Origin of the sequence: Streptomyces sp. NBC_00286 (assembly GCF_036173125.1) — a bacterium.
In the GTDB taxonomy this organism is placed as follows: Bacteria; Actinomycetota; Actinomycetes; order Streptomycetales; family Streptomycetaceae; genus Streptomyces.
Genome location: NZ_CP108054.1, coordinates 1,310,629 through 1,772,001, shown reverse-complemented (window position 1 = coordinate 1,772,001; position 461,373 = coordinate 1,310,629). Strand labels below are relative to the sequence as shown.

The 461,373-nt window shown below is 69.7% G+C and carries 378 protein-coding genes, 2 tRNA genes, 15 pseudogenes and 1 riboswitch (1 of these 396 only partly in view); of the genes and pseudogenes, 211 read left to right on the top strand and 184 right to left on the bottom strand.

The window, feature by feature from the left end:
* Nucleotides 1-20 precede the first annotated feature (20 nt).
* Nucleotides 21-884, bottom strand: a complete 864-nt coding sequence (locus tag OHT21_RS08010) for a helix-turn-helix domain-containing protein (protein ID WP_328767556.1) — start codon at nt 882-884, stop codon at nt 21-23.
* Between the two features lie 224 nt (nt 885-1,108).
* Here OHT21_RS08010 and OHT21_RS08005 point away from each other — a divergent pair, with 224 nt between their 5' ends.
* The gene (locus tag OHT21_RS08005) at nt 1,109-1,528 is read left to right on the top strand and encodes a hypothetical protein (RefSeq protein ID WP_328767555.1); all 420 of its coding nucleotides are present in this window, start codon (nt 1,109-1,111) and stop codon (nt 1,526-1,528) included.
* A gap of 17 nt (nt 1,529-1,545) precedes the next feature.
* On the opposite strand, the gene OHT21_RS08000 is transcribed toward OHT21_RS08005, so the two are convergent.
* Entirely contained in the window at nt 1,546-2,403 is an 858-nt protein-coding gene (locus OHT21_RS08000) for a helix-turn-helix domain-containing protein (RefSeq protein ID WP_328767554.1), read from the bottom strand.
* 217 nt (nt 2,404-2,620) lie between these two features.
* Between OHT21_RS08000 and OHT21_RS07995 the strand changes: the two genes are divergently transcribed.
* The 4 genes from OHT21_RS07995 to OHT21_RS07980 all read left to right on the top strand — a co-directional run bounded on the left by OHT21_RS07995 (nt 2,621) and on the right by OHT21_RS07980 (nt 6,493).
* Nucleotides 2,621-2,926, top strand: a complete 306-nt coding sequence (locus OHT21_RS07995; protein WP_328767553.1) for a 4a-hydroxytetrahydrobiopterin dehydratase — start codon at nt 2,621-2,623, stop codon at nt 2,924-2,926.
* Complete coding sequence (locus OHT21_RS07990) at nt 2,923-3,747, top strand: class I SAM-dependent methyltransferase (protein WP_328767552.1); 825 nt, start codon at nt 2,923-2,925, stop codon at nt 3,745-3,747. The genes OHT21_RS07995 and OHT21_RS07990 overlap by 4 nt, the downstream gene beginning before the upstream one ends.
* Before the next feature lie 103 nt (nt 3,748-3,850).
* A complete protein-coding gene (locus OHT21_RS07985; protein ID WP_328767551.1) occupies nt 3,851-5,707 on the top strand; it encodes a rhamnogalacturonan lyase in 1,857 nt (618 codons plus the stop codon).
* Between the two features lie 171 nt (nt 5,708-5,878).
* On the top strand, nt 5,879-6,493 hold the full coding sequence (locus OHT21_RS07980) for a dihydrofolate reductase family protein (protein ID WP_328767550.1): 615 nt from the start codon (nt 5,879-5,881) through the stop codon (nt 6,491-6,493).
* 84 nt (nt 6,494-6,577) lie between these two features.
* On the opposite strand, the gene OHT21_RS07975 is transcribed toward OHT21_RS07980, so the two are convergent.
* The gene (locus tag OHT21_RS07975; protein ID WP_328767549.1) at nt 6,578-8,806 is read right to left on the bottom strand and encodes a xyloglucanase; all 2,229 of its coding nucleotides are present in this window, start codon (nt 8,804-8,806) and stop codon (nt 6,578-6,580) included.
* Between the two features lie 241 nt (nt 8,807-9,047).
* Complete coding sequence (locus tag OHT21_RS07970; RefSeq protein ID WP_328767548.1) at nt 9,048-11,960, bottom strand: glycoside hydrolase family 48 protein; 2,913 nt, start codon at nt 11,958-11,960, stop codon at nt 9,048-9,050.
* A gap of 277 nt (nt 11,961-12,237) precedes the next feature.
* Here OHT21_RS07970 and OHT21_RS07965 point away from each other — a divergent pair, with 277 nt between their 5' ends.
* The 3 genes from OHT21_RS07965 to OHT21_RS07955 all read left to right on the top strand — a co-directional run bounded on the left by OHT21_RS07965 (nt 12,238) and on the right by OHT21_RS07955 (nt 16,695).
* Nucleotides 12,238-13,416, top strand: a complete 1,179-nt coding sequence (locus tag OHT21_RS07965) for a glycoside hydrolase family 5 protein (RefSeq protein WP_328767547.1) — start codon at nt 12,238-12,240, stop codon at nt 13,414-13,416.
* A 13-nt stretch (nt 13,417-13,429) separates the two neighbouring features.
* A complete protein-coding gene (locus OHT21_RS07960; RefSeq protein WP_328767546.1) occupies nt 13,430-15,136 on the top strand; it encodes a glycoside hydrolase family 6 protein in 1,707 nt (568 codons plus the stop codon).
* Nucleotides 15,137-15,837: 701 nt separating this feature from the next.
* Nucleotides 15,838-16,695, top strand: coding sequence for a class I SAM-dependent methyltransferase (locus tag OHT21_RS07955; RefSeq protein WP_328767545.1), 858 nt, complete (start codon nt 15,838-15,840; stop codon nt 16,693-16,695).
* 7 nt (nt 16,696-16,702) lie between these two features.
* Here the strand turns inward: OHT21_RS07955 and OHT21_RS07950 are convergent, their stop codons facing one another.
* Complete coding sequence (locus OHT21_RS07950) at nt 16,703-17,047, bottom strand: hypothetical protein (RefSeq protein WP_328767544.1); 345 nt, start codon at nt 17,045-17,047, stop codon at nt 16,703-16,705.
* A 194-nt stretch (nt 17,048-17,241) separates the two neighbouring features.
* Here OHT21_RS07950 and OHT21_RS07945 point away from each other — a divergent pair, with 194 nt between their 5' ends.
* Both OHT21_RS07945 and OHT21_RS07940 read left to right on the top strand, forming a co-directional pair.
* Nucleotides 17,242-17,439: a hypothetical protein gene (locus tag OHT21_RS07945; RefSeq protein WP_328767543.1), complete on the top strand. Its 198-nt coding sequence runs from the start codon at nt 17,242-17,244 to the stop codon at nt 17,437-17,439.
* Between the two features lie 2 nt (nt 17,440-17,441).
* On the top strand, nt 17,442-17,588 hold the full coding sequence (locus OHT21_RS07940) for a hypothetical protein (RefSeq protein ID WP_328767542.1): 147 nt from the start codon (nt 17,442-17,444) through the stop codon (nt 17,586-17,588).
* Between the two features lie 33 nt (nt 17,589-17,621).
* Here OHT21_RS07940 and OHT21_RS07935 read toward each other — a convergent pair whose 3' ends face one another.
* Nucleotides 17,622-18,311 carry a glycoside hydrolase family 75 protein gene (locus OHT21_RS07935; protein WP_328767541.1) on the bottom strand — a complete coding sequence of 230 codons (690 nt, stop codon included), beginning with the start codon at nt 18,309-18,311 and terminating at the stop codon, nt 17,622-17,624.
* Between the two features lie 203 nt (nt 18,312-18,514).
* Nucleotides 18,515-19,306, bottom strand: coding sequence for an aldo/keto reductase (locus OHT21_RS07930; RefSeq protein WP_328773993.1), 792 nt, complete (start codon nt 19,304-19,306; stop codon nt 18,515-18,517).
* Between the two features lie 276 nt (nt 19,307-19,582).
* On the opposite strand from OHT21_RS07930, the gene OHT21_RS07925 reads away from it, so the two are divergent.
* A complete protein-coding gene (locus OHT21_RS07925; RefSeq protein ID WP_328767540.1) occupies nt 19,583-20,389 on the top strand; it encodes a Tat pathway signal sequence domain protein in 807 nt (268 codons plus the stop codon).
* A 40-nt stretch (nt 20,390-20,429) separates the two neighbouring features.
* On the opposite strand, the gene OHT21_RS07920 is transcribed toward OHT21_RS07925, so the two are convergent.
* Nucleotides 20,430-22,256: an AMP-dependent synthetase/ligase gene (locus OHT21_RS07920; RefSeq protein ID WP_328767539.1), complete on the bottom strand. Its 1,827-nt coding sequence runs from the start codon at nt 22,254-22,256 to the stop codon at nt 20,430-20,432.
* Between the two features lie 377 nt (nt 22,257-22,633).
* A pseudogene (locus tag OHT21_RS07915) lies at nt 22,634-23,499 on the bottom strand (LysR substrate-binding domain-containing protein).
* Nucleotides 23,500-23,655: 156 nt separating this feature from the next.
* Here OHT21_RS07915 and OHT21_RS07910 point away from each other — a divergent pair.
* Nucleotides 23,656-24,693, top strand: a complete 1,038-nt coding sequence (locus OHT21_RS07910; RefSeq protein WP_328767538.1) for a bile acid:sodium symporter family protein — start codon at nt 23,656-23,658, stop codon at nt 24,691-24,693.
* On the opposite strand, the gene OHT21_RS07905 is transcribed toward OHT21_RS07910, so the two are convergent.
* The 7 genes and pseudogenes from OHT21_RS07905 to OHT21_RS07875 all read right to left on the bottom strand — a co-directional run bounded on the left by OHT21_RS07905 (nt 24,632) and on the right by OHT21_RS07875 (nt 35,131).
* On the bottom strand, nt 24,632-25,870 hold the full coding sequence (locus OHT21_RS07905; protein WP_328767537.1) for a DUF4185 domain-containing protein: 1,239 nt from the start codon (nt 25,868-25,870) through the stop codon (nt 24,632-24,634). The genes OHT21_RS07910 and OHT21_RS07905 overlap by 62 nt on opposite strands.
* Before the next feature lie 11 nt (nt 25,871-25,881).
* Complete coding sequence (locus OHT21_RS07900; RefSeq protein WP_328767536.1) at nt 25,882-27,810, bottom strand: sialidase family protein; 1,929 nt, start codon at nt 27,808-27,810, stop codon at nt 25,882-25,884.
* A 494-nt stretch (nt 27,811-28,304) separates the two neighbouring features.
* Nucleotides 28,305-29,159 (bottom strand): formate dehydrogenase accessory sulfurtransferase FdhD, encoded by an 855-nt coding sequence (fdhD, locus tag OHT21_RS07895; protein ID WP_328767535.1) that lies wholly within the window; start codon nt 29,157-29,159, stop codon nt 28,305-28,307.
* A gap of 7 nt (nt 29,160-29,166) precedes the next feature.
* Complete coding sequence (locus OHT21_RS07890; RefSeq protein ID WP_328767534.1) at nt 29,167-30,027, bottom strand: 2Fe-2S iron-sulfur cluster-binding protein; 861 nt, start codon at nt 30,025-30,027, stop codon at nt 29,167-29,169.
* A 55-nt stretch (nt 30,028-30,082) separates the two neighbouring features.
* Nucleotides 30,083-32,197 (bottom strand): annotated as a pseudogene (locus tag OHT21_RS07885) (NAD(P)H-dependent oxidoreductase subunit E).
* A 4-nt stretch (nt 32,198-32,201) separates the two neighbouring features.
* Nucleotides 32,202-34,154: a molybdopterin oxidoreductase family protein gene (locus tag OHT21_RS07880; RefSeq protein WP_328773992.1), complete on the bottom strand. Its 1,953-nt coding sequence runs from the start codon at nt 34,152-34,154 to the stop codon at nt 32,202-32,204.
* A 5-nt stretch (nt 34,155-34,159) separates the two neighbouring features.
* A complete protein-coding gene (locus tag OHT21_RS07875) occupies nt 34,160-35,131 on the bottom strand; it encodes a 2-dehydropantoate 2-reductase (RefSeq protein WP_328767532.1) in 972 nt (323 codons plus the stop codon).
* A 211-nt stretch (nt 35,132-35,342) separates the two neighbouring features.
* Here OHT21_RS07875 and OHT21_RS07870 point away from each other — a divergent pair, with 211 nt between their 5' ends.
* From OHT21_RS07870 to OHT21_RS07855, 4 genes are all read left to right on the top strand, one after another.
* Entirely contained in the window at nt 35,343-36,671 is a 1,329-nt protein-coding gene (locus OHT21_RS07870) for an OFA family MFS transporter (RefSeq protein ID WP_328767531.1), read from the top strand.
* On the top strand, nt 36,643-36,798 hold the full coding sequence (locus OHT21_RS07865; RefSeq protein WP_328767530.1) for an MFS transporter small subunit: 156 nt from the start codon (nt 36,643-36,645) through the stop codon (nt 36,796-36,798). The genes OHT21_RS07870 and OHT21_RS07865 overlap by 29 nt, the downstream gene beginning before the upstream one ends.
* A 135-nt stretch (nt 36,799-36,933) precedes the next feature.
* Nucleotides 36,934-37,872, top strand: coding sequence for a beta-ketoacyl-ACP synthase III (locus tag OHT21_RS07860; protein ID WP_328767529.1), 939 nt, complete (start codon nt 36,934-36,936; stop codon nt 37,870-37,872).
* Between the two features lie 157 nt (nt 37,873-38,029).
* Nucleotides 38,030-38,707: a GntR family transcriptional regulator gene (locus OHT21_RS07855; RefSeq protein ID WP_328773991.1), complete on the top strand. Its 678-nt coding sequence runs from the start codon at nt 38,030-38,032 to the stop codon at nt 38,705-38,707.
* 38 nt (nt 38,708-38,745) lie between these two features.
* Here the strand turns inward: OHT21_RS07855 and OHT21_RS07850 are convergent, their stop codons facing one another.
* Complete coding sequence (locus OHT21_RS07850; protein WP_328767528.1) at nt 38,746-39,159, bottom strand: PaaI family thioesterase; 414 nt, start codon at nt 39,157-39,159, stop codon at nt 38,746-38,748.
* A gap of 197 nt (nt 39,160-39,356) precedes the next feature.
* Between OHT21_RS07850 and OHT21_RS07845 the strand changes: the two genes are divergently transcribed.
* From OHT21_RS07845 to OHT21_RS07770, 16 genes and pseudogenes are all read left to right on the top strand, one after another.
* Entirely contained in the window at nt 39,357-40,079 is a 723-nt protein-coding gene (locus OHT21_RS07845) for a VOC family protein (RefSeq protein ID WP_328767527.1), read from the top strand.
* A 199-nt stretch (nt 40,080-40,278) separates the two neighbouring features.
* Complete coding sequence (locus OHT21_RS07840; protein WP_328773990.1) at nt 40,279-41,460, top strand: ROK family transcriptional regulator; 1,182 nt, start codon at nt 40,279-40,281, stop codon at nt 41,458-41,460.
* 233 nt (nt 41,461-41,693) lie between these two features.
* Nucleotides 41,694-43,211, top strand: a complete 1,518-nt coding sequence (locus OHT21_RS07835) for a sugar ABC transporter ATP-binding protein (RefSeq protein ID WP_328767526.1) — start codon at nt 41,694-41,696, stop codon at nt 43,209-43,211.
* The gene (locus tag OHT21_RS07830; RefSeq protein ID WP_328767525.1) at nt 43,208-44,227 is read left to right on the top strand and encodes an ABC transporter permease; all 1,020 of its coding nucleotides are present in this window, start codon (nt 43,208-43,210) and stop codon (nt 44,225-44,227) included. Before OHT21_RS07835 ends, OHT21_RS07830 begins: the two co-directional genes overlap by 4 nt.
* A 136-nt stretch (nt 44,228-44,363) precedes the next feature.
* On the top strand, nt 44,364-45,401 hold the full coding sequence (locus OHT21_RS07825; RefSeq protein WP_328767524.1) for a substrate-binding domain-containing protein: 1,038 nt from the start codon (nt 44,364-44,366) through the stop codon (nt 45,399-45,401).
* 217 nt (nt 45,402-45,618) lie between these two features.
* The gene (locus tag OHT21_RS07820) at nt 45,619-46,869 is read left to right on the top strand and encodes a Gfo/Idh/MocA family protein (RefSeq protein WP_328767523.1); all 1,251 of its coding nucleotides are present in this window, start codon (nt 45,619-45,621) and stop codon (nt 46,867-46,869) included.
* Nucleotides 46,870-46,882: 13 nt separating this feature from the next.
* Complete coding sequence (locus OHT21_RS07815; RefSeq protein WP_328767522.1) at nt 46,883-47,887, top strand: sugar phosphate isomerase/epimerase family protein; 1,005 nt, start codon at nt 46,883-46,885, stop codon at nt 47,885-47,887.
* A gap of 84 nt (nt 47,888-47,971) precedes the next feature.
* Nucleotides 47,972-50,491 carry a PQQ-dependent sugar dehydrogenase gene (locus tag OHT21_RS07810; RefSeq protein ID WP_328767521.1) on the top strand — a complete coding sequence of 840 codons (2,520 nt, stop codon included), beginning with the start codon at nt 47,972-47,974 and terminating at the stop codon, nt 50,489-50,491.
* Nucleotides 50,492-50,505: 14 nt separating this feature from the next.
* A complete protein-coding gene (locus OHT21_RS07805) occupies nt 50,506-51,915 on the top strand; it encodes a ThuA domain-containing protein (RefSeq protein ID WP_328767520.1) in 1,410 nt (469 codons plus the stop codon).
* A 126-nt stretch (nt 51,916-52,041) separates the two neighbouring features.
* Nucleotides 52,042-53,391 carry an inositol-3-phosphate synthase gene (locus tag OHT21_RS07800; RefSeq protein WP_443050328.1) on the top strand — a complete coding sequence of 450 codons (1,350 nt, stop codon included), beginning with the start codon at nt 52,042-52,044 and terminating at the stop codon, nt 53,389-53,391.
* Nucleotides 53,388-54,611 (top strand): sugar phosphate isomerase/epimerase family protein, encoded by a 1,224-nt coding sequence (locus tag OHT21_RS07795; protein WP_328767519.1) that lies wholly within the window; start codon nt 53,388-53,390, stop codon nt 54,609-54,611. Before OHT21_RS07800 ends, OHT21_RS07795 begins: the two co-directional genes overlap by 4 nt.
* Nucleotides 54,608-55,354, top strand: coding sequence for an EboA domain-containing protein (locus OHT21_RS07790; RefSeq protein ID WP_443050327.1), 747 nt, complete (start codon nt 54,608-54,610; stop codon nt 55,352-55,354). Before OHT21_RS07795 ends, OHT21_RS07790 begins: the two co-directional genes overlap by 4 nt.
* Nucleotides 55,354-56,229, top strand: a complete 876-nt coding sequence (locus OHT21_RS07785; RefSeq protein WP_328767518.1) for a TatD family hydrolase — start codon at nt 55,354-55,356, stop codon at nt 56,227-56,229. The genes OHT21_RS07790 and OHT21_RS07785 overlap by 1 nt, the downstream gene beginning before the upstream one ends.
* A gap of 3 nt (nt 56,230-56,232) precedes the next feature.
* Nucleotides 56,233-57,405, top strand: a complete 1,173-nt coding sequence (gene eboE / locus OHT21_RS07780; protein WP_328767517.1) for a metabolite traffic protein EboE — start codon at nt 56,233-56,235, stop codon at nt 57,403-57,405.
* Between the two features lie 35 nt (nt 57,406-57,440).
* Nucleotides 57,441-57,620 (top strand): annotated as a pseudogene (locus OHT21_RS07775) (alkaline phosphatase family protein); the annotation flags it as partial.
* Nucleotides 57,621-57,735: 115 nt separating this feature from the next.
* A complete protein-coding gene (locus tag OHT21_RS07770; protein ID WP_328767516.1) occupies nt 57,736-58,788 on the top strand; it encodes a sugar phosphate isomerase/epimerase family protein in 1,053 nt (350 codons plus the stop codon).
* Between the two features lie 81 nt (nt 58,789-58,869).
* Here OHT21_RS07770 and OHT21_RS07765 read toward each other — a convergent pair whose 3' ends face one another.
* From OHT21_RS07765 to OHT21_RS07750, 4 genes are all read right to left on the bottom strand, one after another.
* Entirely contained in the window at nt 58,870-60,258 is a 1,389-nt protein-coding gene (locus OHT21_RS07765) for an OFA family MFS transporter (RefSeq protein ID WP_328767515.1), read from the bottom strand.
* A 117-nt stretch (nt 60,259-60,375) separates the two neighbouring features.
* Entirely contained in the window at nt 60,376-62,520 is a 2,145-nt protein-coding gene (locus OHT21_RS07760) for an acetate--CoA ligase family protein (protein ID WP_328767514.1), read from the bottom strand.
* 3 nt (nt 62,521-62,523) lie between these two features.
* Nucleotides 62,524-63,801, bottom strand: a complete 1,278-nt coding sequence (gene frc / locus OHT21_RS07755; protein WP_328767513.1) for a formyl-CoA transferase — start codon at nt 63,799-63,801, stop codon at nt 62,524-62,526.
* Nucleotides 63,802-63,811: 10 nt separating this feature from the next.
* Nucleotides 63,812-65,497 (bottom strand): thiamine pyrophosphate-binding protein, encoded by a 1,686-nt coding sequence (locus OHT21_RS07750; RefSeq protein ID WP_189326958.1) that lies wholly within the window; start codon nt 65,495-65,497, stop codon nt 63,812-63,814.
* A 188-nt stretch (nt 65,498-65,685) separates the two neighbouring features.
* Here OHT21_RS07750 and sucC point away from each other — a divergent pair, with 188 nt between their 5' ends.
* The 4 genes from sucC to OHT21_RS07730 all read left to right on the top strand — a co-directional run bounded on the left by sucC (nt 65,686) and on the right by OHT21_RS07730 (nt 69,649).
* Complete coding sequence (gene sucC, locus OHT21_RS07745) at nt 65,686-66,816, top strand: ADP-forming succinate--CoA ligase subunit beta (protein WP_328767512.1); 1,131 nt, start codon at nt 65,686-65,688, stop codon at nt 66,814-66,816.
* Nucleotides 66,817-66,827: 11 nt separating this feature from the next.
* On the top strand, nt 66,828-67,712 hold the full coding sequence (gene sucD / locus OHT21_RS07740) for a succinate--CoA ligase subunit alpha (RefSeq protein ID WP_328767511.1): 885 nt from the start codon (nt 66,828-66,830) through the stop codon (nt 67,710-67,712).
* Nucleotides 67,713-67,812: 100 nt separating this feature from the next.
* The gene (locus OHT21_RS07735) at nt 67,813-69,354 is read left to right on the top strand and encodes an aldehyde dehydrogenase family protein (protein ID WP_328767510.1); all 1,542 of its coding nucleotides are present in this window, start codon (nt 67,813-67,815) and stop codon (nt 69,352-69,354) included.
* Nucleotides 69,355-69,564: 210 nt separating this feature from the next.
* Nucleotides 69,565-69,649: transfer RNA gene (locus OHT21_RS07730), tRNA-Leu, on the top strand.
* Nucleotides 69,650-70,217: 568 nt separating this feature from the next.
* On the opposite strand, the pseudogene OHT21_RS44610 reads toward OHT21_RS07730, so the two are convergent.
* Nucleotides 70,218-71,291 (bottom strand): annotated as a pseudogene (locus tag OHT21_RS44610) (recombinase family protein); the annotation flags it as partial.
* A gap of 512 nt (nt 71,292-71,803) precedes the next feature.
* Between OHT21_RS44610 and OHT21_RS07720 the strand changes: the two are divergent.
* Entirely contained in the window at nt 71,804-72,082 is a 279-nt protein-coding gene (locus OHT21_RS07720; RefSeq protein WP_328767508.1) for a helix-turn-helix domain-containing protein, read from the top strand.
* A 320-nt stretch (nt 72,083-72,402) separates the two neighbouring features.
* Here OHT21_RS07720 and OHT21_RS07715 read toward each other — a convergent pair whose 3' ends face one another.
* The 12 genes from OHT21_RS07715 to OHT21_RS07660 form a co-directional block, all read right to left on the bottom strand.
* Nucleotides 72,403-73,383, bottom strand: a complete 981-nt coding sequence (locus OHT21_RS07715; RefSeq protein WP_328767507.1) for a 3-oxoacyl-ACP synthase III family protein — start codon at nt 73,381-73,383, stop codon at nt 72,403-72,405.
* A gap of 121 nt (nt 73,384-73,504) precedes the next feature.
* Nucleotides 73,505-74,680 carry a hydroxymethylglutaryl-CoA synthase gene (locus OHT21_RS07710; RefSeq protein WP_328767506.1) on the bottom strand — a complete coding sequence of 392 codons (1,176 nt, stop codon included), beginning with the start codon at nt 74,678-74,680 and terminating at the stop codon, nt 73,505-73,507.
* Nucleotides 74,681-74,682: 2 nt separating this feature from the next.
* Entirely contained in the window at nt 74,683-75,744 is a 1,062-nt protein-coding gene (locus OHT21_RS07705) for a hydroxymethylglutaryl-CoA reductase (RefSeq protein WP_328767505.1), read from the bottom strand.
* Nucleotides 75,741-76,832, bottom strand: a complete 1,092-nt coding sequence (fni, locus tag OHT21_RS07700) for a type 2 isopentenyl-diphosphate Delta-isomerase (RefSeq protein WP_328767504.1) — start codon at nt 76,830-76,832, stop codon at nt 75,741-75,743. Before fni ends, OHT21_RS07705 begins: the two co-directional genes overlap by 4 nt.
* Complete coding sequence (locus tag OHT21_RS07695; protein WP_328767503.1) at nt 76,829-77,956, bottom strand: phosphomevalonate kinase; 1,128 nt, start codon at nt 77,954-77,956, stop codon at nt 76,829-76,831. The genes fni and OHT21_RS07695 overlap by 4 nt, the downstream gene beginning before the upstream one ends.
* Complete coding sequence (gene mvaD, locus OHT21_RS07690; protein ID WP_328767502.1) at nt 77,953-79,005, bottom strand: diphosphomevalonate decarboxylase; 1,053 nt, start codon at nt 79,003-79,005, stop codon at nt 77,953-77,955. The genes OHT21_RS07695 and mvaD overlap by 4 nt, the downstream gene beginning before the upstream one ends.
* On the bottom strand, nt 78,998-80,029 hold the full coding sequence (mvk, locus tag OHT21_RS07685) for a mevalonate kinase (protein WP_443050326.1): 1,032 nt from the start codon (nt 80,027-80,029) through the stop codon (nt 78,998-79,000). Before mvk ends, mvaD begins: the two co-directional genes overlap by 8 nt.
* Before the next feature lie 236 nt (nt 80,030-80,265).
* A complete protein-coding gene (locus OHT21_RS07680; RefSeq protein WP_328767500.1) occupies nt 80,266-81,348 on the bottom strand; it encodes a polyprenyl synthetase family protein in 1,083 nt (360 codons plus the stop codon).
* A 298-nt stretch (nt 81,349-81,646) separates the two neighbouring features.
* Nucleotides 81,647-83,041, bottom strand: coding sequence for a cytochrome P450 (locus tag OHT21_RS07675; RefSeq protein WP_328767499.1), 1,395 nt, complete (start codon nt 83,039-83,041; stop codon nt 81,647-81,649).
* A 63-nt stretch (nt 83,042-83,104) separates the two neighbouring features.
* Complete coding sequence (locus OHT21_RS07670) at nt 83,105-84,181, bottom strand: terpene synthase family protein (protein WP_328767498.1); 1,077 nt, start codon at nt 84,179-84,181, stop codon at nt 83,105-83,107.
* A gap of 837 nt (nt 84,182-85,018) precedes the next feature.
* Nucleotides 85,019-86,521, bottom strand: coding sequence for an MFS transporter (locus tag OHT21_RS07665; protein ID WP_328767497.1), 1,503 nt, complete (start codon nt 86,519-86,521; stop codon nt 85,019-85,021).
* A gap of 138 nt (nt 86,522-86,659) precedes the next feature.
* Entirely contained in the window at nt 86,660-87,076 is a 417-nt protein-coding gene (locus OHT21_RS07660) for a PPOX class F420-dependent oxidoreductase (RefSeq protein ID WP_328767496.1), read from the bottom strand.
* 80 nt (nt 87,077-87,156) lie between these two features.
* Here OHT21_RS07660 and OHT21_RS07655 point away from each other — a divergent pair, with 80 nt between their 5' ends.
* Complete coding sequence (locus OHT21_RS07655; protein WP_328767495.1) at nt 87,157-87,630, top strand: hypothetical protein; 474 nt, start codon at nt 87,157-87,159, stop codon at nt 87,628-87,630.
* A 277-nt stretch (nt 87,631-87,907) separates the two neighbouring features.
* Here OHT21_RS07655 and OHT21_RS07650 read toward each other — a convergent pair whose 3' ends face one another.
* Nucleotides 87,908-88,156, bottom strand: a complete 249-nt coding sequence (locus OHT21_RS07650) for a hypothetical protein (protein WP_328767494.1) — start codon at nt 88,154-88,156, stop codon at nt 87,908-87,910.
* Between the two features lie 255 nt (nt 88,157-88,411).
* On the opposite strand from OHT21_RS07650, the gene OHT21_RS07645 reads away from it, so the two are divergent.
* Nucleotides 88,412-88,978, top strand: a complete 567-nt coding sequence (locus tag OHT21_RS07645; protein WP_328767493.1) for a TetR family transcriptional regulator — start codon at nt 88,412-88,414, stop codon at nt 88,976-88,978.
* A gap of 173 nt (nt 88,979-89,151) precedes the next feature.
* Here the strand turns inward: OHT21_RS07645 and OHT21_RS07640 are convergent, their stop codons facing one another.
* Together OHT21_RS07640 and OHT21_RS07635 are read right to left on the bottom strand one after the other, a co-directional pair.
* Nucleotides 89,152-100,023, bottom strand: a complete 10,872-nt coding sequence (locus OHT21_RS07640; RefSeq protein WP_328767492.1) for a non-ribosomal peptide synthetase/type I polyketide synthase — start codon at nt 100,021-100,023, stop codon at nt 89,152-89,154.
* Nucleotides 99,983-101,320, bottom strand: coding sequence for an MFS transporter (locus OHT21_RS07635; protein ID WP_328767491.1), 1,338 nt, complete (start codon nt 101,318-101,320; stop codon nt 99,983-99,985). The genes OHT21_RS07640 and OHT21_RS07635 overlap by 41 nt, the downstream gene beginning before the upstream one ends.
* 698 nt (nt 101,321-102,018) lie before the next feature.
* Here OHT21_RS07635 and OHT21_RS07630 point away from each other — a divergent pair.
* Both OHT21_RS07630 and OHT21_RS07625 read left to right on the top strand, forming a co-directional pair.
* Nucleotides 102,019-102,846, top strand: a pseudogene (locus tag OHT21_RS07630) (condensation domain-containing protein); the annotation flags it as partial.
* Nucleotides 102,847-102,878: 32 nt separating this feature from the next.
* Nucleotides 102,879-103,220 carry a hypothetical protein gene (locus tag OHT21_RS07625; RefSeq protein ID WP_328767490.1) on the top strand — a complete coding sequence of 114 codons (342 nt, stop codon included), beginning with the start codon at nt 102,879-102,881 and terminating at the stop codon, nt 103,218-103,220.
* A 159-nt stretch (nt 103,221-103,379) separates the two neighbouring features.
* On the opposite strand, the pseudogene OHT21_RS07620 reads toward OHT21_RS07625, so the two are convergent.
* Nucleotides 103,380-104,196, bottom strand: a pseudogene (locus OHT21_RS07620) (IS5 family transposase).
* Between the two features lie 79 nt (nt 104,197-104,275).
* Between OHT21_RS07620 and OHT21_RS07615 the strand changes: the two are divergent.
* Nucleotides 104,276-104,728: pseudogene (locus OHT21_RS07615) on the top strand (GNAT family N-acetyltransferase); the annotation flags it as partial.
* 374 nt (nt 104,729-105,102) lie between these two features.
* Here the strand turns inward: OHT21_RS07615 and OHT21_RS07610 are convergent.
* The 5 genes and pseudogenes from OHT21_RS07610 to OHT21_RS07595 all read right to left on the bottom strand — a co-directional run.
* A pseudogene (locus OHT21_RS07610) lies at nt 105,103-105,223 on the bottom strand (IS5/IS1182 family transposase); the annotation flags it as partial.
* A gap of 128 nt (nt 105,224-105,351) precedes the next feature.
* A pseudogene (locus OHT21_RS44605) lies at nt 105,352-105,552 on the bottom strand (hypothetical protein); the annotation flags it as partial.
* Nucleotides 105,461-105,859, bottom strand: a complete 399-nt coding sequence (locus OHT21_RS07605) for an MFS transporter (protein ID WP_328767489.1) — start codon at nt 105,857-105,859, stop codon at nt 105,461-105,463. The gene OHT21_RS07605 and the pseudogene OHT21_RS44605, both read right to left, overlap by 92 nt.
* A 478-nt stretch (nt 105,860-106,337) precedes the next feature.
* Complete coding sequence (locus tag OHT21_RS07600; RefSeq protein ID WP_328767488.1) at nt 106,338-107,615, bottom strand: MFS transporter; 1,278 nt, start codon at nt 107,613-107,615, stop codon at nt 106,338-106,340.
* Nucleotides 107,616-107,662: 47 nt separating this feature from the next.
* Nucleotides 107,663-109,510, bottom strand: coding sequence for a RiPP maturation radical SAM C-methyltransferase (locus OHT21_RS07595; RefSeq protein ID WP_328767487.1), 1,848 nt, complete (start codon nt 109,508-109,510; stop codon nt 107,663-107,665).
* A 331-nt stretch (nt 109,511-109,841) separates the two neighbouring features.
* On the opposite strand from OHT21_RS07595, the gene OHT21_RS07590 reads away from it, so the two are divergent.
* The 5 genes from OHT21_RS07590 (at nt 109,842) to OHT21_RS07570 (ending at nt 119,101) form a co-directional block, all read left to right on the top strand.
* Nucleotides 109,842-110,138, top strand: coding sequence for a phosphopantetheine-binding protein (locus OHT21_RS07590; RefSeq protein ID WP_328767486.1), 297 nt, complete (start codon nt 109,842-109,844; stop codon nt 110,136-110,138).
* Between the two features lie 78 nt (nt 110,139-110,216).
* A complete protein-coding gene (locus tag OHT21_RS07585) occupies nt 110,217-117,308 on the top strand; it encodes a non-ribosomal peptide synthetase (protein WP_328767485.1) in 7,092 nt (2,363 codons plus the stop codon).
* A gap of 34 nt (nt 117,309-117,342) precedes the next feature.
* A complete protein-coding gene (locus OHT21_RS07580; RefSeq protein ID WP_328767484.1) occupies nt 117,343-118,158 on the top strand; it encodes a thioesterase II family protein in 816 nt (271 codons plus the stop codon).
* Nucleotides 118,155-118,349 (top strand): MbtH family protein, encoded by a 195-nt coding sequence (locus OHT21_RS07575; protein WP_328767483.1) that lies wholly within the window; start codon nt 118,155-118,157, stop codon nt 118,347-118,349. The genes OHT21_RS07580 and OHT21_RS07575 overlap by 4 nt, the downstream gene beginning before the upstream one ends.
* Complete coding sequence (locus OHT21_RS07570; protein WP_328767482.1) at nt 118,346-119,101, top strand: SDR family NAD(P)-dependent oxidoreductase; 756 nt, start codon at nt 118,346-118,348, stop codon at nt 119,099-119,101. Before OHT21_RS07575 ends, OHT21_RS07570 begins: the two co-directional genes overlap by 4 nt.
* On the opposite strand, the gene OHT21_RS07565 is transcribed toward OHT21_RS07570, so the two are convergent.
* Nucleotides 119,079-122,171, bottom strand: coding sequence for a non-ribosomal peptide synthetase (locus tag OHT21_RS07565; protein ID WP_328767481.1), 3,093 nt, complete (start codon nt 122,169-122,171; stop codon nt 119,079-119,081). The genes OHT21_RS07570 and OHT21_RS07565 overlap by 23 nt on opposite strands.
* Nucleotides 122,172-122,297: 126 nt before the next feature.
* Between OHT21_RS07565 and OHT21_RS07560 the strand changes: the two genes are divergently transcribed.
* Together OHT21_RS07560 and OHT21_RS07555 are read left to right on the top strand one after the other, a co-directional pair.
* Nucleotides 122,298-123,470 (top strand): acyl-CoA dehydrogenase family protein, encoded by a 1,173-nt coding sequence (locus OHT21_RS07560; protein WP_328767480.1) that lies wholly within the window; start codon nt 122,298-122,300, stop codon nt 123,468-123,470.
* Nucleotide 123,471: 1 nt separating this feature from the next.
* A complete protein-coding gene (locus OHT21_RS07555; RefSeq protein WP_328767479.1) occupies nt 123,472-124,530 on the top strand; it encodes an acyl-CoA dehydrogenase family protein in 1,059 nt (352 codons plus the stop codon).
* Here OHT21_RS07555 and OHT21_RS07550 read toward each other — a convergent pair.
* The 8 genes from OHT21_RS07550 to OHT21_RS07515 are packed head-to-tail and all read right to left on the bottom strand — an operon-like array spanning nt 124,522 to nt 131,736.
* Nucleotides 124,522-125,385, bottom strand: a complete 864-nt coding sequence (locus tag OHT21_RS07550; protein ID WP_328767478.1) for a [LysW]-aminoadipate kinase — start codon at nt 125,383-125,385, stop codon at nt 124,522-124,524. The two genes, OHT21_RS07555 and OHT21_RS07550, sit on opposite strands and share 9 nt — an antisense overlap.
* On the bottom strand, nt 125,382-126,407 hold the full coding sequence (argC, locus tag OHT21_RS07545; RefSeq protein WP_328773987.1) for an N-acetyl-gamma-glutamyl-phosphate reductase: 1,026 nt from the start codon (nt 126,405-126,407) through the stop codon (nt 125,382-125,384). The genes OHT21_RS07550 and argC overlap by 4 nt, the downstream gene beginning before the upstream one ends.
* 13 nt (nt 126,408-126,420) lie before the next feature.
* Complete coding sequence (locus OHT21_RS07540; RefSeq protein ID WP_328767477.1) at nt 126,421-126,597, bottom strand: lysine biosynthesis protein LysW; 177 nt, start codon at nt 126,595-126,597, stop codon at nt 126,421-126,423.
* A gap of 1 nt (nt 126,598) precedes the next feature.
* Complete coding sequence (locus OHT21_RS07535; RefSeq protein ID WP_328767476.1) at nt 126,599-127,615, bottom strand: transketolase family protein; 1,017 nt, start codon at nt 127,613-127,615, stop codon at nt 126,599-126,601.
* Complete coding sequence (locus tag OHT21_RS07530) at nt 127,612-128,454, bottom strand: transketolase (protein ID WP_328767475.1); 843 nt, start codon at nt 128,452-128,454, stop codon at nt 127,612-127,614. The genes OHT21_RS07535 and OHT21_RS07530 overlap by 4 nt, the downstream gene beginning before the upstream one ends.
* Nucleotides 128,451-129,758 carry a DegT/DnrJ/EryC1/StrS family aminotransferase gene (locus tag OHT21_RS07525; RefSeq protein ID WP_328767474.1) on the bottom strand — a complete coding sequence of 436 codons (1,308 nt, stop codon included), beginning with the start codon at nt 129,756-129,758 and terminating at the stop codon, nt 128,451-128,453. The genes OHT21_RS07530 and OHT21_RS07525 overlap by 4 nt, the downstream gene beginning before the upstream one ends.
* A gap of 5 nt (nt 129,759-129,763) precedes the next feature.
* The gene (gene lysX, locus OHT21_RS07520) at nt 129,764-130,642 is read right to left on the bottom strand and encodes a lysine biosynthesis protein LysX (protein WP_328767473.1); all 879 of its coding nucleotides are present in this window, start codon (nt 130,640-130,642) and stop codon (nt 129,764-129,766) included.
* The gene (locus OHT21_RS07515; RefSeq protein ID WP_328767472.1) at nt 130,639-131,736 is read right to left on the bottom strand and encodes a M20/M25/M40 family metallo-hydrolase; all 1,098 of its coding nucleotides are present in this window, start codon (nt 131,734-131,736) and stop codon (nt 130,639-130,641) included. Before OHT21_RS07515 ends, lysX begins: the two co-directional genes overlap by 4 nt.
* A gap of 1,254 nt (nt 131,737-132,990) precedes the next feature.
* Here OHT21_RS07515 and OHT21_RS07510 point away from each other — a divergent pair.
* The 3 genes and pseudogenes from OHT21_RS07510 to OHT21_RS07500 form a co-directional block, all read left to right on the top strand.
* Nucleotides 132,991-133,149, top strand: a pseudogene (locus tag OHT21_RS07510) (TadE/TadG family type IV pilus assembly protein); the annotation flags it as partial.
* 284 nt (nt 133,150-133,433) lie between these two features.
* The gene (locus OHT21_RS07505; RefSeq protein WP_328767471.1) at nt 133,434-133,871 is read left to right on the top strand and encodes a pilus assembly protein TadG-related protein; all 438 of its coding nucleotides are present in this window, start codon (nt 133,434-133,436) and stop codon (nt 133,869-133,871) included.
* A 43-nt stretch (nt 133,872-133,914) separates the two neighbouring features.
* Nucleotides 133,915-134,436, top strand: a complete 522-nt coding sequence (locus OHT21_RS07500) for a hypothetical protein (RefSeq protein ID WP_328767470.1) — start codon at nt 133,915-133,917, stop codon at nt 134,434-134,436.
* A 650-nt stretch (nt 134,437-135,086) separates the two neighbouring features.
* On the opposite strand, the gene OHT21_RS07495 is transcribed toward OHT21_RS07500, so the two are convergent.
* The 3 genes from OHT21_RS07495 to OHT21_RS07485 are packed head-to-tail and all read right to left on the bottom strand — an operon-like array spanning nt 135,087 to nt 136,493.
* Nucleotides 135,087-135,257 (bottom strand): hypothetical protein, encoded by a 171-nt coding sequence (locus OHT21_RS07495; protein ID WP_328767469.1) that lies wholly within the window; start codon nt 135,255-135,257, stop codon nt 135,087-135,089.
* The gene (locus OHT21_RS07490; protein ID WP_328767468.1) at nt 135,230-135,742 is read right to left on the bottom strand and encodes an ATP-binding cassette domain-containing protein; all 513 of its coding nucleotides are present in this window, start codon (nt 135,740-135,742) and stop codon (nt 135,230-135,232) included. The genes OHT21_RS07495 and OHT21_RS07490 overlap by 28 nt, the downstream gene beginning before the upstream one ends.
* Complete coding sequence (locus tag OHT21_RS07485; protein WP_328767467.1) at nt 135,735-136,493, bottom strand: ABC transporter ATP-binding protein; 759 nt, start codon at nt 136,491-136,493, stop codon at nt 135,735-135,737. Before OHT21_RS07485 ends, OHT21_RS07490 begins: the two co-directional genes overlap by 8 nt.
* Before the next feature lie 244 nt (nt 136,494-136,737).
* Between OHT21_RS07485 and OHT21_RS07480 the strand changes: the two genes are divergently transcribed.
* Entirely contained in the window at nt 136,738-138,345 is a 1,608-nt protein-coding gene (locus tag OHT21_RS07480; protein ID WP_328767466.1) for a long-chain fatty acid--CoA ligase, read from the top strand.
* Nucleotides 138,346-138,764: 419 nt separating this feature from the next.
* Nucleotides 138,765-139,856, top strand: coding sequence for an extracellular catalytic domain type 1 short-chain-length polyhydroxyalkanoate depolymerase (locus OHT21_RS07475; RefSeq protein WP_328767465.1), 1,092 nt, complete (start codon nt 138,765-138,767; stop codon nt 139,854-139,856).
* Nucleotides 139,857-140,219: 363 nt separating this feature from the next.
* Here OHT21_RS07475 and OHT21_RS07470 read toward each other — a convergent pair whose 3' ends face one another.
* On the bottom strand, nt 140,220-140,948 hold the full coding sequence (locus OHT21_RS07470) for an SDR family oxidoreductase (protein WP_328767464.1): 729 nt from the start codon (nt 140,946-140,948) through the stop codon (nt 140,220-140,222).
* Between the two features lie 76 nt (nt 140,949-141,024).
* On the opposite strand from OHT21_RS07470, the gene OHT21_RS07465 reads away from it, so the two are divergent.
* Together OHT21_RS07465 and OHT21_RS07460 are read left to right on the top strand one after the other, a co-directional pair.
* Entirely contained in the window at nt 141,025-141,402 is a 378-nt protein-coding gene (locus OHT21_RS07465; protein ID WP_328767463.1) for a MerR family transcriptional regulator, read from the top strand.
* An 85-nt stretch (nt 141,403-141,487) separates the two neighbouring features.
* A complete protein-coding gene (locus tag OHT21_RS07460) occupies nt 141,488-142,156 on the top strand; it encodes an HAD family hydrolase (protein ID WP_328767462.1) in 669 nt (222 codons plus the stop codon).
* On the opposite strand, the gene OHT21_RS07455 is transcribed toward OHT21_RS07460, so the two are convergent.
* Nucleotides 142,122-142,406, bottom strand: a complete 285-nt coding sequence (locus OHT21_RS07455) for a hypothetical protein (protein WP_328767461.1) — start codon at nt 142,404-142,406, stop codon at nt 142,122-142,124. The genes OHT21_RS07460 and OHT21_RS07455 overlap by 35 nt on opposite strands.
* A 263-nt stretch (nt 142,407-142,669) precedes the next feature.
* On the opposite strand from OHT21_RS07455, the gene OHT21_RS07450 reads away from it, so the two are divergent.
* On the top strand, nt 142,670-143,362 hold the full coding sequence (locus OHT21_RS07450; RefSeq protein WP_328767460.1) for a protein-arginine deiminase family protein: 693 nt from the start codon (nt 142,670-142,672) through the stop codon (nt 143,360-143,362).
* A 222-nt stretch (nt 143,363-143,584) separates the two neighbouring features.
* Here OHT21_RS07450 and OHT21_RS07445 read toward each other — a convergent pair whose 3' ends face one another.
* Together OHT21_RS07445 and OHT21_RS07440 are read right to left on the bottom strand one after the other, a co-directional pair.
* The gene (locus OHT21_RS07445) at nt 143,585-144,556 is read right to left on the bottom strand and encodes an ABC transporter substrate-binding protein (RefSeq protein WP_328767459.1); all 972 of its coding nucleotides are present in this window, start codon (nt 144,554-144,556) and stop codon (nt 143,585-143,587) included.
* Between the two features lie 108 nt (nt 144,557-144,664).
* Nucleotides 144,665-147,025, bottom strand: a complete 2,361-nt coding sequence (locus OHT21_RS07440; protein WP_328767458.1) for an arylsulfatase — start codon at nt 147,023-147,025, stop codon at nt 144,665-144,667.
* Between the two features lie 368 nt (nt 147,026-147,393).
* On the opposite strand from OHT21_RS07440, the gene OHT21_RS07435 reads away from it, so the two are divergent.
* Nucleotides 147,394-148,311 (top strand): LysR family transcriptional regulator, encoded by a 918-nt coding sequence (locus OHT21_RS07435; RefSeq protein WP_328767457.1) that lies wholly within the window; start codon nt 147,394-147,396, stop codon nt 148,309-148,311.
* A gap of 110 nt (nt 148,312-148,421) precedes the next feature.
* Here OHT21_RS07435 and OHT21_RS07430 read toward each other — a convergent pair whose 3' ends face one another.
* Nucleotides 148,422-149,393, bottom strand: coding sequence for an ADP-ribosylation family protein (locus OHT21_RS07430; protein ID WP_328767456.1), 972 nt, complete (start codon nt 149,391-149,393; stop codon nt 148,422-148,424).
* Nucleotides 149,394-149,560: 167 nt separating this feature from the next.
* Between OHT21_RS07430 and OHT21_RS07425 the strand changes: the two genes are divergently transcribed.
* Nucleotides 149,561-150,334 (top strand): SDR family NAD(P)-dependent oxidoreductase, encoded by a 774-nt coding sequence (locus OHT21_RS07425; protein WP_328767455.1) that lies wholly within the window; start codon nt 149,561-149,563, stop codon nt 150,332-150,334.
* Between the two features lie 296 nt (nt 150,335-150,630).
* Here OHT21_RS07425 and OHT21_RS07420 read toward each other — a convergent pair whose 3' ends face one another.
* Both OHT21_RS07420 and OHT21_RS07415 read right to left on the bottom strand, forming a co-directional pair.
* Nucleotides 150,631-151,488 (bottom strand): NAD(P)H-binding protein, encoded by an 858-nt coding sequence (locus OHT21_RS07420; RefSeq protein ID WP_328767454.1) that lies wholly within the window; start codon nt 151,486-151,488, stop codon nt 150,631-150,633.
* Complete coding sequence (locus OHT21_RS07415; RefSeq protein ID WP_328767453.1) at nt 151,485-151,655, bottom strand: hypothetical protein; 171 nt, start codon at nt 151,653-151,655, stop codon at nt 151,485-151,487. The genes OHT21_RS07420 and OHT21_RS07415 overlap by 4 nt, the downstream gene beginning before the upstream one ends.
* On the opposite strand from OHT21_RS07415, the gene OHT21_RS07410 reads away from it, so the two are divergent.
* From OHT21_RS07410 to OHT21_RS07400, 3 genes are read left to right on the top strand one after another with little or no spacing between them, the layout of a single operon-like run.
* Nucleotides 151,654-152,151 (top strand): hypothetical protein, encoded by a 498-nt coding sequence (locus OHT21_RS07410; RefSeq protein ID WP_328767452.1) that lies wholly within the window; start codon nt 151,654-151,656, stop codon nt 152,149-152,151. The two genes, OHT21_RS07415 and OHT21_RS07410, sit on opposite strands and share 2 nt — an antisense overlap.
* Nucleotides 152,152-152,169: 18 nt before the next feature.
* On the top strand, nt 152,170-153,012 hold the full coding sequence (locus OHT21_RS07405) for an N-formylglutamate amidohydrolase (protein WP_328767451.1): 843 nt from the start codon (nt 152,170-152,172) through the stop codon (nt 153,010-153,012).
* Entirely contained in the window at nt 153,002-153,829 is an 828-nt protein-coding gene (locus tag OHT21_RS07400) for a DUF429 domain-containing protein (RefSeq protein WP_328767450.1), read from the top strand. Before OHT21_RS07405 ends, OHT21_RS07400 begins: the two co-directional genes overlap by 11 nt.
* Nucleotides 153,830-153,883: 54 nt before the next feature.
* Here OHT21_RS07400 and OHT21_RS07395 read toward each other — a convergent pair whose 3' ends face one another.
* The 8 genes from OHT21_RS07395 to OHT21_RS07360 all read right to left on the bottom strand — a co-directional run bounded on the left by OHT21_RS07395 (nt 153,884) and on the right by OHT21_RS07360 (nt 162,824).
* Nucleotides 153,884-155,566 (bottom strand): bifunctional 3-(3-hydroxy-phenyl)propionate/3-hydroxycinnamic acid hydroxylase, encoded by a 1,683-nt coding sequence (locus tag OHT21_RS07395; RefSeq protein WP_328767449.1) that lies wholly within the window; start codon nt 155,564-155,566, stop codon nt 153,884-153,886.
* A complete protein-coding gene (locus tag OHT21_RS07390; protein ID WP_328767448.1) occupies nt 155,563-156,435 on the bottom strand; it encodes an alpha/beta fold hydrolase in 873 nt (290 codons plus the stop codon). Before OHT21_RS07390 ends, OHT21_RS07395 begins: the two co-directional genes overlap by 4 nt.
* Before the next feature lies 1 nt (nt 156,436).
* On the bottom strand, nt 156,437-157,039 hold the full coding sequence (locus OHT21_RS07385) for an amino acid synthesis family protein (RefSeq protein WP_328767447.1): 603 nt from the start codon (nt 157,037-157,039) through the stop codon (nt 156,437-156,439).
* A gap of 167 nt (nt 157,040-157,206) precedes the next feature.
* Nucleotides 157,207-157,734, bottom strand: coding sequence for a VOC family protein (locus OHT21_RS07380; RefSeq protein ID WP_328767446.1), 528 nt, complete (start codon nt 157,732-157,734; stop codon nt 157,207-157,209).
* A gap of 2 nt (nt 157,735-157,736) precedes the next feature.
* Nucleotides 157,737-158,759, bottom strand: a complete 1,023-nt coding sequence (locus OHT21_RS07375; protein ID WP_328767445.1) for a WD40/YVTN/BNR-like repeat-containing protein — start codon at nt 158,757-158,759, stop codon at nt 157,737-157,739.
* A gap of 54 nt (nt 158,760-158,813) precedes the next feature.
* Nucleotides 158,814-159,608: an SDR family NAD(P)-dependent oxidoreductase gene (locus OHT21_RS07370; protein ID WP_328767444.1), complete on the bottom strand. Its 795-nt coding sequence runs from the start codon at nt 159,606-159,608 to the stop codon at nt 158,814-158,816.
* Nucleotides 159,609-159,699: 91 nt separating this feature from the next.
* Entirely contained in the window at nt 159,700-161,220 is a 1,521-nt protein-coding gene (locus OHT21_RS07365; RefSeq protein ID WP_328767443.1) for an aldehyde dehydrogenase family protein, read from the bottom strand.
* Between the two features lie 11 nt (nt 161,221-161,231).
* Entirely contained in the window at nt 161,232-162,824 is a 1,593-nt protein-coding gene (locus OHT21_RS07360) for an acetolactate synthase large subunit (protein ID WP_328767442.1), read from the bottom strand.
* A gap of 156 nt (nt 162,825-162,980) precedes the next feature.
* Here OHT21_RS07360 and OHT21_RS07355 point away from each other — a divergent pair, with 156 nt between their 5' ends.
* The 3 genes from OHT21_RS07355 to OHT21_RS07345 all read left to right on the top strand — a co-directional run bounded on the left by OHT21_RS07355 (nt 162,981) and on the right by OHT21_RS07345 (nt 167,611).
* Nucleotides 162,981-163,730, top strand: coding sequence for an IclR family transcriptional regulator (locus tag OHT21_RS07355; RefSeq protein WP_328767441.1), 750 nt, complete (start codon nt 162,981-162,983; stop codon nt 163,728-163,730).
* Between the two features lie 391 nt (nt 163,731-164,121).
* Nucleotides 164,122-165,591: an APC family permease gene (locus OHT21_RS07350; protein ID WP_328767440.1), complete on the top strand. Its 1,470-nt coding sequence runs from the start codon at nt 164,122-164,124 to the stop codon at nt 165,589-165,591.
* A gap of 61 nt (nt 165,592-165,652) precedes the next feature.
* Nucleotides 165,653-167,611: a primary-amine oxidase gene (locus OHT21_RS07345; protein WP_328767439.1), complete on the top strand. Its 1,959-nt coding sequence runs from the start codon at nt 165,653-165,655 to the stop codon at nt 167,609-167,611.
* Nucleotides 167,612-167,729: 118 nt separating this feature from the next.
* Here OHT21_RS07345 and OHT21_RS07340 read toward each other — a convergent pair whose 3' ends face one another.
* A complete protein-coding gene (locus tag OHT21_RS07340; protein ID WP_328767438.1) occupies nt 167,730-168,437 on the bottom strand; it encodes an IclR family transcriptional regulator in 708 nt (235 codons plus the stop codon).
* A 143-nt stretch (nt 168,438-168,580) separates the two neighbouring features.
* On the opposite strand from OHT21_RS07340, the gene OHT21_RS07335 reads away from it, so the two are divergent.
* The gene (locus tag OHT21_RS07335; protein WP_328767437.1) at nt 168,581-170,080 is read left to right on the top strand and encodes an aldehyde dehydrogenase family protein; all 1,500 of its coding nucleotides are present in this window, start codon (nt 168,581-168,583) and stop codon (nt 170,078-170,080) included.
* Between the two features lie 56 nt (nt 170,081-170,136).
* Nucleotides 170,137-170,772, top strand: coding sequence for an NAD(P)H:quinone oxidoreductase (gene wrbA / locus OHT21_RS07330; protein WP_328767436.1), 636 nt, complete (start codon nt 170,137-170,139; stop codon nt 170,770-170,772).
* Between the two features lie 137 nt (nt 170,773-170,909).
* Here the strand turns inward: wrbA and OHT21_RS07325 are convergent, their stop codons facing one another.
* Nucleotides 170,910-171,755: an NmrA family NAD(P)-binding protein gene (locus OHT21_RS07325; RefSeq protein WP_328767435.1), complete on the bottom strand. Its 846-nt coding sequence runs from the start codon at nt 171,753-171,755 to the stop codon at nt 170,910-170,912.
* Between the two features lie 65 nt (nt 171,756-171,820).
* On the opposite strand from OHT21_RS07325, the gene OHT21_RS07320 reads away from it, so the two are divergent.
* Nucleotides 171,821-172,156: a winged helix-turn-helix transcriptional regulator gene (locus tag OHT21_RS07320; protein WP_328767434.1), complete on the top strand. Its 336-nt coding sequence runs from the start codon at nt 171,821-171,823 to the stop codon at nt 172,154-172,156.
* A 29-nt stretch (nt 172,157-172,185) separates the two neighbouring features.
* Here OHT21_RS07320 and OHT21_RS07315 read toward each other — a convergent pair whose 3' ends face one another.
* Nucleotides 172,186-172,884 (bottom strand): class I SAM-dependent methyltransferase, encoded by a 699-nt coding sequence (locus tag OHT21_RS07315; RefSeq protein WP_328767433.1) that lies wholly within the window; start codon nt 172,882-172,884, stop codon nt 172,186-172,188.
* A 70-nt stretch (nt 172,885-172,954) separates the two neighbouring features.
* On the opposite strand from OHT21_RS07315, the gene OHT21_RS07310 reads away from it, so the two are divergent.
* From OHT21_RS07310 to OHT21_RS07300, 3 genes are all read left to right on the top strand, one after another.
* Complete coding sequence (locus OHT21_RS07310; protein ID WP_328767432.1) at nt 172,955-173,905, top strand: AraC family transcriptional regulator; 951 nt, start codon at nt 172,955-172,957, stop codon at nt 173,903-173,905.
* Nucleotides 173,906-174,143: 238 nt separating this feature from the next.
* Nucleotides 174,144-174,710, top strand: coding sequence for a redoxin domain-containing protein (locus OHT21_RS07305; RefSeq protein WP_328767431.1), 567 nt, complete (start codon nt 174,144-174,146; stop codon nt 174,708-174,710).
* A 6-nt stretch (nt 174,711-174,716) separates the two neighbouring features.
* Nucleotides 174,717-175,619: a cytochrome c biogenesis CcdA family protein gene (locus OHT21_RS07300; protein WP_328767430.1), complete on the top strand. Its 903-nt coding sequence runs from the start codon at nt 174,717-174,719 to the stop codon at nt 175,617-175,619.
* 14 nt (nt 175,620-175,633) lie between these two features.
* Here OHT21_RS07300 and OHT21_RS07295 read toward each other — a convergent pair whose 3' ends face one another.
* The gene (locus tag OHT21_RS07295; protein WP_328767429.1) at nt 175,634-177,130 is read right to left on the bottom strand and encodes a vanadium-dependent haloperoxidase; all 1,497 of its coding nucleotides are present in this window, start codon (nt 177,128-177,130) and stop codon (nt 175,634-175,636) included.
* A gap of 655 nt (nt 177,131-177,785) precedes the next feature.
* On the opposite strand from OHT21_RS07295, the gene OHT21_RS07290 reads away from it, so the two are divergent.
* Nucleotides 177,786-179,327: a sigma-70 family RNA polymerase sigma factor gene (locus OHT21_RS07290; protein WP_328767428.1), complete on the top strand. Its 1,542-nt coding sequence runs from the start codon at nt 177,786-177,788 to the stop codon at nt 179,325-179,327.
* Nucleotides 179,328-179,655: 328 nt separating this feature from the next.
* On the opposite strand, the gene OHT21_RS07285 is transcribed toward OHT21_RS07290, so the two are convergent.
* Both OHT21_RS07285 and OHT21_RS07280 read right to left on the bottom strand, forming a co-directional pair.
* Nucleotides 179,656-181,158, bottom strand: a complete 1,503-nt coding sequence (locus OHT21_RS07285) for an alginate lyase family protein (protein ID WP_328773986.1) — start codon at nt 181,156-181,158, stop codon at nt 179,656-179,658.
* 290 nt (nt 181,159-181,448) lie between these two features.
* A complete protein-coding gene (locus OHT21_RS07280) occupies nt 181,449-181,697 on the bottom strand; it encodes a hypothetical protein (protein ID WP_328774458.1) in 249 nt (82 codons plus the stop codon).
* On the opposite strand from OHT21_RS07280, the gene OHT21_RS07275 reads away from it, so the two are divergent.
* The gene (locus OHT21_RS07275) at nt 181,629-182,438 is read left to right on the top strand and encodes a YhjD/YihY/BrkB family envelope integrity protein (RefSeq protein ID WP_328773985.1); all 810 of its coding nucleotides are present in this window, start codon (nt 181,629-181,631) and stop codon (nt 182,436-182,438) included. The two genes, OHT21_RS07280 and OHT21_RS07275, sit on opposite strands and share 69 nt — an antisense overlap.
* A 555-nt stretch (nt 182,439-182,993) precedes the next feature.
* Here the strand turns inward: OHT21_RS07275 and OHT21_RS07270 are convergent.
* Complete coding sequence (locus tag OHT21_RS07270) at nt 182,994-183,599, bottom strand: hypothetical protein (RefSeq protein WP_328767427.1); 606 nt, start codon at nt 183,597-183,599, stop codon at nt 182,994-182,996.
* Between the two features lie 299 nt (nt 183,600-183,898).
* The gene (locus OHT21_RS07265; protein WP_328767426.1) at nt 183,899-184,336 is read right to left on the bottom strand and encodes an ATP-binding protein; all 438 of its coding nucleotides are present in this window, start codon (nt 184,334-184,336) and stop codon (nt 183,899-183,901) included.
* Between the two features lie 160 nt (nt 184,337-184,496).
* Between OHT21_RS07265 and OHT21_RS07260 the strand changes: the two genes are divergently transcribed.
* The 8 genes from OHT21_RS07260 to fusA all read left to right on the top strand — a co-directional run bounded on the left by OHT21_RS07260 (nt 184,497) and on the right by fusA (nt 197,563).
* Entirely contained in the window at nt 184,497-185,354 is an 858-nt protein-coding gene (locus OHT21_RS07260) for a helix-turn-helix domain-containing protein (RefSeq protein ID WP_328767425.1), read from the top strand.
* Complete coding sequence (locus OHT21_RS07255) at nt 185,351-185,536, top strand: DUF397 domain-containing protein (RefSeq protein WP_328767424.1); 186 nt, start codon at nt 185,351-185,353, stop codon at nt 185,534-185,536. Before OHT21_RS07260 ends, OHT21_RS07255 begins: the two co-directional genes overlap by 4 nt.
* A 71-nt stretch (nt 185,537-185,607) precedes the next feature.
* Nucleotides 185,608-186,696, top strand: coding sequence for a DNA polymerase III subunit beta family protein (locus OHT21_RS07250; RefSeq protein ID WP_328767423.1), 1,089 nt, complete (start codon nt 185,608-185,610; stop codon nt 186,694-186,696).
* Nucleotides 186,697-186,898: 202 nt separating this feature from the next.
* A complete protein-coding gene (locus OHT21_RS07245) occupies nt 186,899-187,312 on the top strand; it encodes a VOC family protein (protein WP_328767422.1) in 414 nt (137 codons plus the stop codon).
* A 177-nt stretch (nt 187,313-187,489) separates the two neighbouring features.
* The gene (locus OHT21_RS07240) at nt 187,490-190,732 is read left to right on the top strand and encodes an ABC transporter permease (RefSeq protein ID WP_328767421.1); all 3,243 of its coding nucleotides are present in this window, start codon (nt 187,490-187,492) and stop codon (nt 190,730-190,732) included.
* A 572-nt stretch (nt 190,733-191,304) separates the two neighbouring features.
* A complete protein-coding gene (locus OHT21_RS07235; protein WP_328767420.1) occupies nt 191,305-194,082 on the top strand; it encodes a hypothetical protein in 2,778 nt (925 codons plus the stop codon).
* On the top strand, nt 194,079-195,059 hold the full coding sequence (locus OHT21_RS07230; protein WP_443050325.1) for an ABC transporter ATP-binding protein: 981 nt from the start codon (nt 194,079-194,081) through the stop codon (nt 195,057-195,059). Before OHT21_RS07235 ends, OHT21_RS07230 begins: the two co-directional genes overlap by 4 nt.
* 392 nt (nt 195,060-195,451) lie before the next feature.
* Nucleotides 195,452-197,563 (top strand): elongation factor G, encoded by a 2,112-nt coding sequence (fusA, locus tag OHT21_RS07225; protein WP_328767419.1) that lies wholly within the window; start codon nt 195,452-195,454, stop codon nt 197,561-197,563.
* Between the two features lie 134 nt (nt 197,564-197,697).
* Here fusA and OHT21_RS07220 read toward each other — a convergent pair whose 3' ends face one another.
* Nucleotides 197,698-197,916, bottom strand: coding sequence for a heavy-metal-associated domain-containing protein (locus OHT21_RS07220; protein ID WP_328767418.1), 219 nt, complete (start codon nt 197,914-197,916; stop codon nt 197,698-197,700).
* A 187-nt stretch (nt 197,917-198,103) separates the two neighbouring features.
* Here OHT21_RS07220 and OHT21_RS07215 point away from each other — a divergent pair, with 187 nt between their 5' ends.
* The gene (locus OHT21_RS07215; RefSeq protein WP_328767417.1) at nt 198,104-199,012 is read left to right on the top strand and encodes a DUF5134 domain-containing protein; all 909 of its coding nucleotides are present in this window, start codon (nt 198,104-198,106) and stop codon (nt 199,010-199,012) included.
* 15 nt (nt 199,013-199,027) lie between these two features.
* On the opposite strand, the gene OHT21_RS07210 is transcribed toward OHT21_RS07215, so the two are convergent.
* On the bottom strand, nt 199,028-201,295 hold the full coding sequence (locus OHT21_RS07210) for a heavy metal translocating P-type ATPase (RefSeq protein WP_328767416.1): 2,268 nt from the start codon (nt 201,293-201,295) through the stop codon (nt 199,028-199,030).
* A 197-nt stretch (nt 201,296-201,492) separates the two neighbouring features.
* Between OHT21_RS07210 and OHT21_RS07205 the strand changes: the two genes are divergently transcribed.
* Together OHT21_RS07205 and OHT21_RS07200 are read left to right on the top strand one after the other, a co-directional pair.
* Nucleotides 201,493-202,488, top strand: a complete 996-nt coding sequence (locus tag OHT21_RS07205; protein ID WP_328767415.1) for a hypothetical protein — start codon at nt 201,493-201,495, stop codon at nt 202,486-202,488.
* Between the two features lie 35 nt (nt 202,489-202,523).
* Entirely contained in the window at nt 202,524-202,754 is a 231-nt protein-coding gene (locus tag OHT21_RS07200; RefSeq protein WP_328767414.1) for a FitA-like ribbon-helix-helix domain-containing protein, read from the top strand.
* Between the two features lie 73 nt (nt 202,755-202,827).
* On the opposite strand, the gene OHT21_RS07195 is transcribed toward OHT21_RS07200, so the two are convergent.
* The gene (locus OHT21_RS07195; RefSeq protein ID WP_328767413.1) at nt 202,828-203,613 is read right to left on the bottom strand and encodes a tyrosine-type recombinase/integrase; all 786 of its coding nucleotides are present in this window, start codon (nt 203,611-203,613) and stop codon (nt 202,828-202,830) included.
* Nucleotides 203,614-203,799: 186 nt separating this feature from the next.
* Here OHT21_RS07195 and OHT21_RS07190 point away from each other — a divergent pair, with 186 nt between their 5' ends.
* Nucleotides 203,800-204,405 carry a hypothetical protein gene (locus tag OHT21_RS07190; protein WP_328767412.1) on the top strand — a complete coding sequence of 202 codons (606 nt, stop codon included), beginning with the start codon at nt 203,800-203,802 and terminating at the stop codon, nt 204,403-204,405.
* Here OHT21_RS07190 and OHT21_RS07185 read toward each other — a convergent pair.
* Entirely contained in the window at nt 204,291-205,175 is an 885-nt protein-coding gene (locus OHT21_RS07185; RefSeq protein ID WP_328767411.1) for a CDP-alcohol phosphatidyltransferase family protein, read from the bottom strand. The two genes, OHT21_RS07190 and OHT21_RS07185, sit on opposite strands and share 115 nt — an antisense overlap.
* A gap of 177 nt (nt 205,176-205,352) precedes the next feature.
* Here OHT21_RS07185 and OHT21_RS07180 point away from each other — a divergent pair, with 177 nt between their 5' ends.
* The 5 genes and pseudogenes from OHT21_RS07180 to OHT21_RS07160 form a co-directional block, all read left to right on the top strand.
* Complete coding sequence (locus OHT21_RS07180; RefSeq protein ID WP_328767410.1) at nt 205,353-206,339, top strand: zinc-dependent alcohol dehydrogenase; 987 nt, start codon at nt 205,353-205,355, stop codon at nt 206,337-206,339.
* A 221-nt stretch (nt 206,340-206,560) separates the two neighbouring features.
* Nucleotides 206,561-206,959, top strand: coding sequence for a 6-pyruvoyl trahydropterin synthase family protein (locus tag OHT21_RS07175; protein WP_165339306.1), 399 nt, complete (start codon nt 206,561-206,563; stop codon nt 206,957-206,959).
* 23 nt (nt 206,960-206,982) lie between these two features.
* Nucleotides 206,983-208,083 (top strand): glycosyltransferase family 4 protein, encoded by a 1,101-nt coding sequence (locus OHT21_RS07170; RefSeq protein ID WP_328773983.1) that lies wholly within the window; start codon nt 206,983-206,985, stop codon nt 208,081-208,083.
* A gap of 8 nt (nt 208,084-208,091) precedes the next feature.
* Nucleotides 208,092-209,030 (top strand): class I SAM-dependent methyltransferase, encoded by a 939-nt coding sequence (locus tag OHT21_RS07165; protein ID WP_235989606.1) that lies wholly within the window; start codon nt 208,092-208,094, stop codon nt 209,028-209,030.
* Nucleotides 209,027-210,031: pseudogene (locus OHT21_RS07160) on the top strand (lysylphosphatidylglycerol synthase transmembrane domain-containing protein); the annotation flags it as partial. The gene OHT21_RS07165 and the pseudogene OHT21_RS07160, both read left to right, overlap by 4 nt.
* Before the next feature lie 203 nt (nt 210,032-210,234).
* Here the strand turns inward: OHT21_RS07160 and OHT21_RS07155 are convergent.
* Nucleotides 210,235-211,053, bottom strand: a complete 819-nt coding sequence (locus OHT21_RS07155; protein ID WP_328767408.1) for a creatininase family protein — start codon at nt 211,051-211,053, stop codon at nt 210,235-210,237.
* 77 nt (nt 211,054-211,130) lie between these two features.
* On the opposite strand from OHT21_RS07155, the gene ribA reads away from it, so the two are divergent.
* The 4 genes from ribA to OHT21_RS07135 all read left to right on the top strand — a co-directional run bounded on the left by ribA (nt 211,131) and on the right by OHT21_RS07135 (nt 215,398).
* A complete protein-coding gene (gene ribA, locus OHT21_RS07150) occupies nt 211,131-211,808 on the top strand; it encodes a GTP cyclohydrolase II (RefSeq protein ID WP_328767407.1) in 678 nt (225 codons plus the stop codon).
* 356 nt (nt 211,809-212,164) lie between these two features.
* On the top strand, nt 212,165-213,226 hold the full coding sequence (locus tag OHT21_RS07145) for a saccharopine dehydrogenase (RefSeq protein ID WP_328767406.1): 1,062 nt from the start codon (nt 212,165-212,167) through the stop codon (nt 213,224-213,226).
* A complete protein-coding gene (locus tag OHT21_RS07140) occupies nt 213,219-214,415 on the top strand; it encodes a saccharopine dehydrogenase family protein (protein WP_328767405.1) in 1,197 nt (398 codons plus the stop codon). The genes OHT21_RS07145 and OHT21_RS07140 overlap by 8 nt, the downstream gene beginning before the upstream one ends.
* A 101-nt stretch (nt 214,416-214,516) precedes the next feature.
* Entirely contained in the window at nt 214,517-215,398 is an 882-nt protein-coding gene (locus tag OHT21_RS07135; RefSeq protein WP_328767404.1) for an ATP-binding protein, read from the top strand.
* Nucleotides 215,399-215,846: 448 nt separating this feature from the next.
* Here the strand turns inward: OHT21_RS07135 and OHT21_RS07130 are convergent, their stop codons facing one another.
* Entirely contained in the window at nt 215,847-217,100 is a 1,254-nt protein-coding gene (locus tag OHT21_RS07130; RefSeq protein ID WP_328767403.1) for a serine hydrolase domain-containing protein, read from the bottom strand.
* A 406-nt stretch (nt 217,101-217,506) separates the two neighbouring features.
* Between OHT21_RS07130 and tgmA the strand changes: the two genes are divergently transcribed.
* Together tgmA and tgmB are read left to right on the top strand one after the other, a co-directional pair.
* Nucleotides 217,507-217,698, top strand: coding sequence for a putative ATP-grasp-modified RiPP (tgmA, locus tag OHT21_RS07125; protein ID WP_165339315.1), 192 nt, complete (start codon nt 217,507-217,509; stop codon nt 217,696-217,698).
* 16 nt (nt 217,699-217,714) lie between these two features.
* Nucleotides 217,715-218,707: an ATP-grasp ribosomal peptide maturase gene (gene tgmB, locus OHT21_RS07120; protein ID WP_328767402.1), complete on the top strand. Its 993-nt coding sequence runs from the start codon at nt 217,715-217,717 to the stop codon at nt 218,705-218,707.
* Here tgmB and OHT21_RS07115 read toward each other — a convergent pair.
* On the bottom strand, nt 218,694-220,616 hold the full coding sequence (locus tag OHT21_RS07115) for a phosphatase PAP2 family protein (RefSeq protein WP_328767401.1): 1,923 nt from the start codon (nt 220,614-220,616) through the stop codon (nt 218,694-218,696). The two genes, tgmB and OHT21_RS07115, sit on opposite strands and share 14 nt — an antisense overlap.
* A gap of 626 nt (nt 220,617-221,242) precedes the next feature.
* On the opposite strand from OHT21_RS07115, the gene OHT21_RS07110 reads away from it, so the two are divergent.
* The 5 genes from OHT21_RS07110 to OHT21_RS07090 all read left to right on the top strand — a co-directional run bounded on the left by OHT21_RS07110 (nt 221,243) and on the right by OHT21_RS07090 (nt 227,851).
* Complete coding sequence (locus OHT21_RS07110) at nt 221,243-222,364, top strand: ROK family protein (protein ID WP_328767400.1); 1,122 nt, start codon at nt 221,243-221,245, stop codon at nt 222,362-222,364.
* Between the two features lie 274 nt (nt 222,365-222,638).
* Nucleotides 222,639-223,964: an ABC transporter substrate-binding protein gene (locus OHT21_RS07105; protein WP_328767399.1), complete on the top strand. Its 1,326-nt coding sequence runs from the start codon at nt 222,639-222,641 to the stop codon at nt 223,962-223,964.
* Nucleotides 223,965-224,098: 134 nt separating this feature from the next.
* Nucleotides 224,099-225,010 (top strand): carbohydrate ABC transporter permease, encoded by a 912-nt coding sequence (locus OHT21_RS07100; RefSeq protein WP_328767398.1) that lies wholly within the window; start codon nt 224,099-224,101, stop codon nt 225,008-225,010.
* Entirely contained in the window at nt 225,007-225,903 is an 897-nt protein-coding gene (locus OHT21_RS07095; protein WP_328767397.1) for a carbohydrate ABC transporter permease, read from the top strand. Before OHT21_RS07100 ends, OHT21_RS07095 begins: the two co-directional genes overlap by 4 nt.
* A gap of 103 nt (nt 225,904-226,006) precedes the next feature.
* Entirely contained in the window at nt 226,007-227,851 is a 1,845-nt protein-coding gene (locus tag OHT21_RS07090) for a hypothetical protein (RefSeq protein WP_328767396.1), read from the top strand.
* Nucleotides 227,852-228,272: 421 nt separating this feature from the next.
* On the opposite strand, the gene OHT21_RS07085 is transcribed toward OHT21_RS07090, so the two are convergent.
* Together OHT21_RS07085 and OHT21_RS07080 are read right to left on the bottom strand one after the other, a co-directional pair.
* Entirely contained in the window at nt 228,273-229,613 is a 1,341-nt protein-coding gene (locus OHT21_RS07085) for an MFS transporter (RefSeq protein ID WP_328767395.1), read from the bottom strand.
* Nucleotides 229,614-229,780: 167 nt separating this feature from the next.
* Nucleotides 229,781-230,446 (bottom strand): TetR/AcrR family transcriptional regulator, encoded by a 666-nt coding sequence (locus OHT21_RS07080; protein WP_328767394.1) that lies wholly within the window; start codon nt 230,444-230,446, stop codon nt 229,781-229,783.
* A gap of 182 nt (nt 230,447-230,628) precedes the next feature.
* On the opposite strand from OHT21_RS07080, the gene OHT21_RS07075 reads away from it, so the two are divergent.
* Nucleotides 230,629-231,504 carry a shikimate dehydrogenase gene (locus OHT21_RS07075; protein ID WP_328773982.1) on the top strand — a complete coding sequence of 292 codons (876 nt, stop codon included), beginning with the start codon at nt 230,629-230,631 and terminating at the stop codon, nt 231,502-231,504.
* Between the two features lie 182 nt (nt 231,505-231,686).
* Nucleotides 231,687-233,477, top strand: a complete 1,791-nt coding sequence (locus OHT21_RS07070) for a bifunctional sugar phosphate isomerase/epimerase/4-hydroxyphenylpyruvate dioxygenase family protein (protein ID WP_328767393.1) — start codon at nt 231,687-231,689, stop codon at nt 233,475-233,477.
* Nucleotides 233,478-233,550: 73 nt separating this feature from the next.
* Here the strand turns inward: OHT21_RS07070 and OHT21_RS07065 are convergent, their stop codons facing one another.
* Entirely contained in the window at nt 233,551-235,236 is a 1,686-nt protein-coding gene (locus OHT21_RS07065; protein ID WP_328767392.1) for an MFS transporter, read from the bottom strand.
* A gap of 119 nt (nt 235,237-235,355) precedes the next feature.
* On the opposite strand from OHT21_RS07065, the gene OHT21_RS07060 reads away from it, so the two are divergent.
* The 3 genes from OHT21_RS07060 to OHT21_RS07050 all read left to right on the top strand — a co-directional run bounded on the left by OHT21_RS07060 (nt 235,356) and on the right by OHT21_RS07050 (nt 237,015).
* Nucleotides 235,356-236,102 (top strand): TetR/AcrR family transcriptional regulator, encoded by a 747-nt coding sequence (locus OHT21_RS07060; RefSeq protein WP_328767391.1) that lies wholly within the window; start codon nt 235,356-235,358, stop codon nt 236,100-236,102.
* 66 nt (nt 236,103-236,168) lie between these two features.
* Entirely contained in the window at nt 236,169-236,429 is a 261-nt protein-coding gene (locus tag OHT21_RS07055; protein WP_328767390.1) for a hypothetical protein, read from the top strand.
* 463 nt (nt 236,430-236,892) lie between these two features.
* Nucleotides 236,893-237,015, top strand: coding sequence for a hypothetical protein (locus OHT21_RS07050; protein WP_328767389.1), 123 nt, complete (start codon nt 236,893-236,895; stop codon nt 237,013-237,015).
* Nucleotides 237,016-237,021: 6 nt separating this feature from the next.
* Here OHT21_RS07050 and OHT21_RS07045 read toward each other — a convergent pair whose 3' ends face one another.
* The 5 genes and pseudogenes from OHT21_RS07045 to OHT21_RS07025 all read right to left on the bottom strand — a co-directional run.
* Nucleotides 237,022-238,485: a membrane-associated oxidoreductase gene (locus OHT21_RS07045; RefSeq protein ID WP_328767388.1), complete on the bottom strand. Its 1,464-nt coding sequence runs from the start codon at nt 238,483-238,485 to the stop codon at nt 237,022-237,024.
* A gap of 45 nt (nt 238,486-238,530) precedes the next feature.
* The gene (locus OHT21_RS07040) at nt 238,531-239,118 is read right to left on the bottom strand and encodes a histidine phosphatase family protein (RefSeq protein ID WP_328767387.1); all 588 of its coding nucleotides are present in this window, start codon (nt 239,116-239,118) and stop codon (nt 238,531-238,533) included.
* 14 nt (nt 239,119-239,132) lie between these two features.
* The gene (gnd, locus tag OHT21_RS07035) at nt 239,133-240,011 is read right to left on the bottom strand and encodes a phosphogluconate dehydrogenase (NAD(+)-dependent, decarboxylating) (RefSeq protein WP_328773981.1); all 879 of its coding nucleotides are present in this window, start codon (nt 240,009-240,011) and stop codon (nt 239,133-239,135) included.
* A gap of 60 nt (nt 240,012-240,071) precedes the next feature.
* The gene (gene opcA / locus OHT21_RS07030; protein ID WP_328767386.1) at nt 240,072-241,004 is read right to left on the bottom strand and encodes a glucose-6-phosphate dehydrogenase assembly protein OpcA; all 933 of its coding nucleotides are present in this window, start codon (nt 241,002-241,004) and stop codon (nt 240,072-240,074) included.
* Nucleotides 241,005-241,193: 189 nt separating this feature from the next.
* A pseudogene (locus OHT21_RS07025) lies at nt 241,194-242,138 on the bottom strand (glycoside hydrolase family 16 protein); the annotation flags it as partial.
* A gap of 570 nt (nt 242,139-242,708) precedes the next feature.
* On the opposite strand from OHT21_RS07025, the gene OHT21_RS07020 reads away from it, so the two are divergent.
* Nucleotides 242,709-244,484, top strand: a complete 1,776-nt coding sequence (locus OHT21_RS07020; protein WP_328767385.1) for a sulfatase-like hydrolase/transferase — start codon at nt 242,709-242,711, stop codon at nt 244,482-244,484.
* A gap of 1,065 nt (nt 244,485-245,549) precedes the next feature.
* On the opposite strand, the gene OHT21_RS07015 is transcribed toward OHT21_RS07020, so the two are convergent.
* Nucleotides 245,550-246,308: an IclR family transcriptional regulator gene (locus tag OHT21_RS07015; protein ID WP_328767384.1), complete on the bottom strand. Its 759-nt coding sequence runs from the start codon at nt 246,306-246,308 to the stop codon at nt 245,550-245,552.
* 53 nt (nt 246,309-246,361) lie between these two features.
* A complete protein-coding gene (locus OHT21_RS07010; RefSeq protein ID WP_328767383.1) occupies nt 246,362-246,787 on the bottom strand; it encodes a MarR family winged helix-turn-helix transcriptional regulator in 426 nt (141 codons plus the stop codon).
* A 255-nt stretch (nt 246,788-247,042) separates the two neighbouring features.
* Here OHT21_RS07010 and OHT21_RS07005 point away from each other — a divergent pair, with 255 nt between their 5' ends.
* Genes OHT21_RS07005 through OHT21_RS06990 form a run of 4 tightly spaced genes read left to right on the top strand, consistent with a single transcriptional unit; the run spans nt 247,043 to nt 250,856 of the window.
* Nucleotides 247,043-247,960, top strand: coding sequence for an SDR family oxidoreductase (locus tag OHT21_RS07005; RefSeq protein WP_328767382.1), 918 nt, complete (start codon nt 247,043-247,045; stop codon nt 247,958-247,960).
* A gap of 3 nt (nt 247,961-247,963) precedes the next feature.
* Nucleotides 247,964-248,848, top strand: a complete 885-nt coding sequence (locus OHT21_RS07000) for an amidohydrolase family protein (RefSeq protein ID WP_328767381.1) — start codon at nt 247,964-247,966, stop codon at nt 248,846-248,848.
* 11 nt (nt 248,849-248,859) lie between these two features.
* Complete coding sequence (menE, locus tag OHT21_RS06995) at nt 248,860-250,386, top strand: o-succinylbenzoate--CoA ligase (protein WP_328767380.1); 1,527 nt, start codon at nt 248,860-248,862, stop codon at nt 250,384-250,386.
* 14 nt (nt 250,387-250,400) lie between these two features.
* Nucleotides 250,401-250,856 (top strand): MaoC family dehydratase, encoded by a 456-nt coding sequence (locus OHT21_RS06990; protein WP_328767379.1) that lies wholly within the window; start codon nt 250,401-250,403, stop codon nt 250,854-250,856.
* A 207-nt stretch (nt 250,857-251,063) separates the two neighbouring features.
* Here OHT21_RS06990 and OHT21_RS06985 read toward each other — a convergent pair whose 3' ends face one another.
* Entirely contained in the window at nt 251,064-251,495 is a 432-nt protein-coding gene (locus OHT21_RS06985) for a peptidase inhibitor family I36 protein (protein ID WP_328767378.1), read from the bottom strand.
* Between the two features lie 344 nt (nt 251,496-251,839).
* Between OHT21_RS06985 and OHT21_RS06980 the strand changes: the two genes are divergently transcribed.
* On the top strand, nt 251,840-253,093 hold the full coding sequence (locus OHT21_RS06980) for a helix-turn-helix domain-containing protein (RefSeq protein WP_328767377.1): 1,254 nt from the start codon (nt 251,840-251,842) through the stop codon (nt 253,091-253,093).
* 69 nt (nt 253,094-253,162) lie between these two features.
* Here the strand turns inward: OHT21_RS06980 and OHT21_RS06975 are convergent, their stop codons facing one another.
* The 7 genes from OHT21_RS06975 to OHT21_RS06945 form a co-directional block, all read right to left on the bottom strand.
* Nucleotides 253,163-254,824, bottom strand: coding sequence for a histidinol-phosphatase (locus tag OHT21_RS06975; RefSeq protein ID WP_328767376.1), 1,662 nt, complete (start codon nt 254,822-254,824; stop codon nt 253,163-253,165).
* A gap of 21 nt (nt 254,825-254,845) precedes the next feature.
* Nucleotides 254,846-256,717 carry a LamG-like jellyroll fold domain-containing protein gene (locus OHT21_RS06970; RefSeq protein WP_328767375.1) on the bottom strand — a complete coding sequence of 624 codons (1,872 nt, stop codon included), beginning with the start codon at nt 256,715-256,717 and terminating at the stop codon, nt 254,846-254,848.
* A gap of 49 nt (nt 256,718-256,766) precedes the next feature.
* Nucleotides 256,767-259,691, bottom strand: a complete 2,925-nt coding sequence (locus tag OHT21_RS06965) for a glycoside hydrolase family 2 TIM barrel-domain containing protein (RefSeq protein WP_328767374.1) — start codon at nt 259,689-259,691, stop codon at nt 256,767-256,769.
* Nucleotides 259,691-260,581 (bottom strand): carbohydrate ABC transporter permease, encoded by an 891-nt coding sequence (locus tag OHT21_RS06960; RefSeq protein WP_328767373.1) that lies wholly within the window; start codon nt 260,579-260,581, stop codon nt 259,691-259,693. Before OHT21_RS06960 ends, OHT21_RS06965 begins: the two co-directional genes overlap by 1 nt.
* A gap of 14 nt (nt 260,582-260,595) precedes the next feature.
* Nucleotides 260,596-261,558: a carbohydrate ABC transporter permease gene (locus OHT21_RS06955; protein WP_328767372.1), complete on the bottom strand. Its 963-nt coding sequence runs from the start codon at nt 261,556-261,558 to the stop codon at nt 260,596-260,598.
* Entirely contained in the window at nt 261,558-262,844 is a 1,287-nt protein-coding gene (locus OHT21_RS06950) for an extracellular solute-binding protein (RefSeq protein ID WP_328773980.1), read from the bottom strand. The genes OHT21_RS06955 and OHT21_RS06950 overlap by 1 nt, the downstream gene beginning before the upstream one ends.
* A gap of 74 nt (nt 262,845-262,918) precedes the next feature.
* Entirely contained in the window at nt 262,919-263,944 is a 1,026-nt protein-coding gene (locus OHT21_RS06945) for a carbohydrate kinase family protein (protein ID WP_328767371.1), read from the bottom strand.
* Nucleotides 263,945-264,070: 126 nt separating this feature from the next.
* Here OHT21_RS06945 and OHT21_RS06940 point away from each other — a divergent pair, with 126 nt between their 5' ends.
* The 4 genes from OHT21_RS06940 to OHT21_RS06925 all read left to right on the top strand — a co-directional run bounded on the left by OHT21_RS06940 (nt 264,071) and on the right by OHT21_RS06925 (nt 270,461).
* Entirely contained in the window at nt 264,071-264,820 is a 750-nt protein-coding gene (locus tag OHT21_RS06940; RefSeq protein WP_328767370.1) for a DeoR/GlpR family DNA-binding transcription regulator, read from the top strand.
* A 40-nt stretch (nt 264,821-264,860) separates the two neighbouring features.
* Nucleotides 264,861-266,201 (top strand): 6-phospho-beta-glucosidase, encoded by a 1,341-nt coding sequence (locus OHT21_RS06935; protein WP_328767369.1) that lies wholly within the window; start codon nt 264,861-264,863, stop codon nt 266,199-266,201.
* Between the two features lie 61 nt (nt 266,202-266,262).
* Complete coding sequence (locus OHT21_RS06930) at nt 266,263-269,421, top strand: alpha-mannosidase (RefSeq protein WP_328767368.1); 3,159 nt, start codon at nt 266,263-266,265, stop codon at nt 269,419-269,421.
* Between the two features lie 164 nt (nt 269,422-269,585).
* Entirely contained in the window at nt 269,586-270,461 is an 876-nt protein-coding gene (locus OHT21_RS06925; protein WP_328767367.1) for a sulfotransferase family protein, read from the top strand.
* 30 nt (nt 270,462-270,491) lie between these two features.
* Here the strand turns inward: OHT21_RS06925 and OHT21_RS06920 are convergent, their stop codons facing one another.
* Entirely contained in the window at nt 270,492-271,661 is a 1,170-nt protein-coding gene (locus OHT21_RS06920) for an ATP-grasp domain-containing protein (protein WP_328767366.1), read from the bottom strand.
* A 288-nt stretch (nt 271,662-271,949) separates the two neighbouring features.
* Between OHT21_RS06920 and OHT21_RS06915 the strand changes: the two genes are divergently transcribed.
* Entirely contained in the window at nt 271,950-272,636 is a 687-nt protein-coding gene (locus OHT21_RS06915; protein ID WP_328767365.1) for a 4'-phosphopantetheinyl transferase family protein, read from the top strand.
* A 245-nt stretch (nt 272,637-272,881) separates the two neighbouring features.
* Here the strand turns inward: OHT21_RS06915 and OHT21_RS06910 are convergent, their stop codons facing one another.
* Complete coding sequence (locus tag OHT21_RS06910) at nt 272,882-273,097, bottom strand: hypothetical protein (RefSeq protein ID WP_328767364.1); 216 nt, start codon at nt 273,095-273,097, stop codon at nt 272,882-272,884.
* 399 nt (nt 273,098-273,496) lie between these two features.
* On the opposite strand from OHT21_RS06910, the gene OHT21_RS06905 reads away from it, so the two are divergent.
* The 5 genes from OHT21_RS06905 (at nt 273,497) to OHT21_RS06885 (ending at nt 278,911) form a co-directional block, all read left to right on the top strand.
* A complete protein-coding gene (locus tag OHT21_RS06905) occupies nt 273,497-274,144 on the top strand; it encodes a hypothetical protein (RefSeq protein WP_328767363.1) in 648 nt (215 codons plus the stop codon).
* Between the two features lie 273 nt (nt 274,145-274,417).
* Nucleotides 274,418-275,017, top strand: coding sequence for a toxin-antitoxin system, toxin component (locus tag OHT21_RS06900; RefSeq protein ID WP_328767362.1), 600 nt, complete (start codon nt 274,418-274,420; stop codon nt 275,015-275,017).
* Nucleotides 275,018-275,019: 2 nt separating this feature from the next.
* The gene (locus OHT21_RS06895) at nt 275,020-276,267 is read left to right on the top strand and encodes an MAB_1171c family putative transporter (protein WP_328767361.1); all 1,248 of its coding nucleotides are present in this window, start codon (nt 275,020-275,022) and stop codon (nt 276,265-276,267) included.
* Nucleotides 276,264-277,442, top strand: a complete 1,179-nt coding sequence (locus tag OHT21_RS06890; RefSeq protein ID WP_328767360.1) for a DUF6545 domain-containing protein — start codon at nt 276,264-276,266, stop codon at nt 277,440-277,442. Before OHT21_RS06895 ends, OHT21_RS06890 begins: the two co-directional genes overlap by 4 nt.
* A gap of 71 nt (nt 277,443-277,513) precedes the next feature.
* On the top strand, nt 277,514-278,911 hold the full coding sequence (locus tag OHT21_RS06885; protein WP_328767359.1) for an FAD-dependent oxidoreductase: 1,398 nt from the start codon (nt 277,514-277,516) through the stop codon (nt 278,909-278,911).
* Here the strand turns inward: OHT21_RS06885 and OHT21_RS06880 are convergent.
* The 3 genes from OHT21_RS06880 to OHT21_RS06870 are packed head-to-tail and all read right to left on the bottom strand — an operon-like array spanning nt 278,830 to nt 281,290.
* On the bottom strand, nt 278,830-280,041 hold the full coding sequence (locus OHT21_RS06880) for an MAB_1171c family putative transporter (protein WP_328767358.1): 1,212 nt from the start codon (nt 280,039-280,041) through the stop codon (nt 278,830-278,832). The two genes, OHT21_RS06885 and OHT21_RS06880, sit on opposite strands and share 82 nt — an antisense overlap.
* Nucleotides 280,042-280,052: 11 nt before the next feature.
* Nucleotides 280,053-280,583, bottom strand: coding sequence for a toxin-antitoxin system, toxin component (locus OHT21_RS06875; RefSeq protein ID WP_328773979.1), 531 nt, complete (start codon nt 280,581-280,583; stop codon nt 280,053-280,055).
* 32 nt (nt 280,584-280,615) lie between these two features.
* Entirely contained in the window at nt 280,616-281,290 is a 675-nt protein-coding gene (locus tag OHT21_RS06870; protein ID WP_328767357.1) for a helix-turn-helix domain-containing protein, read from the bottom strand.
* Nucleotides 281,291-281,542: 252 nt separating this feature from the next.
* Here OHT21_RS06870 and OHT21_RS06865 point away from each other — a divergent pair, with 252 nt between their 5' ends.
* Nucleotides 281,543-282,214 carry an MmyB family transcriptional regulator gene (locus OHT21_RS06865; RefSeq protein ID WP_328767356.1) on the top strand — a complete coding sequence of 224 codons (672 nt, stop codon included), beginning with the start codon at nt 281,543-281,545 and terminating at the stop codon, nt 282,212-282,214.
* Between the two features lie 174 nt (nt 282,215-282,388).
* On the opposite strand, the gene OHT21_RS06860 is transcribed toward OHT21_RS06865, so the two are convergent.
* From OHT21_RS06860 to OHT21_RS06845, 4 genes are read right to left on the bottom strand one after another with little or no spacing between them, the layout of a single operon-like run.
* Nucleotides 282,389-283,222 carry an ABC transporter ATP-binding protein gene (locus OHT21_RS06860; protein WP_328767355.1) on the bottom strand — a complete coding sequence of 278 codons (834 nt, stop codon included), beginning with the start codon at nt 283,220-283,222 and terminating at the stop codon, nt 282,389-282,391.
* A 20-nt stretch (nt 283,223-283,242) separates the two neighbouring features.
* Nucleotides 283,243-284,022: an ABC transporter permease gene (locus OHT21_RS06855; protein ID WP_328767354.1), complete on the bottom strand. Its 780-nt coding sequence runs from the start codon at nt 284,020-284,022 to the stop codon at nt 283,243-283,245.
* Nucleotides 284,019-284,792 (bottom strand): ABC transporter permease, encoded by a 774-nt coding sequence (locus OHT21_RS06850; RefSeq protein WP_328767353.1) that lies wholly within the window; start codon nt 284,790-284,792, stop codon nt 284,019-284,021. The genes OHT21_RS06855 and OHT21_RS06850 overlap by 4 nt, the downstream gene beginning before the upstream one ends.
* Nucleotides 284,789-285,757, bottom strand: coding sequence for an ABC transporter substrate-binding protein (locus tag OHT21_RS06845; RefSeq protein WP_328767352.1), 969 nt, complete (start codon nt 285,755-285,757; stop codon nt 284,789-284,791). Before OHT21_RS06845 ends, OHT21_RS06850 begins: the two co-directional genes overlap by 4 nt.
* A 209-nt stretch (nt 285,758-285,966) precedes the next feature.
* Here OHT21_RS06845 and OHT21_RS06840 point away from each other — a divergent pair, with 209 nt between their 5' ends.
* Entirely contained in the window at nt 285,967-286,791 is an 825-nt protein-coding gene (locus OHT21_RS06840) for an IclR family transcriptional regulator domain-containing protein (protein ID WP_328767351.1), read from the top strand.
* Here OHT21_RS06840 and OHT21_RS06835 read toward each other — a convergent pair.
* From OHT21_RS06835 to OHT21_RS06815, 5 genes are all read right to left on the bottom strand, one after another.
* A complete protein-coding gene (locus OHT21_RS06835) occupies nt 286,742-287,686 on the bottom strand; it encodes a PDR/VanB family oxidoreductase (protein ID WP_328767350.1) in 945 nt (314 codons plus the stop codon). The two genes, OHT21_RS06840 and OHT21_RS06835, sit on opposite strands and share 50 nt — an antisense overlap.
* A complete protein-coding gene (locus OHT21_RS06830) occupies nt 287,683-287,883 on the bottom strand; it encodes a hypothetical protein (protein WP_328767349.1) in 201 nt (66 codons plus the stop codon). Before OHT21_RS06830 ends, OHT21_RS06835 begins: the two co-directional genes overlap by 4 nt.
* Nucleotides 287,880-288,950 (bottom strand): aromatic ring-hydroxylating dioxygenase subunit alpha, encoded by a 1,071-nt coding sequence (locus OHT21_RS06825; protein ID WP_328767348.1) that lies wholly within the window; start codon nt 288,948-288,950, stop codon nt 287,880-287,882. Before OHT21_RS06825 ends, OHT21_RS06830 begins: the two co-directional genes overlap by 4 nt.
* A 201-nt stretch (nt 288,951-289,151) precedes the next feature.
* Nucleotides 289,152-289,919 (bottom strand): SDR family NAD(P)-dependent oxidoreductase, encoded by a 768-nt coding sequence (locus OHT21_RS06820; protein ID WP_328767347.1) that lies wholly within the window; start codon nt 289,917-289,919, stop codon nt 289,152-289,154.
* Between the two features lie 65 nt (nt 289,920-289,984).
* Complete coding sequence (locus OHT21_RS06815; protein ID WP_328767346.1) at nt 289,985-290,536, bottom strand: cyclophilin-like fold protein; 552 nt, start codon at nt 290,534-290,536, stop codon at nt 289,985-289,987.
* A gap of 170 nt (nt 290,537-290,706) precedes the next feature.
* Between OHT21_RS06815 and OHT21_RS06810 the strand changes: the two genes are divergently transcribed.
* Complete coding sequence (locus OHT21_RS06810) at nt 290,707-291,588, top strand: helix-turn-helix domain-containing protein (protein ID WP_328767345.1); 882 nt, start codon at nt 290,707-290,709, stop codon at nt 291,586-291,588.
* Between the two features lie 33 nt (nt 291,589-291,621).
* Here the strand turns inward: OHT21_RS06810 and OHT21_RS06805 are convergent, their stop codons facing one another.
* From OHT21_RS06805 to OHT21_RS06780, 6 genes are all read right to left on the bottom strand, one after another.
* On the bottom strand, nt 291,622-292,365 hold the full coding sequence (locus tag OHT21_RS06805) for an HAD family hydrolase (protein WP_328767344.1): 744 nt from the start codon (nt 292,363-292,365) through the stop codon (nt 291,622-291,624).
* Nucleotides 292,362-293,171 (bottom strand): DeoR/GlpR family DNA-binding transcription regulator, encoded by an 810-nt coding sequence (locus OHT21_RS06800; RefSeq protein ID WP_328767343.1) that lies wholly within the window; start codon nt 293,169-293,171, stop codon nt 292,362-292,364. The genes OHT21_RS06805 and OHT21_RS06800 overlap by 4 nt, the downstream gene beginning before the upstream one ends.
* A 131-nt stretch (nt 293,172-293,302) precedes the next feature.
* Nucleotides 293,303-294,337, bottom strand: a complete 1,035-nt coding sequence (locus tag OHT21_RS06795) for a zinc-dependent alcohol dehydrogenase (protein ID WP_328767342.1) — start codon at nt 294,335-294,337, stop codon at nt 293,303-293,305.
* Nucleotides 294,338-294,443: 106 nt separating this feature from the next.
* The gene (locus OHT21_RS06790) at nt 294,444-295,325 is read right to left on the bottom strand and encodes a carbohydrate ABC transporter permease (protein WP_328767341.1); all 882 of its coding nucleotides are present in this window, start codon (nt 295,323-295,325) and stop codon (nt 294,444-294,446) included.
* On the bottom strand, nt 295,322-296,284 hold the full coding sequence (locus OHT21_RS06785; protein ID WP_328767340.1) for a carbohydrate ABC transporter permease: 963 nt from the start codon (nt 296,282-296,284) through the stop codon (nt 295,322-295,324). Before OHT21_RS06785 ends, OHT21_RS06790 begins: the two co-directional genes overlap by 4 nt.
* Nucleotides 296,285-296,370: 86 nt before the next feature.
* Nucleotides 296,371-297,720, bottom strand: a complete 1,350-nt coding sequence (locus tag OHT21_RS06780; protein ID WP_328767339.1) for an ABC transporter substrate-binding protein — start codon at nt 297,718-297,720, stop codon at nt 296,371-296,373.
* A 392-nt stretch (nt 297,721-298,112) separates the two neighbouring features.
* On the opposite strand from OHT21_RS06780, the gene OHT21_RS06775 reads away from it, so the two are divergent.
* From OHT21_RS06775 to OHT21_RS06765, 3 genes are all read left to right on the top strand, one after another.
* Nucleotides 298,113-299,279, top strand: coding sequence for an alpha-hydroxy-acid oxidizing protein (locus OHT21_RS06775; protein WP_328767338.1), 1,167 nt, complete (start codon nt 298,113-298,115; stop codon nt 299,277-299,279).
* A gap of 248 nt (nt 299,280-299,527) precedes the next feature.
* A complete protein-coding gene (locus OHT21_RS06770; RefSeq protein WP_328767337.1) occupies nt 299,528-302,197 on the top strand; it encodes a discoidin domain-containing protein in 2,670 nt (889 codons plus the stop codon).
* A gap of 188 nt (nt 302,198-302,385) precedes the next feature.
* Nucleotides 302,386-304,440, top strand: coding sequence for a phosphocholine-specific phospholipase C (locus OHT21_RS06765; RefSeq protein WP_328767336.1), 2,055 nt, complete (start codon nt 302,386-302,388; stop codon nt 304,438-304,440).
* Between the two features lie 238 nt (nt 304,441-304,678).
* Here the strand turns inward: OHT21_RS06765 and OHT21_RS06760 are convergent, their stop codons facing one another.
* Both OHT21_RS06760 and OHT21_RS06755 read right to left on the bottom strand, forming a co-directional pair.
* Nucleotides 304,679-305,641, bottom strand: a complete 963-nt coding sequence (locus tag OHT21_RS06760; RefSeq protein WP_328767335.1) for a hypothetical protein — start codon at nt 305,639-305,641, stop codon at nt 304,679-304,681.
* Entirely contained in the window at nt 305,638-306,438 is an 801-nt protein-coding gene (locus OHT21_RS06755; RefSeq protein WP_328767334.1) for a phosphatase PAP2 family protein, read from the bottom strand. The genes OHT21_RS06760 and OHT21_RS06755 overlap by 4 nt, the downstream gene beginning before the upstream one ends.
* A 197-nt stretch (nt 306,439-306,635) precedes the next feature.
* On the opposite strand from OHT21_RS06755, the gene OHT21_RS06750 reads away from it, so the two are divergent.
* A complete protein-coding gene (locus OHT21_RS06750) occupies nt 306,636-307,259 on the top strand; it encodes a TetR/AcrR family transcriptional regulator (protein ID WP_328767333.1) in 624 nt (207 codons plus the stop codon).
* A gap of 145 nt (nt 307,260-307,404) precedes the next feature.
* On the opposite strand, the gene OHT21_RS06745 is transcribed toward OHT21_RS06750, so the two are convergent.
* Nucleotides 307,405-308,403, bottom strand: coding sequence for a DUF2510 domain-containing protein (locus OHT21_RS06745; protein WP_328767332.1), 999 nt, complete (start codon nt 308,401-308,403; stop codon nt 307,405-307,407).
* 272 nt (nt 308,404-308,675) lie between these two features.
* On the opposite strand from OHT21_RS06745, the gene OHT21_RS06740 reads away from it, so the two are divergent.
* On the top strand, nt 308,676-311,321 hold the full coding sequence (locus OHT21_RS06740; protein WP_328767331.1) for an ATP-binding protein: 2,646 nt from the start codon (nt 308,676-308,678) through the stop codon (nt 311,319-311,321).
* A 107-nt stretch (nt 311,322-311,428) separates the two neighbouring features.
* Here OHT21_RS06740 and OHT21_RS06735 read toward each other — a convergent pair whose 3' ends face one another.
* On the bottom strand, nt 311,429-311,794 hold the full coding sequence (locus tag OHT21_RS06735) for a nuclear transport factor 2 family protein (RefSeq protein ID WP_328767330.1): 366 nt from the start codon (nt 311,792-311,794) through the stop codon (nt 311,429-311,431).
* Between the two features lie 314 nt (nt 311,795-312,108).
* On the opposite strand from OHT21_RS06735, the gene OHT21_RS06730 reads away from it, so the two are divergent.
* Nucleotides 312,109-312,921, top strand: a complete 813-nt coding sequence (locus OHT21_RS06730) for a MerR family transcriptional regulator (RefSeq protein WP_328773978.1) — start codon at nt 312,109-312,111, stop codon at nt 312,919-312,921.
* A 422-nt stretch (nt 312,922-313,343) separates the two neighbouring features.
* Here the strand turns inward: OHT21_RS06730 and pcaDC are convergent, their stop codons facing one another.
* The 7 genes from pcaDC to OHT21_RS06695 are packed head-to-tail and all read right to left on the bottom strand — an operon-like array spanning nt 313,344 to nt 319,788.
* Complete coding sequence (gene pcaDC, locus OHT21_RS06725) at nt 313,344-314,468, bottom strand: bifunctional 3-oxoadipate enol-lactonase/4-carboxymuconolactone decarboxylase PcaDC (protein ID WP_328767329.1); 1,125 nt, start codon at nt 314,466-314,468, stop codon at nt 313,344-313,346.
* Nucleotides 314,465-315,805: a 3-carboxy-cis,cis-muconate cycloisomerase gene (gene pcaB, locus OHT21_RS06720; protein WP_328767328.1), complete on the bottom strand. Its 1,341-nt coding sequence runs from the start codon at nt 315,803-315,805 to the stop codon at nt 314,465-314,467. Before pcaB ends, pcaDC begins: the two co-directional genes overlap by 4 nt.
* Complete coding sequence (pcaG, locus tag OHT21_RS06715) at nt 315,802-316,377, bottom strand: protocatechuate 3,4-dioxygenase subunit alpha (protein ID WP_328767327.1); 576 nt, start codon at nt 316,375-316,377, stop codon at nt 315,802-315,804. Before pcaG ends, pcaB begins: the two co-directional genes overlap by 4 nt.
* 2 nt (nt 316,378-316,379) lie before the next feature.
* On the bottom strand, nt 316,380-317,150 hold the full coding sequence (pcaH, locus tag OHT21_RS06710) for a protocatechuate 3,4-dioxygenase subunit beta (protein WP_328767326.1): 771 nt from the start codon (nt 317,148-317,150) through the stop codon (nt 316,380-316,382).
* Between the two features lie 33 nt (nt 317,151-317,183).
* Nucleotides 317,184-318,386: a thiolase family protein gene (locus tag OHT21_RS06705; protein WP_328767325.1), complete on the bottom strand. Its 1,203-nt coding sequence runs from the start codon at nt 318,384-318,386 to the stop codon at nt 317,184-317,186.
* Nucleotides 318,383-319,033, bottom strand: coding sequence for a CoA transferase subunit B (locus OHT21_RS06700; RefSeq protein ID WP_328767324.1), 651 nt, complete (start codon nt 319,031-319,033; stop codon nt 318,383-318,385). The genes OHT21_RS06705 and OHT21_RS06700 overlap by 4 nt, the downstream gene beginning before the upstream one ends.
* Nucleotides 319,033-319,788, bottom strand: coding sequence for a CoA transferase subunit A (locus OHT21_RS06695; protein ID WP_328767323.1), 756 nt, complete (start codon nt 319,786-319,788; stop codon nt 319,033-319,035). The genes OHT21_RS06700 and OHT21_RS06695 overlap by 1 nt, the downstream gene beginning before the upstream one ends.
* A 230-nt stretch (nt 319,789-320,018) precedes the next feature.
* Here OHT21_RS06695 and OHT21_RS06690 point away from each other — a divergent pair, with 230 nt between their 5' ends.
* A complete protein-coding gene (locus tag OHT21_RS06690; protein WP_328767322.1) occupies nt 320,019-320,483 on the top strand; it encodes a MarR family winged helix-turn-helix transcriptional regulator in 465 nt (154 codons plus the stop codon).
* Nucleotides 320,484-320,579: 96 nt separating this feature from the next.
* Here OHT21_RS06690 and OHT21_RS06685 read toward each other — a convergent pair whose 3' ends face one another.
* From OHT21_RS06685 to OHT21_RS06670, 4 genes are all read right to left on the bottom strand, one after another.
* Complete coding sequence (locus OHT21_RS06685) at nt 320,580-321,539, bottom strand: DUF3048 domain-containing protein (protein ID WP_328767321.1); 960 nt, start codon at nt 321,537-321,539, stop codon at nt 320,580-320,582.
* Nucleotides 321,540-321,699: 160 nt separating this feature from the next.
* Entirely contained in the window at nt 321,700-322,764 is a 1,065-nt protein-coding gene (locus OHT21_RS06680) for an ATP-dependent DNA ligase (RefSeq protein ID WP_328767320.1), read from the bottom strand.
* A gap of 191 nt (nt 322,765-322,955) precedes the next feature.
* Nucleotides 322,956-323,342 (bottom strand): hypothetical protein, encoded by a 387-nt coding sequence (locus OHT21_RS06675; RefSeq protein ID WP_328767319.1) that lies wholly within the window; start codon nt 323,340-323,342, stop codon nt 322,956-322,958.
* A gap of 29 nt (nt 323,343-323,371) precedes the next feature.
* A complete protein-coding gene (locus tag OHT21_RS06670) occupies nt 323,372-323,866 on the bottom strand; it encodes a J domain-containing protein (RefSeq protein WP_328767318.1) in 495 nt (164 codons plus the stop codon).
* 181 nt (nt 323,867-324,047) lie between these two features.
* On the opposite strand from OHT21_RS06670, the gene OHT21_RS06665 reads away from it, so the two are divergent.
* The 4 genes from OHT21_RS06665 to ligD all read left to right on the top strand — a co-directional run bounded on the left by OHT21_RS06665 (nt 324,048) and on the right by ligD (nt 327,070).
* The gene (locus tag OHT21_RS06665; RefSeq protein WP_328767317.1) at nt 324,048-324,470 is read left to right on the top strand and encodes an Hsp20/alpha crystallin family protein; all 423 of its coding nucleotides are present in this window, start codon (nt 324,048-324,050) and stop codon (nt 324,468-324,470) included.
* Between the two features lie 170 nt (nt 324,471-324,640).
* Nucleotides 324,641-324,778, top strand: coding sequence for a hypothetical protein (locus OHT21_RS06660; protein ID WP_328767316.1), 138 nt, complete (start codon nt 324,641-324,643; stop codon nt 324,776-324,778).
* A 121-nt stretch (nt 324,779-324,899) separates the two neighbouring features.
* Nucleotides 324,900-325,991 carry an amidinotransferase gene (locus OHT21_RS06655; RefSeq protein ID WP_328767315.1) on the top strand — a complete coding sequence of 364 codons (1,092 nt, stop codon included), beginning with the start codon at nt 324,900-324,902 and terminating at the stop codon, nt 325,989-325,991.
* A gap of 62 nt (nt 325,992-326,053) precedes the next feature.
* Entirely contained in the window at nt 326,054-327,070 is a 1,017-nt protein-coding gene (gene ligD, locus OHT21_RS06650; RefSeq protein WP_328767314.1) for a non-homologous end-joining DNA ligase, read from the top strand.
* Nucleotides 327,071-327,110: 40 nt separating this feature from the next.
* Here ligD and OHT21_RS06645 read toward each other — a convergent pair whose 3' ends face one another.
* Nucleotides 327,111-327,539, bottom strand: a complete 429-nt coding sequence (locus tag OHT21_RS06645; RefSeq protein WP_328767313.1) for a hypothetical protein — start codon at nt 327,537-327,539, stop codon at nt 327,111-327,113.
* Between the two features lie 176 nt (nt 327,540-327,715).
* Between OHT21_RS06645 and OHT21_RS06640 the strand changes: the two genes are divergently transcribed.
* From OHT21_RS06640 to OHT21_RS06625, 4 genes are all read left to right on the top strand, one after another.
* Nucleotides 327,716-328,870 (top strand): sensor histidine kinase, encoded by a 1,155-nt coding sequence (locus OHT21_RS06640; protein WP_328767312.1) that lies wholly within the window; start codon nt 327,716-327,718, stop codon nt 328,868-328,870.
* A gap of 45 nt (nt 328,871-328,915) precedes the next feature.
* On the top strand, nt 328,916-329,584 hold the full coding sequence (locus OHT21_RS06635) for a response regulator transcription factor (RefSeq protein WP_328767311.1): 669 nt from the start codon (nt 328,916-328,918) through the stop codon (nt 329,582-329,584).
* A 160-nt stretch (nt 329,585-329,744) separates the two neighbouring features.
* A complete protein-coding gene (locus tag OHT21_RS06630; protein ID WP_328767310.1) occupies nt 329,745-329,996 on the top strand; it encodes a hypothetical protein in 252 nt (83 codons plus the stop codon).
* A 5-nt stretch (nt 329,997-330,001) separates the two neighbouring features.
* Nucleotides 330,002-332,179, top strand: coding sequence for an MMPL family transporter (locus tag OHT21_RS06625; RefSeq protein WP_328767309.1), 2,178 nt, complete (start codon nt 330,002-330,004; stop codon nt 332,177-332,179).
* Nucleotides 332,180-332,319: 140 nt separating this feature from the next.
* Here OHT21_RS06625 and OHT21_RS06620 read toward each other — a convergent pair whose 3' ends face one another.
* Nucleotides 332,320-334,515 carry an OmpL47-type beta-barrel domain-containing protein gene (locus OHT21_RS06620; RefSeq protein ID WP_328773977.1) on the bottom strand — a complete coding sequence of 732 codons (2,196 nt, stop codon included), beginning with the start codon at nt 334,513-334,515 and terminating at the stop codon, nt 332,320-332,322.
* A gap of 35 nt (nt 334,516-334,550) precedes the next feature.
* A complete protein-coding gene (locus OHT21_RS06615) occupies nt 334,551-337,076 on the bottom strand; it encodes a ThuA domain-containing protein (RefSeq protein WP_443050324.1) in 2,526 nt (841 codons plus the stop codon).
* Between the two features lie 186 nt (nt 337,077-337,262).
* Here OHT21_RS06615 and OHT21_RS06610 point away from each other — a divergent pair, with 186 nt between their 5' ends.
* Nucleotides 337,263-338,234, top strand: a complete 972-nt coding sequence (locus tag OHT21_RS06610; RefSeq protein WP_328767308.1) for a multicopper oxidase domain-containing protein — start codon at nt 337,263-337,265, stop codon at nt 338,232-338,234.
* Between the two features lie 54 nt (nt 338,235-338,288).
* Here the strand turns inward: OHT21_RS06610 and OHT21_RS06605 are convergent, their stop codons facing one another.
* Nucleotides 338,289-338,504, bottom strand: coding sequence for a DUF397 domain-containing protein (locus tag OHT21_RS06605; RefSeq protein WP_328767307.1), 216 nt, complete (start codon nt 338,502-338,504; stop codon nt 338,289-338,291).
* Nucleotides 338,501-339,427: a helix-turn-helix domain-containing protein gene (locus OHT21_RS06600; protein WP_328767306.1), complete on the bottom strand. Its 927-nt coding sequence runs from the start codon at nt 339,425-339,427 to the stop codon at nt 338,501-338,503. Before OHT21_RS06600 ends, OHT21_RS06605 begins: the two co-directional genes overlap by 4 nt.
* A 147-nt stretch (nt 339,428-339,574) precedes the next feature.
* Here OHT21_RS06600 and OHT21_RS06595 point away from each other — a divergent pair, with 147 nt between their 5' ends.
* On the top strand, nt 339,575-340,084 hold the full coding sequence (locus OHT21_RS06595; RefSeq protein WP_328767305.1) for an ATP-binding protein: 510 nt from the start codon (nt 339,575-339,577) through the stop codon (nt 340,082-340,084).
* Between the two features lie 136 nt (nt 340,085-340,220).
* Here the strand turns inward: OHT21_RS06595 and OHT21_RS06590 are convergent, their stop codons facing one another.
* Nucleotides 340,221-340,529 carry a DUF6355 family natural product biosynthesis protein gene (locus tag OHT21_RS06590; RefSeq protein WP_328767304.1) on the bottom strand — a complete coding sequence of 103 codons (309 nt, stop codon included), beginning with the start codon at nt 340,527-340,529 and terminating at the stop codon, nt 340,221-340,223.
* Nucleotides 340,530-340,880: 351 nt separating this feature from the next.
* Nucleotides 340,881-341,255, bottom strand: coding sequence for a VOC family protein (locus OHT21_RS06585; protein ID WP_328773975.1), 375 nt, complete (start codon nt 341,253-341,255; stop codon nt 340,881-340,883).
* A gap of 310 nt (nt 341,256-341,565) precedes the next feature.
* On the opposite strand from OHT21_RS06585, the gene OHT21_RS06580 reads away from it, so the two are divergent.
* The gene (locus tag OHT21_RS06580; protein WP_328767303.1) at nt 341,566-342,618 is read left to right on the top strand and encodes a PP2C family protein-serine/threonine phosphatase; all 1,053 of its coding nucleotides are present in this window, start codon (nt 341,566-341,568) and stop codon (nt 342,616-342,618) included.
* A 28-nt stretch (nt 342,619-342,646) separates the two neighbouring features.
* On the opposite strand, the gene OHT21_RS06575 is transcribed toward OHT21_RS06580, so the two are convergent.
* Nucleotides 342,647-343,120 carry a diadenosine tetraphosphate hydrolase gene (locus OHT21_RS06575; protein WP_328767302.1) on the bottom strand — a complete coding sequence of 158 codons (474 nt, stop codon included), beginning with the start codon at nt 343,118-343,120 and terminating at the stop codon, nt 342,647-342,649.
* A gap of 122 nt (nt 343,121-343,242) precedes the next feature.
* Between OHT21_RS06575 and OHT21_RS06570 the strand changes: the two genes are divergently transcribed.
* A complete protein-coding gene (locus OHT21_RS06570; protein WP_328767301.1) occupies nt 343,243-344,337 on the top strand; it encodes a LacI family DNA-binding transcriptional regulator in 1,095 nt (364 codons plus the stop codon).
* Between the two features lie 185 nt (nt 344,338-344,522).
* Here OHT21_RS06570 and OHT21_RS06565 read toward each other — a convergent pair.
* The 4 genes and pseudogenes from OHT21_RS06565 to OHT21_RS06550 all read right to left on the bottom strand — a co-directional run.
* Nucleotides 344,523-345,063 (bottom strand): annotated as a pseudogene (locus OHT21_RS06565) (aldo/keto reductase); the annotation flags it as partial.
* 127 nt (nt 345,064-345,190) lie between these two features.
* Nucleotides 345,191-345,493: a sulfurtransferase TusA family protein gene (locus OHT21_RS06560; RefSeq protein ID WP_328767300.1), complete on the bottom strand. Its 303-nt coding sequence runs from the start codon at nt 345,491-345,493 to the stop codon at nt 345,191-345,193.
* Nucleotides 345,494-345,572: 79 nt separating this feature from the next.
* Complete coding sequence (locus OHT21_RS06555; RefSeq protein ID WP_328767299.1) at nt 345,573-346,721, bottom strand: cysteine desulfurase family protein; 1,149 nt, start codon at nt 346,719-346,721, stop codon at nt 345,573-345,575.
* The gene (locus OHT21_RS06550) at nt 346,718-347,386 is read right to left on the bottom strand and encodes an ArsR/SmtB family transcription factor (RefSeq protein WP_328767298.1); all 669 of its coding nucleotides are present in this window, start codon (nt 347,384-347,386) and stop codon (nt 346,718-346,720) included. Before OHT21_RS06550 ends, OHT21_RS06555 begins: the two co-directional genes overlap by 4 nt.
* Before the next feature lie 84 nt (nt 347,387-347,470).
* Between OHT21_RS06550 and OHT21_RS06545 the strand changes: the two genes are divergently transcribed.
* Nucleotides 347,471-348,835 carry an MBL fold metallo-hydrolase gene (locus OHT21_RS06545; protein ID WP_328767297.1) on the top strand — a complete coding sequence of 455 codons (1,365 nt, stop codon included), beginning with the start codon at nt 347,471-347,473 and terminating at the stop codon, nt 348,833-348,835.
* Nucleotides 348,832-350,100 (top strand): MFS transporter, encoded by a 1,269-nt coding sequence (locus OHT21_RS06540; RefSeq protein WP_328767296.1) that lies wholly within the window; start codon nt 348,832-348,834, stop codon nt 350,098-350,100. Before OHT21_RS06545 ends, OHT21_RS06540 begins: the two co-directional genes overlap by 4 nt.
* A gap of 115 nt (nt 350,101-350,215) precedes the next feature.
* Here OHT21_RS06540 and OHT21_RS06535 read toward each other — a convergent pair.
* The 5 genes and pseudogenes from OHT21_RS06535 to OHT21_RS06515 all read right to left on the bottom strand — a co-directional run.
* Nucleotides 350,216-350,940, bottom strand: a pseudogene (locus tag OHT21_RS06535) (helix-turn-helix domain-containing protein); the annotation flags it as partial.
* 36 nt (nt 350,941-350,976) lie between these two features.
* The gene (locus OHT21_RS06530) at nt 350,977-351,309 is read right to left on the bottom strand and encodes a glyoxalase superfamily protein (RefSeq protein ID WP_328767294.1); all 333 of its coding nucleotides are present in this window, start codon (nt 351,307-351,309) and stop codon (nt 350,977-350,979) included.
* 106 nt (nt 351,310-351,415) lie between these two features.
* The gene (locus tag OHT21_RS06525) at nt 351,416-351,844 is read right to left on the bottom strand and encodes a hypothetical protein (RefSeq protein WP_328767292.1); all 429 of its coding nucleotides are present in this window, start codon (nt 351,842-351,844) and stop codon (nt 351,416-351,418) included.
* A 309-nt stretch (nt 351,845-352,153) separates the two neighbouring features.
* Nucleotides 352,154-353,380: a glycoside hydrolase family 64 protein gene (locus OHT21_RS06520; protein ID WP_328767291.1), complete on the bottom strand. Its 1,227-nt coding sequence runs from the start codon at nt 353,378-353,380 to the stop codon at nt 352,154-352,156.
* Nucleotides 353,381-353,805: 425 nt separating this feature from the next.
* On the bottom strand, nt 353,806-354,600 hold the full coding sequence (locus OHT21_RS06515; RefSeq protein ID WP_328767289.1) for a VOC family protein: 795 nt from the start codon (nt 354,598-354,600) through the stop codon (nt 353,806-353,808).
* A gap of 195 nt (nt 354,601-354,795) precedes the next feature.
* On the opposite strand from OHT21_RS06515, the gene OHT21_RS06510 reads away from it, so the two are divergent.
* The 3 genes from OHT21_RS06510 to OHT21_RS06500 all read left to right on the top strand — a co-directional run bounded on the left by OHT21_RS06510 (nt 354,796) and on the right by OHT21_RS06500 (nt 359,534).
* Entirely contained in the window at nt 354,796-355,050 is a 255-nt protein-coding gene (locus OHT21_RS06510; protein WP_328767288.1) for a WhiB family transcriptional regulator, read from the top strand.
* Nucleotides 355,051-355,112: 62 nt separating this feature from the next.
* Complete coding sequence (locus OHT21_RS06505; protein WP_328767287.1) at nt 355,113-359,225, top strand: hypothetical protein; 4,113 nt, start codon at nt 355,113-355,115, stop codon at nt 359,223-359,225.
* Between the two features lie 30 nt (nt 359,226-359,255).
* Complete coding sequence (locus tag OHT21_RS06500; protein ID WP_328767286.1) at nt 359,256-359,534, top strand: hypothetical protein; 279 nt, start codon at nt 359,256-359,258, stop codon at nt 359,532-359,534.
* 151 nt (nt 359,535-359,685) lie between these two features.
* On the opposite strand, the gene OHT21_RS06495 is transcribed toward OHT21_RS06500, so the two are convergent.
* From OHT21_RS06495 to OHT21_RS06475, 5 genes are all read right to left on the bottom strand, one after another.
* The gene (locus tag OHT21_RS06495; RefSeq protein WP_328767285.1) at nt 359,686-360,663 is read right to left on the bottom strand and encodes an acyl-ACP desaturase; all 978 of its coding nucleotides are present in this window, start codon (nt 360,661-360,663) and stop codon (nt 359,686-359,688) included.
* 208 nt (nt 360,664-360,871) lie between these two features.
* Nucleotides 360,872-361,648: a dimethylargininase gene (gene ddaH / locus OHT21_RS06490; protein ID WP_328767284.1), complete on the bottom strand. Its 777-nt coding sequence runs from the start codon at nt 361,646-361,648 to the stop codon at nt 360,872-360,874.
* A gap of 122 nt (nt 361,649-361,770) precedes the next feature.
* Nucleotides 361,771-364,059 carry an excinuclease ABC subunit UvrA gene (locus tag OHT21_RS06485; RefSeq protein WP_328767283.1) on the bottom strand — a complete coding sequence of 763 codons (2,289 nt, stop codon included), beginning with the start codon at nt 364,057-364,059 and terminating at the stop codon, nt 361,771-361,773.
* 10 nt (nt 364,060-364,069) lie between these two features.
* Complete coding sequence (locus OHT21_RS06480; RefSeq protein ID WP_328767282.1) at nt 364,070-365,701, bottom strand: ABC-F family ATP-binding cassette domain-containing protein; 1,632 nt, start codon at nt 365,699-365,701, stop codon at nt 364,070-364,072.
* Between the two features lie 344 nt (nt 365,702-366,045).
* Nucleotides 366,046-366,462, bottom strand: coding sequence for an SsgA family sporulation/cell division regulator (locus tag OHT21_RS06475; protein ID WP_328767281.1), 417 nt, complete (start codon nt 366,460-366,462; stop codon nt 366,046-366,048).
* A gap of 203 nt (nt 366,463-366,665) precedes the next feature.
* Here OHT21_RS06475 and OHT21_RS06470 point away from each other — a divergent pair, with 203 nt between their 5' ends.
* From OHT21_RS06470 to mmpA, 4 genes are all read left to right on the top strand, one after another.
* Nucleotides 366,666-367,802: a WD40/YVTN/BNR-like repeat-containing protein gene (locus tag OHT21_RS06470; protein ID WP_443050323.1), complete on the top strand. Its 1,137-nt coding sequence runs from the start codon at nt 366,666-366,668 to the stop codon at nt 367,800-367,802.
* Between the two features lie 76 nt (nt 367,803-367,878).
* Nucleotides 367,879-368,199: a plasmid stabilization protein gene (locus OHT21_RS06465; RefSeq protein ID WP_328767280.1), complete on the top strand. Its 321-nt coding sequence runs from the start codon at nt 367,879-367,881 to the stop codon at nt 368,197-368,199.
* A gap of 41 nt (nt 368,200-368,240) precedes the next feature.
* A complete protein-coding gene (locus OHT21_RS06460; protein WP_328767279.1) occupies nt 368,241-368,936 on the top strand; it encodes an endonuclease V in 696 nt (231 codons plus the stop codon).
* A gap of 49 nt (nt 368,937-368,985) precedes the next feature.
* Nucleotides 368,986-369,126 (top strand): morphogenic membrane protein MmpA, encoded by a 141-nt coding sequence (mmpA, locus tag OHT21_RS06455; RefSeq protein WP_328767278.1) that lies wholly within the window; start codon nt 368,986-368,988, stop codon nt 369,124-369,126.
* Nucleotides 369,127-369,327: 201 nt separating this feature from the next.
* On the opposite strand, the gene OHT21_RS06450 is transcribed toward mmpA, so the two are convergent.
* Nucleotides 369,328-370,518 (bottom strand): saccharopine dehydrogenase family protein, encoded by a 1,191-nt coding sequence (locus OHT21_RS06450; RefSeq protein ID WP_328767277.1) that lies wholly within the window; start codon nt 370,516-370,518, stop codon nt 369,328-369,330.
* Nucleotides 370,519-370,590: 72 nt separating this feature from the next.
* Between OHT21_RS06450 and OHT21_RS06445 the strand changes: the two genes are divergently transcribed.
* From OHT21_RS06445 to OHT21_RS06430, 4 genes are all read left to right on the top strand, one after another.
* Nucleotides 370,591-371,013, top strand: a complete 423-nt coding sequence (locus OHT21_RS06445; RefSeq protein ID WP_328767276.1) for an MmcQ/YjbR family DNA-binding protein — start codon at nt 370,591-370,593, stop codon at nt 371,011-371,013.
* 173 nt (nt 371,014-371,186) lie between these two features.
* Nucleotides 371,187-372,317, top strand: coding sequence for a CaiB/BaiF CoA transferase family protein (locus OHT21_RS06440; protein WP_328767275.1), 1,131 nt, complete (start codon nt 371,187-371,189; stop codon nt 372,315-372,317).
* A 249-nt stretch (nt 372,318-372,566) separates the two neighbouring features.
* On the top strand, nt 372,567-373,781 hold the full coding sequence (locus tag OHT21_RS06435; protein WP_328767274.1) for an acetyl-CoA C-acetyltransferase: 1,215 nt from the start codon (nt 372,567-372,569) through the stop codon (nt 373,779-373,781).
* Between the two features lie 74 nt (nt 373,782-373,855).
* Entirely contained in the window at nt 373,856-376,042 is a 2,187-nt protein-coding gene (locus OHT21_RS06430) for a 3-hydroxyacyl-CoA dehydrogenase NAD-binding domain-containing protein (protein WP_328767273.1), read from the top strand.
* A gap of 51 nt (nt 376,043-376,093) precedes the next feature.
* On the opposite strand, the gene OHT21_RS06425 is transcribed toward OHT21_RS06430, so the two are convergent.
* On the bottom strand, nt 376,094-376,792 hold the full coding sequence (locus OHT21_RS06425; protein ID WP_328767272.1) for a MerR family transcriptional regulator: 699 nt from the start codon (nt 376,790-376,792) through the stop codon (nt 376,094-376,096).
* A 143-nt stretch (nt 376,793-376,935) separates the two neighbouring features.
* Nucleotides 376,936-378,492 (bottom strand): M1 family metallopeptidase, encoded by a 1,557-nt coding sequence (locus OHT21_RS06420; protein WP_328767271.1) that lies wholly within the window; start codon nt 378,490-378,492, stop codon nt 376,936-376,938.
* A gap of 226 nt (nt 378,493-378,718) precedes the next feature.
* Here OHT21_RS06420 and OHT21_RS06415 point away from each other — a divergent pair, with 226 nt between their 5' ends.
* Together OHT21_RS06415 and OHT21_RS06410 are read left to right on the top strand one after the other, a co-directional pair.
* Nucleotides 378,719-380,680, top strand: a complete 1,962-nt coding sequence (locus OHT21_RS06415; protein WP_328767270.1) for a Xaa-Pro dipeptidyl-peptidase — start codon at nt 378,719-378,721, stop codon at nt 380,678-380,680.
* A 111-nt stretch (nt 380,681-380,791) separates the two neighbouring features.
* Nucleotides 380,792-382,501: a BCCT family transporter gene (locus tag OHT21_RS06410; protein WP_328767269.1), complete on the top strand. Its 1,710-nt coding sequence runs from the start codon at nt 380,792-380,794 to the stop codon at nt 382,499-382,501.
* Nucleotides 382,502-382,633: 132 nt separating this feature from the next.
* Here OHT21_RS06410 and OHT21_RS06405 read toward each other — a convergent pair whose 3' ends face one another.
* Nucleotides 382,634-383,581: an FAD-dependent oxidoreductase gene (locus OHT21_RS06405; protein WP_328767268.1), complete on the bottom strand. Its 948-nt coding sequence runs from the start codon at nt 383,579-383,581 to the stop codon at nt 382,634-382,636.
* A gap of 66 nt (nt 383,582-383,647) precedes the next feature.
* On the opposite strand from OHT21_RS06405, the gene OHT21_RS06400 reads away from it, so the two are divergent.
* Nucleotides 383,648-384,682 carry an oxidoreductase gene (locus OHT21_RS06400; RefSeq protein WP_328767267.1) on the top strand — a complete coding sequence of 345 codons (1,035 nt, stop codon included), beginning with the start codon at nt 383,648-383,650 and terminating at the stop codon, nt 384,680-384,682.
* A gap of 863 nt (nt 384,683-385,545) precedes the next feature.
* A complete protein-coding gene (locus OHT21_RS06395) occupies nt 385,546-387,186 on the top strand; it encodes an ABC-F family ATP-binding cassette domain-containing protein (protein WP_328767266.1) in 1,641 nt (546 codons plus the stop codon).
* Between the two features lie 3 nt (nt 387,187-387,189).
* On the opposite strand, the gene OHT21_RS06390 is transcribed toward OHT21_RS06395, so the two are convergent.
* The 5 genes from OHT21_RS06390 to OHT21_RS06370 all read right to left on the bottom strand — a co-directional run bounded on the left by OHT21_RS06390 (nt 387,190) and on the right by OHT21_RS06370 (nt 392,898).
* Nucleotides 387,190-388,386 (bottom strand): serine hydrolase domain-containing protein, encoded by a 1,197-nt coding sequence (locus OHT21_RS06390; protein WP_328767265.1) that lies wholly within the window; start codon nt 388,384-388,386, stop codon nt 387,190-387,192.
* 106 nt (nt 388,387-388,492) lie between these two features.
* The gene (locus OHT21_RS06385) at nt 388,493-389,056 is read right to left on the bottom strand and encodes a putative glycolipid-binding domain-containing protein (RefSeq protein WP_328767264.1); all 564 of its coding nucleotides are present in this window, start codon (nt 389,054-389,056) and stop codon (nt 388,493-388,495) included.
* 185 nt (nt 389,057-389,241) lie between these two features.
* Nucleotides 389,242-391,623 (bottom strand): Tex family protein, encoded by a 2,382-nt coding sequence (locus tag OHT21_RS06380; RefSeq protein WP_328767263.1) that lies wholly within the window; start codon nt 391,621-391,623, stop codon nt 389,242-389,244.
* 138 nt (nt 391,624-391,761) lie between these two features.
* Entirely contained in the window at nt 391,762-391,905 is a 144-nt protein-coding gene (locus tag OHT21_RS06375; RefSeq protein ID WP_328767262.1) for an LPFR motif small protein, read from the bottom strand.
* A 126-nt stretch (nt 391,906-392,031) separates the two neighbouring features.
* Nucleotides 392,032-392,898, bottom strand: a complete 867-nt coding sequence (locus OHT21_RS06370; RefSeq protein ID WP_328767261.1) for an SCO6745 family protein — start codon at nt 392,896-392,898, stop codon at nt 392,032-392,034.
* 150 nt (nt 392,899-393,048) lie between these two features.
* On the opposite strand from OHT21_RS06370, the gene OHT21_RS06365 reads away from it, so the two are divergent.
* Together OHT21_RS06365 and OHT21_RS06360 are read left to right on the top strand one after the other, a co-directional pair.
* Nucleotides 393,049-394,008, top strand: a complete 960-nt coding sequence (locus tag OHT21_RS06365) for a GlxA family transcriptional regulator (RefSeq protein WP_328767260.1) — start codon at nt 393,049-393,051, stop codon at nt 394,006-394,008.
* Between the two features lie 445 nt (nt 394,009-394,453).
* Nucleotides 394,454-395,089: a DJ-1/PfpI family protein gene (locus OHT21_RS06360; protein ID WP_328767259.1), complete on the top strand. Its 636-nt coding sequence runs from the start codon at nt 394,454-394,456 to the stop codon at nt 395,087-395,089.
* Here OHT21_RS06360 and OHT21_RS06355 read toward each other — a convergent pair.
* Entirely contained in the window at nt 395,076-395,840 is a 765-nt protein-coding gene (locus OHT21_RS06355; RefSeq protein WP_328767258.1) for an enoyl-CoA hydratase/isomerase family protein, read from the bottom strand. The genes OHT21_RS06360 and OHT21_RS06355 overlap by 14 nt on opposite strands.
* 212 nt (nt 395,841-396,052) lie before the next feature.
* Here OHT21_RS06355 and OHT21_RS06350 point away from each other — a divergent pair, with 212 nt between their 5' ends.
* On the top strand, nt 396,053-396,562 hold the full coding sequence (locus OHT21_RS06350) for an ATP-binding protein (RefSeq protein ID WP_328773973.1): 510 nt from the start codon (nt 396,053-396,055) through the stop codon (nt 396,560-396,562).
* A gap of 137 nt (nt 396,563-396,699) precedes the next feature.
* On the opposite strand, the gene idi is transcribed toward OHT21_RS06350, so the two are convergent.
* The 3 genes from idi to galE all read right to left on the bottom strand — a co-directional run bounded on the left by idi (nt 396,700) and on the right by galE (nt 399,895).
* Nucleotides 396,700-397,293, bottom strand: a complete 594-nt coding sequence (gene idi / locus OHT21_RS06345; RefSeq protein WP_328767257.1) for an isopentenyl-diphosphate Delta-isomerase — start codon at nt 397,291-397,293, stop codon at nt 396,700-396,702.
* Nucleotides 397,294-397,422: 129 nt separating this feature from the next.
* On the bottom strand, nt 397,423-398,673 hold the full coding sequence (locus tag OHT21_RS06340) for a bifunctional class I SAM-dependent methyltransferase/N-acetyltransferase (RefSeq protein ID WP_328767256.1): 1,251 nt from the start codon (nt 398,671-398,673) through the stop codon (nt 397,423-397,425).
* Nucleotides 398,674-398,923: 250 nt separating this feature from the next.
* On the bottom strand, nt 398,924-399,895 hold the full coding sequence (galE, locus tag OHT21_RS06335) for a UDP-glucose 4-epimerase GalE (protein WP_328767255.1): 972 nt from the start codon (nt 399,893-399,895) through the stop codon (nt 398,924-398,926).
* A gap of 291 nt (nt 399,896-400,186) precedes the next feature.
* Here galE and OHT21_RS06330 point away from each other — a divergent pair, with 291 nt between their 5' ends.
* The 20 genes from OHT21_RS06330 to OHT21_RS06240 all read left to right on the top strand — a co-directional run bounded on the left by OHT21_RS06330 (nt 400,187) and on the right by OHT21_RS06240 (nt 421,496).
* Nucleotides 400,187-401,995, top strand: a complete 1,809-nt coding sequence (locus OHT21_RS06330; RefSeq protein WP_328773972.1) for a DUF5941 domain-containing protein — start codon at nt 400,187-400,189, stop codon at nt 401,993-401,995.
* Nucleotides 401,992-402,753, top strand: coding sequence for a phosphocholine cytidylyltransferase family protein (locus OHT21_RS06325; protein ID WP_328767254.1), 762 nt, complete (start codon nt 401,992-401,994; stop codon nt 402,751-402,753). The genes OHT21_RS06330 and OHT21_RS06325 overlap by 4 nt, the downstream gene beginning before the upstream one ends.
* Complete coding sequence (locus tag OHT21_RS06320) at nt 402,741-403,814, top strand: iron-containing alcohol dehydrogenase family protein (RefSeq protein ID WP_328767253.1); 1,074 nt, start codon at nt 402,741-402,743, stop codon at nt 403,812-403,814. The genes OHT21_RS06325 and OHT21_RS06320 overlap by 13 nt, the downstream gene beginning before the upstream one ends.
* Nucleotides 403,792-404,571, top strand: coding sequence for a CDP-alcohol phosphatidyltransferase family protein (locus tag OHT21_RS06315; protein WP_328767252.1), 780 nt, complete (start codon nt 403,792-403,794; stop codon nt 404,569-404,571). The genes OHT21_RS06320 and OHT21_RS06315 overlap by 23 nt, the downstream gene beginning before the upstream one ends.
* A complete protein-coding gene (locus OHT21_RS06310; protein WP_328767251.1) occupies nt 404,568-405,452 on the top strand; it encodes a glycosyltransferase family 2 protein in 885 nt (294 codons plus the stop codon). The genes OHT21_RS06315 and OHT21_RS06310 overlap by 4 nt, the downstream gene beginning before the upstream one ends.
* Before the next feature lie 96 nt (nt 405,453-405,548).
* Nucleotides 405,549-406,478 carry an ABC transporter permease gene (locus OHT21_RS06305; RefSeq protein WP_328767250.1) on the top strand — a complete coding sequence of 310 codons (930 nt, stop codon included), beginning with the start codon at nt 405,549-405,551 and terminating at the stop codon, nt 406,476-406,478.
* Nucleotides 406,471-407,256, top strand: a complete 786-nt coding sequence (locus OHT21_RS06300; protein ID WP_328767249.1) for an ABC transporter ATP-binding protein — start codon at nt 406,471-406,473, stop codon at nt 407,254-407,256. Before OHT21_RS06305 ends, OHT21_RS06300 begins: the two co-directional genes overlap by 8 nt.
* A 393-nt stretch (nt 407,257-407,649) precedes the next feature.
* A complete protein-coding gene (hpnC, locus tag OHT21_RS06295; protein WP_328767248.1) occupies nt 407,650-408,552 on the top strand; it encodes a squalene synthase HpnC in 903 nt (300 codons plus the stop codon).
* A complete protein-coding gene (gene hpnD, locus OHT21_RS06290) occupies nt 408,549-409,499 on the top strand; it encodes a presqualene diphosphate synthase HpnD (RefSeq protein ID WP_328767247.1) in 951 nt (316 codons plus the stop codon). The genes hpnC and hpnD overlap by 4 nt, the downstream gene beginning before the upstream one ends.
* Nucleotides 409,499-409,639, top strand: coding sequence for a DUF6380 family protein (locus OHT21_RS44600; protein WP_443050322.1), 141 nt, complete (start codon nt 409,499-409,501; stop codon nt 409,637-409,639). Before hpnD ends, OHT21_RS44600 begins: the two co-directional genes overlap by 1 nt.
* Nucleotides 409,640-409,725: 86 nt before the next feature.
* Nucleotides 409,726-411,216, top strand: a complete 1,491-nt coding sequence (hpnE, locus tag OHT21_RS06285) for a hydroxysqualene dehydroxylase HpnE (protein WP_443050619.1) — start codon at nt 409,726-409,728, stop codon at nt 411,214-411,216.
* Nucleotides 411,217-411,275: 59 nt separating this feature from the next.
* The gene (locus tag OHT21_RS06280) at nt 411,276-412,349 is read left to right on the top strand and encodes a polyprenyl synthetase family protein (RefSeq protein WP_328767246.1); all 1,074 of its coding nucleotides are present in this window, start codon (nt 411,276-411,278) and stop codon (nt 412,347-412,349) included.
* A gap of 118 nt (nt 412,350-412,467) precedes the next feature.
* The gene (shc, locus tag OHT21_RS06275; protein ID WP_328767245.1) at nt 412,468-414,474 is read left to right on the top strand and encodes a squalene--hopene cyclase; all 2,007 of its coding nucleotides are present in this window, start codon (nt 412,468-412,470) and stop codon (nt 414,472-414,474) included.
* Nucleotides 414,474-415,115: a phosphorylase family protein gene (locus OHT21_RS06270; protein ID WP_328767244.1), complete on the top strand. Its 642-nt coding sequence runs from the start codon at nt 414,474-414,476 to the stop codon at nt 415,113-415,115. Before shc ends, OHT21_RS06270 begins: the two co-directional genes overlap by 1 nt.
* A 5-nt stretch (nt 415,116-415,120) precedes the next feature.
* Nucleotides 415,121-416,143 carry an adenosyl-hopene transferase HpnH gene (gene hpnH / locus OHT21_RS06265; RefSeq protein WP_328767243.1) on the top strand — a complete coding sequence of 341 codons (1,023 nt, stop codon included), beginning with the start codon at nt 415,121-415,123 and terminating at the stop codon, nt 416,141-416,143.
* A 4-nt stretch (nt 416,144-416,147) separates the two neighbouring features.
* Nucleotides 416,148-417,305, top strand: a complete 1,158-nt coding sequence (gene ispG / locus OHT21_RS06260; protein ID WP_328767242.1) for a flavodoxin-dependent (E)-4-hydroxy-3-methylbut-2-enyl-diphosphate synthase — start codon at nt 416,148-416,150, stop codon at nt 417,303-417,305.
* A 28-nt stretch (nt 417,306-417,333) separates the two neighbouring features.
* A complete protein-coding gene (gene dxs / locus OHT21_RS06255) occupies nt 417,334-419,274 on the top strand; it encodes a 1-deoxy-D-xylulose-5-phosphate synthase (RefSeq protein ID WP_328767241.1) in 1,941 nt (646 codons plus the stop codon).
* Nucleotides 419,271-420,677 carry an aspartate aminotransferase family protein gene (locus tag OHT21_RS06250; protein ID WP_328767240.1) on the top strand — a complete coding sequence of 469 codons (1,407 nt, stop codon included), beginning with the start codon at nt 419,271-419,273 and terminating at the stop codon, nt 420,675-420,677. The genes dxs and OHT21_RS06250 overlap by 4 nt, the downstream gene beginning before the upstream one ends.
* A 70-nt stretch (nt 420,678-420,747) precedes the next feature.
* Nucleotides 420,748-421,374 carry a helix-turn-helix domain-containing protein gene (locus OHT21_RS06245; RefSeq protein WP_328767239.1) on the top strand — a complete coding sequence of 209 codons (627 nt, stop codon included), beginning with the start codon at nt 420,748-420,750 and terminating at the stop codon, nt 421,372-421,374.
* The gene (locus tag OHT21_RS06240; protein ID WP_033329364.1) at nt 421,371-421,496 is read left to right on the top strand and encodes a DUF6126 family protein; all 126 of its coding nucleotides are present in this window, start codon (nt 421,371-421,373) and stop codon (nt 421,494-421,496) included. The genes OHT21_RS06245 and OHT21_RS06240 overlap by 4 nt, the downstream gene beginning before the upstream one ends.
* 54 nt (nt 421,497-421,550) lie before the next feature.
* On the opposite strand, the gene OHT21_RS06235 is transcribed toward OHT21_RS06240, so the two are convergent.
* Entirely contained in the window at nt 421,551-422,348 is a 798-nt protein-coding gene (locus OHT21_RS06235; protein ID WP_328767238.1) for a tyrosine-protein phosphatase, read from the bottom strand.
* Between the two features lie 192 nt (nt 422,349-422,540).
* On the opposite strand from OHT21_RS06235, the gene OHT21_RS06230 reads away from it, so the two are divergent.
* The 4 genes from OHT21_RS06230 (at nt 422,541) to OHT21_RS06215 (ending at nt 427,853) form a co-directional block, all read left to right on the top strand.
* Nucleotides 422,541-424,640 (top strand): alpha-galactosidase, encoded by a 2,100-nt coding sequence (locus OHT21_RS06230; RefSeq protein WP_328773971.1) that lies wholly within the window; start codon nt 422,541-422,543, stop codon nt 424,638-424,640.
* 301 nt (nt 424,641-424,941) lie between these two features.
* A riboswitch (cyclic di-AMP (ydaO/yuaA leader) is annotated at nt 424,942-425,103 on the top strand.
* 4 nt (nt 425,104-425,107) lie between these two features.
* Nucleotides 425,108-426,034, top strand: a complete 927-nt coding sequence (locus OHT21_RS06225; protein WP_328767237.1) for a M23 family metallopeptidase — start codon at nt 425,108-425,110, stop codon at nt 426,032-426,034.
* A 179-nt stretch (nt 426,035-426,213) separates the two neighbouring features.
* Nucleotides 426,214-426,945 (top strand): DUF6250 domain-containing protein, encoded by a 732-nt coding sequence (locus OHT21_RS06220; protein ID WP_328767236.1) that lies wholly within the window; start codon nt 426,214-426,216, stop codon nt 426,943-426,945.
* A 122-nt stretch (nt 426,946-427,067) separates the two neighbouring features.
* The gene (locus tag OHT21_RS06215; RefSeq protein WP_328767235.1) at nt 427,068-427,853 is read left to right on the top strand and encodes an SGNH/GDSL hydrolase family protein; all 786 of its coding nucleotides are present in this window, start codon (nt 427,068-427,070) and stop codon (nt 427,851-427,853) included.
* 618 nt (nt 427,854-428,471) lie between these two features.
* Here OHT21_RS06215 and OHT21_RS06210 read toward each other — a convergent pair.
* Together OHT21_RS06210 and OHT21_RS06205 are read right to left on the bottom strand one after the other, a co-directional pair.
* Nucleotides 428,472-429,068 carry a TetR/AcrR family transcriptional regulator gene (locus tag OHT21_RS06210; RefSeq protein ID WP_328767234.1) on the bottom strand — a complete coding sequence of 199 codons (597 nt, stop codon included), beginning with the start codon at nt 429,066-429,068 and terminating at the stop codon, nt 428,472-428,474.
* Between the two features lie 142 nt (nt 429,069-429,210).
* The gene (locus OHT21_RS06205) at nt 429,211-430,404 is read right to left on the bottom strand and encodes a glutamate dehydrogenase (protein ID WP_328767233.1); all 1,194 of its coding nucleotides are present in this window, start codon (nt 430,402-430,404) and stop codon (nt 429,211-429,213) included.
* Between the two features lie 328 nt (nt 430,405-430,732).
* Here OHT21_RS06205 and OHT21_RS06200 point away from each other — a divergent pair, with 328 nt between their 5' ends.
* From OHT21_RS06200 to OHT21_RS06175, 6 genes are all read left to right on the top strand, one after another.
* On the top strand, nt 430,733-431,935 hold the full coding sequence (locus OHT21_RS06200) for an MBL fold metallo-hydrolase (RefSeq protein ID WP_328767232.1): 1,203 nt from the start codon (nt 430,733-430,735) through the stop codon (nt 431,933-431,935).
* Between the two features lie 355 nt (nt 431,936-432,290).
* Nucleotides 432,291-434,399, top strand: coding sequence for an ATP-binding protein (locus tag OHT21_RS06195; RefSeq protein WP_328767231.1), 2,109 nt, complete (start codon nt 432,291-432,293; stop codon nt 434,397-434,399).
* A gap of 83 nt (nt 434,400-434,482) precedes the next feature.
* On the top strand, nt 434,483-434,917 hold the full coding sequence (locus OHT21_RS06190; protein ID WP_165337549.1) for a roadblock/LC7 domain-containing protein: 435 nt from the start codon (nt 434,483-434,485) through the stop codon (nt 434,915-434,917).
* 2 nt (nt 434,918-434,919) lie between these two features.
* On the top strand, nt 434,920-435,291 hold the full coding sequence (locus OHT21_RS06185; RefSeq protein ID WP_328767230.1) for a DUF742 domain-containing protein: 372 nt from the start codon (nt 434,920-434,922) through the stop codon (nt 435,289-435,291).
* Complete coding sequence (locus OHT21_RS06180; RefSeq protein WP_328767229.1) at nt 435,269-435,868, top strand: GTP-binding protein; 600 nt, start codon at nt 435,269-435,271, stop codon at nt 435,866-435,868. Before OHT21_RS06185 ends, OHT21_RS06180 begins: the two co-directional genes overlap by 23 nt.
* Nucleotides 435,865-436,467, top strand: a complete 603-nt coding sequence (locus OHT21_RS06175) for a GAF domain-containing protein (RefSeq protein WP_328767228.1) — start codon at nt 435,865-435,867, stop codon at nt 436,465-436,467. Before OHT21_RS06180 ends, OHT21_RS06175 begins: the two co-directional genes overlap by 4 nt.
* A gap of 153 nt (nt 436,468-436,620) precedes the next feature.
* Here OHT21_RS06175 and OHT21_RS06170 read toward each other — a convergent pair whose 3' ends face one another.
* Nucleotides 436,621-438,504, bottom strand: coding sequence for a DUF2264 domain-containing protein (locus OHT21_RS06170; RefSeq protein ID WP_328767227.1), 1,884 nt, complete (start codon nt 438,502-438,504; stop codon nt 436,621-436,623).
* A 161-nt stretch (nt 438,505-438,665) separates the two neighbouring features.
* On the opposite strand from OHT21_RS06170, the gene OHT21_RS06165 reads away from it, so the two are divergent.
* The gene (locus OHT21_RS06165; RefSeq protein WP_328767226.1) at nt 438,666-439,025 is read left to right on the top strand and encodes an MmcQ/YjbR family DNA-binding protein; all 360 of its coding nucleotides are present in this window, start codon (nt 438,666-438,668) and stop codon (nt 439,023-439,025) included.
* An 18-nt stretch (nt 439,026-439,043) separates the two neighbouring features.
* Here OHT21_RS06165 and OHT21_RS06160 read toward each other — a convergent pair whose 3' ends face one another.
* Nucleotides 439,044-439,961, bottom strand: coding sequence for a transketolase family protein (locus tag OHT21_RS06160; protein ID WP_328767225.1), 918 nt, complete (start codon nt 439,959-439,961; stop codon nt 439,044-439,046).
* A 77-nt stretch (nt 439,962-440,038) separates the two neighbouring features.
* Nucleotides 440,039-440,740 (bottom strand): transketolase, encoded by a 702-nt coding sequence (locus OHT21_RS06155; protein WP_328767224.1) that lies wholly within the window; start codon nt 440,738-440,740, stop codon nt 440,039-440,041.
* A gap of 139 nt (nt 440,741-440,879) precedes the next feature.
* On the opposite strand from OHT21_RS06155, the gene OHT21_RS06150 reads away from it, so the two are divergent.
* Nucleotides 440,880-440,953 (top strand) — tRNA-Pro (locus OHT21_RS06150).
* Nucleotides 440,954-441,059: 106 nt separating this feature from the next.
* Here OHT21_RS06150 and OHT21_RS06145 read toward each other — a convergent pair.
* The 3 genes and pseudogenes from OHT21_RS06145 to OHT21_RS06135 all read right to left on the bottom strand — a co-directional run.
* Nucleotides 441,060-442,310 (bottom strand): tyrosine-type recombinase/integrase, encoded by a 1,251-nt coding sequence (locus tag OHT21_RS06145; protein WP_328767223.1) that lies wholly within the window; start codon nt 442,308-442,310, stop codon nt 441,060-441,062.
* Nucleotides 442,311-443,014: 704 nt separating this feature from the next.
* Nucleotides 443,015-444,217: a hypothetical protein gene (locus tag OHT21_RS06140; RefSeq protein ID WP_328767222.1), complete on the bottom strand. Its 1,203-nt coding sequence runs from the start codon at nt 444,215-444,217 to the stop codon at nt 443,015-443,017.
* Nucleotides 444,218-444,345: 128 nt separating this feature from the next.
* Nucleotides 444,346-444,735, bottom strand: a pseudogene (locus OHT21_RS06135) (cellulosome protein); the annotation flags it as partial.
* A gap of 13 nt (nt 444,736-444,748) precedes the next feature.
* Between OHT21_RS06135 and OHT21_RS06130 the strand changes: the two are divergent.
* The gene (locus OHT21_RS06130; protein ID WP_328767221.1) at nt 444,749-445,246 is read left to right on the top strand and encodes a hypothetical protein; all 498 of its coding nucleotides are present in this window, start codon (nt 444,749-444,751) and stop codon (nt 445,244-445,246) included.
* 285 nt (nt 445,247-445,531) lie between these two features.
* Here the strand turns inward: OHT21_RS06130 and OHT21_RS06125 are convergent, their stop codons facing one another.
* On the bottom strand, nt 445,532-445,894 hold the full coding sequence (locus OHT21_RS06125) for a hypothetical protein (RefSeq protein ID WP_328767220.1): 363 nt from the start codon (nt 445,892-445,894) through the stop codon (nt 445,532-445,534).
* Nucleotides 445,895-446,008: 114 nt separating this feature from the next.
* Between OHT21_RS06125 and OHT21_RS06120 the strand changes: the two genes are divergently transcribed.
* From OHT21_RS06120 to OHT21_RS06055, 13 genes are all read left to right on the top strand, one after another.
* A complete protein-coding gene (locus OHT21_RS06120; protein ID WP_328767219.1) occupies nt 446,009-447,169 on the top strand; it encodes a sensor histidine kinase in 1,161 nt (386 codons plus the stop codon).
* Nucleotides 447,166-447,834 (top strand): response regulator transcription factor, encoded by a 669-nt coding sequence (locus OHT21_RS06115; protein ID WP_328767218.1) that lies wholly within the window; start codon nt 447,166-447,168, stop codon nt 447,832-447,834. Before OHT21_RS06120 ends, OHT21_RS06115 begins: the two co-directional genes overlap by 4 nt.
* 464 nt (nt 447,835-448,298) lie before the next feature.
* Nucleotides 448,299-449,495 carry a PP2C family protein-serine/threonine phosphatase gene (locus tag OHT21_RS06110; protein ID WP_328767217.1) on the top strand — a complete coding sequence of 399 codons (1,197 nt, stop codon included), beginning with the start codon at nt 448,299-448,301 and terminating at the stop codon, nt 449,493-449,495.
* Nucleotides 449,496-449,853: 358 nt separating this feature from the next.
* Nucleotides 449,854-450,069, top strand: coding sequence for a hypothetical protein (locus OHT21_RS06105; RefSeq protein WP_328767216.1), 216 nt, complete (start codon nt 449,854-449,856; stop codon nt 450,067-450,069).
* 5 nt (nt 450,070-450,074) lie between these two features.
* Nucleotides 450,075-452,300: an MMPL family transporter gene (locus OHT21_RS06100; RefSeq protein ID WP_443050321.1), complete on the top strand. Its 2,226-nt coding sequence runs from the start codon at nt 450,075-450,077 to the stop codon at nt 452,298-452,300.
* 270 nt (nt 452,301-452,570) lie between these two features.
* Complete coding sequence (locus OHT21_RS06095) at nt 452,571-453,269, top strand: DUF998 domain-containing protein (RefSeq protein ID WP_328767214.1); 699 nt, start codon at nt 452,571-452,573, stop codon at nt 453,267-453,269.
* Nucleotides 453,270-453,279: 10 nt separating this feature from the next.
* Complete coding sequence (locus tag OHT21_RS06090) at nt 453,280-453,657, top strand: glycosyltransferase (RefSeq protein ID WP_328767213.1); 378 nt, start codon at nt 453,280-453,282, stop codon at nt 453,655-453,657.
* Nucleotides 453,658-453,898: 241 nt separating this feature from the next.
* Entirely contained in the window at nt 453,899-454,837 is a 939-nt protein-coding gene (locus tag OHT21_RS06085; protein ID WP_328767212.1) for an ATP-binding cassette domain-containing protein, read from the top strand.
* Complete coding sequence (locus OHT21_RS06080; RefSeq protein ID WP_443050320.1) at nt 454,834-455,670, top strand: ABC transporter permease; 837 nt, start codon at nt 454,834-454,836, stop codon at nt 455,668-455,670. The genes OHT21_RS06085 and OHT21_RS06080 overlap by 4 nt, the downstream gene beginning before the upstream one ends.
* A 23-nt stretch (nt 455,671-455,693) precedes the next feature.
* Nucleotides 455,694-457,055, top strand: a complete 1,362-nt coding sequence (locus OHT21_RS06075; protein WP_328767210.1) for a sensor histidine kinase — start codon at nt 455,694-455,696, stop codon at nt 457,053-457,055.
* A complete protein-coding gene (locus OHT21_RS06070; protein WP_328767209.1) occupies nt 457,052-457,720 on the top strand; it encodes a response regulator transcription factor in 669 nt (222 codons plus the stop codon). Before OHT21_RS06075 ends, OHT21_RS06070 begins: the two co-directional genes overlap by 4 nt.
* 317 nt (nt 457,721-458,037) lie before the next feature.
* Nucleotides 458,038-458,508, top strand: coding sequence for a MarR family winged helix-turn-helix transcriptional regulator (locus OHT21_RS06060; RefSeq protein WP_328767208.1), 471 nt, complete (start codon nt 458,038-458,040; stop codon nt 458,506-458,508).
* A gap of 185 nt (nt 458,509-458,693) precedes the next feature.
* Nucleotides 458,694-458,861, top strand: coding sequence for a hypothetical protein (locus tag OHT21_RS06055; RefSeq protein WP_328767207.1), 168 nt, complete (start codon nt 458,694-458,696; stop codon nt 458,859-458,861).
* 31 nt (nt 458,862-458,892) lie between these two features.
* On the opposite strand, the gene OHT21_RS06050 is transcribed toward OHT21_RS06055, so the two are convergent.
* Entirely contained in the window at nt 458,893-460,083 is a 1,191-nt protein-coding gene (locus tag OHT21_RS06050) for a M24 family metallopeptidase (protein WP_328767206.1), read from the bottom strand.
* Nucleotides 460,084-460,741: 658 nt separating this feature from the next.
* Here OHT21_RS06050 and OHT21_RS06045 point away from each other — a divergent pair.
* Nucleotides 460,742-461,373, top strand: the 5' portion of a protein-coding gene (locus OHT21_RS06045) for a mycothiol-dependent nitroreductase Rv2466c family protein (RefSeq protein WP_328767205.1). It continues 10 nt past the right edge of the window; only the first 632 of its 642 coding nucleotides appear in the window; its start codon is at nt 460,742-460,744; the stop codon falls past the right edge of the window.

Below are 461,373 nucleotides of genomic sequence, written 5' to 3'. Positions count from 1 at the left end.
GAGCGTCCAGCCCTGCCGCCTCAGAAGTCGTCCCGCCGCTTCTCGATCAGCTGTCGCGTCCGCTGGGCCGTGGCCGCGCGCGTCGTCATGTGGTCGAGTACCTCGAGGTGTGCGGCGACCTCCCGGCGCGAGTCGAGGTAGAGCGCGCCGGTCAGATACTCGCTGTAGACCATGTCGGGCAGCTCCGGTTCCGCGAAGCGGAACAGTGTGAAGGGCGCGTACGTCCCTGGATGCGGCCCGCGTGCGAACTCGGCGATCTGCAAGGTGATGTGGTCGTTCTCGGTGAGGGCCAGAAGCCGTTCCAGTTGCTCGCGCATCACCTCGCCCCGCATGCACACCGGCCGCAGCAGGACGGTTTCGTCCATGATCACCCACAGTCGGGGCGGATGCTCGCGGGTCAGCAGTTTCTGCCGCTCCAGCCGCAACGACACATGCCGTTCGACATCACTGGGCCGGGTCTGCCCCACCGTTCCCGCCTCCAGGACGGCACGCGCGTACTCCTCGGTCTGTAGCAGCCCCGGCACGAAGTGCGGCTCGTACGACCGGATCAGTGAGGCCGCGCCCTCCAGGCTCACATGCAGGCTGAACCAGTCCGGCAGTACGTCGTGGAAGCGTTGCCACCAGCCGGGCTGATTCGCCTCCTCGGCCAGCGCGACGAAGGCCGCGATCTCGTCGTCGGGCACGCCGTACGTGGACAGCAGCACCTGTGCGTACGGGATCTTCAGCGCGACCTCGGCCATCTCCATCCGCCGGATGGTCGCTGCCGTGACCCGCAGAATCTGGGCCGCTTCGTCCCGCCGCAGCCCGCACGACTCGCGCAGTTCCTGAAGTCTTCTTCCCAACACCACCTGACCGACGGTCGGCGCCGGACGCCGTTCACTCACGCCACGCCTCCCCACGCGCCGAGCAACGCAAGAAGTCTGCCACGTCGGCGGGAAACCAACACGGGATCGGGGGCACCTGATTACCGCGCGCATTACCTCGCACGTAATCGACCACGGCCCACACCGCCACGCATGGTGGGCGTACTGGTTCCCGGGCCGGCGCACTCCGGCCCGGGAGCCGGGTCCCACCACCCCTTCCCGACCTCGACGGAGGCTGATCCGCCATGTCCGCAACCCAGCTCGCCGCCCTGGCCCGCACGCCCGAACCGCACACCATGCTGCGCCGCTTCCTGGCCTTGGACGCGGCGGGAACCGGCGCGAACGGCATCGCCTACGTCGTAGCGTCCGGCCCCATGGGCCGACTGCTCGGCATCGACTCCGGCCTGCTGCTCACCCTCGGCCTGTTCCTCACGGCGTACGCGGCGGGCGTCGGCCTCCTGGCCTCGCGCCCACAGCCGCCGACCCTCCCAGTCCGAGCGGTGATCGAGCTCAACCTCGCCTGGACGACCCTGAGTTTCCTCGCACTCGCCGTGTGGCTGTCGCCGACCACCACGGGGGCGGTGTACATCCCGGTACAGGCGCTGGTCGTGGCGGGGTTCGCGGGATTGCAGTACGCGGCACTGCGAGCCGTGCAGAGGCGCTGACTGGGGATGACTGGGCGTCAGGACATCAGTGACTGAAGGTACTTGCCCGTCGCCGGGTCGGCCGGGAGCAGTGTCTCTATGGCCAACTCGGCGACCGTCACGTCCATGGGGGTGTTGAAGGTTGAGATGGACGAGATGAAGGACAGTACGCGGCCGTCGTGCTCGATCTGCATCGGCAGGGCGAAGGCGAACGGTTCCCCGGGCCCCTCGCCGTGCTCCGGGGAGGGGTCTGCCTCCGGGGAGGGGTGTGGATACGCCGCCACCTCCTCGTACAGCGTGCGCAGTGCGTCCGAGCGGCGTAGGGCGATGTCCCGTTCCATCTGGGCCAGGAGGTGGCCGCGCCATGCGCGCAGGTTGCGGATTCTCGGTGCCAGGCCCTCCGGGTGCAGGGTCAGCCGTAGGGCGTTCAGCGGAGGGGTGAGCAGGTGCTCGGGGAGGTCGTTGAACAGCAGCGTGATGCCCTGGTTGGCGGCGACCACGTTGTATGTGGCGTCCACGACGAAGGCCGGGTAGGGCTCGTAGCCCTGGATCAGCCGTTCCAGGCCCTCTCGCAGTGCGTCCATGGCCGGGTTGTCGAGCGGGGTTTCCGGGTAGTGGGGTGCGTAACCGGCGGCCAGGAGAAGGGAGTTGCGCTCTCGTACGGGGATGTCCAGGTGCTCGGCCAGGCGCAGCACCATTTCCTCGCTCGGGCGGGAGCGGCCCGTTTCGATGAAGCTGATGTGCCGTGCTGAGGAACCGGCACGCAGCGCCAGCTCCAGCTGGCTCACGCGGCGCTGTTCGCGCCAGCCGCGCAACAGGGGCCCGATTCCACGGTCGGCCGAAGCGGAGGCGGAGGCGGATGCGGATGCCGAGGCAGTGGTCGGGGCAGTGGCCATGCGACGACCGTAGCCGAGGACCGGTCCCGGGCGGCCACCGGAGTGACGTGAGAGGAGGGGGAGGTGAGTCGGGCAGGACGCCGCCCGTACCCGCTCCCGCGCGGCCGGATCCACCCGCCGACCGCCCCGCGTGCACCCCCTGACCAGGCCCGGAACAGGCTGCCTGTGGCACGCTGAGAGAACCGGACGTTACGGGACGACGGAACGGAGCACAGCCATGCCCCTCGAACCGCTCTCGCAGAAGGACATCGAGGAACGGCTCGCCGAGTTGCCGGGCTGGTCGCTCGACGGGGACCGGATCGCCCGCTCCTACCGGCTCGGCTCGCACTTCGCGGCGGCCGCGCTGGTCGTGCACATCGCGCAGGTGCAGGACGAGCTGGACCACCACTCCGACCTCACCCTCGGCTACCACTCCGTCTCGCTCACCGTGAACACGCACAGCGTGGGCGGCGCGGTCACCGAGAAGGACATCGAGCTGGCGCGCCGGGTCGAGGAGCTCGCCTCCGGGCACGGTGCACGTTGAGCACGCTGGTATTCGACTACAACGAGGAGGCCGAGCGATACGACGCGCTCCGTGGCGGCGAGCCCCGTGCCGCCGAGGCCGCGAGCGCCGTACTCGGACTGCTCCCCGAGGGCACCCGCACCCTGCTCGACCTCGCCTGCGGCACCGGCACGGTGACCCGGCGCCTGGCGGCGGCAGGCCTCGACGTGACGGGAGTGGACGCCGCGTACGGAATGCTGAGCCGGGCCGCCGCCCAGGTGCCCGGCCGCCTCGTACGCGCCGACTGCCGCCAACTCCCTTTCCCCGACGCCTCGTTCGACGCCGTCTCGGCGATCTGGCTGCTGCATCTGCTGGACGACGCGGCCCTCGTGGTAGCCGAGGCGGCCCGTGTGCTGCGGCCGGGTGGCGTCTTCGTCACCACCGTCGACAAGGCCGCCGCCCACGACGTGCGCAGCGATATCGACGCCGTCATGGCCCCCCGCCCCCGCCGCGCCGCCCGCGACGAGGTCGCCCTGGTGGCGCGCTTCGCCACCGACAGCGGCCTGATCCCGGCGGCCCGCTCGAGCTTCCGAGGCCGCGGCCAGGGCCGCACCCCTGCCCAGGCAGCCGCCGACGTACGCCGCGGCTGGTACACCCTCCTCCGCCCCGGCGCCCCCCTCACCGAACAACTCGCCTCCCGCTTGGAGGAACTCCCGGACCAGCATGTCCCGCGCCCGGAACCGGAGTTCAAGCTCCGCTCGTTCCGGAAGCCGAAGCCGAAGCCGAAGCCGAAGCCGAAGCCGAAGCCGAAGCCGAAGCCGAAGCCGAAGCCGAAGCCGAAGCCGAAGCCGCGCGAGGCCTGAAGCACCGGCTGCCGTACCCGGCTGACATAGGCGGCAACTCCCGTACCCCTGGCGGCGACTGAGGAGTGGAACCCCTCTGCCCCCACCCAGGAGGTACGTCACCGTGCGGCACCCGCATCGCAGACGCAAGAAGCTCCGACTGCTGCTCGCCACCCTCGTCACCGGGACCCTGGCCGCCACCGGGATCACCGCGTTCAACGTGACGTCGGCCGAGGCCGCGGTCGCCCGGCAGGTCGAAGGACTCGACCGGGGCGTCGTCAGCGTCCACACCGGCAGCGGCAACCTGGTCAGCTGGCGCTGGCTGGCCACCGACCCGGGCAACGTGTCGTTCAACGTCTACCGGGGCGACACGAAGGTCAACTCGTCCCCGATCACCGGCTCCACGAACTACTTCCACTCCGGCGCCCCCAACTCCGCCGACTACCGGGTCCGCGCAATCGTGGACGGTGTCGAGCAGGGCTTCTCGGAGCACGCCATCCAGTTCCGCAGCGGATACAAGGACGTGCCGATCACGCCCCCGGCGGGCGGCTCCGGCTACACCTACGAGGCCAACGACGCCTCCGTCGGCGACCTCGACGGCGACGGCGCCCTCGACTTCGTACTGAAGTGGCAGCCGACCAACGCCAAGGACAACTCGCAGTCCGGCGTCACCGGCAACACCATCGTCGACGGCATCAAGATGGACGGCACCCGCCTGTGGCGCATCGACCTGGGCCGTAACATCCGCTCGGGCGCGCACTACACGCAGTTCCAGGTGTACGACTACGACGGTGACGGCAAGGCCGAAGTCGCCATGAAGACCGCGGACGGCACACGGGACGGCACCGGCGCGGTGATCGGCAGCGCGTCCACCGACCACCGCAACTCCGGCGGGTACGTGCTGTCCGGGCCCGAGTTCCTGACCATGTTCAACGGGCAGACCGGCAAGGCGATGCAGACGGTCGACTACGTTCCGGCGCGCGGCAACGTCGCCTCGTGGGGCGACTCGTACGGCAACCGCGTCGACCGCTTCCTCGCCGGCACGGCCTACCTGGACGGCGAGCGGCCCTCGCTGATCATGGCCCGCGGCTACTACACGCGCTCGGTGATCGCGGCCTGGGACTGGCGCAACGGCCAGTTCACGCGCCGCTGGACCTTCGACACCAACTCCTCGACCAACACCGGCAAGGGTTACGACGGTCAGGGGAACCACAGCCTGTCCATCGCGGACGTGGACGGCGACGGCAAGGACGAGATCGTGTACGGCGCGATGACCGTGGACGACAACGGGCACGGCCTGTGGACGACCAAGCTCGGCCACGGGGACGCCGGTCATGTCGGCGACCTCAACCCGTCCCGCTCGGGACTCGAGTACTTCAAGGTGTCCGAGGACAGCTCCAAGCCCGGTTCCTGGATGGCCGACGCGCGCACCGGACAGATCCTGTGGCAGACCGCCTCCGGCTCCGACAACGGCCGCGGTGTCTCCGCCGACATCCACGCGGGTTCGGCCGGTGCCGAGTCCTGGTCCGCCGCCGACACCACGCTCCGCTCGGCCGGCGGCTCCTCGCTCGGCCGCGAGCCGTCCAGCATCAACTTCGTGAACTGGTGGGACGGCGACACCACCCGCGAACTCCTCGACGGCACCCGCATCGACAAATACGGCACCAGCGGTGACACCCGGCTGCTGACCGGAGCCTCCGTCGCCTCCAACAACGGCACCAAGGCGACTCCGGCGCTCTCCGGCGACATCCTCGGCGACTGGCGCGAGGAGGTCGTCTGGCGCACCGCGGACAACCGGGCGTTGCGTATCTACTCGACCCCGCACCAGACCAGCACGAAGATCACCACCTTGCTGCACGACCCGATGTACCGCGTCGCGCTTGCATGGCAGAACACCGCCTACAACCAGCCGCCGCACCCCAGCTTCCACATCGGCAGCGGCATGGCGACGGCTCCTCGCCCGACCGTCTACGCACCCTGAGCGCCCGGCACACCTGAGGCATCGGAGGGGTCCCGCGTCCGTCGCGGGGCCCCTTCCGTATTGCCGGGATTTCCACCACGTCGTACTGGCACGCTGAGCACCGATGAGTTCACCCGGCTCCCACGGTCTACAGAGACAACTTCACTAAGCAGCTCTTCGGAAGGAATCACCATGAGGAAGATCACCGCAGGCCTGTTCATCTCGCTCGACGGCGTCGTAGAAGCCCCCGACCAGTGGCACTTCCCGTACTTCGACGACGACATGGGGGCCGCCGTCGGCTCGCTGTTCGACGGGGTCGACACCATCCTGTTCGGTCGCAAGACGTACGACAGCTTCGCGGGGGCGTGGCCCGAGCGTGAGGCGGAGGGCGGGGAGGACGCCGGTTTCGCGAAGATCCTCGGTGACGTACGCAAGATCGTGGCCTCGCATCAGAAGCTCGAGTTCACCTGGCGGAACTCCGAGCAGCTCCAGGGCGACCTCATCGAAACCGTCACCGCGCTGAAGAACGAGCCAGGCGGGGGCATCTCCCTGAGCGGCTCGATCTCCGTCGTACGCCAACTGCTGGCCGCCGGCCTCCTGGACGAGCTGCACCTACTGGTCCACCCCATCGCCGTACGCCACGGAATGCGCCTCTTCGACGAGTCCGACACCACGATCCCGCTGCGCCTGCTCTCCTCGAAGACCTTCGGGTCGGGCGTACTGCACCTGGTTTACACCCGGGCCGAGGCCACCGGCGACGCCGGATACGAGGAGGCCAAGGCCCACCTGTCCCAGTCCGCGGAGTAGCGAGGGCTGCCGGTTCACCGCCCGGCCCGGCCCGCGCACACCGCGCGGGCCGGGCCGGGCCGGGCCGGGGCATCTACGCGGCCACTATCCCGCCGTGTCCCCGTATATGACCCCGCGCCCGTTCGTCGACACGTACACCCGCCCATACACCCGCGGATCCCCGGTGATGGCCGCACCCGTCCAACCCCACTGATGCGCGTCGTCGTTGATGCGCGTCCAGGTCGCACCCTGGTCCGTGGAGCGGAAGATGCCGCGTATGCCGCCGATCTTGGCGCTGGTGTAGAGGGTCTGGTACGAGGCGCCGGGCGCGGCTTTGCCGAAGCCGATGGTGTCGGCCTGCTCGACCCCGGACAGCTTGGTGAAGCTCGCGCCGCCGTCCGTCGAGTGCCACAGCCCGTACGCGCCGTCGCTCGCACCGCCCGCCAGCCAGATGTCGCCCTTCGTGCCGGGCAGCGCCTTGAAGCGCACACTGTCCCCGCTCGGCAGACCGGTCGCGGCCGATGCCGTGAAGGTGGCGCCGCCGTCCGAACTGACGTAGAACTTCCCGGACTTGAAGCCGTAGAAGGTCCGCGGATCGACCCGGTCGGACTCCACGATCGCGCCCGCCGGCATCCCGCTCGACGCGGACCATGATGAGCCGAACCCGGTCGCGTAGTGCATGCCCGCGCCCTCCGGGCTCCATACGAAGCGGCTGCCGTCGGAGGCCGCGGCGACCGTTCCGCCGCCCGAGACGCCCGAAGGGTCCGTCCCCGCGAACCAGTTGGCGCCGTTGTCGGTGGAGAAGGCGATATGCGGCCCCGAGTCGAGATTCCCGGATCGCACCACGATCCCGGGGTTCGACTCGGCGAAGTCGAGACTCGTGGTCGTGGTGAAGTTCGGTGAAGTGAACATCATCGACGGGACTTTGGTGAGATCCGTATGCCGGAAGCCGCCGATGTCACCGAGTGCGCTGAGGAGTTGGGCTCCGCCGGACGGGGGAGCGGCGAGGTCGTTGACGGCCGTCTCCTCCAGGCCCCGCACCATCGGCTTGATGGTGAACTGACCCCCGCTGTCCCACTTGCCGAGGTCCTCGGTGCCGTAGATCGTGGCGCCCGTCCCGTACATCATCCGGTCCGGGTTGAACGGGTCGATCTCCAACGCCTCGGTCATCCAGCCGAGTTTGGGGGTCTGCTCGGGCGGCGAGGGGTTCGCGCCCCAGGTCAGCCAGGGCGAGGACGAGACGTCCATGGTGTAGCGGTTCGAGCGGTTGGGATACGACGTGTAGTCCCAGGCCTTCGTCCAGGTGCCGCCGCTGTCCGTGGAGCGGAAGATCTGGGTGTCCGGCCACCAGGAGCTGTACGCGGTCGCCATCACCGTGCCCGGGTTCTGCCGGTCCACGGTCAGCCCGCTGAAGCCGTAGTACGTGTCGGCCTCGGCCACCGGGCTGATGTTCGTCCAGGTCCCGGACCCGGTCGCGTACCGCCACAGCTGTCCCTTGCCGCCGTCGTACGGGCCGCCCTTGTCGCTGTACGCGAGATAGAGGTGGCCGTTCTCGGCGTCCAGCACGCCCTTGTGGGCCAGGTATCCGGTGGGCTGGCCGGGCAGCCGGGACCAGGTGGCGCCCGCGTCGGTCGAGCGATAGACCGCGTTCTCCTTGTCGGCGACCCCGACATAGATCGTCTGCGTGGCGTTCGTACCGTTGCCCGTCGACTCGTCGAAGGTGACCCAGACGATGCCCTGGTTGTCGGAGGCGTAGCCGCTGGTGTCGCTCGGGTCCTGCACGTAGTTGCCGACGTTGGGGAAGTTCGTCACCTGCGACCAGGAGGCGCCCGAGTCCGTGGACCGCCACAGGCCCTTGCCGCTCGGGGCGCCCAGATACAGCACGCTGTTCTTGTGCGGGTCCACCGCGAGCCGCTCGCCCATGCCACGGCCGGGCATGTTGCCGCCGAGCTTGAACGGCAGGTCGGTCTTCTGCCAGCTCGCGCCCCGGTCGGCGGACCTGAGCACGGCACCGTTCTTCGGGTCCCAGCTGTTCGTGTACGTACCGACCGCCGCGTACACCTTGTCCGGGTCGACCGAGTCCGAGGCGAGGCTGACGACGCCGGTGTGGCCCCAGTCGTCCCAGCCGATGGAGTCGAGCAGTGGGATCCAGGTCTTCGAGGACTCCTGCCAGCGGTAGGCGCCGCCGATGTCGGTGCGGGCGTACGCGAGGTTCTTCTCGCTCCGGTTGAAGACGATGCCGGGCACGAAGCCGCCGCCGTCGATCCGGGCGTTCTTCCAGGTGTACGGGTCGGCGGCGACGTTCACCGGCCTTTCGACCGGCTCGGCCGCCATCGCGGACGGACTGCCCGCGAGGAGACCGGCCGCGAGCGCGAGTACGGCCGTGAGAACGCGGCCCCTTCTGGCGGTTCTTCCGATTCTTTCGGTTTTTCCGGTTCTTCGCACGGTGGGGGTCCTCTCCTGGAGCGGGGGGTGGAGGAAAGGCGCGGCGGAGCCGGGCGGACCCCTAGGAGGAGAAGGGGTCCGCCCGGCCGTGGGCCCCATCGGTAGGGCCCTGTACACGGAGCGACGGGGGCTATTCGAGGAGCTCCGCGTACGAGCCCATGGCGAGCGCTATGTCCGCCTGGGCCCAGAACCGGTGGTACGTGAACGTGGGCGCGGCGCCGCCCGCGAGATAGCTCTCGATCTTCGACCACGCCGGGTCGTCTTCGTAGAAGGAGCGGATGGAGTCGAAGGTGGAGGAGGAGTTGATCGGGTCGCCGTTCGGCATCGTGCCGGTCCAGCCGCTGGGGATGTACACGGCGTCGTCGAAGCGGTTGTAGTCGGCGCGGGTCTCCGGGACCGCGACGCCCAGCGCGTCCTGGTTGTTCGCCCACATGCCGTCGAGCAGCGCCTTCGCGGTCGACGCGGCCTCGGTGTCCCCGGACTTGTCGGCGTAGTACGTCAGGGTCTTGGCGTACGCGGCGGCCACCCCGACATCGTTCGTGTAGTCGGCGACGGTGACATGAAGTCCGCTGTTGGAACCGGGACTTGACGCGTTCCAGGTGTCGGGCGCACCCGACCACTGGAGCGTGTTGGGGATCCGGAAGCTGCCGTCCGGGTTGATCGTCGTCTTGGACAGCGCCCAGTCGACCCACTTGTCGAGCACGACCTTGGCGTCCGCGTCACCCGTCTGCTGGTAGTACTCGGCGACCCGCTCCATGGACCACGCCTGGAAGCCGAACCACTGGTTGGACGGCGGGTCGTGGTACACCGGCTTCTCGTCGTAGTACATGCCGTAGAAGGTCGGGGTTCCGGCCGGCGGGGTCGCGTAGTGGCCCTTCCAGCTGTTGGTGGCACCGCCCGCGATGGCGCCCTCGTTCGACTGGAGCCAGCGGTAGAACTCCAGCTGCCGGTCGAGCGACTTGGCCCAATCCGCTTGCCCGGTGGCTGACTTGGGCTTCAGATCGGCGTACGAGCTGAGTGCGTACGCGGCCAGGGGGTTCTGGTAGCCGCCGTGGGCGTGGCTGGAGCCGATGCGCCAGGACCAACCGGCCGAGGTGTCGGTGGCGCCGCCCCACGAGTAGTACCAGTTGAGCAGGTAGTGCGAGGAGTCCTTGCCGGTGCCGGGTGAACAGGTCGACGGGCCCACGCAGTTGCCGATTTTCTTGAAGTACTTGTCGTACATGGCGTAGCGCAGATAGTCGCCCATCTTCGCGGCCTTGCCGAGCGTCGCCGAGACCTCGGAGCCCTTGCCCTGCTCCTCGGCCCAGATGTCGGCCCAGTACGCGGCCTGCACGGCACGAGCGTCGGCGTCCGGCGCGTTGGTGAACTTCCACTGCTTCGCATAGGAGGCGTCACCGGTGAACAGGTCCAAGTACCCGTTCTTTCCGCCGTACTTGAAGGCGTCACAGGTCGGCTGCGGCACCGTCTCCCACACCGACTCCTGCGAACCGCGCTGGAAGGTGTTGATGTACGAAGGTCCGGTGTCGCTCGGGCCCGCCTGGCACTTGCCCGGCGAGTTGCCGTAGCCGTAGACGTTGTCGACGTCCTGCAGCCAGTGCATGCCGTAGATGTCGTCCGTGCCGTACGCGCTCTTCAGCTCAGAGGCGATCGGGTCCTGGCCGACCGAGACCCCGGGGTCGAGCTTCGCCGGGTACTCGCTGGGGGAGTCCAGCTCGGGCGCGTATGTGGCGGGCTTGGAGGCGTTGTAGAAGGAGTTCGTCGGCTGGTCCGCCTTTGTGGGGATCATGAACTTCTCCATGGTCTCCCACGCGGCGTTGAACCTGGTCCAGTCGCCGGTGACCTTGCCGTACATGGCCTGCAGCCAGATCAGATAGCTGTACGCCTCCGACGTCGTCTCATGGCCGTGGTCCGGCGCCTCGACGATCAGCGTCTCGACCGAGTGGTACGGGATGCCCTCGGGGGAGAAGTAGCCGTTCGCCGGGTCGGTGATCTTGCCGTAGAGCTCCAGGAAGCGCTCGTCGTACGCCTTGGTCGCGGCGAGCTGGGTGGCGGTGACCGTGGCCTTGGCATGCCCGGTGGCCGTCGACTCGAACGTCGCCGAGCCGGTACCCGAGTTGGCGGCGGTGATGGTCACCTTCTGGGCCGTGTTCCAGTTCGACGGCGTGAAGGTGAGCGATGATCCGCCGGTGACCGACAGGCCCGTATTGCCGTCCGTACGGGCGGTGGAGACCGTCACGTTCGCGCTCGGCTGCGTCGACAGCTTCACGTCGAACGTGCCCGCCTTGCCCTGCCGGACGCCTAGTTGGGCCGGGGACGCCACCACGGCGGGACCCGAGGCGACAGTGATGCCGACCGGGGTGGAGTCCGCCGAGGCGCCCAGGCTGTCGTACGCCTTCGCCACCAGCGAATGACTGCCGACAGCAAGGGAGTTGACGGAGAGCGTGTACGGCGACGTGGTGTCCGTACCGAGCAGCTTCGTGTCGTCGTAGAACTCGACCTTGCTGATCGTCGCGTCATCGGCCGCCGCGGCGGTGGCGGCCAGCGGGACCTCGTCGCCCTGCGTGTAGACGGCGCCCGCGGCCGGGCTGGTCAGCACGGTGATCGGCGGCTGGTGCGCGCCGGCGCAACGGGTGCCGTTCACAGTGAAATTGGTCGGCGCGGCGTTGGTGCCGCTGTATGTGAACTGCGCGCCGGTGGTGACGGCGGCTCCGGAGGCGATCTTCGCGTTGAAGGAGGCGCTCTTCACCGTGATGGTCTTTCCGGCCTGGGACCAGGTGCCGCTCCACCCGTTGCCGAGCTTCTGGTTGCCCGTGTAGTCGTACGTCAGCGTCCAGTCGTCGATGGCCTCCGAGCCGCGGTTGGTGAGGGTCAGCTCCGCGGTGAAACCGGAGCCCCAGTCATTGGTCTTGTAGTCCACGCTGCACTGAACTGCCGCTGCTTGAGCGGGAGTTGATCCTGTAGCCAGCGTGGTGAGGGGGAGTGCGAAGGCCGCCACGACAGCGGTCCACAATCGCCGCGCACGGCGTCTCTGTCTGCCTGCCATGTCCTGGTTCCTCTCCTTGCGGCTCGGAGATGTGGGGGCGGAGCAACAAGCCTTGAACCAGTGGGAGCGCTCCCAGCTTGGGGATGGGGGTGTCAAGGGTCAAGCCGCTTGAAGAGTCGAAAAGATTCGACCCGTACATCTGTAGGAAACATGTCAACTCCTTGGTTACTCCTCTGTTCTTTACCATCACTTGGCGCTACCTTCTTCCGCACCAGTGGGAGCGATTCCATCAGTCGACGCGGTCGTGACGACGCGTCAGAGCTGTGAGGAGTCGCTCATGCGACACCCCCCGCGTTTAGGTCTTTTACTGGCCGGTGCGGCACTCGCCCTCGTGGCGGGCGCCATCGCGCCGGTCGGCACGGCTTCCGGAGCGGCGCCTGCGCATGTGGCCGCCGCCGCACCTTCGCCCGAACCCGCGGATCCGCCGGCTCCTGCTGCCGACGGCCCGCCCGTGCTGAAGGTCTCCGGCAACAAGCTCGTCGACGAGAGCGGAGCCACCCGGCGACTGCTCGGCGTCAACCGCTCCGGCGGCGAGTTCGCCTGCGTCCAGGGCTACGGCATCTGGGACGGGCCGGTGGACGACGCCTCGGTCAAGGCGATCGCCGACTGGAAGGTCAACACGGTCCGCATTCCGCTCAACGAGGAGTGCTGGCTGGGCCTGTCCAACATCAAGCCCGAGTACGCCGGCGCCAACTACATCGCCGCCGTCAAGGACCTGGTGACGAAGGTCAAGGCGCACGGCATGACGCCGATGCTCGAACTGCACTGGTCGTACGGCCAGTACACGGGCAATTCGGCAGGCTGCGCCGATGTGCACGCCAGCTGCCAGAAGCCGATGCCCAACGCGCAGTACACGCCGTCGTTCTGGGCCTCGGTGGCGAGCACCTTCAAGGACGACCCGACCGTCGTCTTCGACCTGTTCAACGAGCCGTATCCGGACCGCGCGACCTCCAACTCCGCGCAGGCGTGGACCTGTTGGCGGGACGGCGGCACGTGCCCCGGCATCGGCTACGAGGTAGCCGGGATGCAGGACCTGATCGACACGATCCGCGAAACCGGCGCCACGAACGTGATCCTGGCGGGCGGGCTCGCGTACTCGAACGACCTGAGCCAGTGGCTGACGTACCAGCCGACCGACCCGGCGGGCAATCTCGCCGCGGCCTGGCACGTCTACAACTTCAACACCTGCTCCAACGAGAGCTGCTGGGACTCCACGCTCGCCCCGGTCGCCGCCCAAGTCCCGCTTGTGGCGGGCGAGATCGGCGAGAACACCTGCGCGCACTCCTTCATCGACCGCGTCATGGCGTGGTTCGACCAGCACGACCAGTCGTACCTCGGCTGGACCTGGAACACCTGGAACTGCAACTCGGGTCCGGCACTGATCTCCCACTACGACGGCACACCGACGTCGTTCGGCATCGGGCTGCGCGATCATCTGCGCTCCCTCGACGGATAGGAACCCGCACATCATGAGTCGTACGAGAACAGCGTTACTGGCAGCGTTCGCGCTGCTCGCCTCGGGAACGGGCACCGCTGTCGCGGCGATGCCCCCGGATGCCGGCCCGGCCGCCGTCCCCTGCACCGTCGACTACAAGGTGCAGAACCAGTGGGACTCCGGCTTCACCGCCGCGGTCACGGTCACCAACCACACCGCGGCCAAGACGAGTTGGGCCGTGAAGTGGTCGTACGCCGGAAACCAGAAGATCACCAACGGCTGGAACGCCAACCTCAGCCAGAGCGGCAACGCGGTCACAGCCGCCAACGAGAGCTACAACGGGACGCTGTCCACGGGCAGTTCGATCAGCTTCGGCTTCAACGCCTCGTACAGCGGCACCAACGCGATGCCCACCACCTTCACGCTCGACGGCGTGACCTGCAACGTCGACGGTGGCGGCGGCCCTACCGATCCGCCCGACCCGACGGGTCCCAAGGTCGACAACCCGTACGCGGGTGCCAAGGTGTACGTGAACCCGCAGTGGTCCGCGAATGCGCGCGCCGAGACAGGCGGCAGCCGCATCGCCAACCAGCCCACCGGCGTGTGGCTGGACCGGATCGCCGCCATCAACGGTGCGGGCGGCAAGATGGGTCTGCGTGCCCACCTCGACGAGGCGCTGAAGCAGAAGGGCTCGGACGAGATGGTCGTCCAGCTCGTCATCTACAACCTGCCGGGGCGTGACTGCGCGGCGCTGGCGTCGAACGGTGAGCTCGGGCCGACGGAGATCGACAAGTACAAGACGCAGTACATCGACCCGATCGCGGCGATTCTCGCCGACCCGAAGTACGCCGACCTGCGCATCGTCACCACGATCGAGATCGACTCGCTGCCCAACCTCGTCACCAACGCGGGCGGCCGTCCCACGGCCACGCCCGAGTGCGACGTGATGAAGGCCAACGGCAACTACGTCAAGGGCGTCGGCTACGCCCTCAACAAGCTCGGCGACACGGAGAACGTCTACAACTACGTGGACGCCGGGCACCACGGCTGGATCGGCTGGGACGACAACTTCGGCCCGTCGGCCGATGTGTTCAAGCAGGCGGCTACCGCCGAGGGCGCCACGGTGAACGACGTCCACGGCTTCATCACCAACACCGCCAACTACAGCGCCCTGAAGGAGGACCACTTCACGATCAACGACACCGTGGCCGGGAAGTCGGTCCGTGAGTCGAAGTGGGTCGACTGGAACCGGTACGTCGACGAGCTGTCGTTCGCGCAGGCGTTCCGGGAGAAGCTGGTGTCGGTGGGCTTCGACTCGGGTGTCGGCATGCTGATCGATACGTCGCGTAATGGCTGGGGTGGGGCTTCCCGGCCCAGCGGGCCGGGCGCTATGACCAGTGTCGACACCTACGTGGACGGTGGCCGGTACGACCGTCGCCTCAACCCCGGCAACTGGTGCAACCAGTCCGGCGCCGGGCTCGGCGAGCGCCCGCAGGCCGCGCCTGCCTCCGGCATCGACGCGTATGTGTGGATGAAGCCGCCGGGGGAGTCGGACGGGGCCAGCAAGGAGATCCCGAACGACGAGGGCAAGGGGTTCGACCGGATGTGTGACCCGACGTACGAGGGCAATCCTCGGAACAACTTCAACATGTCGGGTGCGTTGCCGGACGCTCCGCTGTCGGGGCACTGGTTCTCGGCGCAGTTCCAGGAGTTGATGCGGAACGCGCATCCGGCGTTGTAGCTCCGCGTAGGCGCTCCGCTGGGGGCGCGGCTTTAAGCTGCGGGTGCGTTGTGGCTGGTCGCGCGGCCCCGCGGGGTGCCTCCGGCGGTTGGGCGGGTGCGGGTGCGTTGTGGTTGCTCGCGCAGTTCCCCGCGGGGTGCCTCCGGCGGTTGGGCGGCTGCGGCGCCGTCGTGGCTGGTCGCGCAGTTCCCCGCGCCCCTTGGGTGCGTGGTGGGTGCGGGGCCGCGGTCCGGTGCGTCAGCCCGTCGCCAACAGGGCATACGGCCCCGTGCTGACACAGGGCGCAGGTCTGCCCAGACCGAAGCTAAGCGACGGGCATACGACGCACCGGCCCACGTCCCCTCCCACCGGCGGGAGGGTGCCGGTTTCGTCGGGGTGCGGGCTTTCCCGGTTCGCTTCCTCTCCGGGGTGCGGGCAGCCGCAGGCTGTTTAGGGGCGCGGGGAACTGCGCGACCAGCCACAACGCACCCGCAGCCGCGACACAACGTGTCACCCCCACCCCGGTAGGCACCCACCCCCCCACCCCACGAACCCACCCCCCGGCCGGAGGCGCCCCACCCCCCGGCGGGGGCCTGGGGGCGCAGCCCCCCTTTCGGGAAGGGGCGGGGCTGGGGAACTCTTTGCTGGTTCGGCAAGGAAGGTGGCCGTTTCAGGGATTCGCGCCGCACCCTGGAGGCAAGCCGAACGAGAGGTCAGGAATCATGGCGCACGATCACACAGAGATCGACTTCGCGGAGTGGCTGCCCATGCTGGAGCAGGAGGCAGCACTGTTCACTCCGGTGTACCGGGACGCGGCGACCTGGTTGCGAGAGTGGCAACCCGAGCCGGAGCTGATCGCGGACGTGGGCAGCGGCCCCGGTGTCATCTCCTGCCTCCTGGCAGACACGTACCCGCAGGCACGCGTCGTCGCCGTGGACGGGGCGCCGCCCCTCCTGGAAGCCGCCCGATCGCGTGCTGAGGAGCACGGAATCGCCGACCGCTTCAGCACTCTGGAGGCCGAACTGGCCGACGGAATCGGCGAGTTGGAGTACCCCGCCGACCTCCTCTGGTCCAGCAGAGCCCTGCACCACGTCGGCGACCAACGCGCCGCCCTCACCGAGTTTGCCCGCCGCCTGGCACCCGGCGGCGCCCTCGCCCTCCTGGAGGGCGGCCTGCCCTCGCGCTACCTCCCGCGCGACATCGGCATCGGCCGCCCCGGCCTGCAGTCCCGTATCGACGCGGTGCAAGAGGACTGGTTCAGCAAGATGCGGGCCGAACTGCCCGGATCCGTGGCGGAGACCGAGGACTGGCCCGCCCTGCTGACCGCCGCCGGCCTCCGCCACGCCGCGACCCGTACCTTCCTGCTCGACCTGCCCGCCCCCGTCTCCGACGAGGCCCGCGCCTGGATCGTCACCACCCTCACCCACCGTCGGCATGGCCTGGCCGACGGCCTCGACGCCGACGACCTGGCCACCCTCGACCGGCTCCTGGACCCGGACGACAAGGCGAGCGTCCACCACCGCCCGGACGTGTTCATCCTGTCGGCCCTGACGATGTACGTCGGCGTGAAGCCCGCGTAACCCGGCCTCAGCAGGCGCCCGGCCGCGCGAACACCGTGACCCGGGCGCCCTTCACCTCGCGCGTACGGCACTCCTCGAAGTACGCGGCCAGGACGTCCCGCTTCACCGCTTCCTGCGCGATCGCGTCCACCGGCTGTCCCGCAGGGTCGCGTACGGCGACGATCCGCGACGCCTCCAGCATGCTGGAACGGATGACGGGGCCGGGAACCTCCGTGCCGTACAAGGTTCTTGAGGCGACCGGGCTCCGGTCCAGTGCGAGGTCCCGCAGCCCGGCGACGGCGTCCGGATAGGGCAGCGACCAGACGCGGCGGCGTAGCGGCATGTAGAGGATGGCGTCGCCCGGCTCGCCCATGCGCTCGATGGTGCGGGCGATGGAGGTGACGTCGTCGACGCGGCTGGCGGTGTCGCGAAGGTCCAGCGTGGTGGGGATCAGCGCGAGGACGGTCGCCGCCGCCGCGATCCGTATCCCGACGGGCGTTATCTGGCCGTCTCGACCTTCGACGGGCGGATCTCCTGTGGGACGCCCGCGGCCGGCACCGGATCGCCGTGCTCGTCGACGCCGACGACGCTCCGGAGCCGCCCGTGCTCGCGTTCTCGGCCGACAGCTCGCTGCTCGCGGCAGGGGGCGAGGGCGGCTCCGTACGCGTATGGGAGACCGCCTCACCTCGGCTGTCGCCCGCGTCCGTCCCGGCGGGGGACGGGCCGGTGCTCGCCGTCGGATTCGCCCCGGGGACCGGGAGTTGAGGGTGGCGACACCGTATCTGCCTCTGCGGCGATATCCGTTGGACCCGAAGCGGGCCGCCGCCCTGGCCTGCGCTCGGGCGCGGGGCGGGGCGACCAAGGCGGAGTGGCGTACGTATCTGCCCGGTGTGGAGTACCGACGGACGTGCTGAAACCCCGCGGGACCCCTCGGAACCCCTCGGAACTCAGTTGTCCCTCAGGAACCGCTTCGCCAGTGACTCGCCGAGGGATGCCGCCGCGCTGCGGCTCTCGATGGGGGAGACGCGGGAGTTCGTGAACAGGATGTAGGTGACGCCCGAGGCGGTGCCGCCGGTCGCCGGTGCCGGGTCGATGCCCAGGGACTTGGCGGTGGCGTACGAAGCCTCGCCGATGATGTCCGTGGGGCCGGTGTCGCCGACTACGGCGTACTGGATCTGGTTGTCGTGGATGACGGCGACCACGCTGCCGCCCTTGATGCCGGCGTTCGCGTAGTTCCAGATGCCGCTGGGGGCGGGTACGACGACGTACGGCAGGGTCTGGGAGTTCAGCGGTCTGCCGTCGGACTGGGGGAAGGCGGTGCCGGCGTGGAACCAGGGGTCGGTGTCCCTGTTGCAGCGTGCGGTGACCTGGCCGTCGCAGGCGATGTCCATGTCGGCCTTCCAGAACACCGCGCCCTTCTTGCCGCAGACGGGGACGGACGGCGACTTCCCCGCGTCGGTGCTGTACAGGCCGTCCGAGACGCGCGAGCAGGACGTCACCTCGGCCAGCAGGTCGGCCGCACCGACCGCGCCCTCGCGCGCTCTGGTGGGAGTGACGGACGTGTCGGCGGGGAGCGCTCCGGCGGCGAGGAGCGTGGCTGGGGCGGCAACGGCGAGGGTCATAGTTCGCATACGCACTGTGGGGCCCTTCTGTCCGGAAAGTCTGCCTTTCGACGACCCTGACCGACCCTGATCCCGACGGCGTGGAGGCAGCGCCCGTCTTACGCCGCTCGGCGGAGCGTTCCTTGTCGCCATACCTGGGGGGTACGGCCGGACGCACGCGCGAAGCCGCCGCCCGAGCGAGGCGGGCGGCGGCTTCGAGTGGGTCGAGCGGTGTGCGGTCAGGTCACGTGGAGCTTTGCCGGGTCCGGGCCGATGCGGCGGTCCTCGTTCAGCGCGCTGATCGCGGCGATGTCCTCGTCGTCCAGGGAGAAGTCGAAGACCTCGATGTTCTCCTTGATCCGCGACGGGGTCACGGACTTGGGGATCACCACGTTGCCGAGCTGGATGTGCCAGCGCAGGACGATCTGCGCGGGCGTACGGCCGTGCTTCTGGGCGATGGCCACGATCGCCGGGACCTCCAGGAGGCCCTTGCCCTGGCCGAGCGGTGACCAGGCCTCGGTGGCGATGCCCTGCTGAGCGTGGTACTCGCGCGAGGCGAGCTGCTGCAGGTGGGGGTGCAGCTCGATCTGGTTGACGGCCGGGATGACGGATGTCGCCTCGATCAGCCGGTCCAGGTGCTCCGGAAGGAAGTTGGAGACGCCGATGGACTTGACGCGCCCGTCGGCCAGCAGCTTCTCGAACGCCTTGTACGTGTCCACGTATGTGCCGTTGTCCGGCATCGGCCAGTGGATCAGATACAGATCCACGTAGTCGAGGCCGAGCTTGGCCAGGGACGTGTCGAAGGCGCGCAGTGTCGAGTCGTAGCCATGGTCGGCGTTCCAGAGCTTGGTGGTGACGAAGAGGTCCTCTCGGGCGATGCCGGAGGCGCGAAGCGCCCTGCCCGTGCCCTCTTCGTTGCCGTAGGCGGCGGCGGTGTCGATGCTGCGGTACCCGGCCTCAAGGGCGGTGGTGACCGCCTGATCCGCCTCGTCGTCCGGGACCTGCCAGACACCGAAACCCAGCTGCGGCATCTCGACGCCGTTGTTCAGGATGATCGGGGGGACCTTGCTCACTGGCTCTCGATCCTTTAGTCGTCGTTGGTATCCCATCGTCAACGATCACAGGCCGGCAATCATTCCTGCACTGTGCCTTCGCCGACGGAATCGGGGACTGGCCGGATGTCGATCGTCCCTCCGAGCCTATCGGTACAGACCATTGACCGTGGCCCGTCATGACGCGACTCTGTCTCAGGTTACTGAACTTGGTGCATGTATATGACCTCCCATCAAGAACGAGGTGAGATACCTGTGAGCACCACACGAAGAAACCTGCTCGGGGCGGCACTCGGCGGCGCGGCCGCCGCTGCCGTCGGTCTGCCGGCCGCCGGCGCGCACGCCACCGGCAGGGACGCCGCCGCCTCCTGGCAGCTGAAGTGGTCCCCGTCGGCGAGCGAGGACGGGCTCGGCGCCTTCGAGACCCTGGAGGACGACCGCGCAGACTCGCACCCCGCCGCCTCCCCGCACATCTACGCCACCGGCAACAACTGGCGCTTCAACATGCACACCGTCGACCGGGACACCTCGACCGACCGCCAGCGCCACGAGGTCACCGGCCTGCGCAACGGCAGCGGCAACAACTACCTCAGGTGGACCGAGGGTCAGACCTGGCGGCTCACGTACTCGATGTACATTCCGAGCTCGCTCAAGGCGACCACGAGCTTCACGCACATCATGCAAATGAAGCAACCCGGCGCCGGCAGCGCGCCGATCGTCGTGCAGTCGCTGCGCCGGGTGGACGGCGTGCAGACCATCGAACTGAAGCTCTTCACCGACGACATCCTCGTCGGGCGTACGAACCTGGAGCCGCTGCACAACAAATGGACCGACGTCGACTTCCAGATCAAGATCGGCAACGGCTCGGCGGGCTCGGTCCGCTGGATCCTCAAGAGCGGCTCCACCACGGTCATCGACAAGTCGAAGACGGGCGTCGACACCTTCCTCGCCGACCGCGTACGCCCCAAATGGGGCATCTACCGCTCCCTGGGCGACACTTCCGGTTCCCTCCAGGACTGCCATCTCCTGTTGACGAACCTGCGGGGCTACCAACTGGTGTAGCTGCTCGAAGTCGCAGGCTCCCGGGGGGTTCCGCGGAGCGCTACGCCCGGTACAGCGCCTCGACTTCGGAGGCGTACGCCTTCTCGATCGCCTTGCGCTTCAGCTTCAGCGACGGTGTCAGCAGCCCGTGTTCCTCGGTGAACTGGTGGGCGAGTATCCGGAACGTACGGATCGATTCGGCCTGCGAGACCAGTGTGTTCGCCGCCACCACCGCTCGGCGTACCTCGGTCTCCAGGTCCGGGTCGCGTACCAGCTCGGCCGGCTTGAGCTTCGGTTTGCCGCGCATCTGGAGCCAGTGTTCGACGGCCTCCGCGTCCAGCGTGACGAGCGCCGCGATGTACGGGCGGTCGTTGCCGACGACGATGCACTGCGCGACCAGCGGATGGTCGCGCACCCGCTCCTCCAGCTGCGCGGGCGAGACGCTCTTGCCGCCGGACGTCACCAGGATCTCCTTCTTGCGCCCGGTGATCGTGAGGAAGCCGTCCTCGTCGAGCGAGCCCAGGTCGCCGGTGGCCAGCCAGCCGTCGTGCAGGGCCGCGTCGGTGGCCTTGGGGTCGTTGAGGTAGCCCTGGAAGATGTTGGGGCCGTGCAGCCAGACCTCGCCGTCGTCCGCGATGTGCACGGTGGTGCCGGGGAACGGCTGCCCCACGGTGCCGTACCGGGTGCGCTCGGGCGGGTTGGCGGTCGCCGCGGCGGTGGACTCGGTGAGGCCGTACCCCTCGTAGATCTGGACGCCCGCGCCCGCGAAGAACAGCCCGAGCCGCCGGTCCATCGCCGAGCCGCCGGACATGGCGTGCTTCATCCGGCCGCCCATCGCCTCGCGGATCTTGGAGTAGACGAGCTTGTCGAAGAGCTGGTGCTGCACCCGCAGCGCCGCCGAGGGGCCCGGCCCGATGCCCCAGGCCTTCGCCTCCACGGCGTCCGCGTATCGCACGGCGACCTCGACGGCCTTCTCGAACGGGCCCGCCTTGCCCTCCCGCTCGGCTTTCCTGCGGGCCGCGTTGAAGACCTTCTCGAAGATGTACGGCACCGCCAGGAAGAACGTCGGCCGGAACGCGGCGAGGTCGGGCAGCAGGGCCGCCGCACTCATCTGCGGCTGATGGCCGAACTTGACCCGGCCGCGGATGGCGGCGACCTGCACCATCCGCCCGAAGACATGCGCCAGCGGCAGGAACAGCAGGGTCGCCGCCTCGTCGCCCTTCTTCGAGTGGAACAGCGGCTCCCAGCGCTCGATGGCCGTGTCCGCCTCGAACATGAAGTTGCCGTGCGTGATCACACAGCCCTTGGGGCGGCCGGTGGTTCCGGAGGTGTAGATGATCGTCGCGATCGACTCGGGTGTGACCGCGCGCCGGTGCCGGTGCACCACCTCGTCGTCGAGGTGCGCGCCCGCTTCGTACAGCTCCTGCACCGCGCCCACGTCGAGCTGCCAGAGCCGGCGCATCATCGGCAGCCGTTCGATGACCGTGGCCATCGTCATCGCGTGGTCCTCGTGCTCCACCACCGCCGCCGACACCTGCGAGTCGTGCAGCGTCCAGAAGACCTGCTCGGCCGAGCTCGTGGGGTAGATCGGCACGACCTGGGCGCCGATGGACCACAGGGCGTAGTCGAAGAGGGTCCACTCGTAGCGCGTACGGGACATGATCGCGACCCGGTCGCCGAAACGGATGCCCTGGGCAAGCAAACCCTTGGCGAGAGCCAGCACCTCGTCGCGGAACTCCGCCGAGGTCACATCGCGCCACTCGCCGTGCTCGTCCTTGCGGCCGAGCGCGGGGTACAGGGGATCCTCCAGGGCATGGCTGTAGACGGCATCGGCCAGGCCGCCCACCGGCGGCGCCGACGCCAACGGAGGGTTGGTGAACTCGCGCAATCCCCGCTCCTTGTGGCGCTCAGCACAGCGCCGTGAAAGCTACCCCAGGTTGCGCTGCCGCGGGAGTGGTGGTGACTTGTGGGTTCGTGCTGTTATCTGTGCTGGTCACGGACTTATTTACGGCTTCAACGGGGTAGGTCGGGGCAGAATTCTTACGGGTGCGTAGGTTTCCGGCGCCCAATCTCCACGGAATCTCCTCCGGAAGGTGGGCCGTGGGGTGGGTGCCCCTGGGGGCGGGGGGGCCCTGCGGGTTGGGGGTGGCTGGTCGCGCCCGCGCGGCGGAGCCGCACATGGGCACAGCCCCGCGCCCCTTACGGGGCGCTTCCCTGGGCGTCTGTTGTTCAGGCTGAACGCGCCTCAGGGCATACCGAATCCGCTCAGCGGCCTGTGTGTGGGCTTACTCCGCCCTGCAGGATGCGTGTGGCCAGGGCGTTTGCTGCGACCCGGGATTGGGTGGGGCGGGTGGATTGGGTTACTACGAAGTCGACTCTGCCTAGTTCGGGGAGGGCTGCTCTTGGGGGGACCTTGACCAGGCCCGGAGGGATCAGGCCTTGGGAGTGGCCATTACGCCCAGGCCTGCTCTGGCTGCTGCGATGAGGCCGTTGAGGCTGCCGCTTGTGCAGGCTATGCGCCAGGGGCGGCCCTCGCGTTCCAGGGCTTCCAGGGCGAGGGCTCGGGTGATGCCCGGCGGGGGGTAGGCGATCAGAGGTACCGGGCTCGCGGCGTCCAGGCGGAGGCGTTCCGCGCCGATCCAGACCAGGCGGTCGTGCCAGACGAGTTCGCCTTGGGGGTCTTCGGGGCGGCGTTTGGCGAGGACCAAGTCGAGCTTTCCGTCGGCCAGTTGCTTGTGCAATGTGCCCGAGAGTTCGACCGTCAGCTCCAGGTCGACCTCGGGGTGGTCGTGGCGGAAGCCCTCGAGGATTTCGGGAAGGCGGGTCAGTACGAAGTCCTCGGAGGCGCCGAAGCGCAGTCGGCCGCGCAGTCGCGTCCCCGTGAAGAACGCCGCCGCCTGTTCGTGTGCCTCCAGGATGCGGCGGGCGAAGCCGAGCATGGCCTCGCCGTCCTCCGTCAGCTCCACGGAGTGGGTGTCCCGCGAGAAGAGCTGCCGCCCCGCCGTGCTCTCCAACCGGCGCACATGCTGGCTGACCGTCGACTGGCGCAGGCCGAGGCGCCGGGCGGCCTGGGTGAAGCTCAGCGTCTGGGCCACCGCCAGGAACGTACGCAGGTGTGAAGGGTCGTACACGTTCCTCAGGCTATCGCGATTCGTGATGACAGTCAGAGCCGTATGCAGGATTCCCGATCACGGTCCGGAGGAGGACCATGGAGAGGGCACGATCCTGTGTCCGGATCGTGGGACGACACAGACAACGAACATGAACCGACTCAGCAACGGAGCACCGTGAAACGCCTGACGTGGCCGTCCTGGCTGCCGATCGACCCGTACATCCTGCTCTTGCTCGGGACGGTGGGCCTCGCGGCGCTGTTGCCCGCGCGGGGGACGGCGGCCGATGTCGCGTCCGGGGTGTCGACGGGCGCGATCGCGCTGCTCTTCTTCCTGTACGGGGCACGGCTTTCGACCCGTGAGGCGGTGGACGGGCTGCGGCACTGGCGGCTCCATGTCACCGTTCTGGCCTGCACGTTCGTGGTGTTCCCGGCGCTCGGTCTGGCGGCCCGCGCACTTGAACCGGTGTTCCTGACGCACTCGCTCTACATCGGACTGCTCTTCCTGACGCTGGTGCCCTCGACGGTGCAGTCGTCGATCGCGTTCACGTCCATCGCGCGCGGCAATGTGCCCGCTGCGATCTGTGCGGGCTCCTTCTCCTCCCTCGCGGGCATCGTGATCACCCCCCTGCTCGCGGCGACGCTGCTCGGCAGCACCGGCGGCGGATTCTCCGCGGACTCGATCCTCAAGATCGTGCTGCAACTGCTCGTGCCGTTCGTGGCCGGGCAGGTGCTGCGGCGCTGGATAGGGGAGTTCATCGGGCGTCACAAGCGGATCACCGGCCTCGTCGATCGCGGTTCGATTCTCCTGGTCGTCTACGCGGCGTTCAGCGAAGGCATGGTCCAGGGCATCTGGCAGCAGGTCAGCCCGTTGCGGCTGACCGGGCTGCTCGCGGTCGAGGCGGTGCTGCTCGCCGTGATGCTCACGCTCACCTGGTACGGCTCGAAGGCGCTGCGTTTCAGCCGTGAGGACCGGATCGCCATCCAGTTCGCCGGGTCGAAGAAGTCCCTGGCAGCCGGACTGCCCATGGCGAGCGTTCTGTTCGGGGCGCAGGCATCGCTGGCCGTGCTGCCGCTGATGCTCTTCCACCAGATGCAGCTGATGGTCTGTGCGGTGATCGCCAAGCGCCGCTCCCGCGACCCCGAGCCGGAACTCAGCCCGAGCTCAGCTTCAGCGTCACGAATCGCGGTCGGTACAGGGACACGTTCCGACTGAGATTCGCCTGCGCCGCGGTCCCCGTCGCGTCCAGCCAGTTGACGTCGTAACTGAGCACGAGCCGCCCGCCGAGCGCCGGGTGCACCTGCGGGTTGTACGCCGCGACTCCCGACCTCTGCTCGGGCAGCGGCGGGCTGAAGCCCTTGGTGGGCCCACGCCATGGACCGGTGGGTGAGCACGCCCAGTACGAGGTGACGGTCGTCAGGCCCTCGGCACCCGCCGCCATCGTGAACAGCACCCAGGTGCCGCCGTCCCGTGCGACCGTGAACGCGCTGCCCACACCCTTGCGCTGCCCGTCACCGAGCACGGGCTTCATCCGCGACGAGATGGTGGACCACCGCCCGCCGTCCCAGTACTCCCAGGCGTCCGGCTCCGCAAGCCGGTCGCGGGGCACCCGCGCCACGTACGCCTTCGAGGCCGGGCGGGAGGCGGCCTGCGCGTCGTCGCCGCCGAACACATACGTCCAGTCGTCGTCCTCGGTCACCGCCGTCGTGCCGAACAGCACCCGCTTCTCCGGCTCCCGCACCTGCTGCTGGTCGAGGACCTTGACGATGCCCTCGACCCGCAGATCGGGCAGCGAGAGCGTGGCCACCTCCGTGGCGGTGGGGACGCCGTAGATCCAGGGGTACGTGCCGTTCGCACGGGTCCACAGCAGGACGCGTACGACCTTCTCCGAGGACCCGGGGGAGCGGGCCTCGACCTTGGCCGCGACGGGCCAGCGCCACTGACCGGGGGCCGGGTCGGGGAACAGCGGCGCGGGAAGGGTGTTCTGGAGGCGGCCGTCGGACATGACGACGGCCGAGTTGCGCACCAGGGGCGCGTTCTGGTCCCGCCAGGCGAACGACTCGCCCACCGGGTTCGGCGGCCCGTACACGTTGCCCAGATATGTGTCCGAGAACAGCCACAGCACCCGGCCGTCCGGCAGCCGCACGGAGTGGGTGCCGTCGCCGCCGGTCCAGTCGTCGGCCCGCGAGGCGTCGTCTCCGTACCGCGTGAACTCGCCATTGAGGTCCGGCTCCGCCGCCCACGACGAGACCGTACGAGGCGTGCAGGCGCCCTCCCGGTCGTCGTCGTCTTCGTCCGGGAGAGCGGTGAGCAGCACCGCGCCGAGGACCAGGGCCAGGAGGAGTCCCAGCCCGGCCCCCGAACGGTGTCGTACTCGCGAGTATTCGGGCACGGCACGGGACGTTAGTTGCTGTCGCGCACCCGGTCCATGGGAAGCCACAGGACGGTGTCCCGCGTCACAGAGCCCCTGCTGTTCACCTCGTACAACTCTGTGTCGCTGAGCGCCCGGTCGTAGACCCGTACATCATCGATCGCGCCCGCGAAATGCGCCCGGCTGTCCAGCTTCTGGCCGATGTGCACACCGAACGGTGAGTTACGGCTCACGGATCCCGGCAGGTCAGCCGTACTGATCGGCGTGCCGTCGATGAACATCGTGAGCGCCCCTCCACCGCGCCGCAGTGCCAGATGGTGCCACTGACCATCGTTGTACGCGCCACTGGTGCGCACCGTGGCGGACTGCGCCGGGCTCGCACCGTCCCGGACCGTGATCTGCCCCTGAATACGACCGGAAGCGGGCTCGCCGCGCAGCCACACCTGCGGCTGGGTGAGGCCGACCCCGCCCATCCAGAGCAGCGGCTGCTCACCGCTGGTGGCGGTGTAGCGGAACCACAGCGACGCCGTGAAGTCCTTTGCCCCCAACGGCAGTTCACTGTCGTACGGCAGCCTCACGGCGTCGTCGATGCCGTCGAACTCCATCGCCCGCCCGGACACACCGTCCGTCGTGCGCGCGCCGCCGAGGACCGCCGCGGGACGCGTGGGAGAGGCCAGGTCGATGGTCTTCGGGTCGGGTCCGCGACGCGGTTGCAGCCAGTCCTCGGTGAACCGTGCGAAACGGATCTCGTCGCGCGCGTCTATCGCCCCGCCCTCGTACATCAGGCCGACCGTGTCGTGGCTGATGCGCACCATGTCCGAGTAGCCGGACCAGTCCGTCGTGACGACCGTGCCACGGTCCACGCTGTCCCAGGTGCGCCCGCCGTCGTAAGAGGAACGGACCATCATCGTCCTGCGCCGGTCCGGATCGGCGGGACAGGCGAGCAGCAGCCGGTCGCCCAACCGCAGCGTGGAACCCTGGACTTGGGGTGTGTAGAGGTCAGGCTGGGTACGGAACGGCGACGTGAAACTGTCGCCACCGTCACGGCTGAACGTCTGCGTACGGTGCCCGAGATCGGTGCCGTCCTGCTCACGGCCGCTGATCACGATGACCCCGTCGGCCCGCTCGGTCATGCTCATCTCGGACGGTTTCTGGCGGAACGTACCGCCTGCTGGTATCGGATACGAGTCCGTCGCCCCGATGCGCCAGCTGTCGCCGCCGTCGTCGCTGACGATGAGCGCGGCGTGGTTGGCGGACACCCTCCCCCAGTCTTCGGCCGGGGGGACCCCCATCTCGCTTCGCTCGCCGTTCCACGTCTCGGCGTTGACGCCGAAGACGAGCCGCCCCGCGTGCTTGCCATGGCTCAGCTGGATGCCGTGTACGGGCCCGGTGGCATACCAGGAGTTCCAGTGGTCGGGCAGGATCTCGTCGCTGAGGTCACGCGGCTCGGACCAGGTGAGCCCGTCGTCGTCGCTGTGCTGCATGTGGGGCGTGCGGTCACACGGCACCTCGCAGTTCTGACCGTCCGTACGGCCCGGGTTGTACGTCTCCGCCAGCACGATGCGCCCGGTCTCGCGGTCCACGATCGGGGCGGGGTTGCCGTGGGTGTCGCCCCCGCCCTCGTTGATGACCTGAAGGGGACCCCAGGTTCGCCCGCCGTCCGTGGAACGCTTGAGCACGATGTCTATGTCGCCGGCGTCACTGCAGTCGTTCACCCGGCCTTCGGCGAACGCCAGCAGCGTGCCCTTCGTCGTTTTCACGACGGCGGGGATCCGATAGCACGCGTATCCGGGATCCTGGGAGGCCTTGAAGAGGACCTGCTGCTCGAACCCGGCGGTGTCGGCGGCCGGTTGGATCCGTTGCTGGTCGGGAGCCGGCTGTGGGGAGAGTGCGAGCAGCGCGGCGGTGGCGACGCTTGCGGTGACGGTGGTTCTGAGACGTGCGCGAACACTTGACGGCATGGTGCGACCTGCCCTTCATCCGTCCGGACATCTGGACATCCCACGTCCAACGTGCGCGCCACGCACGGTACTTGGGGTCTCAGGGAGCCCACAAGAAGCGTGCAGGGGTCGTTCCGTCGGCTGGCGTGATCATGGATGTCCTTGCGGCGACTGTTAAACGGCCGGGGGCACGGATGGGGGAGGCCGGGTGCTGCGGCTGGGGGAGTTCATTCTGACGGCGCAACAGATGAGTCAGGGTGGATCGTCACCGGTGCCGATTCAAACGCCGGTCCAGCAAGTTCAGCCCGTCTGGGGGCACCTCCCAGCGGTAGCTGGGGGAGCTTGAGGACGAGGCCGCAAGGCCGATACGGGGGTCTGGGGGCAGAGCCCCCAGGAGCGGCGCGACTGAGGCGAAGCCTCATCGCGGCGCGAAAAGCTGAGGCAGGGCCCTCATCACGGCGCAGGGGGCGCTCCCCGCCGGTCGAGGGCCCCGCCATCGTGTCGCGGGGAGCCGGTCAGCCGTGGGCGGCCGCGGTCCGCAGGGCGATCCGGTGTTCGCCCGCGTACACGTTCATGGAGGCACCCCGGAGGAAGCCGACGAGGGTCAGATCCGACTCCGCCGCCAGGTCCACCGCGAGGGACGAGGGCGCGGAGACGGCGGCCAGCACGGGTATGCCCGCCATCACCGCCTTCTGGGCGAGCTCGAAGGAGGCCCGCCCCGAGACGAGCAGGATCGTGCGGGAGAGCGGTAGCGCGCCGTTCTGGAGGGCGCGGCCGACCAGCTTGTCGACCGCGTTGTGCCGGCCCACGTCCTCACGGATGTCGAGCAGCTCGCCGTCCTCCGTGAACAGGGCCGCCGCGTGCAGCCCCCCGGTCCGCTCGAAGACCCGCTGAGATGCGCGCAGCCGGTCGGGGAGGCTCGCGAGCAGCTCGGGTTCGAGCCGGACCGGGGCGGCTTCACCGTCGTCGATGGCCCACCGTGCCGTCGTACGGACGGCATCGAGGCTCGCCTTGCCGCACAGGCCACAGGAGGAGGTCGTGTAGACGTTGCGTTCGAGGGTGATGTCGGGGATGACGACGCCGGAGGCGGTCTTCACGTCGACGACGTTGTACGTATTCGAGCCGTCGGCAGTCGCCCCCGCGCAGTACACGATGTTCTGCAGCTCATGGGCCTCGCCCAACACACCCTCACTGACCAGGAACCCCGCGGCCAGCGCGAAGTCGTCCCCGGGAGTGCGCATCGTGATCGCGAGCGGCTTGCCGTTCAGCCGGATCTCCAGGGGTTCCTCGGCGACGAGCGTGTCCGGGCGGGACGAGACCGCCCCGTCGCGGATACGGATCACCTTGCGTCGTTCCGTGACTCGTCCCATGTCCTGATCAGCCCCGGTTCTGTACGTGCTGGTAGCCGAAACGGCCCTTGATGCAGAGGTTGCCGTGGGTCACCGGGTTGTCGTGCGGCGAGGTGACCTTCACGATTTCATTGTCCTGCACGTGGAGCGTGAGATTGCAGCCCACTCCGCAGTACGCGCATACCGTGGTCGTCTCGCTCTGCGCCGACTCGTCCCACGTACCGGCCGCCCGCATGTCGAACTCCGATTTGAAGCTGAGCGCTCCCGTCGGGCACACCTCGATGCAGTTGCCGCAGTACACGCAGGCGGAGTCGGTGAGCGGGGCGTCGTGCTCGACCGCGATACGGGCGTCGAAGCCGCGTCCGGCGACGGAGATCGCGAAGGTGTTCTGCCACTGGTCGCCGCATGCGTCGACGCACTTGTAGCAGAGGATGCATTTGTCGTAGTCGCGGACGTAGAGGTTGTTGTCGATCTTCGGTTGTTCGTTCAGCCGGGCCGCGTCCGGGCCGAAACGGTCGGGCTTCGCCTCGTACTCCTTGATCCACTCGGCGACCTGCGGTGTGGTCGACAAGTCGACCGAGGAAGCGAGGAGTTCGAGGACGAGCTTGCGGCTGTGGCGGGCGCGTTCGGTGTCGGTCTTCACCTCCATGCCGGGCTCGGTCTTGCGGGAACAGGCCGGGACGAGAGTCCTGGACCCCTCGACCTCGACGACGCAGACGCGGCAGGCGTTCTTCGGGGTGAGGGTGTCGCCCTGGCAGAGCGTCGGGATGTCCTTCCCGGCGGCCCGGCAGGCGTCGAGGATCGTCGAGCCCTCGGGAGCCCGCACCGGCTCTCCGTCGATCGTGAACTCCAGCAGACGGCGGGGGATCCCCAGCGGCGTCACGGTCATACGGCGGCTCCTGTGCCGGCTCCTGTGCCGGCTCCTGTGCTGCGGCAGGTCGCGGTCATTCGTACGCCCCCAAGCGGTCGATGGCGGATTCCACGGCGTTCCACGCGGTCTGCCCGAGACCGCAGATCGAGGCGTCGCGCATGGCGCGGCCGACCTCCCGGAGCAGGGCGATGTCGTCGGCCGCGTCCGCGCCCGTGCGCTCGACGATCCGGTGCAGCGCCTCCTCCTGCCGTACGGTCCCGACCCGGCACGGCACGCATTGGCCGCACGACTCGTCGCGGAAGAACTCGGCGATACGGAGCAGCAGGCGGGGAAGGGGAACCGTGTCGTCGAAGGTCATCACGACCCCCGAGCCGAGCGTCGTGCCGGCCTCCCTCGTGCCCTCGAAGGTGAGCGGGATGTCCAGCTCGTCGGGGCGTACGAAGCCGCCGGCCGCGCCGCCGAGGAGGACAGCGCGCAATCGTTTACGTACGCCTGCCAAGTCGAGCAGTTCGCCGAGTGTCGCGCCGAACGGGAGCTCGTAGATGCCGGGACGGTCCACGCTTCCTGATACGCAGAACAGCTTGGGGCCGGTGGATTTCCCGGTGCCGATCGCCGCGTACGCCTGTGCTCCCATCGTTAGGATCGGCAGCACGTTGACCAGTGTCTCGACGTTGTTCTCGGCAGTGGGTTTGCCGAACAAACCCTTCTCTACGGGGAAGGGGGGTTTTGAGCGGGGCTCTCCTCTGTAGCCCTCTATGGAGTTGAAGAGGGCGGTCTCCTCGCCGCAGATGTACGCGCCTGCGCCGCGGCGGATTTCGATGTCGAAGGCGTAGCCGTGGCCGAGGATGTCGTCGCCGAGGAGGCCGCGGGTGCGGGCCTGGGCGATGGCGTGTTCCATGCGGTCGAGGGCGCGGGGGTATTCGCCGCGTAGGTACAGGTAGCCCTTGTGGGCGCCGGTCGCGTACGCCGCGATTGTCATCGCCTCTACGAGGGAGTACGGGTCGCCTTCCATGATCACGCGGTCTTTGAAGGTGCCCGGTTCGGATTCGTCGGCGTTGCAGACGAGGTAGTGGGGGTGGTCGGGCTGGGCGGCCGTGGCCTGCCATTTGCGGCCGGTGGGGAAGGCGGCGCCGCCTCGGCCTACTAGGCCGGCGTCGGTGACCTCGCGGATGACGGTGGCGGGGCCGAGGGTGAAGGCCCGCCGCAGGGCGGTGTAGCCGTCGTGGGCTCGGTAGTCGTCGAGGGAGGCTGGGTCGACGGCGCCGACCCGTCGCAGCAGGATCAGGTTGCTCTGGCCTGCTTGGGGTACGGCCACCGAGGCGGGTGGCTCCTCGGGGGCTGAGCCGGGTGTGGTGGCCGCGAGGACGGTGGACTCGACGGTGGCGGGGGCGGCGACGGCTGTGGCCCGTAGGCCCGCGGCGGAGCCGCTATTGGATGCAGCGCCCCCGCCGCCCCTTCCCATACCCGACCCTGGGGCTTCGCCCCTAGACCCCCGATCGGCCTGAACGGCCTCGTCCTCAAGCGCCGGACGGGCTGAAAGATCAGCCCCTTGAGGGTCCCCCCAGCGGTAGCTGGGGGAGTTTGAGGAGCGGGGGTTCGGGGGCTGGCCCCCGAAACGGGGTCCGGGGCGGAGCCCCGAAGGGGTCTGGGGCGAAGCCCCAGTTTCGGGAAGGGGCGGGGTGGGGAAAAAGCCCGCCGCAGGCGCCCCCGCCCGCACCACCAACGCCGCCGGCGCCCGCTCACACAACCCCAGACACGGACTCCGCTCCACGGAAACCCCGTTCCCGACCCCCAACCGCGCCTCGACCCCGGCGCACAACTCCGCCGTCCCCACAGCCGCGCACGCGATATCCGTGCACACATGCACCACCGTCCCAGCCCGCGGCCGCACCGAAAACATGGCGTAGAACGTGGCCACGCCATACGCCTCCGCAGGCGGCACAGTCAGCCGCCGGCACAGATAGGACAGCGCACCCTCGCTGATCCACCCCACGCGATCGTTGATCGCGTGCAACCCCGGCAACAGCAGATCCCGACGCTCCCGCGCCACCCGCCCCCCACGCGCCCACCTCAAATCGGCGTCGGACCGATCCGCCCCCTCCCACGACGACTCGGGCGGCCCGAGCAGCGCATCGACGGCCGCCCGTTCCTCGTCCGTCGGCTTGCTGTCACCGAAGTGCAGATCCACCAGATCACCTCACCTGAGTCGCAACCGGAAGCTTGTCGATCCGGATCGCCGACGCCTTGAACTCAGCCGTCCCCGCGATCGGGCAATTCGCCTCGATCGTCAGCTGGTTGGTGTCCACCTCGTCGGGAAAGTGCATGGTCATGAAGGCGAGCCCGGGCCGCAGCGCGGGATCGACCCACACCGGCGCCACCACGGCACCGCGCCGCGACGACACCTGGACCTCCTCGCCCACCACAACCCCGTAGCGCTCCGCGTCCTCCGGACACAGCTCGACGTACTCCCCGCGCCGCAGCGGCGAAGCGAAACCGCCGCTCTGCACACCGGTGTTGTACGAGTCGAGCCGTCGCCCGGTGGTCAGCCGGATCGGGTACTCCTCGTCCGTCAGATCGACCGGCGGATCGTGCTGGACGAGCCCGAAGGGGGCGAGACGGCCGCGCCGGGCCGGATCCGCGTCCCACAACCGCCCGTGCAGGTACGTCGGTTCGAGCCGGTCCGTGTCCGGGCACGGCCACTGGATGCCCTGGTGCTCCTCCAGGCGTTCGTACGTCATCCCGTAGTGGTCCGGCGACACCGAGCGCAGTTCGTTCCATACGGCCTCGGAGTCCGCGTACTTCCAGTCGTGGCCGAGCCGGGCCGCCAGCTCGCAGAGGATGTCGATGTCCTCGCGGGCCTCGCCGGGCGGAGTGACGGCGGCTCGTACGCGCTGAACTCGTCGCTCGCTGTTGGTCGTCGTACCGTCCGTCTCGGCCCACCCCACAGTCGCGGGCAGTACCACGTCCGCCAGCTCGGCGGTCTTCGTGAGGAAGATGTCCTGTACCACGAGGAAGTCCAGGGCCCGCAGGCGTCGTATCGCTTGGTCGGTGTCGGCTTCGGACTGGGCGGGGTTCTCGCCGATGCAGTAGACGGCGCGGAGCGTGCCCTCCTCCATGGCCTCGAACATCTCCGTCAGGTTCAGCCCATAGTGCGGCTGGATGACGGTGTCCCAGGCGGACTCGAACTTCAGCCGGACCGTCGGATTCAGGATGTCCTGGAAACCGGGGAGGCGATTGGGAATCGCCCCCATGTCGCCGCCGCCCTGCACGTTGTTCTGGCCGCGCAGGGGCTGCAATCCCGAGCCGTAGCGCCCCACATGACCCGTCAGCAGGGACAGGTTGATGAGGGCGCGTACGTTGTCCGTGCCGTTGTGGTGCTCGGTGATGCCGAGCGTCCAGCACAGCTGGGCGCGCTCGGCGCGGGCGTACGCGTGCGCCAACTCCCGTATGGCGGCGGCCGGTACGCCCGTCACCTTCTCGGCGAGCGACAGCGTCCAGGGCTCGACGAGTTGCTTGTACTCCTCGAAGCCGGTGGTCGCCCGCTCGATGAAGGCCTCGTTCGCAAGGCCTGCTTGGATGATCTCGCGGCCGATCGCGTGCGCCATCGGGATGTCCGTGCCGACGTTCAGGCCGAGCCAGCTCTCCGCCCACTCGGCCGTGGAGGTGCGGCGCGGGTCGACCGCGTACATCCGTGCCCCGTTCCGTATCCCCTTCAGGACGTGCTGGAAGAAGATCGGGTGGGCGAAACGGGCGTTGGAGCCCCACATCACGATGAGGTCGGTGTGCTCGACCTCCCCGTACGACGACGTTCCGCCGCCCGAGCCGAACGCGGCCGAGAGGCCCGCGACGCTGGGGGCGTGGCAGGTGCGGTTGCAGGAGTCGACGTTGTTGGTGCCCATGACGACGCGCGCGAACTTCTGCGCCACGTAGTTCATTTCGTTGGTCGCGCGGGCGCAGGAGAACATCCCGAACGCGCCACGGGCGGCGGACAGCCCGCGGGCGGCGCGGTCCAGCGCCTCGTCCCAGGTCGCCTGCCGGAAGGGCTCGTCGCGTGAGTCGCGGACGAGTGGATGAGTAAGTCGGGTGTACGTCTTGGGAGTTCGGTCGCGTTTGCTGGTACGGCTGGTGTGGCTCAGGCGACTCATACGGCTCATGCGGCGGTCCTCAATGCGAGCAGATCCGAGATGGCGTGGACGGTGCGGAGTGTCGGCACCTCGACCCCGGTGATCTCCGCCAACTCGACGACGGCGGCGAGGAGTACGTCGAGTTCGAGCGGTTTGCCGCGCTCCAGGTCCTGAAGGGTCGAGGTGCGGTGATCGCCGACGCGCTCGGCGCCGGCCAGCCGCCGTTCGATGGAGACCCCGACCTCGCAGCCCAGCGCCCGGGCGACGGAGAGCGTCTCGGTCATCATGATCTCGATGACCCTGCGGGTGCCGCCGTGCAGGCACATCTGCCGCATGGTCGCGCGGGCGAGGGCGCTGATCGGGTTGAAGGAGATGTTGCCGAGCAGTTTGAGCCAGATGTCGTTGCGCAGGTCGGGCTCGATCGGGCACTTGAGCCCGCCCGCTCGCATGGCCTCGCTGAACGCGGTGCACCGCGCCGACACCGAGCGGTCGGGTTCGCCGATGGAGAACCGGGTGCCTTCGAGATGGCGTACAACTCCCGGTCCTGCCAGCTCAGTTGCGGCATACACCACGCACCCGACGGCCCGTTCGGGCGCGAGCACCGCACTGACCGCGCCGTCCGGGTCCACGCTCTCCACGCGATGGCCGTCGTACGGGCCGCCGTGCCGGTGGAAGTACCACCAGGGGATGCCGTTCTGCGCGGCGACCACCGCCGTCGTGTCGTGAAGGAGAGGCTCGATCAGCGGCCCGCACGCCGCGTACGAGTTGGCCTTCAGCCCCAGGAAGACGAAGTCGGCGGGGCCGACCTCGGCCGGGTCGTCGGTGACGTGGGCCCGAGCGGTGAAGTCCCCGCGCGGGCTGAGCACTTGAACTCCGTGCTGCCTCATGGCCGCCAGATGCGGTCCACGGGCAATGAGATGTACGTCGGCGCCGGCGCGATGCAGTGCGGCACCGACGTAGGCGCCGATCGCACCGGCGCCCAGAACTGCCACTTTCACTTGGGGTCTCCGTTCGGTTGAGGGATACCGCGGAGGGAGGTGACTGTGGTGCCGAAATCTGTCGACGGAATATTGTCTACAGTATGGGGGTTGGGGCGGCAAGGGCTCTGCGACCGTTCGTCGCGTGCGGCATACCGTTCATCGCATACCGTCGACGAGTTCGGGCCGGCCGACTTCCCAACTGGGCGCCGGATTCCTATCGTTCGGGATCATGAGTCCCCCCATAGCCCCGCCAGGCTGGAGCCGCTGGCTGGTTCCGCCGGCCGCACTTTCGGTTCATCTCTCCATCGGGCAGGCATACGCCTGGTCCGTGTTCAAACCGCCTCTGGAGTCCGCGCTCGATCTCAGCGGCACGCAGAGCGCGCTGCCCTTCCAACTCGGCATCGTCATGCTCGGGTTGTCCGCCGCGTTCGGTGGCACGCTCGTCGAGCGGAACGGGCCGCGCTGGGCGATGACTGTGGCTCTGATCTGCTTCTCGTCGGGCTTCCTGCTCTCCGCGCTCGGGGCCGCCACCGAGCAGTACTGGCTGATCGTCTTCGGCTATGGCTTCGTCGGCGGGATCGGTCTCGGCATCGGATACATCTCGCCCGTCTCGACGCTCATCAAGTGGTTCCCGGACAGGCCGGGCATGGCCACCGGCATCGCCATCATGGGCTTCGGTGGTGGCGCGTTGATCGCCTCGCCGTGGTCCGCGCAGATGCTGGAGTCGTTCGGCTCCGACAACTCGGGGATCGCGCTCGCGTTCCTCGTACACGGGCTGTCGTACGCCGTGTTCATGCTGCTCGGCGTGCTGCTGGTGCGGGTGCCGCGCAGCGAGAAGCCGGTCGCCTCCGGGCCGAGTGCATACGAGGGCGTGCAGGTCTCGGCGCGCAACGCCGTGCGCACCCCGCAGTTCTGGTGCCTGTGGATCATCCTCTGCATGAACGTGACCGCGGGCATCGGCATCCTGGAGAAGGCCGCCCCGATGATCACGGACTTCTTCGCGGACACCTCGACACCGGTCTCGGCATCGGCGGCGGCCGGTTTCGTCGCGCTGCTCTCGGCGGCCAACATGGCGGGCCGTATCGTCTGGTCGTCGACGTCCGACCTGGTCGGGCGCAAGAACATCTACCGCCTGTATCTGGGTGCGGGCGCGCTGATGTACGCGCTGATCGCGTGGGTGGGGGACTCCTCGAAGCCGCTGTTCATCGTCTGCGCGCTGGTGATCCTCTCCTTCTACGGAGGCGGCTTCGCGACCATCCCCGCCTATCTGAAGGACCTCTTCGGCACCTACCAGGTCGGCGCGATCCACGGCCGGCTGCTCACCGCCTGGTCGACCGCCGGAGTCCTCGGACCGCTGATCGTCAACTGGATCGCGGACCGGCAGGAAGAGGCGGGCAAGTCCGGTGAGGCCCTGTACGGAACGTCGCTGATCATCATGATCGGGCTGCTGGCCATCGGCTTCGTCGCCAACGAACTCGTACGCCCCGTCCATGCCCGCCACCACGTTCCCGCCCCGAAGGAGGCCGAAGATGTCCACGAGCGACAGCAGTCCGCCTAGCGCACCGGCCAGCACGCCGCCCGGCCGCCGTGGGCTGATCGCCTTTTCCTGGGTGTGGGTGGGGGTGCCGCTCGCCTATGGCCTGTACGAACTGGTGCGGAAGGCGACGCAGCTGTTCACGGGGTGAATGCTCGGGTGTCCGAGCGTTCAACAAAAGGCGACAAGGCTGAAGCCGCTTTCCTGTGGCTTTACGTGTCCTCATACCGGTGAGTACCTGATCAGACTGGTGGGTCATACACCCAGGCAATGAGGGGGACCGCCCATGATCGGCTCACGCATCGTCGCTGTCGGCCACTACCAGCCCGCCAAGGTGCTCACCAACGAGGACCTGGCGGGTCTGGTCGACACCAGCGACGAGTGGATCAGGAGCCGGGTGGGCATCCGCACACGGCACATCGCCGGGCCCGACGAACCGGTCGACGAGCTGGCCGCGCATGCCGCCGCCAAGGCGCTCGCGGCGGCCGGACTCGCTCCCGGCGACATAGATCTGGTCCTGGTGGCGACCTCCACGGCGATCGACCGCTCGCCGAACATGGCCGCCCGGGTCGCCGCCCGCCTCGGCATCCCCTCCCCGGCCGTGATGGACCTCAACGTCGTCTGCGCGGGCTTCACGCACGCACTGGCCACCGCCGATCACGCCGTACGCGCCGGGGGCGCGAGCCGGGTGCTGGTCATCGGCGCCGACAAGATGTCCGATGTGGCGGACTGGACGGACCGTACGAGCTGCGTACTCGTCGGGGACGGAGCGGGGGCCGCGGTGGTCGAGGCCTCGGAGGAGGTCGGTATCGGGCCGGTTCTGTGGGGTTCCGTGCCCGAGATGGGGAACGCGGTACGGATCGAGGGCACGCCTGCGCGGTTCGCGCAGGAGGGGCAGAGCGTCTACCGGTGGGCCACCACCCAGCTTCCGCCCATCGCGCGCAAGGCCTGCGAGCGGGCCGGACTGGAACCCGAGGACCTCTCCGCGGTCGTGCTCCACCAGGCGAACCTGCGCATCATCGAGCCGCTCGCCGAGAAGATCGGCGCCGTGAACGCCGTCGTCGCCCGCGACGTCGCCGAGTCCGGCAACACCTCCGCGGCGAGCATCCCGCTCGCCTTCTCGAAGCTCGTCGAACGCGGGGAGATCTCGACCGGCGACCCGGTGCTGCTCTTCGGCTTCGGCGGCAATCTGTCGTACGCGGGACAGGTCGTCCGCTGCCCGTGACGTGCGGGTTCGCCGTCGTGTGACGAGTCCAACTCCCCCTGGCCCTGGCCGCTGTGCGCCGTAGACTGTAGACGAAAGACAATTGATACTGGCTGGCATTGGTGGCTGGCCTTGGCTTTCCGGCTGCGCGCTGCCGTTGCTCAGGAGGGGGACCGTGATGTTGTCGACAGGACTGCCGCCGGGGGCGGTACCCAAGCTCGAACGTCCGGGACCGCTCAGGGACCGTGTGTACGAGGCGCTCCTCGAGCTCATCACGACGCGTGCCCTGCAGCCAGGCCAGCACCTGGTCGAGAGCGAGCTCGCCGGGCATCTCGGGGTCTCCCGGCAGCCCGTACGCGAGGCGTTGCAGCGGCTGAACACCGAGGGGTGGGTCGATCTGCGGCCCGCGCAGGGCGCGTTCGTGCACGAGCCGACGGAGGAGGAGGCGGACCAGCTCCTCACGGTCCGTACGCTCCTGGAGGCCGAGGCGGCCCGGCTCGCCGCGGCTGCCGCGGGCAGCGCCGGCATCAGCGCCCTGGAGGAGCTGTGCGCCGAGGGCGAGCGGGCGGTGGACGCCGACGACGTGGACGGCGCGGTCGCGATGAACGCCCGCTTCCACGCGAAGGTCATGGAGCTGGCGGGCAACGCGGTCCTCGCGGAGCTCGCGGCGCAGGTCGACCGCCGGGTTCGCTGGTACTACACGCCGGTTGCCCGGCAGCGCGGTCACCAGTCCTGGATCGAACACCGCGAACTCATCGCGGCGATCTCGGCCCGCGACGAGCAGCGCGCTACGGAGGTCATGCGGGCCCACACGGAGCACACGCGTCGGACGTATCACGCGCGCGAGCGGGCGTAGCGCCCGCGCGTTCCCACGGGGCGGTGGCACCTCGCGTCTCACCTGCCGCCCAGTACCGCCTGCGTCTGTGTGGTCTGTCCCGCCGGCCGCCCGTCAGCGTCGTACAGATCCGTCTGGACGACGACGAACGAGCGGCCCACGTGCAATGGCCGGGACTCGGCGCGGGCGTGGCCCGAGCGGACGGCGCGGAAGAAGTTGGTCTTGGACTCGACGGTCGACGTGGCAGCGCCCGGCGGCAGGTTGAGGAACGCGCACACCGCGCCGGTCGTGTCGGCGAGCGTCATCAGCGCCCCGCCGTGCAGGACACCGCCGGCCGTGCACAACTCCGGTGCCCACAACAGCGTGCCCGCGACGCGGTCCGGCTCCGCCTTTTCCAGGCTGATGCCGAGCCGGATCGCGAACGGCACGGCGGCGAGCGGGTCTTCGGGGACTGGGGACGGCTTCTCGAGCAAGACGGAATCCCTCCGAGCGGGACGGCAGCGGGCAGTACGTCACCAGCCTGGCCGGACACTGGGCGAGCGTCGATTACCCCTGAGGTAACGGAGACCGTGAGTACACCGGCAAGAGGTGGCACCGACGGGGTTCGTCGCCCCCGGCGCCCGTCCAAAATCGCGTTGCGTGGCGGTTTCCCGGCGCTTTGGCTGTGCGGATGACTTCTCACCTGCACGCGCTCTGCTTCGACGCGAACGACCCGCTCCGCCTCGCGCGCTTCTGGGCCGACTTCCTGGGCTGGGAAATGTCCGATGACTTCTCCGAAGGCATCCTGCTCCTGCCGAGCGATGACACCGGGTTCCGGATGCGGTTCCTTCCGACCCAGGAGCAGAAGACCGGCCAGAACCAGATGCACTTCGATCTGACGAGCACGTCCCTTGACGACCAGCAGCAGACCGTGGCGAAGGCGCTCCGGCTCGGGGCCCGGCACATCGACATCGGTCAGCGCCCGGAGGAGGGGCATGTGGTGCTCGCCGACCCAGAGGGCAATGAGTTCTGCGTCATCGAGCCGGGCAACAACTTCCTTGCCGACTGCGGATTCATCGGAGCGCTCGCCTGCGACGGTTCGCAGGAGGTCGGGTACTTCTGGAGCCGGGCGCTGGGCTGGCCGCTGGTCTGGGACCAGGACCAGGAGACCGCGATCCGCTCGCCGCACGGCGGTCCGAAGGTCACGTGGGGCGGTCCGCCGCTGATGCCGAAGACGGGGAAGTACCGGCTGCACTTCGACCTCGCTCCACCGGTCGGCGGTGATCAGCAGGCGGAGGTCGAGCGTCTCGTCTCCCTCGGGGCGACTCGCGTCGACATCGGCCAGGGTGAGGTCCCCTGGGTGGTGATGGCCGATCCCGACGGTCATGAGTTCTGTGTGCTCAGGCCCCGATAACGCCAGCGATTCGGGTGGGCGGCCCTGCGCTCCTCAGGGTGGTCTCGGAGCCACCGTCGGCCACTCTTTGTCCTGTGAGTGGAAAAAGCGAGCACTAATTACCGCTCAACTTCTTCCCACCCCCGGCAACCGCTGCTACGTTCCCCTCGAAAGCACGACGAAGCTGTGCCGATGAGGCGGGGAGGGGCTCGTGAGACGTATGACGGCGCGACCCGCGAACGCCCACCAGGCGCGGCTGCTCAAGCTGTTGCGTGACGACGGGCCCAACTCCCGTGCCCAGCTGGGCGACCGGGTCGATCTCTCGCGGTCCAAGCTGGCCGTGGAGGTCGAGCGTCTCCTGGAGACGGGGCTCGTGGTGGCCGACGGACTCGCCGCCTCGCGCGGTGGCCGCCGGTCCCACAACATCCGGCTCGCGCCCGCTCTGCGCTTCCTCGGCGTGGACATCGGCGCGACGTCGATCGATGTGGCCGTCACCAACGCCGAGCTGGAGGTGCTCGGACACATCAACCAGCCCATGGACGTACGCGAGGGCCCGGTCGCGGTCTTCGAGCAAGTCCTGTCCATGGCAGCGAAGTTGAAGGCCTCGGGGCTCGCGGAAGGATTCGACGGCGCCGGTATCGGCGTACCAGGACCCGTCCGTTTCCCCGAGGGTGTCCCGGTCGCCCCGCCGATCATGCCGGGCTGGGACGGGTTCCCGGTGCGCGAGGCCCTGAGCCAGGACCTCGGCTGCCCCGTCATGGTCGACAACGACGTGAACCTGATGGCCATGGGGGAGCAGCACGCGGGCGTCGCACGCTCCGTGGGCGACTTCCTCTGCGTCAAGATCGGCACCGGTATCGGCTGTGGCATCGTCGTCGGCGGTGGGGTCTACCGCGGTACGACGGGCAGTGCCGGCGACATCGGCCACATCCTCGCGGTACCGGACGGCCGGCAGTGCGCCTGCGGCAACCGGGGCTGCCTGGAAGCCCACTTCAGCGGCGCCGCGCTCGCCCGCGACGCCACGGAAGCCGCCCAGCAGGGGCTGTCGCCGGAACTGTCGAGCCGCTTGGAGACGAACGGCAGCCTCAGCGCCGTCGACGTCGCCGCCGCGGCCGTCGCGGGCGACACCACCGCGCTCGATCTGATCCGCGAGGGTGGCTTCCGCACCGGCCAGGTCATCGCCGGACTCGTCAGCTTCTTCAACCCCGGCCTGGTGGTGATCGGCGGCGGGGTGACCGGCCTCGGCCACACCCTGCTCGCCGCGATCCGTACCCAGGTCTACCGCCAGTCGCTGCCCCTCGCGACCGGCAACCTCCCGATCGTTCTGGGGGAGTTGGGCCCCACCGCCGGAGTCATCGGTGCGGCCCGGCTCATCAGCGACCACCTGTTCTCACCCGCTTAACGCAGCACGTCAAGCTCACCAGCAGAGCCGCACGGTCAGCTCACGAACGTCGCACCTCACGCTCCATCAGGGCCGCACGCAGCGCTCACCAGCGCCACGTAGAGCCACCCGTACGACACCCTGCACCGCTCCGACACAGCACCCTGCATCACCCCAGCTCAGCACCCAGCACCGCCCCTGCCCTACCCCGCCCTGCCCTGAACCGGCCCGCACGCCCGCCAAGGGGAACCGTCATGGCATCCGAACCACCGCTGCTCACCATGTCCGGGATCACCAAGTCGTTCCCCGGCGTCCGCGCGCTCGACGGCGTCGACCTCGACGTCCAGCCCGGCGAGGTGCACTGTCTGCTCGGCCAGAACGGCGCCGGGAAGTCCACCCTCATCAAGGTGCTGGCCGGTGCCCACCAGCCCGACGACGGCACCATCACCTGGCGCGGCGACCCTGTCACCCTCCGCTCGCCGATCGCCGCCATGCGCCTCGGTATCGCCACCATCTACCAGGAACTCGACCTGGTGGAGGGCCTGTCGGTGGCCGAGAACGTCTACCTGGGCCATGAGCCGACGGCCGCCGGTTTCGTCGTACGACGCAAGGGCGCGCGTGCTTCAACCGCCGCTCTGCTCAAGCGACTTGGGCACCCGGAGATCGATCCGGCCCGTCTCGTCGGTGACCTGTCCGCCGCCCACCAGCAGATCGTCTCGATGGCGCGGGCGCTCTCCCACGACGTACGCCTCATCGTCATGGACGAGCCGTCCGCCGCGCTCGACCCCGACGAGGTCGACAACCTCTTCCGTATCGTCGGCGATCTCACCGCCGACGGCGTGGCCGTCGTCTACATCTCGCACCGCCTGGAGGAGATCCGCCGCATCGGCGACCGCGTCACGGTCCTCAAGGACGGTCGGGCCGTGGCCGGTGGGCTGCCCGCGAAGTCGACGCCGACGCGCGAGGTCGTGGCGCTGATGACGGGGCGGAACGTGGAGTACGTCTTCCCCGACCGGCCGGTGCACGACGCGCTCCCGGATCCGGTACTCGAGGTCAAAGGCCTTGCCCGCGAAGGGGAGTTCGCGCCCCTCGACCTCACGCTCCGGCCCGGCGAGATCGTCGGCCTCGCCGGACTCGTCGGCTCCGGACGCTCCGAGATCCTGGAGACCATCTACGGCGCGCGCAAGCCGACGGCAGGTCAAGTCCTTGTCGGGGGAAGGCGTTTGAAGCCGGGCAGCGTACGGGACGCCGTCCGCGCCGGACTCGGACTCGCCCCCGAGGAGCGCAAGGCGCAGGCCCTGCTGATGCTGGAGTCCGTCACGCGGAACGTGTCCGTGTCCTCCATGTCCCGCTTCTCGTACGGGGGTTGGCTGGACCGGAGCGGCGAGCGGGAAGCGGCCCTCAAGGCCACGCGCGAGCTGTCGCTGCGGCCCGACAACCCCTCCGTGCCCGTGCGCACCCTCTCCGGCGGCAACCAGCAGAAGGCCGTACTGGCCCGCTGGCTGCTGCGCGGCTGCCGGGTGCTGCTGCTCGACGAGCCCACCCGCGGCGTCGACGTCGGCGCCCGCGCCGAGCTGTACGCCGTCATCCGCCGCCTCGCCGACGAAGGCCTGGCCGTGCTCATGGTCTCCAGCGAAGTCCCCGAAGTCCTCGGGCTCGCCGACCGCGTCCTGGTGCTCCGCGAGGGCCACGTCGTGCATACGGCGCCCGCCCGGGAGCTCGACGAACACCGCGTACTCGACCTCGTCATGGAAGGAACTCCGGCGTCATGACGCAGCACGCATCACCGCCCCGCGGTGACACCCCGAAAGTGTCGCCGGTGGAGGGACCCAACCCCTGGCGGGCACTCACCGCCCGCGCCGACGTCCGCACCCTCTCACTGCTCGGCGTACTCGCCGCCCTGATCATCATCGGCGGCATCACCAAGCCCGACCAGTTCCTCGACACCCGCAACCTCCAACTCGTCCTCACCCAGGCCTCGGTCATCGGTGTCGTCACCGTCGGCATGACCTTCGTCATCGTCTCCGGCGGCATCGACCTGTCCGTCGGCGCGATCGTCGCGCTCGCCTCCGTATGGGCCACGACCGTGGCCACCCAGGAGTTCGGGTTCATCGGCATCCTCTTCACCTCGGTGATCGTCGGCGTGGGCTGCGGACTGGTGAACGGCATGCTGATCGCGTACGGCGCCATGGTCCCGTTCATCGCGACACTCGCCATGCTCGCCTCAGCCCGCGGACTCGCCCTGCAGATCACCGACGGCAGCACTCAGGTCGTGACCGTCCAGAGCGTGCTCGACCTCGGCGGGCGCGACGCCTACATCCTGGGCATCCCGCCGCTTGTCATGGTCTTCGCGGTGGTCACCGTCATCGGCTGGCTGCTGCTCAACCGCACCACCTTCGGGCGGCGCACGGTGGCCGTCGGCGGCAACGCGGAGGCGGCCCGGCTCGCGGGTATCGACGTACGCCGGCAGCGGCTGTACCTGTATCTGCTCTCCGGGCTGTGCTGCGGTATCGCCGCCTTCCTGCTGGTCGTGCTGTCCGGTTCGGGCCAGAACACCAACGGCAACCTCTACGAACTCGACGCCATCGCCGCGGCGATCATCGGCGGCACGCTGCTCAGCGGCGGGCGCGGCACCATCGTCGGCTCGGTGCTCGGCGTCCTGATCTTCACCACGATCACCAACATCTTCGCCCTGAACAACCTGCAGAGCGACGTCCAGCAGATCGCCAAGGGCGCGATCATCGTCGCCGCCGTGCTCGTCCAGCGCCGTACCGCACATACGACTTAACGCCCGTACGGCATCCACGACCTGACTCCAGCATCGCCAGCACGACCTGACTCCAGTACCGCCAGCACGTCTTGAGGCCGTAGCGCCATCACGACTTGAGCCGTTTCGCACGTCCTTCACGGAAGGGTCCACCGCCATGCCAGAGCTCACCAGCCGCAGAGGACTGCTCTTCGGCACCGCCGCCGTCGGGGCCGGCGCCCTGCTCGCCGGTTGCACGAGTAACGAGTCCAGCGACGAGCCGGCCTCCAACGACCAGCCCGCCGCCGACGACAAGCCCGGCAAGCAGGTCACCATCGGCTTCGCAGGACCGCAGGCCGACCACGGCTGGCTGAACGCGATCAACGAGAACGCCAAGAGCCGGGCGAAGAAGTACAAGGACGTCACGCTGGAGATCACCGAGGGCTCCAACGACACCGCCGCGCAGATCGGCCAGATCGAGACCCTGATCAACAAGAAGGTCGACGTCCTGGTGATCCTGCCCGCCGACGGCAAGGCGCTCACCCAGGTCGGGCTCCAGGCCATGCGCGCCGGCATTCCCGTCGTCAACCTCGACCGGATCTTCAACTCCCCGCAGGCGTACCGCTGTTGGATCGGCGGCGACAACTACGGCATGGGCCTGAACGCCGGTCACTACATCGGCGAGAAGCTCAAGGACAAGAAGAACGCCCGCGTCATCGAACTCGCCGGCCTCGACAACCTGGAGCTGACCCAGCAGCGTACGCAGGGCTTCGACGCGGCCCTGAAGAACTACCCGAACATCAAGAAGGTCGCCCGGCAGGCCGCCGACTTCACCGTCGAGTCGGGCCAGGCCAAGATGTCCCAACTCCTCCAGGCCCAGTCGAAGTTCGACGCCCTGTGGAACCACGACGACGACCAGGGCGTGGGCGCCCTGCGCGCCATCGACCAGGCCGGCCGCGACGACTTCCTGATGGTCGGCGGCGCGGGCGCACTGTCCGCCTTCCAGGCGATCAAGGCAGACGACGGCGTCCTCAAGGCCACCGTCCTCTACCCGCCGACGATGGCCGCATCGGCGATCGACCTGGCCCGCGCCCTGGGCCAGGGCAAGGGCGTGGGCGGCCTGGCGGAGTTCGAGATCCCGGCATCCCTGACGCTCTACTCGGCAGTCGTCGACAAGGAGAACGTCGATCAGTACATGTCCACGGGGTTCAAGTGACGTGTCCACCGGGTTCGAGGGCGCGCCCCGTTCAGGGGCGCGGGCTGTGAAGATGCGGCTCCACCAGCGCCCCGTAAGGGGCGCGGGGCTGTATCACTGTGCGGCTCCGCCGCGCGGGCGCGACCAGCCACAACGGACCCGCAGATAGTCGACTGCACCACCCGCGGAGCGCCCGCTCATACCCCCCACCGCGCTACGACACGAGGAGGACTCCCGCATGGGACAGCCGCAGCAGCCCGACGAGGCAGAGGCCGGGGCAGCGGTCGAGAAGCCCACGGCCCAGAGCCCGGTGGCCGAGAAGCCGCCGCTAGGCGTTGGCATGGTCGGATACGCATTCATGGGCGCCGCTCACTCCCAAGGCTGGCGCACAGTGGGCCGCGTCTTCGACCTGCCCCGCCACCCCGTCCTCGCCGCCGTCTGCGGCCGCGACGGACAGGCCGTACGCGCGGCGGCCGACCGGCTCGGCTGGGCGGCGGCCGAGACCGACTGGCGGGCGCTGATCACCCGGGACGACGTCGACCTCGTCGACATCTGCACGCCCGGCGACAGCCACGCCGAGATCGCCCTTGCCGCACTGGCCGCGGGCAAGCACGTGCTGTGCGAGAAGCCCCTCGCCAACACGGTGGAGGAGGCCGAGGCGATGACCGAGGCCGCCGAAGCCGCAGCTGCACGCGGCCAGGTGGCGATGGTCGGCTTCAACTACCGCCGCGTGCCCGCGACTTCGCTGGCCCGGAAGATGGTCGCCGAGGGACGGTTGGGCGCCCTGCGCCACGTACGGGTGACGTACCTTCAGGACTGGCTGGTGGACCCGCAGTTCCCACTGACCTGGCGGCTGCGCAAGGAGACGGCGGGCTCGGGCGCGCTCGGCGACCTGGGCGCGCACATCGTCGACCTCGCGCAGTACATGGTGGGCGAGCCGGTCGTCGGAGTGTCGGCGCTGACCGAGACCTTCGTACGGGAGCGGCCGCTGCCCGGCGGACCGACCAGCGGACTGTCCGCCGTCTCGGCCAACGGATCCGGCCCGGTCACCGTGGACGACGCCGCCCTGTTCACCGGCCGGTTCGCCTCCGGCGCGCTCGCCTCCTTCGAGGCCACCCGGTACGCCACCGGCCGCAAGAACGCCCTGCGTATCGAACTGAACGGTGAACACGGCTCGTTGGCCTTCGACCTGGAACGGCTCAACGAACTCGAGTACCACGACCACCGCGAGCCCGGCACCCACGCCGGCTTCCGCCGCATCCTCGTCACCGAGCCCGATCACCCCTACCTGGAGGCCTGGTGGCCGCCCGGTCACGGCCTCGGCTACGAGCACACCTTCGTCCACCAGGCCCGCGACCTGGTGACCGCCATCGCCGAGGGCCGCGCACCGGTGCCGTCCTTCGCCGACGGACTGCAGGTGCAGCGCGTACTCGCGGCCGTCGAAGAGAGCGCCGCGAAGAACTCCGTATACACACCCATCGCGAGTTGAGGAGGGCCGTTCCATGCCGCGCAACTTCACGCTCTTCACCGGCCAGTGGGCCGACCTGCCGCTCGAGGAGGTCTGCAGGCTCGCCCGCGACTTCGGCTACGACGGGCTCGAACTCGCCTGCTGGGGCGACCACTTCGAGGTCGACAAGGCACTCGCCGATTCCTCGTACCTCGATTCCAGGCACCAACTGCTCGACAAGTACGGCCTGAAGTGCTGGGCCATCTCCAACCATCTGGTCGGCCAGGCGGTCTGCGACGCCATCATCGACGAACGCCACCAGGCGATCCTCCCGGCCCGTATCTGGGGCGACGGCGAGGCGGAAGGCGTACGACAGCGGGCGGCGTCCGAGATCGCCGACACCGCGCGCGCGGCGGCGGCCTTCGGCGTCGACACCGTCATCGGCTTCACGGGGTCCGCGATCTGGCACCTGGTCGCGATGTTCCCGCCCGCCCCCGAGTCGATGATCGAGCGTGGCTACGAGGACTTCGCGCTGCGCTGGAACCCGATCCTCGACGTCTTCGACCACGAGGGCGTGCGGTTCGCCCACGAGGTCCACCCGAGCGAGATCGCGTACGACTACTGGACAACTCAGCGCGCGCTGGAGGCAGTTGACCACCGCCCGGCCTTCGGGCTGAACTTCGACCCCTCGCACTTCGTCTGGCAGGACCTCGACCCGGTCGGCTTCCTGTGGGACTTCCGCGACCGGATCTACCACGTCGACTGCAAGGAAGCGCGCAAGCGCCTCGACGGCCGCAACGGCCGACTCGGCTCGCATCTGCCCTGGGGCGACCCGCGCCGCGGCTGGGACTTCGTGTCCGCAGGTCACGGCGACGTCCCGTGGGAGGACGTGTTCCGGATGCTGCGCTCCATCGACTACAAGGGCCCCATCTCGGTCGAGTGGGAGGACGCGGGCATGGACCGCCTCCAGGGAGCGCCTGAGGCACTCACCCGGCTCAAGGCGTACGACTTCGAGCCGCCGACGGCGTCCTTCGACGCGGCGTTCGGCGGCAACGACTGATCTTTCTGGCACACCTCCGGGGTGACGGCGCACCCCGGCGTTCCGCACACACCCGTACGACCGGCCCCATCGTGGAGGCAATTCGTGCACCCGCATGTCAGAAACAGGAACACCAGAAGCCACACCAGACGCCCGAGACTTCGTGGGGCCCTCGCGTTGCTGAGCGGTCTGCTGCTCGCGGGCGCCTCACTCGGCCTCACCGCCCCAGCGGCGGGCGCGGCCGTCGCCGACCCGGGTGGCACCCCGGCGGCTGCTGAGCCCGCGGCCGAGCCCAAGGCCGAGGACTTCCAGCAGGTCACCCTCGCCAAGGGCGAACCCGAGACCGGTGAGCCCATGTCGCTCGCCGTCCTCCCGGACCGCTCGGTCCTGCACACCTCGCGCGACGGGGAGCTGCGGATCACCGACGCCGCGGGCACCACGAAGCTCGCGGGCAAACTCGACGTGTACGCGCACGACGAGGAAGGCCTGCAGGGCATCGGCGTCGACCCCGACTTCGCCGACAACCGCTTCATCTACCTTTACTACGCCCCGCCGATGAACACCCCGGCGGGCGACGCCCCCGAGACGGGCACCGCCGCCGACTTCGCGCCCTTCGACGGCGTCAACCGGCTCTCCCGCTTCGTCCTCAACGCCGACGGCACCCTCGACAAGGCCAGCGAGACGAAGATCCTCGACGTCCCGGCGACCCGCGGCATCTGCTGCCACGTCGGCGGCGACATCGACTTCGACGCGGCGGGGAACCTGTATCTGTCGACCGGCGACGACTCCAACCCGTTCCAGTCTGACGGCTTCACCCCCATCGACGAGCGCGCGAACCGCAACCCGGCCTTCGACGCCCAGCGCACGGCCGGCAACACCAACGACCTGCGCGGCAAGATCCTCCGCATCAAGGTGAACGCCGACGGCTCCTACGCCATCCCCGACGGCAACCTCTTCGCCCCCGGCACGGACAAGACGCGCCCCGAGATCTACGCGATGGGCCTGCGCAACCCGTTCCGCTTCAGCGTCGACAAGGAGACGGGGATTCTGTACGTGGGTGAGTACGGCCCCGACGCAGGAGCCGCCGACCCGGCCCGTGGTCCCGCAGGCCAGGTCGAGTTCGCCCGCATCACCGAGCCCGGCAACTTCGGCTGGCCGTACTGCACCGGCGACAACGACGCCTACGTCGACTACGACTTCGCAACCGGCGCTTCCGGAGCGGCATTCGACTGCGCCGCCCCCAAGAACACCTCGCCGAACAACACCGGCCTGACCGACCTGCCTCCGGCGCAGCCCGCGTGGATCCCGTACGACGGCGCGTCCGTCCCGGAATTCGGTGACGGCTCCGAGTCCCCGATGGGCGGCCCGGTCTACCACTACGACCCGAACCTCGACTCGCCGGTCAAATTCCCCGAGGCATACGACGGGGACTTCTTCGCCGGGGAGTTCGGCCGCCGCTGGATCAAGCGGATCACCTCGGACGCCGACGGCACCGTGCAGGCCATCAACGACATACCGTGGACCGGCACCCAGGTGATGGACATGGCCTTCGGCCCGGACGGCGCGCTGTACGTCCTCGACTACGGCCTGGCCTGGTTCGGCGGCGACGAGAACTCCGCGCTGTACCGGATCGAGAACGCCACCGACGGACACTCACCCGTGGCACAGGCCGCGGCCGACCGTACGTCAGGACAGGCACCGCTGAAGGTGAAGTTCTCCTCCGCCGGCACCAGTGACGCCGACGGCGACTCCCTCACGTACAGCTGGGACTTCGGCGACGGCGGCAAGTCCACGTCGGCGAACCCCACGCACAAGTACAGGAAGAACGGGACATACACAGCGACGCTGACGGCCAAGGACCCCGGCGGCCGCACCGGCAGCTCCAGTGTGCAGGTCGTGGTGGGCAACACGGCGCCGAAGGTGACCCTGGAACTGCCGCGTGACGGGCAGCTGTTCAGCTTCGGGGACGCCGTGCCGTTCAAGGTGAAGGTCACCGATCCGGAGGACGGGACCATCGATTGTGCCAAGGTGAAGGTCACCTTCATCCTCGGCCACGACAGCCACGGTCACCCGGTGACCTCGGCGAACGGCTGCACCGGCACCATCCAGACCAGCGCCGACGGCGGCCATGACGAGGACGCGAACATCTTCGGCGTCTTCGACGCGGAGTACACCGACGGCGGTGGCGGCGGCCAGGAGGCGCTCACCAGCCACGACCAGGGCGTCGTCCAGCCCAAGCACCGCCAGGCCGAGCACTTCGGGAAGGCCTCGGGAACCAAGGTGCAGACACGTGCCACCGCGCACGGCGGTGAGACCGTCGGCGACATCAACAACGGCGACTGGATCTCCTTCGAGCCCTACGTCCTGAGCAACGCCAAGAAGCTCACGGCACGCGTCGCCTCCGAGGGCGCGGGCGGAAAGCTCGAGATCCGCGCGGGCTCGCCCAAGGGGCGTCTGCTCGGCACGGCGACCGTTCCGGTGACGGGCGGCTCGGAGAAGTACCAGGACGTCAGTACGTCCCTGAAGGGCGCACCGCGCGGGACGACCACGCTCTACCTCGTGTTCAAGGGGCGTGGCACCGGAGCGCTGTACGAGGTCGACGACTTCACGTTCACGACCGGCTGAGGGAGGGCGACGCGATGCGAGCAACAGGCAGAACGGTGACCGCGCTGTTGGGCGCCGCCCTGCTCATCGGGTGTGTGTCGGGGCCGGCCGCGTCCAAGGGGCCTGAAGGGCCTGATGGGCAGCAGGCTGAGTCGAAGGAGGCTGACGTCAAGGGTCGTGCGGACGGCCGGGTGCTGGTGTTCTCCAAGACCGCCGGGTTCCGGCACGACTCCATCCCGGAGGGGATCGCCGCGGTGAAGGACCTCGGCGCCGCGAACGGATTCGCCGTGGACGCGACGGAGAACGGGGCAGCCTTCACGTCCCGCAACCTCGCCAAGTACGACGCCGTCGTGTTCCTGTCCACCACCGGCGATGTGCTCAACGCGGGCCAGCAGAAGGCCTTCGAGGGCTACATCCAGCGCGGGGGCGGCTACGTGGGCATCCACGCCGCCGCCGACACCGAGTACGACTGGTCCTTCTACGGCGGCCTGGTGGGCGCCTACTTCAAGTCGCACCCGGCGATCCAGGCCGCACGGATCGAGGTCGAGGACCATGCGCATCCGGCCACCGCGCATCTCCCGGAGTCCTGGAAGCGTACGGACGAGTGGTACGACTACCGCTCCAACCCCCGGGAACGCACCCATGTCCTGGCCTCGCTCGACGAGTCGTCGTACACCGGCGGCACGATGAACGGCGATCATCCGATTGCGTGGTGCCAGAACTATCAGGGCGGCCGCGCCTTCTACACCGGCGTCGGCCACACCAAGGAGTCGTACGCCGACCCCGCCGTCCGGCAGCACCTGCTGGGCGGACTCCGCTGGGCGATCGGGGCCGCGGAGGCCGACTGCCGTCCGGAGAACGGTTACCGGCAGCTCTTCGACGGCACTGAGGCGTCACTCTCCGCCTGGAAGCAGGCGGGGCCGGGCTCGTTCACGCTGGGTGACGACGGCACGCTGACGTCGGTGGGTGGCCTGGGCATGCTCTGGTACGGCGCCTCGGGGTTCGGTTCGTACTCGCTGAAGCTCGACTGGAAGATGGCGAGTGCCTCCGGTGACGACAACTCCGGTGTCTTCGTGGGCTTCCCGGCCTCCGACGATCCCTGGTCTGCCGTCAACAACGGGTACGAGATCCAGATCGACGCGACCGACGCCCCCGATCGCACCACTGGGGCCGTGTACAGCTTCCAGTCCGCCGACATCAAGAAGCGCGACCGTGCGCTGAACCCGCCGGGGGAGTGGAACACGTACGAGATCCGTGTGGAGGGCGAACGGCTCCGCGTCTATCTCAACGGCGTGAAGATCAACGATTTCACCAACACCGATCCGGTGCGCAGCCTGCGCGACGGTCATATCGGCATCCAGAACCACGGTGCCGAAGACCAGGTGTCCTTCCGCGACATCCGGATCAAGGAACTGCCCGCGCGATCTGCTGCGCAGGGCGATTGAGCGGCGGCGGGCGGGGGACGCCGGACCCCCGCCCGCCGTCTTTCCTGTTCTTCTCATCTCCGGTTCTGTACGGCCGTTTGGTTTGCGTACGGCCCGTCTGGTTCGCGTATGACAAGGAGGCTGACCATGTCCGTCGAACCGTCCCCTTCCGAGTCACGGATGTCCGAGTCGCGGGTGCCCGAGTCACGGGTGGGCGTGTGGCTGATCGGAGCGCGCGGTTCCGTCGCCACGACCGTTGTCGCGGGCTGCGCGGCCATGACCGCGGGCCTGCATCCTCCGACGGGCATGGTCACCGAGACCGACCCCTTCTCCGGCTCCGGACTGCCGGCGTTGTCGTCCCTCGTCTTCGGCGGCCACGACACGATGGACTGCCCCCTGCCCAAGCGCGCTGAGGCACTGGCCGCCGGGGGCGTCCTGCTGCACGGCCTCCCGACAGCCGTGGGCGCCGAACTCGCCACCGCGGACCGGGAGATCAGGCCGGGCGGCCCAGTCCCCGGCGACACCCGGGACACGGAGGAACTCGTCGCCGCCTTCGCCGCGGACATGCGTGACTTCGTACGCCGCCACGGCCTCGCCCGGGCGGTGGTCGTGAACGTCGCCTCCACGGAACCGGCCCCGGACAGCACCGAACTACCCCCAAGCTCGCTCTACGCGGCCGCGGCGCTGCGGGCCGGCTGCCCGTACGTCAACTTCACCCCCTCCACGGGTCTCCACCACCCGGCGCTGGCGTCAGCCGCCGCCGCGTCCGGTCTGCCGTACGCCGGCCGTGACGGCAAAACCGGCCAGACCCTGCTGCGCTCGGTACTGGGCCCGATGTTCGCGCAGCGCGCGCTGACGGTCCGCGCCTGGTCCGGCACAAACCTGCTCGGCGGCGGAGACGGAGCGGCCCTGTCCGACCCCGCTGCCGCGGCCGCGAAGAACGCCGGCAAGGAACGCGTCCTGGCCGACACCCTCGCCGCGGTCCCCGAGGGCGAGGTCCACATCGACGACGTACCGGCCCTCGGCGACTGGAAGACCGCCTGGGACCACATCGCCTTCGACGGCTTCCTCGGCACCCGCATGATCCTCCAGACGACGTGGCAGGGCTGCGACTCCGCCCTCGCAGCGCCCCTGGTCCTGGATTTGGTGCGCTTGGTGGCACGGGCCCAGGAGGTGGGTCTGTCGGGTCCGTTGGGCGAGCTGGGCTTCTATTTCAAGGATCCGGTGGGTGACGGGCCTTCGGCGTTGGGGGAGCAGTACGCGGAACTGGTGGGGTTTGGAGGGCGGTTGGGTGCGTTGGGTGCTTCCGGTGCGTCCGGTCATGCCTCGGCTCCATTGGGTGCTTCTGGAGCCTGTGGTGCCTCGGGTGCTTCCGGTGCGTTGGGCGCTTCGGATCCACCTGGTGCGTCCGTGGCGGCGGCTGAATTCGGTGAGCTGGGCGCGCGGGAGCCGCAGGAGCCGCGGGTTCCGCGAGGGCTGTCGGGGGAGGGGCGATGAGAGAACTGGAGCGCGGGACGACACACGGCGCTTCGGCGGATGAGCCCGCGCAGCGGCGGCTCGGGCCGCTGATCGCCGGGCAGGGTGGCCGCGTGCCCGACGAGGGCACGCTGGCCGGAGGTGGCGGTGAGTCCACGTCCAGCGCAAGCACCGGCTCGTCGGCGACCGGCCCTGTCGTTCACCCCCTCCGCTTCGGTTACGGCACCAACGGCCTCACCGACCTCCGCCTCAACGACGCTCTCGCCCTCCTCGCCGACCTTGGCTACACCGGCGTAGGACTGACCCTCGACCACATGCACCTGGACCCGCTCGCCCCGGACCTCGCGGCCCGCACCCGTCGAGTCGCCCGCAGGCTGGACGAACTCGGACTGAGCGTCACCATCGAGACCGGCGCACGGTACGTCCTCGACCCGTGGCGCAAGCACGGTCCGTCGCTGCTCGACCCGGATCCGGAGCAACGGGCCCGACGTGTCGACCTGTTGATCCGGGCGGTTCAGGTGGCCACCGACCTGGGCGCCCACGCCGTGCACTGCTTCAGCGGGATCACACCTGAAGACACGGACCAGGAAACCGCCTGGAAGCGCCTCGCCGAACCACTCACCCCCGTCCTCGACACCGCCACCACCGCCGGCATCCCCCTCGCCATCGAACCCGAACCCGGTCATCTCCTCGCCACCCTCGACGACTTCCACCACCTCCGCCGAACCTTGGGCAGCCCCGACGCCCTCGGTCTCACTCTCGACATCGGCCACTGCCAGTGCCTCGAACCCCTCTCACCCGCGGAGTGCGTACGCGCCGCCGCCCCCTGGCTCCGCCACGTCCAGATCGAGGACATGCGCCGCGGCCTCCATGAACACCTCCCCTTCGGCGACGGAGAGATCGACTTCCCGCCCGTACTCGAAGCCCTGGCCACCACCCCCTATCAGGGCCTGATCGTCGTCGAACTACCCCGCCACTCCCACGCCGGCCCTCAACTCGCCAAGCAATCCCTCCAGTTCCTGCACCATGCGGCCGCTGCTCTCAAGGCTCAGAAGCCCGGCAGCTCCCAGGACTCGGACAACTCCCACATCGCTGACGGGTCCCAAGACCTTGGTGGGTCCCAAGACCCTGAGGGATTCCAAGGTCCCGATGGCTCCCAAGACCCGGACAGCTCCCACGTCCCCGACGAGACCCCGATCCCCGGCGAGGGCCCCGCCGCCTCCGAAGGGAGAATCCCGTGAACCACCTCCACAACGCCGCCGCTCCTTCTCCCACCGCTCCTTCTCCCACCGCTCCTCCTCCCGCCACGCCGGAGCTGACGGAAGCCGTCGCCGCCCTGCGCGCCCGCCTGAACTCCCAGCTGGACGCCACTGCCCGCGCCTGGCTGGACCGTGCCCTGGACGAGGCGGCGGCCCACCCAGGCAGTCACGGGCCCATCTCCGCCTGGGAGTTGCGCATCGCCGAAGCCGGTCGCCGTTGCGGACCCGAACACGCCGACGCCGCCCGCGTCCTCCTCCTGCATGCGGCTCAGGCCGATGCCGACACCCTGGCCCGCGTCTACCGCCAGGGCACCGCCGCCGAACGCCGCGCCGTCCTGCACGCCCTCCCCGACCTCGTACCGGGCCCCGACGCCCTGCCGATCGTCGAGGACGCCCTGCGCACCAACGACACCCGGCTCCTGGCCGCGGCCGTCGGCCCGTACGCCGCCCGGCATCTGGATGCCCACAACTGGCGGCACGCGGTCCTGAAGTGCCTGTTCACCGGCGTCCCCATCGACACGGTGGCCGACCTGCCCCGCCGAGCCCGCGCCGACTTCGAACTGGCCCGCATGCTCGGCGATTACGCCGACGAACGCTCCGCTGCGGGCCGTCCCGTGCCCGAGGACCTGTACCGCGTCCTGGCCCTGACCGAGCCCGGGAGCGATGTGCCGACCGCTTCGGCAACGTCGGATCACCCCGGCACCCCGTCCGGCAAGGAGTCCTGATGCGCATCTTCGACCCCCACATTCATATGACGTCACGGACCACCGACGACTACGAGGCCATGTACACGGCCGGCGTGCGAGCGGTTGTCGAGCCCTCCTTCTGGCTCGGCCAGCCCCGCACCTCACCCGCCTCCTTCCTCGACTACTTCGACTCACTTCTGGGCTGGGAGCCCTTCCGCGCCGCCCAGTACGGCATCGCCCACCACTGCACGCTCGCCCTCAACCCCAAGGAGGCGAACGATCTCCGCTGTGTGCCCGTCCTCGACGAACTGCCCCGGTATCTCGTCAAGGACCAGGTCGTGGCCGTCGGCGAGATCGGCTACGACTCGATGACCCCCGCCGAGGACAGCGCACTGGCGCACCAGCTCCAGCTTGCCGCCGACCATGCGCTGCCCGCCCTCGTCCACACCCCGCACCGAGACAAGCTGGCGGGCCTGCGCCGCACCCTCGACGTCGTCAGGGAGTCCGCGTTGCCCCCGGACCGGGTGCTCGTCGACCACCTCAACGAGACCACGGTCAAGGAGGCCAAGGACGGCGGCTGCTGGCTCGGGTTCTCCGTCTATCCGGACACCAAGATGGACGAGGAACGGATGGTCGCGGTGCTGCGGGAGTACGGGCCCGAGAAGGTCCTGGTCAACTCCGCGGCCGACTGGGGAAGAAGCGACCCCCTCAAGACCCGCAAGGTCGGCGACGCCATGCTCGAGGCAGGTTTCACCGAGGACGACATCGACCAGGTGCTGTGGCGCAACCCCGTCGCCTTCTACGGACTCAGCGGCCGGCTCACCCTCGACGTCGCCGCCACGGACGCCACCCATGAGGGCAACTCCATCCTCCGCGGCACCCCGGTCACCGACGCGGCCACCTCGGAGGCGTAACCCATGCGCTTCCGACACCCCGACGGCTCGACCGTCCACCTCGCCTATTGCACCAACGTCCACCCGGCCGAGACGTTCGACGGCGTCCTCGCCCAACTCCGCGACCACTGCGAACCCGTACGCCGGCGCCTCGGCCGCGACCGCCTCGGCATCGGCCTGTGGCTGGCCAAGGACGCCGCTCACGCCCTCGTGAGCGACCCGTCCGCCCTGCGCAGGCTGCGCACCGAGCTCGATGCCCGGGGCCTTGAGGTCGTCACCCTCAACGGCTTCCCGTACGAAGGCTTCGGCGCCGAAGAGGTCAAGTACCGCGTGTACAAGCCGGACTGGGCCGACGCCGAGCGTCTCGAGCACACCACCGCCCTGGCCCGTGTCCTTGCCGGCCTGCTGCCCGACGACGTCACCGAAGGCAGCATCTCCACCCTGCCGCTCGCCTGGCGCACCGCCTATGACGACACCCGTGCCGTCCAGGCACACACGGCCCTCGTCACCTTGGCCGAACGCCTCGACGCCCTGGAGGAGTTGACCGGCCGCTCCATCCGCATCGGCCTCGAGCCGGAGCCCGGCTGCATCGTCGAAACCACCGCTGATGCCATCGCCCCGCTCACCGCGATCGGTCACGACCGCATCGGGGTCTGTGTCGACACCTGTCATCTCGCCACCTCCTTCGAAGATCCGCACACTGCCCTGGACGCGCTGGCCACCGCCCGCGTCCCCATCATCAAGTCGCAGCTCTCAGCCGCTCTGCACGCCGAACACCCCCACCTTCCCGAAGTACGCGAGGCCCTCTCCGCCTTCGACGAGCCCCGCTTCCTGCACCAGACCCGCGTCACTGCCACCGCAGCTGGCCTCGTCGGCACCGACGACCTCGGTGAAGCTCTCAAGGGCGACGCTTTGCCCGACACGTCCCCGTGGCGCGCCCACTTCCACGTCCCGTTGCACGCGGCGCCTGCCGCGCCCCTCTCTTCCACGCTGCCCGTACTCAAGGACGTACTGACCCGGCTGGTGGGCGGCCCGCACCCGCTCACCCGTCATCTGGAAGTCGAGACCTACACCTGGCAGACCCTCCCGGCCGAGTTGCGCCCACGCAGCCGCCCCCAGCTCGCGGACGGAATCGCCGCCGAACTCACCCTCGCCCGCGACCTGTTGACGGACCTCGGCTTGAAGGAGCTGCCGTGATCCAGTCCGTGAACCGAACTGTGAGCCAGCCCAGGCGCTATCGCGTGACGGTCGTGCCCCTCGACCCGTCACCTATTCGCGGCAGCCACGGCCGCCTTCCCACGAGCGACGACGAACGTCCGCTCCCCATCTGCTCCACCCCCCGCACTGTCGACGGCCGCCCCTCGGCCACCGACATGAAGTCGCTCCTGCTCCATCCGACCGGTCCCGACTGATCGGCGCCGACGGGCACGCCATGGCCCGCGGTCCCACCCGACCTGTCTCTTCCAACTGGTCACAAGTGAAGCACTCACCACTGACAACGCCCTTCGACACCGAGGAGTTCCAGGCATGAGCCGCTCCAGCCGCACCGCCATCACGGCCGTCACCAGCAAGAACGACGATCCCGAACTCACCCACCGCCTCAGCAGAAGAGGCATGCTCGGCGTGGCCGCGGGCGCCACCGCCGCAGCCCTGCTCGGCACCGCCGCCACCCCCGCCGCGGCCGCCGAAGCGGGCCGGGGCCGCCCCGTCCTGCCGCCCGGCCGGCTCGGCATCCAGCTCTACAGCCTCCGCGACAAGGTCTCCACGCTCGGCTTCGCTCCCGTCTTCGCCGAGTTGAAGAAGTACGGGTACGACGAGGTCGAGTTCGCCGGATACACCCAGGGCTCGGCGGGACCCATCACACTTGCCCAGCTCAAGCGGCTGGCCCGCGACCACGGCCTGAACCCCATCGGCAGCCACGTCGGCTACTACTCCAGCGACCCGAACGCGTACACCTTCGCGCAGAACCTCAACAAGGTCCTCGACGACGCCCAGGCTCTCGGTCTCAAGCACATCGGCACCGCGTCGAACCCGTTCCGCTACGGCTCGACCGTCGACGCGTGGAAACGCGCCGCCGAGGAGTTCAACACCTACGGTGCGGCGGCGAGGGCGCGCGGCATGAAGTTCTACCAGCACAACCACTCGGAGGAGTTCTCCTTCGCCACCGACAAGCCGAACGTCCGCCTCTACGACGTGCTGCTCGCCGAGACCGACCCGAAGCTCGTCTACCTGGAGATGGACATCTACTGGGCCTACGTGGGCCAGTTCCGTTTCTCCAAGCGGGTCGACGGCACACCGGCGCCCTTCGAGCCCCTCGACTACGTACTCAAGCGCCCCAACCGCTACCCGCTCTTCCACGTGAAGGACGGCGTCAGCGACCCGTCGAACCCCTTCGGCTACCAAATGACCGACGTCGGCGACGGCGACATCGACTACAAGCGCTTCATCTCCGGCGTCACGCGCCTGAAGGGCCACCGCCTCGCCCACCACTGGCAGGCCGAACACGACAACCCCGCCGAGTCGTTCACCTTCGCCCGCCGCTCGAGCGAGCATCTGCACTCCCTGCGCGAGAAGTGCTGACGGCTCCCACAGCGTGCGCCCTCCCGTCGGCACAGAAGGCTGCCGACGGGAGGGCGCACGCTGTGGACCCCCGCCGTCATCTCAGGCCATCTCCTCGCCGATCGGGTGTGGGTTGGGTTCGATGCGCCGCTTGCGGGGCCGCCCGGGTGGGTGCAGGAACAGGGCCACGAAGCCGGCGAACAACGAGACGGAACCGGCGAGGATGAAGGCGCCCGCGTAGTCCCAGGCGCTCACGACCACGGCGCCCATGCCGGATCCCAGCAGGCCTGACACCAGCTTGGAGCTGTAGACGAGGCCGTAGTTGGAGGCGTTGTTGTTCTCGCCGAAGTAGTCCGCGGTCATCGCCGCGAACATGGGGAAGATCGCGCCGCCGCCGAAACCGGAGATGCTGGAGAACACCAGGAACAGTGGCAGGTTGCCGATGTTGCCGGACCAGAGGATGCCGTACTGCGACAGACCCAGCACGATGCAGACGAAGATCAGGCACTGCTTACGGCCGTACCGGTCGGACAGCCAGCCGATGACGCCGCGCCCGGTGCCGTTCACAATCGCCTTCATGGACATGGCCGTTGCCACGATCCCGCCCGCGAAGCCGACATCATTGCCGAACGGCACCTGGAAGGCGATACCGAAGATATTGACGCCCGAGGTGCACAGCAGGCAGAACCACATGAGAGCCACCCGGCCCGTGCGCCATGCCTCGATCGGCGTGTACTGCTTCACGGCGGGCGGGTTCTTCTCCAGTGCGCGCCGCGCGCGCGGGTCGTCCGGTTTCCGCAGCGGGTCGACCTCGGCGGGCCACCAGTTCTTCGGCGGATCCTGGAAGAAGTAACCGGCCACTGCGACGACCGCCGCGAGGAACACGCCGACGGAGACGAGGACCCAGCGGAAGTTCGAGAGATCCATGAAGCCGGTGAAGATGAACACGAAGGGCACCGAGCCATAGGCGAAGCCGCCGTTGACGAAGCCCGTCTTGCCGCCCTTGCGCTCCGGATACCACTTGCCGACCATGTTCACGCAGGTCGCGTACACCATGCCGGCGCCCATACCGCTGAACATGCCGAAGCCCACGTACGCGACGATCACATGCGGTGCGTACGCGAGTGACACATACCCCAAGAGCGTGCCGATCGCGCCCAGCATCATCGCCCAGCGGGCGGGCAGCTTCCCGCTCTCGCGGAGCTTTCCGGCCGGGAAGGCCACGGCCGCCTGGAAGAACACCCACACACCGAGCATCCAGAAGATGTGCCCGTTGCTCCAGTTGTGTGCCGAGTGCAGAGTCTCCTCGGCCGAGGCGAACGCGTACTCCGCCGAGCTGATGCCCATCATGCCCACCCAGGGCAGGATGACCATCCACTTGCGTTTGCGGCCCATGATGTCGATATCGGATTCACCGATCCGGTACATCCGGCCGTTGGCGTCCGTCACCTCCCTGTAGGGGACGGATGTGGAGATGTCAGTTGTCGCCATGTCGATCGAACCCTTCGCGTGGAAGAAGTCTGGCCAGCGCCCCCTGTCCGTTCTCTTCGCGCAGGGGCCCGCGGCGAGCGGTCACCGCAGGCCCCGTGGTTCGGGCCGTCGCTCAGCTCATCGACCGCCCCCCAAGAGTCCCGCAGCCCGTGCCCACCGGTACTTCGCACCCAGCACCGCCACCGGCTTCTCGGTCGTGTACGGGTACGCCACGACGCCCCGATCGAAGAGGTGCTGGCACGCCTCCTCGACCTCGACATCGCCCGCCAGCGAGGCCACGACCGGCTTCTCTATGCCGCGCTCCCGGAATTCGGCCACCACGCGCGCGGTGAGCTCGGCGAAGACCATGGGAGGGGTCACGATGGTGTGCCAGTAGCCGAGGACGAGCGCGTGGATCCGCGGGTCCTCAAGGCCCAGCCTGATCGTCGCCTCGTACGTCGACGGGGGCTCGCCGCCGGTGATGTCCACCGGGTTGCCTGCGGCTCCGAAGGGCGGGATGAACTTCCTGAAGGCCTCGTCCAGATCCGGCGGAATCTCCATCAAGGAGAGGCCGTTGTCGGTCACCGCGTCGGACAGCAGTACGCCACTGCCGCCGGCGCCCGTGATGATCACGACGTTGTCGCCCCGAGGGGCCGGAAGCACCGGCAACGCGCGCGCGTACTCCAGCATGTCGTTCAGCCCGGGGGCCCGGATGACACCGGCCTGCTTCAGGATGTCGTCGTACACGGCGTCGTCGCCCGCGAGAGCGCCCGTGTGTGAGCCCGCGGCCTTGGCACCGGCCGCTGTACGGCCCGCCTTCAGGACGACCACCGGCTTCTTGGGGACGGTCGCCCGCGCCGCCTCCACGAAGGCGCGCCCGTCCTTGAGGTCCTCCAAATGCATGGCGATGCACTGGGTGTTGGGGTCCTCGCCGAACCAGGTCAGCAGGTCGTCCTCGTCCAGGTCGGACTTGTTGCCGAGCCCCACGATCGCCGAAACACCCGTCTTCGTAGTGCGTGCGAAACCCAGAATGGCCATCCCTATGCCACCGGATTGCGAGGTGAGCGCGACGCCGCCCTTGACGTCGTAGGGCGTGCAGAACGTGGCGCACAGGTCCTGCCACGTCGAGTAGTAGCCGTAGATGTTCGGCCCGAGCAGCCGCACGCCGTAGCGCTCGCCGACGGCCACGATCTCGTCCTGGAGCTGATGCTCACCCGTTTCCGCGAACCCGGAGGGGATCAGTACCGCGTTGGGGATCCCCTTGCGCCCCACCTCCTCCAGGGCGGAGGCCACGAACTTGGCGGGGATCGCGAAGACCGCCACATCCACCTCGCCGGGAACGTCGGTGACACTCTTGTACGCCTTGCGGCCCAAGATGTCATCGGCCTTGGGGTTCACCGGGTGGATCTCTCCGGAGAAGCCGCCGTCGACGAGGTTGCGCATCACCGAATTGCCGATCTTGCCCTGCTCGTTGGAGGCACCGATCACGGCGACCGAGGAGGGCTGCATCAGCCGGCGCATGGAGGTGAGGATCTCCTCGCGCGTGTACTTGCGGCGCTCCTTGGGGGCCGAGTCCGCAAGGATCACGCGGATGTCCGCCGCGACCGCGCCCTCCGGGGTGGCGATCACGGGATTGAGGTCCACCTCGGCGATCTCCGGGAAGTCCGCGACGAGTTCGGAGACCCGGCGGATCTGCTCGGCGATCGCCCACCGGTCCACGGCCGGCGCGCCGCGCACCCCGTGCAGGATCTCCGCCGAGCGGATCGAGTCCAGCATCGACAGCGCTTCGTCGGCGTCTACGGGGGCGAGTCGGAAAGTGACGTCCTTCAGGACCTCCACCAGCACTCCGCCGAGTCCGAAGGCGACGACTTTCCCGAACGTCGGATCGGTCACCGCTCCGACGATGACCTCCTGCCCCTGAGGCAGCAGTTCCTGCACCTGTACGCCCTCGATACGGGCTTCGGGCGCGTACGCGCGCGCGTTGTCGATGATTTCGCGGAAGGCGGCCCTGACGTCGGTCGCGCCCTCCACGCCGACGATCACGCCACCCGCGTCGGTCTTGTGCAGGATGTCAGGGGAGACGATCTTCATCACGACAGGTCCACCGAACCGTGCCGCATACGCGACCGCCTCGTCGACGTTTGTCGCCAGCTCCTCGCCGGGGACGGCGATCGCGTACGCGTCGGCGATCACTTTGCCCTCGGGCGCGGTCAGCGCGGTCCGGCCCTCGGCCCGAACGGCTTCGAGGAGCGTACGCACCCTCAGCACCCGGTCTTCGGCCATCAATCAGATCACTCCGTTCGACTTGAGCAGGCGCAGCTCCTCGTCGCCGAGACCGAGCTCGCCGACGTACACCTCTTCGTTGTGCTCGCCGAGCAGCGGCGAACTGGTCACGTCCACGGGGGAGTCGGAGAGCTTGAGCGGACTGCCCACGGTCACGAACTCGCCCCGCTCGGGGTGCGGCACCTTCACGACCATCTCGTTGGCGACCAGCGACGGATCCTCGATGATCTCCTTGGTCGACAGGATCGGCCCGCACGGGATGTTGTGGGCGTTGAGCTTCTCCAGGACCTCCCACTTGGGGAGCGTGGCCGACCACTCCTCGATCAGCTGGAACATCTTGTTGAGCTGCGGCAGTCGCGCCTCCGGCGTCGCCCACTCGGGGTCGTCCGCCAGCTCCGGCCGCCCGATGAGCTCGCAGATCGGCTTCCAGCCGACGGGCTGCACGATGACGTACACATAGTCGTTGGGCCCGCCCGGCGCGCACTTGACGGCCCAGCCGGGCTGGCCGCCGCCGGACGCGTTGCCGGACCGGGGAACTTCGTCGCCGAAATCGTCGTTCGGATATTCAGCGAGCGGGCCGTGTGCCAGGCGCTGCTGATCGCGCAGCTTCACCCGGCAGAGGTTGAGCACAGCGTGCTGCATGGCCACATTGACCCGCTGACCGCGCCCGGTGTTCTCCCGCTGAAGCAGCGCCGCGAGAATCCCCGCCACGGCGTGGATGCCCGTGCCCGAGTCCCCGATCTGGGCCCCCGTAGCCAGCGGCGGCCCGTCCTCGAACCCGGTGGTCGACATCGACCCGCCCATGGCCTGAGCGACGACCTCGTACGCCTTGAAGTTGGTGTACGGACCGTCCCCGAACCCCTTGATGGAGGCATAGACGATACGCGGATTGATCTCCTGGATACGGTCCCAGGTGAAGCCCATGCGGTCGATCGCGCCCGGTCCGAAGTTCTCGACCATGACGTCCGAGCGCCGGATCAGCTCGGTGAGGATCTCCTTGCCGCGCTCGGTCTTGGTGTTGAGGGTGATGCTCCGCTTGTTGCAGTTGAGCATCGTGAAGTAGAGGGAGTCGACGTCCGGGAGGTCACGCAACTGCTTGCGCGTGATGTCACCGGTCGGCGCCTCCAGCTTGACCACGTCCGCCCCCAGCCAGGCCAGCAACTGGGTTGCGGAGGGGCCCGACTGGACGTGCGTCATGTCGAGGACACGGATGCCTTCGAGAGCCTTGGGCGCGGTGTTCGGTGCTTCGTTCGTCGCGGTGTGAGTCGCGGTGCTGGTCATGGCGGGCACCTCACTTGTACATCGTCTGGTTCATGGTTCCGGGGGCGTACGCGTCCGGGTCGACCCAGACATTGATCAGCGAGGGCTTGCCCGACTCGCGGGCTCGCCGCAGGGCGGGGCCGATGTCGGCAGGGTCGCGGACCTCCTCGCCGTAACCGCCGAGCATCTGGGCGAACTTGTCGTAGTGGACGTCGCCGAGGGTGTTGCCGACGCGCTCGCGTGCCTCGCCGTACTTGGCCTTCTGGCCGTAACGGATCTGGTTCATCGAGGAGTTGTTGCCGACGATGCCGACGAAGGGGAGGTTGTAGCGGACGAGGGTCTCGAAGTCCCAGCCGGTGAGCGAGAAGGCGCCGTCTCCGAAGAGAGCCACCACTTCCTTGTCGGGCCGCGCCTGCTTGGCCGCGAGCACGAAGGGGACGCCGACGCCGAGCGTGCCGAGCGGTCCCGGATCCATCCAGTGCCCGGGTGACTTGGGCTGTACGACCTGGCCGGAGAAGGTGACGATGTCGCCGCCGTCGCCGATGTAGATCGAGTCCTCGGTGAGGAAGTCGTTGATCTCGCTGACCAGGCGGTACGGGTGGATGGGCGAGGTGTCCGACCTGAGGCTGGGCAGCCGCTTCTCGATCGCTGTCTGCTCGGCCGCGCGCAGCTCGTCGAGCCACTCCTTGCGCTTCGACGCGCCCCCGTTCAGGCGTCCGGAGGCAGCCTCGGTCACCGACTTCAGGACGAGGCCCGCGTCGCCGACGATCCCGAGGTCGATGTCCCGGTTCTTGCCGACGGTCCGGTAGTCGAGGTCGATCTGCACCACGGTCGCGTCCGGCGACAGCCGCTTTCCGTAGCCCATACGGAAGTCGAAGGGCGTGCCGACGATGACGATGACGTCGGCGTTGGAGAAGGCGTACCGGCGGGAGAGCTGGAAGTGGTGCGGGTCCCCGGGCGGCAGGGTGCCGCGTCCGGCGCCGTTCATGTAGGCGGGGATGTTGAGGCTGCGTACGAGTTCGATGGCGGCCTCGGTGCCACGGGTCGTCCAGACCTGGCTGCCCAGCAGGATCGCGGGTTTCTCGGCGTGCACGAGGAGATCGGCGAGCTTCTCGATCGCCTCGGGGTCGCCGGCCGAGCGCGTCGAGGCCCGGTACTGACCGGCGGCCGGGACCCGGGCCTTCTCGACCGGCACCTTGGCGTCGAGCACATCGCGCGGGATCTCCAGGAAGGAGGGCCCGGGAGCGCCGTGGTAGCACTCGCGGAAGGCCATCGACACCATGTCGGCGGCGCGTGCGGTGTCCGGCACTGTCGCCGCGAACTTGGTGATCGGCGTCATCATGTCGACATGCGGCAGGTCCTGAAGGGACCCCATCTTGTGCTGCGTATGCGCCCCTTGGCCGCCGATCAGCAGCATGGGCGACTCCGCGCGGAAGGCGTTGGCGACGCCCGTCACGGCGTCGGTCGTGCCGGGGCCCGCGGTGACGACCGCGCAGCCGGGCTTGCCGGTGATGCGCGCGTAGCCGTCGGCGGCGTGGGCGGCGACCTGTTCGTGGCGTACGTCGACGACCTCTATGCCTTCGTCGACGCAGCCGTCGTAGATATCGATGATGTGGCCGCCGCACAGGGTGTAAATGACCTCCACACCCTCGGCTTTGAGCGCCTTGGCGACCAAGTGCCCACCGGAGATGAGGTTCTGGCTGTTGTCGTCGGGCATGGCGAAGTCCTGTCCCTTCGTAGGGGATCGGGCACGCGAACGTGCACTTCAGACACGGTTCGCGCACTGCTCGTGGATGCCGTCGCGATTGATTGCATACAGTCGACGAATACTGTATGAAGCTTGTTATCCCGCATCCGGTGGGTGGTGTCCAGGGGGCGTGCGGCACTTTTGAGGCAGGAGCCGGAATGGACCTGTACGAACACCAGGCAAGGCAACTCTTCGAGGAATACGGCATCTTGGTGCCGCGGGCCGAGGTCACCGATTCGTCCAAGGAGGCCCGCGAGATCGCCCGCAGGCTGGGCGGGCGCGTCGTGGTCAAGGCGCAGGTGAAGACCGGTGGACGTGGCAAGGCGGGCGGGGTGAAGCTCGCCGCCGACCCGGCTGCCGCCGAACTGACGGCACGCCAGATCCTCGGCATGGATATCAAGGGCCACACCGTCGGCACGGTGATGCTGGCCCAACCGGTCGACATCGAAGCTGAGTTCTACGTCAGCTACGTACTCGACCGCGCAGCCGGCCGTTTCCTCGCGATCGCCTCGGCCGAGGGCGGCATGGAGATCGAGGAAGTGGCCGCGACCAGGTCCGACGCCGTGGCGCGCGTTCCCGTCGACCCGGCCGAGGGCGTCACCTCGGCGAAGGCGGCACAGATCGCCGAGGCGGCCCGACTGCCCGCGCAGACCGTCGACGGCCTGGTCAGGCTCTGGGACGTACTCATCCGCGAGGACGCCGTACTCGTCGAGGTGAACCCTCTCGTACGTACCACCCAGGGCCAGATCCTCGCCCTCGACGGCAAGGTCACCCTCGACGACAACGCCCGCTTCCGGCAGGCCCGTTGGGGAGAACAGGAGTCGGCGCACGACGACCCGCTGGAGGCGGCGGCAGCCGCGAAGGGCCTCAACTACGTGAAGCTGGACGGCGAGGTCGGAATCATCGGCAACGGTGCGGGCCTGGTCATGTCGACCCTCGACGTGGTCGCCGGCAGCGGCGCGCGGCCCGCCAACTTCCTCGACATCGGCGGCGGGGCGAGTGCCCAGGTCATGGCCGACGGCCTCTCCGTCATCCTCTCCGATCCATCCGTCAAGTCCGTCTTCGTCAACGTCTTCGGCGGCATCACCGCCTGCGATGCGGTCGCCGACGGCATCGTGCAGGCCCTGGAAGCCGTCCAGCTGACCAAGCCGCTGGTCGTACGCCTCGACGGAAACAACGCCGTACGCGGTCGCGCGATCCTCGACGGCCGCGCGCACCCCCTGGTCCAGCAGGCCACCACCATGGACGGCGCCGCGCGCCGCGCCGCCGAACTCGCCAACGCCGGCTGAAGGAGCGAGACATGGCCATCTACCTCACCAAGGAGAGCAAGGTCCTCGTCCAGGGCATGACCGGCGGCGAGGGCATGAAGCACACCCGGCGCATGCTCGCGGCCGGCACCGACGTCGTCGGCGGAGTCAACCCCCGCAAGGCCGGGCAGACCGTCGACTTCGACGACCGAGCCGTGCCCGTCTTCGGCTCCGTACGCGAAGGAATCGAGGCGACCGGCGCCGACGTCACCGTCGTCTTCGTCCCACCCGCCTTCGCCAAAGCGGCAGTTGTGGAGGCCGCCGACGCGGGCATCGCACTCGCCGTGGTCATCACGGAGGGCATCCCCGTCCACGACTCGGTCGCCTTCACCACGTACGCGAAGACAAAGGGCACGCGGATCATCGGCCCCAACTGCCCGGGCCTGATCACTCCCGGGCAGTCCAACGCGGGCATCATCCCCGCCGACATCACCAAGTCCGGCCGCATCGGCCTGGTGTCCAAGTCGGGCACGCTCACCTACCAACTCATGTACGAACTCCGCGACATCGGCTTCTCGACCTGTGTGGGCATCGGCGGCGATCCCGTGGTCGGCACGACCCATATCGACTGCCTGGCGGCTTTCGAAGCGGACCCCGAAACCGAACTCGTCGTGCTGATCGGCGAGATCGGCGGCGACGCCGAGGAACGAGCCGCCGCGTACATCCGCGAGCACGTCACCAAGCCCGTCGTCGGCTACATCGCCGGTTTCACCGCGCCCGAAGGCAGGACGATGGGCCACGCGGGCGCGATCGTGTCCGGTTCGTCCGGCACGGCACAGGCGAAGAAGGCGGCACTGGAGGCGGTCGGGGTCCGCGTGGGTGGTACGCCGACTGAGACGGCGCAACTGGTGCTCGACGTACTGGCCGCAGAGGCGTGACGTCACTCATAGTTGAGCAGAGGTGACTTTCCGAAGTCGCCACGCCTCGCACCGTTATGTCCCCCGCCCCCGACTGTGCACCGAGAGCGGAGCAAACCGAATGGCATCCACCCTCACCCTCAAGTCAGGCACGTCCTGGGCCGACGCCTGGCAGCGTTGTCTCGCCTTGGCCCCCGAGGCGTTCCGGGACGATCGTGTCCTCAACCTCTGGAACGCCGCCTGGCAGGCGGACGGCCGGGCCCTGCCCGCCACCAGCCCCGTCGACGGCACCCCGATCGCCGGTCCGCCACGCCTCGACGCCGCCACCGCCCGGCAGGCCGTACGAGCCTGTCTCGACCAGCACCGCGCCTGGCGCCACGTACCTCTGGACGAACGCCGCGCCCGCGTCGCGGCCACCCTCGACGCCCTCACCGAGCACCGCGAACTCCTCGCCCTTCTCCTCGTCTGGGAGATCGGCAAGCCCTGGCGGCTCGCGCAGGCGGACGTCGACCGGGCCATCGACGGCGTGCGGTGGTACGTCGACGGAATCGAGCCCATGCTCGAGAACCGGACCCCGCTCGACGGGCCCGTGTCCAACATCGCGAGCTGGAACTACCCGATGAGCGTGCTCGTTCACGCAGTACTGGTACAGGCATTGGCAGGGAACGCGGTCATCGCCAAGACCCCGACCGACGGCGGCGTCGCGTGTCTCACCCTGGCCTGCGCCCTCGCCGCACGCGAAGGGATTCCCGTCACCCTCGTCAGCGGCAGCGGAGGCGAACTGTCGGAGGCGCTCGTGCGCGCGCCCGAGATCGGCTGCGTCTCCTTCGTCGGCGGCCGCGACACCGGCGCCGCGGTGGCCACGGCCGTCGCCGACCTCGGCAAGCGACACGTACTCGAACAGGAAGGACTCAACACCTGGGGCATCTGGAACTACACGGACTGGGACGCGCTCACGGCGGTCATCCCGAAGCTCTTCGACTACGGCAAGCAGCGCTGCACGGCGTACCCGCGCTTCGTCGTCCAGCGTTCGCTGTTCGACGAGTTCCTCGCCGCGTACCTGCCGGCCGTACGCACCTTGCGCGTCGGCCACCCACTCGCGGTGGAGCGGCCCGACGACCCGTATCCGCAGCTGGACTTCGGGCCGGTGATCAACGCGGCCAAGGCGAAGGAGCTGCACGACCAGGTCGCCGAGGCCATCGACCGCGGTGCCGTCCCGCTGCACCGCGGCAAGCTCACAGACGCGCGCTTCCTGCCCGGCCAGGACACGGCGGCGTACGTCCAGCCCGTCACGCTGCTGAACCCGCCGCCGTCCTCACCGCTGCACCACGCGGAGCCCTTCGGCCCGGTCGACACCATCGTCCTGGTCGACACCGAGGCCGAGCTGCTGGCTGCCATGAACGCGTCGAACGGTGCCCTGGTCGCCACCCTCTCGACCGACGACCCGGCCACGTACGAGCGGCTGGCCCCGCAGGTCCGGGCGTTCAAGGTCGGCCACGGGAAACCGCGCTCCCGCGGCGACCGGGACGAGCTGTTCGGCGGCTTCGGAGCGTCCTGGCGCGGCGCGTTCGTGGGCGGCGAACTGCTGGTGCGCGCCGTTACCCAGGGCCCGGCGGGGGAGCGGCTGCCGGGGAACTTCCCCGATTACCACCTGATGCCGTGACCCGACCGAGGTGACCACGAGGTGAACCCGGCGCCCGGCCCCGGGTGCCGGCGGTGACCGGATGTGCACCCCTCGTGTCGCGCAGGCTGCGCATCCGGTCACCCGGCCACCTCTCCGAGCCCAGAAACGCAGGTGAAAGCCACTGCGAAAGCTTGGTATTGTTGTCCCTGTCGCCGCGCGGAACACTCCCTGCAAGGCGGCAGACACCTCGTCCGGGTGGCGGAATGGCAGACGCGCTAGCTTGAGGTGCTAGTGCCCTTTATCGGGCGTGGGGGTTCAAGTCCCCCCTCGGACACAGACCGTATCCCCAACTTGTGCGGGTCGAGGCGAGCCTCGGCCCGCACAAGCTGTTTTCCGGGTTCGTAGGTGAGCTTGAGCCCGAGGTTCTGGTAGACGTCGGCCTTGTCCTGTGGTTCGGCGTCGGCGAGTACGTCCCGGATGCTGCCGAGTGATGTGATCATCGCGTGGATGACCTCCTTGCTGAGGTGATGCTCGCCGGTGGGCCTGCGGGTCCGGGCGAGGGCCTGGGCGCGGTGGGCCTGGGTCTCGGCGGTCCACTGGGCGATGAGTTTCGGGTCGGTGCCCGCCTCTAGGGCTTCGCGGTAGCGGGCGATCCTCGCGTCGCATTCGGCGATCACGCGCATCGCGTCCTCGGCCTCCGGCGCGGGGGCGGGGTCGGGCTGGGCCGCGTGCATGCGGGTGATGGCGTCGTGCAGGCGGTGCGGGGCGAAGGCTCGCGCGAGCCAGGTGTCCAGCGAGGGGATCAGGTCCCGCTCTGCCAGGTAGACGTTGCGCGGGTGGGAGACCTTGTTGGCGAGCGCGTATTCGTTGGGGAAGCGGCAGCGGTAGTACAGGACGTCGCGGCTGCGCTGGCCCTGCATGCGTCGCCCGCAGATCCCGCAGTGCAGCAGCCCACGCACGACGTACGGGTGGCTGGTGCGTTGCCGCTCGCGGGTCGTACGGCCAGCGCCCTTGCCTGCCAGCAGGTCCTGGGCGTGCTCGAAGGTCTCGGTGTCGATCAGCGGCGGGTGGGCCTGGTCGGTGGACCAGATCCAGGCATCCGGCCGGTTCCAGCGCAGCCGGGTCTCGTGTCCGAGGGCCACGTTGTCGACGTCGAGGAGGATCTCTTCCTTGTGCTGCTTGTTCCAGACCTGCCGTCCGGTGTAGCGGGGGTTGGACAGGATCGCGCGGACGGCCCCCTTGGACCAGGCGACGCCGCAGCGGTGCCGGTTGCGCCCCGGGTCGTGCGCGGCCGGGCTCGGGATGCCGTCGCGGGTCAGGGACTCGGCAATGGCGAACAGCCCGCGCCCGGAGCAGTAGTCGCGGAAGATGCGCTGGACGACGTGCGCGGTGGCGGGGTCCGGTTCCAGTCGGTGCAGGCGCTTGCCGTCGGCGGCCTTGGCCGGGTTCGGGTGGGGTCCGACGTCGGCGAGCCGGTAACCGTAGGGCGGTCTCCCGCCCAGGTAGCGTCCTTCGATCTTGGCCTGGGCGGCCATGGCGGCGCGGACCCGGATCTTGATCCGGTTGCGTTCCCCCTTGCTCATGCCGCCGAAGACCGACATCACCAGGTCGTGGGCTTCGGATTCCGGATCGATCGGGCCGCCGACCTCAGGCACCCAGAGCCGCACTCCGTAGTGAACGAAGAGCGGGAAGATCAGTCCGTACTGGTTGCCGTAGAAGGCCCGTTGCGGTTCGCCGATGACCACCGCGTCGAAGCCGCGGTGCGGTTGCTTCAATGCTTCGAGGAGCGCCGCGGCTCGGGGCCGACGCTGCCATGGGATCGAGCGGGACTGGCCGACGTCGAAGTACTCGGCGACGATGACGCCGTGCGGCTCGATCAGTGCTTGGGCGCGGGTGAACTGCCAGTTGCGTGAGGCTTCCAGGTCTTGCTGGTCTTCGGTCGAGACCCGGCCGGCGAAGGCGAACGCTGTGGGCACGCCGCTTTCCTCTCCGTGGGCGACGGATGGCTGTCCCTTGCTGGTTCGGGGCGGCTGGCGTCCGTTGTGCGGCGGTGAGCCTTTCGCAGGAGACGCAGCAGGGCTGTAGCGGCAAGCGGAGTGAGCACCGGTGCCGCGTCGGGCACCGCGAGTGTCAGCCCGGAGTGGGCCTTGCCGCCCTCCAGGGCGGGCTCTTCCTCGGCAGAGGAGGCCGTGCTCTCACCCCGAGGGCGCAGGGACGACATCGTATTTGGTTGCTGAGCGGGCCCAGCCATCAGCTATCCCCAGAGGCTGGTAGCGCTTTCCGGCCGAGCCCGCTACTCAACACGAGAATACTACTTACGAAATTAAGGTAGCGCCTTAATTCAGTGGGCACTACCTGGAGTCTCGGTGTGGTAGCGGCCTCACGGGCTGGGCGGCCCCGGGCAGTAGCCGGGATGGGAGAGACTGGGCCCGGCGTGCGCATAGGTCGCGTCGCGACGGGAGTGCTGTGGAGCGGGAGGCGTGGGCTGGTGGACATCCGGTGGAGGCTGCGGAAGGCGGCGGCTGACCGCGAGGTGTGGACCGGCGCGCAGTTGCGCCGCCTTCTGGCCGAGAAGGCGGGGCTGGAGCTGTCGTCGGCGTCCGTCTCGGCGTTGATGACCAAGCAGCCGACCCAGGTGAAGCTGGAGACGCTCCTGGCTTTGTGCACCGCGTTGCAGTGCACACCGAACGACCTGTTCGAGGTCGACACGACACCGGTAGCGGACGTTGGCAATCGCACGGAAAGCGGGCCGACGGCTGACCAGTGAGCGGTGGCATCCGCAGGAAGGCTGAGCGGATCGGATACGCCGAGCCGATGAGGGGGGCCGGGAGTAGTCGTCCCTTCGGTGGGTCGGAGTCCGGACTCCGACCCACCGAGCAGTCCGACCAGACCGTGCCGAGAGTCGGTCCTCCGCCCCCGGGCGTCGGAGCCGGGGCGGATCAAAGTGCCGAGGTACGTCGTCGGACTGGCCACGGGACCGGACCGGGACCGACCGCGAGTCGCACTCGTCAGGCAGATGCTGTCACCTGCCCTTGGGTACCTCTCTCACGCAGACACCCACCCACCAACCCACCGGCCTGGGTTCTCTCACCACTCAACCAGCGCGAATCCCGCCGACATGCCGCCGCCGAAGCCGGCGATGAGGATCAGGTCGCCGGGGGTAAAGGCGCCCGCACGGGCGGCCGCGTCCAGGGTGATGGGGATGGAGGCGGCTCCCGTGTTGGCGTAGTACGTCAGTGTGCGGTGCATGGTCGCGCGAGGCAGTTCCAAGTCGGCGAAGACGGTGTCCAGCATGGTGCCGTTGGCCTGGTGCGGTACAAAGTGGTCGACGTCGTCGGGTACGACACCGCATTCGTGCAGGAATCCCTTGACCAGTTGCGGCAGGTGGTCACCGACGAAGTTCCGCACGCCTCGCCCGTCCATCGCGAAGTAATGAAGCCCCGCGTCGAGGACTGTCTGGTCCACGGGCATGCGGCTGCCGCCGGCGGGCACCTCGATGAGACCCGACAGTTCGCCGAACGAGTGCAGCGCGAGGTGCCGGATACGTGGTCCGTGGTCGACCGACGGCCCCATGACCACCGCTCCGGCGCCGTCCCCGAACAGGATCACGGTCCTGCGGTCGGCCCGGTTCAGGATGCGGGAGTACAGGTCCGCTCCGATGACCAGTGCGTGGCCGCCGGTGCGGGTGAGTACGCCCTCGGCCGCGGAGAGCGCGAACACCGTGCCGGAGCAGACCGCGTTGACGTCGTACGCGGCCGCGCCGATCGCGCCGAGCCGCTGCTGGACGTAGGCGGCGGTGGGCGGTTGCGGCCGGTCGGGTGTGGATGTGGCGACCACGATCACGGACAGGTCCTCGGCGGTGAGGCCGGCCGACCGCAGCGCGGCACGCCCCGCGGCGGTGGCCAGGTCCGAGGTGGCCTGGCCGTCGGCAGCCCATCGCCGTTCCCGGATGCCGGTCTTGCCGGTGATCCACGCGTCGTCGACCCCCGCCGCCGCGGCGACCTCGTCATTGGACACGATTCGCTCCGGCACATAGGCACCCGTACCGAGGATCGTCACGTCGGTCATGCGGCTGCCCTCCCCTCGAGTGGTATGGAGAACGGTGTGTGAAGAACTGGCGTGCGGCCGTAACGGGCGCGTGCGGGGGCAGCCGTGGAGGCTGCCCCGCACGCCTGGGACCGCAGGTGTTCTAGCGCGCCTGGTAGATGCGCTTGTGACCGCTGATGCCGGCCAGGCGGAAGGGCCCGGTGGTCTGCTGCGGGGTGGGGTGGTCTCCTCCGTCGGCCGGGAAGGACCGCTCGTGCAGCTCGCGGTAGCGGGCGTAATCGACCGGCTTGCGCCGGGCTATCGCCTCCAGGTTCGCTTCGGTCCGCAGGTGTTCGCGGTAGCCGGGGACGGCTGTGCCCGCGAAGAACTCGGCGACGCTCCCGGAGCCGTAGCTGAGGAAGCCGATGGGCCGGTCGGCCAGGTCGTCCGTCTGGTCGAGCAGCGCGGCGAGAGCGAGGTACACCGAGGCGGTGTAGCTGTTGCCGATGGAGGTGTTGTAGGCCACGGTCTGCCCGATGGCGTGCTCGATGGCGGTCTCGTCCGTTTCGTGGCCCGCGTAGTTGAGCAGATGACGATGTGCCTTGTAGGCCATTTTCGTGAACGGTTGGTGGTAGCAGAACGCTGCGAACTCGTCGAGTGCGCGGCCGCCCTGCTCGCCGTAGTCCTTCCAGCTGCCTGTGACCGCTTGCAGGTACGCCTGGACCGATTCCTGCCCGTCGACCAGGGCGGTGGTGAGGTAGTTCGGTCGCCAGAAGTCCATGACGTCGGCGGTGAACAGGCCCGAGGCGTTCTCGATGCGGATCAGGGCGGGGTCGGCGCTGACCAGCATCGCCACCGCGGCGGCGCCCTGGGTCGCCTCGCCGGGGCTGTCCAGTTCGTACCTGGAGACGTCGCTCGCGATCACGAGGACCTGTTGGTCGGGGTCGCGCCGCACGAGCCCGATGGCGAACTGCAGGGCGGCCGTGGCTCCGTAGCAGGCCTGCTTCAGCTCGACGACCCGGCAGGCCGATGGCATGCCGAGCAGTGAATGCACGTACACGCCAGCGGCCTTCGCCTGGTCGATCGAGGATTCCGTCGCGAAGACCACCGTACGGATCCGTTCGGAACCGTGCCGGGCAATGATCGGGGCGGCAGCGGCGGCGCCCAGCGTCACGATGTCCTCGTCCGCGGCGGGGACGCTCATCGACCGCTGGCCGATGCCGATGTGGTACTTGCCGATGTCAGTGCCGTTGCACTCGGCGAGTGTCGCGTGCGACAGGACGTACTCGGTCGTCGCGAACGACAGATCGTGGATTCCGAAGGAAGAGTCGCTGGACATACTCAGGCACCGACCTTTGCTGTCTTGTTGTCGCGCTCCAGTTCGACGTGCGCACGCATGAGTTCGCCCGGGTTGGTCTGTGCCGCGAGCAGCGAGAGCTCGCCGCAGAGGACCGTCGCCGCCGCGATGACGGCGAGCCGGCGCGCGTTCTCGCCGGGGGCGCGGTCATCGCGGCAGCCGAGGCGGGTCAGGTTCGTCTCCACGAACTCCAGGCCCTTGCCGTTGCCCACGGTGCCAACGATCAGGTTGGGCAGGTTGCAGGAGAAGTAGAGGTCGCCGTCGCGGTCCTCTGCCAGGGTGACGCCCTGGGAGCCCTCGACGATGTTGGCCGCGTCCTGGCCTGTGGCCAGGTAGAACCCGAGCAGCATGTTGGCGTAGTGGGCGTTGGCCGAGCGGATGCCGCCGGCCAGCAGGGTCCCGAGCAGGTTCTTGCGGATGTTCAGTTGGACGATCTTGGCGGCAGTGGTGTGCAGGACGCCTTCCACCACGGCGCGCGGGACGAGCAGTTCCGTGACCACGTTCTTTCCGCGGCCGAGGATGCCGTTGATCGCGGTTGCCTTCTTGTCCGTGCAGTAGTTCCCGGAGATCGATCCGTAGGAGATTCCCGGAATGGTCTGCAGGAGGTGCGTCAGAAGGGTGTCGGAGGCGAGCGTGGCCATGTTGTGGCCGGAGGCGTCGCCGGTGCTGAACTCGAACCGGATGAACAGCAGGTTGCCCGCGATCTCGTGTCGGACGGTGAGCAGCTCGGCGAACCGGCTGCACGTGCGGACCACGGCGCGCAGTTCCTCGATCCGCGCCTCGATGGCGCGGGCGGCCGTGTACGCGGTCTGGGCGTCGGTCGCCTCGACGAGCACCGAGCGGGTCATGCGCTCATCGACAAGGGTGGCGACGATGCCCTCCTCCGCGAGCATGGACACCTTCGCGCCACGGCCCACGGAGGGCCACAGCGGCGTCTCGTAGGTGGCGAGGGGGACGTGGGTGTCGATGTTGGCAACGTTCCCGGAGATGCGAAGGGGCCCGACCCATTTCATGGGGACCCTGGCAATGGCGTGCGTTTCGGTCATCGTGTTCTTCCCGTCGAATCGTGGAGGACGTCGGCCGATCGGGAACGCCGGGCGAGTAGCCCCGTGTCGATGCCCCGGTCGGCGCAGAAGGAACGGAGGGTGCCGTGGATGATCAGGTCGTTGCTCGCGAGGTCGGCGGGGGCGCGCGCGCCGAGCATGGTCTGCAGGGCCGCGAGCTGGTCCAGCCAGTTCGTGATCTGCGCGATCAACGCCTCGGGACCGCCGTCGAGCAGGGTGCGCAGGAACACTCCGGAGGCCCCGACGCCGGAGGCACCCAAGGCCAGGGCGCGGGCGGCGTCGAGGGGATGGCGGACGCCGCCGGAGGCGAGCACGGGGAGACCGGCGCCCTGCGCGTCCAGGAGGCAGGCGGCGGTGGACTGGCCCCAGTCGTGGAGGAACGCGTAGTCGCCGAGTGGGCGCCGGCCGTTCTCGATGCGGGCGAAGTCGGTGCCGCCCCGGCCGCCGACGTCCGCCACGCGGACACCCAGTTGTCGCAGCGTCAGGATGGTTTCCCGGCTCAGGCCGTTGCCGACCTCCTTGACGATCACGGGCACGTCGACAGCCGCCGTGATCTTCTCGATCTGCGAGACCCAGGACCCGAAGGACCGGTCGCCCTCCGGCATGGCTGTTTCCTGCGCCGTGTTGACGTGGATCTGCAGGGCGTCGGCCTCCAGCAGATCAAGGGCACGCTGTGTGTCGGCGACCGATGCCGTCGCGTTCACATTGGCCATGACGAACCCGTGGGGGTTCTCCTGGCGCAGGACGCGGAAGGTGTCGGCACACGTCGGGTCCTTCAAGTAGGCGTGCACGGAGCCCGACGCGATGGGCACCCCGGTCTCGCGGGCGGCTATCGCCAGACCCCTGTTGATGACGCCGGTCTTGGTGGTACCGCCGGTCATCGCGTTGATGTAGAGCGGCACCTGCCAGGAGATTCCGGCGAAGGTCGTGGCCAGGGACACCTGCGGCCGGTCGATGCCGGCCAGGGCGTGGTGGACGAAGGACACCTCGTCGAACTGGTTGATCCCGCTGCGGGTGTCATGTTGCTCCATGGCGAGCCGGACGTGGTCGTCCTTGCGCTGAGTGCTCATTTCTCGATTCCTTCCGGAGCGGGCCGTACGGGCAGGGGCAGCACCCCGGCCGCGGCCCACCGCTGCCGTACGTGAGAGATGTCGTGCGTGGCTTCGGCGTCGAGCAGGGCGATGCCGCAGTCGCCGCCGCCCGCGCCCGACGGCTTCGCGGCGCCGCCGACGGTTTCGGCGGCCGCGCACAGTGCTGTCAGCTCGGGTGTGAAGATGCCGAGCCCGACTTCGTCGTCGAGGCGGGCCAGATCCTGCCGGGCACGGCGGATCTGCCGCAGCAGGCCTTGGCCGTCGCCGGCCTCAAGGGCGGTGATCGAGGCGCGTACGAAGTCGGTGGAGGTCTCCACGAACGTGCGGTGCGACGCGGTGCCGCGCCAGGTCCGGCGGTGCAGATTGGACACGAGCGAGGTGGTGGAGGCCGGGTTGCCGGTCCAGCCGACTTCGAGCGTGAGGCCGCGTGGGGCCGGAAGCCTTCGGACCGAGTGACCCGGCCAGGGTGTGCGCAGCCCTTCCTCGATGCCGTGGCGGCGGGTGAGGTTGAGCACGAAGTCCCGGTCGGGTGCCTGGTACGCGATCCAGCCGCCCCATGTACTGGCGGCAAGGTCACCGCCGGAGCCCTTGGGGTCGATCCCGGCCGAGGAGATCACGGCCAGGCGGTACCGGGCGTCGAGTGAGAGGTCGAGGCCGCACAGGGACGTGACGGCGTCGATGGTGGCCACGGTCACCGCACCGCTCGATCCCAGGCCGTACTTGCGGCCGTTGTCATGCAGCCGGCTGCTGATCGAGATGTCCAACCCGGGCAGGGGCAGGCCGCGTTCGGCCAGCAGCCGTCCCACGGTCTCGACCGCCGACACCACGTGCGCCAGTGCGCCGCGCGCGCCGTTCTCGTCGGGTTCCCCGTTCTTCGTGCCGGGACCGTGGAGCCGGCCGTCGAGCCATCGCCAGTTCACCGCTCGGGCGACGAGATCGGAGGAGATCACGACATCGGGCGCGTCGGAGCGGGTCACCGTGACGGTGATCTCCCGGTCCACGGCCACCAGGACGGCCGGGGTACCGGGTTCCACCACCGCGTACTCACCCGCGACGAACAGCTTGCCGGGTGCGGTGCGGACGACCGTTTGCCCGGAGGTCATCGTCCGTCCTCGTCCACCAGGCGGGCGCCCCGCCCCGGCCCGGCGATGTGCACGGTGGCGCCCGCGGCGGCGCCGCGCACGGCCTCGGCGACCCGGTCGGCGTCCGTGCGACGGCAGAGCACCTTGACGTTCGGTCCGGCGTCCATGGTCACGTAGGCCGATATGCCGTCGCGCCGCAGCTGCAGCACACTGTCGAGGACGGTGAGCGAGGCGGGCGCGAGGTAGCGCACCGCGGGGCGCGCGCCCAGCATGGTCGCGTGCATGCCGAGCGAGTTGCGCTCCGCGATCTCGCCCACCGCGTCGAGGTCGCCGCGCAGGAGCGCCTGCCTCATCTCGGTCAGGTCGTCCCGGCTCGACGCGGCCCAGGGCTCGAACAGGGGTGAGGTCTCGACGGTGCGGCGCATGGCCGCGCGGCTGGACACCTCCTTGGGGCCGGCGTTGACCACCGCGATGACCAGTGCGGGGTCGAGGTCGCCCGCGGGTACCGGCTCGGCGTAGGAGCTGAGGTCCGCCTCCGCGGGCGGCGCCGTGTGGGTGCCGGCGTTCCATACGGCGAAGCCGCCGAAGATCGACCGCGAGGCCGAGCCGGAGCCGCGGCGGGCCAGGCGGGAGAGGCCGGTGTCGTCGAGGTCCAGTCCGTACGCGGTGGCGGCGGCGACGGCGAGCGCGGCGAACCCGCTGGCGGAGGACGCCAGGCCCGCCCCGGTGGGTACGGTGTTGCGGGTGTCGACGACGGCCTGGTGCGTGAGCCCGGCCCGCTCGCGCACCAGGTCGAGGAATCCGGCGATGCGCCGCCGTTCCTCGCCCGTCGCGGGTGCGCCGTCTAAGGTCACTTCGTCGTCCGTGGCCTCGGCATCCAGGTGGACACGGGTGGTCGTGGGGAAGATGTCCAGGGTCATCGACAGGCTGCTGGTCCAAGGGAGGAAGAGGCGCTCGTCACGCTTCCCCCAGTACTTGATCAGCGCGATGTTCGGGTGCGCGACGGCGGTGGCCCCGTGCGCGCCGGGCTGTTCCTGCGGGTGGAGCACGGTGGTCTGCTGCTCAGACATGGCTGACGAGCCTCCTCAGCGGGACGATCCACGTCTGCACGGCTCCGGCTTCGTGCAGCCGCCGGGTGACCTCTCCGGCCTGCTCCGGCTGGGTCAGTGCGAGGACGCAGCCGCCCAGTCCGCCGCCGGTGATCTTGGCGCCGAGGCTGCCCGCGGCGAGCGCGGCATCCACCATCGCCTCGATCCGGTCGGTGCTCAGCCCGGCCTCACGGAGCAGTCCGTGGTACTCCGTCAGCAGGGAGCCGAGCTCCTCCGGCTTGCCGGCGGCGAGGGTGGTCACGGCCTCGCCGGTGAGTTCCGACGCCCGGCGTACGAACCTCTCCTGTGTTCCGGCGTGAAGTCGGAACCTCTCCCGTAGCATGTCGGCCGCTTCTCTGGTGCTGCCGACGACGCCGCTGTCCGCGATGATGAACAGCGCGTCCCAACCGACACGCAGCGTGCGGGCCTCGCCCGCCTGGAACAGCAACGGGGCGCTCGCGCCGACGGTGACGGCGTCGACACCGCTGGCCTTGCCGTGCATCACGTTCTCGGAGGTTTGCACCAGGTCGAACGTCATCCGCTGCGAGACCTCGCGGCCGCAGAGGTCGCCCAGGGCGAGGACGACGGCACGGGCGCAGGCCGCGCTGGAGCCGAGCCCCCTGCCGAGCGGGATCGAACCGTCGATGATCACGTCGAGGTGTCGGCCGTCGTTGAGGCCCATGGACGCCCTGAAATCGGTGGTCAGCCGGCGCAGTCCCTCGGAGGCCTGCGTTCCGACCTGCTTCCAGGCGGATCCGGTCATCGTGAAGGACACACCGGTCGGCTCTCCGCCACGGGTGGAGAACCCGGCGCTGGCGGTGATCGACAGCTGCGGAACGGGCAGGGCGAGTGCCGGGGCTCCGTACACGACCGCGTGCTCCCCCAGCAAAATGGACTTGGCGTGGGCGCGGCCGGTGCCGACCGAGCGAGCGTGGCGACATTCAGCCGTCCCCCCCACCGGGGCCGGTGGAGTCGGCGTGCGCAGCTCCCTTTGTCGAAATTCCATTGAGATCGCGTCATCCAGGTTTCTAGGAAGGAATGAAATAGGCCCGTTCGACCGCGTGTCGCGTCATGCTTCGGTCACCCATGGGCACCGCGGCCGGTGGTCGCGGCCGCGGGCACGAGCAACGCCACCGCACGGGGTGAATCAGAGCGTCGAACCGCACCGCCGGTGCGTGCTCGCGAACCGATTCCGTGGCGGATGCCGGGTCGGTTCTCCTCCGGTCGCCCTCGGCAGCGGGTTCAGGTGGTCCTGAACGTTGTGGTGGCGACGAAGGTGTCGAGGGTCTTCCTGACCTCGTCCGGGAACGGGGCCTCGTCCAGGACCCGCCGGCCACGCTGCACCCGGTCGGTGATCATCTGCTCGACCTTGTCGGCGGCTCCCGTGGCCCGCAGTATTCCGCGGACCGTCTCGGCGTCCGCTTCGTCCAAGTCCGGGTCGCCGACGAGGGACTTCAGCACGCGCGCCTGCTCGGGGTCGGCGGCGTGGAGGGCGTGTGCCATCAGGGCTGTCGCCTTGCCCTCCCGCAGGTCGTCCAAAGTCGACTTGCCGGTCTTGGCCGGGTCGCCGAAGACGCCGAGGAGGTCGTCCCGCAGTTGGAAGGCTTCTCCGATCGGCAGGGCGTAGGCGGTGCAGACGTCCAGCAGGGACTGGTCCGCTCCGGCGAGGGCCGCGCCGATGTGCAGCGGCCGCTCCACGGTGTATTTGGCCGTCTTGTAGCGGATCACGGCCAGCGACCGTTCGACGTCCGCGGTGGGCTGTCCGGTGGCCAGCAGGTCCCAGTACTGGCCGATCATCACCTCGGTTCGCATGGCGTCCAACAGCGGTCGGACGGCGACCAGTTGCTGCTGGTCGAGACCGCTGGAGTACAGCAGCTCGTCCGACCACACCATGACCAGGTCGCCGAGCAGGATCGCGCTGTTGGTGCCGAACCGCTCGGCGGTCGTGCCGTTCGCCCCCGTCTCCAGCGCGCGGTGGAGGGTCGGACGGCCGCGCCGAGTGTCGGAGGCGTCCATCACGTCGTCGTGGATGAGGGTGAAGGCGTGGAAGAGTTCGAGCGAGGCCGCCGCGCCGATGACGGGCTCCGTTTCGCCGTATCCGCGCGCCGCGTGCCAGCCCACCATGCACAGGAGCGGCCGTATGCGCTTGCCGCCCGCGGTCAGGAAGCCACGCAGGTGCTCGATGAGCGAGACCAGGTGGACATCCGTGTCCTTGAGGCACTTGCCGTCGAGGAAGGCGTTCAGTCGCTCATCGATCAGGCCGCGCAGATGAACCGAGTCCAGGGCGTCGGCTCCCAGCTCGCGAAGGCTGGTGGTGGGGCTCATGTGTCGTTGCTCCTGTTCGTCAAGACCGTGTGGGCCGCGTCAGTGAGGGCGTGACACGGGAGGGAAACCGCCGAAGAGAGGCATCACTTTCCGGCCGGGCGGAGGAGGGTCCCGGCAGTCGACGGGCCGCGCCGCGGGTGCGAGTCACCGATGGAGCGGCGAGCGGTGACGGGATGTTCGGACCGCGCCGGATGGCCGGCCCTCCGCACACGTGCGTTCACATGTCGGAGGGCAGGCCGGACAGGGGCGGCCGCGGGTGCAGGACCTGCCGGGCCCCTGTCGGTCGAACGGAACGGGTTCAGCTCGCTGCGGCCTGCGGCTCGCGCGCCGGCTGCCGTCGGGTCGGCACGACCGTGAACTGGTCGGGACGCAGGCTCATGCGCACGAGGGCGCGCGTGGGGCGGGTGCCCGGGGCGCGGTCCAGCTTCCAGTACTGGGCCACGGTGGCCACGATGACTTGGGCCTCGGTGAGGGCGAACACGTCACCGATGCACTTGCGGTTCCCGGCGCCGAAGGGCAGGTAGGCGTCGCCCTTGCGCGCGGTGGTCGACATGGTGAGCCACCGGTCCGGCTCGAAGCTGTCGGGGGCGTCGAAGTAGCGGGCGTCCCGGTTCAGCAGGAAGGGGCTGTACGACAGCTCAGTGCCGGCCGGTACGGGCAGCCCGCCGAGCGTGGTGTCGACGGCGGCGCGACGGCTGAGCAGCCAGGCCGGCGGGTAGAGGCGCAGCCCCTCGGCGACGACGTTGCGGGTGTACGGCAGCTTCCTCAGGTCCTCGGCCGTCACCGGGCGGCCGGCCAGCACCTCGTCGAGTTCCGCGTGCAGCTTGGCGGTGACCTGCGGGTTCTCGTGCAGCAGGTGGAAGATCCACGACATCAGGACGGCGGTGGTCTCCGCGCCCCCGAGGAGCAAGGTGATGGACTGGTCGTGCAGTTCCTGGTCAGTGAAGCGGTGTCCGTCCGCGTCGACCTCGGTCATCATCGTGCGCAGCAGACCGCCGCCGTCGCCCGAATGGCGGTAGCGATCGATGGTCTCGTTCACCACCTGGTGCAGCTGCGCCTCCGCCCGCTTGTAGCGCTGGTTGCCGGGGGTGGGCAGGGAGGACAGGGCCGGCAGCGGGTTGAGCATGCGGAAGAACATGCCGTCGATCACGGTGTTCAGTGCTGTCGGGAGACCGTGGTGGCCGCCCCGGCGCACCTCGCCCTCGCCGGGCTCGGAGAACAGGCAGCTCAGCGCCACGTCGGCGCTGAGGTTGCCCATCTGCAGCAGGAGGTCGACGTTTTCGCCCGCGGGCCATTCATGAGCCGACGCTGCTGCCTGCTTCTGCATGATGCCGACGTACTCGGCGATGCGCGCGGGGTGGAAGGAGGGCTGGATCAGACGCCGCTGCTTGCGATGGACGAGGCCGTCGACGGTGACGAGACCGTCTCCGAGCACCGTGCGCACGCGGTCCATCACGGGACCGCCCTTGACGAAGTCCTTGACCTTGTCGGTCAGCATCTCGTGGACGAGATCGGGGTGGCACGCGATGTACATGGGGGTCGGCCCCACCATGATCTTCACGAGGTCGCCCTGCTCGGGCAGCGACCGGAGGAAGCTGAGCGGGTCGCTGCGTAATCGGTGTGCGTGCCCGAGCACGGGCAGCGCGCTGGGTGCGGTGCCTTTCGTATAGCCGCGGGTTGCCTGGCCTGTCATGGAACGAACCTCCATGCGGTTGTTGAGGGTTGTGCGGACCTGTCGGGCTCTGTGTTGCCGCTGTCAGCCCTCCAGCTGGTCCCACCACCAGGCGATCTGTGGAATCGGCAGGGGCGCGGGGTCGTCGTCAGCGGGCTCGTCCGCCCAGACCAGGCCGTAGCCGCCGAAGTTCTGTTCTTCGCCGGTCTCCGGGTCGACGGGCGCGCAGTAACGGGTGGTGAAGTCCGCCCAGATGATGTGACCGCGAATCCAGTAGCCGATCTCGTGGACGTAGCGCCTCAGTTCCGGGCGGGCGGTCGCGGAGACCTCGTCGCGCAGACGCAGGTACACGGACATGATTCGGTCACGCAGCGCGCGGACTTCGGCGACCGCTTCCTCGGGTGTGCATTGCTGGTCGCGCACCACGATGCTGATGGCGTTCTGGTCGAACAAGCCTTGCAGATTCTCCCGATGAATTGAGATCAGGTCGTTGTCGAGACCGACGATGACGGACACGGCTTCGGACGCCGCGCGCACTCGGGGATCGAGACGTTCGGCTGCGGTCAGTTCGTATCCGCCGCCGATCGGAGTGAGTGCGGTCAGCCAGGGGCCGGCCACATCGTTGCCTCGCATGATCAGGTAATCCCCCAGTTCGGGGAGTTCACCGAGACTCTGGTTCGCGCATTTCCACAGCACACCGTCGAAATAGCTGCAGAAACCCTGGCGCAGATGCTCAAGTTGGCCCGGTGTCGACACGGCGGAGATGTGCTTCCAAAAGTCCTGGAAGGAGGAGAGGTACGGATCCCCGGGCGGCACGACGGACTTGGGCGAGGCGAGGATGTGCTTGAGGCGGCTGACGTGGACGGTCAGAGGTGCGGGCTGGTCCAGCCCTGGGATCACGTCGAGGTCGTCGTCCCAGGCACCGCCCCAGTACATGACATAGGTGATGATCTCGGCGCACCGGTCGAGGACATATGGCATGCAGTGTGCGGTGTACGAACCCGCCTTCATTTTCGGCAGCCAGTCACCCTCCTTGCGAAAACCTTGCCGAAACATCCAGGCAACAGCGCCGGCATCTATTTCATCCGGCTTGTCGTACACAACGTCGGGTAATGGGCAAAAGAATGGCGGAACACCTAGTGAGCGGCGCACGGTTGTCATGCCAACACTCCCTTCGGGCAGGGCTGAACGGCTGGAATTTCACAGAGATGCCGGAGCGAACCCAGGAATCAACCCGGAGCGCCAGATGGCCTCGGGCGGTGGAGCCGCGTGCGACCGACAGCGTTGTCGATGTCACCCGATGACTGCCGCTAAAAACTAACAGGATAGTTAGCCGTGAACCACAGGTTGGCGCGTTCTCGACTGTGCGATCGAAGGCTGGAAAAGTTCCCGAGCGCGCCGCAATGTCCCATATTCAAGTTATTCCGCTTTAGTGTCGAGCGTGACCTCTGGGGGTGAAATGCGATACGTAACCCTCGACCTTGAACCTGAATATGCCCCTGGAACGCGAGGCTCCCATTCCAATTGAAGCCGAAATTCTGGCATATGACCTGCATCACATGGCTAATTTCGACCGAAGGCCGGAATCGGGAATGCCATCCGCCGGTTCCGTAAAGCCGTGGACCGTGGCCCAGGGCAGGAAGTCATCCGGGAGGTGGCGCCACTGGACCCAGTGCGGTCCGCGTAGGAGATCGCGGCTCGGACGGCCTGGACGGTCATGCCGCGGCGTCGATGTCTCAGCGAGGGGTACGACCCATCCGGTGCGACGCGGTCCGTGATGGAGCGATTCCGAGGCGTCGGGCCGAAGCAGGCTCCGCGCCGTGCCGCCCCGGAGCCCAGGGAGGACCGTGGGCGCCGTACTCAGCTTCCCTCATGAGTCGTTCAAGGGTCGCCCGACCAAGCAGCCCCCCGAGGCGTGACCGTCAGCGCGGGTGTGCGACGGCCCCCCGGGGGGCTGCTTCCTGTTCGAGGATGGAGAGGATTTCGTGGAGCAGGTCGTCACATGGCGACGGTCTTCGCCGCGTCGGGGGACTTTTCCCGAACGCCGGGGCGGTACAGCAGGAAGGTCACGACGAGGCCGACGGCTGCGAGGCCGGCTGCCCACCAGTACGCGGTGGAGTAGCTGTGCAACGCCGCCTCGGCGACCACCTCGGGCGTGGCCTGCCGGCTGCTGAGATAGCTGCCCGCGGCGCTCGCCGCGAGCGTGTTGAGGATGGCGATCCCCAGCGAACCACCGATCTGCTGCGTGGTGTTGACCGCCGCAGAGGCCACACCGGAGTCGTCCTCGTGCACCCGGTAGGTGGCCAGGTCGATCGCCGGCGCATAGACCATGCCGAGACCGAGGCCCAGGACGACCAGCGGCGGCAGAATGCCTCCGACGTAAGTGCTGTCCAGCTCCAGGCGGGTGAACCAGACCATGCCCACGCCCAGCAGCGCCATCCCGAGGGGAATCACGATCTTCGGCCCCACCCGGGGCATTAGGACCCCCACGGCCAGGCCGGAGGCAACGACCAGGGCGACCGGGATGGGCAGGAAGGCGAGCCCCGCCTCGACCGGGGTGTACTTGAGCGTCTGCTGCATGTAGTAGGCGAGGAACAACGCGACCGCGTACATGCCTCCGGTGGCGACCAGAATGGCGATCTGCGAGGCTCCCCGGTCCCTGTCGAGGAGGATGCGCAGGGGTAGCAGCGGCCGGTCCGTCGTCGACTGCCAGTACGTGAAGAGGGCGAGCAGGGCGAGACCCCCGACCAGCAGACCCCAGCTGGCGGGAGAACCCCACCCGTGCGACTCGGCGTTGGAGAACCCGTACACCAGGCCGAAGAGTCCCAGGGTGACCAGCACCGCGCCGGGGACGTCGAGCTTGGCGCGTTGGGCCGCCCGGGGCTGACGCTCGATCAGCAGCAGACCGCCCAGGAACGCCGCCGCCGCGAACGCCAGGTTGATGTAGAGGGTCCAACGCCAGTTGAGGTACTCGGTCAGCACGCCGCCGAGCAGATTGCCGAGCGCCCCGCCGGCGCCCGCGATGGCACCGAAGATCGCGAAGGCCCGGCCCCGTTCCTTGACGTCGGTGAAGATGGTCGTCAGCAGAGAGAGAGCCGCCGGCGCCAACAGGGCACCCGAGACACCCTGGAGCGCTCTGGCCAGCACCAGGAGTTCGAAGTTGCCGGCGGCTCCGCCGAGCACCGAGGCGGCGGCGAAACCGACGACACCCGCGAGGAAGGTCTCCTTGCGGCCGAAGAGATCGGCGATACGCCCCCCGATCAGCAGCAAGCTGCCGAAGGTGAGTGCGTAGGCGGTGACGATCCACTGCCTGTCGTTGTCGGAGAAGCCCAGGTCGGCCTGTGCGGACGGCAGCGCGATGTTCACGATGGTGGCGTCCAGCATGATCATCAGCTGGGCCAGAGCGATCACGGCCAGCGCCCACCACCGCCGCGAGGACCGCGGGGACGAAGGTCCTGACTCGTGCGGAATGCTGGTGGGTTCGCCGGTGGATAACGACATGGCGGGGCCACTCCGTTCGGAAATAGTTGACTAACTAGATGGTTAGTCTTCTGGCGCAAGGCTGCCGGAGATCCGAGGGTCCGTCAACAAGGGTTCGGACGGGGCATGAGGGCCGGACGCGGCAAGTGGCCGCGAGGGTCACTCCGTGAGTCGGATCCGGATGCCCACCGTGCGGTGCCCGGGCCCCTTCAGTCGACTTCCGAGCAAGCCGACCCGCGCGACGAGACCGTACTTGCGCTTCATCAGGTCGAGGTAGTGAAGGGTGTCCTGATCCGCGGGCAGCTCGGCGACACCCGACACGGACTCTCCCTTCGGGGCCCCCCGCCAGTCACACGGGGCGACGGTCACCCGGCCGCTGTTTCGGATCCGTTTGACCTTGCCGGTGTCGGCTACGCTCCACACGGCCAGGCAGTCCCCGTCCCTCATCACCCACACCGGAGTGGGCACCGCCCGCCCGTCCCGGCGGAACGTCGTGAGAAGTACGTACCTGCATGCCGCCAGTCGCTCAACCGAGCCGCTCGGTAAGGGTGCTGAGGGGAATGGTGAGGTGGTCACCGCGCTAGCATAACTGGTTAGTTAACGCGCTGTCGCCGCGACCCGACGCGGCTTCCGTCCCACCCGACGAGGAGCGATACGTGCTGAAATTCGCCTGGGCAGTGCTCGCTGGATTCACCCTGGGTACCCCGGCCGTGCCGTTCGGCCTCTCGATCTCCCTCGCACCGCCCATCGCACTCCTCGCCGTGCTTCTCGGCGCGGCCGGGTGCCTGCTGTCCGCCGTCTTCACGGTCGGATGGCTGCGTACCCGCTGGCAGGTCTGGCGCTCGAAGCGGCGACCCATCACCGCCGGGGCACCGCCCGGGAAACGTCGGAACCGACTCGACGGCCCCACCGGCCGACGGGCCCGGCGCGTGGTGAACAGGTACGGCGTCATCGGCTTCGGCATCATCGGGCCGGCGCTCTTCGGCACCTGGGGATCGGCCATGCTGGGCACGGCGCTGGGCCTGCCTCGGTGGCAGCTGATCGGCTGGCTCATGGCAGGCGTCACCCTGTGGTGCACCGTCATGCTGCTCGCTTCCGAGGCACTGATCGACGCACTCGGACTGAGGTGACGACACCCGCCGGGCCCACGACGGCGTCCGCCTTCACCGGCCGGGAGCCGATCACACCGACACTCGGCTCCGATCCCCGGCCCGCCTTCTCACGGAGTTTCCCGCGCGGCCAGTCGTGGAACTCGATGACCAGACCATGGTCACGCCCCGCGTCGGAAGAGGGCGTGGACCGGGAGGATTCCACGGCGGGGCCCCAATGGCATTGCTCGCCACTTGATGCTGTTGTCCACCAGGTAGTGGACCGCGTCCGACATCGCCGGAGGCAGTACGCCTCCGGCTACCCACCTCGTCCTCCCTGGTAACCGGAGGCGATCAGGGCCTGCACCCGCGAACCGCGGTCGGTTTCGATCCCCACTACCACCCCGGCCGGACCCAGGTACCCCCCGCCGTGCCGCGCGACGAGTTGGTGCGGCTTCACGATGCCCTCCACTCCCTCGGGCAGCTTCGCTGTGGCCTTCCGGCCCGCCTCGTCCCGGGTCTCCACATCGCGTCGGCCTTCGTCCCAGCCATCACCGATCAGGGGCAACTCAGCTGCTCTTTCAGGCACTTCGCTCTCTGCGGCCTACGTGAGGCGGCGCACGGCCTCATGGATTCAGTGCTCACACCACCAGGGGCAGGCACGCCACCCCATCAGCGGTCCGGCCTCCCGGCCGACCATCGGGGCACGGTCTGACCACCGAACTCACCGGTTCCGGCGGCTAAAGCGCTCATCTGGCGACGGCAACGGCACCGAGTCTCTTCGCCACGGCAAGACCCATTAGGCGCTGTTAACATGACCCCCATGTCCCGAGCCGAAGCCACGAAGGCGCGCATCCTCCAGGCGGCGACGGAGGAGTTCGCGGCATACGGGATCGCGGGAGCCCGAGTCGACCGGATTGCCAAGGCTGCCTCGGCGAACAAGAACCTCATATACGTCTACTTCTGCAACAAAGACGGGCTCTTCGACGCCGTCTTCGACGCACACGTCGGGCGAGGCCTCGACATGGTGCCCTTCACACCTGACGACCTGCCGGACTACGCCGGGCGACTGTTCGACTTCTACCAGAAGCACCCCGAGGTGCTCCGCCTGGCGACCTGGCACCGACTGGAACGCGGCACTGCCGTGGAACGGGACCCTGCCGTCGCCGAGCCGACCCGCAATAACAAGCTCGCCTCGTTAGAAGCGGTCCGGAAGGACCAAGTGGGCACATCGGGCTTCGCCCCGGCCACGCTTCTCACCCTCGTCCTGGCCATCGCCTCGGCCTGGAGCCCGACGAATGCCGCGAGCATGCCGGCGACGACTCTCCTGACGTCGGACCCGGCGGAATGCCGGAGCGCGATCATGGAGGCCGTGCGGCGCATCCTGTGACGGACAGCGTGCGTCACTCGCCTCCGCCGCGTACGCGGGAGATGACCACGGCGCGGACGTCCGGCCGCCACGTCGGCCGGTCTAGGACCCGCCACGGCTCGCCGGGCTTCCAGCCCTCACCACGCGGGCTCACGCAACCTGCCCAAGCCGCCCTTCACGCCGTGCCGCAGCGGTCAGGCCGGAGGCTTGTCCCGAGCGAGCCGGAGCAGGGGGACGATCAGGGTCTCCAGCGGGTGATCAGGGGCCTCTGTGGCGTCCTCCAGGAGTTCGGTGAAGGCCGCCCTGCCCCATGCCTCGATTGTTGTATGGGCGAACAGGTCCGTGGAGTACTCGAAGGTGACGGTGATGGCGTCGTCTGTCGGTACCAGGACGACGTAGAGCTCGTTCCGCGATACCCCGTGCACGGGGAGGCTGTGCACCGAGGCCGAAACCGACCGCAGGTCCAGGGTGGGCGGTGGTGTGGTGACCACGGTGAACAGCACGGTTGGGAACAGTGAGTCGCCGATGTCGGGCGCGACCAGCTCGATCACATCCCTCAGCGGCAGCTCCTGGTGGTCGAGCGCGGTGAAGAGCGTCGAGCCCAACTGCGTCACGAGGTCGGCGAAGGTTCCAGCCTCGCCGAGCCGGGCGCGCAGCAGGATGGCGTCGCCCAGCAGTCCCACCACGTCCGACCGTTCGGGACGCATGCGGTTCGAGCTGGACGCGGCCAGCACCACGTCCTCGTGCTCGCCGCACAGTCCGGCCGCCCACGTGGCGAACGCTGCGGCCAGCACGGTGTACGGGGTTGTGCCCAGGCGGGTCGCGGTGTCCTTGATTCGACCGGGCGTGTCGCCGTCGATGACCCAGGAGTGCAGTGCGCCGCGGCCGGACAGCGTCTCGGGCCGAGGCCGGTCGTAGGGCAGTTCCGGGCGCAGGGTCGCCCCGCCGAGTTCGGTGGTCCAGAACTGTTCGAGCTGCGCCCTGCGCTCGCCGCCCAGTCGGGCTTCCGCCTGCGCACAGTCCGTGAACTGGGCGACTGGTGCGAGTTGGGCGTCCGTGCCGTCGCGCCGGGCGTTGTAGAGCTCCTGCAGGTCGCGCCAGATGAGGCCCATGGACCAGCCGTCGCAGACCGCGTGGTGGAACACCGTCACCAGCACCCAGCGGTCCGGGCTGAGCTGTGCTAGCCGGAAGCGGAACAACGGTGCGTTGTCCATGGCGAAAGCGCGGGACGCATGATCCTGGCACCACTGCTTGACGGATGCGGCGTCGTCGGCGTGTGCGGACAGGTCGGTGACCGGCAGCTCTACGGGTACTTCTGCCAGGACCTCGACCAGATATTGCCCGTCGCGCCGTGCCATCCTGCTGCGCAGTGCGTGATGGCGGGCCACCAGTTCCTCCAGGGCATGGGCAAGGATTCCGGGGTCCAGTTCTCCCTGCAGGTCGATCCGGTGGGCAATGTTGTAGACGCTGGGGTTCTCACGCTCGTGGTGGCGGTGCCAAAGCCTGCGCAGGATGGCGGTCATCGGCACGGTGGCCACCACCCGGTCCGTCGGCGTAGACCGTTCGCGGTGTGCCGCGACGCCCCGGATGGTTGGATCGCGGAAGAAGTCGGCCATGGACATCTCGACGTCCAGCTCGTTCGCCATCCGGTTCAGCAGTCGGATCGCGCTCAGGGAGTGGCCGCCGAATTCGAAGAAGGACCGGGTCACCGGCACCCTGGGCGCATCGAGTTCGTCGCACCACAGCTCGTGCAGGGACTTCTCCAGCCTGGTGGCTGGCTCCGCGTCGGCCTCCCCTGCCGCGTCGTCGGGCGCGGGCTCGGGCAGCCGGTCCCGGTCCAGCTTGCCGGAGACGTTCACCGGCAGCCGCTCCAGGCACACCCAGCGGCTCGGCACCAGGTGCTCGGGGAGTTCCGCGGACAGCGCGGCACGCTGCCCGCGCAGGTCGTCCGCCGAGGTCACGGGCACCACGTAGGCGACGAGTTCGGCTTCACCGTGCCGGTCGCGGCGGGGTACTACGGCCGCGTCACGGACCCCGGGGAGCGCGGTCAACGCCCTCTGGACCTCGGCTGGTTCGACCCGGTGCCCCCGGATCTTGACCTGGTCGTCGGCGCGGCCGCAGTACTGCAGCGTGCCGTCCGTACGCCAGCGCCCCAGGTCCCCCGTCCGGTACAGCACGGATCCTGAACCGTCGTCGAGGAAGGCAGCGGCCGTCTCCGCGGGCCGTGCGTGGTAGCCATACGCGACCGGAATGCCGCCCACGTGGATCTCACCGACGGCTCCCATCGGCACCTCCTGTCCGGTGCCGTCCAGGAGCAGGATCTGCGCCCCCGGCACCGGGGCGCCGATCGGCGGCCACTCCTCGCCGCGTGGATCGACGCGGTGCGAGGTGACGATGACGGAGGTCTCCGTAGGCCCGTACTGGTTATACAGAGCGCACTTGGGGTGCGCGGCGAGGAACTCGCGGAAGGCGTCGGTGAGCTGGAGCGCCTCGCCCGCCGAGAACAGCTCCCGCAGGGACGGGAATTCGGGTCCGGTTTCGATCAGGTACTTCAGGGGGGTGCACGGCATGAATATCCGCTGCACCTCGTGGCGGCGCACCACCTCCGCGACGGCCGCGGGGTCGTGCCGCACCTCGTCGTCGATCAGCACGATCGCGGCTCCGGCGGCCAGCGTGGTGAAGATCTCCTGCACGCTGACATCGAAGGCGGGCGAGGTCCACTGCAGGGTTCGCAGGGCCGGGTGCCGCTTCAGGTGCCCGCGAACCAGGTTGGCCGGTCCCCGATGGGGCACGACGACTCCCTTGGGGCGGCCGGTCGAGCCCGAGGTGTAGATGCAGTACGCGGGGTCTCCGGGCCGGGCCCCGTCGTCCGGAGAACCTGCCGCAACGTTGTCGTCCACCTCATCCACCAGCTGCACGGGCAGCTGTGCCGCCAGCTCCGGGTGCCGTGCGAGCACGGCGTCGGAGGTCAGCAGCAGGACCGGCGCGCCGTCGTCAAGGAGCGCGGCGATCCGCGGGGAGGGGGCGGAGGGATCGAGGGGCAGATACGCGGCCCCGCTCTTGAGCACCCCTAGCAGGGCAGTGATCAGTTCCGGGCCGCGCGGGAGCAGCACCGCCACGCGCTCCCCGCGTGCCGCACCCCGGGTGCGCAGCTGCCGGGCGAGCCTGTTGGAACGTGTGTCCAACTCCCGGTAGCTGACATGCTTTTCACCGCTCATCAGGGCGACGGCGTCCGGAGTCCGCTGCACCTGCTGCTCGAACAGCCCGTGCAGGGTGTTCTCGGCATCCGGCAGCGGCTTATCCCGGTGTCCCAGCCGCGCCAGGGCCGTCCGGTCGCCGTCGGTGACGGCGGTCAGTTCCCTCAATCGCGCACCTGGAGTGTCGAGAGCGCGGCGCAGCACCTGCTCCACGTAGTCCACGAAACGGCGCACGGTGCTCTCGTCGAAGAGGGCTGTGTCGTACTCGACCATGAACCGCACGCCGTCCCGGTGGTGCGTCAGATACACGCTGAGGTCAAACGGGGCGCGTGCGCTCGGCATGTCCAGCAGGGTGGCCGTCAGCCGGGGCGGGTCGAAGTCCACGTCGGCCTCGTTCTCGTACTCCACCATCACCTGGAAGAGCGGGTTGCGCCCCGGGTCGCGCCGCGGGTTCAGCGCGGCCACCAGCTCGTCGAAGGGCACGCCCTGGTGCTCGTACGCGGTGGTGCTTCTCTCCCGCACCCGGTGCAGCAGGGTCAGGAAGTCCGGGTCGTCGGCGAGGTCCAGGCGCAGAGCCACGGTATCCAGGAACAGGCCCACGTGGTGCTGGGCGTCAGCCGGGCGGGCGGCGACCGCGGTGCCGAGGACCACGTCCTGCTGCCCGCTGAACCGGCCGAGCGCCGCTGCGATGGCACTGGTCAACGTCATGAAGAGGGTCGCGCGGTGTCCGGCGGCGAACGTGCGTAGACGGCCGACGAGTTCGGCGTCCAGCGCGTGGGTGAGGCTCGCTCCGGCTCCGGACCTGACCGGCGGGCGGGGCCGGTCGGTCGGCAGGGAGAGCTCGGGGGCGTCGCCGAGCTCACGCCGCCAGAAGTCGAGGGAGGCGGCCAGCGCGGCGGACTCCGGCTGGTCGGCCGGGGGCGCCTCGCTCAGGGTCGGCAGTGCCGGTGCGCCGTGCGGCCAAGAGCCGTAGTAAGCGGCCAGGTCGCGCGTCAGCACCGCCGTGGAGGAGGAGTCGAAGACGATGTGGTGGGCCAGCAGGAAGAGTAAATGGCGCTCCGCCGACAGGCGCAGCAGCCGGGCCGTGACTAGCGGCCCGGTGCCCAGGTCGAGAATCCGGCGCCCCTCGGACCCGAGAGCGGCGCGCAGCGCCTCCTCCTCCGTCGCCCCAGTGTGGTCGTCGACAGGGCACTCGAGCCCTATCCGGTCACGTATCTCCTGGTAGGGCACTCCATCGGTGTCCCCGAACACTGTGCGCAGCGCCGGATGCCGGTCCGCGATCCGCTGCAGCGCCCACTGCAGCGCCGGAACGTTCAGCGGGCCGTCCAGACGGATCGCTTTGGGTTCGTGGTACATGCTCGTCCCCGGGTGCAACTGCTCCAGGAACCAGATGCGGCGCTGCGCAGGCGACAGCGGCAGCCGCTTCTGGAGGGACGCCGTCTGCTCCTCGGCCCCCGTCCGCTCGCGGTGGTGGACCCGGTCGAGCACCGGCAGCGACGCGAGGACCTTCTCCTGCGGAACGCCGAAGTCAACGAAGCAGGCGATCTCGTCCGCTCCTGCATCCACTAGGCGGCGCACTGTCTCGGCGGCGGTGTGCTCGTCGCCGATCAGGGCGCGCGAGTCGCAGTAACGCTCGTAGGCGCGCCCGAGCAGGAACTCCACGTCCTCCTCAGGTGCGTTGTCCAGGTCGACCTCGAACCCGAGGCTGTTGGTGACCTGGTCGAAGAGAGACAGCGAGGAGCGCAGATACGACACGAACGGCCGGTAGGCCTCGGCCCGTGCACGGGCCGCGTCGTCTTCCAGGTACGTGTGCACCAGCACCACGACGCGGCCCGCCGCCGGATCGAGTCCGTGCTCGGCGCGGGTGCGCCGGTACAGCGCGATGTTCTGCGCCAGCTGCTCGACGCTCTGTGTCATCAGGTTGGTGACCACGCCCAGATCCTCGGCGGCCGCCCGGCGGTAGCTGTCCGGGTTGCCCACCACGGCCGCGTACATGGGGAGTTGCTGCTGTATGGGGCGGGGGTGCAACCGTATCTCGACGGGTTCGCCGTCGCCCGCGGTCGTCGCGAGGGTCTGCCCCGACCAGAGCTGCCGTACGGTCGCCAACTGCTCGTACATCACCTCGCGGTGTCGGCCGAAGTGTTCGGGGGCGAGCGCGAAGTCGGTTGCGTGCCAGCCGCTCGCGAAGCACAGGCCCGCCCGGCCGCCGGAGATGTTGTCGACGACTGACCACTCCTCGGCGACCCGGACCGGGTGATGCAGCGGCAGCACGACGGAACCCGCGTGAAGCCGGATGCGGCTGGTCCGGGCCGCGAGCGCGGCTGCGAGCACGGACGGGTTGGGGAAGAGCGCGCCGAAGGAGTTGAAGTGGCGCTCCGGAAACCATAGGGCGTGGAACCCGTGCCGGTCGGCGAAGTCCGAAGCCTCCATGATCAGCGCGTACTTGTCGCGGTCGCCGTCCTCCGGATAGTCCCCGAAGAAATACAGGCTGAAGTCACACCCGGCGGTAGGCACAGCCGACATGGGTTCGGGCACCGCCGGTACGGGGCGAGGGGCTGGGGCTGGCGTGCGGGTCGGCGGCGAGGCCGGTGTTGGGGCCGGTATCGGCGTACGAGACAGGGCTGCCCGGCTCTCGGCGGGCGGCGGGTCCGCGGATGCGAGCACGTCGAGTTGGCGGGAGATGACCCCGGTCACCTGGTCGACGAGCTGCTCCGCCAGCTTAAGCTGCTGCCCGAAAAGCTCGTGGAGCTCCGGGGGTGTGTCCGGGGTCGCCCCCGGTGCCGCCGCCGTCCCCTGGGCCGTGGCCGGTGCCGGTTCCTGGCGCGGCTGCTGCGCGTCCGTCTCCTGGCGCTGCTCCACGGTCCTGGTCCCGGCCCCGGCCGCCCCGGCATCGGTCTCGGCCGGTGTCGGGACCGCGGCGCCACGCAGTCGTGTCAGGTGTTCGGCTAGCTTGCGCGGGGTGTCGGCCGAGGAGAACAGTTCCCGGACCGGGATGCGTACGCCGTACCGGTGTTCGATCTCCGTCGTCATACTCATCAAGGAGAGCGAGTCCGCGCCCAGCTCGAAGAATGAGCTGTCGGGCGCGACGTCCGCCCCCGCGTGGCCGAGCTTATGTGCCGCCAACGCCCGTACGACATCGACCAGTTCGCCGGAAACAGCGGACTCCGCCGGGGCAGCCGGTCGTTGCAGCTGCTGCCCGTGAGCCTGGGCCGGCGGGGTGGCCTGGGGTGCCACCCGGCGACGCCGCAGGGGATGCCCCGGCAGCGGCACCCTGCCCCCGCCGCCGTTGAGCGCACGCCACTCCAGCTCAGCCCCCCTGCAGTACAGCGAGCCCAGCGCTGTCAGGAGACCCCGCACCTGGTCGGCTTCCCGGGTGCCCCGGCCCTGTCCGCTCAGCCAGCGGCTCCCGGGCACGCAGTGTCGGCCCAGGCCGGTCAGGGTGTCCCCGGCGCCGATCTCCAGGAAGTCCTCGCAGCCCTGCTCCGCCGCGGCGGCCATGGCCAGGTCGAAGCGGACCGGCTGCCGCGCCTGGCGATAAAGGTAGTCCGCGTCGACGGTCCAGCCCGCGGGGCGCGGCTCGCCGTCGGCCGCCGTCACCAAGGGGACGCGCAGCGGGCCGTACGCCACCCGCTCGGCGTGGGCGCGGAACTCACCCAGCGCCGGTTCGACCGCGGATGTGTGGAACGCCCGGTCGACGGGCATCGCCCGCCACCGCAGCCCTTCCTGGTCGAGCAGGCGCGCCGCCTCCTCGACGGCCCTCGGCGAGCCGGAGATCACCTGAGCGCGCGGCCCGTTGACCGCAGCCAGTTCGGCCCCTGCAGCCTGCGCGATGCGCCGCGCATCGGCCTGGTCGGCGCGGATGGCGAGCATGCCGCCGGGCGGGCATTCCGTGTGCATCAGCCGTCCGCGCCACGCGGTGAGCCGCAGACCGTCCTCGAGCGCGAAGGCACCGGCCGCGTACAGGGCCGCGTACTCGCCGACGCTGTGACCGAGCAGCAGTGCGGGGCGGACCCCGGCGGCGCACCACACCTCGGCGAGCGCCGACTGATGGGCGAAAAGCGCGGCCTGGGCCGTTTCGGTGGGCCAGACCTCGCTACCGGCCCAGGACCCGTCCGGCCCATCCACCTCGTCCAGCAGGAGCGGGAGGAGAGTGCCGCCGAACTCGGCGTTGTAGATCTCCTCGCATCGGTCGAGGGTGTGCCGGGCCGCGGGATACGCCGCGTAGAGGCCGCGTGCCATGCCGGGGCGGGCGCTGCCCTGTCCGGAGAAGGCGAACGCGAGCCGTCCGAGCGGTTCCTGCGGACCGGGGGGTGTGGGCTGCTCCTCCAGCGCGCGGGCGAGCTCCGCGGCCGTCTGGCCGACGGCCGCGGTCCGCGCCGTGCGGTGCGGCCTGCCGAGCGCCATGGTGACCGCGACGTCCGCGGCCGCGAGTTCCGGCCGCTGCCGCAACCGGTCACGGAGTCGGCCGGTCAGTTCGCCCAGGGCTTGTTCGTCCCGGGCCGACACCGGGACCAGTACGGGCAGTTCCGGTACGGCCGCCGAGATCGGGGGCGGCTTGGGAGGCTCCTCGAGTATCACATGGGCGTTGGTGCCGCCGACGCCGAGTGCGCTGACCCCGGCGCGGCGCGGCGCACCATCCGGGGTCGGCCACGGCCGCAGCTCGGTGCCCAGCACCAACGGGCCGCCTGCCAGGCGGAGTTCGGGGTTGGGGCGGGTGAGGTGCAGCGTCGGCACCAGCGTGCGGTGGCGCAGCATGAGGACCGTCTTGATCAGCCCGGCCATTCCGGCGCAGCTGTCGAGGTGCCCGATGCTCGGTTTCACCGAGCCGACGGTGCAGAATGCGGTGCGCCGTGTGCCCTCGCCTAGAGCCCTGCTCAGTGCTTCCAGTTCCACCGGATCGCCGAGCCGGGTGCCGGTCCCGTGTGCTTCCACGTATGAGATCGTGTCGGCGGGGACGGCCGCTCTGCGCAGCGCCTGGCGTACGACCTCGGCCTGCCCCGCGACACCGGGTGCGCTGAAGCCGACCTTGCCCGCGCCGTCGTTGTTCACCGCGGAGCCCAGGATCACCGCGTGCACGGTGTCGCCGTCGGCCAGCGCCCGGTCGAGTCTCTTGAGCAGAACGGCGGCCACGCCGTTGCCACCGACGGTGCCGTCGGCCTCCGCGTCGAAGGCCCGAAGACGACCGGTGGGCGACAGGATGGACCCTGGGTGGCTGAGGTAGCCGGTCTCTTGCGGGAGGTGCACGGCCGCGGCGCCTGCAAGCGCTAGGTCTGCGTCGCCGTTCAGCAGCGCTTGGGCCGCGAGGTGCATGGCGACCAGCGAGGTGGAGCAGGCCGTCTGTATGCCGATGGCGGGGCCGGTGAGTCCGAGCCGGTAAGCGACGCGGGACGCAAGGAAGTCCGGCTGCTGCCCGACGGTGGTCTGGATGCCGGTGGCGGGATCCGTCTCTCCGTGGGCGGCGCCGGTCGCCGACGGCTGCTGATGGTCGTAGAGGTTCATGCCCGAACCCGCGAACACCCCGATGCTGATGCCCGGTTCGGCCGCCGCGTAGCCGCCGTCCTCGAGCGCCTGATGGCAGCACTCCAGGAACAGCCGGTGCGCGGGATGCGTAAGTCCGGTCTCCTTGGGGCTCATCCCGAAGAACTCCGGGTCGAACTCGTCAACGCCGTCGAGGACTCCGGCGACAGGCACCAGTTCGGGCGCCCGCTGCTGCTCCGGGGACAGCCCCGCAGCCGCGAGCTCCTCCCCGACGAAGACCCTGACGCTGTCCACACCGTCGCGCAGGTTGGCCCAGAACCGCTCCACGGAGTCCGCGCCCGGGAAGCGCAGCGACAGTCCGATGACCGCGATGCGCTGATCGATTGACTCCGCCGAGTCGGTGTCGGTGGCCGCGGTTTCGGTCCGTGCCTCGGTGGCGTCGGCCAAATGCGCGGCGAGAGCGGCGGCCGTGGGGTGTTCGAAGAACGCGGTCTGGGCGATCTCCGTGGCGAGCCGCTGTTCGAGGCTGGCCTGCAGGCGTACGAGGAGCAGCGAGGTCAGGCCAAGTTCGTAGAACGGTATGTGCGCGTCCACCTGGCGCCCGAGCAGGGCGGCGATCTCCTCCCGCACCGCGCGCGCCATCTCGTCGGGGTCCGCGGCGGCGGGCGGGGGGGCGCTTGTCCGGAAGTCGCCGTCGATCAGGCGGTCCCGGAGTTCGGTACGACGCACCTTCCCCGCCGGAGTCCTCGGGAACTCATCCTGGGGGACGGGCAGGACGTGTGCGGCGGTGAGCCGGAGCCGGGTGAACAGCGCCGCCTTTACCTCCCGTGCGATGCGCGCGTCGTCGTCGGCACCGCGGCTCACGAAGAACACAGCGAGCTCCTCCGTGCCGCTGTCCGGGTTGGGAATCCCGCACGCGGCGACCTCCCCCTGCCGTACGCCCCCGACGACTGTGGCGGCCTCCTCGACCTCGTGGCAGTAGACGTTGTGCCCGTTGAGCACGATCACGTCCTTGCGCCGACCGGTGATCACGACCTGGTCGCCGTCGAGGAAGGCCAGGTCACCCGTGTCCAGCCAGTCCCGTCCGGCGGGGAAGGCCGCCGCGTCCGCCTCCGGGTTGTTCACATAGCCCGGGGTGAGGCGGGCGGGCGAGTGCACCTGGAGTCGGCCGATCCTGCTCTCGGACACCGGTTCTCCACGGTCGTCGACGATGCGCAGGGTGACGCCGTGCGCGGGCGAGCCGGCCGCGACGAAGGTGACACACTCGTCCTCCGGAGTCTGTTCGCCGACCCGTACCAAGTCGCCGCTCAGGCTGCTCTTGAGCAGCCGTTGTACGGTGCCCGGCCGGTCGAGCCGGCCATAGGTGACCGCCGTGACCGTCTCGGCCATCCCCCAAACCGGCACGATGTGTCCATCCCGGATTCCGTACGCGGCCGTCGCGTCGAGGAAGCGACGCAGCACAGGCAACGCGATCTGCTCGCCGCCGCAGACCAGGGACTTGAGGCTGCCGAGGTCCCAGTAGCTGTTCGGCCCCTCGGCGAGCGCGTCCGCGACGAGCTGGTAGGCGAAGGTCGGCGCCCAACCGTGCTGCGCCTCGTGCTCGGCGAGAAGGTCGAGCCAGCGCAGCGGTTCGGCCAGGACCAGTTCGGTGGGTGCGTGGACGTTGGTGCAGTCCGCGAAGACCGCGAGCAGGTGGTAGAGCAGGAACGCGCCGCTGTGGTCGACCGGCAGCCAGTTCACCATGGTGTCGTCGGGGTGCACGTCGAGGATGCGTCGGCTGCTCGCGGCGAAGTCCGCCAGACCGGCGTGGGTCAGCTGCGCGGCCTTGGGCACACCGGTGCTGCCGGAGGACAGCATCAGCAGGGCGGTGTCCGAACTGGCCGGCTCGGTGTGGTCCTCCGCGGGCGGCGCGCTCAGGCAGGCCTGCGCGACCGCTACCCGCACCTTGGGAGCAGCCTGCGCCAGCACCGCCGCACCACCCGCGTCGCTGAGCACCAGCGGCTGGTCCAGCAACTCACAGGCGTGCAGCAGGCGTTCCAGCGTCGGCGAGCCCGGCGCGGGCTGCTCCGCGATGGTCACGGGCCGGAAGCCGCCGAGCACGCAGGCCCAGAAGGCGGGGAAGAACTCGGCCAGCGGCAGCCCGCACAGCACCACCGCGTCGCCGCTGCGCAGCCCGTGCTCCCGCAGCCCCGTGAGTAGACGCCTGGCCCGTAACAGCAGTTCGGGATACGACTGCGCGGTCGTGGCACCGTCCGGAGCGACGGTGATGACAGCGGCACCGGAGGCGCGGTCCGCGGCCCGCAGTAGCGCCTGCACGGCGTTGCGTGGATCGTCCTCGGTGTACTCCGGCTCAGGTCCCGGGCAGAGAGCTTGCCCCCGTACGCGTTCCATGCTTGTCCTCTTCCTCTTCTCCACTCGTGGACGACAGCGGCCGTGCCGTGCCGCGGAGGGCAGCGGCGCACAGCAGCAGAACCAGCGCGCCGCACACCGCCGCACCGTGGAACGCGCCCACGACGGCCAGGGCGGGCATTGCCTCGAGAGCCGCCGCGGCAGCCACCGTGCCCAACGCGAACCCGGATGTCTCCGCCGCGGCGGACAGCCCGAAGAGCCGACTGCGCTCCCGGTCGGAGGCCGCTTGCAGGCGTGAGGTGTAGATGATTTCGGTGCAACCGTCCGCGAACCCTGCCGATACAGTGACCACCATCAGCGCGGGAGCAGGCAGTCCGGTGAACGCCGCCACAAAGGAGAGCGACATCACGCAGGTGCCGATCGCGAAGGCGCGTTCGCCCCACGACGTCTCGCCTCGCCTGCGTTTGAGTACCTGGTGGGCAAGAAGCATGCCCACCGCCCATGCCACCCAGAACCGGGCCATGAACACCGCCGGGTTGGACGGGTCGGTGGAGGCCGCGACTACGGGCAGGGCGACGTTGTGCGACGAAGAAGCAAGGGCGTCGACGCCTCTGAGCAGAATCATGCCAAGCAGGAATGCGGGGACGCCCGCTGTCCAGCGCCGCAGACGAGGAGCGCGGCTCTTTCGCGGCAGCGAGCCAGCGCTTTCCAGGCTGTCCCGTTCCGCCTGTGCATTGCTCTCCGCGGCTTCTGCTGGTGGGTCTCCCTCCTCGCCGTCCGTGCGCGGCCGAAGGACCAGCAGCGCTGCTGCGGACACCGCGAAACTCGCGGCATTGACGGCGAACGCGATGGCGTAGCCGCCGAACCCGATGACCGGGGCCGCCGAGGCGAAGCCAAGCACCGTGGCCAGGGAGCGAGCCGTGACCAGCAGCCCGTTCGCGCGGGCGCGGCCCTCCTGGCCGACCATGACCGGAACCGCACTGCGCAGGGCGACGGTGAAGAAAGTGTTCCCTGCGCCCAGGATCACGGCCACGCAGGCGAGCAGCCACAGGGGCGTGCTCGAGGCGCAGAGCGCCAGAACGGCCATGGCAACACCTTGGAGAACATCCGTACAGATCATCACGGTCCGGCGGGTGGCCCTGGCCGACAGCGCCCCGGAAGCGAGCCCCGCCAGGAAACCGGAGAACAGCCGTAACGCCATCACCGCGCCGATACCGAACGCGGTGCCGGTGACCTCGTAGGAGAACAGGCTCAGAGCAATCAGATTGAGGTAGTTGCCGTAGCTGGACAGGGCGTACGCGGACACAAGGGCTCGAAACGGCCAGCCCACGCCCCCCATTGCGCCCCCTCGCTGTGTACCAGCTCGTCACCGGTTACGAATCCGCTTGATCGTAACCAGGCTGTTAATCAGCATCCTCCACTTTCGGACAGGCGGCTCCGTCAGCTGACAGCGGGTGAGCAAAGCGGGTGCTGGCATGGGCTGCCGGCCGACAGCGGCCGAGTTCGGTTCCGGTGCCGCAATCGCGGCTGAACACCAAGTGCGCCGAGGCCATTACTCCGCCTGCCAGAGGGGCGCGGTCCAGCAGTCCATGAGCGCGGGGGAGGGGGAGCGGCACGGAGCCATGGCCGAGGCCCTTCAGCGGCATCTTTAAGTCAAGGGGATGGGTCAGATTCAAACCGCCTTCGGGCCTGAGAGAGGCGTCTGCTCGAAATTGTCGAGGTCGTGGGCTACGTCGTCGACCGGCGCGATAAGAGGGTCGGCGAAAAACAGCCAGGTCTGTTCTTCGACCGCACATCTTCGCGAGCGTGACCCATGTCACAAAAATCAAGCAGGCCTGGTCGGCCCGGTGGCACGTGTTGCAGACTCACGTGGCGATCTTCGGTCAGAAGGAATTCGCTCACGGGGAACGGGGAACGGGGAACGGGAAATCGAAGGGTTCTGAGTGTGCTGAATCCTGGCTTCTGGCACTCCTTCAGGGATGCTCTGTGAACGCCGTCGGATATCCGCTGACCCGGCAATAGCAAACCGTCTGGACATCGCAACAGCTCAACCCTGATGGAGACAGGTATAACGTTCCCATGGCGTACCGCCTTTTAGGTCGAGTAGCCGAAGAGGAACTTGCCGAGGCTATTCGTTCGGTGCTGGACCGGCATCCCATGCTGCGCGTGGAAATTCATCAGCTGCCGTGCGGTGACCTGCGTCAGAGCATCTGCCGTGCGCCGGACCGCGTCCTGGGAGTACACGACGTGGAGCCAGGCGAGCTGCAGGAACGTATCGACGCAGCGGCTTCGGAACCCTTCGTCCGTAGCGCGACGTGCCGCCTGCGAGCCGACCTGTTCCGGCTGTCGCTGCACGAGGCTGTTCTCCTTATGGCCTTTGATCACGTGGCCGTGGATGCGCCTTCGGTCGCAACCGTCATGGAGGATTTAGGCCGGGCCTAAGCTGAGGCTCTCGACGGTCACCGCCGGATGGAGGGGACCGCCAAGGAGTTTGCTTACTTCGACTACGCCCATCGACAGCAAGAGTGGGACGCATCCCCCGAAGGCAAGGAACACGCGGAGTTCTGGGGAGAATATCTACGAGGCGTGGAAGCGCCTCCATCCGCTTCATCTGAGCGCTTCTCAGGTGTGGACTCGCGCATTGGTCATTCCTCGCATGCGCTTTCCGTTCGAGAGGATTTCATCGAGGCCACCGAACGCATCCGGGTGACTCCCTTTGCAGTGCTCCTATCTGCCTATTCTCTGACACTTCAGCACTTCCTTCGCGCCGACGACGTCGTCATTTCCTATCCCGCGATCGACTGGAAGCGGACGGAATTCGATCCGGTGGTCGGGCTGTTCACGGACATGCTGGTCTTCCGCTGTCCTCCCCGGGGGACACGACCCTGCAGGCGTACGTGCGGAAGGTCCAGCGGTCGCTCTTCGAGTGCCTGGAGCACCAGGGAGCATCCCTGGAGGAGATGTGGGCCGGCGTGCGCGCGATCACCGGCGGCGCGGTCCTCCCGGACATGTTGTCCGTCAACGAGCCCAGCGCCGCTCCGCGGTTCGTTGGCCTGGAGGTGGAGCGCATCCCGCTGTCCCCGCGTGACGGCAAGTCGGAGCTGATGCTGGCCGTCAACATTCGCGGCAATGAGGTCACGAGACGGTTGGACTTCGACCTTAATGCGTACGCCCCAGCCACCGCACAATGGCTGGCTCGCGCATTCGAAACCGTACTCGGCCGGATCATCGACGGCTGAGACGGCGCCACGCGGGCTGTGGACCTGGTCACCGACGCCGATCGCTCCTTGGTGCTGAGCACCTGGAACTCGCCGCCCGGTGAGGCGAGCGGGCCGCATGTTCCGGAAGCCTTCGTCCGCCAGGCCGCCGCCACTCCCGACCAAGTCGCCTTAGAGGTCCTAACAAAGGCGTTGGACATGGCGGTGGGTGATCAGGCAGACGGCGAGGCTGAGAAACGCTTCATGGATGTCGTCGCGTTGTTCCCAGCGGATCCGCAGTCGGCGGAAGCCGTGGAGCCAGGCGATCGTGCGCTCGACCACATAGCGGAAGGTTCCCAGACCAGATCCGTGTTCCTCGCCTCGTCTGGCGATCACCGGGCGGATGCCACGTTGCCAGAGCAGGCGTCTGTACTTGTCGTGGTCGTAGCCGCGATCCGCGAGAAGTGCGTCGGGCCTGTGTCTGGGTCGGCCGACGACGCCGGCCACGGCCGGAATCTTGTCGAGCAGGGGCAGGAGTTGGGTGACGTCGTTGCGGGTTCCGCCGGTCAGGGACGCCGCGAGCGGGATGCCCTGCCCCTCGACGACGAGGTGGTGCTTGCTGCCCGGCCGTGCGCGGTCGACCGGGCTGGGCCCGCTTTTGGGCCGCGCCGAGCGGCCCGTACATGGGAGGAGTCGATCACCGCCCGCGACCAGTCCAGCTTCCCCGCCGCCCGCAGCTTCTTCAGCAGCACCAGGTGCAGTTCGTCCCACACACCGGCCTCGTTCCATGCGGCCAGGCGCCGCCAGCACGTCATCCCCGAACCGAAGCCCAACTCCTGCGGCAGGTACCCCACTGGATACCGGTGTGCAGCACGAACAGGATCCCGCACAGCGCCTGCCGGTCCGGCACCCGCGGCCTGCCCTCGGCCAGCTTCGGCCCCGGCTCGGGCAGCAACGGCTCGATGAGCGACCACAGTTCATCCGACACGATCCACGGCCGCGACTGACGTTTCCCCACGACCAGACCAACGACCACCCAAGCCGAAAGTCACATGATCAACAGCTTCTGTTAGGACCTCTAAGTCGACCAGGGACGTGACATCACCTACCAGGAACTGGAGCGGGCTTCCCGGTCCCTTGCCGCCCGCATTGCGGCACTTGATCTGCCCGCGGGGAGCACCGTCGCGCTCTGCCTGCCGAGGTCGGCCCGGTTCGTCGAGGCCGCGCTGGCCGTCCTGCGATGCGGCCTGGCCTTCCTTCCCGTTGACGTAGAACAGCCGCCCCGTCGCCGTGCGTTCATCCTGTCAGACGCGGGGGCGGCAGCTGTGATCGTCGATCCGGATGCCATTGCCGAGAGCCATCGGCAGGGCATCGGCCGTCTTCTGATCGAGCACATCATCGCCACCGCGCGGAAGATGGAGCTCGTCCGTGTCTCAAGCCACGCAGATCAGAACGCCGAGCCGTTCTACCGAGCAATGGGCGCCAAACGGATCGGGACAACCCCGTCCGGCTCCATCGGGCGGGTGATTCCCCTGATGCTGGCACGGTGACGGTTCCCAGGCCGCGGACCACGCCCCAGTCCGATGACCTTCTCCGCTCCCACTTTCCAGACTCAGCTCCCTGAGCTGCGCCGCCCGGCCGAGTGGAAGTCCGGCACACCGAGGTCAACAGTGGTGTGCCGGGCCGAGGTCGCGCATCGCTGCAACCTTCTGGGAGGCGTCGGCCTGGTCGTCTCCATGCCAGCGACCTCGCCCAGCCAGCCCTGTTCCTTGGCCTCTTGAAGCCGGCCGGTCAGGTTGGCGTGGCCTTCCCCACGCCGGGGCGTCTGGTCGGGATCGGGACGGAGTTGTGGGCGCCTGAACAGTGCTTCGCAAGCCTGGGACGGAGCCGACCGACGTGGTTCGCGTCGGCCTCCAGCAGCCGTTCGCAAGTCGGAGCCCTTGTCCGCGTGGAGCTTGGCGGGCCGTCATCCTGCGCGGCCCGCGACGGGAGCGGATCGGCGGGATCCCGCACACGAGCGGCTCGAGCGCCTGGCTGTCGTGGAGGAACTCCCCCAATCAAGGCCGGTCCAGGTACGGGACCGTGTGCGACAAAGTGCCGACGTACACACTCCGGAAGCCAGCAGCCGGTTCGCGATACGGTTCGCCCCCGGACTGTCTGCCGCGAGGAAAGCGGTCGTCGCCCCTGTACCGCAGAGCATGCCGGCTAGTGCCCCGGCAGTCTGGCCAGCCTTGAGGGTCCTGGCCAACTCCGGCCGCAGGGCCACCGCGGTCGCCCCCAGATCATTGCTGAGGGACGCGTCGAGCACGGATTCGGTGCCTCCCCGGCCGTCCGGCACCGTTCGTTCGTCGCTCTCCGCTGCGTCCCCGTCCATGCGCGGGCCGCAGAACCAGCAGTGCTACGGCAGAGATCGCAAAGCTCGCGGCATTGACAGCGAACGCGGTGGCATAGCCGCCGAACCCGATGACCGGAGCCGCCGAGGCGAAGCCGAGCACCATGGCCAAGGACCGGGCAGCGACCAGCAGCCCGTTCGCACGGGTACGCGCTTCCTGGCCGATCATGACCGGAACGGCACTGCGCAGGGCAACGGTGAAGAACGTGTTTCCCGCGCCCAGGACCGCCGCCACGCCGACGAGCAGCCACAGCGGTGTGTGTGAGGTGCAGAGCGCCAGCACGGTCATGGGCCGCACCTTGGGCGACATCCGTACAGATCACCACGGTCCGGCGGCCTGCCCGGGCCGTCAGCGCCCCAGCAGCGAGCCCCGCCAGGAAACCGGAGAACAGCCGTAACGCCATCACCGCGCCGACTCCGAACGCGGTGCCGGTGACCTCGTAGGAGAAAAGGCTCAGTGCGATCAGGTTGAGGTAGGTGCCGTAGCCGGACGCGGCACACGCGGAAACGAGTGCACGGAACCGTCAGTTCATATCCCCACCCTGCCCCCCTCATGGCACAGCGACATGAATGAAAGCTGCCGATCGTATCCAGCGTCCGAATCAGCCGCCCCTGATCTCGGCAGCGCGTTGGAGAGATGCCGTGCAGAGCCTGCGGCCCAGGCCCTGCTCGCTCACCTCCGGCACCAGACTGGTGACGGAGAAGACCTGCGAAACAGTCGGTGGTGTTCGGTGTCGGCTTTCGCCCGGGTGCACAGCCACGCGAATTCAGTGTGCGGACCGCGCCGCACGCATCCGCAGCAGTGGTCTGCCGCTGATCGCGGTGAGCGCGAGGATGCCGACACCGGAGACGAGTATCGGAACATTGACCTCGGTGAACTCTGCGACCACGCCAGCGGTGATCGCGCCGAACGGTGACACACACACCGACAGCAGGCGGAAAACACCGTTGACGCGCCCGAGGATATCCTGCGGGATGGTGGTCTGCCGGAAGGCGGTGATCAGCGTCTGCCAGATGGCGATGCCGATTCCGACGGCGCCGAACGCGACGGCGGCGACGGCCGGGACCCGGGTCCCGCCGAGCACCAGACAGGAGACTCCCATGAGAGCCATGGCTGCCAGCGCGCCCGGCACCACTCCGATTCTCCGCCGCACCCAGTCGCTGCTGAGCCCGCCCAGGACCCCGCCGAGCGCGTTCGCCGCGAGGAAGAAGCCGTACGCGCTCTCCGGCAGGTCCAGCCACTTGACGACGTAGAGGACCATCAGCACGCCGAGGCTCATGGTGAAGAAGTTCAGGGTGCCGAGGACCACAGCCAGCCGGATCAGCAACTTGTCCGCCCGCAGGTAGCTCATGCCCTCGCGGATCATCTGCCACCAGGTGGTGCGTGGTCCGGTCGCGTCCGTCCGTACCGTCCGCAGCGCGGGGAACAGCAGCAGCACGACCCCCAGCAGGAACGAGGCGCCGTCGAGGATGAACGGGGCCGCGGCGGCGAACGCGAACAGTAGGCCGCCCAGGGGCTGTCCGACGCTGTCCCGCAGCACGACCTGCACCGCGTGCAGTCGGCCGTTGGCCGTGGTCAGCCGCTCGGGCGGGACCACCTTGGGTAGAAACGCCTGTGCCGTGACCAGGAAGACGGACTCGCCCAGGCCGAGCACCGCCGCGGCGATGTACACGAGGACCAGGTTGAGCGTGTCGGTCAGCACGCCCAGCGCGATCAGACCGACGACGGCGAACCGGCACAAGTCGATCGCGATGAGCAGGGCACGCCGGTTGAAGATGTCCGCCCACACCCCGCCGAGCGGGGCCATCATCATGCCGAGCGCGGTGACGATGGTGGTCAGCGACAACAACACCGGATTCTCGGTGAACGAGAACGCCAGCAGGGGCAGCGCGGAGTTGCGCACCCCGTCGCCGAGGGCGGACACGGCGCTCGCCAGCCACAGCCGGCCGAAGTGGGGCCAGGTCTCGTCGGCGCGTGCCGGAGAGGAGGCCGAACCCTCCTTGTCCAGGGCACGATCCGGCCCACCCGCACTGCTCACTTCCATCGCCCTCGTCCCGATCTCGCGCCAGGTTCTCGGTTCACCGGTCCGGTCTAGCCGACGGCCTCGACGCCGGTGACCAGGCTGAGGAATCGGCCGTCCTCCTCGAACAGGATCCGGTGCTGCTGAAGCAGGTCCAGCACCTCGGCGACCTCGTCCGGGGACATGCCGTCCGGGGCGTTCAACTGGTCTGGACGGCGGGGCGAGTTCAGTGCCCGGAGGAGGGACAGCATGCGCTCGTCGACCGGAATCCGCCGCAGCGCACCGAACCGGGTGTCCTCAACGAAGGACTCGTCTTCGTCGCGCACGAGTGCCAGGCGGGGGCGTTCGGCACCCTTCCAGGTGGCCTGCCAGTCGGCCACCACGCGCTGGAGCGTGGGGTACCACTTCAGCGCGGTCAGGGCGTACGGCGCCGGACCGTGGTCGGAGAAGAAGTAGGCCAGCTGGTCCAGTTGCTGCGACTCGAAGGGGAAGACCAGGGGGTAGAAGTCCATCGGGCGCAGGTCGAGACCATACTTGAGCCGCTCGTTGAAGTAGGGGCTGAAGCGGTCGAAGCGGATGAAGAAGGCGCCGGTCGGGGGCGTGAGGTGCACCAGGGCGGGGAAGTCCCGTTCGTACTTGGCGTACATCTCCTCGGGCTCCTGGGGGGCGCCGACAAGCAGGTTCCACTCCGGGTGGATTCCGAACTGCAGACAGAGCTTCATGAACTGCAGACTCTGGAACGCCGTGGTGCCCTTGCCCAGGAGCTTGAGCATCTCGCTGTTGACGGCCTCGATCCCGGCCTGCACACGGTTGACCTGCGCCTTGGCGAGGGCCTGCATGTTGGGCACGCTCACCGGGACCTTGATCTCGTAGAAGACGGACGCGTCGTCCGGTGCGTCGACCCTCGGGAACACCTCGGTCGGGTAGTTCCTCGGCAGGATGTAGTCGGTGCACATGTAGTTCTTGAACCGCGGGTGGAACGAGAAGAGCCACTCGAACTGGCGGACCGCCAGGTCGGGTTCCATCTGCCGGAATCCGATGGTCTCGTCGTTGAGTCCGCAGAACGTGCAGTGGCTGCGTGCGCCCCACCAGCAACCGCGCGAGGTCTCGAAGAAGAGGGTGGGTTCCAGCTGTCCCTCCGCCACGACGTCCTCGGCGTCGTCCATGGCGGTGACGAAGCCGTCGTAGTCGAGCGGCACGTAGTCGTTGATGTCCCGGTCCCGGCCGACGCCCATACGAACCTGCGGCTGCATGCAGTTGTCGTAGCTGATGACCCCCGGGATGGCGGGCATGTCGTCTCTGCGGCCGGCCAGCAGGTTGTCGAGGAACTGCTTGAAGCTCACCAGGCTCGGACCGGAGAAGACGTAGTCCAGACACGGCACTTCGGCCGCCAGAACGGCGCCCATCGTGGTCTCGACGTTCGAGCCTCCGAGGAGGGTCACCGCGTCGGGGTTCCGGTCCTTGATCATCCTGGCGAGCGCGATGGCGGGTACCGTCTGCGCGAACATCGTGGTCAGTCCGACGACGTCCGCGGACGCGAGGTCGTACCGGTCGATGAGCTCGGCCAGGAATGTCTCGATGCCCTTGCGGCGCCGCTCCAGGTCCTCGCGGAACCCTTCCCACGCGGGTTCGCGGTAGAACCGGCTGAAGTAGCTTTCGGAGTTGTCCGGTTCATCGGGAAACGCGATGTGCCGGAAAAGCCACTCGCCCACCCCGCTGTAGAGGTGGGTCATGTCGCCGGATATCTCCTCGTAGGTACCGACGCCAAAGTACTTCGTGAAGTCGACGTTCAGGTAGTGGACCTCGGCGGTGGCCTGGCCTTCGTACTCGTTGCCGATCAGGCCGGCGAGTTGACTGAGCGCGAAGGAAGGACGATTCCAGTCGGCAAAAGGCATGTTGACGAAAGCAACGCGCAGCACAGGAAACCTCTCGGAAGGGGCGGCTCTCGAGGGACGCTCCACATGGGGTGCCGGAAGTCTCCCGAAAATCGGGGCACGGCGGAGCGAATTGCTCAACGCCGGAAACACAAGACTAAGCCACCCGTTGATCCTTCCCCCGTTCAGTCGAATGCCTGCACGAGGCTAGGCATAACGAATCTGACCGGTCAAGCTTCATATCAGCCACCATGGTTGGCCGGAAACTGCATCACAACTTGCGCTTGTGTGCCTCCGCGCGTTGCAACCTAGTGACGTACGATGTGCGTTCGATGCCGGCAGTCAGTACGGCTACCGAGATTCGAGTGATCAATTCATGGGGGAGAAGGTCTTGCTTAACGCCGACATGAACGAGCCGACGACGACCGAGTCTCGCGTGGCGGAAATCTGGACCGAGGTGCTGAAGCACGACCAGTTCGGTCTTGACGACAACTTTTTCGCCATTGGCGGGCATTCGATGTTCGCGACGCTGGTGACCTATCAGCTGCGTGACGTGTGGGGATTTGAGATCCCCCTTTCGGTCATCTTCGAGCACTCCACCGTCCGCGACCTCGCGTCGTTCATCGACCAGACCTCGGCTGACGCCGCCGACCCGGACACCGTCACCGGCTGAGAACCGCAAGGCCTCATCGGGTCCGCACCGTGCCCCGGCGCGAACCCGCGCTGATCCCTGCGCGAAGGAAGTGGCCAGATGCACCCGGAGAGCACTCTCTCAGAGCGACGCACCCGATTTCTGCGCCGGATCCGCGCCGTCGCTGCCCGGCCCGTGCCGCCCGCCGGGCCGCAGCCGGTTCCCACGGCGCTGCCCCGTGCGGTGGCCCACGGGCCGGCGGCACCGGCCGAGCGCCGCCGGGTCGTCCGCCCCCTCGGCGAGGTCATGGTCAAGGCCCTGCGCGAGAGCGCCGCGCAGACCGGAGTGCCGTTCGGCTCCGTCCTGACCACGGCCCTGCTCGCGTCCGTCGCCCGGTACTGCGCGGAGTCGGAGCTGCTGGTTGCCGTACGCGACGGGATCAGAGGGAGCCGACAGCTCGCGCTCACGGTCGATCCGGCCCGGTCGATGTCCGACCTCATCCCGGCCACCGAGTGCGCGCTCGCCGAGGCCCGGTCGAACGGCGCCCGCACGCCCGCACGCACGGTGCCGCCGATCCTGCTGGAGATCGAGCACGGTGAGTTGCGGCAGACCGGGATCGTGTACGACGCCGACGTCGCCGACGTCCACTTCCGGTTCCACACCACCGGTACGCTCACCGCCGGATACGACCCAGACCGCCACGAGACCGGGCTGGTCGAGGGAGTGCTCCGGGAGACGGAGGCGCTGCTGGAGGCCGCGCTCGCCGAGCCGGACGTACCGCTGTGCACGCTGCGCGCTCTCTCCAGGGACGCGCTGCACGCGGTGACAGAGGAGCCCAACCGCACCGCGCGCTCCCGCCGCCCCGGCACGCTCACTGCCGCCTTCGACCTCGCCCGGCAGAGCTTCGCCGACCGGCCCGCGCTGGTGGACGCGGCGGGCACCCTCACCTACCGCGAGACCGCCGGCGAGGCGGCCCGGATCGGGCACCGTCTGCGCATGTCCGTCGGGGTCGGGCCGGAGGACCTGGTCGCCGTCCACGTCACCCGTGACGACAAGCGCTGGGTACTCGCCTGCCTTGGCGCTCTCCACGCCGGAGCGGCCTGGCTCCCGATCGATCCGGCGGTGCCGCCGGGCCGACTCGCGATGCTGCTCACCAACGCCGGCGTCACGGCGGTCGTCACCGACGCGGCGCTGCGCGAGCGGATCCCGGCGGGCGACTGGTCCGTCGTGGACCTCGACGCGCACGACCCCGCGGTCGACGACGAGCCGGCGATCCTCCCGGCGCCCACCGATCCGCGGCAGCTCGCCTACGCGATGTACACCTCGGGCAGCACCGGTGCGCCCCGCGCGGTGCTCGTCGAGCACGACAGCGCGCTCAACTTCGTCGCGTCCCTGCAGCGGCTCTTCGAACTCACCCCCGAAGACCGGATGTTGCAGTACGCCTCCCCAGGCTTCGACGTGTCCGTGTTCGAGATCTTCTGCGCCCTGCTCAGCGGCTCCTCGCTCCACATGATCGGTGACGACGACCGGCGCTCGGTCGAGGGGCTGACTCGGTCGCTCACCGACGGCGGGATCACGGTCGCCGAACTCCCCCCGGCGCTGCTGGAGTTGCTCGACCCGGACCGCTTACCGCTACTGCGGCTGGTCTCGGTCGGCGGCGAGCCGTTCTCCGGCCAGCTGACCACGCGATGGTCCCGCGACCGGCGGTTCGTCAACGGATACGGGACGACCGAGACCACCATCGGCGTCATCTACAAGGAGTGCACCGGCCTGTGGCGGTCCCCGCCGCCCATCGGTGTGCCGGTCGACAACCATCAGGCGTACATCCTCGACGACGAACTGCGTTCCGTGCCCCCCGGTGCGGTGGGTGAGCTGTTCGTTGGCGGCGTCGGCGTGGCACGGGGGTATCTGGGGGACGCCGCCCGCACCGCGGACCGCTTTCTCCCCGATCCGTTCCGGCCCGGCGGCCGTCTCTACCGTACCGGCGACCTCGCCCGCTGGTCGGCGGAGGGGGACATCGTCTTCCTCGGCCGCAGGGACCGGCAGGTGAAGGTCCGCGGGCAGCGCGTGGAACTCGGGGAGATCGAGGCGGCGCTCACCAGGCTGCCCGAGGTGTCCGCCGCCGTCGTCGCCGACCTCGACGGCACGCTCGTCGGCTATCTGGTGCCCACGGCCGGGCAGTGGACCGACCTGGACGGCATCCGCCGCCACCTCGCCGACCGGCTGCCCTCATACATGGTGCCGACGCTGTTGACCGAGGTGGAGCGGATTCCGATCACCGCCTCCGGCAAGGTCGACCTAGCCGCGCTGGCGGCCAGTGGTGCGTCCACCTCCGCCCCCGCTTGTGGTCCGGCGGCGCACGCCGGTCTCGACGGTGCCACGCAGGACGGGGCGACCGACCTGGTTCGGCGGATCGGGGTGGAGGGTTATGGCCCTCTCCTGCCCGGCGCTCCCGTCACCGGCGACACCAACTTCTTCGCCACGGGCGGCGACAGCATCCGGGCGATCCGGCTGCTGTCCTGGGTACGCGATGCCTTCGGGGTGGAGATCCCGATGAGCCGGTTCTTCCGCAATCCCACCCCGAAGGCGCTCGCGGAAGCAGTCGAGCGCCGTCGCGGAGCGGGGGCAGGCGCAGGCGCAGGCGCAGGCGCAGGGGCGGGGAACCAAGGAGCGCACGGCTCCGCACCCGCCTCCGCCCCCATCCCGGTCACGGCCGACAAGGGGGACATTCCGCTGTCCTCGTCGCAGCAACGCCTGTGGTTTCTTGACCAGTTGCAGCCGGGAGACCCGGCGTACAACGTCATCGAGGTATTCCGGCTGCGCGGGGAGCTCGACGCCGGGGCGCTGCGCCGTGCCGTGAGTGAACTCGTCGTCCGGCACGAGATCCTGCGCACCCGTTATGTGGCGACCGACGGCGTGCCCCGCCAAGTGGTGGACCCGGAACCGACGGCGGGGCTGACCATGCGGGACCTGACCGACGCGCCGCGCAGTGACCTGGACGATCTGCTCGCGGCGGAGGCGGCGAAGCCGTTCGTCCTGTCCACCGGTCCGCTGATCCGGGTCACGCTCGTACGCTGCGGCCCGCGCGAGCACGTCCTCGTCTGGGTAGTGCACCACGTGGTCGCCGACGGACGCGCGACCGAGGTCCTCTTCCATGAACTAAGCGAGCTCTACGGTGCCTTCCGCCGCGGCCTGCCGCCCGACCTGCCTCCGGTGACGCTCCGGTTCCGGGACTATGCGCGCTGGCAGCGGGCGACGTTCGGCGGAGACGCGCACCGGGAGGGCCTGGCCTACTGGCGCCGGCAGCTCGCCGGAGCGCCGGTCCGACCAGAGCTGCCCACGGACCGGACCCGGTCGGCCCGGCCGACCCGGCGTGGCGGCACCCTCTACTTCGACCTCCCGCCCGGTACCGCGGCCGACCTCGCCGCGTTTGGCCACCGCGCTGGCGTCACCTCGTTCATGACGCTGCTGACGGCGTTCTTCACCCTGCTCTCCCGGTACGGGCGCGACAAGGACGTGATCGTCGGCACGCCGTTCGCCAACCGCACGCGGCGCGAGGTTCAGGACCTGGTCGGCTTCCTGGTCAACACGGTTCCGCTGCGCGCCGACTGCTCCGGAGATCCAACGTTCGCCGCGCTGCTCCAGCAGGTGACCGGGACGACGCTCGCGGCGGGCGACCACTCCGAGGTGCCGTTCGAGGACCTGGTGAGCAGCCTTGGGGTGACCCGTGACGTGGGGGTCAACCCGCTGGTGCAGGTGCTCTTCCAGGTGATCGACGCGCCGGAGGACCAGTTGTCGCTGGCGGGCGTCGAGGCGACGAAGATCCCGGTCGAGGAGCGGACCGCCGCCTTCGACCTCGTCGTGGAGATACGCACCAGCCGGCAGGGGCGGCTCACCGGACGGGTCAACTACAGCTCGGACCTGTTCGACCGGGAGACCGTGGCTCGGCTGGCCGGGCACTACCGGCAGCTCCTGCGCTCGGCGCTGGACGCCCCCGAGCGGCGGCTGTCCGAGCTCGACATGCTGGAACCGGACGAGCGGCGACAGCTGCTCGGCACGTTCAACGAGACCGCCTCCACGCCGATGGACACCATCACCGCGGTGGTGGAGCGGCAGGTCGCGGCCTCCGGCGCGAGTATCGCCGTGACCGACCCGGCGAGGCGGCTCACCTACGCGGAGCTGAACGCGGCCGCCAACCGGCTGGCCCGTCATCTGATCGACCTCGGCGTGGGCCCGGACGTGATCGTCGCCCTCTGTCTGCCGCCCAGCGCGGACCTGGTCGTCGCCATGCTCGCGGTGCTGAAGGCCGGTGGAGCCTATCTGCCGCTCGATCCCACGCATCCAGCCGAGCGGATCCGGCTGCTGCTCGCCGACAGTGGGTCGGACTTCGCCGTCGGCCGTCGGGCGGTGCGGGAGAAGCTGCCCACCGGCCTCTCCCACTTCATCGACCTGGAGGAGGATCGTCCGCGCATCGACGCCCGTCCGGCCGACAACCCGCCCGGTGCCGATCCGGAGTCCCTCGCGTACATCATGTACACGTCCGGCTCGACGGGGCGGCCGAAGGGGGTCGCCGTTCCGCACCATGCGCTGGTGCGGCTGGTGCTGGGCTGCGACCAGTCGCCGGTCGACCCCGACGACACGTTCCTGATGGTGCAGCCGACCAACTTCGATGCCTCCAACCTGGACATCTGGCTGCCCCTGGCGCACGGGGCGTCCCTCGCGGTGCCCGCGGAGCGACTGATCGACCCGGTCGACCTCGGCGCAGCCATCCGCAGACACCAGGTGTCCGTCCTGTGGCTGTCGGCCGCGCTGGCGCAGCTGACCATCGACACCGATCCCCATCTGTTCGCGGGTGTACGGCAGTTGGGCATCGGCGGCCAGGCGCCGTCCGTGCCGCACCTGCGCCGGCTGCTGCGCGCGCTGCCCGGTCTGCGGCTTCTCAACTGCTACGGCCCCACCGAGTCCACCACGAACACCACCCTCCACCACATAGCCTCTGCACCGGCCGAGGACGCCACCCCCGTACCGCTCGGCCGGCCGGTCGGCGACACGCGGGTGTACGTGGTCGGCAGGGACGGCGAGCTGCTGCCGATCGGCGTGCCCGGAGAGCTGTGGATCGGCGGGCGAGGTCTCGCCCGCGGCTACCTCGGGGCGCGGTCCCTGACCGCGGACAGCTTCGTTCCGGACCCGTTCGGCCCTGTCGGGCAGCGCGTCTATCGCACCGGGGACATCGTGCGCTGGCTGCCGGACGGCACCCTGCACTTCCTCGGCCGGGACGACGATCAGGTCAAGATCCGCGGCTACCGCATCGAGCTCGCGGAGGTCGCCACCGTGCTCCGCCGGCACACCGCGGTGCGGGACGCCCACGTGCTGCGGCAGGGTCGGGGCGCGGCGGCGGAGCTGGCGGCGTACGTCGTCGCCGATGGCGACGGTGTCGACGTCGAGGACTTGTTCCACCATGCGCGGGGGCAGCTGCCCGACTACATGGTCCCCGCGACGATCACGCGGCTCGGCGAGCTGCCGTTGTCGCCCAACGGCAAGGTGGACACGGCACGACTGCCCGCGCCGCGCAGGCCGCGCCCCGACAGCGCGGGCCGGCCGCCGCGTACCGAGTGGGAGAAGGCGGTCCATGCGGTGTGGGCGGAAGTGCTCGAGCACGACGGGTTCGGCGTCGACGATGACTTCTTCGTGGTCGGCGGCAACTCGTACCAGGCGGCGCGGGTCGTGGCCCGGCTGCGCTCGGAATGCGGCGTGGAGCTCTCGGTGCGGACGTTCTTCGAGCACCGGCGGGTCGGCGAGCTGGCGGAGGCCGTGGCGGAGGCACCCGCCGTCGCCGACGGTGCGGGTTCCCCGGTGCGCCCCCGGCCGCACGCCGGCCCGGCGCCGCTGTCGGTGGACCAGCAGCGTCTGTGGTTCCTCGATCAGTTGCACCCTGGCAGCGCCGACTACAACGTGCCGGTGCATGTGTGGCTGCGCGGTCGGCTGGACACCGACGCGTTGCGCTCGGCGCTGGTCGAGGTGGTGGAGCGTCATGAAGTGCTGCGCTCCCGGTTCGTGCTGGGTGACGACCGGCTGCCGGTGCAGGTGGTCGAGCCCGCCAGTGTCTTCGAGCTGCACGAGACCGACCTGTCGCACCTGCCCGTCGCCGAGGCGCGGGCCAGGGCGGAGGAGGCCGCGGTCGCGGCGGCGCGGAAACCGTTCCGGCTGGACCGGGCCCCGTTGATCCGCGCCGAGTTGCTGCGGGTCACGGCGGAGGAACACCTGCTCTGCTTGGTGGTGCACCACGCGGCGGCCGACGCCGAGTCCTTCCGGCTCCTGTTCGCCGAGGTGGGAGAGGTGTACGGGGCGCACCTCGCGGGGCGACCGGGTGCCCTGGGGGCGCTGCCGGTCCAGTACGCCGACTACGCCCTCTGGCAGCGGCAGCGGCAGCGGCAGCGTGGTGCGACGGTCGAGCGGCTCGATCTGGAGTACTGGCGGGAGCAGCTCCGCGGCCTGCCCACCCTCCAGCTGCCCACCGGTCACCCGCGGCCCCGCGTGCGCAGCGGCGCGGGCGGCCGGCACCGGGCCGCTCTGCTGGACCCGGCGGACACCTCTCGGCTGGGCGCGGTGGCCCGGGTACACGGGGCGACCGAGTTCATGGTGCTGCTCGCCGCGCTGAACGTCACCCTCGGCCGACTCACCGGGCAGGAGGACTTCGGGGTCGGCACCCCGGTGTCCCTGCGGTCGCGCCCCGAACTGGAACCGCTGATCGGGTTCTTCGTCAACACGTTGGTCCTGCGGGCCGACCTGTCGGGCGACCCGTCCTTCGCCGAGCTGCTGGCTCGCACGCGCGAGACCGCCCTGGCCGGTTACGCCCGCCAGGAGGTGTCGTTCGACAGGCTCGTGGAGGAACTCCTGCCGAGCCGCACACTGGGCCGCACACCATTGATCGACGTGGTCTTCTACGTCGACGACACCACGGCCGCGGCGCCGGAGCTGACCGGACTGGCGGTCGAGGTGACCAACGTCGACACAGGCACGGCCAAGTTCGACCTGGACATCGCCATCGTCCGCCGGGGCTCGGCCCTGAGCTGCACGGTCGAGTTCAACGCGGACGTGCTGACGGAGTCGATCGCACGGAGCGTGGTGGACGACTTCGGCCGGACGTTGCGCGCCGCGCTGGTCGACCCTCGAAGGCGCCTGTCCGAACTCGGCCGGGACGGGCTGTCATGACGTATCCGCATCGGGCCGACTACGGAGGTGGACCATGAGAACCGGTGCCGAACCCGGTGGCGACTCGGGCGACCTGGACCGCTGGTTCCTCGGCGGTCTCGACCGTCCGTGGGGCGACATCCAGCTGCTGGCTCTGCCGCACAGCGGTGGCAACGCGTCGAGCTACCGCGGCTGGCTGGCCGGGGCCGAGCCGGACGTGGACGTGGTGCCCGTGCAGTTGCCGGGCCGGGAGACGCGCCTGAGCGAGCCTCCGTTCACGGATCAGCCGACGCTCATCGCCGAGCTCGCCGACATGGTCTCCCGGGCCGGGTTCCGCCGGATCGCGGTCTTCGGACACAGCATGGGCGCGGTGCTCGCGGTCAACCTGTGCCGTGCTCTGGAGGGAGCCGGCATTCCGGTGGCGCACGTGTTCGTGTCCGGCCACGGCGGGCCGTCCCAGCGGCCGACGGCGACGTTCCCGAAGGACGCGTCCGATGAGGTCATCCTGGACGCGCTCGGCGGGACCGGCGCCCCCAACTACGAGATGCTGCTGCGCCATCCCGAACTGCGGGAGATGGTGCTGCGGGTGATGCGGGCCGATCTGGGGCTGGTGCTGAGCGGCGTCGTGGCCGGGCCGCCGGTGCGGGCGCCGATCACGGTTCTGAACGGCAAGGACGACTCCACGCCGGCCGGTTGGGACCTGAACGAGTGGGCCACCGTCACCCGAGGCGCCTGTGTCTCGCATCTGCTGCCCGGGGACCACTTCTACCTGGTCGAGCAGGGCGAGGAGGTGGCGCGCGTCATCCGCACCGCCCTGACCGAGCCGCACGCGTCCGGACCGGCCACGAGAGACGAGGATCCATCCACGTGACGTCGTACACCGTCGTTGTCAATGACGAGGAGCAGTACTCGATCTGGCCGGTGAGCCGGGACGTCCCGGCCGGCTGGCGGGAGAGTGGTCCGCGCGGCTCCAAGGAGGAGTGCCTGGCCCATATCGAGGAGGTCTGGACCGACATGCGGCCGTTGAGCCTGCGTCTGCGGATGGAATCGAGGGAAACATGACGTCACCGCGTGTAGCGGTCGTCACCGGTGCAGGGCGTGGCATCGGCGCCGCCACGGCGCTGCGCCTGGCCGCCGAAGGTACCGCGGTCGGCGTCCTCGACGTCGACGCCGAGACCGCTGAGGCCACCGCGGAACGCGTTCGCGCGGCCGGGGGCAGGGCCCACCCTGTCGTCGCCGACGTCGGCGACCCCGACCAGGTCAAGGGCGCGCTGGCCGACGTGGCGGGTGAGCTCGGTCCGCCGGTCATCCTGGTCAACAACGCTGGCGTCATCAGGGACCGGCCGATGGAGGACCTGTCGCTGGACGACTGGGACTCCGTCGTCGACGTGAACCTCCGCGGACCGTTCCTGATGTGCCAGGCCATCCGTCCCTACCAGCTCGAACAGCGCTGGGGACGCATCGTCAATTTCTCCAGCTCCTCGGCGCTGGGCAACCGTGACCAGGCCAACTACTCCGCCGCGAAGGCCGGGATCGACGGTCTGACCCGGACGCTCGCCATCGAACTGGGGCCCTACGGCGTGACCGTGAACGCGGTGGCCCCCGGTTACATCGTCACCGACATGACTGCGCGGACGGCTGCGCGGATGGGCATGGAATTCGACCGGTTCCAGCAGATGGTGGCCGCGCAGACCCCGGTGCGGCGGGTGGGGCAGCCCGAGGACGTGGCGCACGCCGTCGCGTTCCTCGTCGGCGAGAACGCGGGGTTCGTCTCCGGGCACATGCTGTACGTCACTGGTGGTCCGATGCGCTGACCGTGGCCGCTCCTTCCAGCGCCGCGGCGAGTTCCGCCACGGTGCGCGCACCGACCAGGGTGCGCGGCGCCACGGTGGTGCCGCACCGCGCAGTCAGCTCGGCGGCCACCCTCAGCAGGTCGAGGGAGGTGCCGCCGAGCGCGAAGAAGTCCTCGCCCACGTAGGGCGATCGGCCGAGCACCGTGGCCCAGACGTCACTGACCGTCTTCTCCCACTCCGAGACCGGCGGCGAGCCGGGGGCCCGGCGCTGCGGCGGGCCGCTCTGTCCGGGCAGCGCCCGGCGGTCCACCTTTCCGTTGGGCGTCAGCGGCAGGCGCTCCAGGGACACGAACCTCCCCGGCACCAGCGGCTCGGGCAGCCGTTCGAGCAGATACGCCCGCAGTGCGCCGCCGTCCGCGGGACACTGCTCGTCCGCCACCACGTAGGCGACGAGCTCGGCCGCCAGCCCACTGCCGCTCACGGTGACGAAGGCGTCGCGTACGGCCGAATGACAGACCAGGACGGCCCGGACCTCGCCCGGTTCGATGCGGAAGCCGCGTAGCTTGACCTGGTCGTCGATGCGGCCTGCGAACTCGATGACGCCGTCGGCACGTCGGCGTGCCAGATCCCCGGTGCGATACAGCCGGCCGCCCCGCGGCCCGAACGGGTCGGGCACGAACCGTTCGGCGGTCAGGCCGGGGCGACGCAGGTATCCCCGGGCCACGCCGGCACCGCCGACCAGCAGCTCCCCGACGATCCCCACCGGCACCGGGTTTCCGGCTTCGTCGACGACGTAGCAGCGGGTGCCGCCGATCGGGCGGCCGATCGGGACCCTGGTGGCCTCGTCGAGCTCCTCCGGCACGACGGGATGCGTCGTGGCGAAGGTGGTTGTCTCGGTGGGGCCGTAGCCGTTGACGATGCGCAGGCCGGGACGACCGTCCAGCAGCGCCCGCAGATGCGGCACGGACAGCGCCTCACCACCGACGACCAAGGTGCGCACCAGCTCCAGTGCCTGTGGGTGCACGTCTGCCACCAGGTTGGCCAGCTGGGCCGTCAGCCACAGAACGGTCACCCCCAACCGCTCCAGCTCCCCGCCGAGTTCGCGGGGGCCGATCGGGCCAGGGGGATGGATCGCCAGCCGGGACCCGTGGCACAGCGCGTGCCACACCTCGAAGGTGGACGCGTCGAAGGCCGTGGGGGCGAGCATCAGTAGCGTGTCGTCCGGACTCACCTCGACCTGGTCCAGGCCGGACACCAGCCGGACGACACAGCGGTGGGTGACCGCTACTCCCTTCGGCACGCCGGTGGACCCCGACGTGTAGATGATGTACGCGAGGCTGTCCGGCAGGACCGTCGCCGACCGCGGCGGGCGTCCGCTCGTGGCGGGCAGCGGCAGATCCAGGTGCAGACGCCGGATCCCGTCGGGAAGCCGGACAGACAGCTGCTGATCGGTCAGCACCAGCTGTGCCTCGCTGTCCCGCAGGACGAACTCCGTCCGCTCCCGCGGATGGGCGGGGTCGAGCGGAACGTAGGCGCCGCCTGCCTTGAGAACGGCCAACATCGCCACGACCTGCTCCGGGCCGCGCGGCAGGAGGAGGGCGACCCGGTCGTCCGGCCGTACACCGAGGCCGACCAGATGGCCCGCCACCTGCTGGGCCTCTGTGTCCAGCTCGGCGTACGTCCGCCGGTACGGCGGGTTCCACAGGGCGATCGCGTCGCCGGCGGCGGCCACCTGCCGCTCGAAGAGGTCGAGCACCGTGGCCTCGGGAGTGGGCCGCATGTCGTCGGCGGTGACGGTGTGCCGCTCCTGCGGGCCAAGCAGGTCCAGTTGGGACAGCGGCCGCTCGGGATCCCCGAGCCCCTCGTCCAGCAATCGGCGGAAGTGGCCTGCCATGCGTGTGTGGGCGTCGGCGGTGAACAGGTCGGCGTTGCAGGAGAAGCCGACGTTGTACGCCCGGCCCGTATCGATGACGGTCACGGACAGGTCGAAAGGGGAACGGGGCGACGCCACGGGCTCGGACCTGAGGCACCGGGCCGGCTCCGCTTCTTCGGTGACGGGCGTGGGCCGCACGTCCAGTGCCACCTGGGCGATCGGGTGCCGACTCGGATCGCGGTCGACGTCGAGGTGCCCGATCAGTCGCTGGAAGGGGACGGCCGAGTTCTCGACCGCATCCCCCACGGCTCGGTGGACCCGGTCGACCAGCGTCCGCAGGGATGGAGCGTCGGCCACGTCGACGCGCAGGGTGAGCAGGTTGGCGATGCAGCCGACAGTCGTTTCACCGCCCGCCTGCCTGGCGCCGGGTGTCTGCGTGGCGAACGCGACGTCGCGGGAGCGCGAGTAGCGGGCCAGCAGGGCGGCGAGAGCGGCGCCGAAGACACTGAACTCCGCTGTTCCAGAGCCCCTTTGGCCGCCCAGTCGCCGCACGGCGTCGTGGGGTACGTCGAGGAAGACGGTGCGGGCGCGCTGGGTGTGCACGGGTGGGCGGGGCAGATCGGTCGGGAGGTCGGCCAGAATCGGGAGGTCTGCCAACCGGCGCTGCCAGAAGCGGATTTGATCGTCCAGCTGGTCGGGGGTGGGGCCTTGTGCCGGGACCGAGGGCGTCTGCGGGGCTGGCGGCGGGGCGCCGGTGAGTGCGGCCCGGTACAGGGACGCGAGGTCGGCCTGCAGCAGCCCTGCGGAGTACGGGTCGCAGACGATGCGGGGCACAGCCAGCGTCAGCGCGGCATCGTCTACGGAGTTGCTCACGACGGCACGCACCAGCGGCCCACCGGTCAGGTTGAACGGCCGCTGGATCACCGTCTCCACGGCGTCCGGCCCGTCCTCGCCCGGGAGTTGGCCGACGACCGTCAGCTCGTACTCCAGGGCGGCGGACACCGTCCGGCGCGGTACGGCCTCCGCTGCGTCGAGTCGGGTGCGGAGCTGGGGATGCCGGTCCATCAGCGCGGTCAGCGCAGACCGTAACGCGGTCATGTCGAGGGGGCCGCGCACACGCCAGCCCAGCACCACGTGGTCCGGAGGGTCGGTGACCAACTGGTCGGCGACCCACTGCCGTTGCTGCGCATCGGACAGTGGACTGTCGGGTCGCGGCATGCGCTCACGCTATCACCGGGATCCAACCGAGAGACGCATCTCGATCACATGGGCTAGGCTCCTCGACGGCGCACGTCCACGCACCACGGGACACGCCCCGCATATGGTCCACACACGGGGGGACATATGGACTTCGGCCATACCGAAGACGAGTCGGGCTTCCGCGACCGGGTCCGGGCGGAACTCCAATCCGGTGACTTGGCAGCCGAGTTGGCGCGATTACGCGACTGCGGCGAACCTGAGCCCGACGAGCGCGGCGTGTACCGGCTGCTCGCCGAGCGCGGGCTGCTCGGGGTGGACTGGCCGCGCGCCTACGGCGGGCAGGGCCGCACCGCCGCCCATGCGGCCGTCGCCGTCGAGGAGATGATGCGCGCGGGCGTTCCCGACACGTTGTTCGTCAACGGCATCCAGACCGTGGGCAAGCTGGTGTTGCTTGCCGGCACCGAGGAACAGAAGCGGCGGGTGCTGCCGCGGTTGGCGGCCGGGCGGTCCTTCGCGGGGGTGCTGTACACCGAACCTGGGGTCGGCTCGGACCTGAGCGCGCTGACGACGCGCGCGGTCGCGGTCGACGGCGGCTACCGCATCGACGGCGTCAAGGTGTTCAACCTCAAGAGCGGCCTGACGGACTTCGGACTGTGCGCCGCCCGCACCTCCACCGAGGGTTCACGCTACGAGGGCCTCACCCTTTTCCTCGTCGACATGCACGCACCCGGAGTCCTCGTCGAACGCCTGGACACCATGGCCGACGAACAGTTCCACCGCGTCGAGCTGAACGCCGTCCGCGTCAGCGAGACCGACGTCGTCGGTGGGGTCGGCGACGGCTGGGCGGTGCTCGCCGAGGCGCTTCCGCTCGAACGCACGGGATTCGACTTCGCGTTGCGCGCCGAGCGGTGGTACGAGGCCGGCTGCCGGGGCCTCGGCCCTGCGGGCGAGGACCCGGGACAGGAGGCGGCCACGCCCTGGCTGGCCGACGTCGGCCGGCACGGAGCCGCCACCGCCGCCGCCCGTCTGCTGGCCTGGCGCTGCATCGGATCGGCCGACCGCGGGCAGCTGGACGAACTCCAGACGTCCACCGCCAAGTGGTACGCGAGCGAGCAGGCGGCCGCCGTCGCCCGCTGGGCCGCGGCCCGCCACGGTCTCGACGCCCCGCCGGACCTGGTGGCGCTGCTGGACAGCGCCTACCGGGAGGCTCCGGGTCTGACCCTCTCGGGCGGCACGTCGGAGATGATGCTCCAGACGATCTCCGGTTTCCTGCTCGCCGGCGAGTCGGCGGCCCCGGCCTCCGGGGAGGTGGGGTGACATGCGGCTGGAACGCGACGACATGCAGCGCGATCTGACGCGGGCAATGCGGGCCACGCTGGACGAGGTGGCGGGCCCCGGCGAGCGGCTCGATCCAGTAGAGGTGCATGCGTGCCTCGTGGAACTGGGCGTCTTCGCACTGGAACTGCCCGACGCGGACGGTGGGTTGGCGTTCGGGATGGACTGTGCTGTGGTCGTGTGCGAGGAGTTGGGCCGTTGGGCCGCCCCAGACTCCTACCGGGCCGGCGCTCTGCTGACCGACCTGGTCCGGTCGGCGGAGGAGGCGGGAACCGGATTCCGGTCGCGTGCCTCGGCCGCGTCACCGGCCCTGATCGGCGCCGGCAAGGTCACCGCGAGTCTGGCAATCGGCTCCGGCGTCGCGGCGACCCCGGCCTGCGACGGCCGGCGGCTCAGCGGTGACTGTGTGTTGCCGGACGTACCGCCTCAGGCCGCGTTCCACGTCGTGCCGGCCCGCTACGGCGACGGGACCGTGCTCGCCGCGATGGCCGTCGATGCCCCCGGCCTGACGGTCGACGGACCCCGGGCGGACGGGGTGTGGCGACTCAGCCTGGAGGACGTCGCACCAGACGCGCTGTCGCCGCCCCTCCACCACGACGGCATTCCCTCGCCGCTGCTCGCGCGCGCCCGCATCCGGCAGGCGGCGTATCTGCTCGGCCTCGCGTCCGGTGCGCACCGGCTCGCGGTCGGCCGGGCCGCGAGCCGTCGGCAGTTCGGCCGCGGCATCGGTGAGAACCAGGCGGTCGCGTTCCCACTGGCCGAGCAGTACGCCCACCTGGAGGCCGTACGCCTGCTGGTGCACGAGGCTGGCTGGGACGCTGACGGCGGCCGGTCGGCGGCCGTCAGGGCCACCCAGTCACTGGCCTACGCGGCTGAACTCGCCCTCCAGGTCACCGCGCACGCGGTGCACGTGCACGGCGCCGCCGGAATCACCACCGACTCCCCGGTGCAGCGCCACTACCGGGCCGCCCGCATAGAGGCGACTAGGTGGGGCGCCCCGGTCTCGCTGTGGCGGGAGGCGGGGGCGCTTCGCCTACGGTGACGGCGGCTCGGGCAGGGTGACCCTCGTTCCCGGGCCGTCGCCGGACACCGCCTTGAGCGGGTGCGCGGCCCCGCCGTCGGTGATCCACACTTGCGGCACTCCGCCGAGCAGCGCCTCGCGGGCGGCGACCAGTTTGACGGTCATGCCGCCCCGTACCCAGCCGGGCGCCGGTTCGCCCGGCTGCGGCAGCCGGTAGGTGTCCAGCACGCTGGCCGGGTCGGCGGGGTCCGTGAGCACCCCGGGCGCTCCCGTCAGGAAGACCAGACTGTGCGCCCGCAGCGCCACCGCGACGGCAGCCGCGGCCCGGTCCGCGTTGGTGTTGACCGGTGCGCCGTCCTCGGCGAGGGCCGGCGGCGACACCACCGGCACCACGCCCGCCGCGAGCAGACCGAGCAGGAGCCCGGCGTTCACCTCGCGGATGCGGCCGCTGCGGTCGTCGCGGACGACGGTGACCCGTCCGTCCACGACCGCCCGTACGGCCTTCTTCCGGCGTGCCCGCAGCAGCCCCGCGTCGAGGCCGGTAAGCCCCACGGCGGGCACGTGGTGTCGGTCCAGGGCGGTGACCAGCGCGGGTTTGACCCGGCCGGCCAGGGCCAGGGTGAGCACGTCGAGGGTGGCTGCGTCGGTGTAGCGGGTCACCACCCCGTCGGGCGCAGTGAGATGCCGCAGCCGTACGCCGAGTTGCTCCGCGAGGCGGCTCATCTCGGCAGAGCCGCCGTGCACCAGAACCACGCTCCGGCCCTCGTCGGTCAGTGCAGCGACGTCTTCGCACAGGCGGTCGACGTCCAGCGCCCCACTGCCCCCGCACTTGATCACGACGATCTCCGGCGGGCCGCCGGCCAGATCCGCGCTCACAGCGGATGCAGCCCGGGAAACTCCAGCCCCAGGCCCTCCGGCCAGCCCTGCCTGATGTTGACGCACTGGACGGCGTTGCCGGCCGCCCCCTTCACCAGGTTGTCGAGCGCCGCCACGGCGACCACCTGGCCGCGGTCGGCGTCGAGGGAGAAGCCCACGTCGCAGAAGTTGGATCCGCTGAGAATCTTCGGTTCGGGCAGCCGGTACAGCCCGCGCCGCTGGGCGACCACGCGAACGAACGGCTCGGTGCCGTAGTGGTCGCGGTAGAGGCGGCGCAGGTCCGCCTCGCGGATGTCAGCGACGAGCGAGGCCCGGCATAGCACCTGTGCGCCGCGCACGGCTTCCACACCAGTCGCGCTCATGCTCACGGTCAGGCCGGTCGCCTGAGCCACCTCCGCCTCGTGCCGGTGGCCGACGGGCGCGAACACCCGCAAGGCACCGCTGCGTTCGGCGTGCAGGTTCATCGGCCCGGCGCCGGAGCCCGACCCGCTGGACCCGATGCGGCCGTCGACCGCGACCCGGTCGTCCACCAGGCCCGCGGCTGCCAGGGGGTGGAGGGCCAGGATGGCGGCCGTCGCCATGCAGCCGGGCACGCTGATCCGGGCGGCGTCGGCGAGTTCCTTGCGGTACCGCTCTGGCTGACCGGGGACGAACTCCGGCAGTAGCTCCGGGGCGGTGTGCGGGGTGCCGTAGTACCGCTCGTACGCCGCCGGGTCGCGCAGCCGGAAGTCGGCGCTGAGGTCGACCAGGCAATCGGCCTGGCTGGTCCAGTGCGCCACCATGCGCATGGTCTCGCGGTGTGGTGTCGCCAGGAACAGCACATCGCAGTCGGGTGCGTCGTCCGGGTCGACGAAGGTCAGGTCGGTCAGGCCGCGCAGATTGGGGTGGGCCCCGTCCACCCGCTTGCCCGCCCGACCACGCGAGACCGGCGCGACCAGCTCGAGGTGGGGGTGGCCGAGCACGATGCGGCACAGCTCCCCTCCTATGTAGCCGCTCGCGCCGACGATGCCCGCCCGGATCACGCGGCCCCGGGTGTCATTCACCCCAGTCCTCTTCGACATCGGGCGCGAGCGCCAGCAGGACCGGATCGATGCTGAGTATCTCGAGTTCGCTGGCGCAGTCGGCGCACTCGACGATCTCGTTCTGCCGGGGCGCGGCATTGAGCATGACGTCGCTCTCGCAGCTGGGGCATGGGGCTATGGCTGTGGCCATGTCACCTTCTCCTTGTGTTGGGGTTGTCCGTCCGTGCGGATTCGAGCAGGGTCAGCGTCTCCGCGACGACGCGGTCGGCGGTCACTCCTCCGTCCTGCAACAGCTCCCGCTCGTTGCCGACGGTGTCCAGGTAGCCTTCGGCGACCCCCACCCGGTGTACCCGGCAAGGGTGTTCGGCGGTCACCACCTCGCTGACCGCGCCGCCGAGTCCGCCCACGACGACGTGGTCCTCGACGGTGACGATGCCGGCGGTCTCCCGTGCCGCGCGCAGCAGCGCAGCACGGTCGAGGGGCTTGATGGTGTGCATGTTCACCACTCGGGCGGAGACTCCCCGGGTGGCGAGGAAGTCTCGTGCGACGAGCGCGTAGTGGACGGGGAGCGGTCCGGTCGCGACCACCGTCACGTCGTCGCCGTCCGCCAACTGCACTGAGGTACCGATGCAGAAGTCGTACGGTTCGCGGTGGACCTGCGGTGTCGCGTTGCGGCCGAGCCGGATGTACACCGGGCCGGGATGATGGGCGGCGGCGCGCACCGCCAGGGCCGTCTCACCTGCGTCGGCCGGTACGAGGACGGTCAGATGGGGCAGCGTGCGCAGGATGGCCAGGTCCTGCAGGGCGTGGTGCGAGGGGCCGTAGTGGCCGGCGGAGAGACCGCCGTGGGTGGCGACGACGCGGACGGGCAGGTTGTTGCCCGCCACGTCGAGCTTCAGCTGCTCACAGGCCCGGGTGGTGGCGAAGGCACTCATGGTGTGGGCGAACGGGATGAGTCCGGCGGCCGCGAGCCCGGCGGACATGCCGAACAGGTTCGCCTCGGCGATCCCGACGTTGACGTACTGGGCAGGCAGTTCGGCGGCGAAGCCGTCCTCGAAGCCGCCCGTGTCGGAATCGACGCAGAAGATCCGGTCGTCGCCGTGGGCCAGCTCCAGGAGCGTACGGCGGTAGACGTCCCGGGCCGCCCCCGCGTACAGCTCCTGCCAGGATTCGTCGACGGGTACGGTCCGCTGTTCGGCCGCAGTCATGTCTGGTTCCTGCGTCGGGCGCGCAGTCCCGCCAGCGCCCGCTCGTGCAGGCGCGGCGTGAGCTTTACGTAGTGGCTCTTCTTGCGGTCTTCGAAGATCGGCACTCCACGGCCTTTCACGGTCTTGGCGAGGACGACGGTGGGGCGGCCCGGCGTGACAGGCAGGGCGCCGAGCACGGCTCGCAGGGCCTCCAGGTCGTGGCCGTCGATCTCGACCACCGTCCATCCGAAGTGGCGCCAGCGGTCCGCGAGCGGCTCCAGTCCCACGGACTCCTCGGTGCGACCGCTGATCTGCCAGCCGTTGCGGTCGACCACGGCGGTGAGGTTGCCGAGGCCGAGCTGGGCGGCCGACATGATCGCCTCCCAGTTGGAGCCCTCCTGCAGTTCGCCGTCGCCGAGCAGGACGAACGCCCGGTTGCTCCGGCCGGTGCGGGCAGCGGCCAGCGCGACACCGGCGCCGAGCGACAGCCCGTGGCCGAGTGAGCCGGTGGGGAAGTCCACGCCGGGCAGCCGGCGCAGGGGGTGCCCGGCCAGCCGGCTGTGCCGCCGGCCGTAGGTGTGGCACTCCTCGATCGGGAAGTAGCCGCGCCCGGCCAGTACCGCGTAGAGCGCGGCGCTCGCATGCCCCTTGCTCAGCACGAACCAGTCCCGGTCGGGCCACTCCGGTTCGTCGGGCCGTACCCGCAGCACCGCTCCGTAGAGCACGGTGAGGATGTCGACCGCCGACAGGCTGCCGCCGACGTGGGTGCCGTGCTCAGTCGCGCCCATCGCGAGCACCGCCTCGCGGGCCCGGTGCGCGCGTTCCGCCAGTTCCGCGGTGCTGACCTCGACGCGCGTCATGCGTGTGCCGCCGGCACCTCGGTCTGCCACAGCGGCCGATACGTCATCGACCGGGCCGGGGGCAGTAGGAGTTCCAGTTGGTCCCACACCTTCTCGAACGCGTCAGCGCAGCGCTCCAGGAGCGGCCCGGCCGCCGGGTTGAGGTGCCATCGCTGCATCGTCAGGGAGTCCTCGATCACGGCGAGGGTGGTGGGGTGGTCTTCGGGGCGGTAGGGCCGGTCGGGCGGGAGGGCGGCACGCAGCGCGGGCTGGGCGGGCAGGGGCAGCGACTGGTAGGGCCGTACTGGCACGCCCTCCGCGCGCAGCGCGCGCTGCAGCATGGTCCGCAGCGCTCCTGGGGCGACGTCGGGGCAGCCCATCTTCTCGTTGTCGAAGCGCAGGCGCAGTTGGAACCAGGCGTGGGTGCGGTCGTCCGGGCAGCGCGGTGTCACGATGCCGCCGAGTGCGGCCAGCCGTCCGAGGAACCGGCGGACGTTGCGGTCGCGCTGCTCGTGCCGCTCGGTCAGCCGGGCGAGTTGGCAGCGAGTGAAGGCGGCTTGGACGCTGCTCAGCTTGGCGTTGCCGGCGATCACCTTCGAGAGGTAGGCGCGTTCGCCGCGTCCCGTCAGGTCCTCGCCGAACTGACGGTGCAGCACGACCCGTTCGTACAGGCTCTCGTCGTCGGTGGTGAGCAGTCCGCCCTCGCCGCTCGTGGGCAGGTTCTTCGAGGCGTTCAGGCTGAACGCCGCCACGTCGCCGAGTGCTCCCGTCTGTCGGCCTCGGTACGTCGCGCCGTGTGCCTGGGCCGCGTCCTCGACGAGGAACAGCCCGTGGCGGTCGGCCAGCGCCCGCAGCGCGTCCATGTCGCAGGGCAGCCCGTGCAGGTGCACGGCGAGGATGGCCTGGGTGCGTGGAGTGATCGCGGCCGCCGCGGCGGCCGGGTCGATGGTGTACGTGACGGGGTCGATGTCCACGTACACAGGGACGAAGCCGCGCAGCGCGGGGGCGGCCGCGGTGGCGACGAAGGAGAAGGCAGGGACAAGGACTTCGGCGCCCGGCTCCAGCCTCGTGGCGACCAGGGCCAGCTCGATGGCTGCGGTCCCGGACGAAAGGGCGGCGCAGTGTCGTACGCCGCTGTAGTTGGCCCACTCCTGCTCCAGGAGCTGCACCTCTCCGCGTTCTACCGAGGTGAGGCGGCCGCTGTCGAGAACTCGCAGCACCGCCTCGCGCTCGGCGTCCGTGACGATCGGCCAAGCGGCGGCAGGAGAGGCGCCTGCATCGGCATCCACGGTGCGAGTTCCGCCGAACATTGCCAGCCGTGACATGGCCATCAGTTCCTCACCAGTTGCTGTACCAGGAAGTCCACGTAGCGGCCGACCAGGTCCACGTCGAGGGCCTCGGCGGCGCCGCGGAACTGCGGTGTGTGGTTTACCTCGTTGACCAGGAGGCGACCGTCACGGTCCTCCAGGAGGTCGATTCCGTAGACTCCGGGGCCGATCGCGGCAGCTGTTGCCGCCACGAGGCTCTCAAGCTCCGCGGTGAGCGGACACGGCTCGGTGCGGGCGTCGAGGGCGGTGTTGGTGCGCCACGAGGTGGAGGTACGGTAAACGGCGCCGGCCACCTCGGTTCCGAAGACCAGGCACCTGATGTCGCGTCCTGGCTTGTCGACGTACTCCTGCACGTAGGTGATCCGCTGCTGTGGGTCGGGCAGGGCTTCTCGCAGTTCGAGAACCGCCTCGGCGGCGTCCCGGTCGGCCAGTCTGGCCACCTGACGGCCCCAGGAACCGGTCAGAGGTTTGACGACCGCTGGATATCCGAACTCTTCAAGGGCCTCGACGGCCGCCTGCGGTGTTGGGGTCACCATGCAGCGTGGAACGGGCAGTCCGGCGGCCTGGAGGGTGAGAGTGGTGAGCAGTTTGTCGCCGCACAGCGCTATCGCCGCGGCGCTGTTGACCACAGTCACACCCGCGTGCTCGAGGACACGTGCCACCGTCAGGCTCCGGTGATGCGACACCTCCCGGGCGATCGCCACCGACCAGGGAACCTTCAGCTGTTCCAGACGGAACACCGCGGTCCGTGGGTCGAGCACGTGGTACGGGACGCGGCGCCGGTCGAGCTCGCCGAGGATGCGCTTCTCCTCCACCGCGATTCGGGACGCGATCACGGCCAGGCGCGGAGGCAGATCCGGCGCACCGCCGTTCGGGTTCACAGCGCTGTCTCCCGGTAGGTACCGGCGGCAGCTCGCGACGAACGCCGTCCCGTGGTCAGCTCGGCGGCCAACTCCTCGATGGCGGTGGTCAGTACGTCGATCGCGGTCATGTACTCGGCCAGGTCCAGGTGCTCCTCGTCCGTGTGGTCGAGGCGGGAGTCTCCCGGGCCGTACGCGGCGATCGGGACGTTCCACACCGGGCCGACGACGTTCATGTCGGAGGTGCCGAGCTTCACCTTGGAGGACGGTAATCCGGCATGCTGCCGGATTCCCGCTCGGAGCGCCGCCACTACCGGGTCGGTACGCGGCGACCGGACCGCCGGGAGGCTCTCGATGACGCTGAGCGAGTCCGAGCCGGCCAACTCGCGTAACCAGCTCACGAACCCGTTCCGGTCGAAGCCGACCGGAATCCGGCAGGACATCTCGACCCTGGCGCGCAGCAGATCGCCGTTGAGCGCGACCAGCGCGGGGATCGCTCGGTCGAATGCGGGTTGTGCGGCACGGTCCGCCGCGAGTCGCCGCCGCACCGCCTCCCAGTACTCCGCCGCGACCTCCACCGCTCTCGGCCCTGGTGAGCTCGTGTGCGAACCGGGACGGGCAATGTCAACGGCTAAGCGCAGGATGCCCTTGTATCCGATCACCACGGTGCCCAGGCCGCTCGGCTCACCGATGACGACGACGTCCGGCTTTGTCGTACGGCACAGATGGTGTGCGCCGGGCGAGCAGCCCTCCTCTCCGACGGCGCCGACCACCATCAGGTGGGCGTCGCAGCGTGTCGAGGCGCGCAGTGCCGCCCACACCATGGTCGCGAGTGGGCCCTTGGCGTCCACCGTCCCGCGGCCGTACAGCTTGCCGTCGCGTTCGAAGACCGGCAGATCACCGGGCACTGTGTCGAGGTGGCCGAGGAGCAGGATAAGCGGCCCACCCGGTTTCCCCAGCTCGCCGACCGCGTTGCCGACGGCGTCACGATGGGCCTGGAAACCCAACGCTGCCATGTCGTCGACCAGTTGACGAGCAAGCTGGTCCTCGTGACCGGTGACTGACGCGGTCTCCACCAAGCGCCGCAGCAGAACCGTCTCGTCGTGTCCGCCCACGCCTCAGACCCGAACCGTGATCGAGCCTGGCCGGTCAAGGCCGCGGCCGTCTCGCGGACACTCAGATCCCAGCGATATGTGCTGTCCATCATGACGCCGACAGGGCATAAGCCCTGCGGCGACCGGCCGATCCCGCCCCGGACGGTCGTTCATTGGATTCTTCCCCCGTGTCTCCGCAGCCAGTTCCCGCAGCGTCCTCGTGCGGTTCCCAAGCCATCGTCTGCCGTGACGCTAGATGCCGACCACCGAATCGGTCAAGGCATGATCGTGTGCATCATTTAAGGCCGCGACGTCAAGGCACCTCGCTCTCGCCGAGTTCACACCGAGACGCATGGTTTCCGGACTTCCCTGCGGTCCAGCACTCGCACGGCTTCGGCATACGTGGCGGAAAACATGGCGCGAAATGACGGTTGTTCGGCAGGGCGACCGCTACGCCACTTATCCTGAAGGCGTAATAACCTGACAGCAGGGGCAGCCACTGGGTCGCCATCCGCACCGGGGGACTCGAACAACACTGTCACCTCCTGCTGCCATCCAACGGGTCTCCAGGTCGCTGCACCCGCTGCGACCTTGCACGTCCGACAGCCAAGGCGTTACCCGAGACATCCGTCGACAGTCCGCAACGGTTGGAGGTCGAGGAGCCGCCCGACTGACGTCAGACCATCGTTCCCGATGGCCGGGACGCATTCCCCCCGGGGCTTACCGCAAACCGCTCCTTCTTCGCCAAGTAACCCCCGCCCGCCTGCCTGTGCAGGCAGAATGCCCACCCAAGCTTGGACTCAGGTCCAGTCCCTGCCGCATTCTCCAAGGGTGCTCTGGTGAGAGCTGCTCGCCACGGAACTGCGTCTCCTTCCAGACACGGAAGGCACTCGACTCGACTGACCTCCGCCTGGCACCCTCACGGTGCGCGCCTCTGCATCGAAGGTTCCGAGCCGGAATCCCGCCAAAAACGGCTCGCAGAATACTCGATTTACCGTTGCCGACCGAAACGCCGACGACTTTGAGGAAGGCTTTTCCACACGGCCGTCCGCCCAGGCCCCCGAGTGACCGTGGGCGCACGAGGAGCGCGCCAGGCCCGGGGGCACCCGGGTCGCCTTCGGTAACCGTCGACCTGCTCCAGCTCGGTGTCGCCCACGACGACCACACGGCCCTGACGTATGCACGGCTCCCGGCTCCTCCTCGCCTCGGCGGCGGGTTGGCAGGCACCGCCTCCGGTCCTACCGAGCGGATCACTGCTCCCGGCGGAGGCCAGTCGTGATCCGGCAGCTGCGCCGCGGGCGAGGCGATGGGGAGCGGGGTTCGGCCGCGGTGGAGATGGTGCTGGTCACGCCGTTGCTCGTCCTCGTCCTTCTGGTCGTGGTGGCGCTCGGGCTGCTCGTCGATGCCCGCCTGGTCGTGGCGGACGCCGCCCACCAGGCCGCCCGCGCCGCCTCCCTGGCCCGCACCGAGAAACAAGCCCGCACCCAGGCGCAGCAGGCGGCGAGCGCGGCCCTGCGCGAGGCGGGAGCGTCCTGCGCGCATCCCAGTGTCCGCCTCACCACCGGCAGTCTCGCGCCGGGCGCCACGGTGACGGCACGGGTCTCCTGCACCGCCGACCTGGGCCATCTCACCCGCACCGGGATGCCCGGCCAACTGGCCCTGGCCGGCACCGCCTTCTCCGTTGTCGACAGTTTCAGGAGCAGCCCGCGAAGCGACGCGTGCAGGCCCATTTGGCGCAGGTCCGCACCCGGCTGGCGGAAGGGGATGACCGGGGGCAGGTCACGGCGTTCGTCGTCGGCGTCTTCGCCGCGCTGTGGCTGTTCGCCGGGATCGTCGTCGACGGCGGGCTCGCCCTGGCCGGCAAGGTCCAGGCGCTGGACGTGGCGCAGGAGGCCGCCCGCATCGGTGCCCAGCAGCTGGATGTCGGCCAGCTGCGACGCGGCGGCGATGTCGGGCTCGTACGCGACCAGGCCGCAGCGGCGGCCCGCGCGCATGTCGCCTCCACCGGGGACAGCGGCACCGCGTCGGTCAAGGGCGACGTTGTGACCGTCCACGTCATCAACCACAAGCGCACCCAGATCCTGCAGCTGATCGGCCTGCGCACCCTCACGCTGCACGCGAGTGCCACCGCACACGCCCAACGCGCCACCCCGTAAGGACCGTTCACCACCCTTTCCGGCTGAAGAGAGCGAACCGGCGATGAACCACCCTCCCCAGCTGCGCCAGCGGCTGACCGCGGCCGTCACGGCGGGCGGCACCCTGGCCCTCACGCTCGCCCTGCTGGCCGGGATGCCCTACATCCTGTGGCGGGCCACCGGCCTGCCCTGGCCCGAACACGTCCCCTCTGCCAGCGAGTTCGGCCAGCGGCTGACGCAGCCGGTCACCGACCCCTTGATGATCGACCTGCTGGCCGTCGTGGGCTGGGTGTGCTGGGCCGCCTTCGCCGCCACCGTAGTCCGCGAGACCTGCTGGTACACGACCCATCTGCCGCAGCTGCTGCGCGACCGTCACGCGCACGATGAGCACGTAGCCGGTCTATCGATGAAGGGATCGCTGGCCGCGCTGTGCATCGGCACCCTCGTCATCGCCCTGATCGGGCTGTGGCGCCCCCAGACGGTCAGCGCCCAGCAGCCCTCCTCGCCGGGCGAAGTGCGGGCGCACGTCGCCGCGAGCGCCCTCCTCATCCCCGCCCCCGTCCAGCATCCACTCCTTCAGCCATAGCCGCGACAGCACCGGCGCAGGCTGCGGCGGACGGGCTCACTCCGGAGCGTCCAGGCCTGCCTGGCAAGGCCGAGGAAGTCGAGCACGTCGAGTACACGGTCATCGAGGGCGACACCCTGTGGGACATCGCGCACACGCACATGGGAGACGCGCTGAAATGGCCGCGGATCTAGGCGCTGAACAAGGACCGCGTGCAAAGCGACGGAGCCCGGCTCACCGATCCAGACTTGATCATGCCCGGCTGGCAGCTGACCATCCCTATCGCCCAGACAGCCACCCCGCCGCCGACCCCTGCGCCTGCCCCGGTCCCGGATGTCACGCCGTCATCGCCCCTGCGCCGCCTGCCGAGACCGCGCCCGCACAGCCAACTTCCGATCAGGGCACGGGCACTGGCTACGAGTCAGGCGGTGATCGCACCCATGCGGAGCCTGACTGACACGATGAGACTGCAGCCCGGAAGATGGACACGGAGCCGGGCCCGGCCGCCATCGGCCTGGGGGAAGCGAGCCTGATCGGCATCACCGCGGCGGCGGGCCTGCTGGCCGCACGCCGCTACTGGTACTGGCACCAACACCGGCTACGCGAGCCCAATCACGAGGCGGAGGTGCCCGCCCTGAGCCCGCTAGTGGACAAAGCCGCCGCTGGGCGCGCTACCGGTCCTGCAGCCGGCGTCGCAGATGAGCGGCCAGGTGCTGCTCGGCCGCGCTGCGGTGCCGGTAGAGCTGACGCACACTCACCCCGCGCTCAGCCGCCAGACGCCTCATGGGCTCGCCGCCCAGCCGGGTACGGGCGATCAGCCGCGCCTCGGCCACATCCACCACGCGGGCCTGTACGGCGCCGGCGAGCACTGTGAGCTCGTCCGTCGGCTCACTGCGCTCTGCCTGAGGGACGGAGCAGAGGTGGTCGAGGTGCGTTGCCGCCGGGGCGGTTTCGCGGGCCGGGCCGCGAGCACCGGGAAGGTGTCGTAGACCCGGGTCAGCGGCCAGGGCGAGGGGCCCTTGACCGGGGGCAGGGTGAGGTTCTCCTCGACGGTCAGGCCCCCGTAGATGCCGCGGTCATCGGGAACGAAACCCAGACCGAGGCGGGCCCTGCGGTGCGCCGGCGAGCCCGTGATGTCCTGTCCGGCAAGCCGCACGGTGCCCGTCGGGTGGGGATGCAGCCCCATGGCGCAGCGCAGCAGCGTTGTCTTGCCCGCTCCGTTGCGTCCGACGAGCGTGACCACCTCGCCCTCGCCGACCCGCAGGGACACCTCGTGCAGGACCCTGGCCTCGCCGTACTGGGCGCTGACGCCCTTGATCTCAAGCAACGTCGGCTCCCAAGTACGCCTCGATGACCTGCGGATCGGTCCTGACCTGTTCGTACGGGCCCTCCACGAGCACTTCGCCACGCTGGAGCACGGTGACGGTGTCGGCCAGGGAGCCGACGACGCTCATGTTGTGCTCGACCATGACGACGGTGCGGCCTTCGCGGATCCGGCCGATCAGGGCGACCGTGCGGTCGATGTCCTCCAGGCCCATTCCGGCCGTCGGCTCGTCGAGCAGGAGCAGTTTCGGGTCGAGGGCGAGCGCCAGGGCCAGTTCCAGGGCGCGCTTCTGCCCGTACGGGAGACTGCCGGCCGGCCGGCCGGCGAGCGCGGCGAGGCCCACGTCGTCGAGCAGTTCCACGGCCCGGCCAGAGAACCGGCGCATCTGTTTCTCGGACCGCCAGAAGCAGCGGCCGAGACCCGTGCCCGACTGCAGGGCCAGCTCGACGTGCTCGCGTACGGAGACCTGCGGGAAGAGGCTGGTGACCTGGAAGGAACGGGCCATGCCGAGCCTGGCGATCCGTTCGGCGGGCGCCGCGGTGACATCGTGCCCGGCGAAGACGATGCGGCCGGCCGTCGGTTTCAGAAATCCGGTGAGGAGGTTGAACAGGGTGGTCTTGCCCGCCCCGTTGGGCCCGACCAGAGCGTGCACCGAGCCCTCTGCGATGCTGAGATTCACCGCGCCGACGGCACGGAATCCCTGGAACTCCTTGGACAGACCCTGCGTGCGCAGGATCGCATGCGGATGCGTCATGTCGGCCTCGGCTGACCAGGAGGGGAGGCGCCGACGGACATCGGCGTGGGGCAGACGTTAAGTTCGGCCACCTGCGGCGGCTACGGAGAAAAACTCCACAAGCCACCGCCACCGGGTGGGCGAAATCTCCGTACCCCTGTGCTGGCCCTCACGCTCGGGGTGGATATCCGCTCCACTTACCCGTCCCCACAACCGTGGGTCTTCTCCATGGCCCGCCTGACCCGGGGCGCTGACGATGTGCGCCATGGCAATGATGGACACTCCGCTCAACACTTGGCTGCTCTTCGACCATGCGCCGCGCTACTTCCCGGACACCGAGGTCGTCACGCAGTTCGCCGACGGAAGCCGGCACCGTTACACGTACGCGGATTTCGGCCGCCGGGCGCAGCAGCTGATGCATGCCCTGGACTCTCTCGGCCTGGGACGCGGCGACCGGGTGGCGACCCTGGCGTGGAACAGCTACCGCCACCTGGAGGCGTACTGGGCGGTGCCCTGCACCGGTCGCGTCCTGCACACCCTCAACCTGCGTCTGTCACCGGAGGACCTGGCGTACATCATCGGGCACGCCGACGACCGCGCCATTCTGGTCGACGCCGACCTGTTGCCGCTGCTGGAGAAGGTGCACGCGCGCGGCGGACTCGCGGGCGTCGCCCACATGGTCGTACTCGCCGACTCCGTCCCCGAGACGTCGCTGCCCGGCGTGGTCGCCTATGAGGAACTGCTCGCCGGCCGGCCCGAGGAGTACGCGCCGGTCGACATCGACGAACGGACTCCGCTGGGCTTGTGCTACACCTCCGGCACCACCGGCCGGCCCAAGGGCGTCAGCTACACGCACCGCTCCACCGTGCTGCACGCCATCGCCGCCTCCTCGCAGGCGGCGATGGCGATCGGAGCGGCCGACAGCGTGCTGCCGGTGGTGCCGATGTTCCACGCCAACGCGTGGGGTGTGCCGTACACCGCGACTCCGTACGGCGCCAAGCAGGTCTTCTCCAGCGGCCCTCTGGACGCGGCAGCCCTCGTGGAGCTGATGGCAAGCGAGCGGGTGACGGTGGCCGCGGGCGTGCCCACCGTCTGGATGGCCGTCGCCGACGAGATCGCGAAGCGCGACGGGCTGCCGGACCTGCGGCATCTGCTGTGCGGCGGCGCCCGGCCGCCACGCGCTCTGATCGAACGCTACCGCCGGGACTTCGGCGTCCCCCTGGTCCAGGTGTGGGGCATGACCGAGACCTCGCCGCTGGCCAGCCTGGCCTGGCCGAAGGAGCGGATGCAGGACTGGGACGAGGACAGGGTCACCGAGACGGTACGCACCCGGGCCGGACTGCCGCTGCCCGGTGTTCAGGTCGAGATCCGCGACGAGACGGGTCGGGCTCTGCCCTGGGACGGGGAGTCGATGGGGGACCTTCTGGTGCGCGGCCCGTGGATCGCCGACTCCTATCTCGGCGGTGAGGGGGCCGACCGGTTCACCGCCGACGGCTGGTTCGTCACCGGTGACATCGCGATCGGCTCGCCCGACGGCTACTTCGTCATCGCCGACCGCGCCAAGGACCTCATCAAGTCCGGCGGAGAGTGGATCTCCTCGGTCGACATGGAGTCGGCGGTCATGGCGATGGAACAGGTCACCGAGGCCGCCGTGATCGCCGTACCGGACGAGAAGTGGCAGGAGCGGCCGCTGGTCTGCCTGGTCACCAGGCCGGGGACGACCGTCGGCCTCGACGAGGTACGGCAGCATCTCGAGGCCGGGGGCTTCGCCCGCTGGCAACTCCCGGACCGCATCGAGGTCATCGACGCGGTACCCCGCACGGGCACCGGCAAGTTCGACAAGAAGGCCCTGCGGTCCCGATACGAATCGTGACGGCCTGCTGAGCCGCACTGACCGGATCCTCGGGCGCGGGCGGGCCCCCGTGCGCGCGGTTCCTCGCACGCGGCGGCCGGGGCGTCGGCGGCGGGCACGGTGTCCTGCGGTCCGATGGGCGAAGCCTCGCCGGGGCCGGGCCGGAGCACGTCCTGGATCCGTCGCGCCGCCGCCCGCGTGGCAACGCCGGACGGCGCAGAGCCCCGATCCCGCGGCGGGGCGTCGAGCCGTCTGCGGCCTGGCAACGGGAAACACCTACGTCCAGCGTCCGCACAGGGTGGAGCGCATCGCCATACCGCTGGGCCCCGGGTCGCTCGTAACTTCACCGTAATCTCGCCGCAGCCCGGCACTGAAAACCGTGCCGCCCGCGGTGCCTCCCCCCTCACCCGTTGCACTGACGGAATCGGCAAGGAGATGCGATGTACCCGCACGCCGCTCGGCTCCACTCTCCCCGCAAACCCCGGTCGCGCCCCGCCTCCCTGGCTGCCCTCCTGATAACCGTGATCGCCTCCTTCCTCGGACTGGCTCCCGCCCCGGCGCACGCCGCGAGCCTTGAGGAAGTGACCGGCTTCGGCTCCAACCCCGGCAATCTGCAGATGTTCCGCTACGTTCCCGACGGCCTGCCCGCGGGGCGGCCGCTGGTCGTGGCGCTGCACGGCTGCACCCAGTCCGCGGCCGGCTACGACGACGAGACCGGCTGGACCAAGTGGGCCGACACCCACGGCTTCGCGCTGCTGCTGCCCCAGCAGAAGGCCGTCAACAACGCCAACTCGTGCTTCAACTGGTTCCAGACCAGCGATACGTCACGCGGGCAGGGCGAGGCACTGTCCATCAAGCAGATGACCGATCGGATGAAGGCCGACTTCGGCAGCGACGCCGCGCGGGTCTACGTCACCGGCCTGTCGGCCGGCGGTGCGATGACCTCGGTGATGGCCGCGGCCTACCCTGACGTCTTCGCCGGCGCCGCGGTGGTCGCCGGCCTCCCCTACGACTGCGCTCGCAGCGTCCTCGAGGCATTCAGCTGCATGAGCCCGGGCAGCGACCTCAGCCCGCAGCAGTGGGGCGACAAGGTGCGCGCCGCCCACCCCGGCTACGGCGGCCCCTGGCCCGCCATGTCGGTGTGGCACGGCTCCAGTGACACCAAGGTGGCGCCGATGAACATGACCGAAATCGTCGAGCAGTGGACGAACGTGCACGGGACGGATGCGACGGCCGACGTCAGCGACACCGTCCAGGGCTACCCGCACAACGTCTACCGTGACGGATCCGGCCGGGCCGTCGTCGAGAGCTACTCCATCACCGGCATGCCCCACGGCCAGCCGGTCGATCCGGGCAGCGCTGCCACCCAGTGCGGCATCGCCGGCCAGCACTTCCCGGACAAGGACATCTGCGCCTCGCAGCGGATCGGAGAGTTCTGGGGCCTGAGCGGCTCCGGCGGCGGCCCGGGCACGCTGCCCGAACAGACCGGTCCGGCGGGGTCACCGGCACCTATGCCAGTAGCGCCTCACTGACCTGAGACACCGTCAGCGGCGCGGCCTCGTACGAGGTCTGCCGAGGCGGCAGCAAGGTGGGCTCGCCGACTTTCGCGTCCTCCGCGTCCTCCACGGACGCCGGGCTGGCCCCGGACACCACCTACCGCCACACCGTGGCGGCGGTCGACTCCGGCGGCCAGGCAGGCACCGTGTCCGCGGAGGTTTCGGGAGGTCTCGGCCACCACCGGCTTCGTCCTCGCGGGGCTTCTGCGGTGTCTGACGGGAGTAACGGCAGTAGTCGACGGCCATGGCGGCAGACACCACCGTGTCTGCCGCCATGGCCGTCTTTCGAGGGGCCGATGGAGTAGCGGCCGACCGAAGCCGTGCGGCTCGAGGGGCCCCTCAGGCCGCCATCAGCGACGCCAGGGCGCGGGCCATTGCGGCGTTGAACTCTTCCGGCGTCAGCGGCAGACGGGACTTGACGTCCCGGCTCCACTGGTCGGCGAGGACCTCGGCGGAGCCCGCCTCCACACCGTCGAGCGCCGCGTCGGCCAGGTCTGACGGAGCGATCTTGTCCACGGGCCAGCCCGCGGCCATGTCGGTGTCGGCCAGGCCGAGGTGTACCGCTGTGACGAGTGTGCCCTGCTCGGCGAGCTCCAGGCGGACGCCGTTGGTCATGGCCCAGGCGGCGGCCTTGGTCAGGTGGTAGGCATTGGCGCCCTTGCCCCCGAACCACGACATGGCGGAGAGGAGGTTGACGATCGCGCCCCCGCCGTTTCTGGCGAGCGCCGGCGCGAACTCCCGGATCATTCCCAGGTGGCCGAACATGTTGGTCTCCAGCTCGTGCCGCACCGCGTCCAGCGAACCGGTCACCAGGTCGGTCCCCGTACTGATTCCCGCGTTGTTGATGAGGAGCGAGACGTCCGGGGCGGCCTCGGCGGCGGCCCTCACGGATGCGGGATCGGTGATGTCGAGGGGCAGCACCTCGACCCCGGGCAGGTCCACGGTCTCCGGTCGGCGGGCCGTCGCGTAGACCTTGCGGGCGCCCCGTTCGAGCAGGCGCTGGGCGAAGGCGCGGCCCAGGCCGCGGTTGGCTCCGGTGACAAGGGCGACGGAGTTGTTGATATCCATGGCCGGTACGCTAAAACCTGACGCTGGCGTCAGAGGCAAGTGCTGCTCGTCAGGGCCAGGGGTGAGGGGAATCACCGTGACTGTCACAGGGGCCGCGGCCGAGCGGTTGATCCGCATCGGCGAGGTGGCACGAGGTGCTGGCGTCTCCGTACGCGCCGTGCGCTACTACGAGCAGCAAGGGCTGCTCATCGCGGAGCGCAGCCCGTCCGGCCAGCGGCTGTACCGGCAGGACGCCATCGCCCGGGTCCGCTTCTTCCAGCAGATGTTCGCCGCCGGCCTCACCAGCCGAAGGATCACCGAACTCATGCCGTGCTGGGACGCCGGGCACACCGACGCCGAGCAACGAGCCATGCTGCGGGCCGAGCGCGAGCGCATCCAGGCCAAGATCGACGACCTGCAGGCCGCCCTGGACCACCTCGACAAGGTCATCGCGATCACGGACACGCACCCGTAGGCGCGATTCTCGGTGTTCGGGCAGGGCGGAGCCCAGCGCGAGGCTGTCCCGCAATCGCCTGCTCGCCGCCTGGCATGATCGACGCGTGACCAGTGAACCTGGGCGGCCGGGCCGCGTGACGTACGTCCTGTTCGATGTCGATGGTACGTTGATCGACGCGGTGAGCAACCAGCGCCGAGTCTGGGCGACTTGGGCAGAGCGGTACGGGCTGGATGCTGACGAGGTCTACCGGGTGGCTCTGCGGACGCGACCGATGGAGACGTTCGCTCAGGTCGCCGCGGACCAAGATCCGTACGAGTGCCTGGCCACGCTGCACGCACTGGAGGACGAAGACGTCCGATCCGGCGTCTATACGGCTTTCGACGGCGCATCCGAGCTGCTGCACGGCCTGCCACCGGGGTCTTGGGCCTTGGTGACCTCGAACTACGAGCACAGGGTGCGCGGCCGTTTCCTGCGCACAGGCCTGCCTGTGCCGGACGTGATCGTGGACGCGGCTGCTGTCGAGGAGGGCAAGCCCTCTCCCGTCCCCTATCTGCGAGCCGCTGCCCGGCTGGGAGCCGAGCCGGGAGACTGCCTGGTGATCGAGGACGCCCCGTCCGGAGTGCGGTCCGGGCTGCGTGCCGGGATGACGGTGTGGGGCGTGAACGCCGCCGTCGCGGTGGACGGAGTGCACCGCCACTTCGCCAGTCTGCACGAGGCCGTCCCGCACATCCTGGCCTTCACATCCGGCCCTCACGGGACTGCCGCAGCCTGAGGCCGTCCGTCGCCACCAACTGCGGAGCGAGGGCGCGGATCCGGTCCGCAGGGGGCCGGCCGTTCCGGGCTGTGCAGAGGTCGTCCGTGGCGTCGTTGTAGGTCGTGTCGAAGGCGATGTCGTTCGCCGTGACCAACTGGTCGGCCTCCGGCAGCAGGCGGCTCTTGGGGGGAATGCCCGGCAGCGTCCTGTACGACGGCCAGGACCTGGCCCGCCCTCGATTTGGCGGCTGACGGCGCCGCCGACCCATGGCCGTCCCCGCAGAGCGAGCGCGGAGGAGACGCGGCTGGGGCCCGGAGATGCGGGCCGTCAGCGAACTGACGTCCCCTCACGAAGCCCTCGGTCCGGCACCCCGATGTCGCGCTCCGCGCTCACCGCGTCGGCCAAGTCACGTACGTATCCGAGAAGTTGGCATCGGAGGCGGAAGCCGGACCACCGCCTCACAGTGAACGCACACCTCGTGCAGCCCGTCTTGCTCGGCGAACACACCCCCACAGAGAAGGGACGCGCACCGTGCGCGTACACACGCGGATACGTACATCGCCCGCGAGACGGGCGGTCCTCGCACTGGCCACCGCGGGCTCCGTGCTGGCGACACCGCTCTTCCCCGCCCACGCTGCCGAACCGCCTCCCCTGGCCGACCTCCGCGCGGACGTGAACCGGGACGGCCTGGTCGATGTCACCGGCTCCACCGACGACTCCGGCGAGGACACGTGGAATGTCGGTCACGGAGCGGTCATGCTGCCCAACATCGACGACGACTCCAAGCGCTGTCCGGTCACCACGCCCGGCGGCGAACCGCTCTCCAACGCGAAGCTGGCCGCGTGCAACGACGCCGCCGACACCAAGGTCAACGGCAGGGCGGACGCCGCCGACCTCGCCCGAGTCCGCTCCGTTCCCATGCGCCACCTGCCGGCGAACGCCGAAGGACGCGTGAAAGTGACGACCGGTGCCGAGCACACCCGGGTCTTCCTCAGACGCTCCGACGCGTGGGTCCCCGTCACGCCCCGGACTCGGCTGACCCCCGCCGAACTGCGCTCCGGCGCGGAACCCGGCGTCGGGGCCAAGGACGTCGTCCGCAACAGTGCCGGGCTCAAGGTGTCGTACATCGACGACTGGTACACCTACCACCTCGGCCAGGGCGAGGTGCACTGCGGCACCAACACCCTGCGCGACACGTCGGCCGCTTGGTGGCACCGCCCGTAGGGCTGCCCGCCACTTCCCACTTCGCTGGGTGCATCGCCCATAGACCGGCCACGTCACGCGGGACCACCAGACTCAGGCGGTACCGCGGACGTGGCCGAGTCATGCGCCACCACAACGCCCGACGCCCGCTCACCCGTCCCCCCGGCCCCGGCGTCGTCGGGCAGGCGGGTCAGGCGGGTCAGGCGGAGCAAGAACTCGTGCTCTACTCCTCGCTCGTGGCTGCTAGCCGAGCCAGGCCTTGACCTTGTCGGGGTTTGCGTCGATCCACTTCTTCGCCGCCGCCTCCGGTGTCATCTTGTCGAGCGCGATGTACTTGGCGACGGTGTTCTGGTCTTCGTTGGTCCAGGTGAAGTTCTTCACCAGGTCGTAGGCCGGGCTGCCCGACTTGGCGAACTTCGTGCTGACGATCTTGTCGAGGTCGAACACGGGGTAGTCGCAGGCGACCTTCGCCTTGTCCGCGTCGCAGCCCTCCGTGTGCTTGGGCAGGTCGACCTTGACCAGGGGCACCTCGGACAGGAACCACTGCGGCTCGTAGAAGTAGCCGATCACCCACTTCTTGTTCTTCTCGGCTTCCCGGAATGCCTGGATCAGCGCGGTCTCGCTGCCCGCGTACACCACTTTGAAGTCCAGCTTGAGGTTCTTCGCCAGGGCCTCGTCGTTGGTCTGGAACGACGGGTCGCCGTCCAGGAGTTGGCCCTTGCTGCCCGACTCGGAGGTCTTGAAGTCGGCGGCGTACTTGTTGAGGTTCTTCCAGTTGGTGATGTCCGGGTGCTTCTTCGCGATCCACGGGGGGATGTACCAGCCGATGATTCCCTTGTTGCCGGTCGAGCCGAGGTTCACGGCGATCTTCTGCTGGTCGATGTACTTCTTCTTGAGGTCGTCGTGGCCCCAGTTCTCCACGATGGCGTCGACCTCGCCCGTCTCGAAGCCCTGCCAGCTGATCTCCGCCTTCAGGTCCTTCGTGACGACTTTGCAGCCGAGTTCGTTCTCCGCGACGTTCTTGATGACCGCCGCGTTGGCCTCGTAGCCCACCCACGGGCTGACCGCGAGGTTGACGGTGCCGCACTTGCCCGAGTCGGCGTCCGCCCCGGAGGATTCCCCGCCGACCTTCGCCCCGCCACAGGCGGTCAGGGTGAGACCGAGTACGGCCACCCCCGCCGCGCCGGAACGCCAATGTCCTCTACGTGCTGCCATGGTCCTGCTCCTTGTGCGCTGGGCGTATCGGGCCGTTGTCCGAGTGGTGGAGTCGAGATCCGGGTCGATGAGGGTCACGTCATGTCCAGGGCGCACCGGAACCCGAGTTCACTGGGCCCCCATGACGCGTCGGTGCAGTCCGCCGTCGAACTCGGACGACTCCGTGCTCTGGGAGCCCAAGTCGATGCGCACCGTGTGAATCGTCCCGGTGAACTCGTTGTCGAGGACGGGGTAGTCGTCGGTCACCGGTGTGCTCAGGTCCACGCCGACGTCGAGTGTCTCGTCGAAGGAGAAGTAGTACGGGATGGTCTGATCGACCCGGCCGCTCGCGTGCTTCTCGCCGTCCACCAGAAGCGTGGCGGTCCCGCCCTTGCCGAGTCCGCCTCCGTCGTAGTCGAACTCGAGCCGGACCTCGTGCCGTCCCGGTGTCAGGGGCCGGCCGCCGCGCACGGTGTACAGGTTCATGCCGAAGTAGTTGTAGGCGTAGGCGGGCCTGCCGTCGGTGAAGTAGAGGGTCCAGCCGCCGAACCGGCCGCCCTGCGCGATGAGTACGCCCTCGGCAGTGGTGTCCGGCACTTCGATGTCCGCGGTGATGCTGTGCGAGCGGTTCTTGACGTTGGGCGTGGTCTCCTCGGTGAACCGCCTCATCCCCGCGCGGTAGGTGACGGAGGTGCGGTCGCCGAGCAGATCGATACGGCCGGCCACGGCGGGGTTCTCCCGTTCGGTGACCCGGTCGTCCAGGGGGAAGACCTGGTACTTCGCCGCCTCGATCAGGAACAGATCCTGCAACCGCCGTAGCTTCTGGGGGTGTTGGGCAGCGAGGTCGTGCGCCTGACTCCAGTCGTGGTTCAGGTCGTAGAGCTCCCAGACGTCGTCGGCGAACGGCCGGTCCCCCTCCGGCACCATCTCCCAGGGGATGCCGTGCCGGGTGACCGCCATCCAGCCGTCGTGGTAGATGCCCCGGTTGCCGCACATCTCGAAGTACTGCGTACGGCGGTGCTCGGTCGCCTGGGGGTCGGTGAGCGTCTGCTTCATGCTGGTGCCCTCGATGGGCTGCTGCATCACCCCGTCCACGCTGAACGGCGCCGGTACGCCCACACAGTCCAGAATCGTCGGCAGTACGTCGATGACGTGCGAGAACTGGTGTCGGATGCCGCCGCGTTCGGCGACCCCACGCGGCCAGTGCAGGATCATGCCGTCCCGGGTGCCGCCGAAGTGCGAGGCCACCTGCTTGGTCCACTGATACGGGGTGTTGAGCGCGAGGGCCCATCCCGCGGGGGCGATCGGGTAGCTGTCCGGGCCGCCGATCTCGTCGAGGTGGTCGATCATCTCGTCCGGGTCGTCCACGATGCCGTGCCCCAGCCGGTGCTCGACGATCGTCCCCTCGATGCCGCCCTCGCCGGAGGCGCCGTTGTCGCCCAAGATGTAGAGGACGATCGTGTTGTCCAGCTCGCCGAGTTCGTCCAGGGCGTCGAGGAACCTGCCGACCTGTACGTCCGCGTGTTCCGTGAAGGCGGCGAACGTCTCCATGAACCTGGCCGCCAACTCGCGCTGGTTGTCGCTGAGTTCGTCCCAGCGCGGAACGCCTTCCGCCCAGGGCGCGAGCTCCGTCTCCGGGGGTACGACGCCGAGGTCCTTCTGGCGCTCGAGGGTCACCTCGCGCTGCCGGTCCCAGCCGTGGTCGAAGCGGCCGCGGTACTTCTCCTGCCATTCCGGGCCGACGTGCAGGGGGGCGTGCGCGGCGCCGAGCGCGAGGTAGGTGAAGAACGGCCGGTCCGGGGTCAGGGTGCGCTGCGTACGCACCCAGTCGATGGCGTGGTCGACGAGGTCCTCGGAGAGGTGGTAGCCGTCCTCGGGCCGGCGGTCCGGCTCGATGGGGGTGGTGCCCTGGTACAGCAGCGGGTACCAGTGGTTCATCTCGGCGCCCATGAACCCGTAGAAGGTGTCGAAGCCCTCCCCGGTGGGCCAGCGGTCGAACGGACCGACCGCGCTGATCTCCCGCGGCGGGGTCTGATGCCACTTGCCGAAGGCGGCCGTGCTGTAGCCGTTGCCCTGCAGGATCTGCGCCATGGTCGCCGCGCTGCGCGGCCGGAACCCGTTGTACCCGGGGGCCGCGGTGGCCATCTCGGTCGTGCCGCCCATGCCCACCGAGTGATGGTTGCGGCCGGTCAGCAGGGCCTGCCGGGTCGGCGAGCACAAGGCCGTCACATGAAAGCGGGTGTAACGCAGCCCGTTGCCCGCGAGCCGGTCCGCGGCCGGCATCTCGCACGGTCCGCCGAACGCGCTGGAGGTGCCGAAGCCGAGGTCGTCGACGAGCACGATCACCACGTTCGGGGCACCCTCCGGCGGCGGGACCGGGCCGATGGGCGTGAACGGCGTCTCCTGGTCGTGGACGTCCATCGCGGTCGTCAGCGGCCGACGGATGTCAGGCCGGGGAAGTATGTGCCGTCCAGCGTCGAACTCAGTCATGCAATTCTCCGATTTCGGTGCCCGGCGAGGAAATGTCACACCCTCTTATCGCGGCCGAATTGCCGGTGTAATGCGGCTGGACTTCAGCGGTCCGGAGTGCCCCTGCCTGCGACGCTGTCAAAATGTCAGTCGCCGCCGAAGCCGGTCAACAAGAGTTCTGAATTTACGTGGACCGGTTTTGAATGAGGGCAATAGAAAGCTTCTATACCGGGGCACGGATCCGAGTCCCAGGCAGCGTGGCATCCCGGCCGTGGAGGCGCGCAACGGTGAGGCGCCGCCGTCGTTAGGACGGGGCTCGGACGGGTCGGGCGGCGAGATCGCCGGGCGGTCGCCGGACAGTCGGTTCGTACGAGCGATAGAAAGGCTCTATGGAACGTCGCCAGGTCGAGTACTTCCTCGCCGTCGCCGCGCACCGGAGTTTCACCAGCGCCGCCCACACCCTGCGCGTGGCACAGCCGTCGCTGTCGCACGCGATCCGTCTGCTGGAGCGGGAACTGGGCACCCCTCTCTTCCACCGGCTCGGTCGCGGAGTCGTGCTGACCTCGGCGGGAGAGGCGTTCGTGGAGCCGGCCCGGCAGGTCATGCGCGATCTGGAGACCGCTCGGTCGGTGGTGCGCACCATCGCCGGACTGGCAGGCGGCACGCTGGACATCGTCGCGCCGACGACGTTGGCGGTCGATCCGCTGGCGGACCTCGCCGGGGCCTTCCGCGGGCGCCATCCCGCGATCGACATCGTCATCGTCGAGCCGCCGGACGCGGCCGCGGTCGCGGACATGGTGCGTACCGGTGAGTGCGAGTTGGGGCTGGCCGATATGAGGACGGACAGCAAGACCGTCGAAACCCTGGAGCTGTGCCGGCAAGAGGTCCTGGTGGTGGTGCCCCGGTCCGACCGCTTTCCTCAGGCCGGACCGGTGGCGCTCGGTGACGTGGCCCGGATGGATCTCGTGGCGACCGCGCCAGGTACCGCGACCCGTGCCCTGATGGACCAGGCGCTGGGCGGGGAGGGAGGCCGTCCGCGCATCGCGGTGGAGACGGTTCATCAGGCCGCGGTCGTCCCCTTGGTACTGGCTGGTGCGGGGGCGACGCTACTGCCGCGCTCTCTCGCCGAGGAGGCGGCGCGGCGCGGCGCGGTGGCGCTGGCGCTCCGGCCGCGCCTGGTCCGGCCGGTCTGGCTGATGTGGCGGCATGGGCCGCTCTCACCTGCCGCGCAGGCGTTCATCGATGTGGCCCGCGACGCTTTCGAGCTCCCGGTGGCGGCGCTGCCGGAGGGCGACAAGCAAGAGTGATGGGCGAGCGGGCGGCGGGTGTGGGGTACCAGCGGTCAGGGGTGCCGCGCAGCAGGTCCGCGCCCGAACCGTCGCCGGTCAAGAGCAAGACTGCCGCGTACGTGCTGCTGCTATGTCTGCTCCAGGACGTCTACTCGTGGCAAGGACCGGTGACGGTGGTGCGCACCGGCTATCTCCGCCAGTGAGGGGCGGTTCAGCACGCGGTAGGCCATCACGAGGAGTTCGTTCGCGAGTGCTTCGCGGGCCGGGTCACCGCCCGAGGCCCAGTGCAGGTCACGGCCCAGGACCAGCGCTTCCGCCGGATCGCCTGCCGAGCAACGCCGGCGGGCCTCCTCCACGCCGGCCTGCAGGGCTGCGGGGTCCTCGAACAGGGCGTAGATGTACGTCGCGAACTTGTACTCGTCGGCCTGGCCGTGGGCAGGGCGGTCCAGCGCGGTTTCGCCCGCCACGAGTGCGCCCGCGCCGTCCAGCGTGGTGATCCGGTCGAAGTCCGCCGCTGGGGCGATCGTGTCGTACGCCCTGGAGTAGGCGAGGCCCACCTCGGGTCGGTCCCCGGTCTCCACGACGGTCAGTGCATCGCGTAGCAGCGCCAGGCGGGACCGCCGCGCGGACACGTCCTCATCCTCTACGTCGTCATCGAGGTCGCGCCAGCAACGTTCGAGGATCGCGCGCAGCGCCTCCAGCGGGGTGCGCGACGTGGTGTCGATTCCACCGCCGTCGTGGGTGTAGTAGGAGGCGACTCCACGGCACGTACGGCCGTCGTCGAACCACAGGCCGTGGTGAAGGCCGTCGGAGCCGCCGTGCATGAAGGTCAGGAACTCGGGCGGGTCACGGTAGTAGCGGCCGTGCACCCGTACATCGATCCCCTGGCGCGGCTGCAAGCTCGTGTCGGCGAACAAGTCGATGACGCCGACCGGGGACACGTCGAGGTCGCGGAGGGCCTGGTGTCCGGCCGGGGCGAGGGAACTCAGGAAATCCCAGAACCGGAAGATCGAATCCGGTAGTTCGAATCCCCAGTCCCGCAGGAAGCGCTCCTCGATGTCAGCCCGGCTCGCCGGCCTCTCGGACTTCTCCCCGCGCATCGCACGACCCCCAGTTCATGGCGCACATACGGCCACTGTCACGAAGGCCGAGGCTACCGAGGCGGGCCCGTCCGGCTCTGGCCGGGTATCGACGGCTCCAGCGTGGCGTACTGCCGCGTCCGGACGGAACTGTGTGCTCCAGGGATCCCAGCAGGTTTACTCGCCCCATGACCGACACGAATGGAATGCTGGCCGGTAAGTCCGTCATGATCACGGGTGCGTCGAGCGGCATCGGAGAAGCGGCCGCCCGTCTGTTCGCCGCCGAGGGAGCGGCGGTCCTCCTGATGGCCCGCCGCGAGGACGTACTGAAGCAATTAGCCCAGGACATAAACGACTTGGGCGGCCGCGCGGCGATCAGCGCGGGCGACGTCTCGGTCGCGGAGGACGTACAGCGTGCCGTGGACGCGACCCGCGAGCAGTTCGGCGCCCTGGACGCGGCCTTCAACAACGCGGGCTTCGCCGGCGATGACCTGTCCCCGCTGCATGAGCTCGACCAGGCCGTCTACGACCGTACGATCGCCGTCAACGTCACCGGCACCTGGAACTGTCTGCGCTCCCAGATCCCGGTGATGCTCGAAGCGGGGAAGGGCGCGATCGTCAACACGTCCAGCACCGCCGCCATGGGAGCCACCGGAGCCCCCGTTCCGTACGTCGCCGCGAAGCACGCGGTGCTCGGCATGACGAGGGCCGCAGCGGCCGAGTACGGGGAACACGGTATTCGCATCAACACGCTCGTCGTCGGAACCACCCGCACCGAAATGATCAACCAAGTAGTGGAGGCCTACCCGGAGTTGGGGACGGCTTTCGTCGCCCGCCAAATGCAGAAACGCATGGCGGATCCCGTCGAGATCGCCCAGGCGGCCCTGTGGCTGTGCAGCGAACGCGCCTCGTTCGCCACCGGGTCGGCACTGGCCGTGGACGGGGGGTGGACGGCGGGCTGACGGCCGCGTACCGGCACGGGGTGCGCTACCGAGGGATTCGCCCTGCGGCTGAGCTCGTTGCTGTGGAGCCGGTTCCTTGAGGACCCGCGTCCGGGGATTCCTGCTGCGACGTCCTTGATTCGCGGGCGAGTTGGCGCAGCAGGCGTACGTACCGGCTCCAGCGGGCCGGCCGGGCGACCTGGCCGGTGAGCGGGAGTGCACCCAGCTTCGTCGTGTGGCCCCGTCCCGGGACGGACGCGGTCGTAACCGGTGATGCGGATCCTCCCGCGTCCGCCGCCCCACGAACCCGGCCGGGGCTATGCGGTGCCTGAGGGGTCGGCTGCCGTGAAGGCGTCCGCGTGCTCCGCGGCCCACTGGGCGAAGGTGCGGGCCGGGCGGCCGGTGACCTTCTCGACGGTGTCGGCGACCGTACGGCCCGCCTCCGGGGTGTTCCCGTACACCTCGAGCAGGAAGCCGATGACGTCCTCCGGTTGGCCCGCCGCCCGCCATTGGGCGACGGCCTGCTCCTCGGTCAGCTCGACCAGGGAGATCTCCCGGCCGCGAGCGGCGGCGATGGTCGCCACCTTGTCGCCGACGGTCAGCAGTTCGGGGCCGGTGATCACGTACTCCTGGCTCCCGTGGCCCTCCTCGGTGAGCGCGACCGCGGCGACGGCGCCGATGTCGCCCTCGTGGACCATGGCGCTGAGCCGGGAGACGAACGGCTCGCGGACTTCGCCCGAGGCCACGATCTGGTCCGCCCACGCCAGGGCGTTGGACATGAACTCGACCGGCATGAGTACGGTCCAGTCGACCCCGTCGTCGGCCCGTACGGCGTCTTCCAGCGGGGTCGGTCCGCCGCCGTGCAGCACGGTGATCCTGCGTACCCCGGCCGCTCGGGCCAGCTCCAGGATCCGCGGGCCGGTCTCCAGCGGAGCGAAATAGGGCCCGCCGAAGGTGATCAGATGGAGGCCGGTGACGCCCTCCAGTGCCGGGATCAGGCTGTCGGGTGCGGTCAGGTCACCCTGGACGACCTCGACGCCGGCCGGGAGGTTGGCCGTCGCCGGATCCCGCGTGAGGGCGCGGACCGCGTGGCCGCGGGCGAGCAGTTCGGCGACGACCTGGCGGCCGACGGTTCCGGTGGCGCCGGTGACAAGGATCTTCTGCGTCTGTGTCATGACACGACCGTAGAGGTCATATAGGTCAGATTCTGTCCGCGATGCTCAATCCAGAAGCCGGCGCGCTGACTTGCTCCACCGTCGCGGGCCTCGGACACCAGCTCCGCCGTCGGGACCACCGAAATGCGGTCGCGCGGGCGGTGGTTGCCCTTCAGGATGACGGCCATGCAGCGCATCGAGTTTCTGAACTACCCCGACGACGAACGGCCATCGGCCCTCCTGTGGGGCTTCCGCATCGACGGCACGGATCTGCGTGTGCATGCCGCCGACGCCACCCGCGACCTGTGGCGTCAGGAGCACGAAGAGGAAACCCAGGCCGAGCAGGAGCGCTTCCTCCTCACCCAGCACAACGGCCTCGACGTCTCCGAAGTCGGCGACCCCGCACGCCATTTCCTCGGCGCCCCCGCCCTCGAGTTCGCTCATCCCTCCACCGGCGCGACCCCGGTCCTCGGCTGCTCCTGTGGTGTCTGGGGCTGCTGGCCCCTGCTGGCGATGATCACCACCACCCCCGAGACCGTCACCTGGTCCTCCTTCCGGCAACCCTTTCGCAAGGAGTGGGGTGAACTCCCCCTGGGGCCATACGTCTTCGCCCGCCCCGCCTACGAAACCGCGCTCGCCGAGCCGATCCGCGTCGCCGAAGACCCGCTGGGGCACGGGCGTTGACCGCACGCCGGCCCCACAATGAATGACGTGTCGGCCTCCTACCTGATCCTCCCGGGCGCACCGGACTCCCCCGTGATCCTGCACGTCCCGCACTCCTCGCGGGCGATCCCGGCGGACGTACGGAGCGGCATCGTGCTCGAAGACGCCGCGCTGGAACGGGAGTTGGACCACATCACCGACGCGCACACCGCTCGGCTCGCGGCGATGGCCGCGGAGCGCTGTGCCACGGCGCCCTGGCGGTTCGTCAATCAATTGTCGCGGCTGGTCGTCGACCACGAACGGTTCCCGGACGAGCGGGAGGAGATGCTGGCCGTCGGCATGGGCGCGGTCTATATGCGGACCACCCACCGGGCGGAGCTACGACCGGCCGATCACGACGGTCAGCTGCTCATCGAGCGGTACTTCCACCCGTACGCCGCCGCCATGACGGACGCCGTGACCGAGCGACTGGACGCCGTCGGGCGGGCCGTGATCATCGACGTCCACTCCTACCCGACCGAGCGCCTGCCCTATGAGCTCCACGGCGACGGACCCCGGCCGCCCATCTGCCTGGGCCGGGACGCCTTCCACACCCCGGCCGATCTGCTCGCCCGAGCCGGGAGGGCGTTCGCGGGCTTCGGCGGCACCGGAGTCAACAGTCCCTTCGAGGGAACGTACGTACCGCTGAAGTACTACGCCAACGACGCACGGGTCAGCGCCCTGATGATCGAGATCCGGCGGGACGTCTACATGTCCGAGCCGGGCGGTCCGGCGGGCCCGAGCCTCGACGCACTCGCGAGCGCACTCGCCCAGCTCGTCGAGGAAGAGCACCGCGCCGCGCCGGTGGCTGATTCTCTGGTACTACCGACGCATGGGGATTGAGCGGTTCATAGGCATCGACCTCGCCTGGGCGCAGGGTGGCGCCCGTACCCGGCCCAACGAGACCGGCGTAGCCGCCATCGACCGTCGCGGCGTGGTGATCGATTGCGGCTGGACCTCCGGGATCGAAGAGACCGTGTCATGGCTGGCCAAGACAGCAGTCGACGGATCGACCCTGGCTTTCGTCGACGCGCCGCTGGTCGTCGACAATCCGGTCGGCCAGCGGCTGTGCGAGCGGGAGGTCGGCCGGAGATACGGCCGCTGGAAGGTGAGCGCGAACAGCACCAACCAGCGCTCTCCTCGCCTGGCCGGAGTGTTCCTGCGGGAGCGGCTGCAGGAGTCCGGCTGGTCCTACGACGACGGCAGGGGCGGTCCGCGGACGGGCGGGCTGGTGGTGTCCGAGTGCTATCCGTACACGACCTTGGTCGGGGCCGCCGAGCTGGGTTACGGCCTGGAGCGCCCCACCTACAAGCGCCGACCGGTGCGAGTGCCGGCGGCAGAGTGGCGAGCGGTGCGCGCACGGGAGTGCGACGTGCTGATCGCGCGCATGGCGGGCCTGGCCACCGCCGACCCGCCACTGCTGCTCTCTTCCCATCCGGTCTCCCGTCGACTGCTCGAGGAGCCCTCACCTCTGGGGGCGGTCGCCTACAAGCATCGGGAAGACCTCATCGACGCGCTCCTTTGCGCGTGGACGGCCGCACTGTGGTCCCGGCACGGACTGACACGCTGCCAAGTCCTCGGCCCGGACACCGCCGTATCGCCCGGAAGCGCTCCCACCATCATCGCGCCCGCCCGCCCCGAGCAGCGGCGAGACAGCTGAGCCGCTCGCACACCCGTAGCGACAGAGCCACGCTGGAATCACGTTGCTCGATGATCACGACGCCTCGCCCTCCGTAGCGGGGATCGAGCGCCAGGCATCCTTCAATTCCGCGGGCCGCGTAGGCGCGACGAGGCGTTCGAAGGCGTCGCTCACCGTCGCCAGGTCGCGGGGATCGGTCAGGGCCGCGAGATACCGGTCGGGGCGGACGACGGCGACGCTGCCCTGGTGCTGGGCGAACCAGTCCCGCAGCGTGCCGTCGACGTCTTCCACCGTCACCGAGTCGGTCATCGACGTGCGCCGCTCGGTACGCGAGCGACCGGAGCGGGATTCGACGACGGTGATATAGCGAGTGCCGATACGGTCCCAGAAGGCACGGGAGTCGGCATCGAGATGTACGAGCGGATCAGTGCCGTAGCCGATGAGGGCGAACCACTCGCCGAGTGTCTCGTCGAGCGGCAGCACCCTTCCGTCCGCGGTCTCGACCCTGGGCTGGATGAGCATCCGGCCCGCCGGTGAACTCTTCCGAAAGGTCCCGCCCCGGTGCAGCATGATGCCCTCGCTGTACCGGGGCAGTGGCTTGAACCGCATCTGTATGACCCAGTCGCGCACTGACGGTGCCACCGTGAGCCCGCGCAACAGGGTGTCGCGCGCGCGGGCCACCGTGGGGCTCGTCGGGGAAAGGAACCGGCCGAGGGCGTCCGACAGTTTCACCATCGTCCTGGCGTGCTCGCGCCGCTCGGTGTCGTACGAGGCGAGAATCCTCGGATGGGCGCGGCCGGTGACGACCGCCGCCAGCTTCCAGGCGACGTTGGTCGCGTCCCGTATGCCGGTGTTCATGCCCTGCCCCGCCCATGGGGGCATGAGGTGGGCGGCGTCGCCCACGAGGCAGATCCGGCCGTCCACGAAGCGGTCGGCGACCCGCGAATGGTGGGTGTAGACGCGGGCTCGGACGATGTTGAGCGCCGTGGGGTCGGGCACGTGCCCGGTGAGGAGTTCGCGTACCTTCTCGGGCCGGAGCATGGCCTCGGCGTCCTCGCCGGGGAACAGCATGAACTCCCAGCGGCGGTAGTTGTAGGGCAGGTCCAGGCAGACGTACGGGCGCCTGGGGTCGCCGTGCAGTCCGGTGTACGGGGCGTCGAGCGGATCGTTGTCGCACTCGATCACCACCCACTTGCGGGGATGGGTGTCGCCGCTCAAGGGGATGCCGAGTTGCTCGCGTACGGTGCTGCGGCCGCCGTCGGCGGCGACCACGTACTCGGCGTGGACGAGTACGCGTTCGCCCTGGGGGCCCGTGATGTGGAGCCGTGCTTCGGTGCCGTCCTGCTCCACACGTACGAGTTCGTGGCCCAGCAGAGGCCGGACGTGGGGATAGCGCTGGAGGCCGGCGCGCAGCGTGCGCTCGGCGAGTTGCTGCATGAAGATGTTGCGCCGGGGCCAGCCGTACTCCTTGGTTTCCGGTCGGATGTCGGCGAGACAGACACCGTTCGCGGCGAACATCCTCAGCGGAACGTTCTGGATCATGTCGGCCAGCATCTCGTCGGCGAGCCCGATGCCCTGGAAGCTGCGCAGGCATTCGTCGTCCATGCCGACCGCGCGCGGGTAGTCGACGATCTCCTCACTGCGGTCGATCAGCAGGGTGCGTACACCGTAGAGGCCGAGGTAGTTCGCGACCGTCGCTCCGACGGGTCCGGCGCCGACGACGGCGACCTGGGTGCGGTGCTCGACGGGTTCGGTCATCGGACAACCTCCGAACTCCTGAGGAATCTTGTGAGGCGGTGATGGAAGAGATCCGGGGCGTCGTCGTGCACGTAGTGGCCTGCTCCGGGGATCTCCACGGTGCGGATGAGTGGGTTGCGTTGCGCCATCGCGGCCAGGGTGGGGGCGGGGAGGAAGTCCGACGCCCCGCCCCGGATGACGAGGGTCGGGCACCGAAGGGCCTCGACGTACGGCCACAGGTCCACCTGCCGGGCCGGATCCGGGTCGAGGCGGGCAGCCGCGATGCCCGCCAGGTCGAACTTCCAGCGCCACCGTCCCCCGTCGTCCGGAACGAGGGTGTGCCGCACCCTGGAGTCGAGGGCGTCTTCGGAGATCTGCGGCCGGATGCCGCGCCAGTACGCGCGGGCCGCCTCCCGGCTGGGGAAGTCCCGGGGGGTGTCGGCCACTTCGCGTTTGATGCGCTCGGCTCCCTCGCCGGACAGCGAGGAGCCGGGCCCGATGTCCTCGACGACCGTCGCGCCCACCCGCTCGGGGTGCCGCGCGGCGTAGACGTACGTGGTGGTGCCGCCCATGGAATGACCCAGCAGTACGAACCGGTCCAGGCCCAGGCGGTCGGCGAACTGCTCCAGATCGGCTACGTAGGACTCCGTGTAGTACTCGCCTTTCGGATCCCAGTCGCTGTCACCTCGCCCACGAGCGTCCGGGGCCAGGACGCGGTAGCGGTCGCCGAGCCGCTGCGCCAGCGGCTCGAACGTCCGGGCGTAGCTGCGCAGTCCGTGCAGCATGACGATCGCGGGCCGGTCCTCGTCGCCCCACTCGACATAGTGCGTGCGCAGGCCGCCCAGCGTGATGAAGCGGTCCTGCCCCACTGCGGAGGTGTCGGCGGCCATCTCAGTGCAGCCCGTCCTGGCCCTGCACCTCGTCGGCGCTGATGCCGCCCAGCCGGGCGTGCAGCCGGCCACGCGTGGCGAACGCGAACACGACCAGGACTTCGTCGGGGTTCGGGGCGTCGGAGAAATGCACCGTGATGGTGTCGTAGTGCGAGCGGACGTAGAGGGCGTCCTTGTGGGCCAGCGGAACGTCGAGTTCGGTACCGGGCCCGCCCCGCTTTCCGGTCGAGGGCACCCACGCCTTCCCGCCGCCGACCGCCTCACGCACCGGGTTCGCGAAGACCGCGGTGAGGAAGGCGTTGCCGTGTTCGTACTCGCCTGCCGTGCCGACCAGGCACGCCTTGCCGTAGCTCTGGATCGCGAGGCCGCCGGCCGCCTCCTGGATCCGCCGGCCGAATTCCTCACCCAGCTTGGGCGAATCGGCGACGATGTCGCCGAGGTCCTGGCTGAACCGTCCGGCGTAGGGGTTGTGGATCGCCGCCGCGATGACGATCTTGCGTACGGGCTCGCCGTCCGCGAGGGCTCCTGTCTCGTTGGCGAGGGTGTCCTCGGTCTGGGTGAACCACTTGCGGATGTGGTAGCCGGCGAAGTTGGGCTGGGGCATGGGCGTTTTCCTAAGAATGTTGGCGGTCCGGGAGGACCGGGCGTGGCTGATGGGTGATTGCCGTTGATGTCTCCGGTGCGATACCGCGCCCCGTTGGGGGCGCGGGGAACTGCGCGACCAGCCCCCACCGGCCCGCGGGTTTCATCACCGTTCCTCCAGCGGAGCGCTTAGCCGCGGAGCGGTTCGATCTCCACCGGTTCGCTGGGGGCGCCGTACAGACCGAGGATGCGTTTGCCCTCCTCGTCGTCGGTGACCGTCTCGTGGAAGAACTCGAAGCGGTTGCCGTCCGGATCGGTGAAGTAGAGGCCGAAGCCGATCTTGTGATCCGTGGTCTTCACCACGGGCACGCCCTTGGCCAGCAGCATCCCGTACAGCCGCCGCCACTCGTCGAGGTCGCCCTCCACCTCAAGCCCGTAGTGCTGCAAGCCGACACCTCCGGTGCCGGCTCCGTCCTCGGCGCGGATCAGGGCGATGTCGTGGTGCTTCTTGCCGAAGGACAGGAACACCCACTGCGGGCCGCGTGCGGTCACCTCCATGCCGAGCACGTCCTCGTACCACTGGGCCGAGGCCTCCGGGTCGCGGACGAACAGCGACAGATGGGTGCGGCGTACCCGCGGCTTCGGAGCGTCATGCGGGTCGGCGGGGATCGGTGTGGGCTCCTCGTTCGGGTCGAGTACGCGCTCGTCGGGGTCCAAGGTCAGTGTCCTTCCGTGGCGGGTGCTACTGCCGGAGTCCAGGTGACGTCGGTGATCTCGCTGAACTCGCGCCACTCCTTGCGCCAGGTGCGACCGGCGTCGGCGGAGCGGAAGAGATGGCCGTACTTCGTTCCCGCGAAGACCAGTTGGGGGTCGGCGGTGTGGGTGCCGAAGGCCCAGACGGTCGAGTTGGCGGGCGTGTCCAGGACGGTGTCCTGCCAGGTGCGCCCCAGGTCCTCGGAGCGCAGGATCTTGGTCGTGGTGCCGGGGGTGCCGTCGCCGATGCCGAGCAGCAGGTCGTCGGTGCCGGGGAGCTGCCTGACCAGCCGGGTGTAGTAGATGCCGAACGTTTTGCGGGAGTCGGTACGGGTCCAGGTGGCGCCGTCGTCCTGGCTGACGAAGAGCGCGTTGACGACGGCGACGACGATCGTCTTCGGCGGGCCCTGGAGGACGAGCACACAGTGGATGTCGGAGTTGGTGACGCCGTGGGGCAGGGTGGCGGGTGTGCCGTCGATCCGCTCCCAGGTGTCGCCCCGGTCACCGCTGCGCCACAGGCCGCCCTCCTCGATGCCGAACCACATGTTCTTGGGTTCGTAGCGGTCGACGACGCAGGTCAGGATCCTGGGACGGTTGACGCCCGCGCAGAACTCCGGGATTTCCGGGGGCAGTTGGTCCCAGGTCGCCCCGCCGTCCGTGGTGCGGAACATGGCGGCCCGGGAGGGGGCGCCGGTTCCGGCGAGCATCGTGTCCGGTTGGGTGGGGTCGATCGCCAGCGACCAGATGGTCCGGTCGTTCATGGGCGAGTCGACGCGTTGCCAGGTGACACCGGCGTCGGCGCTGCGTACGAGTCCCGCGTCTGCGCCGGCGAAGACGACGTCGGGCTGCTCGGGGTGTACGGCCAGACAGCGGACGACGGCGTCGAACTCCAGGGCCTGCCCGAGTCCGAGACGGGACCACGTGGCGCCGTCGTCGGAGGAGCGCAGGACGCCCTGGCCCGCGGTGGCGACCAGGATGGTGCCTTCCATGTCGTGGGTTTCCTTTCGGAACTGCGGAACGAACGGGTCGTTGGGGGAGGCCGTTTAGAGGAAGATGCCGCGGGTGAGACCGCCGTCGATGCCCAAGGACTCGCCGGTGATCGCGGCGGCCCTGGGCGAGGCGAGGAAACACACGGCCTGCGCGATCTCGTCCGCCTCCAACACCCGGCGGATCGGTGTACGGGCGACGAAGTCCGCCTCGACCTCGGCCGCGGTGATGCCGCGCTTGGCGGCCTCCTTCTTGTACAGCTCGTGGATGTGCTCGGTCTCCACCACGCCGGGATGCAGGGTGTTGACGGTGATGCCGGACGGGCCGAGCTGGTCGGAAAGGGCCTTCGTCAGGTGGACGATCGCGAGGTTGCGCATGCCGGAGAGCGCGTGGCTGGAACGGCCGGTCAGTCCGCCGATGTTGACGATCCGGCCGTAGCCACCCGCCTTCATGTGCGGGGTGACGGCCTGCGCGCAGCGGAAGTAGCCGACGACCTTGGTGTTGATGTCGGCCAGCAGCAGTTCGGGGTCGGCGTCCTCGACCGAGTTGCGCACCAGCCCGGAAGGGGCGGCCGCGCCGTTGACGAGGATGTCGATCCGCCCGAGGTCGTCGGCCACGCGCCGCACCATGGCGCGTACGGACTCGGTGTCGTTGGTGTCCGAAACGTAGGGAACGACCCGGCCGCCGGTCTCGGCCTCGAGTTCCTTGGCGGTGCTTTCCAGCAGGGGCAGCCTGCGGGCGGTGATGACGACGGTCGCGCCCTCGGCGGCGAGTTCGCGGGCGGTGGCTTTGCCGATGCCCAGGCTGCCGCCGGTGACGATGGCGGTCCTGCCGCCCAGTTCCAGGTCCATGCGTGTCTCCCACAGAGGTGATCGGCGATAGGGGCTTCAGCGACAAGGTGTTTCAGCGACAAGAGCCTTCGGCGACAAGGGCCTTCGGATGTCAGCTGAGGTTGACCCAGACGCTCTTGACCTCGGTGTAGTGGTCGAGCACGGTCCGGCCCATCTCACGGCCCCAGCCGGACTGCTTGAACCCGCCGAAGGGCGACGCGGGATCCGTGAGGTTGTAGCAGTTGATCCACACCGTGCCCGCCTGCAGTTCGTCCGCGATGCGGTGGGCGTGGCCCAGGTCGGAGGTCCAGATGCCGGCCGACAGTCCGAAGGGGGAGTCATTGGCCCGCTCCACCAGATCGTCCACGTCGTCCCAGCTCATCGCCGCCAGTACGGGACCGAAGATCTCTTCCTGGACGATGCGCAGGCCGTCGTCGGGCGCCACGAACACCGTCGGCTGGACGAAGTAGCCGCCGTCGTAGGCCGCGTCGAGGTCGGGCCGCCCGCCGCCCGCGGCCAGCCGGGCGCCCTGCTCCCGGCCGGCGTCGATGTATCCGGTGACCCGTTCGTGGTGTCTCGCGGAGACCAGCGGTCCCATTTCGGTGGCCGGGTCGCTGCCGGGGCCCACGACGATGCCGCGGGCGCGCTCCGCGACGGCGTCCAGCACCTCGTCGAAGATCTTGCGGTGCACGTACAGCCGGGAGCCGGCCGTGCAGACCTGGCCCTGGTTGAAGAAGACGGCATGGGCGGCGGCCTCGGCGACGGCCTGCGGATCGGCGTCGGGAAGCACGATGTTCGGGGACTTGCCACCGAGTTCGAGGGAGACCTTCTTCAGGTTGCCGGCGGCGGCCCGGACGATGGCGCGGCCCGTCTCGGTGGACCCGGTGAAAGCGATCTTGTCGACTCCGTCGTGCGCGGCGAGAGCGGCGCCCGCCGTGGCACCGCGCCCGGTGACGACGTTGACGACACCGTCCGGCACCCCCGCCTCCTGGAGCAGCTCGGCGAGCCGCAGTGTGGACAGCGGGGTCTCCTCGGCCGGCTTGAGGACGACCGTGCAGCCGGTGGCCAGTGCGGGCGCGAGCTTCCAACAGGCCATCGACACGGGGAAGTTCCACGGCACGATCAGACCGGCCACGCCCACCGGTTGCCGCGTGGTGTAGTTCAGCACCCGCAGCCCGCCACGCGGCGAGACGGGGATCGTGCTGCCTTCCAGCTTGCTCGGCCAGCCCGCGAAATAGCGGAACAGTTTCACGCTGGTGCCCACGTCCACGGCCCGCGCCACCGAGACCGGCTTGCCGTTGTCGTGTGACTCCAGCAGGGCCAGTTCGTCGGCGTGCGCCTCGATGATGTCGGCGATGCGGTTGAGCAGTGCGCCTCGGTCCATGGGGCTCATCCGCCGCCAGCCGGGCTCGTCGAAGGCGCGGCGCGCCGCGGTGACGGCCCGGTCGATGTCGGCGGCGTCGCCGTCGGGAACGGTGGTGAGCACGGTACCGGTGGCGGGGTCGATGCTCGCGAACGAGCGGCCGCTCAGGGCCCCGACCCAGTGGCCGCCGATGAACATGGTCCGCGGTTCGGCCAGGAAACGACTGACCGCTTCCGCCGCGCCGGTGACCGGGGCTGCTGCGCTGTGCATGGTGGCTCCTCTCACAGGGCCATCTCGATGAGCTGAGGGCCGTCGGCGGCGAGCGCGCGGCCGAGTTCGCGCCGAAGTGCCTCGCCCGTCTCCACTCGGGTGCCGGGCACGCCGTAACCGCGGGCCAGCGCGGGCCAGTCGAAGGCCGGTCCGTCCAGGCTGGTGAGCGCCGTCGCGTTCGGGCCCGGACTGCTCTGTCCGTGCCGGCCGAGCTCGGTGCGCAGCACGTTGTAGGCGCGGTTGGAGGCGATGAGGGTGACGACGGGCAGCTGCTCGCGGGCCATCGTCCACAGCGACTGGATGGTGTACTGAGCGCTTCCGTCGGACTGCAGGGCGACGACCTTGCGGCCGGGTGCGGCGATCGCGGCGCCGGCAGCGGCGGGCAGGCCCTGGCCGATGGCTCCGCCGGTGTTGGTCAGTGCGGTGTGGCGGGCGGCGCGGGACGACGCGGTGAAGAAGGGGTAGCCGCAGGTGCCGCCCTCGACCGAGACGATGGCGTGTTCGGGCAGCATCGCCGACACGATCCGGCCGACCGCCTGCGGCGTGAGCGCTCCGTCCGGGAGTCCTTCGTCGTACGGGCGGGGCGGCTGTGGGGCCGGTTCGGGAGCACCGAGCGCATCCGCGAGAACTTCGAGCGCGAGTGCGCCGTCCTCTCCCGGAGTGCTCAGTACCTCCGCGGTGCCTGGCGGAGCCAGCAGGCTGGGAACGCCTTCGTAGCCGAAGTACGACACCGGCTCCAACGCACCGGCCAGCACGACCAGTTGAGCCCCGGCGAGGGCCTCGATCGCCTTCTCCGGGAAGTACGGGAGCCGGTCCAGGTCGGGAAGGCCGCCGCCGCGCTCGGCGGCGGCCGGGAAGGTCTCGCTGTACAGGACGGCCCCGGTGGCGGAGGCGATCCGGGCCGCCGCCCTTTGGCCGCGCTCGTCGAGCGCCGCACCGCCCAGCAGGAGGACAGCCCGCTCGCCGGCACGCAGCCGCTTGGCGATCGCGTCGATGACGTCCGCCGCCACTTCCGGCCTGTTCCGGGGCCGGGGCAACTCGACGTCCACGGGGGCGTTGAGCACTTCCTGCTGGAAGTCGGCCGGGGCGATGAGCGTGGCCCCGCAGCCGGGTGCGGCGGTGGCGGCCGCGACGGCGCGGGCGGTGAGCTGCGCCAGGCCCGCCCCGGAGGCGGCGGTGCCGACCCAGCCGGAGACCGGGGTCGCGAGGGAGACGATGTCCGAGGTCAGGGGAGCGTCAAAGGCGAGATGCCAACTGGCGTGATCCCCAATGACGTTGAAGACGGGGGAGTGGGCCCGTCGTGCGTTGTGCAGGTTCGCGATGCCGTTGGCGAAACCGGGGCCCAGATGCAGCAGCGTCATCGCCGGCCGGCCGGCGATCCGGGCGTAGCCGTCGGCCGCTCCGGTGCAGACACCCTCGAAGAGCCCGAGCACCGCGCGGGTGCCGGGAACCGAGTCCAACGCGGCGACCAGGGGCATCTCCGTGGTCCCCGGATTGGCGAAGCAGACGTCCACTCCGGCGGCGAGCGAGGTCTCGATCAGGCCCTCGGCCCCGGTCAGTCCGCCGGACCGGTTCGCCTGCCAGACGGTGGTGGCGTGGGTCATGGACATTCCTCCGTGCACTATGCGCACCGTCCGTGCGTATAGTGCACAGCATCGGCATGGGACGACTCCGGCGTCAACCCCCGGGGGCAACAGACCCGTGCCATACGCTGAACGCGTGGGCGGAACCCGGAAGGTGGTCGGAAGGTGGTAGGCGGCGTGCCGGCAGAGGCCGCGAACGACACGGGGAACGGGGCCAGTGGCGAGCGCGAGGAGAAGGCGAAGCGCCCCAGTCAGCCGCCGTCGCAGACGCTCGTCAGAGGCCTGGCCGTCCTGCGGGCCGTAGCTCACCAGCCCCGTGGCCTGACGGTCGCCGAGATCGCCGCCCGGACGGGGCTGCACCGAACCGTCGTGCACCGCCTCGCCGGCACGCTGGCCGCGGAGGGATTCCTGGCGAAGAGCGCGGACGGCGCGTACGTACCCGGGGGAGAACTGCACACGCTCGCGGGCACTTCGCGGCCCACCCTCGCGGAGTTCATCCAGCCACTGCTGCAACAGCTCGCGGACCGGTACGGCGGTACGGCGATCCTGTTCTTCCCGGAACCGGACTGTGTCGTCGCCGTGGCAACGGCCGTTCCCGAGGACGCCGACTACCACCTCGCCTACCGCAAGGGCTCTCGCCAGCCGCTGGACCGGGGGGCCGCACCGTGTGCGATCCGCGCCGGACGAGCGCCCGCTGACGACGACTCGGACGCCGTCCGTGAGGCCCGCCGCAGGGGCTGGGTCACCAGCCATGGCGCGGTGGAACCGGGAGCCCACGCGGTCGCCGCTCCGCTGGCCCGCGACGGAGACGTACTGGACGCCTGCGTCATGTTCGTCTCGCACCGACAGGACCGCGTCGACGAGGCGACACCGGAAGTGGTCTCGGCCGCGCGAGCGGCCCGAGCGTTCCTGCTGGGCCCGCGCTGAGCGCTCCGCTGGCTGTGCCGATTTGCGGCTCCGCCGCGGGGCGGTGACGGGACGTCGGTCGTCTGCGGCGCCGTCGTGGCTGGTCGCTCCCCCACTCTCGGCTTCGCTCGAGCGGGGGGACCCCCATCGCGGCGGAGCCGCACATTGATGCAGCCCCGCGCCCCTTCAGGGCGCCACCGAACCGCAGCAGACTTTGCCCGACCTGCTTAGAGCCGCCCATTCCGCATTTCTCCCGGTCAACCCCCGCCCCCGCCGAAGCACTTCGGCGGGGGCGGTCGCATTTGTGTCCGGTGGGCCTTGACACCCGCCACGAGCCACAACACGATGTGCTCTCAACAAACGTACAGCGTGTACGAATATCGCACAGTGGTGAAACTGGAGGCTGATCGGGATGACAAGCCCTGATCGCACCACCCTGGCCCAAGGCCGCCTGTCACTGATCGGCGTCCTCACTCAATCGCTCGGCTTCATGGGACCGGTCTTCTCGGTCGCGGCCCTCCTGCCCCTAATCGTCGGTCTGTCGGCCACGGGACGCGGTGCCGGTGTCGCCACGCCGGTCGCGATCATCATCGCGGGCATCGGCATGTGCGGCGTGGGATGGATTATCGCCCAGTACGCGAAGCGCATCCATCTGTGCGGTTCTCTCTACGAATATGTGAGTGACACCGCCGGACCGCGCATCGGTGTGATCACCGGATGGCTCTACTACGGAGCCATGATGGTTCTGGGAGCCGCGACGTTCCTCGTCCTCGGCGGACTGACACAGGCATGGCTCAAGAGCGCCCTGTCCGTGGACGTGCCGTGGTGGCCGCTGTCCCTGGGATACGCCGCCGTCGCCTTCACGATTCTCGTGGTGGGCGTCAACGTTTCGATCCGGGCGCAACTTATCCTCGCCCTGAGCGCCATGGTCGTCGTCCTTGCTTTCTCGCTGGTCATCATCTTCCGCGGCGGCCAGAACGGCGAAAGCTGGTCCGTCGAACCCTTCAATCCCTTCGCCGTGGGGAGTCTGAATCTTCTCTTCGGCGTTCTGTACGGCATCAACATGTTCATCGGGTTCGAGTCGGCGGCCAATCTCGCTGAGGAGACCTCGGACCCCAAGCGCCATGTGCCGCGGGCGGTCATGCTGTCGCTGGGCATCGTCGGGGTCTATTACGTGGTGGTGGCCTACGCACAGGTCATGGGTTTCGGCCTCGACGCGGAGGCGTGGAAGAACAGTGTCTTCCCGCTGGAAACGCTCTCGTACGGTGGGGAGTTCGGGTCTGCCGCGTTCGGAAACTTCCTGGCGGTCCTGATCATTCTCGACATCCTCGCGGTGGCGATCGGAGTCGGCGTCGCATCGACTCGAGGCATGCTCTCGATGGCCCGCAGTGGTCGGCTGCCCTCGAAGCTGGCGGTTCTGCACCACCGGTTCCGTACTCCTGTATGGGGCGCCGTACTGATGGGCGCTGTTTCGTGTGTAGCCATCGTCGGTGTGCGCGTGGGGGGCGACCGGATGTTCGGCCAGGGGACCGGTCAGCCGCAATGGGCGTCGGCGTTCGGCTGGATGGCCGGCTTCGGCGGAACAGGCATGGCGATCATGTATCTCGTCGTCGGTGCCGCCGGCGTGAAGGGCCTCTGGAACCATGTCAGCCGCACCAAACTGCTCATCGCCGGAAGCACCGGTGTAGCAGTGGCCGCCGGCGCCGTGTTCGGCGCGGTCTACCAGGCGGCCAGCCCTCTCAACACCGTTCCCTGGGCTCTGCTCGTGTGGGTGGTACTGGGCGCGGTCTGGTCCTTCTTCGCGCTCGGCCGGTCGTCCCGTACGGAAGAACCCGTGCCGGACCAGGCGGCGGAAGACACCAGCGAAGTGACCCCCCTTTGACGCCAACCCGGACCACCACCCACCTCCCCCTTCACCGCCCAGGCCATCAGGAGGAAAGGCAGTGACCACCACCACGACCACCACCCCGGCACACCCGTACGATCCGCTGACCGCCGAGGAAATAGAGAAGGCCGTCGGTGTGGTGCGTGCCGGTCACCCTCAGCGGGGGGCGATGAAATTCCCCCTGGTGCGGCTGGACCTCCCGGACAAGGAGCAGGTGCGCGCGTACGATCCCTCGCGCCCGATCCCCCGCGTGGCCTTCCTCGTCGTCTACGACCCCGAGGCCAGTGCCATGTTCGAGGCCCGGGTCGATCTCACCGACGACAGCCTGGTCTCCTTCAAGCACCTCCCGGGCATGCAACCGCCCATCATGATCGACGAGTTGATGGCGCTCGACGAGATCATCAAGAACGACCCGGCAGCGGTGGAGGCCCTGGCACGGCACGGAGTCGACGATCTCTCGCAGGTGCAGTTCGACCCCTGGTCCACCGGCACCCTGCCGATCGAGGGTGTGGACGCGCGACGACGCGTGATCCGCTCGACCGCGTACGTACGGCACTTCACCGAGGACAACGGCTACGCCAGGCCCGTAGGGAACCTCGTCTTCGTCGTCGACTGCGACGCCCGTTCGGTGGTGGCCATCTCGGAGGGGGATCCGCTCCCGCTTCCGCCGGAGAGCGGGAACTACGACCCGGGCAGCGTGGGACCGCTGCGCGACGACCTCCGCCCCATCGAGATCACCCAGCCCGAAGGACCCTCCTTCACGGTGTCCGGCAATGTCATCGAGTGGCAGCGATGGCGGCTGCACGCCCACATCGACGTGGTGGAGGGCCTCGTCATCAGCGATGTCTCCTACCTGGACGAGGGCCGTCGGCGCTCGATCGTGCACCGGGCCGGCATCAGCGAGATGGTGGTGCCCTACGGTGACACCAGCGACGACTTCTACTTCCGGAACGTCTTCGACGCGGGCGAGTACAGCCTGGGAAAGACCGTCGGTTCGCTCAGTCTCGGATGCGACTGCCTCGGGGAGATCCGGTACCTCGACGCCGTACTCTCCGACGAGTCGGGCACCCCGCACACCATCACCAACGCCATCTGTCTGCACGAGGAGGACTACGGAATCCTCTGGAAGCACTGGGACTTCCGCTACGTCGAGAAGGCGGAGGTCAGGCGTTCCAGGCGTCTGGTCGTGTCGTCGATCCACACGATCGGCAACTACGAGTACGGCTTCTTCTGGTATTTCTACCTCGACGGGACGATCCAGTTCGAAGCCAAGCTGACCGGAATCGTCCAGACGCGGGCCGTGGCTCCCGGCGAGAAACCCGCCTACGGAACGCTCGTGGCGCCCCAGTTGGACGCACCGAACCACCAGCACCTGTTCAATATGCGACTGGACATGGAAGTCGACGGGCCGCGCAACACGGTCGTGGAGGTCGACGCGGTGGGTCTGCCGATGGGGCCGGACAACCCGTACGGAAACGCGATCGTCGCCCGCCGCACGGAAATCACCAACGAACGTGACGGCCGCCGGATGTGCGACCCGCTGACCGCTCGCACTTGGAAGATCACCAATCCCGGTGTGCGCAACCGCTTCGACGAACCCGTCGCCTACAAGCTGGTCCCCTTCGCCGGCCCGACCCTGCTCGCCGCTCCCGAAAGCGATCTGGCACGACGCGCCGAGTTCGCGCGGGCGCATCTGTGGGTGACCCGGTACAGCCCGGACGAACAGCACGCGGCCGGCGACTACCCGAACCAGCACCCGGGGGACGGGATCGGCCGGTGGATCGAGCAGGGGCGCGATCTGGCCGACACGGACGTGGTGCTCTGGCACACCTTCGGCACCTCGCATCTGCCCCGGCCCGAGGACTGGCCCATCATGCCGTGCGAGTACGTCGGGTTCGCGCTGAAGCCGGTCGGATTCTTCGACCGCAACCCCTCGCTGGACGTGCCGCCCCCGGCCGGGCATGGCACGAAGAGCTGTCACTCCGCACCGCAGCAGGGCGACCGGCACGGCGAGTGACCTTGCCGGGCCCGTACTCGTACACCGGACGCGTGCGGGTTTCCGGCTGTCCCGCAGCGGCGACGTACCGGCGTGGGCTTCCGGCCGTCCCGCCGGGGTGACGCCCTGGCGTGGGGCGCTATCGACTGACTGCTTCGGGGCCGGCCGCGCCGACCAACTGGGTCGCGGCCGTCCCGGCGGCCTCCGTCACCAGGTGGGGAACCTGGTCGTCGACGAGCTTGAGGCCGAGCTGCACCACTCCGAGGCTCGCGGTCGACCAGTCCGAGACCCGGATGGGGGCCGCGATACCGATCGCACCTTCCTGGATCGAGCCCACGCTGACGGCGTAGCCGCGACGACGGGCCTCGCGGACGTCGTCGGTGTCCTCGTCGCTCTCCGGCCGGCCGGCGAGGATGGCGATGCCGTCCGCGCCGATGGTCAGGGCGTGCCGGGCGCCTTCCCGCATGGCGAGGTGCATCGTGGAGTTCGGCGGCTCCGCCGTCAGCAGGATCAGGGCCTGATCGCCGTCCGCGACGCTCAACAGCGCCGTGCTGTTGGTCTGTTCGCTGAGCCGTCGCAGAATCGGCAGGACGGTGGCCTGCAGCCGTGGTTTGAGTTGGCCGGCCAGTTCGGCCACGCCGAACCCGAGGATGTAGCGCGTGCCGATACGGGCGACGAGGCTGTGCGCCTCCAGCGTGCGCAGAAGACGGTAGACGGCCGCCCGGGCGATGCTCAGCCGGTCGGCGAGCTCTGCCGCCGTGAGACCGTCGGCGTTCCTCGCGAGCAATGACAGCACCGTCAGCCCACGGTCAAGAGTCAGGGACGTTTCCCCGCCGGTCGCCGCCACGATCTTCTCTCGCCTCCTGCCAAACCGTGCCGCACATCATGTCACGCCGGTCAGAACGGTCGTATGGCGCCGACCCCTTGACCCGGCGTCACCCTCATCCCTATGGTTTCGAATATCGTCCATAGAGAACGGTAATCGTACTCATGCTAGCACGCGCAGAAGCCGAACAGCTGGTCAGCACCGTTCCGACGGAGCCCTACTTCGCCGGGCGATGGGGCAGCGGTCAGAGCAACGACACCTTCGACGTGATCGACCCGGTGACCGAACGCCGGCTCACCATCGTGGCCGCCGCCGGGGTCCGGGAAGTAGACGAGGCGGTATCCCACGCGCGGTCCGCTCTGGACGAGGGTGAGTGGGGGAGAACGGACGGAAGCGCCAGGGCGCTCCTGCTGCACCGTCTGGCCGATCTCATCGAGGCCCGGAGTGAGGAGTTCGCGACGCTGGAGTCGCTGGACATCGGCAAGCCCGGCTTCGAGCCGCGGGCCATCGACCTGCCGCAGGCGATCGGGGCCTTCCGGTACTTCGCAGGCTGGGCCGACAAGGTCGAGGGCCGCTCCGTCCCGACGTCCTCGTACATGGGCCGGCCCACGCACAGCTACACCGTGCGCGAGCCGGTCGGAGTCGTCGCGGCCATCACGCCCTGGAACTCGCCGACCATGATCGGATCGTGGAAGATCGCGCCCGCGCTCGCCGCTGGGTGCGCCGTCGTCCTGAAGCCCCCGGAGGACGCGCCCCTCACCTCGCTTCTCCTCGCGTCGCTGATCGAGGAAGCCGGCTTCCCGGCCGGGGCGTTCAGTGTGCTTCCGGGGCTCGGAGCCGTGACGGGCCAGGCGCTCATCGATCACCCGGGGGTGGACAAGATCTCGTTCACCGGAAGCCCCGAGACGGGATACAAGGTGGCCATGGCGGCCGCGAAGGGATTCCGGCGTACGACCCTGGAACTCGGCGGCAAGAGCCCCCAGATCGTTTTCGGGGACGCCGATCTGGACGAAGCCGCGATGGGAGTGGCGGTCGGCATCTTCGCCAATCAGGGCGAGGTGTGTGCCGCGGGCAGCCGCATCCTGGTCGCTCGTTCCGTCTACGACGAGTTCGTCGAACGTCTGGTGGCGCGCGCCCGCGACATCAAGGTCGGCGACCCGTTCGACGAAGGCACCACGATGGGCGCGTTGATCAACGCACGGCAGTTGGAGCGGGTTTCCCAGTACGTCGCGTCGGGGATCGACGACGGCGCCCGTCTGGTCGCCGGGGGCGGCCGACCCGACGGCAAGGGGTTCTTCATCGAGCCGACACTGTTCGCCGACGTGGACAACACCATGACGATCGCCCGGCGGGAGATCTTCGGGCCCGTCGGTGCGATCATCGCGTTCGACTCGGAGGCCGAGGCGGTCGCGATGGCCAACGACAGTGATTACGCACTGGCCGCCACCCTGTGGACGTCCGACGTGAACAGGGCGCATGTGGTCGCTCGCCGCGTGAAGGCCGGGGCGGTCGCGATCAACGGCTGGGCGCCCCTCGACCCCCGCCTGCCGTGGGGCGGTTCCAAGCTCAGCGGTCAGGGGCGGGAACTCGGCTGGGCCGGTATCGAAGCGAACACCGAGGAGAAGACGGTCACCGCCGTCCTCTCGTACACACCCGACAAGTGAACTGGCGTCAGTCGCCTACTTCCTGATCGAGCATCATCCCTCGGAAGGGGATTTCCGTGTCAGCACACGTGTTGGTCGTCTACTACAGCGCTACGGGGTCCGTGCACCGGCTGGCGAAGGCAGTGGCCGAAGGAGCTGAATCCGCGGGCGCCGAAGTACGGCTCCGCAGGGTCGCCGAACTCGCTCCCGCCGAGGCGATAGCAGCAAATCCGGACTGGGCCGCGCATCGGCAGGAGACGGAATCGACCGTAGAGGTGGTCGAACTCGCCGACCTGGAGTGGGCCGACGGATACGCCTTCGGCACACCGACGCGTTACGGCGCTCCGGCGGCGCAGCTGAAGCAGTTCATCGACACCGCCGGAGGTCTCTGGCGGGAGGGGAAGCTGGCGGACAAGCCGGTGACGACCTTCGTCTCCTCGGCCGAGCAGCACGGCGGCCAGGAGTCGACGATCCTGTCGCTGAACAACGTCTTCTACCACTGGGGCGCGGTCATCGTCCCTCTCGGCTACACGGACGACATCGTCTACGCCGCCGGAGGAAACCCCTACGGGACCTCGTGGCCCGCAGGATTCCCCTCGACGGCCCCGAACGAGGTCACGCTGGACTGCGCCCGTTTCCAGGGAGCCCGGTTGGCGCGGTTCGCGACGCTGCTCGCGGCGGACCGGGCGCAGGCCTCCGTCGCACAGGGCTGAGCGGGCCGGCAGAGTCGAGGCTGTTGTCCGGCGCGGGCGGTCGGCTCTGCTTGAGGGGCTTGGCAGGCCGCCCACCGAGTACGGCGGCTTGCCAAGCCCTCACTGATGAACTCGGCCGAAGCCGACGGTAGTTGCGGTCAGAGGCCGATGTCGGTCAGCCACTGACCGGTGGTGCGGGGGGTGATGCCGAGCAGTTTCTGGGCGGAGTTCTCGGGTGTGATCGGGCGGCCCGGAAGCGTGCTCATGGCCGCGTAGGCTGCGGCGACATCGGCGGCGGGGTCCTCGCCGATCAGGGGTGCGACGGAGTTGCGGAACTGCTCGGGGGTGAGCTGCTCGAAGACCACGTCCTTGCCGAAGTGGGCGCCGAACGCCATGGCCAGGTCCGGTCCGGTGATCGCCGGGTCCTGGCCGACGGAGACCACGCCGGTGATGTCCGGGCGGTCGCAGAGAGCGACGACGACGTCGGCGATGTCCAGGTGCGACGCCCAGGCGGCGGGGAAGTCGGCACGGAGCGGGTAGGGCAGCACGCCTCGCTCGCGGACCGCGTCGAGGACGTACGGCATGAGCAGGTTCTCCAGGTAGAACGTGGGCGTGATCACCGCGTGGGAGACCCCGGTGTCCGCCAGGCCGCTGGCCAGTGCTGCGGCCGCGCCGCCGGTTTCGGGGGCGATCGGGGCGCCGCTGGTGGAGAACACCACGCGGGCCGGGCGGGCCGCGCTCACGGCGGTGACGATGTTGCGGGCGTAGGCCTGGCGGTCCTCTTCGGAGACCACCGGCAGGTGGACGAACACCCCGTCGGCGCCGCGGTACGCCTCGGTCAGTTCCGCGGCGGAGCCGTAGCCGGCGGCTACGACGTGCCGTGCGCCGTCCACGACGGCGTCGGCGTTGCGGGTCAGAGCGGTCACGGACTTACCCGCGGCGGCGAGAGCGGCGACGACGGGGGCACCCTGGGCGCCGGTGGCGCCATGAATCACGTAGGTCATGGCGCCATTAGTGCATGCGATGCACCAGTTACTTCAACTGCACTAATGGGGTACGGTCAAAAATTGTGACCGATCCCTGTCTCCCCGAGTGCGGCGTCGCCCGCTTCCTCACGCTGCTCAACGGCCCGTGGGCCACCCTGATCGTGCGCGAACTGCTGCACGGCCCCCACCGCTTCACCGAACTGCGCCAGGCCCTGCCCGGCATCAGCCCGCACACCCTGACCAGCCGACTGCGCCAGTTCGAACGGCACGGCATCGTGACCCGCACGATCTACGCGGAGATCCCGCCGCGCGTCGAGTACGCGCTCACCCCTCTCGGCGAGGGGCTGCGCGACGTCCTGGACGCCATGGGGAACTGGGCCATGGCGGTGCCGGATCCGGCGGCTGACGTCACCGTCTGACGTACGCTTGCCGGCCGTCTGGACCAGGGCTATTTCTGGGCCGACCCGCTTGGGTGGGCCAGTTCGATGCCGACTCGTCCGCCGATCCGCAGTGCCATGGTGCGGGTCGGCTCCACGGTGAAGCCGGCTTCGGCTATCCGTTGCGACACGGCGTCGGCGGCGTTGTCGCGCAGTTGTTCGCGCATCCGGCCGCGCATACCGGTCTGACGGCGCCCTCGGCCGTGCCGGTGGTCGTGCCCGTGCTCGTCGAGCACCGCGTCGGCCAGGACCAGCAGCCCGTCGGGCCGTAGCACCCGGCGCACTTCGGCCAGCAGCGCGTCCTTCGACGTGCTGTCCAGGTGGTGCAGCATCAGGCTGGAGAAGACTCGGTCGAACGAGCCGTCGTCATAGGGCAGTTCCTGGGCGAACCCGCGGTCCAACCGTACGGTGAGGCCGGCCCGCCGCGCCTTGCGCCCGGCGCGGGCCAATGCCTTCGGATCAGGGTCAAGCCCGACGAGGTCCACGTTCCGGTGCCGCCGACCGGTCGCCCGCAGCAGGTTCCCGGTGCCGCAGCCGACGTCCAGCACCTGGTGGCCGTCCCGCAGCTCTGCCAGCGTGATCATCTCCTGGTGGATCGGGCGCAGCCCGAACACGTGATGCGCCACGTCGTACAGCGGCGTCAGGAAGTGCTTGCCCAAGCCCGGGATGTACTCCCGCTCGGTACGCGTCTGAGACAGTTTTTCGGTCATACCATCAGTCTGGCCGCGTCTGAAGCTGCGGACCTGTACCGATCCGTGGCTTCAATGGGACGATTTGACGGTGAGGACCGTGCGTAAGGCGCCCAGCCGGGAGCGGCCGGCGACCTACTCGTTGTTGCCGGCACCCGGCGAGTTGCCCGTGGCGACCTGGCGGCTGGAGCACGGCTGGGAGAGCACCGGCTGGCAGAGCACTGACAGCTTCGAGGAGCATGCGCACGACTTCCCCGGCCTGGCGTACTTCCAGACCGCCGGCGGGCTGCTGCGCACCGGCAGGCGGGTCTGGCAGATCGAGGCCGGTGACCTGTTCGTCATCGCGCCCGGCGACGTGATGGGCCAAGTCCACGCCAGCGACCTGGCCCAGGCCCACGGCTGGGGAGTCTTCTTCACCGCCGACGCGCTGGGCCCGGACGTCCCCGGCGCCCACCTGGCCTGGCGCACCCACCCCTTGCTGTTCCCGTTCGTCCGCGGCGGAGCGATCGGCGCCCTTCGGGTGCGGGTGCCCGAACCGGAACGGCCCGAGTGGGCCGCCCGGATCCAGGCCCTGCACGACGAGCTGGCGCAACGCCGGGACGGCTACCGGGAAGCCGCGCTGGCCCACCTGACGCTGCTGCTGGTCGGGGTGTCCCGGCTTGCCGCCGACGTCGTGGGTGACCTGCGCGAGAATCGGGAACCACTGCTGGCCGAGGTGTTCGAGGTCATCGAGCGGCGCTACCCACAACCGCTGTCACTGCGCGACGTGGCCGCCACAGTCAGCATCTCTCCGGGCCACCTCACCTCGACGGTACGCCGACGGACCGGACGCACCGTGCAGGAGTGGATTACCGAGCGGCGCATGGTGCAAGCCCGGCGCCTGCTTGCCGCTACCGACCTGCCGATCAGCGAGATAGGCAGGCGAGCGGGCTTCCCGGACGCCGGCTACTTCGCCCGCACCTTCGGCAAGGTGCACGGAACGAGCCCCGCACAGTGGCGGCGAGCCGGCGGCGCCGATCCCGGAAGCAGGCCGCAGCGCTGAAGAGGGCGCGCGGATGGGCGGCGGCCAGGGCGGCGTTGTCGCCCGCCGTGGACCGGCCGCGCTGTGGACCACTGCCTGGCCCGGGGTCGTGTCACCGACCCTGCCCCAGATCGGCTCGCCGGCCAAGCAGGCCGATGTCACCGAACCGTAAGCACCCGCCCCGGCCCATATCGCCCGCCGTCCGGCCTACAGTTCAGCCGACCCCGGTCCCGAGCCTGCCATCAGGAGTTGTCCGTTCATGCGTGCCCGCCTGATCCTTCCCGGCCTGCTGGCTGCCGCCGCGCTCACCCTTGTTGGCTGCGGTTCGGAGAAGTCCGCCTCCTCCGGCAGTGCCGCGGAGGAGGGTCCGGCATCCGGGTCCTCCGCGCCGGCGCAGGACGGATCCGGCACCGAGTCCGTCCCGGAGGCGCTGCGGTTCAAGGGCACGACCGTGGACGGTAAACCGTTCGACGCGGCCTCGCTGGCGGGCAAGCCCACGGTGCTGTGGTTCTGGGCTCCGTGGTGTCCCACCTGTAAGGCTCAGGGGCCCGAAACCGCCAAGGTCGCCGAACAGTTCGAAGGTCAGGCGCATGTGCTCGGGGTGGCCGGGCTCGACAAGACCAAGGCCATGAAGGACTTCGTCGCCGACACCGAGGTCGGCTCCTTCCCGAACCTGGCCGACGAGGCCGGAGACATCTGGAAGAAGTTCGAGATCACCCAGCAGAGCGTCTACGTGATCCTCGACAAGGACGGCAAGACCGTCTTCACCGGCAGCCTCCCGGCCGGCAAGGGCCTCGCCGACAAGCTCAGCCCGCTCGTCGGCTGAACCGTCATGTCCGATCTGCCGCTGGCCCTCGCCCTGACCGCGGGCATGCTCGCCGCCGTCAACCCCTGCGGCTTCGCCCTGCTCCCCGCCTACCTGTCGCTGCTCGTCCTCGGCGACGACTCTCCGAGCCGTACGGTCGCAGTCGGCCGCGCCCTGACCGCCACCGCCGCGATGACGGTCGGATTCGCCGCGCTCTTCGGCGTGTTCGGCCTGGCCGTCCAGCCCGTCGCGGGACAGGTGCAGGAGCATCTGCCCTGGTTCACCATCGTCTTCGGGCTGCTCATGGCGGTGGCCGGTGCCTGGTTGCTCGCCGGGCGTCAACTGCCCACCCTGGCCCCCAAGTTGCGCCGCGCACCGACCGTCACCCGCTCCCTCCCTTCGATGGCGCTCTTCGGCATGGCGTACGCGACCGCCTCTCTCGGCTGCACCATCGCCCCGTTCCTCGCCATCGTCGTCTCCGCCTTCCGTAGCGGCTCGACCGGCGAGGGCGTCGCCCTGTTCGCCGCGTACGCCGCCGGCATGGGCCTCATCGTCGGGGCGGCCTCACTGACCGTCGCCCTCACCCGCGCCACCGCCGTCACCCGCCTGCGCCGCTTCGGCGCGATCGCGCCACGGCTCGGCGGCGCGCTGCTCCTTTGCGTGGGCGCGTACGTCGCGTACTACGGCTCGTACGAGATCCGCCTTCAGCGCGACCCCACCCTCCAGGACCCGGTCATCGACGCGGCCGGAGCCGTCCAGCGCGGCATCGCCGAGCCACTGGACGCCGCCGGCCCCGCCGTGATCGCTCTCGTCCTCGCTGCGCTGCTCATCACCGCCGTGGCGCTCATCCGCTTCCGGCGGGCCCGAGGGGCCCGCCGGTCACCCGGTACGGACACCGGTGCGCGGTCAACGCCCAGCCCCAGCCCCTGAATTGGGGGCCGAGATCAGACGGTCATCGTCGTCCCGTCGAAGCGGCTGAGGGTGAAGACGGCGTTCTCCAGCGTCGACTCCTTGGCCTCGCGCAGTACGCCGATGGCGATCTCCTCGCCCAGCCGGACCGCCTCGGTGTAGTCGGTACGCCAGTGCACGCCGGCCATGTTGCGGCCGGTGGCGATGTTGGCGGCGACCTTGTTGAGTTCACCGCCGACGGTGAGCCGGTCGGCGTCCAGGCCGGTGTACGGCTCCAGCGCGGTGCCGTCGGTGCTCGGCACCACCGGGTCGGGCAGGACGTACGACTCGTCGAACCACGCCTTGAGGATGGTCACGCACGCTCCCGCCACCGTGGCGTGTCCGGAGCCGTAGGAGGGGTGCGTCGGGCTGCCCTCCGGGAACGCCTGCGGAAGCAGGTAGCTGCCGTACTTCTCGAAGACCCGCTTGACGGCGACGGAGTCGAGCACCTCGCCGTCGATCGGGTACTCGCGCTGCCCGCGCAGTTGCTGGTGCACCCGGCCGCCGAACTCCTCCGGCCGCAGCCGCCGGTGCACGTACCACTTCTGGAACCACACCGCCTTCAGGGCCCGCGTGGCCACCTCGGTCACCAGCGAGAGGATGTGCGGGCCGCCGTACGTCCCGAAACCGATCTGGTTGCGGGAGAAGTTGTACGGGTTGCCCGCGTCCGGCGGCGCGTTCAGGCCCAGCAGGATGAGGGCGGCGTTGAGGTACGCCTCGTACAGCGCGTCGAAGTGCACATAGTGGGCCAGATCGCGCGGCGTCTGGATGTACCGCCGCGTCGTGAAGTCCCGCTCGTCCGGCTCGGGTTCGGAGCCGTTCTGCACCTCCAGCCAGTCGCCCCAGGTGGTCAGGTGGTCGACCGGGCGGACCAGCGTGTCCTGCCGCTGCGGGATCAGCAGCGTGCCGTACGGGATGTCCTTGAGCAGGAACTGCGAGACGTACGGCCCGGCCAGGTCGCCGCGGGTGTCGCCGCGGAAGATGGTCTGCGGCGTGACCTGCCCGTTCTGCTTGGGTGCCTGGAAGTCCGACAGGCCGCTCAGCTCGGTGGCCGCCTCGGCGACCAGTTCGCTGTCGCCGAACCGGGTGAACAGCACCTCGCGGCACAGTGCCATCCAGTACAGCTCGACCGCCTCGGCGGAGTTCTGCGCGCTGTCGATACGCGGCGCGGGAGGCATGGTCAGGGCCTGGGCGTCCGGGCCCTCAGGGTCGAAGGCCAGTCCGGACTGCGGGTTGGTCAGCTTGCGGGTGTCCCCGAGCGGGATCCGCTCGAAGTCCTCGAAGCTGCCGGTGGCCAGTGCCCGGCGCAGCAGGTGGTAGGCGGCCGGGTCGACCTCTCCGTACTTGTTGTGCGGTAACGCCTTGGAGTAGGTGGCGACGAACGGGTGGTCCGTCTCTTCCCCGTTGGCGGTGTGGACCGGTACGTGGCGCTGGAACTCGGCCTCGGCGGCCCGGATCCGCGCATCGCGCGCGGCAAAGCGACGATCACTCATGCGAATACCCCCGTATTCCCCGTGAGTTGTGCGTGTGTGCACTCTTGACTCATAAGACGTCCGGGCGCGCAGGGCTGTTCCGGGGGAACGAGTAATCAAGGGAATTTGCACATTTGTAGTGTGAACTTCCGCCTCCGTATCGGAACGGGCGCGGGTGATGGCGGCCGTAGGCGGGCGGTGAACCAGGAGCAAGGCGCCTCGCCGCGCACGTGGACGGTGACGCGCGCGCCGTCCACGGTGGTGGTGCCGCACTCGTGGAAGTAGCGGTCGAGCGTCCGGCGTTTCGCGCGTCCCCCGGGGCTCGTGTCCAGCGGTTCGCCCTGGCCGTCGTGCACCACGATGATCCGGCGGAAGGCCCGTATGCGGTCGGGGATGTCGCGGGTGGGGAGTTCAGCCCGCCAGGTTGTCGGCGGAGACGGGGTCCTGCGCCAGGGCGAGGTCGGTCAGGTTCCGGGTGTCCTGGGGGCGGGTCTGGGTCCACACCCGGCGGGCGGCAGCCCGAAGGGCGGAGGAACCGGCGAAGACGTCGGCTCGATGTGCTTCTTCCTGCGGCCAGGGGGCAACCGCATGTGCGACCCACGGGAGTCCCCCGGCTTCGCTCCTGGCACACTGTCGCCCCTGGACACATCGGCGCGGCGATGAGACAGGGGGACGGGTGGCTTCGCAGGACGTGCAGCAGCGGCCGGACGTGGCTGTCGTCGTGGCTGCGCGGGCCGGGGACCGGCAGGCTTCGGAGCAGCTGGTACGGGACAGTCTGCCGCTGGTCTACAACATCGTCGGGCGAGCGTTGGACGGACACAGCGACGTCGACGATGTGGTCCAGGAGACGATGCTGCGCGTCCTGAACGGGTTGCCCGGGTTGGAACGACCGGACCGGTTCCGCTCGTGGCTGGTCGCGATCGCTGTACGGCAGGTCCGCGACCGGTGGCGCAGCCGGCAGAGCCGGCCGGTCGCGGCACCACTGGAGGAGACCGTCCATGAGGCGGATCCGCAGGCCGACTTCGCCGACCTGGCGATCCTCCGGCTGACGCTGTCGGGCCAGCGTCGCGAAGTGGTGGAGGCGACCCGCTGGCTGGAGGACGAGGAACGCGAGGTGCTCGCGCTGTGGTGGATGGAGGCCGGCGGTGAACTGACCCGCGGCGAATTGGCGGCGGCCTGCGGCCTCACCCCCCAGCATGCCGCGGTGCGCGTCCAACGGATCAAGGAACGGCTGGAGACCGCCCGCGCCGTGGTACGGGCCGTGGCCGCCGCGCCACGCTGCCCGGAACTGGCGGCCACGCTCACCTCGTGGGACGGGCGGCCGGCCGCACTGTGGCGCAAGCGGCTGGCACGTCACGTCCGCGACTGCCCGCAGTGCCTGTCCCGTGGCTCCGACCTGATACCTGCGCAGAGGCTGCTGGGCGGCTTCGCACTGGTGCCCGTACCGATCGGCCTGACCGGGCTGGTGCTGACCAAGGCGCTGACGGCAGGCTCGAGCGGGGCGACGGCCGGCGCGGGCGCGGAGGCGGCGGGCGGCGCCGGGCGGGTGGCGCGCCACCTCGGCAAGCTGACTGCCAAGCCGGTGGCTGCGGCGACCGCGGGTGCGGTGGTGGTCACGGCCGCAGCGGTGGCCTGGTACGCGGGCACGCGATCGGACGAGCCGGCCCCGCGACCCGCCGCAGCGGCCCCGCAGTCCCCTCCTGCCCCGTCGGCCCCGAGCGTGTCCGCCTCACCTGCGGCGCAGGCCTCGCCCACCCCGACTCCATCGGCCGCCGCGCGGTTGTCGGGGCGCCATGCCCTGCGGTCGGTCGACGTCCCCGGCCACTACGTCAGCCAGGCCGCCGCCCGCTTCGGTGTCCTGACTCCGGTCGGCTCCACCAGCTCCACAGTCACCCGACAGAACGCCACTTTCAGGTTCGTCCCCGGTCTCGCCGACCCGGACTGCTACTCACTCAGGGACGCCAAGGGCCGATACCTGCGGCACTACGCCTTCCGCATCAAGGTGGACACCCACGACGGATCCGCCCTCTTCCAGAAGGACGCCACCTTCTGCCCCCGCTCCGGTACCGCCACCGGGTCACTCTCCCTGGAGTCGTACAACTACCCAGGCCGCTACCTTCGCCACCGGGACAACCTCCAACTCTGGCTCGACCCCGCCGAGAACACCGCCGCATACCGAGCCAGCCGCTCCTTCCTCGTAGTCGGTCCCCGGGGCTGACACGCGCAGCGACCGGTTACAGCGACCGGTTACTGCGTACGGCCGGGCAGCCGGTGCCGCCTGCCCGGCCGCGGGCAGTGGGGCCACCGGGCCTGGTCGGCCGACTACTGCGTGGCGCTGGGACCGGGTCGGCCGACTACTGCGTGGCGCTGGGACCGGGTCGGCCGACTACTGCGTGGCGCTGGGACCGGGTCGGCCGACTACTGCGTGGCGCTGGGACCGGGTCGGCCGACTACTGCGTGGCGCTGGGACCGGGTCGGCCGACTACTGCGTGGCGCTGGGACCGGGTCGGCCGACTACTGCGTGGCGCTGGGACCCGGTCGGCCGACTACTGCCTGCCGTCGCGCCGTATCCGGTCGCGGCGGCGCAGGAACAGCAGTCCGCCGGCGATCGCCGTGACACCCGCCGCGGCGGTCCAGCCGACTATGTCGTCGGACCCGGTCGCGGCGAGATCACCATCCGCCGCCGGGGAGGCGGACGTGGACGGCGTCCCACCCTGCGGGGACGCACCGGAGCCCGAGCCGGCACCGGGGCCCGACCCCTCGCCCGCCCCGCCGGAGTCAGCCGCAGCCGACCCGGGCGAAGCCGCCGTATCCGCGGCCCTGTCCCGCGTGAACGCCAGTGTGCCGAAACCCAATTGGTCGAATCCTCCGCTGTTCCATCCGTAGTCCCCACCCCCGCCTTCGGGCGCGACCTTGGCGGCGGCCTGGGTGACGTACGTGGCGGACAGTCCCCGCCGCTTGGTGTAGTGGTTGGCGATCATGGCCCAGACCGGCCGCGTCATGGCCGGGTCGGCGGGGGCCACCTGTGAAGTGGTCTCGGGCACCGACCGGCGGACCATCGAGCCCCTCTCGCGGGTGCTGGGCGTGTACGGCACATCACCCCCCAGGCTCCACTTGGCCACGTACTGAGCGCCCTTGAGGAAGCGGTTGTCGTCGTAGCCGTACAGGTCGATGCCCTGGTTCCAGGCCATCTCGCAGACGGTGGCCATCAGCCCGACGCCCATCAGCGAGTGCGGCTGGTCGCGCCCGGCCTCATGCCACTCGGCGAGCCCGTCGTCGTGCACGACCGGGATGGCGTTCCTGACCGCGGCCAGGCCATCGCCGTTCTTGAAGTACTCGACGGCCTGCTCGAACCTGGCCCGGTCGTCGCAGAAGATGCCGGTGGCCATCACGCAGGCGAGATTGCAGAGGTCCCAGTTGGCCCAGTAGTGCTTGGGGTAGGTGCCGTTGTGGTCGACGATGAATGCCTGACTCACCTTGCAGAAGACGTCGAGCATCGTCTTCTGGAATCTTTCGAGTTCGAAGTCGTCGTGGTCGCGAACGAGTTCAGCGGCGTTGGCGGCCTGATAGCCGTAGATTCCGGCGGCCAGGAACCGGTCGGCGTCGCCGTCGATTCTCGTCAGCTTCGCCGACCAGGCGTTGAGGATCGCCACGGCGGTGTCGGCGTACGCGGTGTCGCCGCTGACGTGGTAGCGCAGGGCGTTCTGGTAGGCGGCGTGGATGTCCCTGTAGAGGATCCAGTAGTTCTGGGGACTGGGGCTGTTCTGCCCCCGGTACACGACGGTCTGGGGGTTGGCCACCCAGCTGCTCTGCGCGTGCCGGTTGGCGGTCAGCTTGGCGAAGCCGGCCGTGTACGGTTCGGCGCCCGCCTTCACCTTGGCCGCCATACGGTCCAGGTCGGCGCGGGTGTGCAGCAGGCCCGGGTGAGCGAAGGCGGCGGCGCCCGCCGCGCCGGCGGGAGTCGGGGCGAGGGTCGTACCGATGGCGACGGCCCCGACTGCCGTGCCCGTGGCTTTCAGCACGCTCCGGCGGCTGATGGGGGGTGTCACGTTCACGTGGGCATTCCTTGTCGTCGCGGTGGGGGGACGCACAGGAGACGTGAGAGGGCGGCGGCCGATAACAGAAACTCGACGCCCGTTACGCGCCGGCAGGCCGTGCGAAGCCGTACCTGAGAGGACGAGAGCAACGCTGTGCCCGGGGGCCGGTCGCACATCCGGAGCGGGCGGGGCACGCTGGAATCAGCCACTCGCGCTGCACGGGCCCGACGGTGCGGGAACGGGCCAAGACGCCCGTGCAAGGGAACAGGACGAGGTGACCACGGATGCGTTACGGGGCCGTGTCACCACTGCGCCTGGTCTGCCGGAGCGGCGGCCCTTCCGGCGAGGAACGGAGCGGCGGGCATGACCGGCCGGGCGAGCCCGTAGAACCCGCGGTACCCGTAGAACCCGCAGAACCGGAATTCGTGGAACCCGTAGAACGCGTAGAACCTGTACGCACCCGTGGGCACCGGAGGCGGGAACTGGGCCGCTTCCTCCACATCAGGAGTACGCGCGTATGGCAGCGCGGCAGAGAAGTGGAACTCATGCACCGGGCCATGGGCTTCGCGGCCCTGGGACTGGTGACCATCGCCCCGCTGCTGATCGTGGTCGCGGCGGCCGCCCCCATCCAGGAGCACGGCTTCGCCACCTGGGTCGTGGACGGCATGGGACTGTCCGGCCGCCCCTCCGACGCCGTACAGGACCTCTTCTCCGCACCCGGCAGGGTCCTGAGCACGACCAGCGTTCTGAGCGTGGTGCTGCTCGCACTCTTCGGCGTACCGTTCGCGGGCAGCGTCCAGACCGGTTACGAGAAGGTGTGGGGCCTGGCGGCCGGACGCTGGCACACCGTATGGCGACGCGTGGCATGGCTCGCCGCGCTGACGGCCTACCTCTTCGCCGTGGCGCAGAGCGCGACCATCCTGGGCCCGGGAGCCCTGGGCACATGGGCCCGTATCGGACTGTCCTCGCTGCTAGGCGTGCTCTTCTTCTGGTGGGGCCAGCGTTTCCTGCTGGGCGGACGCGTCCCCTGGCGCGCCCTCCTGCCTGGCGCCATCGCCACGATGGCGGGCCTGGGCGGCCTGCGAGTGTTCTCCTCCCTGGTCTTCTCCCCGCTCATCGTCAGCAACGCGGTCTCGTACGGCGCGGTCGGCACCGTCCTGATAGTGACGTCCTGGCTGGTAGGCGTCGGCTTCGTCGTCTTCGGCGGCGCCCTGGTCGGCCGCTACTGGTACCTCCACGAACCACACCACATTCCGCACCCGCACACCCACACCCGCTCCCGGAAGCGCTGAGGCGTACGCCGACGCAGGAGCGGTATTCGGTTGGCTCGCCAAGATCGTGGGCCTACGGTCCTCACTGTCCCGCATCCCACTTCCGGAAGTGCTCCGCCAACGGCGTCCGGGGAAAGTCCGGCAGACCCGAGCCGAATTCCCAGCGACGCGAGATCCACGTCGACCGCAGCGGGAACCCCGACGACCTACTGACCCTGGCAGAAGCCGCCCGCGTCCTCGGCGTCACACCCGTCAGCATCGCCCACCATCCCAAGCGCATGCCGCGCGGCTGGCCCCAGCCGCGGTCGAAGAGGAGCAACTCCCCAGCGGCCGCCTGCGGCGCTGGTACCGCCGCGCCGACATCTGGACCTACGCCGACACCCGCACCATCGCCGGACCCCACCGCGCCAAACACCCCAGCAGGAAACCCCGGGGCCTGGGCGAAGCAGGCTGAGTGAGCTCACCTGGGCGCTCTATGGGCAGTGGGAAGCAATCGGTCTCCGCCCAGTTGGTGCTCGGGACGGCCGGGTGGAGCCGCCCGTCCCGCCTCTGCAGGACGGGCGGCTCGGGCAGGGCTCAGTAGAGCTTGTTGACAGCCGTCACCGTGGTCGCCTTGAAGTCCGCGACCTGCGCATGTTCGAAGGTGCCCATCTGCGCCCACCGGACGTAGGTCACGGTCCTGCCGTCCCGGCCCACCGAGAAAAGGCTGACGTCGGAGGAGCCCCAGTCGGAGACGGTGTGCAGGCCGTGGACGGTCGCGCCCTCCTCGACGTCGATTTTGCCGTACTTCTTCTCGGTCGCCGTGAGGTCGGGAGTCTCCTCCATGAGCCGCTCGGCACAGTCGGCGATCTTCTGGCGCAGCAGGGCGGCGAACGCCTTGGCCCGCTGCTCACTGCGCTCCACCACGGTGACCTGGAACGCGTTGGTGTCGTACTCGGTCCAGTACTCACGGTGGCTGGAGATGGACGGCAGCGACTCCCCGACGCAGACCGGCGGGTGCTCGGGCTGCCCGGCGACGACCGGACCGGCGTACCAGGGCGACTTCGGGTGCGGCGGCAGCTCACCCGGTTCCAGGAACCGGGGAGAGCCCGCAGCCATCGCCGGGGCGGCAGTCAGGGTGAGTACGGCCCCGGTGGCCAGCGCGGCCAGCGCGAGCCGGGTACCGCGGATGCGGACGTTCATGATTCCCCCATGCGTTGTGTGTCGAGACGACCGGATGCGGAAAGAGGGGACGCGCTCGTGCGGCCCGCCAAGAACCTTCCGGTCATGACGTCTCGTAAGACTGATTAAGGTGCACTTCCGTTGCTCTGCGCTCTTGCTGCAGATATGCAATGAATGTCACCGGACGGCAACGGAGCACCGCGTTCTCCCGTGCCCCGGCGGGGTGGGTCCGCTGTTAGGGTGCTGCGCGCACGACATAGCAGCGCTCACCCTTGGCGGACCGGGGAAGTCTCCCCAACTGACCTGCTGGCGCGAGGACTTCAGCCGGGCCGGGAACCCGCTTCGGCCCATACGGTCTTGCCGCTCGGTGCATACGGCTCTGTGCCCCAGCGGTCGGCCAGCGCGGCGACCAGGAGCAGGCCGCGGCCGGATTCGTCGTCCGGTTGGGGTTCCGGAGGGGGCGCGGGCAGCTTCTCGCCGCGGGTGTCGGTGGCCTCGATGCGTACGACGCCTGTCGCCTCGTCCAAGGTGAGGGTGAGCCTGAAGTCCCGGCCCTGTACGCGTCCGTGCAGCGCGGCGTTGGTAGCGAGCTCGGCGACGATCTGTTCGGCGCGTTCGGTGACAGTCGGTGATACGGGCCAGGTGCGGAGTTCTTCGACGGCGAGTAGCCGGGCGAGGCGGGCTCCGCGGCGGGTGGAGGACAGGAGCTGCACGAACGTACGTACGGGGGAGGTCAGTTGGGGTGTAGTTGCGTTCATGGGGCCACGGTGGCGGCCGGGCGGGGGTGTGTGCCAGTGGCGCGCCCCGTACGGTGCGTCAGCGTACGGGCACATTCGGTGGACGGTACGCGGATCGTTCCGTCACTCTGGGTGCGTCGATCGCGGGGCATCGCACGAACGCACCTGGAGGTAGCCGCGTATGACCACCGACAACGCCGAAGCAACTGACGACGCCGACTGGGAGCGGGAGCCCGACCCCTCCGACAGTCTGCGGACCTTCGGAGCCGTCGTCCAGGCCCTGCGCGAGCACGCCGGGTTGAGTCGGGTCGAGTTCGGGCGGCTGGTCCGGTTCTCCAAACACACCGTGGAATCCGTGGAGTTGGGGCGACGGATGCCGGATGAGGCGTTCGTGGAGCGAGGGGAGGAGGCGACGGGCAACACGGGTGCGTTGCGGAAGTCGGCGAGATTCCTGACGCGGGGGGAGGCGGGGCTGGCGGCGTGGTTCCGGCGGTGGGCTCGGCTGGAGCGGATTGCGGTCAGCTTGTGTACGTATGAGTGCCGGCTGGTGCCGGGGCTGTTGCAGTCGGAGGAGTACGCGCGGGCGGTGTTCGAGGGCACGATTCCGGTGGTCTCGGACGAGCGGCTGGAGGCTTTGCTCGCGGTGAGGACGGAGCGGCAGAGGATGCTGTACGAGCGGCCGACCGTCCCCTTCAGTTTCATCGTCGAGGAGCATGTCTTTCGGCGTCGGTATGGGAACGCGGAGCAGATGCGGGGCATGTTGGACCACGTGCTTGAGCACAGTGCTCCGCGCAACGTGACGCTTCAAATCGTGCCGTTGGAAGGCGGGTTGCACTCGTGTCTGGATGGCCCTGTGCGGCTCGCCGAGACGGCCGAAGGGCGGCGGTTCGCGTACTGCGAGGGACAGCAGAACGGGCGCTTGATCGCTGACGTGAAAGAGGTGAGCCTCCTCCAGCAGCGCTATGACACACTGCGCTCGCAGGCCCTCAACCCCAAAGACTCCCGGGGCCTGTTGGAGCGACTGCGAGGAGAGCTATGAGCACGACGGAACTTGCCTGGTTCAAGTCCAGTTACAGCGGGAGCCAGGGTGACGACTGCGTAGAGGTCGCTGTCACCGAACAGGCCATCCACGTACGGGACTCCAAGGACGCGGCGCGAGCTCACTTCGCCGTCGGGCGTGAGGGATGGGCGCACTTCGTGGGGTCTGTCTCGACGGCCTGAAACAGGTCGCCTGCCCGCCTGTTGACCCTCGACCTTGTGAAGGGCTCAGGGTTCCGGGTGTGGAGAGCGAGATGCGCAGCATTGGTGAGATGGCCCGGGACAGTGGACTGGGCGTGAGTGCCCTGCGGTTCTATGACCGGGCCGGTGTGCTTGTGCCCGCCTGGGTGGATCCGGTGAGTGGGTATCGCTGGTATGGGCCCGAGCAGCTTGAAGAGGCGCGGTTGCTGGCGCGCTTGCGCCGGGCGGGTATGCCGCTGGCGGATATCCGGCTGGTGCTGGCCGGGTGGTCCAGTGCGGACACCGACCTGGTGCGCACGCTCCTTCAGGGGCATCTGCGTCGGCTTGAGCAGGGGCTGTCCGATGCCCGCGGTGAGTTCTCCACGCTCCGAGCGCTACTCGATCACAGGGAGAACCCCATGACTTCGCTTCGCACCGCCACCGTCAAGTTGTCTGTCTCCGCAGCTGAGTTGGCCGCCGCGTTGGACGCGGTCCGTTTCGCTGCCAGTACCGACCCGGAGCTTCCGATGCTCGGCGGTGTCCTCTTCGATATCGAGGGTGACGTACTCGACGTTGTGGCCACCGACCGGTACCGGATGGCCGTGGCGCGGGCGGGTCTCGCCGGGCATGGCGGTAGCCGCGTGCAGCTCATCGTGCCTGCCCCGCTAGCCGATGCGATGCGCGCGCTGCTGAGTGGCGAAGAGGCCGTCCAACTCGCCGTGGACGGTGATCGCGTGACGCTGGAGACCGGGGACGGGGGTCGTCAGGCGGCCGGGCAGTGCCTTGATCACGACTTCCCTGACTACCGTCGCCTCGTCCAGCTGCCGACCGGGCGCCGCGCCCTCGTCGATGTGCCGGCCTTCCAGGAGGCGGTACGGACCGGTCCCGTCCGTGCGAGCGAGGTGCGCAAGCCGGATGACGTGTCATGTGAACTGAGCGTGCTCAAGGTGACCGACGACGGCGCGGTGACCCTCTGCGAGGACGGTGACGAGGGCCAGGACCAGGTCGCCGTCAACCGCGAGTTCTTGCTGGACGCGCTCGCCGCCGGAGCCGGGGACCAACTGATCCTGGAGTTCGGCGCCCCCACAGCGCCGTTGGCCATCCGCCGTCCCGACACCGAGGACACGTTCTCGATGCTGATGCCGGTGCGCCTGGAGAACTGATCGCGTGGCCGTTCCGTGGTGCTGATCGCGGCCGGGCCGCCTCGGATCTCCGGGGCGGCCCGGCCGCGCAAGCGTCGATGCCCGTACGCGCCCCAGTCGTCACCACCGCTTCATCCAGCCCTGCCGCCGTCGGCGGGCCGTTGTCAGTGCCTCGCGTTAGTCTGCGCGCATCTGACCGATTTCCCCGATCAGGGAGGTTTTCATGGCCTCGAAGCTCAATCCGTATCTCAGCTTCAACGGCGACGCCCGGCAGGCGTTGGAGTTCTACAAGGAGGTGTTCGGCGGCACGTTGTCGGTGAACACTTACGCCGAGTTTGGGCAGGAGGACGCGGCCCTCGCCGACAAGATCATGCACGGCATGCTGGAGACCCCGAGCGGCCTCACCCTGATGGGCGCCGACGGCGCTCCGGGGGAGGAGTACAAGCCGGGCAACAACTTCTCGGTGGCCCTGACCGGCGACGACGACGCCGAGCTGCGCGGCTACTGGGAGAAGCTGTCCGCCGGTGGCTCGGTGTCCGTGCCGCTGGAGAAGCAGATGTGGGGCGACGTATTCGGTATGTGTACGGACCGGTTCGGCGTCCCGTGGATGGTGAACATCAGCGAGAAGCAGGGCTGAGCGCGGAACGGAACAGGGCGGCGGGACCGGATTCCTCCGGTTCCGCCCCGCGCCCTGTGCATTCCGGCCCGTGTCGTAGGCGTTCCGCTCCGCGCCCAACGGACTACGCCCTTCACCATTGCGGGCCTCGAACGTACCGACCCATACTGTGCCCGACTACGGGGGGAGACCGGGCAGTTGAGCGGGAGACGTGCGCCTGCCGCGGTGCGGGGGACCGGCTATCACGGACTGGTGCTGGGTGCCGCCGGGCTTGCCGTGCTGCTGGCCGCCACCGTGCTGGCGGCGCTCGCGGCGCTCTCCGAGAAGGCCGTCGAGGGCGGGGTGCAGCGGCGGCTCGCCGGTGATCCCGAGGCCGTGGTCGGTGTCTACGGGGCGTACCCGTCGAGTGGTGCGGAGGAGCTGGACGGTCTCGTACGGGCCGCTGTGGGCCGTGCCTTCGGTGGCGTACCGCATCACACCTGGTCCGCGTTACGGGTCCCGGCCGTCCGGTCCGCGCAGATGAGCGTGACCGAGGCGGACGGCCGCCGGCGGGACGACGCCAGCGTGTCCGTGGTGGCACTGCAGGAGACACGGCGGCATGCCCGGCTGGTGGCGGGTCGCTGGCCGGGCGCGGCCGGCGGGGGAGGAGTCGTCGAGACCGCGCTCAGCGATGTCTTCGCGGAGGAGCTCGCGCTGCGGCCCGGTGACGAGCTGCGGGTGCAGGCGGAGGGCGGGCCGCAGGTGCGGATGCGGGTGGCCGGGCTGTATCGGGCCGATGGCCGCAGCCCGGCTGTCTGGGCGAACCTGAGCACGACCAGCTTCGGTACGTCCGAATCCGTGGCGCTGGTGGAGCGCGCGGTGGTGACCTCAACTCCAGGCCTGGCTAAGGATGTTGGCGGGCTCTGGCTGGGTGTGCTGGACACCGGCGGGCTGCGGCTCGGTGACATCGGGCCGTTGCAGCGGCGGGCCGAACGGTTCGGCGGCAGCGACGTATCGCTCTCAGTGTTCCGCGGTACGAAGCCCACGACCGAGCTCGTTGCCGAGCCCACCCTTGACGACGCGCTCGACGATCTGTCGGCTCCCATCGCCGTCGCCCGGGCCGGCCTCTACATCCCGGCCACCCTGCTCGCCGCCCTGGCCGCCGCGGCCCTCGTCCTCACCGCGCGCCAGCTCGCCGAGCACCGCCGTCCCGAACTCGCACTCCTGGCCGCGCGCGGCGCCGGAACCCCGCGGCTGGCCCTGTCGACGACCGCGCAGTGGGCGGCCGTCGCGCTGCCCGCGGGGCTGGCCGCGCCGTTCCTCGCCGGTCCGCTGCTGCGGCTGCTCGACGGGGCCGGGCTGATCCCCGGCGACGTACCCGCGTCCGCGACGCTGACCGCAGGCTGGGCTGCCGCGCTGCTCGCCGTCGCGGTGCACGGTGCCGCGCTGCTGCCGCCGACCGTGCGGACCGTACGGGACCGGCATGCGGTGCGACGGCTGCGGTTGCGTCTGGGGCGGTTCGCGGGGGCGCAGCGGTTGGGTGCAGATCTGGGTCTGGCTGCTGTCGCCGTGCTGGGATGGCTGCAGTTGCGGCAGTACCGGTCGCCGGTCACGGGCGGTGGCGTCGACCCCGTACTCGTCCTCGCGCCAGTCGCGATGACCTGCGCCGCGGCGCTGCTCGTCCTGCGGGCGCTTCCGGTGCTCGCGCGGGTCACCGAGCCTCTCGCGCGGCGCGGCACGGGGCTCGTACTGCCCCTCGGGGGCTGGCAGATCGCGCGGCGGGCCGCGCGGCATGCCGGGCCCGCGCTGCTGGTGACGCTGGCCCTGGCCGTCGCCGCGCTCAGCAGCACCGCGCTCGCCATCCTGGACCGCGGGGACCACGACCAGGCGGTCTTCCGGGTCGGTTCCGACCTGCGGATCGACCCCGGCGAGCGGCTTGCCCCCGCCGAGCGGCGCGCCGCGTACGCGGCACTGCCCGGCGCCCGGGTCGTCACCCCCGTCGTCGACACCAACGGCTACCTCGCCCAGAGCTGGGTCACCGTCACCGGTATCAACACCGCACGTGGTCCCGCCCCCGCCCTGCGCCCCGACCTCAGCGACCGGCCGGTGTCCGAACTCGTCGCCCCGCTCGGCCGGAACATCCCCGCGTACGGGCTGCCGCTCGATGGTTCCCGGCCCGAACTCCCGCTGCGGGTAAGGCTGTTGGCCGATGGGCCCGGAACCCCCGTGCCCGTGCGGCTCACCGTGCACTTCGTGGACGCGGACGGCCTCGCCCACGCGAGCGAGGTCGATCTCGAGGACACGAACGGAGCGGCTCGTACCGTACGGCTGAAGGTTCCGGGGCGCGGTGACGGCGTACGCATCGTCCAGCTCGGCTTGAGCATGACCGGCGAGAGCATACGGCGTACCTATCGCCTCAGCGTCGACCGTGTGCCCGGGCTCACGCGGCCCGCCGCGTGGCGCGACGTGCGCACCGACGCCCCTGACCGGCTGGTCGCCGGCTGTCCCGGGGCCAAGCCGCCGAGGCGGCCCGGGAGTGCTCCGGGGCCCGTACTGTGCTCCGACCGCCCGGCGCCCGGGACCCTCCTGGACGCCGTGCTGCGCGGGCCCGACATCGAGCTCGAGTACCCGACGTGGAGCGTGCGGCTCGGTACGGACCGCGCTCAGGGGCGGCCTGCCGCGCCCGCGCTCGCTGACCGGGCGACGCTGGACTCCGGTGTGGTTCGTGTCGGGGACACGGTTACGTTGCAGCGGGCGGGCGGCGGCAGTGCTCGTATCAAGGTCGTCGGGGAGATCGATGCCGTGCCGGGTGCTGAGCGGGACGGGCCCCAGCTGCTGGCCGACTCCCGTGCCCTGGCCGCGCAGTTCGTACTGGGCGGAGGGTTGCCCGGCGCCGACACCGCCTGGTGGGTGGCGGCCGAGGGCGGGGACGCGGCCGCCGCTCTGCGCGCCGTCCGGGCCGACCCCCGCCTCGGCACGGCCGTTGACGTGCCGGGGACGCGGGCCCGGTTGGCCGCCGACCCGCTGAGGCAGGGCGCACGCGGGGCGCTCACGTTGTGCCTGGTCCTCGCTCCGGCCTTCGCCGTCGTCGGCTTCACCCTGCATACGGCCTTCTCGGCACGGGCCAGGGCGCGGGAGTTCGCGCTGCTGCGGGCCTTGGGCGTACGGCGCCGCCAACTCGCCGCGTACCTGTGGACGGAGCAGTTGGCTCTGGCTGGCGTGGCTGCGGTACTCGGCACGCTCCTGGGCACGGCGCTGGCGGCGCTGATCATGCCGGTGGTCACAGTCGACGACACCGGTCGGCCGGTCTATCCCGGGTTGCTGACCGAGGTGCCGTGGGGGCGGGTGATGCTCACGGCGGGGGTGACGACGCTGGTGATCTGCGGCGTGGTGACGGTCGCGGCGCGGTTCCTGGGGCGGGTCGATCTGGCGCGGGTGCTGCGGGCGGGGGAGGGCCGGTGAAGTGGGTCGGTGTGGCTGCCGGGCCTGGTCGGCTTGTGCCTGGGCGTGGGGCGAGCGGCCTTGGGTGCCTGACTCTTGGCGCGGGGGAGCCGGCGAGGCGGGTCGGAGTGGCTGCCGGATCTGTCCCGCTGCGCTTGGGCGTGGGGCGAACTGTCCTTGGCTGCCTGGTGCTTGGTGTGGAGGAGGACCGGTGAGGTGTGTGGCGTGGTTGCCAGGGCCGGTTGGCTTGCGCCGGGGCGCGGGGCGCGCTGCCCTTGCGTGCCTGGCTCTTGGCGCGCGGGAGGACCAATGAGGGCCCCCTGGAGGCTGTTGCGCAGAATTGTGACACTTGGCCACCCAAGTGTCACAATTCTCCGCAACAGCCTCCCCCTCCTCCGGACCCGGCCGGAGGCTCACGTCGCCTTGCGTCGACGTGCGGCCCTAACTGCCCTTGCCGGTCTGCGTCTTGGCGACCTGCTGCACGCGGGGCGTACGTATGAGGTGCCGGGCTCCGTGGCCTTGCGTCGGGGCGCTGTCCGGACTGCCCCTGCTGGCCCGCCTCTTGGAGGGGTGCCGCAGGTGGGGGAGAGCATATGAGGCGCCCGACGCGGCCCGTCCGTCCCGTCTCCCTGCGCGAGGCGCGGGCCGAACTCCCTCTGCTCGTCTGCCTTGTGGTGCTTGTGGCGCTGCTCAGCGGTGTCGCCGCCGCGGGGCCCGGGTTGCTCGACCGGCTGGCCGGGCGGGCGCTGGGCTCGAGGCTGGAGCAGGTGCAACGGGCGGAGCCCGGGGTTCAGTTGAGCGCGCGGTTCGATCCGGCGGAGACCGTGGAGGAGGGTGGCCCGGCAGCCGACCTGGGTGACGATCTGGTTCCCACCACCGACGTGATCGAGAACGCCGCTGCTACTGCCCTCGGCGGCGGGCTCGTGCATGACTCGACCCGTATCGAGCTGCCGCTCGTCCGTACCGCCACGGGAGCCGGGGACGTGGGACTGGGCCTGGTGTACGCCTCCGACGCGCCGGGCCGTGCCGCCTATGCCGAGGGGCGGCCGCCCGACCCGGACAGCAAGGCCGTCGAGATCGCCGTCTCCATCCGCACCCGCGACACGCTGCGGCTGCGGCTCGGGCAGCAACTCCCGCTCCAGCCCGGCGCGTTGAAGGACGTCCACGCCACGGCCGTCGTCGTCGGGTTCTTCACCACGGGCGACGACCGGCTGTGGCGCGAGAAGCCCCAGCTCGGGCGTCCCACGCAGCACCCGCCGCGCAGCGCCTCCGGGCTCGACTGGGAGGCCCGCGCCCTCGTCGCCCCGCGTACCGTCACCATCCTCCAGTCGCAGGCGGGCGCGTCGCTCACCGCCAACTGGGGCCTGCGTCTCGACCTCGACGAGGACGCCGCCACGCGGTTCGCCGACGAGCAGGGACAGCGCGAGCTCCAGCGGCTGCTCGCGCGCTACCCGGACGACGCCCGCACCGTCTTCTGCGGCGACATCGCCGACTACGGCGGCAACTTCTGCCAGCTCGGCCAGCACGCCGCCACCACCCTGCAGGACAGCAGCCAACTCCCGGACGTGGTCACGGAGTTCGGCGCGCAGTGGCGCCAGGGCAGCACCGTGATCTCCTTCGCGCTGGCTTCCCTGCTCGTCACCGGACTGCTCACGGCCGCCGTCACGGCGCTGCTCGCGGTCCGCCGCCGCCTCGACGCCCACCGGCTGCAGATCGCCCGCGGCGCCTCCGCGCCGGGTCTCGCACTGGCACGGGCGGCACAGACCGTGCCCGCCGCACTGCTCGGGCTCGCCGCCGGACTCGCCGTCGCGCGGGCGCTGCCGGGACCTTCACCCGCGTACGACCGTGGCGTGCTCGTCGCGGCACTCGTCTGGCTGCTGCTGCCCGCACTCACCTGGCACGCCGTGCGCGACCGCACCACCCGCACCCGGCACGAGCCGAACCGGCATGCGGCGGGTCGACGGATCGTCGCCGAGGCGCTGGTCCTGCTGCTCGCCGCGGCCGGAGTGCTCGCGCTGCGGAGCCGCGGCACGGCGGGCGACGCCGGGCCCGACCCCCTGCTCGCGGCGGTGCCCGCACTGCTGGGGCTCGCCACCGTCGCCGTACTGGTGCGCTGCTATCCGCTGCCGGTACGGCTGTTGGCGCGCTGGTCCGCGCGGCGGCGCGGTGCCGTGGCCCTCATCGCGCTCTCCCGGGCCGCGAAAGAGGCACCGGGCCGGGCGCTCGCGCTGCTCGTCCTGGTGGTGACGCTGGCGGGCGCGGTGTTCGGCGGCCTTGTGGCCGGGACACTGACGGAGGGGCGCCGGGAGGCCGCCGCCTGGCAGGTCGGCGCCGACGCGTCCTTCCGTGGCGCGGGCCGCAACCCCGACCTCGCTGACCGGCTGACCCAGGTGCGCGGAGTGCGCGACACCGTCAGCGTGCGGCAACTGCGGGTCGACCCGACGAGCGGTACCAGCGGGGAGCGGTACGGCATCGCGAGTCTCATCGGCGTCGACGGCGCGAAGTTGCGGGCGCTGGCGCCCGGTTCGGCCGCCGGTCGCGCACTCGACCACGCAGGGCTCACCGCACCCGGACGCGGCCGGGACATCCGGGTCTTGGCCACCGGAGCCCGCGCCGGCGACCTGCTCACCATCACCTCGCACGGTAGAAAGATCGGCTTGCGCGTGGTCGCCACCCTCCCCGACGAGGTACTCAGCGACCCGGCGATCGGGCCCGTCCGCGCCACGACGGCACCCCGCGACCAGCTGCTCCTTGCCGACAACCGTGACCTCAAGGCCTTCACCGGAAGCGACTTCGAGGAGAGCGCCCTGCTGCTGTACGGACCGCGGCTGGACGTGCAGGCACTGCGCGCCCTCGTGCCGCGAGCCGCCTCCGACACCTCCGTCGGCGAGCTGCGTATCCGCGCCGAGGAGGAGGCCGAGGCCGACGCGGACGGCATGGTCGATGTGCTGACGGCCGCGCACACCGCGAGCACCGGGCTCGCCGTACTCCTCGCGCTGCTGGCCCTCGTTCTCGAACTGATGCTGTCCGCCCCGGCCCGCGGCCGCACCGCCTCCTACCTGCGCACGCTGGGCCTCGGCCACCGTGCCACCTCAGCCCTGCACCTGCTCCAACTACTGCCGATGGCGCTGGCGGCCGTGGTCGGCGGCACCGCGCTCGGCCTGACACTGCCCGCACTGCTCGGACCCGCCCTGGAACTACGGGAGTTCACGGGCGGACCCGCCGCCCCCACACCACGCCCCGACCTGCTGCTGACCGCCGCCCTGGGCGCCGGCCTCGGCCTGCTGGTCATCATGGCGGTGGTCGTCGAGACCTGGATCGGACGGCGCCGCGGACTCGGCGCCGTCCTGCGCCTCACGGAGGAACGGTGACCGAACCTCACGCGAACGACCTGCGGAAACTGGAGGAACGGGCCCGCGAAGCCCGGCGTCCGCGCGCGGACGCCGGACTCGTCGTCTGCGACAACCTGGTCCGCGTCTACCGCACCGACGAGGTCGAGGTGCAGGCCCTCCAGGGCCTCGACCTCGTTGTCGAGGAGGGGGAGTGCATGGCGCTCGTCGGAGCCTCCGGTTCCGGCAAGTCGACGCTGCTGTCCATCCTCTCCGGGCTCGACCTGCCCACGGCGGGCCGGGCCAGGGTCGCCGGACACGATCTGCTCGCCATGGGGCGCCGCGAACGGCTCGGCTACCGCCGGCACACCGTCGGCTTCGTATGGCAGCAGACGGGTCGCAACCTGCTGCCGTATCTGACCGCCCTGGAGAACGTGGCACTGCCGATGAAATACGCGCGCGTGCCGCGCGGCAAACGAGCCGCACGCGCCGCCGAACTCCTCGACGTACTCGGCGTCGCCCACTGCCGCGACCGCCGACCCGCCGAACTCTCTGGCGGCGAACAGCAGCGCGTCGCCGTCGCGGTCGCCATGGCCAACTCGCCGCGCGTGCTGCTCGCCGACGAACCCACGGGCGAGCTCGACACGGCGAGCGGCGAGGAGGTGTTCGCCACGCTGCGCCGCGCCAACGAGGACTTCGGCGCCACCGTCCTCGTCGTCACCCACGACCCTCTCGTCTCCGGCCAGGTCCGCCGAACTGTCCGCATTCGCGACGGCCGCACGTCGACGGAAACCCTCCGCACGCCGGATGGCGCGGACGCGGAGGAGTACACGGTCCTCGACCGCGCGGGCCGCCTCCAACTCCCGCGCGACTACGTGGAACGCTACGGCCTGCGCGGCCGCGTCCGCCTGACAGCGGAACCGGACCACGTGGGCGTATGGCCGGACGAGACGGACGAGACGGACGAGACGGACGAGACGGATGGGACGGACGGGACCCGGTCTGCGGGGATGCCCTAGCGAAAAACCCGGTGCCCTGCCCGCGCCGGGTTCCCTACACTCGCCACACAACGCGCGCGCCGCCACGACATGACGGCGCGCCACGTGATGAGTGAGGGGAGCCCGGCCATGCGGTACCGCACCGCTGTCGTCGTTCCCCGGTCGCTGTACGAGGTGATCCTCGTGTCTTCGGCTGGCCGGTGCCCGCTGCGCGGCCGGTACCGGATGTCCGTGACGAACGCCTGACTCGGCGGCGCCACCTGACGCGGTAGCGCCAGCGCCCGACTCGATGAAGTCGGGCTCGCACACCACCTCAACGCGTGGTGCTTGCCTGCCCGTTGACGTCCCGACAGGCCCGTATCGCCGGGAATCGCGCTGCCCGATTCTGGATTCACCCCGAAAGGCCATGGGCCGTGCGCAACAACCTGCACCGTCAACTCACCAGTCCGCTCACCGCCGTTCGCAACCTGGGCATCCTCGCCCACGTCGACGCCGGGAAGACCACCGTCACCGAGCGGATCCTGTACGTCACCGGAACCACCCACAAGCGGGGTGAGGTCCATGACGGCACGACCGTCACCGACTTCGATCCTCAGGAGCGCGATCGTGGCATCACCATCTTCGCCGCGGCGGTCAGTTGCGCCTGGGACGGCCACCGGATCAACCTGATCGACACCCCGGGGCATGTCGACTTCTCCGACGAGGTGGAACGCTCGCTGCGCGTGCTCGACGGCGCGATCGCGGTGTTCGACGCCGTCGCGGGAGTGGAGCCGCAGAGCGAGTCGGTGTGGCGGCAGGCCGATCGGCACGGTGTGCCACGGATCGCCTTCGTCAACAAGCTGGACCGCGCCGGTGCAGACCTCGACAGGGCGGTCGAGTCGATCCGGGAGCGGTTGCATCCGGCCCCGCTGGTCGTCCAGTTGCCGATCGGCACGGAGGACGGCTTCACCGGGGTGGTGGATCTGGTGCATATGAGGTCGCTGGTCTGGGCCGACGGCAGCGAGGCGGTCGACGAAGGTCCGGTTCCGGATGTCCTGCGGGATGAAGCGCACCGGCGCCGACGGCAGTTGGAGGAAGCGGTGGCGGAACTCCATGCGCCCGCACTGGAGGAGTTCTGCGCGCGGTCCGCTCTCTCCACGCGGACGCTGACCGCCGCGCTGCGCGATCTGACCCGTACCGGTGACGGCGTGGTCGTGCTGTGCGGCTCGGCCTATCGCAACCGCGGAATCGAGCCGCTGCTGGAGGCCGTCGTCGCGTACCTGCCCTCGCCGCTGGACGTGCCCGCGATACGGGGCACTCAGGACGGCGCGGAGCAGGAACGGGTCGCTGACCCGGCGGCGCCGTTCGCGGCACTGGCGTTCAAGGTGAACGCGACCGCCACGGGGCGGCTGACGTACGTACGTCTGTACTCGGGAACGATTGAGAAGGGAGACACGGTATGGGACGCGAGCGCACGGCGCACCGAGCGCATCGGGCGGATTCTGCGCGTCCAGGCCGACCGGCACGCCGAGTTGGACCGGGCCGTGGCCGGGGACATCGTCGCGGTGGTCGGACTGAAGTCCGCCCGCGCCGGGTCGACCCTGTGCGCACCCTCGGCTCCTCTCCTTCTCGAACCGCCGAGCGCCGCCGACCCGGTCGTCTCCGTGGCGGTCGAGGCGAGCAGGAGCACCGACACGAACCGCTTGGCGTCGGCGCTGACGCGGCTGGTCGAGGAGGATCCCTCGCTGGTGGTCAGGACCGACCCCGAGACCGGCCAGACCGTGCTGTCGGGGATGGGCGAGCTGCACCTGGAGGTGGCGGTGGAGAAGATCCGGCGCGCTCACGGGCTGGCCGTCGGCGTCGGCCGGCCGAGGGTGGCGTACCGGGAGACCCTCGTCCGTGGCGTGTCGGGGCTGGTGTACCGGCATGTCAAACAGGACGGCGGCGCCGGTCAGTTCGCCCATGTCGTCCTTGACGTGGGGCCGCTGGAGGCCACCCCTGGTGCCGGCGGTTCCGATGGTGCCGGCAGTGCGACCGGCTTCGCGTTCCGGTCGACCGTCGTCGGGGGCCGGGTGCCGAAGGAGTACGTACGAGCCTTCGAGGCGGGGTGCCGGGACGCGCTGGCCGAGGGGCCGCTCGGCGGTCATCCGGTGACCGGGGTGAGTGTCGTACTGACCGATGGGGCGACCCATCCGAAGGACTCTTCGGAGATGGCGTTCCGGACGGCAGGCCGACTCGCGCTCCGTGACGCCCTGCGCGCCGGCGAGATGGCGCTCCTGGAACCGGTGGTCGACGTCACGGTCACCGTGCCCGAGGACGCCATGGGCGGAGTGCTCGGCGACCTCGCGGCGCGGCGCGGCCGGGTCACCGGCTCGGTCGTGCGGGCGGGCGCGGTGGTGATCACGGCGACCGTGCCGCTGGCCGAACTGTTCGGCTATGCCACGCGGTTGCGCAGCCGGAGCCAGGGCCGGGGCACGTTCACCACCCGGCCCGCCGGGTACGCCCTGGCGCCGAGCGCGGCGTCCGACGGGGTCCTGGCCCGGTAGCTCCAGGGGCCGGTGACGGCTACAAGGACCGTGGCTTGAAGGACGGTTGCTTGAAGGCCGGTGGCAACAAAGACGGTCCCGCCCGTACGAGACGTACACGGGCGGGACCGTTCCGGGCGTCTGACGACAGGGCCCTACTGCTCGCGGCGGCCCATCAGGTCGTAGCCGGCCTCGTCCACGGCCTCGGCGACCGCGTCGTACGACAGGCGCTCGCCGCTGGACACCGTCACGTGGCCGGTCTTCAGATCGACCTCTACGCCCGTGACGCCGTCGAGGGCGCCGACCTCGGAAGAGACGGCCTTGACGCAGTGGTCGCACGTCATGCCCTTGACCTCGTAAATGTCCTGCACCATGACTCCGCTCCTCTGGCTGCTTGGCTCTAGGTTTTCTACTCGGTCCTGATGGAGCCATCATACCCCTAGGGGGTATGGGTTTTGTCAAGGGCCGGCGTCAAGGGTCGGCAAGGCCTGAACGGGCCGCTTTCCCGGCACGTACTAAGGGCACCAGTACGAGCCGCAGTCGGTCGATGCGGAGGTATCGATGGGAATCATGGCCCTGACCTGGTCCATCGCGGTGCTCGCCGGGCTCGTGGCCGCGGTCAGCTCGGTCCGGATGGTGACCAGCAGAGGCGGGGCCCGGTTCGCGGCGGGCGGCGATCTGCTGATGAGTGTGTGTATGGCCGCCATGTCCCTGCCGCTGACGGTGAGTTGGTACGCGGAGTACGGCATGGGGTGGGCGGTGGCGTTCGCGCTGCTGGGGCTCGGCGGGGTCGCGCTGGCCGTGAAGCACACGCGTGAGGGCGGGTGGAGGCATGGCCGGCACTGGGTGCATCTGATCGTCGGCAGCGCGGGCATGGTGATCATGACGCTGGCCATGACGAGTACGTCCTCCGGGCCGGTGCTCGCTCTGGGCGGCTCCCACATGGCGCACATGCCGGGAATGCAGCACATGGCGGCGGGCTCGGAGTCGGCAGGGCACTCGCATACGGAGGCCATGCACGGTCACGGGCACGGGAGCGTCGTACAGGGGCACGGTCATGGGACGGAGTCGTCCGATCTGTCCGCCGCCGGCGGTGCCGACGCATCGGCGTACTCGGGTACCGCTGTCTGGCGTCTCGTGGTCGTCGCGCTCGCGGTCTACTTCCTGTTGTCGATCGCCGCGTCCGTGTGGGCGCAGATCCGGGACGCAACCAACCGGAGCCACCGTCTCACGGAGGGCCGTGAAGGTGGCCGCCGCAACAGCTGGAGCCGTTGGCTGCTCGCCATGCCGGACACGGTCGTCGTGTTCCTGGCCTCGCTGACGCTCGCGTTCCGGGACCGGGGCCGTACGGCGAAACTCGACGCCCACCGCCACCGCCGCCGCCCCGGAGCCGCACCCGAGGCCGCGCTGGCCGCCCATGTCGGCATGGGCGGCACCATGGCGGCGATGCTTCTGCTGATGGCGGTTTAGCGGGCTGCATTTGCCTCAGTTCGCCGCCTGGAACCCCCGCAGGCGCAGGCTGTTGCCGACCACGAAGACCGAGGAGAAGGCCATCGCCGCTCCCGCGATCATCGGGTTGAGCAAGCCGGCCGCCGCGAGGGGGAGGGCGGCGATGTTGTAGGCGAAGGCCCAGAACAGGTTGGACCTGATGGTGCCGAGGGTGCGGCGCGCGAGGCGGATCGCGTCGGGCGCGGCCCGTAGATCGCCCCGTACGAGCGTGAGGTCGCCGGCCTCGATGGCGGCGTCCGTGCCCGTACCCATGGCCAGGCCCAGGTCCGCCTGTGCCAGCGCGGCCGCGTCGTTGACGCCGTCGCCGACCATCGCCACCGAACGGCCCTCCGCCTGAAGGCGCTTGACCACGTCCACCTTGTCCTGGGGGAGAACCTCGGCGATGACCTGGTCGATGCCGACCTCGGCGGCGACCGACCGCGCGACCGCTTCGTTGTCGCCGGTCAGCAGGATCGGAGTCAGGCCGAGCGCCCGCAGTCGGGTGATCGCCTCGGGGCTGGACTCCTTGACGGCGTCGGCCACCTCGAGAACCGCACGGGCCTCGCCGTCCCAGGCGACCGCGATCGCCGTACGTCCGGCCGCCTCGGCCTCCGCCTTGGCGCGCTCCAGACCCACGGGCAACCGGATCTCCCACTCTCCGAGCAGCTTCTCCCGGCCGACCAGAACCGCGTGACCCTCGACGATGCCCTGAACGCCGAGACCCGCGACGTTCGCGAAGTCCTCGGGGGTGGGCAGCTCGCCGACCTTCTGCGCGGCGCCCGAGGCCACCGCCTTCGCGATCGGGTGCTCCGAGGAGTGCTCCAACGCACCGGCCAGGCGCAGTACTTCGTCCTCGGTGGTGCCGTCGACGGTGTGCACGGAAAGGAGGGTCATCCGGCCGGTGGTCACCGTGCCGGTCTTGTCGAGGACGATCGTGTCGACCTTGCGCGTGTTCTCCAGTACCTCGGGGCCCTTGATCAGGATGCCGAGCTGCGCGCCGCGCCCGGTGCCGACCATCAGCGCGGTCGGCGTCGCGAGCCCCAGGGCGCACGGGCAGGCGATGATCAGTACGGCGACCGCGGCGGTGAAGGCGGCGGTCAGCCCGGAACCGTTGCCGAGCCAGAAGCCGAGGGTGGCCAGGGCGAGGCCGATCACGATCGGTACGAAGACCGCGGAGATCCGGTCGGCGAGCCGCTGGGCGGCGGCCTTGCCGTTCTGCGCGTCCTCCACCAGCTTGGCCATACGGGCGAGTTGGGTGTCGGAGCCGACGCGGGTGGCCTCGACGACAAGGCGTCCGCCGACGTTCAGCGTGGCGCCGGTGACGCCTTCGCCGGCCTCGACCTCGACCGGTACGGACTCGCCGGTCAGCATGGAGGCGTCCACGGCGGAGGAGCCCTGGACCACGACACCGTCGGTGGCGATCTTCTCTCCGGGCCGCACCAGGAAACGGTCGCCGACCTTCAACTCGGCGGTGGGGACGGTCTCTTCGCGACCGTCGGCCCGCAGAACCGTCACCTCCTTGGCACCGAGTTCCAGCAGCGCCCTGAGGGCCGCGCCCGCCTTCCGCTTGGACCGGGCCTCGAAGTAGCGGCCCGCGAGGATGAAGGCGGTGACTCCGGCGGCGGCTTCGAGATAGATGTTCCCGGCGCCGTCACCGCGGGCGATGGTCAGCTCGAAGGGGTGCGTCATACCGGGCGTGCCGGCCGTACCGAAGAAGAGGGCCCACACCGACCACAGGAACGCGGCCGACGTACCGACCGAGATCAGCGTGTCCATGGTGGCGGCACCGTGCCGGGCGTTGGTCCACGCGGCGCGATGGAAGGGCCAGGCGGCATACGTCACGACCGGCGCCGCCAGCGTCAGGGACAGCCACTGCCAGTACTCGAACTGGAGGGCCGGGATCATCGCCATCGCGACCACGGGCACGGCGAGGGTGACGGCGGTGATCAGACGCTCGCGGAGCGGCCGCAGTTCGTCGTACGCATCGGAATCGGGCCCTTGCTCGCCGCCGGGTGCGGACTCGGGGCGTACGGGCGCGGGCTCGTGGGCGGTGTAGCCGGTGGCCTCGACCGTGGAGATCAGGTCCTGGACGGAGACGTCCTCGTCCCGGTACGTGACCTTGGCCTTCTCGGTGGCGTAGTTGACGCTCGCCTCGACGCCGTCCATGCGGTTGAGCTTCTTCTCGATCCGGGCCGCACAAGAGGCGCAGGTCATGCCGCCGATGGCGAGTTCGACCTCGGCGGCGCCGGGGGTGGTGGTGGCCATGTCCGCTCCTCGGGGCGTGGCGGGTGGATTCTCCTTGAATACCCCATGGGGGTATTAAGATCTGCGTCTCCATGTATACCCCCGCCCCGTATTCGATTCAAGTGCTGATTCGACTTGACTGTGTACCCCCTGGGGGTATGTTAGGAGCGTCGGTCGCCCCGAGCGGCGGCCCTGGAGACTGGAGAAGGGACCCCGCCATGCACACCGCACTCAAGCTCACGACCTTCGCCGCCGCGCTCGCTGCGACCTTCGGCGCGGCCTACGGAGTGGGCAACGCCGTCGACCCCGTGGTGTCCGACGACGACAAGACGGCCGAGGCCGCACAGCACGGCGGCCACGCGGCGGACAAGGAGAAGGACGGAGGCGGCGGCCATAGCGGCGGCGCGGAAGCTGCCGGCGGGCACGCCGCGGAACTGCCCGGCGGGCTGCAGATCTCCGAGGGCGGCTACACGCTCGACCTGAAGACCTCGCGCATCGAGGCCGGCGAGTCCACGGAGCTGAACTTCGCCATCGTCAAGAACAGCACAGGCCGGAACGTGACCGCGTATCAGCGCGAGCACGAGAAGGAACTGCACCTCATCGTCGCCTCACGCGACCTCACGGTCTATCGCCACCTCCACCCCACCCGTGCCGCCGACGGCACCTGGTCGATCCCGGTCGAGCTGCCGAAGGCGGGCGGCTACCGCGTCTTCGCCGACTTCAAGCCCAAGGGCGCCGCGGAGGGCCTGACCCTGGGCTCCGACCTCGCGGTGTCGGGCCCGTACAAGCCGGCCGAACTGCCGAAGGCCGCACCCACCGCGATCGTCGACGACTACAAGGTCACGCTCAACGGCGAGCTCCGCCCCGGCGCAGCCAGCGAACTCCAACTGAACGTCACCAAGTCCGGCAAGCCCGTACGCAACCTCCAGCCCTACCTCGGCGCATACGGCCACCTGGTCGCCCTCCGCTCAGGAGACCTCGCCTACCTCCACGTCCACCCCAACGGCGAACCCGGCGACGGAAAGACGAACCCCGGCCCGCAGGTGTCGTTCACAGCAACGGCCCCCAGTAAGGGCGCGTACCGCCTCTTCCTCGACTTCAAGCACGAGGGCAAGGTCCGTACGGCGGCTTTCACGGTGTACGCGGGGGGTGCGCCGGCAACGGCGGAGCCGACCGCGGAGGAGCACGGTTCGGAGGACGGCCACGGGCACTGAAGCTGGAGCGCCTGCGACGCCGAGAGAATGCAGGCATGACTGCACTCACGATCCGCGATGTTCCGGACGAAGCTCTGGCCGTCCTGCAGGCCCGCGCCGCTCAGGCGGGCAAGTCGCTCCAGGCGTACGCGCTCGACGTACTCGTCGGTGCAGCCGCCCGGCCCACGCTCGTCGAGATCGCCGCCCGGGCCGAAGCCGAGGCCGGCGCGAGTCTCAGCACGTCCGACGTGTTGTCCGCGATCGACGACGCACGGGCGGGCCGGTGATCGTGATCGACTGCTCGGCGGTCGTTATCTCTCACCGACGAGGGCCAGACCTGCTGTGTGGCTGAACACCCGGTCAGCACCAAGCAGTTCTGGTCGAAACCGGAGCGGTCGGCGGCCCCGCCCCGTCGGAGACGCGCAGCAGCCCGCTCGTCGTGGCCACGGCGCGGAGGAGGTCGTTCGGGTGGCGGTTCGGGATTTTGATTCCGGCCCGGGTCGTGAGGAGCGGGCCTCCGTGAGTCGGGTCTCGGGGCCGGCGCCTGTGGGGCAGGTAGGCCTCGATCGCCTCCCGGAGAAGCGGCGGGAGGTGGACGAAGCGCGGGTGGCCGGCGGGATCGTACAAGCGGAGGGTGTCGGGGCCGCGGCTGACGTCGTGGGTGGTGGTGAGGTCGTCGAGGGTGATGCTCCGGATCTCGGCGGAGCGCAGGCCCAGACCGGTCAGCAGGTAACCGCAGACGCGGTCCAGGTGTGGCTGAGGGGAGTCGGCCGGTCCGCGCTCGTCGAGCGCCGCGAGGAGGACCGTGACCTGCCAGGGGTCCAGGCGGGACGGGGTGAGTTGCGCGCCATTGGTCAGCCGGGGGCGGCGCTCGGCTGGGTTGTACAGGGCCGCGTTCTGGCGGACGGCGTACGCGTAGAAGGAACGTACCGCCGAGACTTGCCGTGCCGTCGAGCTGTGGGGCGCTCCCGGCCGATGGGCCCATAGAGCGATGTGCTGGGCGGCGACCCGGTCCCACGCAAGGTTGGTCTCCGCGCAGTGGCTCAGCCAGCGACGGGCATGACGACGGTAGCTCTCACGAACGCGCTCCGGATACGTACTCACCCCGAGCCAGTCACCGACCAATTCCTCAGGATCCCAGCCCACTTGGCCCCACCTCCTCGCCCACCCGGCCATTCACGCATCGTTCCATTGCCGCGGGTGTGCGGGCGGGGCTGAGACAGTGCGTCACGCGATGGGGTGACATTCCACGGGCCGCCATCCGTGCGGTTCGCCGGTCCGTATGGTCCGCCCAGGAAGATCATCACTCACTGCTGACAACGGAGGGCTTCCATGGGCGGCCTGTCCTTCTACCGCGACGACGACGGCACCATCACCGGACGCAACCTCGACACCGGCTTCACCGTGATCGATACCGACGAGGAGGAGGTGAAACGGCGGCTGTACGAGAACGCCGGGTGGGACTACACACCTCCGCCGCCGCCCGTTCCGCCGGGGTTCCACCGGTTCGCCCTGGTGCATGACGAGTTCGGTGGCGCGGGCTTCGACGACGAGCGGTACGCGCGGTTGCGGGAGAATCCGCCCAGTGGGTGCGAGCCCGACGACTGGGGCTGCTTCGCGCTGGAGTGTGAGCGGCCCGGGGCGACGCTCCTGGCCGCGGTCACCGACACCGTCGCCGAAATCCGGCGTGAGTACGGGCTGGTGATGAGCAGCCTGGGGATCGAGAAGCCCGAGGAGTGGTACGGCGAGGGCAAGGACGGATTCAAGGGGCGGGTCGTGGCGCATCTGCTGCTGATGGCCGCCCACCGAGCCGCCCTCATCGGCTACAGCCGTGACGAACTGGTCGCCCTGCTCGACGCGGCGAGTACCGGAACCCGAGAGGACGCGGAAGCCGCGGAGGGCGCGGAAGCCGAAGAGGACACGGAGGCGGAGGCGTAGGCCTCAGTGGCCACGGGCTCGGCCGTCTCGCGAGCGCGAGGCGTCGTCCCGCCCTCCCGGTTCCGCCACAGCCACCCGATGTCCCGGCCGAACGACCACACCAGCGAGCCCAGCGCCAGGACGACCGTCGCCAGCGTCGCCGCGTACGGGAGGATCTGCGCGCCTGCGATCAGCAGAGCCACGCCCTGGAGGGCTGCCACCGTCTTGCGGCCTGTGCTCGGGGGCAGGGCGGCGTTCAGCCAGGGCATGAAACGGGCCGCCGCCACGAAGGCGTACCGCATCCCGCCGATCAGCAGCACCCACGGGCCGAGCTGCGTGGAGACGTACACGCTCAGCACCAGGATCAGGAACGCGTCGACCTCCATGTCGAAGCGGGCGCCCAGCGCGGTCGAGGAACCGGTGCGGCGGGCGACCTTGCCGTCCACCGCGTCGAGGATCAGCGCGACCGCGGTCAGGGCGACCAGGAGCGTGACCGGCGGCGGGCTCTGGAAGGACTCCGCGACCAGGGCCGTGACGCCGGCGACGAGCGTGGCGCGGCCGAGGGTGACGCGGTTCGCGGGGCCGAAGGAGCGGGGGCGGGTGCGGTGCAGGGCGCGGGCGAGCACGGCCCAGGTGGCGAACGCGAAGGCCAGGCCCGTCAGCCAGCCCGCAGGACCCATGCCGATCGCCGTGCCGAGGACGGTCAGCAGGAGGAGCATCGCGCCCGCACCCACCGCCGTTTCCTGCTGCACCTGCAAGAGCCTCGCGTCGTACGTGTTGTTCAGGGCCACCGCACATCCTCCGGCCAGATGACAAAGTCGATCACTGCCGCTTACGTTGTCCGCGGCTTCGCAACGGTCGGTACGTGCACAGTCGCCGGATCGTTCAGCGGGACTCAGCAGGTTCACAGCTCGGGCACGACTGAGCGGCACAAGTGCAGCACGAAATTTCAGGAGGATGAGATGCCGATGGACCGCGCAGCGCGCGCCTTCTGGCTGGAGTCTCCGGGGCACGGAGGGATACGGGACATCGAACTCCCGAGCCCCGTCGAGGGCGAGGTGCTGGTGCGCACGCTCTTCTCCGGAGTGAGCCGGGGGACCGAGACCCTCGTCTTCCGCGGCGGCGTGCCCGAGAGCCAGTACGGCTCGATGCGGGCGCCGTTCCAGGAGGGCGAGTTCCCGGGGCCGGTCAAGTACGGGTACTTGAACGTGGGCCTGGTGGAGGAGGGCCCGGCGTCGCTCCTCGGGCGGACCGTCTTCTGTCTCTATCCGCATCAGACCCGGTACGTCGTCCCGGCCGCCGCCGTGACCCCCGTACCCGAGTCCGTGCCCGCCTCGCGCGCCGTCCTTGCAGGGACCGTCGAAACCGCGGTCAACGCCTTGTGGGACGCCGCCCCGCTCATCGGCGACCGCATCGCGGTGGTGGGCGCCGGGATGGTCGGCGCGAGTGTCGCCGCCCTCCTCGCCCGGTACCCCGCCGTCCGCGTCCAGCTCGTGGACGCCAACCCGGCGCGGGCCGAACTCGCGCGGGCACTCGGCGTCGACTTCGCGCTCCCCGCGGACGCCGCCGGCGACTGCGACCTGGTCGTGCACGCCAGCGCCACCGAAGCCGGACTCACCCGCTCTCTCGAACTCCTCGCCCCGGAGGGCACCGTCCTCGAGCTGAGCTGGTACGGCGACCGGCGGGTCAGCCTGCCGCTGGGCGAGGCCTTCCACTCCCGCCGCCTGGTCGTCCGCAGCAGCCAGGTGGGCACGGTCTCCCCGGCCAGGAGCGGGCGCCGTACGTACGCCGACCGGCTCGCCCTGGCGCTCGAACTGCTCGCCGACCCCGCACTGGACGCGCTGATCACCGGCTCCTGCGCCTTCGAGGAACTGCCGGAGGCGATGGCCGCGCTCGCCGCGGGCGAGACGCAGGCGCTGTGCCACCTGGTTCGGTACGACACTGAAGGGGATTGAGGAGGGGACTGAGGGGCCTGACCGCCCCGGATCGGTTCGGAACCACGCCCGGTGACCGGTCCACCGAACGACGCGTCCGAGCCACGCGCCTAATCGAAAACCAGAAACGAAAACCCGCCGAAACTTCCTCCCGTACCGCCTGAACACGGAGAACGGACCTGCCGTACTACACGGCACGCCCGGCAGAGGGATCAGACGCGCCGCACCTGGAGGGTCGTCCGTTGTTCAGCATCACCGTCCGCGATCACCTCATGATCGCCCACAGCTTCCGCGGGGAGGTCTTCGGACCCGCGCAGCGCCTGCACGGCGCGACGTTCCTCGTGGACGCCACCTTCCGCCGCGCAGAGCTGGACGACGACAACATCGTCGTCGACATCGGACTGGCCACACAGGAACTGGGCGGGGTGGTGAGCGAGTTGAATTACCGCAACCTCGACAACGAGCCCGACTTCGCCAACACGAACACCTCGACGGAGTTCCTGGCCAAGGTCATCGCCGACCGCCTCGCGGAGAAGGTGCACAAGGGAGCGCTGGGCGAGGGCGCCCGCGGACTGTCCGGCATCACGGTCACCCTGCACGAGTCGCACATCGCCTGGGCGAGTTACGAGCGTGCGCTGTGAACAAGCACGCCGACATCATCCCCATGTCCCTGCGCGCCATGCACTTCGTGATGCCCGGCACAGTGGACGACCCGAGCAAGCCCAGCGGCGGCAACACCTACGACGCCCGGGTCTGCCTCGACCTCCCCGCCTTCGGCTGGCAGGTCCACAAGCACGCGATCGACGGCAGCTGGCCCCGGCCCGGAGCCGCCGCCCGCGAGGAACTGGCCCGCACCCTCAGCGAGATGGCGGACGGCAGCCGCGTACTCCTCGACGGACTCGTCGCCTGCGCCGCCCCCGAGATCATCGCCGCGGAGACCGAGCGGCTGCGCCTGGTCGTCCTGGTCCATCTGCCGCTCGGCGACGAGACGGGCCTCGACCCCGGCCTGGCGGCGGAACTCGACGCCCGCGAGCGCCGCACGCTGCGTTCCGTGCCCGCGATCGTCGCCACCAGCGAGTGGGCGGCCCGCAGGCTGGTCGCCCACCACGGGCTGGCCCCCGACCGGGTCCACGTCGCCGCGCCCGGCGCCGACATCGCGCCGCTGGCAGCCGGTACCGACGGCGTCTCGCGGCTGCTGTGCGTCGCCTCGGTCACCCCGCGCAAGGCGCAGCACGTCCTCGTCGAGGCCCTCGCGACCATCACCGACCTGAACTGGAGCTGCGTCTGCGTCGGCGGCCTGGGCCAGGACCCCGGCTATGTCGCCGAACTGAGGGAGCTCATCGATCTCCACGGCATCGGCGACCGGCTGCAACTCGTCGGCCCGCAGGCCGGAGCCGAACTCGACGCGAGCTACTCCTCCGCGGACCTCATGGTGCTGACCTCGTACGCGGAGACGTACGGCATGGCCGTCACCGAAGCGCTGGCCCGGGGCATCCCCGTCCTGGCCACGGACGTCGGCGGGCTCCCCGAGGCGGTCGGGCGCGCGCCCGACGGCGGGATGCCCGGCGTGCTCGTACCGCCGGAGAACGCGGCGGCACTCGCGGCGGAACTGCGCGGCTGGTTCACGGACGCCGATGTACGACGCCGGCTGCGGGCCTCCGCCCGCGGACGCAGGGCCGCACTGGACGGCTGGGCCGCGACGGCCCGGAGCCTGGCCGGTGTGCTGGGGCGACTTGGGCGGGACGAAAGGAAGGGGGCAGCGTGAGTACGAGCATGACGCCGCCCGGACGCGCGACGACGAAGGTCCCGGCGCCCGAGGTGGGAACGATCCGGCTGGGTGACCGCAGGCGCGGCGCCGACACGGAGGCCGACGACGAGGTGACGCGGTACGCCCCCGAGTGGCTGGAGCTGCGCGAGCCCGCCGACGCCGCCGCGCGGTCGGTCGAGCTCCTGGACCCGCTGCGGATCCGGCTCGCGAACCTGCCGCAGCGCCGGTCCAACGGCCTGATCATCCACGACCTCGGCTGCGGCACCGGCTCCATGGGCCGCTGGCTCGCCCCGCGGCTCGACGGCCCCCAGCACTGGGTGCTGAACGACCACGACCCGTATCTGCTGCACTTCGCGGCCGTCGGCTCGCCCCGTACGGCCGCCGACGGCAGCCGCGTCACCGTCGAGACACAGCGCGGCGATGTCTCCCGGCTGACCGCGGACGCGCTGGCCGGTGCCTCGCTGGTGACCGCCTCCGCCCTGCTCGACGTACTCACCGCCGAGCAGATCGAGGCGCTCGCCGCGGCCTGCGCCGGAGCCGGCTGCCCGGCCCTGCTGACGCTGTCGGTGGTGGGGCGCGTCGAACTCACGCCCGCCCATCCGCTGGACGACGAGATCACCGAGGCGTTCAACGCCCACCAGCGCCGCGGCGACCTGCTCGGACCCGACGCGGTCACCATCGCCTGCGACGCCTTCGCCCGACACGGCGCGACGGTACGGGTGCACCCCAGCGCCTGGCGACTCGGCCCCGACGAGTCCGCGCTGACGGCGGAGTGGCTGCGCGGCTGGGTCGGCGCGGCCGTCGAGGAGCGCCCCGAACTCGCCGAGCGCGCGGGCGCCTATCTGCGGGAGCGTCTCGCGCAGTGCGCGGCGGGGGAGTTGAGGGTGGTCGTGCACCACAGTGATCTCCTCGCCCTCGCCCGTCCGACGGGAGGAGCGGCATGAGTGCGCAGGCGGTGGCAGCCGACGCGCAGCCCCGCGCCGTCCGGGCCGAGCCGAAACCGAGGCCGGTCCTGGACGGCGGCGACGAGCAGGCGATACGGGGCGCGCGGGCGGCCCGGGCTCCCAAGCCGGTCACGGACGCGCGCCGCACCCTTCGTACGCTCTGGGCGCGTGTCAACTCCCGCGCCGTGCGCACCCACTTCGGCACTGTCGCGGGCGTCGTCATCCTCGGCGTCCTCGTCTGGCGGATGGGGACCGGCGTCGTCGTGGACGGACTGCGCCGGGTCGACGGGCCGACCGTGCTGGCGGCCCTCGGCATCGGCGTGGTCACCACGGTGTTCAGCGCCTGGCGCTGGTGCCTGGTCGCCCGAGGCCTGAAGATCCGGCTGCCGCTGGGTCCGGCCGTCGCGGACTACTACCGCTCCCTGTTCCTGAACGCGGCGCTGCCCGGCGGCGTACTCGGCGATGTGCACCGCGCCGTACGCCACGGGCAGAGCGCCGGTGATCTCGGCCGGGGCGTACGCGCCGTGGTCCTCGAGCGGGTGGCGGGCCAGGTGGCGCTGATGGCCGCCGGCGGGGTCGTCCTGCTGACGCTGCCCTCGCCGGTTCAGGCCCAGACCCGGCACCTCGTCGAGGCGTCCGCCATCGCGCTGGCGCTCGCCGCGATGATCGCGGCCGTGGTCGCGGTACGGCTGAAGGGCTCGTCGCCCTCGTCGCGCCGCATGCCCCGTCTGCGCAACGCGCTCACCGAGGCGCGTGAAGGACTGGTGGCCCGCCACACCTGGCCAGGTGTCGTCGTCTCGTCGGCCGTCGTGCTGGCGGGCCACCTCGTGATGTTCCTGCTCGCCGCCAGGGTCGCGGGATCCGACGCGTCCCCAGTCGTGTTGCTGCCCCTGGCGGTGCTCGCCCTCCTGGCCATGGGACTGCCGCTGAACGTGGGTGGCTGGGGCCCCCGTGAGGGCGCCACCGCCTGGGCCTTCGGCGCCGCCGGACTCGGCGCGAGCACCGGCCTCTCGGTCGCCGTCGTCTACGGAGTGCTCAGCCTCGTGGCGAGCCTCCCCGGCATCGGCGTACTCGTCGCACGGTGGGCGATGGGCCTGCGGCGCCCCCAACCCTCGTACGAGAAGGGCGTGTCGCAGCGCCACAACGGCCATGTCCCGCGCTCACCACCGGCGAACGCGGGATACGCGGAGGACACAGCGCACGGTCAGGACCTGCTGGTCTCCGTGTCGTCCTGCCTGGCCCCCTTCTGTATGGCGTCCTCGGCCCCCGGAGCGGAATTCGCCGCTTCCGGCTTGAGGATCGAGAAATACGAACCGAAGCAGTCCACCAGGCCCGCCAGCAGCTCCTTGCCCTTTTCGGCGGTAGCCAGCGAAGGACGGCCGATGACACCGGACTCCGTGTAAGCGGACATATCGAGGGTGAGAAGATGCCGTCGGTCGTCGGCGAGGAAGTCGGAGGACTCATATCCGGGACGCACCATTTCCGGATGAGCGTGCAGCAGGACGGACGTCTCCAATTCCCCCGCATGCATATCGCTGAGCAGCGAGGTCCGCACACCGGCCCGCTCCCGCGCCTCCTCCCAGTCCTCCGGTGCGGGGAACAGCGCCATGCGGGTGCCGCAGCCCGCGGATTCCTGCACCACATTGCCCAGCACGTAGTTCCCGCCATGTCCGTTGACCAGTACCAGGGCGTCGATGCCCGAGCGACGAAGCGAGTCGGCTATGTCCCGTACCACCGCGTGGAGTGTCACCGCGGAAATACTGACCGTCCCCGGCCAGGCGGCATGTTCGTGCGAGCAGGCGATGGTCAGCGGAGGGAGAAGATGCACCGGGTACGCGGCGGCGACCTCGCGGGCGATGGTGCAGGCGATGACGGTGTCAGTGGCCAGCGGTAGAAAGGGGCCGTGCTGTTCGAAGCTGCCGATGGGAAGGACGGCGACGCCGGGCCGACGTGCCCTCACGTCCTCCGTGGTGTCCAGCGGCAACAAGCCGGGGGTGGTCAGCTGTGTTCCCGAACCGGTCATGGTGTTGAGGCCTTTCGTTCCGTAGGCACCGACGAGAGCAGGCTAACGCGGCAACGGCAGATTGGATGCAGGAGAAAATGAAGGAAAGCAAAGGCGTGCTCGGTCGAAGTGCCCGCCCCAAGGCAGCAGAGGTCCAGTCGGGTGTCCAGCGTGTGGTGGACCTCCAACTGCACACCGTGTACGGAGATTTCTACGCCGTCGGCTATTTGGACCTCGAACGCGGGGATGAACAAGTGGCCCTCATATACGGCGATATCGACGGAACGGAGGACACGCTCACCCGATTGCATTCGGAGTGCCTCACCGGAGACGCCTTCGGCTCCACGCACTGCGAGTGCGGCGACCAACTGTCCACCGCCCTGCGCACCATTGTGGCGGAGGGCCGCGGCGTCCTCCTCTACCTCCGCGGCCACGAGGGCAGAGGAATCGGTCTCCTCGCCAAACTCCAGGCCATGAAGCTCCAGTCGGAGGGCCTGGACACGGTCGAGGCGAACCTCGCCCTCGGTCTCCCGGTGGACGCCCGCGACTACGGCGTCGCCGCGGACATGCTGCACGACCTCGGCGTGCCCTCCGTGCGCCTGCTCTCCAACAACCCGCGCAAGAGCGAGGCCCTTCGGCACCACGGCATCGAAGTCACCGAGCACGTCCCGCTGCTGATACCGCCGCGCGAGCACAACATCAGCTACCTGCGCACCAAGCGGGAGCGCATGGACCACCACCTGCCGCATCTGGACACGGTGATCCACTGGTCCTGAACTGGCCCTGACTACTGGTGCGGGGGCCGCCGCCAACTCCGGCAGCGCCAATCCGGACGACGCGGCGGCCGCGCCGCCGACCGTGCACGCAGGCGCCGGCCCATGCGCGGGCGGTGGCCCGGGTGCGGGACCTGCGGGTCGTACGCGCGTGGAGCCCGACCCCCGCTCGCCGCGAGCAGGCAGCCTAGCTGCCGGCGGCCGAACTCGACGCCGCCGCGGCCCGGGCGGTCATCGACGCCGCCAGGAGGCCCGGCCTGGGGCACGGCGCCTCTGATGAGGCATGATCCCTTCGTGGACATCACCCCGCTGCGTGCCGAAGGGTTCGCCGACGCCCCGCGACCGGAGGTCAACCGCGTATGACCGAGCTCCACCTGTGGCTGCGCCACGAGACCCGTACGACCGAGCGGCGCACCCCGATCGTGCCGTCCGACGCGCGGCGACTCGTCGAGAACGGCGTGACGGTGACCGTCGAGCGGTCCCCGCAGCGGATCTTCCCCGTCGAGGCGTACGAGGCGGCCGGGTGCCGTGTCGTCGAGCCGCACTCCTGGACCGTCGCACCGCTCGACGCGGTCGTCGTCGGCCTCAAGGAACTCCCCGAGGAACCGGGCGAGTTGCGGCACCGGCACGTCTTCTTCGGGCACGCCTACAAGGGCCAGCCCGGAGCCGAGACGCTGCTGCGCCGGTTCGTCGCCGGGGGCGGGGCGCTGTTCGACCTCGAGTACCTGGTGGACGACAACGGCCGCCGGCTCGCCGCCTTCGGCTACTGGGCCGGATATGTCGGCGCCGCCCTCGCCGTACTCCACCACCGGGGCAGGCTGACGGCCCCGCTGCGGCCCACGTCCAAGGACGAACTGGACGCCGCACTCCAACCCCGCCCGGACGACGTTCCGTTCAGCTCCCTCGTGATCGGCGCCCTGGGCCGCTCCGGACGCGGTGCACGGGGCGCGCTCATGGAGGCCGGGCTCGACCCCACCTGCTGGGACCTCGCCGAGACCCGCGAACTGGACCGACAGGCCCTGCTGGACCACGACTTGATGGTCAACTGCGTGCTCAGCACCGGCCCCGTCACCCCCTTCCTCACCGACAAGGACCTGGACGAGCCGCGCCGCAGCCTGCGCACGGTATGCGACGTGACCTGCGATGTCGGCTCCCCGTACAACGTCCTTCCGGTGTACGACACGGTCACCGACTGGACGGACCCCGTACGCCGCCTCCACGAGCGGCCCGCCCTCGACCTCATCGCCATCGACAATCTGCCGTCCCTGCTGCCCGAGGAGGCGAGCACGGACTTCTCGGCCTTGCTGACGCCACAGCTGATGGAGTTCGGGGTGGCCGGGGCGTGGGGGCGATGCCTGGACCGGTTCCACGAGACGTGCCGTGAACTCGGCCTGGAGAATGGGGAGTCCAACCATGGCTGAGAACGCGAACGCCGTCGTGCCCGCGTCCGGCACCGTCCACTGGATCGGCGCGGGCCTGTCCACCGGCAGCGGCCTCGCCACGCTGTGCGACACCGCCGACCGCGTACGCCTGTGGCACCGCACCGAGGAACGAGCGGCCCAGAGCCTCTCGGCCCACGGCCTCACCGGCCGCGCCGAACCCCGCGCGTACACACTCCCCGCACTCACCGCCGAACTGGCCCCCGGCGACATCGTGATCTCCATGCTCCCGGCCCCGGAACACGCACCCCTGCTGGCCACCTGTGTCGCCCATCAGGCCCACTTCGCCTGCTCGAGCTACGTATCCGAGGCGGTCCTGGAGCACGTCCCCGCGGCCACCGCGGCAGGCATCGTCGTCCTCACCGAGTCGGGCCTCGACCCGGGCATCGACCACCTCTTCGCCCACAGCCTCATCGCCCGCGCACAGAGGGAGATCGGCGCCCACACGGCCGCAGAGGCCGACCTCACCTCGTACTGCGGCGGCATCCCCGCCATCCCCAACGACTTCAGATACCGCTTCAGTTGGGCCCCGGCAGGCGTCCTCAACGCCCTGCGCTCACCCGCCCGCTACATCGAGAACGGCGCGGAGACGACAGCCGCCCGCCCCTGGGAAGCCACCCGCATCCACCTGGTGGACGATGAACCCTTCGAGGTCTACCCGAACCGCGACAGCATCCCGTTCGTCGACCAGTACGACCTGCCTCCGGCGTGGAAACCCCAGACCTTCATCCGCGGCACCCTCCGCCTGTCCGGCTGGCTCGACGCCTGGCAACCCGTCTTCGAGGAACTCCGGCGCGACGACGACGAACGCATCGCCGCACTCGCCCAGGACCTGGCCGCCCGCTACCCCACCACGGACGCCGACCGCGACCGCGTCGTCCTGGCGGTCACCCTCGACGTCCGCACGGACGCGGGCCGCAACTGGTCGGGCCGCTACCTCCTGGACATGCAAGGCGACGCACAAGAGAGCGCGATGGCCCGCTGCGTCTCGCGCACGCTGGCCCTGGGCGTCCGCAAGATCCTCGCCGGAACCCTCCCGCCCGGCCTGAGCCGCGCGGCCGAGACACCGGAGCGCTCCGAGGAATGGCTCGCGGAACTGCGCCAGGACGGGATCGACTTCCGTATGGACAGCACGGACAGCAACAACGAGAAGAAGACTGACGGATCGTGAACTCGTAGCCAGAACACGGTCTTTCGCGTACGCACGCTCCCGATACCGTTGCTTCCCAAGGGTGTCGGGAGCGGGGAGTTCGCATCGTGGAGCCCATTTCGATGGCTGCTGTGGCGGGGGTGCTCGCGGCCGTCGGGGCCGGGATGGCCAACGAGGCCGGGAAGCGGACCTGGGAGTCCGCCGGGGCGCTGGTACGGAGGATCGCCGGGCGGGAGGTGGCGGCCCCGGAGAGTCCAGCCGAGGTGGACGCGGTGGCGCGGCTGGTGTCCGAGGGTCTGCGGAACGATCCGCGACTCGCGAGGGCCTGGACGACGTTCGCGGATGGTGTGCAAGGGCAGGGGCCCGGGAAGGCGGCCGGGCGCCCCCGTCTCCCGGCGTCCATCCGCTCCTTCACCGACCGGCGCAAAGCGCTCAAACAGCTCGACGAGGAGGCCCGGCGCAAGGCCGACGGGCGTCCTCGGCTCGCTCTGCTGCACGGACCCGAGGGGATGGGCGTCACCACGCTCGCCCGGCACTGGGGGGTGCTACGGGCGGGCGAGTTCTTCCCGGACGGCCAGATGTACGTGGATCTGCGCGGCGGCGGCTCGGGTACGGCCCTCGACGCGGCACGAGCGCTCGGCGAGCTGCTGCGCCAACTCGGCCTGCCGGACCAGCAGTTGCCGCCCGGCTTCACCGAACGCCAGCAAGTGTTCCAGCGGTACGTCTCCGACCGGCGTCTGCTGGTCATCCTCGACCATGCGCAGTCCGCCACCCAGATCCTGCCCGTGATCAGTTCCGCTCCCGAGGTGTTCACGCTCGTCGGAGCCCGCAATCCGCTGGTCGGGCTCGACGCGCTGCGGATCCCGTGGGCCCGCTCGGCAAACGCGACTCCGAGCGGCTGCTCACCGCCCTGGTGGACAAGTCCGTGCCCGGCTCCCGGCACCCGGTGCAGTCAGCCTCTCAGTGTAGCCAATCCCATGGGACAATACGGCCAACTTACCTGAAAACGCGTCAAGTTGGCCGCCAAAGCTTGCCGAGATCGCCAGCTTCACCGGCGTACGGACCGCCTGCTCCCACGGCACCACAGGCATCCCCGTGTCGGCGAACAGCTCCGAGAGCCCCGCGCGGAAGGCGGAGGAGCCGGGCGTCGTCACGAGGAGCTGGATGCGCAGGTCGTCGTGGAACAAGGGGAGGACGTCCAGGAGCCGGGTGGCCGCCGTGACGTTGTGGGCGATGAGCAGGACCGGGTGGACGGCGGCTCGTGTGGCCCAGCGTGCCGCGTCGTCGCCGATCGGCACTCGTATCCAGCCGTCGTCCCGCCCCGAGTCCATCCCACGCCCTCTCGAAGACACCCGCCCATCAGGCACCGTTCATACGCTTCTTGCGATCGGGCAACGATAGTCAATGAGCCCGTCAGCAGACCTCTGCAGATCAGGGCGTCCTCAACCCACCTCAGTCGGCGACCACTTCGTGCCCCAGCCGCCTCAGATCCGCGTACCACTCCAGCCCCGCCGCCGGTCGCACCTGGCTCATGAACTGCACGGTCAGGTCACGCTGCGGGTCGACCCAGAAGGTCGTGCCGGACGCGCCGGACCAGCCGTACAGGCCGGGGCTGGACGGTGATTCCGTACGGTCTGGATCGATCACGACCGAGACGCCGAAGCCGAAGCCGACGCCCGCGTTGCCGGGGAAGTCGTGGACGGGGCTGCCGAAGGTGCGTAGGTCGGTGGGGAGGTGGTTGGAGAGCATGGTCGCCACGGTCTGCGGGGAGAGGAGTCGGGTGCCGTCCAACTCGCCGCCGCGGCGCAGGAATTCCATGAACCGGTGGTAGTCGTACGCGCTCGCCACCAGGCCTCCGTTGGCGGAGAGCAGACGGGGACGGCTGCGTCCGGGCTGCTCAGGGCTCCGTACGATGCCGCCCTTACCGCCATCGCCCTTGTCGCCCCCGTCACCCTCATCACTCTCGACGTACAGCACGGCCAGCCGGTCCGCCCGGTCCTCGGGAACCCAGAACCCCGCGTCCGCCATCCCCAACGGCCCGAAGACCCGCTCGGCGAGGAATGTATCCAGCGGCTGCCCGGACACCACCTCCATCACGCGCCCGAGAACGGTGGTCGCGACCGAGTAGTTCCACTGCGTCCCCGGCTCGAACTGGAGCGGCAGGCCCGCGAACAGGTCGCAGGCCTCGGCCAGATCCGCGTCCGGCGGCTCCGCCCGCTCCACTCCGGCGGCCCGGTACGCGGCGTCTACGGGATGGGCGTGGTAGAAGCCGAAGGTCAGCCCGGCGGTGTGGGTCAGCAGGTGCCGGATGCGGATGGGCCCCTCGGCGGGGCGCGTCCTGAGGCCCGGGCCGCTTGCGTCGACGTATACGCGGGGCTCGGCGAAAGCCGGGAGATAGTGGGCGATCGGGTCGTCGAGGTCGAGCAGTCCCTCCTCCCGGAGCATCAGCGCCGCCACGGACGCGATCGGCTTGGTCATCGACTGGATTCGCCAGATCGTGTCCGTCCCGACCGGCACTCCGGCCTCCCGGTCTCGGAGGCCGTACGAAGTGAGATGTGCGACACAGCCGTGACGGGCAACCGAGACGAGGTACCCGGGCAATCGGCCGTCGTCGACGAGGCGGGCGAAGTGTTCGTCCAGCCGTCGCAGGGCTGCCGGATCGAGGCCGACCTCGGCCGGTTCCACCTCTTGTCGCAACTCGCTCATCGTGCACTCCCGTTCGAGGAAGGAGCTGCCGTCCCTGTGAAATCTATCGTCTACCTGCGGATTCGCGAGGCCGACGACGTTTATCAGCGCACCGGAGGTGCAACGCGGGCGCGTGCGGCGCGCGCGTGGGCGAGGTGTGCGCCGGGGCGTTGAAATGCGCCCGAAGACCGGATCCTCAAGGCCCGGGTATACGTCTTAGAAGGCGGATGGGTGCCCCATGCATCAAGTGAGCGGCCGGGCCGGGCGGGGGCTTGAGGACGAACGGCTCGGATGATTACACAGCGTGAAGCAACCATTCGACAGTTCGATTCGTATATCTCCGTGGAAGCCCTGCAGACCCGTCAGGCACCATGACGCCGGAGCGTCACGATCCGTTTGACGGCGAAGCACCGAGCAAGGAGAACCAATGCGACCGTTCGCGCTCAACTATGCACGTCCGGCCCCGCAGTTGGAGGTCAGCGTTCCGTACGCCTATGACTCCAGACTGCAGTTGAACGTCCTGCCCGACGGGCGGCTCGCCGCTCATGACTACGCCGTGTTGCGGGAACTGGGGGCCACGACGTCCACGGCGGGCTCGAAGACCCACTTCGACGACTGAAGACGGACCCCCGACGATGACGGTTCTGATCCTGACGTGCGAACAGGATGTAACCGCGGACATGGTGGTGGCGCGACTGGACGGGACGGGTGTCCCGGTCGTCCGCCTCGACCCCGCGGACCTGCCGGGAGGCGTCGCCCTGTCCGGAGAGTTCGTGCACGGCGCCTTCCGCGGACACCTGTCCGCCGGTGGCCGACTGGTGACCACGAGCGGTCTGCGGTCCGTCTGGGTCCGCAGGCCCGGCGTGCCCGCGACACGGGTCGCCGAGCCGTCCGCCTGGCTCACCGAGGAGTCCGCGCAGGCGCTCTACGGCATGCTGCGTTCCACCGGCGCGCGCTGGATGAACCACCCCGACGCGGCCCGCCAGGCCCGCCACAAGCCCTGGCAGCTTCACCTCGCACAGCGCTGCGGGCTTCCGGTGCCCGCCACACTGATCACCACGTTCCCGCAGGCCGCCCGCGACTTCGCGGAACGTTTCCCGGATCTGGTGGTCAAGCCCGTCTCGGGCGCACACCCGCAGGAGCCGCCGAGGGCGGTTCCGACCAGCAGGGTCGCACCCGAGACGGATTTCTCGGCCGTCGCCTTCGGCCCCACACTGCTGCAACGGCGCGTGGCCAAGCGCGCCGACATCCGGCTGACCTGCGTCGGCGACCGGTTCTTCGCCGCCCGCAAGGCGGTCGGCCAAGGCGCCGATCCCAGTGAGGTCGACGTCCGGTTCGCCACCTCCGCGGAACCCTGGCAGCCGGTCGAGACACCGCCGCGGGTCGCCGCGAGCGTGCACGACTACCTTCAGGAGGCCCAACTCTCGTACGGCGCATTCGACTTCGCCGAGGACGCCGACGGCATCTGGTGGTTTCTCGAGTGCAACCAGGCGGGCCAGTTCGGTTTCGTGGAAATAGAGACGGAGCAGCCGATCGCCCGCGCCGTCGCCGACTGGCTCGCGGCACCCCTCCCGGACACGGAGCCGCACAACGGCCATGTGTCCAAGGAGACCGTCACCTGCGAGTGAGCCGTACGGACAGACCGCGGGCGGTGAACACCGGCTCGGCGGCGTAGCCGTCGACCACGATGCGGCCGAACCGGCCGCGCAGGACACGGGTGTCGATGACCGGAATCGTGGTGCCCGGCTTCGGCGGCCGTTGCTCGTCCAGGCGGATGACCAGCGTGCTGTCCCGCTCGAGGAGCACGCGCCGGGTCACCGTCAGGGCCGGTGCACCGTCGCCGGCGACCGTCACATCAAGGGTCGTACCGGACGACTGGGCGTACGCGCCGCGCACCCGAAGCGGCGAGGCCGCCCGCAGCGTGCCACCCCGCACCTGCACGTCGCCGCATCCGAGGGCGTCCCGCGAACCGGCCGCGAGGACGCCCTCCTCCAGCGTGGTGCCGCCGGTGTAGCGGTTGGCTCCCGCGAGGGTCAGCATGCCGGTGCCCCGCTTGATCAGCGAGCCGCGCCCGCCGATGCCGTTGCGCCAGGTGTCGGCCGCGGCGAAGCCGCCTTGGGCGGCGTCCATCGTGACGCGCACGTCCGAGTCGAACGCCCCGTATCCGTCGGCCGCGGCGAAGAGATTCAGCCGCCCCCACAGCTCGAAGCCGCCCAGCAGAACGTACCCGGCGGGCAGCGCCGTCGTCCGCAGCACCTCGCGCCGCTGGGCGGCGGACAGATACGGCAGCCGCGTCTCCAGAAGGACCTCGGCACCCTTCGGCACGATCATCCGGTCCCGCGCGGGCCGCTTGGGCAGGACATACGTCAACTTCGGGGCGACACCTGCCGAGTTGAGCGCACGACTCGCGTACGGGTCCTCATCCAGGTCCGCCGAGTGCGCGAACTCGTACAGCGTGTCGGCGGTGGTGCCGGTCTGCTCCTGGAAGTAGGCCAGGGCTTGAGCACGGGCCGCCGCCTTGAGCCCGGCGTTCTTCGGATCGGCGAGGGCCGCGGCCGCGAGCGCCGTGGCGAGGATCCGCCCACCGATCACATCGACGGAGGAGTGCATCCCCGACACGATGCGCGTGTGGGAGACCTCGAAAGCCCGGGTCACCAACTCCTGAAACCGCTCCGGAACCGCGTACGCCATCGCCAGAGCCGCCAAATGCAGCGCGTTGGTGTGCCCGCTCGGGAACCCCCCGTCCTCGGCCGGCGCCTCGGCCCGCTGTCGCAGCAACTGCGGAACGACCACCACATCGGACGCGTAGACCGGATAACCCAGAGCGTCCTTCTCCCCGGTGTCGACGACCTCACTGTCCTTGTTCATCCGCCAGGGCCGCGGGTACTGATACGCGAACTTGCTGGGATTCCCCGAGGCGAACGGCCCACGCACGGCGTCGACCAGCTCGGCCACCTTCCCCAACTCCGAGTCGTGAGATCCGGCCCCGAGCGCGGAACCCGCGGGAGCGTCGGCCGGGATGGTGTCGTTGATCTTGCCCGCAGGGACGCCCTCCGGCGCGGACGTAATGCCGGTGACCGCCTTAGCGCCCTTCTTGTAAAGCTCGGCGAGGGGCCCCAGTCCGTCGATCACCGCGTAACTCTGATGCTGGCGATCATGAATGAAGGCCAGCTTCCCCTCGGCGTCGGTCCGCCGGCTGGTGACCCGCACGCTGTAGCGCATGTTGGCCCGCAGAACATCGGCCATGAGCGGCACACCGCTGTCCCAGTCGGCCCCGGTCTTCCAGATCTCGCCAAAGCCACCGAGGATGCGAACCGCCGCGTTGGTCTCGGGGGTCAGGTTGGCAACGACGTTGGTGGTATACGAATCGACAAAGGCAGCAGGGGAGTTGGCAGGGGACGAGTCAGCCACGGCCGGCCACGCGCCAACCACCGGAGCGGCAACAAGCCCCGCAGAAACCCCCACGGAGCTACGCAGGAACAGTCGCCGATCGATGCGGAGCGGGTGGTGCGTGGTACGGGTGGACTGCCCGGGCATGGGGGTGCCTCTCTGCGGTGGCGTTTCGCCTTGGGTTGGGTTGGGGGTGGTTGGGGCGAGCCGTGAGCGACGGGCGATTGGGCGCCGGCACACGGCCCCTTCCGCCGTCAGGCGGCTGCGTTTCCGCGCGCCGGTAAATCACGCGCCCCGTTAGGGGCGCGGGGAACTGCGCGATCAGCCACAACGGGCCCGCAGCCGTCCTGCGACCCGGGGGCTGGGGCGAAGCCCCGCCCTTTCAGGGGCGCGGGGAACTGCGCGATCAGCCACAACGGGCCCGCAGCCGTCCTGCGACCCGGGGGCTGGGGCGAAGCCCCGCCCTTTCAGGGGCGCGGGGAACTGCGCGACCAGCCACAACGGGCCCGCAGCCGAGACACGGCCGGGGGTCCAGGGGGGCGTAGCCCCCATCGAACTGCAGCTGCACAGCTAGGAGTTCATACCTCAATGCGTTCAGGAAGCCCCGGGACGGGCTTCATTCCGGCGCGGCAGGCGAGTACCGCATGAAGTTCGTTAGGAAGTTAACTAACGAAGTAGGGTGCGTCAAGAGCCACGCAACCCAACCCCGTACAACCTTGCGGACAGACCCCCGCGACCAGCGGAGACCCCCCGCACCAGCCCCAGGGGAGAGCATGCAACTGAGCGAGAGCGCCCGCGCGGTGTTCGCCGTACTGGCCGCGGCCGGTACCGCCACCCGCCCCCAACTGGCAGCCGGCGCGGGCCTGTCCAAGCCGACCGTCTCCTCCGCCGTGGCCGAACTCGAGGCCGCCGAGCTGGCCGCCTGCTCCGGCACGGTCTCCGGCGCCACCGGCAGGTCCGCCGCCGTCTACGGACTGGGGCCCGCCGCCGGAGCCGTACTCGCCGTCGATCTCGGCCCCGCCGTGACCCGGGTGCGCGGCTGCGCCCTGGACGGCGGCCTGCTCGCCGAGGGCACCGGCTCCCGTCCGGAGGCCGCCGACGTCGTACGTCAGGTCCTCAAGGAACTGCCGACCGGCGCCCCGTTGCGTGCCGTGGTCGTGGCCGTCGGAGACGTCGTCACGCAGGACCGGGAAGGCGCCGGTGCGCGTCCGGCGACCGCCAAGGCCGGGCCCGCCTTCGACGCGATGGCCGTCGCGCTGCCGCCGGGCGTACCGGTTCACCTGGAGAACAACGTCAACTGCGCCGCCCTCGCCGAGCTGCACGAGGGCGCCGCCCGCGGCCGGCACAGCTTCGGCTATCTGCGGATCGGCGTAGGCATCGGCCTCGGGATCGTCATCGGCGGCCAGGTGCTGCGCGGCGCGAACGGCGCCGCAGGTGAGGTGGCCCGGCTGCCGTACCCGTGGGACGAGGGCCGCGAACCGAGACGCGAGGCCCTGGAGGCGCACATCGGCGTGCGGTCCCTGCTGCACCGGGCCGAGGAGGCCTGGCAGGACGCCGACGACCCGTGCCCCGAAAGCGCCGAGCGGCTTTTCGCTCTCGCCGAGGAGGGGCACACCGCGGCCCGTGCCGTGGTCGCCCGCCATGCCGCCGACGTGGGGCGACTGGCCGCCGCCGTGGCCGCCGTACTGGACCCGGGACTGATCGTGCTGGGCGGCGCCACCGGCACGGACCCGCAGCTCGTGCCCGGTGTGCAGGCCGAGTTGGACCAGCTGAGCTGGCCCACCGAGGTGGTCAGCAGCACGGTCGGCGAGACCGGTACGGTGGCGGGCGCGAGCCGACTCGCGGTCGCTCATGGAATCCAAACCGTGACCGGTGGGACGTCAGTCAAGCATTGACGGAGACTCGTTGGTCTGCCAATGTCCGGACAAGCGCTTTCTAAGTCGGTCGGGACGCCGACTTGGGGCGAGCGTCCCGCCCGTACTCGACGTACGGCAACCGCACCAGGGCGAGCTTGTGCGGCGACGGCCACAGTGGCCGGGGACCCTCGCCCGCCAGGATGACGCGGCCGGGCGAGGCCGCGCCCTCGGAAAGCGAACTCTCTTGCACAATGCACCCGTGCCGCCTCCGTCGGCGCCGTGCTCCGTCCCCTACCACGAAAAGGGATCGAAGATGACCACTGTGGGTGTGCGGCGCTCCCGCCGACTCGGCCGCGGCGGCATACGCCGCCTGGTCCCCCTCGCTGCCGTGGCCACGGCAGGTGCCCTGCTGCTCTCCGCCTGCGGCGGGTCGGACTCCGGCTCGGGCGGGACCTCCAAGTCGCTGACGTTCTGGATCTCCACGGTTCCGGGGCAGGACGCGGGCTGGAAGAAGATGGTGGCGCAGTACAAGAAGGAAACCGGCGTCAAGGTCAAGCTCGTCAACATTCCCTACGACGGCTACGACGCGAAGCTGCGCAACTCCGCGCAGGCGAACTCCCTGCCCGACGTGGCGTCGGTGCCGAAGGTGGACCCGATCTGGGCGAACAAGCTGATCGACCTCAAGTCCATCGCCAACAAGAAGAGCAACAAGATCAACGGCAACTTCGTCGCCAAGGACTCGTCCGGGAAGGTGCTGGCCATCCCCTCGGACATCACCGCGTCCGGCATGTTCATCAACAAGTCGCTCTTCGAGAAGGCCGGCGTCGACTACCCGACCTCGCCCGACAAGACCTGGACCTGGTCCGAGTTCATCAAGGCGGCGGACGAGGTCCGGGAGAAGACCAACGCCAAGTACTCCCTGACGTTCGACCCGTCGCCGTCCCGGCTCCGCGCCATGGTGTACGAGATGGGCGGCAAGTACGTCCAGGCCGACGACTCCGGCAAGTTCTCGGTGGACGCGGCGACCAAGAAGGCCGTGAACACCTTCGTCGGATGGAACGACGACAAGACCATGCCGAAGTCGGTGTGGACCAGCGAGGCCGACCCGTCGGCCATGTTCCAGAGCGGTGACGTCGTCGCCTACTGGTCCGGCGTATGGCAGGTCGCCGCCTATGCGGAGAGCATCACGAAGTTCGAGTGGGCGAGCGTCCCGACTCCCGCCGAGCCGGTGCAGGCCAGCGACGTCAACAGCGGCGGCCTGACGGTGGGCTTCAACAACAACGGCGACGCCGCCGCGGCCGCGGAGAAGTTCCTGTCCTGGCTGTACGAGCCGGCCAACTACCAGGCGCTGTGCGAGGCGTCCGGGTTCCTGCCCGTCGAGACCGGCCTGAACCCGAAGTACCCCTTCAAGTCCGAGGCGGCGCAGGCGGCGTTCAAGCTGTACAACGAATCGATCCCCCTCTACGACCCGGTCTCCGGCTACTTCAACACCGCGCAGACGGGCTGGGCGCTGAAGGGCAAGACCCTCACCGAGGACCCGACCACGACGGAGCTCGGCAAGGCGATCAACGGCCAGCAGTCGGCCGACAAGGCCCTGGAGAACATCGTGGCCGGTTACAACCAGCAGGTCGGCGGCTGATCGTAGGCCGACGGGCCGGGCGGCGGGGTCGAGACACCGCCGCCCGGCCCAGGGCCTGTCTCGGGACCCACGCGATGCCGGGCTCACGGCCTGAGCCCACAGGAACCCCATTCCACCAGCACGGAGTCAGGAAGATGACCAAACGCGCCCCGGACGTGTCCGCGAGCCCGCCCAGGAGACGCAGTAAGTACACCCTTGCGCCGCTCGTCCTCATCGCGGGCAATGTCGTGCTCTTCGCGCTGTTCTTCGCCTGGCCGGCGGTGATCGGGCTCGTCTACTCGTTCACGAACTACACGGGCGTGGGGGCCTTCCAGTTCGTCGGACTGGACAACTACAGCAACCTGGCCGGGGACTCCACCTTCTTCGACGCGCTGACCCGGACGCTGCTGTACACCGTGCTCTTCGTTCCGCTGAACTTCGTGTTCTCGCTGCTCATCGCCAACGTGCTGGTGAGCAAGCACGCCAAGGGTGTGTCGGTCGCCCGCGTCTTCTTCTTCATCCCGTGGCTTCTGTCGCCCATCGTCGTGGGTGTCCTGTGGCGGTGGCTGTTCGGTGAGAACTTCGGACTGGTCAACCACCTCATCGAGAAATTCGGCGGAAGTGCCGTTCCGTGGCAGTCGAACGCGGACCTGTCGTTGCTGGTCGTGGTGGTGGCGGCATCCTGGGCCTGGACGGGCTTCTCGATGCTGCTGTTCATCGCGGCGATCAAGAACGTACCGGTGTCGTACTACGAGGCGGCCTCGCTCGACGGCGCCGGTCCGTGGCGCCAGTTCCTCAACATCACACTGCCGAGCATCGCGCCGACTTCCTTCATTGTCATCCTGCTCAACACCATCCACGCGATGAAGGAATATCCGCTGTTCGCCGCCCTCAACAACGGCGGACCCGGAACGTCGAACAACCTGCTTGTCCAGTACATCTACCAGACCGGCTTCAAATCGGGCCAGATCGGCTACGCGAGCGCCGCATCGTTCGTGCTCATGCTCATCCTGATGGCCGTCGCGATCATCCAGCTGATCGTCAACCGGCGGGTGGAGAACCGATGACAACCACAGACATGCCACGCAAGGTCGACGCCGAGCCCGGACGGGCCGTTCCCAAGAAGCGGCCCGGCGTGGCCCGCGGTGGGCTTCGGCGCGCGGTGCCCGCGACGACACTGCTGTGGGTCCTGGCGGCCGTCTACGGGTTTCCCGTGCTGTGGTTCGTCCTCAGCTCCTTCAAACCGGCGGGAGACCTGTTCTCCTCCCTGGCGCTGTTTCCGGACGACCCCACCCTGTCGGGCTACAAGGCAGCATGGGAGAGCGCCAACTTCTCCCAGTACTTCATCAACACGGCCATCGTGTCTGTGGTCGCGACGATCCTCACGGTGGGAGTCAGTTGCTGCACGGGGTACGCGCTGGCCAAGTACGACAACAAGTGGCTCAAGGTGTTCTTCATCTGCATCCTCGCCACGACGATGCTGCCGGGCGAGGTCATGCTCGCCCCGCAGTTCCTGGTGGCCCGTGACCTGGGCCTGTTCAACTCGCTCGCCGGCATCATCTTCCCGGCCTTGCTCACCGCGACCGGATGCTTCATGTTCCGCCAGTTCTTCCTGACGGTCCCCGACGAGCTCGTCGAGGCCGCCCGCATCGACGGGGCGCGTGAACTGTCGATCTTTCTGCGGATCATGGTGCCGATCTCCCGGCCCATCATGCTGACCCTCGCCATCCTGTCGTTCCAGTGGCGATGGAACGACTACATCTGGCCGCTGCTGATGCTCAACGACCCCAACAAGTTCACCGTGCAGATCGGCATCCAGAGCCTCGTCGGCGCGCAGAACATCAACTGGTCGGTGGTGCTCGGCGGCTCGGTCATCTCCATGATTCCGCTGATCGTCGTCTTCCTGGTGTTCCAGCGCTATGTCATGAACGCCGACATCAACGCAGGATTGAAGGACTGACCGTGCCCACCCCGCTCGACCACGAGTTCGTCCGCGCGGCGGCCCGCGCCGCCGGCCGGCCGGCCGCCCCGCCGGCGACCTCCGGCATGAAGGGCTGAACAGCTTGTATCTCCCGCATCAGCGCGGCCAGTTGCACGACCTGGCCGACGATCCGGCCGCGTACGACCGTGTGCTGGCCGACGTGACCGAGCAGGCGCTGGCCCGGCTCACCCCCGAGGGCAACCTGGAACACCCGGCCGCCACCGACGACATCGGTGACACCTCGCTCGGCATCACCTCCCTGCTCGCGCTGGCCTGGCACCGCACCAAGGACCCCCGCCTGCCGGACGCGGTCCGCCGCAGCCTCGACTTCCACCTGCGCGCACGCGTCTACACCGAGGACAACCCCGGCTACCCGAACCTGACGATGCGCAAGTCCGGTCTGCCGCATGCCCGTTACGTACTCGCCCCCGGCGCGCACCCCATCGGCGACTGGCCGAGCACCGTGTGGGCGCTGCTCCAGGCGGTCAACGTGCTCGACGCGGCGGACGGCCTGATCGACGAGGAGCAGTACCGCGAACTCCTCGACGTGGCAGGCGGTTACTGGCACTGGCTGACCGAGGCCACGGTCTTCAATCCGCAGGACGCCGCCAACCAGGCCATCGGCTGCGTGGTCGGCGGACTGATGCTCGCCCGCCATCTCCCTTCGGAGGAAGGCGAGTTGGTACGGCGGCGAGCGATGCACGTGTACGTGAGCGAGATCCGCGCCCGTCGCATCCGGGACCGGGGTGCCCCGCTGCCTCCCGAGCACGGCGGCGCGTACGACAACAACTACGGGCCGATCTCGCTGTCCTTCCTCGCCCAGGCGCACCGGGTCAGCGGCGAGGACGTCTTCGCCGAGGACGGCGACGCGCTCGCCCGCTATATCGACGCACGGCTCGCGGGAAGCGGCTTCGACATCGGCGGGCCGCGCTACAGCGAGCAGCACTCCGCCTTCGAATCCGTCCTGGGACTGCGGTACTTCAGCGCGCGCATCGGCGCCGACATCGGCCGCTACGCCGGGGACTCCCGCTGGGGCCGGCACGCGGTCGGAGCGGACGGCGGCGTGGACGGGCACTTCGCGTTCATGCTCGTCTGGCAGATCCAGGACACCACGCCCTGGCACCGCACACGGCGTACGGAACCCGCCTGCCACCAACTGCGGGCGGGCACGGTCACGGTGTCGTTCGACGACCGGATGACGCCCACCGTGATCGAGGCGGCCGGCTCGGTGCTGGTGGCCGGTGCCGTCGAGCGGCAGCACGGGTTCGGGCCGGTGACGGACGGCTTCCTGCTGTGCCGTCCGATGGGCGCGGTCCGGGTCCGGGACCAGCGTTCCGGGGACCTCGCCGCCAAGCTCGTCAGCAAGCCCGTCGTCGGGCGGGACCATGTGCTGCGCCATGTCCAGTCGCTGTACGTCACGGACGGCACCCGGCTGTGGATGGCGGTTGTCGTCGAACGGCTGGGCGGGGAGCGGTACTTGCTCGCCGGGATGCCGTACGTCGTCGCGGAGGGCGACCGGTTCCGCAGGTCCGGCGAGCTGCCGCCCGTCGCCGCCGCGGGTGATCTCCGGCTGACGCACCCGCCGGCCGGCAGCCCGGACAGCTTCGATGCCCGGCAGGACGTAACCCAGCAGCAGGCGGCCTTCGAACTCGCCCTGGACCCACGCGGTTACGGCAACCCCGATCAGGGCTGGAGCCACATCCGGACGACCACCGCTCTCGAAGCGGGCCCCGCGCCCGGCGCCCCGGAGGACCTGGACGTCTTCGCGGTGCGCTACGGCCCGGAGGCGACGGAGCCCCTGAGCGTGACCTGCGAGCGTTCGCCGGAGGGCCTGACGGTGCGTACCGAAGCCTTCACGGCGGTGCTCGGCGAGCCCGACGCGCACGGTGAACCGGAACTGACGCTGGTTCGCCGTGCGCGTCGCTGACCTGGGGCTTGGCCCGGGGCTCGTGTGAGGCCTGGGCCTTGCCCGAGGCTCAGGCGGTCACTTTCTCGCGGCCGGTCGTGTCCGGCTCGGCCTGCTCGCCGAGCCGCTCCGTCGGGACGGCTCGGCGAGCCCGACGCGCACGGTGAACCGGAACTGACGCTGGTTCGCCGTGCGCGTCGCTGACCTGGGGCTTGGCCCGGGGCTCGTGTGAGGCCTGGGCCTTGCCCGAGGCTCAGGCGGTCACTTTCTCGCGGCCGGTCGTGTCCGGCTCGGCCTGCTCGCCGAGCCGCTCCGTCGGGACGGCTCGGCGAGCCCGACGCGCACGGTGAACCGGAACTGACGCTGGTTCGCCGTGCGCGTCGCTGATCTGGGGCTGTGCTTGGGCCTGGGTCTCGTGTGAGGCCTGGGCCTTGCCCGAGGCTCAGGCGGTCACTTTCTCGCGGCCGGTCGTGTCCTGCTCGGCCCGCTCGCCGAGCCGCTCCGTCGGGACCTTGTGCGTCTCGCGTGCGGTGAGCGCGGCGATCACCGGCGGGACGCACAGCGCGGCGGTGAAGAGGGCCACGGCCGACCAGTTGTCGCCGTCCGGGCCCGCGATCTGCGCGGCGAAGGTGACGGCGAACCCGGCGATCGCGAAGCCGATCTGGGTGCCGATCGCCATGCCGGACAGGCGGACCCGGGTCGAGAACATCTCGCCGTAGAAGGCGGGCCAGACGCCGTTCGCCGCGCTGTAGACGACGCCGAAGGCGAGGATGCCGAGGACCAGGACCAGCGGGTACGAGCCCGTGGAGATGGCCCACAGGTAGGCGAACATCGTCACGGCGCTGCCGGCCGCGCCGAGCAGGAAGACCGGGCGGCGGCCGATGCGGTCGGAGAGGGTGGCCCACAGCGGGATCGCGGCGAGGGCGACGAGGTTGGCGAGGGCGGCCACCCACAGCATGGACGTGCGGTCCATGCCGACCGAGTCGCTGGTCGCGTACGACAGCGCCCACACGGTGAAGATCGTGCTCACCGAGGCGACGAGCGCGGCCGCGACCACCCGCAGCACATCCGCCCAGTGCTCGCGCAGCAGCACGGCAAGCGGCATCTTCGGGACGCCTTCGGTGGCGGCCTGCTGGGTGAAGGTCGGGGTCTCGTCGAGCGTACGGCGGATGACGTAGCCGACGACGGCGACCACGAAGCTCAGCCAGAACGGGATGCGCCAGCCCCAGGCCAGCAACTGGTCCTCGGGGAGCGCGGCGACCGGGATGAACACCAGGGTGGCGAGGAGCTGGCCGCCCTGGGTGCCGCTGAGCGTGAAGCTGGTGAAGAAGCCGCGGCGGTTCGGCGGCGCGTGTTCCAGAGACATGGAGTTGGCGCTGGCCTGCTCGCCCGCGGCCGAAATGCCCTGCAGGATGCGGCAGAGGACCAGCAGGACCGGGGCCAGCGTGCCGACCTGCTCCCGCGTGGGCAGACAGCCGATGAGGAACGTCGACAGGCCCATCAGCATCAGCGTGAAGACCATGATCTTCTTACGGCCCAGCTTGTCCCCGAAGTGACCGAGGAACAGCGCGCCGACCGGCCGGGCCGCGTACGCGACGCCGAACGTGGCCAGCGACAGCAGCGTCCCGGTGGCCGGGTCCGACTCGTCGAAGAAGACGTCCGGGAAGATCAGCGCGGCGGCGCTGCCGTAGATGAAGAAGTCGTAGTACTCCAGGGCACTGCCGATCCAGGCGGCCGTGGCGGCTTTCTTCGGCTGGCCCGGGGGCGCGGCGGGGACGGACATGGCGTGCTCCTCGGGGGACGGGGACCGCTGAGCAGGGATGGGGGCCCGCTGATCAGGGGACGGAGGCGCTAATGAACTCACTGGTTAGTTATTGAGCGGTTGGCCAGAGATGTTGCGCCCGCGTTTCGGCATGCGTCAAGGGGGTGCGCCGAAGAATTCCGTGACGCTCAGTCCGCGGCCCGCTCCGCCGTCAGGTAGGCGATCACCATGTCGCCCAGCATGGTGCGGTAGTGCTCCCGCTGGTCGGCGGCGACCAGATCGCGGCCGAAGAGTGCGCCGAAGGTGTGCCGGTTGGAGACCCGGAAGAAGCAGAACGAGCTGATCATCGCGTGCAGGTCCACCGCGTCCACATCGGCCGTGAACAGGCCGGACTCGCGCCCCGAGACCAGGATGCGGCCGATCACGTCGAGCGCCGGCGAACCGATCTTGCCCAGTTCCGCGGAGGCGGCGATGTGCTCCGCCTCGTGGATGTTCTCGATGCTGACCAGGCGGATGAAGTCGGGGTGCGCCTCGTGGTGGTCGAAGGTGAGCTCGGCGAGTCGCCGGATGGCCGCGACCGGGTCCAGATGCTCCACGTCCAGCTGCTGCTCGGCCTCCCGGATCACGCTGTACGCCCGCTCCAGCACGGCCGTGAACAGCTGCTCCTTGCCGCCGAAGTAGTAGTAGATCATCCGCTTCGTGGTGCGGGTACGGGCGGCGATCTCGTCGACCCTGGCTCCGGTGAACCCGGCCCGCGCGAACTCCTGGGTCGCCACGTCGAGGATCTCGGCCCTGGTGCGGGCGGCGTCGCGGATGCGGCCGTTGGGTCGTGCCGGTTCTTCGACGCTGGTCATCGGGTTCCTTCGCGTTCCTCTCCGGCGAGCTGCCGTGCCGGAGATTGTAGAACCAGGCTGTTCTGCGGGAGTGGGCGGACCGTGGGCCGGGGGCTTCCCGTGGGTCTCCGGTGCTGCTATAGCTAACGTACTAGTTCGTACATTAGTGAGCCGACCGCTCGCGCTCAGGAGGTCCCTCGGTGCTGTCCAAGGACTCGTATCTCGTCGGACTGATCGGTTCCGGCATCGGCCCGTCGCTCAGCCCGGCGCTGCACGAGCGGGAAGCGGACCGGCAGGGCCTGCGCTATCTGTACCGGATCATCGACATCGACGACCTCGGTGTTCCGGCCGAAGCGGTGGGGGATCTGGTGCGGGCCGCCCGCGACCTGGGCTTCGACGGGCTGAACATCACGCATCCCTGCAAGCGGTTGGTCATCGAGCATCTGGATGCGCTTGATCCGCAGGCCGAGGCGCTGGGGGCGGTGAACACCGTTGTGTTCGAGGACGGGCGTGCGATCGGGCACAACACGGATGTGACCGGGTTCGCGGCTTCGTTTGCGTGCGGGCTGCCTGATGCTCCGTTGGAGCGGGTGGTTCAGCTGGGGGCGGGAGGTGCGGGGGCGGCGGTTGCGCATGCCATGCTCACGCTGGGGGCGGGGCACGTGACCGTGGCCGACGCCCTGCCCGAGCGGGCGGTTGCGCTGGCCGCTGAGCTGAACCGGCGCTTCGGCGCGGGGCGCGCCGCCGCTGCGGGACCGGACCAGCTGGCCGCGCTGGTCGCCGGCGCCGACGGGGTTGTGCATGCCACACCTACGGGTATGGCGGCCCACCCTGGGCTGCCGCTTCCGGCTGGGTTGCTGCATCCCGGGCTGTGGGTGGCCGAGGTTGTCTACCGGCCGCTGGAGACAGAGTTGTTGCGTGCCGCTCGTGGGGTTGGCTGCGCCACGTTGGATGGGGGTGGCATGGCTGTCTTCCAAGCTGCCGATGCCTTCCGGCTGTTCACCGGGCGGGAACCGGACGTCAGCCGGATGCTGGCGGACATCGGTGAGTTGGCCGGGGCGGTGAGTCTCCGTGACTAGGCGCCGTAGGGGTCGTGCCGTGTGTCGGCTGCGGGCTGTGGGTGGCTGGTCGCGCCCACGCGGCGGAGCCGCATATGTCACAGCCCCGCGCCCCTAAAGGGGCGCCCCCCTGAACCGGCGCCTGAGAAGCACCGCCAGCAGTGTGAAGCCTCCAGAAGCTTGACGCCTCGAAGGAGCCCCCCATGCGTACCTCCATCGCCACCGTCTCCCTCAGTGGTTCCCTCACCGAGAAGCTCACTGCTGCCGCTCGGGCCGGGTTCGACGGGGTCGAGATCATTGAGAACGACCTCCTCGCCAGCCCCCTCTCGCCCGAGGAGATCCGCGACCGGTGCGCCGACCTCGGGCTGAGCATCGACCTCTACCAACCGATGCGCGATATCGAGGCCGTGCCGCCCGACGAGTTCGCGCGGAACCTGCGCCGGGCCGAGCGTAAGTTCCAGCTCATGCGGCGGCTCGGTGCCGACACCGTGCTGGTGTGCTCCAGTGTGTCGCCGCTTGCCGTGGACGACGACGTGCTCGCGGCCCGGCAGCTACGCCAACTTGCCGAACTGGCCCAGGAGTTCGGGATGCGCGTTGCCTACGAGGCGCTGGCCTGGGGGCGGCACGTGAGTACGTACGACCATGCATGGCGCATCGTCGAGCGGGCCGATCACCCGGCGCTCGGCACCTGCCTCGACAGCTTTCACATTCTCGCCCGCGGGTCCGATCCCAAGGGCATCGCGGATCTCCCCGGCGAGAAGATCTTCTTCCTCCAACTCGCCGACGCCCCGCTGCTCGCGATGGACGTCCTGCAGTGGAGCCGCCACCACCGCTGCTTTCCCGGCCAGGGCGGTTTCGACGTCGCGGGGCTGTTGCGGTATGTGCTGCGCACCGGTTACGACGGGACGCTCTCCCTGGAGGTCTTCAACGACGTGTTCCGGCAGGCCGAGGCCGGTCCGACCGCGGTGGACGCCCGCCGCTCCCTCCTCGTCTTGCAGGAGACCGTCGGAGTCGCGTCGCTGCCCGCGCCCGTCGTCCCCACCGGCGTCGCCTTCGCCGAACTGGTCACGCCCGACGCGGAACCTCTCGCGGCGCTGCTCGGCGCGCTCGGTTTCGCCCGTACCGCACGGCACCGCGGCAAACCCGTAGACCTGTGGCAGCAGGGCGAGGCCCGCATCCTGGTCAACACCGGACCCGCCGATCGCCGCCACGGCACAAGGCTCACCGCGCTCGGCCTCGAGTCCCCCGACCCGGCGGGCGCCGCCCGGCGCGCCGAGGCCCTGCTGGCACCGGTACTGCCGCGCCGCCGTGCACCACAGGACGTCCCCCTCGACGCGGTCGCCGCCCCCGACGGCACGGAGCTGTTCTTCTGCGCCACGGACCGACCCGAACTGCCCAACTGGCTCGGCGACTTCGAGGGCCTCGAGCACCCCGCAGAAGCCCCGAACGTACACCGTATCGACCACCTCGCCCTCACCCAGCCCTGGCACCACTTCGACGAAGCGGCCCTCTTCCACCGCAGTGTCCTCGGGCTGCGGGCGCAGCAGAGCGTGGACGTCGCCGACCCGTACGGTCTGCTGCGCAGCCGTGCCGTCACCAACGCCGACGGCAGCGTCCGTATCGCCCTCACCGTCGGCGCGGCCCCGACGGACGACACGGTCCACGCCCAGCACATCGCGCTGGCCACGGCCGACGTGGTCGCCGCGGCCCGCCGCTTCCGCGCAGCAGGCGGCCACCTGCTGCCGATCCCCGCGAACTACTACGACGACCTCGCGGCCCGATTCGACCTCACCGAGGGCGAGTTGGCGACGTACCGCGAACTGGGCATCCTCTACGACCGCGACGAGCACGGCATCTTCCGGCACTGCTACACCCACACCGTCGGCCGCGTCTTCCTCGAGCTGGTCCAGCGCGACGGCGGCTATCGCGGGTACGGCGCCCAGAACGCCCCGGTGCGGCTCGCGGCCCAGCACGCGCGGCGACCGGTGCCCTGACTTACCGGGACGCCGGCCGCTCGGAATTCTCGGCTGTTCCCGTATTCATCTGACGTGGACCAGCACGACAAGGTCAGCCCCGCTCGCGGTGTTCGTCCGTCGGCGGGTCCTCGGAGGGTTGGCCGATCGACATGGCGAGACATTTCGTTCCGGTCCACATCGCGTGGACGAGCAGGACGAACGTCCAGATCTTGCCGACGCCTTCGAGGAGACCGGACAGGCCCTCATCCCGGCCCGTGCCGCTGATCAGCACGTCGAGACTGTCTCCGGTGATCAGGGAGTGGAGCCACGACAGTCCCAGGAGTAACAGGATGACCTGGGCGGCGACGTACGCCACCGCGTGCTGGCCGAGTTCCCGTACCAACTGCTGTTGGGATTTCGGTGGTGACACGTCCGCGTCGTTCTTGCTGTCCTTGCTGTTCTTCGTACGGGCGGCCGTGGCTGTGTGCGCGTCCGCGGGTGGCGCGGCCGCGTCTGCTGCCGCGGCGACCGGCATCATGTCTTTCTCCGCTTCGGCCTTGCCGCCGGTCTCGACCGGGGGCAAGTCGTCCTCTTCTTCGGCCGGTGGCTGTGGATCCGGCGGCGGTGGTGGTACGTCAGCGACGCCGAGGCGTCTTACGGCTCGGGGGACGACCACGGCACCGACCAGGATCAGCGCCGCCGCGCCGAGACACGCGACGGTCCAGTCGACGGCGTCGTAGAGCACGCCCGCTGCCAGGGACCCGGCCAGCGCGCCCAGCAGCTTGGCGGATTCGTACACGCCCATGCCGCGGCCCGCGTGGTCGCCCGACGCCTCCGCGATCACCGACTGCTGGATCGGAATGACCGCGGCCCAGGCTAGACCGCTGAGAATCCACAGGGCGGCGATGACGTAGGGGTTGGGTGCCCAGGCGAGGCCGGCTGCGAAGGCTGTGCTGGCCAGGGAGGCGAGCATCAGGATCCGCGTGCGGCCGAGGCGGACGACGTAAGTGTGCAGGTGTTCCGCGGCGATACTCATCGCGATCGCACCGGGCAGGAACACGTACGCCACCTGCAGCACGCTGAGGTCGAACTCGCGCTGGAGATGCAGGAGCAGCAGGAGCGAGATCGCTGCCTCGGCCGCCATGGTCAGTGCCACGGCGCCCAGCATGGGGCGCAGCTTGCGGCCGATGGCACCGAGACCCGCGGCGGCCGTGCCTTCCGTGTCGCTGCGACGTGGCGTTTGCCGACGGGGCGAGGAGAGCAGGAGCGAGCCGGCGAGCACACAGGCCGCGGCGCAGGCCCAGAAGATGCCGTCGAAGTCGATCTGGCCGATCAGCGCCATACCGGCGACGAAGGCCACCCAGGAGCCCGTCTCCTGCGCGGCGAGGAGCCGTGGAAAGACCGCGGAGTCCTCCGCGAGACGTTCGCTGGCGATGGCGCGGACGCCGACCCACAGCAGCGCGCCGCCCACTCCGCCGACCGCGGCGGCGGCGTAGGCGGTGGGCGCGGAGTGCGCGAGGGCGTAGCCGACGGCCGAGGCCGCGTACAGGAAGGCTCCGGTCGCGGCGACGTAGCGACGCTCGAAGCTGTCGGCGAGTACTCCGGCGATCGGCCGCGCGATGACGGAGAGGGCCATCTCCACGGCTAGCAGGATGCCGATCTCGGTGGCGCTGAGCCCGAGCGTGGCGCCGGCCCATAGCGGCAGGAGGAAGTCGAACAGTTCGTTGGGGCCGTTGGTGAGCGTGCTGGCGTAGAGGGTGCGTTCCTCGCGTTGGCGACCTGCCTTTGTGCTCTTCACAGGCGTGGGGGGAGGTTCTCCGATCATGTATCGCTCCAACTCCGAGCACTGTTCGCTTAACTCCGAACGGTAGACTGAGTTAAGTTGTGATCGCAAAGAGTTGAGTGCGGAGCGCCCCGATGACGCATCAGGTGACTGCCCCGGCCACGCAAGAACGTGCTCTCGCCCTGCTCTGGGGAGGGGACGCGCGCGGGTCACGTGGGCCGGCACGCGGACTGACCGTGGAGCGGATCGTCGATGCCGCGATCGAGGTGGTGGAACGGGACGGACCGTCCGCCATGTCGCTTCGCCGGGTGGCCGCGCACCTCGGTGTCGGTGTCGCGTCCCTCTATACGTACGTGCCGGGCAGGGCCGAGCTGGAGGCTCTGATGCTCGATGCCGTCGCGGTCGGCCGGATTCTGCCGCACGAGCGGCCCGGCAGCTGGCGCGACAAGCTGGAGGCCTTGGCGCTCGACGACTGGCAGGAGATCCGGCAGCATCCCTGGGTCCTGCAACTGGGGGCCGCCGAGCAGGTTCCGGGCCCGAACATGCTGCGCTGGCTGGATTCGGCACTGCGGATCTTCGAGGACACCAGCCTCAGCGAAGCGGAGAAGCTGTCCGTGATCGAGTCCGTCGACGCGTATGTCCGCGGGCTGGGCCGGCTCCGTACGGAGGCGGCAGGTCCGTGGGACGAGGAGAGCGGGATCGCCCCGGAGATCCAGCAGCGCGACCACACGCTGGGGCACCTGGTCGACTTCGACCGGTATCCGGCGCTCCAGCGAGCGCTTCAGGCGGGAGCCAGGCCGTACTCCGGTGACCAGTTCACCTTCGGTCTGCAGCGGCTCCTCGACGGCATCGAGCAACTCGTCGACAGCCGCGCGGGATGATCGCGTGACGGCGGCTGAGAGGCGTTCGACTCGGGATCCCGAGTCGGGAGAGTGGGGGATCGGACGATGACACGTTCTGTTCTGGTCACGGAAGCAGGCCACATCAGTGAGGCCATGGCAGCGGACTCCACGGGACAGCTGCGGCCGACGGGCGCCATGCGGATCCGGGACGGCCATCCGCTCGACGCCGACGGACGTATCCACCCCACCTGGTACGTTGCCGGACCCGAGCAGTTCGCGCACGCCGGCGCCAATGCGGGTTTCTTCCGGCGCAACGACGACATGGCTCGGGCGATTCTGCGACACGCGGTGGCCAGCAGTCGTTGACCCCCGGCTCTACGTGCCGATCTGGGCCTTGATCCCGTCGAGTACGACGTCCAGCCCGAGTTGGAAGGAGCCGCCGAAGTCGTTGCTGACGCCGACGTGCCGGACCAACGTGGTGGAGTTCCTCCTGGCGGTCGAGGCAACGTTGGGTCTGGCCGCGCAGTTCCTTCACCTCGGCGGGGGTGAGTTGGCTGCCGCGCCGGGTGATTTTTGCAGCGGTGTATCCCTGTACGTAGTTGGTGAGATCCCACAGCGGCGGTCAGCCCGGGCCCTTCCAGCCGACTCTGTGGAGAAGCGAATAGACCCGCTCGGATCGTGAGAGGGAGTAGGGGCCGAGCAGCGTGAGTGGCGATCAAGGCGGGCAGGCTGCGGCCCCAGGGCCGGTATGACTGGTTGCCCTGCGGGGCCCATAACCCGGCGTACCGGAGGACCTTGACGTGTTCGCGGTGCGTTAAGGATCGGGGGCATGAGGCCCCTGAGCATGACCTGTGAGTGCTCACTGAAGGTGCGCACCGAGGCCTTCACGGCGCTGCTCGGCGAGCCCGACGCGCACGGCGAACCAGAACTGACGCTGGATCGCCGTGCATGAAGGGGGTCACTGTCGGCTGACCGTCCGCGTCACGCCCGCGACGACCGACGTGGCCAGGATCCAGCCGGTGAGGACCAGGACGTACGACAGGTACTGGTACGGGCCCTTCGGGGCGAACGCGGCCTCCTGGCCGAAGGAGATCACCGGGAGGAGGAGGTCGAGGGTGTAGAAGACCGGGTTGAAGGGCGGGGCCTCGTCCGGCTTCAGGGCCGGCGGGTGGTGCAGGGCGTATGAGATCGAGCCGACCGCCAGCAGTGAAAGGAGCCAGACCGCGGCGCGCAGCGGGCGGAAGCCGTAGCCGACGGTCGCGTCCTGGACCTGGCCCCAGAGGCGGCCGTACCAGGGAAGTGTGCGACGGTGGCGGCGCTGCTTGGCCAGTTGGACGACGCGGGCCGCGTCGTCGTCGCCGATACGGCGGTAGGCGGCGGTCAACTGCTCGTAGGCGTGCGGGACATAGCCGTCGCTGTCCCGCTCCAGCATGGGCAGGCGGCGTTCGGCGGGTTCGTGTGGGGTGAGGGTCGTATAGCTGAGACCGTCGAGATGGACTGTGTCCGGCAGCTTCTCCGGTTCCACGAACAGGACTTCCACCTGGGCCCGGCGCAGGTTGAGGCCGCCGTCCAGCGGTTCGCCTCTGCGCAGCCACAGTTCTCCGACCGTGCAGCTGGTGGCCCGTAGCGCCATGTCGCCGGGGTTCGACAGACGCGCGTGCGACAGGTCGAGGCGGCCGGCGACACGGGCGCCCCGCAGCCCGATCCAACCCTCGACGTCCGCCTGCCGCAGCAGCAGGTCGCCCTCCACGGCGAGCGTCATGGCGTCGAGGGCGACCTGGCCGGGGTGGCGAAGGCGGGCGTCGGTGAGATTGACCGATCCGTTGACGGTGGCGCCGTTGAGCCGTATCTGCCCGTGCGCCTTCAGCCCGGGGGCATGGAGGTTCTTGCCGACGGTCATCTGGTTGAGCTGCAGCACCGGCTCCGCGGCATCCGGCGCGCTGAACTCGGCGCCCTCCATGTACAGGCTCCCCGCGATCTGCGCCCCGCCGAGCCGCACGAGCCCCCGGAACCGGGAACGGGTCATCCGCAACACGCCCTCCACCTGCACGGCGTGGGAGGTGAGCCCGGGCAGGACCGACTCACTGAGGTTCAGCTCGCCGAGCCGGCAGGCGTAGAAGCGTGGAACCTCGTCGAAGTAGCAGTGCCGCAGCCGGGCGGGGTGGTCGACCGTGGCGTACTGGAGGTCGAGCATCCCGGAGACACGAGCGCCCATGAGACTGAGCAGTGCTATCTCGCCCTCCTCCTGAGGGCCGTTGAGCAGCAGCGCCCGCAACACCTCGGCGCGTACGGTCCGTTCCGGCCCCCAGTCGGCCCCGTCCGCCACGTCCTCGTCGGTTCCGGAGTGGAAGTCCACGGACTCCCCGCGGGAAAACGCCCGCCACACCCGCTCTTCGGCCGCCGTCAGATCGTTGATCTCCATCAGCGGGGACTCTGACGGGGCCCGAGGCGGGTGTCAACTCGCCGGTTACGCCCTGATGTTCCACTCCGCGATGACAGGCCACCCGTGCTCCGTCGACAGCCGGCTCAGCGTCCCCGTCTCCAGCCGGAACAGCCGCCCGTCCGACGGCGGCAGCCCCAGTCGGCGAGCCGTCAGCACCCGCAGGAAATGCCCGTGGGCCACGAGCAGCACGTCCCCCTCGGAGAGCACCGGGGCGATGCGCGACAAGACGCCGTCGGCACGCTCGCCCACCTGCCCGGGCGATTCGCCCGCGTGCCCGTCCGGACCGGGCGGCGCCCCGTCCGTCCACAAGCCCCAATCGGGACGGGTGCGGTGGATCTCGACGGTGGTAACGCCCTCGTAGCCGCCGTACTCCCACTCATGCAGGTCCGGGTCCACCACCGCCCCCGACAGGCCCGCGAGTTCAGCGGTGCGCACCGCGCGACCGAGCGGGCTGGTCAGGACGAGCGCGAAGGACCGGCCCGCCAGAAGTGGAGCGAGGGACTTGGCCTGTTCCTCGCCGCGCCGGGTGAGGGGCAGGTCGGTCCGGCTGGTGTGCTGACCCGACGCGCTCCACTCGGTCTCGCCGTGGCGGATCAGGAGAAGGTCGCCCATGACCGTTACATCGCCTACTTCGCCGACTCGACGGAGTGGCCGCCGAACTGATTGCGCAGCGCCGCGATCATCTTCATCTGCGGCGAGTCGTCCTGCCGGGAGGCGAACCGCGCGAAGAGGGCCGCGGTGATCGCCGGCAGCGGTACCGCGTTGTCGATGGCCGCCTCGACCGTCCAGCGGCCCTCACCCGAGTCCTGCGCATAGCCGCGCAGCTTCTCCAAGTGCTCGTCCTCGTCGAGGGCGTCGACCGCCAGGTCGAGCAGCCAGGAGCGGATGACGGTGCCCTGCTGCCAGGAGCGGAACACCTCGCGTACGTCCGTGACCGAGTCGGCCGCCTGCAGCAGCTCCCAACCCTCGGCGTAGGCCTGCATCATGGCGTACTCGATGCCGTTGTGAACCATCTTCGAGAAGTGCCCGGCGCCCACCCTGCCCGCATGGACATAGCCGTACGGTCCTTCCGGCTTGAGTGCCTCGAAGATCGGCTGGAGCCGGTCCACGTGCTCCTTGTCGCCGCCGACCATGAGGGCGTAACCGTTCTCCAGGCCCCACACACCGCCCGAGACGCCCGCATCGACGAAGCCGATGCCCTTCGCCCCGAGCTCCTCGGCGTGCTTCTCGTCGTCCGTCCAGCGGGAGTTGCCGCCGTCGACGACCGTGTCGCCGGCCTCCAACAGGTCCCCGAGTTCGTCGACGACCGACTGGGTCGGGCCGCCGGCCGGGACCATCACCCAGACGATGCGCGGGCCTTGGAGCCGGCCGACCAGTTCGGTGAGGCTGCCGACGTCGGAGAGCTCGGGATTGCGGTCGTAGCCGATGACGGTGTGCCCGGCCCGGCGGATGCGCTCGCGCATGTTCCCGCCCATCTTGCCGAGACCGATCAGGCCAAGTTCCATGGCTGTCATGCCCTTTCGCTTCCTATGAGCGCGTGGTGGTCGGCAATCGTGGACGGTGCGTCAGACACGGCCGCTCCCCGCCTTGTCGGCACCGCGCAGGGCGATCGCGTACATGTCGTCCGCGTCCAGGCGGCGCAGTTCCTCGGCGATCAGCTCGGACGTGGGGCGGACCTTCAGGGCGAGGGTGCGGGAGGGCTGGCCGGGCAGGGAGAGGGTGGCCAGCGGGCCTTCGGGGCGGTCGATACGGACCTCGCCGTTCACGGTGTCGAGTTGTACGCCCGTGACGACCGGGCCGGGGGTGACCACCCGCTCGACCCGCACTCGCAGCCGGGCCTCCAGCCAGCGGGCCAGCAGCTCGGCGCTCGGGTTCTCGGCCTCGCTCTCCACGGCGGCGGAGATCACGTCCGCACGGGCCTGGTCGAGGGCCGCGGCCAGCATCGAGCGCCACGGAGTCAGCCGGGTCCAGGCGAGGTCGGTATCGCCCGGTGCGTACGAGGCGACGCGCTGCTCCAGGGCGATGAGCGGGGCCTCGAGCGCATACATGTCCGTGATCCGGCGCTGGGCCAGCGCGCCGAGGGGGTCCTTCGCGGGGACCTCGGGGGCGTCCACCGGCCACCACACGACAACGGGGGCGTCCGGGAGCAGCAGCGGGAGGATCACCGAGTCGGCGTGGTCGCCTGTCTCCCCGTACAACCGGAGTACGACCGTCTCGCCGGTGCCCGCGTCCGCGCCGACCCGTACCTCGGCGTCGAGGCGGGATTTCGTGCGGTCGCGGGGCGTGCGGGAGACGCGCCGGATGACGACGAGGGTGCGCGAGGGGTGCTCGTGCGAGGCCTCCTCGGCCGCCTTGATCGAGTCGTACGCGTTCTCCTCGTCCGTCACGATGACCATCGTCAGGACCATGCCCACGGCGGGGGTGCCGATGGCGCGGCGGCCTTCCACGAGGGCCTTGTTGATCTTGCTTGCCGTGGTGTCGGTCAGGTCGATTTTCATGGCCTGCGCCAGCTCCGTCCGTTCTTGTGTGCCGGAACCCCATTGTCGTCGAGCGAGGTGGCGACCGCTTGGGATCAACCACGCGCGGGGGCCGGGGATTCCCGGGCGGGGAGCGGGCGCGGACACGGAGAAGGGGCGGGCCGTTGGGCCCGCCCCTTGTGGGGGGTTCCCGAGGTGGCGTTGGTGTCAGCCGGCTGACTGGAGGACCTGGACGTAGTCGACGACCATCGGGTGGCCGGGCTCGGTGGCGGCGTCCGGGCCGCCGCCGTGCGCGGCCGGGAAGGCGCCGCCCATCGCGACGTTCAGGATGATGAAGAAGCCGTGGTCGGTGGCGTTGGTCCAGGTCGTGGCGTCGACCTGGTTCTCGCGCACCGTGTGGTAGTTGTCGCCGTCGACGTAGAAGCGGATCTCCTCGATGTCGCTCGACCTGTCCCACTCCAGGGCGAAGGTGTGGAAGCCGGCCGTGCAGGCCTCGCCGGGACACGCGGTGGAGCCGCCGATGCCGGTGTTCTCGTTGCAGGGGCCGCCCGGGGCGGTACCGCAGTGCATGGTGGCGAACACCGTGTTCTGGCCCTGGGTGTTCTCCATGATGTCCAGCTCGCCGACCATCGGCCAGTTCTGGTAGTTGCCGCGGTACGGCTCGCCCAGCATCCAGAACGCGGGCCAGTAGCCCCTGGCCGCGGCGCCGGTGACGTTCGGCGTCTGGAGGCGGCTCTCGACGCGCAGCTTGCCTCCGGCGGGCGGTTCGAAGTCGGTGCGATTGGTCTCGATGCGGCCGGAGGTCCAGTTGCCGGAGGCGTCGCGGCGTGGCGTGATCCGGAGGTTGCCGTTGCCGTCGAGCGAGACGTTGTCCGTGCTGTCGGTCATCGTCTCGATCTCGCCGGTGCCCCAGTTGGCGGGGCCGCCTGGGTAGCCGGTGCCGGTGGCGTACTGCCAGTTGTCGCGGTTGACGCCGGTGCCGGCGGCGCCATTGAAGTCGTCGGTGAACACCTCGGTCCAGCCGGACGGGGGCGGTGGGGGAGACGCGTTCGCGGGCAGGGTGATCGCCGCGGCGCCCGCGGCCAGGCCCAGTGTGCTCAGTACGGCGATGAGCACATGCTTCAGGGGTTTGCGCCTGCTATGGGTTCCACTCATGGATGCCTCGTTCACGGTGGTGTGGGGGTGCGGGTGGGGGATCCACCGAGAGGCTGTTGAGAGCGCTCTCAATGAAGCCGCGCCCGACAATGTGCTCTCTGTCACGTCAGTCGTCAAGAGGTAAAGCAGAGAAAGTGCTTGCGGGGGAGCGGAGTTCACACTCTGAACGAAGGGGAAGAGCGGGCGCCCGGAGGGCGAAGCCCCCGGTCACAGGGTCGGGGCCGGATCCGCAACCGGCGGCGCCCCGCCGCATCGGGCAGAACCCTGGCGCATCCGCCAGGGCCCCCGGCCTACGTCCTCACCGGTGAGGCGGATATTGTCCGCGTGGATCAGTGGGCGCGCCGGGGGGCGTGGAGCAGAAGGAACCAGCCACGAGACGCGAATCAGACGGCGCGATCAAGCCGCGCACGAAAAAAATCAAGCCGAGCGTCAAATGGTGGGAACCTTCGGGCTGTTTCTGACTTCCTACCGTGTGCCGCGTTGTGGGTCCGAGTATCCCTTTCCTCATCTTCCTCGTCGGCCACGGACGCCGCACACCACGCTCACTGAACCACGCACAGGAGAACACGTATGCCCAGCCGCCGTCGCTTCCTCGCCGGGACCGCAGTCGCGCTCGGCGTCACAGGGGCGGCCACGGCCTGCGAGTCGGCCACGACCCCGGACACCGACGCGCTTCCGCAGGCCCCCGTCGTGCCCGCCGCCCAATCCCCGGCGAACGGGCTGAACTTCGTGGTGATCCTCGCGGACGACCTCGGATACGGCGAGCTCGGAGCGTACGGACAGAAGCTGATCCGCACCCCGCACCTGGATGCCCTCGCGGCCGAAGGCCTGCGCTTCACGGACGCCTACGCGGCGGCCCCGGTCTGCGCGCCCTCGCGCTGCTCCCTGTTCACCGGACTGCACAGCGGGCATGCGACCGTACGGGAGAACCCGTGGGGGCCCGGAGGCCAAGCGGCCCTCACCGACCGCGACTTCACCTTCGCCGAGGCCCTGCGCGCCCGCGGCTACCGCACCGCGCTGGTCGGCAAGTGGGGCTTCGGCCCCGAGGAGCCGAACCAGCCGAGCCACCCCAACGCCCGTGGTTTCGACGAGTTCTACGGCTACATCTCGCACCGGCACGCGCACGACTACTACCCGCCGTACCTGTGGCGCAACGCCGAGCGGGAGGAGATCCCGGAGAACGAAGACGGCGCCAGACGGGCCTACGCGCCCGACCTCCTCGAGGCCCGCGCCCTCGACTTCATGGACGCGCACAAGGACGAGGCCTTCCTCCTCTGCCTCACGCCCACCCTGCCGCACGCGCCGAGCCGCGCGCCCGAGATGGGGGCGTACGGTTCCCGCCCCTGGCCGCGGCCCGACAAGCTGCACGCCGCGCAGGTCAGCAAGTTCGACGCGCTCGTCGGCAACGTCACCAAGCGGCTGGAGTCGCTCGGCATAGCGGACCGGACCGTGGTGATCGTCACCAGTGACAACGGGCCGCACGAGGAGGGGCGTACCGACCCCGGGCTCTTCGCTGCGAGCGGCGGCCTGCGTGGGATCAAGCGGAACTTGTACGAGGGGGGTATCCGCGTTCCGCTCATCGCCTGGTCGCCGAAGCGGGTTCGCTCCGGCGTCACGGATCGGCCGACTCCGCTCACCGATCTGCTGCCGACGCTGGCCGAGCTCGCGGGCGCGCCCGCCCCGGCGGATGTCGACGGGCTGTCCATCGCGCCGCTGTTGCGGGGTGGCGCGGATGCCGTCGCCCGCCATGATCACTTGTACTTCTACCGCAACCACAGTGGGCGGACTCCGGGTTCCGATGCCATCGATCGGTGGCGGGGGCGGCGGCTTGCCGAGGCGTTGCGGCGGGGGGATATGAAGGCGGTGCGGTTTGCGCCTGGGCAGGATCGGAACGTGCCCGATGATCAGTGGGAGGTCGAGTTGTACGACCTTGCCAGGGATCCCGGTGAGCGGGATGACATCGCGTCTAAGCGGCCTGGTGAGGCGGATGCGTTGGTGCGGTTGATGCGGGCGTCTTGGGCGGACCAGTACGAGCGCAAGCCGTTCGGGGTTTCGCTTGATGTCGTTTCGCGCGGCGACGGGTTTGTGGTGACGGCCACGCTTGCGAATGGCTCCGCCAAGCCGTGGACTGGGGCTGGGCTTGAACTCCGGGTTCCTGGGGGTTGGAGTGTGCAGGCGCTCGGGTCGGTGAGCGCGGACTTTGTTGCTGCGGGTGGGCGGGTCACCGGGCGGTGGACGGTTACGCCTACCGTCGAGGGTGGGTGGCTCAGCTGCGTGGGGACCGCGCGACATGCGGGGGCGCCGGTGCGGTATGCCGCGACCGCCCACACCAGCAGCGCGGCCTGAGCTCCGCCGGGTTGGGCGTCCACCGCGGGTGGGTGGGGTGCCTACCGGGGTGGGGTGACATGTTGTGTCGCGGCTGCGGGTGCGTTGTGGCTGGTCGCGCAGTTCCCCGCGCCCCTGAAAAACCTGCGACTGCCCGCACCCCGAAGAGCCAGCGAACCGAAAAGCCCGCACCCGGAAGAGCAAGCGAACCGAAATGGCCCGCGTCCCGGAAGGGGCCCGCGCCCCGAACCCGCCCGCGCGGAAAAGCCCGGACCCCCGACTACCCGCAGCTTCCCTCCGGTGGGAGGGGACGTGGGCCGGTGCGTCCTATGCCCGTCGCTTAGCTTCGGTCTGGGCACACCAGCACCCTGTGGAAGCAAGGGGCCGTATGCCCTGTTGGCGACGGGCTGACGCACCGGCCCGCGGCCCCGCACCCACCACGCACCTAAGGGGCGCGGGGAACTGCGCGACCAGCCACGACGGCGCCGCAGCCGCCCAACCGCCGGAGGCACCCCGCGGGGAACCGCGCGACCGGCCACAACGGCGCCGCACTCGCCCAACCGCCGGAGGCACCCCGCGGGGAACCGCGCGACCGGCCACAACGGCGCCGCACTCGCCCAACCGCCGGAGGCACCCCGCGGGGAACCGCGCGACCGGCCACAACGGCGCCGCACTCGCCCAACCGCCGGAGGCACCCCGCGGGGAACCGCGCGACCAGCCACAACGGCGCCGCACTCGCCCAACCGCCGGAGGCACCCCGCGGGGAACCGCGCGACCAGCCACAACGGCGCCGCACTCGCCCAACCGCCGGAGGCACCCCGCGGGGAACCGCGCGACCAGCCACAACGCACCCGCACCCGCCCAACCGCCGGAGGCACCCCGCGGGGAACCGCGCGACCAGCCACAACGCACCCGCAGCCGCCCAACCGCCGGAGGCACCCCGCGGGGAACCGCGCGACCAGCCACAACGCACCCGCACCCGCCCAACCGCCGGAGGCACCCCGCGAGCAACCACCACGAACCGTCAGCCGACAACGAACCCAACCGCCCAACCGCCCAACCGCCCAACCGCCGGAGGCAACCCGCTCAACCGCCGGAGGCACGCGGATGCCACCCCAGTGCCCGCGAAATCCCCAGTGCAGCGAGCCGTACCGCCGGGATCAACGCCGGTACCTGGGCGTCGCGTTCCGGTACCACCACCGAGGCCGCCGCGACGACGGAGCCGTCCGCGTTGCGGACCGGTGCCGCCACCGACAGGGCGTCCTCCGTCACCTGACGGCTGCTCACCGCCACGCCCGTGCGCCGCACTTCGGCCAGGACGCGGCGCAGGATCGCCGGGTCAGTGATCGTGTGCGGCGTGAAGGCGACGAGCGGCCGCGCGCAGTACGCCTCCTGGGACGCCACGTCGCTGAAAGCAAGCAGCGCGAGTCCGACACCCGTCGCGTGCAGTGGCCAGCGCGCGCCCACCCGGATGTGCACGCCGACCGCCGAGTGGCCCGAGATCCACTCGATGTAGACGACCTCGTCACCGTCGCGCACCGCCATCTGCACGTTCTGGTGAGTGGCCTCGTACAGGTCCTCCAGGTACGGAAGCGCGACCTGCCGCAGCGCCAGCCCGCGCGGCGCCAGCGCCGCGACCTCCCACAGGCGCAGGCCCACGTGATACGCCCCGGACGCGTCGCGCTCCAGCGCACCCCACTCGCTGAGCGCACCCACCAGCCGGTGGGCGGTGGTGAGGGAGAGCCCGGCCCGGCGGCTGATGTCCGTGAGGGACAGCGCCGGGTGATCGTGGTCGAAGGCGGCGAGCACGGCGAGGAGGCGGTCGGGCGCCGAACGTACGGTCATCGGGTCGTCCAAGCTTTTTCCAAGCGTTGTCCAAGCTCAACCAGTCACAAAACTCAGCCCAGTTCGGACTCGGCGATCCGCTGTAGAAGCGTGTGCAGCGTGTCCCGCTCGGCTGCATCCAGCGGATGGAGCAGCGCGCTCGTCGCCCGCCGCCCCGCTTCGTGGGAGTCGCGCAGGAACGACCGGCCGTCCTCCGTCAGGGCCACTATCCGGCTGCGGCGGTCGTCGGGGGACGGGCGGCGCTCGGCGAAACCGAGCTTCTCCAGGTCGTCGACCAGGCCGACGATGGCGCTCGGGTCGTATCCGAGGCGAGCGCTCAGCTCCCGCTGGAGTGCCCCCTCCGTGGTGGTCAGGTACCGCAGCAGCGCGTAGTGGCGCAGTCGTAGCCCCGACTCCTGGAGGAACGCGTTGAACAGCTGCCCGGAGCGCAGACCGATCCGGTACAGGAGGTAGCCGGTGTCCGAGTGCAGCCCGCGCATCCACGGCTCCTGAGCGTCGATGGCGTCGGGGTTCGTGGCGTGCGGCTGGCCGGCGATGGCGGGCTCCCTGGTCGAGGCCCCGGTCGGGGGCGGGTGTGCGTGGTGCTCACAGCATGGCGCACAACTCGGCCCACAACAACTATTGACGTCGACAATTATTGTCCTTAGCTTCGATCCTGTAGCCGCGAGCTTCGATCCCGTAGCCGCAGCTCGCTCGTCTCGCAGCCGCATCCGCTTTCTCGAAGGGACACCGTCGTGCCCAGCATCGATCTCTCCGGCAAGGTCGCCGTCGTCACCGGCTCCGGCCGTGGTCTCGGCCTCGCCTACGCGCACGCTCTCGCCGCCGCAGGCGCCTCCGTGGTCGTCAACGACGTGGACGCCGACGTCGCCGAGCAGGCCGTCAAGGCGATCACCGAGGCCGGTGGCACCGCGGTCGCCGAGGTGGTTCCGGTCGGTACGTCCGAGGCCGCGGACCGGCTCGTCGCGCGTGCCGTGGAGGAGTTCGGGAGGCTCGACATCCTGGTCACGAACGCGGGCATCCTGCGGGACCGGGTCCTGTGGAAGATGACCGACGACGACTTCGACGCGGTGATCACCACCCACCTCAAGGGCACCTTCACCTGCGCCCGCGCCGCCGCCGTCCGCATGCGCGAGCAGGGCGAGGGCGGCACCCTGATTCTGGTCGGCTCCCCGGCCGGACAGCGCGGCAACTTCGGCCAGACCAACTACTCCGCCGCGAAGGCGGGCATCGCCGCCATGGCCCGTACGTGGTCGATGGAGCTGTCCCGCTCGGGCATCACCGTCAACGCGATCGTGCCGGTCGCCGCCACCGCGATGACCGAGACCATCCCGGCCTTCGCCCCCTACATCGAGGCCATGAAGCAGGGCGAGCCGCTGCCGGACTTCCTGCGCAAGGGTGAGGGCTTCGGCACCCCCGAGGACTGCGCCGCACTGATCCCGTTCCTCGCCTCCGAGGCCGCCCGAGAGGTGACCGGCCAGGCCATCGGCATCGGCGGCGACAAGGTGACCCTGTGGTCCCATCCGCAGGAGATCAAGGCGGCGTACGCTGACGGTGGCTGGGCCCCCGACACCCTCGCCGACGCCTGGCCCACCTCGCTGGGCGCCGAGCCGCAGACCGTGGGCGTCCCCGCGCCGAAGTTCCCGGAGGCGTGAACCATGACGAACCTCAACGTCGAGGAACTCGTCGCGATCGACGTCCACACCCACGCCGAGGTCTCCTCCAAGGGCAAGTCCTCGCTGGATGACGACCTGCACGACGCGTCCTCCGCCTACTTCAAGGTCGAGGGCAAGCGGAAGCCCACCCTGGAGGAGACGGCCGCGTACTACCGCGAGCGGAAGATGGCCGCCGTGATCTTCACGGTCGACGCCGAGTCCGCCACCGGCACCGAGCCCGTCGCGAACGAGGAGGTCGCCGAAGCGGCGGCGGCCAACCCGGACGTCCTGATCCCCTTCGCCTCCATCGACCCCTTCCGCGGCAAGGCCGGCGTGAAGCAGGCCCGCCGCCTGGTCGAGGAGTACGGGGTGAAGGGCTTCAAGTTCCACCCCAGCATCCAGGGCTTCTTCCCCAACGACCGGTCCGTGGCGTACGCGCTGTACGAGGTGATCGAGGAGACGGGGACGATCGCCCTCTTCCACACGGGGCAGACCGGTATCGGCGCCGGAGTGCCCGGCGGGGGCGGGATCCGGCTCAAGTACTCGAACCCCATGCTCGTGGACGACGTCGCCGCCGACTTCCCGCACCTGAAGATCATCCTGGCGCACCCGTCCTTCCCCTGGCAGGACGAGGCCCTCGCCGTGGCCACGCACAAGCCGGGCGTGCACATCGACCTGTCCGGCTGGTCGCCGAAGTACTTCCCGCCGCAGCTCGTGCAGTACGCGAACACGCTGCTCAAGGACAAGGTGCTGTTCGGCTCCGACTACCCCGTCCTCACCCCGGACCGCTGGTTCGCGGACTTCGAGAAACTGCCCATCAAGGACGAGGTCAGGCCGAAGATCCTCAAGGAGAACGCGGCCCGGCTGCTCGGACTGACGAAGGCGTAAGGGGGCCACCGATGCGCAATGAGGGAGTGGGGTCCTGGCCCGCACGCCGGGCCCGCAAGACACCCCGACGCACCGCCCTGATCCACCACGACACCGAGACGACGTACGCCGAACTGTACGAGCGCACCACCCGCCTCGCACACGCCCTGCGCGAGGCCGGCATCCGACGCGGCGACCGGGTCGCCTACCTCGGCCCCAACCACCCCTCCTACCTGGAGACGCTGTTCGCTTCGGGCACACTCGGCGCGGTCTTCGTGCCCCTCAACACCCGTCTCGCGGGGCCGGAGATCGGCTACCAGCTCGCGGACTCGGGCGCCAAGGCACTCGTGTTCGCGCCCTCGCACGCCGGGCTCGTCGCCGGGCTTCCGGGCAGTACCGATGTGCGGTCGTACGTCGAAGTCGGCCCCGAATACGAGGCGTTGATCGCTGAGGCGTCCGCCGAGCCGATCGACCAGACCGTCGGCGCCGACGACACCTGCATCATCATGTACACCTCGGGGACGACCGGCCGCCCCAAGGGCGCGATGCTCACCCACGGCAACCTGACCTGGAACGCGGTCAACGTCCTCATCGACCACGACCTGATCGCCGAAGAACGCGCCCTGGTCTCCGCCCCGTTGTTCCACACGGCCGGCCTGAACATGCTCACCCTGCCGGTCCTGCTCAAGGGCGGCACCTGCGTCCTGGTCGAGGCCTTCGACCCGTCCGCCACCTTCGACCTCATCGAACGGCACCGGATCACCTTCATGTTCGGCGTCCCGACGATGTTCGACCAGGTGGCGCGGCATGAGCGCTGGGCCGACGCGGACCTGTCGTCCCTGCGGATCCTGACGTGTGGCGGCTCTCCGGTTCCGACCCCGCTGATCGCCAAGTACCAGGAGCGCGGGCTCACCTTCCTTCAGGGCTACGGCATGACGGAAGCGTCGCCCGGCACGCTCTTCCTGGACGCCGAGCACGCGGTCAGCAAGGCGGGTTCGGCCGGGGTGCCGCACTTCTTCACCGATGTCCGGGTCGTACGGCCCGATATGGCGCCGGTCGAGGTCGGCGAGACCGGTGAAGTCGTCGTCCGTGGGCCGAATGTCATGCCCGGCTACTGGGGGCTGCCGGACGAGACCGCCGCCACCTTCAGCGACGGGTGGTTCCGCAGCGGGGACGCGGCCCGGGTCGACGAGGACGGCTACGCCTACATCGTCGACCGCATCAAGGACATGATCATCTCCGGTGGCGAGAACGTCTATCCCGCCGAGATCGAGGACTTGCTCCTCGCCCACCCCGACATCGTCGAGTGCGCGGTCATCGGCGTGCCGGACGACAAGTGGGGCGAGGTGCCGCGGGCCGTCGTCGTGCCCCGCGAGGACGTGGAGCTCGATCCGGACGAGGTCCTCGCCTCCCTGGCCGGGCGCCTGGCCAAGTACAAGATCCCCAAGTCGGTGGTGCTCGCGGAGGAACTTCCGCGGACTGCCTCCGGCAAGTTGCTGAAATCCCGGGTGCGTACGCGGTACGGCGCTCCCAAGTCTTCGGACTCTTCCAACTCGTAGTGAAGGAACGGCATATGAGCATCACTGTGAACGGCATCGACGAGCTCAAGAAGCTCGCCGGGAGTGACCTCGGCACGAGCGAGTGGATCGAGGTCACCCAGGAGCGCATCAACACGTTCGCCGACGCCACGGGGGATCACCAGTGGATCCACGTGGACCCCGAGCGCGCCAAGGAGGGCCCGTTCGGCGCCCCCATCGCCCACGGCTACCTCACCCTCTCCCTCTTCATCCCGCTGTTCACCGAGCTGCTGGACGTCGAGGGCGTCTCGACGAAGGTCAACTACGGCCTGAACAAGGTGCGTTTCCCCTCGCCGGTGAAGGTCGGCTCCAAGATCCGCCTGGTCGGGAAGCTGGCGTCGGTCGAGGACGTTCCGGGCGGCGTACAGGTCACCGTCGACGGCACGATCGAGATCGAGGGCGGCGCCAAGCCCGCGGCCGTGCTGCAGAGCCTGTCCCGCTTCTACGCCTGAGTGCCGCAGTCGAACAGGGGCGCGGGGGCCTGCTGACCGGTGCATCCGGTCCGCAGGCCCCCGCGCCCCTTCGCGCTGTCGCCCGCCGCTTGGTTCACATAGGAGCTGCTGTCCTCGTCGGGAGCCGCCGCCGCGACCACGGGAACGGCGAGCGCGGTCAGGCCGGCCGGGGCGGCCCGAAAGCGGCCCCGGCCGGCTGGTGCCGGGTCAGCCGCAGCGGCCGGTGGTCCACTCGTGGGAGCGGAGCTTGTAGGTGCCGGCCAGGTTGCCGCCGTGCTGCTGACGGGTGCAGCCGGCGCGGTCGTTCCCGTTTGCGCCCTTGTAGTAGACGACGCCGGTGAAGCGGGATGACGTGCCCGCGTTATAGACGGACTTGACGTTGTGCGTGGCCGACCAGGAGCAGGTGACAGGGGCGCTCCGCCAGTCCATGTCGGCCGCGTTCCAGCTGCACTTCCTGCCTTCGAAGTTGCGCTCGGTCCAGAAGCAGACGTCCCCGCTGTCGCAGTCGACCGCGGTGGGTGCCGCCTGGGCGGTGGAGGCCGGCAGGGCGAAGGACGCGACGGCCGCGACGCTCATCGCGAACGCGGCGGCCTTCGAACGGTTGCGCAGGATCTGGGGCATGAATCGGGCCACGAGCATGTCTCCTCGGAGGGGGGTGGTTCGTTCTCTGACGACCCGAGGCTGGCAACGGGAGACGGGCCGGAACAAGGGAATCCTGGCTGGTGGGACGCTGGGACGGCATTCCAGCGACCTACCTGCGGCGTCCTCGGGGCGCTGGGACGGAGCTGGGACGGCGCGGGGAATGCCGGAAGCGGACACCGTCATCTGTTCCAGAAGTGGCTGAAGTTGGCCGGGGTGCGAGCGGTGAGTTTCTGGCACAGTGTGGCCGGGCGCGGGGGCCGGGTGGGGGAAACCTGGGGCGCCCTCTCATCTACGTACAACTCCGCCGTTCAGCGCGGCCAAAAGAAAATAGGGGGACCCCCGTGTCTTCGTGCACGGAGTCCGAGCGATTCGCAGCCTGTCTGCGATCGCTCAAGGAGAGATCGGGACTCAGTTACGCGGCTCTCGCCGCAAAGGCCGGAGCCAGCGGTTCCAGCGTGCACCGCTACTGCTCGGGGACCTCGGTCCCCCACGACTACGGCACCGTGCACCGCCTCGCGGTGGCCTGCGGTGCCGCTCCGGAGGAGCTACGCACGCTGCACAAACTCTGGGCCCTGGCGGACGCCGCCCGGGAACCGGAGGCCGAACCGCCGGAGCGGGTCGTGGTGCAGCCGGATCCCCTCGCGGGACCGCCGGAACCTGTTGCGGGGCCGCCGGATCCCGCTGACCTCGGCGACCTCGGCGTCGGGCACGGCGCGGACGGTGGCGCCGCGGACATGGCCGCGGCGCCCGCGGACGTACGGCGGGAGCCCGCGGATGTACGGCGGGAGCCCGCGGATGTACGGCGGGAGCCCGCGGATGTACGGCGGGAGCCCTCGGATGTACGGCGGGAGCCCTCGGACGGTTCCGGGGCCGTGGGGTGGCGCCGTCGGCGGATCCACGTCGGCGTGGCCGTCGGCTTGGTGCTGCTTCTCGGCGGCTTGGCCTTGACCCTGCCGTCGCAGGGCCCGGACGAGGACAGCGACGGCGGTGGCGGTGGCGCCGCGAGCGCCGAAGTCCTGCAGAAGACGGACCACCGGCTCCTGTTCACCCCCGCGTGCCGGGAGGTGGTGGCCATGGGCCAGCACGACGCGTGCGTCCGCGAGATACAGGAACTGCTGAAAGACAAGGGCACAGTGATCGGCGTGGACAGTGACTTCGGACCGGAGACACTGCGCCGTGTGACCGCCTTCCAGGTGTACGCGGGGATCGAGCCCGCAAACGGCGTGGTCGGCGACGCCACGAAGAAGGCGCTCTACGAGTCACAGGTGCGCCTGAACGCCTGGTCGAAGGACAAGGTACGGCGCCACATCCGAGCGGTGTTCACCGAGGCACCGGACCGCGCGATCGCGATCGCCGACTGTCAGTCCTTCCTCGACCCGCTGCACATCCTCCCGAACACCAACGGCACGCGGAACTGGGGCTTGTTCCAGATCTCCGACGCCCGGCTGCGGGAGCTGGGCGGCACGCCTCGCAAGGCGCTCGACCCGGAGTGGAACATCCTCGCGGCGAAGCGGTTGTGGAGTCAGGACCGGGACTTCAGCGACTGGCCGCACTGCGATCGGGCGTTCAGTCCGACCCCCTCCGCCTCGCCGTAGGGGGTGAGGGGCGTGGGACTGCGGCGCCGCATGGCGATGCAGTCCCACGCCCCGCAAAACTCTCAAGGCTCAGCTCACGTCCACGAACACCGGGTTCGAGTAGAACCATGTGTCCGCCCACGGGTCGCCCTTCCCAGGCTCGTGCGGGATCGGGCCATGCGGGTCAACTGCCGCCCCCAGATAGCCCGTTCCGTTGCGGTTGCCGTCGCTGCCCCGCAGTCGTACGTAGAAGGAATCGTCGCCCGCTGTCAGAGGGATGCGCAGGGTGTACGTGCCCTTGCGACCCGATACCTCCTTCGTGTGCACGACCTTCGTGTGGGGGGCTCGCCACTCGTCTCGGTCCGTCACCCGGCCCCGTACCGCACCGCGGATCACGTCGATGTGGGCCAATTCCGGGAGGATTCCCTGGGGATTGGGGCGGGAGGCGGTCGTCACCGTGACGTACAAGGTGAGCTTCTCTCCCTTACGAACCCGCAGCCGGCCGCCGAGCGTCACACCGCGGCCGAAGTCGCGGTCCCGCTTCACGCGGACGTCGAGGCCGTCCAGCAGATGCCCGTGGTCGAGCCAGACGCGCCCCGCGCGCAGGCCCGCCATCACCGATCGGTAGCCGTAGCGGGTGACGCCCACGTGGGTGCGGCTGAACTGGCCGGGCCAGAAGTCGCCGCCCGGCTGGGGCTCGGTGGTGTTGACCGGGTCGGGCAGGCGTCCGGTGTTGTCGAAGTTCTGGCCGGGGAGCCAGTCGCCGTTCTTCCAGGTGTCGAACACCACGCGGTGCACATCGGAGTTGGTGGTGATGGTGAACAGCTTGCCCTCGGCGAGCATGGCGTCCCACAGGCCTCCGACGGTGGCCGTCATCCAGTCGAAGCCGCCGTACGTGACGTAGGCGTCCGCCGGGTAGCCGGGCCAGGAGTTCTCCGAGGGCTTGTTCTCGTACTCGCCGCGGATCGAGGTCGGACCGCGCCAGCCGGGGATGGCGCCGCCCTGGGCGCCGGGCGCGCCCTCCACGCCGATCATGATCTCGGGGGCCGCGTCCCGCCAGTTGCGCATCTCGTGCGGGGAGTCGATGCCGAGCCGCAGCGGGTGGTTGGCGAGGACGAGCACATCGTCGACGTAACCCTTGCGGCGCTGCTCGGCCAGCCACTTGATGGCCTTGACGGCGTGCGCCTCGTTGCGCGCGGTGTCGGGGTGGTTCGGGCCGCCCTTGTCGTAGCCGAGCAGTTTGCCGTCGTAGGCGAGCTCGAACTTCGTGAGGATGTCGACCTCGTGCCGGCCCGGTGCGGCGAAGACGGTGCAGTGTTCGGCGCCGGGGATGTACCACTCCAGGCCCTGGAAGATCAGCTGCCGCGGGTTCGCGGCCCGTGCCTTCAGGATCTCCTGGTGCTCCAGCTGCGCCCCGAACTCGGCGTGCCCGAAGTTGGAGTGCTCGTTGAACACCAGCCAGTCGACGCCGTATTTGGCGCCGCCTTTGACGACCTGGTCGAAGGTGTACTTCGCGTCATGGCTGTAGACGGAGTGGACGTGGTGGTCGCCGACGAGGTAGGCGAGGCGGGGGTCGTTGCCGCCCAGCCGGCGGCTGTCGGCGGCCGCGGGGGTGGCGAGAGAGCCTGCGGCGAAGGCGGCGCCGAACAGGCCTGCGCGGCGCATGAGTTGGCGTCTGGATAGGCCCTGGGGGTCCAGGGCGGCGGGGGAGACGGATGGGTCGGCCCAGTCGGGCAGTTGCTGCTCGGACATGATCGGTGAACGCCCTTCGGATCAGTGGTTCATGAACGACGTGACGGGCAAGGCGCGTTCGACGATCCGTACGTCACCGAGCCTGCCGTGCAGGATCTGGTCGATCTTTCCGGCGTACTCGTAGCCGCCGAGCAGCCACGGCAGCCCGAGCGAGGTGAGCCCCACGGAGCGCGCGGTGGGATTGCGCGCGACGGGACAGCCCTGGACGTACAGCGTGGTGTGCGAGCCGTCGTTGACGACGGCGACGTGCCACCACACCTCGCGGGCCGTCTCGTCGCCCCAATTCGTGGCGATGCCCTGCTGGTTGAGCGGCCGTACCGCCCACTGCGGGCCGGGTCCGTCGGACAGCGAGAGGGTGGCGAGCGGCTCGTCCGGGTCGCCCTCGGTCTTGCCGGCCGCTCCGCCCGTACCGGTGCGGCTGATGAGCCCGGACCAGGCGTTGCGGGACGGGTTCCAGTCGGCGGGCAGCTGGTAGAAGGCCTCGACGGTGTAACCGCCCCTGAAAGTCGCCGAGTTGAGCGGTGCGTTCTCGTCCGTACGGAGATAGGCGCCCCGCAGCGGGGACTTGTCGCCGTGGAAGAAGAGGCTGCCGTGGCCCGGCTGGTCGGGGTGGTGTGCCGACGACCAGGTGAGCGAGCCGTCGCCCACCTTGACCACGGTCAGGTCGTTGCCGCGCCCGGAGAGGTCGCGGACGGTGCCGTCCATCGCCTCGCCCTCTCCATGGCCGTCGAAGCGCCAGTACGCCACCGTCCCCCGGACCAGCATCTCGGAGGCGGGCCGGGGCGCTCGCGGGGGCACCGGGGCGAAGCCGGAGAAGCGCTGCTCGAAGTCGATCGCCACCGAGAACCGGTCCTCGGGGCCGGTCAGTTCGATCTCCTGCCGCTCCAGCGCGTTGAGCCCGTCGCCCGCGCGGCCCAGGATCCACGGGGAGATCGTCTCGACGTCGATGGTGTCGCGGTCGAGATCGAAGCGGTAGAGGCGGATCATCGCCGCTCCGCCGTAGTAACGGTTCTGGTAGTTCGTCAGATGCAGATGTACGTCGTTGCCGGCGGCGTTCTTGCGGACGGTGCGGGCGGCCGGCCAGTAGTGCCCGTTGAGGCTGAGGAAGATCTGGTCGTGCTCCTTGACCAGCCGGTCCCAGAGCTGCTGCCCGTACGGGGACAGGGTGTCGTCCTCGTAGACCAGTTCATGGGTGGTGAGGATGACCGGCGTCTTCGGATGCTGGGCGATGACGTCCTTGGCCCAGGCGTACCCCTGCGCCGACAGCCGCCAGTCCAGGGCGAGCACGAGCCACTGGCGGCCGGCGGCCTTGAAGAGGTGGAAGGTGTTGTAGCCGTCGGGTGAGGCGCCGCCGAACGTGGGCTTGTCCTTGAAGCGGCGGGGGCCGAAGGCGTCCAGATACGGGGTCGGGCCCCGCTGGTCGTCGGTGGAGGACTTCACGTCGTGGTTGCCCGCGAGGACGCTGTAGCCCACGCCCCGCCGGTCGAGGACCTCGAACGCCATGCTCGCCGCGGTGACTTCGGCCTGCGTGCCGTTCTCCGTGAGGTCGCCCAGGTGCGAGAGGAAGACGATGTTCTCGTCCTTGCCCTGCTCCAGGATGTAGCGCAGGGACGCCTCGATCGGGGCGGGGTTGATGCTCGGCCCGTCGAAGAGGTACTGCGTGTCGGGCATCACGACGAGGGTGAAGCGGCTGCTGTCGGGGTCGGGTCTCCAGCGGGTCTTCGCGGCGGACACCGAGGGCGCGGGTGCCGCCTGCGCGGTGGCCGTCGGCAGCGCGACCGCTGCCGTGGCCGCGCCGATCAGGGCGGTGGCTCGCAGGAAGTTGCGTCTGCCGGCGCCCGCCTGTTCGGCCTCGGGGGCCTGGTCATGCTCATGTGAAGTACATGTACACACGTCTGCTCCGTGGGAAGGGGGAGTGTTCCGGGAGAGGGGGGTGGCGAGATCAGAGGACGCGCAGGGTCCAGGCCCAGCGGTGAGGGCCGGGCGGGATGAGGTACTTGGCCGAGGTGTCGGGCCCGCACGAGGCCGTGCCCAACCCCCGGTGCGCGGCGTCGAGGTGCACGACGCAGCCGGGCCGCGGCACCAGCTCGTCGTGATGTGTGGCGGCGGCCAGGTCCTCGGCGCGGTGGCGGGTGACCGAGACCTGGCTCGGCGCCCCGAGTTCCACGGCCAGTCCGGTGGCGTCCGGCGCCGACAGCGTGAACCGGCGCACGCCGTGCCGCCCGCCGCTTTCCTGGGGCCGCAGATAAGGGGTGAACAGCTCGTCCACCGGGAGCGAGTGATGCCCGACGGGTGCGCCCGTGCTCCGGTCCGGATAGGACTCCCAGGGGCCCTGCCCGTACCAGTCCAGGGCATCGAGCCCGCCGACCGTCTCGAAGACCGTGCCGACCCGCGCCACATCGTCCAGCGCGTCCGGGAGTTCGGCCGACTCCTCGATGCGCAGGCCACCGGCGACGGGCGTGATCACCTGCTCGTGGCGGACGTTCCCTGCGCCGGTCTCGTACTCGGCCCGTACCGTCACCCGGCCGCCGTCGCGCTCCACGCCCACGACCTTGCGTACGAGCGTGTCCAGGCCCCAGTCGCGCCAGCGGGCCGCCATGCCACCGATCTCGTCGTTGTCGGTGGGGGCGCGCCACAGGCTCAGGACGGGGGGCGCGGCCAGCATCGGGTGGACCAGCAGCCCCTCCTCGTCCACCTCAGCCGGAGGACCGGTCACCGGCGTCGGCGCTGCGGCGGCCACCGCACCACCGAGCCGGACCTGCGGCAGGCAGACCTCCGTGCCGCGCGGCGCCCAGGCCTCGTCGCCCGCCGTCGTGACCCGCAGCGTCAGCCAGGCCTCAGCCGCGCGGGAGCTGGGAAGCGGGAACGGTACGGGCACCGCGGCCGACTCACCGGGCAGTACGTCGGGCAGCTCGGCCGGCGCGCTCTCCGTACCGCCGTCCGCGCGCACCAGACGCCACTCGGCGGCCAGCCACTCCAGAGTGCGGAAGTGCTGCCGGTTGTGGACCAGGAGTACGCCCTGGTCGTACGTCAGGCGGACCGGCGCCGCGATCTCCCGGTGCTCGTACATCGCCGGCTTGGGCGTGCGGTCCGGGAACACCACGCCGTCGGCGATGAACGCGCCGTCGTGGATCTTCTCGCCGAAGTCGCCGCCGTACGCCCAGCGATGGCCGGGCGCGGTGACACCGTTGTCGTACTGGCCGACGCCCGCGCGTCCGGCCGGTCTGCCGTCGTTCACCCGCTGGAGCATGCCGTGGTCCCAGAACTCCCAGATGAAACCGCCCTGAAGACCCGGGGTTGACTCGATGGCGGCCCAGTGGTCGGCGAGGGTGCCGTTGCTGTTGCCCATGGCGTGCGAGTACTCGCACTGGATGAGCGGCTTCGTCTGCTTGCCGGACAGCGCGTGTGCGACGCAGTCCTCGATCGGGGCGTACATCGGGCAGACGATGTCCGAGGCGACCGTCTCGTCGGACCAGTCGAGCTTGGCCGCGCCCTCGTACTGCAGGGGGCGGGTGGGGTCGTGCCGGCGTATCCAGCCGGCCGCCGCGTCGTGGTTCGCGCCGTAGTCCGACTCGTTGCCCAGCGACCAGATGACGACGGACGGGTGGTTCTTGTCGCGCAGGACCATGCGTGAGACCCGGTCCACGAAGGCGCCCAAGTAGCGGGGGTCGTCGGCGATCTCGTGGGCGTGGTCGTGAGACTCGATGTTCGCCTCGTCGACGACATAGAAGCCCAGTTCGTCGGCGAGGTCGAGGAGCGTCGGGTCGTTCGGGTAGTGCGCGGTACGGATCGCGTTGAAGCCGAAGCGCTTCATGACGACGAGGTCCGCGCGCATGTCGTCCGCCGTGAGCGTGCGGCCGGTCAGCGGGTGGAAGTCGTGCCGGTTCACGCCCCGGATGAAGACGCGCTCGCCGTTGACCAGCAGGTCCCGGCCCCGTATCTCGACGTCCCGGAAGCCGACCAGGTGGTGCGAGGTGTCGGCCACGGAACCGTCGGCCCGGTGCAGCCGTACCGTCAGCTCGTACAGCTCGGGTGTCTCGGCGGTCCACGGGTGTACGTCCCGTACGGTCGCCCGCAGCCGGGCCTCGCCGAGGAAGTCGGACACCCGCATGTCCTCGGCGTTGAGCCGGTCGAACTCGGCGTCCTGGGCGAGGAGTTGACCCTCCAGGGCCCCCGTGACGTACCAGCCCTGAGGCAACGCCCCCGACGCGTTCCGCACCTGGCAGTCCACCCGCAGCCGCCCGTCCCGCCGCGCCCTTACGGTCACATCCGCGAGATGCAGCGGATCCGTCGCGTACAGCAGCACCGAGCGCGTGATCCCGGCGTGCCACCACTGGTCCTGGTCCTCGAGGTGCGAGGCGTCCGACCACTTGATGACGGTGAGCCGGAGCGTGGCGGTGCCCCCGGGGCGTACGACGTCGGAGAGGTCGAACTCGGCGGCGAGGTGGGAGTCCTTGGAGATGCCGACCGGATGGCCGTTCACATGGACGAGGAGGACGCTCTCGGCCGCGCCCACCTGGAGCACGATCCGTCGGCCGGCCCACTCGGCGGGGATGTCCACGGAGCGCTCGTACACGCCCGTCGGGTTGGCGGTGGGCGAGGCGGGCGGGAACTCGCCCCAGGGCATACGGAAGTTGGTGTACTGCGGGAGGTCGCCGACGTCCTGCGTCGTCCAGGCGCCGGGCACCTCGATCCGCGTCCATTCGCCCGAATTGGCGCCGGGCGCGGGCAGCAGCTGGAAGTGCCAGGAACCGTCCAGGGACAGTGCGTCCTCGCGGCGGTCCACGGCGTTCATCGGCAGCCGGCCCCAGGAGGTCAGCTCGGGTGACTCCCAGGGGCGCAGCGCGATCAGCGGATCGCGGCGCATCAGCGGATGGCTCCCTTGCCGAGGTCCGCGATGATCTGTTTGGCGCCGATCGCGAAGACGATCAGCAGGGGGATCAGGGCCAGTACGGCACCGGTCATGACCATTCCGTAGTCCGTGGTGCCGTGGACGCCGTTGAGCTGGGAGAGGGCGACCTGGAGGGTCACGTTGTCCGGGTTGGTGAGGGCGATCAACGGCCAGGCGTAGTCGTTCCACTGGCCCATGAACGTGAAGATGCCGAGGAAGGCGAGGCCCGGCCGGACGACCGGCAGCGCCACATGCCAGTACTGGCGCATGAAACCGGCGCCGTCCAGCTTCGAGGCGTCGAGCAGTTCGTCGTGGATCGCGCTCTTCATGTACTGGCGCATCCAGAAGATGCCGAACGCGTTGGCCGCCGCCGGGACGATCAGCGAGGTCATCGAACCGATCCAGCCGAGGTTCGCCATGATCACGAACTGCGGGATGGCCTGGAGCTGGGCCGGGACCATGAAGATCGCCATCATCACCGCGAACAGCGTCCGCTTTCCGGGGAACTGGAACTTGGCGAAGACGAACGCGGCCAGCGAGTCGAAGAACAGGACGAGGAACGTCACCGAGGTGGCGACGAGCAGCGAGTTGAACATCGACCCGAAGAAATCGATGCTGTCGAAGAGCTTGCTGATGTTGTCGTCGAACTGCGAGCCGGGCAGCAGCTTCGGCGGGTACGAGAAGATGTCGGTCGACGTGTGCGTCGACATGATCACGGCCCAGTAGAACGGGAAGGCCGAGAGCAGTACGCCGACGATCAGGGACGCGTGGAGGGCGATGCCCCTGCGCCGGGTGCCCTCGATGAGCTTGGGCTTGGTGGACTTGACGGGCTCGGCCTCGGCGGGCCTGGCTTCGGTGGTTGCCATGGTGACCGGCCTGCCTATTCTTCGCCCCGGCGCTGCACCAGGCGCCAGTTGATGATCGAGAAGAGCACGACGACGAGGAAGATGCCCCAGGCCACGGCGGCGCCGTAGCCGAAGTCGTTGTTGTCGAAGGTCTGCTGGAAGAAGTAGAGGACCATCGTCCGGCCCGCGTGGTCGGGACCGCCGGAGAACGTCGACTCGTTGGCCGTGGTCTGCAGCAGCACCTGAGGCTCGGAGAAGCTCTGCAGTCCGGTGACCGTCGAGATGACGAGCACGAACAGCAGCACGGGCCGCAGCAGCGGCAGCGTGATCCGGAAGAAGGTCTGCACGGGTCCGGCGCCGTCGACGCGGGCGGCCTCGTACAGCTCGCCCGGGATCGTCTGGAGACCGGCGAGGAAGATGATCGCGTTGTAGCCGGTCCACTGCCAGGTCATCAGGGTGGCGATGGCGACCTTGATGCCCCACGGGGTGTTCAGCCAGGCCACCTGGTCGAGACCGACCGCCTGCAAGAGGGCGTTCACCAGGCCGAAGTTGGTGGAGAACACCGAGCCGAAGATGATCGCGACGGCCACGACCGAGGTGACGTTCGGCAGGAAGTACGCGAAGCGGTACAGGTTCTTGAAGCGGACCGCCGAGTTGAGCATCACGGCCGTGATCATCGCCAGGAAGATCATGGGGAAGGTGGCCAGTGCCCAGATGACGATGGTGTTGCCGATCGAGCTCCAGAAGTCGCTGTCGCTCAGCAGGTACTTGTACTGGTCGAGCCCCGCCCATTCCATCGAGCCGAGGCCGTCCCAGCGGTGGAAGGACAGGTAGAGGGAGAAGCCGACCGGTATCAGGCCGAAGGCGAGGAAGAGCAGATAGAAGGGGGAGAGCGCGAGATACAGCCGCCAGTAGCTGAGGATGCCCTTCTTGGGGTGCTCGGGCGGGGTCTCGATCACGGATGCGGGGGGCTTGTCGACCACGGGTGCGGTAGCCATCAGACGCTCACCCCCAGGTGCTCCCCGATGCGCCGGCATTTGCTCATGGCGTCACTCCAGGCTTTCTTCGGGTCCTTGCCGAGGACGCCGACGTTCTTGATCTCGTCCCTGATGGGCTGCCCGAGCGCGACGTCGAACGGGCTGTTGAAGGCGACCGGGATCTTCTCCGCGGCCGGCCCGTAGACGTCCATCGTGATCTGGTCGCCGAAGAACGGATCGGGCTCGCGCAGCTTCGTCATCTCGTAGGAGGCGGGAGTCGAGGGGAAGAGCCCGGCCTCGATGAAGCCCTGCGCCTGGTTGTCCGCGTTGAGCATCCAGCTGATGATCTCGAAGGCCCGCTCCGGCTCCCGGCACGCCTTGGTGATCGCCAGGAACGAGCCGCCCACGTTGGAGGGGCCGCCCGGACAGTTCGCGACGCGCCACTCGCCTTTCATCTTCGGCACTTCGAGCTTGAGGTCGCCCGCGGCCCAGGAGGCGTTCAGCGCACTGGGCAGCCGCCCCTTCTCCTTGGCCGAGATCGAGTCGGGTGTGCCGCTGACGATGCTCGAGACGAGCCCGCGGCGCTTGGCCTCCACCGCGCGGTCCCAGCAGACGCGTACATGCTCCTGGTCACCGATGAAGTTCTCGTCCTTGTCGACGAACCGCCGCGTGCCCTGGCCGATCGACATCTCGAAGACGCTGCCGACGTCGGTCAGCATGAACGCCCCGCGGATCCGCTGCTTGAGCCGCTCGCCCGCCGCGAAGAATTGGTCCCAGGTGGCCATCTCCTTGGAGACGTCCTCCGATTCGTACGGCAGCCCGGCTCTCTCGAAGACGGCGGGCTGGTAGTAGTGCACGACCGGTCCCACATCGATGGGGAAGCCGATGAGGCTGCCGTCCGGGGCGATGGCCTGCTGCCACTTCCAGTCCAGGTACTGGCTCTTGAGCTTGTCCGCACCGAGCGTCCGCAGGTCCACGAACTGGTCGGCGTTCGGCAGGTACGAGGCCATGTCCTCGCCCTTGAGCCCCACGATGTCGGGGATGTGGGCCCGGCCGGTCATCGTGGTGAGCAGCTTGGACCGGTAGTAGCCGCCGATCTGGGTCGCTCTGAGGTTCACGGCGCTGTCGTAACGGGCCTTGGCCTGCTTGACGACGGTCTCGCTCAGTCCGCCGCTCCAGTACCAAAGGACCATGTTCCGGCCGGTCGACCCGGTCGGAACGGCGCAGCCGGAGGCCAGTCCGCCGAGCGCCGTGGCGGCCGTACCGGCCAGGCCGGCGCGGAGCAGGCCCCTTCGTGAGAGCCGCACAGCTCCCACCGCCTTTCGCATGTGTTCGCTCTTTCGCGTGGGGATGTCAGACGTGGGGTCAGACGTGGGGAATGTCAGAACTGCCCGGTCGGGGCGGGCGGGGTCACCGGGGCGTGCGGGAGGGGCGGACCGGGATCCGCGGGCAGGCGGTCGGCCAGGAAGCCGTACGCCCGCCGTAGTTCCGGTTCCTCGACGGACTGCCACCACTCGTGGACGCCGTACCAGCCGGGCGCGGCCAGGGCCCCGCCGTGATGGCGTACGGACAGTCCGGCGGCCAGCACGGCGAAGCGCAGCCGTTCTTCGAGGGGCCAGCCGCCGAGCGAGGCCGCGACGAAACTCGCGCCGAAGACGTCTCCGGCGCCCGTCGCATCCACGACGTCGACATCGAGAGCCGGTACATCGGCGTACTCGCCCGTGGTCTGGTCGACGGCGACCGCACCCTCGCGGCCCCGCGTGACCACGGCCACCGGCACCAGCTCGGACAGCTTGCCGAGCGCGGCGGCAGCCGTGTCGGTGCGGGTGTAGGCCATCGCCTCGGTGTCGTTGGGGAGGAAGGCGTGGCACAGGGCGAGCTGGTCGAGGAGCTCGGAGGACCACTGCTGAGTGGGGTCCCAGCCGACGTCCGCGTAGATGTGCGTGCCGTTCGCCGCCGCCTTCGCGAGCCAGGCGCGGGGCTCGGCCTCGATGTGCACGAGGGCGGTGCGCGCGGCGGGCGGATCGCCCATCAGCGCATCCTGCGAGTACGGGGGCTCCTGGCCGTGGGTGACCAGGGCCCGGTCGTGGTCGTACGCGAGGGCGACGGTGAGCGGGGTGTGCCAGCCGGCTGCCGTACGGGACAGGGAGAGGTCGATGTGCTCCTGGTCGGCGAGGAGGTCACGGCAGTACGCGCCGTAGTAGTCGTCGCCGAAGACCGTGGCCAGGGAGGTGTTCAAGCCGAACCGGGCCGCCGCCACGGCCAGGTTCGCGATCCCTCCCGGGCCCGCGCCCATGCCCTCGGTCCAGATCTCCTCGCCGGGAGTCGGCGGCTTGCCCAGACCGGTCAGGACGAGGTCGTAGAAGAGCAGCCCGGTCAGCAGGACATCGGGCTGTTCGTCGCCCACGCGCCGTTCCTCTCGTCAAAACCTGCATTTCCGTGCACAGGATCGTGCGCGCATCCAGCCAATTTGGCAAGAGTTGAGCAGAATCGAGCATGGAATTGATTGCGAATGACGAGTACTGTTCACGGCGTGCTGGCAGAACGACGACACCAACTCATCCTGCGGTCCCTGCGGTCCGGCGGGCCCGCCGCCGTGACCGACCTCTCGGAACAGCTGGGCGTGAGCCCCGCCACCATCCGCCGCGACCTGGTCAAACTCGAGGAGGACGGCCTCCTCACACGGGTCCACGGCGGGGCCGTAGCCGAGGAGGGGGACCAGCCTTTCGCCGAGGTCGCGGAGGTGCGCGTACCCGAGAAGGATGCCATCGCCGAGCGGGCCGCGGCGATGATCGAGGACGGCCAGTCCGTACTGCTCGACATCGGCACCACCGCCTACCGCCTGGCCCGGCAGCTGCACGGCCGGCGGATCACCGTGATCACCAGCAACCTGGTGGTCTACGAGGAACTCGTGGACGACGAGGGCATCGAACTGGTGCTGCTCGGCGGCATGGTCCGCCGCGAGTACCGCTCCCTGGTCGGCTTCCTCACCGAGGACAACCTGCGCCAGCTGCGCGCGGACTGGCTGTTCCTCGGCACAAGTGGAGTGCGCCCCGGTGGGCAGGTGATGGACACGACGGTCGTCGAGGTCCCCGTGAAGCGCGCCATGATCGCCGCGGCCGACAAGGTCGTGCTGCTCGCGGACCGGGCCAAGTTCCCGGGTACGGGGATGGCGAAGGTCTGCGGACCCGAGGACCTGGACGTGGTCGTGACCAACGGCCCGGCGGACGCCGGAACCAAGTCCGCACTGGAGGAGGCGGGCGTACGCGTGGTGCAGACATGAACCCGTGTCGTGCGGACATGAACGTGGAAAGGGCTGTGGCGTGAAGCTGACGATTCTGGGTGGCGGCGGATTCCGGGTGCCACTCGTGTACGGGGCGCTCCTCGGGGACCGCGCCGAGGGCCGCGTCACCGACGTCGTGCTGCACGACCTGGACGCGGGGCGGCTCTCGGCCGTCGCCCGCGTCCTCGCCGAACAGGCGGCAGGCGTGCCGGGCGCACCCGCCGTGACCGCCACCACCGACCTCGACGAGGCGCTGCGCGGCGCCGACTTCGTCTTCTCCGCGATCCGCGTCGGCGGCCTCGAAGGACGCGCGGCAGACGAGCGGGTCGCCCTCGACCAGGGCGTCCTTGGCCAGGAGACCGTCGGCGCGGGCGGCATCGCGTACGGGCTGCGCACGGTGCCCGTCGCCGTCGACATCGCGCGGCGCGTGGCCCGGCTCGCCCCCGACGCCTGGGTGATCAACTTCACCAACCCGGCCGGACTGGTCACCGAGGCCATGTCGCGCCACCTCGGCAACCGCGTGATCGGCATCTGCGACTCACCGGTCGGCCTCGGCCGCCGGATCGCCCGCGTCCTCGGCGTCGCGAACCCGCGCGAGGCGTGGATCGACTACGTCGGCCTGAACCACCTCGGCTGGGTCCGCGGCCTGCGCGTCGCCGGCCGCGACGAGCTGCCGCGCCTGCTCGCCGACCCGGATCTTCTCGGCTCCTTCGAGGAGGGCAAGCTCTTCGGCACCGAGTGGCTCCGCTCCCTGGGCGCGATCCCGAACGAGTACCTGCACTACTACTACTTCAACCGGGAAGCCGTACGCGCCTACCAGAACGCCGAGAAGACCCGCGGCGCCTTCTTGCGCGACCAGCAGGCCGGTTTCTACGAAGCGATGCAGCGCCCCGACGCCGAGGCGCTCAAGACCTGGGAGAGCACCCGGGCCGAGCGCGAGGCCACGTACATGTCCGAGTCCCGGGCCGCGGCGGGCGCCGGCGAGCGCGACGCCGACGACCTGTCTGGGGGCTACGAGAAGGTGGCGCTCGCCCTGATGCGGGCCATCGCCCGCGACGAGCGCACCACGCTGATCCTCAATGTCCGCAACCAGGGCACCCTGTCCGTGCTCGACACGGACGCCGTCATCGAGGTGCCCTGCCTTGTCGACGCCAACGGCGCGCACCCGGTCGCCGTCGACCCGCTCCCCGACCACGCGACCGGCCTGGTCTGCGCGGTGAAGGCGGTCGAGCGCCAGGTGCTCGTCGCGGCCGAGTCCGGCTCCCGTACGACCGCGGTGAAGGCCTTCGCCCTGCACCCGCTGGTCGACTCCGTGAACGTCGCCCGTCGTCTCGTCGAGGGCTACACCGCCGAGCACCCCGGCCTCGCGTACCTGAAGTAGCAAGCCCGAGCCTTGGGTAGAGCCCTGAGGCACGAAGCAGAGCCCCCGAGGAGACCCGCACATGCATGACGAACGCCGCAGGATCGAGGAGCGCGTCCAGCGCGTCCACGACCAGCGCATCAAGACCGCGCTCTACGCCGCCTCCGTGCCCTTCGAGGTCGAGGCCTGGCAGGCGCCGGGCGAGCCCGTCCCCTTCGAGGAGGCTGCGTCGGCCTCGTACGCGCCCTTCGCGATGGACACCCCCTGGGGCCCGCCCTGGGGGACGACCTGGTTCCGGATGCGCGGACAGGTGCCCGCCGAGTGGGCCGGCAAGCGCGTCGAGGCCGTCATCGACCTCGGGTTCATCGGCGACTGGCCCGGCAACCAGGCCGAGGCGCTCGTCCACCTCGCCGACGGCACCCCGCTCAAGGCCGTCAACCCGCTCAACCAGTACGTGCCCATCGGCAACCCGGCAACGGGCGGCGAGGAGATCCACTACCTCGTCGAGGCCGCGTCCAACCCGGACATCCTCGCCGACAACTTCTCGCGCCCCACCGTCATGGGCGACGTACTGACCGCCGGCGACAAGCCGATCTACACCTTCCAGCGCGCCGACCTCGCCGTCCTCGACGAGGACGTGTTCCACCTCGACCTGGACCTCCAGGTGCTGCGCGAACTGATGGTCCACCTCGAAGAGCACGACCCGCGCCGCCACGAGATCCTGCACACCCTGGACCGGGCCATGGACACCGTGGACCTGGACGACGTCTCCGGCAGCGCCGCCGCCGTCCGCGAGGTGCTCGCCCCCGCCCTTGCCAAGCCCGCGCACGCCAGCGCCCACACCGTCTCCGGCGTCGGCCACGCCCACATCGACTCGGCCTGGCTGTGGCCCATCCGCGAGACCAAGCGCAAGACGTCCCGCACCTTCTCGAATGTCACGGCACTGGCCGACGAGTACGAGGACTTCATCTTCGCCTGCTCGCAGGCCCAGCAGTACGAGTGGGTGCGCGACAACTACCCGCAGGTGTGGGAGCGGATCAAGAAGTCCGTCGAGAAGGGCCAGTGGGCCCCGGTCGGCGGCATGTGGGTCGAGGCCGACGGCAACCTGCCCGGCGGCGAGGCGATCGCCCGCCAGCTCGTGCACGGCAAGAAGTTCTTCATGGAGCACTTCGGCGTGGAGACCAAGGGCGTGTGGCTGCCGGACTCCTTCGGCTACACCGCCGCCTATCCGCAGCTCGCCAAGCTCGCGGGCAACGACTGGTTCCTCACCCAGAAGATCTCCTGGAACCAGACCAACAAGTTCCCCCACCACACCTTCTGGTGGGAGGGCATCGACGGCACCCGCATCTTCACCCACTTCCCGCCGGTCGACACCTACAACGCCCGGTTCAGCGGCGAGGAGATGGCCCGCGCCGTGCGCAACTACCAGGAGAAGGGCGGCGGTACGCGCTCCCTCGCGCCCTTCGGCTGGGGCGACGGCGGCGGCGGCCCCACCCGCGAAATCATGGAACGAGCCCGGCGCCTAGCGGACCTGGAAGGCTCCCCGAAGGTAGTCGTGGAGCACCCCGACAAGTTCTTCGCGGACGCCCGCGAGGAGTACCCCGACGCCCCGGTGTGGGTAGGCGAGCTGTACTTGGAGCTGCACCGCGCCACGTACACCTCACAGGCCCGCACAAAGCAGGGCAACCGCCGCAGCGAACACCTCCTGCGCGAGGCCGAGTTGTGGGCGACCACGGCAGCCCTGAACGCACCGGGCTACGCCTACCCGTACGAAAAACTGGACCGCCTCTGGAAAACGGTCCTACTCCACCAGTTCCACGACATCCTGCCGGGCTCCTCGATCGCCTGGGTGCACCGGGAGGCGGAGGCGGAGTACGCGAGGGTCGCGGAGGAGGTCCAGGAGATCACACAAGAAGCGATCGCCGCTGCTACCGCTGTGGACAATCGTTCCGCGACCGCTGTGGGCAATCGTTCCGCAGGGCGATGGGGGTCCCCCCGCTCGAGCGAAGCCGAGAGTGGGGGAGGGTGGGCACAGCCAACAGCGGAGGGCGCCCATGCTTACAACGCCAGCCCCTACGACCGCGCAGAGGTCGTACGCACCTCGGTAGGCGTCCCGATGTACACGGAGGTTCCCGCGAACGGCAGTGCGCCCCTGGGGGCGGGCGAACCGCCACACCCCGTAACGGTCACCGAAGGCCGAGTCCTGGACAACGGCCTCGTACGAGTCGAGGTAGCCGACAACGGCACCTTGACCTCCGTACGAGACCTCCGGTCAGACCGAGAAGTCCTAGCCGCCCAAGGCAACTTGCTCCGCCTACACACCGACCTCCCGAACTACTGGGACGCCTGGGACATCGACAAGCACTACAAGAACCGCTACACGGACCTCCTGGACACCGAGTCCATCACGGTGGTCGAGGAGGACCCCCTCCTCGCGGCGATCCGCGTAGACCGAGCCTTCGGCAAAGGCTCCCGCATCACGCAAACCATCACCGTCCGCGCGGGCAGCCCCCGTATCGACATCGAGACGGAGATCGACTGGCACGAGACGGAGAAGATCCTCAAGGCGGCCTTCCCGGTGGACATCAGGGCCGCACACTCCTCCGCCGAGATCCAGTTCGGCCACATCCAGCGCCCCACGCACACCAACACCAGCTGGGAGTCGGCCCGTTTCGAGGTCTGCAACCACCGCTGGGTGCACATCGGCGAACCCGGCTACGGCGTAGCGGTCATCAACGACTCCACCTACGGCCACGACGTCTCCCGCACGGTCCGCGAGGACGGCGGTACGACCACAACGGTGCGCCTCAGCCTGGTCCGCGCCCCCCGCATCCCCGACCCGGAGGCAGACCAGGGCAAGCACCGCTTCACGTACGCGCTGCTGCCGGGCGCGACGATCGAGGACGCGGTCGCGGAGGGCTACGCGCTCAACCTGCCGCTGCGGGTGGCCGATTCGGCCGGCGCGGCCGAGCCGGTGGTGAGCGTCGAGGGTGCGGGCGTGACCGTCGAGGCGGTCAAGCTCGCCGACGACGAGTCGGGCGACGTCGTCGTACGCCTCTACGAGTCCCGCGGCGGACGCGCCCAGGGCACCCTGCGCACCGGCTTCCCCCTCGCCGGAGCCCAGGTCACCGACCTCCTGGAGCGGCCCCTCACTGAGGCGGCCGTAGAGGGCGGCGGTGTCGCGGTGTCGCTGCGCCCCTTCGAGGTGCAGACCCTGCGGCTGTCACGGCGGAATGACTGACCCCGTTTTCCATGAAGAATTAAGAAACGGGTAAGAGCCCAGGTCACGGCGGGTTTTCGGCCCGCCGTGACCACGTCCTGTTGCCTTTACGACACCTGAAGTTCGCCCTGTACCCCTGGGATGGCGCGGCAAGGCGTAGGTGAGAGAAAAAGAGGGGTGTCACCGTGCGGGACCCACGTATCTCGGCGATCCGCAAAGGGCTGAAGCGCCGCGGGAGACTGATGGCCCAGGCGGTGAGCCCGCCCCGCCGGAGCCTCGACGCCATGCCGGCGCAGCGGACCCCGAAGGATGGGTACGTCGCCCCGCGCGCCCCGCGCCTGGTCGACTCCCCGGTCTTCGTCCTGTCCTCGGTGCGCTCCGGCTCGACCCTGCTGCGCGTCCTGCTGAACAGCCACTCCAAGATCCGCGCCCCGCACGAGATGCATCTGCGCACCCTCCACGTCCACCTGGCCCGTGACTTCACGGCCGACGCCATGAAGGCGCTGGAGCTGGACAAGGAGGAGCTGGAACACGTCCTGTGGGACCGCGTGCTTCATCTGGAGCTCACCCGCAGCGGCAAGGACATCATCGTCGACAAGACGCCGCCGAACACCCTCATCTGGCCCCGGCTGCAACGATGTTGGCCCGACGCCCGCTACATCGTCCTGCTCCGCCACCCGGGCGCGGTCGTCACCTCCCTCACCAACCGTCGCGCCGACCCGGACCACGAACAGATCCGCCGCGAGGTCCTCGACTACAGCGAAAAGCTGGAGGAGGCCCGGCAGCAGCTCACCGGTGCCCACGTGATCACGTACGAGGAGCTCACCGCGGACCCCGAGACGGTGACCCGGGGCCTGTGCGACTACCTCAAGGTGCCTTGGGAGTCCGGGATGCTCGAGTACGGCAAGAAGGACCACGGCACCTTCCGCCCCCAGCTCGGCGACTGGAGCGAAACCATCAAGTCGGGCCGCATCCAGTCGGCCCGCCCCGCCGACCCAGGCGCCGAACTGCCGCCGCGGCTGGTCGAGTTGGCGCGTGAGTGGGGGTACCCGGTCGACTGACCGGGTACGAAGACGTCCGGGCGAGTGCGATCAGGCAGGGGTGGGAGTGGCGGCCGACTCCTCCCCCACTCTCGGCTTCGCTCGAGCGGGGGCACCCCCATCGGGGGCGGGGACGGCCGGCAGGGGAGTGGGCCGGCGCTCGTCCAGGGACGGCTGCGGCTGAGGCTGTGGCACCGACACCGGACGCACCGGTCGCGGCCCCGCCACCACCGCGTAGTCCTGGCCCAGGAACGGCGGTACCAACTCGCCCGGGTCCTCGCCGAGCGCCAGCCGCACAGCCGCCCAAGGGGCGTTGATCCCGCACTGGGAGAGCTGGTGCAGTCCGCCGGCCGGGCGCGTGTTGACGTCCATGAGCACCGGCTCGTCCCCGAACATACGGAACTGCACATTGGTCAGGTAGTGCAGATCGAAGGCCCGGGCGATGAGCCGTGCCGGTTCGATGAAGGACGGCTGCAGCGTGAAGCCGCGCCGACGGCCGTTCTTCGTCCGGCCCACCGCCATCCGCACCCGCCCGTCCGGCCCCGTCAGACAGTCGACGGACACCTCCGGCTCCTCCAGACGCGGCATCACCAGCCAGTCGACGGGGCTGTCGGCCTGCCGCAGCGCGTCGACGACGAGGTTCAGCGGCACATACGGGCTGGGGAAGCCGCCCAGGTGCATGAGCGAGAAGGGGGAGCGCGTGATGATGCGGAAGCCGACTCCGCCCGCACCCGCGGCCGGCTTGAAGCAGGCCTTGTGGCCGTCGGCGTCCAACGCGTCGACCGCCGCGACGAGTTCGTCCTCGGTACGCACCCGCCACCAGGGCGGCACCGGCAGCCCGAGGGCCCGCACCGCCTCGTACGCGGTCACCTTGTCCTGGAAGGTCGTCACGGCCTCGGCGGGCGGCGCCAGCAGAGCCGTACCGACCGCGGCGAACTCCTCGCGATGCGCGGCGACCGCCGCCTGGTGGAGCACCGGAACGAACACGTCGATCGAGTGCCGGGCGCACTGATCGAGGGCGTACTCGACGTACGCGGCCGGGGACAGCCCTTGCGGTTCGAGCTCCGCGGTGTCGGCGGCGGCCAGGATGGGGGAGTCTGGGTCACCGTGTGTCGCATGGATCTCGACCGGACGGCCGCTGGGATTATCCCGCAGCTGATCCATGAAGAACACGTTCTCCGCGTACGTGCGGTTGAGCCAGACGCGTACGCGAGAGACCATTCAGGCCGTCCTTTCAAGGTTCGCGGGCACGGCGAAGCAGGCCGAGCCCGGCCATGGAGTTTGGAGGTACACAAAACCGCCGTTCGAAAACGGTGAGCGCGCGGTTGTGTAGGGCCGATCATAGGGGTTCCGGGGCATGATCGCTGCTACGTCCGTGTTACGGATTACGCCCCGCCCTGGTATGGCTTCACGGGTATGGCTTCACGCCGCGGTCCGGCACCCTGCTCACCGCGGACTGGCACCGCTGGGTACGCTGCCTCGCATTCTGCCGATGGAGGTTCGGATCCAGTGATCGAGGAGTTGCTCCCGGACGCGGTCGTGACCGTGGAGGCGAACGGTGACGAACCGATCGAGGGCGCGGCCCTGTATCCCGAGGAAGAGGCGCTGATCGCGCGGGCCGTGGAGAAGCGGCGCCGCGAGTTCACCGCCGTACGTGCCTGTGCCCGGCGTGCGATGGACAAGCTCGGCGTTCCCCCGCAGCCCGTGCTGACCGGTGACCGCGGGGCCCCGCAGTGGCCCGACGGACTCATCGGCAGCATGACGCACTGCGAGGGCTACGCCGCTGCAGCGCTCGCCCGCGCCACCGACCTGGCCTCCCTCGGCATCGACGCGGAGCCCCATCTGCCGCTTCCGGAGGGCGTGTTGTCCTCCGTGTCCCTGCCGGCCGAGGACGCCCGGCTGCGTGCGCTCGCGTCCGGGCACCCCGCGGTCCACTGGGACCGACTCCTGTTCAGCGCCAAGGAGTCGGTCTACAAGGCGTGGTTCCCCCTCACCCGGAAGTGGCTCGACTTCACGGAGGCGGACATAAAGGTGGGCCTGGCTCCAGGGCGCACCACCTCGGGTGCCTTCCGGGCCCGGCTCCTGGTGCCGGGCCCGGTGGTGGACGGCCGCCGCGTCGACCACTTCGACGGTCGCTGGACGGTGGGCCGGGGTCTTGTGGCGACCGCGGTGGCCGTCTCGTACGACCGCGGCTGATCCCGTTTCCGCCGGGCGCCCGGCCGGGGATCGTCACGGCTGTGGGGCTAGGCCCTGTCTCCCCGATCTTCGCGGGCGCGCGACGCCTGGCACGGCACCTCGCCGCACGGCCGCATCACCCAAGTACGTCCAGTACGAGGGCGATGCGGCCGCACGCCGATGCTCCCCCACTGCCTGAAGGGCGTGGGAGGTGCCCCCAGCACCAGACGCCGCGCGCTGATCCACGAAGATCGGAGAGGCAGGACCTAGGCGTGCAGCAGGCGGAAGAACGCCTCCTCGTTGCCCGCCAGGCCCGCCGCCTCCAGGGCGCGCTCGGCCTCCGCGAGGGCGGCGGGCGGTACGACGACGGGGCGGGGCGGCGTGCCGGGCGGGCCGTCCAGCGCGGCTCGTACGGTGTGCAACAGGCGCAGATAGGCCTGCACGGCGGTGCGTTCGTGATCGGTCAGTACGGCGGTCGGCATCGGACGACTCTCCCGGTTCGGCTCGGCTCTCTTGTTCACGCGCCGTCGCACAGCGGTGGCGCTGGGTCCAGCTTGCCGTCCACCACTGACAATCGGTCCGCGGCCGCGGACACCTGAACGGTGCGCGGCCGCGGACCACGGCGCCCGATGTGCCCTCCCCCGTGGGGCACAAGCGAGCCTCGCCCCCGCGGGCACGGCGATGCTGCCGTGGTCGCGGTGCGATGACCGGTCCTTACGTCGTGTCATGATCCTGCAAGGTATGGGGAGTGGTGTCAACTGAAGTAGTCGTCTGTGGCTATTTCAGTTTCTTCTCGTTGGTCGGTGGGCCCCGGCAGCGGCTATCGTGCGGAACATCAACTAGGCAGTTCGCGCCACCACCTCACTTCAGGAGATGTGCCGGTGAGAGATCCGCTCCGTGCGCTCGCCGAGACCCTGAGCCACCTCGACGCCCTCCTCGCGGAGGCGGGACAGAGCCGTGACGACGTGCTCGACGTGGAACGGCTCTCGGTCGACAGCGGCGTCCCCCGGGACGTCATCGAGACGCTCCTGGACGGCAAGGAGCCCCCCGCGGAGGACATCACCGACCGGATCATCCGCCGCTTCGAGCATCTGCGGGAAACGCGGCGGCGCGACGACGGGCACCGGCACTCCTACGGAGAGATCGCCGCCTCCTTCGGCGCGTCCCGGGCCTCCCTGTCGAACCTCGTCAACAGCCGGAGGAAAACGCATGGTGGGGAGGGGGCGGAGCCGCGCGCGGTCCGCTCCGGCGGCCCGCTGGCGGCTACTCAGGCCGGGATCGAGGAGTTCTTCTTCGGCGCGCCCAACGGCTGGCTGTCCGCCGAGCCCGCCTCCGCCCTCGACGACGCCCTCCAACCCGTACTGGCCGAATTGCGCGCCGCGGCCGGTGAGGACCCGCTGGCCCGGCTGCGGCAGGCACACGGGCTGCGCCGGATCGCCCATCGGGCCGCGGAACTCAGCGATGCGGAACAGGAGTTGGTCGCCGACTGGATCGACACGATCTTGCGGCGGCGGGACCGCGACCGATAAGCGTTCCGCTGGAGGCGCAGTGATGAGCCTGCGGGCCGGTGGGGGCTGGTCGCTCACCCACTCTCGGCTGCTCCCCCAGTGCCTTGAGGGCCTGGGGGGACCCCCAGAGCGGGAGGACCCCCATCGCGGCGGAGCCGCAAATGTCACAGCCCCGCGCCCCTACGGGGCGCGAATGTGTGCCGGAGTTCATGAAGTCCCCGTAAGCCTGGCAGCAGGCCCCTCCGTCTGGAATATTTGCCGGGCGGGGTCCGGGATGTGAGGAGTAGTCAGTCGATGCGTCGCCTTGTCACGCGGCTGGTCGGGGAATTTCAGGCCGAGAAGGAGATGCGTCGATTCATCGACCGGCTGACGGGTGAACTGCGTTCCGGTGGACGGGAACTGACCTCTCCCACCGATCCCGATGAACTGTTCGCCGCCCTGATCGAAGTCCTCAGCGAGATCCGGGGGCGCAATGTGGTGCTCCTCAAGGAGGAGTTCCCGCACCGGACCGCGACCGGGCTGTGGCTCGACCTGCCGGACGAGGACCTCATCCTCGTCGACAAGCGGGCCACCGCGCTGCACCAGCTCGCGATCCTCTTCCACGAGATCTGGCACATGATCAAGGGCGACTGCGGCCACCACATCGCGGGCGCCACGGTGGCGGCCCGGATGCTGGACCAGCGGGCCGATCTGCGTCATCTGAAGCCGGTCGTCGTACGGGTCGCCGCCCGGTCCGTGTTCGACGAACAGGTCGAGCAGGACGCCGAGACCTTCGCGCTGAAAGCCGTGACCCATTTCCGGGTCTGGCTGGAGGGGAAGCCGGAGAACACGGACCGTACCCAGATCGCGGGCCGGATCGGCGCTTCACTGGGCAGCCGCCGGCCGCAGGTCTGAGCATGGACGCCTCCGCCTACTACTACATACCCGCGTTCGTCTGCTGGGCCGGACTGGGACTCAAGCTGCCCGGCCTGCTGCGTTCCTGGCGCGACCCCTTGATCCGAGCCGTCTGCTGGGTGATCTTCCTCGGCGGCGTCGGCTTCTTCCTCGCCGCTCCGCGCACCGTCGCCGGCCTCAACGACGCGACCGGCATCGCGAACTTCTCCGCCGCGCTGGTGTACGCGACGGTGAGCGCCTACAGCGCCAGCTGCCTCGTGCTGATCATCCACTGGCGTGGCGGGCCCGAGCCGTACGTACGCCGCCTCACCCGGCGCTGGACGGCCGGCTATGGCGTCCTGATCGCCGTACTGATCACCCTGTTCGTGCTGGGCGACGCACCCAGCGAGCGGCTCACCGATTTCGACACGTACTACGCCAGGACCCCGTGGACCGGCGAGATGGTCGTGCTGTATCTGCTCGGCCATATGACGGCCGCCGTCGCCAGCACCGTTCTGTGCCTGCGCTGGGCACGGGAGGTCCACGGATGGCTTCGGGCGGGACTGTGGCTGCTGGTCCTGGCCTGGCTGCTCAATGTGTCCTTCAGCGGTCTCAAGCTCACCGCGGTGATCGCGCGGTGGGCCGGTCGGGACTGGGACATGCTGAGCACGACTCTCGCGCCCCGCCTGGTGGGCGTGGCGGCCGCCGTCGCCGTCGCCGGCTTCACGCTGCCGCTTCTCGGCCCGTGGGCGACCGCCGTCCGGCGTGCCGTGACGACCTGGCGGCGGCTCGGCCCGCTGTGGCGGGAGCTCAGCGGCATCCACCCGGGCAGTCTGCTGGCCGCCCCGATTCCCTGGTACGCGTCGCCGTTCATCCACCTCACCCGACGCGAGGCCGGAATCGAAGACGGGCTGCGACTGATCCGTCCCCACCTCGACTACGACGTCCGCTCGCAGGCGCACACGGCAGCAGTTGCGGCGGGACACAGCGCCGACAGCGCCGCCCGTATCGGGCACGCGGCGATGATCGCCGTGGCCGTGCAGGCCTGCCGACGTGCCGGACCGCCCACATCGGCGGGCTTCCTGGACCACGCAGAGAACAGTGGGGGCACCGAGCAGGTGGACAACCCCGCGAACGCCGAACTCCCCGTGACGCGACCGTCCTTGATCGGTATCGCGCACGCCCTGCGTACGTCCCCCATCGTGGCGGCAGCCCGCGCCGCCGCAGCGGCCACCCCGGCCGCAGACGACGAGAGAACCCCCATACGGTGAGCAGCGGCATCGTCTTCTACATCCCCGGCTGTCTTCTCCTGCTGGCCGCCGTGCTGAAGCTCTCGGCCGGAAGGACGCTGTGGCGTGACCCGCTGGTGGCGTCGACCGGCGCGATCCTGCTGAACGGCTCGCTGGTCTGCATCCTGTCCGCCCCGCCCACCATCCGCTACGTCAACGACATCACCGGCATCGCCAACTTCAGCGCCCCACTGGTGTACGGGGGCCTGACGGCGCTGAGCGCGGGCTATCTGGTCCTGATGATCAACTGGGAGGGCGGATCGCCGGAGCGGAGACGGCGAGCCTCCCTGCTCGTGACGGGCGTGTACGGGCTGGTCATCGTCGGCATCTGGGTCCTGTTCGCCCTGGCCGACGTCCCCGTGGAACGCGCCCGGGACCTGGACACGTACTACGCCAACACCCCCTATATGCGCGAGATGATCGTCCTGTATCTGATCGCGCATACGGCCGCCACCGTCGCCCTCATGGTCATGAGCGTGCGGTGGCTGCGGGAGGTGCGTGGCATGATCCGGCGCGGGCTGACGCTGATCGTCGTCGGCCTGTTCTTCGACGGGTGCTATCAGACCGTCAAGTACGCGGCGACGGCTGCCCGTTGGCTGGGGAACGACTGGGATGTCCTGTCCACCGTCGTGTCGCCTCCGCTGGTCATGCTGGCCGGCATCACCTGCGCGTGCGGTTTCGCCCTGCCCCGCATCGGGCCTCCTCTGGTGAACAACGCCCGTGCCTGGAGGCGTTACCGGCTGCTGAAGCCTCTGGCGGCGGAACTGCGCACGCTGCGCGCGCCCGCGACTGGCGTCATCCGCTGGTGGGATCCGCCTGTGACGCGCCTGGCACGGCAGGAGATCTCCATCTGGGACGGCGTCCTCGCCTGCTCCCCGTATCTCGACGACCAGGTACGGGCGATGGCGTACGAGAAAGCCCTCGTGACCCTCGCTCCCGATCAGGCCGAGGTGGTGGCCGAGGCGGCGATGCTCGCTGCGGCCCGTGTGCAGGCGTCACGTCGGCACGGTGCGGGCATGCCATCGGACGCGGGAACCTTGCGGTCGGTATCGACGCCCCGTCAGATGGTAGGGCTGGCAGAGGCGTTGGCGTCCTCTCCGATCGTGGCGGAGGCTCGTCGGCAGTCCGCTCTGCGAGCGGCCGCCGGACATGGCTGACGTATCGGCGGCAACAGGTGCAGCAACTGGTGCAGCATCAGGTATCGGGAGCTACAGAAGGAGTGTCCGACTTGTCTGACAGAACTGCCCCTCGTCGCACCGCCGTTGTGGTCGGAGGGGGAATGACGGGCATGCTCGCCGCCGCCGTACTCGCCGAGCACGCCGACGTCACCATCGTCGAACGCGACCTGCTGCCGGACGGCCCCCGGCCACGCAAGGGAGTGCCGCAGGCCCGCCACGCCCACCTGTTCTGGTCCGGCGGCGTCAAGGCACTCGAGGAGATCCTGCCGGGCATCACGGACCGACTCGTCGACCGCGGCGCCCGTAGAGCCCGCATCATGACCGACCTGGTGTCCAGGGCTCCGTCGGGCCAGTGGTTCCGGCGGTTCTCCCAGTCCCGGCACACCATGCTCCAGGGCAGCCGTGATCTGCTCGACGCCACGATCCGCGCCGACGTGCTGCCGGACCGGCGGATCACCCTGCTGCAGCAGACCGAACTGCTGGGCCTGGAAGGCAGCGCGGACCGGGTGACAGGAGTGCGCATCCGCGAGGCGGACGCGGAGCGCACCCTCCCCGCTGACCTGGTCATCGACGCGAGCGGGCGCGGAAGCCGCGCCGCCCTCTGGCTGCGGGACCTGGGGCTGCCGCCCGTCCAGGAGCGCACGGTCGACCCCGGAATCGGCTACGCCAGCCGGATCTACCGCCCGCCGGCCGGCGTCGTCGACTACCCGATCGTCAACGTCCAGGCCGAGCCCCAGGGCAACCCGGCGCGGGGCGGCGTCATCGTCCCGATCGAAGGCGGCCGGTGGCTGGTGACCCTGTCCGGCAGCCGCGGAGGTCAACCCACCAGCAACAACGACGAGTTCGTGCCCTTCGCCCTGAAGCTGGCCCACCCCATCATCGGCGAGCTCCTTTCCAGGGCCGAACCCGAGACCGACGTCGTCACCACGCGCAGCACCGCCAACAAGCGCCGCTATTACGAGAAGGCCGCCCGCTGGCCCGAAGGCTTCGCCGTCCTCGGCGACGCCGTCGCCGGCTACAACCCCATCTACGGGCACGGAATGAGCGCGGCAGCCCAGAGCGTCCTCGCTCTGCGCGGTGTGCTGCGCGAGCAGGAACTCACCGCACCCGGCACGGCACAGCGCATCCAGAAGACCGCGGCCCGGCCCGTGGAGAACGCCTGGAGCCTGGCCGTGGGCCAGGACGTGTTCCGGCCGGGTGCCAGCGAGCAGCCGCCCACCCGTCTGGAGAAGACGCTTGCCGCCTTCGTCGACAAGGCCGCCGACGCCGGCTCCCGCAATCCGCACGCCCTGCGGATCCTGCTGGACGTGATGAGCATGGAGAAGGAACCGACCCGGCTGTTCGGGCCCGACATGCTCGCCCTGGTCTACTTCGGCCGGAAGAAGCCCCGGTTGAGCGGACCTCCGCTGACCGAGAAGGAAGCGGCGGTCGTGACGACGGGGGACTGACGCAGGGCCAGGGACATCCGCACCAAGTCGCGGGGTGCTTCGGCGGACGCGGGTGGCGCCGCGTCCGCCGTCGCCGAGCTGATGACCCTGCCCTCCGGGTCGGCGGCCCGCGCTCGTACCGCCGCCGTCACCATTGCCGCGTCGGCTTCCGCCCGCGCCTGGGCCGGATCGGAGCCGGCGGCCACGGCAGCTTCGTACGCGCTCGTACGGAGCTCCGTGTCGAAGTACGGGTACAGGGCGAGCATGCCGTCGTGGATGTCGGACTCCCGCTGGGTCACCTGGAGTTCGGGGGGCGACCACCACGCGATGCGTACGGCACGGTCCTTGGGCGGTGCGAGGGGCCTCAACTCGCGCCACAGCGGCCCGAGACGGCGATAGGTGGACCAGGTGCTCCAGACGTCACCGATTCGCTGGCCGGCCGGTGGGATGCAGAAGCCGAGTGCGCTGAGCTGCATTCCGGCGGAGGCCATCGCGGGCGCCACGTAGGTGCTGAGGTCGTCCAGGTTCCCGCCGTTCCAGCGGGCGATGACGGCGATGAACTTGGTGATGGAGTAGGGGATGTTGCAGGAGAAGCCGAGCGCGATGACCAGCAGCCCGGCCCGTAGCCAGCCGCGTACCTGAAGTGCCCAGTGCCAGCACATGACGTCCATCGCGACGCCCGCGACGGTGACCGACACGAGATAGAGCACGATCATCTCGCGGATGAACGGCGTGTTGGCGTAGTACGTGTCGAGGTCCCGCAGCCGTTCCTCCGGCGCGTCCCCGAGGGCGAAGAGCACGATCAGCGCCACGATCACCACGCCGTACCCGGCGATCCAGCGACGGGCGGCCCGTCGGGTCGCCTCCGGCGGACCGCCGCGCCAGTTGATGATCAGCACCAGACAGGCGGCGCTGAAGGCGCTCAGCAGGCAGTAGACGAGCGGGCCCGAGAAGTTCGCGATCCCGGTGAGGCGGTTGACCTCGGTGATCGTCGGCGGGGCGGCGAAGACGAACACCAGGCCGGACAGCGCGATGAGGGTGCACACGGATCGCTGCAGCGGATCACGCCAGGAGCGCAGTAGCGCGGGCGTCTTGACGGCGAGCGCGATCGCCATCGCGACGGCCGGTATGTAGTAGCCGGAGTCGTCCATGGCGTGGCGGCTCAGGCCCGTGGCCCGCGGTAGCCGAGGGACGCACCGATCCGGCCCGCGACCCCGTCCCGCGACATGGGCCCGCGCTGCGCCGAACCGGGCAGCCACGCACGGCACTTGCTGGCCAGCAGCAGCCCGAAGCCCTCCGCCTCCTGCTCGTCCGCGAGGTCGAACCGGGTCCGGGCGGCCACCTTCAGAACGGTCGCCTGCAGATCGGCGTCGTCGGACAGCAGACGGGCGGCGACGGCCGCGCCCTCCACGTGGTGGGCGCAGTGTCCGGCCTTCATGTGCCACAGCTCATGGCCGAGGATGACCAACTGGTGGTCGGGCGCGGTGCGTTCCTCGATGACCACGAGGTCCTGGTCCGCCATGTCGAGCCAGAGGCCACTGGCGGTGCCGGGCGGGAAGGCGGCCATACGGAACCGCACCGGACGGCCGCGGCGTCTGCTCATGGCTCCGCACAACGCGGCGTAGAGGTCGGCGGGCTCCGCCGGTGCCGGGAGCGAGAGCTCGCCGACCAGCTCGCCGCACAGGCGGCGCATGTCTTTTCCGATGCCCACTGTTCTCTCCCGGGTCACGACTCGGGCCGCTTGACGCTCTCCAGGAGCATGTCCAGCCATTCCGCGACCTTGTCCCGGTGCTGATCCGTCGGCAGCTGTGCGGCGCGCCAGGCGATGCCCCGTACGCCGTGGTCCTGGAGCAGCTGCTCGAAGGGGTCGTCCGAGCTCGAGGCCGCCGCGGCTCTCTCCCGGTCGGCTCTCTCGCGGTCGGCGAGCTGCTGGAGCAGCTCCTGCTCGGAGCGCTGGAGGGCGCCGGCCAGCGCCTCGGGGTCCTCGGCGGTCAAGAACCCGGCGTGCACTCGGAAGAAGCGCTGAATGGCGTCGCAGTGCTCCATGGTGGGGCGCCGGTCGCCGTTGATCAGGGCGCCCGCCTGCTGACGCGACATTCCCGCGCCGTCGGCGATCTCCTGCTGGGTGTACCGGCGGCCGTTCGGCTTCAGACGCGTACGGCGCAACAGGTCGAGGCGTTGCAGGAAGCGGGTCTGCAGATCGGGCTCACCGGCGGGTCGACCGCTCAGCAGCGCCTGCACCACGACCTCCGGCACACCCGACGCGACGGACAGCCGCCGTACGTCGAACACCTGGCTGTGCGGCACACCGAGCCGGTCGGCGAGGGCGGCGACACGCGCCACGACGGCCGGCAGCAGACCCGTCGCCGTGGCGCCCGGAACCTCGAAGCCATCCGTCACCGACTGATCTCCCGCGTTGTCTCGACCGGCCGTGAACTGCGCAGTACGCGCGCAGTACCCGCGCAGTTCACGGTGAACTGCCCGGAGAGGTTAGCCCCTGCCTCGAACTCGCATCCAGCGCTCGCCACAACTGTGGCGCGATTCGTTCGTCAACAGGCGGCAAATGCCACGATAGTTGACGCGACGGAGCCGGGGATAGCAGGATCGCGACGCCGCGTGTAAGGCCGCAGAGGCAAGAGGGGTGACCTCCCGATGGAGTACCAGGCAGGAGGGCAGCGGTCTCGGCCGCGACCCGCCCCCGAGAGTCTGAGGGCCCAGGCCTATTTGCAGGACTACGCCGCACTCCTGGAGGCCGTCCCCTTTCCCTCCCTCGTCTTCGACCATCGCTGGGACGTCGTCCTCGCCAACGACGCGTTCGAGACACTTTTTCGGGGTGTGGGTCCGCATCCCACGGCCATGCCGGGGGACAACTTCCTCCGGTTCGTCCTGTTCCATCCGGAAGCGGGCACGGTTCTCGCCGAGCACGAGTCGAGCTGGTGCCTGCCGATGCTGGCGCACTTCGCCGCCGCGATCGAGCGGCACGGGCAGGACCCGGTGCTGCGGTCCATCCTCCGGGAGATCGCCCAGGACCCGATCATGGACGCCGCGTACCGGCACGGGCTGCCGCACTGGATCCGCGAGGTCGGTCCCGCCGCCTTCGAACACGACGGCGCGGTACGGCCGTTGTGGCACCCGGACCCGCGGTGGGGGCGCACCGACTGCCGGATCGTGGGGGAGACCCCCAAGACCCTCAAGGACATGGGGTATACGCGCATGACGCTCGTTTTGCGAGACGCCCGCCGCTCGACGGGGCCGGTGCGTGCGGGTGCGCGCGTGCGGCGGGCGACCAGTCACCTCAGCGTGGTGCCTGCCGCCGAGGCGTGAGCGTTCCGCTTGGGGGCGGTTCCAAGGTGCGTTCCTTGGCTGCGGGCTCGTCGTGGCTGGTCGCGCCCGCGCGGCGGGCCGCAAATTGACACAGCCCCGCGCCCCTAAAGGAAGGCCTGCGGCCTCCTTTAGGGGCGCGGTAGCGCACCGGAATTCACCAAGGCTGCTCAGGTATCAGTGAGTTGGCGGCGCGTCCGCCTTCATGTCCTTCATGTCCTTCGCGTCCTCCAGGTCCGCCGCCTTGCCGCGCTTCGCCGCCTGGATCTGCTCGTACACATGCGTGCGCAGTTCGGCGAAGCGTGGGGCCACCCTGGTGTGCAACTGGTCGCGTTCTGCGGGCAGGTCGATCTTCAGTTGCTCCTGGACGACGGTCGGGGAGGTGGAGAGGATCAGGACTCGCTCGCCGAGGTACACCGCCTCGTCGATGTCGTGGGTCACGAAGAGGATCGTGATGCCGCGCTGTTGCCAGAGGCCGCGCACCAGGTCCTCCAGGTCCGCGCGTGTCTGGGCGTCCACCGCCGCGAACGGCTCGTCCATGAGGAGGACATCCGGCTCGTACGCCAGTGCGCGGGCGATCGCCACGCGCTGCTGCATGCCGCCCGACAGCTGCCACGGGTAGGCGCCCGCGGCGTCGGTGAGGCCGACCGACTCCAGGGCGTCGGCGACCAGCTCGCGCCGCCGGGAAGGGCTCAACTTCTTCTGTTTCAGGGGGAGTTCGACGTTGTCCCGGACCCGCATCCAGGGGAACAGGCTGCGCCCGTACTCCTGGAAGACGAAAGCCATCCCGGGCGGCGGCCCAGTCACCGGCTGCCCGCCCAGCAGTACTTCGCCGGAGGTGGGCGTCAGCAGTCCGCCCATGCACTTCAGCAGCGTCGTCTTGCCGCAGCCCGACGGGCCGACCAGGCAGACGAGTTCGCCCGCGTCGACGGTGAACGTGAGGTCGCGCACCGCTTCCACGCGGCGACCGGAACCCTCGTAGACCTTCTTGAGGCCTCGTACGTCCAGCATGGACTGCCCTTTCGCAAGCGTCACGACGACCGCCGGGAGGTGTCGCGCAGACCGTGGTACCAGCCGAGCACCTGTCGCTCGACCAGTCGGAAGAGGACGGAGAGAACGAAGCCCAGGAGGCCGAGCAGCAGGATGCCGGTCCACATGTCGGGGATGGCGAAGTTGCGCTGGAACTGGACGATGGTGAAGCCGAGCCCGTTGCTGGCGGCGAACATCTCGCTGATGACCATCAGGATGATGCCGATGGACAGCGCCTGCCGCAGCCCCGCGAAGATCTGCGGGCTCGCCGACCGCAGGACCACATGACGCAGCCGGGCCGGGCCGGTGATGCCGTACGAGCGGGCCGTCTCGGACATCACCGAGTCCACCGCCCGTACGCCCTCGACCGTGTTCAGCAGGATCGGCCACACACAGCCGCTCGCGATCACGGCGATCTTCATCGTGTCGCCGATGCCGGCGAACAGCATGATGACCGGCACGAGCACGGGCGGCGGCACCGCCCGCAGGAACTCAAGGACCGGTTCGCACACGGCCCGGACGCGGCGGTACGAGCCGATGACCGTGCCCAGCGCGACACCGACGACGGCCGCCGCCGTGTAGCCGGCCAGCAGGCGCAGCAGACTGGGCAGGACGTCGTCGCGCAGCCGCTCACCCGTCCACACGTCCGGGAACGTGGTGAGGATCGTGCGCAGCGGCGGCCAGTACACGTCGGTGCTGCTGTCGGAGGCGAACCACCAGGCGATCACCAGGATCAGGGGCAGCGCGAGGACGAAGAACAGGCGCAGGGCCAGGTTTTTCACACCGCCACCTCCCCGCGTACCGACTGGTGCCAGGCCAGCGCGCGGCGCTCCACCGTGCGCGCGCCCACGTTGATCAGCAGGCCGAGCACACCGGTGACGACCACCAGCGCATACATGTCCGGCACCGCCTGTGAGCTCTGGGCGACGGCGATGCGTCGGCCCAACCCCGGGGCGCCGATGACCAGTTCGGCGGTCACCGCCAGGATCAGGGCGACCGCGGCGGCCAGCCGGACACCCGTCATGATGTACGGCAGGGCCGTGGGCCACAGGACGTGGCGGACCCGGGCCCAGGTGCCCAGGCCGTACGAGCGGGCCGTCTCGTCGGCGACCGGGTCGACGTCCTGGACGCCGTACAGCGTCTGGATCAGCACCTGCCAGAACGAGGCGTACACCACCAGCAGGAGCACCGACTGCAGCTCCGTGCCGTAGAGCAGCACCGCGAGCGGGATCAGCGCGACCGACGGGATCGGGCGCAGGAACTCGATCGTGGAGGCGGTCGCGTCGCGCAGATACGGCGTGACCGCGATCAGCACGCCCGCCAGAATCCCGGCGGTCACCGCGATCGCGAGGCCCAGTGCCCAGCCGGTGAGCGTGTCCCCGAGCGCGGTCCAGAACGTCTGGTCGCCGAGCTCGGTGACCAGGGCGTCGGCGATGCGGGTGACCGGCGGGAAGTAGTCCTCGGAGACGATGCCGGTCCGCGGGACCGCCTCGCACAGGACGAGGAAGCCCGCGAATCCGGCCGTGCCCAGCAGAGCGGTTTCGGCTTTCACGGCAGCAGCGCGTCCAGGTCGGGGTCTTCCTTCAACTGACCGTCCTGCTTGGCCAGTTCGGCCAGCCGCTCGATGGAGGCGCGGTTCGGCTCGGCCGGCCAGTGGGGGAGGGTCAGCTTCTCCAGCAGGGTCGGCGGGATCTTCGTGTACGTGGCGACGATCTCGCGGACCTCGTCCGGGTGGCTGTCGGCGTACTCGAGGGACTCGGCGGTCGCCTCCTGGAACTTCTTCACCAACTCCGGGTTCTGCTTCGCGTACTGCTGGGAGGTGAAGTACATGGCCACGGTGAGGTTCGGGTCCACGTCGTAGAAGCTCGCCGCGATGGCTGTGCCGCCCGCTTCCTTGACGGTGGAGAGTGCGGGCTCCGGCGTGCAGGCGGCGTCGACATCGTCGTTCTCGAGCGCGGCGGGCATCTGGTCGAAGGGCATCTCGACGAACTTGAGCTTGGAGGCGTCGCCGCCGTCCTTGCGGACCGACTCCTTGATCGAGGTGTCGCAGATGTTGTTCAGCGAGTTGACCGCGACCTTCTTGCCCTCCAACTGCTTGGGGGACTTGATCGGGCTGCCCTTCTTCACCGTGGTGCCCATGAAGTCGGCACCTTCCTCGGCGGTGGAGGCGACACCGTTCGCCACGACCTTGACGGGCACCTTCTTGGACTGGGCGACCAGCAGGGACGTCGTGTTGCTGAAGCCGAACTGGAACTCGTTGTTGAGGACACCGGGCACGATGGCGGCCCCGCCCTGAGCGGGCGTCAGCTCCAGCTTGAGGCCGCGCTTCTCGTAGAAGCCCTTCTTCTGGCCCAAGTAGACGGGGGCCACGTCCAGGATGGGAATGATCCCGACCTTGACGGTGGTGGTGCCGTCGGCCGCGGTGTCACCGGCCGAATCGCTGGAATTGGACGAGCCACAGGCCGACGCGGTGACGAACACCGCTGAGACCGTCAGGCCGATGAGCAGACGACGCATGACTCCCCCTAATGGGACAGTGCCGGGAGGGCGGGCTGTGCGCACACCGCACAGTAGTGCTCAGGCGCGAACGTAGAACGCCTGCATCAAGATGGTCAATGCTTGTGACGTGCGAGTCGTTGACAGTTGCCGAAGCGTGCTCCTAGCGTGCGCACAGCGCACCCTCGTGCGTACAGAACGCACGCCCGTGCGTCCTCGTGGAGGCGATCATGCCCGCTGAAGCCCGCGCCCCGCACTTCGTGCAGTCCTTCGAGCGCGGCCTCGCGGTCATCCGCGCCTTCGACGCCGAACATCCGGAACTGACCCTGAGCGACGTGGCCCGCTCCTGCGAACTGACCCGCGCCGCCGCCCGCCGCTTCCTGCTCACGCTCGTCGACCTGGGTTACGTCCACACGGACGGGCGGATGTTCCGGCTCACCCCGCGCGTCCTGGAACTCGGCTACTCGTACCTGTCCAGTTTCACCCTGCCGGAGATCGCCGAGCCCCATCTGGAGCAACTCGTCGCGCAGATACGGGAGTCGTCGTCCCTGTGCGTCCTCGACGGCGACGACATCGTGTACGTCGCCCGGGTTCCCACGCGGCGCATCATGACCGCGACGATCACCGTCGGCACCCGCTTCCCGGCGCATGTGACGTCGGTCGGCCGGGTGATCCTGGCGCATCTGCCCGACGAGGAGATCGACGCCCGGCTGTCCCGCGCCGATCTGCGCCCGCTGACCGCCCGCACGCTCGCCTCGGCCGGAGCGCTGCGCGCGGAACTGCGCCGGGTACGACGTCAGGGGTACGCGATCGTCGACCAGGAACTGGAGGAGGGGCTGCGTTCGGTCGCCGTCCCGGTGCGTGACCGGGACGGCGAGGTCGTGGCGGCGGTCAACGTGCCCGTGCACGCCGCCCGTAACTCGGTCGAGTCCGTACGCCGCGATCTGCTGCCTCCGCTGCTGGCCACGGTCGCCCGGATCGAGGCCGACCTGCGGGTCACCGGGCTCACAGGTCCAGCACGAGACGCTTCCCGGCACACCGGGACACACAGATGAGCATGGTCTCGCCGGCTTCCCGCTCCTCGTCGGTGAGGACGGAGTCACGGTGGTCGGGGGTGCCCTCGATGACGTCGGTCTCGCAGGTGCCGCAGGTGCCCTCGGTACAGGAGTAGAGCACCTCGACGCCGGCGGCCCGTACGGTGTCGAGCACGGAGACGTCCGCGGGGACGGTCAGGGTGTGGCCCGACCGCTCGAGCACCACCTCGAACTCGGTGTTCTCGCCTGTCTCTTGGGCCTTCGGCTCGAAGCGCTCGACATGCAGCGCCCCCTTCGGCCACACCCCGCACCGCTCCTCGACCGCGTCAAGCAACGGGCCGGGGCCACAGCAGTAGACGAGCGTGTCCCCGTCCGGATCGGCGAGAGCCGTGTCCAGGTCCAGCAGTCCCGTCTCGTCCTGCGGTGAGATCCGTACCTTGTCGCCGTACCGCGCCAACTCCTCGGTGAACGCCATGGAGTCGCGGGTGCGTCCGCCGTACAGCAGCGTCCACTCGGAGCCCGCCGCCTCGGCCGCGGCCAGCATCGGCAGGATCGGGGTGATGCCGATGCCGCCGGCGATGAAGCGGTAGCGGGGGGCGTCGGCCAGGGCGAAGTGATTGCGCGGGCCGCGTACGCGGACCTTGTCGCCCGCCGTCAACTGCTCGTGCACATGGGCGGATCCGCCGCGTCCGTCGGGCTCGCGGAGCACCGCGATCCGCCAGACGTGCCGGTCGGCGGGGTCGCCGCACAGCGAGTACTGCCGCTCCAGGTCAGGGGCGAGCAGCACATCGATGTGCGCGCCCGGCTCCCAGGCGGGGAGTTCCTCGCCCAGCGGATGGCGGAGGCTGAGGGCGAGCACGCCGTCGGCCGCCGTCTCCCGGCGGTCGACGACGAGTTCGGCTTCGTACGGGGTCATGAGCCGTTTCCTTGCGAGGCGTTGGCTGGGGAGGCCTTGCCCTGAGGGGCGTGGCCTTCGGGGTGGCCGAGCATCCACTCCCACATCGCGATCGGGTCCTGGGCGGTCTGCTCGGCGCCGCAGTGGCAGGTGCCGTGCAGGACGTCGGTGCCCGGGAGCCAGTCGATGCGGTAGATCTCGCCGGTGGGACTGCTCACTGCACCTTCTCCATGGGCTTGTCGCCCTCCTCGACCAGCCGGGCGAGGATACGGCGGGCGGCCAGGCCGCCGGTGTCGATGTTGATGCTCAGCTCCTGGTAGCCGTGGCGCTCGGTGCCGAGGGTCTTCTGCAGCAGGTTGAGGGCGGTGACGTCCTGCATGACGACCGTGCGGTTGTTGCCCGCCAGGAACTCCGTGACCTCGTCGTCTTCAGTCGCCCAGTCGCGCGAGACCGCCCAGAAGTCGTACACCTTGCCGTCGCCGGACGGCGTGATGCAGTACGTGACCTCGGTGTGGAAGCCGCCCGGGTCGCTGCCGTCCGCCTCGGGCAGCACGCCGACCGGGGCGACGCGGCTGTGCAGCAGGTACAGGCACGGCGCGTGGTACTCGATGTCCTGCCAGCGGTTGATCCGGCCCTCGATACCCGTCGACTTGGCGTAGAACGGCGGGCATTCGGCGTCGTCCATGTGCCGGCTCACCCGCACGATGCCCGCACCCTCGTCGACCTCGGTGGTGATCGGCGTCTCGGCGACCTCAGGGGTGCCGATGTACCCGCCGTGCAGGTACGTCTCGTGGGAGAGGTCGAGGAGGTTGTCGACGAGGAGCCCGTAGTCGGCGTCGATCGGCTCCATGCCGCGGACGGTGGTCCAGCCGGGGGAGTCGAGGTGCTTCGCCCGCGGGATGGTCTGCGGGTCGGCGAGGGCCGGATCGCCGATCCAGACCCAGATCAGGGAGTCCTGCTCGACGACGGGGTACGAGGCGACGCGCGCGGTCCGCGGCACCCGCTTCTGCCCGGGCACGTACACACAGGTGCCGGTGGTGTCGTACGTGAAGCCGTGGTAGCCGCACACGATCTTGTCGCCGTCGAGCCGGGTCGGGGCCTCGGACAGCGGGTAGCGGCGGTGCACACACCGGTCGTGCAGGACGACGGGCGTCCCGTCCTCCTCGGTGCGATAGAAGACGAGCGGCTCACCGAGGATCGTACGGCCGAGCAGTTCGCGGCTGACCTCCTCGGAATAGGCGGCGACGTACCACTGGTTCCTGGCGAAAGCGGTTATATGAGGCATGGGCGGTCCCGTCCCTGTCGGCGGGGCGCCGTCGCCCCGCGTGCCGTGGTTGGACTCAGAGTCGTGATGGCCACGGTAGGCGCGCAAGGCGGCTTCTGTCAGGCGGAAGTGGTTCCGTGAAAGGGCTGGTCAGGACGCTGGTCGCATATGCCTCGGGGCCCGACGCCGGTGGAGTCGGCGCCCGCTCGGTGACGGGTCGCCTCAGCGGGCGACGTAGCCGCCGTCGACGGGGAGGGCGACGCCGACGACGAAGCTGGCTCCGGGGCTGCACAGCCACAGGACGGCCTGGGCGATCTCCTCGGCGGTACCGAGCCGGTTGATCGGCTGGTTGGCCTCGGCCTCGGCGAGGTCGAGCTCGCCCTTGGCGATCATGTCGCTGACCATGGGCGTGTTGACGGTGCCGGGGCAGACGGCGTTGACGCGGATGCCGCGCGGGGCGTACTCGAGGGCCGTACTGGTGGTCAGGCCGATCACTCCATGCTTGGAGGCGTGGTACGAGGCGCGGCCGGGGAGGCCGACCAGGCCGCCGAGCGAGGAGCAGTTGACGATGGCGCCGCCGCCCTGGGCGCGCATGTGCCGCAGCTCATGCTTCATACAGGCCCATACGCCGCGCAGGTTGATGGCGTTGACGCGGTCGAACCGCTCGGCGGGCTCCTCGGCGGCGTCGCTGGCCGGGATCTGGATGCCGGCGTTGTTGTAGGCCATGTCGAGTCGGCCGAAGGTCTCGACCGTACGGTCGACCGCGGCGGCGACCTGCTCCTCGTCGCTGACGTCGCAGGTGAGGGCGAGGACTCGGTGGCCCGCGCCGCTGAGCTCCTTCGCGGCTGCGTTCAGGGCGGCTTCGTCGATGTCGGTGAGGGCGACGGCGGCCCCGGACTCGGCGAAGGCGCGGGCGGTGGCCAGGCCCATGCCGGAGCCGGCTCCGGTGACGAGGGCTACGTGGCCGGTGAAGTCGTAGGCGGGTTTCATCGTGCGTCCTTCGCGGTCGGCTCGGTGATGCGACAGATTGCGGCAGATCAGGGAGCGGGTTCGATTCAGGATGCGGGCTCGATGGTGACCGGGACCTCGTCCGCGGCGGCCAGCTGCTCGGTGGCACTGTCGGGCAGGTGGCCCAGGATGATCAGGCCGTCGGCGTAGGGGGCGTCGCGGTAGTACGTGACGAGCTGGCCCCAGGGCGCGTAGTAGGCGAGGTCGCCGACGCGGGGGTCGGCGCCTTGCGGGGCGCCGGAGGTGGACAGGGGGCGGGACAGGTCGGCGATCTTCTCGGCCTGGTGGAAGTCGGTGAGGGTCAGTTCGAGGGGGAGCTGGTCGGCCAAGTCCCGGGCGGTAGCGCTGTCGTTGAGGGTGACCTCGACCGGGGTGCCGTCGATGGTGATCCGGATGTTCATGGCGTTCCTGCCGGAGGCGGTGGACGGGGCGGGGGCGGTCGCTGCCCGCTCGGGAGCGGAGGACGCCGTCGTCTGCTCCGGAGGTGCCGAGGACGGGGAAGAGTCCTGGGTGCAGGCGGTCGCGGTGAGCAGCAGCGCGGCGGTTGCGGCGGCGCGGGCGAGGACGGAGCCGACGCCGACCCATGCGAAAGTGGCCACGGTGGTGCTTCCTTCTGTACGAGGGTGGGAACCGCAACCGGGACCCGGGAACGGCCGCTGGAAATCCAGCCTCGCCCGCGAGCGCAGGCACGAAAAGCGGAGGGATCCATCCCGGGAGAGATACATCCTGGGAGGAAACTCTCCCCTCTTCCCCGGGTGCGATCGATGGAATGCTGGGAAGCATGACCAGCAATGTCCCCCTCAATGAGCTGGGAGAATTCCTCAAGAAGCGCCGCTCGGAGCTGAGCCCGCGCACGGTCGGGCTGCCGGAGACGGGCGGACCCCGCCGGGTTGCCGGGCTGCGCCGCGAGGAGGTCGCCCAGCTCGCCTCGATCAGCACGGACTACTACACCCGGCTCGAACAGGGCCGTATGCAGGCGTCCGCTCCCGTGCTGGACACCCTCGCCCGCGTACTGCACCTCGACGACGACGAGCGCGGCTATCTCTTCCAGCTCGCGGGCAAGATCACCACCCGCCCCCGCCGCCAGGGCAGGCAGAAGGTTCAGCCACAACTGCAACGCGTGCTGGACGATCTCACCGCGACCCCGGCCATCGTGCAGGGACGGCGCGGCGACATCCTGGCGTGGAACGCGCTGGCGGCCGCGCTGGTCACCGACTTCTCCCGTATCCCGGAGAAGCACCGCAACTACCCGCGGCTCATCTTCACCGATCCGGCGATGCGCAGCCTGTACGCGGACTGGAAGGGCTCGGCGCAGATCGCCGTGGCACAGCTGCGGATGGAGGCGGCGAAGTATCCCCAGGAGCCGCGGCTGATCGAGCTGGTCGGTGAACTGTCCACGCGGGACCAGCAGTTCGCCCAGTGGTGGGGCGAACACAAGGTCGTGGCCCGCACCGTGGGCACCAAGACCCTCAACCATCCGGTCGTCGGAGAACTCGTACTGGACTGGGACACCCTCACCGCCAACACCGACCCCGACCAGCACCTCACCGTCTGGACCGCCGCCCCCGGTTCTCCCACCCACGAGCGGCTGCGCATCCTCGCCTCCTGGGCCGCCGATCAGAACATGGCGGCCTCTTCTGCCCCTCGCTGACCATTGCTGCACGTAGCGAAGAAGCGCTTGCGGTCAGCGCGAGGCCACCAGCCGGAGCGTGTCCGCCAGGCCGCGGTCCCCGGTGCGGTGCTCGGCCGGGAGGATGTACGTCCGCAGGCCGCAGGCGGTCGCGCCGCCGTCACGTACGGGGTTGTCGCCGACCATGAGCGTGGCGCGGGGGTCGGCGCCGAGGTCGGCGCACGCCTTCAGGAACAGCTGCGGATCGGGCTTCTCGCGGCCCTGCTCGTAGGAGATGACGCAGGTGTCGAACAGGGACTCCAGGCCGTGGTGGGTGAGGTGGGTGCGCAGGTCCCAGGCGAAGTCGCTGACGATGCCGATGCGCAGACCGCGGTCGCGCAGGGCGCGCAGCACCGGTTCGGTGTCGGGGTACGGGATCCAGGCGTCCGGCGCGGTCAGTTCCCGGTAGGCCGCCTCCTCCGCGCCGCGCAGGAAGTCCACCCGCTCCCACCAGCCGTGCATGGCGCGGCGGTGCTGTTCGCGGGAGAGGTCCCGGCCCTGCTGGAGGGCGACGACGGTGGGCAACTGGAAAGCGGTGCGCAGCTGTTGGGAGATCTCGGTCAGGGCGCCGGGCTCGTTCAGTCGGGCGAGGCGGCCGGAGGCGGCGCCTACGCGCCGCAGCCACGACTCCAGGTCGATCATCTGGAAGATGGTGTTGCTGAAGTCGAACAGCACGGCCTCGACCGGCGGCACGGGTGCGGCCATCTCGGCGTCGGTGGGGCGGTAGGCGCTGGGCGTTTCGAACAGGGTCTGAATCACGGGAGGGGCTGCTCTTCGGGGGTGACGGTCTCGACGGGGACTCCGAGGTCTCGGAGGGCCGCGAGCTCTGGTTCGGGGGTGCCGGTGTCGGTGATCACGGTGTGGTAGTCGGCCGCGGTGCCATAGGCGTACGTGGCGGTCTTGCCGAACTTGGAATGGTCCACCAGGAGCAGGGCCTGTTCGGCGGAGGCGAGCATGGCCAGCTTGACCTCGACGTAGTCGTTCAGCGGGTGGAAGAGGCGGCCTTCCAGGACGGCGGTGGCGGACATCAGGGCCAGGTCGGCGCGGAGTTGGGACAGGGCGCGGGTGACGGCGGGACCGGTGCAGGAGTTGAAGTCGCCGTGGTAGCGCCCGCCGAGCAGGGTGATGCTCACGCCGGGTGCGGAGCCGAGGCGCTGTGCCAGGCCGACGGAGTTGGTGACGACGTGCAGCTGGTCCAGCCGGGCCAGCGCCGGGACCAGCGGGAAGAGCGTGGTCGAGTCGTCCATGAGCAGGGTGCTGCCGGGCCTGATCCGGTCGGCGACGGCCGCGCACAGGGCGTGCTTGGCGTCGAGGGCGCTGTGTTCCCGGAAGCGGGTCGCGGTCTCCATGGTGAGGGCGGGGAAGGGGACGGCGCGTCCACGCTCCTTGCGCAACAGGTGGCGCCCGGCGAGGTCGTCCAGGTCCCGGTGCATCGTCATCAGGCTGACGTCGAAGTGCCGGGCGAGATCGTCGATGCGGGTCTCGCCGTGCTCGGCGACGTGGCGCAGGACGGCCTGCCGACGCTCCTCGACGGCGGCCTGCGACGGTCGCGTACGGGCGGTCACTGCGCCCCTCCTTCCGGGTGACTCCGGTCTCGCAGTTTCGCACACGGGCCGCCGGCAGCCGGGGGCCGTCCGGTCCTCGGCTGCCAGGGGGAGCATGGGCGCCGGCAACGTCGTACGCATGGCATGCACACCTACGGGCCGTCCACGGTGACCAGCACCTTGACCTGCTCCGGGTCGACGGAGGCGGCGAACGCCTTGGCGGCGTCCTCGAGCGGGTAGGTGGCGGTGACGATCTCGGCGATGTCGACGGCGCCCGAGGTGATGAGGGACATGGCGGCGCGGTAGTCCTCGGCGGTGTACATCAAGGTGCCCTCGATGCGGATCTCCCGGTCCTGGATCAGGTCCAGGCGGACCGGGGTGGGACCGGCGGAACCCACGCCCACCACCACGATCTGGCCGCCCTTGGTCACCAGATCGATGGCCTGCGCCATGGACTGCTCGCGGGCCACGCAGTCGAAGACGACGTCGGCCGGGCCGTCGAGCGCCGCGTGGGCCTCGTCGATCAGGCCGGGGGCGTCGGCGGGCAGGGCCGCGTCGGCGCCGAGGCGCAGCGCCCTGGCGCGCTTGGCCTCCAACAGGTCGGTGACGACGATGCGGGTGGCGCCCGCGTGCCGGGCGGCGATGAGCGTGAGCAGGCCGATGGGGCCGGCGCCGAGGACGACGACCGTATGGCCCGTGAGGTCGCCGACCTTGGCCACGGCGTGCACGGGGGTGGCCAGCGGCTCGACGAGGGCGGCCTGGAGGTCGGTCATGCCGTCGGGGACACGGTGGACGCGGTCGGCCGGGATGGTGAACAGGTCGCCCATGGCGCCGGGTGTCTGACAGCCGAAAACCTTCAGTTCCCGGCAGATGTTGTAGCGGCCGGAGCGGCACTGGGCGCACCGGCCGCAGTACAGGTTCGGTTCGATGATCACCCGGTCGCCGGGGGCGAAGTCCTCGGCCCCCTTCCCCGCCTCGGCGACGACGCCGACCGCCTCGTGGCCGGGGCGGTAGGGCAGGTCGATGAAGGGGTGGTGGCCGGTCGCGGCATGGGTGTCGGAGCCGCACACGCCGACGACCGTGGTGTGCACCAGGAGTTCGTCGTCGCCGGGGACGGGGGCGGGCACATGCTCGATGGTGATGTCGGCGAGGGAGCGGACGAGGACGCGGCGGATCTGGTCGGTCATGGGGGAGGGGTCCGTTCGGTCGGGGGCGTTCAGGCGACGGTGAAGATGCCGGTCGCGCCGGGGGCGTCCTGGATGGCGGTGGCGATGAAGTCCGGGGCGCCGGCCGTCACTTGACCGCTCCCAGGGACAGTCCGCGTACGAGTTTGTCCTGGGCGGCGAAACCGGCGATGAGGACCGGCAGGGAGACCAGCGTGGCCGCCGCGCACAACCGGGCCAGGAACAGGCCCTCGTTGGTGATGAAGCCGACGAGGAACACGGGTGCGGGGGATGCCTGGGTCGCGGTGAGGTTGACCGCGAACATGAACTCGTTCCAGCTGAAGATGAAGCAGATCAGCGAGGTGGCGGCGAGTCCCGGCATGGCGACCGGCGCGACGACCCGCAGCAGCACGGTGGGCAGCCCGGCGCCGTCGACCTCGGCGGCCTCCAGGATCTCCTTGGGGACCTCGGCGAGGAACGAGCGCATCATCCACACGGCGATCGGCAGGTTCATCGCGGTGTACAGCAGGACGAGCGTCCAGATGTTGTCCAGCATGCCGATGTCCTTGACGATCATGTAGATCGGCAGCAGCGCGGCGATGAGCGGCAGGAACTTCGTGGACAGGAAGAAGAACATCACATCCGTCCACTTCTCGACCGGCTTGATGGACAGCGCGTACGCCGCCGGGACCGCCAGGGCGAGGACCAGCAGGGTGGAAAAGACGCTCGCCATGGCCGAGTTGAGCAGGTACGGGGTGATGTCCCGCTCCAGCAGGAGCGAGAACTGGTCCAGGGTGAGCGGGGCGAGGAGGCTGGGCGGGTTGGTCGCCGCGTCGGCCTCCTGATGGAAGGCGGTGAGCACCATCCAGGCCACCGGCGCGAAGAAGGCCAGGGTGGCCAGCCAGGCGACGAAGGTCCACAGGGGCGACAGACGCGGGGCCAGTCCGGGGTCGTCGTCCCGCTTCCGACGGCGGGGACGTCGTACGACGGTCGCGGTTGCCTGGGCGCTCATCGGGACGTCTCCTCACGGAACAGGGAGGCGACGACGCGCAGGGCGAAGGTGGCGATGACGATCGAGCCGATCACCACGACGACGCCGGCGGCCGCGGCCTGGCCGTACTCGAACTTGCGGAACATGGTCAGGTAGATCTCGTAGGGCAGGTTGGTGGTCTGGGAGCCGGGCCCGCCCTGAGTGATGGTGAAGACCGCGTCGAAGGTCTGTACCACGAAGATCGAGCCGAGCACGATCCCGAGCTCGATGTACTGCCGCAGGTGCGGCAGCGTGATGTGCCGGAAGGTCTGCACGGCTGAGGCCCCGTCGACCCGGGCGGCCTCCAGGACGTCACCGGGCTGGGCCTGCAGACCGGCCAGCAGGATGAGCATCATGAACGGCGTCCACTGCCATACCAGCGCGATCACCAGGGCCGGCATGGGGAAGGTGGAGATCCAGTCGACGGTGGGGCCGTTGTCCGCTCCGAACAGGCGGTATACGGCGTTGAGGGTGCCGTTGAGGAGCCCGTAGTCGGGGTTGTAGATCGCGTGCTTCCACAGCAGCGCGGCGGCGACCGGCATCACCAGGAACGGGGCGATGAGCAGGGTGCGCGCCAGGCCCCGGCCGCGGAAGCGGCGGTCGAGCAGCAGGGCCAGACCGAGGCCGAGGAGCACGCTGAGCACGACGACGGACGCGGTGAGGACGCCTGTGTTGAGGACCGCGTGGCGCAGCCGGTCGTCGGTGAAGACGAGCGTGTAGTTGGACAGGCCGGTGAAGCGGCGCTCGTCCGGTCGCAGGATGTTCCACTGGAAGGTGGAGATCACGAGTGTGGCCACGAACGGCAGTTGCGTGACGACGATCGTGAAGATCAGCGCGGGCAGCAGCGGGAAGCGACGGCGCCATTTGCTGAGGGTCGTGGGCTTCGTCCGGCGGACGGGTGGCCGTGTGGTCGGCTTGGGGAGCTCGGTGAGCGTGGTCATGGGCGTGCTTTCCTCCGCGGTCGGCGGATGGGGGCGTGCGGGGACGGCGCCCCGGCCGACCGGGTGGCCGGCCGGAGCGGGGCGGCTCACTTGTAGTTCTTGGCGACGTCCTCGGCGAGCTTCTGGCCGTCGTTGAGCGCCTTGTCCACGCTGGTCTTGCCGGCGATCGCGGCGGAGATCTCCTGGGTCACCTTGGTGCCGAGGTCCTGGAACTCGGGGATGGCGACGAACTGGATGCCCACGGTGGGCCGCGGCTGCGTGCCCGGGTTGGCCGGGTCGGCCTGCTGGATGGACTTCAGTGTGATGTCACCGAAGGAGGCGGAAGCCTTCTTGTACGCAGGGATCTCATAGGTGCTGGCCCGCTTCCCGGCGGGCACCCGCGGCCAGCCCAGCTTCTCGCCGACGAGCTGCTCGTACTCCTTGCTGGACGCCCACAGCATGAACTTCGAGGCGGCGTCGGCCTTCTTGGTCGTCTTCGGCATCGCCCACGCCCAGGCCCACAACCAGCCACTGCTGTCGGTCTTCATCGTCGGCGCGTACGCGTAACCGATCTTGCCGGCGGCCTTGCTGCTCTTCGGGTCCTCCAGGGACCCGGCCGCGCTGGTGGCGTCGTACCACATGGCGACCTTGCCCTGGCTCATCCCGTTGAGGCACTCGGTGAACCCGGCCTGCGGCGCCCCCGCCTCACCGTGCTTGCGCACCAGGTCGACGTAGAACTTGGTGGCGTCCTTGAAGCCGCCGGTATTGACCTGGGCCTTCCAGTCCTTGGTGAACCAGGTGCCGCCGAAGGTGTTGACCATGCTGGTCAGCGGCGCGCCGAGCTCGCCCCAGCCCGGCAGGCCGCGCAGACAGATCCCCTTCATCCCCGGCTGGGCTCCGTCGGCCTTGGCGGCGAGGTCGGCGACCTGCTGCCAGGTCGGGCGCTCGGGCATCGTCAGGCCCTTCTCGGCGAAGACGTCCTTGCGGTACATCAGGAACGACGACTCGCCGTAGAACGGCAGGCCGTAGAGCTTGCCGTCCGAGCCGGACAGCGACTGGACCATGGGCTTGAGCAGGTCGGCCTTGTCGAAGTTCTTGTCCTTGTCGGCGTACGAGCCGAGCTCGGTCAGCCAGCCGTTCTTCTCCCAGATGGGCACCTCGTACGCGCCGATGGTGGCCACGTCGTACTGACCGGCCTGGGTGGCGATGTCCTGGGTGACCTTGTCGCGCAGCTCGTTCTCGGGCAGCACCGTGAAGTTGACCTTGATGCCGGTGTCCTTGGTGAAGCTGTCCTTCGTCAGCTTCGCGATGTCCTCCATCTGCGGGTTGCCGACCATCAGCACGTTGATGCTGTCCCCTCCGGCGGAGGAGCCGCCGGCTCCGGCTCCGGAACAGGAGGTGGCGAGGAGGGCGGTGGCGGCGGCGCCGGCGATGAGGGCGTATCTGGTCGAGCGCATGTGTCGGGGGCCTCTCGTACGGGTGGAGCGGAAAACGGCGTAGGGGCAGGGGCTCGCGTGGAGGGCTCCGCGCGGCACGGGTGCGGAACGGCGGCTCATAGGGGTGAGCCTCGTTGCGACCTCGACGGAAGCCCGGCCAAGAAGGGGGTGGGTGCGGCCCTGGGGTGTGGGGCGCGGTATCGATGCCAGGAATTATTAGCAGGAGATGAGGCCGTTGTTAACACATAGTGCGAGAAAAATTATGTGGATCTATCGTTCGCGAGCATCGGTGGCGAGGGTGTGGCCGTGGTCCGCGTGCGGAATTCCCGCGATCTCCTGACCTTCGGCTGCGGGTCGGACAACCTGGCACGAGCACGTCACCCTGCTGACCCACGCGATGTGAAGGGCAACCCATGAAGCAGACGTTCGGCTCCTACCAGGACGAGATCTACCTCAACGGACTGGTGGGGGAGCTGTCGCCTTTCCCTATGAGCCATGGGGAGTTGGAGGCGAAGGCTCAGGCCGCGATGTCGTCCTCGGTGTGGTCGTACGTCGCCGGAGGCGCCGGGGATGAGCGGACGCAGCGGGCCAACGTCGAGGCTTTCGAGCGCTGGGGGCTCATCCCGAGGATGTTCGTCGGTGCTGCCGAGCGTGACCTGTCGGTGGAGCTCTTCGGGATGACCTGGCCGTCACCGGTGTTCATGGCCCCGGTCGGGGTCATCGGGTTGTGCGCCCAGGACGGGCACGGCGACCTGGCCACCGCACGGGCCGCCGCCCGCACCGGAGTGCCCATGGTCGCCTCCACCCTTTCCGTCGACCCCATGGAGCAGGTCGTCCCCGATCTCGGCGACACGCCGGGCTTGTTCCAGCTGTATACGCCGAAGGATCGGGACCTGGCGGAAAGCCTCGTCCGCAGGGCCGAGGCGGCCGGGTTCAAGGGCATCGTCGTCACCCTCGACACCTGGGTCCCTGGCTGGCGTCCGCGCGATCTCGCGAGCGGCAACTTCCCCCAGCTGCGCGGGCATTGCCTGTCGAACTACACCTCCGACCCGGTCTTCCGTTCCCGGCTGACCCGTACGCCGGAGGAGGATCCCCAAGCGGCCGTCCTGCAGTGGGTCCAGGTCTTCGGCCACCCCCTGACTTGGGACGACCTGCCGTGGCTCCGCTCACTCACCGACCTGCCACTGATCGTCAAGGGCATCTGTCACCCAGAGGACGCCCGGCGCGCCAAGGATGGTGGTGTGGACGGCATCTACGTCTCCAACCACGGCGGCCGGCAGTCCAACGGCGGCCTCCCTGCCCTGCAGGTACTGCCCGCCGTCGTCGAGGCCGCCGACGGATTGCCGGTCCTGTTCGACTCCGGCGTTCGCAGCGGGGCCGACATAGTCAAGGCCATCGCCCTCGGTGCCACCGCCGTCGGCATCGGCCGGCCCTACGCCTACGGCCTCGCCCTCGGCGGCACCGCCGGCATCGTCCACGTACTGCGCTCACTGCTCGCCGAAGCCGATCTGATCATGGGCGTCGACGGCTATCCCACGCTCGGCGACCTCACTCCGGAGGCCCTCCAGCGCGTCATGTGAGACGAGACGCTCGCCGCCAATACATCGGATCTATCGTGAAGGGTCTCGGGGTCGGCGAATGCCGAGGTGCCTACCCACCCGGCAATTTCGGCCAAGGTGCGTCGCCTACCCAGGCTCGATACGGTCCGAACCGTTGACGTCATCGGATGAATCTTCTACGTTTCCGTCGCGACCACACCTCGCGAATCCGGCGCAGCCATCGCGCTCGGTGTGAGCCACTCCGAACCCCCCACCCCCGGAGGCAGTTCATGAGAACCGCGCTCAGACAGCTGTCCCTCCTCGCCGCCTTAGCCGTACTGCTCGTGCTGCCCTCACCGACCGCTGTCGCGGACACGGCCGCGCCCGGACGCACGTACCACGTCGCCCCCGCCGGCGCCGACACCGCGAGCGGTACCGCTGCCCGGCCGCTGCGCACCATCGGCGCCTGCCTCTCCCGCGTCCGCCCCGGCGACACCTGCCTCATCCACCGCGGTACCTACCGGGAACAGGTCACACCCCCGTCCGGCACCAAGGACGCCCCGGTCACCATCGCCGCGTACGGCGACGGCCCGGTGACCGTCGACGGGACCGAGCCCGTGACCGGGTGGCGGGACGCCGGCGGCGGACTGGTCGCCGCCGACACCGAGCTTCCGCCCGACCCCGACTTCAACGCGGTGTTCCTGGACAACGAGCGTGCCGCAGAAGGCCGTTGGCCCAACTCCGGAGCCGACCCGCTGAACATCACCTGGGCCGAGGCGGACGCCACCTCCACCGACCAGCACATCGACGACACCGACCTGCCCGACGCCGACTGGACCGGCGCGACCGTGCACCTGTGGGCAGGCTCCAACCCCTGGGCCCAGCAGACCGGCACCGTCACCGCCAACGCGCCCGGCAAGCTGGACTTCAAGGGCGGCAATTACCGCTGTCCGCCGCTGTGCATGGGCAACCAGAACTACCGCAACTACTACCTCGTGGGCTCGAAGGCCGCTCTGGACCAGCCGGGGGAGTGGTACTACGACGAGTCCGCGCACCGGCTCTACATGGTGCCGCCGAAGGACGGTATGGCCGGGCACACGGTGACCGCCAAGCACCGGCTCTGGGGCGTCGACCTGAGCGACAGCTCGTACGTCACCGTCCGCGGTCTGAATCTCTTCGGCACCTCGCTGCGAACGGGCAACGACAGTACGGGAGTCACCGTCGACCGCCTGCGCGCCGAGTACATCTCCGAGTTCTCCACGCTCCCCATGCCGCCCGACAGCGACCTCGCGGTCGAGCCCTTCGAAGGCCATATCGTCGCCTCCCGGATCCTGGACTCGGGCGTGCAGCTCCTCGGCACCGGCAACACCCTCAAGAACAGCGAGATTTCGCAGTCCGCGGGAGACGGAGTCCTGGTGCGCGGCACCGGCAACACCGTCACCAACAACTACATCCACGACGTCGGCTGGATGGGCAGCTACACGCCCGGCATCGAGATCAACGGCAACGGACACACCGTCACCCACAACACGATCCGCCGCACCGGACGGGCCGCCATCGACACCGCCTGGCAGCTCAACGGCACCGAGTACCACGACAACCGCATCGCCTACAACGACATGTCCGAAGCGATGCGCACCTCACGCGACGGCTCGCCCTTCTACGTCTGCTGCAGCCTCAACGGCTCCGGCAGCTCCATCGACCACAACACCTCGCACGACGCGGACGGCCAGGTCGGCTACTACGTCGACAACTACTCCGGCCACTTCCTGCTGCACCACAACGTCGCCTGGAACACCGGCGCCCGCGGCACCTTCTTCAACGGCCACACCGGCCCGAGCATCGCCAACCGTGACCACAACTCCAGCTACGGCGTGGGCATCGACGGCAACTCGGTGCGGCTGAGCGGCGCGACGGACGCCTCCGGTACGTACATCAGCAACATCATCGGGCCGATGCCGATCAGCGTCAGCCAGACCGGCGACCCGCTGCCCGTGGTCCGCTCCAACCTGATCAGCGACCAGCCCGGATACACGGACGCCGTCAACGGCGAGTTGTGGCTGAGGCAGGGCTCGCCCGCCATCGACGCCGGCGAGACGGTCGACGGAGTCACCACCGGCATCCGGGGCGCGGCTCCCGACCAGGGCGCGTACGAGTACGGCGAGCCGATCTGGTCGACCGGCTGCAATCTGCCGGGCTGTCAGCAGCGAGTGCGGCACGGAACCTGGACCGCCACCGGGAGCGACGGCACCGATGCCTCCGCCGTCACCGACGGGGACATCAACACCCGCTGGACGGCGGCCAGTTCACAGGCGCCGGGTCAGTATCTGACCGTGGACCTCGGTGAGGCCAAGACCTTCGGCCGCCTCTCGCTCGACGCGGGCCGCGACACCAGCGGTCAGCCGTACGGCTTCTCCGTCTCGGTCAGCCGCGACGGCAAGAATTGGGGCGAGCCGCTCGCACGGGTCTCGGGCCGCTCCTTCACACAGGACGCCGTGTTCCCCCGCCAGACCACCTCCCGCTACATCAAGATCACGCTCACCGAGAGCGGACCGGTGCCGTGGGTCGCCAATGACATCCGGCTGTACGGCGAAGGGCCCGACGCCACTTCGACGCTGCACGCCGAAAAGGCCACGGCGGTACGGGGCGTGAAGCGCGGCACCGCTGCCACCGGCGTCCTCGGTTCCGGCGACTGGGTGGGCTACCGCAAGGTGAACGTCGACGGTAGCCGGCTGACTGTACGTCGCGCCTCCTCCTGCGCGCGCAACTGCTCGCTCGAGCTCCGCCTGGGCTCTCCGGACGGTCCGCTCGCCGCGGTGCTGCCCATCAAGGGCACCGGCGACTGGCTGGAGCAGTCGGTGCCGCTGAAGCGCAAGGTCACGGGCACGCACGACGTCTACCTCGTGGCGCGGGGCGAACGGCAGGTCGCCGCACTGGACTGGCTGACCATCAGACGCTGACCCCCGCGAACGTGCGGCCGGGCGACGGGAATTCGGGTCCCGCCGCCCGGCTTGGCGTGTTCGTCACGCGTACCGCTTCCTGTCACGCATGCGCCACTGGGCCTTCCCTGACCTTCGGTGCTCTTGGAACACTCAGCCCGCTCAGGTCCCCCGTGTCGCACCAACGTCAGGACAAGAGGTCTCCGGCCATGTCTGAAGTGAATCGGCGTCGTTTCCTCCAACTCGCAGGCGGCACCGCGGCGTTCACCGCGCTGTCGGACAGCATCGCCCGGGCCGCGGCCATCCCCGCCGGGTATCGCCACGGCACCATCGAGGACGTCGAGCACATCGTCGTCCTGATGCAGGAGAACAGATCCTTCGACCACTACTTCGGCTCCCTCAGAGGCGTCCGCGGCTTCGGCGATCCGCGCCCGGTCACCCTGGAGAGCGGCAAGTCGGTCTGGCACCAGTCGGACGGCACGAAGGACCTGCTGCCCTTCCACCCGGAGGCCGACGACCTCGGCATGCAGTTCCTGGAAGGCCTGCCGCACAGCTGGTCCGACGGGCAGGCCGCCTACAACGGGGGCAAGTACGACAAGTGGGTTCCCGCGAAGGGCACCACGACCATGGCGTACCTGACCCGCGAGGACATCCCCTTCCACTACGCGCTCGCCGACACCTTCACGGTCTGCGACGCGTACTACTGCTCGTTCATCGGCAACACCGACCCGAACCGCTACTACATGTGGACGGGTCACACCGGCAACGACGGCCAGGGCGGCGGACCCGTCATGGCCAACGACGAGCTCGGCTACGACTGGACGACCTACCCCGAGCGCCTCGAGAAGGCCGGGATCTCCTGGAAGATCTACCAGGACATCGGCGACGGCCTGGACGCGAAGGGCTCCTGGGGCTGGATCCAGGACGCCTACCGCGGCAACTACGGCGACAACTCGCTGCTGTACTTCAACAAGTACCGCAACGCCCAGCCCGGCGACCCGCTCTACGACAAGGCCCGCACCGGCACCGACGTCAAGAACGGCGACGGCTACTTCGACCAGCTGAAGGCCGACGTCAAGGCGGGCAAGCTGCCGCAGATCTCCTGGATCACCGCCCCCGAGGCGTTCTCCGAGCACTCCAACTGGCCCACGAACTACGGCGCCTGGTACATCGCCCAGGTCCTGGACGCGCTCACCTCCAACCCCGAGGTCTGGTCGAAGACCGCGCTGTTCATCACGTACGACGAGAACGACGGCTTCTTCGACCACGTCCTGCCGCCGCTGCCTCCGCGGTCCGCCGCACAGGGCAAGTCCACCGTCGACGTCACCCTGGACCTGTTCCCGGGGGACTCGAAGTACGTCGCCGGCCCGTACGGACTCGGCCCGCGCGTGCCGATGCTGGTCGTCTCGCCCTGGAGCAAGGGCGGTTACGTCTGCTCCGAGACCCTCGACCACACCTCGATCCTCCAGTTCATGGAGCGCCGTTTCGGGGTGCGCGAGCCGAACATCTCGCCGTGGCGGCGTACCGTCTGCGGTGACCTCACCTCCGCCTTCGACTTCTCCCGCAAGGACAGCAGGCCGGCCGCCCTGCCGGACACCGACGAGTACGAACCGGCCGACCGCGAGCGCCACCCCGACTACAAGCCGACGGTCCCCGCCGACCCGAGCATGCCGAAGCAGGAGCGCGGCCTGCGCTCGTCCCGCCCCCTGAAGTACGCGCCGAGGGTGGACGGTTCCGCGGACCCGGCGGCCGGCACGTTCACGCTCACCTTCGCCTCCGGCAAGAAGGCGGGCGCCTCCTTCCACGTCACCTCCGGCAACCGCACCGACGGCCCGTGGACGTACACCACCGAGGCCGGCAAGAGCGTGTCGGACACCTGGAACTCCGTGTACTCGAACGGCTCGTACGACCTCACGGTGCACGGGCCGAACGGCTTCCTGCGCACGTTCAAGGGCTCCGGCAAGGCGGCCGGACCGGAGGTCACCGCGCGGCATGCCGGGGACGACGTGGAGCTGACCTTCACGAACAAGGGTTCCGGCACGGTGACGTTCAAGGTCGGCAACAGCTATGGCGGGCGGCCCAGGACGTTCAAGGTGCGGCCCGGCGCGACCGTGCGGCACACCGTGGATCTGCGGGCGAGCAGGCGCTGGTACGACTTGACCGTCGTCGCCTCCGGCACCGACAGCCCATTCCTGCGGCGCTTCGCCGGACATGTCGAGAACGGGCGGCCGGGGGTGAGCGACCCGGCGCTAGGGCGCTTCTGATGGACTTCCGCGGCGTCACGACGCCCAGCACGCACTCCCTCACTCTCGGCTCCGCTCGAGCGGGGGGACCCCCATGCCGCACGGCGCGAAGGGATAGGTGGCTCCGCCACATGACCCTTCACACCGCACGCCGATCGCACGCACCGGACGCCGCTCCTTCCTCCACGGCGATCCATCAGAAACGCCCTAGGTGCGGGCAGCGGAATGTGATCGGGAAGGACTGTCGGCCGTACGTCACTCAGAGCGGCGTGAGGTGTCCTGGCGCGGGTCGCCGGGGCACCAACGCCGGTTCGTACGACGCCGATTCGGGGTTCAGCGCGAGCACCGCGGCGACCGGGTGCTCCTCGGCTTCTTCGGGCTGCTCCGTGGGCAGTTGAGCGGGCTCCGGGACCGGGTGGGACAGCATCACCACGCCGCGGGCCGCGAGCGCCGCCCCCGCGAGCGCGAGCAGCACGCCCGCGGCTCCGCCTCGCAGGCCCTCGCCGAGCAGGGCGAGGCCGATGATCGCGGCGGCCACAGGGTTGGCCAGCGTCACCACCGCGAGGGGTGCGCCGAGGCCGTCGCGGTAGGCGGTCTGCGCCAGCAGGAGTCCGCCCGCCGCGAAGGCCGCGACCAGCAGGGCCACCACGATCACCTGCACGCTGAGGAGGGGACCCGAGCGGTCGGTCGCGGCCACCGTCACGGTTTGCGTGAGTGCGGAGGCGACGCCCGAGGCGAAGCCGGACGCGGTCGCGTGTCGCAGGCCGGGGCGGGTGCCGGGCCGGGCGAGGAGGCCGATCACGGCCGCGGTGGTGCCCGCGACGGCGAGGGCTTCCGGCGCGCTCAGCACCTGGTCGGGCGCCGGCCCGGACGCCGTGACGAGCAGCGCGGCGAGCCCGGCCAGCGTGAGCGCCGTACCGCGCCACTCGACGGCACTGACCCGCCGCCCCGCCATCCGCGCGCCCAACGGCACCGCGGCGACCAGAGTGAGCGCGCCGAGCGGCTGGACCAGGGTGAGCGGACCGTACTTGAGGGCGGCCACGTGCAGCAGCGCGGCGGACGCGTTGAGCGCGACCGACCACCACCACGCGCCGCTGCCGAGCAGACGCAGCGCACCGGAGTCGGAGTTCCGGGAGGCCAGCCGCTCCTGGGCGACGGCAGCTGCGGCGTAGGCGACGGAGGAGAAGAGGGACAGGACGACGGCGAGGACGGTGGCGTTCATCGGACGGCTCCCACGAGTTCCGGTGCCTTCGCCGAAGTCACGGGCTCCAAGGGCTCGTTCGCGGTCGTCGTCGTCCGGTGTGGCAGGCGGACCAGCGCGAGTACGCCGCCCAGCAGCGCCGCTGCCACGGCCGCGTCGAGCCAGTAGTGATTGGCCGTACCGACGATCACCAGCAGGGTGAGCAGCGGGTGCAGCAGCCACAGCCAGCGCCAGCGCGATCTGGTGGCGACGATCAGGCCGATCGCCACCATCAGCGCCCACCCGAAGTGCAGCGACGGCATCGCCGCGAACTGGTTCGACAGCGAGTCCGCCTCCGGCGAGGCCCCGTACACCGTCGGCCCGTACACCTGCCCGGTGTCCACGAGGTCCGCCATGCCGAGCATCCGCGGCGGGGCGAGCGGGTACGTGAGGTGCACCACCAGGGCGGCGGCGGTGATCGCGGCGAGAGCGCGGCGGGCCCAGAGGTAGTGCGTGGGGCGGCGTAGATACAGCCAGATGAGGAAGGCGGCGGTGGCGGGGAAGTGCACGGTCGCGTAGTAGGTGTTCGCGATGTGTATGAGGGTGTCGCTGCCCAGCAGTGCGGACTGTACGGCGCCCTCGCCGGGCAGATGCAGGGCCCGCTCGAAGTCCCAGACCTGGTTGGCGTTGCGGAAGGCCTCGCCGGTGTGGCCGGTGACCAGGAGCCGGCCGAGCTTGTAGACGAGGAAGAGCCCTGCGACGAGCAGGAGTTCGCGGACCAGGGGCGGCCGCCGTATCGCGGTGGCCCCGTCTCTTGCAGGCTCTGCTGGCGCTGCCATCCCCGGCCCCTTTGCTGTCCATGATTCATCGATACGCGAAGGTACCGATACGCCGCCGTACCGATACGCCACTGTACCGAAACTATTCTGTTTCGGTACAGTGGCGTATCGGTGGGCCTGCGTCACACTGGAAGCGGGCCGCGAAGCAGGCCACAGGACAGGCCGCCGGGCCCCGGAGACGAGCGAGGAGAAGAGCCATGAAGCCGCAGGCAGCGGACGAGCCGGAGACGGTCGTCGCCGCGCGCCGCTCGAAGCTCACGCCCGAGCGTGAGCGGGAGTTCTTCGATGCCGCGCTCTACCAGATCCGCGAGTGCGGCTATGACGCGCTGAGCATGGAGGGCATCGCCGCCAGCACCAAGTGCAGCAAGTCCACGCTCTACCGGCAGTGGAAGACGAAGCCCCAGTTCGTGGCGGCGGCGTTGCGCGCCCTGCACTCTCCGCGGCTCGCGGGCATCGACACCGGTTCGCTCGCGGGCGATCTGCGCGCCGCGGCACGGGCCGCGGGCGAGCGGTCCGACGACGACACCAAGCTCGTACAGGCTCTCGGGCACGCCGTGATGCAGGACCCGGAACTGCGGTGCGCGCTGCACGACGCGCTCATCGAACCCGAACGCGCGGCCATCAAGGAGATGCTCCAACGCGCCGTCGACCGCGGCGAGATCGCCGCCGACCAGCCGGCCCTGGAGTTCGTTCCCGCGCAACTGCTCGGCATGATCCGCGTACGCCCGATCCTGGAGGGCCGGTACGCGGACGCCGACTATCTCGTCCGTTACGTGGACGCCGCCCTGATCCCCGCCCTCGGACTGACGGAGGTCACCTGAGACTCAGGCCGTCGGCTCCGTGGAACGACCGGACGACGGCCTGTTCGCGCCGCACCGTGGGGACGGGGGCGGCGCGTACCCCCGGCCGGGTGGGAGCCTCCTTGAGCGGAGAGGCACCCCACCCGGCCGGATCCATGTCAGACCCTCAGACCCGTTCTCCGCTGCCGCCACCACCCTCGGCTTCCTTGATGCCCTTGGTTATCTCGTCGATGACGGACAGCTTCGGGGCCTTCTCGTTGTCGTCGAAGCCGAAGCGGACGATCACGAGCATGTCCGGGTTGGCCGGGGACGGGAAGGCCAGCGACTCGACGTAGCCGTCGTCGCCCTTGCTGGTGACGACCTTCCAGCGGACCGCGTAGCCCTTCTCGCCCGCCACGGTCACCGCCTTGGAGACGAGTTCGGTGTTCGAGGTGATCTTGCCGTAGGTCGGGCCGCCGTACGATTCCTCGGCGTTCTTGGAGATGTCCTCCTTCGCCGCCGCCTCGGCGGTGGTCGCCTTGATCTCCAGGGCCGCGGCCGGCAACGAGTTGGCGCCGCCGCGCACGCACTGCTGAGACGTGTCACCAGGACAGGGATACGGCCCCGTCGACACCGAGGCACCACCGTTCTCCCCGGACTGCCCCGTCCAGCCGTCGAGCACCGGAATGCTGATGCCGCTCAGCACATCGGTGGCGTAACCCTCCTCGGTCTGCGGCGGTTCCGGCTGCTCCGGAGCCTGGCTCTCACCGTCGTCCGGTGGTCCGCCCTGACCGCCGCGATCCTCTCCTTCGGGGCCCGGTTGGGTGGGTGCCGGGCGGGCGTTGCTCTGATCGCTGCCACTCGAATCGTCGCCCGAGGTCAGCGCGTACACCCCGCCGCCTATGCCCGCGAGCACCGCCACCGCCGCGGCGATCGCGATGCCGATCCGCAGGCCGCGGCGCGGAGAGCGGGGCGGCATGTCTGGAAACGCCCCCGGATACGCGCCCGGGTACGTCGCCCCGGGGGACGCCGCGTACGCCGGTGGCCCCCATCCGGCCGCCGCCGCGGCGGGACGGGTCTGCTCCGTCCACGCCTCTCCGTCCCACCAGCGCTGCTGTGTGGCGGGGCCGCCGTCAGTTGTCTGCCCGGGGTCGGGGTACCAGCCGGGGGGAGTCACGTGGGTCATGGGGACACGGTATGTGGCTCGTGTGAATTCAAGATGAGAGGGTCCCTACCGATTTAGTCTCGCCTCCGGGCAATTCGCCGACTCCCGTGTACGGACCGCCTGTTGACGATCGGCGACGTTCGCCGGACCTGGTCGGCGGCCTCCTCCGTCGTCTTGCGTCCGCGGCTGTCACCCGTGACGGCAACAGGCGTCCCGGCCAGGCGCCATGACGGCTCGGGGAGGACTAGGCTCGTGGCCTGTACGTCATTTGGGCGACCTGGGGAGGTAGCGGGATGACGGAGGCTCCCCTCTGGGAGCGCGACGCGGAACTCTCCGCGATCGCGGAGGCCGTCGACGCGCTGTGCGCCGGTTCGGGCGCGGGCAGCGTGCTGGTGTTCAGCGGCGAGGCGGGCATCGGGAAGACCGCACTGCTCGCCGAGGCCCGCCGGATCGCGCTGGACCGCCGCTGCACGGTGTGGTCGGCACGCGGCGCCGAGACCCTGACATCCGTCCCGTTCAATGTCGTACGGCAGTTGCTGCAGCCCGCGCTCGTATCGCTCATGCCGGATGAGGCGCGCGAGTACTTCGGCGACTGGTACGACATCGCCGGACCCGCCCTCGGCATAGCGGAGGCGGGCGAGCGCCAGGCCGATCCGCAGTACGTGTGCGACGGACTGGTCGCGGCGGTGCGCAGGCTCGCCCGGCGCGAGTGGCCGCTGGTGCTGCTCGTGGACGACGCGCACTGGGCCGACGAGGAGACCCTGCACTGGCTGGCCGCGTTCACCGAACGCCTCGGCGACCTGCCTGTCCTCGTCGTGGTCGCCCGCCGCCCCACGGGAGTCACCGGCGAGAGCGCCCGCCATCTCGACGCGATCGGCGCCAAGTCCCTTCCCACCGCCGCCCTGCGCGCGCTGACACCGGACGCCACGGCCGGACTCACCCGCGCCACGCTCGGCGAACACGCCGACACCCCGTTCTGCCGCGAGGTGTGGGCGGTCACCGGCGGCAACCCGTACGAAACCGTGGAACTCCTCGCCAAAGTCCAGGACAGCGCACTCGAACCGGTCGAGGAATCGGCCGCCGAACTGCGCGGACTCAACCAGTCGGCACGCGGCAAAGGCCTCGTCGACCGCCTCGAAGGGCTCGGCGTCGACGCCACCCGCTTCGCCTGGGCCGCCGCGATCCTCGGCACCCGGATCACCCTCGACCTCACGGCCGAACTCGCCGGGATGCCACTGGACGAGGCCGAGCGCTGCGCGGAACTGTTGAGCGCGGCTCGTATCCTCACCGAAGCCGACCACGTGAACGGCGAAGTGGCCGACGGCGAGCTGGAGTTCGTCCACCCGCTGATCGCCGGCGCCGTCTACCGCTCCATCCCGGACGGCCTGCGCACCGCCATGCACGGCGTGGCCGCCTCCGTCGTCACCGCCTCGGGCCTAGGCGCCGCGGCGGCCTCCCGCCACCTCCTGGAAGTACACCCGGACGACGACCCCGAACTCGTCGCGCAGATGCGCGAGGCCGCCCGCGAGCACCTCGCCGTCGGCGCCCCGAAAGCGGCCCGCCGCTGTCTCGAGCGCGCCCTGCTCGAACCCCCGCTGCCCGAGGTCCACGCGCGCGTGCTCTACGAGTTGGGCTGCGCCACCCTCCTCACCTCCCCGGCCACCACCATCCAGCACCTGCGGGAGGCACTCACCCTGCACGGCCTCGATCGCGAACTGCGCGTCGACGCCGTCTGCCGTCTCGCCCAGGCGCTTGTCCACAACGACCAGCTGGAGGAGGCCATCCGCACGATCGACGAGGAGGTCGCCCAGCTCAAGCCGGGCCCCGAGCGGATGCGGCTGCAGGCCGTCCACTACATGTGGGAAGGCCTCCACACCGGTGAACAGGACGCACCCGGTCGCTCCCGCCGCCTCGCCGACCTCGTCAAACCGCTCACCGGCCGCGACAACTCCGAGCGCGCCCTGCTCATCCTGCGCGCCTTCGACGCGGCGACCCGCGGCGAGAACGCCGAGGAGGTCGTCGAACTCTGCGACCGTGCCCTCGTCAACGGCCGCCTCGCGCCCGGACTCGGCTGGACCGACACCGAGTGGACCTTCGAGCTCCTGATGATGCTCGGCCTCTCCTACACGTTCGCGGACCGGCTCGACCGCGCCGAGAGCCTCTTCACCGAGGCCCGGCGCTCGTACGAGATCGCCGGCTGGAGCGGCGGCCATCTGGCCCTCGCGCTCGCCTACAGCGGCTATGTGCACCGCAGAAGAGGCCGCCTCCGCGACGCGGAGGACTTCCTGCGCGAGTCACTGAGGTTCGTCGACCGGGTGGGCCGGCGCCTGCCCATGCACTGGTTGGTGGCCTGCATGCTCATCGACACCCTGCTTGCCCGCGGCCACGTAGACGAGGCCGAGAACATCGCCGAACGCTACGCCTTCGAGCCACCCCACCCCTCCACGAACGTCACCCCCGACACCCACTCCGTCCGCGGCCGCCTCCTGATCGCCACCGGCCGAGTCGAAGAGGGCATCAACGAACTGGAGGTCGCCGCCAAAACGGCCGCCTCCCGCGGCGGCCACAACCCCGTGATGGCACCCTGGGCCGGCGACCTGGCCCGAGCCCTCGCCGCCTCCGACCCCCGCCGCGCAGCGGACATCGCCTCCGACCTCCGCGCCCAAGCCGAACGCTTCGGCACAGACACAGCCATAGGAGAAGCCCTCCGCTGCGCCGCCGCCCTGGAATCCGCCCCCCGATCAACCGACCTCTACGCCCAAGCAGTCACCTACCTGGAATCCTCCCCCTCCGCCTACGAACACGCCCAGGCCCGCATCGACTACGGCATCGCGTCTCGGTCGGCATCGGAACTCGAGCAGGGACTGACCTTGGCCGCTTCCTGCGGAGCGGACGGGTTGGTGACGAGGGCGCGGGAGGCGCTGGAGAGGCTGCGCTGACTGGGATGGCCGGCCGGGGCCACCGAAGTGAATCGGAGCGGCGGCCAGACACCGCTGCTACGTGAACTCCCTGCGGCATGCTGTGCCGCGTAGCAGCGCAGCACTCGTCAGCCGGACAAAGTCCCCTGGTGGAAATACAGGCGCCAGCCTGCTTCCGTCAGTCGCCAGAGGGAGCTCCGCCGGGCCCTGCGCCCTTGGTTGTCGGCGAAGTACGTCAAGTGAACGACGCCCGGCGCAAGGACTGCTCCTGACATCTTGCTGACCTTGACCGGGGAATCCGGGGACACCATCCCAGCACTCGTCACCGTGAGGATCGACTCTGCGTCCCACAAGCGGCCCGACGCTCCGATTTCGGTGAAATCCGGATGCAAGAGCTCCGAGACCTGGACTGGAGAAGCACGCACCTGCGGATCGAGCAGCCGCAACTCCCCCTCAATGGCCGCTTGCACGGCCCGCTCGCTCTCGTCCGGCATATACGGACCCTATGGATACCTGTCGCCGATGCACAGCGAATAGTTTCATGCAACGCGAACAGCAGTACCCACGGTGCTGTCCAATCTCGAGGTGCTGTCCCTGCGTGAACAGAGCCAACGTGGCTTGTGGGCAACAGGTCACCAAACTCGTCGGCTGACGTTGATGGCATCGGTGGGACGGCTACGAGCCGGTGCGCGAGGTGAGGGGCCTAGGGGGTCTCTCTTTGGTCCACGTCCGTCCAGACCCTGGTGCGCGGTACTGCGAAGATTGGGTTGACTCTCACACTGTGTCAGCCAGTGAAGTGGCCGATGTCATGTTCAGCATTGGAGCATTCGCTAAGTACGGCGGCGTATCGGTGCGCATGCTGCGCCACTATGACGCCGTGGGGTTGTTGCGCCCTGCCCACGTCGACCCGCACACCGGCTACCGGTTCTACGAAGCCGACCAACTGGCCCGGCTCAACCGTGTGATCGCGCTCAAGGAGCTTGGCCTCACCCTGGATCAGGTAAGCGCCATCCTCGACGGTGAACTGGAGGCGGGCGAGTTGCGCGGGATGCTGCGGTTGCGCCGGGCCGAGCTCGAGTCGGCCATGGCGGCCGACGCGGCGCGGATGGCGCAGGTCGAGGCGAGGCTTCGGATGATCGAGAGTGAGGGACAGATGTCGTCTGACGACGTGGTGATCAAACGGATCCCGGCGATGCGTGTGGCAGAGCTGACGGCCGTTGTGGAGAGCTTCCAGCCGCAACTCATCACCCCGGTGATCACCTCGCTCTACGAGGAGTTGTGGAGCCGGATGCAGGCCGCCGGGCTCCGGGCGAGCGGTGCGGCCGTCGCGTACTACGAGAACCCCGAGGGGCCGGTGACCGTGCATGCGTCCATCCCGGTCGACTCTGAGCCGGCCCCGGTGGGAGACTTCTCCGTGGTGGATCTACCGGAGGTGGAAGCCGCGACACTGGTGCACAAAGGGCCGGCAGAGCAGGTCATCCCCAGCGTTCAGGCGCTTGCCCACTGGATCGACACAAATGGCTATACGTCGATGGGCCCCGCCCGTGAAATCACTCTCTCCTGCCCGCACTGCGGCGACCACGCGGTGACCGAGTTGCAAGAGCCGGTCGCCCGCCGCTGAATACCCTCGTCACGCTCAGGTACGGCACCAGACGAGTCCGCACGGAGTGCCCACCCGAGTAGAGACCTCCGCCCGCCCAGTACGTTCTCGGCGAATCCTCGTGGGCCAGGTGGTCTGTCGCGGGAATGTGACAGACGGGCGGCAGACTGTCACTTTTTCCTGCAACCGCCTCCCGCCGGGGCCAGCGGTGTCGGCCGGAGCGCCCGCACTGCCGACGGGCAGCAGCATCCGGGCTTCCCTGAACCAGCCGAGGCCTTTCGCGTGTCACTGTCCCAGCCGTCGCGTCGTGCTTCGGCGCGACTCCATCCGCGGATTCGGCCCGCGCCGCGAACAGTCAAGCCTTTGGGGACTTTGAAGGGGGGATCCAGAGCGAAGCCCCAGTGGCGGTTCGCACTCGGGGCAGGAGGGCGACCCCACCCGTCTCACCGCACCCCGTCCTCCTCAGCCAACACCCCCTGAGCCACCGCGAACGCCGAGTTCGCCGCCGGAACCCCGCAATACACAGCCGTCTGCAAGAGCACCGCGCCGATCTCCTCGGGCGTAAGCCCATTACGCCGAGCCGCGCGCACATGCATCGCCAACTCGTCATAGTGGCCATGCGCGACCAGCGCCGTAAGCGTGATCAGGCTGCGCTCGCGCCGCGACAGCGTGTCGTCCGTCCAGATCTCCCCCCACGCGTAACGCGAGATGAAGTCCTGGAAGCGGGCCGTGAACGGCGACTGCCGGGCCTGCGCGCGGTCCACGTGCGCGTCGCCCAGCACCTGCCGCCGCACCTCCATCCCCCGCTTCGCCCCACCGTCGAAGTGCCCGCGCAGAGCGGTGAGTACGGCCTCCGGCCGCTCGGCGGGGGCCAGGTGCGAGGCGCCCGGAATCTCGCTGAGCGCGGCACCGGGCACGGCGTCGGCGATCTCCCGCAGATGCGCGGGCGGGGTCGCCGGGTCGTCGCGGCCGGCGATGAGGAGAGTCGGGGCGGTGATCCGCGACAGGCGGTCGCGGATGTCGAAGGCCGCGAGTGCGTCGCAGCAGGCGGCGTATGCGTCGGGGTCCGCCGTGCGGTGGTCCTCGACGAGCTCCGGGACGGTGAAACCGGGCGTGAACCAACGGGAGTTGGCGGTCGCTGCAAGCTCGCCAAGACCTGACGCGCGGACGTGCGCGGCCCGTTCCTCCCACGGCTTGGACCCGTTGAAGTGGGCCGAGGAGCAGATCACGGCGAGGCGATCGATCCGCTCCGGGTGGTACGCCGCGAGCTGCAGCCCCACCGCGCCGCCGAGCGAGACCCCCGCGTACGAGAAGCGGTCGATGCCGAGTGAGTCCGCGAGAGAGAGGACGAGTGAGGCGAGGTCGGCGACGGTCGCGCCGGGGCCGATCAGGTCGGCGGGCGAGCCGCCGTGGCCGGGGAGGTCCCAGCGTACGACCCGGTGGGTGATGGACAGTTCGGGCGCGACCTTGTCCCACAGGGCCGTCGACGTACCGAGGGACGGGCCGAGGAACAGCGGGGGAGCGGTGGTGGGTCCCTCGGCGCGGTGGTTGAGCAGCCTACTTGTCAACGTCGCTCCAGAGCACGGTCGGTGAGGGCTCCAGCGGAGCCGGTGTACTGGGTCGGGTCCGCGAGGACAGCCAGGTCGAGTTCCTTCAACTCGGGCTCCTCGGCGAGGACTTCGACGAGCGGACGGTTCTCCGCGGTGGCCCGCTCGGCCGCCCGAGTGAGCAACTCCTTCGCGCGGGCCCGCCCGAGTACCGGCGCGAGTTCGGCGGACAGCCGCTCGGAGACGATCAGGCCATGCGTGAGGTCCAAGTGCGCGCGCATCGCGTCCGCGTGCACCTGGAGGCCTTCGGCCAGCTCGGCCGCGTCGCGCGCCGCTCCGCCGACCAGGCGCAGCAGCTCACGCAGCGGCTCCCACTCGGCATGCCAGGCACCGGCGGGGCGCTCGTCCTCGGCTGCCAGCGACCCGTACAGCGTCGCGGCAAGCTGCGGCGCACGCCGGGCCGCGGCGGCGATCAGCGTGGCGCGCACGGGGTTCGCCTTGTGCGGCATCGCGGAGGAACCGCCACCGGATCCCTCGCTCAGCTCGCGGATCTCCGTACGGCTGAGCGTGAGCACATCCGCCGCCGTCTTGCCGAGCGCGCCCGCCGTGAACGCGAGGGCGCCCGCGAGATCGGCAACCGGAGTGCGCAGCGCGTGCCACGGCAACACCGGTGCGGCTAGGCCGACTTCACGCGCGTACGCCTCGACCAGCGCGCCGGTGTCAGCAGCCCCGTACGCGGTGAAGGCCGCCAACGTGCCCGCCGCGCCCCCGAGTTGGGCCGGGAGCAAGTCACGTACCGCCTGCAACCGATCCCGCGCGTCCAGCACCAGGGACCGCCAACCCGCCGCCTTGAGACCGAAGGTCGTCGGCACCGCGTGCTGCGTCAACGTCCGCCCCGGCATGGCCGTGTCCCGATGCTCCCGAGCGTGCCGGGCCAGCGCACGCTCCGCACGGGCCAGGTCCGCCAGGACGAGATCAAGAGTCCGCGCGGCCACCAGCATCATCGCCGTGTCCATGATGTCCTGGCTGGTCGCGCCTCGGTGGACGTACGGGGCGTACTCCTCGTCCACCGCGCCTACCGCCGCGGTCAGGTCCGCGACCAGCGGGATCACCGGATTGCCGCCGCCCCGCGCGCGCCGCGCGAGGTCCTGGACGTCGAAGCGTGCGCCATCGGCGACCGCCGCGTCCACCGCCGCGGCGGCCTCCGCAGGCGCGAGGCCGAGCGAGGCCTGTGCGCGGGTGAGCGCCGCCTCCGCCTCCAGCAGCGCCTGGAGAAAGGCGGTGTCGCCGGTCGCGGACGCGGCGGGAGACCCTGCCCATCCGGGGGCGAGCAGGCCGTCGGTGTCGCCGAGGGTCACTTGAACTCCAGGAAGACCGTTTCGCCTTCGCCCTGAAGGCGGATGTCGAAACGGTACGTGCGCCGCTCGCCGGGCCGTGCGACCAGCGTGGCCCGGCGCCCGTCCGGCAGCGAGTCGAGCAACGGGTCGGCGCCGTCGGCCAGATAGGCCCGCGTGTAGAGGTGGTGCAGCAGACCGCGCGCGAACACGCACACGCTGATGTACGGCAGCCCGGCGTTGCCCGGCGGCAGCGTATACAGCGCGTAGTGCCCGTCGGCGTCCGTGGCGACCCGCCCGAAACCGGTGAAGTCGGTGCCGTTGCGGCCGAGGTAGCCGCCGGTTACCGGGTTGCGGCGGATCGAGCCGGGGGCACCCTTGAGTGAGCCGTCCGGAGCCGCCTGCCAGAACTCCAGCACGGCGTCCGGGATCGGCTTGCCCTCGCCGTCCAGGACGTACCCGTGCAGCGTGATCTGGTCGGGGTGCCCCTTCGGCGCGACCTGCTCGCCCTCGGGGAAGGGCAGCGCGTACCCGTAGAAGGGGCCGACGGTCTGGGAGGGCGTGGGGAGGACCTGCCCGGTGGTGTTCTCGCTCATGGTCAGCGACCTTCCTCGATCCAGGTGGCGGAGGGACCGTCGAGAACGATGTCCCACTCGTAGCCGAGCGAGAACTCGGGCTGCGAAAGGTCGTGGCGGTACTCCGCGACCAGGCGGGCGCGGGCCGCTTCGTCGGTCACCGAGCGCAGGATCGGGTCGTACCGGAAGAGCGGGTCGTTGGGGAAGTACATCTGCGTCACCAGCCGCTGCGTGAACGCCGTGCCGAAGACGGAGAAGTGGATGTGCGCGGGGCGCCAGGCGTTGGTGTGATTGCGCCATGGGTACGCGCCCGGCTTGATCGTCCGGAAGGAGTACCGGCCCTGTTCATCCGTCAGCGCCCGTCCCACGCCGGTGAAGTTGGGGTCGAGGGGCGCCGGGTGCTGGTCCCGCAGATGCGCGTACCGGCCCGAGGCGTTGGCCTGCCACAGCTCGATGAGCTGGCCGCGTACCGGGCGCCCTTCGCGGTCGAGCAGCCGCCCGGAGACGGTGATGCGCTCGCCGAGCGGTTCGCCCTGGTGCTGCACGGTGAGGTCGTTGTCGATGTCGGTGATGTCGGTCGGACCGAACACCGGACCGGCCAGCTCGACCGTCTCCGGATCGCCGCCGTTCACCGCGACGAGCGGCTGCTTGGGGTACCGCAGCACGGAGCTGCGGTACGGGGCGTAGTCGCGTGGCGGGTGGTGCCGGACCGGGGCGCCGCCGGCGACGGCCTTGTCGTACGCGTTCTGGGCGTCGTTGATCTCGACGTCGATGTCCGACTGGGTCAGTGTCATGAGGATTCCGATTCCTGCGGGTCCTGGGCAGTCTTAGCGTTCGAGGACGAGGGCCAGACCCTGGCCGACGCCGATGCAGAGGGTGGCGACGCCAACTCCCGAGCCAGCCCGGGCGAGTTGGTGGGCGACGCTCCCGGCGAGACGGGCACCGGAGGCGCCCAGCGGGTGGCCGAGGGCGATCGCGCCGCCCTGCGGGTTGAGGACCGCCGGGTCGAACTCCGGCCACTCGGCGACGCAGCCGAGCACTTGGGCGGCGAAGGCCTCGTTGAGTTCGAGAGTCGACAGCTCGTCAAATCGCTTGCCCGCCTTGGCGAGTGCGCGGTTGACGGCCTCGACGGGGGCGAGCCCGAAGTAGTGCGGGTCGATCGCGGAGACACCGGAGGCGGAGACCCGGGCGAGCGGCTCGCGACCGGTGGCTCGCAGGCCCTCCTCGTCGACGAGCAGCAGAGCCGCGGCACCATCGTTGAGAGGCGACGCGTTGCCTGCCGTCACCGTGCCGCTGTCTTTACGGAACGACGGCTTGAGCTTGGCCATCGCGGCGAGGGACGCATCAGGTCGTACGCATTCATCGGCGCCGAAGACGACCGGGTCGCCCTTGCGCTGCCGGATCGACACGGGCGCGAGCTCGGCGTCGAACAAGCCATCCGCCTGGGCGCGAGCCGCCTTCTGATGGGAGGCCAGCGCGAACTCGTCCTGCTGCTCCCGGCTGATCTTGTGCTTGTCGGCGATCAACTCCGCGCTCTCGCCCAGCGGGACGGTCCACTGCGGGTCCATCTTCGGGTTGACCATGCGCCAGCCGAGCGTCGTCGAGTACAGCTCGGTGTGCCCGGCCGGGAAGGGCTTGTCGCTCTTCGGCAGCACGTACGGAGCGCGGGTCATCGACTCGACACCGCCGGCCAGGGCGATGGAGGCGTCGCCGAGCGCGATGGCCCGCGCGGCCTGGATGACGGCCTCGAGCCCGGAGGCGCACAGCCGGTTGACGGTCACGCCCGGTACGGACGTGGGCAGGCCCGCGAGAAGGGCGGCCATGCGGCCGACGTTGCGGTTCTCCTCGCCCGCGCCGTTCGCGTTGCCGAAGTACACGTCCTCGATCCGCGACGGGTCCAAGTCGGGCGTACGGGCGAGGAGTTCACGGATGGCGTGCGCGGCGAGGTCGTCCGGTCGTACCCCTGCCAGCGAGCCGTTGTACCTGCCGAACGGAGTGCGGACGGCATCGACGATGTAGACGTCCCTCATACGATCTCAATCTCCTCCGGAGTGCGAACCTTCGCGGCGGTCTTCGCGATGATCTCCTCGGCTTCGACACCCGGCGCCGTCTCCACCAGCACCAGGCCCTCGTCCGTCACGTCCAGTACCCCCAGATCCGTGATGATCCGGTTGACGCACGCCTTGCCGGTGAGCGGCAGCGCGCAGTCCTGAAGGATCTTCGGCGAGCCGTCCTTGGCGGTGTGCGTCATCACGACGATCACTCTGCGGGCTCCGTGCACCAGGTCCATGGCGCCGCCGATCCCGGTGATCAGCTTGCCGGGGATGGCCCAGTTGGCGAGGTCGCCACCGGCGGACACCTGCATGGCGCCGAGTACGGCGACATCGATATGGCCGCCGCGGATCATCCCGAAGGAGAGGGAGGAGTCGAAGTACGAGGCGCCGGGCAGGACCGTGACGGTCTCCTTGCCGGCGTTGATCAGGTCCGGGTCGACCTGGTCCTCGGTCGGGTACGGGCCGGTGCCGAGGATGCCGTTCTCGGACTCCAGGATCACCTCGACGCCGGGCGGGAGGTAGTTGGGGATCAGCGTCGGCAGTCCGATGCCGAGGTTCACGTACTGGCCGTCCTCCAGCTCGCGCGCGGCGCGGGCGGCCATCTCTTCACGTGTCCAGGCCATCAGGAACTCACCGTCCGCTGCTCGATCTTCTTGTCTGCCGCCTGCTCGGGGGTCAGGGCGAGCACCCGCTGGACGAAGATCCCCGGCAGATGCACCGCGTCCGGGTCGATCTCGCCGGGCTCGACGAGTTCCTCGACCTCGGCGATCGTCACCCGGCCGGCCATCGCGGCCAGCGGGTTGAAGTTGCGGGACGACTTGTTGAAGACCAGGTTCCCGTGCCGGTCGCCCTTCGCGGCCCGTACGAGGGCGAAGTCGGTGCGGATGCCGTGCTCCAGCACATACTCCGTGCCTTCGAACTCCCGCACCTCCTTCGGCGGTGAGGCGAGCGCGACGCCGCCCTCACCGTCGTACCGCCAGGGCAGTCCGCCGTCGGCGACCTGGGTGCCGACGCCGGCCGGCGTGTAGAAGGCGGGGATGCCGGCGCCGCCGGCCCGCAGCCGCTCGGCCAGGGTGCCCTGCGGGATCATCTCGACCTCGATCTCACCGGCCAGGTACTGCCGGGCGAACTCCTTGTTCCCCCCGATGTACGACCCGGTGACGCGGGTGATGCGGCCCGCGGCGAGGAGTATCGCGAGCCCCGACTCCATCGCCCCGCAGTTGTTGGAGACCACACCCAGTCCGGAGACCTCACGCTCGTGCAGAGCCTGGATCAACACGTTCGGCACACCGCTCAGCCCGAAACCGCCGACCGCGAGCGATGCGCCGTCCGGTACATCGGCCACCGCCTCGGCGGCTGTGGCGACCACCTTGTCCATCCGTGAAGCCCCATCTCTTCGAGCGGCCAGTGGCCGTGTTGCTGAGCTTATTACTCAGGGCACTGACTATTTCTGCGAGGTTGTCCTCACGCTGCCATCGGTCGGTTCGATCGTCAAGAGTTCGCACGTAATGGCACGTGATTGCAGGTGAGGTGTGGGTCGCTTCGGTACAGACAGTGGTGTGCCGCGACCGGTATCGTTCAGTACACCGACGAATTCGAGGAGCGCACATGGCCGCGGTGGACCTCACCACCCACCCCGGGCACCTGGCCCGGCGGCTGCAGCAGGCGCACTACCTGCTATGGAACACGATGGTCTCCGAGGAGATCACCTCGCCGCAGTTCGCGGTGCTCAACGCGCTCGTCGCCGAGCCGGGCCTTGACCAGCGGACCGTAGGGGAGCGGGTGGGTCTGGACCGCTCCACCATCGCCGAGGTCATCAGCCGACTGGGCCGCCGCGGCCTGCTCGACAAGGTCCGCGACCCACAGGACGGCCGCCGCTTCCTGCTCCGCCTCACGGACGAGGGGGTGCGTACGCACCGGAAGCTGACGGTGCGGACGGCTCGGATGAACCAGGTGTTCTTGGCGCCGTTGTCGGCGGAGGAGCAGGCCGTGTTCTTCGACCTGCTCCAGAGGGTGTCGGATGCGGCGGAGGGGTTGCGGAACCCGGGGGAGCCGGTTGCCTCCGGCGGTTGAGCAGGTTGGCCCGCCGGAGGCAAGGGGCCTGGGGGCGCAGCCCCCAGTTTCGGGAAGGGGCGGGGCTGGGGAAAGAAAACCCCGCCCCCGCCCACGTCACGCCTTCGCGTACACCACCCAAACCTGCCCGCGGGCGAACGGCAACGGCTCGCCGTCCCGAGTCGTGAACTCGGTTCCGTCCTCGGCCGACGCCCGCTTCCAGTCGGCATCGAAGCTGCGCCCGTCGCGCAAGACCTTCGCCCTGCCCGCACCCACCGTCTCCGTGTACGGCGTGTTGTTCCCCAAGAAGTCCTTGAACTGCGACTTGCGAATCTTCACGTACTGCACGACCACCGTCGAGGCAGCCATCTGCGGCCCATCGGTCGTAGCGCTCGGCCTGCCGTCCATGGACACCAGCCACCGCTCCCGACTCTGGGACCAGGTAAAGGTGAACCGCGCCGCAGGAAAGCGCACGGTGTGCGACGACTCGGCCGCACCGCCCGCAGGCAGCGCCCCGTACTCAAACCCGGTGGTCAACGCCTCCGCCCCGGCGGCGGACTTCAACAGCCGCCCGGGACGCAGATACAGATTGTGCGGCGCGGGCTTGTCGGTACCCCGGTAGTACGCCTTCGGGTTCTCCTCCGGCGGCGCCGCGTGCAACGGCGCCTCGTCGATCAGCGGCAGCAACTTCCCCTGCGCCCCAGAAAAGGCAAGCGTCGGCTCGTCGAACTGCCGCAGCAACTCCAGATCGGACTCACGCGCACTGCGCACCGGCCCGATCGCCTTCGGAAACTTGGTCGCGTACACCGCCATCAGCCGGCTGAGCCCACCCTCCACCTGCTCGGCGTACACGATGTCCGCCGCGTCGATGCCCGTGTGCGGCCGTGCCCGACTCGCGTTGTCGATCTTCACGGCGAGAACCGAACCGGCGCCCGGACTGCCGTCGCCCGGCCCGCGACCGTCGTCGGTCTCCTCCGGCGTGCAACCCGCCATCGCGGAGCCCGCCAGCAAGGCGGCCAGCAGCGCCGCCACCACCGTGGAGCGCCGCGTGCGCCCCCTCAGCCCCGCCCGCCTCATGCCTTCGCTGTCCACTATGCTCCGCTTCGCCGCTTTTCTGATTTGGGATTCAATCAGTGTCCTACCCAATCGGCCAAGGTCGAAGGCGGCTCACTCAGCCGTGTGGGTAACGGGGGACAGGTGAGGAGACGGGCGGTCGTGTCAGTCGTACGGCTCGGTCCTACGCACCCAGGATCTCCGCCAGGTTGTACCGCACCGGCTCCTCCAGCTGCGCATACGTGCAGCTCTCCGGCGTCCGGTCGGGCCGCCAGCGGCGGAAGCGGGCCGTGTGCCGGAAGCGTTGACCGTTCTCCATGTGGTCGTACGCCACCTCGCACACCCGCTCCGGTCTGAGCGGCACCCAGGACAGGTCCTTCTTGCCCGACCAGCGGCTGGGCGCACCCGGCAGCCGTGCCGTCTCGTGCGCCGCCTCCTCCGCCCAGGCGGCCCACGGATGCCCCTCGGCCGACTCCATACGGAGCGGCTCCAGCTCCCCGACCAGCTCCTCGCGCCGCTTCATCGAGAACGCTGCGCTCACCCCCACGTGCTGCAGGGCGCCCTGGGCGTCGTACAGGCCGAGCAGCAGCGAACCCACGACGGGCCCGCTCTTGTGGAGGCGGTAGCCCGCGACGACCACGTCCGCCGTGCGCTCGTGCTTGACCTTGAACATCAGGCGCTCGTCCTGCCGGTAGCGCAGGGTGAGCGGCTTGGCGATCACCCCGTCGAGGCCCGCGCCCTCGTACTGCTCGAACCACCGCTGCGCCACCTCGATGTCGGTGGTCGCCGGTGCCACATGGACGGGAGGCGTGACCTGGGCCAACTCCCGTTCCAGCAGCGCTCGTCGGTCGCCCAGCGGCACGTCCACCAGTGACTCGTCGGCGAGCGCGAGCAGGTCGAAGGCCACGAACGAGGCCGGCGTCCGCTCGGCGAGCAGCCTCACCCGTGAATCGGCCGGGTGGATCCGCTCCGTGAGCGCGTCGAAGTCCAGCCGCCCCTCCCGCGCGATCACGATCTCCCCGTCCAGTACACACCGCTCGGGCACCCGCTCCCGCACCGCCTCCACCAGCTCGGGGAAATACCTGGTCAGCGGCTTGCCGGTACGGCTGCCGAACTCCACCTCGGCCCCGTCGCGGAACACGATCGCCCGGAACCCGTCCCACTTCGCCTCGTAGTGCATGCCCGGCGGAATCTTCGCCACTGGTTTGGCGAGCATGGGTTTCACGGGCGGCATCACTGGCAGATCCATGTCTTAGATTCTGCGCCGCCGTGTTCCCTGACGCTTTCTGAGCCGAGAGGCGGCGCGAGACGGTGCTGGCTCTTCGGGCCCGGGTCGGCGTTCTGGATGCGGATCTAGCCGCCGCGCGCGCGGGCGGCACGCGCGGCAGCCGGGGCACGCCACACTCAGCGGACCAGTCCGGCCGCCGCGCCGAGTGAGCCTCAGCGCTCGCCGGACGAAGCGGCCGGGCTCTCCTGCGCGGGCTGCTCGTGGGCGTCCGCTTCCAGCGGTGGTGCGGCGTGCCGGTCGGTGCGGTGCTGGTCACGCGGCACGGTCATCCTGAGCCGGGGGGTGCCTGCGGCTCCCGGCGGGACGGGGGCGGGCCGGCGGGCGGTCAGGCGTCCGACCCAGCGGCGGCCGCAGACCGGGCAGGCGGGAGCACCCTGGGGGTCGTAGGGGGACGGCACGCCGTGGCCGTCGCGGGTGAAGTACTCCCATTCGTCGCCGTTCTCGTCGCGGTAGTACTGCACGTCGTAGTCGGCGCTCCATGTGCGCCAGCAGTGGCCGCAGGTGAATTCCACGCGCTCCACAGCCAGTTCGGTGATCATCGGCTTGCCTCCCTTCCAAGAGCCGTCGGTCAGCGCAGCCACGGATCCGTCTGCCGCAGCCAGTGCAGGAGCTGGTTGGCCAGCCCCTGGCCATCCCAACCGGGTGGGAGAACCGCGAACCGCGGGCCGATACGCACCGACGCGGAAAAGAACAGTCCGTCCTCGGCGCCCAGGAGCCGGCTCGACACCTCGCGCCCTGCCCGGTGCTTAGGCGCAGGCCTCGCAGGGGAGGTCCGCGGCCTTCGGGTGACACGGACAGGTACCGGCTGACCGGCACCTGTACGCGGCGTGTGCCCGTCCCGCCCGGCGTCGTAGTCCGCGCGTCGCCCCGGATCGCCCAGTGTGTCGTAGGCGGCGAGGACGTCGGCGAGGCGATCCGCCGCTGCCGGATCCGCCGGCCGGGCATCCGGGTGCAGCAGCCGCACCAGCCTGCGATAGGCGGAGGTGATCTCTCCGGCGGAGGCGTCACGTGGGACGTCGAGGACCGCGTAGTGGTCGCGCCGCGGTCGCTGCCCTGGCATCATCGTCCTCACCTCCCCGGCAGCTTGACCTGCGCGGATCCTAAGAGCCTCCCATCAACAAGGCATATAACCTTGCCCAGATGGTGTCAATATGCACCTTTTGGGTATGCGAGGTGATGAGAGAGGTCCGTGGAAGCGGCCGTCCACGACGGCCCTGTCACAGTCCGAGAGGAGCGTGACCGGGATGCTGCTGCGCACCGATCCCTTCCGTGAACTGGACCGCCTGGCCGAGCAGTTGCTGGGGACAGTGGCCCGGCCGGTGACCATGCCGATGGACGCGTACGAGCGTGAGGGTGCGTTCTGGGTCCACCTGGACCTTCCGGGTATCGACCCGGACAGCATCGATCTGAGCGTCGAGCAGAACGTGCTGACCGTACGCGCCGAGCGTGCGGCGCCGGACGTCGCCCAGTCGGAGCTGGTCGTGGCCGAGCGCCCGTACGGGGTGTTCCGGCGGGAGCTGTTCCTGGGCGAGACCCTGGACGTGGAGCACGTCGAGGCCAGTTATGACGCCGGGGTGCTGACGGTCAAGATCCCGGTGGCTGAGCAAGCGAAGCCCCGCAAGATCGAGATCAGTCACGCCGAGGAGAAGAAGGAACTCTCCGGCTGACGGCCAGGCGTCCAGACCCGTGGCCCGACCTGAAAGGGTCGGGCCACGGGCTGCTTCCGCACCGGACGGATGTGACGTAGCTCCTACGCGGCTTCTTGCAGACCTGCGGAGGATGGCGGCACTCAGCCCGTCGTCCGGTCGGCGGGCCGCAGGAAGGAAGAAGTCCGCCCATGTCTGAGCATGTGCACGTCCGCATCAACCGAGGTCTCGGTGCCACCGAGAACGGTGAACTCGTAGAGCACTCCTCCTGCCGTTGTGGAGCCACCTGGACCAAGACCTATCGCGTAGGGGAAGAGGACGCCGAGTAGGGCGTACGTACGCAGCGCCCGCGCCTCCTGGGACAGGGCCGGTGGGCGGGGAAGCCGTTTCAGCTACGGCTCAGGGATGGAACCACGGCATCGGGACACTCTGACAACGGAGGTGGATGCCATGGGCACGGCAACACTCTCGCCGGTCAATTCCCACAACGAGTGGGACCCGCTGGAGGAGATCATCGTCGGGCGTCTCGACGGCGCGACGATCCCCGGCCACCATCCGGTCGTGGCCTGCAACATCCCCCCGTGGGCGGGGCGGCTGCAGGGACTCGCCGCCGGCTTCAGGTACCCGCGCCTGCTGCTCGAGCGGGCGCAGCAGGAACTCGATCAGTTCATCGGGCTGCTGGAGTCCCTCGACGTCACGGTCCGGCGGCCGGAGCCGGTCGACCACAAGAAGCGCTTCGGCACCCCCGACTGGTCGTCGCGCGGTTTCTGCAACACCTGCCCGCGGGACAGCATGCTCGTGATCGGCGACGAGATCATCGAGACCCCGATGGCATGGCCGTGCCGGTACTTCGAGACCCACTCCTATCGCCCGATCCTCAAGGACTACTTCCGGCGCGGCGCACGCTGGACGGCGGCACCGCGACCGCAGCTCACCGACGAACTCTTCGAGCCCGGTTTCCGTCCCGCCGCGGCCGGCGAGCCCGTGCGCCTCATCCTCACCGAGTTCGAGCCGGTTTTCGACGCGGCGGATTTCGTGCGCGCGGGACGGGACCTGTTCGTGACGAGGAGCAACGTCACCAATCGCATGGGCATCGACTGGCTGCGCCGCCATCTCGGTCCCGCCTATCGCATCCACGAGATCGAGAGCAGCTGCCCCACTCCCATGCACATCGACACGACCTTCGTGCTGCTCGCGCCCGGCAAGGTCCTGGTCAATCCGGAATACATCGACGTCGACCGCTTGCCCGACGTCCTGGACACGTGGGACGTCCTGGTCGCCCCCGAGCCCGACCCGATCAACGAGCCCCTGCTCAAGATCACTTCGATGTGCGGCAAGTGGCTCAACATGAACGTGCTCATGGTCGACGAGAAGCGGGTGATCGCGGAGCGGCACCACACCGGCATGCTGCGGGCGCTCGAGAAATGGGGGTTCGAGCCGATCCCGTGCGACCTGCTGCACTACGCGCCGTTCGGCGGCTCGTTCCACTGCGCGACCCTCGACATCCGGCGTCGCGGCACGCTCGAGTCGTACTTCGATTGACCGGCCCTGGCGCCCTGTCGCTCGGTATGCGAGGGGCGTGCGGTACGCATACCGTGGCTCGCATGGGTGAAGCGGTGGAGCTGGAGGCGGGCGGGCGGACCGTGCGCCTGTCCAGCCCGGGGAAGGTCTTCTTCCCGGAGCGCGGCCTGACGAAGCTCGATGTCGCCCAGTACTACCTGGCTGTCGGCCCCGGCATCCTGCGCGCCCTGCGCAACCGGCCCACCACCCTGGAGCGCTACCCGGAGGGCGTGACCGGCGAGTCCTTCTTCCAGAAGCGGGCGCCCAAGAACATGCCCGACTGGATCCCGACCGCCCACATCACCTTTCCCAGCGGGCGCAGCGCCGACGAGATGTGCCCCACGGAGGTCGGAGCCGTGGTGTGGGCCGCGCAGTTCGGCACGCTCACCTTTCACCCGTGGCCGGTGCGCCGCGACGATGTCGACCACCCCGACGAACTCCGGCTCGACCTCGACCCGCAGCCCGGCACGGACTACGCCGACGCCGTCCGCGCCGCCCACGAACTGCGCGCCGTACTCCACGAGTTCGGCGGACTGCGCGGCTGGCCCAAGACCTCCGGCGGCCGGGGTCTGCACGTCTTCGTGCCCATCGAGCCGCGCTGGACCTTCACTCAGGTACGCCGCGCCGCGATCGCAGCCGGACGCGAACTGGAGCGCCGGATGCCCGACTACGTCACCATCGCCTGGTGGAAGGAGGAGCGCGGCGCGAAGATCTTCGTCGACTACAACCAGACGGCTCGCGACCGCACCATCGCCTCCGCCTATTCCGTACGTCCTCGTCCGCAGGCCCCGGTGTCCGCACCCCTGCGCTGGGAGGAGGTCGGCGAAGCCGTGCCCAAGGACTTCGACATCACGACCATGCCCGCGCGCTTCGCCGAACTCGGCGACGTGCACGCGGACATGGACGATCACGCCTTCTCCCTCGAGGCCCTGCTGGAACTGGCCCGCCGCGACGAACACGACCACGGCCTCGAGGACCTGCCGTACCCGCCCGAGTATCCGAAGATGCCGGGGGAACCCAAGCGGGTACAGCCGAGCCGGGCGAAGCGTGACAGGGGTTGAGCCGTGCTGCCGGGCTGTCACCCCGAGCCGGCGCTCGACGCTAGCCACGGCGCCCGCGGAGTCTGCGCATGCCCAGGGCGCAGACTCCGCAGAGGGCTCCCCATGCGGCGTTGACGGCGAAGACCGGGATGATCGCCTGCGGATGGGCGAGGGGACCCTCCAACTCTCCGTCGAGGAGGGGCGAGAGTACTCCGCTGAGCACGATGGTGCCGAGCGCGTAGGCGAGGCCGGCCGCGGTGAGGGTCAGCAGGGGTTCGCGCACCCGGCTGAGCGCACCGACCCCGATCCACACCAGGGAAATGGCCGCCGTGAGGATCAGCGGCGTGGCCGGCCTGCCGAGGCTGTCGCTCAGGCCGGTGATCGAGAACAGCGGCCTGATCAGCGCCGCGGCTGCCAGTCCGATCACCAGAGGCAGGTTCAGACGCTGAAGCTGGGTGGGGACCCGGGGCTCGTGCTCGTACGTGTTCATGCTGACGAGAGTGGACGGCGGGCGCGGCCCGTGGCGTCGGCCCCGGGCGGGCATTCGCCCTACACCCGAAGTTGTGGCCGGGGCGGTGACTCGTACATCCGTGGTTGCGGGGCGGGCCCCGCGGGTGTCCACGTCCGGCCGAGGGCGCAGGCCAAGAGGCTGCCTAGGCTGTTCTCATGGCACATGACAGTGCGCACCGGCTGCGGCTTCCACACGGTCGGGCGGCGGATCTGGCGTCGGCCTGCGGTGTCTTCCTGCTGGCGGCCGTCTGGAATGCGGCGCCGCTGATCCGCGAGGACCCCACGGAACCCTGGCCTGTGACCCTCCTCGGCTGGCTGCTGATCGTCGCCGCGTGCGGGGCGCTGTACTTCCGGCGCCGGTATCCGGTGGCTGTGACGGTGTTCACCCTGGCCGCCACCGCCGCCTACTACCTCACCAGCGCGTACGACGGCCCGCTCTTGGTCGCCCTGATCGTGGCGCTCTTCTCCGTGGCAGCCGAGGGCCGGCTGCGGGCGGCCGTCGCCATCGGCGCCGTTGTCGTCATCGGAGTGGGCATCGGAACGCTGGCCGGCAACGGGGACGTGAACGGCGTCGCCATCTTCATGCTCACGGGCTGGCTGGTGGCTGTGGTGGCGCTCGGCACGATGCGGCACGGGCGGTTCGCCTTCGCGGAGGAGGAGGCGCGACGGCGGGCCACCGAGGAGCGGCTGCGGATCGCGCGGGACCTGCACGACGTCATTGGGCACAACATCTCACTGATCAACGTGCAGGCGAGCGCCGCGCTGCACCGGCTGAAGAAGCACCCGGAGCAGGCCGAGGACGCCCTCGCCGCGATCAAGCAGAGCAGCCGGGAGGCGCTGGGGGAGCTGCGCGCCACGCTGGGGGTGCTGCGCCAGGTGGACGAGGAGGCGCCGACCAAGCCCGCGCCGGGGCTTGCCCGCCTCCATGAGCTGGTGGCCTCGGTGAAGCCGACGGGGCTCGACGTCAAGGTGTGCAACCTCGGGCAGGCGCGAGTGCTGCCCGCCGCCGTGGATCTCGCGGCGTTCCGCGTCGTGCAGGAGTCGCTGACCAATGTGACCCGTCATGCGCGCGGGGCCACGACGGTGGAGGTGCGGCTCGGCTTCGGGGAACGGGAGCTTTCGCTGGCGATCGAGGACGACGGCGACTACGGCGCCGTGGACCGCGGGGCCGGAAACCGCAACACCGGAGGCAGCGGCATCAAGGGGATGCGGGAGCGGGTGGCTGCGCTCGGCGGCGAACTGTCGGCGGGGCCGGGGCCCGGGCCGCGCGGTGGTTTTGCTGTCACCGCCCGTATTCCGTACGAGGATTGACACACCACCGACCACTCGTGTCATCCGACGATCGGAGCCGGCCTCATGATCAAGGTTCTGCTGGCGGACGACCAGCGCCTGGTGCGCGCCGGGTTCCGCTCCATCCTGGAGGACGAGGACGACATCACCGTGGTCGGAGAGGCGAGCGACGGCGAAGAGGCCGTGGCCGCCTGCCGGGAACTGCGGCCCGACGTCGCCCTGATGGACATCCGCATGCCGGGCGTGGACGGTCTCGAGGCCTCCCGCCGCATCGCCGACGATCCGCGTCTGTCCGACGTGCGGGTGGTCATCCTGACCACCTTCGACCTGGACGACTACATCTACGGAGCGCTGCGGGCGGGTGCCACCGGCTTTCTGGTGAAGGACACCGAACCGGAGGAGCTGTTGCGGGCGGTACGGGTGGCGGCACGCGGCGATGCGCTGATCAGCCCCTCGGTCACACGCCGGCTGATCGCGGAGTTCGCGGGCCGGGTCAAGGTGCCCGAGCTGAGCCCGCGCCTGAACGCGCTGACGCAGCGGGAGCGCGAGGTGATGGAGTTGGTGGCGGCCGGACTGACCAACGACGAGATCGCCGCGCGGCTGGTGTTGAGCCCTGCCACCGCCAAGACCCATGTCAGCCGCATCATGTCCAAGCTGGACGCCCGCGATCGCTCCCAGCTGGTGGTCATGGCGTACGAGTCGGGAATGGTGAGCCCCGGCTGGTTGTCGGAGTGACCTGCCGGGCCGATCCCAAACGCCCTGCCAAGCCGAGGCACCCCCGCCACCACACAACCACCGGACTACGCCCGGCCGTCCGGGACGCAACCGCTGGGGTAGCCCAGGTGTCCGCCAGAGGCTGACGCCCCCGGCCCAACCGTCCCACCACGCTGCGGGTATGAGCACAACGTCCCTGCGCGGCAAGGCCGCAGCCGCCCTGCTGGGCTTTCTGGTCGGCGGAGCCACGGGCTTTCTGCTGACCGAGACCGTGGGCGCCTTCCTCACCTTCGTCCTCGACCGCAGCCTCGATGTGGACGGCACCGGCGCACTGCTGGCCGCCTTCATCGCCGTGCCGATCCTGTGTGCCCTCGTGGGCGCGGCGATCGGCGCGCATCTGGCCGGTCGCCCTCCGTTCCAGAACAAGGGGTAGTAACCATGCCCGTCCCGCGCGGCACGACCGCGAACAAGACCTCCACCCCACCCGCCACCGCCCCTCCCACGGGCGTCTTCGGACGGCTCGCCGCCTGGTCCCAGCGCCATCGCTGGGGAGCCGTACTGCTGTGGGTGCTCCTGCTGGCCGTGCTCACGGTCGGCTCGCAGGCGGCCGGCAGCAGCTATCGCAATGACTTCACGCTGCCAGGAACCGATTCCCAGGCCGCGACCGACCTGATGAGGCAGCACGGTGAGTTGCAGGCCGGGGACAGCATCCAGATCGTCCTCGAGGATCAGCGGGGCATCGCCGAGCGCGAGGCCGCCGTGGAACGGATGCTCGGTCAGGTCCGCGGCCTGACCGGCGTGGCCGAGGTGCGCAGCCCCTACGACGACGCCTCCGCCGTATCCGCAGACGGCACGATCGGCTATGCCACGGTGACGCTCGACGACAAGGCGGAGAGCGTGCCCAAGGCCGACGTCACAAAGATCATCGACACCGCGCAGGCCGCCGCAGGGGACGGACTGCGGGTGGAACTCGGCGGCGATGCCGTGCGCGGCGCCGAGGAGGAAGAGGGAGGCGCCGCCGAAGGGGCCGGCATGCTCGCCGCGCTCGTCGTCCTGGTGGTGCTCTTCGGCTCGCTGGTGGCGGCCGCGCTGCCACTGGTCACGGCGCTGTTCGCGGTGGGCGGAGCGATCGGGCTGATCGCTCTGGCCTCGCATGTGTTCACCGTCGCCGACTTCACCCCACCGATCATGATGCTGGTCGGACTCGGTGTCGGCGTCGACTACGCACTGCTGATCTTCTACCGCTACCGGCACGAGCTCACCCACGGCGCAGACCCCACGAGCGCGGCCCGGCTCGCCTTGGACGCCGCCGGCCGCACCGTCTTCTTCGCCGGCTGCACCGTGATCATCGCGCTGCTCGGCCTGGTGGCGCTCGGCCTCGGCTCACTGCAGGGCGTCGCACTCGCGGTGGCGCTGACGGTCCTGGTCACCATGGCGGCCTCCCTGATCCTGCTGCCCGCCCTGCTCGCGCTGCTCGGCGGGCGGATCCAGCGCCACGTCCTCAAGCGTGCCGAGAAGGCCGCTGCCAAGGGCAGGGAAGAAGGCGCCCGGTGGCGGCAGTTGGCGGCGGCGGTGCAGCGCCGCCCGCTGCCCGCGCTGCTGGCCGCGCTCATCGCCCTCTGCGCGCTGTCCGCTCCGGCGCTCGGGATGCGCCTCGGCTTCGCCGACGCGGGCAACGACGCGCCCACCTCGACCAGTCGGCAGGCCTACGACCTCCTCGCGGAGGGCTTCGGCCCAGGCTTCAACGGTCCGCTGATCGTCGTCGCGGACGGCGACCGGGCGGCGGGCGAGGCCGTTCGCGCGGCCCTCGCCGAGGCCGACGGGGTCACCGCGACCAGCCCCGCGCTGCCCTCGAAGGACGGCAGGCTCGCCACGGTCATCGTCTTCCCCGAGACCGCGCCGCAGGACGAGGGCACCACCGACCTCGTGCACCGGCTCCGGGACGACGTACTGCCGCCGCTGGAGCGGGACACCGGTGCGGAGTTCCTGGTCGGCGGATCCACCGCTGCCACACAGGACTTCGCAGACAGTGTCACCCAGCGGATGCCGCTCTTCGTGGCGATCGTCGTCGGAATGTCGTCCTTGCTGCTGATGCTGGTCTTCCGCTCGGTCCTGATCCCGCTCAAGGCGGCCCTGCTGAACCTGCTGAGCATCTCCGCCGCGCTGGGTGTCATCACCCTTGTCTTCCAGGAAGGCTGGTTCGGGGTGCAGCCGGGGCCCATCGAGGCGTTCATCCCGGTGATGATCTTCGCGATCGTCTTCGGACTCTCCATGGACTACGAGGTGTTCCTGATCTCCCGTATCCACGAGGAATGGGAGCGTACGAAGGACCACGGCCACGCGGTCCGCGAGGGCCTGGCGGCCACCGGCAAGGTGATCACCGCGGCCGCGGCCATCATGATCGTGGTCTTCGCCGCCTTCGTCCTCAGCCCCAGCCGCATGCTGCAGCAGTTCGGCCTGGGCCTCGCGGTGGCGATCCTGCTGGATGCCCTGGTCATCCGCTGCCTGATCGTGCCCGCCGTGATGCGACTGCTCGGCCGCCACGCCTGGTGGCTCCCGGCGCCGCTCGCCAGGCGGCTGCCGAAGGTGGCGCTGGAGCGCCCCGAAGGTCACTGATTCCGAGGCGCGAGCACGCGAGAGCCCCGGCAGCCGTACGCGGAAGAATGCGCACGAAAGCCGGGGCTCTGGAGCGAACGGAGACGCGTCCAGGGATCGCTCTCAGCGTCGACCGCTGTAGCGCCGCCCCCCCATTCCCACTACAACTCCATGATCCGGATGTCCCGGTACGAGATCACATCCGTCGTGCCGTGCACCTGGAGCCCGATGTAGCCGGAGGCGAACCGTCGCCCGTCCGTGCCCGGGTCGTCCGAGCGGGGCGGGGTGAAGTCCTGGCCGCCGATGTTGTCGAACTCGTTGATCAGCACGCCGTTGCGGTACACCGAGTAGTGCTGGTCGACCACGCGGATCTCGTAGTCGTTCCAGGTGCCCTTCTGGGTGACGCCCGCACCGGCCAGGCCCACACGGTCGAAGCCGTAGACCGAGCCCGACTTGTACATGTCGCCATCCGGGCGGTCGTTGATCTGCAGTTCATGCCCGTACTTGATGGCGACCCACTCCGGACGCGACTCCTCGTGGTGGTCATGGACCCACGGGAAGCGGGCGAACACACCCGCGTTGGCGTTGCCGGTGCCCGGCGCGTCGTCACGCCACTGGAGCTTCAGCGAGAAGTCGCCGTACTTGCGCTCCGGGAACCACAGCATGCCCAAGCCCGCCACCGTGGTGCTGCTGGTCATCGAACCGTCCGCGTTCACCGCGAACTGGCCGCCGCCGACCTGCTGCCACTTCGCGAACGACTCCGCGGAGCCGTCGAAGAGCGTGCGGTAGCCCTCGGTCTGGCCCGGCTTGCCGATGCCCGACTCCTTGGCGGCCTTGTTGATCAGCTTGTACTCACGCTGGACGATGACGCCTTCCTTGAGCAACGCGTCCAGGACGGACTTCACGTGCTTCAGGAACAGCGCGTGCGACGTCCACTCCTTCTCGTCCTCGATCAACTCGTTGATCCGGCACCGGCTGTTGGTGACCCGGTTCGGCACACCGGTGTCGACCGTGCCGACGATGACCGTCAGCCGCTCGTCGTACTCGGCGCAGGCGGGCGCCGGCACCCCGCCACCCGAGGCGACCGTGAAGCTCACGGTCCGGGCGTCGGAGGTGTTGCCCGCCTTGTCGCTCGCCCGGTACGCCAACCGGTGCGCGCCCGCGCGATCGACCACGACGGGTGCGGTGTACGCGAGATACGGCCCGCCGTCCAGCGAGTACTCGATGCTGGCGACCCCGGAACCATGGTGCTCGTCCGTCGCGGTCACCGTCACCTTGGCGCTGTTGATGTAGGCCCCGGAGGAGTTCTTCGCGCCCTCCACGCTCACGCCGGTCACCGGAGGAGTCTTGTCCTCGGCGGGCGGCGCGACCACCGTGAACGAGACGGACTTCTCCGCGGCGACATTGCCCGCCTTGTCCGTGGCCCGGTAGCGCACCTTGTGCGCGCCCACCTCGTGGACCATCACCGGATCCGTGTACGGCTGCCAGGCACCGGAGTCGCCGAGCGCGTACTCGATGGTGTTGACGCCGGAACCGGTGTCGGAGGCCGTCACGGTGACGGTCGCCATGGAGAGGTACGCACCCTCCGGGTTCTGCTCACCGGTCACCGCAGCCGACGTCTCCGGAGCCGTCGTGTCGTCCGTCGACGGCGACGCCACCGTGAACTCCTCCGCCTTCTCGGCGGCCACGTTCCCGGCCTTGTCGACCGCTCTGTAGCGGACCTTGTGGTCGCCCACCTGGTCGACCACCACGGGCGTGGTGTACGGCTGCCAGGCGCCCGCGTCACCGATCGCGTACTCGATCCGGTCCACGCCGGAGCCGTCGTCGGTCGCGCTCAGCGTCACGGTCGCCGAACCCACGTACGCCCCGTCCGCGTTCTGCGTACCGCTCACGTCCGCCGAGGTCTCGGGCGCGGTCGTGTCCTCGCCGGTGCCCTCGGTGACCACGAGGATGCCCTGCATCTGACCGTGGCCGGGGATGGTGCAGTAGTAGCGGTACCGGCCGGGCGTCAGCGTCACCTCGGCCGTGTACTTGCCGCCCTGGTCGTCGTTCGGATTGGCCAGGATGTTGAGCGGGACGTCGTTGTTGTACTCCGGGTCGGAGACGTCGAACGTCAACGTGTGCGGCATACCTGTGGTGTTGCCGGTCCCCGTGCTGTTCTCGAAGACGATCGTCGTCGGGCCCGCGACCGCGGTGGCGGGCGCCGACGTGTACTTGTCGATGTCGTTGCCGGCCGTCCACGTAAGCGTTTGCGCGGCAGCGGCCGACGGGGCATCGGCCTCGTCGGTCTGCCCGGAGGCGGACGTGGACGTCAGCCCGAGCACCATCAGTAGTGACGCCAGAAGCGCCGTCCACAGGCGTACGTTTCTTCGCCGCCGTATGCGTACAGCCGTCACTGTGCCTCCCTGGCCAGTTGATCGGCGGCCGGCGTCGGAGCGCCGCCCTTGTAAGTGACCTGCCACAGCGCCGACTTGGCGTCCGAGGTGAAGAAGCCGCGGCCGTAGTCGAGGGCATACAGCGTGCCGTCGGGGCCGAACTTCCAGTCCATGAGGTTCTTGATGCCGTCGTTGCCGATAGGAATGATCTTCTTCAGTGACTCGGCGTGCACCGGAATGCCGCCCTGTCCCGCCGTCTTGGGGTCGAGCAGGACCGCGTGCCGCGGCTGGTCGGCGTCATAGAAGTCGCCGACGAACCACTTGCCGTCCCAGTACGACGGCCATGCCCCCGCACCCGCGGACGCCGCGTCATAGCGGTAGACGGGTCCGATCATGGCCGCCTGACCGCCGCCCTTCAGCCACGGCAGCAGGAACTTCTGCTCCTCCGCCTTGTACGACGGGATGCCGTTCGCGTCGCGCGGGAAGTCCGGTCCGCCGCCCTGGGGCGAGTACCAGATGGTGTTCCCGGTGACCGGCGGCAGGTTGACGAGGCCGTCGTTGTTCGGCGACTCGTTCTTCGGGGCGTCACAGTCATACCAGCCCAGCGGCTTCGTCGGGTCCGGCAGATTGCGGTCGCGGTAGGGCTGCTTGTTGCCCATGCAGTACGGCCAGCCGTGGTTGCCCGGCTTGGTGATCGCGGCGAACGTGTCGTACTTCGCCGGGCCCCAAGTCGTCGACGGGTTCGACGCATCCGGGCCGACCCAGCCCGCGAACAGCGTGTCCGTCTTCTTGTCGACGGAGATACGCGCGGGGTTCCTGACGCCCATCACATAGATCTCGCCGCGCGTCTTGCCGCCGCCCTCGTCGGTCTCCTTGCCGGTGAAGAGATTGCCCGAGGGGAGCGTGTACGTGCCGTCGGGCTCCGGGTGGATGCGCAGGATCTTGCCGTTGAGGTTGTTGGTGTTGCCGGAGGTGCGGCGCGCGTCGGCGAACGACACGCCCTTGTAGTTGGGCTCCGGGTTGTTGCCCGAGTAACCGTCGCTGAAGCCACTGGAGTTGTTGTCGCCCGTCGCGATGTACAGGTTGCCCTTGGAGTCCCAGGCCATGCCGCCGCCCGCGTGGCAGCAGCTGTGGATCTGCACCGGCCACTTCAGCAGGACCTTCTCACTGCTCAGGTCCAGCTTGTTCGTGGCGAGATCGAACGTGAAACGGGAGACGCGCCGCTCGGCCATCCGCGTGTCGCGGTTGATCTGGGAGTGGGGCGTGTAGTGCAGGTACACCCAGCCGTTCTGCTCGAACTTCGGGTCCAACTCGATGCCGAGCAGCCCCTCTTCGACCTTGATCAGCTCACCGCCGCCGCCCTTGTTGCCGAACACGGTGAGCGCGCCGGCCAGGGTGACCTTCTTGGTCTTCGGGTCGTAGACGTGGATCTCGCCGTTGCCCTTGCCGATGTCGGGGTTGTTCCAGTCCGTGACGACCGGCTGCGAGGAGTCGGCTCCGCCGCGGCCGATGTAGAGCACCCGTCCGTCGGGCGCGGTGACCAGGCCGTGCGGCTCGCCGATCTGGTCGTTCTGCCCCGGCTGGTTGGGCTGGGTCAGCCGCTCCGCCTTGTAGTTGGCGTTGATCGCCGCCTTGCAGTCGGCCCGCACGAGCCGTGTCGTCCACAGCAGCGCCCCGCGCAGATGCGCACGGAAGTCCGTTTCGTCGTACGAGGCGACCGTGCCGCCCATGCCCGTGTAGAAGGAACGCCCGCCGTCGTAGTCGCGGCACCAGGACACCGGGTGGTCGGCGCCGTTCTTGCTGTCGCCCGGCTGGTACGTCGACTCGCGCACCCGCGCCACGGTGTGCACGTCGCCGGAGGGGTTCTTGACCCAGTTCAGCCAGGCGTCGGGGCGCTTCCACTGGAGCGGCAGATCCTTGGTCGCCGGATGCTGCCGGTCGCCGACCTCAACGGTCGCCCGCTGTACGGCAGTTGGGCTCGACGCGGCGGGCCGGGCACCGACGAGCCCGGTGAACCAGTCCGAGTACGGTTCGGCGCGGGCCGCGTCATGGAGGCCGAGGAAGCCGCCGCCCGCCTCCATGTACGCCTCCAGGCCCGCCTCCTGCTCGGCGTCGAGGACGTCGCCGCCGCCGGTCAGGAAGACGACCGCGTTGAAGCGGCCGAGCTTGGTCTCGTCGGTGAACACGGAGGCGTCGTCCGTGGCCGTCACCTTGAAGCGCTGGTTCGCCGGGCCGGTCAGCCCGATCTCCTCGATCGCCTCGATCCCGGCGTTGACGACGGGCGATTCGTCGCCGCCCGCCGCGGAACCGTGGAAGAGCAGGACCCGTACGTTGGCGCCCCCCGGTGGTGACTTGATCGACATCGTTGTCAGTGGCGGCTCGGGGGCCTGGACCGCACTCGCGGGACCGCCGGAGAGCAGGCCTGCGGTGACGAACCCGGTGGTCAGGACGGCGGCCCAGCCCCGTCTTTTCACTCGTCGCCGACGTCTGTTTGTGGTCAACTCTGTTAATTTCAGGGATCTTTGATGCGATGTGAACCGCATGGGGTCATCCACTCCTCGTCGGTCACAGCAACGGCGCCAAGGAAGCTAGACCTCTTTGCCCGTCTCGCCAATAGCTACGACCGGAATGGCACGAACTTTGTCCTGAGTGTGGAAAAACGACTGCGGGGCCGCTACCGTCTCAGCGGTTCATCTCCGTAAATTCCGTACCAGGGTGGGGAGTTCGGCATGGACAGACGCGGCTTCAACAGGCGCGTACTGCTGGGCGGTGCGGCCGTCGCGACATCGTTGTCTCTGGCTCCCGAGTCCCTCGGCGCCGCAGAGGCCGCGGAGCCGGTGAAGACCGCCCCGGCCGGCGGCGAGGTCAAGCGCATCAAGCTGTACGCCGAGAAACTCGCCGACGGCCAGATGGGCTACGGCTACGAGAAGGGCAAGGCGTCGATCCCCGGCCCGCTCATCGAACTCAACGAGGGCGACACCATCCACATCGAGTTCGAGAACACCATGGACGTGGCCGTCAGCCTGCACGTCCACGGCCTCGACTACGAGATCACCAGCGACGGCACCAAGCAGAACAAGAGTGACGTAGAGCCGGGCGGGACCCGTACGTACACCTGGCGCACCCACGCACCCGGCCGCCGCAAGGACGGCACGTGGCGCGCGGGCAGCGCCGGCTACTGGCACTACCACGACCATGTCGTCGGCACGGAACACGGCACGGGCGGCATCCGCAAAGGGCTGTACGGCCCGGTGATCGTCCGCCGCAAGGGCGACATCCTCCCGGACGCGACCCACACGATCGTCTTCAACGACATGCTGATCAACAACAAGCCCGCGCACAGCGGCCCCAACTTCGAGGCGACGGTGGGCGATCGCGTCGAGTTCGTGGTGATCACGCACGGCGAGTACTACCACACCTTCCACATGCACGGTCACCGCTGGGCCGACAACCGCACCGGCATGCTGACCGGCCCCGACGACCCGAGCCAGGTCCTGGACAACAAAATCACAGGACCTGCCGACTCCTTCGGCTTCCAAGTGATCGCGGGGGAGGGGGTCGGCGCGGGCGCGTGGATGTACCACTGCCATGTCCAGAGCCACTCGGACATGGGGATGGTGGGGCTGTTCCTGGTGAAGAAGGCGGACGGGACGATTCCGGGGTACGAGCCTCATGAACCGCACGAGCCGCATGAGCACTGAGCCCTGCCGGTTCCTCCGAGAGAAACCGGCAGGGCTCTCACGGTCGTACGAGCGTCAGGCGTCCTGCGCCGACGAGGCCAACCCGACGAATCCCGCCCAGGCCTCACGCGACACCGTGACGACGGACCCGGCGACGGCCTTCGAGTCCCGGACGTGCACAACTGCCGTACCGGCCGCGACCTCTACGCACTGACCGCCCTCGGTTCCGCTGTAACTGCTCTTGAACCAAGCGAAATCGGATGCGGCGGTCGAGGACTCAGCGTTGTTCATAGCGATCCCAGCAACCCTTCGATGAACTCCATTGACTCTCGTGGAGTGAGAGCCTGTGAGCGGATAATCCCATAGCGAGCAGCGGCGAGAACCGTCTGTTCCGGGTCGGTGTCCAGAGTGCTGGTTGCGTGGGTCTCGGCGTACACGAACTTCTTGCCGTCCTTCCGCGTGACGACTGTGAACGGCCCGTTCACGCCCGCGTTGTCCTCGCAGTCGGTCGGCATGACCTGGATCTCGACGTTCCGCTTCTGGCCGGTCAGGAGGAGCTGCTCCAGCTGTCCTTGCTGGACGTCCTTGCCGCCGTACCGGTGCCGCAAAATCACCTCGTCCATCACGAAACCGAGTAGCGGTGCGGGTTGCCGGTCGAAGATGTCCTGCCGGGCCAGCCGCGCGGATACGCGCTGCTCGATCGTTTCCTGGTCCAGCGGTGGACGCCGCATGGCGAGCAAGGCCCTCATGTACTCCTCGGTCTGGAGGAGTCCGTTGACGACCTGCGTGTCGTACATGAGCAACTCAAGGCACGCCTTCTCCAGTCCCGCCATCCCCTGGAAGAACACCGGGTACTGAGCCCGCTCCAGTTGTTCCTTCCACAGGCAGAGCAACCCGCCCGCCTCCACCACCTCGTCCGCCCGGTCGATGGTGCGAGGCGACGGAATCCTTCGCCCCTGCTCGAACGAGGCGATGGTGGACGCGGAGTATCCGAGCCGCTTCCCGAGCTCTGCCCGCTCCATCCCCACCCGCAGTCGCAGCGTCTTCAGGGTCTGCCCGAACGCGACCACCACGCCCTTACCGGCCTCGTCCTCCGGCCGCCGCCCGTCCCCGTCGTCGCTGTCCCAGCGCTCCCCGACGCTCACGATCGCTCCGCTGCCGTCACCGCCCGGAACCGCCTCGGCCCCCGCCGCCGCACCTGTACGCTCCGCCATCAGCCACCTCCTCCCCGGCCCAACGCCCCCGCGGGGAACGCCGTTACGCCGCGCGCCTCGTACCCGTACCGACACCGCGCGTACAGCCGGTCCGCGTCGGTGCGTCACCACTGGTCACGCTACGCCACCGAGAGGACCGTGGTGACCATGACGACCAATCCCACCGACCCCACCCAACTCGCCCCTACCACCCACCACTTGGCCACGGCCGCCGAGCAGGGTGACGACCGCACCTTCGAGATGCGCTTCACCTCGACACCGCGCGGCGCCCGACTCGCCCGCCGCCTGACAGCCGTCCGCCTGGACGCCTGGGGAATCCCGTACGCCACCGAGGCCCACGAGGAGATCGAGCTGATCGTCGCGGAACTGACCGCGAACGCCGTACGGCACGGGCACGTCCCCGGCCGGGACTTCCACCTCCACGTGAACGCCCCGGCCGACGGCCGCACCGTACGCATCGAGGTCACAGACACCCGAGCCGAACGCCTCCCACGGCGCCCCACCCCCGCCCCGGACACCGCCGGTACCGAGGAAACAGGCTGCGGCCTCCTCCGCGTATCGCACCTGGCCACCCGCTGGGACTGGCACCCACGCCCCGACGGGCCGGGCAAGACGGTCTGGGCGGAGTACGCGTTTTCGGAGGCGCGGTCGGAGTAGGACGGCGCTCTACCGCGCGCCTCAACCGCGCAGGCCGCGGCACCCGTTCATCGGGTTCTGTCTCCGGAACGCGGAGCGTGGCGGCGTATCTCGAGACACCGCCACGCTGTCGAGGCGCGCTTGCTCAAGTGGTGGTTCAGCAGGTCCCGACGTACACCGCGTAGTCGATGTCGTCTGTGCTGCCCAGCCGCCTCTCGCCCGGCCCGACGCACCAGTACCGCACGTCGGTGGTCCAGTCCAGTTCGATCTTGATGATGACCTTGCCGCGGCCGCAGTGTCCGTAGTAGGCGGTGTCACGGGTCTCGTAGTAGCCGCATGCCCTCGCGGAGGTGTCCCCCGGCGGCGTCGCCGCGGCAGCGGTGTTGGCGCCGGCCGACAGCAGCCCAGCCGTGGCGATCGCGGCGGCTGCGGCGGTCACACGCTTGAGCGGGATCTTCTTCTTCATGGGTTCCCCTTTGATCGACGGCACCGATCACAAGTGAGCGACCGGTAGAGACGGCGGGCTTGCGAACTCAGCTCCGCCTCAGAGTTCCGTCGCAACCGGGCCGGCGACGCGGCTGTTGCGGCCGGAACGTCGACTCCAGGTGTAGAGGCTCAAACGTTGTTCGCGTTCGGGGCGCTGATGCCGAACAGACAACTTCCGAAAAATGCGCCACGGGCAGACAGCGCGGGCAACAGCGGGCAACAGATGAGGGCACCCGCGTCGACGCGTTGGTGCCGGCCATGCCGCTGGGCTGCGCTTGGCTGATGGAACCCGGCCGAAGTCCCCGCCCGGGCTGCTGTGGATCTGGTGGACTCAGTGGAGGCAGAGGCAGAACGGATGGCCCGCCGGGTCCGCGTAGACCCGCCAGTTGGCGTCCGGGCGGAGCTGGTCCGTCCGCTCCAGGACGGTCGCGCCGAGGGTGAGCGCCCGCTTCTCCTCGCCGTCGAGGTCGTCCACGTCGAAGTCCAGGTGGAGCTGTTGCGGACGCTCCTGGCCGGGCCATTCGGGCGCTCGGTAGCCGTCCACCCGCTGGCAGGCCAGCGGCGTCCCCTCGAACCCGTGCACCTCGACCCAGTCGGGGTCCTCCGAATCCGGGATTACCCGCCCGCCGAGCAGCTCGGCGTAGAACTCCGCGAGCCGTACCGGATCGGCACAGTCCAACGCGACCATCTGCAGCTTCCGGATCACTTCCGACACCCCTCGCTCTTCAGCCGCTTCCGCGACGCCCCAGCACGGGAGGGTCGTACCCGCCGCTGCGACGGGCATGCGCGGCGGGTCGAGCCGCCCGTGACCGACGTCGACCCCTCCAGCCCCGCCGCGAAGATGCAGTCCCACGGGAAAGCCGTATGACCATCGAAGACACGACGCCGCTGAGTGGAACAGTCGACTCCGGTGCGCCAGGCTGGTTGCCATGCGGTCACTCTTCCGCTCATCCGGCCCCTCAGGAGCGGGCGGTCACAGCCGGGTCCTTTTCCGACTCGGGCAGTGTCTGCCGTTCGTGATCGTACTGTTCGCGCTGGGCATCGAACTCTCGCCCGCACACGAGGTGATCACCGGTCCCATACTCGCCGCGATCCCGGCACTGGCGGCGCTGACGCTGGGCCCGAAGGGCACCCTCTCGGCAGCTGCGGCAGCCTTCTCCGTCACCGTGATCACGGCAACCCTCCACCAGAGCTGGGGTGGCCAGGTCTACAGCAACCTCCTGTCTCTCCTCGTGGTGTCAGTGGCCAGTGTCACGATGAGCAGTGCCGTACGTGCGCGCAGACAGAGCGAGCTGGACCAGGTCCGCCGGATCGCCGAGGCAGCACAACGAGTCCTGCTGAGACGCGTGCCGGCCCGGCTCGGGCCGCTGCGGATGGCCAGCCTGTACCTCGCGGCAGAGGCCGGGGCGCAGATCGGCGGCGATCTCTACGCGGTGTCGCAGACCCGGTACGGGGTCCGGATGATCGTGGGCGACGTGCGCGGCAAGGGGCTGCCCGCGGTGCGCCTGGCCGCGGTCGTCCTGGGGGCGTTCCGCGAGTCCGTGCACTACGAGGACGAACTGGAGGAGGTGGTGAACCACTGCGCCGCCGCCCTGGAACGGGAGTGCGCCGTGCCGGACGCGATCGATCCGACCGCGAGGGAACACGAGGCCGAGGACTTCGTCACCGCGCTCGTGGTCGAGGTGTCCGACAACTTCGTGATCCAGGTCATCAACCGCGGCCATCCGCCACCACTGCTGCTGCGCCGCGACAAGGTCGAGGCCCTGATGCCCACCTCGCCGCTGCCGCCCCTGGGCCTGGAGGAATTCATCACCGCCCATCCCGCCAAGGCGGACAGCTACGCATTCACGCCCGGCGACCGTCTACTGCTGCACACCGACGGCGTGATCGAAGCGCGAAGCCCCGACGACGGCTTCTTCACCCTCCCCGAGGCCATGGAAGCAGCGCATACGTGCAGCACGCCGGAGTTCCTGGAGCAGCTGCACCAGGGCTTGATCCGCCACACCGGCGGCCACCTGTCGGATGATGCGGCGATGCTTCTCGTGGAACGGCTCGCCGTAGAGGATTGAGGGTCGGCGGGTCGGCGATCCGAACGCGTCAGGACGCCAGCCCGTCCAGCTCCTCACCGATCACCTCGCGCAGGGCGTCGTGCTGAGGACCAAGCGCATACCGCTCCTCGCTCCACCGCTCTCTCGGATACAGCCACACGGACCTCCGTACGAGATCGGCCGGCTCCCAGTCGAACCGCGGCCACACATGTGCATGCAGGAACGGGTCGGCGTTCCCGAGAATCTCCAGGTTGACGCGGCGAAACGCCGGGTCCAGCCGCTTGCAGGCGCGTTCGACGGCCTCGCCCAGCCTGTCCATGTCGGACAGGAACGCCAGCCGCTTGCCCCGCGCAAGCTCCGACAGCCGCTGCACCGCAGGATCGTCCGCGAGGAGCACCGAGTATCCCGGCAGGAACTGAACGTCCCCGATCACCGCGAACCCGGCTGCCAGTCTCCGGAGCACCGTGGGGTTCCCGCCCCGGAGCGCGCTGCCGATCCGGTCGCTCCGCCAGTCATCAGCCATGATCGGACCCTGCCCGCCACGCGGCCCCTCGATGTGGCCCCGCCAGGATCAGGGAGCGCTCTCAGCAGTACGGCGACCGGGAGTTATCCTGAGCGCGAACCGCTGCCCTGAGGAGTTCCGAGGTGTCCGAGTCGTCGACTGCGTCGCGCCCCACGTTGGAGGCCGTGGCGGCACGGGCGGGGGTTTCCCGGGCTACTGCTTCGCGGGTCGTCAACGGTGGTGACGGGGTGCGGGAGCCCCTGGTCGAGCGGGTCAGGCGGGCCGTCGAGGAACTCGGTTACGTTCCGAACCAGGCCGCGCGCAGTCTCGTCACCCGGCGGCATGATGCGGTCGCCGTGGTGATCGCGGAACCCGAGACCAGGGTGTTCGCCGACCCCTTCTTCGCGCTCCAACTCCGGGGCATCAGCAAGGAACTGACCGCGCACGACTCCCAGCTCGTACTGCTGCTGACCGAGGGCCGCGACGACCATGCGCGGGTGGGCCGTTATCTGGCCGGCGGCCATGTCGACGGCGCGCTCGTCTTCTCCCTGCACCTCGACGACCCGCTGCCCGGACTGATCCACGGCGCCGGCGTGCCGACCGTGTTCGGCGGGCGGCCCGGCTGGGGCGAGGGGACGCGCGGCGCCGCGTCCCCGGTGTACGTCGACAGCGACAACCGGGGTGGCGCCCGCGAGGCCGTACGCCATCTCGTCTCGCTCGGCCGTACCCGCATCGCCCACATCACCGGCGCCCTCGACCAGACCTCGGCGGTCGACCGTCTCGACGGCTTCCGCGACGTCATGGTGGACGCCGACCCCCGCCTGATCGCGGAGGGCGACTTCACGCCGGCGGGCGGCGAGCGGGCGATGCGTCAACTTCTGGACGACTGCCCGGACTTGGACGGCGTGTTCGCCGCGAACGACTTGATGGCTTCGGGCGCGTTGCGGGTGTTGCGGGAGCGGGGGCTTCGGGTGCCGGTGGATGTCGCGCTGATCGGGTTCGACGACATGTTGCCCGTTGCAGAGCAGACCGACCCGTCTCTTACGACGGTCCGTCAGGACATCGAGGAGATGGGTCGGTTGATGGCTCGGTTGCTCTTGCGAGGGCTCAACGCCGGGTCCGCTGCCGTCGGGTCCGCTGCCGTCGGGTCCGCTGGTGCGGGCTCGCAGGAGGGCTTGGTGGGGGCGCCCTCCAGCGTTGTCCTGCCGACGACGTTGGTGCGGCGCGCGTCCGCGTAGGGGTTCGCGGACGAGTCTGCCCGGGGCAGTATGCGGCTGCGAGCCTGTTGTGGCTGGTCGTGCCTACGCGGCGGAGCCGCAATTTGATACAGCCCCGCGCCCCCTACGGGGCGCGGTTGGCGAGCCGCAAGGGTCGCAGCTCCGCGACTCTTAAGGGGACAACCACGAGATTTCTGGGCCGGAGGTCAGCCTGCTGCACGCTCCGAGAGAGGCCGACGGCGCTGGGCGACGTCGACGAGCGCGGGGGCGCGCCAGGCCCCGTCGGGGTGGTACTGGTTGGATCCGGGCGGCACGATGTCGTCGATCTGGTCGAGCGTGTCGTCGTCCAGGGTCAGTGCGCCGCCCTTCAGCAGGCCTTCCAGCTGATCCATGGTCCGTGGGCCGATGATGACCGAGGTCACGGCGGGGTGTGCGAGGGGAAAGGCCACGGCGAGTTGGGGGAGCGAGCAGCCGAGGCTGTCCGCGAGCAGGGCGAGCTTTTCCACCGTTTCCAGCTTGGCGACGTTCTCGGGGATTCGACGGATCGAAGCGCGCCGGGGCGAGCGCCGCACGGCCCGTGGACAGGTCGATGGGCCGACCCTTGCGGTATGCCCCGGACAGGAAGCCCGAGGCGAGCGGACTCCACGTCAGCACGCCCATCCCGTAACGCCGGCACACCGGGAGCACGGACACCTCCACGCCCCGGGCGAGCAGCGAGTACGGCGGCTGCTCCGTCCTGAAGCGCCCCGGTCGGCGACTGATTCCAAAGCGGCAGTCGCCTGGTGCGTCGGTGAGCGAGCTGTCCAGGCCGAGGACGATGGCGCCGGTGCCGCTCTATCCAGCACCCGTCTTCATTCGGGCCCCCGTGACCAGGTCAGTGACTTTCCGCGGCAGGGTGCCATGGCGTGTCGGCGCGGGTGGGGCGGGCGTCGGCGGCCAGTCTCAGTGCGTACACCGGCTGGTCGTGGGCTGGGACGGGGCCGAGGTAGATGTGGCCGGTCATGTGGCACCAGGCGGGCAGGTCGAGTGGGGTCGCCGGGTCGGTGGCGATGATGTGGACGATTGCGCCCGGCTGCGCATGCTGGATGCCATCACGCAGCCGGAGCAGGAGGGTCACGCACAGCAGGCCGGTGCCATCGACGGTGATGTTCGCCGCCGGAACGGGAGCCGTCGTCATCGCGGCAGGATCTGGGCGATGCTGCGTAGATGGCGGGGCAGTTCGCCCTTCATGCTTTTTCCGGTCGTCTCTGCGGCCATCAGTTCGCTGCCCGTTCGAGCAGCTCGACGGTCCGGTCGATGTCGTCGGCAGTGGTCCAGCGGCCGAGGGACAGGCGGAGCGCGGCGAGACTGCGGGTCTCGGGCAGGCCCATGGCGCTCAGTACCGGGGAGGGCCGGTGGTCGCCGCTGTGGCAGGCCGAGCCGGTGGAGGCGGCGATCTCGGGTACGGCGTCGAGGAGTTCGTGACCGCGGATGCCGTCGATGCTGATGTTGAGGGTGTTGGGCAGGCGCGGTGCGGCGGGGCCGTTCAGATGGATACGGCCGGGGAGCCGGGCGATCAGGCCGGTGTGGAGTCGGTCGCGCAGTGCGGCGATGCGCTGTGCGCCGCCGTCGGCCAGCTCCTGCACGGCGAGTTGGGCGGCGGCACCCAGGCCGGCGGTGAGGGCGACGTTCTCGGTGCCGGAGCGCAGGCCGCGTTCCTGGCCGCCGCCGTAGATCAGCGGTTCGAGGGCGACACCGTGGCGGACGTACAGGGCGGCGATGCCCTTCGGGGCGTACATCTTGTGGCCGACGAGCGTCATGAGGTCGACGCCCAAGTCCCGTACGTCCAGGGGGATCTTTCCGGCGGCCTGGGCTGCGTCGCAGTGGAAGAGCGCGCCGTGGGCGTGGGTGATGCGGGCCAGTTCGGGGATGGGCTGGAGGGCGCCGGTCTCGTTGTTGGCGGCCATGACCGAGACCAGGACGGTGCGCTCGGTGAGTGCGGCGGCCAGCGCCGCCGGGTCGACCAGGCCGTCGCGGTCGACGGGCAGGTACGTCACCTCTGTGCGATGGAGTCGTTCGAGGGCGTGGCAGGTTTCCAGAATGCCGGGGTGCTCGGTGACCTGGGTGATCACATGCGGGCGGTCGGTCTTGGCGGCGAGTACGACGCCGCGCAGGGCGAGGTTGTCGGCCTCGGAGCCGGAGCCGGTGAAGACGATCTCTGTCGCGTCGGCGCCGATGAGTGCGGCGACCTGGATGCGGGCGTGGGCGAGGGCCCGCTGGGGCTCGGCGCCGTAGACGTGGCTGCTGGAGGGGTTGCCGAACCAGTCGGCCAGGTACGGGCGCATCGCCTCGGTGACCTGCAGGTCGACCGGGGTGGTGGAGTTGTAGTCCAGGTAGACGGGGCTGCCCTCGAGTGCGGGGATCACGCGGCGGCCCCGCTGTCCACGGGCAGCTCGGCCAGCCGCCACTCCAGCATCCCGTCGGTCAGCCGGACCGCCTTGCGGCCACGGGCGTGCAGCAGACGTACGGCGTCGTATGCGAGGACGCAGTAGGCGCCGCGACAGTAGGCGACCACCTCGGCATCCTCCGGCAGGTCCGCGACGCGTTCGGCGAGTTCGTCGACGGGGATGGAGATCGCGCCGGGGATGTGGCCGGCGGCGTACTCCTCGGCCGGGCGGACGTCGAGGATGACGACCCCGCCCGCCTGGGCGCGCGCCAAGAGGTCCTCTCGGTTGACCTCCTCGGCTTCGTCCGTGCCTAGGTAGGCGGTGCGGGCCGGTTCGACGGCGGTCTGGTGAGTCTGGGCGACCTGGCGCAGCAGGGCGTAGAGGGCGGCGACGTCGTCGCCGGCCAGCCGGTAGTGGATACGTACGCCGTCGCGGCGGGTGGCCACGAGCCCGGCCTGCTTCAGGGTCTGCAGATGCGCTGAGGCAGTGGTCAGGTTCAGCTCCGCTGCCTTGGCGAGCGCGTCGACGGTGCGCTCGCCCTGCGCCAGCAGATCGAGCAGTTCCAGGCGTTTTCCACTGCTCAGTGCCTTGCCGGTGCGGGCGAAGGCGTCGTACAGCGCGGCTTTGCGCTGGGGGTCTCCCATAGCATCCTCCATCATTCCATGGAATATTGTAGCTAAGGGTGGGTGCTGAAGCGACCCGCACCTTTGTGACACCTGGAGGATCCGATGGGCTTCGCCGACGATCACTTGATACCGCTGGTCGATGAGGGTCTGGGCAACAGCGCCTACCTCGTCGACCTCGGCGACGGACGGGCCCTGGCCGTCGATGCGAGCCGTGATCTGCGTGCCCTGCGCGCGGCCGCCGACCGGCGCGGTCTCACGGTGGCCTTCGCCGCCGACACCCACCTGCACGCCGACTTCCTGTCCGGTGCGGTGCAGCTGGCCGCCGACGACGGCGCCGCCGTGCTCGCCTCCGCCGCCGGCAACCGGGTCTTCCCGCACACCGCGCTCGCCGACGGTGACGAGAGGGATCTCGGCGGCCTGACTTTGCGCGCGCTGGCCACCCCGGGCCACACCGATGAGCACCTGTCCTTCCTGCTCCTGGACGGCGCCCGCGAGCTCGGAGTCTTCACCGGCGGTTCCCTGATCGTCGGTTCGGCCGCCCGCACGGACTTGCTCGGCGCCGACCGCGCGGAAGAGCTGGCCCGCGCCCAGTACCGCTCGCTGCGGCGCCTGGCCGAACTGCCGGACACCACGGCCGTGTGGCCCACGCACGGCGCCGGCTCGTTCTGCTCCGCACCGCCGGGTGCCGAGCGCACCACCACCATCGCCGCACAGAAGCGGGCCAACCCCCTGCTCGCCGCACCGGACGAGGCCACCTTCGTACGGCAGTTGCTCGACAGCCTCGGCTCCTACCCCGCGTACTTCGGCCGCCTCAGTGAGGTGAACCGGCACGGGCCCGCCGTTCTCCGCTCGGCCCCGACTCTCCCTGCGCTCTCCCTGGACAGGGTGCTCCGCCTGATCGGAGAGGGCGCCCAGATCATCGACGTACGCCCCGTGGCGGACTTCGCCGCAGGGCACATCCCCGGCGCCGTCTCCATCCCGCTGCGGGACCAGTTCGCCACCTGGCTGGGCTGGCTGCTGCCCGACGACACCCCCCTCGTGTTCGTCACGACCCCCGATCAGGACCTCGCCGAACTCACCTGGCAGGCCCTGAAGATCGGCTACGAGCGGCTGGCGGGACACCTCGGCGGCGGCATGGATGCCTGGACTGCTGGCGGCAGAAAGCAGGAACGCATCGAGCTGCTCACCGCCGACCGGATCGCCGAGCGCCCCGTCCTCGACATCCGCCAGCAGGCCGAACACATCGCCGCACACATCCCCGGCGCGGTCCACATCGAACTCGGCGACCTCACCGAACGCAGCGGCGAGACACCTCACCGCCCGGTCGTGGCCTGCGGCCACGGTGAACGCGCCATGACCGCGGCCAGCCTCCTGCAGCGCACCGGCCATCAGGATCTCGCCGTCCTCGACGGCGGACCGGCCGACTGGTCCAAGGCCACCGGCCGTGCCCTGGAGGAGACCGCGTGACCACCGACACCACCGGCGAGACCTGCCCCGCAATACGTCTCGGCCTGCGGGCCAACCTGGCCCAGTTCAGCCTGCTCGTCGTGGTCAACGCCCTGGTCGGCGGCATGCTCGGGCAGGAACGCACCGTCCTGCCGCTGCTGGCCGACGACGTCTTCCACCTGTCCGCGTACACCGCGGCCATGACCTACATCCTGGCCTTCGGCGCCACCAAGGCCATCACCAACTTCTTCGCCGGCACCTGGTCCGACCGCTACGGCCGCAAACCGGTCCTAATCGCCGGATGGCTGATCGCCCTGCCGGTGCCCGCCATGCTCGCCTGGGGCCCCACCTGGGGCTGGATCATCGCCGCCAACATCCTGCTCGGCGTCAACCAGGGCCTGACCTGGTCCACCACCGTCATCATGAAGATCGACCTGGCCGGCCCGGAACGCCGGGGACTTGCCATGGGCTTCAACGAGGCCGCCGGATACGTCGCCGTCGCCGCCACCGCCATGGCCACCGGCGCCATCGCCGAGCACGCCGGGCTGCGGCCCGAACCCTTCCTGCTCGGCGCCGCCTACGTCGTACTGGCCCTGGGCCTGTCCACCCTCGCGGTCCGCGAGACCCGCGACCATGCCCGCTTCGAAGCAGCCCGCCACGTCAGCCGCGCCGGCAGCGAGCACGACGGGGAGCTGACCACCAGGCAGATCGCCCGCCTCACCAGCCTCCGTGACAGGGCCCTGTCCGCCGCCAGCCAGGCCGGCCTGGTCAACAACCTCAACGACGCCCTCGCCTGGGGCCTCTTCCCCCTCCTCTTCGCCGCCCACGGCCTGTCCATCGCGCAGATCGGCGTCCTCGCCGCCCTCTACCCGGCCGTCTGGGGCGCGGGGCAGATGCTCACCGGCTGGTGGTCCGACCGCATCGGCCGCAAACATCTGATCACCGCCGGAATGCTGCTCCAAGCCGTCGCGATCGGCCTCGTCGCCGCCGGCACCACGTTCAGCGTCTGGGCCACCGCCCAGGTCCTCCTCGGCGTCGGCACCGCGCTGGTCTATCCGACCCTGCTGGCCGTCGTCGGCGACGTCGCCCACCCCGCCTGGCGTGCCCGCGCCGTCGGCGTCTACCGCCTCTGGCGTGACGGCGGCTTCGCCGTCGGCGCCCTGCTGGCCGGAGCCCTCGCCGACGCCTACAGCCTGACCACCGCCATCTGGGCCATCGCCGCCCTCACCGCCGCCTCCGGCCTGGTGGTGGCGCTGCGGATGTACGAGACACATCCACGAACCTGACGTGTCGGATACGGGGTGCCACACAGGGTCTGCTGTCGCTGGGCGGGCTGCGACACAAGAACGTGTCGTCTCGGCGTGCACCGTGCCCTGTTGATCGTGTGCCGCTTCAGGACTCGGCGAACAGGTGCCTGACCCCGTGCGGGCGGGTGTAGGTCGCCCGTCTGCGGGGCCTCGGCTCGCGGTCGGGGTCCTTGTGCCGTCCTCCGCGCTCGGCCCACTGCCGCCCGGGGTGGGGCTGGAGGTTGAGCGGGCCGAACTCGTCCAGGCATAGGACGACTTCGGGTTCGCCGTCCTCGGGTATGACCTCGCCGTCAGCGATCGCGTAGAGGTGCTCGACGCGGGCTTTCTTGGCGGCGTAGTCGGGATCGCGGGAGGTCTTCCAGGTCTTTATGCGTTGAAACGACACGCCCTCCTCGCGGAGCAGGATACGAAGGCCCTCGTGGCTGATGTCGTCGACCACCCCCTCGGCGACCAGGAAGTCGGCCAGCTTGGCCAGGCTCCAGGTCGAGAACGGCAGGCCGCGCTCGGCCGGCCTGGACTTGGCGATCTTCTTGATCTCGCGCCGCTCGGGCAGGGTGAATGTCCTGGGCCGACCGCCTTTGCACTTCGGGTAGAGGGAGCCGAAGCCGTCGGCGTTGAAGTTGTGGATCACGTCCCGGACCGGTCCGCGCTGGTGAACGTCACCTCGGCAATCGTCGCCACGGGCATGCCCTGCGCGGACAGCAGCACCATCTGCGCCCGCCGCCACGTCACCACCGACCCGCTGCCCCGGCGGATGATCCGCAGCAGGCGCTGCCCCTCGTCGTCGTCGATCTCGCGTACGCGTACTCGCTCAGCCACCGGCACAGCTTCCCTGCCGCGCGCTGCCGACGAGTGTCATTCCGTCGGCGTGCCGATCCGAAGCCGGTTGCCGTCAGGATCGCGCAGCTCAATCTCACGCGCCCACGGAGCGTCCTTCGCCTGCACACCGAACTCGGAAGCGATGGCCTCGACATCACGAATGCGGAGGTAGACCAACGTGTCGGGGCGGGCGTCGCCCGTGTGCTCCGACAAGAACAACCGCACCCCGCCCCGGGCGACCTCGACGAACGCGGGAAGTCCCGGTTCGAAGCGGTGTTCCCACTGCTTGGCGAAGCCCAGTCGCTCGTACCACGCGACCGCCGCCGCAGCGTCCTCGACGCGAAGAATGGGGATGACTTCCTCGTCCATGGCGCCAGCGTCGCAGACCGCCCAGGGCGAACGTTGCCTGATGTGGCACTAGGTAAGGGACACGGGCGAGCACCAGGCTCAAACCCGTGCCCCTCATCTGCGGATTTCAGGTAATGCGACACGACCAATCTGCGGAGACAACGCCGTCGTGCGGTTTGCGGAACACGTCGAGCAGGTAGTTGCCGGTGGCTGGATCGCGGAGCCAAGTCTGATGTACGGCGGCCAGCGCCTCCGGTGTGGCGTCCTCCCAGAGCCGGCCACTGCGTGCCGTGTCGAAGACGTATCCGGGGAAGCGGTAGCGAACCTCGGGAAAGCTCGCGGCCGGAATCGCGATCTCGATGCCCCCATGAGCGCGCGTCTGCCTGCCGCGGAACAGGCCCAGCGCCCAGCCCGCGGCCACGTACCAGGGCGTGCCGATCCCGGCCAACTGCTGCGCGACCTCACTCGAGGTCCAGCAGGAAGACCACCTGGCGTGGAGGGCTTCGATCTCGTCGGGTGGCAGCTCGATGCCGCCGCTGGACAGTTGCTCGCTCACCGCCGGAATCCACCAACGGACTCAAAGGCCCCTGGCCGTGGTCGATGAAGGAGACCAGAGCGACCTGGAGCCGTACGCCGCTGGCGATCACACAAGGTCACCAGCCGGTTGGACTCCTCGGCGAACTGGCGACAGTTGAATAGGCGAGTCCACCAGTACCGAGGGCCCTGACGGGGCGCGTTTGCGCGAGCCGCAATTGTCACAGCCCCGCGACCCTACGGGGCGGCGGTCGCGCCCACGCGGCGGAGCCGCAATTTGATGCAGCCTCGCGCACCTAGAGGGGCGCCCCTTGACCGCCGCCTGACAGGGCTAAGAACCCACCGTCACCGTGAACCTCCGCGGGTTGCCGTCATGCGCCGCCCCCGACACATCCGGCTCGCCGTCCGGGCGTACGTCGTCGTACGGGAAGGCGTAGCCGATGGGGGAGTTGGCGTGTACTACGCGCGACCAGTGGTTCGTGATGTCGCTCTTGTAGTAGTCGGCTGCCGTCGCGCCGTTCGGCTGGGTGGGGTGGGTGAGCATGATGGAGCGGTTGAAGCCGGCGGCCAGGCGGGCGAGGAGGGCTTTCTTTTCGTCTGGGTCGTTCGGGTTGTTGGTGAACGGGCCGTGGTTGCAGGTGAAGATGTCCTTCGATGTGGGCTTGGCGAAGGTGTGGCCGCCGTCGAAGGTGAGCGTGTCGCCGCTGACCCGGCCGGTCAGTACGCCCCGGCCGCCCTGGAGATCGATCTTGAGGTCGGTCGTACGGTACTTGTCCCAGACCTGGTCGATATAGCTGTTCCAGACGTCGCGGAACGGCATTTCGGCGGGGCGGTCGAAGTAGGGCGCCATCAGGTTCTGCGGAGAGATCACCCGGAGTACGGCACCGCCATCGCCCCGGATGACGAGCTTGTCCCAGGGCTGTCCGTCCTTCGCCGCCTGCGCCGCGAGGTCGGAGGCGATCTTGTCGACGGCGCCGTCGGGCAGCGGGGCAACGGTGTGCGTGGCGTCGCCCTCCAGGGTCAGACCGATGGGCAGCGCCGTCACCAGGTCGACGTAACTGATGTTGGCGTACAGCTGCTGAGGGTTGAACGTGAACTCGCAGAACGACCAGGTCTTGCCGTAGTTCGCGTCGGTGGGCGTGGCGAAGGCGGGCTCGACGAGGGCGGGGCCCGGATTGAGGAAGAAGTCGAGTGTGTCGTCCCGTACGAAGTAGACCCGGGCGCCGTACATCTGAGGCAACGTCAGCACCTTCGGCGCGGAACCGGCGGCGCCGAGGGGGATCGCGCAGTCGACCGGCAGCGGGGTCTGGGGCGCCGAGGGCGACTCGGGCCGGTAGACGGCACCGTCGGCTCGCAGCAGCACCCAGTTGCCGGTGGACTGCTCGTGCCCGGTGACGTACGCACGGACCGTGCCTGGCAACGAGGCGTTCTGCAGGGCGAGTTCACAGGTCGCCGGGGCGGCCGTGGCGCCCGGGCTGAGAGCGCTTCCCCAGACGGGGTAACTTGCGGCGGTTCCGATGACGGCGGCCGAGCTCAGGAACGTTCTACGTGAGATCACGGAAGGTCTCCTGGGGTGTGGGGGGTTGCCGGGCAGGCCGATGCATGTGGGGGATCGGCCTGCCTCCTGCGGTCTGCACCAATGTCCCCAGGGGGAGTTGAGGCGTCAAGGGTTATGACTGAGAGCGCTCTCGAAATCTTCGTACGTTCAGAAGTTGTCGTCTGGACGACCGTGATCCAGCCTTCGGGGGGCGGGTGTTGGGTTCGTGGGCGACTGCGGGGCCGTCGTGGCTGGTCAGTTCCCCGATCCCGCCCCTTCCCGAAACTGGGGCTGCGCCCCAGGCCCCCGCCAGGGGGTGGTGGGTGACACTGCGTGTCGCGGCTGCCGGTCCGTCGTGGCTGGTCGCGCAGTTCCCCGCGCCCCTAACGGGGCGCTACCGGAACCGCCCGCCCACAAAGCTCACCAGCCACGACGCACCCGCAGATTCAATCCGCACCCGGCGAAGAGGCCTCACTCTTGATCACCGCGAACCGCGCCCCATACGGGTCGGCCAGCTTGGCCATCCGACCGACGCCCTCCACACTCGTCGCAGGCATACGCACCACGCCACCCAACTCCTCCGCCTTGGCGACAACGCCGTCCGTGTCCGCGACCTCGAAGTACGGCAGCCAGTACGCACTCTCCTCCCCAGGAGCGTCGGCCAGCGCCACCAGCCCACCGAACATGTCGTCCTCACCGGCACCCGCAGGGTTGACGCACGTGTACGTGCCGCTGGGGAACGAGACGGCCGAGGTCTCCAGGCCCAGCACCGAGTGGTAGAACGCGGCAGCCCCGGGGACGTCCGGGGTGTACAGCTCGACCCAGCACAAAGACCCCGGCTCGCCCGCCACCTCAACGCCCTTGATCTGACCCGGCTGCCAGATGCCGAAGGTAACGCCCGCGTTGTCGCTGAGGATGGCCATCCGGCCCTCGTCCATGACGTCCATGGGTGCCATCGGCACAGCGCCGCCGGCCGTCTCGGCCGCCTTGGCCGTGGCCTCCGCCTCCGCGCACTGGAAGTAGACGGTCCAGGACGGCGGCCCCTGCTCCTCGGTGGTCTGCATGCCGCCCGCGATGGTCCGCCCGCCGAGCTGGAAGAAGCCGTAACCGCCGAGTTCCGGTCCTCCGGCCTGGAAGTCCCAGCCGAAGAGAGCGCGGTAGAACGAGCGGGCTGCTTCGATGTCGGGTGTGCCGAGGTCGACCCAGTTCGGCGCGCCGGTGACGAAACGGGTGGTAAGCATGATGCCCTCCTCCTTGAGGGGTCCTCTTGCCTGCTCTGGCGAGTCTGACACCGGCCACTGACAATCGCTTCTGGGCGCGAGCGCCGGCTGAGCAGGCCCGCCCCAGGCGGTCACGCTGTGTAGCGCAAACGAACCCCCGCACCCGTTGATCCCACGTTGAGCAAACGTTTTTCGCTGCCCGGCACCATCACCGCCATGCACTTCGAAAGCACCGCCGCACCCGACCTCTCCTGGCAGGAGCAGGCACTGTGCGCGCAGACCGGGGCCGACTTCTTCTTTCCCGAGCCGGGCAGTTCGGTGCGTGAGGCGAAGCGCATCTGCGCGCTGTGCGAGATGCGGCCCGCCTGCCTCCAGTACGCGCTCGCCAATGATGAACGGTTCGGCGTCTGGGGCGGCCTGTCCGAGAAGGAACGCCTCAGCCTGCGACGGACGCACCAGCACCAGCAGTAGGCGAAGCTGCGTTTCTCGAAATCCAGTCCACGTGGCGGCCATGAGCATGCAGAATCCAGCGCATGCCCAGCACCCCGCAGTACGAGGTCGATGACGCGGCCGAAGCCGAAGCCGAGGCCGACAGTCTGCTGAACGCCCTCGACCCCCTCCCGTACCCGCAACGCATGCGCGAACTCGCCACGCGTGTACGGAACATGCGCCACCCCCTGCGGCCCCTGCTGGAGGCACTCGAAACCCGCGGCCCCTACGAGCGCGGCATCGCCATCGTCGCGGCGTCCATCGCCCGTGACACGGACTGGATCGCCGCACACGTCGCCGACCCCGATCCGTACATCCGGGGCCACGCCCTGCGTGTTGCGGACAGCCTCCAAGTCCCCGACTCCGTCTACGAGTCGGCGCTCGTCGACGCGCCCGAGGCCATCCGCCGTGGACTGCTGCGCGCGATCGTGGTCGGTCGGAGGCGCCCCGCGCTCGCCGACCGGCTGATCGACGGTCTGCGTCGCGACTGGGGCGACGCCGAGGCGGCCCGGTTGCTGCCGGGCTGTTCGGCGGACACGGTCACCCGCCTGCTGCCCGAACTGTTCCACGCGGTCACCGGCTGGCGCCAGCTTGCCAAACGACACCCCTCTGCCCTACTCGACGTGACAGAACGGGAGTTGACCAGCCTGCCCGAGGCAATGCGCGGCACCTGGTGGACCCGTTACGCGGACGCCGTGGCCGCCGTCGCCCCCGCCGAACCGCTCCGCGTGCTCGACCTCCTCGAACGCCTCGGCCCCGCGACCCTGCCGCCCCAACTCCGCGCCCACCTGCCCGCGTTCGCCGCCGCCGACCCGCAGCGCATCGTGCGACTGCTCCTCACACCCACCTGGTCCGGCGCCATCCGCGTCTACTCGATGAGCGCCACCGTACGGCGCAGGCTGGCCCGCTCCGGTGCGCCCGAACTCGTCGCGTACGGCAGGACATTGGTGCCGTACAGCAGCCTTCCCCCGCTCCTCGAAGCGCTGCCCCCCGCTCAGCGGCACGCCTTCTACACGGAGGTCTACGACGGCCGGGGCGTCGCGCCCGTCGACGAGAGCCTGCTCGAAGCGCTGCCCCGTAGCCATGTCGCCGACGAGGCCCGGCGGATGGCCGCGACGCTGCGCGAAGGCGGCGGCTGGGAGATGGGGGTTCTGCGCTTCGAGTCCTTCCTGCCGGTCGCCGAGGTCCGCGAACGGCTCGTCGAGGCCACTCGGCGTCCGGCCGCCGAGGACCGCGTCGAGGCTTGGCAGTGCCTGATCCGCAACGCGGACCGCTCCGGCGACCCCGAGGCCGTCATCGCCGTACTGGAGGACATGGGACGGCTGCGCAACGAGCAGGACCCGGTGCGCGAGGCGGCGCTCGCAGCGCTCGCCAGGGTCCGGCCTGCGCTGTTCACGAAGGACGCGGAGCCGCACCTCGACCGCATCGCCGTCGACGCCGTCCAGGCCCCCGACTCCTCGTCCGGCACCCGGTCCCACCTGAGTCGGCTCGCCGTCGGCGTGCTGCGTGAGCACGCGGCAAGCGGGCGGCGGGAGTTGGTGAACTGGGCGCTGCGCACCCTGGTGCGGATCTCCGGCAACACCGGCGCCGCCGATCTCGGCCGCCTCGACCACACACTGCGGCGCGGCCAGGAACACCAGGTGTACGAAGCGCTGCGCCCCTGGATCGAGGCGGGTGCCGAGAAGTCCGACTTCAGCCTCGCCTTCGCCCTCACCCGAGCGGTGGGCCGTCGCGCCGCGGGTATGCACGAGCTGCAGGAACTCCTTTGGCAGGCGATCCGCTACGGCCGCGACACGACCGCACGCGAGGCCGTCGCCCGGTGGCTGGAGCCGCCCGCGACCCGAGGCGAGCGCGCGGCCCGGATCCTCGCACTGGAACCGTCCGCCGGTGCGCTGGAGTCGGTCCAGGACATCGTCACCCGGTCCCGTACGGACCTGCTCGACCCGCTGCTGGCCGACACCCCGCCGTACGGCCGCTTCCTGACCAAGGGCAGCCCCTGGGTCGTAGGGGTGGATCGCGATATACGGCGCTGGGTGCCGCGTCAACAGCAGGCGGTGGCTCGGCGATTGGCGGCCCTTGCCGAGGACGACGGGCTCCCGCTGTGGCAGCGGGCCGCAGCAGTCGAGCAGAGCGCGCTCGTACCGGGCATCGGCGCCGATCTCGTACGACGCTGGACCGCATCCGAGGACGTCGTCCTCGCCGAGGCGGCCCTGGCCGCCCTTGCCCGCACCGACCGGCCCGCCGACGCGCTGCCCGAACTGCTCGCGCACGCGGGCGGCGAGCACGCGCGCGTGGCGGTGTACGCGGCGACGCAGGCGTCCCGGCACGCTGCGCCGTCCCTCCTCGCCGAGCAGCTCCGCGCCATGCTGCTCGGACCCGACGTCAAGGTGACCAGCCGCAAGGAGGCCGCCCGCCTGGCCGCCGTACGCCTTCCGGTGCCGCAGGCGGCGGAGCTGCTGACGGAGGCGTACGCACGCGGGGGCACCCATCGCGACGTACGCGCCGCCTGCGTCGCCTTCGCGGATCCGTTGCTCGCGGAGGAGTCGGTGTGGGGGTTGCTGGGCGATGCCGCGGGCGCGGAACCCGTTCTGCGCACGGCTGTTCTGCGCGTTTCGCCGCTGGACCTCTCCGAGCCCCACCGCGAGCGGTATGCCCGCCTGGTGCGCGATGTCTGCGATACCGACGACCCGGAGACGGCGGCCGTGGCCTTCGACGCGCTGGCCCGCTGGGCGCCGTGGTCCCCGGACGCGCCGACGGTACTGGCTGACGCCGCCGCGAACTTGGCTGAGCGAGACTCCTGGCACGCCGCCGCACACGGCCTTGTGACGGCCGCGGCGGGCTCGGAACGGGGCGGCGAGGGCCTGCTACGAGCGTTGCGGACGCTGGCGGAGGCGGAGGGCGCGGCCCTGACCGGGGAGGGGCTGCGCGGCGTTGGTGGTTCGGCCCTGACCGGGGAGGGGCTGCGCGGCGTTGGTGGTTCAGCCCCGACCGGGGCTGCACAGCGCGGCGCCGGGGGTGCGCCCCCGACCGCGGATGTCACGCATGACGCCGAGGGTGCGGCCGTGGAGACCGCCCGCGGCGCTGGGGGTGCGGCCCCGACCGGGGCTGCACGGCGCGGCGCCGGGGGTGCGCCCCCGACCGCGGATGTCACGCATGACGCCGAGGGTGCGGCCGTGGAGACCGCGCGCGGCGTTGGTGGTTCAGCCCCGACCGGGGCTGCACGGCGCGGCGCCGGGGGTGCGCCCCCGACCGCGGATGTCACGCATGACGCCGAGGGTGCGGCCGTGGAGACCGCGCGCGGCGCTGGGGGTGCGGCCCCCACCGGGGCTGCACAGCGCGGCGCCGCGGGCGCGCCCCCGGTCTCGGATGTCCCGCATGACGCCCAGGGCGCGCCCCCGACCGCGGACGTCCTGCATGACGCCGACGGTGCGGCCGTGGAGACCGCGCACGACGCCGGGGGCGCGCCCCCCACCGGGGCGGCCCTGCACGACGCCGCGGCTGCGCCCTCCGCTGCGGAGGTCCCGCACAGCGCCGAGAGTTCGGACCGGGCCGGGATGCCCCTGTACGGCGCCGCGGGCGGGTTCCCGCCCGTAGAGCCCCTGCATGGCGCCGCGGATGGGCTCCCTCCCATCGAACCCCTGCACGACGCCGAAGAACAACGCGACCGCCCCGCCCGCCGCCGTATCGAGAACCTCGTCCTCCGCCTCAGCCTGTACGGCAGATCCGCCCCGCGGCCCATCCGCCCGGCCGCTCTCGCCGCGAGCGAACTCCTCGCGGGATACGACGACTTCGTACCGCAGGCCGCCGAGATCGCTGCGTTCCACCTGGATTTGGACGCGGACCCGGCCCGGCTCGAGGGCCTCGCCGCCCTCACCGAGGGCCGCCCGGCGCTCGCGGCCCGCATGGCACAGGAAGTCGGCGACCGCCTGCGCAGCCAGGTGCACGAGGGCGACCCCGAGGCCCTGCTGCACGTAGCCCGCCGCCTGGCCGCCCACGGCGGTCACGCTCAGGGCCTCCTCGCCGTAGCCCTCACTGGAGCCCTCGGCAGCCGCACCGGCTGGCCGGCCCCCTGGCGCGAACACCTCCGACTCCTACGCCGCCACGCACTGCCCGACGTCCGCGACGCGGCACTGGCGGTGGTGACAGCGCACGAATAGGCGCCAGACGTCCGCGGCGCGGCACGGGCGGTGGTGACGGCGCACGATTGGGCGCCCGGCGTGCGCGGCGCGGCATGGGCGGTGGTGACGGCGCACGATTGGGCGCCCGGCGTGCGCGGCGCGGCACGGGCGGTGGTGACGGCGCACGATTGGGCGCCCGGCGTGCGCGGCGCGGCACGGGCGGTGGTGACGGCGCACGATTGGGCGCCCGGCGTCCGCGGCGCGGCACGGGCGGTGGTGACGGCGCACGATTGGGCGCCCGGCGTGCGCGACGCGGCACGGGCGGCGGTGGTCACGGCGCACGATTAGGCGCCAGACGTCCGCGACGCGGCACGGGCGGCGGTGACGGCACACGAATAGGCGCCCCACGTCCGCGACGCCGCGCTGGCGGTGTGACGGCGCACGAATAGGCGCCCGGCGGATAGGCCGGGCGCCTGCAGAGCTCCTCGTACGGGCGGGCTTACGCCTTGCCGCGCGCCGCCATCCTCGCCTTACGCGCCGCCAGCTTCTCGTCGAACTTGGACGCCTCCGCGTCCAGGCCGCCCATGTACAGGCCGATTTCCTCCTGCGCCTTGAGGCCCTCCGGGCCGAGACCGTCGATCTCCAGGACCTTCAGGAAGCGCAGCACGGGCTGGATGACGTCGTCGTGGTGGATACGCATGTTGTAGACCTCGCCGATCGCCATCTGCGCGGCGGCCCGCTCGAAGCCGGGCATCCCGTGACCGGGCATGCGGAAGTTCACGATCACGTCGCGCACCGCCTGCATCGTCAGGTCGGGCGCGAGGTCGAAGGCCGCCTTCAGCAGGTTGCGGTAGAAGACCATGTGGAGGTTTTCGTCGGTCGCGATGCGCGCCAGCATGCGGTCGCAGACCGGGTCACCCGACTGGTGGCCGGTGTTGCGGTGCGAGACGCGGGTCGCCAGCTCCTGGAAGGCGACGTAGGCGACGGAGTGCAGCATCGAGTGCCGGTTGTCCGACTCGAAGCCCTCACTCATGTGGGCCATGCGGAACTGCTCCAACTGGTCCGGGTCCACCGCGCGTGAGGTGAGCAGGTAGTCCCGCATCACAATGCCGTGCCGGCCCTCTTCGGCCGTCCAGCGGTGCACCCAGGTGCCCCAGGCGCCGTCACGGCCGAAGAGGCTGGCGATCTCGTGGTGGTAGCTGGGGAGGTTGTCCTCCGTCAGGAGGTTCACGACCAGTGCGATGCGGCCGAGCTCGGTGACCTTGGACTGCTCCTTCTCCCAGGCCTCGCCGTCCTCGAAGATGCCCGGGAAATTCCGGCCGTCGCTGAACGGCACGTACTCGTGCGGCATCCAGTCCTTGGCCACCTTGAGGTGGCGGTTCAGCTCCGTCTCGACAACTTCCTCCAGCGCGTACAGCAGACGTGCGTCGGTCCAGGTGGAGGACGGGCTGCCTAGGTGAGGGGAAGTGATCGTCATGGGTGCTCCAGGGGGACGTACGAGCGAAGGGCACGAACCTACGGCATCGTAGGCTACGAGACCGTAGGTTACGACACCGTAGGTTAAGGGCGCTATAAGGGGTCCTCACATGGGTGAACAGCCCCTGAACAGCGGGATCTTCGAGATCGAGCCGTGTCGCACACGGACCCGCAGGTCCCCGGCGGGACAGGCACTCCGGACCGGCCGGTCAGGCATACAGGTCCCGGACCCGGACCGAGAGGCAAGTCACACAGCCCTCGAGCTTCTCGAACTCGCTGATGTCCACGAGAACGGGTTCATGGCCGAGGTCGGCGAACAACTCGGCGGTCTTGGGCGCGCTCGCCGCCATCAGCAGCTTTCCGCCACCCAGGTGTACGACATGGGCGCCGGACGCCTCCGGCACCGACAGGAAGCGCGGGAAGAGCGAAGGCGTGTCCACCAGCGGCTCGTGTCCGATGACCGTGCCGTCGGGCAGCGCCGTGACCGCCGACTTCAGATGCAGCACCTTGCTCACCGGTACGGCGACGACACGGGCGCCGAGCGGTTCGAAGGCGGCCCGCAGCTGGTGGATGCCCGCCGCGTTGGTGCGCCCGCCGCGCCCCACGTACACGGTGTCGCCGATCTTCAGGACGTCGCCGCCCTCGAGCGTGCCCGGCTCCCACACCCAGTTCACCGAGCAGCCGAGCCGGGCCACGGCCTCCTCGACCCCCGCGGTCTCCTCGCGCCGCGACTCGGCGCCGGGGCGGGCGATGAGCGCCACGTTGCGGAAGACGACCACCGTGTCCTCCACGAACACCGAGTCGGGGCAGTCGTCCTCGGGATCCACCTCGATGGTCTCCCAGCCGTGCGCGGCCAGCGCCTCGACGTACGCCTCCCACTGCCGCATCGCGAGCTCGGCGTCGACCGGTTCCCGCTCGATATACGTGACCAGTCCTTCGGCCAGTCGGGGGCTGGGTCGGCGGATGAGGGCCTTCTGGCTGGGCACGCGCGGGTCTCCGAATCGAGGGTTGGCAGGGGGTGTCTGCGCACATCATGCAGCCCGTGCCCCGTCCGGCGACAGCCCCCGCGGTCATGGCTTCGGCCACCGGGCCCGCGTACCCCTGCGGCTCAGCCCGTGCCGACCGCCCGCCGCAGGTGTTCGGCCGTGAACGATCCCTCCGCGTCGAGCAGCCGGTGTGGCGGCCCTTCGAAGATCACCTGTCCGCCGTCCTTGCCGCCGTCGGGTCCGAGGTCGATGACCCAGTCGGCGTGCGCCACGACCTCCAGGTTGTGCTCGACCACCAGGACGGTGTTGCCGCTGTCGACCAGCCGGTCGAGGAGGGCGAGCAGTCCGGCGACGTCCGACATGTGCAGCCCGGTGGTCGGCTCGTCGAGGACGTAGACCGCGCCCGTTTGATGCAACCGGGTCGCGAGTTTGATGCGCTGCCGCTCCCCTCCGGAGAGCGTGGACAAGGGCTGACCCAGCGTCAAGTACGTGAGCCCGACGTCCCGCAAGGCGCGCAGACGGCGGCGTACGCCCGTGTCCGTGAAGAAGTCCAGGGCCTGATCGGCCGTCATCTCCAGTACGTCGACGATGGAGTTGCCGCCCACGGTCAGCCGCAGTACCTCGTCCTTGAAGCGTCGGCCCTCGCAGTCGGGGCAGGTCGTGGTCACCGGGTCCATGAACGCGAGGTCCGTGTAGCTGATCCCGCGCCCTTGGCAAGTCCCGCAGGCGCCTTCGGAGTTGAAGCTGAACAGCCCCGGCTCGGTGCCTGTCTCGCGCGCGAAGATCCTTCGTACGGTGTCCATGATCCCGACGTACGTCGCCGGCGTGGACCGCGCCGAGATGCCGATGGAGGACTGGTCGACGACGACCGTGTCCGGGTGGGCGGCCGTGAACGCCTGGGAGACGAGCGTGCTCTTCCCGGAGCCCGCGACACCGGTCACCACGGTCAGTACCCCGGTGGGGAACTCCACCGTGACGTCCCGCAGATTGTGCAGGTCCGCGCCCTTCACCCACAGCCCGCCGGCGGCCTGCCGGGTCGGCTCCTTGAGCTGGGTGCGGCGGCGCAGACAGCGGCCCGTGAGGGTGTCGGCCGCCGCCAGCTCGTCCGGTGTTCCCTCGAACACCACCTGCCCGCCGTCCGCTCCCGCCCCGGGACCCAGGTCCACGACATGGTCGGCGAGGGCGATGACGTCCCGGTCGTGCTCGACGACCAGCACGGTGTTCCCCTTGTCGCGCAGCCGCAGCAGCAGATCGCCGAGGCGGCCCACATCGCGCGGGTGCAGCCCGACGCTCGGTTCGTCGAAGATGTACGTCATCCCGGTCAGGCTCGAGCCGAGATGCCGCACCGTCTTCAGGCGCTGGCCCTCTCCGCCGGAGAGCGTGGCGGTCTCCCGGTCGAGGCTGAGGTAGCCGAGCCCGATCGCTTCGATCCGCTCGAGCGAGGCCACGGCCGCGCCCGCGATCGGCCCGGCGACGGGGTCATCGATGTCCTTGAGCACCGCGATCAGGTCGCTGACCTGCATCCGGGTGTAGTCGGCGATGGACAGTCCGCCGATGCGGGTGGCGAGCGCCGCCACGTTCAGCCGTGCCCCCTGGCACACCGGGCAGGTGTCCTCCGTCAGGAAACCCTGCACCAGATCGCGGGTCTTCTGGCTGAGCGCCGACAGGTCCCGCTTGAGGTACAGCCGCTCGAAACGGTCGGCGAGACCTTCGTAGTCGGTGCTCCAGCTCCCCTCCGAGTTGTTCATGGTGACCTTGGTGCCGGAGCGCCCGCGGAGCAGGAACTCCCGCTCGGCGGCGGTGAATCGGCCCACCGGCTTCTGCTGGTCCAGTTCGGTGGTGTTCAGGTACGCCTGCCCCTGCCAGGTCCCCACGGCGAACGGTGGGAAGCGGATCGCGCCGTCCGCGATCGACCGCTCCGGGTCCAGGATGCGTTCCCAGTCGGGCCGGACCGTGCGCCCGAGGCCGTCGCACTCGGGGCACATGCCCGACGGATCGTTGAACGAGTACGCGGTCGCCGGACCCGCGCTCGGCGTGCCGTACCTCGAGAACAGCACCCGGATGACCGAGTACACGTCCGTCATCGTGCCCACGGTTGAGCGGGAGTGGCCTCCGACCGGCCGCTGGTCGACGACGATCGCCGGTGAGAGATCGTCGATGGCCTCGGCGTGCGGCCGCTCGTACTTGGGCAGCCGGTTGCGGATGAACCAGGTGAAGGTCTCGTTCAGCTGCCGCTGTGACTCGACCGCGATCGTGTCGAAGACGACGGACGACTTCCCCGATCCCGAAACGCCGGTGAAGACGGTCAGCCGGCCTTTCGGAATACGGAGGGTGACGTCGCGGAGGTTGTTCTCCTGTGCTCCTTTGACCTGGATGTACTGATGGTGTGTGCCGGTGGTCAGTTGGCTCATACCGGCGAAGCTAGCCGGGGTACCCGACAGCTTCTGGCGTGATTTCCTTGAGTTCTCCGTCCAGCAGCAGCCAGCGTGTGATCCCGATCGACTCCAGGAACGGCACGTCGTGGCTCGCCACGATCAGCGCGCCCTCGTACGACTCCAGGGCCGAGGTCAGCTGCCGCACGCTCGCCATGTCGAGGTTGTTCGTCGGCTCGTCGAGCATCAGCAGCTGGGGCGCGGGCTCGGCCAGGATCAGGGCGGCCAGCGTGGCCCGGAAGCGTTCGCCGCCGGAGAGCGTCTCGGCGCGCTGGTCGGCGCGGGCGCCCTTGAACAGGAAGCGGGCGAGGCGGGCCCGGATCCGGTTGTTCGTGGCGCTGGGTGCGAAACGCGCGACGTTCTCGGCCACGGTCAGGTCGTCGTCCAGGACGTCGAGGCGCTGCGGCAGGAAGCGCATGGGTACGTGCGCCCGGGCCTCGCCGGAGACCGGTTCCAGTTCCCCGGAGATCGTCCGCAGCAGTGTCGTCTTGCCCGCGCCGTTGCGCCCGATCAGCGCGATCCGCTCGGGGCCGCGCAGCTCGAAGCCGCCGGCCAGGCGGGCGCCGTATCTCAACTCCAGGTCCAGGAGCGTGAGTACGGTACGGCCGGGCGGCACCGCCGTGTACGGCAGCTCCACGCGGATCTCGTCGTCGTCCCGTACGGCGTCGACCGCCTCATCGAGCCGTTCCTTGGCCTCGGCGAGCTTCTCCTCGTGCATGATGCGGTGCTTGCCGGCCGACACCTGGGCCGAGCGGCTCTTCAGCTTCATCACGGCCCGGGGCTCGCGCTTCGTGTCGTACATCTTCTGCGCGTACCGCTTGCGACGCGCCAACTTGACCTGCGCCTCGGTCAGTTCACGCTTCTGCTTCTTCATGTCGGCCTCGGCGACACGCACCATGCGCTCGGCCGCCTCCTGCTCGGTGGCGAGGGCGTCCTCGTACGCCGAGAAGTTGCCGCCGTACCAAGTCACTTCTCCGGAGCGGAGATCGGCGATCTGGTCGACCAGTTCGAGGAGTTCACGGTCGTGGCTGACCACGACCATCACTCCGGACCAGGCTTCGACCGCGGCATACAGGCGCCTACGGGCGTACAGGTCGAGGTTGTTGGTGGGCTCGTCCAGCAGGAGTACGTCGGGTCGGCGCAGCAGCAGCGCGGCAAGGCGCAGCAGGACGGACTCGCCGCCCGAGACCTCGCCGATCGTACGGTCCAACTCGATGTGGCCGAGGCCGAGTTCGCCGAGCGTCGCAACGGCGCGTTCCTCTACGTCCCAGTCGTCGCCGACGACGTCGAAGTGGTGCTCGGCGACGTCGCCCGCCTCGATGGCGTGCAGCGCGGCGCGCTTGGCGGCGATGTCGAGCGCCTTGTCGACGCGCAGTGAGGTGTCGAGGGTGACGTTCTGCGGCAGGTAGCCGACCTCGCCCGCCACCCTGACCGTGCCGTCGGTCGGGGTGAGCTGCCCGGCGATCAGCTTCAACAGGGCTGATTTTCCTGACCCGTTGACGCCGACGAGACCGGTTCTGCCGGGCCCGAAGGCGACCTGGAGATCGTCGAAGACGGTGCTGCCGTCCGGCCAGGTGAAGCTGAGGGAGGTGCAGGTGATGGAGGTGGGGAAGGTAGACATGCGGCCTCGCGGTTGCTTGATGCGGTCAGGGCAACGCGTATCGAGACACCGGCATGCACCCGCAGGGCACCGGGAGGCGACGACGGCCGTGAGGAAAGGCCAGGAGTCCTGGAGGTCCGGGGGAAGATCCCGCTCCGGAGGACGGCTCGTATGCCGAGGTCGCACGCGGCGCACACCACAGACAGGTGTGACGCGGTGTCTCAGGACCTCAGACGAGCAACGTCCTTCTCCAATCGACGGCAACAGAACCGCTGTACACCGTAGGATGGGGCCCGGGGCGTGTCAACGCATTAACGAGGCCCCCGGTTGTGGCCCGCCTCTCCCCGAGGGATCAGCGGGCGCGATCAGCCAGCGTCACGGAGGAGTTCGGCCAGGGCGTGGTCCATGTCCTGGTGCTGTTGCTCCAGGCCGAGCGGCACCAGCTCCGTCGTGCTGTCGAGGAAGCGCCGCAGTTCGCCCGCGCGGACGTGCACCACTGCGGTGCCCTCGGGGGCGTGGAACTCCAGGACGATGCGGTCGTAGCCGTACGGACGGACCCGTACGTCGCCGTGACCCACCGGCTCCCCCAGACCCGAGACGAGCAGCTCACGGGCGAAGGTCCAGCAGACGTCCACGCCTTCGAGGGTGGCCGGGGCCGGGAAGGTCATACGGACGGCGAACGGTTCACGGGGGTCGTAGTGGAGCGCCGCGGGGATGCTCGGCATCCGCGGCGCGGCGGCGACGAGGCGGGCCTCAACAGGCTGCTCGATGACAGTTGACAACGCCTGCTCCCTTGTGACGGCTTGACGAACGGTGAACGGATGACGCCGGGCACTTGAAGAGACGACAGAATCAGCCATTCCGTGCTCACGAAAAGGCACCAACTTCGAGTGACCTGTGTCACCGCCTTCAATCACCGATGGGGCCACCGTTGTCAGTTGGGGCATCTGGACGCCACCGGGGGAGTGGGCTAGCTTCGCCCGCCATGAGGGGCTTGGGGAAGACGCGACCGAAGAGATTCACGAGGCAACTGCTGACGGCGGGGGTGTGCGGGGCCGCGCTTGCCGCCGCTCCCCCAGACTCCGTCCGGGGGGACCCCCATCTCGCTTCGCTCGCCGCGCCCGCACAGGCAAAGGAACCGGACAGGCGGCCTCCGCACTGGGAGCTCAAGGACAGCGGCACCGACGTACGCTTCCGCGGCCTGTCCGCCGTCAGCCGAAACACCGCCTGGCTGGCCGGCTCCCGCGGCACCGTGCTGCGCACGTCCGACGGCGGCGCGAGCTGGCGGAACGTATCGCCGCCCGGCGCCGCCGAGTTGGAGTTCCGGGACATCGAGGCGTTCGACCGCAAGCGAGCCGTGGTGCTGGCCATCGGCGAGGGCGAGGCCTCACGGATCTTCCGTACCGACGACGGCGGCGCGACCTGGACGGAGTCCTTCCGCAACACCGACGCGAAGGCCTTCTACGACTGCGTGACGTTTTTCGACCGGCGCCACGGACTGGCGATGAGCGACCCCGTGGACGGAAAGTTCCGCATCCTGTCGACCAGCGACGGCGGACGCTCCTGGAAGGTGCTGCCCAGCGACGGAATGCCCGCGGCGCAGGAGGGCGAGGCCGGCTTCGCCGCCAGTGGGCAGTGCCTGGTCAGCTCGGGGCCGCGCGATGTGTGGATGGCCACGGGCGGGGCCGCACGAGCGCGCGTGCTGCACTCCTCCGACCGCGGCCTGACCTGGAAGGCCGCCGACACCCCGATTCCCGCGGGCGATCCGGCGCGCGGTGTCTTCGCCCTCGCCTTCCGCGACCGTACGCACGGCATCGCGGTCGGCGGCGACTACCGCGCGGACCAGCCGTCACCGCAGGCCGCCGCCGTCAGCGGCGACGCCGGCCGCACCTGGACGCCCGCCGCACAGCCGCCGCCCGCCTACCGCTCCGGCGTCGCCTGGCTCCCGCACAGCCGCACGTCCGCCCTCGCGGTCGGCCCCACCGGAACCGACCTCACCACCGACGGCGGTCGCACCTGGCGCACCGTCGACACGGGCTCGTACGACACCGTCGACTGCATCCCCGACCTGGGCTGCTGGGCCTCCGGGGAGAAGGGCCGGGTGGCCCGCCTGGAGCGCTGATGCGGGTGGGCCCGGGCCGTGCTTGGCTGGAAGAGGGGCGGCTTCCAGCAGTCTTCTAGCAGCAAGGAGTCCGGCCATGGCACGTGGCTCGAGTTCCAAGCGGGAACGCCAGCAGGAACACATCAGGGAGAGCGAACGCGAACGCGGCGCGAGCGAGAAGCGCGCCGAGGAGATCGCCGCCCGCACCACCAACAAGGAACGCGCTCAGCGCGGCGAGTCGAAGAGCACGAGCACGAGCCGTACGTCGGCCCAGGACACCTCGGGCGGACGACGCGGCAGCCGTGAGTCCCGCGGAGGGGCCACGTACGACCAGCTCTACGAGGAGGCGAAGAGCCGCAACATCGAGGGCCGCTCCAAGATGAACAAGGAGGAGCTGTCGAGGGCCCTCGGCCGCTGAACGCCACCCTCGTCACCGGGCCGCGTACGCTCGAATCCACCATGACGAGCGTACGGATCCCTGCGGGCTGGCCCGCCACCGAAGAGCAAGCACGTGCCGTGCAGGACGAGTTGCGCGGGCGCCTCGTACTCGACGAGCCGGGGCCGCCGCCGGGGACCGGCCGGGTGACGGGGGTGGACGTGGCGTACGACGACGAACGTGACGTCGTCGTGGCCGCGGCCGTCGTCCTGGACGCGGCGAGTCTCGACGTGGTGGCCGAGACTACGGCCGCGGGACGGGTGTCCTTCCCCTACGTCCCCGGACTGCTGGCCTTCCGCGAGATCCCCGCCGTGCTGGCCGCCCTCGAAGCGTTGCCCTGCGAGCCGGGCCTCGTCGTCTGCGACGGCTACGGCCTCGCCCACCCCCGCCGCTTCGGACTGGCCAGCCACCTCGGCGTCCTTACGGGCCTGCCGGTGATCGGCGTCGCCAAGAACCCGTTCACCTTCGTGTACGAGGAACCGGGCGCCCCACGCGGATCCTCGTCCCCGCTGCTCGCGGGCGAGGAGGAGGTCGGCCGGGCGCTGCGCACCCAGGAGGGCATCAAGCCGGTCTTCGTCTCGGTCGGCCACCGGGTGACCCTGGACAACGCCTGCGCCCACACCCTGCGCCTCGCGCCCCGCTTCCGCCTCCCGGAGACGACCCGCCGCGCGGACGCGCTGTGCCGCAAGACCCTGAAGGCGACTGAGTACGTCGTCTGAGTACTTGTACGGATGCCGAGGCCCCGTCCCGCTCGGCAGGCTGGCCCGCATGACGACACACCGCGCCACGAAGCCCGCCGCCAGCCCCAGCCAGCCCGTCGAGCGCGCCGTGATGGCGGGCTTGATCGTCGCAGTCCTCGCCGGGGTCGGCTGGATAGCGGGGATGATCTACACGGTCATGGGGTGGTAGGGCCTGGCCGTGGGGCATGTCGGCCTCGGCCGATGATCTGCGCTCCGCCGCGTTGGCAGCGCGCCTACGCGAGCCCGCCGAAGCCCGGTGCGACACCGAGCCCCTTCAGGGGCGCGGGGCTGTGACATATGCGGCTCCGCCGCGTGGGCGCGACAAGCCACAACGAACTCGCAGCTTCCAAACTGCCCGTCCAGCCGAGCGCTAGCGTGCCGCCGCGACCCGGAAGCTGATCCCCGCCTCCCGTAGGCGCTCGATGAGCTTGTCGCCCATCGCCACCGCCGTCGTGACCTGGCCCGATGTCGGCGGGAGTTCGTCGAAGGCCAGGCACAGGGCGGACTCGGCGAGCATCTTGGCGGTCTCGCCGTAGCCGGGGTCGCCGCCCGCTACCTCCGTGAACACGCGGTGCCCGCCGCCCTCGCCCACGAACCGCACCGAGAACCAGCTCCTCGCCCGCTTCTCCTCGCTCGGCCCCTCCCCGGGCTTGAGGCGGTCCGACAGCCAGCGCCGGGCCGGTGGCAGCTGTGCCGCCGCGAAGGCCGCGCCGGCCGCGGCCACCCCGCCCACCGCGAACGGCAGCCGCTTGGCGGCCGCGTAGTGCCGGTAGCGGAAGTCGGGCCCGTACCGCTCCAGGGCGCGGGCCGAGCGCTGCACGATCTGGGCGTCGATCGTGGGCAGCGGCACCGCCCACGCCCCGACCTCCTTGGCGTACCGAGGCGCGCCGAGCGGCGCGTACGCCCGTCGGCCGACCAGGCGCGGCTCGTGCCGTCCGCGGTCCCGCGCCGCGGCCACCATCTGCGGACCGCGCGAGAACTGGTTCAGGGCCGATCCGAACGTACCGCCCGAGAACATCCCGTCGGCCCGCACGTACCCGTCCACGGTCAGCGGCACCCCTTCGGGAAGCTGACGGACCGTGAAGTACGCGCCCAGGTCGTGCGGAATGGAGTCGAAGCCGCACGCGTGCACCAGCCGCGCCCCGGTCTCACGCGCGCGTGCGTCGTGCCGCACATACATGAGGTCCACGAACTCGGGCTCTCCGCAGAGGTCGACGTAGTCGGTGCCGGCGTTCGCGCAGGCGGCGAGCAGCTCCTCGCCGTATTCCAGGTAGGGCCCCACCGTCGTGGCCACCACGCGCGCGTGGGCCGCGAGTTCGCGCACGGAGGCCGGATCGGCGACGTCCGCCCGGAGCACGGGCAACTCGGCGCAGCCCGGGTCGATCGAGGCCAGCCGCTCCCGCAGCCGCTCCAGCTTCGCGGTGTCGCGCGCCGCGATCGCCCAGCGCAGCCCCGCGGGTGCGTGCGCGGCGAGGTACTCCGCGGTGAGCCTTCCGACGAACCCCGTGGCCCCGAAGAGCACGACGTCGTACGCCCGCTCCGTCCCGTTCTGGCTGCTCATGGCACCTCTCTGCCCTGCTCCCCGCGCCGTTGTCAGTGGCTGAGGCTAGCTTGAAGTACGAGGAGCCGAACCATGATCCCGTGCGATGAGTCGCACCAACAACCGGAGGCAGCCGTGGCCGCGACCCAGACCGCACTGAAGAAGTGGGAGAAAGTGCGCGAGTTCGCCCTCGGGCTGCCGGGTGCGACCGAGGATTTCCCCTGGGGCGAGACCGTCGCGAAGGTCAACAAGAAGGTGTTCGTCTTCCTCGGTGTGACGGACGGCAGCTATCCCATGGGCATGACCGTGAAGCTCAAGGACGAGGCGGCGCACGCCCACGCGATGACCTCGCCGGGCGCCGAGCCCGCTGGGTACGGCCTCGGGAAGGCGGGCTGGGTGAGCCTCCCGCTGGAGGAGAAGGGCTCTCCGGCCGCTGAGCTGCTGTGCGACTGGGTCGAGGAGAGCTACCGCGCGATCGCCCCGAAGAAGCTCATAGCGGAGCTGGACGCGCGCTGATCCTTCTGGCGATCTTCTGGCGGTTCCCCTGCCGATTCCCTTGGCGGGGCCGGGCGTTCAGAATGACTAAGCGACTTGGCTAAGCGCTTGCTCGCCAGAGTCTTGTGCGCCGTCGAACACGTTCTTAGCATCGTAGGTGTTACATCAGTAGTGTCACAGTGGCAGGGGGCCCTATGACAGCGGCAGGGCACGGCCCGCTCTCCGGGGTGCGCGTGATCGAGCTGGCCGGCATCGGGCCCGGCCCGTTCGCCGGCATGCTCCTCGCCGACCTGGGCGCCGACGTCGTCCGCGTGGACCGGCCCACAGGCGCGGGCCTCGCGATCAATCCGGGCTACGACATCACCAACCGCAACAAACGGTCCGTGGTCGTCGACCTGAAGGCTGATGACGGCCCGGAACGCGTCCTCGACCTGGTCGAACGCGCCGACATCCTCATCGAGGGTTACCGCCCCGGCGTCGCCGAGCGCCTCGGTGTGGGCCCCGAGACCTGCCACGCCCGCAACCCGAAGCTCGTCTACGGGCGGATGACGGGCTGGGGCCAGCAGGGACCGCTCGCCCAGCGCGCGGGCCACGACATCGCGTACATCGCGCTGACCGGCACCCTCGGCATGATCGGCGCCCCGGACGCACCGCCCGCCGTCCCCGCGAACCTGCTCGGCGACTACGCGGGCGGCTCGCTCTACCTCGTCGTCGGCGTCCTCGCCGCCCTCCACCACGCCCGCGCGACCGGTACGGGACAGGTCGTGGACGCGGCCATCGTCGACGGGGCCGCCCACCTGGGCGCGATGATCCACGGCATGTTCGCCGCCGGACGCTGGCAGGACCGGCGCGGCGCCAACCTCCTCGACGGAGGCTGCCCGTACTACGGCACGTATGAGACGGCCGACGGGCAGTACATGGCGGTGGGCGCGCTGGAGAAGCAGTTCTACGCCGAGTTCTTGGACCTCCTCGGCATCCCGGAACACGCCTCGGCCCACAAGGACCCGGCGCGCTGGGGCGAGCTGCGCGAGGCGGTCGCGGCCCGCTTCAAGACCCGTACGCGCGACGAGTGGACCGCGCTCTTCGAGGGCTCCGACGCGTGCGTGGCGCCGGTCCTGTCCCTGGGCGAGGCGCCGCACCACCCGCACCTCGCCGCCCGAGGCACCTTCACCGACCACGGCGGCATCACCCAGCCCGCCCCCGCCCCCCGCTTCTCCGCCACCCCGACATCGGTCCGCAGCGGTCCCGCACAGCCGGGCGCGGACACGGAGGACGTGGCCCGCGACTGGGACGTACCCGGCCTCCTGAAGGACGGCCCCGAATGAAGCGGCCTTACACGAAAGAAGTACTCCTGAGTTGTGCGCGGAGCACCTGCCCGGTGGCGAGGACGTCTGCCGGGAGCTCATTAATCGGCCCTCGACGGGGCGTGTCCCTGATGCCGATCAGACGGCCTCGGCCCGGCGGGGCTGGCGTCACTCACTGTGGCTATCGCGTAGCGCGCACCCACGGCCATGCACCCACCGGGACCGAGAGGTCACAAACCTATCCAGGGCTGCACAAGAAAGGGTCCTCTAATGAGCACCGAAGCGTATGTGTACGACGCGATCCGCACCCCGCGCGGACGCGGCAAGGCGAACGGCGCCCTGCACGGCACCAAGCCCATCGACCTCGTCGTCGGACTCATCCACGAGCTCCGGAGCCGCTTCCCGGACCTCGACCCGGCCGCGATCGACGACATCGTGCTCGGTGTCGTCGGCCCGGTCGGCGACCAGGGCTCGGACATCGCGCGGATCGCCGCCATCGCGGCCGGACTGCCCGACACGGTGGCGGGCGTCCAGGAGAACCGCTTCTGTGCCTCCGGTCTCGAAGCCGTCAACTTGGCCGCGATGAAGGTCCGTTCGGGATGGGAGGACCTGGTGCTGGCGGGCGGGGTCGAGTCGATGTCGCGGGTGCCGATGGCCTCCGATGGCGGCGCCTGGTTCGCCGACCCGATGACCAACATCGCCACCAACTTCGTCCCCCAGGGCATCGGCGCCGACCTCATCGCCACCATCGAGGGCTTTACGCGCCGCGACGTCGACGAGTACGCGGCCCTGTCCCAGGAGCGTGCCGCGGCGGCCTGGAAGGACGGCCGCTTCGAGCGGTCCGTCGTGCCGGTGAAGGACCGCAGCGGACTCGTCGTGCTGGACCATGACGAGCACCTGCGCCCCGGCACCACCGCTGACTCTCTGGCGGGCCTCAAGCCGTCGTTCGCGGACATCGGTGACCTGGGCGGCTTCGACGCCGTGGCGCTGCAGAAGTACCACTGGGTGGAGAAGATCGACCACGTTCATCACGCGGGCAACTCCTCCGGCATCGTGGACGGCGCCTCGCTGGTGGCGGTCGGTTCGCGCGAGGTGGGGGAGCGGTACGGGCTGACGCCGCGCGCCCGGATCGTCGCCGCCGCCGTCTCCGGCTCCGAGCCCACGATCATGCTCACCGGGCCCGCGCCCGCGACCCGCAAGGCGCTCGCCAAGGCCGGACTGACCATCGACGACATCGACCTGGTCGAGATCAACGAAGCCTTCGCCGCCGTCGTCCTCCGCTTCGTCAAGGACATGGGCCTGTCCCTGGACAAGGTCAACGTCAACGGCGGAGCGATCGCACTCGGTCACCCCTTGGGCGCCACCGGAGCGATGATCCTCGGCACCCTCGTCGACGAACTGGAGCGCCAGGACAAGCGGTTCGGCCTCGCCACGCTCTGCGTCGGCGGTGGTATGGGCATCGCCACGATCGTCGAGCGTCTGTAGTACGTCCTGTCCGTCCCGTCCCCCTCCTATGGCCCCCACCGCCCTTGCGGCGTCCCCTTTACGGAGCAACAGCCATGACCGAGAGCACCATCCGCTGGGAACAGGACAGGACCGGCGTCGTCACCCTCGTCCTCGACGACCCGAACCAGTCCGCGAACACCATGAACCAGGCGTTCCGGGAGTCGCTCACCACGATCGCCGACCGGCTGGAGGCCGAGCAGGACTCCATCCGCGGCATCATCTTCACCTCCGCCAAGAAGACCTTCTTCGCGGGCGGCGACCTGCGTGAACTGATCGCGGTCACCCCGGAGAACGCCCAGTACGCCTTCGAGCGGGGCATGGCCATCAAGCGCGACCTCCGCCGTATCGAGACGCTGGGCAAGCCCGTCGTCGCCGCGATGAACGGCGCCGCCCTGGGCGGCGGTTACGAGATCGCCCTGGCCTCGCACCACCGCATCGCCCTCGACGCCCCCGGCTCCAAGATCGGCTGCCCCGAGGTCACCCTCGGCCTGCTGCCCGGAGGCGGCGGCGTCGTCAGGACCGTACGCCTCCTGGGCATCGCCGACGCCCTGCTCAAGGTGCTCCTCCAGGGCACCCAGTACAGCCCGCAGCGTGCGCTCGAGAACGGCCTCGTCCACGAAGTGGCCACCACACAGGAGGAGTTGCTCGCCAAGGCCCGCGCCTTCATCGAGGCCAACCCGGAGTCCTCGCAACCCTGGGACAAGCCCGGCTACCGCATCCCCGGCGGCACACCGTCCAGCCCCAAGTTCGCGGCGAACCTGCCCGCCTTCCCGGCGACCCTGCGCAAGCAGACGGGCGGCGCGCCCTATCCGGCCCCGCGCAACATCCTCGCGGCGGCGGTCGAGGGCTCCCAGGTGGACTTCGAGACCGCGCAGGTCATCGAGTCGCGTTACTTCGTGGAGCTGGCCGCGGGCCAGACCTCCAAGAACATGATCCAGGCCTTTTTCTTCGACCTCCAGGCCGTCAACTCCGGCGCCAACCGCCCCAAGGGCATCGAGCCGCGCCAGGTCCGCAAGGTAGCCGTCCTGGGCGCCGGAATGATGGGCGCCGGCATCGCGTACTCGTGTGCACGCGCGGGCATCGACGTCGTCCTCAAGGACGTCTCGGCCGAGGCGGCGGCCAAGGGCAAGAGCTACTCCGAGAAGCTCTGCGCCAAGGCCGTCTCCCGGGGACGTACCACCCAGGACAAGGCCGACGCGCTCCTCGCCCGCATCACCCCCACCGCCGACCCGCAGGACCTCGCCGCCTGCGACGCCGTGATCGAGGCCGTCTTCGAGGACCCGGCGCTCAAGCACAAGGTGTTCCAGGAGATCCAGCACATCGTCGAGCCGGACGCGCTGCTGTGCTCCAACACCTCGACGCTGCCGATCACCGCCCTCGCCGAAGGCGTCGAGCGGCAGGCCGACTTCATCGGGCTGCACTTCTTCTCGCCCGTCGACAAGATGCCGCTCGTCGAGATCATCAAGGGCGAACGAACCGGCGAGGAAGCCCTCGCGCGGGCCTTCGACCTCGTACGGCAGATCAAGAAGACCCCGATCGTCGTCAACGACTCGCGCGGCTTCTTCACCTCCCGGGTCATCGGGCACTTCCTCGACGAGGGCGTGGCGATGGTCGGCGAGGGCATCGAGCCAGCCTCCGTCGAGCAGGCCGCGGCCCAGTCGGGCTATCCGGCCAAGGTCCTCTCGCTCATGGACGAGCTGACGCTCACCCTGCCGCGCAAAATCCGCGCCGAGACGAAGCGGGCCGTCGAGGAGTCCGGCGGCACCTGGGCGACGCATCCCGCCGAGGCGGTGATCGACCGCATGGTCGACGAGTTCGGACGTACGGGCCGCAGCGGCGGCGCGGGCTTCTACGAGTACGCCGACGGGAAGCGCACGGGCCTGTGGCCCGGACTGCGGGAGCACTTCACGCGCGAGGGCGCCGAGATCCCGTTCAAGGACATGCAGGAACGCATGCTCTTCGCCGAGGCGCTGGACACGGTCAGGCTCATCGAGGAGGGCGTCCTGACGTCCGTCGCCGACGCCAACATCGGGTCCATCCTCGGGATCGGCTTCCCCGGCTGGACCGGTGGCGTCCTGCAGTACATCAACGGCTACGACGGCTACGCCGGGGCAGGTGCCGGGCTGCCCGGATTCGTGGCACGCGCGCGCGAGCTCGCCGAGCGCTACGGGGAGCGGTTCACGCCGCCGGCGCTGCTCGTCGAGAAGGCGGAGAAGGGGGAGCGGTTCAGCGACGCGTGAGGTGAGTACGGTGCGATCGAGGGCCGTTTCGGGAGACCGGAACGGCCCCGTTCAGCGGGGGCTGCTGAGCCACTCCCGCAGCTCCGCGTTGAGCGAGCGCTGGAACGTGGTCAGCAATGCCTGCACCACCAGAGGCTGCATATGGGCGGAGAGCGACTTCACGTCCTGCGCCGCGCGTTCGGAAACCTCGTCGCGGAAGAGTCGCGACAGCTCGTGCGCGGCGGCACGCGAGTGCTCGATGAGGACGCCGCGCGCCGCGAGGATCGCCTCGTGCGACAGCGGTACGTCCAGCAGCCCGACCCCCAGCCGCAGCAGGCCGAGGTCGACGCGGTAGTCACCGTCGCCGGCCTCGATCACACCCATCGCCGCCAGTCGCTCCACGTCGTCGTCGCCGAGCGCGCGCCCCGCCCGCCGCTCCAGCTCCGCCCGCGTCACCGTTTCCACGGCGTCCGGAGCCCAGGACGCCACCACTGCCCGGTGAATGGCGAGGTCACGGGCGTCCAGATCCGGCGGCAGCTGCTGCAGATACCGCTCGATGGCCGCGAGTGTCATGCCCTGCTGCTGCAACTCCTCGATCAGCGCCAGCCGGGAGAGGTGCTCCGGGCCGTAGTGCCCCACCCGGCGCGGACCGATCACGGGCGGCGGGAGCAGACCCTTCGTGCTGTAGAAGCGGACCGTGCGCACCGTGACACCCGCCCGCGCGGCCAGTTCGTCGACGGTGAGCTTCGGCTCCTCGATGTCCGTCGTCATGGCCTGCTCCTTCGCGTACTGCGACTGCTGCGGTCCCCCGCCCGGGTGCGGTGCAACAGTATTGCTGTCTCACCAGCGCTGGGAAAGCGCCGTGGGCGGGCAGCTCACCAGCTCACCGCCCGCCCACCGTCGCCTCGCCTGATTTATTGCTCGCTCTCGTGCTCCTTCTCGTGCCCGTGCCCCTTCTTGTGCTTGTGCTCGTCCCCGTGATCGTGCACGCCGTTCGTCGCGGCGATCTCCTTCCAGGACTTCGGCTGGTCCGGAGCCGTCCCGGTCAGCGGCGCGATCGAGGCCTCCCGGGCCGCGGGCGCGCTCGGCTTCGAGGGCTGGTAGAGCCAGGTGTCGAAGAGGGCGGCAAGCGGCCGGCCGGAGATCCGCTCGGCGTACTTCACGAACTCGCCGACCGTCGCGTTGCCGTGCGCGTGCTCCTTCGGCCAGCCCCTCAGGATGGCGAAGAAGTCCTCGTCGCCGATCTCGTTGCGCAGGGCCTGGAGGGCCAGGGCGCCCCGGTCGTACACCGCGAGATGGAACTGGTTCTCCGGCCCCGGATCCCCGGGCCGGACCTTCCAGAACGGGTCGTCGGCCGGAAGCGACGCGTACACATAGTCCGCGAGCTCCTGCGCCGTCCCCTCGCCCTCGTGCTCCGACCACAGCCACTGCGCATACCGCGCGAAGCCCTCGTTGATCCAGATGTCCTTCCAGCCGGCGACGGACACGAGGTTGCCGTACCACTGGTGGGCCAGCTCATGGACGACCACCGACACGTTCGTACCGTTCGCGAACTGGCGCGGGCTGTAGAAGGGCCGCGTCTGGGTCTCCAGCGCGTACCCGGTCTCGGTGGTGTTCGGGACGTAGCCGCCGAGCGCGTTGAACGGGTACGGCCCGAAGTACTCCGTCAGCCAGTCGGCGACCTCCCCGGTGCGCTCGATGCTCGCGCGCGCCGCCCCGTAGTGGTCGCCGAGTTCCTTGCTGTACGCGTTGACGATCGGGATGCCGCTCTCCGACTTGCCGGTCGTGACGTCGAACTTCCCGATCGCCAGCGTGGCGAGATACGTGGCCTGCGGCTTGTTGGACCGCCAGTTGAAGCGCGTCCAGCCGGCCCGTGAACTCGTCGACTGGAGCGTGCCGTTGGAGATCGCCTGCGAACCGTCCGGCACCGCCACCGACACGTCGTAGGTGGCCTTGTCCAGCGGATGGTCGTTGCTCGGGAACCACCACCAGGCCGCCTCGGGTTCGTTCGCCCCGACGCCGCCGTCCGCGGTGCGGTGCCAACTGGTGAAGCCGTACGCCGACTTCGAGGACGGCACCCCGCTGTAGCGCACCACGACGGTGACGGGCGTGCCCTTGGGCAGCGGCGTCTTCGGCGTGACCTCCAGTTCATGCTCATCGGAGGTCTTGAACGACGCCTTGGCGCCGTTGACCCGCACCTCGCTCACGTCGAGCAGAAAGTCCAGATTGAACCGCGACAAGTCCTGCGTGGTGGTGGCGAGGAGAGTCGCCGTGCCCTCCAACTTGTCTGTTTCCGGTCGGTACTTGAGCCGGAGGTCGTAGTGCGAGACGTCGTATCCGCCGTTGCCGTAGGCCGGGTAGTAGGGGTCGCCGATGCCCGGCGCTCCAGGCTCGTAGTCGGCCGCCGATGCCGGGATCGCCAGCATCAGAGAGACCGCGAGTGCGCCCGGGGCGATGATTCTGCGGTGCACGTTCAGCTCCAAGTCGTGGGGGCATGAAGTCTGTTCGGACCCTATTCAGTCCCTGTGGTCCCTGTCGTGTCCACGGCCGCCCCTGTCACACGATCGCCATTCGGCCGACATGAGCTACTTCATCCCACGGGCCTTTCTGACACCTCCTCACCGCAGGACCCGTTCGGCCCCTCGGCTCCCCAAAGTCCCCCTTTCGCCCAGGAGTTGACCGGGGTACCTTCCGGCCATGCCGATACGTGCGCGCGTCATGCGCTTCAGGACCTGGAGAACGCTCGCGACGGCGGCCACCGCCGCCCTGATGGCCACACTCCTCACCCCGGCCGCCGCGCAGAGCGCCCCGCGGGAGAGTAAGCCCGTGTACTCGTACGACAACGCGATACGCGAATCCGTCTGGGTGGACACCCGGCTCGACGGCGACAAGGACGGGAAGACCGACCGCGTCGCCGTCGACATCGTCAGGCCCCGCGAACTCGCCCGGCAGGGGCGGAAGATACCCGTGATCATGGACGCCAGCCCGTACTACTCCTGCTGCGGGCGCGGCAACGAGAGCCAGAAGAAGACGTACGACGCGAACGGCAACGTCGTCCAGATGCCGCTGTACTACGACAACTACTTCGTGCCGCGCGGCTACGCCTTCGTCGGCGTCGACTTCGCCGGCACCAACCGCTCCGACGGCTGCGTGGACGTCGGCGGACGCTCCGACGTCCAGTCCGCGAAGGCCGTCGTCGACTGGCTGAACGGCCGCGCCAAGGGCTACACCTCCCGCACGGGCAGTACGAAGGCCAAGGCGGACTGGACCAACGGCAAGACCGGCATGATCGGCAAGAGTTACGACGGAACCGTGGCCAACGGCGTCGCCGCGACCGGAGTCGAGGGCCTGGAGACGATCGTCCCGATCGGGGCCATCTCCTCCTGGTACGACTACTACTTCGCCAAGGGTGCCCCGCTGTACGACTCCGGACCCGACTGGCTGTCCAACTACGTCGAGAGCCCCGACGCCCGCGCCAAGTGCGCCGCCGTGCAGCAGAAACTCGTCGAAGGAGCCCCGCGCACCGGCGACTGGACGAAGCTGTGGACCGAGCGCGACCACGTGAAGGACGCCCACAAGGTCGACGCGAGCGTGTTCGTCATCCATGGCATGCAGGACCTCAACGTCCGCGCCAAGCACTTCGGCCAGTGGTGGGACGCCCTCGCGAAGAACGGTGTCGAGCGCAAGATCTGGCTGTCGCAGACCGGCCACGTCGACCCCTTCGACTTCCGCCGCGCCGAGTGGGTGGACACCCTGCACCGCTGGTTCGACCATGAACTCCTCGGCTACGACAACGGCATCGACGACGAGCCGATGGCCGACATCGAGCGCGCCCCGGACAAGTGGGAGACGTCGCGCGTCTGGCCGCCCCGCGGCACCGACACCGTGAGCCTGCGCCCCGGCAAGGGCGAGCAGGCGGGCGTCGGCACCCTTGGGCTGCGTACCGGATCGGGCACCGAGACCTTCACCGACGACCCGAGCCAGGACGAGACCGACTGGGCCGCGCAGATCGACCAGTCCACGCCCAGTAAGGCCGGATTCATCACCAAGCCGCTCACCCGAGACCTCCGGCTGTCCGGTTCCTCCAAGGTGACCGTCACCGCCACGCCGAGCACCTCAACCGCCCATCTGTCCGCGGTACTTGTCGACCTCGGCCCGGACACCATCCGCGACTACGCCGACGCGGGCGAGGGCATCACCACGCTCACCGACCGCACCTGCTGGGGTCCGAGCACCACGGGTGACAGCTCCTGCTTCAAGGAGACGAAGGCCAAGACCGCGGACGTCGACTACACGGTGTTCAGCCGTGGCTGGGCCGACCTCGGCAACCACGCCTCCGACCTGAAGGGCGTCCCGCTCACGCCGGGCAAGCCATACACCATCAGCCTCGACCTGCACGCGAGCGACCACGTCGTCCCGGCCGGGCACCGTCTCGCGCTGATCGTCGCGGGCACCGACAAGGACCTCATCGATCCGCCGTCGACCAAGCCGACACTGAAGCTCGACCTGTCCCGTACGTGGGCCCGTGTCCCGTTCGTCGGAGGCGCCAAGGCCTTCTCGGGCGCCACCAAGGGATCCCCGCACGTCAGCCCGGAGGCTAGGCTCGACGGAGTCGACGAGCCTCGGACCCCGCAGCGGGTGCCGGGAGACAGCCGCTGAGCAGTGTTGGGAACGGCGGCACCTGTGGTAGTTCCTAGGGGCGCAACAAAGAACTAGTAGCGCAACAAGGAACATGTGTTTCCGATCGGTTTTCAGGGGAAGGTGCCGCCGATGACAGAAGACCTGAAGCAGAGGGGAGGCCTGGGAGGTTCTTCGGACATCCCAGGCGGCCCCGGCCACGAAACCGACCGTGTGGTGTTCGGCGTCACCGCAGCGCTCACCGTGGCCTTTGTTATCTGGGGCGCAGTCGCCACCGACTCACTGGAAAGCGCCTCGAGCAAGATGCTCGACGGCCTGATGCACAACGGCGGCTGGGCGTTCGTGCTCGCCGCCTCCGGTTTTGTCGTCTTCGCGCTCTGGCTGGCGGTCAGCCGCTACGGCAGGATCCACCTGGGCACCGAGGGTGAGGAGCCCGAGTTCCGTACCGTTTCCTGGGTCGCGATGATGTTCAGCGCCGGTATGGGCATCGGCCTGATGTTCTACGGGGTGAGCGAGCCGCTCTCGCACTACAACACACCCCCGCCGGGCACCAGCCCCGCCGACTCCGCGGAACGTATGGAGACGGCGATGGCCACCACGCTCTTCCACTGGACCCTGCATCCATGGGCGATCTACGCGGTGGTCGGCCTCGCCATCGCCTACAGCACCTTCCGCAAACGCCGGCGCCAGACGATCAGCGCGGTGTTCACCCCGCTCATCGGTGAAAAGCACGCCAACGGCCACGCGGGCCGGGCGATCGACATCCTCGCGATCATCGCCACCGTCTTCGGCTCCGCGACCTCACTGGGCCTCGGCGCGCTCCAGATCGGCTCCGGAATCACGGAGGTGAACTGGATGGACAACGTGAGCACCGGACTGCTTATCGTCATCATCGCCGTGCTGACGCTGGCCTTCGTCGCCTCGGCCATCTCGGGCATCGAGCGCGGCATCCAGTGGCTGTCCAACATCAACATGGTGCTGGCGCTGTTGCTCGCCCTGTTCGTGTTCATCGCAGGCCCGACCGTCATCGTCCTCGATCTGCTGCCCACTTCGGTGTTCTCCTTCGTGGGCGACCTGCCGCAGCTCGCCGGCCGCACCGACGCCAGCGGCGGCGAGGGAACCGCAGACTGGTTGAGCGGCTGGACCGTCTTCTACTGGGCGTGGTGGATCTCCTGGACGCCGTTCGTCGGCATGTTCATCGCCCGCATCAGCCGCGGCCGGACCATCCGGCAGTTCATCGGCGGCGTCATCCTCGTACCCAGCACGGTCAGCCTCGTCTGGTTCGCCATCTTCGGCGGTTCCGCGATGAAGCTGCAGGAGGCCGGCCGGCTCGGCGAAGAGGCGACGCCCGAGGGCCAACTCTTCGGCGTTCTGCAGGAGTACCCCATCGCGACGGTCACCAGCCTGCTCGTGATGATCCTGGTCGGCATCTTCTTCGTCTCCGGAGCCGACGCCGCGTCCATCGTGATGGGCACGCTCTCCCAGAAGGGCGCCCTCGAACCCGGCCGTCTCGTCGTGGTGTTCTGGGGCGTGGTGACCGGGGCCGTCGCCGCGATCATGCTGCTCATCGGCAGCGGCAAGGGGGACGCCCTCCAGGGCCTGCAGTACCTCACGATCCTCGCTGCCGCTCCCTTCGTCCTGGTCATGATCGGGATGTGTCTCGCCCTGATGAAGGATCTGCGCAAGGACCCGGTCATCGTGCGCAGTGCGATGGGTTCCGAGGCCGTCGAACTCGCCGTGATCGAGGGGCACAAGCAGTACGACGGGGACTTTGGGATCCGGGTTGGGCCCGGGCCCGGTACCGACACGGAGGGAGACCCGCTCGGGCACGAGCACCGGTAGCTCCGCTGGTTGAGCAGGGGAACTGCGGTCGGCTGTTGGCTGCGGGTCGTACGTGGCTGGTCGCGCAGTTCCCCGCGCCCCTAGAAAGAGGCCTTCGGCCTTCTTTTTAGGGGCGCGGTACCGACCGTCCACTTAGCGGGAGGCGAGCTCCGCCGCCTCCCGTGCGCAGCCCCACGCCACTGTTACGCCCGCCCCGCCGTGGCCGTAGTTGTGCACCAACACCCGGCCGGTGGGCAGGAGTTCACGCTCCAGCCGCACCGCTTCACGGGCCGGCCTCAGGCCCACCCGGTGGTCGATGATCCGGGCTCCGGCGATCTCCGGCCGCAGTGCGGCACACCGCCGTACGATCGCTTCGGCCACGGCGGGATCGGGCGTCAGAGACCAGTCGCCGTCATCCGTGGTCCCGCCGAGGATCAGACCGCCCGGCTGCGGAAAGTAGTACGTCGCCTTGGAGCCGGCGTCCCCCGAGGTCAGCCAAGTAGTCACCCCAGGGTTCTCCACCACCACCAACTGCCCCCGCACCGGCCACATCCCCGGATCCGGTACGAGCTCCCGGGCGCCCAAGCCCGTGCAGTTGACGACGACCGGCGCCGGGACCTCCGCGAGATCCGTGACGTATCGCTCCTCGACCGTTCCCCCGGCCCTGGCGAACCGCTCGCGGAGCCAGGCCAGATGGACGGGCATGTCGATCAGCGGCAGCCGCGCCCACAATCCCACCCCGGCGTACTCTCCGGCCGTCGCCGCCCGCAGCCCCGGCACCCGCGCGGCCCACGCCCCGAGCCCGTCCAGCACTGTCTCGCCATGTACGCCCTCGACCATGCGTACGCCCGTCTCCTCGGGCCGCGCCGCCAACTCCTCGTACACGGACAGGGATTGGAGCGCCCACTCGCCGACGAGTACCTCTGGCTCGATCCGGTACGGCCACCACAGAGCGCCGGCAACAGCCGAGGTTGTCCGCTCGGCGGGCTCCCGCGTCCAGACCCGTATGCGCCTGCCGCTCTCCGCGAGGACGACGGCCGTCGTGAGTCCTATGACACCGCTGCCGACCACGATCACGTCATCGTTCCGCTCACTGTTCACAGCCGGACGCTAACGGAATCCGTCATGCCGTGCTCACATCACTGCCAGTCTGGGGATACTCACAGCATGTCTGCCGAGTACGCGACCTTCGGCCTGGCACCGGCTATGCGCGCCGGTGGAGTCCTCACCAACGGTGACTACCAAGTGCACCGGGATTTCGTGGACTTCATCGTCGACGGACGGCCGCTGCTGTTCCAGCTCTCCGACCTCGACGCCGTCTCCCCGCTCGCCTCCGACATACCGCCCGCGATCTTCAGTGCGCAGGTGCGCAGTCTCCTGCTGGAAGCCGACGCTCCCTTGGCGTGCGGACGGTACGTCATCTACGGCTGTCCGGAGTGCGAGGACCTCGCCTGCGGTGCCGTCACCGCCGTGATCGAGAGACGCGACGACGACTATGTGTGGCGCGACTTCGCCTGGCAGACGGACGAGCGGGCGGATCTGGAGCTCAACGGCTACCACGGGATAGGGCCGTTCCGCTTCCGCGGCACCGAGTACCGCGCCGCGCTGGGTTCCCTGCTGACGAGCCCCGGCCTCACCGCCGCCGGTGGCGAACGCCGCCGGGTCCTGCTCATCGGCACCCGAGCCGCCGTCCTCACCAAACTCGCCGCCGCCCTGCGCATCATCGGCATCGGCGCCGAAACCACCCAGGACGCCACCGACATCCCCGCCGACGAGCTACGCACCTACGGCGCCGTCGCCTTCGGCCGCGCCGTCACCGACCAGGAACGCGCCGCCGTACGCCAGTCCTTCGACCGCGCAGGCGTCGAGGTCGCGTACGTAGACGGCCTCGCCCCGATAGTCCCGCTCCTGGTAGCCCAGATCGAACACGCCCTGGACCGCAGCCCCCAGGAACAACGCCGCCTCACCCGCCTGACCGCCACAGACGGCGAGGCAAACGTCGAGGTCACGTCCGCCTGCCGGGTCCAGCTGACCGCGTACCGCTTGGACAGGCTGTACCGCACACACGCGTACGAGCTCTTCGACGGTGTGCTGGAGGCGGGCGAACACCGGCTCACGCTGCACGCGAAGGCGACGAAGGGGGAGTCCTTCATCGTGGCGCGGACTTCGGGGAGTGTGTTGGTGGAGGCGATGGGGGGCTGAGGGGGTCGGCTCCCGCGCCGGACGGTGCCCGTTGCGGCGGGGGCGGCCTGCCCAGATTCAGCCCCTTGGGGGCACCTCCCAGGGGTAGCTGGGGGAGCTTGAGGAGCGGGGGTCTGGGGGTGGCCCCCGAAACGGGGCGCGGGGCGGAGCCTCGAGCGGGTCCGGGGCAGAGTCCCGAGCGCGGGGCCGGGGGTGAAGCGCCGAGCGGCGGGGCCGGGGGCGGAGCCCTGAAGGGGTTTGGGGGGAGTCCCGAGTGGATCTGGGGTGGAGTCCCGAGCGCGGGGCCGGGGGTGAAGCGCCGAGCGGCGGGGCCGGGGGCGGAGCCCTGAAGGGGTTTGGGGGGAGTCCCGAGTGGATCTGGGGTGGAGTCCCGAGCGCGGGGCCGGGGGTGAAGCGCCGAGCGGCGGGGCCGGGGGCGGAGCCCTGAAGGGGTCTGGGGGGGAGAGTCCCGAGTGGATCTGGGGTGGAGTCCCGAGCGCGGGGCCGGGGGTGGAGTCCCGAGCGGCGGGGCCGGGGGCGGAGCCCTGAAAGGGTTCGGGGCGGAGCCCCGAGCAGGGCCTGGGCGGCGTCCCGAGCGAGTCCAGGGGCGGAGCCCCGAGCAGGGTCCGGGGCAGAGTCCCGAAGGGGTCCGGGCGCAGCTCCCAGCGGTGCCGGGGGCGCAACCCGGAGCGGGGTCTGGGGCGCAGCCCCCAGCGGGGTCCAGGGGCGGAGCCCCTTGGTATGGGACGGGTAAGGGCGGTGGGGGCGAAATCCGCAGGGCCGGGCCGACGCAGAGCCACAGCATCCGCCCCGGCTGCGCCCCCTGCGAGCCGCGGGAAACCCAGGCGCCCGCCCCCTCGACGGGCGATTAGGATCAGCGCCTGATGACTGCCACCCTCGTCGCCAAGAACCTCGCCGCCGGTCACGGTGACCGTTCGCTCTTCGCCGGGCTCGACCTCGTGGTCGCCCCCGGCGATGTGATCGGACTCGTCGGTGCCAACGGCGCGGGCAAGTCCACCCTGCTCCGCATGCTCGCGGGGCTGCTCAAACCCGAGCAGGGCGAGCTCCGGCTCTCCCCGCCGACCGCCACCGTCGGACACCTGCCACAGGAGCCGGAACGCCGACCGGGCGAGACCGTACGGCAGTTCCTCGCCCGCCGCACCGGCGTGGCGGAGGCCCAGCGCGTGATGGACGAGGCCACGCAGGCGCTCGTCGACGGAGCACCGGGTGCCGACGACGCGTACGCCACGAGCCTGGAGCGCTGGCTCGACCTCGGCGGCGCCGACCTGGACGAACGAGCCGACCAGGTCGCCGACTCGCTCGGCCTCGGCGTCGACCTGAACCAGCCCATGACCTCCCTCTCCGGCGGCCAGGCGGCCCGCGCCTCACTCGCCTCCCTCCTCCTCTCCCGCTACGACGTCTTCCTCCTCGACGAGCCCACCAACGACCTCGACCTGGACGGACTGGAACGCCTCGAACGCTTCGTCTCCGGTCTGCGCGCAGGCACCGTCGTCGTCAGCCACGACCGCGAGTTCCTCACCCGCACCGTCACCAAGGTCCTCGAACTCGACCTCGCACAGCAGCAGATCAGGCTGTACGGCGGCGGATACGAGGCCTATCTCGAGGAACGGGACGTCGCGCGCAGGCACGCCCGCGAGGACTACGAGGAGTACGCCGACAAGCGCGCCGCACTCGCCGAGCGCGCCCAGATGCAGCGCTCCTGGATGGACAAGGGCGTCAAGAACGCCCGGCGCAAGGCGAGCAACGACAACGACAAGATCGGCCGCAAGTTCCGCAGCGAGGCCAGCGAGAAGCAGGCCGCGAAGGCCCGGCAGACCCAGCGCATGATCGAACGGCTCGACGTCGTCGAGGAGCCGCGCAAGGAGTGGGAGCTGCGCATGGAGATCGCGGCCGCCCCGCGCTCGGGGGCCGTGGTCGCCACCTTGCGCGACGCGGAGGTACGACGCGGCGACTTCGTACTCGGCCCGGTGACGCTGCAGATCGACTGGGCGGACCGCGTGGCCGTCACCGGCGCCAACGGCGCGGGCAAGTCCACGCTCTTGGGCGCCCTGCTGGGACGCGTACCCGTGGACGCGGGCCACGCCTCCCTGGGCTCCGGCGTCCTGATCGGCGAGGTCGACCAGGCCCGCGCACTGTTCTACGGCTCCGAGTCCCTGCTGGACGCGTTCTGCGCGGCGGTCCCGGACACCGAACCGGCCGAAGTCCGCACGCTCCTGGCCAAGTTCGGCCTCACAGCTCACCACGTCCTGCGCCCGGCGGCCACCCTCTCACCCGGCGAACGCACCCGCGCCGCCCTGGCCCTCCTCCAGGGCCGAGGCGTCAACCTCCTGGTCCTGGACGAGCCGACGAACCACCTCGACCTGCCGGCCATCGAGCAACTGGAATCAGCCCTCGACGCGTACGAGGGCACCCTGCTCCTGGTCACCCACGACCGCCGCATGCTGGACGCAATCCACGTCACCCGCCGCCTGGACGTCACCAACGGCAAGGTAACGGAACGCTAGGAGTCAGCCCCTGTCCCGCAGCAGCGCACAGACGAAGTTCTCCTGTACGGCGCGCAGTTGGCGCAGCAGGTCGGGCTTCAGGGCCTGGTTGATCTGGGTGGTGGCGGAGAAGGTCAGCGACCGGCGACCATCCGGCGTGGCCGCGATCAGCTGCGTATAGCCGAGCGTGTTGCCGGTGTGGCCCAGCACCACCCCGCACCGGGTCGTGTACCGGAAGATGGCGAGTCCCGCGTCGTTACGCCCCGGCCCGGCGGGTTCGGACGCGGCTCCGGGGATCCAGCGCCGCTGCTCCCGGACGACATCGTCGCCGTACAGCCGCCCTCCGGCGTAGCCGCGGATGAACCGGGTCATGTCGGCGGGCGGGGAGACGATGCCGCCCGAAGCCCATACGCCGGACATGCTCAGGACCTCGCTGACGTCCTCAGGCGGCTCGGGCGGGCTCACGTCGTAGCCGTGCAGATAGGGCTCCGGCATCCGGTAGCCCTGAGGCAGGCTGGTGTCACGCAGGCCCAGCGGCCGGTACACCAACTCCTTCAGCAGCCGCTCGTACCTGACGCCGGTCGCCGCTTCCGCCATCAGGGCGACAGCGATGTTGTCGGAGTTGGAGTACTCGTACCGGGAGCCGGGCCGGAAGCGCAGCGGCTCGTCGGCGACGAAGTCGAGCAGCCGGCGGGAGTCGAAGCGGTGCCGGGGATCGGCCTGAACCGTCTCCACGAACGCCGGAGCCTGCGAGTAGTCGGGCAGTCCGCTGGTGTGGTTCAGCAACTGGCGCAGCGTAACGGCGCCCCACGACTCGGGCAGACGGGGCAGCCGCTCGCCCAAGGTGTCGTCCAGACGCAATTCGCCGCGCTGGACGAGGGACAGCGCCACCGCACCGCTGAACGCCTTGGCCGCGCTGGCGATGCGCATGTGGTCATCAGGGGCGGGTCGCCGACCCGTGGCCAGATCCGCGACCCCGGCCCGGACGACCCGCCTGTCCCTGCCGTCACGCAGAACGGCGATGACACCCGGCGGGCCACCCGGCGAGCGCACCAGCTCCTCCAACTGCTCCTGGAGTGGGCCGCGGGGGTGCGGTCCGGGCGGCGCGGCGGCACCGGCGGCGGCCGGGGACAGCAAGGTCAGACAGACGGCGATGAGGGAGGCCGCACCCAGACGGGGCCCGAGCGGGGAACGACGGCGGGATGGAGTGGGGGACGGCATCAGCTCTCCCTGAACGACGGCGCGAACCCGGGGAATCCGGGCAATCCAGCTTCGCCCGCCAAGATCCAGGCAGCCGCTCGTGCTACTGCACTCGGCCCAACGGGCCCTACCCGCCGGACCGCCCAAGCCGTGTCCCGATCCCCGGGTAATCGACTACGAAGCCGTCCTCGTCGAACTCGATGTCGCTGCGAAAGTCCCCGGACACGAAGCGAATCTTGCCCTGGCCCAGGTGCGTGTAGGTCTGCGGCGACGGCAGTACGTCCAGCTCCGGCACCGAAACCAGCGCCATCAGGAACTCCCGTTCCCCGGACGCCTGATGGAGCCCATGCCGTAGCACCGGCATGGTGTTGGTGAGCGGGCAGGAGCCGAGGTCGCAGTCGAGAGCACCGTCGACATCGGGCAGACGGTCACCGTTCGCCGTCCACCGTCCCGCTCCGTCATGCCGCAGATCGAGCGTACGAGTACCGTCCGCGGACTCAGCGGTGACGTACAGCCGACGCGTCACGAACCCGTCGGCCGTGTCGAGCTCGTAGGAGATCCAGTACGGCTCCGGCACCGTCCCAACAGCACGCCCGCGCGCCGTAAGCCCACCGGCCCCCACTTCGACCCAGGCAGTCTCGTACCCAGTGCTGGCAATAACTTCCCAAGTGAGAACACGTGAGACGGACATACGCCCATTTTATAGAGCCGGGTTCGGACAGACGCCCCTCTAGGGGCGCGGGGAACTGCGCGACCAGCCACAACGGACCGGCAGCCAAAACACAACCCGTGGGGGCCTGGGGGCGCAGCCCCCAGTTCCGGGAAGGGGCGGGCTTGGGGAAAAGAAACCCCCCAACCCACCCACCCCCAGAACACTCACCCGCGCCCCCGACCCCCCTTAGGGTCAACCAACCCGGCCCGCCGCAACGCATCCGCCATGGCACTGTTGCCGGGCGCCGGCGCCTGCCGCCCCCCGCCACCACCGCGACCTTGCTGCTGCCCACGCTGCTGCTGCGGCGCTCGCCCACCCCGCTGCGGCCGCCCCCCACCGCGCGCTTCCTTGGGCGCAGCCTCGTCATCCAACCGCAGCGTCAACGAGATCCGCTTCCGCGGAATGTCCACCTCAAGGACCTTCACCTTGACGATGTCCCCAGGCTTGACCACGTCCCGCGGATCCTTGACGAACGTCTTGGACATCGCGGAGACGTGCACAAGCCCGTCCTGGTGCACACCGACGTCCACGAACGCGCCAAAGGCGGCCACGTTCGTGACGACCCCCTCCAGCACCATCCCGGAGGCCAAGTCGGAGATCTTCTCCACCCCCTCCTTGAACGTCGCCGTCTTGAAGGCCGGCCGAGGGTCCCGCCCCGGCTTCTCCAACTCCTTCAAGATGTCCGTCACCGTCGGCAGACCGAACGTCTCGTCCACGAAGTCGTCCGGCTTCAGCGAGCGCAGCACGCTCGTGTTACCGACCAGCGAGGCCACCTCACTGCCCGCCGTCTTCACCATCCGCCGCACCACGGGATACGCCTCCGGGTGCACGCTGGACGCGTCCAGCGGATCGTCACCTCCGCGAATCCGGAGGAACCCTGCGCACTGCTCGTACGCCTTCGGACCCAGCCGCGCCACACTCTTCAGCTCGGACCGCGACTTGAACGGGCCGTTGGCATCCCGGTGCGCCACGATGTTCTCCGCGAGCCCGGACGAGATCCCGGACACCCGCGCCAGCAGCGGCGTGGACGCCGTGTTCACGTCCACTCCGACGCCGTTCACACAGTCCTCGACCACCGCGTCCAGCGACCGGGACAGCTTCACCTCGGACAGATCGTGCTGGTACTGGCCGACGCCGATCGACTTCGGGTCGATCTTCACCAGCTCGGCCAGCGGGTCCTGCAGGCGCCGTGCGATGGACACGGCGCCGCGCAGCGACACATCCATGCCGGGCAGCTCCTGCGAGGCGAAGGCCGAGGCCGAGTAGACGGAGGCGCCGGCCTCGGACACCATCACCTTCGTGAGCTTCAACTCCGGGTGTTTGGTGATGAGTTCACCGGCGAGCTTGTCCGTCTCCCGGGACGCCGTGCCGTTTCCGATCGCGATCAGCTCGACCGCGTGCTCCTTGGCGAGCCGGGCGAGCTTGGCGATGGCCTCGTCCCACCTGTTCGCCGGGACGTGCGGGTGGATGACGTCCGTGGCGACGACCTTGCCGGTCGCGTCGACGACGGCCACCTTCACGCCCGTACGGAATCCGGGGTCGAGGCCCAGCGTCGTGCGCGTGCCCGCGGGGGCGGCGAGCAGCAGGTCGCGCAGGTTCGCCGCGAAGACGTTGACCGCCTCGTCCTCGGCGGCCGTACGCAACCGAAGGCGCAGGTCGATGCCCAGGTGCACGAGGAGGCGGGTGCGCCAGGCCCAACGGACCGTGTCCGTCAGCCACTTGTCGGCGGGCCGGCCCCGGTCGGCGATCCCGAAGCGGTTCGCGACGATCCCCTCGTACGAGGAAGGCCCGTCCGTGGGCTCCTCGGGCTCCAGGACGAGGTCGAGGACCTCCTCCTTCTCGCCGCGCAGCATCGCCAGGATGCGGTGCGAGGGCAGCTCCGTGAAGGGCTCGGCGAAGTCGAAGTAGTCGGCGAACTTGGCGCCCGCCTCCTCCTTGCCCTCCCGTACCTTGGCCGCGAGCCGCCCGCGTACCCACATGCGCTCACGCAGCTCGCCGATCAGGTCGGCGTCCTCCGAGAAGCGCTCGGTGAGGATCGCGCGGGCACCGTCGAGGGCCGCCTGCGGGTCGGCCACGCCCTTGTCGGCGTCGACGAACGCCGCGGCCGCGGCCAGAGGTTCTACGGAGGGGTCACTGAGCAGGCCCTCGGCCAGTGGCTCAAGACCCGCCTCGCGCGCGATCTGCGCCTTCGTCCGCCGCTTCGGCTTGAACGGCAGATAGATGTCCTCCAGGCGCGCCTTCGTCTCGGCGCCGCGGATCCGGGCCTCCAACTCGTCGGTGAGCTTGCCCTGCTCACGCACCGACTCGAGGATCGCCGTCCGCCGCTCCTCCAGCTCCCGCAGATAGCGCAGCCGCTCCTCGAGCGTGCGCAACTGCGCATCGTCGAGCATCTCGGTCGCTTCCTTGCGGTAGCGGGCGATGAAGGGCACCGTCGAACCGCCGTCGAGCAGCTCCACGGCGGCTCTGACCTGCCGCTCCCGTACGCCGAGCTCCTCGGCGATCCTGCCTTCGATGGACCCTACTGCGATGGATCCGGCTGTCGTCACGATCCCGTACCGCCTTCTCACTGAGGTTGCGCGGCAATTGTGGCAGGTGGCACCGACAACGGGGGATCAGGGCGGCGCCCGACCATGAACAGAGCCGGACACGCCCTGGGCGAGTCCGGCTCCGAGGGCGGTCCGGAGTCATACCCTCCGGGCCCTCCCGGTGCGTCGCGTGGAGTGCGAGGCGCCGCCGAGCAGCCGGGCGACGGCCCGGAACGGCAGCGTCACCACTGTGGCGATCGCCCCGCCAATCTGTCGCAACACGTCTGCGATCGCACGGAGCACGTGCTTCTCCTTTCGTCTCCCGGCCCGTTCGGTCGCGGCCGGGGACGTCCGGGTACCTCGGAGAACGGTTCTGATACGTGGGCCTCCGGCGGTTGGGCGGGGGCGCGGCGGCACGCGCGCGTGCCCTCAGCCCTTGCCGGTCATGTCCTCCGGGAACGCCCCCGCCGCCAGCGCGGTCATCAGGAACCCGGTCGCCAGCTCCCTCAGACGCTCCACCCGCTCCGCGCCCAAGTGCTCGTACGGGCCCCGGTCCAGGCGGTCCGTCTGTGACTCGATCTCCCGGCGAAGTTCGACGCCGTCCGCCGTCAACTCGCCCTCGGCGTCGAGCAGTCCGCGCTCCCGGAGCCGCCCGGACGCGGCGTCCCAGTCCGCGCGCCGCCAGCCACGGGTGGCGAGGACCCACCTCGGCGACATGCCCTTGCCGGTTGCGGTGTGGCTCACCAGCGCCTCTAGGGGGTCGAGTTCCGCGCCGAGCAGCACCGTGAGATGCCCGTCCCCGCGGTGCTCGCGCAGCAGCGTGGCCGCGTGAAAGAGCGCAAGGTGTGGCTCGTCGGGCACGGGCAGGTCCGCGTGAGCCGCGTACAGCGGGCGTGCGGTCCGTACGCAGGCCTCGGTCGCCCGCAGCGCGAGCTGAGCCGCCTCGGCCATCTCCGGAGACCCGATCACCTCGTCACCGAGCAGCCGCCGCAGCGTGGAATCGGCGGCACGCGCGCGTGCCGCCAGCACGGCCTCCGGAGACGCCGTCCGCCACACCTCCGGTACGTGCTTCGCCACCAGCTCGTGGCGAAAGTTGTAGAACGTCGCCGTCACCACACCCGCACCCGCCGCCCCCATGGCCGCGGCCCGCGTCGCGAAGTACGCGGCATTGCGGTCGGCGACCCCGAGATCGGCCAGTTCCCGCCCCAGGTCCGGCGAGAAGTAGAGCGCGGAGTGAAGCGGATTGAGGACGTTGTGGCAGCGCCGTCCGGCGCGCTCCTCGAGAGCACTGGTCATGAGGCGCAGGCTAACCGACTGCTCAGTACGAACGGAATGCCGTGCCGTCGATCCCTCTCGGCAGCCTCCCTCGGCAGGGCCGTCGGCGTGGCAGGAAAGGTGGGCTGCTCGTCATTGCGGCCATCACGGCACTCGCCAAGAATCGAGCACATGGCACCCCGAACCGTTCTCGTCGTCCTCTTCGAGGGCATCCAGAGTCTCGACGTCACGGGCCCCGTGGAGGTCTTCGCGGGCGCCGAGACCGGCCACCCCGGTACGTACCGCATCCGCACCGCCACCCTGGATGGCGCCCCCATCCGTGCGACAAGCGGCCTCACCCTGGTCCCGGACCACGCCCTCACCGACGCCCCCGCCCCGCACACCCTGCTCGTCCCGGGCGGCAACGGCACCCGGAACCCGGACCCGGACCTCGTCGACTGGCTGCGCGAAAACGGCCCGCGCGCGGAGCGCCTGGTGTCCGTCTGCACCGGAGCGCTTCTGCTCGCCGCGGCGGGCCTCCTGGACGGCCGCCGGGCGACGACCCACTGGGCGTCCTGCGACAAGCTCGCCCGCGACCACCCGGCGATCGACGTCGACCCGGACCCCATCTTCGTACGGGACGGGAACGTGGCCACCTCGGCGGGAGTCACCTCCGGCATCGACCTCGCCCTCGCACTCGTCGAGGAGGACCTCGGCCGCAAGACCGCCCTCGCCATCGCCCGCCATCTGGTCGTGTTCCTCCGACGCCCGGGAAACCAGGCGCAGTTCAGCGCCCAGCTCGCCGCGCAGACCGCCCAGCGCGAACCGCTCCGCGATGTGCAGCAGTGGATCAGCGAACACCCCGGCGAGCCCCTGACGGTCGAGTCGCTCGCCGCCCGCGCCAACCTCTCCCCGCGCCACTTCGCCCGAGCCTTCCAGACGGAGACGGGCATGACCCCGGGCCGGTACGTCGACCGCGTACGCCTCGAACACGCCCGCCGTCTCCTGGAGGACACCACCGACGGCATCGAGGAGATCTCCCGCGCCTGCGGCTACGGCACCCCGGAGGCGATGCGCCGCGCCTTCGTACGGACCCTGGGCGCGGCCCCGGCGGAGTATCGCCGCCGCTTCCGCCCCGTACCCGCCGACTGAAGCCGCCGCCTCAACTCACCGGCCGAGCCCACCGCCTGAGCCAACTGGCCAATCCGTCGAACCCGACCGACCCGACCGACCCGACGGACCCGACGGACCCGACGGACCCGTCGAACCCGACCGACCCGACGGACCCGTCGAACCCGACCGACCCGACCGACCCGAACGACCCGACGGACCCGTCGAACCCGACCGACCCGACGGACCCGACGGGCCCGTCGAACCCGACCGACCCGACGGACCCGACGGACCCGACGGACCCGTCGAACCCGACGGACCCATCGAACCCGGCTGACCCGTCGAACCCGACCGACCCGACGGACCCGACGGACCCGACGAACCCGACCGACCCGACGGACCCGGCTGACCCGTCGAACCCGACCGACTCGACCGACCCGAACGAACTGACTGACCCGACCGCACCGACCGACCCGAAAGGACTCCGATGCAGATCGCCATCGTTCTCTTCGACCGTTTCACCGCCCTGGACGCCGTCGGCCCGTACGAGACCCTCGGCCGCCTCCCCGACGCGGAGACCGTGTTCGTGGCCGAGCAGACGGGCCCCGTACGCACCGACACCGGCGCCCTCGCGATCACCGCCGACAAGACTCTCGCCGAGGTGCAGAGTCCCGACGTCGTCGTGGTCCCCGGAGGGCCCGGTCAGTTCGCGCAGATGGAGAACGACACGCTCCTCGACTGGCTGCGCGCCACCGACGCCACCAGCACTTGGACGACCTCCGTGTGCACCGGCTCCCTGCTGCTGGCCGCGGCCGGACTGCTCGACGGCCGCCGCGCCACCTCACACTGGCTGGCCCTCGACTTCCTCAAGCAGTACGGCGCCGAGCCGACGGGGGAACGGGTCGTGACCGACGGCAAGTACGTCACCGCCGCCGGGGTCTCCTCCGGCATCGACATGGGGCTCACGCTGGTCGGCAGGCTCGCGGGCGACGAACACGCCCAGGCCGTACAGCTGATGATCGAGTACGACCCGCAGCCGCCCTACGACGCGGGGTCCCCGCAGAAGGCGCCCGCGCATCTCGTCGAGGAGTTCCGCACCAACAGCCGCTTCACCCTTGTGTAGTTGAGCCTGAGGTGGTCCAAGTGAAGCGTGGCTGACGGCGCTCCAGAAAGGCGGCGACGCCCTCCGCGGTGTCGCCGCTGCCGCGCGCCTGGCCGGCCCAGTAGGCGTCCCGGTCCATGCGGCCGTCCGCGAATTCCTTTGCCGCGGCCTGCGTCAGCTGTGAGCGGGTGGCCAGTACGCGCGTGAACTCCGCGACCCGCTTGTCGAGTTCGCCCTCCGGCAGCACCTCGTCGACCAGGCCGGTCCGCAGCGCGCGTTCCGTGTCGATCAACTCGCCCGAGAACAGCAGGTACTTGGCGGTGGCGGGCCCGACCAGCGACACCAGCCGCCGTGTGGAGGAAGCGGGGTACACGATCCCGAGCTTCGCCGGTGTGATGCCGAACAGCGCGCCCTCGTCCGCGAACCGCAGATCGCACGCCGCCGCCAACTGGCAGCCACCGCCCACGCAATGGCCACGTACGGCGGCGAGCGTCGGCTTGGGAAAGGCGGCGAGCGCGTCCTCGGCGCGTACCGCGAGACCCTGCGCCTCGTCGGCGGAGGCCCGCAGCGTCGAGATGTCGGCCCCCGCGCAGAAGGTCCCGCCTTCGCCGGTGAGCACCAGCGCCCGTACGGTGGGGTCGGCGGCCAGCGTGTCGAGCAGCGGCGGCAGCGCGGCCCACATGCCGGCCGTCATGGCATTGCGCTTCGCCGGATGGTGGATCACGACGGTGGCGACCCCGTCGGTGACGCTGTGCAACAACTGCGGCTCCATACGCCGGATGCTATCTGTACCCGTACAAACCGAAGAGTTCCGAATTCGGTACAAGAAGGGCAGGGAGCGGTCTCGCGGGTCGTCGGTGTCATATGCAGACGGTCAGAAAGCGTCGATACTCGCTGACTTCTGTTCAGGACTTGGGTTGGCACCACTGCGTTACCAACACTCGACGTGTGGTGACGATCGAGCGCAAGGGTGGCGACCGGACGATGGACGACCATGGGCGGGGGCGCGACCCTCGCCCTGAAGGCGGCGGGGACACGGACGGCGACAGCAGACCGCCGGACCCACTGCCGTACGAGGGAGTCTGGCGGTTCACGGCGCCCTCCGTCGAGGCCTCGGTGCCGCAGGCACGGCATGCCGTACGCGATCTGCTGGCCCGCCAGGGCGTGCCCGCCTCGGACGACCTCGTCCAGGGGCTGCTGCTGATCGTCTCCGAGCTGGTGACCAACGTGGTGCGGCACGCGGCGCTGCTCTCGCCGATGCTCGCCGTGGAGGTCGCCGTCGGCGCCGAGTGGGTGCGGGTCTCCGTCGAGGACAACCACCCCTACCGCCCGACCGCCCTGGAGGCGGACCACGCCCAGACCGGCGGCCGCGGCCTGCTCCTGGTGACCGAGATCACCAGGGAAGCGGGCGGAGCCTGCGACGTCGAACACACCGCGACCGGCGGCAAGGTGATCTGGGCCGCCCTGCCCCTCAAACCCGTACCGCCCAGCTAGGCGGACCTGCTGAAGTGGCGGTGCGATGTCGCGCCCCTTCAGGGGCGCGGGGCTGTGACAGATGCGGCTCCGCCGCGGGGCGCGACCAGCCACGACGGGCCCGCACCTTCAAACCGGCTTTCCAGCGGAGCGCTTTGTCACCAGCCCGCGGTGGGGCCCGTAAGTTCCCTGATCGCGGGGCGGGCGGCGTCCAGCACCGTCATGAACCACGTGGAGAACGGGTCCCTGACGTGCCGTTCCGTCAGCTCGGTGGGCGTCACGAAGACCGTCGTACCGACCTCCTCCGGATCCGGCCGCAGCGGCGACTGGACCATGCCGACGAAGAGGTGGTTGAACTCCTGCTCCACCAGACCGGAGTGCGGGTCCGGGTGGTTGTAGCGGACCGTGCCCGCCTCGGCGAGCAGGGTCGGCGAGACGCCGAGCTCCTCGTAGGTGCGTCGCGCGGCCGCCGCGAAGGGCGCCTCACCGGGGTAGGGGTGGCCGCAGCAGGTGTTGGACCAGACGCCGGGGGAGTGGTACTTGCCGAGCGCCCGCTGCTGCAGCAGCAGCCGGCCGCGCTCGTCGAACAGGAACACCGAGAACGCCCGGTGCAGCTGCCCGGGCGGTTGATGCGCGGCGAGCTTCTCCGCGGTGCCGATCGTCGTGCCGTCCTCGTCGACCAGTTCCAGCAGGATCGCTTCGGCGGAGCCGTTCGACGAGGTGTGCGTCGCGGTGCCACGTGTGATCGGCATACCCATCCTTCGCATCGGACTTCGGGACCCAAGTCTGCCGTACGAATCCGGCACGCCCGACACCACGCGATGTCCCGCTTGTCCGGTTCCGCCCGCGCGGCCGAATCCGAACAAGCGGGGCCTCACCGATCAGACGCCGAAAGCGGCCGGATACCTGATCGTGCCCGTCGGTACCGGCGCGGAATCGTCCAGTACCAGGGCCATCATCGCCTCGTCAGGGGCGTCGAAACCGGGCCGGATGCCGTATGCCGAAGCGGACGTGAAGCCGAAGCGCGGGTAGTACTCCGGGTGCCCGAGTACGAGTACCAACTGCTCCCCGCGCGCGCGTGCCGCCTCCAGCACGGCGCGTACGACGGCCGCTCCGGCGCCCTGCCGCTGATACTCCGGCCGCACCGCCACGGGCGCCAGCGCGAGCGCCGACGCACCGTCGACCTGGCAGCGGGTGAGCAGCGCGTACGCCACCACCGTGCCGTCCGCTGCCTCGGCCACGTACGACAGGCCCGGCAGCCAGGCCTCCGGGTCCGCGCGCAGGGCGTCCACCAGACTGGCCTCCGCCTCGGTCGGGAAGGCCGCGGCGTTCACCGCGTACACCTCGGCGCGGTCGGCCTCGGTCTCCGGGCGCATGAACCAGCCGGAGGGGTCCTTCGGCCGCAGTACGTATCCGACGTAGCCGTACTCGCCGCCGTGCTCCCGGCGCTGCGCGATCTCGTCGCGGGCGCCGGCCACGGCCTCGGCCATGCCGGGGCGGGCGAGATCGGCCGCGTCGGCCTTGGCGGCGAGCGGACCGTAGTACTCGTCCCAGTCGGACTCGGGCTGCTGGTACGTGCTGAGGACGGTGTACTCGGCGGCTTCGGCCGCCCGGCGGTTCTCCTCGGTCGTACGCAGCTCGAACTGGTCCGCCCAGAAGGCGCGGGCCCCCGCCGAGGGTGTGTCGGTGGTCCACCCGCACTCGGTGAGCACGAGCGTGCCGCCGGGGGCGAGCAGGCGCCGCCAGCAGCGCAGTGCGGTGTCGAAGCCGATGATGTAGGCCGAGCCCTCGGCCCAGATGAGGTCGAACGAGCCGTCCGGGTAAGGGAGTTCTCCCATGTCCCCCTTGACGGTGCGGATCGCGTCGGCGAGCCCGCGCTCCTCGGCGGCGGCCCGCAACTCCGCGAGGAACGGCTCGTGCAGATCGACGGCGGTCACCTCGGCGCCCGCCTCCGCGGCGAGCAGCAGTGCGGAGCGGCCGGGGCCACAGCCCAGGTCGAGGACGCGCGGACGGGCGGGCAGCGGGCCCGCGAGCGAGAGGAGGTGCCGGGTGGTGGCGTCGGAGCCGGGGCTCTGCCGCGGAAGTCCGTGGCGCAGGGTGAAGAAGGCGTTGTGTTCAGCGTTGTCGGTCAACGTGGAAACCCTTGGGTGAGGGGCCCGGCCGATGATTCAGAAGTGCAGCGAGTGCCGACGAATGTCAGCCGCGGGCCCGGGAGTTGGGGATGCCTGAGTCGCTGCGCGCGGCAGCGCGGAACGCGACGGTCATCAACCCACCTCCCAGATCGCGGCCACGTTAGCACCGAGGGCCACGGCCCCGCCTCCCAATAGGCCGACCCTCAATGCTGCCGCGTACGAGGCCAATGCTTCCGCGTACCCGGCGCGATCAGCCGGAGTGGTGGAGCCGCCAGCCCTCCCAGGCCGACTCGACCATCTCGCGCACCCCGTGCCGCGCGGTCCAGCCCAGTTCCTCGGCGGCCAGCGCGGCCGAGGCCACCGCGCGCGGGGCGTCGCCCGGGCGGCGGGGCTCGACGATCGCGGGGCGGGTGTCGCCGGTGACCTCGCTGATGAGCGTCACGAGCTCGCGTACCGAAACGCCCTCACCGCGGCCGATGTTCACCGTCAGATCGCCCGTCGCGCCGGCCGCGGTCAGCCGCCGGGCCGCCGCGAGGTGCGCCTCGGCGAGATCGGCGACATGGATGTAGTCGCGTACGCAGGTGCCGTCCGGCGTCGGATAGTCGGCGCCGAATATCCTCGGGGCCTCGTCGCGGGTGAGCCGGTCGAAGACCATCGGGACGACGTTGTAGACACCGGTGTCGGCCAGTTCGGGTGCCGCGGCGCCCGCCACGTTGAAGTAGCGCAGGCACACGGTGGCGATTCCGTGCGCCCGGCCCGCCGCGCGCACCAGCCACTCACCGGTGAGCTTCGTCTCGCCGTACGGGCTCATCGGGGCGCAGGGAGTGTCCTCCGTGATGAGATCCACATCCGGGTTGCCGTAGACGGCCGCGGACGAAGAGAAGACGAAGCGCTCGATGCCCGCCTCGGCGACCGCTTCGAGGAGCGTGGCGAGCCCTCCCACGTTCTCCGCGTAATAGCGCGTGGGCTGGGCCACGGACTGGCCGACCTGCTTGCGCGCGGCGAGATGCACCACTCCCGTCACCGTGTGTTCAGCGAACGTCCGCTTCAGTAGCTCTCCGTCGAGCGATGAGCCCTGAATGAGAGGAATGTCCGACGGGAGCCGATGGGACATCCCGGTCGAGAGATCGTCGAGCGCTATGACGCGCTCTCCCGCATCGGCCATGATCCGCGCCACATGTGCACCGATATAGCCTGCTCCGCCTGTGATCAGCCATGTCATGGTCCTTCACCCTATGCCGGACCGATCGACTCCGGAGCGGGCCGCGATTCTTGCCCTGATAAGCCCCGTTCTGGGACTGCGATTTGGGGCGCGGGGCTCCGATCCTCGATGATGATCGCAGCGGACGCGGCATACAGATCACGCTGATCGGGCCGTGAACAGGCGGTGAACGGCGGATTCCCATCATCCGATAGCCTCTGCCGACACGCCGCCCGGGGCCCCGCCCTGGGTGCCCCCATCGCGTACATGCCCGGCGCCGCGGACGCGTCGGAACCCAGGGAGTGAGTTCGTCTGTCGACCGCCATCCTCACCGGTCAGCCGGTCCCCGGATCGTCGCTCGAGGGCGATCTGCGGTCGCTCGGCTTCGACGTGCGGGTCGCCTCCGACGCGGCCGACGCCGAGACGCTCCTCGCCGCCGTACCCGCTGACCAGCCGGTCGCCGTCGTCGACGCCCGCTTCGTGGGCCATGTCCACGCGCTGCGCCTCGGGCTCACCGACCCCCGCTTCGACGCCGCCGCGATCCCCGGCGCCGTGACCGTCCGCCCCGCCGCCCGTCCCGCGCTGGACCGCGCGCTGCGCACGGCCGCCGGTGACGCCTCGAACGGCTCCGTGGTCGTCGGCATCGTGGCCGACCGCGTCGCCGAGCTGCTCGACACCGAACTGCACCGCCCCGAACTCGGCGAACTCGTCGCCGAAGTCCCCCGCGACCCGCAGGCCCGCAACGAGGCCCGGCAGGCCGTGGCCGCCGTCGACGACGAGGCGATCAGGCTCCGTACGGCCGTGAAGTCCCGTGACGGCTTCTTCACCACGTACTGCATCAGCCCTTACTCCCGCTATCTCGCCCGCTGGTGCGCCCGCCGCGGACTGACCCCGAATCAGGTCACCACGGCCTCGCTGTTCACCGCGCTCATCGCGGCGGGCTGTGCGGCGACCGGCACCCGCGGCGGCTTCGTCGCCGCCGGTCTGCTGCTCCTCTTCTCCTTCGTCCTGGACTGCACGGACGGCCAGCTCGCCCGCTACTCGCTGCAATACTCCACGCTCGGTGCCTGGCTCGACGCGACGTTCGACCGCGCCAAGGAGTACGCCTACTACGCGGGCCTCGCGCTCGGCGCGGCCCGCGGCGGCGATGACGTATGGGCCCTCGCTCTCGGCGCGATGGTTTTGCAGACCTGTCGACATGTCGTCGACTTCTCCTTCAACGAGGCGAATCACGACGCCACCGCCAACACCAGCCCCACGGCGGCCCTTTCGGGCCGGCTCGACAGCGTCGGCTGGACGGTCTGGGTGCGCAGGATGATCGTCCTGCCGATCGGCGAGCGCTGGGCGATGATCGCCGTGCTCACGGCGGTCACGACTCCTCGTATCACCTTCTACGCGCTGCTCATCGGGTGCGCGTTCGCGGCGACTTACACCACGGCGGGGCGCGTGTTGCGGTCCCTGACGCGCAAGGCGCAGCGCACGGACCGGGCGGCTCGGGCGCTGGCGGACCTCGCGGACAGCGGCGCGGTCGCGGAGTTGCTGGCGGGGCTGCTGAAGAAGCTGCCCGCCAAGCCGCCGTTCGGACCGCGCGTTCTCGTCGCGCTGTCCGGCGCTGTGATCCTCGTCGCCGCCGTCTGCCTTGAGCCGTACGGCAGTTGGCTGCCCGTCCTCGGCGCCGTGCTCTACACGCTCACCTCGGCCGCGGCCGTCGCACTGCCCCTCAAGGGTGCCCTGGACTGGCTCGTTCCGCCCGTGTTCCGCACCGCCGAATACGTCACCGTCCTGGTACTGGCAGCCAAAGCCGACGTAAACGGAGCCCTTCCAGCGGCTTTCGGGCTGGTGGGGGCCGTCGCCTACCATCACTACGACACGGTGTACCGCATCCGCGGCAACGCCGGCGCGCCGCCGAGCTGGCTGGTGCGGGCGATCGGCGGGCACGAAGGCAGGACGCTGCTGGTCACCGTTCTGGCCGCGCTGCTCGCCGCCACTGATTTCAAGGTCGCGCTCACGGCGCTCGCCGTGGCCGTGGCCCTCGTGGTGCTCGTGGAGAGCATCCGATTCTGGGTGACCGCCCACAAGCGCGGCGCACCCGCCGTACACGATGAAGGAGAACCCGCATGATCGGCCTCGTGCTGGCGGCCGGCGCCGGACGGCGTCTGCGCCCCTATACCGACACCCTGCCCAAGGCACTGGTGCCGGTAGGACCTGAGGACACTGCAGGTGACGAGGACAGCATCACCGTGCTCGACCTCACCCTCGGCAACTTCGCCGAGATCGGCCTGACCGAGGTCGCGATCATCGTCGGCTACCGCAAGGAGGCCGTCTACGAGCGCCGCGAGGCCCTCGAGCAGAAGTACGGCCTGAAGATCACCCTCATCGACAACGACAAGGCCGAGGAGTGGAACAACGCCTACTCCCTGTGGTGCGGGCGTGACGCCATCAAGCACTCGGTGATCCTCGCCAACGGCGACACCGTGCACCCGGTCTCCGTCGAGAAGACGCTGCTCGCCGCCCGCGGCGACGGCAAGAAGATCATCCTCGCCCTCGACACGGTGAAGGACCTCGCCGACGAGGAGATGAAGGTCGTCGTCGGCCCCGAGGGCGGCATGACGAAGATCACCAAGCTGATGGACCCGGCGGAGGCGACCGGTGAGTACATCGGCGTCACGCTCATCGAGGGCGAGGCCGCCGACGAGCTGGCCGACGCGCTGAAGACGGTCTTCGAGACCGACCCGCAGCAGTTCTACGAGCACGGCTACCAGGAGCTCGTGAACCGCGGCTTCCGTATCGACGTCGCGCCCATCGGCGACGTCAAGTGGGTCGAGATCGACAACCACGAGGACCTGGCCAAGGGGCGTGTGATCGCGTGCCAGTACTGACGAGGCTCATCCCCTCGCCGGTCGTCGTGGACATCCGTCCGGGCGCCCTGGACGACCTGGCCGGGGTTCTCGCCGACCAGCGGATCTCGCACTCCGGCAAGCTGGCCGTCGCGATCAGCGGCGGCTCCGGGGCCAAGCTGCGGGAGCGGCTGGCTCCGGCGATGCCGGGCGCGAGCTGGTACGAGGTCGGCGGCGGCACCATCGACGACGCGATCAGGCTCGCCGACGAGATGAAGTCGGGGCACTACGACGCTGTCGTGGGCCTCGGCGGCGGCAAGATCATCGACTGTGCGAAGTTCGCCGCGGCGCGGATCGGCCTCCCGCTGGTCGCCGTCGCCACGAACCTCTCGCACGACGGTCTGTGCTCGCCGGTCGCGACCCTCGACAACGACGCGGGACGCGGCTCCTACGGCGTACCGAACCCCATCGCGGTGGTCATCGACCTCGACGTGATCCGTGAGGCTCCGGTCCGTTTCGTACGGTCCGGGATCGGCGACGCCCTGTCCAACATCTCCGCGGTCGCGGACTGGGAGCTCGCCAACCGCGAGCAGGGCGAGGCGATCGACGGTCTGGCCGCCGCCATGGCGCGCCAGGCGGGCGAGGCCGTGCTGCGGCACCCCGGCGGCGTCGGTGACGACGGCTTCCTCCAGGTGCTCGCCGAGGGCCTGGTCCTCACCGGTATCTCCATGTCGGTCGCGGGCGACTCCCGCCCCGCCTCCGGTGCCTGCCACGAGATCAACCACGCCTTCGACCTCATGCACCCCAAGCGCGCGGCCAGCCACGGCGAGCAGTGTGGCCTGGGCGCGGCCTTCGCGATGCACCTGCGCGGGGCCCACGAGGAGTCGGCGTACATGGCCGAGGTGCTGCACCGCCACGGGCTGCCCGTCCTTCCGGAGCACATCGGGTTCACCGTGGACGAGTTCGTCGAGGTCGTGAAGTTCGCTCCGAAGACCCGGCCGGGCCGTTACACGATCCTCGAGCACCTCGACTTGTCCACCGACCAGATCAGGGACGCATACGCCGACTATGCAGCCGACTATGCAAAAGCCATCGGTAGCTGAGCTCCGCCCGGTCGTGCACCCCCCGGGTGTCAAGGACCGGCGGAGCGGCGAGCACTGGGCCGGCCGGCTGTACATGCGCGAGCTGTCGCTGCGTATCGACCGGCACCTGGTGAACACGAAGGTCACGCCCAACCAGCTGACCTACCTGATGACCGTCTTCGGCGTCCTCGCCGCCCCGGCCCTGCTGGTGCCGGGGATCCCGGGCGCCGTGCTCGGCGTGCTGATGGTCCAGCTCTACCTGCTGTTCGACTGCGTCGACGGCGAACTAGCCCGCTGGCGCAAGCAGTACTCGCTCGCCGGCGTCTACGTGGACCGGGTCGGCGCCTACCTGTGCGACGCCGCGGTCCTCGTCGGCTTCGGACTGCGCGCCGCCGACCTGTGGGGCTCCGGGCGGATCGACTGGCTGTGGGCCTTCCTCGGCACCCTCGCCGCTCTCGGCGCGATCCTGATCAAGGCCGAGACCGACCTCGTCGGCGTCGCCCGTCACCAGACCGGCAAGCCGCCGGTCCAGGAGTCGGCCTCCGAGCCGCGCTCCTCCGGGATGGCGCTGGCCCGCAAGGCCGCCGCCGCGCTGAAGTTCCACCGGCTCGTCCTCGGCGTCGAGGCGTCGCTGCTGATCCTGGTCCTGGCGGTGCTGGACACGGTCCGGGACGACCTGTTCTTCTCGCGGCTCGGCGTCGCCGTGCTGGCCGGCATCGCGCTTCTGCAGACCCTGCTGCACCTGGTGTCCATCCTTGCCTCCAGCAGGCTGAAGTGACGTCCGCCCTGAAGGTCGGCGCGGTGATCATCACCATGGGCAACCGCCCCGACGAACTCCGCGCCCTCCTCGACTCGGTCGCCAAGCAGGACGGCGACCCGGTCGAGGCGGTCGTGGTGGGCAACGGCTCCCCGGTGCCGGATGTCCCCGAAGGCGTACGGACCATCGAGCTGCCGGAGAACCTCGGCATCCCGGGCGGCCGCAACGTCGGCATCGAGGCCTTCGGCCCCGGCGGCACCGACGTGGACGTCCTCCTCTTCCTGGACGACGACGGCCTGCTCGCCCGCAACGACACCGCCGAGCTGTGCCGCGAGGCCTTCGAGGCCGACCCGAAGCTCGGGATCATCAGCTTCCGCATCGCCGACCCCGACACCGGCGACACGGCGCGCCGCCACGTTCCGCGCCTGCGCGCCGCCGACCCGATGCGCAACTCCCGCGTCACCACCTTCCTCGGCGGCGCCAACGCGGTCCGTACGAAGGTCTTCGCCGAGGTGGGCGGACTGCCCGAGGAGTTCTTCTACGCCCATGAGGAGACCGACCTCGCCTGGCGCGCCCTCGACGCCGGCTGGATGATCGACTACCGCGCGGACATGGTGCTCCACCACCCCACGACCGCCCCCTCCCGGCACGCCGTCTACCACCGCATGGTGGCCCGCAACCGCGTCTGGCTCGCCCGCCGCAACCTGCCCGCCCCCCTGGTCCCCGTATACCTCGGCGTCTGGATGCTCCTCACCCTCGCCCGCCGCCCCTCGCGACCTGCGCTGAAGGCCTGGTTCGGCGGCTTCATCGAGGGCTGGACCACTTCGTGCGGCCCACGGCGCCCCATGAAGTGGCGTACGGTATGGCGCCTGACGCGACTGGGCCGCCCACCCGTCATCTGACAAGCTCGGTATCTGAGAGCATCGGCGGTACCCGGTCCCTGGCTCCTGCCCAGGCCCGAACCAGGCTGCGCACATTGAGGACGAAAGTTTCCATCTGTGAGTGAGACAACGCATGACGGGTCAGTCGCGGTGAGCGCCGCCCCGTCGCCCGATGACGGGCTTTCCGCGGCGGACCTCGCCGCCAAGTACGGGCTCGCCGTGAGCGGAGCCCGGCCCGGACTCGTCGAGTACGTCCGCCAGCTCTGGGGACGGCGTCACTTCATCCTCGCCTTCTCCCAGGCGAAGCTCACCGCCCAGTACAGCCAGGCGAAGCTCGGGCAACTGTGGCAGGTGGCCACACCCCTGCTGAACGCGCTGGTGTACTTCCTGGTCTTCGGGCTGATCCTGGGGGCCAACCGTGGCATGGACCGTGAGGTCTACATCCCGTTCCTGGTGACCGGTGTGTTCGTCTTCACCTTCACCCAGAGCTCGGTGATGGCCGGAGTCCGGGCGATCGCCGGAAACCTCGGCCTGGTGCGGGCGCTGCACTTCCCGCGCGCCGCGCTGCCCATCTCCTTCTCGCTCCAGCAGCTCCAGCAACTGCTCTTCTCGATGATCGTGCTGTTCGCGGTGGCGGTCGGATTCGGCAGTTACCCGCGCCTGTCCTGGCTGCTGATCATCCCGGTCCTTGTCCTGCAGTTCCTTTTCAACACGGGCCTCGCGATGATCATGGCCCGGGCGGGCGCCAAGACCCCGGACCTCGCGCAGCTCATGCCGTTCGTGATGCGTACGTGGATGTACGCGTCCGGCGTCATGTTCTCCATCCCGATCATGCTGAAGGACAAGCCCGCCTGGATCGCCGACATCCTCCAGTGGAATCCGGCCGCCATCTACATGGACCTGATGCGCTTCGCGCTGATCGACGGTTACGGCTCCGAGAATCTGCCCCCACATGTCTGGGCGGTCGCTGTCGGCTGGTCCCTCCTCGTCGCCGTCGGCGGGTTCGTGTACTTCTGGAAGGCTGAGGAGCGGTACGGCCGTGGCTGAGCAGATCACCGACACACGGATCCCCACCGTCATCGCGGACGAGCTGCACATCGTCTACCGCGTCAACGGCGCCAAGACCGGCAAGGGCAGCGCCACCGCCGCCCTCAGCCGCATACTCAAGCGAGGCGGCGGCGAGGAGCGCGGCGTCCGCAAGGTGCACGCCGTGCGCGGCGTCTCCTTCATCGCCTACCGCGGCGAGGCCATCGGCCTGATCGGCTCCAACGGCTCCGGCAAGTCCACGCTGCTGCGTGCCATCGCCGGGCTGCTGCCCGCCGAGGAGGGCAAGGTCTACACCGACGGCCAGCCCTCGCTCCTCGGCGTGAACGCGGCCCTGATGAACGACCTGACCGGCGAGCGGAACGTCATCCTCGGCGGCCTCGCGATGGGCATGACCCGCGAGCAGATCCGCGAGCGTTACCAGGAGATCGTCGACTTCTCCGGCATCAACGAGAAGGGCGACTTCATCACGCTGCCCATGCGGACGTACTCCTCCGGAATGGCCGCCCGCCTGCGCTTTTCCATCGCCGCCGCCAAGGACCACGACGTCCTGATGATCGACGAGGCCCTCGCGACCGGCGACCGCTCCTTCCAGAAGCGCTCCGAGGCCCGCATCCGCGAGCTGCGCAAGAGCGCGGGCACGGTCTTCCTCGTCAGTCACAACAACAAGTCGATCCGTGACACCTGCGACCGCGTCCTGTGGCTGGAGCGCGGCGAGCTGCGCATGGACGGCCCGACCGACGAGGTCCTCAAGGAGTACGAGAAGTTCACCGGCAGGTAGGCCGGGCCACACACTGACGACCTCGCCGGAGCGCCTCCGGCGAGGTCCCTCGTGCCGTGCCCGTACAAGGGACGATCAAGCCGGGCAAAAGAGGACGTCAACTCTGGGCCGTCGTAGGAAGCTTGACGCCAATCGGTGTGTTGTTGTGATGTCCAGGACACCCAGGCGAAGCACGGAACGTTGTACAACGTAAGCTGTACCGGTGCTTATTCGCGGCAAGTAGGGCGATAATGCGCGAGACCGGCGCTCCGCGAAGGCGCGGACGTCCGGGCGGCGTGTCCGAAATGGGCGCATATTGGGTCGGCGGTGTAGAACGGGAGACGTGACGGCAATGGCTACGGAAACTCTCCAGCTCCGCGAAGCGTGTGCCGTCCCCGTACCGGGCAGCGAGCGGTGACGGCCGCCGGGACCGCACGCGCCCCCGGCCCGGAGCGCACCACCCTCGACAAGGCCGCGTACGAGAACTTCCCCGTGGCTCCGTTCTTCCTGCCCAGGGCCTGGCGCACCGACCTCATGGCGGTGTACGGCTTCGCCCGTCTCGTCGACGACATCGGTGACGGCGACCTGGCCCCCGGCGGCGCCGACGCCCGCCTCCTCGGTGTGTCCCCCGAACAGGCCGAGGACCGCCTCGTCCTCCTCGACGCCTTCGAGGCCGACCTCCGCAGGGTCTTCGACGCGACCCCGCGCCACCCGCTCCTGCGCCGCCTCCAGCCGACGGTCCGCCGCGCCGGCCTCAGCCCCGAGCCGTTCCTCGGGCTGATCGCGGCCAACCGCCAGGACCAACTCGTCAAGCGATACGAGACGTACGACGACCTCCTCGCCTACTGCGAGCTGTCCGCCAACCCGGTCGGCCGCCTCGTCCTCGCCGTCACCGGCACCTCGACACCGGAGCGGGTGCGGCTCTCCGACGCCGTCTGCACGGCACTCCAGATCGTCGAGCACCTCCAGGACGTCAGTGAGGACCTCGGCCGCGACCGCGTCTATCTCCCGGCCGAGGACATGAAACGGTTCCATGTCCAAGAGGCGGATCTCGCCCTGCCTACAGCGGGCGCATCGGTGCGCGCACTGGTCGCATTCGAAACCGAACGCGCACGGAACCTCTTGAATGAAGGCACCCCCCTCGTGGGTAGCGTCCACGGCAGGCTGAGGCTACTGCTCGCCGGATTCGTGGCAGGGGGGAAGGCGGCAATCCACGCGATGCGCACCGCCGAATACGACGTACTTTCCGGCCCGCCCAAACCGGCCAGGCTCCGGCTGCTCCGCGAGGCGGGCATGACTCTGCGAGGAGAGGGGTGATCCAGGCCGTGGAGTCTCCCACGCACGTGTCCGCACCGGTACTCGCCGCATACAGCTACTGCGAGGCAGTGACCGGACAGCAGGCCCGTAACTTCGCGTACGGCATCAGACTCCTGCCGACGCACAAGCGCCGGGCCATGTCGGCGCTCTACGCGTTCTCGCGGCGGGTCGACGACATCGGCGACGGCGCGCTCGCACCCGAGGTCAAGGCGGCCCGCCTGGAGGACACCCGGGCACTGCTCGCCCGGGTCCGGGACCGCTCAGTGGACGAGGACGACACCGACCCGGTGGCCGTCGCCCTCAGCCACACCGCGGTCCACTTCCCCATTCCGCTCGGCGGCCTCGACGAACTCATCGACGGCGTCCTGATGGACGTACGCGGCGAGACCTACGAGACCTGGGACGACCTGAAGGTCTACTGCCGCTGTGTGGCCGGGGCGATCGGGCGGCTCTCGCTCGGCGTGTTCGGCACCGAACCTGGGGCGCGCGGAGTCGAGCGCGCGCCCGAGTACGCCGACACACTCGGCCTCGCACTCCAACTCACCAATATTCTCAGGGACGTTCGCGAGGACGCCGAAGACGGGCGGACCTATCTGCCCGCGGACGATCTCGCGAAGTTCGGCTGCTCGGCCGGGTTCAAGGGCTCCCAGCCGCCGGACGGTTCCGACTTCGCGGGCCTGGTGCACTTCGAGGTGCGCAGGGCCCGCGCTCTGTTCGCGGAGGGCTACCGGCTGCTGCCCATGCTGGACCGACGCAGCGGCGCCTGCGTCGCCGCGATGGCCGGCATCTACCGCCGCCTGCTCGAACGCATCGAGCGCGAGCCGGAGGCAGTGCTGCGCGGCCGAGTCTCACTGCCCGGACGCGAGAAGGCGTACGTCGCCGTACGCGGCCTCTCCGGTCTCGACGCCCGGCATGTCTCCCGCGGAACCGTCAGGAGGCGCGCCTGATGGACACTCTGGGCCAAGGTGACACAACTCCTGGGAAACGGTGCGCAACCCTCCGGTCGTCGACGGCGTCCCTGACTTCAACGGCCAGCCGTGCACCGCTCCACCGCCACGGCACGGCCGCGGGGGAGGGCGCACGATGAGTGACACCACACAGGGCGAGGGATTCGACGGGGATCGCCCCGGCTGCCCGGCGAGTGAGCCGAAGGGGCGCGTCGGTGCCGAGGGCGTGTGGGGGTCCCCCCGGACGGAGTCTGGGGGAGCGCGGAGGCCCGACGAAGGAGGGTCGAGCACGGTCGCGTCCTCGGCACCGGCTGTAGCGCCCCGGAGGCGAACCGAGCCTCAAAAAAACGCAGCAGTCGTGGTCGGCGGAGGGCTCGCCGGGATCACCGCCGCGCTGACGCTCGCCGACGCGGGCGTACGCGTCACGCTGCTCGAAGGCCGGCCGCGGCTCGGCGGGCTCGCCTTCTCCTTCCAGCGTGGCGACCTCACCGTGGACAACGGCCAGCATGTGTACCTGCGCTGCTGCACGGCGTACCGCTGGTTTCTCGACCGTGTCGACGGAGCGGAACTCGCGCCACTGCAGAAACGGCTCGACGTGCCCGTACTCGATGTGGCGAAGCCGGTGGGAAGCCGCCTCGGCCGACTACGGCGCGACGCGCTGCCCGTACCACTGCATCTGGGACGCAGCCTCGCCACGTACTCGCATCTCTCGCTCGCCGAGCGCGCCAAGGTCGGACGTGCCGCGCTCGCGCTCAAGGCACTCGACCTCGCCGACCCGGCCCTCGACACCGAGGACTTCGGCAGCTGGCTGACCCGGCACGGTCAGTCGGCGCGTGCCGTCGAAGCACTGTGGGACCTCGTCGGGGTCGCCACCCTCAACGCGGTGGCCGGCGACGCCTCGCTCGGGCTCGCCGCGATGGTGTTCAAGACCGGTCTGCTGTCCGACCCGGGCGCGGCCGACATCGGCTGGGCGCGCGTCCCGCTGGGCGAACTGCATGACCTGAGGGCGCGCAAGGCGCTCGACTCCGCGGGCGTCCGTACCGAAGTGAGAACACGGGTCACCTCCATCTCCCACCACGAGAACGGGCGTTGGAGGGTTCAGGTTCCCGGCGAGACGCTCCACGCCGACGCGGTCGTGCTCGCCGTACCCCAGCGCGAAGCCCACGATCTGCTGCCCGAGGGCGCGCTCGACGAACCCGAGCGGCTGCTCGAGATCGGCACCGCGCCCATCCTCAACATCCATGTCGTGTACGACCGCAAGGTGCTCGCCAAGCCCTTCTTCGCCGCGCTCGGCAGCCCCGTGCAGTGGGTCTTCGACCGGACCGAGGCATCCGGCCTCCGCGAGGGCCAGTACCTCGCGCTGTCGCAGTCGGCCGCACACGACGAGATCGACGCCCCCGTATCCGAGCTGCGCGAGCGCTATCTGCCGGAGCTGGAGCGGCTGCTGCCCGGCACGCGCGGCGCCGAAGTACGGGACTTCTTCGTGACCAGGGAGCGGACCGCGACGTTCGCTCCCACCCCAGGCGTCGGGCGGCTGCGGCCCGGCGCCCGCACCAAGGCACCCGGCCTCTGCCTGGCCGGAGCGTGGACCGCCACAGGGTGGCCCGCGACCATGGAGAGTGCGGTCCGCAGTGGTGTGAGCGCGGCCGGTGCCGCGCTCAGCGCCCTGGGCCGGCCTCGCGATCATCTCTTCGAGCTCTTCGAGGAGGCGGCGTGACGCTCGATCTGAGCGGAGCAGGCTCCCGCACCCCCCGTATCGCCAATAGAGGAGAGACTGTGCCCACTGTGCCCCCGGCATCGACGCCCGCTCGAGGGACCTCGGTGGACGTGACCGCGCTCCTGGGGCGCGGCCGGACCCTGGCCACACCGGTACTGCGGGCGGCCATCGACCGCCTGGCCCCTCCCATGAACACCGTCGCCGCCTACCACTTCGGCTGGATCGACGCCGAGGGCAACCCCGCGGACGGCGACGGCGGCAAGGCCGTACGCCCCGCGCTCGCCGTCCTGTCCGCGCAGGCCGCCGGTGCCGCCCCCGAGGTGGGCGTGCCGGGTGCGGTCGCCGTTGAACTGGTGCACAACTTCTCGCTCCTGCACGACGACCTGATGGACGGCGACGAACAGCGCCGCCACCGCGACACCGTATGGAAGGTGCACGGCCCCGCCCAGGCCATCCTCGTCGGCGACGCCCTGTTCGCGCTGGCCAACGAGATCCTCCTGGAGCTCGGCACGGCCGAGGCGGGCCGCGCCACCCGCCGTCTCACGACCGCCACGCGCGCGTTGATCGATGGCCAGGCGCAGGACATCTCCTACGAGCACCGGGAGCGGGTCACCGTCGAAGAGTGCCTGGAGATGGAGGGCAACAAGACGGGCGCCCTGCTCGCCTGCGCCTGCTCCATCGGCGCCGTGCTCGGCGGCGCCGACGACCACACCGCCGACACGCTGGAGAAATACGGCTACCACCTCGGCCTCGCCTTCCAGGCCGTGGACGATCTGCTGGGCATCTGGGGCGACCCGGAGGCCACCGGCAAGCGGCCCTGGAGCGATCTGCGCCAGCGCAAGAAGTCCCTGCCGGTCGTGGCCGCTCTCGCGGCGGGCGGACCGTCATCCGAGCGGCTCGGTGAACTGCTCGCCGAGGACGCCAAGGCAAGCGACTTCGAGAACTTCTCCGAGGAGGAGTTCGCCACGCGCGCCGCGCTCATCGAGGAGGCGGGCGGCCGCGAGTGGACCGCTCAGGAGGCCCGCCGCCAGCACACGACCGCCATCGACGCCCTGGACTCGATCTCGATGCCTGACCGGGTACGGGCCGAGCTGGTGGCGCTCGCCGACTTCGTCGTCGTACGAAAGAGATGATCACTATCGGTCGAATAACCCTCGCGTAGTCGCCGGCCGGTGTCGCGGAACCCGAGCACCGGCCGACGGCGGACCCACAGCAGAACGCACCGATTGCACACTGCACGAAGGGGAAGCCATGACAGCGACGACCGACGGAAGCACCGGGGCACTCCCGCCCCGCGCGGCCTCGGCCAGCGAAACCCGTATGACGACTCCCGTGGCGGCCGGGAGCCTGGACGTATCGGACGCCGCCCAGCGCGCGATACAGCGCGCCACCGATTTCCTGCTCACGACGCAGGACGCCCAGGGCTGGTGGAAGGGCGACCTCGAGACGAACGTCACGATGGACGCCGAGGACCTGCTCCTCCGCCAGTTCCTGGGCATCCTCGACGAGAAGACCAAGCATGCCGCCGGACTGTTCATCCGCGGCGAGCAGCGCGAGGACGGCACCTGGGCCACCTTCTACGGCGGGCCCGGCGAACTCTCCACCACCATCGAGGCGTACGTAGCGCTGCGGCTGGCCGGTGACAGCCCGGACGAACCGCACATGGCGAAGGCCTCGGCCTGGATCCGTGAGCAGGGCGGCATCGCCTCCGCTCGGGTCTTCACGCGGATCTGGCTGGCCCTGTTCGGCTGGTGGAAGTGGGACGACCTGCCCGAACTCCCGCCGGAGCTCATCTACTTCCCCAAGTGGATGCCGCTGAACATCTACGACTTCGGCTGCTGGGCCCGGCAGACCATCGTGCCCCTCACCATCGTCTCGGCGAAGCGCCCGGTACGGCCCGCGCCGTTCCCGCTCGACGAACTGCACACCGACCCGGCCAACCCGAACCCCATCAAGCCGCTTGCTCCAGCGGCCAGTTGGGACGGCGTCTTCCAGCGGCTCGACAAGGCGCTGCACGCCTACCGGAAGGTCGCCTCGCGCCGGCTGCGCAAGGCCGCCATGAACAGTGCCGCCCGCTGGATCATCGAGCGGCAGGAGAACGACGGCTGCTGGGGCGGCATCCAGCCGCCCGCCGTGTACTCGCTCATCGCCCTGCGTCTGCTCGGCTACGACCTCCAACACCCGGTGATGCGGGCCGGGTTGGAGTCCCTGGACCGGTTCGCCGTATGGCGCGAGGACGGGGCCCGGATGATCGAGGCCTGCCAGTCACCGGTGTGGGACACCTGCCTGGCGACCATCGCGCTCGCCGACGCGGGCCTGCCCGCCGACCATCCGCAGCTGGTGAAGGCCGCGGACTGGATGCTCGGCGAGGAGATCGTCCGGCCCGGCGACTGGTCCGTACGCCGACCCCAACTGCCGCCGGGCGGCTGGGCGTTCGAGTTCCACAACGACAACTACCCCGACATCGACGACACCGCCGAGGTCGTCCTCGCGCTGCGCCGCGTCAAGCACCACGACCCGGAGCGCGCCGAGAAGGCCATCGGACGCGGTGTGCGCTGGAACCTCGGCATGCAGTCGAAGAACGGCGCGTGGGGCGCCTTCGACGTCGACAACACCAGCTCCTTCCCCAACAGGCTGCCGTTCTGCGACTTCGGTGAGGTGATCGACCCGCCGTCCGCCGATGTCACCGCGCACGTCGTGGAGATGCTCGCCGTCGAGGGACTGTCCCACGATCCCCGAACCCGGCGGGGCGTCGAGTGGCTGCTCGCCGAACAGGAGGCGGACGGCTCCTGGTTCGGCCGCTGGGGCGTCAACTACGTATACGGCACCGGGTCGGTGGTGCCCGCGCTGGTCGCCGCCGGACTGCCCGGCTCGCATCCGGCGATCCGCCGAGCCGTCGACTGGCTGGAGACGGTGCAGAACGACGACGGCGGCTGGGGCGAGGACCTGCGCTCGTACAAGTACGTCAAGGAATGGAGCGGCCGGGGCGCCTCCACCGCCTCGCAGACCGCCTGGGCCCTGCTCGCGCTGCTCGCGGCGGGGGAGCGGGAGTCCAAGGCAGTGGAGCGCGGGATCGCCTGGCTGGCCCAGACCCAGCGGGAGGACGGCACCTGGGACGAGCCGTACTTCACCGGCACCGGCTTCCCGTGGGACTTCTCGATCAACTACCACCTCTACCGGCAGGTCTTCCCGCTGACCGCACTCGGCCGGTACGTCCACGGCGAGCCGTTCAGCGGCCCGCAGGCGAAAGGGAGTTGATGGCCACGACACCTGCCGCCGCCCCGCTGCTGATCGCCTGCGCGCTCGGCATCGAACGTCTTGCCCTGCGCGGGGGCGGGCGCGGCGGTGCGGACGGTCCGGTCACCGTGCTGCGGACCGGCATGGGGCCCCTGGCCGCCGACCGGGCGATCAACCGGGCGCTCGCCGGTCCGGCGCTGAGGGACGCGGCCGTCCTGGCCACGGGCTTCTGCGCCGGACTCGCGCCCGGCATGCACCCCGGTGACCTGGTCGTCGCCGAGGAGACCCGGGACGCTCGGGGCCGCACTCCGTGCGTGGGCACCGAGCTGCTCGTCAAGGAACTGGTGCGTGCCTTGCCCGGGCGCACCGTACACACCGGACCGCTCACCGGCTCCGACCACGTCGTCCGCGGACACGAACGGTCGGAACTGCTCAGGACCGGCGCAATCGCGGTCGACATGGAGTCGGCGGCCACACTCCACAGCGCCGTCCGCGCGGGCTCCCGCCCGGTTGCGGCCGTCCGGGTGGTCGTGGACGCTCCAGAACATGAACTCGTCCGGATCGGCACGGTACGCGGTGGAATATCGGCTTTCCGCGTTCTTCGTGCCGTCCTTCCCGCTTTCGTCGAATGGCACCGTTCTTTGCTGCTCCCCAGGAGGTGAGCCAGATGGCCATGCCGCTCCGTCAGTCCATCAAGGTGGCGACGTATCTCTTTGAACAGAAGTTGCGCAAGCGGGACAAGTTTCCGCTCATCGTCGAGCTGGAACCGCTGTACGCCTGCAACCTGAAATGCGAGGGCTGCGGCAAGATCCAGCACCCGGCCGGAGTGCTCAAGCAGCGCATGCCGGTGGCGCAGGCCGTCGGGGCGGTGCTCGAATCCGGTGCGCCCATGGTGTCCATCGCCGGCGGCGAACCCCTGATGCACCCGAAGATCGACGAGATCGTGCGGCAGCTCGTGGCCAGGAAGAAGTACGTCTTCCTGTGCACCAACGCCATGCTGCTGCGCAAGAAGATGGACAAGTTCAAGCCCTCGCCGTACTTCGCGTTCGCCGTGCACATCGACGGTCTGCGCGAGCGGCACGACGAGTCCGTCGCGAAGGAGGGGGTGTTCGACGAGGCCGTGGAGGCCATCAAGGAGGCCAAGCGCCGCGGCTTCCGGGTCACCACCAACTCGACCTTCTTCAACACCGACACCCCGCAGACCATCATCGAGGTGCTCAACTTCCTCAACGACGACCTGAAGGTCGACGAGATGATGATCTCGCCCGCCTACGCCTACGAGAAGGCACCCGACCAGGAGCACTTCCTCGGCGTCGAGCAGACCCGGGAGCTGTTCAAGAAGGCCTTCGCGGGCGGCAACCGGCGGCGCTGGCGGCTCAACCATTCGCCGCTGTTCCTCGACTTCCTCGAGGGCAAGGTCGACTTCCCCTGCACCGCGTGGGCGATCCCCAACTACTCGCTGTTCGGCTGGCAGAAGCCCTGCTACCTGATGGCCGACGGCTACGTCACGACGTACCGCGAACTCATCGAGGACACCGACTGGGACGCCTACGGCCGGGGCAAGGACCCGCGCTGCGCCAACTGCATGGCGCACTGCGGCTACGAGCCCACCGCGGTCCTGGCCACCATGGGCTCCCTCAAGGAGTCCCTGCGCGCCGCCCGCGAGACCGTCTCCGGAAACCACGGGTGACGCCATGACCGTAGTTTCCCTCGGGGTCCCCGAGCTGCCGGTCCGGCCGATCGCGGAGCGCCGCGTCTCGCGGCAGATCCAGGTCGGGCCGGTGGCGGTCGGGGGTGGGGCGCCGGTCTCGGTGCAGTCGATGACGACGACGCGTACGTCGGACATCGGTGCCACCTTGCAGCAGATCGCCGAGCTGACGGCGTCGGGCTGCCAGATCGTACGGGTGGCCTGTCCGACGCAGGATGACGCGGACGCGCTGGCCACCATCGCCAGGAAGTCGCAGATCCCGGTGATCGCGGACATTCATTTCCAGCCGAAGTACGTGTTCGCCGCGATCGAGGCGGGCTGTGCGGCGGTGCGGGTGAACCCGGGCAACATCAAGCAGTTCGACGACAAGGTCAAGGAGATCGCGCGGGCCGCCAAGGACCATGGCACGCCGATCCGGATCGGGGTCAACGCCGGTTCGCTGGATCGGCGGCTGCTGCAGAAGTACGGCAAGGCCACCCCCGAGGCACTCGTCGAGTCGGCGCTGTGGGAGGCCTCGCTGTTCGAGGAGCACGACTTCCGGGACATCAAGATCTCGGTGAAGCACAACGACCCGGTGGTGATGGTCAACGCCTACCGGCAACTGGCCGCCCAGTGCGACTACCCGCTGCACCTCGGCGTGACGGAGGCCGGCCCCGCCTTCCAGGGCACCATCAAGTCGGCGGTGGCCTTCGGCGCACTGCTCAGCGAGGGCATCGGCGACACCATCCGCGTGTCGTTGAGCGCCCCGCCCGCCGAGGAGTGCAAGGTCGGCATCCAGATCCTGGAGTCGCTGGGGCTGCGGGAGCGACGCCTGGAGATCGTCTCGTGCCCGTCCTGCGGTCGTGCCCAGGTGGACGTCTACAAGCTGGCCGACGAGGTCACCGCCGGCCTGGAGGGCATGGAGGTTCCGCTGCGGGTCGCGGTCATGGGCTGCGTGGTGAACGGTCCGGGCGAGGCGAGGGAAGCGGACCTGGGGGTCGCCTCCGGCAACGGCAAGGGGCAGATCTTTGTGAAGGGCGAGGTCATCAAGACGGTGCCCGAGTCGAAGATCGTGGAGACCCTGATCGACGAGGCGATGAAGATCGCGGAGCAGATGCAGAAGGACGGCGTCGCGTCGGGGGATCCGGCCGTCACCGTGAGTTGAACAGCACGGATCGAGAGGGGGCCCTAGCGTGACGATTCTGGAGACGATCCGGGGACCACGCGACCTGAAGGCGCTGTCCGAGGCGGATATCAATCAACTGGCGGACGAGATAAGGGAGTTCCTGGTGCACGCGGTCGCCAGGACCGGCGGGCATCTCGGGCCCAATCTGGGGGTGGTGGAACTCTCCATCGCACTCCACCGGGTCTTCGAGTCGCCCGTCGACCGCATCGTGTGGGACACCGGCCATCAGAGCTACGTACACAAGTTGTTGACGGGACGTCAGGACTTCTCCAAGCTGCGCGGCAAGGGCGGCCTGTCCGGCTACCCCTCGCGTGAGGAGTCCGAGCACGACATCGTCGAGAACAGCCACGCCTCCACCGCGCTCGGCTGGGCCGACGGTCTCGCCAAGGCCCGCCAGGTGCAAGGGGAGAAGGGCCATGTCGTCGCGGTCATCGGGGACGGCGCGCTCACCGGCGGCATGGCATGGGAGGCGCTGAACAACATCGCCGCCGCCAAGGACCGGCCGCTGATCATCGTCGTCAACGACAACGAGCGCTCGTACTCGCCGACCATAGGGGGCCTCGCCAACCATCTCGCGACGCTGCGGACCACCGACAGCTACGAGAAGGTGCTGGCCTGGGGCAAGGACGTGCTGCTGAACACGCCCATCATCGGGACCACGATCTACGAATCGCTGCACGGCGCGAAGAAGGGCTTCAAGGACGCGTTCGCACCGCAGGGCATGTTCGAGGATCTGGGGCTGAAGTACGTCGGGCCGATCGACGGGCACGACGTGGGTGCGGTGGAGTCGGCGCTGCGGCGCGCGAAACGGTTCCACGGGCCCGTACTCATCCACTGTCTGACGGAGAAGGGGCGCGGTTACGAACCCGCGCTCGCCCACGAGGAGGACCACTTCCACACGGTCGGAGTGATGGACCCGCTGACCTGCGAGCCGTTGTCGCCCTCCAACGGGCCTGCCTGGACTGCGGTGTTCGGCGACGAGATCGTACGGATCGGGGAGGAGCGCGAGGACGTCGTGGCGATCACGGCGGCCATGCTGCACCCGGTGGGCCTGGCGAAGTTCGCGGAGCGGTTCCCCGACCGGGTGTGGGACGTCGGCATCGCCGAGCAGCACGCCGCGGTGTCCGCGGCCGGGCTGGCGACGGGCGGACTGCATCCGGTGGTCGCGGTGTACGCGACCTTCCTGAACCGTGCCTTCGACCAGCTGCTGATGGATGTCGCGCTGCATCGCTGCGGCGTGACCTTCGTGCTCGACCGGGCCGGAGTCACCGGAGTGGACGGGCCGTCGCACAACGGCATGTGGGACATGTCCATCCTGCAGGTCGTCCCGGGGCTGAGGATCGCCGCGCCGCGTGACGCCGACCAACTGCGGGCCCAGCTGCGGGAGGCGGTGGCCGTGGACGACGCGCCGACGCTGCTGCGCTTCCCCAAGGAGTCGGTGGGACCGTCGATCGAGGCGGTCGACCGGGTGGGCGGTCTGGACGTACTGCACCGGGGCGAGAGGCCCGAAGTGCTCCTGGTGGCCGTCGGTGTGATGGCGCCGGTGTGTCTCCAGGCGGCCGAGCTGTTGGAGGCGCGGGGCGTCAACTGCACGGTCGTCGACCCGCGTTGGGTCAAGCCCGTCGACCCCGCGCTGCCCCCGCTCGCCGCCGAACACCGCCTGGTCGCCGTGGTCGAAGACAACAGCCGGGCCGCCGGCGTCGGTGCGGCAGTCGCCCTCGCCCTGGGAGATGCCGAAGTCGACGTACCCGTACGGAGGTTCGGGATTCCGGAGCAGTTCCTCGCGCACGCCAAGCGTGGGGAGGTGCTGGCCGACATCGGTCTCACACCCGTCGAGATCGCGGGACGGATCAGCGTGGGACTGGCCACCCGGGCGTCGAGCCCGGACGGCCCGGAGGCCGAACTCGCCGCCGCCAAGGTGCACGTGTCCAAGGAGAAACAGGCATGACCGCCGAAACCCCTTCGCCGTCCGGGGACTTCGACCTCGGCAAACTACTCGCCGGGCGTGCGGGCGAACGCTACGAACTGCACGCCCGGCACCTCAACCACCAACTGCCGCGCATGCTGCACACCATCGGCTTCGACAAGTACTACGAGCGGGCCGAGGGCGCGTACTTCTGGGACGCGGAGGGCAACGAATACCTGGACATGCTCGCCGGGTTCGGGGTGATGGGCCTGGGCCGCCATCACCCCGTCGTCCGCAAGGCGCTTCACGACGTCCTCGACGCCCAGCTCGCCGACCTCACCCGCTTCGACTGCCAGCCGCTGCCGGGCCTGCTCGCCGAACAACTCCTCACCCACAGCCCGCACTTGGACCGGGTGTTCTTCGGCAACAGCGGTACGGAAGCGGTCGAGACGGCGCTGAAGTTCGCCCGGTACGCGACCGGGAAGCCCCGCGTCCTCTACTGCGCGCACGCCTTCCACGGACTGACCACCGGCTCGCTGTCCGTGAACGGCGAGTCCGGTTTCCGCGACGGCTTCGCACCGCTGCTGCCCGACACCGCGGTGCCGCTCGGCGATCTGGACGTACTGGAAAGGGAGTTGAGGAAGGGGGACGTCGCCGCTCTGATCGTCGAGCCGATCCAGGGCAAGGGTGTGCACGAGTCGCCGCCCGGATATCTGCGCGCCGCCCAGGAGTTGCTGCACCGGCACAAGGCGCTGCTCATCGCCGACGAAGTGCAGACCGGGCTCGGACGGACCGGAGACTTCTACGCCTACCAGCACGAAACCGGAGTCGAACCCGACCTGGTGTGTGTGGCGAAGGCACTGTCCGGCGGCTATGTGCCCGTCGGTGCGACCCTCGGCAAGGACTGGATCTTCAAGAAGGTCTACTCCTCGATGGACCGCGTCCTCGTGCACTCCGCGAGCTTCGGGACCAACGCACAGGCCATGGCAGCCGGCCTCGCCGTGCTCTCCGTGCTGGAGAACGAGAAGATCGTCGCGAACGCCCGTGCCATGGGAGAGGAGTTGAAGTCCCGGCTCGCGGCGCTCGTGGACAAGTACGAGCTGCTCAGTGAGGTACGCGGTCGGGGGCTGATGATCGGCATCGAGTTCGGCAGGCCCAAGTCCCTGAAGCTGCGCAGCCGTTGGACCATGCTGCAGGCGGCGCGCAAGGGGCTGTTCGCGCAGATGGTGGTCGTGCCACTGCTCCAGCGGCATCGGATCCTCACGCAGGTCTCGGGCGATCACCTCGAGGTGATAAAGCTGATTCCGCCACTGATCATCGGCGAACGGGATGTGGACCGGTTCGTGGACGCTTTCACCGACGTGATGGACGACGCGCACAACGGCGGTGGGCTGATGTGGGACTTCGGCAAGACACTCGTGAAGCAGGCGGTCGCCAACAGGTAGGGGCGCGCGTCTGTTTTGCCTTTAAGGCAAGAAGTTTGCCGATGAGGCAAAGCTCCGGCTGAATGGAGGCATGAGCCCCACCGAGCCGGGGACGGCCGAAGAGCCGTCCGCCGAGCTGCCCTCCGTCGCGCCGCAACTGCGTGAGCTGCGGCGCCGCGCCTCCCTCACTCTGGAGGCCGCCGCCCGCGCCGTCGGACTCTCGCCCGCCCATCTCTCCCGCCTGGAGACCGGGCGGCGCCAGCCCTCGCTGCCGATGCTGCTCGCACTCGCCCGTACCTACGGTACGACGGTCTCGGAGCTGCTCGGCGAAACGGTCCCCGAACGGGACGCGGTCGTCCGCGCCGCCGACATGGAGCCCACGCAGGCGGGCGGCTGGACGTACTGGCAGGCCGGCGCGGCGGGGCGCGGCATGCAGTCCCTGCGCGTACACGTCCCGTACGGAGCGCAGGGCGACATCGTGCGCGTCCACCCCGGCGAGGAGTGGCTGTACGTCCTCAAGGGACGGCTGCGGCTGCGCCTGGGGGACACCGCGCATGCGCTCGCGCCCGGCGACAGCGCGCACTTCGACTCGCTGACCCCGCACCGGATCGCCGCCGCGGACCGGGACGGTGCCGAACTGCTCTTCGTGCACACCCTGTTGCAGAGCCCTACGGCAGCGCTGTGCCTCGGTCCGACGACTCCAGGAGCGACTTCATGAGGGACATGGAAGAGAAGTTCCCGCGTGCTCTGTGGGTGCGGCTCATCATTTACGTGGCCGTCGGGCACCTCTTCGCGGCCTTCATCTATCTGCTGTTCACGCTGGGCGCCCAGAACCAGTAGGCAGTTGGGGAGGCGTCGAGGCAGCTGACGGACGGTGAGCTTATTGTCGGGCGGTCAGTCGAGGAAGCGTTCCCGGAGTCGCTCCCGCGTCTTCGGGGTTACGTGCAGGCCCTGTTCCAGGTAGGTGTCGACGTCGCCCCAGGTGTCCTCGATCGTTTCGAACGCCGCCGCGAGGTATTCGGCGCGGGCGTCGAAGAGCGGGCTGAGGAGTTCCATGACCTCGGGGGAGTAGGCCGCGGCCGCGGAGCCGCTGCGGCGCACTTTGTAGCGGCGGTGGGGGGCGTTCGACTTCAGGTAGTCCGTGACGATGGCCTCGCGCTCGACGCCGAGGGCGAGGAGCGTGATGGCGATGGACAGGCCCGCGCGGTCCTTGCCCGCCGCGCAGTGCATCAGTGCGGGCACGCTGTCCTCGGCCATCGCGTGCAGCACCTGTGAGTGCTCGGGAGTGCGCTCCTTGATGATCGAGCGGTAGGACGCGATCATCCGGTTCGCCGCCTTGCCGTCCGCGAGGATCTTGCGCAGCTGGTCCAGATCGCCGTCGCGGACCATCGTCCAGAACTCGGCACCGTGGGCCGGATCGGTCAGCGGCAGGTTCACATTCCGCACGCCCGGCAGCTCTACGTCCGGGCCCTCCAGCTTCTTGTCCGCGTCATTGCGGAAGTCGAAGATCGTGTGCAGGCCCAGCGAGGCGAGGAACGCGGCGTCCTCCTCGGTCGCGTGCGCGAGATGGCCGCTGCGGAACAGCAGTCCGGGCGCCAGGCGTCGGCCGTCCTCGGTCGGCAGGCCGCCCACATCGCGGAAGTTGCGAACTCCGGTCAGCTCGGGCTCGGTCGACGGGACCTGCTGCGTCACGGGGGCTCCTCCCAGTCGGCGGCCGACGCTGCTGTCGGCGGGGCGCGCTCTCGACCATACGACATGCATTCGTGGGCCAATCAGTTGTCCACAGGCGGTGCCGGTCGGTTGTCCACAGGCGGTGCTGGCGAGGCTCGAGCGCCTGCGATGATGTTGTGCTTGAGCGAGCTTGTTCGGATCTGTGAGGACTTGATGGTGGAGATCGGCAAAGACGGTCGTACGTGGCTGCTTTCGGGGCGCACGAGCAGTTATGCCCTGCGGCTCACGGACCAGGACGAGCTGCTGCATCTGCACTGGGGGCCGCGCATCGCGCTCGCGGACGCAGAGGCACTGGCCGCCGGTCCCGAGCCGAAGTACTGGCCCTTCGAAGCCCCGCTCGACGGGCACGAGGAGTACCCGGTCGAGGGCGGCCCCCGCTTCGTACGGCCTGCGCTGTCCGTGCGGACGGACGAGCGGCGCGGCACGGAGTGGCGCTTCGAGGCGTACGAAGTGGATGAATCCGACGGATCGGAGGGGGGCGAACTGCGGCTGCGGTTCTCCGACTCCGGGCTCGGCGTCACGCTGCACTACCGGATGCGCCCCGCCACCGACGTCGTCGAGCGCTGGGTGACCCTCGCCAACGAAGGGCCCGCCCTGGAGGTCCTGCGGGCCGACTCCGCGACCTGGACGCTGCCGGAGCGCGAGGGCTGGCGGCTGTCGCAGCTGCACGGGCGCTGGGCGGCCGAGTCCCAACTCGTACGAACGGACCTCACCTACGGCGAGAAGGTCATCGGCAGCCGACGCGGGCACACCGGGCACCAGCATCTGCCCTGGGTCGCCCTGGACGTCGAGGGCGCGGCGACCGAGGAGCACGGCGAGGTGTACGGGTGCGCGCTCGCCTGGTCCGGTTCATGGCGGATCGCCGTGGCCCAACTCCCGGACGCGCGCGTGCAGATCACCGGCGGCGCCGGGTACGACGACTCCGGCCTGGTGCGGCTGGAGCCGGGGGAGAGCTTTGTCACGCCGGTCTTCGCGGGGCTGTGGAGCGATGGCGGCTTCGGCGGGGCGAGCCGGGCCTGGCACGCGTACCAGCGGGCGTATGTGATCCCGGACGCGGACCAGGACCGGCCCGTGCTCTACAACTCCTGGGAGGCCACGGAGTTCGACATCTCCGAGGAGCAGCAGCGGGCACTCGCCCGGCGGGCCGCGGCGATGGGCGTGGAGCTGTTCGTGGTCGACGACGGCTGGTTCGGGAAGCGCACCAGCGACCGGGCCGGGCTCGGGGACTGGACACCCAACCCCGACCGCTTCCCGGCCGGGCTCAAGCCCCTCGCCGACGACGTGCACGCCCTGGGCATGCAGTTCGGGATCTGGGTCGAGCCGGAAATGGTCAATGCGGACAGCGAGTTGTATCGGGCGCATCCCGAATGGATTCAGTACCAACCGGGGCGAAAGAAGACAGAGCTGCGCAATCAGCTCGTACTGAACGTCGCGCGCGAGGACGTGCAGGAGTACCTGTGGGAGCAACTGCACGGTCTGCTCTCCAGTGCCCCCATCGACTATGTGAAGTGGGACTTCAACCGCTGCTTCACGGACGCCGGCTGGCCCGGGGAGGCGTATCCGCAGCGGCTGTGGGTCGACCATGTGCACGCTCTGTACAGCCTGCTGGACCGGCTGCGGGCCGCGCACCCCGGTGTCGCCTTCGAGTCCTGCTCCGGCGGTGGCGGCCGCATCGACCTCGGCGTCATGTCGCGTACGGACCAGGTGTGGACCTCGGACAACACCGATCCGCTCGACCGGCTCGCCATCCAGCACGGTTTCAGTCACATCCACCCGGCGCGGGTCATGGCCGCCTGGGTCACCGACAGCCCCAACAAGCAGCTCAACGGGCGCGTGAGTTCGCTGCGCTTCCGCTTTGTGAGCTCCATGGCCGGAGTGCTCGGGGTCGGTGGCGACCTGGCCGAGTGGAGTGACGAAGAACTCGCCGAGGCGCGGGACTGGGTGGCGCTCTACAAGGAGATCCGGCCCGTCGTGAGCCGCGGCGACCTCTACCGACTGCGGGCGCCGCAGGGCGGGCTGAGCGCCGTGCAGTACGTCCATGAGGACCAGGTCGTCGTCCTCGCCTGGCTCCAGGCTCAGCATTACGGCGAGCCCGTGGCGCCCGTACGACTGCGAGGGCTCGACCCGGCGGCGACGTACGAATGCCCCGAAACGGGCGAAGTGTACAGAGGGGCCGTCTTGTTGCATCACGGACTGCGGACCGGTCTGCGCGGGGACCTTGATGCGGCAGTTTTCCGTCTGCGTCGCATCTGAGAGTTGTGTCCGTATTGGAGTACCTTCATTCCAACTCGCTCTGGAATAGGCACTCCTGAATCCATGATGCGTGAGCAGCGTCATATTCGTGACGGTCTGCTGTCGCCATGTTCACGTAATTCAAGCGCGTTTACAGGGGATTTCAGGAAAGCCGGAGAGCGGTGATTCACGGAGCGTGACGGCGATTTCGGTCAAGGATCAAGAGAATGGGGCACATAGGCAACCCAAAGCTTGTCCCTGCGCGTCTTAGTCGCTTACGTTCACGACCAATCCAGGCGGACGCCTAATCCTGCCGCCGTCTGGAATCCGCACACCGATCCGTACACGGCAGGAGCGGGGGACCCACAGGTACAGCGCCTGTTCCGGTCTCCGGAACAGGCTTGGGGTAAAGCCGCGCGAAAGCGCGGCCGGGCATCTCCAGCTCGCACCCGACAGCTCACCTCGCAGGCGCCGGAGAGGAATTCGCCATGCCCGCGAAGGGTAAGCACCGCCGCCCGAAGTCCGCGCGTTTCACCCGCTCGATCGCCGTTGCCTCAACAGGCGGCGCCGCTCTGGCACTCCCTTTGCTGGGAGCAGTCGGCGCACAGGCCGCAACTCCGCAGAGCGCGCCCGCGTCTGTTTCCAACAAGGCCGAATCTGTTTCCCAGAAGGCCCTTGAGTCTGCTCCGGTCGCCGCTCAGAAGAAGGCCGCGACCAGGACGTACGAAGTAAAGACGGGCGATTCTCTCTCGAAGATCGCCAACGCCCAGAATGTCAGCGGTGGCTGGAAGAAGCTCTACGCCGACAATCGTCAGGTCGTCGGCAGTGACCCCGGGCTCATCCACCCGGGCCAGAAGCTGACGATCGGCAAGAAGGCCGCCGCGCCTTCCGCTGCCAACGAGGCCAAGGCTCCCCAGGCGGCCGAGGCCCCCAAGGCGGCCGCGGCCCCCCAGGCGTCCGCGAAGAAGGCCGAGCCCGCCAAGGCCGCTGAGGCACCCAGCAGTTCGAGCGGCTTCACCATGCCGGTCGACGGTGCCACCGTCAGCACCCCGTACCGGATGTCGGGCGGCATGTGGTCCAGCGGCTACCACACCGGCGTCGACTTCGCCGCCGCGACCGGCACTTCGCTCAAGGCCGTGGGCGCGGGCACCGTCGTCTCCGCCGGCTGGGGCGGCGCGTACGGCAACCAGGTCGTCATCAAGCTCAACGACGGCCACTACGCCCAGTACGCCCACCTTTCCTCCCTTTCCGTCTCGCAGGGGCAGTCCGTGACCGCCGGTCAGCAGATCGGCCTCTCCGGCGCGACCGGCAACGTCACCGGGCCGCACCTGCACTTCGAGATCCGCACCACGCCGGACTACGGCTCGGACGTGGACCCGATGGCGTTCCTGCGCTCGCACGGCGTCTCTGCCTGACGTCACCTGAGCGCCGCCGAGGGCGGATCGCGTCTCCCTCTCGGCCGAAGGCCGGACCCCTGATCCCCGGGTCCGGCCTTCGGCTTGTTCCGGGGGTCGACAGAGGTGGTGGGCGGACGTCAAGATCTGCGGGCAAGCGCTTTCTTCTCCGCCCCTGACGCCTGCCAAGGAGACGCTTCATGACGACCCGCAGAGCCTTCGGAGCCCTGGCGGCCGGTGCCGCCCTCGCGGCCCTGGCCCCCGCGCACACAGCGAGCGCACATGCCGCGAGCGCGTCGGTGCGCCACCGCCGGGGACGGCTCATCGCCCGCGACGACTTCCGGCACGGGCTGGGGCAGTGGGCAACGGAGTTGCAGGACGGAGGCAGGGTCACCGCCTCCCGCGGGGTCATGGAGATCGATGTGCCGAGCGGCGCCACGGTCTGGTTCAAGCGGAAGCTCTCGGGGCCGTACGTCATCGAGTACACGGCCACACCGGTCTCCGCGGGCGGTGTCAACGACCGGGTGTCGGACCTCAACAACTTCTGGAACGCCGTCGACGTCCGCTCCCCGGACGACCTCTTCGCCACGCAGCGCGGCGGCGCCCTCGACGAGTACGACCACCTCAAGACGTACTACTCGGGCTACGGCGCCAACTACAACACGACCACGCGGCTGCGCCGTTACGTCGGGCGGGCGGGTGTCCGGCCGCTGATCTACGACTACACCGAGCCCCTGCTCGTGGCGAACCGGCCCCATCGCGTCCGGATCGTCTCGCACGGTTCGACCGTCCAGTGGTGGAACAACGGGCGGCTCGTCTTCGACTACGTCGACCAGGATCCGTACGCGAGCGGGCACTTCGCGTTCCGGACCGTATGGAGCCATTTCCGGATCACGGACTTCCGGGTGTGGGAGCTCTGTATTCCGAGTTGACCGGGACTTTACGCGTGGCTTATCTCACCGTCCGTCAACCCTTTCCTACGGTCGCGTAGCTCACATCGAAAGGTGAATCATGGCTCGATGTGGCAGACGATTCGAAGAATGACAGCAGATCAGTGATCGGGTCGTACGTGGCGGTGGGGGACAGCTTCACCGAGGGCGTCGGCGACCCCGGGCCCGACGGGGCGTTCGTCGGCTGGGCCGACCGGTTCGCGGTACTGCTCGCCGACCGGCGCGCTGAGGGCGACTTCGACTACACGAACCTTGCCGTGCGCGGGAAGTTGCTCGACCAGATCGTCGAGGACCAGCTTTCGCGGGCCATCGAGTTGGGGCCGGACCTCGTTTCCTTTTCGGCGGGCGGTAACGACATCCTTCGGCCGGGGACCGATCCCGACGAGGTCGCTGCTCGCTTTGAGGGTGCCGTTGCCGAACTTACGTCGGCTGTCGGGACGGTGCTGGTGACGACCGGCTTCGATACTCGGGGTGTGCCGGTGCTCAGGCACTTGCGGGGCAAGATCGCTACGTACAACGGGCATGTGCGGGCGATTGCTGATCGGTACGGGTGTCCTGTGCTCGACCTTTGGTCGCTGAAGACGATTCAGGATCGGCGGGCATGGGACGACGACCGGCTGCATCTGTCGCCGGAGGGGCATACGCGGGTTGCGCTGCGCGCGGGGCAGGTGCTTGGGCTGGCGGTGCCTGCGGATCCGGAGCAGCCGTGGCCGCCGTTGCCGCCTCGGGGCACGCTTGAGGTTCGGCGGGATGACATTCACTGGGCTCGGGAGTATCTGGTGCCGTGGATTGGGCGGAGGCTTCGAGGGGAGTCGTCGGGGGACCGGGTGGTGGCGAAGGGGAGTTTGTCGCCGGACGACATCAAGTCCCGCATGCGGTCCGCTGTTTGAGGGTTCCTTTCCCCAGCCCCGCCCCTTCCCGAAGCTGGGGGCTGCGCCCCCACACCCCCCTTGCCTCTGGCTGGTGGGCTGCCTCCGGCGGGTGGGTGGGTTCGTGGGGTGCTTCCGGCGGGTGGGGTGCCTACCGGGGTGGGGGTGACAGTCGTGTCGCGGCTGCGGGTTCGTTGGGGCTGGTCGCGCCCCGCGGCGGAGCCGCAAATTGACACAGCCCCGCGCCCCTGAAGGGGCGCCCCTGGAGCCGTCCGCTAGCAGGCTCACCAGCCATCACCCTCACCAGGCACCATGCTCGCCATCCACCCTGCTGACCAGCCACCGCGTGCCCGCACCCCCAACTACCCGCAGCTTTCCGCCGGGGGGAGGGGACGTGGGCCGGTGCGTCCTATGCCCGTCGCTTAGCTTCGGTCTGGGCACACCAGAACCCTGTGGAAGCAAGGGGCCGTATGCCCTGTTGGCGACGGGCTGACGCACCGGCCCGCGGCCCCGCACCCACCACGCACCCAAGGGGCGCGGGGAACTGCGCGATCAACCACAACGCACCCGCAGACGAAAACGAAACCCAACCGCCCAACCGCCGGAGGTACCCCGCAGCCGACAACGAACCCAATCGCCCTACTGGCGGAGGCCAAGCTCGTGGGCCAAGGCCTCGTCCGCCCACTGTTGCGTCCGGGCGCGCGACACCGCTCCGTCGTACGCCGTCACCTGGACGGCCAAGCCGTCAAGGAGCGCCGTGAGACGCAAGGCCGTGTCCATGGGAGACGGGCAGTGGAACTCCCCGGCAGCCACACCCTCCGCGATGACCTCGGCGAGCGCCGCCTTCCACTGGCGGTCGAGGTCTCGCGTAACCTCCCGCAACCCGGGATCGCGCAGGGCCGCCGACCAGCCCTCGATCCACAGGCGCCACCCCTTGGCCTGGCCGGTCGGGGCGTACCAGCGAACGGCCGACCGCAGGCGGCGTACCGCCGTGGTGCGGCGAGCGAGAAGCTTGCGCAGATGAGCCAGGTCGCCCTCGGCCGCGTAGGCGAACGCGGCGGCGACCAGCTTCTCCTTCGTCGAGAAGTGATACAGCACCAGCGCGTTGCTGACCCCCAGCGCGGCCGCCACGTCGGCGATCCGTACCGCCGCCACGCCCCGCGCCTCGATCTGCTCGACCGCGGCCCGCAGCAACTCCTCCCGCCGCTCCCGAACGCTCAACCGAACTCTGGCCACGCCCGCAACCCTACACACGAGGTCTGACAGGCATCCGATGTCATCGACACCGGCCGAATGTCATCGACACCGGCCGAATGTCATCGACACCGGCCGAATGTCATCGACACCGGCCCGAATGTCACCGACGCCGGCCCGAATGTCACCGATACCAGCCGAACCTTTCGGAAATCACCGGCAGTCGGTCCGCGACGATCGCGTGCGCGGCAGCCCGCGGTGTCGTGCCGTCAGCCTCCGCGCGCGTGAGCGTCTGGTCGACCAGTGCCCGCATGGAGCGTCGCGTGTACGCGAAGGCCTCCTCCGCGTCGGCCCCGATATCGCCGAACAGCGTCCACCACCACCAGGCGTTGGTCCCGGAGTTGACGACTACGTCCGGCAGAACGGTGACCCCGCGCGCGGCGAGAAGCTGCTCCGCTTCGGCCCGTACGGGCATGTTCGCGGCCTCGACGATCCAACGAGCTGTGATCCGCGCCTGGTTGACGGCGTCGATCGCGTAGGAGACCGCCGCCGGCACCAGCACCTCGGCCTCGGTGGACAACCAGGCGTCGTCGCCCGGCAGTTCGCGGTCGGCGGGGCGCAACGCCGAGCGGTCGACGGTTCCGTACGCGTCCCGGGCGGCGAGCAGCGCCTCGATGTCGAGCCCCGCCGGATTGGCGATCGTGCCCTTCACGTCGGCGACGGCCACGATGGTGAGGCCCGCGCGCGCCAGGAAGCGGGCGGTGGCGCCACCCATGGTGCCCAGCCCCTGCACGGCGACGCGCGTCCCCGAGTACGCCACCCCGGCCCGGTCCAGGGCCGCGAGCACCGACTCGGCGACCCCGCAGCCGCCGACCAGTTCGTCGAGCCCGATGCCGTCCACCTCGACCGCGAACGCGTCCGCCAGCCGCCGCCGGGCCGCCGTCTCGTCGTCGAGCAGCGGATACACGGCCTGGATGGACGAGACGAGGCCCGCCTCGGTGGCGGCCCGGTCGACGAGGTCCTGGGTGAGGCCGAGGTCCTCGCCTGTGGTCCAGAAGTTCTCGATGTACGGGCGCATGGCGCGCAGATAGCGCACGAGGACCCCGTACGCCTCGGGGTCCTGGGGATCGCAGTCGATGCCGCCCTTCGCGCCGCCCAGCGGGATGTAGCGGGCCTGGGGGTGGTAGTGCAGCGCCTCCTTCATGGTCATGCCGCGCGCGAGGCCGGCGACCTCGTCCAGCGTGCAGCCCGCCCGCATCCGCAGCCCGCCGCTGGAGACTCCGCGCACCAGTCGGTCCACGACCAGATGCCCCTGGTGGCCGGTGACGTGGTCGGTCCAGGTGAGCGTCATCAAGGGACTGCTGGCCGGAGCTGTCATGGGGTCTCCTCGAGAACGGGGAATCGGGAACAGGGAGCGAACAGGGAACAGGGAACGGAATCGAAACGTTTGACCAGCCGTGGGACCGGGCGCCGAGAGTGTCCCGGTGCCGGTCGGGGCCCGTCGTTACTAAACGAGCAGTCAGTATCGCAGGGGTTGAGCGGCGGCGCTGTCAACGTGCTGAACGGATCTTCAGTACGGGATCGACGTCGTACGTGGCGGAATTCGCCGTGCCCGGCGCGGACACCGCCCCGTCATACGCCCGACCCGGCGCTGTCAGAGGCGGCGACCATAATGAGATGTCAGACCGACTCCACCTGGAGGTGCCGTGACCGGTTTCCGTCCCCTGAGCTCCGGGCTCCGTGCTCTGCGGCCCGCCGCCTTCGGCGCGGATCCGAGCGGTGAGCGCATGGAGCGCATCCGCAGATCGCCGAACTTCGAGGATGGCGTCTTCCGGAATCCGGAGGGTGCCCCCCGGCCCGACGGCGCCATGCGCGAGTTCGCGAAGGCCTTCTTCCGCAAGGAAGAGCGGGTGCGCCGCGCCCCGGCGGGGATGGTGCCGGTGCACGCCACGACGCTGGCCGACCTCGCCAGGCCCCCGGCCCACGGACTGCGGCTGACATGGATGGGGCACTCCAGCGTGCTTGCCGAGATCGACGGCCACCGGGTGCTCTTCGACCCCGTCTGGGGCGAGCGCTGCTCCCCGTTCGCCTTCGCCGGGCCCAAGCGACTGCACCCCGTGCCGTTGTCGCTGGCGGCGCTCGGCCCGGTCGACGTAGTCGTCATCTCGCACGATCACTACGACCACCTCGACCTGCCCACCATCAAGGCCCTGGCCGATACGGACACGGTGTTCGCGGTGCCTCTCGGCGTCGGCGCCCACCTGGAGCACTGGGGTGTCTCCCCGGACCGGCTGCGCGAGCTGGACTGGAACGAGACGACGAAGGTCGGCGGTATCTCTCTGACCGCCACGCCCGCCCGCCACTTCTGCGGGCGCGGCCTGCGCAACACCCAGCACACCCTCTGGGCCTCGTGGGCCGTCGCGGGTGATGAGCACCGGATCTATCACAGCGGCGACACCGGATACTTCACCGGATTCAAGGACATCGGCGCCGAGCACGGCCCCTTCGACGCCACGATGATCCAGATCGGTGCTTACTCGGAGTTCTGGCCCGACATTCATATGGCGCCCGAGGAGGGCATGCGCGCCCACCTGGACCTTCAGGGCGAGAAGCCCAGCGGCGTGATGCTGCCGATCCACTGGGCGACCTTCAACCTGGCGGCGCATCCGTGGGCCGAGCCGGGCGAGGGGACCATCGCCGCCGCCCGCGCGGTCGGCGCCAGGATCGCGCTGCCCCGCCCCGGCGAGCCCTTCGAGCCCACGGCCGAGACGGTGCCGTCCGAGCCCTGGTGGCGCGCCGTGGCGCTCACGCCGGCCGGTGGCTGGCCCGTCCTGGAAAAGACGGTCGTCGATACGCCGGGTGACGCCGCTGAGGACACCGGAGAACCGGAGACCGTCCCGGCCGGGTGACCGGGACGTAAGCGCAGAACGTCGGCGAGGGCCGAGGGGCAGAACTGCTCCTCGGCCCTCGCTTTTTTCGCTGACCGGTTCTGACCGGGTCTGATCGATCCGATCGTGCACGGGAATGTACGTACGACTGGCTTATCGGTCTGTCGTACGAACGCTCATACCAGAGCGGGACGATGTCCGCCGGACTTTGTCAACTGCCCACCGAGTGTGATGCGGTGGCGACTACTGTGAGTGGCCGCCGAGCGACGCAGGGCCGGTTTTTTGGCATGCGCGAACGGCACCGCGATGGCGCATGCCCGACTCGCAGATCCGCGGGAGCCGCCACGGCCCCGACATACCCAGTACGAGGACGTCGATGTCTCACCTCCGCGCACCGGCCGCACGCGCTGACCGCCGCGAGGGCGGGCGCCACGGGCGACCGGTCGCCCGTACCGCCCCCTCGCTGCCCGAGACCCATATACGGCCCCAGCTCCTGCGTCTCGCGGTTCTGCCACCCATCGCGGTGGCTCTCAGCGCCAGCGCCGCCGTGCTGTTCACCGTCCGCTCGACCATGGCCAGGCCCAGTCTCACCCTGTGGATCGTCCTCGGCGGAGCCGTCGCGGTCGCCCTCGCGGGCATCGTGATCGCCGCCGTGGCCGCCAACCGCGCCGCCAGGTCCGTACGCGAGCGGGTCGGTACGCTGCGCGCTGCCAGCGCCCGTGACCAGGCCGAACTGCGCGGCCTTGTCGAGGCGTTGCGACGCGGCGAAGGGCCGCCCGCGCGCCGGAAGCGCGGCGAACCCGCCCCGGACGCCGACGAGTTCGACCTGCTCGCCGACGACCTCGCGCGCGCCCACGACGGCGCCGTCAGCGCGGTCGTCCAGGCCTCCCAGCTGTCCAGCCAGGCGGGCAGCGAGCAGAAGGTCGAGGTCTTCGTCAATCTGGCCCGGCGGCTTCAGTCCCTCGTGCAGCGCGAGATCTCGATCCTGGACGAGCTGGAGAATGAGATCGAGGACCCTGACCTGCTCAAGGGCCTCTTCCACGTCGACCATCTCGCCACCCGCATCCGCCGTCACGCCGAGAACCTCGCCGTGCTCGGCGGCGCCGTCTCCCGCCGTCAGTGGAGCAACCCGGTCTCCATGACCGAGGTGCTGCGCTCCGCCACCGCCGAGGTCGAGCAGTACTCGCGGGTCAAGCTTGTGCCGCCGATCGAAGGCACCGTGCGCGGTCACGCCGTCGCCGACGTGATCCATCTGCTGGCCGAACTCGTCGAGAACGCCACGCTGTTCTCGGCCCCGCAGACCCAGGTCCTGCTGCGCGCCAACCTCGTCACCTCGGGGCTCGCCGTCGAGGTCGAGGACCGCGGGCTCGGTATGCCGCCGGCCGAACAGCACAAGATGAACGCCCTGCTCGCCGACCCGGACCAGGTGAACGTCGCGAGCCTGCTGCAGGACGGACGCATCGGGCTGTTCGTGGTCTCGCAGCTCGCGCGCCGGCACGGCATCGCGGTACGGCTGCAGACCAATATCTACGGCGGCATCCAGGCCGTACTCGTCATGCCGCAGGGGCTCCTGGGCGCGGAACCCGAGCAGGCGGGGGCTGGGCAGACGCGGGCCGGGCAGTCGAGTGCGGGACAGTCGGGGGCAGGGCGGCCTGGAACGGTCGTGTCGGGAGCGGGTACGCCGGCTGATGGGGTTCCGGTGCACCGGGCTCCGCTTCAGGGGGTGCCGGTTCGCGGGACGCCGGGGCAGGGGAAGCCCGGGCAGGGGACGGCGGCTCCGGATGGTGTTGCGGCTCGGGGGGCGGAGGTCCCGGTTGCGGGCACGCCCGTTCCGGTGCGGGGGGTCGCGCCGGGCGCCCCCGGCGACGTATCGCATGCGCGGTGTGAGGAAGCCACTGCGCGCCCGGAAGCGACCGCTCGCCAGGAGACGACGGCGCAGGGGCAACGAGGCGAGAGCGCCGCGGAGTCCCAACAGCCGCGGGATGACGCGTCGGCCGGTACAACGGTGGTGCACGGCGGCCGTTCGGCGCCGCTCCCCGTGCGAGGCGCCGAGGCTCGGCCCAATCCGGCGGAGGCACTGCCCGGCATCCGGTCCGACGAGCGGCGGGTCGTGATCGAGAACGTCGCGAAGGCGGTCGCCTCGCCGACGCAGCGCAACGGCGCGGTGCGCGGCACCATGGGCAAGCCCCAACTGCCCAGACGGCGCGCCCAGGAGCACATCGTGCCCGAGCTGCGCGAGGGACCCCTGCCCCGCCCCGAGTCCGACTTCCTCGTCGGTCACGACCCCGGACTGATGGCGGCCTTCCAGCGGGGCATCGGGCTCGCCGAGGCCCAACAGCGGGACGCGGCACGCAAGGAGGCGCACGCATCACCCGAGGCGCCCGCGGCGCGCGAGCCCGCGGATGCGCCCTCGTATGACTTCACCGACCTCACCGACTTCACGGACTTCACCGCCCGGCACGACGGGAGCACATCAGCCGGATGATCAACGCCACCCCTACCCCCACTTCTCTGTCCACCCACACTTCCGCTCCCACCGACGTACGTACTTCAAGGAGTCGATCCCCCATGGCGAGCGATGTGCCGACCGCCCATGTATCCGATCTCGACTGGCTGATGAGCGGCCTGGTGCAGCGCGTCCCGCACACCAGAAGCGCGGTGCTGCTCTCCTGCGACGGGTTGGTGAAGTCGGTCCATGGGCTCGACCCCGACAGTGCCGACCACATGGCCGCCCTGGCCTCCGGGCTGTACTCCCTGGGACGCAGCGCGGGCGTCCGCTTCGGCGACGGCGGTGACGTACGGCAGGTTGTCGTCGAACTCGACTCCACCCTGCTGTTCGTGTCCACGGCGGGCTCCGGCACCTGTCTCGCCGTGCTCGCCGGCCGTGAGGCCGACGCGGCCGTGCTCGGATACGAGATGGCGATGCTGGTCAAGAGCGTTCGCCCGTATCTGATGACCGCGCCCAGGCAGTCCACCGCCGAGCCCTCGGCGATGAGGCCTTGAACGTGACCGCGGCCGGGGACGGGCCCTGGCTCGATGACGCGGCCGGACGCCTCGTACGCCCCTACACCGTCAGCAACGGCCGGACCCGGCCCAGTACCGCGCTCGATCTGCTGTCACAGATGCGGGCCACCGGAGCCACCCCGCTCGGCTACCTCGGCCCCGAGCACAACCAGGCGCTCGAACTGTGCCGGGTGCCCGTCTCGGTCGCCGAGGTGGCCGCACATCTGAAGCTGCCGGCAGCGGTCACCAAGGTGCTGCTGGCCGACCTCGTCGACTGCGGGGCGCTGACGACGAAACCCCCGGCCTTCCACCACAACCCGACTGACAGGTCTCTTCTGGAGGCAGTGCTCGATGGACTACGACGACAGCTCTGACCCCTTCCCCACCGCACTGAAGATCCTGGTGGCGGGAGGGTTCGGGGTAGGCAAGACCACCTTTGTCGGCGCGGTGAGCGAGATCGCGCCGCTGAGTACGGAGGAGTTGCTCACCACCGTCAGCGCCTCTACCGACAATCTCGACGGCATCGAGAACAAGGTAGAGACGACCGTCGCGATGGACTTCGGGCGCATCACACTCGATCCGGAACATGTGCTGTACCTGTTCGGTACGCCCGGACAGGAGCGGTTCTGGTTCATGTGGGACGAGCTGTGCGAGGGCGCGCTCGGCGCAGTCATCCTCGCCGACACCCGCCGCCTGGAGGAGTGCTTCGCCGCCGTCGACTTCTTCGAGCAGCGCGGCCTGGGATTCATCGTCGCCGTCAACGAGTTCGACGGCGCCTACCGCTACGACCCGGAAGAGGTGCGGGCGGCCATCGACCTCGACCCGGCGATCCCGATCGTGCGCTGCGACGCAAGGATTTCCAGCTCAGGGGTGCAGACCCTGTTGACCCTCGTCCGCCATCTGATCGCCCACGCACCCACACGCGCCCCCAGTTACGGAGCCCGAACATGAGGTACGACCCGCCGCGCCTGGCCGGTCGGCTGCTGCTCACCCCCGAGGACAAGGACGCCCCCGCCCGTACGCGACGGCTGCGCCGGCTCGGTCTGGGGGAGCGGGCCGAGCCGGCCTTCGACGCCTTCGCGGACCGGCTCGCTCAGATCGCCGCGGTGCCGTACGCGATGGTCAACTTCATTGACGAGAACGGGCAGTTCTTCGCAGGGCTGCATACTCCGGATGGCGCGGGCACGGGGGCGGACTCCGGTGGGCGGTCCGCCGTGATCCTCGCCGCGGACGGTACGGAGTACCGGTTCGGCCGCCACATGGCCCGCGACTACGGCTTCTGCCCCCATGTGGTGGTCCGGGGGAAGGCACTGGCCCTGGAGGACGTACGCGACTATCCGCGGTTCGCCGGGAATCCGGTCGTCGACGAGATCGGCATCCGCTCCTATCTCGGGGCCCCGCTCATCGACCGCACGGGGACCGTGCTCGGCACGGTGTGCGTCGAAGACATCGAGCCGAGGCCCTGGGGGCGGGCTGGCCTGGAGACCATCAAGGCGATGGCGGCGGAACTCGTCGAGCGGATCGAGCTGCGGGAGAGCGGCGGAATCTGAGGGCCCTTCATATTCTGGGGCTTCATGTGAGGAGTCTTCTGGGGGTCTCCATAGGTCCATAGGGATGGGCCCCAGAAAAGTGCCCTCCTAGGGTCCTCATGCGGAAAGTGCTCTCCTGGGGTCCTTATGCGGAAAGTCGCCTCCCAGGGGCCTTCATACGGAAACGGTGTCCCCTTCGGGGAAGGTGATCCTGACTTCGTGCTCCTCCACCGCGCAGGACACCGACTCCCGCAGAGCCTGAGGATGTATGGCGTCCCGGGTCAGCGCGACCAGCGTGACGTACACACCGCTGCCTCCCGGACGACCGGCCGCACAACGCACGTACGGTGTCGCTGAATGCGGGCCCAGAGCGTTGGCGTCCACCTCGCGTGCGATGCCCGCGTCCTCGTCCCAGCCGTGCAGCGCGACGACCACACTGGTCAGCCCGTCCGGGGTCCGCGCCAGCGCCCAGCCCGAACCCCGCTCCGCCGTGGGCCGGGCCTCGGCGGCGACCGCGTAACCGCCCTCCCGCACCGCCACACCGGCCGGCGCCTGCACCCGGTGTACGCGGATCTCCCAGGGGCCGCGCAGCACACTCGTCGTCTCGATCGGGAACTCGGTGTGGTTTCCTGGGAGTTGAGCTTGATAGCGGGACGCCGCCGTACGTCCGGAGCAGTGCAGTGGATGGATCAGGCGACGGCGGGAGGCGGTGCCGTCCGGGGCGAGCAGCGCGATGTGTCCGTCCATCGTGCGCTCCCAGGCATGCGCGCCCGACTCGGGAGCGGTGGCCGAGGAGTATCCGAACTTCGCGTAGTGCGGGTCGTCTTCGGGAGCCCGGTCGGGGGAGTTGTGGTCGCTGCCGTGGTTGACGAGGCGGACGATGCCGTCGTGCCTCGTGCCGTGCAGCAGCCAGCCGGGTGCCGGGAGCGCGGTGTACTGGTCCGACTCCTCGACGGGGAGCGGCAGTTCACGCTCCGTCCACACCGGGTGGTCCCGGGGCAGCAGCAGCCCGAGGAAACCTTTGCTCGCCCAGTACGGTGACGCGGGCCCCGAGTACGGCTGCGTCATCGGCAGGAACGTGCCGTACCAGCCCAGCGGCAGCAGCCCCCGCTCGTCGGGCACCCCGCGCTCCACGAAGTGGCTCACCGCACCGGAGGCCAGCCGGCGGGTGAGACCCGGCGCCAGCGCAGTGCAGCCGGCGAGGGCGCCCAGCCACACCGGGGCGGTGGTGGCGAAACGGTACGTCAGGGAGCGGCCCTGGAGCACAGGTGCGCCGTCCGCACCGAAGAACTGCGGGTAGACGGCGAGGAATTGGGCGAGCCGGTCCCGGTAGACCCGGCCGCGGCCGCCGCCCTCGCCGCCCGTCATCCGCGCCCACAGCAGCGGGTACAGGTGCATGGCCCAGCCGTTGTAGTAGTCGAAGGCACGCCCCTCGCCGTCGCTGTACCAGCCGTCGCCGACATACCAGTCCTCGATACGGTCGAGCCCGGCGTCGATGTCGTCCTGCCGGTACGGCGCGCCGACCGAGGCCAGGAACTGCTCGGCCACCACCTGGTAGAGCCGCCAGTGGTTGTCCCAGGTGCGGCGGCCCACGAAACCCCACAGCCAGTCCACGACCCGCTCCCGCACGTCGCCGTCGAGGCGGTCCCAGATCCACGGGCGGGTTTCGTGCAGTCCGACGGCGATCAGGGCGGCCTCGGCCATCTGCTGGGAGCAGTCGGTGAGTTCGGGCCAGGCTTCGCCGCTGTCGCGGTCCGTGCCCGTTGTCAGACCCCGCGCGTACCGTTCTATGAGACGGGGATCCACCTCGCCGCGTGCTCCCGCGATCCGGAAAGAGGCCAGCAGAAATGACCGTGCGAAGCCTTCAAGACCGTCCGACACCACACCCGACCAGGAGGTTCTGCCGGGCAGCCGATACTGCGCCAGGCCCGGCGTCGCATAGGGAACCAGCGCCTCCAACTGCCGGTCGGCGAGCGCCTCCCAGTGCGCCCGCGTCCAGCCGGTGAGCGGCGACAGGACGCGGTCGGCGGGTGGCAGGGCCAGATGCGGTGCGGGCATGTAAGTGTCCTGACTCCTCGGGTCGCCGGTCGATTTGAGGGTTCCGAGGAGGGATACGGCTGCACGCCGCGGATAGATCAATTGAACGGGCAGAGGCGTCCGCCTTGGCTTGAACTCGGCTGAGCAGGTGAATGTCAGTGGGATTGGCTACGGTGCGAGTCATGCCGGACGCAGAAGATGTACGCCGTATCGCCCTCTCCCTGCCGGACACGACCGAGAAGATCGCGTGGAGCATGCCCACCTTCCGGGTCGCGGGGAAGATGTTCGCCACACTGCCCGAGGACGAGACGTCCATCGCTGTGCGCTGCCCGAAGGAGGAGCGGGACGAACTCGTCCTGGCGGAGCCCGGGAAGTTCTGGATCGCCGACCATGAGGCGGGCTTCGCCTGGGTGCGCGTCCGGCTCGCAACGCTGGAGGACGACGACGAACTGCGGGATATCCTGGCGGACTCCTGGCGCCAGGCCGCTCCGACCCGACTCCTCGAGTCCTACCCGGAGTTGGGCCTTCCGGCGGCTGACTGAGGGTGTTGTGGGTACCGATCACGACTGGGCGCCCGCTCCGGCCTTCAGGAACTCTCCGATCCGCTGCCGCAGGGAAGCCGCGTCCAGCCCGTGTGCGGCCACGTGCTCGTCGATCCGCCCGTACCGGCGCAGCTCACGGCGGCCGACGCCGAGACCGAGTACGCGGTGCGGAAGGTCCGCGAGGGCGTCGTTGGCGGCGGAGGTCGACGTGCCGGCCAGGTACGGCTCGACGAGGACGACATCGGTGCCGGCCGTCTCCGTGGCACGGCGCAGGGTGGCCGCGTCGAAGGGCCGTACGGTCGTCGCGTACAACACGGTGATATCGAGCCCCTCGGTGGCCGTGAGCACCGCGTCGAGCATCGGCCCGACGGCGACGACGACACCGGCGCGCCCCTCGCGAACGGTCAGGAACCGCGATCCGTCCACCGGCAGGGCCTCCGCATTGGACTGCACCGACAGGCGTACGTAGACCTTGTCGTCGCCCGCCGCGACCGCGTGCCGCAGCAGTGTCTCCGCCTCGTCCGGGTGGCCAGGGACGTGGACGGTCCAGCCGTCGAGTGTGTCGAGCAGCGCCACATCGCCGGGTGCCATATGGGTGTACCCGCCAGCGGGCCAGTCGAAGGAGGCGGAGGCGCTGACCAGCACCGCGCCCACGCCCTGATGCCCGAGATCCAGCTTGACCTGCTCGAAGGGCCGCTCGACCAGGAAGCTCGCGAAGGTGTGCACCACGGGCCGCAGCCCGGTCAGCGCCAGGCCGGCACCCGCTCCGACCAGCAACTGCTCACGGATGCCGAGGTTGATCACCCGATCCGGATGCCGCATCCGGATCTCCTCGAAATCGGCCATACCGATCTCGGCGAGAACCACCGCGACGCGCGGATCTTCATCGAGCAGCCGCGAGACTACGAGGGCCAAGCGGTCACGCATGGTGTCCATGATTCGGAACTGCCTTTCTGGGTCTGGTGTTGATGAGAGACCTGGGGGTTGTGGTGCGTGCTTGAGGGACCTGGATCTCAGGCGGATTTGGGCTCGACCTGGGCGATGACCACCCGCGGCCGTCCGGGATGCGGCGCGGTGAACGCTTCGTACAGGGCCTCGTGCTCCCGCCCGTCGACGCTCTCGACGGACCAGCCCGCGGCCTCGAACCGCGCGGCGATCCCGCCGGGGCGGGCATAGCTGGCGGAGGAGTTGTCGATCACCACGGTGTGCAGCCGGTCGAGCCCGGCAGGCCCGGCGTACGCGATCGCCTCGTGATTGCTGCCCTCGTCCAGCTCCGCGTCCCCGACCAGCACCCACACGGCGGGCTCGTGCAGCCCCTGGGCCCGAAGCCCCAGCGCCGTCCCGACCGCGATCGGCAACCCGTGCCCGAGCGAACCGCTGCCGATCTCGGCGCCCGGCACCAGCACCCGGTCGGGGTGGTGGCCGAGCGGAGAGTCGTACGAGCCGAACCCCGGCAGCCACTCCACCGGCACGAATCCCTTGGCGGCGAGCACCGCGTAGTACGCCATCGGCCCGTGCCCCTTGGAAAGCAGGAATCGGTCCCGCTCCGGATCGTCCACCCGCTCCGGAGTGACTCGCAGGACCCGGTCGTAGAGCACCCAGAGCGCGTCGAGGGTGGATGTGGCGGCGGGCCCGTGCTTCTCGTCCCCGCTCATCAGGCTCAGCAGCCCGGACAGGTCCTCGTATGTGTATCGCCGTTCCGCTGTCTTGGTCATGCTGACGATCGTGCAACCTCAAGCAAGATTGAGGTCAAGTGGCGTCTCTCGGAGGAAAAGGAGTGCGCGACCACCGGTCCGAGTGCGGTATTGTTTCCATGCGCGTTCGACCAGGGAAACCCCAGGTCACAGCGGGCATCGGGACGTGGCGCAGCTTGGTAGCGCACTTGACTGGGGGTCAAGGGGTCGCAGGTTCAAATCCTGTCGTCCCGACGGTGTTCACCAGCGGGTCTGCCGGAAACGGCAGGCCCGCTGGATGCGTTCGTGTGACACGTGATGGCGGCGTGATGGCAACTCGCGCCCCTCTCGGCGGCCGGTCTCAGACCGCTCGGTCTTCTGATGCCGGGCCGGTCTGGTGGCGGTGTTTACGGTCCGCGCGTGTGAGGGCCCTGTCGATGGCGGTGACGGCGTCGCGGGCGGCGTGGGGCAGTAGGTGGCCGTAGAGGTTGACGGTGGTGGAGAGCGTCGAGTGGCGCAGGGTCTTGGAGACCACGGCCAGCGGGACCCGTGAGCTGATCATGATGGTGGCGGCGGTGTGTCGCAGGTCGTGGATGCCGATCCGCGACAGGTCGATCTCCGCCGAGCGCTGGCGCAGCTCGGTCAGAATGCTCTGCGGGCGCAGCGGCGAGCCGTCCGGCTGGCAGAACACCAGGCCCTCCAGGGGCGTGCCCGGGGGCTGGCCGACCCGGGCGAGGACGGCCTGGCGCTCCAGTGCGGCGGCGACGCGCGGGGACAGGCTCACCCAGTTCCGGCTCGCCTTGGTCTTCGGGTGGCCGAGGTAGAGCCGGTTGTTGTTGACGGCCGTGAGGTTCCACCGCACCAGCAGGGTCTTCTCCGGCAGGTGGACATCGGTCCAGTGCAGGCCGAGGGCCTCGCCGCGGCGCATGCCGGTGCCCAGCAGCAGCTCGAACAGGTCGGCCAGCTGGTCTCCGTAGTGGGTGTGGTTGTGGCGCAGGGACGCGGCTGCCTGGGTGGGGTTCCAGCAGATCCGCTCCTGCGCCGCCGGCCGCGGCAGCATCGCATACCGGCACGGGTTGTCCGCGATCAACCGGCCACGCATGGCGGAGCCGACGGCGCTGGAGAAGGTGGCGCCGATCCGGTAAACGGTCGTACGCCCCCGGCCGCGGGCGAGCTCGGCCTCCTGCCAGGCGGTGATGTGCCGCGGCCGCAGGTCCTGGAGAGCGATGCGTCCGAAGGACGGGATGAGGTCGGCGCGGACGTAGTCGCGGTAGCGGACGAACGTGGTGGGCTTGAGTGTTTCTTCCTTGGTACGCAGCCAGTCGGTCAGGTAGGCGGCAAGGGTGAGGTACTCGTCACCGTAGAGCCCACTGCGCTCGCACGTCAGGGCGCGCTCCAGCGCCTCGTGGGCGGCCGTGCGGATGGGAAAGCCGCTGCGGCAGTGGGGTTTGCTTCTGCCGTCGGCGGACGGCAGGTCGACGGCGAAGGCCCACGAGCCGTGCCGGGAACGGCCCTTGAGCTTTGGACAGGCCGCGCCGAACTGCCGGCCGTCGGGCCGACGGCAGCCGCAGCGCCGGTAGAGACGACCGTGCTCAGGAGGGCGAGGAGCCATGGTACTCACCTCCAGTGGGGGAGTGCGTTCGCTCCACAGTGATGGCGGCATCCTCCGGCGTATCAGCTGGCCGATCATGGCGTTTCCTGGGCGGACGCCATCACCTCGCCGTCACATCACGCGTGTCGCCAACGCTGAGCAGCAGCGGCCCCTTTGAGTTCGCTGAGGTGCCCCGGTCGAGCGTGATCGTTGGGCGGGTGTAGTGACTCGGCCGAGGATCGTGGACGATGACTTGGGGGCGCTGATCGAACCGATGTTGCCGCCCTGGCCGAAGCGGTCGCCGGGGCCGAGGCCAGTGGATGATTGACTCTGTCTGCAGGGCAGACTGTACGTCCCGCACTAGGACAACGCCTGGCAGCTCCTCCCGCTGGAGCTGGAGTTCGGGTCGCAACGGTCCGGAGTGGTCTCGCCTCCGCCGCGCCGCTGCGTCCTGATGCCTCGGAGGCGGTCCTGGCGCGCCTGAACTCTTCAACTACGTCAGCGTCATCACCGGCTGAGCCGTGAGCGAACTCCTCGGCTCCACCGGCCAGTTCCCGTCTTGCCTACGCGGCTCCGGCCACCCTGGCGTTCCTTCTCCTGAAGCCAGGCAGGCCGATGGAGGGGGATTGCCCGTGTGGTGCTTGCCGGGCGCAGGCACGGCGATGGGCTCAGGGTGGCCGGACCGCTGCTGCTGTGGTGAGTGATACCCCCAGGTGGCCCAGAGGTCATCCGGCGCCCAAGCCGTCAGGCGTGGCCGGGACGGTTTCGCGTACAGCCAAGTACACCGCGTGCACCGCGAGCACACGCTCGATCTCATCGATGATCGGTGCGAAGAACTGCTGTCGGTGGTCCGCGTCCGTCATGGAGGTGACCGCGAAGTACATGCTGCCGAATGCGGCGAAGAGCGTGGCGTTCCGCAACATCGCGACCGGGATGACGGGGAAAAGGACAGATGTCTCGGGTTTCTCGCCGATCCACCGTTCCGCCGTCTCGGGCGTGACCACCAGTACGCCCAGAGCAAGGAAGAAGGCGAACAGCGCCGAGCCGACCACCGCCGCCTGCACGAGCTGGCGGCTGGCCAGCATCAGCAGCAGATTGCGTTCCTGTCGTGCGGTCAGCGGCATTGCAGGCAGCTGACCGCCGGACGCCAGGTGTTCGACCGGCGCACCGGCCAAGGGCGTGCCCTGGCACGCCGCCGACAGAGTGGGCAGGCTGAGGTCCTGCTCGACCCGGCCGATCTCGTCGCGCAGGCGGGCAGCGGCGGCAAGCACGGTGATCGCAGCGAAAAGCACGACGACGAGCCCGACGCGCCACCACGCCAACCGGTTCATGGCCTGCCACAACTCGCCGGTGAAGAACAGGAAGAGTGTGACGAAGAGCAACGCGGGCAGCGCCCGGCCCAGCAGGTGCACGCTGTTGCGCAGATCAAAGACCGAGTGACGGACCGCCCGACGCAGAAGCGTGCCGAGGCCGTACGTCGTGGCGACAAGTGTGGCGACGAATGCGGCGGCGAAGAAGATCACGAAACCCAGCAGCCCGGCTACGTTGCCGCCCGGCGGAGTAACGGCTCCGTCGACGGCGAGCTGCAACAGGGGTACCGCGACCGGCATCGTGGCGTACACGGCGAGGATCGCGATGACGGTCCTGCGCGAGAAACGGGGAAGCCGCCGTACGAAAACGGTACTTGTACCCCACGCGGCCAGCGTCATCACGGCGACGCCACCAAGGAGGACCCACCCCTGCGAACCCGCGGACCTGAGCGGGACGAGCCAGGCCAGGCTGGCCAGCGCCACGAAGGCCAGCGACGGCAGCATGCGGGAGAGCACGTGACCGACGAAGCCGTAACCCTCGATCATCGTGGGTGCGCCTCGCCGGACGAACCAACGCTCGGTTCGGCGCGGCGTCGCCTGCGACACCGTGTATGGCATGGTTGATCGGCCCTTTGGTCACCACGGAATGAGCGATCCGAACATCAACTCGACCGCACCTTATGCCAAGGCTCATGACCAGGGTGAAGGACGGCCCGGGCCGGTGAGAGCCCGGGCCGTTCGCCGCGCTACTTCCCTGCGAGCGGTGTGACGGCGATGCGTCCGATGACCGGTGCGTACGGGGACCGCTGGTCGTACTGGTGTAGGTGTCGCCGTTGAAGTCGGGCAGTTTCTGCGCGGTGAAAGTGAGCCGGTTCGTGCCCTTCTTCAGGTGACCGGGACGGTCAGTTCCCAGAAGCTGTTGAAGTGGCAGGTCGTCGGGAACAGCACGCGGCGGGCCGGTCCGCCGTTGACGGAGAGGTCGGCGTGGCGGGCGATCGGGTCGGGGTTGTAGTGAGTGGCGGGTGCCTGTTCGGCGTTGGAGTAGCGGAGGTCACGGCGTGCCGGCCGGAGCGTTCGGCGGCGACGTCGAGGGAGAGTGCGTTGGCCTTGCCGTCGCCGATGCCGGTGACTGCCTCCGTGGACGGGCTCTTGCTGCTGGCCACGGTCGATCTTCTGAAGCCCTCCGGGGCCCGCACACGCCGGGCGCGAGGCGCGGTGTGGTCGGCGTTTCTGCTGGGGATCGCGGTCTCTCTGGCTGCGAACATCGCGGCGGCGCCGGCTTTGGAGTGGAAGCCGGTGCTGGTTGCCGGATGGCCTCCCGTCGCGCTGCTGTTGTCGGTGGAGTTGTTGGTGCACCGCCCAGTTGGCGTGGCCGGAGACCAGGGTGAGAGAAACGGTCCCGTGATGGGTGCGCGTCCGCAGCAGGGCGAGGATCCATTGCTGGCGCGGGCGCAGGTCCTGGATACCAGGCACCGGGAACTGCATCAGCGCCCCATTTCGGCTGAGACCCTGCGGAAGGAACTCCATATCGGCGCGAGTCGATCGAGGCAGTTGGTGGACCTTGTACGGGGGAGCCGTCGCAATGGCAAGGGCGCTGATGCACCTCATGATGGAGTAGGCGCACACCGCGGGCCGGGTCTGAAGTGACTTGCGCCGGAAAGCGTACGGCCAGCGATGCCCTGAGGAAGCACCAGTGCTGCAGACACACAGTGATCCGCGGCAGCTCTGCGATTCGGCGATCAGACGCCGAGGGGACTGCGCAGGTTTGAGCCACACTGCGCCGCAGGCCCGCCACCTGGCCGCGGCGCAGTCCGACCCTGCCGACCAACAGAACGATCAGTCGGTCCCGAAAATGCCCGCACCATCAACTCCTGTCACGGGTCGTGCAACAAGCCGCCGCAGAGCCACACCCCGAGAACGAGTCCCAGGAGCTCAACGAACCCACCCCGCCCCACGCGATCCACCCTGAGAGAACGAGTGGTGCTCGACGAGCCGTATCGAGGAGTCGGTGGCGATCCCTGCAACAGCTCTGCCAGTCGTGGTGCGGGCTGTGAGCAGCGCGAGAGACGGACTGACCCGGCCCTCCGTGCAGGCAGGCCGTGACGGGAGTAGAGGCATTGAGGCGCGGGCGTACCCGAGACGCACGCGGCCGCCCGGCTCGGTGCCGGCGCTCGTGGGGCGGGGCAGCTCGGTCCACGCCGAGCCCGGCTTGCGTACGGTGGGTGTCGGCACGTTGAGCGCCTTGGCGAGTTGGGGCAGGAGGCGGAAGCGGGCGGCGTGGTTCTGGATGGCCACCTTGTCCTTCCGGGTCCGGCACGGCGGGTGAGGAGCAGCGCAGAGTAGCCGCGCCCCCTTTGCCTACCCACCCAGGTGTCCCCCTTTGATCGGCATCACGGGCAGTATGGACTCGTGCCGCTTCTCACTCAGACCCGTTTCCGGCTGCCTCGTGGTGCTTGTGCTGACGCCGCGCTGGCTTTGGGGACGTTCGTGCTGCTGGCGATCGCCGAGGGACAGCGGCCGCGTAATGGCGAGGGCTCGATGCCCTCGCTGATCGTGTCCTGGCTGCTGATCGTCACGGTGTGCGGCGCGCTGATGTTCCGGCGCCGATGCCCGGCGACGGTGGGCTGGTTCACGGCGCTGGCCACCGGACTCTACTACGTACTCAGCACCGTCGACGGGCCGTTGGTCTTGGTCCCGATCGTGGCGCTGTACGCCATCGCAGCCCAGGGCCGGATGCGGTTGGCCGTCGCCATTGCGTCGGCGATGGTGATCGGTGTCGGCGTGGGCGCCATCATGACCCACAGCGATGTCACGGGTACGGCGGTGTTCATGCTCACCGGCTGGCTGGTTGCCGTCGTGGCGCTCGGCAGTGTGCGGCACGGTCGGGTGGCGTACGCCGAGGAGGAGGCGCGGCTGCGGGCCATCGAGGAACGGCTGCGCATTGCCCGCGAGTTGCACGATGTGATCGGGCACAACATTTCGATGATCAATGTGCAGTCGGGTGCGGCTCTGCATCGGTTGAAGAAGGACCCTGCGCAGGCCGAGGCGGCGCTGAGCGCTATCAAGGCGGGTAGTCGGGAGACCTTGCAGGAGCTGCGGGCCACCCTCGACGTGCTTCGCCGGGTCGACGAGGATGCGCCCAGGGCACCCGCGCCGGGTCTGGCCCGGGCGGATGCACTGGTGGCCTCGGCGAAGCTCGCAGGGCTCGCGGTGCGGATCGAACGCACCGGGGCTGAGCGCGCGTTGCCTGCCCAAATCGACCTGGCCGCGTACCGGATCGTGCAGGAGTCGTTGACCAATGCGGTCCGGCACAGCGGCGCCGGACAGGTCACGATCCGGATCGCCTACGGGGACCGGGAGCTGATGGTCGCCGTCGAGGATGACGGTCAGGGTGCGGCAGCCCGCCCGGCCAGGGCGGGCGGCGGCAGTGGCATTGCCGGAATGACGGAGCGGGCGCGGGCATTGGGGGGCGAGCTGGCCGCGGGCCCATGGCCGGAAGGCGGATTCGCGGTGCGGGCCCGGCTACCGTACGAGATCACAGGAGAGCAGACGGAGCGGAGTAGCCGATGATCAGGGTCCTGCTGGTGGATGACCACTGGCTGGTGAGGGCCGGGTTCCGGTCGGTCCTGGAGGACGAGGACGACATCGAGGTGGTGGGGGAGGCCGCCGACGGGCAAGCCGCGGTCTCGGCCTGTCGCGAGCTGAAGCCGGACGTGGTGTTGATGGACATCCGGATGCCGGGGATGGACGGTCTGGAAGCCTCCCAGGTGATCACGGAGGATGAGCAGCTGGTGGCGGTGAAGGTGGTCATCCTGACGACCTTCGATCTGGACGACTACGTGTACGGGGCGCTGCGCGCCGGGGCGACCGGCTTCCTGGTGAAGGACACCGAGCCGGAGGAACTGCTGCACGCGGTGCGGGTCGCCGCCCGGGGCGACGCCCTGATCAGCCCGTCGGTCACCCGGCGGCTCATCGCCGAGTTCGCCGGCCGGGTCAAGGGCCCTCAGCCGGACCCTCGGCTCGACGTGCTGACCGACCGGGAGCGCGAGGTCATGCAGCTGGTGGCCGCGGGGCTCACGAACGACGAGATCGCCGAGCGGCTAGTGCTGCAGCCTTCGACGGCGAAGACGCACGTCAGCCGCATCCTGATGAAGCTGGGCGCACGGGACAGGTCACAGGTCGTGGTGCTGGCGTACGAGTCGGGAATGGTCAGTCCCGGCTGGCTGGAGGACTAGACAGGCCCGGCCCTCACCTGGCCGGCCGCGGGCCCGCAGGCGTCGTAATGCCCCGGGGTACCGCTTCCTACATCCGCTGGGGTATGCCCTGTGTCATCCCGGGACTGATGATTTCAACCGCGTCGCGCGTGCACCATCAACGGCATGAACGCACCCCCTCCTCGGACATGCCACGGAGGCTGGCTGCATGCTGGCGGCCCCTGGATGGTCGGCGTGACCGGGGTCGCCGCTGAAGCATGGTCAGCTGCTTCTTCCGCCAGGTCACTCACGCTTCCATCTCAGGACGTCACTACGGCTCCCACCCGGGGCGCACCCGCCCCCGTACAGGTGCACCTGCGCCGGACGAGCGCGGCCGTACACCCTGCGGCAGTCCGGGTGATTCGCTGACTCGGCATGCCCGCTGCCACGCGCGGCGCCTGAACCTGTACCTGTCTGACCACCTCACCCGCCCGGAGGAACCACGCATGTTCCGTCCCTTGCACGCGGTGCTCGCGTCCATGGACCGCCTGACAGACAGGGGCGAGAGTGCGTCCATCCCCACGCCTCCCACCCGCACCGTCATCCGGGCCATGGTCGCGGCGACCGCCGTGGTGGTCGCCGTGGGCCTGCTGACCGGGAACCCAGTGTTCCTCCTCGGCCTGCTCGTGTTTCTGCCGGCGTTCGCCGCCGCACTGTGCACCCCCCGCCAGACAGCGCTGGTCTCCGCCTGGGTGAGCGCCGTGGTCCTCGTACCCGTGGTGCTTCAGCCGGGCGGAGAACGGATCGACGATGCTGTCCTGGCTCTGCTCGTCGTCGCCTTCGACGCGATGGCCGTCTACGGCTCCCGGGTGCGGATCACGCGGGAAGAGGAGCTGGTGCGACTGCGGTCCTCCGCGGCCGCAATGCAACGGCAAATCCTCCGGCCGTTGCCGGTGCTCACCGACGACGTTCTGGTAGATGGCGTGTACGAGCCAGTGCAGCAGGACGAGCTCGTCGGCGGCGACATTTACGAGGTCGCCGCCACCCCCTGGGGCACCCGGGTGCTGATCGGTGACGTCCAGGGGAAGGGGCTCGCCGCCATCGGTGCGGCCATCGCCGTCGTCGGCGCCTTCCGCGAGGCCGCGCATCGCGAGGCGACGCTGACCGCGCTCGTCGACGCCCTCGAGGCAGCGGTCGTCCGCCATAACGACTACAGCCGACCACGCGGTGAGCCGGAGCGATTCGTGAGCGCTCTGGTCGTCGGAGTGGACAAGGGCGCCGAGGCTCAGATTGTCGTCTGCGGTCACCCCCCGCCCTATGTGCTGCACGGTGAAGCCGTCACCACCGTCACCGCCGTCGCCACACAGCAGGAGCACGTGCCGCTCGGCCTGGAATCCCTGGTTGACGAGCCGCGCATGGTCACCTGGTTCGGCTTCCCCGTCGGGTCCACGCTGCTGCTGTGCACCGACGGTCTGACCGAGGCCCGCGCGCCCGGAGGCGGTTTCTATCCGCTGGAGGCGCGCCTCGGCGGCTGCACCGACATCACTGCCAGCCGACTCACCCGCTCTCTCGTCGCCGACATGCGTGACTTCACCGCCGGTACGCAGCAGGACGACGTCGCGGTCCTTGCCGTACGCCGCTCCCCGCATCAGCCACTGGAGCTGCACTCTGACGGCGTTCTTCCGGCGGACGCCCTGCGATGACGCGCTGACCGCGCGCTGCAACAGCGGGCGCCCAGCGAATCCGGCCAGCGCTACCGGCGGACTGCCCCCACATGGCCGTGGGGAGCTCAGGGCCGGCGAGCCTGCTTCAGCCGTAGTTCCTGGACGCCTCGACCATCCGGGCCTGTCACGCCCAGGACAGCGGGCGAGACGACGCCGGACCAGCCAGTGATCATCCCCCGCCAATCCGGGCTGGTGAGCGTGGCCTGACTCGATGACCGTCCGCCCGTGGGCGCCGTCGTACCTCAGGGGTACCGCGTCTCATACATCTGCTGGGGTACGCCTGGTGTCGTCTCGGGACTGACGTTTTGGGCCTGGTCGCGCATGCACGATCAACGGCATGAACGCACCTCGCTCTTCCGGACGGGTCACGACCGCGATCGTCGGCGCTCTCGTCGGAGCTGCCGCCGGAATTCTGCTGGTCTCGGCCGCCGGGGCCCTGGCCTTGGAGATCGACGGCCTGTTCGCCGGCCTGGCGATCGGCGCGCCTGCCCTGTGCGGCGCCGTGGTGGGCGCGTTCCTCATGCCCGGCAACTCACGCTCGAATCCGAGGTAGTCACCATGTCTCCCAACCGCGGCGCACCCGCGCCCCTTGCCCCGCCTGCACCACCAGGCCGAGAAGGCCGACGAGCCAAAGCGCGCGTCGGCCGGTTCGGCGCCATGGCCGACTGGGCCCAGCGTCACCGCTGGGCCGCCCTGCTGCTCTGGGTGGCCGTCCTGGCCGCCGTCACCTTGGGCTCGACGGCCGCCGGCGCCGCGTACAAGAACAACTTCGCGCTGCCGGGCACCGACTCGCAGACGGCCACCGACCTGTTCACGAAGCACGGTTCGAGCCAGGCCGGGGACAGTGTCGAGATCGTCCTCAAGGACACCCAGGGCATCGACCAGCCCAAGGCCGCCGTGGAGAAGATGCTGGCCGAGGTCGAGCAGCTGCCGGGCGTCGCCGAGGTGCGCAGCCCTTACGCCGACGCCGCTGCCGTGTCCAAGGACGGCACGATCGGCTACGCCACCGTCACGCTCGACGGCAAGACCGAGGCCGTGCCGAAGGCGCAGGTCGCCAAGATCATCGAAACCGCCCAGGACATCGAGTCAGGCAGTCTCCAGGTCGAGCTCGGTGGCGAGGCCGTGCGCGGTGCCGAGGAGAAGGAAGCCCCGATCGCGGAAATGGCCGGCATCGTGGCCGCTGTGATCATCCTCGGGCTGCTCTTCGGCTCCCTGGTGGCGGCCGCCGTGCCGCTGGTCACTGCCCTCTTCGCGGTCGGCTCGGCCCTCGGGCTGATCATTTTCGCCTCGCACATCTTCACCATCGCCGACTTCACGCCGCCCATCACGATGCTCGTCGGGCTCGGCGTCGGCATCGACTACGCCCTGCTGATCTTCTACCGCTACCGGCAGGAACTCACCGACGGCGCCGAGCCGGACCAAGCCACCCGTAAGGCCCTGGACGCCGCAGGACGTACGGTGTTCTTCGCCGGCTGCACGGTGATCATTGCCCTGCTGGGGCTGGTCGCGCTCGGTCTCGGCTCGCTGCAGGGTGTGGCCCTTTCCCTGGCGCTGACCGTGCTGACCACCATGGCCGCCTCGCTGGTCCTGCTGCCCGCACTCCTTGCGATCCTCGGCAAGCGCATCCAGCGCCATGTGCTCAAGCACGCGGCCAAGACCGAGGCCAAGGGCAAGGCCGAAGGACGCCGCTGGAGGGCCCTGGCCTCGGCGGTACAGCGTCGGCCGTTGCCGGCTCTGGTGGCCGCCACCATCGCCCTGCTGGCGCTGTCCGCACCGGCTCTGGGCATGCGGCTCGGCTTCGCCGACGCGGGCAACGATCCGAAGACCATGACTTCCCGGCAGGCGTACGACCTGCTCACTGAGGGCTTCGGCCCGGGCTTCAACGGTCCGCTGATCGTCCTTGCGCAAGGAGACGCGGCAGCAGGCAAGACCGTGTCGGCCGCACTGGCCAAGACCGAGGGTGTGGCGGCGGCCAGCCCTGCGGTGCCCTCCGAGGATGGCGCCCTGTCCACCGTGTTCGTCTATCCGACGACGAAACCGCAGGACAAGGGCACTGCCGACCTGGTGCACCACCTGCGCGAGGACGTGGCCCCGAAACTCGAGCAGGACACCGGCGCCAATGTCCTGGTGGGCGGTGCCGTCGCAGGCTCCCAGGACTTCTCGGAGACCGTCGCCAAGCGGATGCCGATCTTCATCGCCGTCGTGGTCGGGCTGTCGTCCCTGCTCCTGATGATGGTCTTCCGGTCGATCCTGATTCCCCTCAAGGCAGCGTTGCTGAACCTGATCTCGATCGCCGCCGCGCTCGGCGCCATGACCCTGGTGTTCCAGCACGGTTTGTTCGGGGTGCAGCCGGGCCCGATCGAAGCCTTCCTTCCCGTGCTGATCTTCGCGATCGTGTTCGGGCTCTCCATGGACTACGAGGTGTTCCTCGTCGGGCGAATGCACGAGGAGTGGGAACGTACGAAGGACCATTCCCTCGCGGTACGGGAAGGACTGGCCTCCACCGGCAAGGTGATCACGGCGGCAGGCGCCATCATGATCGTGGTGTTCGGCGCCTTCATGCTGAGCGCCGACCGGATGCTCCAACAGTTCGGCCTGGGTCTCGCGGTGGCGATCTTGATGGACGCGCTGGTCATCCGCTGCCTGATGGTGCCGGCCCTCATGCAGATGATGGGCAAGTGGGCCTGGTGGCTGCCCGCCCCGCTCGCCCGGTGGCTGCCCAAGGTGACGCTCGAAGCCCCTGCGGACAGCCCACCAGCGGCCAAGGTGACCGCAGCTCCTTGATCGGCAGATTGCCATGATCGCCGCTGCACGTTGATCAGGCGGCGCCACGTCCACGCGCTGGGCCCGGGCGGAAGCCCGTCCGAGCCCAGCGCGTGCATGGCAGATGCGCACAGCCGAACCCGGGCGCTGTGCGCCCCAACGACACGGACATCGCGGCAGCAAGAGCAGCCTGCCGCCGGGCGGGCTGCCCGCTGTCGCGCTCGTGCGCGATCACCTGCCATGCGAGGCCGTGCCCCGCACCAAGGGTCCATCACAGGAGGACGGTCGCACATGGCCATCACCAGCCGGCACATCACTGCCGTCGCCAACTTCTTCGACGCCCGGTTGTTCCGCGACAGCGGCGGCCACGCACGCCACGATGCAGCCGCGCCCGGCGCGTCCTTCATACAAGCCGCACCGACCGGCTCGCCCACGCCACATCGCGGCGCAGGTGTGGTGCGGCCGATGAAACCAAGACACGTTTCCCGCGCTCTTGCGGCCGCCACCCAGGCGGGGGTGGCCGTTTCCCTGGTCGGGGCCACTGCCCTGCACGTGGGTTGGGCCCACAAATTCGACGCGGTCCGGCAGACGGTGAGCGATTACGCGCTCGACGATGATGCGCACCAGGTCTTTGCAGCCACGGTGGCGTGCCTGTCGGTGGGATCGATGTCGCTCCTTGCCTCGGCCGTGCGTTCCCGTTTCCCGGTGGGGGGAGCGCCGACGGTGCTGCTGGGCACTTGGTGCGCTGGTCTTGCACTGTGCGCAGCCTTCAGGACCGACCCCGGTCGACAGCCCGACCACGGTCGGCGGCCTGGTGCACCGCTGGGCCTGTGCCGCAGCAGTCACAGCACTGCCGGCCGGCGGGCTGCTCATCGCTCGGCGGATCGGTCGCCACCCCGCCTTGAAGGCAAGGGCCCGCTCGCTGCGGCTCATGTCTTGGGCAAGCACCGCGGCCGGTGCATCGTTCCTGGCCACGTATCTGTGCTGTGATGTGTTTTGTATGCCAGGCACGGCAGAGCTGCAGAGCCTGGTCACCATGGAGGCCATGGCCGCCGGCAAGCCGGTGGTCGCCGCCGCTGCTATGGCGCTGCCCCATCTGGTGCATCACGGATATAACGGCTGTCTCTATCCTCCCGGTGACATCTCGGCCCTGACCGCAGCTCTCGCCTCTGTCCTGGACGGTGCCGAGGAGCGAGTGCGGATGGGCGAGGCAAGCCGGACCCTCATCGCCGAGCACGACATCACCCATACTCTGACCGCTTTCGAGGGTCTCTATGAGCGGGCGGCTCGAGTCCTGCGCGGCCTTCCCACGCCCCGCCTCCCCGCCACCGCTCACCCTGACCGGCATGGATACGCAGCGCATTCTGATCGCTGGTGATGAACCGAGGAGGGCTGGTACTGCCGCCGCCACTCTTCGTCGTGGCCACTCAGCACCCTCGGGGGAAGTTCACCCGACGGTCGTTCTCCTGCTGGCGGTGGCCCACTGGTACCTCAGTACCAGTGGGCCCTCGAAGAGTGGCCCGCGGTCCCAGTGATTCGGCCTTTCCCGCCCGTAGCGTCGAAAGCAGAGGTCACGGCCCTTCCGTGGCCGTGATCGGAGTGGAGAAAGGGTGACCTCGATGATCGAAGCGCACGAGCTGACCAAGCGCTACGGCGACAAGACGGCCGTGGACCGTCTGAGCTTTTCTGTCAAACCCGGTGAAGTGACCGGCTTCCTCGGCCCCAACGGCGCGGGCAAGTCGACAACCATGCGCATGATCGCCGGTCTCGATGCCCCTACCGGGGGCTCAGTCACCGTCAATGGTCGCGCCTACGCGGAGCACCCGGCGCCGCTGCACGAGATCGGCACTCTGCTCGAGGCCAAGTCCGTCCACCCGGGGCGCAGCGCACGTAACCATCTGATGGCGCTGGCACACACGCACGGCATCGCGCGCCGCCGGGTGGACGAAGTGATCGAGCTGGCCGGATTGACCAGTGTGGCAGGCAAGCGGGTGGGCGCCTTCTCACTCGGCATGGGGCAGCGGCTCGGCATCGCCGCAGCACTCCTGGGCGATCCGGAGATCGTCATGCTGGACGAGCCGGTCAACGGCCTGGACCCGGAGGGCGTGCTGTGGGTGCGCAACCTTCTTCGCGGGATGGCTGACGAGGGCCGGGCGGTGATGCTCTCCTCGCACCTGATGAGCGAAATGGCGCTGATCGCCGACCACTTGATCATCGTCGGCCGCGGACGGCTGCTCGCGGACACCACGCTGGACGATTTCACGAGGACGGCCGCCGGAGGTGGCGTGAAGGTCGTCACCGACCAGGCGGAGCGGCTGCGCTCGCTCATCGCCGGCCCGGATGTGGTGATCACCTCCGACTCCGCCGAGGAGTTGGTGGTCTCCGGGCGCACCGCCCGGGAGATCGGAATGATTGCCGCCTCGCACGGGGTGCCGCTGTCTGAGCTGACCTCGCAGGCCGCTTCCCTGGAGACGGCCTTCATGGACCTCACCCGCGACGCTGTGGAGTACCACAGCGCACCCGCCGACCACGCGGCCACCGACCGACAGGCGGCATGATGACTACCTCTTCTCTTTCCGAGGCACCTGCCGCTGCGACGCCGGTGGGCAAGGTGACGCCCCGCGGGGTTGTGAGCTCGGAGTGGCTCAAGTTCTGGTCGTTGCGCTCCAGTTGGATCGCCCTGGCTGCCTCCCTGGTCGTGCTGCTCGCCTTCGGGGTGATCGCTTCCGCCACCTACAGTCCCCCCACGGCAGGGAACTCCGATCAGGGCATGGGCGACGGTTCCAGTGACGCGGTCAGCCTGGCCCTGATGGGCACGCCGTTGGTGTCGCTGGTCGTGGGCTCGCTGGGAGTGCTGCTGTTCGCAGGCGAGTACAGCACGGGCATGATCCGCTCCACGCTTACTGCGGTCCCCACGCGGCTGCCGGTGCTGTTCGCCAAGAGTGCCGTGGTGGCGCTGCTGGTGCTGGTCCTTACCACGATCGGCGCGCTGATGGCGTTCGCGCTGGGCACGATCGGCCTGGACGGCGAGAAGATCTCCCTGTCGCTGGGGGATGAGGGTGTGCTGCGCAGCCTGCTCGGTTTCGGGGTCTATGTGGCTCTGGTGGCGGCGTTCGGTGTGGCTCTGGGCGCGCTGCTGCGCTCTCCTGCCGGGGGTATCTCCTCCCTGCTCGGCATCATGATGATCCTGCCCAATCTGACCTCGCTGCTGCCAGACTCGATGGCCGACGCGCTCGAGCCGCGCTTCCCCAGCACGGCTGGAGAGGCCATGTTCTCCCTGCACCAGTCGGCTGATTCCCTCTCGCCCGGTGGCGGGTTCGTGGTCTTCGCCGGCTGGGTGGCTCTCGCACTCGCCGCGGCGGCCTTCCGGCTGAAGCGGACCGACGTCTGAGCAGGTAGGAGACAAGCGAAATCATGAGTCGGCACCGCGCGGCCTTCGCCGCGGACCGGGTACGGGGGGCGGCTTCCTCGCCGCCCCCCGGACCCGAGGCCGGCGGGGGACATCCCCTGCTGGACTGGCTGCTGCGACGCCAGCGCCGCCTCAAGCAGCTGGGCCAGCAGTATCCCTGGCTGCTCGACACCGCGGTTGTGCTGATCATCGCGGTGATCGGCCTGACCGACCTGTTCTCCGACGGCGGCAGAGACGGCCCCTTCGGGGTGACCGATGGCCGCGACGACCTGCCGGCCGCCCTCTCCTACGTGGTGTCCGCCGCCCTTATCGTGCCGCTGTGGTGGCGCCGCCGCGCCCCGGCCTCCGTGTATTTCGTGATCGCGCTGGTCGCCCTCGTCCAAGGGGTGCTGGGCCTGCAATTGGCGGCCAGCATCGCCGCGTTCATCGCTCTGTACACCATGGCCCGCTACGGTTCCCTGCGGCTGCTGGGCTGGGTCGCCGCCGTAGCCATCGCGCAGGAAACGGTTCCGGTTCTCGTCCTGCTGCCGACTGAACGCTGGCTGCAGAGCCTGTTCTTCGAGCTGGGGACGATGACTGCCGCTGCCGCCGTCGGGCTGATGCTGCGTACCCGCCAGCTGTATCTGACCGCGCTGGAAGACCGTGCCCGACGGCTGGAGATCGAACGCGACCAGCGTGAACAGCTCACCGTCGCCGCCGAACGTTCCCGCGTCGCCCGCGAGATGCACGACATCGTCGGCCACAATCTCTCCGTCATGATCAGTGTCGCCGACGGCGCCGCCAGCCTTGCCGCCAACAGCGGCGAGCAGTCCGAACAGGCCCTGCGTATCCTCGGCGACACCGGCCGCCAGGCTATGAGCGAACTACGGCGCGTCCTGGGCGTCCTGCGCGAGAAGCAGCACGGCGACCGGCCGCTCAGCCCGCAGCCCGGCATCCGCGATCTGGACGCCCTGCTGGCGCGGGTCCGCACCGCGGGACTGGGCGTCACCTACCGGAGCGTGGGCAACCTCGACACTCTCGGCAGCAGCGTGCAGCTGACCGTCTACCGCATCGTCCAGGAAGCCCTGACCAACACCCTCAAGCACGCCGGTGCAGGCTCCACCGCCGAGGTTGCCGTGACCGCGGACGCCGGACAGGTCCGCATCCGGATCGCCGACACCGGAGCCCCACTGGAGGTACCCGGGCCGGGGCCGCAGCCCGACGACCCCGGGCACGGCCTGGTCGGCATCCGCCAGCGGGCCGCCCTGTACGGCGGCACCGCCACCATCGGCCCGCGCGACGACCGGCCCGGCTGGATCGTCGACGTCGCACTCCGCACATCCGACGAGCCTGCCCCGCCGGCACCAGGAGAAGACCCGCTGCCATGACCACGGTGCTGATCGCGGACGACCAGCCCCTGCAGCGCATGGGCTTCCGCATGCTCATCGAGGGCACCCCCGACCTGACCTGCGTCGGCGAGGCCGAGCACGGCGCGGAGGCCGTCCGCATGGCAGCCGAACTGCGCCCCGACGTCGTCCTGATGGACATCCGCATGCCCGGCATGGACGGCCTGGAGGCAACCCGCCGGATCACCGCCGCCGGCGGTCGGACCCACATCCTCATCGTGACCACCTTCGACCTCGACGAGTACGCCCACGACGGACTGCGCGCCGGAGCCAGCGGCTTCCTGCTCAAGGACGCACGCCCCGAGGAGATCGTCGCCGGCATCCACGCGGTCGCCACCGGCGACGCCGTCGTGGCCCCCAGCCTGACCCGGCGCCTGCTGGACGCCTACGCCCATCAGGTCCTCGCCCCGAGCAGCACCCCTGCCACCGAAGACCCCCGGCTGGCCACCCTCAGCGGCCGTGAGCGGGAGGTGCTTATGGCCATCGGCCGGGGCTGGAACAACACAGAGATCGCCGAACGGCTCGTCCTCACCGAATCCACGGTGAAGAAGCACGTCGGCCGGGTCCTCGCCAAGATCGGAGCCAGGGACCGCATCCAGGCCGTCATCTTCGCGTACGACGCAGGACTGGTTCGGACAAGGCCGTAGCAGCCGTGCCGCGGGTCTGCTGGGGCGCCAGCCCTGAGCCTGAAGTTCAACCTTTGCATGCTTTGAGTCGTCTGCCTGCCGCCATACTCTGGGGCCGCTTGGTCGTTCTGCCGACGCTGTGACGGATGGCAGGACGTCGGTTCTTCGAGCCAATTGGCCTTCTTGGCACGGGTGTTGAACGTCCCGTTGCATGGGCTGGGCAGCAGGTGCGGGCGGAGGGTGCGAAACCTGGGCTGGACACGGGCCAGGTTGAACCGGGCAGGTGGTGGTCGCCCCACTGGGCAATCAGCAAGCCGCAGTGTGTCAAACTACTTGATATGCATGACCATGAAGATCAGCCGCTGGGCTTCCTGCTCTACCAGGTGATGGCCGCTCTGCGTCCGCTGGTGGCCGCGGAGCTCCAGCCGTTCGGCATCGGATTGCCGGAGTTCGTGTGCATGCGCAACTTGTCTATGTTCCCGTCTCAGTCCAACGCCGAGCTGGCCCGCCATGCCGGCGTGTCGCCGCAGGCGATGAACAAGGTCGTGCGGGACCTGCAGGAGATGGGCGTGATCGCGCGGCCGGCTACCGTGTCGTCGGGCAGGAGCCTGCCCGCCCGGCTGACACCCAAGGGCAGGGCCCTGTTGAAGCGGGCCGAAGTGGCAGTGCGCGTCGCCGATGAACGCCTGATGGCCCAACTCGAGTCCGGCGAGCGCCATGAGCTCAAGAAGCTGCTCCACGCGATCGATGCGCGCAACGTCGGGGCTGGGGAATCGGCGGTTCGATCACGCCGGAACGGAGCGAAGTAGCGGCCAGGCGTCGCGAGTGCAGCGAGGCGTCGGGCTCCGGGGACGGCGTGAGTGACGATGCGCTGCGGTTGATGGGACCGATGTGTCAGATGGGTTGATATTGCAACCTTGCGATCATCGACATTGAGGAGGCCCGGGGGGCTGATTTCGTTGGGCGCGTCGACGATGGCAACCACGTGGTGCCTATGGTCAAGTTCCGAGACGGCATCACCTCGACCAACCCCAGCCTCGCACAGATCAAGCAGCGCTCGCGGCGATCGGCTGGCCGAGGCCGCGCGACGGACGACCGCGCGGTCGCGCGCTGGTCGGCGCCGACCGGGCTCCAGGTGCAGCGCTGGTCCGTCGCAGAGTGAGGGGTAACAGCTGCGCGCCGGGGCCCCGCTGTCACGCTTGGTCGACGACGGTCAGCTCGCGCCGTCGGGTCCCCAGCCGCTCGGCGCCCGTCTCGGTCACGACGACGGTGTCGCCCCACGTGACATCGTGGGTTCGCGGGGATGGGACGGGAGCCTCGGGTACCTCAAGGAACGGCTTGAGGATGAATGTGGTGTTCGCCGTGATCGGTAGCTCGGCCACGTGGGACCGGTCGCGGTTGGGAATGAGCAGTGGTCCGTCGTTGCCGAGTCCGCGGCCGTGGAGGAGGGTGAGCATGTGTCCGTCGTCCGCGCCCGCTACGGACTCCACGGCTGCGAAGACGTCACCCCACTGTTTCCCCGGCCGCATCGTTTCCACGGCGATGTCGAACGCCGCGGCGTTGCGCTCGAAGATGTCGCGCGCCCGGGCCGAGGGGGATCCGACCACCAGGGGCTGGGCAACCTGGGCCTGGTAGCCCCGGATCTCGGGCATCAGCTCCGTGGCGACGTACGTGCCCCGCTCGAGGACTCCCGGCGGCGGGGTTACGTATCGATGCCGCATTGCGCCCCAAGGGCCGGGTGCCCAGGCGATGTGCAGTACGTCTGCGCCGGCCCGGACTTGCGCCAACAGCATCTGCCCGAACACCTCGGCCTGGGCTACGCCCTCTCTGGCCGAGGCCGCCATCGCAGCGAGCGATGCCTCGCCCACGCGCACGCTGGCGGCCAGGCGGGCGATCTCCTCTGCGCCCTTGACGTACCGTGCGCGTCCAAGGATTGCGGTCCCGTCGACGATGTTCTCGCCGCCGACGGCTTCTGCGATGCGTGACACCGTGGTGTGTGCGGCATAACCCTCGGGCTGCCGCACTGACGAGTACTCGTCGCCGCGTAGCCCGGCGATCGCCGTGCGTCGGCCGACGAGGCCGCGCCGGCGAAGCACCTCGGCGGTGACCAGCCCGTACTCGGGAGCAGTCGAGCCGAACGGTGTCGCGCTCATCCGGTCGTCGATCCAGTGTGGACGCTCCACGGCATAGTTGCTGTGCTCACCGCCTAGGATCAGGATCGGGTCGCCCTCTCGCGGAAATATGGTGACGCCGATCGTGTCGGCGATGTAGAGCGAGTCCGAGGTGACCCAGGCGGGCAGGACGATCAGCAGCTCCACGCCCTCCTCGTCCATCAAGGCCCGCAGGCGACCCCAGCGCCGATCCCGCTCCACCGTGCTGAACATCGGTTCGTTGATAGGCGCGGGGATACCCAAGACCCCCTGGACGCCACGCATAGCCTGCACGGTTTTCTCCCTACGTCCGGATCTGGTCGATCTACCGCTCCTAGGGCGACGGAGCGCAGTCCTCTCATGGGTCGGCGTGACACGGCCCGGCTTTCCACGGCCGGCGCCGGGTGACGTCGGACGTGGCACGGCCGCCTGACCGTCGGGTGGTCGACGCTCTTCCCGAGGTGACGATTCCACCGCTGCACACACGGATCTCCGGTGCGCCACAGCGCCATCAGAACACTAACATTATTGTCAACAATTCGGCGGTGATTGCGTAGGTCGCCTGGCTCCGGTGTGGCGTGCCCCTGTTGCCGAGATGGCGTGCAGGGATCCGGCGGAATTCTGGTTGCTCGCTCGGCTACTGCGAGAGCAGTAGGTCAAAGCCTGCTGTGAGGGGACGCGTGGGGCGTGCCCCGCCGACGACTATGCATCTACTGAGGGTCTGCCGTCTGGCCCGAGCCGCCCCCTGTTGCCCCTCCGGTCTGCCGGAGGGGGCCCGCAGGAGTAAATATCAACTTCGTTGACATATGTCAGTAACGTTGATAGGTCTGAGGTGTGGTCGGCGCCACGTCGCGTTGCGAATCACCCAGCCGCTACGAGAGGAAACTCCTTCATGTCCGAAAAGCCTCATGTCGATTTCTGGTTCGACTCACTGTGTCCGTGGAGCTGGCTCACCTCCCGATGGCTCCTCGAGGCGCAGAAGGTCCGCGACTTCGAGGTGACGTGGCACGTGATGAGCCTGGTCGTGCTCAATGAAGGCGACCTGCCCCACCAGCTGAATGACCCGGAGATGCTGCGCAAGGTGTACGCGCCGGTGCGCGTGGCCGCGGCGGTGGAGGATGCCTACGGCCGTGAGATGCTCGGCCCGCTCTACACCGCGATCGGCTCGCGGATCCACCACGCCGGCAACAAGGGATTCAAGGACGTCGTCGCGCGTGACTTCGATGTGCTGATCGCGGACGCCCTCGCCGAGGTCGGTCTGCCCGCTGAGCTGGCGGAGGCGGCGGCGGACCCCACGTGGGACGCCGCGCTGAAGAAGAGCAACAGTGAGGGCATGGACGTGCCCGGCGGTGGTATCGGCACTCCGACTCTCCACATCAACGGTGTGGCGTTCTTCGGGCCGGTGATCGGCCGGATCGTCCCGCCGGGGGAGGAGGCCGGCAAGCTGTGGGACGCCGTCCTGACGCTCGCTTCCTGTCCGGACTTCTGGGAGCTCAAGCGCGACCGCGCAGACCTCGAGCCGGA

Bases quoted from the DNA above. Each gene is read 5' to 3' on its own strand.
- OHT21_RS07200 (WP_328767414.1), top strand. From the start codon at position 202,524: ATGACTGCACTCACGATCCGCGATGTTCCGGACGAAGCTCTGGCCGTC.
- OHT21_RS07585 (WP_328767485.1), top strand. From the start codon at position 110,217: ATGCACCCGGAGAGCACTCTCTCAGAGCGACGCACCCGATTTCTGCGC.
- OHT21_RS07115 (WP_328767401.1), bottom strand. From the start codon at position 220,616: ATGCCCGGGCAGTCCACCCGTACCACGCACCACCCGCTCCGCATCGAT.
- menE (WP_328767380.1), top strand. From the start codon at position 248,860: ATGCGCAATGAGGGAGTGGGGTCCTGGCCCGCACGCCGGGCCCGCAAG.
- OHT21_RS07305 (WP_328767431.1), top strand. From the start codon at position 174,144: ATGCGTGCCCGCCTGATCCTTCCCGGCCTGCTGGCTGCCGCCGCGCTC.
- OHT21_RS06530 (WP_328767294.1), bottom strand. From the start codon at position 351,309: ATGGACGAGGAAGTCATCCCCATTCTTCGCGTCGAGGACGCTGCGGCG.
- OHT21_RS06250 (WP_328767240.1), top strand. From the start codon at position 419,271: ATGACCGCCGAAACCCCTTCGCCGTCCGGGGACTTCGACCTCGGCAAA.
- OHT21_RS07880 (WP_328773992.1), bottom strand. From the start codon at position 34,154: ATGAGTCGCCTGAGCCACACCAGCCGTACCAGCAAACGCGACCGAACT.
- OHT21_RS06230 (WP_328773971.1), top strand. From the start codon at position 422,541: ATGGTGGAGATCGGCAAAGACGGTCGTACGTGGCTGCTTTCGGGGCGC.
- OHT21_RS06790 (WP_328767341.1), bottom strand. From the start codon at position 295,325: ATGAGCGCCCAGGCAACCGCGACCGTCGTACGACGTCCCCGCCGTCGG.
- OHT21_RS06680 (WP_328767320.1), bottom strand. From the start codon at position 322,764: ATGGATCTGCCAGTGATGCCGCCCGTGAAACCCATGCTCGCCAAACCA.
- OHT21_RS07805 (WP_328767520.1), top strand. From the start codon at position 50,506: ATGCGAGCAACAGGCAGAACGGTGACCGCGCTGTTGGGCGCCGCCCTG.
- OHT21_RS07220 (WP_328767418.1), bottom strand. From the start codon at position 197,916: ATGGTGCAGGACATTTACGAGGTCAAGGGCATGACGTGCGACCACTGC.
- OHT21_RS06785 (WP_328767340.1), bottom strand. From the start codon at position 296,284: ATGACCACGCTCACCGAGCTCCCCAAGCCGACCACACGGCCACCCGTC.
- OHT21_RS07485 (WP_328767467.1), bottom strand. From the start codon at position 136,493: ATGACGCATCCGCATGCGATCCTGCGCACGCAGGGTCTGTCCAAGGAG.
- OHT21_RS06675 (WP_328767319.1), bottom strand. From the start codon at position 323,342: ATGATCACCGAACTGGCTGTGGAGCGCGTGGAATTCACCTGCGGCCAC.
- OHT21_RS06810 (WP_328767345.1), top strand. From the start codon at position 290,707: ATGCTGGGAAGCATGACCAGCAATGTCCCCCTCAATGAGCTGGGAGAA.
- OHT21_RS07325 (WP_328767435.1), bottom strand. From the start codon at position 171,755: ATGACCTACGTGATTCATGGCGCCACCGGCGCCCAGGGTGCCCCCGTC.
- OHT21_RS06670 (WP_328767318.1), bottom strand. From the start codon at position 323,866: ATGATGCCAGGGCAGCGACCGCGGCGCGACCACTACGCGGTCCTCGAC.
- OHT21_RS06730 (WP_328773978.1), top strand. From the start codon at position 312,109: ATGTTCAGCATTGGAGCATTCGCTAAGTACGGCGGCGTATCGGTGCGC.
- OHT21_RS07525 (WP_328767474.1), bottom strand. From the start codon at position 129,758: ATGTCACGGCTGGCAATGTTCGGCGGAACTCGCACCGTGGATGCCGAT.
- OHT21_RS07395 (WP_328767449.1), bottom strand. From the start codon at position 155,566: ATGACCGAACCCGTCGAGCACCGCACCCAGGTCGCCGTCGTCGGCGCC.
- OHT21_RS06610 (WP_328767308.1), top strand. From the start codon at position 337,263: ATGGACAGACGCGGCTTCAACAGGCGCGTACTGCTGGGCGGTGCGGCC.
- OHT21_RS06880 (WP_328767358.1), bottom strand. From the start codon at position 280,041: ATGGACGACTCCGGCTACTACATACCGGCCGTCGCGATGGCGATCGCG.
- OHT21_RS07080 (WP_328767394.1), bottom strand. From the start codon at position 230,446: ATGACCAGCGTCGAAGAACCGGCACGACCCAACGGCCGCATCCGCGAC.
- OHT21_RS07315 (WP_328767433.1), bottom strand. From the start codon at position 172,884: ATGACCGAAAAACTGTCTCAGACGCGTACCGAGCGGGAGTACATCCCG.
- OHT21_RS06140 (WP_328767222.1), bottom strand. From the start codon at position 444,217: ATGCCATACACGGTGTCGCAGGCGACGCCGCGCCGAACCGAGCGTTGG.
- OHT21_RS06645 (WP_328767313.1), bottom strand. From the start codon at position 327,539: ATGAACACGTACGAGCACGAGCCCCGGGTCCCCACCCAGCTTCAGCGT.
- OHT21_RS44600 (WP_443050322.1), top strand. From the start codon at position 409,499: ATGGACACTCTGGGCCAAGGTGACACAACTCCTGGGAAACGGTGCGCA.
- OHT21_RS07045 (WP_328767388.1), bottom strand. From the start codon at position 238,485: ATGGAGATCAACGATCTGACGGCGGCCGAAGAGCGGGTGTGGCGGGCG.
- OHT21_RS06370 (WP_328767261.1), bottom strand. From the start codon at position 392,898: ATGACCAGTGCTCTCGAGGAGCGCGCCGGACGGCGCTGCCACAACGTC.
- OHT21_RS07710 (WP_328767506.1), bottom strand. From the start codon at position 74,680: ATGTCCAGCGACTCTTCCTTCGGAATCCACGATCTGTCGTTCGCGACG.
- OHT21_RS07055 (WP_328767390.1), top strand. From the start codon at position 236,169: ATGACACGTTCTGTTCTGGTCACGGAAGCAGGCCACATCAGTGAGGCC.
- OHT21_RS06165 (WP_328767226.1), top strand. From the start codon at position 438,666: ATGCCGGACGCAGAAGATGTACGCCGTATCGCCCTCTCCCTGCCGGAC.
- OHT21_RS06355 (WP_328767258.1), bottom strand. From the start codon at position 395,840: ATGGAGCCGCAGTTGTTGCACAGCGTCACCGACGGGGTCGCCACCGTC.
- tgmB (WP_328767402.1), top strand. From the start codon at position 217,715: ATGACGGTTCTGATCCTGACGTGCGAACAGGATGTAACCGCGGACATG.
- OHT21_RS07480 (WP_328767466.1), top strand. From the start codon at position 136,738: ATGGCAATGATGGACACTCCGCTCAACACTTGGCTGCTCTTCGACCAT.
- OHT21_RS07295 (WP_328767429.1), bottom strand. From the start codon at position 177,130: ATGAGTGATCGTCGCTTTGCCGCGCGCGATGCGCGGATCCGGGCCGCC.
- OHT21_RS06175 (WP_328767228.1), top strand. From the start codon at position 435,865: ATGAGGTACGACCCGCCGCGCCTGGCCGGTCGGCTGCTGCTCACCCCC.
- OHT21_RS06245 (WP_328767239.1), top strand. From the start codon at position 420,748: ATGAGCCCCACCGAGCCGGGGACGGCCGAAGAGCCGTCCGCCGAGCTG.
- sucD (WP_328767511.1), top strand. From the start codon at position 66,828: ATGGCCATCTACCTCACCAAGGAGAGCAAGGTCCTCGTCCAGGGCATG.
- OHT21_RS07155 (WP_328767408.1), bottom strand. From the start codon at position 211,053: ATGACCGGTTCGGGAACACAGCTGACCACCCCCGGCTTGTTGCCGCTG.
- OHT21_RS06795 (WP_328767342.1), bottom strand. From the start codon at position 294,337: ATGACCGACCAGATCCGCCGCGTCCTCGTCCGCTCCCTCGCCGACATC.
- OHT21_RS07215 (WP_328767417.1), top strand. From the start codon at position 198,104: ATGGGAATCATGGCCCTGACCTGGTCCATCGCGGTGCTCGCCGGGCTC.
- OHT21_RS07800 (WP_443050328.1), top strand. From the start codon at position 52,042: ATGTCCGTCGAACCGTCCCCTTCCGAGTCACGGATGTCCGAGTCGCGG.
- OHT21_RS06415 (WP_328767270.1), top strand. From the start codon at position 378,719: ATGCCGATACGTGCGCGCGTCATGCGCTTCAGGACCTGGAGAACGCTC.
- OHT21_RS07145 (WP_328767406.1), top strand. From the start codon at position 212,165: ATGACCGAGCTCCACCTGTGGCTGCGCCACGAGACCCGTACGACCGAG.
- OHT21_RS06895 (WP_328767361.1), top strand. From the start codon at position 275,020: ATGGACGCCTCCGCCTACTACTACATACCCGCGTTCGTCTGCTGGGCC.
- OHT21_RS07110 (WP_328767400.1), top strand. From the start codon at position 221,243: ATGCAACTGAGCGAGAGCGCCCGCGCGGTGTTCGCCGTACTGGCCGCG.
- OHT21_RS07250 (WP_328767423.1), top strand. From the start codon at position 185,608: ATGCGCAGCATTGGTGAGATGGCCCGGGACAGTGGACTGGGCGTGAGT.
- OHT21_RS07540 (WP_328767477.1), bottom strand. From the start codon at position 126,597: ATGGCCACAGCCATAGCCCCATGCCCCAGCTGCGAGAGCGACGTCATG.
- OHT21_RS06685 (WP_328767321.1), bottom strand. From the start codon at position 321,539: ATGAGGCGGGCGGGGCTGAGGGGGCGCACGCGGCGCTCCACGGTGGTG.
- OHT21_RS06835 (WP_328767350.1), bottom strand. From the start codon at position 287,686: ATGACCCCGTACGAAGCCGAACTCGTCGTCGACCGCCGGGAGACGGCG.
- OHT21_RS06965 (WP_328767374.1), bottom strand. From the start codon at position 259,691: ATGCGCCGCGATCCGCTGATCGCGCTGCGCCCCTGGGAGTCACCCGAG.
- OHT21_RS07210 (WP_328767416.1), bottom strand. From the start codon at position 201,295: ATGGCCACCACCACCCCCGGCGCCGCCGAGGTCGAACTCGCCATCGGC.
- OHT21_RS06750 (WP_328767333.1), top strand. From the start codon at position 306,636: ATGAAGCCGCAGGCAGCGGACGAGCCGGAGACGGTCGTCGCCGCGCGC.
- OHT21_RS08000 (WP_328767554.1), bottom strand. From the start codon at position 2,403: ATGGCCACTGCCCCGACCACTGCCTCGGCATCCGCATCCGCCTCCGCC.
- OHT21_RS07590 (WP_328767486.1), top strand. From the start codon at position 109,842: ATGGGGGAGAAGGTCTTGCTTAACGCCGACATGAACGAGCCGACGACG.
- fni (WP_328767504.1), bottom strand. From the start codon at position 76,832: ATGAGCACTCAGCGCAAGGACGACCACGTCCGGCTCGCCATGGAGCAA.
- OHT21_RS07260 (WP_328767425.1), top strand. From the start codon at position 184,497: ATGACCACCGACAACGCCGAAGCAACTGACGACGCCGACTGGGAGCGG.
- OHT21_RS06170 (WP_328767227.1), bottom strand. From the start codon at position 438,504: ATGCCCGCACCGCATCTGGCCCTGCCACCCGCCGACCGCGTCCTGTCG.
- OHT21_RS06495 (WP_328767285.1), bottom strand. From the start codon at position 360,663: ATGACGATCACTTCCCCTCACCTAGGCAGCCCGTCCTCCACCTGGACC.
- OHT21_RS06690 (WP_328767322.1), top strand. From the start codon at position 320,019: ATGGCCGCGGTGGACCTCACCACCCACCCCGGGCACCTGGCCCGGCGG.
- OHT21_RS07140 (WP_328767405.1), top strand. From the start codon at position 213,219: ATGGCTGAGAACGCGAACGCCGTCGTGCCCGCGTCCGGCACCGTCCAC.
- OHT21_RS06550 (WP_328767298.1), bottom strand. From the start codon at position 347,386: ATGGGAGACCCCCAGCGCAAAGCCGCGCTGTACGACGCCTTCGCCCGC.
- eboE (WP_328767517.1), top strand. From the start codon at position 56,233: ATGCGCTTCCGACACCCCGACGGCTCGACCGTCCACCTCGCCTATTGC.
- OHT21_RS07960 (WP_328767546.1), top strand. From the start codon at position 13,430: ATGAGTCGTACGAGAACAGCGTTACTGGCAGCGTTCGCGCTGCTCGCC.
- OHT21_RS06770 (WP_328767337.1), top strand. From the start codon at position 299,528: ATGAGAACCGCGCTCAGACAGCTGTCCCTCCTCGCCGCCTTAGCCGTA.
- OHT21_RS06360 (WP_328767259.1), top strand. From the start codon at position 394,454: ATGCAGATCGCCATCGTTCTCTTCGACCGTTTCACCGCCCTGGACGCC.
- OHT21_RS06485 (WP_328767283.1), bottom strand. From the start codon at position 364,059: ATGAGCCAACTGACCACCGGCACACACCATCAGTACATCCAGGTCAAA.
- pcaH (WP_328767326.1), bottom strand. From the start codon at position 317,150: ATGACACTGACCCAGTCGGACATCGACGTCGAGATCAACGACGCCCAG.
- hpnH (WP_328767243.1), top strand. From the start codon at position 415,121: ATGGCCATGCCGCTCCGTCAGTCCATCAAGGTGGCGACGTATCTCTTT.
- OHT21_RS06735 (WP_328767330.1), bottom strand. From the start codon at position 311,794: ATGCCGGACGAGAGCGAGCGGGCCGTGCAAGCGGCCATTGAGGGGGAG.
- OHT21_RS06700 (WP_328767324.1), bottom strand. From the start codon at position 319,033: ATGGCCTGGACACGTGAAGAGATGGCCGCCCGCGCCGCGCGCGAGCTG.
- OHT21_RS07530 (WP_328767475.1), bottom strand. From the start codon at position 128,454: ATGACGCGCGTCGAGGTCAGCACCGCGGAACTGGCGGAACGCGCGCAC.
- OHT21_RS07420 (WP_328767454.1), bottom strand. From the start codon at position 151,488: ATGACACAGACGCAGAAGATCCTTGTCACCGGCGCCACCGGAACCGTC.
- tgmA (WP_165339315.1), top strand. From the start codon at position 217,507: ATGCGACCGTTCGCGCTCAACTATGCACGTCCGGCCCCGCAGTTGGAG.
- OHT21_RS07980 (WP_328767550.1), top strand. From the start codon at position 5,879: ATGAGGAAGATCACCGCAGGCCTGTTCATCTCGCTCGACGGCGTCGTA.
- OHT21_RS07785 (WP_328767518.1), top strand. From the start codon at position 55,354: ATGCGCATCTTCGACCCCCACATTCATATGACGTCACGGACCACCGAC.
- OHT21_RS07235 (WP_328767420.1), top strand. From the start codon at position 191,305: ATGAGGCGCCCGACGCGGCCCGTCCGTCCCGTCTCCCTGCGCGAGGCG.
- OHT21_RS07795 (WP_328767519.1), top strand. From the start codon at position 53,388: ATGAGAGAACTGGAGCGCGGGACGACACACGGCGCTTCGGCGGATGAG.
- OHT21_RS07825 (WP_328767524.1), top strand. From the start codon at position 44,364: ATGCCAGAGCTCACCAGCCGCAGAGGACTGCTCTTCGGCACCGCCGCC.
- OHT21_RS06655 (WP_328767315.1), top strand. From the start codon at position 324,900: ATGGGCACGGCAACACTCTCGCCGGTCAATTCCCACAACGAGTGGGAC.
- OHT21_RS07765 (WP_328767515.1), bottom strand. From the start codon at position 60,258: ATGGCGACAACTGACATCTCCACATCCGTCCCCTACAGGGAGGTGACG.
- OHT21_RS06575 (WP_328767302.1), bottom strand. From the start codon at position 343,120: ATGGCTGATGACTGGCGGAGCGACCGGATCGGCAGCGCGCTCCGGGGC.
- OHT21_RS06755 (WP_328767334.1), bottom strand. From the start codon at position 306,438: ATGGCAGCGCCAGCAGAGCCTGCAAGAGACGGGGCCACCGCGATACGG.
- OHT21_RS07365 (WP_328767443.1), bottom strand. From the start codon at position 161,220: ATGCACAGCGCAGCAGCCCCGGTCACCGGCGCGGCGGAAGCGGTCAGT.
- OHT21_RS07635 (WP_328767491.1), bottom strand. From the start codon at position 101,320: ATGGGGGGCGTGGGCTGGCCGTTTCGAGCCCTTGTGTCCGCGTACGCC.
- OHT21_RS07050 (WP_328767389.1), top strand. From the start codon at position 236,893: ATGAGGCCCCTGAGCATGACCTGTGAGTGCTCACTGAAGGTGCGCACC.
- OHT21_RS07555 (WP_328767479.1), top strand. From the start codon at position 123,472: ATGCGGCTGGAACGCGACGACATGCAGCGCGATCTGACGCGGGCAATG.
- OHT21_RS06865 (WP_328767356.1), top strand. From the start codon at position 281,543: ATGGAGTACCAGGCAGGAGGGCAGCGGTCTCGGCCGCGACCCGCCCCC.
- OHT21_RS07010 (WP_328767383.1), bottom strand. From the start codon at position 246,787: ATGCGCGGGCTGCACTCGGACACCGGCTACCTCCTGTACCGGATCGGT.
- OHT21_RS07190 (WP_328767412.1), top strand. From the start codon at position 203,800: ATGGGCGGCCTGTCCTTCTACCGCGACGACGACGGCACCATCACCGGA.
- ispG (WP_328767242.1), top strand. From the start codon at position 416,148: ATGACCGTAGTTTCCCTCGGGGTCCCCGAGCTGCCGGTCCGGCCGATC.
- OHT21_RS07955 (WP_328767545.1), top strand. From the start codon at position 15,838: ATGGCGCACGATCACACAGAGATCGACTTCGCGGAGTGGCTGCCCATG.
- OHT21_RS07845 (WP_328767527.1), top strand. From the start codon at position 39,357: ATGACTTCTCACCTGCACGCGCTCTGCTTCGACGCGAACGACCCGCTC.
- OHT21_RS06095 (WP_328767214.1), top strand. From the start codon at position 452,571: ATGGCCATCACCAGCCGGCACATCACTGCCGTCGCCAACTTCTTCGAC.
- OHT21_RS06195 (WP_328767231.1), top strand. From the start codon at position 432,291: ATGTCTCACCTCCGCGCACCGGCCGCACGCGCTGACCGCCGCGAGGGC.
- OHT21_RS06445 (WP_328767276.1), top strand. From the start codon at position 370,591: ATGATCCCGTGCGATGAGTCGCACCAACAACCGGAGGCAGCCGTGGCC.
- OHT21_RS07640 (WP_328767492.1), bottom strand. From the start codon at position 100,023: ATGGAACGCGTACGGGGGCAAGCTCTCTGCCCGGGACCTGAGCCGGAG.
- OHT21_RS07500 (WP_328767470.1), top strand. From the start codon at position 133,915: ATGAACCACCCTCCCCAGCTGCGCCAGCGGCTGACCGCGGCCGTCACG.
- OHT21_RS07020 (WP_328767385.1), top strand. From the start codon at position 242,709: ATGCCCAGCCGCCGTCGCTTCCTCGCCGGGACCGCAGTCGCGCTCGGC.
- OHT21_RS06085 (WP_328767212.1), top strand. From the start codon at position 453,899: ATGATCGAAGCGCACGAGCTGACCAAGCGCTACGGCGACAAGACGGCC.
- OHT21_RS07815 (WP_328767522.1), top strand. From the start codon at position 46,883: ATGCCGCGCAACTTCACGCTCTTCACCGGCCAGTGGGCCGACCTGCCG.
- OHT21_RS06465 (WP_328767280.1), top strand. From the start codon at position 367,879: ATGGCACGTGGCTCGAGTTCCAAGCGGGAACGCCAGCAGGAACACATC.
- OHT21_RS07300 (WP_328767430.1), top strand. From the start codon at position 174,717: ATGTCCGATCTGCCGCTGGCCCTCGCCCTGACCGCGGGCATGCTCGCC.
- OHT21_RS07165 (WP_235989606.1), top strand. From the start codon at position 208,092: ATGACGCCGCCCGGACGCGCGACGACGAAGGTCCCGGCGCCCGAGGTG.
- OHT21_RS07255 (WP_328767424.1), top strand. From the start codon at position 185,351: ATGAGCACGACGGAACTTGCCTGGTTCAAGTCCAGTTACAGCGGGAGC.
- OHT21_RS07835 (WP_328767526.1), top strand. From the start codon at position 41,694: ATGGCATCCGAACCACCGCTGCTCACCATGTCCGGGATCACCAAGTCG.
- fdhD (WP_328767535.1), bottom strand. From the start codon at position 29,159: ATGGGACGAGTCACGGAACGACGCAAGGTGATCCGTATCCGCGACGGG.
- OHT21_RS06860 (WP_328767355.1), bottom strand. From the start codon at position 283,222: ATGCTGGACGTACGAGGCCTCAAGAAGGTCTACGAGGGTTCCGGTCGC.
- OHT21_RS06410 (WP_328767269.1), top strand. From the start codon at position 380,792: ATGACAGAAGACCTGAAGCAGAGGGGAGGCCTGGGAGGTTCTTCGGAC.
- OHT21_RS06160 (WP_328767225.1), bottom strand. From the start codon at position 439,961: ATGGACACCATGCGTGACCGCTTGGCCCTCGTAGTCTCGCGGCTGCTC.
- OHT21_RS06985 (WP_328767378.1), bottom strand. From the start codon at position 251,495: ATGCTCGTGGCCCGATTCATGCCCCAGATCCTGCGCAACCGTTCGAAG.
- OHT21_RS06480 (WP_328767282.1), bottom strand. From the start codon at position 365,701: ATGTCTACCTTCCCCACCTCCATCACCTGCACCTCCCTCAGCTTCACC.
- OHT21_RS07665 (WP_328767497.1), bottom strand. From the start codon at position 86,521: ATGTCGTTATCCACCGGCGAACCCACCAGCATTCCGCACGAGTCAGGA.
- OHT21_RS06630 (WP_328767310.1), top strand. From the start codon at position 329,745: ATGAGCACAACGTCCCTGCGCGGCAAGGCCGCAGCCGCCCTGCTGGGC.
- OHT21_RS06240 (WP_033329364.1), top strand. From the start codon at position 421,371: ATGAGGGACATGGAAGAGAAGTTCCCGCGTGCTCTGTGGGTGCGGCTC.
- OHT21_RS06765 (WP_328767336.1), top strand. From the start codon at position 302,386: ATGTCTGAAGTGAATCGGCGTCGTTTCCTCCAACTCGCAGGCGGCACC.
- OHT21_RS07750 (WP_189326958.1), bottom strand. From the start codon at position 65,497: ATGCCCGACGACAACAGCCAGAACCTCATCTCCGGTGGGCACTTGGTC.
- OHT21_RS07890 (WP_328767534.1), bottom strand. From the start codon at position 30,027: ATGACCGTGACGCCGCTGGGGATCCCCCGCCGTCTGCTGGAGTTCACG.
- OHT21_RS06975 (WP_328767376.1), bottom strand. From the start codon at position 254,824: ATGTCCGAGCAGCAACTGCCCGACTGGGCCGACCCATCCGTCTCCCCC.
- gnd (WP_328773981.1), bottom strand. From the start codon at position 240,011: ATGGAACTTGGCCTGATCGGTCTCGGCAAGATGGGCGGGAACATGCGC.
- OHT21_RS07870 (WP_328767531.1), top strand. From the start codon at position 35,343: ATGAGTCCCCCCATAGCCCCGCCAGGCTGGAGCCGCTGGCTGGTTCCG.
- OHT21_RS06510 (WP_328767288.1), top strand. From the start codon at position 354,796: ATGCACTTCGAAAGCACCGCCGCACCCGACCTCTCCTGGCAGGAGCAG.
- OHT21_RS07430 (WP_328767456.1), bottom strand. From the start codon at position 149,393: ATGCGCGGGGAGAAGTCCGAGAGGCCGGCGAGCCGGGCTGACATCGAG.
- OHT21_RS07265 (WP_328767426.1), bottom strand. From the start codon at position 184,336: ATGAACGCAACTACACCCCAACTGACCTCCCCCGTACGTACGTTCGTG.
- OHT21_RS07715 (WP_328767507.1), bottom strand. From the start codon at position 73,383: ATGACCGACGTGACGATCCTCGGTACGGGTGCCTATGTGCCGGAGCGA.
- OHT21_RS06070 (WP_328767209.1), top strand. From the start codon at position 457,052: ATGACCACGGTGCTGATCGCGGACGACCAGCCCCTGCAGCGCATGGGC.
- OHT21_RS07865 (WP_328767530.1), top strand. From the start codon at position 36,643: ATGTCCACGAGCGACAGCAGTCCGCCTAGCGCACCGGCCAGCACGCCG.
- OHT21_RS06075 (WP_328767210.1), top strand. From the start codon at position 455,694: ATGAGTCGGCACCGCGCGGCCTTCGCCGCGGACCGGGTACGGGGGGCG.
- OHT21_RS07475 (WP_328767465.1), top strand. From the start codon at position 138,765: ATGTACCCGCACGCCGCTCGGCTCCACTCTCCCCGCAAACCCCGGTCG.
- OHT21_RS06695 (WP_328767323.1), bottom strand. From the start codon at position 319,788: ATGGACAAGGTGGTCGCCACAGCCGCCGAGGCGGTGGCCGATGTACCG.
- OHT21_RS06100 (WP_443050321.1), top strand. From the start codon at position 450,075: ATGTCTCCCAACCGCGGCGCACCCGCGCCCCTTGCCCCGCCTGCACCA.
- OHT21_RS06615 (WP_443050324.1), bottom strand. From the start codon at position 337,076: ATGCGGTTCACATCGCATCAAAGATCCCTGAAATTAACAGAGTTGACC.
- OHT21_RS06080 (WP_443050320.1), top strand. From the start codon at position 454,834: ATGATGACTACCTCTTCTCTTTCCGAGGCACCTGCCGCTGCGACGCCG.
- OHT21_RS06665 (WP_328767317.1), top strand. From the start codon at position 324,048: ATGCTGCTGCGCACCGATCCCTTCCGTGAACTGGACCGCCTGGCCGAG.
- OHT21_RS07335 (WP_328767437.1), top strand. From the start codon at position 168,581: ATGCTAGCACGCGCAGAAGCCGAACAGCTGGTCAGCACCGTTCCGACG.
- OHT21_RS07705 (WP_328767505.1), bottom strand. From the start codon at position 75,744: ATGACCGAAACGCACGCCATTGCCAGGGTCCCCATGAAATGGGTCGGG.
- OHT21_RS06560 (WP_328767300.1), bottom strand. From the start codon at position 345,493: ATGACGACGGCTCCCGTTCCGGCGGCGAACATCACCGTCGATGGCACC.
- OHT21_RS07830 (WP_328767525.1), top strand. From the start codon at position 43,208: ATGACGCAGCACGCATCACCGCCCCGCGGTGACACCCCGAAAGTGTCG.
- OHT21_RS06145 (WP_328767223.1), bottom strand. From the start codon at position 442,310: ATGGCTCCTCGCCCTCCTGAGCACGGTCGTCTCTACCGGCGCTGCGGC.
- OHT21_RS07565 (WP_328767481.1), bottom strand. From the start codon at position 122,171: ATGCCGCGACCCGACAGTCCACTGTCCGATGCGCAGCAACGGCAGTGG.
- OHT21_RS07370 (WP_328767444.1), bottom strand. From the start codon at position 159,608: ATGGACCTGGAACTGGGCGGCAGGACCGCCATCGTCACCGGCGGCAGC.
- OHT21_RS06385 (WP_328767264.1), bottom strand. From the start codon at position 389,056: ATGTCCGTCTCACGTGTTCTCACTTGGGAAGTTATTGCCAGCACTGGG.
- OHT21_RS07840 (WP_328773990.1), top strand. From the start codon at position 40,279: ATGACGGCGCGACCCGCGAACGCCCACCAGGCGCGGCTGCTCAAGCTG.
- OHT21_RS07970 (WP_328767548.1), bottom strand. From the start codon at position 11,960: ATGGCAGGCAGACAGAGACGCCGTGCGCGGCGATTGTGGACCGCTGTC.
- OHT21_RS06190 (WP_165337549.1), top strand. From the start codon at position 434,483: ATGGCGAGCGATGTGCCGACCGCCCATGTATCCGATCTCGACTGGCTG.
- OHT21_RS07415 (WP_328767453.1), bottom strand. From the start codon at position 151,655: ATGGCCGTCATCCTGAAGGGCAACCACCGCCCGCGCGACCGCATTTCG.
- OHT21_RS06205 (WP_328767233.1), bottom strand. From the start codon at position 430,404: ATGACAGCTCCGGCCAGCAGTCCCTTGATGACGCTCACCTGGACCGAC.
- mvaD (WP_328767502.1), bottom strand. From the start codon at position 79,005: ATGTCTGAGCAGCAGACCACCGTGCTCCACCCGCAGGAACAGCCCGGC.
- OHT21_RS07410 (WP_328767452.1), top strand. From the start codon at position 151,654: ATGCAGCGCATCGAGTTTCTGAACTACCCCGACGACGAACGGCCATCG.
- OHT21_RS06640 (WP_328767312.1), top strand. From the start codon at position 327,716: ATGGCACATGACAGTGCGCACCGGCTGCGGCTTCCACACGGTCGGGCG.
- OHT21_RS06595 (WP_328767305.1), top strand. From the start codon at position 339,575: ATGACGACCAATCCCACCGACCCCACCCAACTCGCCCCTACCACCCAC.
- OHT21_RS07770 (WP_328767516.1), top strand. From the start codon at position 57,736: ATGAGCCGCTCCAGCCGCACCGCCATCACGGCCGTCACCAGCAAGAAC.
- OHT21_RS06840 (WP_328767351.1), top strand. From the start codon at position 285,967: ATGCCCGCTGAAGCCCGCGCCCCGCACTTCGTGCAGTCCTTCGAGCGC.
- OHT21_RS06365 (WP_328767260.1), top strand. From the start codon at position 393,049: ATGGCACCCCGAACCGTTCTCGTCGTCCTCTTCGAGGGCATCCAGAGT.
- OHT21_RS07820 (WP_328767523.1), top strand. From the start codon at position 45,619: ATGGGACAGCCGCAGCAGCCCGACGAGGCAGAGGCCGGGGCAGCGGTC.
- OHT21_RS07270 (WP_328767427.1), bottom strand. From the start codon at position 183,599: ATGAACGTCCGCATCCGCGGTACCCGGCTCGCGCTGGCCGCGCTGGCC.
- OHT21_RS06845 (WP_328767352.1), bottom strand. From the start codon at position 285,757: ATGCGTCGTCTGCTCATCGGCCTGACGGTCTCAGCGGTGTTCGTCACC.
- OHT21_RS06635 (WP_328767311.1), top strand. From the start codon at position 328,916: ATGATCAAGGTTCTGCTGGCGGACGACCAGCGCCTGGTGCGCGCCGGG.
- ribA (WP_328767407.1), top strand. From the start codon at position 211,131: ATGAAGGAAAGCAAAGGCGTGCTCGGTCGAAGTGCCCGCCCCAAGGCA.
- OHT21_RS07095 (WP_328767397.1), top strand. From the start codon at position 225,007: ATGACAACCACAGACATGCCACGCAAGGTCGACGCCGAGCCCGGACGG.
- OHT21_RS06625 (WP_328767309.1), top strand. From the start codon at position 330,002: ATGCCCGTCCCGCGCGGCACGACCGCGAACAAGACCTCCACCCCACCC.
- OHT21_RS07950 (WP_328767544.1), bottom strand. From the start codon at position 17,047: ATGGGCGAGCCGGGCGACGCCATCCTCTACATGCCGCTACGCCGCCGC.
- OHT21_RS07860 (WP_328767529.1), top strand. From the start codon at position 36,934: ATGATCGGCTCACGCATCGTCGCTGTCGGCCACTACCAGCCCGCCAAG.
- OHT21_RS07350 (WP_328767440.1), top strand. From the start codon at position 164,122: ATGACAAGCCCTGATCGCACCACCCTGGCCCAAGGCCGCCTGTCACTG.
- OHT21_RS07040 (WP_328767387.1), bottom strand. From the start codon at position 239,118: ATGGGCGACCTTCTCCTGATCCGCCACGGCGAGACCGAGTGGAGCGCG.
- OHT21_RS06440 (WP_328767275.1), top strand. From the start codon at position 371,187: ATGACAGCGGCAGGGCACGGCCCGCTCTCCGGGGTGCGCGTGATCGAG.
- OHT21_RS07965 (WP_328767547.1), top strand. From the start codon at position 12,238: ATGCGACACCCCCCGCGTTTAGGTCTTTTACTGGCCGGTGCGGCACTC.
- OHT21_RS06115 (WP_328767218.1), top strand. From the start codon at position 447,166: ATGATCAGGGTCCTGCTGGTGGATGACCACTGGCTGGTGAGGGCCGGG.
- OHT21_RS07170 (WP_328773983.1), top strand. From the start codon at position 206,983: ATGTCCCTGCGCGCCATGCACTTCGTGATGCCCGGCACAGTGGACGAC.
- OHT21_RS06270 (WP_328767244.1), top strand. From the start codon at position 414,474: ATGGCCACGACACCTGCCGCCGCCCCGCTGCTGATCGCCTGCGCGCTC.
- OHT21_RS07675 (WP_328767499.1), bottom strand. From the start codon at position 83,041: ATGACAGGCCAGGCAACCCGCGGCTATACGAAAGGCACCGCACCCAGC.
- OHT21_RS06350 (WP_328773973.1), top strand. From the start codon at position 396,053: ATGGACGACCATGGGCGGGGGCGCGACCCTCGCCCTGAAGGCGGCGGG.
- OHT21_RS07425 (WP_328767455.1), top strand. From the start codon at position 149,561: ATGACCGACACGAATGGAATGCTGGCCGGTAAGTCCGTCATGATCACG.
- OHT21_RS07245 (WP_328767422.1), top strand. From the start codon at position 186,899: ATGGCCTCGAAGCTCAATCCGTATCTCAGCTTCAACGGCGACGCCCGG.
- OHT21_RS06110 (WP_328767217.1), top strand. From the start codon at position 448,299: ATGTTCCGTCCCTTGCACGCGGTGCTCGCGTCCATGGACCGCCTGACA.
- OHT21_RS06745 (WP_328767332.1), bottom strand. From the start codon at position 308,403: ATGACCCACGTGACTCCCCCCGGCTGGTACCCCGACCCCGGGCAGACA.
- OHT21_RS06470 (WP_443050323.1), top strand. From the start codon at position 366,666: ATGAGGGGCTTGGGGAAGACGCGACCGAAGAGATTCACGAGGCAACTG.
- OHT21_RS06990 (WP_328767379.1), top strand. From the start codon at position 250,401: ATGAGCATCACTGTGAACGGCATCGACGAGCTCAAGAAGCTCGCCGGG.
- OHT21_RS07015 (WP_328767384.1), bottom strand. From the start codon at position 246,308: ATGACCGTACGTTCGGCGCCCGACCGCCTCCTCGCCGTGCTCGCCGCC.
- ligD (WP_328767314.1), top strand. From the start codon at position 326,054: ATGGGTGAAGCGGTGGAGCTGGAGGCGGGCGGGCGGACCGTGCGCCTG.
- mmpA (WP_328767278.1), top strand. From the start codon at position 368,986: ATGACGACACACCGCGCCACGAAGCCCGCCGCCAGCCCCAGCCAGCCC.
- OHT21_RS06430 (WP_328767273.1), top strand. From the start codon at position 373,856: ATGACCGAGAGCACCATCCGCTGGGAACAGGACAGGACCGGCGTCGTC.
- OHT21_RS07180 (WP_328767410.1), top strand. From the start codon at position 205,353: ATGGACCGCGCAGCGCGCGCCTTCTGGCTGGAGTCTCCGGGGCACGGA.
- OHT21_RS07535 (WP_328767476.1), bottom strand. From the start codon at position 127,615: ATGACTGCGGCCGAACAGCGGACCGTACCCGTCGACGAATCCTGGCAG.
- OHT21_RS06315 (WP_328767252.1), top strand. From the start codon at position 403,792: ATGCAAAAGCCATCGGTAGCTGAGCTCCGCCCGGTCGTGCACCCCCCG.
- OHT21_RS06740 (WP_328767331.1), top strand. From the start codon at position 308,676: ATGACGGAGGCTCCCCTCTGGGAGCGCGACGCGGAACTCTCCGCGATC.
- OHT21_RS07135 (WP_328767404.1), top strand. From the start codon at position 214,517: ATGGCTGCTGTGGCGGGGGTGCTCGCGGCCGTCGGGGCCGGGATGGCC.
- OHT21_RS06180 (WP_328767229.1), top strand. From the start codon at position 435,269: ATGGACTACGACGACAGCTCTGACCCCTTCCCCACCGCACTGAAGATC.
- OHT21_RS07375 (WP_328767445.1), bottom strand. From the start codon at position 158,759: ATGGAAGGCACCATCCTGGTCGCCACCGCGGGCCAGGGCGTCCTGCGC.
- OHT21_RS07760 (WP_328767514.1), bottom strand. From the start codon at position 62,520: ATGGCCGAAGACCGGGTGCTGAGGGTGCGTACGCTCCTCGAAGCCGTT.
- OHT21_RS06545 (WP_328767297.1), top strand. From the start codon at position 347,471: ATGGGCTTCGCCGACGATCACTTGATACCGCTGGTCGATGAGGGTCTG.
- OHT21_RS06050 (WP_328767206.1), bottom strand. From the start codon at position 460,083: ATGTTCAGCACGGTGGAGCGGGATCGGCGCTGGGGTCGCCTGCGGGCC.
- OHT21_RS06820 (WP_328767347.1), bottom strand. From the start codon at position 289,919: ATGAAACCCGCCTACGACTTCACCGGCCACGTAGCCCTCGTCACCGGA.
- OHT21_RS07580 (WP_328767484.1), top strand. From the start codon at position 117,343: ATGAGAACCGGTGCCGAACCCGGTGGCGACTCGGGCGACCTGGACCGC.
- OHT21_RS07360 (WP_328767442.1), bottom strand. From the start codon at position 162,824: ATGACCCACGCCACCACCGTCTGGCAGGCGAACCGGTCCGGCGGACTG.
- OHT21_RS07390 (WP_328767448.1), bottom strand. From the start codon at position 156,435: ATGGCCGCCGACACCTCCGCAGTGGGGCAGGACCGCTTCATCACGCTG.
- OHT21_RS06505 (WP_328767287.1), top strand. From the start codon at position 355,113: ATGCCCAGCACCCCGCAGTACGAGGTCGATGACGCGGCCGAAGCCGAA.
- OHT21_RS06875 (WP_328773979.1), bottom strand. From the start codon at position 280,583: ATGCGCCGCCTGTGCGGCGAGCTGGTCGGCGAGCTCTCGCTCCCGGCA.
- OHT21_RS06930 (WP_328767368.1), top strand. From the start codon at position 266,263: ATGCATGACGAACGCCGCAGGATCGAGGAGCGCGTCCAGCGCGTCCAC.
- OHT21_RS06325 (WP_328767254.1), top strand. From the start codon at position 401,992: ATGATCGGCCTCGTGCTGGCGGCCGGCGCCGGACGGCGTCTGCGCCCC.
- OHT21_RS06060 (WP_328767208.1), top strand. From the start codon at position 458,038: ATGCATGACCATGAAGATCAGCCGCTGGGCTTCCTGCTCTACCAGGTG.
- idi (WP_328767257.1), bottom strand. From the start codon at position 397,293: ATGCCGATCACACGTGGCACCGCGACGCACACCTCGTCGAACGGCTCC.
- OHT21_RS06910 (WP_328767364.1), bottom strand. From the start codon at position 273,097: ATGCCGACCGCCGTACTGACCGATCACGAACGCACCGCCGTGCAGGCC.
- frc (WP_328767513.1), bottom strand. From the start codon at position 63,801: ATGACCAGCACCGCGACTCACACCGCGACGAACGAAGCACCGAACACC.
- OHT21_RS06225 (WP_328767237.1), top strand. From the start codon at position 425,108: ATGCCCGCGAAGGGTAAGCACCGCCGCCCGAAGTCCGCGCGTTTCACC.
- OHT21_RS07470 (WP_328767464.1), bottom strand. From the start codon at position 140,948: ATGGATATCAACAACTCCGTCGCCCTTGTCACCGGAGCCAACCGCGGC.
- OHT21_RS07570 (WP_328767482.1), top strand. From the start codon at position 118,346: ATGACGTCACCGCGTGTAGCGGTCGTCACCGGTGCAGGGCGTGGCATC.
- OHT21_RS07400 (WP_328767450.1), top strand. From the start codon at position 153,002: ATGGGGATTGAGCGGTTCATAGGCATCGACCTCGCCTGGGCGCAGGGT.
- OHT21_RS07000 (WP_328767381.1), top strand. From the start codon at position 247,964: ATGACGAACCTCAACGTCGAGGAACTCGTCGCGATCGACGTCCACACC.
- OHT21_RS07455 (WP_328767461.1), bottom strand. From the start codon at position 142,406: ATGGGTCGGCGGCGCCGTCAGCCGCCAAATCGAGGGCGGGCCAGGTCC.
- opcA (WP_328767386.1), bottom strand. From the start codon at position 241,004: ATGAAAATCGACCTGACCGACACCACGGCAAGCAAGATCAACAAGGCC.
- OHT21_RS06900 (WP_328767362.1), top strand. From the start codon at position 274,418: ATGCGTCGCCTTGTCACGCGGCTGGTCGGGGAATTTCAGGCCGAGAAG.
- pcaG (WP_328767327.1), bottom strand. From the start codon at position 316,377: ATGAGCGAGAACACCACCGGGCAGGTCCTCCCCACGCCCTCCCAGACC.
- OHT21_RS07645 (WP_328767493.1), top strand. From the start codon at position 88,412: ATGTCCCGAGCCGAAGCCACGAAGGCGCGCATCCTCCAGGCGGCGACG.
- sucC (WP_328767512.1), top strand. From the start codon at position 65,686: ATGGACCTGTACGAACACCAGGCAAGGCAACTCTTCGAGGAATACGGC.
- OHT21_RS06705 (WP_328767325.1), bottom strand. From the start codon at position 318,386: ATGAGGGACGTCTACATCGTCGATGCCGTCCGCACTCCGTTCGGCAGG.
- OHT21_RS06775 (WP_328767338.1), top strand. From the start codon at position 298,113: ATGAAGCAGACGTTCGGCTCCTACCAGGACGAGATCTACCTCAACGGA.
- OHT21_RS06390 (WP_328767265.1), bottom strand. From the start codon at position 388,386: ATGCCGTCCCCCACTCCATCCCGCCGTCGTTCCCCGCTCGGGCCCCGT.
- OHT21_RS06425 (WP_328767272.1), bottom strand. From the start codon at position 376,792: ATGACGACGGACATCGAGGAGCCGAAGCTCACCGTCGACGAACTGGCC.
- OHT21_RS07680 (WP_328767500.1), bottom strand. From the start codon at position 81,348: ATGAGCCCCACCACCAGCCTTCGCGAGCTGGGAGCCGACGCCCTGGAC.
- OHT21_RS06600 (WP_328767306.1), bottom strand. From the start codon at position 339,427: ATGGCGGAGCGTACAGGTGCGGCGGCGGGGGCCGAGGCGGTTCCGGGC.
- OHT21_RS07130 (WP_328767403.1), bottom strand. From the start codon at position 217,100: ATGAGCGAGTTGCGACAAGAGGTGGAACCGGCCGAGGTCGGCCTCGAT.
- OHT21_RS07930 (WP_328773993.1), bottom strand. From the start codon at position 19,306: ATGCCGCAGCTGGGTTTCGGTGTCTGGCAGGTCCCGGACGACGAGGCG.
- OHT21_RS07070 (WP_328767393.1), top strand. From the start codon at position 231,687: ATGCGTACCTCCATCGCCACCGTCTCCCTCAGTGGTTCCCTCACCGAG.
- mvk (WP_443050326.1), bottom strand. From the start codon at position 80,029: ATGGAATTTCGACAAAGGGAGCTGCGCACGCCGACTCCACCGGCCCCG.
- OHT21_RS07900 (WP_328767536.1), bottom strand. From the start codon at position 27,810: ATGCCGTCAAGTGTTCGCGCACGTCTCAGAACCACCGTCACCGCAAGC.
- OHT21_RS06660 (WP_328767316.1), top strand. From the start codon at position 324,641: ATGTCTGAGCATGTGCACGTCCGCATCAACCGAGGTCTCGGTGCCACC.
- OHT21_RS07600 (WP_328767488.1), bottom strand. From the start codon at position 107,615: ATGGAAGTGAGCAGTGCGGGTGGGCCGGATCGTGCCCTGGACAAGGAG.
- OHT21_RS06435 (WP_328767274.1), top strand. From the start codon at position 372,567: ATGAGCACCGAAGCGTATGTGTACGACGCGATCCGCACCCCGCGCGGA.
- OHT21_RS07405 (WP_328767451.1), top strand. From the start codon at position 152,170: ATGAATGACGTGTCGGCCTCCTACCTGATCCTCCCGGGCGCACCGGAC.
- OHT21_RS06590 (WP_328767304.1), bottom strand. From the start codon at position 340,529: ATGAAGAAGAAGATCCCGCTCAAGCGTGTGACCGCCGCAGCCGCCGCG.
- OHT21_RS07445 (WP_328767459.1), bottom strand. From the start codon at position 144,556: ATGGCAGCACGTAGAGGACATTGGCGTTCCGGCGCGGCGGGGGTGGCC.
- OHT21_RS07105 (WP_328767399.1), top strand. From the start codon at position 222,639: ATGACCACTGTGGGTGTGCGGCGCTCCCGCCGACTCGGCCGCGGCGGC.
- OHT21_RS07085 (WP_328767395.1), bottom strand. From the start codon at position 229,613: ATGTCCGTCCCCGCCGCGCCCCCGGGCCAGCCGAAGAAAGCCGCCACG.
- OHT21_RS07060 (WP_328767391.1), top strand. From the start codon at position 235,356: ATGACGCATCAGGTGACTGCCCCGGCCACGCAAGAACGTGCTCTCGCC.
- OHT21_RS06605 (WP_328767307.1), bottom strand. From the start codon at position 338,504: ATGAACAACGCTGAGTCCTCGACCGCCGCATCCGATTTCGCTTGGTTC.
- OHT21_RS06055 (WP_328767207.1), top strand. From the start codon at position 458,694: ATGGTCAAGTTCCGAGACGGCATCACCTCGACCAACCCCAGCCTCGCA.
- OHT21_RS06450 (WP_328767277.1), bottom strand. From the start codon at position 370,518: ATGAGCAGCCAGAACGGGACGGAGCGGGCGTACGACGTCGTGCTCTTC.
- OHT21_RS07695 (WP_328767503.1), bottom strand. From the start codon at position 77,956: ATGACCTCCGGGCAAACGGTCGTCCGCACCGCACCCGGCAAGCTGTTC.
- OHT21_RS06955 (WP_328767372.1), bottom strand. From the start codon at position 261,558: ATGGCTACCGCACCCGTGGTCGACAAGCCCCCCGCATCCGTGATCGAG.
- OHT21_RS06760 (WP_328767335.1), bottom strand. From the start codon at position 305,641: ATGAACGCCACCGTCCTCGCCGTCGTCCTGTCCCTCTTCTCCTCCGTC.
- OHT21_RS07560 (WP_328767480.1), top strand. From the start codon at position 122,298: ATGGACTTCGGCCATACCGAAGACGAGTCGGGCTTCCGCGACCGGGTC.
- OHT21_RS06220 (WP_328767236.1), top strand. From the start codon at position 426,214: ATGACGACCCGCAGAGCCTTCGGAGCCCTGGCGGCCGGTGCCGCCCTC.
- OHT21_RS06780 (WP_328767339.1), bottom strand. From the start codon at position 297,720: ATGCGCTCGACCAGATACGCCCTCATCGCCGGCGCCGCCGCCACCGCC.
- OHT21_RS06920 (WP_328767366.1), bottom strand. From the start codon at position 271,661: ATGGTCTCTCGCGTACGCGTCTGGCTCAACCGCACGTACGCGGAGAAC.
- OHT21_RS06960 (WP_328767373.1), bottom strand. From the start codon at position 260,581: ATGGCAACCACCGAAGCCAGGCCCGCCGAGGCCGAGCCCGTCAAGTCC.
- OHT21_RS07440 (WP_328767458.1), bottom strand. From the start codon at position 147,025: ATGACTGAGTTCGACGCTGGACGGCACATACTTCCCCGGCCTGACATC.
- shc (WP_328767245.1), top strand. From the start codon at position 412,468: ATGACAGCGACGACCGACGGAAGCACCGGGGCACTCCCGCCCCGCGCG.
- OHT21_RS07605 (WP_328767489.1), bottom strand. From the start codon at position 105,859: ATGACCGTGCTGGCGCTCTGCACCTCACACACACCGCTGTGGCTGCTC.
- OHT21_RS07995 (WP_328767553.1), top strand. From the start codon at position 2,621: ATGCCCCTCGAACCGCTCTCGCAGAAGGACATCGAGGAACGGCTCGCC.
- OHT21_RS07385 (WP_328767447.1), bottom strand. From the start codon at position 157,039: ATGCCCCAGCCCAACTTCGCCGGCTACCACATCCGCAAGTGGTTCACC.
- OHT21_RS07975 (WP_328767549.1), bottom strand. From the start codon at position 8,806: ATGGCGGCCGAGCCGGTCGAAAGGCCGGTGAACGTCGCCGCCGACCCG.
- OHT21_RS08005 (WP_328767555.1), top strand. From the start codon at position 1,109: ATGTCCGCAACCCAGCTCGCCGCCCTGGCCCGCACGCCCGAACCGCAC.
- OHT21_RS06825 (WP_328767348.1), bottom strand. From the start codon at position 288,950: ATGCCTCATATAACCGCTTTCGCCAGGAACCAGTGGTACGTCGCCGCC.
- OHT21_RS06460 (WP_328767279.1), top strand. From the start codon at position 368,241: ATGACGAGCGTACGGATCCCTGCGGGCTGGCCCGCCACCGAAGAGCAA.
- OHT21_RS06395 (WP_328767266.1), top strand. From the start codon at position 385,546: ATGACTGCCACCCTCGTCGCCAAGAACCTCGCCGCCGGTCACGGTGAC.
- OHT21_RS06400 (WP_328767267.1), top strand. From the start codon at position 383,648: ATGTCTGCCGAGTACGCGACCTTCGGCCTGGCACCGGCTATGCGCGCC.
- OHT21_RS06105 (WP_328767216.1), top strand. From the start codon at position 449,854: ATGAACGCACCTCGCTCTTCCGGACGGGTCACGACCGCGATCGTCGGC.
- OHT21_RS06155 (WP_328767224.1), bottom strand. From the start codon at position 440,740: ATGACCAAGACAGCGGAACGGCGATACACATACGAGGACCTGTCCGGG.
- galE (WP_328767255.1), bottom strand. From the start codon at position 399,895: ATGACATGGCTGATCACAGGCGGAGCAGGCTATATCGGTGCACATGTG.
- OHT21_RS07435 (WP_328767457.1), top strand. From the start codon at position 147,394: ATGGAACGTCGCCAGGTCGAGTACTTCCTCGCCGTCGCCGCGCACCGG.
- OHT21_RS07735 (WP_328767510.1), top strand. From the start codon at position 67,813: ATGGCATCCACCCTCACCCTCAAGTCAGGCACGTCCTGGGCCGACGCC.
- OHT21_RS06515 (WP_328767289.1), bottom strand. From the start codon at position 354,600: ATGCTTACCACCCGTTTCGTCACCGGCGCGCCGAACTGGGTCGACCTC.
- OHT21_RS07100 (WP_328767398.1), top strand. From the start codon at position 224,099: ATGACCAAACGCGCCCCGGACGTGTCCGCGAGCCCGCCCAGGAGACGC.
- OHT21_RS07670 (WP_328767498.1), bottom strand. From the start codon at position 84,181: ATGACAACCGTGCGCCGCTCACTAGGTGTTCCGCCATTCTTTTGCCCA.
- OHT21_RS07855 (WP_328773991.1), top strand. From the start codon at position 38,030: ATGTTGTCGACAGGACTGCCGCCGGGGGCGGTACCCAAGCTCGAACGT.
- OHT21_RS06090 (WP_328767213.1), top strand. From the start codon at position 453,280: ATGCCAGGCACGGCAGAGCTGCAGAGCCTGGTCACCATGGAGGCCATG.
- OHT21_RS07205 (WP_328767415.1), top strand. From the start codon at position 201,493: ATGCACACCGCACTCAAGCTCACGACCTTCGCCGCCGCGCTCGCTGCG.